The 461373-nt window shown below is 58.1% G+C and carries 433 protein-coding genes, 11 tRNA genes, 1 other RNA gene, 10 pseudogenes and 1 riboswitch (2 of these 456 running past the window's edge); of the genes and pseudogenes, 288 read left to right on the forward strand and 167 right to left on the reverse strand.

Features of this window, described 5'->3' with window-relative positions; translation table 11 throughout:
• The 3 genes from JFU47_RS25695 to JFU47_RS25705 form a co-directional block, all read left to right on the forward strand.
• A protein-coding gene (locus JFU47_RS25695; RefSeq protein WP_201186546.1) for a PaaI family thioesterase crosses the window boundary here: on the forward strand, nt 1-25 show its final stretch. Its footprint begins 413 nt before the window's first position; only the last 25 of its 438 coding nucleotides appear in the window; the start codon falls outside the window, past its left edge; it ends in the stop codon at nt 23-25.
• Nucleotides 26-121: 96 nt separating this feature from the next.
• The gene (gene htpG, locus JFU47_RS25700) at nt 122-2026 is read left to right on the forward strand and encodes a molecular chaperone HtpG (RefSeq protein WP_140681883.1); all 1905 of its coding nucleotides are present in this window, start codon (nt 122-124) and stop codon (nt 2024-2026) included.
• A 68-nt stretch (nt 2027-2094) separates the two neighbouring features.
• Nucleotides 2095-2823 (forward strand): dienelactone hydrolase family protein, encoded by a 729-nt coding sequence (locus JFU47_RS25705; protein ID WP_201186548.1) that lies wholly within the window; start codon nt 2095-2097, stop codon nt 2821-2823.
• Nucleotides 2824-3015: 192 nt separating this feature from the next.
• Here JFU47_RS25705 and JFU47_RS25710 read toward each other — a convergent pair whose 3' ends face one another.
• Together JFU47_RS25710 and JFU47_RS25715 are read right to left on the reverse strand one after the other, a co-directional pair.
• Nucleotides 3016-3879: a pirin family protein gene (locus tag JFU47_RS25710; RefSeq protein WP_201186550.1), complete on the reverse strand. Its 864-nt coding sequence runs from the start codon at nt 3877-3879 to the stop codon at nt 3016-3018.
• A 61-nt stretch (nt 3880-3940) separates the two neighbouring features.
• On the reverse strand, nt 3941-4357 hold the full coding sequence (locus JFU47_RS25715; RefSeq protein ID WP_123364610.1) for an OsmC family protein: 417 nt from the start codon (nt 4355-4357) through the stop codon (nt 3941-3943).
• 252 nt (nt 4358-4609) lie between these two features.
• On the opposite strand from JFU47_RS25715, the gene JFU47_RS25720 reads away from it, so the two are divergent.
• The 3 genes from JFU47_RS25720 (at nt 4610) to JFU47_RS25730 (ending at nt 8956) form a co-directional block, all read left to right on the forward strand.
• Nucleotides 4610-6235 (forward strand): methyl-accepting chemotaxis protein, encoded by a 1626-nt coding sequence (locus tag JFU47_RS25720; RefSeq protein WP_201186552.1) that lies wholly within the window; start codon nt 4610-4612, stop codon nt 6233-6235.
• A gap of 169 nt (nt 6236-6404) precedes the next feature.
• Nucleotides 6405-7781 (forward strand): pyridoxal-phosphate dependent enzyme, encoded by a 1377-nt coding sequence (locus JFU47_RS25725; protein ID WP_201186554.1) that lies wholly within the window; start codon nt 6405-6407, stop codon nt 7779-7781.
• On the forward strand, nt 7778-8956 hold the full coding sequence (locus JFU47_RS25730; RefSeq protein WP_201186556.1) for a trans-sulfuration enzyme family protein: 1179 nt from the start codon (nt 7778-7780) through the stop codon (nt 8954-8956). The genes JFU47_RS25725 and JFU47_RS25730 overlap by 4 nt, the downstream gene beginning before the upstream one ends.
• Nucleotides 8957-9019: 63 nt before the next feature.
• Here the strand turns inward: JFU47_RS25730 and JFU47_RS25735 are convergent, their stop codons facing one another.
• From JFU47_RS25735 to purM, 3 genes are read right to left on the reverse strand one after another with little or no spacing between them, the layout of a single operon-like run.
• Nucleotides 9020-9733: a DUF3108 domain-containing protein gene (locus JFU47_RS25735; RefSeq protein ID WP_201186564.1), complete on the reverse strand. Its 714-nt coding sequence runs from the start codon at nt 9731-9733 to the stop codon at nt 9020-9022.
• Between the two features lie 8 nt (nt 9734-9741).
• Entirely contained in the window at nt 9742-10392 is a 651-nt protein-coding gene (gene purN / locus JFU47_RS25740; protein ID WP_123364615.1) for a phosphoribosylglycinamide formyltransferase, read from the reverse strand.
• Nucleotides 10392-11450, reverse strand: a complete 1059-nt coding sequence (gene purM / locus JFU47_RS25745) for a phosphoribosylformylglycinamidine cyclo-ligase (protein ID WP_008148639.1) — start codon at nt 11448-11450, stop codon at nt 10392-10394. Before purM ends, purN begins: the two co-directional genes overlap by 1 nt.
• Before the next feature lie 382 nt (nt 11451-11832).
• Between purM and JFU47_RS25750 the strand changes: the two genes are divergently transcribed.
• The 6 genes from JFU47_RS25750 (at nt 11833) to JFU47_RS25775 (ending at nt 17178) form a co-directional block, all read left to right on the forward strand.
• Entirely contained in the window at nt 11833-12894 is a 1062-nt protein-coding gene (locus JFU47_RS25750; RefSeq protein ID WP_201186566.1) for a DUF2066 domain-containing protein, read from the forward strand.
• Between the two features lie 38 nt (nt 12895-12932).
• Entirely contained in the window at nt 12933-14006 is a 1074-nt protein-coding gene (locus JFU47_RS25755) for an AI-2E family transporter (RefSeq protein WP_201186568.1), read from the forward strand.
• A 230-nt stretch (nt 14007-14236) separates the two neighbouring features.
• On the forward strand, nt 14237-14941 hold the full coding sequence (gene hda, locus JFU47_RS25760; protein ID WP_008148645.1) for a DnaA regulatory inactivator Hda: 705 nt from the start codon (nt 14237-14239) through the stop codon (nt 14939-14941).
• A gap of 215 nt (nt 14942-15156) precedes the next feature.
• A complete protein-coding gene (locus JFU47_RS25765) occupies nt 15157-15807 on the forward strand; it encodes a C40 family peptidase (RefSeq protein WP_201186570.1) in 651 nt (216 codons plus the stop codon).
• 165 nt (nt 15808-15972) lie between these two features.
• Nucleotides 15973-16509 carry a C40 family peptidase gene (locus JFU47_RS25770; RefSeq protein WP_123364619.1) on the forward strand — a complete coding sequence of 179 codons (537 nt, stop codon included), beginning with the start codon at nt 15973-15975 and terminating at the stop codon, nt 16507-16509.
• Nucleotides 16510-16524: 15 nt separating this feature from the next.
• Nucleotides 16525-17178 carry a class I SAM-dependent methyltransferase gene (locus tag JFU47_RS25775; RefSeq protein WP_201186572.1) on the forward strand — a complete coding sequence of 218 codons (654 nt, stop codon included), beginning with the start codon at nt 16525-16527 and terminating at the stop codon, nt 17176-17178.
• A 127-nt stretch (nt 17179-17305) separates the two neighbouring features.
• Here JFU47_RS25775 and JFU47_RS25780 read toward each other — a convergent pair whose 3' ends face one another.
• Both JFU47_RS25780 and JFU47_RS25785 read right to left on the reverse strand, forming a co-directional pair.
• Nucleotides 17306-18619, reverse strand: a complete 1314-nt coding sequence (locus JFU47_RS25780) for a PQQ-dependent sugar dehydrogenase (protein ID WP_201186574.1) — start codon at nt 18617-18619, stop codon at nt 17306-17308.
• A 68-nt stretch (nt 18620-18687) separates the two neighbouring features.
• Nucleotides 18688-19272 carry a hypothetical protein gene (locus tag JFU47_RS25785; RefSeq protein WP_201186576.1) on the reverse strand — a complete coding sequence of 195 codons (585 nt, stop codon included), beginning with the start codon at nt 19270-19272 and terminating at the stop codon, nt 18688-18690.
• Between the two features lie 154 nt (nt 19273-19426).
• Nucleotides 19427-19661, forward strand: a riboswitch (cobalamin riboswitch).
• An 81-nt stretch (nt 19662-19742) separates the two neighbouring features.
• Here JFU47_RS25785 and cobO point away from each other — a divergent pair.
• The 14 genes from cobO (at nt 19743) to JFU47_RS25850 (ending at nt 31375) form a co-directional block, all read left to right on the forward strand.
• Nucleotides 19743-20354: a cob(I)yrinic acid a,c-diamide adenosyltransferase gene (gene cobO, locus JFU47_RS25790; RefSeq protein ID WP_046048017.1), complete on the forward strand. Its 612-nt coding sequence runs from the start codon at nt 19743-19745 to the stop codon at nt 20352-20354.
• Nucleotides 20351-21766 (forward strand): cobyrinate a,c-diamide synthase, encoded by a 1416-nt coding sequence (locus tag JFU47_RS25795; RefSeq protein WP_201186578.1) that lies wholly within the window; start codon nt 20351-20353, stop codon nt 21764-21766. The genes cobO and JFU47_RS25795 overlap by 4 nt, the downstream gene beginning before the upstream one ends.
• The gene (bluB, locus tag JFU47_RS25800) at nt 21763-22413 is read left to right on the forward strand and encodes a 5,6-dimethylbenzimidazole synthase (protein ID WP_201186587.1); all 651 of its coding nucleotides are present in this window, start codon (nt 21763-21765) and stop codon (nt 22411-22413) included. Before JFU47_RS25795 ends, bluB begins: the two co-directional genes overlap by 4 nt.
• The gene (cbiB, locus tag JFU47_RS25805) at nt 22410-23318 is read left to right on the forward strand and encodes an adenosylcobinamide-phosphate synthase CbiB (protein WP_201186589.1); all 909 of its coding nucleotides are present in this window, start codon (nt 22410-22412) and stop codon (nt 23316-23318) included. The genes bluB and cbiB overlap by 4 nt, the downstream gene beginning before the upstream one ends.
• The gene (cobD, locus tag JFU47_RS25810) at nt 23311-24303 is read left to right on the forward strand and encodes a threonine-phosphate decarboxylase CobD (protein ID WP_201186592.1); all 993 of its coding nucleotides are present in this window, start codon (nt 23311-23313) and stop codon (nt 24301-24303) included. The genes cbiB and cobD overlap by 8 nt, the downstream gene beginning before the upstream one ends.
• Nucleotides 24300-25751 (forward strand): cobyric acid synthase, encoded by a 1452-nt coding sequence (locus tag JFU47_RS25815; RefSeq protein WP_201186594.1) that lies wholly within the window; start codon nt 24300-24302, stop codon nt 25749-25751. Before cobD ends, JFU47_RS25815 begins: the two co-directional genes overlap by 4 nt.
• 148 nt (nt 25752-25899) lie before the next feature.
• The gene (gene cobU, locus JFU47_RS25820; RefSeq protein ID WP_140681845.1) at nt 25900-26421 is read left to right on the forward strand and encodes a bifunctional adenosylcobinamide kinase/adenosylcobinamide-phosphate guanylyltransferase; all 522 of its coding nucleotides are present in this window, start codon (nt 25900-25902) and stop codon (nt 26419-26421) included.
• Complete coding sequence (cobT, locus tag JFU47_RS25825) at nt 26418-27473, forward strand: nicotinate-nucleotide--dimethylbenzimidazole phosphoribosyltransferase (RefSeq protein ID WP_201186596.1); 1056 nt, start codon at nt 26418-26420, stop codon at nt 27471-27473. Before cobU ends, cobT begins: the two co-directional genes overlap by 4 nt.
• A complete protein-coding gene (gene cobC, locus JFU47_RS25830; RefSeq protein ID WP_201186598.1) occupies nt 27470-28045 on the forward strand; it encodes an alpha-ribazole phosphatase family protein in 576 nt (191 codons plus the stop codon). Before cobT ends, cobC begins: the two co-directional genes overlap by 4 nt.
• A gap of 2 nt (nt 28046-28047) precedes the next feature.
• Nucleotides 28048-28779, forward strand: coding sequence for an adenosylcobinamide-GDP ribazoletransferase (locus tag JFU47_RS25835; RefSeq protein WP_123364629.1), 732 nt, complete (start codon nt 28048-28050; stop codon nt 28777-28779).
• A 204-nt stretch (nt 28780-28983) separates the two neighbouring features.
• The gene (locus tag JFU47_RS25840; protein WP_056744044.1) at nt 28984-29388 is read left to right on the forward strand and encodes a MarR family winged helix-turn-helix transcriptional regulator; all 405 of its coding nucleotides are present in this window, start codon (nt 28984-28986) and stop codon (nt 29386-29388) included.
• Nucleotides 29389-29440: 52 nt separating this feature from the next.
• Complete coding sequence (locus tag JFU47_RS25845; RefSeq protein ID WP_201186606.1) at nt 29441-30649, forward strand: MFS transporter; 1209 nt, start codon at nt 29441-29443, stop codon at nt 30647-30649.
• Nucleotides 30646-30768 carry a hypothetical protein gene (locus JFU47_RS33315; protein WP_008148682.1) on the forward strand — a complete coding sequence of 41 codons (123 nt, stop codon included), beginning with the start codon at nt 30646-30648 and terminating at the stop codon, nt 30766-30768. Before JFU47_RS25845 ends, JFU47_RS33315 begins: the two co-directional genes overlap by 4 nt.
• 55 nt (nt 30769-30823) lie before the next feature.
• Nucleotides 30824-31375 (forward strand): glutathione peroxidase, encoded by a 552-nt coding sequence (locus tag JFU47_RS25850; RefSeq protein ID WP_201186608.1) that lies wholly within the window; start codon nt 30824-30826, stop codon nt 31373-31375.
• A gap of 89 nt (nt 31376-31464) precedes the next feature.
• Here JFU47_RS25850 and JFU47_RS25855 read toward each other — a convergent pair whose 3' ends face one another.
• The 3 genes from JFU47_RS25855 to JFU47_RS25865 all read right to left on the reverse strand — a co-directional run bounded on the left by JFU47_RS25855 (nt 31465) and on the right by JFU47_RS25865 (nt 33879).
• Nucleotides 31465-32751, reverse strand: coding sequence for an OmpP1/FadL family transporter (locus JFU47_RS25855; protein WP_201186617.1), 1287 nt, complete (start codon nt 32749-32751; stop codon nt 31465-31467).
• 145 nt (nt 32752-32896) lie between these two features.
• Entirely contained in the window at nt 32897-33379 is a 483-nt protein-coding gene (locus JFU47_RS25860) for a hypothetical protein (RefSeq protein WP_074874727.1), read from the reverse strand.
• 275 nt (nt 33380-33654) lie between these two features.
• Nucleotides 33655-33879: a hypothetical protein gene (locus tag JFU47_RS25865; protein WP_007898912.1), complete on the reverse strand. Its 225-nt coding sequence runs from the start codon at nt 33877-33879 to the stop codon at nt 33655-33657.
• A gap of 998 nt (nt 33880-34877) precedes the next feature.
• Here JFU47_RS25865 and JFU47_RS25870 point away from each other — a divergent pair.
• Together JFU47_RS25870 and rmuC are read left to right on the forward strand one after the other, a co-directional pair.
• On the forward strand, nt 34878-35201 hold the full coding sequence (locus JFU47_RS25870) for a sel1 repeat family protein (protein ID WP_201186619.1): 324 nt from the start codon (nt 34878-34880) through the stop codon (nt 35199-35201).
• Nucleotides 35202-35376: 175 nt separating this feature from the next.
• The gene (rmuC, locus tag JFU47_RS25875) at nt 35377-36741 is read left to right on the forward strand and encodes a DNA recombination protein RmuC (protein ID WP_201187337.1); all 1365 of its coding nucleotides are present in this window, start codon (nt 35377-35379) and stop codon (nt 36739-36741) included.
• A gap of 146 nt (nt 36742-36887) precedes the next feature.
• Here the strand turns inward: rmuC and JFU47_RS25880 are convergent, their stop codons facing one another.
• Nucleotides 36888-40358, reverse strand: coding sequence for a hybrid sensor histidine kinase/response regulator (locus JFU47_RS25880; RefSeq protein WP_201186627.1), 3471 nt, complete (start codon nt 40356-40358; stop codon nt 36888-36890).
• Nucleotides 40359-40608: 250 nt separating this feature from the next.
• Nucleotides 40609-41148 carry a TetR/AcrR family transcriptional regulator gene (locus tag JFU47_RS25885; RefSeq protein WP_201186629.1) on the reverse strand — a complete coding sequence of 180 codons (540 nt, stop codon included), beginning with the start codon at nt 41146-41148 and terminating at the stop codon, nt 40609-40611.
• Nucleotides 41149-41239: 91 nt separating this feature from the next.
• Here JFU47_RS25885 and JFU47_RS25890 point away from each other — a divergent pair, with 91 nt between their 5' ends.
• The 4 genes from JFU47_RS25890 (at nt 41240) to JFU47_RS25905 (ending at nt 46017) form a co-directional block, all read left to right on the forward strand.
• The gene (locus JFU47_RS25890; protein ID WP_201186631.1) at nt 41240-42433 is read left to right on the forward strand and encodes an MFS transporter; all 1194 of its coding nucleotides are present in this window, start codon (nt 41240-41242) and stop codon (nt 42431-42433) included.
• 42 nt (nt 42434-42475) lie between these two features.
• On the forward strand, nt 42476-42787 hold the full coding sequence (locus tag JFU47_RS25895) for a cupin domain-containing protein (RefSeq protein ID WP_201186633.1): 312 nt from the start codon (nt 42476-42478) through the stop codon (nt 42785-42787).
• A gap of 105 nt (nt 42788-42892) precedes the next feature.
• Complete coding sequence (locus JFU47_RS25900) at nt 42893-44044, forward strand: TDT family transporter (protein ID WP_201186635.1); 1152 nt, start codon at nt 42893-42895, stop codon at nt 44042-44044.
• Nucleotides 44045-44142: 98 nt separating this feature from the next.
• Nucleotides 44143-46017 carry an MFS transporter gene (locus JFU47_RS25905; protein ID WP_201186637.1) on the forward strand — a complete coding sequence of 625 codons (1875 nt, stop codon included), beginning with the start codon at nt 44143-44145 and terminating at the stop codon, nt 46015-46017.
• A gap of 46 nt (nt 46018-46063) precedes the next feature.
• Here JFU47_RS25905 and JFU47_RS25910 read toward each other — a convergent pair whose 3' ends face one another.
• The 5 genes from JFU47_RS25910 to JFU47_RS25930 form a co-directional block, all read right to left on the reverse strand.
• Nucleotides 46064-46990 (reverse strand): GGDEF domain-containing protein, encoded by a 927-nt coding sequence (locus tag JFU47_RS25910; protein WP_201186639.1) that lies wholly within the window; start codon nt 46988-46990, stop codon nt 46064-46066.
• 374 nt (nt 46991-47364) lie between these two features.
• Nucleotides 47365-48105, reverse strand: coding sequence for a YciK family oxidoreductase (locus JFU47_RS25915; protein ID WP_074874751.1), 741 nt, complete (start codon nt 48103-48105; stop codon nt 47365-47367).
• Between the two features lie 179 nt (nt 48106-48284).
• Nucleotides 48285-48956: an N-acetylmuramic acid 6-phosphate phosphatase MupP gene (gene mupP / locus JFU47_RS25920; RefSeq protein ID WP_201186641.1), complete on the reverse strand. Its 672-nt coding sequence runs from the start codon at nt 48954-48956 to the stop codon at nt 48285-48287.
• A gap of 4 nt (nt 48957-48960) precedes the next feature.
• The gene (gene ubiG / locus JFU47_RS25925; protein WP_123364644.1) at nt 48961-49659 is read right to left on the reverse strand and encodes a bifunctional 2-polyprenyl-6-hydroxyphenol methylase/3-demethylubiquinol 3-O-methyltransferase UbiG; all 699 of its coding nucleotides are present in this window, start codon (nt 49657-49659) and stop codon (nt 48961-48963) included.
• A gap of 57 nt (nt 49660-49716) precedes the next feature.
• The gene (locus JFU47_RS25930; protein ID WP_201186642.1) at nt 49717-51051 is read right to left on the reverse strand and encodes a TRZ/ATZ family hydrolase; all 1335 of its coding nucleotides are present in this window, start codon (nt 51049-51051) and stop codon (nt 49717-49719) included.
• A 108-nt stretch (nt 51052-51159) separates the two neighbouring features.
• Between JFU47_RS25930 and mtnA the strand changes: the two genes are divergently transcribed.
• The 35 genes and pseudogenes from mtnA to JFU47_RS26105 form a co-directional block, all read left to right on the forward strand.
• Nucleotides 51160-52236: an S-methyl-5-thioribose-1-phosphate isomerase gene (gene mtnA / locus JFU47_RS25935; RefSeq protein ID WP_201186645.1), complete on the forward strand. Its 1077-nt coding sequence runs from the start codon at nt 51160-51162 to the stop codon at nt 52234-52236.
• 446 nt (nt 52237-52682) lie between these two features.
• Nucleotides 52683-55346, forward strand: coding sequence for a DNA gyrase subunit A (gene gyrA, locus JFU47_RS25940; protein ID WP_201186647.1), 2664 nt, complete (start codon nt 52683-52685; stop codon nt 55344-55346).
• Between the two features lie 249 nt (nt 55347-55595).
• Nucleotides 55596-56681, forward strand: coding sequence for a 3-phosphoserine/phosphohydroxythreonine transaminase (gene serC / locus JFU47_RS25945; RefSeq protein WP_201186649.1), 1086 nt, complete (start codon nt 55596-55598; stop codon nt 56679-56681).
• Nucleotides 56681-57775 (forward strand): prephenate dehydratase, encoded by a 1095-nt coding sequence (pheA, locus tag JFU47_RS25950; protein WP_111450711.1) that lies wholly within the window; start codon nt 56681-56683, stop codon nt 57773-57775. Before serC ends, pheA begins: the two co-directional genes overlap by 1 nt.
• 12 nt (nt 57776-57787) lie before the next feature.
• Nucleotides 57788-58900 carry a histidinol-phosphate transaminase gene (gene hisC, locus JFU47_RS25955; protein WP_201186651.1) on the forward strand — a complete coding sequence of 371 codons (1113 nt, stop codon included), beginning with the start codon at nt 57788-57790 and terminating at the stop codon, nt 58898-58900.
• A 28-nt stretch (nt 58901-58928) separates the two neighbouring features.
• Entirely contained in the window at nt 58929-61136 is a 2208-nt protein-coding gene (locus JFU47_RS25960; RefSeq protein ID WP_242485179.1) for a bifunctional prephenate dehydrogenase/3-phosphoshikimate 1-carboxyvinyltransferase, read from the forward strand.
• Nucleotides 61133-61822, forward strand: a complete 690-nt coding sequence (gene cmk / locus JFU47_RS25965) for a (d)CMP kinase (RefSeq protein ID WP_008148720.1) — start codon at nt 61133-61135, stop codon at nt 61820-61822. Before JFU47_RS25960 ends, cmk begins: the two co-directional genes overlap by 4 nt.
• A gap of 120 nt (nt 61823-61942) precedes the next feature.
• A complete protein-coding gene (gene rpsA, locus JFU47_RS25970; RefSeq protein ID WP_140681797.1) occupies nt 61943-63637 on the forward strand; it encodes a 30S ribosomal protein S1 in 1695 nt (564 codons plus the stop codon).
• 218 nt (nt 63638-63855) lie between these two features.
• Complete coding sequence (locus JFU47_RS25975) at nt 63856-64134, forward strand: hypothetical protein (RefSeq protein ID WP_201186655.1); 279 nt, start codon at nt 63856-63858, stop codon at nt 64132-64134.
• A 143-nt stretch (nt 64135-64277) separates the two neighbouring features.
• Nucleotides 64278-64574, forward strand: a complete 297-nt coding sequence (gene ihfB / locus JFU47_RS25980; RefSeq protein ID WP_201186657.1) for an integration host factor subunit beta — start codon at nt 64278-64280, stop codon at nt 64572-64574.
• Between the two features lie 19 nt (nt 64575-64593).
• A complete protein-coding gene (locus JFU47_RS25985) occupies nt 64594-64833 on the forward strand; it encodes a lipopolysaccharide assembly protein LapA domain-containing protein (RefSeq protein WP_201186658.1) in 240 nt (79 codons plus the stop codon).
• Between the two features lie 50 nt (nt 64834-64883).
• A complete protein-coding gene (locus tag JFU47_RS25990) occupies nt 64884-65930 on the forward strand; it encodes an LPS O-antigen chain length determinant protein WzzB (RefSeq protein ID WP_201186659.1) in 1047 nt (348 codons plus the stop codon).
• 202 nt (nt 65931-66132) lie between these two features.
• On the forward strand, nt 66133-67521 hold the full coding sequence (locus tag JFU47_RS25995; RefSeq protein ID WP_201186661.1) for a Wzz/FepE/Etk N-terminal domain-containing protein: 1389 nt from the start codon (nt 66133-66135) through the stop codon (nt 67519-67521).
• A 361-nt stretch (nt 67522-67882) separates the two neighbouring features.
• Complete coding sequence (gene rfaH, locus JFU47_RS26000; RefSeq protein ID WP_342215395.1) at nt 67883-68524, forward strand: transcription/translation regulatory transformer protein RfaH; 642 nt, start codon at nt 67883-67885, stop codon at nt 68522-68524.
• A gap of 201 nt (nt 68525-68725) precedes the next feature.
• Complete coding sequence (gene wbpA / locus JFU47_RS26005) at nt 68726-70027, forward strand: UDP-N-acetyl-D-glucosamine 6-dehydrogenase (RefSeq protein ID WP_242485181.1); 1302 nt, start codon at nt 68726-68728, stop codon at nt 70025-70027.
• Between the two features lie 51 nt (nt 70028-70078).
• Nucleotides 70079-71023: a UDP-N-acetyl-2-amino-2-deoxy-D-glucuronate oxidase gene (gene wbpB / locus JFU47_RS26010; protein WP_201186669.1), complete on the forward strand. Its 945-nt coding sequence runs from the start codon at nt 70079-70081 to the stop codon at nt 71021-71023.
• Between the two features lie 175 nt (nt 71024-71198).
• Nucleotides 71199-71780, forward strand: coding sequence for a UDP-2-acetamido-3-amino-2,3-dideoxy-D-glucuronate N-acetyltransferase (wbpD, locus tag JFU47_RS26015; protein ID WP_201186678.1), 582 nt, complete (start codon nt 71199-71201; stop codon nt 71778-71780).
• Between the two features lie 5 nt (nt 71781-71785).
• Complete coding sequence (locus tag JFU47_RS26020; protein ID WP_201186680.1) at nt 71786-72871, forward strand: DegT/DnrJ/EryC1/StrS family aminotransferase; 1086 nt, start codon at nt 71786-71788, stop codon at nt 72869-72871.
• On the forward strand, nt 72868-74148 hold the full coding sequence (locus JFU47_RS26025; RefSeq protein ID WP_201186682.1) for a lipopolysaccharide biosynthesis protein: 1281 nt from the start codon (nt 72868-72870) through the stop codon (nt 74146-74148). Before JFU47_RS26020 ends, JFU47_RS26025 begins: the two co-directional genes overlap by 4 nt.
• Before the next feature lie 75 nt (nt 74149-74223).
• Complete coding sequence (locus tag JFU47_RS26030; protein ID WP_201186684.1) at nt 74224-75558, forward strand: hypothetical protein; 1335 nt, start codon at nt 74224-74226, stop codon at nt 75556-75558.
• Between the two features lie 60 nt (nt 75559-75618).
• The gene (locus tag JFU47_RS26035) at nt 75619-76803 is read left to right on the forward strand and encodes a glycosyltransferase family 4 protein (protein WP_201186686.1); all 1185 of its coding nucleotides are present in this window, start codon (nt 75619-75621) and stop codon (nt 76801-76803) included.
• 11 nt (nt 76804-76814) lie between these two features.
• Nucleotides 76815-77870 carry an acyltransferase family protein gene (locus tag JFU47_RS26040; protein ID WP_201186688.1) on the forward strand — a complete coding sequence of 352 codons (1056 nt, stop codon included), beginning with the start codon at nt 76815-76817 and terminating at the stop codon, nt 77868-77870.
• A 20-nt stretch (nt 77871-77890) separates the two neighbouring features.
• Entirely contained in the window at nt 77891-79027 is a 1137-nt protein-coding gene (locus tag JFU47_RS26045) for an N-acetyl sugar amidotransferase (protein ID WP_201186695.1), read from the forward strand.
• Nucleotides 79024-79638, forward strand: a complete 615-nt coding sequence (gene hisH, locus JFU47_RS26050; protein WP_201186697.1) for an imidazole glycerol phosphate synthase subunit HisH — start codon at nt 79024-79026, stop codon at nt 79636-79638. The genes JFU47_RS26045 and hisH overlap by 4 nt, the downstream gene beginning before the upstream one ends.
• Nucleotide 79639: 1 nt before the next feature.
• Complete coding sequence (locus tag JFU47_RS26055) at nt 79640-80422, forward strand: AglZ/HisF2 family acetamidino modification protein (protein ID WP_201186699.1); 783 nt, start codon at nt 79640-79642, stop codon at nt 80420-80422.
• A gap of 32 nt (nt 80423-80454) precedes the next feature.
• The gene (locus JFU47_RS26060) at nt 80455-81489 is read left to right on the forward strand and encodes a polysaccharide biosynthesis protein (RefSeq protein WP_201186701.1); all 1035 of its coding nucleotides are present in this window, start codon (nt 80455-80457) and stop codon (nt 81487-81489) included.
• 3 nt (nt 81490-81492) lie between these two features.
• Nucleotides 81493-82611: a UDP-2-acetamido-2,6-beta-L-arabino-hexul-4-ose reductase gene (gene wbjC, locus JFU47_RS26065; RefSeq protein WP_201186703.1), complete on the forward strand. Its 1119-nt coding sequence runs from the start codon at nt 81493-81495 to the stop codon at nt 82609-82611.
• Nucleotides 82612-82634: 23 nt separating this feature from the next.
• Entirely contained in the window at nt 82635-83765 is a 1131-nt protein-coding gene (gene wecB, locus JFU47_RS26070) for a non-hydrolyzing UDP-N-acetylglucosamine 2-epimerase (RefSeq protein ID WP_129442444.1), read from the forward strand.
• 14 nt (nt 83766-83779) lie between these two features.
• Complete coding sequence (locus JFU47_RS26075) at nt 83780-85033, forward strand: glycosyltransferase family 4 protein (RefSeq protein ID WP_201186705.1); 1254 nt, start codon at nt 83780-83782, stop codon at nt 85031-85033.
• On the forward strand, nt 85033-85995 hold the full coding sequence (locus JFU47_RS26080) for a UDP-glucose 4-epimerase family protein (RefSeq protein WP_201186707.1): 963 nt from the start codon (nt 85033-85035) through the stop codon (nt 85993-85995). The genes JFU47_RS26075 and JFU47_RS26080 overlap by 1 nt, the downstream gene beginning before the upstream one ends.
• Nucleotides 85996-85997: 2 nt before the next feature.
• Entirely contained in the window at nt 85998-87023 is a 1026-nt protein-coding gene (locus JFU47_RS26085; RefSeq protein WP_201186709.1) for an MraY family glycosyltransferase, read from the forward strand.
• Nucleotides 87024-87124: 101 nt separating this feature from the next.
• Nucleotides 87125-89119, forward strand: coding sequence for a polysaccharide biosynthesis protein (locus JFU47_RS26090; RefSeq protein ID WP_201187340.1), 1995 nt, complete (start codon nt 87125-87127; stop codon nt 89117-89119).
• 141 nt (nt 89120-89260) lie between these two features.
• Nucleotides 89261-91114, forward strand: coding sequence for a hypothetical protein (locus JFU47_RS26095; protein WP_201186711.1), 1854 nt, complete (start codon nt 89261-89263; stop codon nt 91112-91114).
• A gap of 136 nt (nt 91115-91250) precedes the next feature.
• Entirely contained in the window at nt 91251-91610 is a 360-nt protein-coding gene (tnpB, locus tag JFU47_RS26100) for an IS66 family insertion sequence element accessory protein TnpB (protein WP_242485159.1), read from the forward strand.
• Between the two features lie 18 nt (nt 91611-91628).
• Nucleotides 91629-91988, forward strand: a pseudogene (locus JFU47_RS26105) (transposase domain-containing protein); the annotation flags it as partial.
• On the opposite strand, the pseudogene JFU47_RS26110 reads toward JFU47_RS26105, so the two are convergent.
• Nucleotides 91924-92635: pseudogene (locus JFU47_RS26110) on the reverse strand (IS5 family transposase); the annotation flags it as partial. The pseudogenes JFU47_RS26105 and JFU47_RS26110 overlap by 65 nt on opposite strands.
• A 360-nt stretch (nt 92636-92995) precedes the next feature.
• Between JFU47_RS26110 and JFU47_RS26115 the strand changes: the two are divergent.
• From JFU47_RS26115 to fabF, 4 genes and pseudogenes are all read left to right on the forward strand, one after another.
• Nucleotides 92996-94990 (forward strand): annotated as a pseudogene (locus JFU47_RS26115) (polysaccharide biosynthesis protein).
• A gap of 112 nt (nt 94991-95102) precedes the next feature.
• Nucleotides 95103-95438, forward strand: a complete 336-nt coding sequence (locus JFU47_RS26120) for a ComEA family DNA-binding protein (protein ID WP_201186718.1) — start codon at nt 95103-95105, stop codon at nt 95436-95438.
• A gap of 205 nt (nt 95439-95643) precedes the next feature.
• Nucleotides 95644-96438: an SDR family NAD(P)-dependent oxidoreductase gene (locus tag JFU47_RS26125; RefSeq protein ID WP_201186720.1), complete on the forward strand. Its 795-nt coding sequence runs from the start codon at nt 95644-95646 to the stop codon at nt 96436-96438.
• A gap of 32 nt (nt 96439-96470) precedes the next feature.
• Nucleotides 96471-97745 (forward strand): beta-ketoacyl-ACP synthase II, encoded by a 1275-nt coding sequence (fabF, locus tag JFU47_RS26130; RefSeq protein ID WP_201186729.1) that lies wholly within the window; start codon nt 96471-96473, stop codon nt 97743-97745.
• On the opposite strand, the gene JFU47_RS26135 is transcribed toward fabF, so the two are convergent.
• Nucleotides 97742-98299, reverse strand: a complete 558-nt coding sequence (locus JFU47_RS26135; protein ID WP_140679874.1) for a TetR/AcrR family transcriptional regulator — start codon at nt 98297-98299, stop codon at nt 97742-97744. The genes fabF and JFU47_RS26135 overlap by 4 nt on opposite strands.
• A gap of 176 nt (nt 98300-98475) precedes the next feature.
• On the opposite strand from JFU47_RS26135, the gene JFU47_RS26140 reads away from it, so the two are divergent.
• Both JFU47_RS26140 and JFU47_RS26145 read left to right on the forward strand, forming a co-directional pair.
• Entirely contained in the window at nt 98476-99129 is a 654-nt protein-coding gene (locus JFU47_RS26140) for a GntR family transcriptional regulator (protein WP_201186731.1), read from the forward strand.
• A gap of 15 nt (nt 99130-99144) precedes the next feature.
• Nucleotides 99145-99996, forward strand: coding sequence for an urea carboxylase-associated family protein (locus JFU47_RS26145; RefSeq protein ID WP_201186733.1), 852 nt, complete (start codon nt 99145-99147; stop codon nt 99994-99996).
• Between the two features lie 46 nt (nt 99997-100042).
• Here JFU47_RS26145 and JFU47_RS26150 read toward each other — a convergent pair whose 3' ends face one another.
• The 5 genes from JFU47_RS26150 to rfbB form a co-directional block, all read right to left on the reverse strand.
• The gene (locus tag JFU47_RS26150; RefSeq protein WP_123364669.1) at nt 100043-100210 is read right to left on the reverse strand and encodes a DUF2897 family protein; all 168 of its coding nucleotides are present in this window, start codon (nt 100208-100210) and stop codon (nt 100043-100045) included.
• A gap of 148 nt (nt 100211-100358) precedes the next feature.
• Entirely contained in the window at nt 100359-101723 is a 1365-nt protein-coding gene (gene eat / locus JFU47_RS26155) for an ethanolamine permease (protein ID WP_201186735.1), read from the reverse strand.
• Between the two features lie 196 nt (nt 101724-101919).
• Nucleotides 101920-102789 (reverse strand): dTDP-4-dehydrorhamnose reductase, encoded by an 870-nt coding sequence (rfbD, locus tag JFU47_RS26160; RefSeq protein WP_201186737.1) that lies wholly within the window; start codon nt 102787-102789, stop codon nt 101920-101922.
• 64 nt (nt 102790-102853) lie between these two features.
• Complete coding sequence (gene rfbA, locus JFU47_RS26165) at nt 102854-103735, reverse strand: glucose-1-phosphate thymidylyltransferase RfbA (protein WP_201186746.1); 882 nt, start codon at nt 103733-103735, stop codon at nt 102854-102856.
• Nucleotides 103732-104814, reverse strand: a complete 1083-nt coding sequence (gene rfbB, locus JFU47_RS26170; RefSeq protein ID WP_201186748.1) for a dTDP-glucose 4,6-dehydratase — start codon at nt 104812-104814, stop codon at nt 103732-103734. The genes rfbA and rfbB overlap by 4 nt, the downstream gene beginning before the upstream one ends.
• Nucleotides 104815-105120: 306 nt before the next feature.
• Between rfbB and kdpF the strand changes: the two genes are divergently transcribed.
• The 6 genes from kdpF to JFU47_RS26200 all read left to right on the forward strand — a co-directional run bounded on the left by kdpF (nt 105121) and on the right by JFU47_RS26200 (nt 113307).
• Nucleotides 105121-105210, forward strand: coding sequence for a K(+)-transporting ATPase subunit F (gene kdpF, locus JFU47_RS26175; RefSeq protein ID WP_007899818.1), 90 nt, complete (start codon nt 105121-105123; stop codon nt 105208-105210).
• An 8-nt stretch (nt 105211-105218) separates the two neighbouring features.
• Entirely contained in the window at nt 105219-106913 is a 1695-nt protein-coding gene (gene kdpA, locus JFU47_RS26180) for a potassium-transporting ATPase subunit KdpA (RefSeq protein ID WP_201186750.1), read from the forward strand.
• Nucleotides 106914-106923: 10 nt separating this feature from the next.
• On the forward strand, nt 106924-108981 hold the full coding sequence (gene kdpB / locus JFU47_RS26185; protein ID WP_201186752.1) for a potassium-transporting ATPase subunit KdpB: 2058 nt from the start codon (nt 106924-106926) through the stop codon (nt 108979-108981).
• A gap of 235 nt (nt 108982-109216) precedes the next feature.
• Complete coding sequence (kdpC, locus tag JFU47_RS26190) at nt 109217-109762, forward strand: potassium-transporting ATPase subunit KdpC (RefSeq protein WP_201186754.1); 546 nt, start codon at nt 109217-109219, stop codon at nt 109760-109762.
• A gap of 132 nt (nt 109763-109894) precedes the next feature.
• The gene (locus JFU47_RS26195) at nt 109895-112540 is read left to right on the forward strand and encodes a sensor histidine kinase (protein WP_201186756.1); all 2646 of its coding nucleotides are present in this window, start codon (nt 109895-109897) and stop codon (nt 112538-112540) included.
• 68 nt (nt 112541-112608) lie between these two features.
• Nucleotides 112609-113307, forward strand: coding sequence for a response regulator (locus JFU47_RS26200; RefSeq protein ID WP_201186758.1), 699 nt, complete (start codon nt 112609-112611; stop codon nt 113305-113307).
• 114 nt (nt 113308-113421) lie between these two features.
• On the opposite strand, the gene JFU47_RS26205 is transcribed toward JFU47_RS26200, so the two are convergent.
• Nucleotides 113422-114462 (reverse strand): patatin-like phospholipase family protein, encoded by a 1041-nt coding sequence (locus JFU47_RS26205; RefSeq protein WP_123364677.1) that lies wholly within the window; start codon nt 114460-114462, stop codon nt 113422-113424.
• Nucleotides 114463-114684: 222 nt separating this feature from the next.
• On the opposite strand from JFU47_RS26205, the gene JFU47_RS26210 reads away from it, so the two are divergent.
• The 3 genes from JFU47_RS26210 to JFU47_RS26220 all read left to right on the forward strand — a co-directional run bounded on the left by JFU47_RS26210 (nt 114685) and on the right by JFU47_RS26220 (nt 116874).
• Nucleotides 114685-114963, forward strand: a complete 279-nt coding sequence (locus tag JFU47_RS26210; RefSeq protein WP_140679856.1) for a hypothetical protein — start codon at nt 114685-114687, stop codon at nt 114961-114963.
• An 89-nt stretch (nt 114964-115052) separates the two neighbouring features.
• Complete coding sequence (locus JFU47_RS26215; protein ID WP_201186760.1) at nt 115053-115811, forward strand: CHAD domain-containing protein; 759 nt, start codon at nt 115053-115055, stop codon at nt 115809-115811.
• Between the two features lie 265 nt (nt 115812-116076).
• Complete coding sequence (locus JFU47_RS26220) at nt 116077-116874, forward strand: acyl-CoA thioesterase (RefSeq protein WP_201186762.1); 798 nt, start codon at nt 116077-116079, stop codon at nt 116872-116874.
• Here JFU47_RS26220 and JFU47_RS26225 read toward each other — a convergent pair whose 3' ends face one another.
• The gene (locus JFU47_RS26225) at nt 116875-117240 is read right to left on the reverse strand and encodes an Mpo1-like protein (protein WP_140679849.1); all 366 of its coding nucleotides are present in this window, start codon (nt 117238-117240) and stop codon (nt 116875-116877) included.
• A 240-nt stretch (nt 117241-117480) separates the two neighbouring features.
• The gene (locus JFU47_RS26230) at nt 117481-118962 is read right to left on the reverse strand and encodes a methyl-accepting chemotaxis protein (protein WP_140679909.1); all 1482 of its coding nucleotides are present in this window, start codon (nt 118960-118962) and stop codon (nt 117481-117483) included.
• Between the two features lie 181 nt (nt 118963-119143).
• Between JFU47_RS26230 and JFU47_RS26235 the strand changes: the two genes are divergently transcribed.
• The 8 genes from JFU47_RS26235 (at nt 119144) to JFU47_RS26270 (ending at nt 125665) form a co-directional block, all read left to right on the forward strand.
• The gene (locus JFU47_RS26235) at nt 119144-119674 is read left to right on the forward strand and encodes a hypothetical protein (RefSeq protein ID WP_046047937.1); all 531 of its coding nucleotides are present in this window, start codon (nt 119144-119146) and stop codon (nt 119672-119674) included.
• A 65-nt stretch (nt 119675-119739) separates the two neighbouring features.
• Complete coding sequence (locus JFU47_RS26240; RefSeq protein ID WP_008148797.1) at nt 119740-119931, forward strand: PLDc N-terminal domain-containing protein; 192 nt, start codon at nt 119740-119742, stop codon at nt 119929-119931.
• A gap of 266 nt (nt 119932-120197) precedes the next feature.
• The gene (gene speE / locus JFU47_RS26245) at nt 120198-121073 is read left to right on the forward strand and encodes a polyamine aminopropyltransferase (protein WP_201186764.1); all 876 of its coding nucleotides are present in this window, start codon (nt 120198-120200) and stop codon (nt 121071-121073) included.
• A gap of 163 nt (nt 121074-121236) precedes the next feature.
• On the forward strand, nt 121237-121470 hold the full coding sequence (locus JFU47_RS26250; RefSeq protein ID WP_140679845.1) for a hypothetical protein: 234 nt from the start codon (nt 121237-121239) through the stop codon (nt 121468-121470).
• A gap of 213 nt (nt 121471-121683) precedes the next feature.
• Nucleotides 121684-122025, forward strand: coding sequence for a ribonuclease E inhibitor RraB (locus JFU47_RS26255; protein ID WP_008148805.1), 342 nt, complete (start codon nt 121684-121686; stop codon nt 122023-122025).
• Between the two features lie 461 nt (nt 122026-122486).
• Nucleotides 122487-123896, forward strand: coding sequence for a circularly permuted type 2 ATP-grasp protein (locus JFU47_RS26260; protein WP_201186766.1), 1410 nt, complete (start codon nt 122487-122489; stop codon nt 123894-123896).
• A 12-nt stretch (nt 123897-123908) separates the two neighbouring features.
• Entirely contained in the window at nt 123909-124859 is a 951-nt protein-coding gene (locus tag JFU47_RS26265) for an alpha-E domain-containing protein (protein ID WP_008148807.1), read from the forward strand.
• Nucleotides 124856-125665: a transglutaminase family protein gene (locus JFU47_RS26270; RefSeq protein ID WP_123364683.1), complete on the forward strand. Its 810-nt coding sequence runs from the start codon at nt 124856-124858 to the stop codon at nt 125663-125665. The genes JFU47_RS26265 and JFU47_RS26270 overlap by 4 nt, the downstream gene beginning before the upstream one ends.
• 121 nt (nt 125666-125786) lie before the next feature.
• Here the strand turns inward: JFU47_RS26270 and JFU47_RS26275 are convergent, their stop codons facing one another.
• On the reverse strand, nt 125787-126608 hold the full coding sequence (locus JFU47_RS26275) for a c-type cytochrome (protein WP_201187344.1): 822 nt from the start codon (nt 126606-126608) through the stop codon (nt 125787-125789).
• Between the two features lie 596 nt (nt 126609-127204).
• Here JFU47_RS26275 and JFU47_RS26280 point away from each other — a divergent pair.
• The 3 genes from JFU47_RS26280 to JFU47_RS26290 all read left to right on the forward strand — a co-directional run bounded on the left by JFU47_RS26280 (nt 127205) and on the right by JFU47_RS26290 (nt 131406).
• Entirely contained in the window at nt 127205-128410 is a 1206-nt protein-coding gene (locus tag JFU47_RS26280; RefSeq protein ID WP_201186767.1) for an acetyl-CoA C-acetyltransferase, read from the forward strand.
• 24 nt (nt 128411-128434) lie between these two features.
• Nucleotides 128435-130579, forward strand: a complete 2145-nt coding sequence (locus JFU47_RS26285) for a 3-hydroxyacyl-CoA dehydrogenase NAD-binding domain-containing protein (RefSeq protein WP_201186769.1) — start codon at nt 128435-128437, stop codon at nt 130577-130579.
• A gap of 95 nt (nt 130580-130674) precedes the next feature.
• On the forward strand, nt 130675-131406 hold the full coding sequence (locus JFU47_RS26290; protein ID WP_201186771.1) for an amidotransferase: 732 nt from the start codon (nt 130675-130677) through the stop codon (nt 131404-131406).
• A gap of 52 nt (nt 131407-131458) precedes the next feature.
• Here JFU47_RS26290 and JFU47_RS26295 read toward each other — a convergent pair whose 3' ends face one another.
• From JFU47_RS26295 to JFU47_RS26305, 3 genes are all read right to left on the reverse strand, one after another.
• Nucleotides 131459-132430, reverse strand: a complete 972-nt coding sequence (locus JFU47_RS26295; protein WP_201186773.1) for a magnesium and cobalt transport protein CorA — start codon at nt 132428-132430, stop codon at nt 131459-131461.
• A gap of 161 nt (nt 132431-132591) precedes the next feature.
• Entirely contained in the window at nt 132592-133314 is a 723-nt protein-coding gene (locus tag JFU47_RS26300) for a 1-acylglycerol-3-phosphate O-acyltransferase (RefSeq protein ID WP_056744165.1), read from the reverse strand.
• Between the two features lie 214 nt (nt 133315-133528).
• Nucleotides 133529-134218: a crotonase/enoyl-CoA hydratase family protein gene (locus JFU47_RS26305; RefSeq protein ID WP_201186775.1), complete on the reverse strand. Its 690-nt coding sequence runs from the start codon at nt 134216-134218 to the stop codon at nt 133529-133531.
• 64 nt (nt 134219-134282) lie between these two features.
• Between JFU47_RS26305 and JFU47_RS26310 the strand changes: the two genes are divergently transcribed.
• From JFU47_RS26310 to JFU47_RS26345, 8 genes and pseudogenes are all read left to right on the forward strand, one after another.
• On the forward strand, nt 134283-134432 hold the full coding sequence (locus JFU47_RS26310; RefSeq protein WP_185049171.1) for a hypothetical protein: 150 nt from the start codon (nt 134283-134285) through the stop codon (nt 134430-134432).
• Nucleotides 134433-134525: 93 nt separating this feature from the next.
• Nucleotides 134526-134615: transfer RNA gene (locus tag JFU47_RS26315), tRNA-Ser, on the forward strand.
• 329 nt (nt 134616-134944) lie between these two features.
• A pseudogene (locus JFU47_RS26320) lies at nt 134945-135127 on the forward strand (hypothetical protein).
• Nucleotides 135128-135286: 159 nt separating this feature from the next.
• The gene (locus tag JFU47_RS26325) at nt 135287-135607 is read left to right on the forward strand and encodes a YbjQ family protein (RefSeq protein WP_201186777.1); all 321 of its coding nucleotides are present in this window, start codon (nt 135287-135289) and stop codon (nt 135605-135607) included.
• 668 nt (nt 135608-136275) lie between these two features.
• A complete protein-coding gene (locus tag JFU47_RS26330; protein WP_059404653.1) occupies nt 136276-136647 on the forward strand; it encodes a hypothetical protein in 372 nt (123 codons plus the stop codon).
• A 184-nt stretch (nt 136648-136831) separates the two neighbouring features.
• Complete coding sequence (locus tag JFU47_RS26335) at nt 136832-137260, forward strand: glycine zipper domain-containing protein (protein ID WP_201186779.1); 429 nt, start codon at nt 136832-136834, stop codon at nt 137258-137260.
• A gap of 128 nt (nt 137261-137388) precedes the next feature.
• Entirely contained in the window at nt 137389-137577 is a 189-nt protein-coding gene (locus JFU47_RS26340; protein WP_140679828.1) for a hypothetical protein, read from the forward strand.
• Between the two features lie 108 nt (nt 137578-137685).
• Nucleotides 137686-137898: a hypothetical protein gene (locus JFU47_RS26345; RefSeq protein ID WP_056744178.1), complete on the forward strand. Its 213-nt coding sequence runs from the start codon at nt 137686-137688 to the stop codon at nt 137896-137898.
• A gap of 564 nt (nt 137899-138462) precedes the next feature.
• Here the strand turns inward: JFU47_RS26345 and JFU47_RS26350 are convergent.
• Together JFU47_RS26350 and JFU47_RS26355 are read right to left on the reverse strand one after the other, a co-directional pair.
• The gene (locus JFU47_RS26350) at nt 138463-138861 is read right to left on the reverse strand and encodes a hypothetical protein (RefSeq protein WP_201186781.1); all 399 of its coding nucleotides are present in this window, start codon (nt 138859-138861) and stop codon (nt 138463-138465) included.
• Between the two features lie 3 nt (nt 138862-138864).
• Nucleotides 138865-143730, reverse strand: coding sequence for an RHS repeat-associated core domain-containing protein (locus JFU47_RS26355; RefSeq protein ID WP_201186783.1), 4866 nt, complete (start codon nt 143728-143730; stop codon nt 138865-138867).
• Between the two features lie 262 nt (nt 143731-143992).
• On the opposite strand from JFU47_RS26355, the gene JFU47_RS26360 reads away from it, so the two are divergent.
• Nucleotides 143993-144688 carry an HAD-IA family hydrolase gene (locus JFU47_RS26360; protein ID WP_140679820.1) on the forward strand — a complete coding sequence of 232 codons (696 nt, stop codon included), beginning with the start codon at nt 143993-143995 and terminating at the stop codon, nt 144686-144688.
• Between the two features lie 71 nt (nt 144689-144759).
• Here the strand turns inward: JFU47_RS26360 and JFU47_RS26365 are convergent, their stop codons facing one another.
• On the reverse strand, nt 144760-145506 hold the full coding sequence (locus JFU47_RS26365) for a 3-oxoacyl-ACP reductase family protein (RefSeq protein WP_201186784.1): 747 nt from the start codon (nt 145504-145506) through the stop codon (nt 144760-144762).
• A 125-nt stretch (nt 145507-145631) separates the two neighbouring features.
• Between JFU47_RS26365 and JFU47_RS26370 the strand changes: the two genes are divergently transcribed.
• Complete coding sequence (locus JFU47_RS26370) at nt 145632-146555, forward strand: LysR family transcriptional regulator (RefSeq protein ID WP_201186786.1); 924 nt, start codon at nt 145632-145634, stop codon at nt 146553-146555.
• A gap of 130 nt (nt 146556-146685) precedes the next feature.
• Here JFU47_RS26370 and JFU47_RS26375 read toward each other — a convergent pair whose 3' ends face one another.
• The 3 genes from JFU47_RS26375 to JFU47_RS26385 form a co-directional block, all read right to left on the reverse strand.
• On the reverse strand, nt 146686-147414 hold the full coding sequence (locus JFU47_RS26375; RefSeq protein WP_201186788.1) for an aspartate/glutamate racemase family protein: 729 nt from the start codon (nt 147412-147414) through the stop codon (nt 146686-146688).
• A gap of 56 nt (nt 147415-147470) precedes the next feature.
• The gene (locus tag JFU47_RS26380; RefSeq protein WP_201186790.1) at nt 147471-149012 is read right to left on the reverse strand and encodes an NCS1 family nucleobase:cation symporter-1; all 1542 of its coding nucleotides are present in this window, start codon (nt 149010-149012) and stop codon (nt 147471-147473) included.
• A 570-nt stretch (nt 149013-149582) separates the two neighbouring features.
• Nucleotides 149583-150323, reverse strand: a complete 741-nt coding sequence (locus JFU47_RS26385) for a phosphoadenylyl-sulfate reductase (protein ID WP_008027340.1) — start codon at nt 150321-150323, stop codon at nt 149583-149585.
• Between the two features lie 173 nt (nt 150324-150496).
• Here JFU47_RS26385 and thrH point away from each other — a divergent pair, with 173 nt between their 5' ends.
• On the forward strand, nt 150497-151114 hold the full coding sequence (gene thrH, locus JFU47_RS26390; RefSeq protein ID WP_056744191.1) for a bifunctional phosphoserine phosphatase/homoserine phosphotransferase ThrH: 618 nt from the start codon (nt 150497-150499) through the stop codon (nt 151112-151114).
• Nucleotides 151115-151234: 120 nt separating this feature from the next.
• On the opposite strand, the gene pabB is transcribed toward thrH, so the two are convergent.
• The 4 genes from pabB to rloA all read right to left on the reverse strand — a co-directional run bounded on the left by pabB (nt 151235) and on the right by rloA (nt 155851).
• Nucleotides 151235-152572, reverse strand: coding sequence for an aminodeoxychorismate synthase component I (pabB, locus tag JFU47_RS26395; RefSeq protein WP_201186792.1), 1338 nt, complete (start codon nt 152570-152572; stop codon nt 151235-151237).
• 215 nt (nt 152573-152787) lie between these two features.
• A complete protein-coding gene (locus JFU47_RS26400) occupies nt 152788-153774 on the reverse strand; it encodes an alpha-L-glutamate ligase-like protein (RefSeq protein WP_140679808.1) in 987 nt (328 codons plus the stop codon).
• Nucleotides 153774-155309 carry an osmotic stress tolerance membrane protein RloB gene (gene rloB / locus JFU47_RS26405; protein WP_123365948.1) on the reverse strand — a complete coding sequence of 512 codons (1536 nt, stop codon included), beginning with the start codon at nt 155307-155309 and terminating at the stop codon, nt 153774-153776. The genes JFU47_RS26400 and rloB overlap by 1 nt, the downstream gene beginning before the upstream one ends.
• Nucleotides 155310-155314: 5 nt before the next feature.
• Complete coding sequence (gene rloA / locus JFU47_RS26410; RefSeq protein WP_008146333.1) at nt 155315-155851, reverse strand: retropepsin-like aspartic peptidase RloA; 537 nt, start codon at nt 155849-155851, stop codon at nt 155315-155317.
• Nucleotides 155852-156153: 302 nt separating this feature from the next.
• On the opposite strand from rloA, the gene JFU47_RS26415 reads away from it, so the two are divergent.
• From JFU47_RS26415 to prpD, 6 genes are all read left to right on the forward strand, one after another.
• Nucleotides 156154-156873, forward strand: coding sequence for a GntR family transcriptional regulator (locus JFU47_RS26415; protein ID WP_177327884.1), 720 nt, complete (start codon nt 156154-156156; stop codon nt 156871-156873).
• Nucleotides 156870-157760 carry a methylisocitrate lyase gene (prpB, locus tag JFU47_RS26420; protein WP_008146328.1) on the forward strand — a complete coding sequence of 297 codons (891 nt, stop codon included), beginning with the start codon at nt 156870-156872 and terminating at the stop codon, nt 157758-157760. The genes JFU47_RS26415 and prpB overlap by 4 nt, the downstream gene beginning before the upstream one ends.
• Before the next feature lie 218 nt (nt 157761-157978).
• Nucleotides 157979-159106, forward strand: a complete 1128-nt coding sequence (gene prpC / locus JFU47_RS26425; protein WP_201186794.1) for a bifunctional 2-methylcitrate synthase/citrate synthase — start codon at nt 157979-157981, stop codon at nt 159104-159106.
• A gap of 202 nt (nt 159107-159308) precedes the next feature.
• Nucleotides 159309-161903, forward strand: a complete 2595-nt coding sequence (acnD, locus tag JFU47_RS26430) for a Fe/S-dependent 2-methylisocitrate dehydratase AcnD (RefSeq protein ID WP_201186796.1) — start codon at nt 159309-159311, stop codon at nt 161901-161903.
• A gap of 54 nt (nt 161904-161957) precedes the next feature.
• Nucleotides 161958-163148 carry a 2-methylaconitate cis-trans isomerase PrpF gene (gene prpF, locus JFU47_RS26435; protein ID WP_201186798.1) on the forward strand — a complete coding sequence of 397 codons (1191 nt, stop codon included), beginning with the start codon at nt 161958-161960 and terminating at the stop codon, nt 163146-163148.
• A gap of 308 nt (nt 163149-163456) precedes the next feature.
• Complete coding sequence (prpD, locus tag JFU47_RS26440) at nt 163457-164941, forward strand: 2-methylcitrate dehydratase (RefSeq protein ID WP_201186806.1); 1485 nt, start codon at nt 163457-163459, stop codon at nt 164939-164941.
• 7 nt (nt 164942-164948) lie between these two features.
• On the opposite strand, the gene JFU47_RS26445 is transcribed toward prpD, so the two are convergent.
• On the reverse strand, nt 164949-165896 hold the full coding sequence (locus tag JFU47_RS26445) for a DMT family transporter (protein ID WP_201186808.1): 948 nt from the start codon (nt 165894-165896) through the stop codon (nt 164949-164951).
• Between the two features lie 92 nt (nt 165897-165988).
• Here JFU47_RS26445 and JFU47_RS26450 point away from each other — a divergent pair, with 92 nt between their 5' ends.
• Nucleotides 165989-167398 carry an aminotransferase-like domain-containing protein gene (locus tag JFU47_RS26450; RefSeq protein ID WP_201186810.1) on the forward strand — a complete coding sequence of 470 codons (1410 nt, stop codon included), beginning with the start codon at nt 165989-165991 and terminating at the stop codon, nt 167396-167398.
• Nucleotides 167399-167521: 123 nt separating this feature from the next.
• Here the strand turns inward: JFU47_RS26450 and ppsR are convergent, their stop codons facing one another.
• The gene (ppsR, locus tag JFU47_RS26455; RefSeq protein WP_123369280.1) at nt 167522-168340 is read right to left on the reverse strand and encodes a posphoenolpyruvate synthetase regulatory kinase/phosphorylase PpsR; all 819 of its coding nucleotides are present in this window, start codon (nt 168338-168340) and stop codon (nt 167522-167524) included.
• A gap of 174 nt (nt 168341-168514) precedes the next feature.
• Between ppsR and ppsA the strand changes: the two genes are divergently transcribed.
• The 8 genes from ppsA (at nt 168515) to JFU47_RS26495 (ending at nt 176725) form a co-directional block, all read left to right on the forward strand.
• The gene (ppsA, locus tag JFU47_RS26460; protein ID WP_201186812.1) at nt 168515-170890 is read left to right on the forward strand and encodes a phosphoenolpyruvate synthase; all 2376 of its coding nucleotides are present in this window, start codon (nt 168515-168517) and stop codon (nt 170888-170890) included.
• A gap of 249 nt (nt 170891-171139) precedes the next feature.
• Entirely contained in the window at nt 171140-172129 is a 990-nt protein-coding gene (locus tag JFU47_RS26465) for an alpha/beta fold hydrolase (protein WP_201186814.1), read from the forward strand.
• Between the two features lie 121 nt (nt 172130-172250).
• Nucleotides 172251-172742 (forward strand): ribonuclease E activity regulator RraA, encoded by a 492-nt coding sequence (gene rraA / locus JFU47_RS26470; protein WP_123369283.1) that lies wholly within the window; start codon nt 172251-172253, stop codon nt 172740-172742.
• Nucleotides 172743-172768: 26 nt separating this feature from the next.
• Nucleotides 172769-173764: a zinc transporter ZntB gene (locus tag JFU47_RS26475; RefSeq protein WP_201186816.1), complete on the forward strand. Its 996-nt coding sequence runs from the start codon at nt 172769-172771 to the stop codon at nt 173762-173764.
• Between the two features lie 63 nt (nt 173765-173827).
• The gene (locus JFU47_RS26480; protein WP_008146303.1) at nt 173828-174076 is read left to right on the forward strand and encodes a hypothetical protein; all 249 of its coding nucleotides are present in this window, start codon (nt 173828-173830) and stop codon (nt 174074-174076) included.
• 2 nt (nt 174077-174078) lie between these two features.
• Nucleotides 174079-174903 (forward strand): mechanosensitive ion channel family protein, encoded by an 825-nt coding sequence (locus JFU47_RS26485; protein WP_008027407.1) that lies wholly within the window; start codon nt 174079-174081, stop codon nt 174901-174903.
• Nucleotides 174904-174992: 89 nt separating this feature from the next.
• Nucleotides 174993-175583 carry an RNA polymerase sigma factor SigX gene (gene sigX, locus JFU47_RS26490; RefSeq protein ID WP_010456518.1) on the forward strand — a complete coding sequence of 197 codons (591 nt, stop codon included), beginning with the start codon at nt 174993-174995 and terminating at the stop codon, nt 175581-175583.
• 107 nt (nt 175584-175690) lie between these two features.
• A complete protein-coding gene (locus JFU47_RS26495; protein WP_140679787.1) occupies nt 175691-176725 on the forward strand; it encodes an OmpA family protein in 1035 nt (344 codons plus the stop codon).
• Nucleotides 176726-176837: 112 nt separating this feature from the next.
• On the opposite strand, the gene cobA is transcribed toward JFU47_RS26495, so the two are convergent.
• The 8 genes from cobA to JFU47_RS26535 all read right to left on the reverse strand — a co-directional run bounded on the left by cobA (nt 176838) and on the right by JFU47_RS26535 (nt 188587).
• Nucleotides 176838-177605 carry a uroporphyrinogen-III C-methyltransferase gene (cobA, locus tag JFU47_RS26500; RefSeq protein WP_201186817.1) on the reverse strand — a complete coding sequence of 256 codons (768 nt, stop codon included), beginning with the start codon at nt 177603-177605 and terminating at the stop codon, nt 176838-176840.
• Between the two features lie 10 nt (nt 177606-177615).
• Nucleotides 177616-180330, reverse strand: a complete 2715-nt coding sequence (locus tag JFU47_RS26505; protein ID WP_201186818.1) for a nitrate reductase — start codon at nt 180328-180330, stop codon at nt 177616-177618.
• Nucleotides 180330-180647 carry a nitrite reductase small subunit NirD gene (gene nirD, locus JFU47_RS26510; protein WP_008146292.1) on the reverse strand — a complete coding sequence of 106 codons (318 nt, stop codon included), beginning with the start codon at nt 180645-180647 and terminating at the stop codon, nt 180330-180332. Before nirD ends, JFU47_RS26505 begins: the two co-directional genes overlap by 1 nt.
• A complete protein-coding gene (nirB, locus tag JFU47_RS26515; protein WP_201186820.1) occupies nt 180644-183097 on the reverse strand; it encodes a nitrite reductase large subunit NirB in 2454 nt (817 codons plus the stop codon). Before nirB ends, nirD begins: the two co-directional genes overlap by 4 nt.
• Before the next feature lie 454 nt (nt 183098-183551).
• Complete coding sequence (locus JFU47_RS26520; RefSeq protein ID WP_201186822.1) at nt 183552-185222, reverse strand: bifunctional protein-serine/threonine kinase/phosphatase; 1671 nt, start codon at nt 185220-185222, stop codon at nt 183552-183554.
• Nucleotides 185223-185229: 7 nt separating this feature from the next.
• Complete coding sequence (locus tag JFU47_RS26525) at nt 185230-186441, reverse strand: nitrate/nitrite transporter (RefSeq protein WP_046047894.1); 1212 nt, start codon at nt 186439-186441, stop codon at nt 185230-185232.
• A 343-nt stretch (nt 186442-186784) separates the two neighbouring features.
• Nucleotides 186785-187360: an ANTAR domain-containing response regulator gene (locus JFU47_RS26530; protein WP_008146285.1), complete on the reverse strand. Its 576-nt coding sequence runs from the start codon at nt 187358-187360 to the stop codon at nt 186785-186787.
• A gap of 15 nt (nt 187361-187375) precedes the next feature.
• The gene (locus JFU47_RS26535; protein ID WP_201186823.1) at nt 187376-188587 is read right to left on the reverse strand and encodes a CmpA/NrtA family ABC transporter substrate-binding protein; all 1212 of its coding nucleotides are present in this window, start codon (nt 188585-188587) and stop codon (nt 187376-187378) included.
• Nucleotides 188588-188816: 229 nt separating this feature from the next.
• Between JFU47_RS26535 and JFU47_RS26540 the strand changes: the two genes are divergently transcribed.
• Nucleotides 188817-189836: a quinone-dependent dihydroorotate dehydrogenase gene (locus JFU47_RS26540; protein WP_140679777.1), complete on the forward strand. Its 1020-nt coding sequence runs from the start codon at nt 188817-188819 to the stop codon at nt 189834-189836.
• A gap of 284 nt (nt 189837-190120) precedes the next feature.
• Here the strand turns inward: JFU47_RS26540 and rmf are convergent, their stop codons facing one another.
• On the reverse strand, nt 190121-190336 hold the full coding sequence (gene rmf, locus JFU47_RS26545) for a ribosome modulation factor (protein WP_003223300.1): 216 nt from the start codon (nt 190334-190336) through the stop codon (nt 190121-190123).
• A 529-nt stretch (nt 190337-190865) separates the two neighbouring features.
• On the opposite strand from rmf, the gene rlmKL reads away from it, so the two are divergent.
• Nucleotides 190866-193142, forward strand: a complete 2277-nt coding sequence (gene rlmKL, locus JFU47_RS26550; protein WP_201186826.1) for a bifunctional 23S rRNA (guanine(2069)-N(7))-methyltransferase RlmK/23S rRNA (guanine(2445)-N(2))-methyltransferase RlmL — start codon at nt 190866-190868, stop codon at nt 193140-193142.
• A gap of 142 nt (nt 193143-193284) precedes the next feature.
• Complete coding sequence (locus tag JFU47_RS26555) at nt 193285-195684, forward strand: sensor domain-containing diguanylate cyclase (RefSeq protein WP_201186830.1); 2400 nt, start codon at nt 193285-193287, stop codon at nt 195682-195684.
• A gap of 138 nt (nt 195685-195822) precedes the next feature.
• Here JFU47_RS26555 and dacB read toward each other — a convergent pair whose 3' ends face one another.
• Nucleotides 195823-197283: a D-alanyl-D-alanine carboxypeptidase/D-alanyl-D-alanine endopeptidase gene (dacB, locus tag JFU47_RS26560; RefSeq protein ID WP_140679769.1), complete on the reverse strand. Its 1461-nt coding sequence runs from the start codon at nt 197281-197283 to the stop codon at nt 195823-195825.
• Between the two features lie 233 nt (nt 197284-197516).
• Here dacB and JFU47_RS26565 point away from each other — a divergent pair, with 233 nt between their 5' ends.
• Complete coding sequence (locus JFU47_RS26565; protein ID WP_007896965.1) at nt 197517-197861, forward strand: YggL family protein; 345 nt, start codon at nt 197517-197519, stop codon at nt 197859-197861.
• Between the two features lie 146 nt (nt 197862-198007).
• On the opposite strand, the gene JFU47_RS26570 is transcribed toward JFU47_RS26565, so the two are convergent.
• Nucleotides 198008-199198 carry a benzoate/H(+) symporter BenE family transporter gene (locus JFU47_RS26570; protein ID WP_201186831.1) on the reverse strand — a complete coding sequence of 397 codons (1191 nt, stop codon included), beginning with the start codon at nt 199196-199198 and terminating at the stop codon, nt 198008-198010.
• A 285-nt stretch (nt 199199-199483) separates the two neighbouring features.
• On the opposite strand from JFU47_RS26570, the gene JFU47_RS26575 reads away from it, so the two are divergent.
• Nucleotides 199484-200248, forward strand: coding sequence for a GntR family transcriptional regulator (locus tag JFU47_RS26575; RefSeq protein ID WP_046047886.1), 765 nt, complete (start codon nt 199484-199486; stop codon nt 200246-200248).
• Between the two features lie 182 nt (nt 200249-200430).
• Here the strand turns inward: JFU47_RS26575 and guaD are convergent, their stop codons facing one another.
• The 4 genes from guaD to xdhA all read right to left on the reverse strand — a co-directional run bounded on the left by guaD (nt 200431) and on the right by xdhA (nt 206566).
• Nucleotides 200431-201735, reverse strand: a complete 1305-nt coding sequence (gene guaD / locus JFU47_RS26580; RefSeq protein ID WP_201186833.1) for a guanine deaminase — start codon at nt 201733-201735, stop codon at nt 200431-200433.
• A gap of 23 nt (nt 201736-201758) precedes the next feature.
• Nucleotides 201759-202604, reverse strand: coding sequence for a xanthine dehydrogenase accessory protein XdhC (gene xdhC, locus JFU47_RS26585; RefSeq protein WP_140893627.1), 846 nt, complete (start codon nt 202602-202604; stop codon nt 201759-201761).
• Between the two features lie 115 nt (nt 202605-202719).
• Entirely contained in the window at nt 202720-205119 is a 2400-nt protein-coding gene (gene xdhB, locus JFU47_RS26590; protein WP_201186835.1) for a xanthine dehydrogenase molybdopterin binding subunit, read from the reverse strand.
• The gene (xdhA, locus tag JFU47_RS26595) at nt 205112-206566 is read right to left on the reverse strand and encodes a xanthine dehydrogenase small subunit (protein WP_201186837.1); all 1455 of its coding nucleotides are present in this window, start codon (nt 206564-206566) and stop codon (nt 205112-205114) included. The genes xdhB and xdhA overlap by 8 nt, the downstream gene beginning before the upstream one ends.
• A gap of 266 nt (nt 206567-206832) precedes the next feature.
• Here xdhA and JFU47_RS26600 point away from each other — a divergent pair, with 266 nt between their 5' ends.
• The 6 genes from JFU47_RS26600 to ffs all read left to right on the forward strand — a co-directional run bounded on the left by JFU47_RS26600 (nt 206833) and on the right by ffs (nt 216350).
• Nucleotides 206833-207492: a GntR family transcriptional regulator gene (locus JFU47_RS26600; protein ID WP_046047881.1), complete on the forward strand. Its 660-nt coding sequence runs from the start codon at nt 206833-206835 to the stop codon at nt 207490-207492.
• 2 nt (nt 207493-207494) lie between these two features.
• Complete coding sequence (gene smc, locus JFU47_RS26605) at nt 207495-210983, forward strand: chromosome segregation protein SMC (protein WP_201186845.1); 3489 nt, start codon at nt 207495-207497, stop codon at nt 210981-210983.
• 258 nt (nt 210984-211241) lie between these two features.
• The gene (zipA, locus tag JFU47_RS26610; protein ID WP_140679758.1) at nt 211242-212096 is read left to right on the forward strand and encodes a cell division protein ZipA; all 855 of its coding nucleotides are present in this window, start codon (nt 211242-211244) and stop codon (nt 212094-212096) included.
• Between the two features lie 156 nt (nt 212097-212252).
• Nucleotides 212253-214610: an NAD-dependent DNA ligase LigA gene (ligA, locus tag JFU47_RS26615; protein WP_201186847.1), complete on the forward strand. Its 2358-nt coding sequence runs from the start codon at nt 212253-212255 to the stop codon at nt 214608-214610.
• 154 nt (nt 214611-214764) lie between these two features.
• Nucleotides 214765-215931, forward strand: a complete 1167-nt coding sequence (locus tag JFU47_RS26620; RefSeq protein ID WP_201186849.1) for a zinc-binding metallopeptidase family protein — start codon at nt 214765-214767, stop codon at nt 215929-215931.
• A gap of 322 nt (nt 215932-216253) precedes the next feature.
• An RNA gene (gene ffs / locus JFU47_RS26625) (signal recognition particle sRNA small type) lies at nt 216254-216350 on the forward strand.
• A gap of 182 nt (nt 216351-216532) precedes the next feature.
• Here the strand turns inward: ffs and JFU47_RS26630 are convergent.
• On the reverse strand, nt 216533-216847 hold the full coding sequence (locus JFU47_RS26630; RefSeq protein WP_201186851.1) for a helix-turn-helix domain-containing protein: 315 nt from the start codon (nt 216845-216847) through the stop codon (nt 216533-216535).
• Between the two features lie 283 nt (nt 216848-217130).
• On the opposite strand from JFU47_RS26630, the gene JFU47_RS26635 reads away from it, so the two are divergent.
• Nucleotides 217131-218831 (forward strand): putative bifunctional diguanylate cyclase/phosphodiesterase, encoded by a 1701-nt coding sequence (locus tag JFU47_RS26635; protein WP_201186853.1) that lies wholly within the window; start codon nt 217131-217133, stop codon nt 218829-218831.
• Between the two features lie 80 nt (nt 218832-218911).
• On the opposite strand, the gene JFU47_RS26640 is transcribed toward JFU47_RS26635, so the two are convergent.
• On the reverse strand, nt 218912-219661 hold the full coding sequence (locus tag JFU47_RS26640; RefSeq protein ID WP_201186854.1) for a substrate-binding periplasmic protein: 750 nt from the start codon (nt 219659-219661) through the stop codon (nt 218912-218914).
• Between the two features lie 144 nt (nt 219662-219805).
• Between JFU47_RS26640 and dnaX the strand changes: the two genes are divergently transcribed.
• From dnaX to JFU47_RS26665, 5 genes are all read left to right on the forward strand, one after another.
• A complete protein-coding gene (gene dnaX, locus JFU47_RS26645) occupies nt 219806-221890 on the forward strand; it encodes a DNA polymerase III subunit gamma/tau (RefSeq protein WP_201186856.1) in 2085 nt (694 codons plus the stop codon).
• 67 nt (nt 221891-221957) lie between these two features.
• Nucleotides 221958-222296: a YbaB/EbfC family nucleoid-associated protein gene (locus JFU47_RS26650; RefSeq protein ID WP_008028561.1), complete on the forward strand. Its 339-nt coding sequence runs from the start codon at nt 221958-221960 to the stop codon at nt 222294-222296.
• A 261-nt stretch (nt 222297-222557) separates the two neighbouring features.
• Nucleotides 222558-223592 carry an NADP-dependent oxidoreductase gene (locus tag JFU47_RS26655; protein ID WP_201186858.1) on the forward strand — a complete coding sequence of 345 codons (1035 nt, stop codon included), beginning with the start codon at nt 222558-222560 and terminating at the stop codon, nt 223590-223592.
• A 65-nt stretch (nt 223593-223657) separates the two neighbouring features.
• Nucleotides 223658-224260 carry a recombination mediator RecR gene (gene recR, locus JFU47_RS26660; protein WP_046047871.1) on the forward strand — a complete coding sequence of 201 codons (603 nt, stop codon included), beginning with the start codon at nt 223658-223660 and terminating at the stop codon, nt 224258-224260.
• A 197-nt stretch (nt 224261-224457) separates the two neighbouring features.
• Nucleotides 224458-225606: an acyl-CoA dehydrogenase family protein gene (locus JFU47_RS26665; protein WP_201186860.1), complete on the forward strand. Its 1149-nt coding sequence runs from the start codon at nt 224458-224460 to the stop codon at nt 225604-225606.
• Between the two features lie 138 nt (nt 225607-225744).
• Here JFU47_RS26665 and JFU47_RS26670 read toward each other — a convergent pair whose 3' ends face one another.
• The 8 genes from JFU47_RS26670 to ccoG all read right to left on the reverse strand — a co-directional run bounded on the left by JFU47_RS26670 (nt 225745) and on the right by ccoG (nt 234364).
• Nucleotides 225745-226293, reverse strand: a complete 549-nt coding sequence (locus JFU47_RS26670) for an adenine phosphoribosyltransferase (RefSeq protein WP_008146813.1) — start codon at nt 226291-226293, stop codon at nt 225745-225747.
• Between the two features lie 79 nt (nt 226294-226372).
• Nucleotides 226373-227107: a fumarate/nitrate reduction transcriptional regulator Fnr gene (fnr, locus tag JFU47_RS26675; protein ID WP_008146816.1), complete on the reverse strand. Its 735-nt coding sequence runs from the start codon at nt 227105-227107 to the stop codon at nt 226373-226375.
• A gap of 131 nt (nt 227108-227238) precedes the next feature.
• Nucleotides 227239-228621, reverse strand: coding sequence for an oxygen-independent coproporphyrinogen III oxidase (gene hemN, locus JFU47_RS26680; protein WP_201187346.1), 1383 nt, complete (start codon nt 228619-228621; stop codon nt 227239-227241).
• A 268-nt stretch (nt 228622-228889) separates the two neighbouring features.
• Nucleotides 228890-229573, reverse strand: coding sequence for a sulfite exporter TauE/SafE family protein (locus tag JFU47_RS26685; protein WP_033055657.1), 684 nt, complete (start codon nt 229571-229573; stop codon nt 228890-228892).
• Complete coding sequence (gene ccoS, locus JFU47_RS26690; RefSeq protein ID WP_007905420.1) at nt 229566-229784, reverse strand: cbb3-type cytochrome oxidase assembly protein CcoS; 219 nt, start codon at nt 229782-229784, stop codon at nt 229566-229568. The genes JFU47_RS26685 and ccoS overlap by 8 nt, the downstream gene beginning before the upstream one ends.
• A 22-nt stretch (nt 229785-229806) precedes the next feature.
• Nucleotides 229807-232257 (reverse strand): heavy metal translocating P-type ATPase, encoded by a 2451-nt coding sequence (locus JFU47_RS26695; RefSeq protein WP_140893617.1) that lies wholly within the window; start codon nt 232255-232257, stop codon nt 229807-229809.
• A 140-nt stretch (nt 232258-232397) separates the two neighbouring features.
• Nucleotides 232398-232937: a FixH family protein gene (locus tag JFU47_RS26700; protein ID WP_123365412.1), complete on the reverse strand. Its 540-nt coding sequence runs from the start codon at nt 232935-232937 to the stop codon at nt 232398-232400.
• A gap of 11 nt (nt 232938-232948) precedes the next feature.
• Entirely contained in the window at nt 232949-234364 is a 1416-nt protein-coding gene (gene ccoG, locus JFU47_RS26705; protein ID WP_201186862.1) for a cytochrome c oxidase accessory protein CcoG, read from the reverse strand.
• A 416-nt stretch (nt 234365-234780) separates the two neighbouring features.
• Between ccoG and JFU47_RS26710 the strand changes: the two genes are divergently transcribed.
• Nucleotides 234781-235791 carry a metallophosphoesterase family protein gene (locus JFU47_RS26710; protein ID WP_201186864.1) on the forward strand — a complete coding sequence of 337 codons (1011 nt, stop codon included), beginning with the start codon at nt 234781-234783 and terminating at the stop codon, nt 235789-235791.
• A 75-nt stretch (nt 235792-235866) separates the two neighbouring features.
• Here JFU47_RS26710 and ccoP (JFU47_RS26715) read toward each other — a convergent pair whose 3' ends face one another.
• The 8 genes from ccoP (JFU47_RS26715) to ccoN (JFU47_RS26750) form a co-directional block, all read right to left on the reverse strand.
• Entirely contained in the window at nt 235867-236850 is a 984-nt protein-coding gene (ccoP, locus tag JFU47_RS26715) for a cytochrome-c oxidase, cbb3-type subunit III (protein ID WP_201186865.1), read from the reverse strand.
• Nucleotides 236847-237032: a CcoQ/FixQ family Cbb3-type cytochrome c oxidase assembly chaperone gene (locus JFU47_RS26720; protein ID WP_003175465.1), complete on the reverse strand. Its 186-nt coding sequence runs from the start codon at nt 237030-237032 to the stop codon at nt 236847-236849. The genes ccoP (JFU47_RS26715) and JFU47_RS26720 overlap by 4 nt, the downstream gene beginning before the upstream one ends.
• Nucleotides 237033-237037: 5 nt before the next feature.
• A complete protein-coding gene (gene ccoO / locus JFU47_RS26725) occupies nt 237038-237646 on the reverse strand; it encodes a cytochrome-c oxidase, cbb3-type subunit II (protein WP_054593209.1) in 609 nt (202 codons plus the stop codon).
• On the reverse strand, nt 237646-239088 hold the full coding sequence (gene ccoN, locus JFU47_RS26730) for a cytochrome-c oxidase, cbb3-type subunit I (RefSeq protein WP_123360008.1): 1443 nt from the start codon (nt 239086-239088) through the stop codon (nt 237646-237648). The genes ccoO (JFU47_RS26725) and ccoN (JFU47_RS26730) overlap by 1 nt, the downstream gene beginning before the upstream one ends.
• A 483-nt stretch (nt 239089-239571) precedes the next feature.
• A complete protein-coding gene (gene ccoP, locus JFU47_RS26735; protein WP_201186866.1) occupies nt 239572-240525 on the reverse strand; it encodes a cytochrome-c oxidase, cbb3-type subunit III in 954 nt (317 codons plus the stop codon).
• On the reverse strand, nt 240522-240722 hold the full coding sequence (locus tag JFU47_RS26740; RefSeq protein WP_170206212.1) for a cbb3-type cytochrome oxidase subunit 3: 201 nt from the start codon (nt 240720-240722) through the stop codon (nt 240522-240524). The genes ccoP (JFU47_RS26735) and JFU47_RS26740 overlap by 4 nt, the downstream gene beginning before the upstream one ends.
• 21 nt (nt 240723-240743) lie before the next feature.
• Nucleotides 240744-241352 carry a cytochrome-c oxidase, cbb3-type subunit II gene (gene ccoO, locus JFU47_RS26745; protein ID WP_123365419.1) on the reverse strand — a complete coding sequence of 203 codons (609 nt, stop codon included), beginning with the start codon at nt 241350-241352 and terminating at the stop codon, nt 240744-240746.
• 10 nt (nt 241353-241362) lie between these two features.
• Complete coding sequence (gene ccoN, locus JFU47_RS26750) at nt 241363-242787, reverse strand: cytochrome-c oxidase, cbb3-type subunit I (RefSeq protein WP_140679721.1); 1425 nt, start codon at nt 242785-242787, stop codon at nt 241363-241365.
• 109 nt (nt 242788-242896) lie between these two features.
• On the opposite strand from ccoN (JFU47_RS26750), the gene JFU47_RS26755 reads away from it, so the two are divergent.
• Nucleotides 242897-243598, forward strand: coding sequence for an alpha/beta family hydrolase (locus JFU47_RS26755; protein WP_201186868.1), 702 nt, complete (start codon nt 242897-242899; stop codon nt 243596-243598).
• A 557-nt stretch (nt 243599-244155) separates the two neighbouring features.
• On the opposite strand, the gene JFU47_RS26760 is transcribed toward JFU47_RS26755, so the two are convergent.
• The 3 genes from JFU47_RS26760 to acnA all read right to left on the reverse strand — a co-directional run bounded on the left by JFU47_RS26760 (nt 244156) and on the right by acnA (nt 249591).
• Complete coding sequence (locus JFU47_RS26760; protein ID WP_201186872.1) at nt 244156-245721, reverse strand: methyl-accepting chemotaxis protein; 1566 nt, start codon at nt 245719-245721, stop codon at nt 244156-244158.
• A 103-nt stretch (nt 245722-245824) separates the two neighbouring features.
• On the reverse strand, nt 245825-246616 hold the full coding sequence (locus JFU47_RS26765; RefSeq protein WP_201186873.1) for a CPBP family intramembrane glutamic endopeptidase: 792 nt from the start codon (nt 246614-246616) through the stop codon (nt 245825-245827).
• 233 nt (nt 246617-246849) lie between these two features.
• On the reverse strand, nt 246850-249591 hold the full coding sequence (gene acnA, locus JFU47_RS26770) for an aconitate hydratase AcnA (RefSeq protein ID WP_201186874.1): 2742 nt from the start codon (nt 249589-249591) through the stop codon (nt 246850-246852).
• A gap of 222 nt (nt 249592-249813) precedes the next feature.
• On the opposite strand from acnA, the gene rlmM reads away from it, so the two are divergent.
• Nucleotides 249814-250887, forward strand: a complete 1074-nt coding sequence (rlmM, locus tag JFU47_RS26775) for a 23S rRNA (cytidine(2498)-2'-O)-methyltransferase RlmM (protein ID WP_008157308.1) — start codon at nt 249814-249816, stop codon at nt 250885-250887.
• Between the two features lie 179 nt (nt 250888-251066).
• On the forward strand, nt 251067-251318 hold the full coding sequence (gene tusA / locus JFU47_RS26780; RefSeq protein ID WP_007907805.1) for a sulfurtransferase TusA: 252 nt from the start codon (nt 251067-251069) through the stop codon (nt 251316-251318).
• On the opposite strand, the gene JFU47_RS26785 is transcribed toward tusA, so the two are convergent.
• A complete protein-coding gene (locus tag JFU47_RS26785) occupies nt 251315-252724 on the reverse strand; it encodes an MATE family efflux transporter (RefSeq protein ID WP_140893612.1) in 1410 nt (469 codons plus the stop codon). The genes tusA and JFU47_RS26785 overlap by 4 nt on opposite strands.
• Before the next feature lie 285 nt (nt 252725-253009).
• On the opposite strand from JFU47_RS26785, the gene pdxB reads away from it, so the two are divergent.
• A complete protein-coding gene (gene pdxB / locus JFU47_RS26790; RefSeq protein WP_201186875.1) occupies nt 253010-254152 on the forward strand; it encodes a 4-phosphoerythronate dehydrogenase PdxB in 1143 nt (380 codons plus the stop codon).
• 187 nt (nt 254153-254339) lie between these two features.
• Here pdxB and JFU47_RS26795 read toward each other — a convergent pair whose 3' ends face one another.
• On the reverse strand, nt 254340-254519 hold the full coding sequence (locus JFU47_RS26795) for a PA1571 family protein (protein ID WP_140893610.1): 180 nt from the start codon (nt 254517-254519) through the stop codon (nt 254340-254342).
• A gap of 260 nt (nt 254520-254779) precedes the next feature.
• Between JFU47_RS26795 and JFU47_RS26800 the strand changes: the two genes are divergently transcribed.
• Entirely contained in the window at nt 254780-256567 is a 1788-nt protein-coding gene (locus tag JFU47_RS26800) for an ABC transporter transmembrane domain-containing protein (RefSeq protein ID WP_161990836.1), read from the forward strand.
• Nucleotides 256568-256714: 147 nt separating this feature from the next.
• Here JFU47_RS26800 and JFU47_RS26805 read toward each other — a convergent pair whose 3' ends face one another.
• Nucleotides 256715-258643 (reverse strand): transglycosylase SLT domain-containing protein, encoded by a 1929-nt coding sequence (locus tag JFU47_RS26805; RefSeq protein WP_201186879.1) that lies wholly within the window; start codon nt 258641-258643, stop codon nt 256715-256717.
• A 213-nt stretch (nt 258644-258856) separates the two neighbouring features.
• Here JFU47_RS26805 and JFU47_RS26810 point away from each other — a divergent pair, with 213 nt between their 5' ends.
• On the forward strand, nt 258857-260776 hold the full coding sequence (locus JFU47_RS26810) for an ATP-binding cassette domain-containing protein (protein ID WP_140679711.1): 1920 nt from the start codon (nt 258857-258859) through the stop codon (nt 260774-260776).
• A gap of 66 nt (nt 260777-260842) precedes the next feature.
• Here the strand turns inward: JFU47_RS26810 and JFU47_RS26815 are convergent, their stop codons facing one another.
• On the reverse strand, nt 260843-261280 hold the full coding sequence (locus tag JFU47_RS26815) for a universal stress protein (RefSeq protein WP_008151425.1): 438 nt from the start codon (nt 261278-261280) through the stop codon (nt 260843-260845).
• 104 nt (nt 261281-261384) lie between these two features.
• On the opposite strand from JFU47_RS26815, the gene JFU47_RS26820 reads away from it, so the two are divergent.
• From JFU47_RS26820 to JFU47_RS26850, 7 genes are all read left to right on the forward strand, one after another.
• Nucleotides 261385-261822: a hypothetical protein gene (locus JFU47_RS26820; protein WP_201186880.1), complete on the forward strand. Its 438-nt coding sequence runs from the start codon at nt 261385-261387 to the stop codon at nt 261820-261822.
• Between the two features lie 540 nt (nt 261823-262362).
• Nucleotides 262363-264510 carry a fatty acid oxidation complex subunit alpha FadB gene (fadB, locus tag JFU47_RS26825; RefSeq protein ID WP_123365430.1) on the forward strand — a complete coding sequence of 716 codons (2148 nt, stop codon included), beginning with the start codon at nt 262363-262365 and terminating at the stop codon, nt 264508-264510.
• A gap of 29 nt (nt 264511-264539) precedes the next feature.
• Entirely contained in the window at nt 264540-265715 is a 1176-nt protein-coding gene (gene fadA / locus JFU47_RS26830) for an acetyl-CoA C-acyltransferase FadA (protein WP_008007076.1), read from the forward strand.
• A 99-nt stretch (nt 265716-265814) separates the two neighbouring features.
• Nucleotides 265815-266051, forward strand: coding sequence for a DUF1653 domain-containing protein (locus tag JFU47_RS26835; protein WP_046047845.1), 237 nt, complete (start codon nt 265815-265817; stop codon nt 266049-266051).
• 114 nt (nt 266052-266165) lie between these two features.
• Nucleotides 266166-268799: a type I DNA topoisomerase gene (topA, locus tag JFU47_RS26840; protein WP_201186881.1), complete on the forward strand. Its 2634-nt coding sequence runs from the start codon at nt 266166-266168 to the stop codon at nt 268797-268799.
• 141 nt (nt 268800-268940) lie between these two features.
• Nucleotides 268941-269465, forward strand: coding sequence for a DUF6586 family protein (locus JFU47_RS26845; RefSeq protein ID WP_046047843.1), 525 nt, complete (start codon nt 268941-268943; stop codon nt 269463-269465).
• Nucleotides 269466-269619: 154 nt separating this feature from the next.
• A complete protein-coding gene (locus tag JFU47_RS26850) occupies nt 269620-269853 on the forward strand; it encodes a hypothetical protein (protein ID WP_140893639.1) in 234 nt (77 codons plus the stop codon).
• Between the two features lie 94 nt (nt 269854-269947).
• Here the strand turns inward: JFU47_RS26850 and sulA are convergent, their stop codons facing one another.
• Nucleotides 269948-270421: an SOS-induced cell division inhibitor SulA gene (gene sulA, locus JFU47_RS26855; RefSeq protein WP_140893609.1), complete on the reverse strand. Its 474-nt coding sequence runs from the start codon at nt 270419-270421 to the stop codon at nt 269948-269950.
• A gap of 10 nt (nt 270422-270431) precedes the next feature.
• Nucleotides 270432-271040, reverse strand: coding sequence for a transcriptional repressor LexA (gene lexA, locus JFU47_RS26860; RefSeq protein ID WP_007933171.1), 609 nt, complete (start codon nt 271038-271040; stop codon nt 270432-270434).
• 229 nt (nt 271041-271269) lie between these two features.
• On the opposite strand from lexA, the gene JFU47_RS26865 reads away from it, so the two are divergent.
• The 3 genes from JFU47_RS26865 to JFU47_RS26875 all read left to right on the forward strand — a co-directional run bounded on the left by JFU47_RS26865 (nt 271270) and on the right by JFU47_RS26875 (nt 273896).
• A complete protein-coding gene (locus JFU47_RS26865; RefSeq protein WP_033061916.1) occupies nt 271270-271977 on the forward strand; it encodes a TetR/AcrR family transcriptional regulator in 708 nt (235 codons plus the stop codon).
• 170 nt (nt 271978-272147) lie between these two features.
• A complete protein-coding gene (gene nagZ / locus JFU47_RS26870) occupies nt 272148-273146 on the forward strand; it encodes a beta-N-acetylhexosaminidase (RefSeq protein WP_201187348.1) in 999 nt (332 codons plus the stop codon).
• A gap of 12 nt (nt 273147-273158) precedes the next feature.
• On the forward strand, nt 273159-273896 hold the full coding sequence (locus tag JFU47_RS26875) for an S-methyl-5'-thioinosine phosphorylase (protein WP_150655319.1): 738 nt from the start codon (nt 273159-273161) through the stop codon (nt 273894-273896).
• 70 nt (nt 273897-273966) lie between these two features.
• On the opposite strand, the gene JFU47_RS26880 is transcribed toward JFU47_RS26875, so the two are convergent.
• Genes JFU47_RS26880 through mfd form a run of 3 tightly spaced genes read right to left on the reverse strand, consistent with a single transcriptional unit; the run spans nt 273967 to nt 280695 of the window.
• Entirely contained in the window at nt 273967-276657 is a 2691-nt protein-coding gene (locus JFU47_RS26880) for a DEAD/DEAH box helicase (RefSeq protein ID WP_201186883.1), read from the reverse strand.
• Nucleotides 276658-276668: 11 nt separating this feature from the next.
• Nucleotides 276669-277235: a CsiV family protein gene (locus JFU47_RS26885; RefSeq protein ID WP_123365438.1), complete on the reverse strand. Its 567-nt coding sequence runs from the start codon at nt 277233-277235 to the stop codon at nt 276669-276671.
• A 10-nt stretch (nt 277236-277245) separates the two neighbouring features.
• The gene (gene mfd / locus JFU47_RS26890) at nt 277246-280695 is read right to left on the reverse strand and encodes a transcription-repair coupling factor (RefSeq protein ID WP_201186885.1); all 3450 of its coding nucleotides are present in this window, start codon (nt 280693-280695) and stop codon (nt 277246-277248) included.
• 362 nt (nt 280696-281057) lie between these two features.
• Between mfd and JFU47_RS26895 the strand changes: the two genes are divergently transcribed.
• Nucleotides 281058-282521: a glyceraldehyde-3-phosphate dehydrogenase gene (locus JFU47_RS26895; protein ID WP_201186887.1), complete on the forward strand. Its 1464-nt coding sequence runs from the start codon at nt 281058-281060 to the stop codon at nt 282519-282521.
• Nucleotides 282522-282698: 177 nt separating this feature from the next.
• Here the strand turns inward: JFU47_RS26895 and tcuC are convergent, their stop codons facing one another.
• Nucleotides 282699-283997, reverse strand: a complete 1299-nt coding sequence (gene tcuC, locus JFU47_RS26900; protein WP_201186889.1) for an MFS transporter — start codon at nt 283995-283997, stop codon at nt 282699-282701.
• 219 nt (nt 283998-284216) lie between these two features.
• On the opposite strand from tcuC, the gene JFU47_RS26905 reads away from it, so the two are divergent.
• Together JFU47_RS26905 and sthA are read left to right on the forward strand one after the other, a co-directional pair.
• Entirely contained in the window at nt 284217-285203 is a 987-nt protein-coding gene (locus JFU47_RS26905) for an FAD:protein FMN transferase (protein ID WP_201186891.1), read from the forward strand.
• Between the two features lie 207 nt (nt 285204-285410).
• Complete coding sequence (gene sthA, locus JFU47_RS26910; RefSeq protein ID WP_123365443.1) at nt 285411-286805, forward strand: Si-specific NAD(P)(+) transhydrogenase; 1395 nt, start codon at nt 285411-285413, stop codon at nt 286803-286805.
• A gap of 42 nt (nt 286806-286847) precedes the next feature.
• Here the strand turns inward: sthA and JFU47_RS26915 are convergent, their stop codons facing one another.
• Together JFU47_RS26915 and JFU47_RS26920 are read right to left on the reverse strand one after the other, a co-directional pair.
• Nucleotides 286848-287570 (reverse strand): glycerophosphodiester phosphodiesterase family protein, encoded by a 723-nt coding sequence (locus JFU47_RS26915; RefSeq protein WP_201186893.1) that lies wholly within the window; start codon nt 287568-287570, stop codon nt 286848-286850.
• 14 nt (nt 287571-287584) lie between these two features.
• Complete coding sequence (locus tag JFU47_RS26920; protein ID WP_140679695.1) at nt 287585-288166, reverse strand: PilZ domain-containing protein; 582 nt, start codon at nt 288164-288166, stop codon at nt 287585-287587.
• 94 nt (nt 288167-288260) lie between these two features.
• Between JFU47_RS26920 and JFU47_RS26925 the strand changes: the two genes are divergently transcribed.
• The 3 genes from JFU47_RS26925 to JFU47_RS26935 all read left to right on the forward strand — a co-directional run bounded on the left by JFU47_RS26925 (nt 288261) and on the right by JFU47_RS26935 (nt 291512).
• Nucleotides 288261-289511 (forward strand): lipoprotein-releasing ABC transporter permease subunit, encoded by a 1251-nt coding sequence (locus tag JFU47_RS26925; RefSeq protein WP_140679694.1) that lies wholly within the window; start codon nt 288261-288263, stop codon nt 289509-289511.
• A gap of 7 nt (nt 289512-289518) precedes the next feature.
• Nucleotides 289519-290202: a lipoprotein-releasing ABC transporter ATP-binding protein LolD gene (gene lolD, locus JFU47_RS26930; RefSeq protein ID WP_170206211.1), complete on the forward strand. Its 684-nt coding sequence runs from the start codon at nt 289519-289521 to the stop codon at nt 290200-290202.
• 65 nt (nt 290203-290267) lie between these two features.
• Complete coding sequence (locus tag JFU47_RS26935; protein ID WP_095128737.1) at nt 290268-291512, forward strand: lipoprotein-releasing ABC transporter permease subunit; 1245 nt, start codon at nt 290268-290270, stop codon at nt 291510-291512.
• A gap of 107 nt (nt 291513-291619) precedes the next feature.
• On the opposite strand, the gene JFU47_RS26940 is transcribed toward JFU47_RS26935, so the two are convergent.
• The gene (locus JFU47_RS26940; protein WP_201186895.1) at nt 291620-292969 is read right to left on the reverse strand and encodes a heavy metal sensor histidine kinase; all 1350 of its coding nucleotides are present in this window, start codon (nt 292967-292969) and stop codon (nt 291620-291622) included.
• Nucleotides 292969-293649 (reverse strand): heavy metal response regulator transcription factor, encoded by a 681-nt coding sequence (locus JFU47_RS26945; RefSeq protein ID WP_123365450.1) that lies wholly within the window; start codon nt 293647-293649, stop codon nt 292969-292971. The genes JFU47_RS26940 and JFU47_RS26945 overlap by 1 nt, the downstream gene beginning before the upstream one ends.
• 155 nt (nt 293650-293804) lie before the next feature.
• Here JFU47_RS26945 and copI point away from each other — a divergent pair, with 155 nt between their 5' ends.
• Nucleotides 293805-294326: a copper-resistant cuproprotein CopI gene (gene copI / locus JFU47_RS26950; RefSeq protein ID WP_201186897.1), complete on the forward strand. Its 522-nt coding sequence runs from the start codon at nt 293805-293807 to the stop codon at nt 294324-294326.
• A gap of 61 nt (nt 294327-294387) precedes the next feature.
• Nucleotides 294388-295218 (forward strand): NADPH-dependent 7-cyano-7-deazaguanine reductase QueF, encoded by an 831-nt coding sequence (gene queF, locus JFU47_RS26955; protein WP_201186899.1) that lies wholly within the window; start codon nt 294388-294390, stop codon nt 295216-295218.
• A 186-nt stretch (nt 295219-295404) separates the two neighbouring features.
• On the opposite strand, the gene JFU47_RS26960 is transcribed toward queF, so the two are convergent.
• Together JFU47_RS26960 and JFU47_RS26965 are read right to left on the reverse strand one after the other, a co-directional pair.
• Entirely contained in the window at nt 295405-295668 is a 264-nt protein-coding gene (locus tag JFU47_RS26960) for a DUF4404 family protein (RefSeq protein ID WP_008151367.1), read from the reverse strand.
• 110 nt (nt 295669-295778) lie between these two features.
• The gene (locus JFU47_RS26965; protein ID WP_201186901.1) at nt 295779-296399 is read right to left on the reverse strand and encodes an HAD family phosphatase; all 621 of its coding nucleotides are present in this window, start codon (nt 296397-296399) and stop codon (nt 295779-295781) included.
• Between the two features lie 201 nt (nt 296400-296600).
• Between JFU47_RS26965 and JFU47_RS26970 the strand changes: the two genes are divergently transcribed.
• From JFU47_RS26970 to rssC, 3 genes are all read left to right on the forward strand, one after another.
• The gene (locus JFU47_RS26970; RefSeq protein WP_201186903.1) at nt 296601-297290 is read left to right on the forward strand and encodes an MlaA family lipoprotein; all 690 of its coding nucleotides are present in this window, start codon (nt 296601-296603) and stop codon (nt 297288-297290) included.
• Nucleotides 297291-297643: 353 nt separating this feature from the next.
• A complete protein-coding gene (rssB, locus tag JFU47_RS26975) occupies nt 297644-298825 on the forward strand; it encodes a two-component system response regulator RssB (protein WP_010456296.1) in 1182 nt (393 codons plus the stop codon).
• Entirely contained in the window at nt 298825-299307 is a 483-nt protein-coding gene (rssC, locus tag JFU47_RS26980; RefSeq protein ID WP_007935262.1) for an anti-sigma factor antagonist RssC, read from the forward strand. Before rssB ends, rssC begins: the two co-directional genes overlap by 1 nt.
• Nucleotides 299308-299380: 73 nt before the next feature.
• On the opposite strand, the gene tal is transcribed toward rssC, so the two are convergent.
• The 8 genes from tal to JFU47_RS27020 form a co-directional block, all read right to left on the reverse strand.
• Nucleotides 299381-300307, reverse strand: coding sequence for a transaldolase (gene tal / locus JFU47_RS26985; RefSeq protein WP_123365456.1), 927 nt, complete (start codon nt 300305-300307; stop codon nt 299381-299383).
• Nucleotides 300308-300516: 209 nt separating this feature from the next.
• The gene (locus JFU47_RS26990) at nt 300517-300975 is read right to left on the reverse strand and encodes a hypothetical protein (protein ID WP_201186904.1); all 459 of its coding nucleotides are present in this window, start codon (nt 300973-300975) and stop codon (nt 300517-300519) included.
• 57 nt (nt 300976-301032) lie between these two features.
• Entirely contained in the window at nt 301033-301428 is a 396-nt protein-coding gene (locus JFU47_RS26995) for a PIN domain-containing protein (protein WP_140679684.1), read from the reverse strand.
• Complete coding sequence (locus JFU47_RS27000; RefSeq protein ID WP_140679683.1) at nt 301425-301667, reverse strand: AbrB/MazE/SpoVT family DNA-binding domain-containing protein; 243 nt, start codon at nt 301665-301667, stop codon at nt 301425-301427. The genes JFU47_RS26995 and JFU47_RS27000 overlap by 4 nt, the downstream gene beginning before the upstream one ends.
• Before the next feature lie 189 nt (nt 301668-301856).
• Nucleotides 301857-302852, reverse strand: a complete 996-nt coding sequence (gene dusA / locus JFU47_RS27005) for a tRNA dihydrouridine(20/20a) synthase DusA (protein ID WP_201186906.1) — start codon at nt 302850-302852, stop codon at nt 301857-301859.
• Nucleotides 302853-303352: 500 nt separating this feature from the next.
• A protein-coding gene (locus JFU47_RS27010) for an IS3 family transposase (RefSeq protein ID WP_201181195.1) occupies nt 303353-304515 on the reverse strand; the annotation gives its coding sequence in 2 pieces (ribosomal slippage) (nt 303353-304260 and nt 304260-304515; 1164 coding nt in all).
• A 59-nt stretch (nt 304516-304574) separates the two neighbouring features.
• Nucleotides 304575-305342, reverse strand: a complete 768-nt coding sequence (locus JFU47_RS27015) for a hypothetical protein (RefSeq protein WP_201186908.1) — start codon at nt 305340-305342, stop codon at nt 304575-304577.
• A 199-nt stretch (nt 305343-305541) separates the two neighbouring features.
• On the reverse strand, nt 305542-306327 hold the full coding sequence (locus JFU47_RS27020; protein ID WP_201186910.1) for a hypothetical protein: 786 nt from the start codon (nt 306325-306327) through the stop codon (nt 305542-305544).
• A 701-nt stretch (nt 306328-307028) separates the two neighbouring features.
• Between JFU47_RS27020 and JFU47_RS27025 the strand changes: the two genes are divergently transcribed.
• Together JFU47_RS27025 and JFU47_RS27030 are read left to right on the forward strand one after the other, a co-directional pair.
• Complete coding sequence (locus tag JFU47_RS27025) at nt 307029-307379, forward strand: DUF6124 family protein (RefSeq protein WP_201186912.1); 351 nt, start codon at nt 307029-307031, stop codon at nt 307377-307379.
• Nucleotides 307380-307573: 194 nt separating this feature from the next.
• Nucleotides 307574-307792 (forward strand): hypothetical protein, encoded by a 219-nt coding sequence (locus JFU47_RS27030; protein ID WP_201186914.1) that lies wholly within the window; start codon nt 307574-307576, stop codon nt 307790-307792.
• A 120-nt stretch (nt 307793-307912) separates the two neighbouring features.
• Here JFU47_RS27030 and JFU47_RS27035 read toward each other — a convergent pair whose 3' ends face one another.
• The 8 genes from JFU47_RS27035 to JFU47_RS27070 form a co-directional block, all read right to left on the reverse strand.
• Nucleotides 307913-308698 (reverse strand): transporter substrate-binding domain-containing protein, encoded by a 786-nt coding sequence (locus JFU47_RS27035; RefSeq protein ID WP_201186922.1) that lies wholly within the window; start codon nt 308696-308698, stop codon nt 307913-307915.
• 85 nt (nt 308699-308783) lie between these two features.
• Nucleotides 308784-309053: a heavy-metal-associated domain-containing protein gene (locus JFU47_RS27040; protein ID WP_201186924.1), complete on the reverse strand. Its 270-nt coding sequence runs from the start codon at nt 309051-309053 to the stop codon at nt 308784-308786.
• Nucleotides 309054-309152: 99 nt separating this feature from the next.
• Entirely contained in the window at nt 309153-309563 is a 411-nt protein-coding gene (locus JFU47_RS27045; RefSeq protein ID WP_201186926.1) for a hypothetical protein, read from the reverse strand.
• Nucleotides 309564-309848: 285 nt separating this feature from the next.
• On the reverse strand, nt 309849-310784 hold the full coding sequence (gene copD / locus JFU47_RS27050) for a copper homeostasis membrane protein CopD (RefSeq protein WP_201186928.1): 936 nt from the start codon (nt 310782-310784) through the stop codon (nt 309849-309851).
• Nucleotides 310785-310787: 3 nt separating this feature from the next.
• Nucleotides 310788-311159, reverse strand: a complete 372-nt coding sequence (gene copC, locus JFU47_RS27055; RefSeq protein WP_084318037.1) for a copper homeostasis periplasmic binding protein CopC — start codon at nt 311157-311159, stop codon at nt 310788-310790.
• A gap of 55 nt (nt 311160-311214) precedes the next feature.
• Nucleotides 311215-312102: a copper resistance protein B gene (locus JFU47_RS27060; protein WP_201186930.1), complete on the reverse strand. Its 888-nt coding sequence runs from the start codon at nt 312100-312102 to the stop codon at nt 311215-311217.
• A gap of 11 nt (nt 312103-312113) precedes the next feature.
• Nucleotides 312114-313811, reverse strand: coding sequence for a copper resistance system multicopper oxidase (locus JFU47_RS27065; RefSeq protein WP_201186939.1), 1698 nt, complete (start codon nt 313809-313811; stop codon nt 312114-312116).
• Between the two features lie 110 nt (nt 313812-313921).
• Nucleotides 313922-314626: a murein L,D-transpeptidase catalytic domain family protein gene (locus JFU47_RS27070; protein ID WP_201186941.1), complete on the reverse strand. Its 705-nt coding sequence runs from the start codon at nt 314624-314626 to the stop codon at nt 313922-313924.
• Nucleotides 314627-314707: 81 nt separating this feature from the next.
• Between JFU47_RS27070 and JFU47_RS27075 the strand changes: the two genes are divergently transcribed.
• From JFU47_RS27075 to JFU47_RS27085, 3 genes are all read left to right on the forward strand, one after another.
• A complete protein-coding gene (locus JFU47_RS27075; RefSeq protein ID WP_201186943.1) occupies nt 314708-316465 on the forward strand; it encodes a L,D-transpeptidase family protein in 1758 nt (585 codons plus the stop codon).
• 194 nt (nt 316466-316659) lie between these two features.
• Nucleotides 316660-317451: a lipopolysaccharide biosynthesis protein gene (locus tag JFU47_RS27080; protein WP_242485161.1), complete on the forward strand. Its 792-nt coding sequence runs from the start codon at nt 316660-316662 to the stop codon at nt 317449-317451.
• 164 nt (nt 317452-317615) lie between these two features.
• Nucleotides 317616-318011 carry a hypothetical protein gene (locus JFU47_RS27085; protein ID WP_140679671.1) on the forward strand — a complete coding sequence of 132 codons (396 nt, stop codon included), beginning with the start codon at nt 317616-317618 and terminating at the stop codon, nt 318009-318011.
• A gap of 51 nt (nt 318012-318062) precedes the next feature.
• Here JFU47_RS27085 and JFU47_RS27090 read toward each other — a convergent pair.
• Nucleotides 318063-318752: pseudogene (locus JFU47_RS27090) on the reverse strand (LysR substrate-binding domain-containing protein); the annotation flags it as partial.
• Between the two features lie 74 nt (nt 318753-318826).
• Here JFU47_RS27090 and JFU47_RS27095 point away from each other — a divergent pair.
• The 3 genes and pseudogenes from JFU47_RS27095 (at nt 318827) to JFU47_RS27105 (ending at nt 322512) form a co-directional block, all read left to right on the forward strand.
• Nucleotides 318827-319325, forward strand: a pseudogene (locus JFU47_RS27095) (class II aldolase/adducin family protein).
• Nucleotides 319326-319390: 65 nt separating this feature from the next.
• A complete protein-coding gene (locus tag JFU47_RS27100) occupies nt 319391-320962 on the forward strand; it encodes a sensor domain-containing diguanylate cyclase (protein ID WP_201186950.1) in 1572 nt (523 codons plus the stop codon).
• A gap of 143 nt (nt 320963-321105) precedes the next feature.
• A complete protein-coding gene (locus JFU47_RS27105) occupies nt 321106-322512 on the forward strand; it encodes a DUF1254 domain-containing protein (protein WP_201186952.1) in 1407 nt (468 codons plus the stop codon).
• A gap of 32 nt (nt 322513-322544) precedes the next feature.
• Here the strand turns inward: JFU47_RS27105 and JFU47_RS27110 are convergent, their stop codons facing one another.
• Nucleotides 322545-322883, reverse strand: a complete 339-nt coding sequence (locus JFU47_RS27110) for a hypothetical protein (RefSeq protein WP_201186954.1) — start codon at nt 322881-322883, stop codon at nt 322545-322547.
• 59 nt (nt 322884-322942) lie between these two features.
• Entirely contained in the window at nt 322943-323425 is a 483-nt protein-coding gene (locus JFU47_RS27115) for an HIT family protein (protein WP_201186955.1), read from the reverse strand.
• A gap of 268 nt (nt 323426-323693) precedes the next feature.
• Between JFU47_RS27115 and JFU47_RS27120 the strand changes: the two genes are divergently transcribed.
• The 3 genes from JFU47_RS27120 to JFU47_RS27130 all read left to right on the forward strand — a co-directional run bounded on the left by JFU47_RS27120 (nt 323694) and on the right by JFU47_RS27130 (nt 328098).
• The gene (locus tag JFU47_RS27120) at nt 323694-326264 is read left to right on the forward strand and encodes a bifunctional diguanylate cyclase/phosphodiesterase (protein ID WP_201186957.1); all 2571 of its coding nucleotides are present in this window, start codon (nt 323694-323696) and stop codon (nt 326262-326264) included.
• Between the two features lie 99 nt (nt 326265-326363).
• Nucleotides 326364-327158: an exodeoxyribonuclease III gene (gene xth, locus JFU47_RS27125; RefSeq protein WP_201186959.1), complete on the forward strand. Its 795-nt coding sequence runs from the start codon at nt 326364-326366 to the stop codon at nt 327156-327158.
• 112 nt (nt 327159-327270) lie between these two features.
• A complete protein-coding gene (locus tag JFU47_RS27130) occupies nt 327271-328098 on the forward strand; it encodes an arylamine N-acetyltransferase family protein (RefSeq protein WP_201186961.1) in 828 nt (275 codons plus the stop codon).
• 21 nt (nt 328099-328119) lie between these two features.
• Here JFU47_RS27130 and JFU47_RS27135 read toward each other — a convergent pair whose 3' ends face one another.
• Nucleotides 328120-328605 carry a hypothetical protein gene (locus JFU47_RS27135; RefSeq protein ID WP_201186963.1) on the reverse strand — a complete coding sequence of 162 codons (486 nt, stop codon included), beginning with the start codon at nt 328603-328605 and terminating at the stop codon, nt 328120-328122.
• Between the two features lie 294 nt (nt 328606-328899).
• Here JFU47_RS27135 and JFU47_RS27140 point away from each other — a divergent pair, with 294 nt between their 5' ends.
• Entirely contained in the window at nt 328900-330417 is a 1518-nt protein-coding gene (locus JFU47_RS27140) for a nucleobase:cation symporter-2 family protein (RefSeq protein WP_201186965.1), read from the forward strand.
• Between the two features lie 191 nt (nt 330418-330608).
• On the opposite strand, the gene JFU47_RS27145 is transcribed toward JFU47_RS27140, so the two are convergent.
• A tRNA-Asn gene (locus JFU47_RS27145) sits at nt 330609-330684 on the reverse strand.
• A 228-nt stretch (nt 330685-330912) separates the two neighbouring features.
• Between JFU47_RS27145 and JFU47_RS27150 the strand changes: the two genes are divergently transcribed.
• The gene (locus JFU47_RS27150; RefSeq protein ID WP_140679657.1) at nt 330913-331143 is read left to right on the forward strand and encodes a hypothetical protein; all 231 of its coding nucleotides are present in this window, start codon (nt 330913-330915) and stop codon (nt 331141-331143) included.
• Here JFU47_RS27150 and JFU47_RS27155 read toward each other — a convergent pair.
• Nucleotides 331140-331340, reverse strand: coding sequence for a hypothetical protein (locus JFU47_RS27155; protein WP_095128607.1), 201 nt, complete (start codon nt 331338-331340; stop codon nt 331140-331142). The two genes, JFU47_RS27150 and JFU47_RS27155, sit on opposite strands and share 4 nt — an antisense overlap.
• A 253-nt stretch (nt 331341-331593) precedes the next feature.
• On the reverse strand, nt 331594-332790 hold the full coding sequence (locus JFU47_RS27160; RefSeq protein ID WP_201186973.1) for an amino acid aminotransferase: 1197 nt from the start codon (nt 332788-332790) through the stop codon (nt 331594-331596).
• 338 nt (nt 332791-333128) lie between these two features.
• On the opposite strand from JFU47_RS27160, the gene uvrB reads away from it, so the two are divergent.
• Nucleotides 333129-335144 carry an excinuclease ABC subunit UvrB gene (gene uvrB / locus JFU47_RS27165; RefSeq protein WP_201186975.1) on the forward strand — a complete coding sequence of 672 codons (2016 nt, stop codon included), beginning with the start codon at nt 333129-333131 and terminating at the stop codon, nt 335142-335144.
• 91 nt (nt 335145-335235) lie between these two features.
• Here the strand turns inward: uvrB and JFU47_RS27170 are convergent, their stop codons facing one another.
• A complete protein-coding gene (locus JFU47_RS27170; RefSeq protein ID WP_201186977.1) occupies nt 335236-336786 on the reverse strand; it encodes an MDR family MFS transporter in 1551 nt (516 codons plus the stop codon).
• On the reverse strand, nt 336776-337825 hold the full coding sequence (locus JFU47_RS27175) for an HlyD family secretion protein (protein ID WP_201186979.1): 1050 nt from the start codon (nt 337823-337825) through the stop codon (nt 336776-336778). The genes JFU47_RS27170 and JFU47_RS27175 overlap by 11 nt, the downstream gene beginning before the upstream one ends.
• Before the next feature lie 218 nt (nt 337826-338043).
• Here JFU47_RS27175 and gltX point away from each other — a divergent pair, with 218 nt between their 5' ends.
• The 10 genes from gltX to JFU47_RS27225 all read left to right on the forward strand — a co-directional run bounded on the left by gltX (nt 338044) and on the right by JFU47_RS27225 (nt 344008).
• On the forward strand, nt 338044-339525 hold the full coding sequence (gltX, locus tag JFU47_RS27180; protein WP_123365480.1) for a glutamate--tRNA ligase: 1482 nt from the start codon (nt 338044-338046) through the stop codon (nt 339523-339525).
• 190 nt (nt 339526-339715) lie between these two features.
• A tRNA-Ala gene (locus tag JFU47_RS27185) sits at nt 339716-339791 on the forward strand.
• Between the two features lie 79 nt (nt 339792-339870).
• Nucleotides 339871-339946, forward strand: a tRNA-Glu gene (locus JFU47_RS27190).
• A 53-nt stretch (nt 339947-339999) separates the two neighbouring features.
• Nucleotides 340000-340075 (forward strand) — tRNA-Ala (locus JFU47_RS27195).
• 80 nt (nt 340076-340155) lie between these two features.
• A tRNA-Glu gene (locus tag JFU47_RS27200) sits at nt 340156-340231 on the forward strand.
• A 183-nt stretch (nt 340232-340414) separates the two neighbouring features.
• A complete protein-coding gene (locus JFU47_RS27205) occupies nt 340415-340954 on the forward strand; it encodes a TetR/AcrR family transcriptional regulator (protein WP_008028313.1) in 540 nt (179 codons plus the stop codon).
• Between the two features lie 31 nt (nt 340955-340985).
• On the forward strand, nt 340986-341819 hold the full coding sequence (locus JFU47_RS27210) for an alpha/beta fold hydrolase (RefSeq protein WP_140893593.1): 834 nt from the start codon (nt 340986-340988) through the stop codon (nt 341817-341819).
• Nucleotides 341820-341866: 47 nt separating this feature from the next.
• On the forward strand, nt 341867-342316 hold the full coding sequence (locus tag JFU47_RS27215) for an acyl-CoA thioesterase (protein ID WP_056744388.1): 450 nt from the start codon (nt 341867-341869) through the stop codon (nt 342314-342316).
• Nucleotides 342317-342481: 165 nt separating this feature from the next.
• On the forward strand, nt 342482-343441 hold the full coding sequence (locus tag JFU47_RS27220) for a tRNA dihydrouridine synthase (protein WP_095128599.1): 960 nt from the start codon (nt 342482-342484) through the stop codon (nt 343439-343441).
• 120 nt (nt 343442-343561) lie between these two features.
• Nucleotides 343562-344008 carry an Hsp20 family protein gene (locus JFU47_RS27225; protein WP_140893592.1) on the forward strand — a complete coding sequence of 149 codons (447 nt, stop codon included), beginning with the start codon at nt 343562-343564 and terminating at the stop codon, nt 344006-344008.
• A gap of 46 nt (nt 344009-344054) precedes the next feature.
• Here the strand turns inward: JFU47_RS27225 and JFU47_RS27230 are convergent, their stop codons facing one another.
• Together JFU47_RS27230 and JFU47_RS27235 are read right to left on the reverse strand one after the other, a co-directional pair.
• Nucleotides 344055-347333, reverse strand: a complete 3279-nt coding sequence (locus JFU47_RS27230) for a bifunctional diguanylate cyclase/phosphodiesterase (RefSeq protein ID WP_201186981.1) — start codon at nt 347331-347333, stop codon at nt 344055-344057.
• A 66-nt stretch (nt 347334-347399) separates the two neighbouring features.
• Complete coding sequence (locus JFU47_RS27235; RefSeq protein WP_123365489.1) at nt 347400-348290, reverse strand: LysR family transcriptional regulator; 891 nt, start codon at nt 348288-348290, stop codon at nt 347400-347402.
• Between the two features lie 153 nt (nt 348291-348443).
• Here JFU47_RS27235 and leuC point away from each other — a divergent pair, with 153 nt between their 5' ends.
• The 35 genes from leuC to JFU47_RS27410 all read left to right on the forward strand — a co-directional run bounded on the left by leuC (nt 348444) and on the right by JFU47_RS27410 (nt 388418).
• Entirely contained in the window at nt 348444-349862 is a 1419-nt protein-coding gene (gene leuC / locus JFU47_RS27240) for a 3-isopropylmalate dehydratase large subunit (protein ID WP_201186984.1), read from the forward strand.
• Between the two features lie 10 nt (nt 349863-349872).
• Nucleotides 349873-350517: a 3-isopropylmalate dehydratase small subunit gene (leuD, locus tag JFU47_RS27245; protein ID WP_201186986.1), complete on the forward strand. Its 645-nt coding sequence runs from the start codon at nt 349873-349875 to the stop codon at nt 350515-350517.
• Nucleotides 350518-350674: 157 nt separating this feature from the next.
• Entirely contained in the window at nt 350675-351433 is a 759-nt protein-coding gene (locus JFU47_RS27250) for a class I SAM-dependent methyltransferase (RefSeq protein WP_201186988.1), read from the forward strand.
• A gap of 70 nt (nt 351434-351503) precedes the next feature.
• The gene (gene leuB / locus JFU47_RS27255) at nt 351504-352586 is read left to right on the forward strand and encodes a 3-isopropylmalate dehydrogenase (RefSeq protein ID WP_140679641.1); all 1083 of its coding nucleotides are present in this window, start codon (nt 351504-351506) and stop codon (nt 352584-352586) included.
• A gap of 69 nt (nt 352587-352655) precedes the next feature.
• Nucleotides 352656-353768, forward strand: a complete 1113-nt coding sequence (gene asd / locus JFU47_RS27260; protein WP_033061853.1) for an aspartate-semialdehyde dehydrogenase — start codon at nt 352656-352658, stop codon at nt 353766-353768.
• 239 nt (nt 353769-354007) lie between these two features.
• On the forward strand, nt 354008-355018 hold the full coding sequence (locus JFU47_RS27265) for an aspartate-semialdehyde dehydrogenase (RefSeq protein WP_201186989.1): 1011 nt from the start codon (nt 354008-354010) through the stop codon (nt 355016-355018).
• A 207-nt stretch (nt 355019-355225) separates the two neighbouring features.
• Nucleotides 355226-358066: a FimV family protein gene (locus JFU47_RS27270; protein ID WP_201186990.1), complete on the forward strand. Its 2841-nt coding sequence runs from the start codon at nt 355226-355228 to the stop codon at nt 358064-358066.
• Between the two features lie 313 nt (nt 358067-358379).
• The gene (gene truA, locus JFU47_RS27275; RefSeq protein ID WP_140679896.1) at nt 358380-359204 is read left to right on the forward strand and encodes a tRNA pseudouridine(38-40) synthase TruA; all 825 of its coding nucleotides are present in this window, start codon (nt 358380-358382) and stop codon (nt 359202-359204) included.
• Nucleotides 359205-359267: 63 nt separating this feature from the next.
• Nucleotides 359268-359894 (forward strand): phosphoribosylanthranilate isomerase, encoded by a 627-nt coding sequence (locus tag JFU47_RS27280; RefSeq protein ID WP_140679638.1) that lies wholly within the window; start codon nt 359268-359270, stop codon nt 359892-359894.
• Between the two features lie 248 nt (nt 359895-360142).
• Complete coding sequence (gene accD, locus JFU47_RS27285) at nt 360143-361063, forward strand: acetyl-CoA carboxylase, carboxyltransferase subunit beta (RefSeq protein WP_033061847.1); 921 nt, start codon at nt 360143-360145, stop codon at nt 361061-361063.
• Nucleotides 361060-362367, forward strand: coding sequence for a bifunctional tetrahydrofolate synthase/dihydrofolate synthase (gene folC / locus JFU47_RS27290; protein WP_201186991.1), 1308 nt, complete (start codon nt 361060-361062; stop codon nt 362365-362367). The genes accD and folC overlap by 4 nt, the downstream gene beginning before the upstream one ends.
• Entirely contained in the window at nt 362351-363001 is a 651-nt protein-coding gene (locus JFU47_RS27295) for an SPOR domain-containing protein (RefSeq protein ID WP_201186992.1), read from the forward strand. The genes folC and JFU47_RS27295 overlap by 17 nt, the downstream gene beginning before the upstream one ends.
• Nucleotides 363002-363291: 290 nt before the next feature.
• Entirely contained in the window at nt 363292-363852 is a 561-nt protein-coding gene (locus JFU47_RS27300; RefSeq protein ID WP_123365499.1) for a CvpA family protein, read from the forward strand.
• Between the two features lie 41 nt (nt 363853-363893).
• Nucleotides 363894-365399, forward strand: a complete 1506-nt coding sequence (gene purF, locus JFU47_RS27305) for an amidophosphoribosyltransferase (protein WP_010456022.1) — start codon at nt 363894-363896, stop codon at nt 365397-365399.
• A 65-nt stretch (nt 365400-365464) separates the two neighbouring features.
• Nucleotides 365465-366676 carry an O-succinylhomoserine sulfhydrylase gene (locus tag JFU47_RS27310; protein ID WP_140679634.1) on the forward strand — a complete coding sequence of 404 codons (1212 nt, stop codon included), beginning with the start codon at nt 365465-365467 and terminating at the stop codon, nt 366674-366676.
• Nucleotides 366673-367449: an SDR family oxidoreductase gene (locus JFU47_RS27315; protein WP_201186997.1), complete on the forward strand. Its 777-nt coding sequence runs from the start codon at nt 366673-366675 to the stop codon at nt 367447-367449. Before JFU47_RS27310 ends, JFU47_RS27315 begins: the two co-directional genes overlap by 4 nt.
• A 255-nt stretch (nt 367450-367704) precedes the next feature.
• A tRNA-Val gene (locus JFU47_RS27320) sits at nt 367705-367780 on the forward strand.
• A gap of 55 nt (nt 367781-367835) precedes the next feature.
• Nucleotides 367836-367912: transfer RNA gene (locus tag JFU47_RS27325), tRNA-Asp, on the forward strand.
• A 93-nt stretch (nt 367913-368005) separates the two neighbouring features.
• Nucleotides 368006-368082: transfer RNA gene (locus JFU47_RS27330), tRNA-Asp, on the forward strand.
• 391 nt (nt 368083-368473) lie between these two features.
• Nucleotides 368474-368983 (forward strand): sigma-70 family RNA polymerase sigma factor, encoded by a 510-nt coding sequence (locus JFU47_RS27335; RefSeq protein ID WP_008145604.1) that lies wholly within the window; start codon nt 368474-368476, stop codon nt 368981-368983.
• Nucleotides 368980-369930: a FecR domain-containing protein gene (locus JFU47_RS27340; RefSeq protein WP_201186998.1), complete on the forward strand. Its 951-nt coding sequence runs from the start codon at nt 368980-368982 to the stop codon at nt 369928-369930. The genes JFU47_RS27335 and JFU47_RS27340 overlap by 4 nt, the downstream gene beginning before the upstream one ends.
• A gap of 67 nt (nt 369931-369997) precedes the next feature.
• Entirely contained in the window at nt 369998-372421 is a 2424-nt protein-coding gene (locus tag JFU47_RS27345; protein ID WP_201187001.1) for a TonB-dependent receptor, read from the forward strand.
• A 356-nt stretch (nt 372422-372777) separates the two neighbouring features.
• On the forward strand, nt 372778-374154 hold the full coding sequence (locus tag JFU47_RS27350) for a diaminobutyrate--2-oxoglutarate transaminase (protein ID WP_201187351.1): 1377 nt from the start codon (nt 372778-372780) through the stop codon (nt 374152-374154).
• Nucleotides 374155-374366: 212 nt separating this feature from the next.
• Nucleotides 374367-376151 (forward strand): IucA/IucC family protein, encoded by a 1785-nt coding sequence (locus tag JFU47_RS27355; RefSeq protein ID WP_201187003.1) that lies wholly within the window; start codon nt 374367-374369, stop codon nt 376149-376151.
• A complete protein-coding gene (locus JFU47_RS27360) occupies nt 376144-377355 on the forward strand; it encodes a type III PLP-dependent enzyme (protein ID WP_201187005.1) in 1212 nt (403 codons plus the stop codon). Before JFU47_RS27355 ends, JFU47_RS27360 begins: the two co-directional genes overlap by 8 nt.
• Entirely contained in the window at nt 377352-378779 is a 1428-nt protein-coding gene (locus JFU47_RS27365) for a DHA2 family efflux MFS transporter permease subunit (RefSeq protein ID WP_201187353.1), read from the forward strand. The genes JFU47_RS27360 and JFU47_RS27365 overlap by 4 nt, the downstream gene beginning before the upstream one ends.
• A gap of 19 nt (nt 378780-378798) precedes the next feature.
• Complete coding sequence (locus JFU47_RS27370) at nt 378799-380670, forward strand: IucA/IucC family protein (RefSeq protein WP_201187007.1); 1872 nt, start codon at nt 378799-378801, stop codon at nt 380668-380670.
• Nucleotides 380664-381437 (forward strand): HpcH/HpaI aldolase family protein, encoded by a 774-nt coding sequence (locus JFU47_RS27375; RefSeq protein ID WP_201187009.1) that lies wholly within the window; start codon nt 380664-380666, stop codon nt 381435-381437. Before JFU47_RS27370 ends, JFU47_RS27375 begins: the two co-directional genes overlap by 7 nt.
• A 4-nt stretch (nt 381438-381441) precedes the next feature.
• On the forward strand, nt 381442-383289 hold the full coding sequence (locus JFU47_RS27380; protein ID WP_201187011.1) for an IucA/IucC family protein: 1848 nt from the start codon (nt 381442-381444) through the stop codon (nt 383287-383289).
• Nucleotides 383282-384202, forward strand: a complete 921-nt coding sequence (locus JFU47_RS27385; protein ID WP_201187013.1) for an ABC transporter substrate-binding protein — start codon at nt 383282-383284, stop codon at nt 384200-384202. Before JFU47_RS27380 ends, JFU47_RS27385 begins: the two co-directional genes overlap by 8 nt.
• On the forward strand, nt 384199-385188 hold the full coding sequence (locus JFU47_RS27390) for a FecCD family ABC transporter permease (RefSeq protein ID WP_201187015.1): 990 nt from the start codon (nt 384199-384201) through the stop codon (nt 385186-385188). Before JFU47_RS27385 ends, JFU47_RS27390 begins: the two co-directional genes overlap by 4 nt.
• Entirely contained in the window at nt 385181-386212 is a 1032-nt protein-coding gene (locus JFU47_RS27395) for a FecCD family ABC transporter permease (protein WP_201187017.1), read from the forward strand. Before JFU47_RS27390 ends, JFU47_RS27395 begins: the two co-directional genes overlap by 8 nt.
• A gap of 12 nt (nt 386213-386224) precedes the next feature.
• On the forward strand, nt 386225-387016 hold the full coding sequence (locus JFU47_RS27400) for an ABC transporter ATP-binding protein (protein ID WP_046054203.1): 792 nt from the start codon (nt 386225-386227) through the stop codon (nt 387014-387016).
• Complete coding sequence (locus tag JFU47_RS27405; protein WP_201187019.1) at nt 387013-387795, forward strand: IucA/IucC family C-terminal-domain containing protein; 783 nt, start codon at nt 387013-387015, stop codon at nt 387793-387795. Before JFU47_RS27400 ends, JFU47_RS27405 begins: the two co-directional genes overlap by 4 nt.
• Nucleotides 387786-388418 carry an RraA family protein gene (locus JFU47_RS27410; protein ID WP_201187354.1) on the forward strand — a complete coding sequence of 211 codons (633 nt, stop codon included), beginning with the start codon at nt 387786-387788 and terminating at the stop codon, nt 388416-388418. Before JFU47_RS27405 ends, JFU47_RS27410 begins: the two co-directional genes overlap by 10 nt.
• A 59-nt stretch (nt 388419-388477) precedes the next feature.
• Here the strand turns inward: JFU47_RS27410 and JFU47_RS27415 are convergent, their stop codons facing one another.
• The gene (locus JFU47_RS27415) at nt 388478-389761 is read right to left on the reverse strand and encodes an NAD(P)/FAD-dependent oxidoreductase (protein WP_140893578.1); all 1284 of its coding nucleotides are present in this window, start codon (nt 389759-389761) and stop codon (nt 388478-388480) included.
• A gap of 183 nt (nt 389762-389944) precedes the next feature.
• Between JFU47_RS27415 and JFU47_RS27420 the strand changes: the two genes are divergently transcribed.
• Nucleotides 389945-390021: transfer RNA gene (locus JFU47_RS27420), tRNA-Val, on the forward strand.
• 192 nt (nt 390022-390213) lie between these two features.
• Here JFU47_RS27420 and JFU47_RS27425 read toward each other — a convergent pair.
• Nucleotides 390214-390978 (reverse strand): phage integrase Arm DNA-binding domain-containing protein, encoded by a 765-nt coding sequence (locus JFU47_RS27425; protein ID WP_242485163.1) that lies wholly within the window; start codon nt 390976-390978, stop codon nt 390214-390216.
• 111 nt (nt 390979-391089) lie between these two features.
• Nucleotides 391090-391542: a hypothetical protein gene (locus JFU47_RS27430; RefSeq protein ID WP_242485164.1), complete on the reverse strand. Its 453-nt coding sequence runs from the start codon at nt 391540-391542 to the stop codon at nt 391090-391092.
• A gap of 267 nt (nt 391543-391809) precedes the next feature.
• On the opposite strand from JFU47_RS27430, the gene JFU47_RS27435 reads away from it, so the two are divergent.
• Nucleotides 391810-392064 carry a hypothetical protein gene (locus tag JFU47_RS27435; RefSeq protein WP_140679614.1) on the forward strand — a complete coding sequence of 85 codons (255 nt, stop codon included), beginning with the start codon at nt 391810-391812 and terminating at the stop codon, nt 392062-392064.
• Nucleotides 392065-392096: 32 nt separating this feature from the next.
• Here JFU47_RS27435 and JFU47_RS27440 read toward each other — a convergent pair.
• A pseudogene (locus JFU47_RS27440) lies at nt 392097-392399 on the reverse strand (DNA methyltransferase); the annotation flags it as partial.
• Between the two features lie 545 nt (nt 392400-392944).
• On the opposite strand from JFU47_RS27440, the gene JFU47_RS27445 reads away from it, so the two are divergent.
• Both JFU47_RS27445 and JFU47_RS27450 read left to right on the forward strand, forming a co-directional pair.
• Nucleotides 392945-393139 (forward strand): hypothetical protein, encoded by a 195-nt coding sequence (locus JFU47_RS27445; RefSeq protein WP_201187021.1) that lies wholly within the window; start codon nt 392945-392947, stop codon nt 393137-393139.
• 34 nt (nt 393140-393173) lie between these two features.
• Nucleotides 393174-393368, forward strand: a complete 195-nt coding sequence (locus JFU47_RS27450) for a hypothetical protein (RefSeq protein WP_140679612.1) — start codon at nt 393174-393176, stop codon at nt 393366-393368.
• 66 nt (nt 393369-393434) lie between these two features.
• On the opposite strand, the gene JFU47_RS27455 is transcribed toward JFU47_RS27450, so the two are convergent.
• Both JFU47_RS27455 and JFU47_RS27460 read right to left on the reverse strand, forming a co-directional pair.
• A complete protein-coding gene (locus JFU47_RS27455) occupies nt 393435-394187 on the reverse strand; it encodes a carbonic anhydrase (protein ID WP_201187022.1) in 753 nt (250 codons plus the stop codon).
• A gap of 176 nt (nt 394188-394363) precedes the next feature.
• Complete coding sequence (locus JFU47_RS27460; RefSeq protein WP_201187024.1) at nt 394364-395071, reverse strand: alpha/beta fold hydrolase; 708 nt, start codon at nt 395069-395071, stop codon at nt 394364-394366.
• Nucleotides 395072-395095: 24 nt separating this feature from the next.
• Here JFU47_RS27460 and JFU47_RS27465 point away from each other — a divergent pair, with 24 nt between their 5' ends.
• The gene (locus JFU47_RS27465) at nt 395096-395335 is read left to right on the forward strand and encodes a DUF6124 family protein (RefSeq protein WP_201187356.1); all 240 of its coding nucleotides are present in this window, start codon (nt 395096-395098) and stop codon (nt 395333-395335) included.
• A 122-nt stretch (nt 395336-395457) separates the two neighbouring features.
• Here JFU47_RS27465 and JFU47_RS27470 read toward each other — a convergent pair whose 3' ends face one another.
• On the reverse strand, nt 395458-395670 hold the full coding sequence (locus JFU47_RS27470) for a hypothetical protein (RefSeq protein ID WP_033061943.1): 213 nt from the start codon (nt 395668-395670) through the stop codon (nt 395458-395460).
• 287 nt (nt 395671-395957) lie between these two features.
• Here JFU47_RS27470 and JFU47_RS27475 point away from each other — a divergent pair, with 287 nt between their 5' ends.
• Complete coding sequence (locus JFU47_RS27475) at nt 395958-396413, forward strand: DUF2214 family protein (protein WP_140679607.1); 456 nt, start codon at nt 395958-395960, stop codon at nt 396411-396413.
• A 179-nt stretch (nt 396414-396592) separates the two neighbouring features.
• On the opposite strand, the gene csrA is transcribed toward JFU47_RS27475, so the two are convergent.
• The gene (gene csrA / locus JFU47_RS27480; RefSeq protein ID WP_007938114.1) at nt 396593-396787 is read right to left on the reverse strand and encodes a carbon storage regulator CsrA; all 195 of its coding nucleotides are present in this window, start codon (nt 396785-396787) and stop codon (nt 396593-396595) included.
• Between the two features lie 250 nt (nt 396788-397037).
• Here csrA and JFU47_RS27485 point away from each other — a divergent pair, with 250 nt between their 5' ends.
• Nucleotides 397038-397403, forward strand: coding sequence for an SPOR domain-containing protein (locus JFU47_RS27485; RefSeq protein WP_201187026.1), 366 nt, complete (start codon nt 397038-397040; stop codon nt 397401-397403).
• 101 nt (nt 397404-397504) lie between these two features.
• Nucleotides 397505-398221 (forward strand): annotated as a pseudogene (locus JFU47_RS27490) (siderophore-interacting protein).
• Nucleotides 398222-398510: 289 nt separating this feature from the next.
• On the opposite strand, the gene JFU47_RS27495 reads toward JFU47_RS27490, so the two are convergent.
• The 4 genes from JFU47_RS27495 to JFU47_RS27510 all read right to left on the reverse strand — a co-directional run bounded on the left by JFU47_RS27495 (nt 398511) and on the right by JFU47_RS27510 (nt 401934).
• Nucleotides 398511-399200: a flavodoxin family protein gene (locus tag JFU47_RS27495; RefSeq protein ID WP_201187028.1), complete on the reverse strand. Its 690-nt coding sequence runs from the start codon at nt 399198-399200 to the stop codon at nt 398511-398513.
• A 490-nt stretch (nt 399201-399690) separates the two neighbouring features.
• Nucleotides 399691-400380 carry an endonuclease gene (locus JFU47_RS27500; protein WP_140893570.1) on the reverse strand — a complete coding sequence of 230 codons (690 nt, stop codon included), beginning with the start codon at nt 400378-400380 and terminating at the stop codon, nt 399691-399693.
• 4 nt (nt 400381-400384) lie between these two features.
• Entirely contained in the window at nt 400385-400675 is a 291-nt protein-coding gene (locus JFU47_RS27505) for a DUF1654 domain-containing protein (RefSeq protein ID WP_076030442.1), read from the reverse strand.
• Nucleotides 400676-400845: 170 nt separating this feature from the next.
• Nucleotides 400846-401934 (reverse strand): asparaginase, encoded by a 1089-nt coding sequence (locus tag JFU47_RS27510; protein ID WP_046047713.1) that lies wholly within the window; start codon nt 401932-401934, stop codon nt 400846-400848.
• A 349-nt stretch (nt 401935-402283) separates the two neighbouring features.
• Here JFU47_RS27510 and JFU47_RS27515 point away from each other — a divergent pair, with 349 nt between their 5' ends.
• From JFU47_RS27515 to JFU47_RS27550, 8 genes are all read left to right on the forward strand, one after another.
• Nucleotides 402284-402745 carry a hypothetical protein gene (locus JFU47_RS27515; RefSeq protein ID WP_095128570.1) on the forward strand — a complete coding sequence of 154 codons (462 nt, stop codon included), beginning with the start codon at nt 402284-402286 and terminating at the stop codon, nt 402743-402745.
• 196 nt (nt 402746-402941) lie between these two features.
• A complete protein-coding gene (locus JFU47_RS27520; protein ID WP_201187030.1) occupies nt 402942-403898 on the forward strand; it encodes a sugar ABC transporter substrate-binding protein in 957 nt (318 codons plus the stop codon).
• A 56-nt stretch (nt 403899-403954) separates the two neighbouring features.
• Nucleotides 403955-405508 carry a sugar ABC transporter ATP-binding protein gene (locus tag JFU47_RS27525; RefSeq protein WP_201187038.1) on the forward strand — a complete coding sequence of 518 codons (1554 nt, stop codon included), beginning with the start codon at nt 403955-403957 and terminating at the stop codon, nt 405506-405508.
• Entirely contained in the window at nt 405505-406482 is a 978-nt protein-coding gene (locus JFU47_RS27530) for an ABC transporter permease (protein ID WP_123365555.1), read from the forward strand. Before JFU47_RS27525 ends, JFU47_RS27530 begins: the two co-directional genes overlap by 4 nt.
• Nucleotides 406483-406485: 3 nt before the next feature.
• Entirely contained in the window at nt 406486-407505 is a 1020-nt protein-coding gene (locus JFU47_RS27535) for a LacI family DNA-binding transcriptional regulator (RefSeq protein WP_134423092.1), read from the forward strand.
• A 57-nt stretch (nt 407506-407562) separates the two neighbouring features.
• On the forward strand, nt 407563-408480 hold the full coding sequence (rbsK, locus tag JFU47_RS27540; protein WP_201187040.1) for a ribokinase: 918 nt from the start codon (nt 407563-407565) through the stop codon (nt 408478-408480).
• The gene (gene rbsD, locus JFU47_RS27545) at nt 408477-408881 is read left to right on the forward strand and encodes a D-ribose pyranase (RefSeq protein WP_140679595.1); all 405 of its coding nucleotides are present in this window, start codon (nt 408477-408479) and stop codon (nt 408879-408881) included. The genes rbsK and rbsD overlap by 4 nt, the downstream gene beginning before the upstream one ends.
• 43 nt (nt 408882-408924) lie before the next feature.
• On the forward strand, nt 408925-409953 hold the full coding sequence (locus JFU47_RS27550) for a nucleoside hydrolase (RefSeq protein ID WP_201187042.1): 1029 nt from the start codon (nt 408925-408927) through the stop codon (nt 409951-409953).
• A 38-nt stretch (nt 409954-409991) separates the two neighbouring features.
• Here JFU47_RS27550 and JFU47_RS27555 read toward each other — a convergent pair whose 3' ends face one another.
• Nucleotides 409992-410198, reverse strand: a complete 207-nt coding sequence (locus tag JFU47_RS27555; protein WP_123365560.1) for a hypothetical protein — start codon at nt 410196-410198, stop codon at nt 409992-409994.
• Between the two features lie 132 nt (nt 410199-410330).
• On the opposite strand from JFU47_RS27555, the gene JFU47_RS27560 reads away from it, so the two are divergent.
• Both JFU47_RS27560 and JFU47_RS27565 read left to right on the forward strand, forming a co-directional pair.
• A complete protein-coding gene (locus tag JFU47_RS27560) occupies nt 410331-410636 on the forward strand; it encodes a hypothetical protein (RefSeq protein WP_201187044.1) in 306 nt (101 codons plus the stop codon).
• A 166-nt stretch (nt 410637-410802) separates the two neighbouring features.
• Entirely contained in the window at nt 410803-411123 is a 321-nt protein-coding gene (locus JFU47_RS27565) for an I78 family peptidase inhibitor (RefSeq protein ID WP_123365561.1), read from the forward strand.
• A 72-nt stretch (nt 411124-411195) separates the two neighbouring features.
• On the opposite strand, the gene JFU47_RS27570 is transcribed toward JFU47_RS27565, so the two are convergent.
• Nucleotides 411196-411408 (reverse strand): cold-shock protein, encoded by a 213-nt coding sequence (locus tag JFU47_RS27570; RefSeq protein WP_007905882.1) that lies wholly within the window; start codon nt 411406-411408, stop codon nt 411196-411198.
• Between the two features lie 292 nt (nt 411409-411700).
• On the reverse strand, nt 411701-412003 hold the full coding sequence (locus tag JFU47_RS27575; protein ID WP_123365562.1) for a hypothetical protein: 303 nt from the start codon (nt 412001-412003) through the stop codon (nt 411701-411703).
• A gap of 374 nt (nt 412004-412377) precedes the next feature.
• On the opposite strand from JFU47_RS27575, the gene thrS reads away from it, so the two are divergent.
• The 9 genes from thrS (at nt 412378) to JFU47_RS27620 (ending at nt 419833) form a co-directional block, all read left to right on the forward strand.
• Complete coding sequence (gene thrS / locus JFU47_RS27580; RefSeq protein WP_008145656.1) at nt 412378-414300, forward strand: threonine--tRNA ligase; 1923 nt, start codon at nt 412378-412380, stop codon at nt 414298-414300.
• On the forward strand, nt 414300-414851 hold the full coding sequence (gene infC, locus JFU47_RS27585) for a translation initiation factor IF-3 (RefSeq protein WP_169857083.1): 552 nt from the start codon (nt 414300-414302) through the stop codon (nt 414849-414851). The genes thrS and infC overlap by 1 nt, the downstream gene beginning before the upstream one ends.
• 60 nt (nt 414852-414911) lie before the next feature.
• On the forward strand, nt 414912-415106 hold the full coding sequence (gene rpmI / locus JFU47_RS27590) for a 50S ribosomal protein L35 (protein ID WP_008145659.1): 195 nt from the start codon (nt 414912-414914) through the stop codon (nt 415104-415106).
• 27 nt (nt 415107-415133) lie between these two features.
• Complete coding sequence (gene rplT, locus JFU47_RS27595) at nt 415134-415490, forward strand: 50S ribosomal protein L20 (RefSeq protein WP_007905879.1); 357 nt, start codon at nt 415134-415136, stop codon at nt 415488-415490.
• A 109-nt stretch (nt 415491-415599) separates the two neighbouring features.
• Complete coding sequence (gene pheS, locus JFU47_RS27600) at nt 415600-416616, forward strand: phenylalanine--tRNA ligase subunit alpha (protein WP_059404377.1); 1017 nt, start codon at nt 415600-415602, stop codon at nt 416614-416616.
• Between the two features lie 26 nt (nt 416617-416642).
• Nucleotides 416643-419024: a phenylalanine--tRNA ligase subunit beta gene (pheT, locus tag JFU47_RS27605; RefSeq protein ID WP_201187045.1), complete on the forward strand. Its 2382-nt coding sequence runs from the start codon at nt 416643-416645 to the stop codon at nt 419022-419024.
• Between the two features lie 3 nt (nt 419025-419027).
• Nucleotides 419028-419330: an integration host factor subunit alpha gene (ihfA, locus tag JFU47_RS27610; RefSeq protein ID WP_002553164.1), complete on the forward strand. Its 303-nt coding sequence runs from the start codon at nt 419028-419030 to the stop codon at nt 419328-419330.
• On the forward strand, nt 419311-419667 hold the full coding sequence (locus JFU47_RS27615) for a MerR family transcriptional regulator (RefSeq protein ID WP_003179985.1): 357 nt from the start codon (nt 419311-419313) through the stop codon (nt 419665-419667). Before ihfA ends, JFU47_RS27615 begins: the two co-directional genes overlap by 20 nt.
• A gap of 89 nt (nt 419668-419756) precedes the next feature.
• A tRNA-Pro gene (locus JFU47_RS27620) sits at nt 419757-419833 on the forward strand.
• Nucleotides 419834-419912: 79 nt separating this feature from the next.
• Here JFU47_RS27620 and JFU47_RS27625 read toward each other — a convergent pair.
• From JFU47_RS27625 to JFU47_RS33320, 6 genes are all read right to left on the reverse strand, one after another.
• On the reverse strand, nt 419913-421076 hold the full coding sequence (locus JFU47_RS27625; protein ID WP_342215401.1) for a tyrosine-type recombinase/integrase: 1164 nt from the start codon (nt 421074-421076) through the stop codon (nt 419913-419915).
• On the reverse strand, nt 420962-421381 hold the full coding sequence (locus tag JFU47_RS33405) for a hypothetical protein (protein ID WP_342215397.1): 420 nt from the start codon (nt 421379-421381) through the stop codon (nt 420962-420964). The genes JFU47_RS27625 and JFU47_RS33405 overlap by 115 nt, the downstream gene beginning before the upstream one ends.
• Before the next feature lie 43 nt (nt 421382-421424).
• Complete coding sequence (locus JFU47_RS27630) at nt 421425-421754, reverse strand: hypothetical protein (RefSeq protein WP_201187048.1); 330 nt, start codon at nt 421752-421754, stop codon at nt 421425-421427.
• A gap of 50 nt (nt 421755-421804) precedes the next feature.
• Nucleotides 421805-422161 carry a hypothetical protein gene (locus JFU47_RS27635; protein WP_201187049.1) on the reverse strand — a complete coding sequence of 119 codons (357 nt, stop codon included), beginning with the start codon at nt 422159-422161 and terminating at the stop codon, nt 421805-421807.
• 52 nt (nt 422162-422213) lie between these two features.
• A complete protein-coding gene (locus JFU47_RS27640) occupies nt 422214-422402 on the reverse strand; it encodes a hypothetical protein (RefSeq protein WP_201187050.1) in 189 nt (62 codons plus the stop codon).
• A 393-nt stretch (nt 422403-422795) separates the two neighbouring features.
• Entirely contained in the window at nt 422796-422927 is a 132-nt protein-coding gene (locus JFU47_RS33320) for a hypothetical protein (protein ID WP_274610010.1), read from the reverse strand.
• Nucleotides 422928-423452: 525 nt separating this feature from the next.
• On the opposite strand from JFU47_RS33320, the gene JFU47_RS27645 reads away from it, so the two are divergent.
• Both JFU47_RS27645 and JFU47_RS27650 read left to right on the forward strand, forming a co-directional pair.
• A complete protein-coding gene (locus JFU47_RS27645; RefSeq protein ID WP_201187052.1) occupies nt 423453-423638 on the forward strand; it encodes a hypothetical protein in 186 nt (61 codons plus the stop codon).
• 107 nt (nt 423639-423745) lie between these two features.
• Nucleotides 423746-424612: a hypothetical protein gene (locus JFU47_RS27650; protein ID WP_201187054.1), complete on the forward strand. Its 867-nt coding sequence runs from the start codon at nt 423746-423748 to the stop codon at nt 424610-424612.
• Here the strand turns inward: JFU47_RS27650 and JFU47_RS27655 are convergent.
• Together JFU47_RS27655 and JFU47_RS27660 are read right to left on the reverse strand one after the other, a co-directional pair.
• Nucleotides 424605-424949, reverse strand: a complete 345-nt coding sequence (locus tag JFU47_RS27655; protein WP_201187056.1) for a hypothetical protein — start codon at nt 424947-424949, stop codon at nt 424605-424607. The two genes, JFU47_RS27650 and JFU47_RS27655, sit on opposite strands and share 8 nt — an antisense overlap.
• A 4-nt stretch (nt 424950-424953) precedes the next feature.
• Nucleotides 424954-425262 (reverse strand): hypothetical protein, encoded by a 309-nt coding sequence (locus tag JFU47_RS27660; protein ID WP_201187058.1) that lies wholly within the window; start codon nt 425260-425262, stop codon nt 424954-424956.
• A 100-nt stretch (nt 425263-425362) separates the two neighbouring features.
• Here JFU47_RS27660 and JFU47_RS27665 point away from each other — a divergent pair, with 100 nt between their 5' ends.
• Nucleotides 425363-425827 (forward strand): hypothetical protein, encoded by a 465-nt coding sequence (locus JFU47_RS27665; RefSeq protein ID WP_201187060.1) that lies wholly within the window; start codon nt 425363-425365, stop codon nt 425825-425827.
• Nucleotides 425828-425913: 86 nt separating this feature from the next.
• On the forward strand, nt 425914-426045 hold the full coding sequence (locus JFU47_RS33325; protein ID WP_274610006.1) for a hypothetical protein: 132 nt from the start codon (nt 425914-425916) through the stop codon (nt 426043-426045).
• 237 nt (nt 426046-426282) lie between these two features.
• Here the strand turns inward: JFU47_RS33325 and JFU47_RS27670 are convergent, their stop codons facing one another.
• Entirely contained in the window at nt 426283-426768 is a 486-nt protein-coding gene (locus JFU47_RS27670; RefSeq protein WP_201187062.1) for a fascin domain-containing protein, read from the reverse strand.
• A gap of 663 nt (nt 426769-427431) precedes the next feature.
• Here JFU47_RS27670 and JFU47_RS27675 point away from each other — a divergent pair.
• The gene (locus tag JFU47_RS27675; RefSeq protein ID WP_201187064.1) at nt 427432-427710 is read left to right on the forward strand and encodes a hypothetical protein; all 279 of its coding nucleotides are present in this window, start codon (nt 427432-427434) and stop codon (nt 427708-427710) included.
• 18 nt (nt 427711-427728) lie between these two features.
• Here JFU47_RS27675 and JFU47_RS27680 read toward each other — a convergent pair whose 3' ends face one another.
• From JFU47_RS27680 to JFU47_RS27765, 20 genes and pseudogenes are all read right to left on the reverse strand, one after another.
• Nucleotides 427729-428040, reverse strand: a complete 312-nt coding sequence (locus tag JFU47_RS27680; protein WP_201187066.1) for a hypothetical protein — start codon at nt 428038-428040, stop codon at nt 427729-427731.
• A 3-nt stretch (nt 428041-428043) separates the two neighbouring features.
• Complete coding sequence (locus JFU47_RS27685) at nt 428044-428703, reverse strand: hypothetical protein (RefSeq protein ID WP_201187068.1); 660 nt, start codon at nt 428701-428703, stop codon at nt 428044-428046.
• A 2-nt stretch (nt 428704-428705) separates the two neighbouring features.
• On the reverse strand, nt 428706-429368 hold the full coding sequence (locus JFU47_RS27690) for a YqaJ viral recombinase family protein (RefSeq protein WP_201187070.1): 663 nt from the start codon (nt 429366-429368) through the stop codon (nt 428706-428708).
• Complete coding sequence (locus tag JFU47_RS27695) at nt 429368-430357, reverse strand: RecT family recombinase (RefSeq protein WP_201187072.1); 990 nt, start codon at nt 430355-430357, stop codon at nt 429368-429370. The genes JFU47_RS27690 and JFU47_RS27695 overlap by 1 nt, the downstream gene beginning before the upstream one ends.
• Nucleotides 430358-430412: 55 nt before the next feature.
• A complete protein-coding gene (locus tag JFU47_RS27700; RefSeq protein WP_242485165.1) occupies nt 430413-431540 on the reverse strand; it encodes a hypothetical protein in 1128 nt (375 codons plus the stop codon).
• A 155-nt stretch (nt 431541-431695) separates the two neighbouring features.
• The gene (locus JFU47_RS27705; RefSeq protein WP_008075831.1) at nt 431696-431890 is read right to left on the reverse strand and encodes a hypothetical protein; all 195 of its coding nucleotides are present in this window, start codon (nt 431888-431890) and stop codon (nt 431696-431698) included.
• On the reverse strand, nt 431887-432120 hold the full coding sequence (locus JFU47_RS27710; protein WP_201187074.1) for a hypothetical protein: 234 nt from the start codon (nt 432118-432120) through the stop codon (nt 431887-431889). The genes JFU47_RS27705 and JFU47_RS27710 overlap by 4 nt, the downstream gene beginning before the upstream one ends.
• Nucleotides 432117-432365 carry a hypothetical protein gene (locus tag JFU47_RS27715; protein ID WP_201187076.1) on the reverse strand — a complete coding sequence of 83 codons (249 nt, stop codon included), beginning with the start codon at nt 432363-432365 and terminating at the stop codon, nt 432117-432119. Before JFU47_RS27715 ends, JFU47_RS27710 begins: the two co-directional genes overlap by 4 nt.
• 21 nt (nt 432366-432386) lie before the next feature.
• Nucleotides 432387-432638 (reverse strand): hypothetical protein, encoded by a 252-nt coding sequence (locus tag JFU47_RS27720; RefSeq protein ID WP_201187078.1) that lies wholly within the window; start codon nt 432636-432638, stop codon nt 432387-432389.
• A 188-nt stretch (nt 432639-432826) separates the two neighbouring features.
• Nucleotides 432827-433255 (reverse strand): hypothetical protein, encoded by a 429-nt coding sequence (locus JFU47_RS27725; RefSeq protein ID WP_242485166.1) that lies wholly within the window; start codon nt 433253-433255, stop codon nt 432827-432829.
• A gap of 669 nt (nt 433256-433924) precedes the next feature.
• Nucleotides 433925-434110: a hypothetical protein gene (locus JFU47_RS27730; protein ID WP_201187080.1), complete on the reverse strand. Its 186-nt coding sequence runs from the start codon at nt 434108-434110 to the stop codon at nt 433925-433927.
• A gap of 431 nt (nt 434111-434541) precedes the next feature.
• Complete coding sequence (locus JFU47_RS27735) at nt 434542-434793, reverse strand: DUF1654 domain-containing protein (RefSeq protein ID WP_201187082.1); 252 nt, start codon at nt 434791-434793, stop codon at nt 434542-434544.
• 179 nt (nt 434794-434972) lie between these two features.
• A complete protein-coding gene (locus JFU47_RS27740; RefSeq protein WP_201187084.1) occupies nt 434973-435191 on the reverse strand; it encodes a hypothetical protein in 219 nt (72 codons plus the stop codon).
• Between the two features lie 85 nt (nt 435192-435276).
• A complete protein-coding gene (locus JFU47_RS27745) occupies nt 435277-435612 on the reverse strand; it encodes a c-type cytochrome (RefSeq protein WP_201187086.1) in 336 nt (111 codons plus the stop codon).
• A gap of 238 nt (nt 435613-435850) precedes the next feature.
• On the reverse strand, nt 435851-436387 hold the full coding sequence (locus tag JFU47_RS27750) for a PIN domain-containing protein (RefSeq protein ID WP_201187095.1): 537 nt from the start codon (nt 436385-436387) through the stop codon (nt 435851-435853).
• Nucleotides 436388-436389: 2 nt separating this feature from the next.
• Nucleotides 436390-437100: a hypothetical protein gene (locus JFU47_RS27755; RefSeq protein ID WP_201187097.1), complete on the reverse strand. Its 711-nt coding sequence runs from the start codon at nt 437098-437100 to the stop codon at nt 436390-436392.
• Between the two features lie 61 nt (nt 437101-437161).
• Nucleotides 437162-437401 (reverse strand): annotated as a pseudogene (locus JFU47_RS33170) (hypothetical protein).
• A gap of 8 nt (nt 437402-437409) precedes the next feature.
• On the reverse strand, nt 437410-437745 hold the full coding sequence (locus JFU47_RS27760) for a hypothetical protein (RefSeq protein ID WP_242485167.1): 336 nt from the start codon (nt 437743-437745) through the stop codon (nt 437410-437412).
• Nucleotides 437717-437920 carry a hypothetical protein gene (locus JFU47_RS33175; protein ID WP_242485168.1) on the reverse strand — a complete coding sequence of 68 codons (204 nt, stop codon included), beginning with the start codon at nt 437918-437920 and terminating at the stop codon, nt 437717-437719. The genes JFU47_RS27760 and JFU47_RS33175 overlap by 29 nt, the downstream gene beginning before the upstream one ends.
• Before the next feature lie 2 nt (nt 437921-437922).
• On the reverse strand, nt 437923-438576 hold the full coding sequence (locus JFU47_RS27765) for a LexA family protein (RefSeq protein WP_201187099.1): 654 nt from the start codon (nt 438574-438576) through the stop codon (nt 437923-437925).
• Nucleotides 438577-438685: 109 nt separating this feature from the next.
• Between JFU47_RS27765 and JFU47_RS27770 the strand changes: the two genes are divergently transcribed.
• The 15 genes and pseudogenes from JFU47_RS27770 (at nt 438686) to JFU47_RS27840 (ending at nt 446745) form a co-directional block, all read left to right on the forward strand.
• Nucleotides 438686-438865 carry a Cro/CI family transcriptional regulator gene (locus tag JFU47_RS27770; protein ID WP_201187102.1) on the forward strand — a complete coding sequence of 60 codons (180 nt, stop codon included), beginning with the start codon at nt 438686-438688 and terminating at the stop codon, nt 438863-438865.
• A 54-nt stretch (nt 438866-438919) separates the two neighbouring features.
• Nucleotides 438920-439534 carry a hypothetical protein gene (locus tag JFU47_RS27775; protein WP_201187104.1) on the forward strand — a complete coding sequence of 205 codons (615 nt, stop codon included), beginning with the start codon at nt 438920-438922 and terminating at the stop codon, nt 439532-439534.
• Nucleotides 439535-439708: 174 nt separating this feature from the next.
• Nucleotides 439709-440572 carry a replication protein gene (locus JFU47_RS27780; RefSeq protein ID WP_201187106.1) on the forward strand — a complete coding sequence of 288 codons (864 nt, stop codon included), beginning with the start codon at nt 439709-439711 and terminating at the stop codon, nt 440570-440572.
• The gene (locus tag JFU47_RS27785) at nt 440562-441368 is read left to right on the forward strand and encodes an ATP-binding protein (protein ID WP_201187108.1); all 807 of its coding nucleotides are present in this window, start codon (nt 440562-440564) and stop codon (nt 441366-441368) included. Before JFU47_RS27780 ends, JFU47_RS27785 begins: the two co-directional genes overlap by 11 nt.
• Nucleotides 441369-441459: 91 nt before the next feature.
• The gene (locus JFU47_RS27790; protein ID WP_201187110.1) at nt 441460-441930 is read left to right on the forward strand and encodes a hypothetical protein; all 471 of its coding nucleotides are present in this window, start codon (nt 441460-441462) and stop codon (nt 441928-441930) included.
• On the forward strand, nt 441927-442502 hold the full coding sequence (locus JFU47_RS27795) for a recombination protein NinG (RefSeq protein ID WP_201187112.1): 576 nt from the start codon (nt 441927-441929) through the stop codon (nt 442500-442502). Before JFU47_RS27790 ends, JFU47_RS27795 begins: the two co-directional genes overlap by 4 nt.
• On the forward strand, nt 442499-443176 hold the full coding sequence (locus JFU47_RS27800) for a hypothetical protein (protein ID WP_201187114.1): 678 nt from the start codon (nt 442499-442501) through the stop codon (nt 443174-443176). The genes JFU47_RS27795 and JFU47_RS27800 overlap by 4 nt, the downstream gene beginning before the upstream one ends.
• A 152-nt stretch (nt 443177-443328) precedes the next feature.
• Nucleotides 443329-443511, forward strand: coding sequence for a hypothetical protein (locus JFU47_RS27805; protein WP_201187116.1), 183 nt, complete (start codon nt 443329-443331; stop codon nt 443509-443511).
• A gap of 126 nt (nt 443512-443637) precedes the next feature.
• Nucleotides 443638-443829, forward strand: a pseudogene (locus tag JFU47_RS33180) (hypothetical protein); the annotation flags it as partial.
• Nucleotides 443830-444211: 382 nt separating this feature from the next.
• Nucleotides 444212-444466: a hypothetical protein gene (locus tag JFU47_RS27815; RefSeq protein WP_201187120.1), complete on the forward strand. Its 255-nt coding sequence runs from the start codon at nt 444212-444214 to the stop codon at nt 444464-444466.
• A gap of 99 nt (nt 444467-444565) precedes the next feature.
• A complete protein-coding gene (locus JFU47_RS27820) occupies nt 444566-444799 on the forward strand; it encodes a hypothetical protein (RefSeq protein ID WP_201187122.1) in 234 nt (77 codons plus the stop codon).
• A 199-nt stretch (nt 444800-444998) separates the two neighbouring features.
• The gene (locus tag JFU47_RS27825) at nt 444999-445337 is read left to right on the forward strand and encodes an MFS transporter (RefSeq protein WP_201187124.1); all 339 of its coding nucleotides are present in this window, start codon (nt 444999-445001) and stop codon (nt 445335-445337) included.
• Entirely contained in the window at nt 445334-445678 is a 345-nt protein-coding gene (locus JFU47_RS27830) for a hypothetical protein (protein WP_201187126.1), read from the forward strand. Before JFU47_RS27825 ends, JFU47_RS27830 begins: the two co-directional genes overlap by 4 nt.
• Entirely contained in the window at nt 445675-446172 is a 498-nt protein-coding gene (locus JFU47_RS27835; RefSeq protein WP_201187128.1) for a DUF2514 family protein, read from the forward strand. Before JFU47_RS27830 ends, JFU47_RS27835 begins: the two co-directional genes overlap by 4 nt.
• Nucleotides 446173-446271: 99 nt before the next feature.
• Nucleotides 446272-446745 carry a phospholipase D-like domain-containing protein gene (locus tag JFU47_RS27840; protein ID WP_201187130.1) on the forward strand — a complete coding sequence of 158 codons (474 nt, stop codon included), beginning with the start codon at nt 446272-446274 and terminating at the stop codon, nt 446743-446745.
• Nucleotides 446746-446772: 27 nt separating this feature from the next.
• On the opposite strand, the gene JFU47_RS27845 is transcribed toward JFU47_RS27840, so the two are convergent.
• Nucleotides 446773-447321: a hypothetical protein gene (locus tag JFU47_RS27845; RefSeq protein WP_201187132.1), complete on the reverse strand. Its 549-nt coding sequence runs from the start codon at nt 447319-447321 to the stop codon at nt 446773-446775.
• Nucleotides 447322-447440: 119 nt separating this feature from the next.
• Between JFU47_RS27845 and JFU47_RS27850 the strand changes: the two genes are divergently transcribed.
• The 18 genes from JFU47_RS27850 to JFU47_RS27935 all read left to right on the forward strand — a co-directional run.
• On the forward strand, nt 447441-448049 hold the full coding sequence (locus tag JFU47_RS27850; RefSeq protein ID WP_201187140.1) for a hypothetical protein: 609 nt from the start codon (nt 447441-447443) through the stop codon (nt 448047-448049).
• Between the two features lies 1 nt (nt 448050).
• Entirely contained in the window at nt 448051-448785 is a 735-nt protein-coding gene (locus JFU47_RS27855; RefSeq protein ID WP_201187142.1) for a GIY-YIG nuclease family protein, read from the forward strand.
• Entirely contained in the window at nt 448736-450223 is a 1488-nt protein-coding gene (locus JFU47_RS27860) for a terminase (RefSeq protein WP_201187144.1), read from the forward strand. The genes JFU47_RS27855 and JFU47_RS27860 overlap by 50 nt, the downstream gene beginning before the upstream one ends.
• Nucleotides 450223-451680, forward strand: a complete 1458-nt coding sequence (locus JFU47_RS27865; RefSeq protein WP_201187146.1) for a DUF4055 domain-containing protein — start codon at nt 450223-450225, stop codon at nt 451678-451680. Before JFU47_RS27860 ends, JFU47_RS27865 begins: the two co-directional genes overlap by 1 nt.
• Nucleotides 451655-452743: a minor capsid protein gene (locus JFU47_RS27870; protein WP_201187148.1), complete on the forward strand. Its 1089-nt coding sequence runs from the start codon at nt 451655-451657 to the stop codon at nt 452741-452743. The genes JFU47_RS27865 and JFU47_RS27870 overlap by 26 nt, the downstream gene beginning before the upstream one ends.
• A 63-nt stretch (nt 452744-452806) precedes the next feature.
• Nucleotides 452807-453349: a hypothetical protein gene (locus JFU47_RS27875; protein WP_201187150.1), complete on the forward strand. Its 543-nt coding sequence runs from the start codon at nt 452807-452809 to the stop codon at nt 453347-453349.
• 92 nt (nt 453350-453441) lie between these two features.
• Complete coding sequence (locus JFU47_RS27880) at nt 453442-454158, forward strand: hypothetical protein (protein ID WP_201187153.1); 717 nt, start codon at nt 453442-453444, stop codon at nt 454156-454158.
• 11 nt (nt 454159-454169) lie between these two features.
• Entirely contained in the window at nt 454170-455117 is a 948-nt protein-coding gene (locus JFU47_RS27885; RefSeq protein WP_201187155.1) for a major capsid protein, read from the forward strand.
• Between the two features lie 49 nt (nt 455118-455166).
• Nucleotides 455167-455739, forward strand: coding sequence for a hypothetical protein (locus JFU47_RS27890; RefSeq protein WP_201187157.1), 573 nt, complete (start codon nt 455167-455169; stop codon nt 455737-455739).
• A gap of 61 nt (nt 455740-455800) precedes the next feature.
• Nucleotides 455801-456304, forward strand: coding sequence for a DnaT-like ssDNA-binding protein (locus JFU47_RS27895; RefSeq protein WP_201187159.1), 504 nt, complete (start codon nt 455801-455803; stop codon nt 456302-456304).
• A 55-nt stretch (nt 456305-456359) separates the two neighbouring features.
• Entirely contained in the window at nt 456360-456671 is a 312-nt protein-coding gene (locus JFU47_RS27900) for a hypothetical protein (protein WP_201187161.1), read from the forward strand.
• 24 nt (nt 456672-456695) lie between these two features.
• Complete coding sequence (locus tag JFU47_RS27905; RefSeq protein WP_201187163.1) at nt 456696-457067, forward strand: hypothetical protein; 372 nt, start codon at nt 456696-456698, stop codon at nt 457065-457067.
• Nucleotides 457064-457717: a hypothetical protein gene (locus JFU47_RS27910; RefSeq protein ID WP_201187164.1), complete on the forward strand. Its 654-nt coding sequence runs from the start codon at nt 457064-457066 to the stop codon at nt 457715-457717. Before JFU47_RS27905 ends, JFU47_RS27910 begins: the two co-directional genes overlap by 4 nt.
• Nucleotides 457714-458130, forward strand: coding sequence for a phage tail terminator-like protein (locus tag JFU47_RS27915; RefSeq protein ID WP_201187166.1), 417 nt, complete (start codon nt 457714-457716; stop codon nt 458128-458130). The genes JFU47_RS27910 and JFU47_RS27915 overlap by 4 nt, the downstream gene beginning before the upstream one ends.
• Nucleotides 458131-458199: 69 nt before the next feature.
• The gene (locus tag JFU47_RS27920; protein ID WP_201187168.1) at nt 458200-458847 is read left to right on the forward strand and encodes a phage tail protein; all 648 of its coding nucleotides are present in this window, start codon (nt 458200-458202) and stop codon (nt 458845-458847) included.
• 9 nt (nt 458848-458856) lie between these two features.
• Nucleotides 458857-459234: a phage tail assembly chaperone gene (locus tag JFU47_RS27925; RefSeq protein ID WP_201187170.1), complete on the forward strand. Its 378-nt coding sequence runs from the start codon at nt 458857-458859 to the stop codon at nt 459232-459234.
• A gap of 32 nt (nt 459235-459266) precedes the next feature.
• Complete coding sequence (locus JFU47_RS27930) at nt 459267-459545, forward strand: DUF1799 domain-containing protein (RefSeq protein ID WP_201187361.1); 279 nt, start codon at nt 459267-459269, stop codon at nt 459543-459545.
• A protein-coding gene (locus tag JFU47_RS27935) for a phage tail tape measure protein (protein ID WP_201187172.1) crosses the window boundary here: on the forward strand, nt 459542-461373 show its 5' portion. 1408 nt of this gene lie beyond the right edge of the window; the window shows 1832 of its 3240 coding nt (coding positions 1-1832); the start codon lies at nt 459542-459544; the stop codon falls past the right edge of the window. The genes JFU47_RS27930 and JFU47_RS27935 overlap by 4 nt, the downstream gene beginning before the upstream one ends.

Below are 461373 nucleotides of genomic sequence, written 5' to 3' on the forward strand. Positions count from 1 at the left end.
CCGCGCCCATTTCAAAATTGAATAGCCCTTGAAATCCTGAACTCAGCCCCCAACTTTGATGACAACCCGCCGCCGACCCTTCAGGTCGCGGCCACTGCCATCTGATTGGAGTTTGATGACCATGAGTGTGGAAACTCAAAAGGAAACCCTGGGCTTCCAGACCGAGGTGAAGCAACTGCTGCACCTCATGATCCATTCGCTGTATTCCAACAAGGAAATTTTCCTTCGCGAATTGATCTCGAACGCCTCTGACGCTGTCGACAAATTACGTTTCGAAGCCCTGTCCAAGCCTGAGTTGCTGGAAGGTGGCGCCGAACTGAAAATCCGTGTGAGCTTCGACAAGGACGCTAAAACCGTCACCCTCGAAGACAACGGCATCGGCATGAGCCGTGAAGATGCGATCACCCACCTGGGGACCATCGCCAAATCCGGCACTGCCGATTTCATGAAACATCTCTCTGGTGATCAGAAAAAAGATTCCCACCTGATCGGTCAATTCGGTGTGGGTTTCTACTCTGCATTCATCGTCGCCGACAAAGTCGACGTGTTCAGCCGTCGTGCCGGTGCTGCTGCCAGCGAAGGCGTTCACTGGTCGTCCAAAGGCGAGGGTGACTTCGAAGTTGCCACCGTTGATAAAGCCGAGCGCGGCACCCGTATCGTCCTGCACCTGAAGTCCGGTGAAGACGAATTCGCCGATGGCTGGCGTCTGCGCAACGTCATCAAGAAGTACTCCGACCACATCGCTCTGCCGATCGAGTTGCCGAAAGAAGTGGCCGCCGTTGAAGGCGAAGAGCAACCGGCCGTTGAATGGGAAACCGTCAACCGCGCCAGCGCCCTGTGGACCCGTCCGCGTACCGAGATCAAGGACGAGGAATACCAGGAGTTCTACAAACACGTCGCCCATGACTTCGAAAACCCGCTGAGCTGGAGCCACAACAAGGTCGAAGGCAAGCTCGAATACAGCTCGCTGCTCTACGTGCCGGCCCGTGCTCCGTTCGATCTGTACCAGCGTGAAGCGCCGAAAGGCCTGAAGCTGTACGTGCAGCGCGTGTTCGTGATGGATCAGGCAGAGTCGTTCCTGCCGCTGTACCTGCGCTTCATCAAAGGCGTGGTCGATTCCAACGACCTGTCGCTGAACGTGTCGCGGGAAATCCTGCAGAAAGATCCGATCATCGACTCCATGAAGTCGGCGCTGACCAAGCGCGTTCTCGACATGTTGGAAAAGCTGGCGAAGAACGAGCCTGAGCAATACAAGAGCTTCTGGAAAAACTTTGGCCAGGTCATGAAAGAAGGCCCGGCAGAAGACTTCGCCAACAAAGAGAAAATCGCTGGCCTGCTGCGTTTCGCATCGACCAACGGTGATGAAGGCGAGCAAGTGGTGGGTCTGGCCGAATACCTGGCTCGCGCCAAGGAAGGTCAGGACAAGATTTACTACCTGACCGGCGAAACCTACGCGCAAGTCAAAAACAGCCCGCACCTGGAAGTCTTCCGCAAGAAAGGCATCGAAGTGCTGCTGCTGACCGACCGCATCGACGAGTGGCTGATGAGCTACCTCAGCGACTTCGACGGCAAGAGCTTTGTCGACGTGGCGCGTGGTGACCTGGACCTGGGCAACCTGGATTCGGAAGAAGACAAGAAAGCTGCGGAAGAAGTCGCCAAGTCCAAAGAAGGTCTGGTTGAGCGTCTGAAAACTGCACTGGGCGACTCCGTTGCTGAAGTGCGGGTTTCCCATCGTCTGACCGATTCCCCGGCGATTCTGGCCATCGGCGAGCAGGACCTGGGCATGCAGATGCGTCAGATCCTGGAAGCCAGCGGTCAGAAGGTTCCGGAATCGAAGCCGATCTTCGAATTCAACCCGGCTCACCCGCTGATCGAGAAGCTCGACAACGAGCAGAGCGACGAACGCTTCGGCGACCTGTCGCACATTCTCTTCGATCAGGCGGCCCTGGCCGCCGGCGACAGCTTGAAAGACCCGGCCGCCTACGTGCGCCGTCTCAACAAGCTGCTGGTTGAACTGTCGGTTTAACTGCGTTGTACAAAAACCCGCTTCGGCGGGTTTTTTTTATTCTGGTGTCTTTTACTGGGAGTTAGTCATTGAGCCAAATCACTGTTCGTTCCGTCGCTTATCAGATTGATGGCCAGTCGTATGAAAGCCGTCTGGCGTTCGATGCCGACCACAAAGGCCCACGTCCCGGCCTGTTGATGGCGCCGAACTGGATGGGCGTCAGCGCCGGTGCCGAGGAAATTGCCAAGTCTGTCGCGTCCAAGGGTTATGTGGTGCTGATCGCGGACCTCTACGGTCAGTCGGTCCGTCCGCAGAGCGGCGACGAGGCGGGTGCTGCCATGATGCCGCTCAAGCATGACCGCCCGTTGTTGCGCAAACGCATGCGAGCAGCATTCGATCAGCTGCAAATCCAGGACGAAGCGGCGGTCGATGGCTCAAAACTGGCGACCTTTGGTTTCTGCTTCGGTGGTTGCTGCGCGCTGGATCTGGCGCGCACTGGAGCGCCAGTGAAAGCGGCGGTGTCGTTCCACGGAACGCTGGATTCGCCGAATCCGGCGGATGCCAGGAACATCAAGGGCTCGGTGCTGGTGCTGCACGGCGCATCCGATCCATTGGTGCCGAAAGAGCAACTGCCGGCGTTTGAAGCTGAAATGAATGCGGCGGGCGTGGATTGGCAATTGCTGAGCTACGGCGGCGCGGTGCATTCCTTCACCGATCCGCACGCCAATGTGCCGGGCATGATGATGTATGACGCGAAGACTGCGGGGCGTGCGTTTACGTCGATGCACAACTTGCTGGATGAAGTTTTTAAAGGTTAAGAGCGAAAAGCTTCCCTCACCCTAACCCTCTCCCGGAGGGAGAGGGGACTGACCTATGGGGATGTTTGAAATATTGCGACCTGAAAGATTGAGTCGAACTCAGGTTTGAAAAGCCCCCGATCTGCTCCCTTTCCCCCTCTCCCCTGTGGGGAGAGGGCTGGGGTGAGGGGTGGATATTCAGCCTGACGCCACCTACCGAGGCAACTCAATCCGCTCACTTTCCCCCGGCACCGTCGGCCAATCCCCGGCCGCCCAGCGTCGCCGCGCTTCATCGATCAACGCCGGATCGCTCGCCACAAAATTCCAGTTGATCCGCCGCGGCCCATCCAGGGGCGCTCCGCCAAACAGCACGGCATGACAGTCGCTTTCAGCAAACAGCGTCATCTCTTCCCCGACCGGCAACACCACCAGCGAATGCGGTTCTAGCAGCTCGCCATTCAGTTGCACCTCGCCGTCCAGCACATACAACGCTCGTTCTTCATGCTCGGTAGGAATCAGCAATGTGGTCGCCGTTTGCAGGTTCAATTCGGCATACAGCGTAGGAGAAAGCACCGGGACCGGTGATTCCAGGCAAAAGCCTGACCCGGCAATCATCCGGATCTTCACCCCCAGGTTATCGCTGACCGGCAGCGTGGCCGCCGGATGGTGGCTGTAATGTCCGGGGCCGTGCTCTTTATCTTTCGGTGAGGCCAGCCAAATCTGCAAACCATGCATCGTGAAGCCGCTGTCCTTCAACGCCTCAGGCGTGCGCTCGACGTGGGCAATCGCGCTGCCCGCCGTCATCCAGCTGACATCTCCGGCCTCCACCACCTGATCGGAGCCGAGGCTGTCCTTGTGCTGGATTTTTCCTTCGAACAAGTACGTGAGAGTCGACAGACCAATATGCGGATGCTGACGAATGTTCATGCCTTTTCCCGCCTCATAACGGGTTTCGAGCATGTGGTCGAAAAACACGAAAGGCCCGACGCTACGGCATTTGGCTGACGGCAGTGGGCGAAGAATGGGCTGGCCTTCGACATCTTCGGCGCGGGGACGGATCACGAGCGGAGTGTTCATGCTGCATTCCAGGCTGAGCGGGTAATGCGTGGAGCATAACCCGCTTGCGCAGCCCTTGCCGCTATTGGCTGAAGGCACCTTCAGACAGGTGCGTTTCGATGCTGACGTCGGTGGTGGTCATCAACTTGTGGACCGGGCAACGGTCGGCCACGCGGTGCAGCTCATCGCGCTGGGCGTCGGTGAGCACACCTTTGAGTGTCAGTTTGACGTGGAGGGCATATTTACCTTTCTGCTCTTCGCTGTTGTCACGTTTGACTTCGACGGTGACACCGGTCAGCGGGATGTCTTTCTTCTTTGCGTACATCTTCAGGGTCAGGGCCTTGCAGGCCCCCAGGGCCGCGTCGAAGTAATCGTGTGGCTCGGGCGCCGAGCCTTCGCCACCGAGGGATGTCGGTACGTCGGCAAAGAGTTGATGGTCATCGATCTGTACGCTGTGACGAAAACCTTCGGCGGAAACGGTATTGACGGTGACAGTCATGGCAAACCTCGTAGGCAACAGGAAAAATCATTCGATCAAAAAAGACCTTGAAGGTATAGAGCATTCCTCCTGTTACGCGTTCCACTTTCTTGCGTGCCCATTGCCGTGCGCTGAATCGTTACCGCTCGACGATCGAAGTAGTAAGGCGTTTTGATATCACTTTTTCGTCTTACGCAAAATTTCTCAGGGCCGATACCTTCTAAGGCAACCCGCTGCAGGATTGAGGCGGCACTTTTGGAAGGAACCAGATTAATGAGTATCAGAAGTCTCAATATTGCGCCGCGCGCGGGCCTGGGTTTTGGCCTGCTGGCGTTGATGGTGTTTGGGTTGGGGGCGTTCGCCCTGCTGCAAATGTCAAACATGCGCGCGCAGTCCGATCAAGTCGATGACAACTGGCTGCCCAGCGTGATGGCGGTCGGGGAGATGAATCAGGACATGCTGCGGATGCGGGCACTGACGATGCGCCTGCTGCTCAATCGGGACCCGCAAGCGCTGGCGCAAAACCTCAGCAAACTCAACGAGCTCAAAAGTCTCCTGGATGAGCCTCAGCAGCGCTACGAGGCGCTGATCGTGCTGCCCGAAGAGCGTGTGCTGTTCGATCGCTTCAAAGCTTCGGAGCAAAAATACCTGCAGTTCCAGACTCAGGTGATGGCGCTCTCGGCTCAGGGACGGGTGGAAGAGGCGGCCGCCATCCTTAATGGCGAGATGAGTCCATTGGCCGATGAAATCACCGTCACCCTCCAGGCATTGATCGAACTGAACAAGCACAACGCTAATCTGGCGACGGAGGCGGGGCGCCAGGTGTTCAGCCAATCGCGGGTCTGGGTCGGGGTGATGATCGGCCTGACGGCGCTGATGACCATCGGCCTGGCGCTGCTGCTGACCCGCAGCATCGTCGTGCCGCTTTCCCAATCGTTGAAGGTGGCTGAAGGGGTGGCTGGCGGCGATCTCACCGGTGATATCAGCATCAGCGGCAAGGATGAGCCGGCGCGGCTGTTGCACGCGCTCAAGAGCATGCAGGGGATTTTGCGCGAAACCCTGCGGCGTATTTCCGACTCGTCCAGCCAATTGGCCTCGGCTTCGGAAGAACTCAGTTGCGTGACCGAAGAGGCCACCCGGGGCCTGCATCAGCAGAGCCTGGAAATCGACCAGGCCGCCACGGCGGTGAATCAGATGACTGCGGCGGTGGAGGAGGTCGCAAGCAATGCGGTGGCCACGTCCGAAGCGTCTCGGGAATCCGACCGGATCGCCCAGCACGGTCGCGAACGGGTGCATCAGACCGTGTTGTCCATCGAATCACTGGCCGACGATGTCACGGCCAATGCGACCCAGGTCGAGGACCTGGCGCAGAAAGTTTATGGCATCAGCAAAGTCCTGGATGTGATTCGCTCGATTGCCGAGCAGACGAACTTGCTGGCCCTGAACGCGGCCATCGAAGCGGCGCGGGCCGGGAGTGCCGGACGCGGGTTTGCGGTGGTGGCCGATGAAGTGCGGGCGCTGGCGCACCGGACGCAGCAATCGACCCAGGAAATCGAGCAGATGATTACTGGCATCCAGCAAGGCACCGATGCTGCGGTCAGCTCGATGCAGCAGAGCAACACGCGGGCGCGTTCGACCCTGGAAGTGGCGAAAGCAGCGGGCACGGCGCTGGAGGAAATCGCCACGGCGTTTACCCTGATTAATGAGCGCAACCTGGTGATCGCCAGCGCCTCAGAGGAACAAGCGGCTGTCGCGCGCGAGGTGGATCGCAACCTGATGAATATTCGCGATCTTGCGTTGCAGACGTCGGCCGGGGCGAATCAAACCAGTGCGGCGAGTCAGGAGCTGTCTCGGTTGGCGGTCGATCTGAATACGATGGTGGCGCGGTTCTCGGTCTGAACGCCGAGCGGCTTTGTCGTTCCGGCGACGCTACCGGCTGGCTGTGCAAGGTTGCGGGTGGCGCCATCCCGGCCTATGGTCCAAGCGATACTTTGCCTGCGACTGGCGCGCGATGACTCGCCGTCGGTTGCTGTCCATCCAGTGCTGATTTGCGTAGCGAGGTGACGACATGCCCACCGACTCCCGACCCGCCGTACTCGAACTGATCGGTAATACGCCGCTGGTGCGCGTCAGCCGTTTCGATACCGGCCCGTGCACGCTGTTCCTCAAGCTCGAATCGCAGAACCCCGGCGGCTCGATCAAGGATCGCATTGGCCTGGCGATGATCGACACCGCCGAGCGCGATGGCAGCCTGCGCCCCGGCGGTACCATCGTCGAGGCCACCGCCGGCAACACCGGCCTTGGCCTGGCCCTGGTCGGCCGTGCCAAGGGTTACCGAGTGGTGTTGGTGGTGCCGGACAAGATGTCCACCGAGAAAGTCTTGCACCTCAAGGCGATGGGCGCCGAGGTGCATATCACCCGCTCCGACGTCGGCAAGGGCCACCCCGATTACTACCAGGACGTTGCGGCGCGGCTGGCGCAGGAAATCCCTGACGCTTTCTTCGCCGATCAATTCAACAACCCGGCCAACCCGCTGGCCCACGAATGCAGCACCGCGCCGGAAATCTGGGCGCAGACTCAGCATGACCTGGACGCCATCGTCGTCGGCGTCGGCTCGGCCGGCACACTGACCGGTCTGACCCGTTTCTTTCGCCGCGTGCAACCGGACCTGGTCATGGTGCTGGCCGATCCGGTCGGCTCGGTGATGGCCGAATACAGCCGCAGCGGCACCATGAACACGCCCGGCTCCTGGGCGGTGGAGGGCATCGGCGAGGACTTCATTCCGTCGATTGCCGACCTGTCCAGCGTGCGCCACGCTTACTCGATCAGCGACGAGGAAAGCTTCGATCATGCCCGCCAACTGTTGCGCGCCGAAGGCATACTCGGCGGCTCTTCGACCGGCACACTGCTGGCGGCGGCGTTGCGCTATTGCCGCGAGCAGACCGAGCCGAAGCGGGTCGTCAGCTTTGTCTGCGACACCGGCACGCGCTATCTGTCGAAGGTCTACAACGACCAGTGGATGAACGATCAGGGCCTGCTGCAGTACAAACATTACGGTGATCTGCGAGACCTGATTTCACGGCGCTTCGAGGATGGCCGGGTGATCAGCGTGGGCCCGGACGATACGCTGCTCACCGCGTTCCAGCGCATGCGCCTGGCGGATGTGTCGCAACTGCCGGTGCTGGAGGGCGGGCAGCGGTTGGTCGGCGTGATCGACGAATCCGACATTCTGCTTGGCATGCAGGAGGATGCTTCGCACTTTCGCGCGAGCGTGGCCAGCGCGATGACCGATAAGCTGCAAACCCTGCCTCCAGGCGCCAGTCTGGCTGAACTACGGGCGGAGCTCGACCGTGGGCTGGTGGCGATCATCGCCGACGCTTCGGGCTTCTACGGCTTGATTACTCGAGTCGACATGCTCATTCACTTACGGAGATCGCTTACATGAGTCAACACGATGAAAACGCTGTGCCACGTGCCTTCGCTACCCGTGTGATCCATGCCGGGCAAACGCCCGACCCTACCACCGGGGCGCTGATGCCGCCGATTTACGCCAACTCCACCTATTTGCAGCAGAGCCCCGGTGTGCACAAGGGTTTCGACTACGGGCGCTCGCACAACCCGACGCGCTTTGCGCTGGAGCGTTGCGTTGCAGACCTCGAAGGCGGCACCCAGGCCTTCGCGTTCGCGTCCGGGCTGGCGACGATTTCCACCGTGCTCGAATTGCTCGATGCTGATTCGCACATCGTCTCCGGCAACGACCTGTACGGCGGTACTTTCCGCCTGTTCGACAAAGTGCGTCGGCGCAGCGCGGGGCATCGCTTCAGCTTCGTCGACCTGACTGATTTGTCGGCCTTCGAAGCGGCGCTGCAGGACGACACGCGGATGGTCATGGTCGAGACGCCGAGCAACCCTTTGCTGCGCCTCACCGACCTCGTTGCCATCGCGCGCATCTGCCGCCAGCGAGGCATCATTTGTGTGGCCGACAACACCTTCGCCAGCCCGTGGATACAGCGCCCGCTGGAGCTGGGCTTCGACATTGTGCTGCACTCGACCACCAAGTACCTGAACGGCCACTCCGACGTCATCGGCGGCATCGCGGTGGTCGGACAAAACGCAGACCTGGCGGAGCGTCTGGGTTTTCTGCAGAACGCGGTGGGCGCGATCGCCGGGCCGTTCGACGCTTTCCTCACCTTGCGCGGCGTTAAGACCCTGGCGCTGCGTATGGAGCGCCACTGCAACAACGCGCTGGACCTGGCGCAATGGCTGGAGCGTCAGCCGCAGGTGGCGCGCGTCTATTATCCGGGCCTGCCGTCGCACCCGCAGCATGAACTGGCGCAGCGGCAGATGCGCGGTTTCGGCGGGATGATATCCCTCGACCTGAACAGCGACCTGGCCGGTGCCACGCGCTTCCTCGAGAGTGTGCGGATCTTCGCCTTGGCCGAGAGCCTGGGTGGGGTGGAAAGCCTGATCGAGCACCCGGCGATCATGACCCACGCCAGCATCCCCGCGGATACTCGTGCGCAACTCGGCATCGGCGATGCGTTGGTGCGTTTGTCAGTGGGTGTCGAGGATGTCGAAGATCTGCGCGCCGACCTGGCACAGGCGCTGGCGCGGATCTGAATTTCAGCAGGCAAAAAAAATCCGGAACCCTTAGCGGATTCCGGATTTTTGTGTCGAGCCGGATCAGCTGCCTTTGACAGCCTTGCCGTTGACCGTACCGTTGAGGAGCATGATGTTGTACTCCTTGCCGTCGGTTTCAACCTGTTGCAGACGAACCAGCAGGTAATCCCAGTCCTTGGCGAACCACAGGACGGTGATGCGCTTGCTTTGTGTCGGGTCGCGCACGCGCTCGACCTTGGTTGCTTCGATCTGGCCAGCTTTGGTGTCGACCTTTTCCGAACCCAGCACGCGGAAATCATAGGTATCGACTTCGCCGTCGTCGACGACTTGATAGCTCATGCTTTTCTTGCCAGCGGCCACGTCGTGCTGCAGAGCCAGCTGATAAGTGGATTTGTCGACCATGCCGCGGTTGAGCGGGATCTTGACCGGGTCACCGCGATCGGTGCCGGTGACCATTTTGTTGGTCCAGTCGAAATCCAGGTCAGCCTTCTTGGCTTTACCCAGGCCGCCACGTTCGAAGTGGTAGGACTGCGGCAGCAAGGTGTCCTTGTCCAAAGTCAGGGTGCTTTCTTCGGTCAGGCTGGCGATCATCATCGAGGCCTTGAAGCTGAGCTTCCAGGCGCCGTTGGCTTGCTTGGTCAGGCTACGTTCAGCGGTGCCGCTCATGGGCAACTGCTTCCAGTCAGCGGTGTAGCTGGCGGAGAAAGGTTGAAGTTCTGCAGCCTGCGCAAATGGCAGTGCGAGCAGAGCGCAAGCGAAGAGCAGGGCGCGACGCATAAAATCTCCTAGGTTCGAATCAAGTGGCCGCTGGCCGCGAGTAACTTTCCATCCAGTAAAGCACCTTGCTCGCCGAGTGATAAACGACCTTCGGCAAACCAGCGTACAGCCAGCGGGTAAATCAGGTGTTCCTGGGTATGAATTCGCTGCGCCAGACTCTGCGGCGAATCGTGCAACTCTACCGGTATTACTGCCTGTACGACCAGTGGTCCGCCATCGAGTTCCTCGGTGACGAAGTGCACGGAGCAGCCGTGCTCGGTGTCGCCGGCCTCCAGCGCGCGCTGATGCGTGTGTAACCCTTTGTATTTGGGTAGCAGCGAGGGATGGATGTTGAGCAGGCGACCCGCGTAGTGGCGCACGAAGTCAGCGCTGAGAATGCGCATGAATCCGGCCAGTACCACGAGTTTGGGGTTGAACGCGTCGATCTGTTCGATCAGCGCGGCATCGAAGGCTTCGCGGCCTTCGAACGCCTTGTGATCCAGGGTGCGGGTGTCGATACCCGCGTCCCTGGCGCGTTGCAGGCCGTAGGCGTCGGCGCGGTTGGAAATCACCGCAGCGATGCGGGCCGGGCTGTCGCCGGTCCGCGTGCTGTCGATCAAGGCCTGCAAGTTACTGCCGGTGCCGGACAACAGCACCACCACATCACAGGTCTGGGACATCAATGAGCCTTGAGGTTCTTCAGTTCAACCTGAGCCGCGCCTTCGGCAGCGGTGGAGATCTGACCAATGACCCAAGGCTGCTCGCCGGCTTCGCGCAGGACGTTCAGGGCGGTTTCGACGTGCTCTTGAGCAACGCAGATGACCATGCCCACGCCGCAGTTCAGCACGCGGTGCATTTCGTTTTCGTCAACGTTGCCTTTCTCTTGCAGCCAGTCGAATACGGCAGGACGGGTCCAGCTCGCGACGTCAACCACGGCTTGTGCGCCTTTTGGCAGAACGCGCGGGATGTTGTCCAGCAGGCCGCCACCGGTGATGTGGGCCATGGCTTTGACTGCGCCGGTTTCCTTGATCAGCTTGAGCAGCGGCTTCACGTAGATACGGGTCGGGGCCATCAGCAGGTCGGTCAGCGGTTTGCCGTCGAGCTGGATGTTTTCGATGTCGGCACCGGACACTTCGATGATCTTGCGGATCAGCGAGTAGCCGTTGGAGTGCGGGCCGGAAGACGGCAGGGCGAGCAGGGCATCGCCGGCAGCGACTTTGGAACCGTCGATGATTTCGGATTTTTCCACGACGCCGACGCAGAAGCCGGCCAGGTCGTAGTCTTCGCCTTCGTACATGCCTGGCATTTCAGCGGTTTCGCCGCCAACCAGGGAGCAGCCGGACAATTCACAGCCAGCGCCAATGCCGGTCACGACCTGGGTCGCGGTTTCGACGTTGAGTTTGCCGGTGGCATAGTAGTCGAGGAAGAACAGCGGCTCGGCGCCGCAGACCACCAGGTCGTTCACGCACATGGCCACCAGGTCGATGCCGATGCTGTCGTGTTTGTTCAGGTTTAGCGCCAGACGCAGCTTGGTGCCGACGCCGTCGGTGCCGGAAACCAGCACGGGCTGCTTGTAGCCGGCCGGGATTTCGCAGAGGGCGCCGAAACCGCCCAGGCCGCCCATGACTTCCGGGCGCGCAGTGCGCTTGGCGACGCTCTTGATGCGTTCGACCAATGCTTCACCGGCGTCGATGTCTACACCGGCGTCCTTGTAGCTCAGGGAGGGTTGCTTGCTCATGATCCAGGCCTTTAGGGGGGATTCAGGGGTAACGACCGAGTCCAGTGGGACCACCGAAACTGACGAAGGCGATTGCCATCCGCGAATTTCAGGGTGCCCGGCTGTTGCCGGTCTGCGAAGGCGCGCGATTTTATCAGGCTTGAGGGGCAGCGGCCATCCTCAGGCCGACGGCAGGGGCATATCCGCTTAAAAAAACCTTCATTGCCCGTGTTGGCCGCATCCTTCATGGCTGTATAAGGTATCGCTATTAACGGTCTATCGTTAGGACAGTGCAAAAACTTACCAGGGTCAGGTGAATGTTTTGCTTGGGGGCGTGGTCACAGCCTTGCTCAATCCGGTTCACGCGGCCTGTTCCAGCCGCTCTTGTCGTCAGGAATCCTCCATGCGTTTTTTTTCTAGATTTTTATTTGCGGGCTGTATGTCATTGGTCAGCCTGGCGAGTCATGCCGAAACCGTCAAAAACCTGTATCAGGTGCGTCAGCCTGTCAGTGGCCAAACCCCGGAAGTGCGTGATCAAGCGACCCAGCAAGCGCTGGATACGTTGGTGTTGCGTCTGACCGGCGATCCCAAGGCTGCGCAAAGTCCGGGGTTGGCGGCATTGCGCAAGGACCCGCAGCAAATCATCAGTCAGTACGGCTTTGACGCCGGTCCGCCGGAAGTGCTGAAGGTCGATTTCGACCCGGCCACCACCGAGCAAGCGTTGCGCCGTGCCGGGCTGTCGTTGTGGGGGGCGAACCGGCCTTCGATCCTCGGCTGGTGGCTGAACGATTCCACCGAGGGTTCGAGCCTCGTCGGTGATGGCCAGGCCAGTGCTGCACCGCTGCGTCGAGCCGCGCAACACCGTGGTTTGCCGCTGCGCCTGCCGCTGGCCGATCTGAGTGAGCAGATCGTTGCCACTGCACCGAATCTGGAAGGTACGGACGCGACGCCACTGCGCGGGGCATCGGAGCGTTACAACGCTGACGCCTTGCTCGCGGTGCATGCTCGTGAAGAGGGCGGGCAGTGGCAGGCCAAGTGGCATTTGTGGCTCGGCGACAATAAGGAGGCGGGCAGCGTGCAGGGCGCGGATCAGGCTGCGGTGGCCGATGCGGTGATGCTGGCGGTCAGTGAGCGACTGGCACCGCGGTTTGTCGTCAAACCGGGCGCTTCGGGCGAACAATTGCTCGAAGTGCAGGGCATGAATCTGGAACACTACGCGACGCTTGGACGTTTGCTGGAACCATTTGGTGCGCGCCTGCAAAGTGTCGACGGCGACCGGATTCTCTACCGGGTCAATGGCAGCGCCGAACAGTTGAAGGCGCAATTGTCGCTGGCCAGGTTGCAGGAAGTTCCAGCGGGTGAGCCGCCTTCGCCCACTGCCCCCGTTCAACCCGCCGCCGAAGGGTCGACACCGGTCGTAGCGCCAGCGCCGGCACCGACGCCGCAGTTGCGTTTCCGTTGGTAAGTTTTTCTTTCTTTATATAGATGCATATGGAGTGGTACATGGCCGATACGCGGCGTTGGTTCTGGTTGGGTGGGGTGGTTCTGCTCTGCGTGTTTGTCTGGTTGTTGCATCCGATTCTGACCCCGTTCCTGGTCGCGTTGCTGCTGGCCTATCTGTTCGACCCGCTGGTGGATCGGCTGGAGAAGGCCGGCCTGTCTCGGACCTGGGGCGTGGTGGCGGTGTTTGCGCTGTTTACCTTGATCTTCACGACACTGCTGTTGGTGTTGGTGCCGATGCTCGCCAAGCAGCTGTTTCGCTTGTACGAATTGGCGCCGCAGATGCTCGACTGGTTGCAGCACACCGCACTGCCGTGGGCGCAATCGAAATTCGGACTCTCGGATAATTTCTGGAAATTCGACAAGCTCAAGGCAGCAATCAGCGAGCACATGGGCCAGACCTCTGACATTGTCGGGGTCGTGCTGAGTCAGGCGACGGCTTCCGGGCTGGCGCTGATCGGTTGGTTGGCGAATCTGGTGCTGATCCCGGTGGTGAGTTTCTATCTGCTGCGCGACTGGGACCTGATGATGGCCAAGATCCGCGGTCTGCTGCCCCGTGACCGCGAAGAGCGCGTTGTGATCCTGGCGGGTGAATGCCATGAAGTGCTCGGTGCATTCGTGCGCGGACAGTTGCTGGTGATGGTGGCGTTGGGCGTGATCTACGCGGCGGGCCTGATGTTGGTAGGGCTGGAGCTGGGGCTGTTGATTGGGTTGATTGCCGGTCTGGCGGCAATCGTGCCGTACATGGGGTTCGTTATCGGGATCGGTGCGGCTTTGATTGCCGGGCTGTTCCAGTTCGGTGGCGATCTGTATCCCATGATCGGAATCGTCGCGGTGTTCATGGTGGGGCAGGCGCTGGAAGGCATGGTGCTGACGCCATTGCTGGTGGGGGACCGGATCGGTCTGCACCCGGTGGCGGTGATCTTCGCGATTCTGGCTGGGGGCGAGCTGTTCGGATTTACCGGCGTGCTGCTGGCGCTGCCGGTGGCGGCGGTAATCATGGTGCTGGTGCGCCATATGCATGATTTGTATAAAGATTCTGATATCTACGGCAGTACCGACGAGCCTGAACTCTAAGGTTCGTTGAGGGTTGGTAACGGGCGGCCTGGTTCCATGCCAGGTTGGCCCGCATCCCTTGCGCGGCTGTCACATGCGCCGCCAAAGAAACTGGCATAAAACCAGTGTGTTAACGCAAACCTTTGATTTTGCTTGTGGTCTGTCGCATTGTGCGACCCGCCTCACGGGTATAAACTTCGCAAACTTTACACAGAGGCCACTAACGGTTCCTTTGGAACTGTTCAGTCAGCATGAAACCGATTCAGCTGCCCCTAGGTGTGCGTCTGCGTGATGACGCTACCTTTATCAATTACTATCCAGGCGCCAATGCCGCTGCACTCGGCTATGTCGAGCGGCTATGCGAAGCCGACGCCGGCTGGACCGAAAGCCTGATTTATCTCTGGGGCAAGGACGGGGTAGGGCGTACGCACTTGTTGCAGGCGGCCTGCCTGCGCTTCGAGCAACTGGGGGAGCCGGCGGTGTATTTGCCGTTGGCCGAACTGCTTGATCGCGGCATCGCCATCCTCGACAACCTCGAACAGTACGAACTGGTCTGCCTGGATGATTTGCAGGCGGTGGCCGGTCGGGCGGATTGGGAAGAGGCGTTGTTCCATCTGTTCAACCGTCTGCGTGACAGCGGTCGACGCCTGTTGATCGCCGCGTCGACATCCCCGCGTGAACTGCCGGTGAAGCTGGCGGACCTCAAATCCCGCCTGACGTTGGCGCTGATCTTTCAGATGCGTCCGCTCTCCGACGAAGACAAGTTGCGTGCCTTGCAACTGCGCGCCTCTCGTCGCGGTCTGCACCTGACCGATGAAGTCGGACATTTTATTTTGACCCGCGGTACGCGCAGCATGAGTGCGCTTTTCGAGCTGCTTGAGCGTCTCGATCAGGCCTCCCTTCAAGCTCAACGCAAGCTGACAATTCCGTTCCTGAAAGAAACGCTAGGCTGGTAAAACCAAGGGCCTGCTGCGGTTTTAGGCATATCTCAGGCGTCAAGAAATCCGCTTTCCTACAGGGTTGCAGGCTGCGCGAACGTCTAAAACGGGCTTAAGCGCTTAGATGTAAACGCGAAACCAAGAAGTCACATAAAGATCGATTGAATTTGCAAATGAGGTTGATAGTAGGCATAGTCTCGGCTTCTTTAGAACTATCAGCCACGGTCGTGCCCATGCTAAATCGCTTTGCACCCCTCGTGCCCCTCGCACTCGTCACCCTGTTGTTCGGTTGCGCTGCTCACTCTCCAGTGTCCCAGCAAGAGCAACAACAGCAGTTTAAAAATTCCGCTACCGCCCAATCTTCCGTTCTTTATCAGCAAGCGCTTGAGCAGGAAGAAGCGGCCACCGAAAAAGAACTGGCAGACTTCGCCGGCGGCAAGTCGTACCAGCTTCCGGTTCTGGCAGACAGCATCCTCGAACGTGGCATGTCCCTGATCGGTACCCGTTACCGTTTCGGTGGCACCTCCGAAGCTGGCTTTGATTGCAGCGGCTTCATCGGTTACCTGTTTCGTGAAGAAGCCGGCCTGAACCTGCCACGCTCCACCCGCGAAATGATCAACGTCGACGCTCCGCTGGTTTCTCGCAGCAAACTGGAGCCGGGCGACTTGCTGTTTTTCGCCACCAATGGCCGTCGCGGCCGCGTCAGTCACGCCGGGATCTACCTGGGTGACAACCAGTTCATCCATTCCAGTAGCCGCAAAAGCGGTGGTGTCCGGATCGATAACCTGGGCGACAGCTACTGGAGCAAAACCTTCATCGAAGCCAAGCGCGCACTGGCGATGGCACCGACTGCGACCCCGGCGATCGTCACGGCACGCAAGTAAGCGGACTATTTGTAAGGTGAACTTAAAGTCTTACTTGAAGTTTGCCGCGTAGCAGCTAGAATCCTGATCTATTATTGATGGCAAACCGCCTGCGTCCTGCGCAGGCGGTTTTCTTTTCTGCGCCCCCTGCAGAAAAAGCCGCAGCCAGATCAGGATGCTCTGCATATGTCGACGTCGGCCCGCCTCGCAATCATGTTCTTCGCAGCGCTGCTCAGCGCCTGCGCCAGCCGTACACCGCCACCTGCACCGGTGGTTCGCGCGCCCATTGTTTTCGGTTCCTCCCAAGCATTCTCCCCTGAGGCAGAAGACGTCTTGTTCCGCGCGCTCGGCCTGGTGGGCACGCCGTATCGTTGGGGTGGCAACACGCCGGATTCGGGTTTCGATTGCAGCGGACTGATCGGTTATGTCTACCGTGATGTCGCCGGCATTTCTCTGCCGCGCACCACGCGCGAGATGATCAGCATGCAGGCGGCCAGCGTGGGCAAAGAAGGTTTGCAAACCGGTGACCTGATCTTCTTCGCCACCAATGGCGGTTCACAGGTCAGTCACGCCGGGATCTACGTCGGCGAAGGTCGCTTCGTCCATGCACCGGCCACCGGCGGCACGGTGAAGCTCGACAGCTTGTCCAAAGCTTACTGGCAGAAAGCCTATCTGAGCGCCAAGCGCGTCTTGCAACCTGAGCACTTGGCACGCAATCCCTAAATGGCAGAGGTTGTCATGACCGCTCGCACACTCAATCTCGACGATTCCCTGTATCAATACCTGCTCGACGTTTCCCTGCGCGAAACGCCGTTGCTCAAGCGTTTGCGTGATGAAACCCAGGCGCTGCCCATGGCTCGCTGGCAGGTGGCGCCGGAGCAGGGGCAATTCCTCGCGCTATTGGTGAAACTCACCGGCGCCAAGCGTCTGCTGGAAGTGGGCACCTTCACCGGTTACAGCGCCTTGTGCATGGCGGCTGCATTGCCGGATGACGGTTCGCTGATCTGCTGTGACATTCCCGGTGACTACAATGCCATTGCGCGCCGTTACTGGCAGGAAGCGGGGCTTGCCGAGCGGATCGATATGCGTTTGGCGCCCGCGCTGGAAACCCTGGCTCAGCTGGATCAGCAAGCGTCATTCGACCTGATCTTCATCGATGCCGACAAAGCCAACTACCCACGCTATCTGGAGCACGCATTACGTCTGCTGCGCGTCGGCGGTCTGGCGGTGTTTGATAACACGCTGTGGAGTGGCCGGGTGCTTGAGGACAATCCCCAGAGCGAAGACACCCGAGCCATCCAGGCGCTCAATCGTGCGTTGAAGGATGACTCGCGTGTGGACCTGTCGTTGTTGCCGTTGGGGGATGGATTAACCCTGTGTCGCAAACGGTAAACGTTGACCCCGATTTAATGTGGGAGCGAGCCTGCTCGCGAAGGCGGTGTAACAGTCAACGTTGATATTGAATGTTATGACGCCTTCGCGAGCAGGCTCGCTCCCACATGGGTGATGTGTTGGCAGTTTATTTAACCGCCGACACGCGCCACACCTTGTTGCCCACGTCATCCGCCACCAACAAATCACCCTGCTGATCAATCACCACGCCCACCGGCCGGCCCATGGCTTTTTCCTCGTCATTGAGGAAACCAGTGAGCACATCCACCGGCTGCCCGATCGGTTTCCCTGCGCTGAACGGTACGAAAATCACTTTGTAGCCACTGTGCGGTTTACGGTTCCATGAGCCGTGCTGGCCGATGAATGCCCCTTCCTTGAATTGCGCCGGCAGTCTGTTGCCTTCAGCGAACGTCAGGCCCAACGATGCAGTGTGCGGGCCGACCGCGTAGTCCGGCGCGATGGCCTTGGCCACCAGGTCGGGGTTTTGCGGCTCGACGCGGATGTCGACGTGCTGACCGTAATAACTGTAAGGCCAGCCGTAGAACCCGCCGTCCTTCACTGAGGTGATGTAGTCCGGCACCAGATCGCTGCCGATTTCGTCACGCTCGTTGACCGCTGTCCACAGTGCGCCGCTCCGAGGTTCCCAGGCCAGCCCGTTTGGATTACGAATCCCCGAGGCGAAGATTCGATGATTGCCGGTGGCACGATCCACTTCCCAGATCGCCGCGCGACCTTCTTCCTTGTCCATGCCGTTTTCGGCCACGTTGCTGTTGGAGCCCACCGTGACGTACAGCTTGCTACCGTCCTTGCTGGCGATGACGTTTTTGGTCCAGTGATGATTCAGCGTACCGCCCGGCAGGTCGATCACCTTCATCGGCTGCGACTTGATCGTCGTCTCGCCGTTTTCATAGTGGAAGCGCAGCAACCGGTCCGTGTCGGCGACGTACAGGTCATTGCCGACCAGAGTCATGCCGAAGGGCGAGTTGAGGTTTTCCAGGAACACCGTGCGGGTTTCGGCGATGCCGTCGTGGTCCTTGTCCCGCAGCAGCGTGATGCGGTTCGGGCTCGGTACGCCGGCGCCAGCACGGCCCATGACTTTGCCCATGACCCAACCACGAATGCCTTTGCCGTCATCGGGTTTGGGTGGTGCATTGGTTTCGGCGACCAGCACGTCGCCGTTGGGCAACACGTAAAGCCAGCGCGGGTGATCCAGACCTTCGGCAAAAGCCGCCACCTGAGTCCCTGTCGCGGCGATAGGCTTCGCGCCGTCCGGCCAGCCAATCGCCGGGGCGATGTTCACCGTCGGGATCAGGGTTTTGTTCGGTTCTGGTAGCTTGGGCGACGGGCCGGTGCCGTCGGAGACTTGCAGCCTGGAGGTTTCACCACAGGCGGCAAGCCCTCCGGCGAGCACGATGACGAGAGCGAGCGGGGGCTTGCGCATGCTGATCTTCCCTATGAATGCATTGACCTAATCAATAGAGAAGCGCAGGTGCGCGATGGTTCAACCGCTCAGCCGCGGGCTTCCTTGAACAGCACGGCAATGCCGGGGTGATAGTTGCCGGCTTCGTTGCGCAACTTGCGATAGGGATAGGGGAAGTACCAGGCCACGGCGCAGGTGTGTTCCTTTTGCAGATCGTCGACCATGTCTTGGAGTTCTTCCGGGGTGGCGCTTTGCTGGGCTTTTTGCGGCGCAACGAACAGGCAGCCGAGTTTCAGGTCGCTGGCGTAGCTGATGCGTTTGGCATCGCTGGTGATGTCCTGCAATGCTTGAGTCAGGTTCAGGCTGTTGACGCGTGGCCAGCGCTGGGTCGCCTGAAGGTAAGCGCGTTCTTCGCTGGTGGCGATGAACAGATCGGCGCGGCCATTGCGTTCGCCTTCTTCGACCTGTTTACGGGTCGGCGTTTGTTGCAGTGTGACCATTTCCGCCATCCAGGCCGCGGCGGACAGCAGGCTCAGGTTGGCTTTTTCGTCGAACCAGTAAGGCGTGTCGTTATCGCCGCGCACGGCGTTGTAGCGGTCGATACAGTCAAACCAGCGTTCCAGCACCGGGCGCAGGAATTCCAGCTTCGGATTGCTGATGATCATGCCTTGCATGTGGCTCACCTTTGTTATTGTGTTGTGAGGTTGTGGCTCTTTGATATCACTGCTGAGAGTGTGGCACAAGATTGGCGTCAGATAATTGATCGACGGCAGTTATTCGCTCGCAGGCTGCCCGTCTTCAATTGACGCTCCATCCCCAACCCTCTAACCTTCGCGGCTTGTTTCAGGTGCTCTGTGACCTTGGTCGACAGAGTGAAACAGGGAAGCCGGTGAGTGATTCTCTTCAAGTGACGAAGAGCCATGATCCCGGCGCTGCCCCCGCAACGGTATATGAGTGAAGGCTGCGCCTTGAGCCACTGTGTCGATTGTCGACATGGGAAGGCGCGCAGTCAGGCAAATCGCCGCTCATGAGCCCGGAGACCGGCCTGATCCATCCAGCGGCATCACGGTGGGCGATGCCAGGCTTCTTGCCGTCTATTCTTGTGCCTGCCCGCCGTTATCCAGCCTCAACGGAGAGCTCCCCCATGACTGATACCCCCGATCGTGACGAACGTCATCTGGCGCGCATGCTGCGCAAAAAAGCCGTGATCGACGAACGCATCGCCAATTCCCCGAATGAATGTGGCCTGCTGCTGGTGCTGACCGGCAACGGCAAAGGCAAAAGCAGCTCGGCCTTCGGCATGCTCGCCCGGTCCATGGGCCACGGCATGCAGTGTGGCGTGGTGCAGTTCATTAAAGGGCGCAGCAGCACCGGCGAAGAACTGTTCTTCCGGCGCTTCCCGGAACAGGTGCGTTTTCATGTGATGGGCGAGGGCTTCACCTGGGAAACCCAGGATCGCCAGCGTGACATCGCCGCCGCCGAAGCCGCATGGGCGGTGTCCCGCGAATTGCTGCGTGATCCGTCGATCGGCCTGGTGGTGCTGGATGAATTGAACATTGCGCTCAAGCACGGCTATCTGGATCTCGATCAAGTGCTCAGCGACTTGCAGGCCCGTCCGCCGATGCAGCACGTGGTGGTGACCGGTCGCGGCGCCAAGCCGGAGATGATCGAACTGGCCGACACCGTCACCGAAATGGGCGTGATCAAGCATGCGTTCCAGGCCGGGATCAAAGCGCAAAAAGGCGTCGAATTGTGAGTCAGCCACGTCATTGCCCGGCGGTATTGATTGCCGCGCCGGCCTCCGGTCAGGGCAAGACCACCGTCACCGCCGCACTGGCCCGTTTGCATCGCAATCAGGGGCGCAAGGTGCGCGTGTTCAAATGCGGCCCGGATTTTCTCGACCCGATGATTCTCGAGCGCGCCAGCGGTGCGCCGGTGTATCAACTGGACATGTGGATGGTCGGCGAGCAGGAAAGTCGTCGACTGTTGTGGGAGGCCGCCGGCGAAGCCGATCTGATCCTCATCGAAGGCGTCATGGGACTGTTCGACGGTACGCCGTCCAGCGCTGATCTGGCGCGGCACTTTGGCGTGCCGGTGCTCGGTGTTATCGACGGCACTGCCATGGCCCAGACCTTTGGTGCGCTGGCCTTGGGGCTGGCGCGTTATCAGCCGGACTTGCCGTTTGCCGGTGTGCTGGCCAACCGCGTCGGCACCCTGCGTCACGCGCAATTACTGGAAGGCAGCCTCACTGAAGGCTTGCGCTGGTACGGCGCCTTGTCCCGGGAAACCGGGATCGAATTGCCAAGTCGGCATCTCGGGCTGGTTCAGGCCAGTGAGTTGAACGATCTTGACCTGCGCCTCGATGCAGCGGCCGATGCGCTGGCCAGCAGTTGCGAGGTCGCGCTGCCACCGGCGGTGGAATTCGCCGCGCCTGATGTGATTGATGTCGAGCCTCTGTTGGCCGGCGTTCGAATTGCCGTGGCCCGTGACGAAGCGTTTGCCTTCACCTACGGCGCCAGCCTGGATTTGCTGCGAGCCATGGGCGCCGAGTTGTCGTTTTTCTCGCCGATCCGTGACACGCACTTGCCGGAGGCAGACAGCCTTTATCTGCCCGGTGGTTATCCCGAATTGCACCATGTGGCGCTGTCACAGAACACCACGATGCTGACCGCCATCCGCGCTCACCATGCGGCGGGCAAGCCGTTGTTGGCCGAGTGCGGTGGCATGCTGTATCTGCTCGATTCTCTGACGGATGTCGAAGGTACCCGTGCTGAACTGGTCGGCTTGCTGGCGGGGGATGCGGTGATGCAAAAGCGTCTGGCCGCGTTGGCGTTGCAGGCAGTCGAGTTGCCGGAAGGTTCATTGCGCGGACACACGTATCACCACTCGTTGACCAGCACTGAACTTGAGCCGATTGCTCGTGGCCTGAGCCCTAACGGTGGGCGTGGGGCAGAGGCGGTTTATCGTGAGGGGCGGATGACGGCTTCTTATGTGCATTTCTATTTTCCGTCCAATCCATCGGCGATTGCCGCGCTGTTTGTGCCTGACCATAAGGACGCCATCGCGAGCAGGTCGAATCGTCGCACCGTCACTCCCACATTGGAAAGTGGCTTGCCTGAAGAAACGCGGTCCACTGTGGGAGCGAGCCTGCTCGCGAAGAGGCCATGACCGACAACGCATTTTCCGAGGCTGAACGCGCGGCGGTCTACCGAGCCATCGGCGAGCGCCGTGACATGCGTCATTTCAGCGGTGGCACCGTCGAGCCCGCGTTACTGCGGCGCCTGCTCGAAGCCGCGCATCAGGCACCGAGTGTCGGCCTGATGCAGCCCTGGCGGTTCATTCGCATCAGCGATCGAGTCCTGCGCGGCAAGATCCAGTTACTGGTGGAAGAAGAACGCATCCGCACCGCCGAAGCCCTCGGCGAGCGCACCGACGAATTCATGAAGCTGAAAGTCGAAGGCATCAACGACTGCGCCGAGGTGCTGGTCGCTGCGCTGATGGACGATCGCGAGCGTCATATCTTCGGCCGCCGCACCTTGCCCGAAATGGACATGGCCTCGTTGTCCTGCGCGATTCAGAACCTCTGGCTGGCCTCCCGCGCTGAAGGATTGGGCATGGGCTGGGTGTCGCTGTTCGAGCCGCAAGCCCTGGCAGACCTGTTGGGTTTGCCGGCCGGAGCCAAGCCCTTGGCCGTTCTTTGCCTGGGGCCGGTCAAGGAATTCTATCCAGCGCCGATGCTGGTACTCGAAGGCTGGGCGCAGGCGCGTCCGCTCAGTGAATTGCTGTATGAAAATTATTGGGGAGTGAGTCAATGAGTGTGGCGTTGTTGAGTGTCGCCGCGGTTGCGCTGGATGCGCTGCTGGGTGAACCCAAACGCTGGCATCCGCTGGTGGCGTTCGGCCGTTTTGCCGACCGCATCGAGCAACGTTTCAACGGCGGTGGCCGTGGCTGGCGCAGTCATGGCGTCACTGCCTGGGTGATCGCGGTGTTGCCGCTGACCCTGCTGGCCACGGCGTTTTCCTGGGCGCCCTATGTCGGCTGGATCGTCGAGATTCTCGTGCTCTATTGCGCCCTCGGCATGCGCAGCCTTGGTGAACACGTCGAGCCGGTGGCCAAGGCGCTACGCAGCGATGATCTGGACGAGGCGCGCAAACGTGTCAGTTATCTGGTCAGCCGCCAGACCAGCGAACTGGACAAAACCGAAGTCGCCCGCGCCGCTACAGAATCCGTTCTGGAGAACGGCAGCGACGCGGTATTCGCTGCGCTGTTCTGGTTTGCCGTGGCCGGTGCGCCTGGCGTGGTGCTCTACCGTTTGAGCAACACGCTGGATGCGATGTGGGGTTACCGCAATGAACGCTTCGAGCGTTTCGGCTGGGCCGCGGCAAAGATCGATGATGTCCTCAACTATATTCCTGCGCGCCTGGTGGCGTTGACCTACGCGTTGCTGGGCAAAACCCGACTGGCACTGAAATGCTGGCGTACCCAGGGTCCGACCTGGGACAGCCCGAATGCCGGTCCGGTGATGGCGGCCGGTGCCGGTGCGCTCGGTGTCGAGTTGGGCGGGGCGGCGATTTATCACGGTGAACTGCATCAGCGTCCGCCGCTAGGCGAAGGCGTGCCGGCGGACGCCGACTCCATCGACCGCGGCTGGCAATTGGTCCAGCGCGGGGTATGGTTATGGTTGCTGATCCTCTGCGTGGGGGCTGAATTTTATGCTTGAACACGGTGGTCGGTTACGCAAGGCGGCGCTCGATTACGGTATCGCCGAAGCCGATTGGCTCGACCTGTCCAGCGGCCTCGCGCCCTGGCCGTTTCCGGTCCCGCAGATTCCGTTACGGGCCTGGGCGCGGTTGCCGGAAACCGATGACGGTCTGGAGCAGGCCGCCTGTGATTATTACGGCGCCGCTCAGGTGCTGCCGGTGGCCGGCTCGCAAATGGCGATCCAGTTGTTGCCGCGTTTGCGCCGGGCCGGCAAGGTCGGCGTGCTCTCGCCGTGTTACGCCGAACACGCCGAAGCGTGGCGCCGTAATGGCTACATCGTGCGTGAAGTGTTGGAGCAGGAAGTCGACTTCTTTCTCGACAGCCTCGACGTGCTGGTGGTGGTCAACCCGAACAATCCTACCGGCCTGAGCCTGACACCGAGTCGGCTGCTCGACTGGCATTCGCGGCTGGCCCAGCGTGGTGGCTGGCTGGTGGTGGACGAGGCGTTCATGGACAACACACCGCAGCTGAGCCTGGCACCTTTTGCCAATCAGGTCGGGTTGATCGTGCTGCGTTCCTTCGGCAAGTTTTTCGGCCTGGCCGGTGTGCGCCTGGGCTTCGTGCTGGCTGAGCGCAAGTTGCTCAAGTTGCTGGCCGAGCAAGTGGGGCCGTGGGCGGTCAGCGGGCCGACGCGGGTGCTGGGTCAGGCCTGCCTGCTGGATACCGAAGGGCATACCCGGCAACGGGTTCGCGCTGATGAAGCCAGTGAACGTCTGGCGCTGCTGCTTGAGCACCACGGTTTCAAACCTCAGGGTGGCTGCGCCTTGTTTCAATGGCTGATCACTGACCACGCCGAAGCCCTGCATGAGTTCATGGCCCGACACGGCATTCTGCTGCGGTTGTTCACGCACACCAGCAGCCTGCGTTTCGGCTTGCCCGCCGATGAAGCCGACTGGACACGTCTCGCGCAAGCGTTCGAAGCCTACGCTAGGGAAACCCAATGACTACGTTGATGGTGCAGGGCACGACGTCCGACGCCGGTAAAAGCACGCTGGTGACGGCGTTGTGCCGCTGGGTCGCGCGTCAGGGCGTCAGCGTCGTGCCGTTCAAGCCGCAGAACATGGCGCTTAATAGTGCTGTGACCGCCGACGGTGGCGAGATCGGTCGTGCGCAAGCGGTGCAGGCTCAGGCCGCCAACCTTGAGCCGCACACCGATATGAACCCGGTGCTGCTCAAACCCAACAGCGACACCGGCGCCCAAGTGATCATTCATGGCCGCGCCGTCACCACCATGAATGCCGTGGCGTATCACGACTACAAAGCCATCGCGATGCGAGCAGTGCTGGCCTCTCATGAACGGCTGAGCGCGGCTTATCCGGTGGTCATGGTCGAAGGCGCGGGTTCGCCGGCCGAGATCAATCTGCGTGCCGGTGACATCGCCAACATGGGCTTTGCCGAGGCGGTGGATTGCCCGGTCGTACTGATCGCCGACATCAATCGCGGCGGGGTTTTCGCGCATCTGGTGGGCACGCTGGAACTGCTGTCGCCCAGCGAGCAGGCGCGGGTCAAAGGCTTCATCATCAACCGGTTTCGCGGCGATATCGCTTTGCTGCAACCGGGGCTGGACTGGCTGGAAGCGCGCACCGGCAAACCGGTGATCGGCGTTCTGCCTTACGTGATGGACCTGCACCTGGAAGCCGAGGACGGCATTGACCAGCGTCAGACCGACAAGGCCGACCAGGTGCTGAAAGTGCTGGTGCCGGTGCTGCCGCGCATTAGCAACCACACCGATTTCGATCCGCTGCGCTTGCATCCGCAGGTGGATCTGCAGTTTGTCGGCCCCGGTCAGGCGATTCCACCGGCCGACCTGATTATTCTCCCCGGCTCGAAAAGCGTGCGCAGCGACCTGGCGTATCTGCGCGCCAATGGCTGGGACACTGCGATCAGTCGTCATCTGCGTTATGGCGGCAAAGTGCTGGGCATTTGCGGTGGTCTGCAAATGCTCGGCGAGCAGGTCCACGACCCGCTGGGCCTCGAAGGCGCACCGGGTTCCAGCGCCGGTTTGGGCTTGCTGGCGTTCGAAACCCAGCTCGAAGAAGAGAAGCAATTGCGCAATGTGCGCGGGCGTCTGGCGCTCGAAGACGCGCCGGTTAGCGGTTACGAAATTCATGCCGGCGTCACCACCGGGCCGGCGCTGGAAAACGCCGCGGTGCAGCTGGGCGACGGTCGCTGCGATGGTGCGCAAAGTGTGGACGGGCAGATATTCGGCACCTATCTGCATGGGCTGTTTGAATCGCCCGCGGCGTGCAGTGCGTTGTTGCGCTGGGCAGGTTTGCAGGCTGTGCAGGAAGTGGATTATCACGCGTTGCGTGAGCGCGATATTGAGCGGCTGGCGGATCTGGTGGAGAAGCATTTGGACACTTCACTGCTGCGTGAGCTCTGTGGGTTTTGAGGTGGCTGTGCCGGCCTCTTCGCGAGCAGGCTTGCTCCCACAGGTTCCGTGTATGGATCAAAAATCTGTAAACAACCTCGATCCTTGTGGGAGCGAGCTTGCTCGCGATGAGGCCCGTCGCCACACCGCCAATTAAAAGGTTATGAACATGCTGCAACTGATCCTCGGCGGCGCCCGTTCCGGTAAAAGTCGCCTGGCCGAAAAACTCGCCTCCGACAGCGGTCTGGCAGTGACTTACATCGCCACCAGCCAACCCCTCGACGGTGAAATGAACGAGCGGGTGGCCCATCACCGCGCCCGTCGTCCAGCCGAATGGGCGTTGATCGAAGAACCTCTGCAACTCGCTCGCACCCTGCGCGAAACCGCCAGTGCCGATCGTTGCCTGCTGGTGGATTGCCTGACGCTGTGGATGACCAATCTGCTGATGCTCGACGACACCGAGCGTCTGTCGGCCGAGCGTGATGCGCTGTTGGACTGCCTGGCGTCGTTGCCGGGTGAAATCATTTTTGTCAGCAACGAGACCGGAATGGGTGTCGTACCGCTGGGCGAATTGACTCGCCGCTATGTCGATGAAGCCGGTTGGCTGCATCAAGCGTTGGCCGAGCGCTGTCAACGCGTCGTCCTGACCGTCGCCGGTCTGCCCCTGACTTTGAAAGGAACTGCGTTATGACTCAATCCTGGTGGCTGAACCCCTGCAAGCCGATCGATGCTCAAGCGGTCGAGCAGGCGCAGGCCCGTCAACAGCAGTTGACCAAACCGGCCGGCTCCCTCGGTCGGCTTGAGTCGGTGGCCGTGCAATTGGCCGGGCTGCAGGGGCAGGTCAAGCCGAGTCTGGATCGACTGTGGATCGCGATTTTTGCCGGTGACCATGGCGTGGTCGCAGAAGGGGTGTCGGCATTTCCCCAGGAAGTCACCGGGCAGATGCTGCACAACTTCGTCAGCGGCGGGGCGGCGATCAGCGTGTTGGCGCGGCAACTCGGGGCCTCCCTGGAAGTCGTCGACCTCGGCACGGTGACGCCGTCGTTGAATTTGCCGGGTGTGCGGCACTTGAACATCGGCCCGGGCACGGCGAATTTCGTCGAGGGGGCGGCGATGACCCCGGCTCAGGGCGAACTCGCTTTGCAGGCCGGCCGCGACAGCGTACAGCGCGCCATCGCGGCGGGTGCGCAGTTGTTTATCGGTGGCGAGATGGGCATCGGCAACACTACAGCGGCCAGCGCGTTGGCCTGTGCCTTGCTCGATTGCCCGGTGGTGCATCTGGCCGGGCCGGGTACGGGTCTGAACGCGGCGGGTGTCAGTCATAAAGCCCAGGTTATCGAGCGCGCTTTGGCATTGCACAGCGCTCAGCGTGGCGATGCGCTGCAAACCCTGTTCAACCTCGGCGGTTTTGAAATCGCGGCACTGGTCGGCGCGTACCTGGCGTGTGCCCAGGAAGGCGTCGCGGTGCTGGTGGACGGTTTTATTTGTAGCGTCGCGGCGTTGGTGGCGGTGCGCTTGAACCCTGAATGTCGTCAGTGGCTGTTGTTTGGTCATCGCGGCGCCGAGCCGGGTCATCGTCATGTACTGGAAACCCTGAACGCCGAACCGCTGCTGGACCTCGGCCTGCGTCTGGGCGAGGGCAGTGGCGCCGCATTGGCCGTGCCGTTGCTGCGTCTGGCGTGCGACCTTCACGGGCAGATGGCGACCTTCGCCGAGGCTGCCGTGGCGGATCGTCCGGCATGACCTTGCGCCTGGACCTGTTGCGCCACGGTGAAACGGAACTCGGCGGCGGTTTGCGCGGCAGCCTTGACGATGCGCTGACTGAAAAGGGCTGGGCGCAGATGCGCGCGGCGGTGGTCGAGCAGGGGCCTTGGGATCGATTGGTCAGCTCGCCGTTGCAGCGGTGCGCGCGGTTCGCCGAAGAACTCGGCGCACAGTTGGGTTTGCCGGTGCAGTTGGATAAAGACCTCCAGGAGCTGCACTTCGGCGCCTGGGAAGGGCAGAGCGCCGCAGCGTTGATGAAAACCGATGCCGAGGCGTTGGGATTGTTCTGGGCTGATCCTTATTCGTTTACGCCGCCTCAGGGTGAGCCGGTGGTGGATTTTTCGACGCGAGTGTTGGCGGCCGTTGAGCGCTTGCGAGCCGCCTGCGCGGGCGAGCGGGTGTTGCTGATCAGTCACGGCGGGGTGATGCGCTTGTTGCTGGCTCAGGCGCGGGGATTGCCTCGTGAGCAGTTGCTCAACGTCGAAGTCGGGCATGGCACGTTGTTTTCGCTGACGGTCGAATCCGGCCTGTTGTTAAAGGAAGCGATCTGACCATGTTGCCGTTCTGGATCGCCCTGCAATTTTTGAGCAGTCTGCCGATTCGTCTGCCGGGCATGCCGGAACCACAGGAATTGGGGCGGTCGCTGCTGTTTTATCCGCTGGTTGGCCTGCTGTTCGGCGGGATTTTGTGGGCGTTCAACGGGTTGTTGCTCGGCACCCCGTTGTTGCTTCACGCAGCGCTGTTGCTGACGGTTTGGGTATTGCTTAGCGGTGCTTTGCACCTGGATGGCCTGGCTGATAGCGCCGATGCGTGGCTCGGTGGATTTGGCGACCGCGAGCGCACGTTGACGATCATGAAGGACCCGCGTAGCGGGCCGATTGCGGTCGTGACGCTGGTGCTGGTGTTGCTGCTCAAATTCGCCGCGTTGCTGGCATTGATTGAGCAACAACACGCCGTTGTACTGATCATTGTTCCGCTGATCGGGCGCAGCGCGATGTTGGGGTTGTTCCTGACCACGCCTTATGTGCGCGCCGGTGGCTTGGGGCAAGCGCTGGCCGATCATCTGCCACGTCTGGCGGGCAAGCAGGTGTTGGCGGTGAGTGCGTTGGCTTGCGTTTTGATTGCCGGCCTCAGCGGCGTATTGGCAGTGGTGCTGGCGGCGTTGGTGTTTGTCTGGCTGCGGCACGTGATGCTGCGCCGATTGGGCGGCACGACGGGCGATACGGCGGGGGCGTTGCTGGAAATCCTCGAGGTTGCGGTGCTGGTGGGGTTGGCGTTGGCCTGATACTTATGTAGCGAATGTGCTGGCCTCTTCGCGAGCAGGCTCGCTCCCACATTTTGATCTCCAGTGAATATAGAATTTGTGTGCAACGCCGATCCCTTGTGGGAGCGAGCCTGCTCGCGAAGGCGACCTACCAGACACTTCCAGTCTCTGGTTAAAATTCCTCTGAAACTTGATTTAACACAACCGCGGGTATATACACGCACCATGCTCGACTCCCAATGTTTATGCATCAACCTGCGTCGCGCCGCCCGTGGCGTCAGCAGGCATTACGACGGCGCTCTCGACGGCTTCGGGATCAACGTTGCCCAGTATTCTCTGCTGTGTAATCTGCAGCGTCTGGATAAACCGAGTATTTCCACGTTGGCCGAAGCCATGGGGCTGGATCGCAGCACCTTGGGGCGCAATCTGCGGGTGCTGGAGGGTGAAGGCCTGCTGATGCTGGTCGAGGGCGAAGACATGCGTAACCGCATCGTCATGCTCACCGAGGCGGGTACTGAGCGCCTGAAAGCGGCCTTGCCAGCCTGGGAAGCGGCGCAACAGCGGTTGATTGACCGTCTGGGTGCCGAGAAACGCGAAACCTTGCTGCGACTGCTGGACGAACTGGCGTGATGCCGGTTTTTCCGATCTTAAGCGGGTATATACCCGCTACCGGGGAATAAGAATGACATCGATGTGGCGTACGTGTGGTTGGGTTTTGTTGGGGAGTGCGCTGATTCTCGCGTTGTCCTTGGGCGTAAGGCACGGCTTCGGGCTGTTTCTGGCGCCGATGAGTGCCGAGTTCGGCTGGGGGCGTGAGACGTTTGCCTTTGCCATTGCCTTGCAGAACCTGATCTGGGGCCTGGCGCAGCCATTCACCGGCGCGCTGGCTGACCGCTTTGGCGCCGCGAAAGTGGTGTTGGTCGGCGGTGTCTTTTATGCATTGGGGCTGGTGTTCATGGGCCTGTCGGATTCCGCCGTGACCTTGTCCCTGAGTGCCGGCCTGTTGATCGGCATCGGTCTGTCCGGCACCTCGTTCTCGGTGATCCTTGGTGTGGTCGGCCGCGCAGTGCCGCCGGAGAAACGCAGCATGGGCATGGGTATTGCCAGCGCTGCCGGCTCTTTCGGCCAGTTCGCCATGTTGCCCGGTACGCTGGGGTTGATCGGCTGGCTGGGCTGGTCAGCGGCATTGCTGGTCTTGGGCTTGTTGGTGGCACTGATCGTGCCGCTGGTGAGCATGCTCAAGGACAAGCCGCTACCGGTGTTCGGTCATGAGCAAACGCTGTCCGAAGCCCTGCGCGAGGCCTGTTCCCATTCAGGATTCTGGCTGCTGGCGTTTGGTTTTTTTGTCTGCGGTTTCCAGGTGGTGTTCATCGGCGTGCACTTGCCTGCTTATCTGGTGGATCAGCACCTCCCGGCGAGCGTCGGTACGACGGTGCTGGCGCTGATCGGGCTGTTCAATATTTTCGGTACATACACAGCGGGCTGGCTCGGCGGGCGGATGTCCAAACCGCGTTTGCTCACTGGCCTGTATCTGCTGCGGGCGGTGGTAATCGGGCTGTTCCTGTGGGCGCCGGTCACGACGACCACCGCGTACCTGTTCGGCATGGCGATGGGCTTCCTGTGGCTCTCGACCGTGCCCTTGACCAACGGCACCGTCGCGACCTTGTTCGGCGTGCGAAATCTGTCCATGCTCGGTGGGATTGTTTTCCTGTTTCACCAACTCGGATCGTTCCTCGGCGGCTGGTTGGGCGGGGTGGTGTACGACCGAACCGGGAGCTATGACTTGATCTGGCAAGTGGCGATTCTCTTGAGCCTGTTGGCCGCCGCCCTGAACTGGCCGGTGCGTGAGCAGCCGGTGGCGCGCCTGCAAACACAGATGAGTGCGATATGAACAGTCTCTGGCCGCGGATCGCTGTCGTCGCTGTCTGCGCCTTGCTGCTGGCCTTGTCGTGGTGGGGCTGGCATCAGGGCGGGCTGGCGTTGATGCAACTGGGCATGGGTGCTTGCTAGCAGGATAGGAGGGCGAGTAACTTCGGTTTTGACGATTTCTCAAGGATGCACCGACATGCTGATGCGCTGGCTCGCAGTTCCCGCGTTACTGGTAGCGTTTAGTGGATTGGCTCAAGCGGCCGAATGCCCGGAGCTTTTGCAAGGCTCGTTGCCCAAGTTGCGCGCCAAGGAATCCATCGACCTGTGCCAGCGCTTCGCCGGCAAACCGCTGGTGGTGGTCAATACCGCGAGCTTCTGTGGTTTCGCCCCGCAGTTCAAAAGCCTTGAGGCGCTGAATCAGCGTTACAAGGATCAGGGGCTGGAAATAATTGGTGTTCCGTCCAACGACTTCAAGCAAGAGTCCAAGGATGGCGAAGAGACTGCCAAGGTCTGCTACGTGAACTACGGCGTGACGTTCACCATGACTGAACTGCAGAAAGTCCGCGGTAATGACGCGACTCACTTGTTCAAGATTATCGCCAAGCAGAGCACCGCGCCGAAGTGGAACTTCTACAAGTACGTGGTCGATCGCAAGGGCACGGTGATCGCCAATTTCTCCAGCCTGACCAAGCCTGACGATCCTGAGTTCATCGCAGCGGTAGAGAAAGCCCTGGCCTCGCAACCCTGATTGGCGCCCATTAAAAAGCCCCGCCTCTGTACAAGAGAGCGGGGCTTTTTCAGTTCAGACGGCGAGCGGTTCAGGTTCGCCGTGAATCATCAGAAGCGGTAGGTCGCGCCAACACCGAAACCGTTCGCACTGTTTTCGTACTTGGCGTTGTAGGACTGACCCAAAGCGTTGGCGCGGTTGACAGTGACAGATTCTTCCTTGAGGTAAGAGTAAGCCACATCAATGGTCCAGTCGTCGGTTGGGTTGAAGCCCGCACCGACACTGAAGATGGTCCGGTCGCCGGTAGGAATGCGTGGCGAACGATCAGTGTTGTTGGTGGGCGACTGGTCAAAGGAGAGACCGGTACGCAGTACCCACTGCTTGTTCAGCTGGTAGGAAGTACCCACGGCGTAGGCCCAGGTGTCATGCCAGTTCTGGTCTTCCTTGATGGTACCAAGGATTTGTGGGGCGAGGGCACCACCGCTAGGTGCGGTTACGCCTTCGTTGTTGACCGTGATGTCTTTCAGGCGGCTCCAGCGAGTCCAGGTAGCACCGGCATAGAGCTTCCAGGCATCATTCATATCTTGAGTCACGGAAAGGTCATAGGACTCAGGTGTTTCGATCTTCAGCGAGGCATCGTAACGGTTGGATTTGAGCAACTGAGGTGGCACGCCAGTGCCGGCAGTCACATCGGTGTGGCCGTCGAGCTTGTAGTTCACTTTCGAGTGATAGGTCAGGCCCACGCGAGTGGTGTCGGTGGCTTGCACCAGGATGCCGGCGTTAAAGCCCAAGGCCGTATCGTCGCCCTTGATCTCCACATTGTTGTCACCAGTCCGGGGGATAGGGAGAGCAATGTCCGATTCCAGGGTGCCGGAAATCCGGTTGATGGTAGGGCCAAAACCGATCGAAACTTTATCGTTGAAAGCGTAGCTGACGGTTGGCTGCAGAGTGATGACCTTGACTTCGCTCTTGCTGCCGAAAGCGCGGCCCTGAAAGCCGTTTTCGTAGTCGGTGATCAGCCCGAACGGAGCGTAGACACCCAAACCAATAGACCATTCATCGTTGAGTTTATTTGTATAGAAACCCATCGGTACTGAAGTGAACGGAACCATATCGCCTTTGTTGGTTCCGCTTGAACGGCCGCTGGTATCGCTGATATCGGTCGAGGCGTCGATCGCTGCGATACCGCCAGTGATTTGCTGGCCTTTGAGGCGGGCCATACCGGCAGGGTTGCCAAAAACTGTACTTGCATCATCGGCAGATGAAGAGCGCCCCGCAAAACCTGTCCCCATCCCGCTGATGCTTTGTTCGTTGAGGGCAAAGCCACTTGCGAAGATTTGGGTGGATGCCAAGGTAACGGCGAGGCTAAGGGTGGTTTTGAGCATTACTTTTTTCATTATTAGAACTCCTGATGATCACCGGGGCGAAAATTACCAACATTTTCGTCCTAGCGCTATAGGCTGTATTGCTTGATTTAGAGCGGTTTTGTAGGACAATCCGACCAAAATCGCAGCAGTTACGCGATCTTGTGGAAACAGCAGATCAGCAGGCGACCTGATTCAGCGGTGAAACACAGGTTTGCCAGGCGCAGGTGAAGTCTCTCAGGCGACCTTGAGGCTGGAAGGTCTGGCGCCAGATACGGGCCATTCCCAGCAGGTCGTCTGCTTCGGGGAGGGGGGTGTTCTGTTCTTCTACCAGCAGCCAGGCGATGGCTGTGGCGTAACGCAGGTTGACGGTCAATTCGAGATGCGGACCACTCAGGAACGCATGTTGGCTGGCCAGGCCGCGAACCAGGCTTGCGCGTTCCGGGTCAAGTGCCAGGTAGTGGTCCCAAAGTGCTTGATGGCGGGGTTCGGCGATTCGGTACAGGCCGTGTCCACGACGGTCATGCAGGGCGGTTCCAAGGGCTGACTGGCTGGCGGCGACGCCCAGCAGCAGGGATTCGGCAGTTGCGCTATGGCGCCCGAGATAAATCAATGTCGGACGGATCACATAACGGCACAGTTCGCTGGCAGCGATACCCATAAAGCCCTCGAAACGTGAAATGGTCGGCGATACCTGAAGGGGCCTTGGCAGCGGGTGAATCGAGTCAGGCTCGCCGGAAGCGGCTTAAGCCGCTTGAGTTGAAGTGTAGTGTTATATTCGCGCCGTAAAGGACTGTTTTTAAAATATTTCCGGCTGCGAGTTATAACCGTTATATCGGTTTGTGCTTAGGCGGCAGCAGCGAAATCAGAAATTTTGGGCAATAAAAAGCCCCGCTTTTTGAGCGAGGCTTTTGAGGTTTCAGTCTTTCTGGCGTATCAGGCAACCAGTGCCTGACGGGTACGCTCGATCACGGCCTGCAGCGGCTCGGCGCTGGAGTATTGATCGGGGTACAGGCGTTCGCTGTGACGAGCGATGCCGTGTTCGTTGACCAGAGTGAAGCTGAAGCAGCCTTTGCGAGCAGCCATGATCAGGCAGTTCATTGGTGCAAAAGCATTGGTTAGGGTGCGAATGGCATCCTGGGTGTGGATTTGAGTAGACATAGTCATTGGGTGTTCCTACAAGCGACACGGATAAGAACCGTGCAAAGTTAAAACGTTCCAGTGACGACGACCACCATTGGTCGAACGAAGAACCCGACTGGAACAAAGCAGCCAGTTTGAAGCGCTGATAAATTGGCGCGCTTGGGCTGGCAGGTAGGTACTTAGGAGGGCAGGCAACACATCAAGGGCAAAGGTTCTGGGCCCAGGGTGAAGATCCTGATCAATTTGCAGGTTGGTTCGGTCAGAGTAAGTGAACTTCGCAACACCCTTTGCTTTCGATTCAAAGGCTGTGTTGACGCAAGGCTTACCTGGAAACCATCGAGGTGGTCGATCCCGCTTTGTCGGTGGAGGCTTCCTTGAGGAAGGCTGACCGGGGGGATTTGTTCGACCAGAATTGACTTTCAGCTTGGTACTAACGCCGCGGATACTAACGGATTGAATTGCTAAAGGGAAGTGTGTTAGCAAAAAAGTTCTCTGGATGGCCCCCATTCAACGTCCGGATTGGCGCTCGGAAAAAGCCATGACCCGCAGACTTGCCCTGTAATAGCACAAATTCCGACCATTGGTAGTCACGGGTCATCGGGCCAGGACCAGCCTGGATCATGGGTTTGCCAAGGTTTATCCCCAAGTGCAGGCAAAAAATGCGCCGAAAAAGCGCATCGATATAACTGCCTCGAAGGTACTTGTGCACATAAGTGGCGGAGGGTGTCACGCCGCTGTCATCTTCCCTTCAAACGCAGTGGGTGCCTGCAACCAAAATTTAAGTCAATGAAAAACATCGCTTTTTTTTACTGGTGAAAAAATCGTCAGTTTGACTGCGAGCCCCATTCCATAGGGCTTTGCGAGAGTTCAAGGGCGGTTGTCCACTGAGTTATCCACAGCTTCTGTGGATTGTCCCGAGCGCTTGCTCTAGGACGGGCGTGCCGGGTTTTTTAGGCTTTACCTGTAAGAAAAAAAGAGTAGAGTGGCGCGCCTTCCGATCTGCCCCACAGTGCTTTATGAAGTTTCGCTCAGTATCAGTCTCCGCAACCTCCACACCTCTCAGCATTACCCCGCCCAAGCGCTTTTCGATGCGTGTGGCCGAGTGGCTGCTGGACAGCCCGCGTCTGGGCGAAAACCCCAACATCAAACACTTCGCCGGGCGTTTGCTCAAGCAGCCAGCCCGTGAAGGAGTCGTGGCCGCGCAAAGCCGTCTCGGTCAGCTGATGTGCCGTGAATGCGGGAATGCCCGGGATCGCCGTATCGGTCAGGACCTTCTGCGTTCGGCCGCGCGGGCAGGGGATCGGCGCGCCCAGCAAGAACTGGGGCTGATCGAAGACTGAGCTGTCCAAGACCTGACGCCTTGGTTAACCTTCAAGCTTTATTTCATTGGCAGGAGTGGCTATGGCTATGGACTTGACCAGCGCATTGCTCGGTCTGGCGGGCGCTGCGCTGCCGTTACTGGTACTGGCCTGGCAACTTCAGCGGCGAGCGAGCGCCACGCAGTCAGAGGTTGCACTGCTGGAAGAGCGTCTGACCTCCGCCCATTTGGCCCAGGACGGATTGAACGCCCAACTCGAAGCCTGTCGCGATGAGATCGGTGATCTGGGCCAGGCCAACGCCGCCAAACAGGCAGACCTGGCCGCCGTGCGCCGTGAAGTCGAACTGCTGCAGATCGAACGCGACGACGCCCGCGATGCCGCCCACGCCTGGAATCTGGAGCGCGCCGGCAAAGAGGCTGAGTTGCGCCGTCTGGACGCCCAGGCCGCCTCGCTCAACGCCGAGCTGCATGAGCAGCAGGAAAGCCATCAGCAGCGCCTCAACGACTTGCAGGGCTCGCGAGACGAATTGCGAGCGCAGTTCGCGGAGCTGGCAGGCAAAATCTTCGACGAGCGCGAGCAGCGCTTTGCCGAAACCAGTCAGCAACGTCTCGGTCAGTTGCTCGATCCGTTGAAGGAACGCATCCAGTCCTTCGAAAAACGCGTCGAGGAAAGCTATCAGGCTGAAGCCCGCGAACGTTTTTCCCTGGCCAAGGAACTGGAGCGGCTGCAACAGCTGAACCTGCGCCTGAGCGACGAAGCCACCAACCTGACCCGCGCCTTGAAAGGCCAGAAAACCCAAGGCAACTGGGGTGAGCTGATTCTTGAGCGAGTGCTTGAACACGCGGGCCTGGAAAAGGGGCGCGAGTACCAGACCCAGGTCAACCTCAAGGGCCCGGACGGTGAGCGTTTCCAACCGGACGTGATCATTTACCTGCCGGGCGACAAGCAGGTGGTGGTCGACTCCAAGGTCAGCCTCACGGCCTATCAGCAATACGTCGCGGCCGAAGACGATGCCATCGGCCAGATCGCCATCAAGCAGCACGTGCTGTCCCTGCGCACTCACGTCAAAGGGCTGGCCGGCAAGGATTACAAACGTCTCGACGGTTTGCACAGCCTGGATTTCGTCCTGCTCTTCGTACCGATCGAAGCGGCGTTTTCCGCCGCATTGCAGGCTGAGCCGACGCTGTTCCAAGAGGCCTTCGACCGCAACATCGTGATCGTCAGCCCGACCACTTTGCTGGCGACCCTGCGCGTCATCGACAGCCTGTGGAAGCAGGAACGCCAGAGCCAGAACGCCCGGGAAATCGCCGAGCGGGCCGGGTGGCTGTACGACAAGTTCGTGTTGTTCATCCAGGATCTGGATGAAGTCGGTAATCGATTACAGCAACTGGATAAAGCCTACAGCTCTGCGCGCAATAAGCTGACGGAAGGCCGCGGCAATCTGGTCAGCCGCGCCGAGCAGCTCAAGTTGCTTGGCGCGCGAGCGAGCAAGAGCCTGCCGGCAGACTTGCTGGAACGGGCGATGACGGATGTGGATGGGTTGGCCGAATTGCCGGAGTAAGCCGAAAAGCTTCGTCGGAGCGCCGCCCGGAGCAAGCTCGCTCCCACATTTGACCGAGTTCTTCCAGATAGAATGCAGTTCAATGTGGGAGCGAGCTTGCTCGCGATGGCGGCAGTTGCACCACGACAAGACTCAAACCTGCCGCACTACAACGGCAAATGTCGACTCAGCAACGCCCGCAACGCCGCCGGCTTCACCGGTTTAGCCAGATAATCCAGCCCTGCCGCATGCACTTGGGCCACCGTCTCCGGTCGCCCATCGGCGCTGATCACAACCCCTGGCACTGGTTCACCCAATCGGGTTCGCAGCCATGCCATCAGTTCCGTCCCTGTCTCGCCATCGTCCAGGTGGTAATCCACCAAGGCCAATTGCGGACGCATCCCGTCGCTGAGCAGCGCCGCGCATTCATCGCGGTTGCGTGCGGTCCAGACCTGACAACCCCAGCGCGTGAGCAAACTGTTCATGCCGATCAGGATGCTGTCTTCGTTGTCGATGCACAGTACCTGCGAGCCGCTCAGCAATTTGCCATTGAGCTCGGCGACCTTGGTCGGGATCGCGGTTTGCGCCCGAGCCAACGGCACACTAACGCTGAACACACTGCCGCGCCCCGGCCAGGAGCGTACGCGCAAGGTATGCCCCAGCACGCGACACAACCCGTCGGCGATCGCCAGGCCCAGCCCCAGGCCTTTTTCCGCGCGCGTCTGGTGGCTGTCGAGGCGTTTGAACTCTTCGAAAATGACCTGCTGTTTATCCACCGGAATGCCCGGGCCACGGTCCCAGACTTCCAGACACAGCTCGCCGTTGCGTCGGCGAACCCCCAGCAGCACCGGCCCTTTGGCGTAGCGGAAGGCATTGGTCAGGAAGTTCTGCAGGATTCGTCGCAACAGTTTGATGTCGCTGTCGACGCGCAACGTACTGCCCCTGACGCGGAATTTCAGCCCCTGGTCGCGGGCCAGCGCCTTGAACTCGGCACCGAGGACGTCGAACATCTCATTAAGCACGAACGGTTTTGGATCAGAGTTGATCTTGCCGTTTTCCAGACGGGAAATGTCCAGCAGGTCGCTGATCAAATCCTCGGCCGAGCGCAGTGACGTGTCCAGATGATGGACCAGTTTCTGCGCCTCATCGGAGAGACCGTCGTCTTGATGGGAAAGGGCGGCCGAGAACAGCCGCGCGGCGTTCAACGGTTGCATCAAGTCATGGCTGACCGCCGCCAGGAAACGGGTTTTCGATTGGTTGGCCGACTCCGCGGTGCCCTTGGCCTCGGTCAGGGCGACATTGAGTTGTGACAGTTCGTGGGTCCGCTCGGTCACCCGTCGCTCCAGGCCCTCGTTGGCTTCGGTCAGCGCTTGCTCAGCCTCGCGGAACGCGGTGATGTCGGTGAAACTCATGACAAAACCGCCGCCTGGCATCGGGTTGCCGATCAGCTCGATCACACGGCCATTGGGGAAAAGTCTTTCAGAGGTGTGGGCGCGGCCCTGACGCATCCAGTGCAAACGGCGGGCGACGTGCACTTCGGCTTCGCCGGGACCGCACAGGCCGCGCTCGGCGTTGTAGCGAATGATGTCGGCAATCGGGCGGCCAAGCCTGATCAGTCCATCCGGGTAGTTGAACAGCTCCAGATAGCGCCGGTTCCAGGCCACCAGTTTCAGCGACTGGTCGACCACACTGATGCCTTGGGTGATGTTCTCGATCGCGCCTTGCAGCAGCGCGCGGTTGAACTGCAGCACTTCCGAGGCTTCGTCGGCGATACGGACGACGTCCTCGAGTTGCATTTCCCTACCTTCGATGGCGGCTTTTACCACCGCCCGGGTCGAAGACGCGCCGAGCACACCGGCCAGCAAACGTTCGGTATGGGCGATCCATTCACCGTCGGCGTTCTGGTTCGGGTTGAAGCCTTTGCCCTGACGGTAGGCGAACCGGATAAAACTCTGACGGGCGCGTTCTTCGCCGACAAAGCGTGCGGCCAGCTGCAACAAATCGTCGATCTGCACCGACAGCATCGAACGGGCGCTAGGGCGGGCGCTGATTTCCTGACCGATGAAGCGACCCGCCTGCCAATGTTCCGAAACCCTCGTACGCGACAGCACCGACACCCAGGCGAACAGCGTGAAGTTGGCCGCCAGCGACAACACCACGCCTTGGGTCAGCGGGGTGAGCGGCAGGTGCAACGGGTTGCTGTGCAACCAGGCCAGCCCCGGGAAGCTGCTCAAGGACAAACCGAGGCTGTGGGCCGCGATCGGCAGAATCAGGGTGTAGAACCAGAGGAACGTCCCGGCGGCGAGACCGGCGAACACACCGCGACGATTGGCCTGTTTCCAGTACAGCGCACCGAGCATGGCCGGGGCCAGTTGGGTTACGGCGGCGAAGGCGATCTGGCCGATGGTCGCCAGGCTCGCCGTCGAGCCGAGCAGGCGATAACTGACGTAGGCCAGCAGCAGAATCACCACAATGCTTACTCGGCGCACCGAGAGCATCCACTGACGGAATACTTCGAAAGGCCGCTCGGCGTTGTTGCGCCGCAGCAGCCATGGCAACAGCATGTCGTTGGAGACCATGGTCGACAGCGCCACGCTGGCGACAATCACCATGCCGGTCGCCGCCGAGGCGCCACCGATAAAGGCCAGCATCGCCAGGGCAGGATGGGATTGGGCCAGCGGCAGGCTGATGACAAACGAGTCCGGCAGCACCGAGCTCGGCAGCATCATCTGGCCGGCGAGGGCGATAGGAACGACGAACAGCGCGGCCAGCGCCAGATAGGCTGGAAACACCCATTTAGCCAGGCGCAGATCCTGAGGGTCGATGTTTTCCACCACGGTCACATGGAACTGCCGGGGCAGGCAGATGATTGCCATCATTGCCACGCCGGTTTGCACCACCATCGACGGCCAGTTGATGGTTTCCTTCCAATACTCTTCGAGGCGCGGGGCGAGCATGGCCTGGTCGAACAGGTCGTCGAAACCGTCGTACAGGCCGTAGGTCACGAACGCGCCGACCGCGAGAAAAGCGAACAGCTTGACCAGCGATTCGAACGCAATCGCCAGCACCATGCCGCGGTGGTGTTCGGTGGCGTCGAGGTTGCGGGTACCGAAGACGATGGTGAACAGCGCCAGCACCAGCGACACGATCAGCGCCGTGTCCTGGGCGCGCGTGCCCATGGCGTCGGCACCGGCGCCGATCAGCAAGTTCACCCCGAGCACGATGCCCTTGAGTTGCAGCGCGATGTAGGGCAACACGCCGACCAGGCAGATCAGCGCCACCACCACCGCCAGCGACTGGGATTTGCCATAACGCGCGGCGATGAAGTCGGCAATGGAGGTGATGTTCTCCTGCTTGCTGATCATCACCATTTTTTGCAGGACCCACGGTGCGCAAACCAATAGCAGAATCGGCCCGAGGTAGATCGGCAGGAAAGACCAGAGCTGTTCGGCGGCCTGGCCCACGGCGCCAAAGAAGGTCCAGCTGGTGCAATAGACGGCCAGCGACAGGCTGTACACCCACGCGCGCACTCGCGGCGGCAACGGTGTGCTGCGACGGTCGCCGTAGAAGGCGATGGCGAACATGATGGCCATATAGGCCAGGGCGACGGCGGCGATCAGCCCGCTGGACAGCGACATGGGAACTCCAGACAAAAGACACCCGGGACTCCCGCCCGGACAAACAGTCTCGCACGATGGCAGGGGTTAGTCAGTGTCGACCAAGGTCGCGGCGTGGCGGGGTGTCGCAGGCGGTGTGTCAGTGGGATCTTGGGTGTTTGCGCAGGCCTCTTCGCGAGCAGGCTCGCTCCCACAGTTGATCTTCAGTGGACACGTAATATGTGCCCAACATAGATCCAATGTGGGAGCGAGCCTGCTCGCGAAGGCGGCCTCACTGATTCAAAGCGATCTCAATCAACCGATGCAATTCCTCAACCTCCAGCGGCGCCGCTGAAAACAGGATGCGAAACACCGTCGGCGCCGCCACCAGGTTGATCAGCCGATCAACGTTCGGCTTCGGCTGATCGGGGTAACGATCCAGAATCGTTTGCAGCTGCCCGCCAATGATCGTCGCGCAAAGGGCCGGCGTGGTGCTGCATTGCACGTCGCGCAACATGTTGCGGCCGGGCTCGGAACTCATCTCGTCCAGATACTGCTCGGCCCAGGCGCACACGTCACCGTGCAGGCTGCCGGTATTGGCCGGCTCGCTCTCGGGGCGCATGCGGGCGAGGGCGACATCCGCCAACAACACCGACAAATCGCCCCAGCGCCGGTAGATGGTCGACGGCGTGACGCCGGCGCGCGCGGCGATTTGCGGGACGGTCACGGTGGTGCGGTCCTGCTCTTCGAGAAGATCGCGGACTGCCGAATGAACCGACTCTTGCACCCGGGCGCTTCTGCCGCCCGGGCGTAAACCTTCTTTAATAGCCATGAATCGGACCTTAACACAAAGAATTTGCTTTAAGCGCTGGCCAGTAGCACACTCCGCAAAAGCAAAAAGTTAGCTTTTGCGGAGTGTGCTCATGTCCAGTTCAACATCTAATCGTTCAAGCCTATGGTTCCTGGCGATCACCTTACTCAGTTTTCTCGCAGCGTCCACGGCACCAACGCCGTTGTATCACTTGTACCAGGAACACCTGCAATTCTCGGCAGCGACCCTGACCCTGATTTTCGGTGTGTACGCCATCAGCTTGCTGGCGGCGTTGCTCACGGTTGGTTCGCTCTCGGATCACTTGGGGCGCAAACCGGTGATCTTCACCGCTGTGATGTTGAACATGCTGGCGATGCTGTTGTTTATCAACGCAGACAGTGTCGTCTGGCTGATCAGCGCACGAGTGCTTCAAGGTTTTGCTACGGGAATGGCCACTGCCGTACTGAGTGCGGCGCTGTTGGACACCGATCGCCAGCAAGGGTCGCTGGTCAACAGTGTGGCGCCGTTGCTGGGCATGGCGGCGGGCGCCATGGGCTGCGGCTTGTTGGCTGAGTTTGCACCACTGCCATTGCAGTTGACCTATTGGGTGCTGTTCTCGCTGTTTGTGATGCAAGCGCTGTACGTCTGGCGTTTGCCGGAAAGCGTCAGCCCCCAATCGGGAGCCTGGGCCTCGCTGCGCCCGACACTGCATGTGCCGATCCAGGCGCGACGTGCGTTATGGCTGGTGCTGCCGATCAACATCGCGGTGTGGGCACTCGGTGGTTTTTACGCCTCTTTGGCACCGTCTCTGGTGCGCACGGCCACGGGATCGACCTCAAATCTGATTGGCGGTGCGACGGTGGCGGTGTTGACGGTGACCGGCGCGTTGATGATCTACACCCTGCGCGATCGGCCGGCCGACAAGGTTTTACGATTAGGCGGCAGTCTGCTGCCCATCGGCGTCGCATTGATTCTGATGGCGGTGCACAGCGCTAGCCTGCCACTGTTTTTTGTCGGGACACTGGTGGCTGGATGCGGTTTCGGTGCCGGTTTCCTCGGTGCATTGCGCAGCGTCGTGCCGCTGGCTTTACCCCATGAACGGGCGGGATTGATGTCGGCCTACTATGTACTCAGTTATCTGGCGTTCTGTTTGCCGTCGTTGCTGGCCGGAAACCTGACCCGGACCTTCGGGCTGGTGGCCACCACCGATGGTTACGGTGCGGTACTGATTATTCTCTCGGCCGGCGCTTTGTTCGCGTTGATGCGTCAGCAGTCTGTGAAAGTCTGTGGCGTCGATGTTCGATGACCGTTAGCCTTGGCACCGCCCTACATTTCGACGGACCGACGCATGAAAATCATCCGCAGCCAATCCTTCACCGCTGACCGTGCCTGGGGCGCTTTGGATATCGCCAACATGAACGGCATCACCACGCGTTTGCACTGGACCGATCAGCCCTATAAATGGCACATCAATGATGGGCAAGAAGTGTTCGTGGTGTTGGATGGTCAAGTGCAGATGCGTTATCGCGAAGAAGGACAGGAGAAAGAAGTGTTGTTGGGTGTAGGAGATATCTTCTATGCCGACGTCGGTACCGAGCACGTTGCCCATCCGCAGGGTGCGGCGAGAATCCTGGTGATCGAGACGGAAGGCAGCGTCTGACGCTATATCTGCAAAACAGATAACAGTTAGAGATATTACCCGTTATATCGATATTCGATTCGGATCTACCATGGGCTCCACCTCAACAGAGGACAGGAGTTCACCATGACATGCCCCAATACTGCCCCAGCCGGTTTCAAACCCTTCAGTCATTTGCAGCACCCGCGTGAAGTCATCCGCCAGTTCACGCCGAACTGGTTCGCCGCCACCATGGGCACCGGCGTGCTGGCGTTGGCGCTGGCGCAGCTGCCTGGCGCAAATGCCGGTTTGCACGCAATTGCCGAAGCCCTTTGGCTGTTCAATATCGTCCTGTTCGTTTTGTTCACTGCGCTATACGCGGCGCGTTGGGCGTTGTTTTTCGATGAGGCGCGGCGGATTTTCGGTCACTCCACGGTCTCTATGTTTTTTGGCACCATTCCCATGGGCCTGGCGACCATCATTAATGGTTTCCTGGTGTTCGGTCTGCCGCGTTGGGGCGAGGGCGTGATTCAGGTCGCCGAGGTGCTGTGGTGGCTGGATGTGGCGATGTCTGTGGCGTGCGGCGTACTGATTCCCTACCTGATGTTCACCCGTCAGGAGCACAGCATCGACCAGATGACCGCCGTCTGGCTGTTGCCGGTGGTGGCGGCAGAAGTGGCGGCCGCCAGCGGTGGTCTGCTGGCACCGCACTTGACCGATGCCCATTCGCAACTGGTGGTGCTGGTGACCAGCTACGTGCTTTGGGCCTTTTCCCTACCGGTTGCGTTCAGCATTCTGACCATTCTGTTGCTGCGCATGGCGCTGCATAAATTGCCCCACGAAAACATGGCCGCCTCCAGCTGGCTGGCGCTGGGGCCGATCGGCACCGGGGCGTTGGGCATGTTGCTGCTGGGCGCGGACGCACCGGCGATCTTCGCTGCCAACGGCCTGCCGGGTATCGGTGAAATCGCCGCAGGGCTGGGGCTGGTGGCCGGGATCACGCTGTGGGGCTTTGGTCTGTGGTGGATGCTGATCGCGGTGCTCATCACCCTGCGTTACCTGCGCGTCGGTATTCCGTTCAATCTCGGCTGGTGGGGCTTCACCTTCCCGTTGGGCGTCTATTCCCTGGCGACGTTGAAACTGGCCAGCACCTTGAACCTGACGTTTTTCAGTGCCTTCGGCTGCTTGCTGGTGGTGTTGCTGGCGGTGATGTGGCTGATCGTCGGCAAACGGACAGTGCAGGGCGCCTGGCGGGGCGAGTTGTTTGTCTCGCCGTGCATTGCAGGATTAAACAAATAACCTGCAAAGTTTAGGTAATGTGTCGCCTGGATCGTCGTTAGATATTCCAATAACTGCATCCACGCCACTCTCTACCCAACATCAGGGACACATGGAAGATGAGTCACCCCTCACAGTTCACCTTGCTTCGCACCCGGCGCTTCCTGCCGTTCTTCGTCACGCAGTCGCTCGGGGCGTTTAACGACAACATCTTCAAGCAGTCGCTGATCCTCGCCATTCTCTACAAGTTGACTATCGAGGGTGACCGCTCGATCTGGGTCAACCTGTGTGCGCTGCTGTTCATTCTGCCGTTCTTCCTGTTTTCGGCACTGGCCGGGCAGTTCGGTGAAAAGTTCGCCAAGGACGCGCTGATTCGTCTGATCAAGCTCGGGGAAATCGCCATCATGGCGGTAGGCGCGGTCGGTTTCATGTTCGATCACCTGTCGCTGATGCTGGTGGCGCTGTTCGCCATGGGCACTCACTCGGCGCTGTTCGGGCCGGTGAAATATTCGATCCTGCCGCAGGCCTTGCGTGACGAAGAACTGGTGGGTGGCAACGGCCTGGTGGAAATGGGCACTTTCCTGGCGATCCTCGCCGGGACCATCGGTGCCGGGATCATGATGTCCTCCGGTCATTACGCGCCGATCGTCTCCACGGCGATCATCGGGGTAGCGGTGCTCGGCTATCTGGCCAGCCGCAGCATTCCACGGGCCGCAGCCGCCTCCCCGGAAATGCGTCTGAACTGGAACATTTTCAGCCAGTCCTGGGCCACGTTGAAGCTGGGCTTGGGGCAGACGCCAGCGGTGTCACGCTCGATTGTCGGCAACTCGTGGTTCTGGTTTGTCGGGGCGATTTATCTGACGCAGATCCCGGCCTATGCCAAGGAGTGGATGCACGGCGACGAAACCGTGGTGACGCTGATTCTTACCGTGTTCTCTGTCGGTATCGCACTCGGTTCGATGCTCTGCGAGAAACTGTCCGGACGCAAAGTCGAGATCGGTCTGGTGCCGTTCGGCTCTTTCGGTCTGACCGTGTTTGGTTTGCTGCTGTGGTGGCATTCCGGTGGAATTCCGGACAGCGTTATAGGTCATGGCTGGATCGAAGTCCTGGGTTTTGGCCATGCCTGGCTGGTGTTGATCGACATTCTCGGACTTGGGGTGTTTGGCGGTTTTTATATCGTGCCGCTGTACGCGTTGATTCAGTCCCGTACCCCCGAGAACGAGCGGGCGCGGGTGATTGCCGCCAACAATATTCTCAACGCGCTGTTTATGGTGGTCTCGGCGATTGTATCGATCGTCTTGCTGAGCATGGTCAAGCTGTCGATCCCGCAGCTGTTCCTGGTGGTGTCGCTGCTGAACATTGGCGTCAACGCCTACATCTTCAGCATCGTCCCCGAGTTCAGCATGCGCTTCATGATCTGGCTGCTCAGCCATTCCATGTACCGCGTGGAGCATCGCAATCTGCAGCTGATTCCCGACGAAGGCGCGGCGTTGCTGGTGTGCAATCACGTGTCCTTCGTCGACGCCTTGCTGATTGGCGGCGCGGTGCGTCGGCCGATTCGCTTTGTGATGTATTACAAGATCTACAACTTGCCAGTGCTGAACTTCATCTTCCGCACGGCCGGGACCATTCCAATCGCGGGGCGTCAGGAAGACATTCAGATCTACGAAAAAGCGTTCACGCGCATTGCTCAGTATCTGAAGGACGGCGAATTGGTGTGCATCTTCCCCGAGGGCAAATTGACTGCCGATGGCGAGATCAACGAGTTCAAGGGTGGGGTGACGCGGATTCTCGAAGAGACGCCAGTGCCGGTGATTCCGTTGGCCTTGCAGGGTTTGTGGGGGAGTTTTTTCAGCCGCGATCCGCAAAAGGGCGTGTTTCGCCGGTTGTGGTCACGGGTGACGCTGGTGGCAGGGCCTGCGGTGTCGGTTGAAGTGGCAGAGCCAGCCCGGTTGCAGGGGTTGGTGGGGGAATTGCGCGGCGCTGTGCGCTAATTCCTTTCGTTGCGGGCCGCTAACCACGCGTGCCCGCTTCGGACATTCAACCCGCCATCGCCAACCGGTTACGTCCCTCGCGCTTGGCCACATACAACGCACTGTCGGCCCGTCGCAACAGGCTCTCGGCAGACTCACCGGGCAATAGCGTCGAGCAGCCAAGGCTGACCGTCAGCTCGATCGCATGGCCATCGGCCGAATATTCCTCTGCCTGCACTGCAAATCGTAGCCGTTCGCCAACCATGGCTGCCGCCTCACGACTCGTGTTGGAAAGCAGGATCAGGAACTCTTCGCCACCAAAGCGGAAGACCATGTCCACGTTGCGCAACTGGTTTTTGATCGAGGCTGCAACGGCCTTGAGCACGTCATCGCCGGCGCTGTGTCCGTGGTTGTCGTTGATGCGTTTGAAGTGATCGATGTCCAGCATCAGCAACGACAAGGGTTGCAGATGCCGACGCGACATCTCGATTTCCCGTTGCAGGGTCTGATCCATGGCGATGCGGTTGCCGGTATCCGTGAGCGGATCGCGCAAGGCGCTTTGGGTGGCAGCGCGGTAGAGCAAGGCATTGCGCATCGGATACAGCAATGCGGACAGCAGCGACTCGAGGTTGCCTTGTTCCTGCTCACTGAAACGCTGATTGCGGCGGAACACCAGTTCGCCCAGATGCTCGCCTTCATGGCTGAGGCTGTAGCTGATCGAGTGATGGCCGCGCAGGCCGAACTCCAGGCGCAAGTCGCTGGACGTGTGCTCGTACGTCAAGGCGTCAAGCGGTACAAGTCGCTGAATCTCACGGAAGAAGAGCCCGAGAATGCGTTGCGGCTCAAGACTGGTTTGCAGCAGCTGGCTCAGTTGCTGGCGCATTTGCGCAAGGCTGACGGGCCGCTCGACGAGGGTAGGCTGCTGACCAAAGCCCAGGCGTTGCAATTTGGCGCTATCGAAGTCAATTGCGTTGGTCTGGGAAGGTGATTTCATATGGCATGCGCCCCTAAGCAGTAAGGCTGTCTTACAGGCTGGGTGAGAGCGGCTTTGGGCTGCGCGTCATACTGGTCCATCAGTCCCGTAGGACATTTGGCCCAAGTTTAGTCCGCTTTGCCGACGATAAGTAACTTGTCGGCTCAGGCGTCCGCCCGTTTGCTTTCACACTGCGTGTCTGAGCAAATTTAGAGCGAAAGTCGTGCCATTCAGTTCAGTCGGATAAAAAGCGTTCTAAATCAAAGTACTGAAGCTGTTGATGAAGAGTGTCGTCGCGTTCAGTGACAGTTGTTTGACTTGTGATGGGGATAGTTACGACGCATTTTGAGTGCCGCGACGGGAAGCCGTCGCGGCACAAAAGCGACGCGCGGACGTTACTGAGCGTTGAACGCCTGGCCGTTGATGCCGGTACTGTCCGGACCCATCAGGTAGAGGTAGACCGGCATGATCTCCTCGGGCGTCGGGTTGTTCAGCGGATTTTCACCCGGATAAGCCTGGGCGCGCATGCTGGTGCGGGTGGCGCCCGGGTTGATGCTGTTGGAGCGCACCGGTGCCACGGTGTCGACTTCGTCGGCCAGGGTTTGCATCAAGCCTTCGGTGGCGAACTTGGAGACGCCGTAAGCGCCCCAATACGCACGCCCCTTGCGGCCGACGCTGCTGGAGGTGAACACCACCGAGGCGTCCTGGGACAGCTTGAGCAGCGGCAGCAGGGTGCTGGTGAGCATGAACATGGCATTGACGTTGACTTGCATGACACGCATGAAGTTTTCGCCGGACAGTTGCTCGATCGGCGTACGCGGGCCAATGATCGAGGCGTTGTGCAGCAAACCGTCGAGATGGCCGAATTCGGTTTCGATCATCGCTGCCAGCTCATCGTATTGATGGGGCAGGGCGGTTTCCAGGTTGAACGGGATCACGGCCGGTTGTGGATGGCCGGCGGCTTCGATTTCGTCGTAGACCTGAGTCAGGTTGGCTTCGGTCTTGCCCAGCAACAGCACAGTGGCGCCGTGCGCGGCAAAGGTTTTCGCGGCGGCAGCGCCGATGCCACGGCCAGCGCCGGTGACCAGGATGACCCGGTCCTTGAGCAATTCGGGACGGGCGGAATAATCAAACATAAGAAACCTCGACAAAAATTCTTTAGGCCAAGCTGCATCCCTGTGGGAGCGAGCCTGCTCTCGAAAGCGGTGTGTCAGGCGAAGTATTTGTTGACTGATACACCGCTTTCGCGAGCAGGCTCGCTCCCACATTGATAGTGCTCAAACCCCGTGGAAGCTGTGCGCCTGAGAAAAACGGCTCAGCAGCTGCAAAGGGCGCTATCAAGCACCTTGCGCAACTCCAGCGGATGATCGACTACCACGTCCGCGCCCCAATGCCGCGGGTTATCGTCCGGATGAATGTAGCCATAGGTCACGGCGGCCGTTTTGGTGCCGGCATCGCGACCGGATTCGATATCGCGCAAGTCATCACCCACGAACAACACGCTGGCCGGGTCCAGGTCGAGCATCTTGCACGCCAGGATCAACGGTTCGGGGTCCGGTTTGCTGTTCTTCACATGGTCCGGGCAGATCAACAGCGCCGAGCGCTCGGCCAGGCCAAGCTGTTGCATGATCGGCTCGGCGAAGCGCAGCGGCTTGTTGGTGACCACGCCCCAGATCAAGTTGGCTTTCTCAATGTCGGCCAGCAGTTCGCCCATGCCGTCGAAGAGTTTGCTGTGAACCGCGCAACCGGCGAGGTAACGCTCCAGAAACTCCAGGCGCAATTCCTCGAAACCCGGTGATTCCGGGTCCATGGAGAAGGTCACGGCGACCATCGCCTTGGCGCCGCCGGAGATCTCGTCGCGAATGTGTTTGTCGTTCATCGGCGGCAAACCGCGATCGACGCGCATCGCCTGACAAATCGCAATGAAGTCCGGCGCGGTGTCGAGCAGGGTGCCGTCCATGTCGAAAAGAACTGCTCTGATACGCATCGGCTTACTCCTCGCGCAGGGTCTGGATCATGTAGTTGACGTCCACGTCGGAGGCCAGTTTGTAGTGCTTGGTCAGCGGGTTGTAGGTCAGGCCAATGATGTCCTTGACGGTCAGGCCGGCCATGCGGCTCCAGGCACCCAGCTCCGAAGGGCGGATGAATTTCTTGAAATCGTGGGTGCCGCGCGGCAGCAGCTTCATGATGTATTCCGCGCCGACGATGGCGAACAGGTACGCCTTCGGGTTGCGGTTGATGGTGGAGAAGAACACCTGGCCGCCGGGCTTTACCATACGGAAGCAGGCGCGGATCACCGAGGATGGGTCCGGCACGTGCTCGAGCATTTCCAGGCAAGTGACCACGTCGAACTGCTCGGGCATTTCTTCAGCCAGTCCTTCGGCGGTGATCTGCCGGTATTCGACGCTCACGCCGGATTCCAGTTGATGCAGTTGCGCGACCGCCAGCGGCGCTTCGCCCATGTCGATGCCCATGACGGTAGCGCCGCGCTGGGCCATGGCTTCGCTGAGGATGCCGCCGCCGCAACCGACGTCGAGGACTTTCTTGCCTGCCAGGTTGACCCGCTCGTCAATCCAGTTGACCCGCAGCGGGTTGATGTCGTGCAGCGGTTTGAACTCGCTTTCGCGGTCCCACCAGCGATGGGCCAGGGCTTCGAATTTGGCGATTTCGGCGTAGTCGACGTTGCTCATGGTTAATTCCTCTAAAACTTGAAAAATCCTGTTGCCCCGGTGGTGGGTCCGGGGTGCTTACGATTCGGTATGGCCGCTGATGCGCTGGCCCCAGGCCTTGGCAGTGGCGCAGAGCTGTTCTTCATCCAGGCGGGTCAGGCGACGGTCGTCGAGCAGTTGTTTGCCGGCGACCCAAAGGTGTTTCACGCAGTCACGGCCGGTGGCATATATAAGCTGCGAAACCGGGTCGTAGACCGGTTGCTGCGCCAGGCCGGAGAGGTCGAATGCGACGATGTCCGCTGCTTTGCCGACTTCCAGCGATCCCACTTCGGATTCAATGCCCAGCGCACGGGCGCCGTTGAGCGTGGCCATGCGCAGGGCGCGATGGGCGTCCAGCGCAGTGGCCGAGCCAGCGACGGCTTTGGCCAGTAAGGCGGCGGTGCGGGTTTCGCCGAGCAGGTCCAGGTCATTGTTGCTGGCCGAGCCATCGGTGCCGACCGCCACATTGACGCCCGCCTGCCACAAACGCTCCACCGGGCAGAAACCACTGGCTAGCTTGAGGTTCGACTCCGGGCAATGAATCACGTTGGTGTTGCTTTCTACCAGCAACACCAGGTCTTCATCGCTGATCTGGGTCATATGAACCGCCTGGAAGCGCGGCCCCAACAAACCCAGGCGCCCGAGGCGGGCCAACGGGCGTTCGCCGCGCTGCTCGAGGGACTGCTGCACTTCATAAGCTGTTTCATGTACGTGCATATGGATCGAGGCGTCCAGCTCTTCGGTGATCACCCGGATTTTCTCCAGGTTCTCGTCGCCCACGGTGTAGGGTGCATGGGGGGCGAAGGTGACTTTGATACGCTCGTGGTGCTTGAGATCGTTGAACAGTTCGACGCCCTGACGAATGGCTTCGTCCGCCGTGCTGGCGCCTGGAATCGGGAAGTCGAGGATCGGAATCGCGATTTGCGCACGAATGCCGCTGTTATGGACGCGTTCGCTGGCAACCTTCGGGAAGAAATACATGTCAGAGAAACAGGTGATACCACCTTTGATCTGCTCGGCGATCGCCAGATCAGTGCCGTCACGGACGAAAGCTTCATCGACCCACTTGGCTTCGGCCGGCCAGATGTGGTCTTCCAGCCAGGTCATGAGGGGCAGATCATCCGCCAGGCCACGGAACAGCGTCATTGCCGCATGCCCGTGGGCATTGATCAAGCCAGGACAGAGCAACATGTCCGGCAGTTCGCGGACTTCGGTTGCGTTAAGCTTCAGCGCAGCCGAACGTGGGCCGATGAATACGATGCGTCCGTCGCGGATGCCCAGGGCGTGCTCTTTGAGGACAACGCCAGCGGGTTCGACGGGTACCAGCCAGGTCGGCAGCAATAGCAAGTCGAGCGCAGCGGCAGTGTTCGGCATCGAGAGTCGGTTCCAGAGCTTTTGTAAAGGATGGCGAAGTATACCCGAGCGTCTTCGCAGGGGGATCGCTATAATCGACGGCTTTTGTTCATGTGTGCGGGGTGAGGGATGCGCGATCGACTGTTGGCTGCGGAGAAGGTGAAGGCCATCGATTGGCGTGATGATGCCCTGTACCTGCTGGATCAGCGTATTTTGCCGTTCGAAGAAACGTGGATCGCCTACACCAGCGCTGCTGGCGTGGCCGAGGCCATTCGTTCGATGGTGGTGCGCGGCGCGCCGGCGATTGGCATCAGTGCCGCCTATGGTGTTGTGCTGGCGGCCCGCGCGCGGTTTGCCGAGGGCGGTGACTGGCAGGCGGCGCTGGAAGAGGATTTCGCGCTGCTCGCCGATTCTCGTCCGACCGCCGTCAACCTGTTCTGGGCCCTGGGCCGCATGCGCGACCGGCTTGAGCGTCTGAAGCATCACGCCGATCCGCTGGCGGTGCTGGAGGCGGAGGCTATCGCCATTCACGAGAGTGATCGCGAAGCCAACCTGACCATGGCGCAACTGGGTGTGGACCTGATCCGCAAGCACCAGGGCAACGCTCAGGCGATTCTGACCCACTGCAACACCGGCGCACTGGCCACCGGCGGCTTTGGCACGGCGCTTGGCGTCATTCGTGGCGCTTTCATTGAAGGCATGGTCGAGCGCGTCTATGCCGACGAAACCCGTCCATGGCTGCAAGGTTCGCGGTTGACTGCATGGGAACTGGCCAACGAAGGCATTCCCGTGACCCTCAATGCTGACTCTGCCGCTGCACACATCATGAAGACCAAGGGCATTACCTGGGTGATCGTCGGCGCTGACCGGATCACCGCCAATGGCGATGTGGCCAACAAGATCGGCACCTATCAGCTGGCGGTGAACGCCATGCACCACGGCGTGCGCTTCATGGTGGTGGCGCCGAGTTCGACCATCGACATGAACCTGGCCAGCGGTGATGACATTCCGATTGAAGAGCGCGATGGTCGCGAGTTACTGGAAGTCGGCGGCAAGCGGGTCGGGGCGGATGTCGATGCGTTCAACCCGGTGTTCGACGTGACTCCGGCTGACTTGATCGATGCGATCGTCACCGAAAAAGGCATCGTCGAGCGCCCGGACACCGCGAAAATGGCGCAGTTGATGTGCCGTAAGCGTCTGCATTGATGATCTCTGGCGTCTGATAAAACGCCTTCGCGAGCAGGCTCGCTCCCACAGTTGATCGAGGTGTGACCGCAATGTTCGGCACAACCCGGATTCTATGTGGGAGCGAGCCTGCTCGCGAAGAGTACCTACAGCCAGTAAACAGCCTTCATCTTGCCCCGAAATCTGCATTCACCACGGCTCTAAGCCCCTCTCGTCCCCGTTAAGCCTGTCACCGGTCAACTAACTATGCTCCATGCGCATCAGGGGGATAGGTGCGTGGCGGCTCTTGTGATAACATCCGGCGGTTTCCAAGGTAGCCCGATGTGGCTGCCTTTACTGCGCAGATCCATGGCATAACTCGTTGATTTGTCGTAAGTCGGTGCATGGCACTCAGCCTGCAGCGGCGAGCTTCGTTCGTCCCATATGGATGTGACGAAGTTTCACCAGAAAAAGGAATCAGGCTTCTCATGGGCGAACTGGCCAAAGAAATCCTCCCGGTCAATATCGAAGACGAGCTGAAGCAGTCCTACCTCGACTACGCGATGAGCGTAATTGTCGGGCGGGCACTGCCGGATGCGCGCGATGGCTTGAAGCCCGTGCACCGGCGCGTGCTGTTCGCGATGAGCGAGCTGGGCAACGACTTCAACAAGCCGTACAAGAAATCTGCCCGTGTTGTCGGTGACGTGATCGGTAAGTATCACCCTCACGGCGATACCGCGGTGTACGACACCATCGTTCGGATGGCGCAGCCATTCTCGCTGCGCTACCTGCTGGTAGACGGTCAGGGCAACTTCGGTTCCGTGGACGGCGACAACGCCGCCGCCATGCGATACACCGAAGTGCGCATGACCAAGCTGGCGCACGAGCTGCTGGCTGACCTGCACAAAGAAACCGTGGACTGGGTGCCGAACTACGACGGCACCGAAATGATCCCGGCGGTCATGCCGACCCGTATTCCCAACCTGCTGGTCAACGGCTCCAGCGGTATCGCCGTGGGCATGGCGACCAACATTCCGCCGCACAACCTCGGTGAAGTCATCGACGGTTGCCTGGCACTCATCGACAACCCCGAGTTGACCATCGATGAGCTGATGCAATACATCCCTGGTCCGGACTTCCCGACCGCCGCGATCATCAACGGTCGCGCCGGCATCATCGAAGCCTACCGCACCGGTCGCGGGCGCATTTATATGCGCGCCCGCTCGATGATCGAAGACATCGACAAGGTCGGTGGCCGTCAGCAGATCGTCATCACCGAACTCCCTTACCAGCTGAACAAGGCCCGTCTGATCGAGAAGATCGCCGAGCTGGTAAAAGAGAAGAAGCTTGAAGGCATCACCGAACTGCGCGACGAGTCCGACAAGGACGGTATGCGCGTCGTGATCGAACTGCGTCGCGGCGAAGTGCCTGAGGTGATTCTCAACAACCTCTACGCCCAGACCCAGCTGCAAGCGGTGTTCGGTATCAACATCGTCGCGCTGATCGACGGCCGTCCGCGGATCCTGAACCTCAAGGACCTGCTGGAAGCCTTCGTTCGTCACCGTCGTGAAGTGGTTACCCGTCGTACCGTGTTCGAGCTGCGTAAAGCCCGAGAACGTGGTCACATTCTGGAAGGTCAAGCGGTTGCCCTGTCGAACATCGACCCGGTCATCGCCCTGATCAAAGCCTCGCCAACGCCGTCGGAAGCCAAGGAAGCGCTGATCAAGACTGCGTGGGAATCTTCCGCCGTGGTCGCGATGGTTGAGCGTGCCGGTGCCGATTCGTGCCGTCCAGAGACCCTGGACCCGCAATACGGTCTGCGCGAAGGCAAGTACTTCCTGTCGCCAGAGCAGGCGCAAGCGATTCTGGAACTGCGTCTGCACCGTCTGACCGGTCTGGAACACGAAAAGCTGCTGGCCGAGTATCAAGAGATCCTCAACCAGATCGGCGAGCTGATCCGCATCCTCAGCAGCGCCACGCGCCTGATGGAAGTGATCCGCGAAGAGCTGGAAGTGATCCGCGCCGAATACGGCGACGTGCGCCGCACCGAGATTCTCGATGCCCGTCTCGACCTGACCCTGGGTGACATGATCCCGGAAGAAGAGCGCGTCGTGACCATTTCCCACGGTGGCTACGCCAAGACCCAGCCATTGGCTGCGTACCAGGCTCAGCGTCGTGGCGGTAAAGGCAAGTCCGCTACCGGCGTGAAGGATGAGGACTACATCGCTCACCTGCTGGTCGCCAACAGCCACACCACGCTGCTGCTGTTCTCCAGCAAAGGCAAAGTGTACTGGCTGAAAACCTACGAAATCCCGGAAGCGTCCCGCGCTGCCCGTGGTCGTCCGCTGGTCAACCTGCTGCCGCTGGACAGTGATGAATACATCACCACCATGCTGCCGGTCGACGAATACACCGAAGGTCACTTCATCTTCATGGCCACTGCCAAAGGCACCGTGAAGAAGACCCCACTGGAATCCTTCAGTCGTCAACGCAGTGTCGGTCTGATCGCGCTGGAGCTGGATGAAGGTGACGTACTGATTTCTGCCGCCATTACCGATGGCGAGCGCGAAGTCATGCTGTTCTCCGACGGCGGCAAGGTCACTCGCTTCAAGGAAACCGACGTTCGCGCCATGGGCCGTACCGCTCGCGGTGTTCGCGGCATGCGTCTGCCGGAAGGCCAGAAGCTGATTTCCATGCTGATCCCGGAAGAAGGCAGCCAGATCCTGACCGCTTCGGCCCGTGGTTTTGGCAAGCGCACGGCGATCACCGAGTTCCCTGAGTACAAACGTGGCGGTCAGGGCGTTATCGCCATGGTCAGCAACGACCGTAACGGCCGCTTGGTCGGTGCAGTCCAGGTGCTCGACGGTGAGGAAATCATGTTGATTTCCGACCAGGGCACACTGGTTCGTACCCGCGTCGCCGAAGTTTCCAGTCTGGGTCGTAACACCCAGGGCGTGACCCTCATCAAACTGGCCAGCGATGAAACGCTGGTAGGTCTGGAGCGGGTTCAGGAGCCGTCGGAAGTCGAGGGTGAAGAGCTCGAAGGTGAAGAGGGCGAAGAAGGTGCAGTGTTCGACGGTGAAGTCGTAATTGACGACGTTGTTGAAGACCAGCAGCTCGACGCCGCAGCCGACGAAGAACCGCAGGAATAAGCGGACAAGCAGGGGGCGGATGAGAATTCGCCCCCTTGTTGTTTGTTCGCAATGAAATATCGACACCCACTACGATCCCTTGTGGGAGCGAGCCTGCTCGCGAAGACGGACTGACATTCAGCAAAGATGTCGCCTGTTACACCGCTTTCGCGAGCAGGCTCGCTCCCACAGATGTTTGTTTCAGCAGGGACCCGTGTCGACTGATAATGCATTTATTGCGTGTTACCTCAAATCAGAGCGAGATTGGATGTGAGCAAGAGAGCCTATAACTTCTGTGCCGGTCCTGCGGCACTTCCCGAAGCTGTCCTGCAGCGCGCCCAGGGTGAACTCCTTGATTGGCACGGCAAGGGCCTGTCGGTCATGGAAATGAGCCATCGCAGCGATGAGTTCGTGTCCATTGCCACCAAGGCCGAGCAGGATCTGCGTGATCTGCTGAATATCCCCTCGAACTATAAAGTGCTGTTTCTGCAAGGTGGCGCCAGCCAGCAATTTGCTCAGATTCCTCTGAACCTGTTGCCGGAAAGCGGCACCGCCGACTATATCGACACCGGTATCTGGTCGCAGAAAGCCATCGAAGAAGCTTCGCGCTACGGAAACGTCAACGTTGCCGCTACCGCCAAGCCTTACGACTATTTCGCTATTCCTGGCCAGAACGAATGGAACCTGTCGAAAGATGCGGCCTACGTTCACTACGCGCCGAACGAAACCATCGGCGGCCTGGAATTCAGCTGGGTCCCGGAAACCGGTGACGTCCCACTGGTCGCGGACATGTCTTCCGACATTCTCTCGCGTCCGATCGATGTTTCGCGCTTCGGCATGATCTACGCCGGCGCGCAGAAAAACATCGGCCCGAGCGGCGTCGTCGTCAACATCGTTCGCGAAGACCTGTTGGGTCACGCCCGTTCCCTGTGCCCGACCATGCTCAACTACAAGGTCGCGGCCGACAACGGCTCGATGTACAACACCCCGCCAACCCTGGCCTGGTACCTCTCGGGTCTGGTGTTCGAGTGGCTGAAAGAGCAGGGTGGTGTTGAAGCCATCGGCAAGCTCAATGAAGTGAAACAGCGCACGCTGTACGACTTCATCGACGCCAGCGGCTTGTACAGCAACCCGATCAACAAGTCGGATCGCTCGTGGATGAACGTGCCGTTCCGCCTGGCTGAGGACCGTCTCGACAAGCCATTCCTGGCCGGTGCCGAAGAGCGTGGCCTGTTGAACCTCAAGGGTCACCGTTCCGTGGGCGGCATGCGTGCCTCCATCTATAACGCCGTCGACATCGTTGCGGTCAACGCACTGATTTCGTACATGGCAGAGTTCGAGAAGGAACACGGTTAATGTCTGAGCAAGAACTCAAGGCACTGCGCCTGCGCATTGATGCCCTGGACGAGAAAGTCCTGGAGCTGATCAGTGAGCGCGCACGCTGCGCCCAGGAAGTTGCGCGAGTAAAGATGGCCTCGCTGGCCGAAGGCGAAGTGCCGGTGTTCTATCGTCCTGAGCGTGAAGCTCAGGTGCTCAAGCGCGTCATGGAGCGTAACCAGGGGCCGCTGGGTAACGAAGAGATGGCGCGGCTGTTCCGCGAAATCATGTCTTCGTGCCTGGCCCTCGAACAGCCGCTGAAAGTGGCTTATCTCGGTCCTGAAGGCACCTTCACCCAAGCCGCTGCCATGAAACACTTCGGTCACGCCGTGATCAGCAAGCCGATGGCGGCGATCGATGAAGTGTTCCGCGAAGTGGCGGCCGGAGCGGTGAACTTTGGCGTGGTCCCGGTGGAAAACTCCACCGAGGGCGCGGTCAACCACACCCTCGACAGCTTCCTCGAACACGACATGGTGATCTGTGGCGAAGTCGAGCTGCGGATTCACCACCACCTGTTGGTCGGTGAAAACACCAAGACCGACAGCATCAGCCGCATCTATTCCCACGCCCAGTCTCTGGCCCAGTGCCGCAAGTGGCTGGACGCGCATTACCCGAATGTCGAGCGCGTGGCGGTGTCCAGCAACGCCGAAGCGGCCAAGCGGGTCAAGGGTGAGTGGAACTCGGCAGCGATTGCCGGCGACATGGCCGCAGGCTTGTACGGGTTGACCCGTCTGGCCGAAAAAATCGAAGATCGCCCGGATAACTCCACGCGATTCCTGATCATCGGCAGCCAGGAAGTACCGCCGACCGGCGACGACAAGACTTCGATCATCGTCTCCATGAGCAACAAGCCCGGCGCGCTTCACGAGTTGCTGGTGCCTTTCCACGACAACGGCATCGACCTGACGCGAATCGAGACGCGTCCGTCGCGCAGCGGTAAATGGACCTACGTGTTCTTCATCGACTTCGTAGGCCACCACCGCGACCCGCTGGTCAAAGGTGTGTTGGAAAAGATCAGTCAGGAAGCAGTGGCACTCAAAGTGCTGGGTTCCTACCCGAAAGCAGTTCTCTAAGGGCGGTAGCAAATGAGTGGTGACTTCCTCGCTCTGGCACAGCCGGGCGTGCAACAACTTTCGCCTTACGTTCCGGGCAAGCCCGTGGACGAACTGGCGCGCGAGCTGAACATCGATCCTGCCAGCATCGTCAAACTGGCCAGCAACGAAAACCCGTTGGGCGCCAGTCCCAAGGCTCTGGCGGCGATTCACGAAGCATTGGCCGAGCTGACCCGCTATCCGGACGGTAACGGTTTTGCGCTCAAGACCCTGCTGGCCGATCAGTGCCGCGTCGAGCTCAATCAGGTGACGCTGGGCAACGGTTCCAACGACATTCTGGAACTGGTCGCCCGTGCCTATCTGGCGCCGGGCCTGAACGCCGTATTCAGCGAGCACGCGTTTGCGGTCTATCCGATTGTCACTCAGGCCGTTGGCGCCCAGGCCAAAGTGATCCCGGCCAAAGACTGGGGCCATGATCTGTCGGCGATGCTGGCCGCGATCGATGCCGATACCCGCGTGGTGTTCATCGCCAACCCGAACAACCCGACCGGGACCTGGTTCGACGCCGAAGCGCTTGACGAATTTCTGCAGGACGTACCGGAACACGTGCTGGTGGTGCTGGACGAGGCCTATATCGAATACGCCGAAGGCAGTGATTTGCCGGATGGCCTGGACTTCCTGGCGGCGTACCCGAACCTGCTGGTTTCGCGCACGTTCTCCAAAGCCTACGGCTTGGCGGCATTGCGGGTCGGTTATGGCTTGTCCACCGCGGTGGTCGCGGATGTGCTGAACCGCGTGCGTCAACCGTTCAACGTCAACAGCCTGGCTCTGGCCGCTGCATGCGCTGCGCTGCAAGACACCGAGTACCTGGCTGAAAGCCGTCGCCTGAACGAATCCGGCATGCAGCAGCTGGAAGCGGGTTTCCGTGAGCTGGGGTTGAGCTGGATTCCGTCCAAGGGCAACTTCATCTGCGTCGATCTGGGCCGTGTGGCGGCTCCGGTTTTCCAGGGCTTGCTGCGCGAAGGCGTGATCGTGCGTCCGGTGGCCAATTACGGCATGCCGAACCACTTGCGCATCACCATCGGTTTGCCGGCGGAAAACAGCCGCTTCCTCGAAGCGCTGACCAAGGTTCTGGCTCGTGGTTGATGTCACTGCACTGCAATCTGCTGAACCTATGATCGGTCGCCTGGTGGTGGTCGGTCTGGGGTTGATCGGCGGTTCGTTTGCCAAAGGTTTGCGTGAAAGCGGTCTGTGCCGCGAAGTGGTCGGGGTCGATCTCGATCCGCAGTCGCGCAAACTGGCGGTTGAGTTGGGTGTGGTGGATCGCTGCGAAGAAGACCTGGCCGTTGCTTGCCAGGGCGCCGACGTGATTCAGCTGGCCGTGCCGATCCTTGCCATGGAAAAAATGCTCGGCCAATTGGCCGGCATGGACCTGGGGCAAGCGATTCTGACCGACGTCGGTAGCGCCAAAGGCAATGTGGTGCGGGCGGCAACCGAAGCGTTTGGCGGCATGCCGGCGCGCTTCGTGCCGGGGCATCCGATTGCCGGTTCCGAGCAGAGCGGGGTGGAAGCCTCTAACTCAGAGCTGTTCCGTCGCCATAAAGTGATTCTGACGCCGCTGGATCAGACTGATCCGGCAGCCCTGGCAGTGGTCGACCGGTTGTGGCGCGAATTGGGCGCCGATGTCGAGCACATGCAGGTCGAGCGTCACGACGAAGTGTTGGCGGCGACCAGCCATTTGCCGCACTTGTTGGCGTTCGGTTTGGTCGATTCGTTGGCCAAGCGCAATGAAAACCTTGAGATCTTCCGTTACGCTGCGGGCGGTTTCCGTGATTTCACAAGAATTGCGGGTAGCGACCCGGTCATGTGGCACGACATCTTCCTCGCCAACCGCGAAGCTGTCCTGCGCACACTCGATACATTTCGCAGCGACCTCGACGCCTTGCGCGACGCGGTCGATGCAGGGGATGGGCACCAATTGTTGGGCGTGTTCACTCGCGCCCGGGTTGCCCGCGAACATTTCAGTAAAATCCTGGCCCGCCGGGCTTATGTGGACGCTATGAATTCCAACGACCTGATTTTCCTGGCACAACCTGGTGGCCGCCTGACTGGGCGGATTCGTGTACCGGGCGACAAATCGATTTCCCACCGTTCGATCATGCTCGGCTCCCTGGCTGAAGGCGTCACCGAAGTGGAAGGTTTCCTCGAGGGTGAAGACGCCCTGGCAACCTTGCAAGCTTTCCGCGACATGGGCGTCGTGATCGAAGGTCCGCACCATGGTCGCGTGACCATTCACGGCGTCGGCCTGAATGGTCTGAAGCCTGCGCCGGGCCCGATCTATCTGGGCAACTCTGGCACTTCGATGCGTCTGCTGTCTGGCTTGTTGGCTGCGCAGAACTTCGACAGCACGCTGACGGGCGATGCTTCGCTGTCCAAGCGTCCGATGAATCGCGTGGCCAATCCGCTGCGTGAAATGGGCGCTGTGATCGAGACCGCTGCTGAAGGCCGTCCGCCGATGATCATTCGCGGCGGCAACAAGCTCAAAGGCCTGACTTACACTATGCCGATGGCCAGTGCTCAGGTTAAATCCTGCCTGCTGCTGGCGGGTTTGTATGCCGAAGGCAAGACCACCGTCACCGAGCCGGCTCCAACCCGCGACCACACCGAGCGCATGCTGCGTGGCTTCGGCTATCCGGTCACCGTCAACGGTGCGACCGCATCGGTCGAATCCGGCCACAAGTTGACCGCGACCCACATTGAAGTGCCGGGCGACATCTCGTCTTCCGCGTTCTTCCTGGTGGCCGCGTCGATCGCCGAAGGTTCGGAGCTGGTGCTTGAGCACGTCGGCATCAACCCGACCCGTACCGGTGTGATCGATATTCTGCGTCTGATGGGCGCTGACATTACCTTGGAAAACCAGCGTGAAGTCGGCGGTGAGCCAGTTGCGGATCTGCGCGTACGAGCAGCTAAACTCAAAGGTATCGAGATTCCCGAAGCGCTGGTTCCGCTGGCCATCGACGAATTCCCGGTGCTGTTCGTGGCCGCTGCCTGTGCCGAAGGGCGCACCATCCTGCGTGGCGCCGAAGAGTTGCGGGTTAAAGAGTCGGACCGGATTCAGGTCATGGCGGATGGCTTGCTGGCGCTGGGTGTCAAATGCGAGCCGACCCCGGACGGCATCATCATCGACGGCGGCCAGATCGGCGGCGGCGAAGTGCACGGACACGGCGATCACCGGATCGCCATGGCCTTCAGCGTGGCTTCGCTGCGCGCCACCGCGCCGATCCGCATTCATGATTGCGCCAACGTCGCGACGTCGTTCCCGAACTTCCTCGCGCTGTGCGCGCAGGTCGGTATCCGTGTTGCACAAGAGGCTCAGTCGTGATTATCAAGCCACCGGTCATCACCATCGACGGGCCTAGCGGTTCGGGCAAAGGCACTATTGCCGGGATTCTGGCCAAGCGCTTGGGCTGGTGCCTGCTGGATTCCGGTGCGCTGTACCGTCTGCTGGCATTCGCCGCGCGTAATCATGGCGTCGATCTGACCAATGAAGAGTCACTGAAGCTGCTGGCCGCTCATCTGGACGTGCAATTCGTCGGTGCGACCGAAGGTCATCCGCAGCGGATCATTCTTGAAGGTGACGATGTCACTGATGATTTGCGCAACGAACAAGTTGGCGCCTGGGCTTCCCAGGTCGCTGCGCTGCCGGCGGTGCGTGATGCGCTGCTCCAGCGCCAGCGGGCGTTTCAGGAGGCTCCGGGTCTGGTGGCCGATGGTCGCGACATGGGCACCGTGGTTTTCCCGGATGCACCGCTGAAGATATTCCTCACTGCCAGTGCCGAGGAGCGTGCGCGCCGTCGATACTTGCAGTTGAAGGGCAAAGTCGATGGTGTTAGTCTGTCGAGTCTGCTAGATGAGATACGTGTCCGCGATGAGCGTGACACCCAGCGAGCGGTAGCCCCGCTCAAGCCGGCGGCTGACGCCATACAGCTGGATTCCACGGAATTATCCATCGATCAGGTGCTGGAACGCATCATGAGCGAGATCGCCATTCGCGATATCGCCGGGTGACTAAGAAACTCCGTAGGGGACCAGTCATAGTCTTGCGGTGTTTCTTCTAATGAACATAACCCACGTCGTCTGGGACGTGGAGATGGGCGTATCCTTCGCCCTTATTCAACAGGAATTAAAATGAGCGAAAGCTTTGCGGAACTCTTTGAAGAAAGCCTAAAAACCCTGAACCTTCAGGCAGGCTCCATCATCACCGGTGTTATCGTTGATATCGATTACCAAGCTCGCTGGGTAACCGTTCACGCTGGCCTGAAGTCTGAAGCACTCATCCCGCTTGAGCAGTTCTACAACGATGCTGGCGAACTGACTATCAACGTCGGTGACGAAGTTCACGTTGCTCTGGACTCGGTTGAAGACGGCTTTGGTGAAACCAAGCTGTCCCGTGAAAAAGCCAAGCGCGCTGAATGCTGGATTGTTCTGGAAGCAGCCTTCGCAGCCGAAGAAGTGGTCAAGGGCGTTATCAACGGTAAGGTTAAAGGCGGCTTCACTGTCGACGTTAACGGCATCCGTGCGTTCCTGCCAGGTTCTCTGGTTGACGTCCGTCCTGTGCGCGACACCACGCACCTGGAAGGCAAAGAGCTGGAATTCAAGGTCATCAAGCTTGACCAGAAACGCAACAACGTTGTCGTTTCCCGTCGTAGCGTCCTCGAAGCCGAGAACTCCGCTGAGCGTGAAGCTCTGCTGGAATCCCTGCAGGAAGGCCAACAAGTCAAAGGTATCGTCAAAAACCTCACCGATTACGGCGCATTCGTCGATCTGGGTGGCGTCGATGGCCTGCTGCACATTACCGACATGGCTTGGAAGCGTATCAAGCATCCTTCCGAAATCGTCAACGTTGGCGACGAGATCGATGTCAAGGTTCTGAAGTACGATCGCGAACGCAATCGTGTTTCCCTGGGCCTCAAGCAACTGGGCGAAGATCCATGGGTTGCTATCAAAGCCCGTTACCCAGAAAGCACTCGCGTTACCGCTCGTGTAACCAACCTGACCGACTACGGCTGCTTCGCTGAGCTGGAAGAAGGCGTTGAAGGCCTGGTACACGTTTCCGAAATGGACTGGACCAACAAGAACATCCACCCTTCGAAAGTCGTACAAGTCGGCGACGAAGTGGAAGTTATGGTTCTGGACATCGACGAAGAGCGTCGTCGTATCTCCCTCGGCATCAAGCAGTGCAAATCTAACCCATGGGAAGATTTCTCTGGCCAGTTCAACAAGGGCGATAAAATCTCCGGCACCATCAAGTCGATCACCGATTTCGGTATCTTCATTGGTCTGGACGGCGGCATCGACGGTCTGGTTCACCTGTCCGACATCTCCTGGAACGAAGTGGGCGAAGAAGCCGTTCGCCGCTTCAAGAAGGGCGACGAGCTGGACACCGTTATCCTGTCGGTTGACCCAGAGCGCGAGCGTATCTCCCTGGGTATCAAGCAACTGGAAAGCGATCCGTTCTCCGAGTACGTTCAAGAGAACGACAAAGGCGCAATCGTTAAAGGCATCGTGAAAGAAGTTGACGCTAAAGGCGCCATCATCACTCTGGCCGACGATATCGAAGCGACTCTGAAAGCCTCCGAAATCAGCCGTGACCGCGTTGAAGACGCGCGCAACGTTCTGAAAGAAGGCGAAGAAGTAGAAGCCAAGATCATCAGCGTTGACCGCAAGAGCCGTGTAATCCAGCTCTCCATCAAGTCGAAAGACGTTGAAGAAGAGAAAGAAGCGATCCAAAGCCTGCGCGACAAGCCAGCTTCGGACACCGCTGCTCCTGGTCCTACCACTCTGGGCGACCTGTTGCGTGCACAAATGGAAAAACAGAACTAAGTTCTGTCAGACCATAGAAAAAGGGCGACTTCGGTCGCCCTTTTTTGTGCCTGTGATTTGATGATTTTGATGGTTTCGCGGCGCTGTGATTGTTTGCCGTGAAACCAATCCTTCCGACAAGTTGTCTCTTTCTTTAATAGGATCAATCGTTTATTTACAGCTAGTCTTTAGCTTGCAGCGAGCGACCGTCGGGCGGCGTGTCCGGCCTAGGGAAGTGAATGAACAAGCTCATTGTCGCAATGGCAATATTGACATTGGCGGGTTGTGGCACGAACGCTAAGACCCATGCGGTGCGTGGAGTCAATGGCGTAGAAGTAGATTGTTCGGGATTGGGTTCTGGATGGGAGAAGTGTCGTAAGCGTGCGGACAAAGAGTGTAAGGCGGCGGGATATAAGGTTATCGCAAGGTCCGATGATGTGAAGGATGAGGATGAATTCCCTTTTGGGTTTAATCCTGCGGGATACCTGACGCGCACCATGCTGGTTATCTGTCGATAAGGCTGTTCGGTGTCGAAGTTTGCTGAAATCGGGAAGGGCATTGCTGGTAAATATATGTGAAACCCTGGGCTGTTCAAATTCCTCCGGGCATGCTAAAACCTTTGAAGCGCTTTTCCTAGCTGCTTGAAAAAGAAGGGAAAAATATGACGAAGTCGGAGTTGATCGAACGAATTGTCACCCATCAAGGGCTGCTCTCATCCAAGGATGTGGAGCTGGCCATCAAGACCATGCTTGAACAAATGTCCCAATGTCTGGCGACTGGTGATCGTATCGAGATCCGTGGTTTTGGCAGTTTTTCACTGCACTATCGCGCGCCCCGTGTGGGACGCAACCCGAAGACCGGTCAGTCGGTTAGCCTGGATGGCAAGTTTGTGCCGCATTTCAAACCGGGGAAAGAGCTTAGGGATCGGGTGAATGAGGAAGAAGAAGGTGAGAATTGAGTAATTCAAGGAGCTGCCAGTGAGAAAGTTAAATCACGTGTTGTTACTACTCCTGGCGCTTCTACTTGCCCTGCTGACTGCCATTTTCGTGCTGGAAAATCAGCAATCTGTCAGTATCAATTTTTACGGCTTTTCCAGCCTCGGGCTCCCTTTGTCGGCTTGCTTAATAATTGCGGTGCTCCTTGGAATGGTCATTGGGCCGTTAATGCGCCTGGCTTTTGGTTTTCGACGCAAGACTAATGTTAAGCGGAAAATTTAATTAGTGGTTGTCGTTGTAATTTTTACAATAAGATGGGTCGGTTAAAGTATATGCGAGAGAATAATTCAGGCAATCAAGGTTTAGGCGAAGTAGATTTAGCCGACTTGTTGAAAGGGATTTGGGCGCAGCGATGGTTGGTTTTTGCTGTGGCTGTGGTGATTACGGTGATGGCAGGAGCTTTTGCTTTTTTAAGTACGCCTGTTTATGAGGCTCGAGCTTTTATATTGCCGCCGACCCAGAATGATATTGAAGATTTTAATTATGGTCGAACGCCTGAATCAGGTTTGCCTCCTTATTCGGTAAAGGATGTTTATGCTGTATTCATTCGCAATCTTCACTCAGAGTCTTTAAGAAATCGATTCTTTAATGAGGTTTATCTACCTTCATTAAGTGATGATGCACGTCGGGGTTCTCAGGATTATTTGTATCGTAAGTTCACGGCAGCTTTAACGATTGCTCAGCCTAGTAAAGATTTTTCTGATCGGTTCACAGTTGTGGCTCTTAATAATCAGCCGGCTCAGGCGGCTGACTGGTTGAATCTCTATATTGATCAGGCCAGTGAAGCAGCAAAAAAAGAGCTTATCAAAAACTTCTCCAAAGAAATCAAAGTTCGTATTCGTAATAATGAAGCCCAAATAGCAATGTTGCGCGAAAATGCGGCGAATGTAAGAAGGGATACGGTTCGCCAGTTGCTCGAGGCTGAAAAGATTGCCGGGGCTATCGGTCTGGAAAAACACCAGATTGTTTCTGGAGGTGTCACGGGAGAAATGTCCGGTTCAGGCGATTCGCGGCTGATTTATTTGCGTGGGACCAAGGCGTTGGAAGCAGAAGTCAAAAATCTCCAAACGCGGGAATCGGACGATGCATTTATTGCCAATTTACGTAAGCTTCAGGGGTTGAATGAATTCTATAAGACGCTGGGAGTCAAGGGAGAAGATGTAGCTGTGTATCGACTTGATGGTGTAATCCAGCCGCCTGACTCTCCAATTAAACCTAAAAAGGCGCTGACTCTCCTGCTCGGTATGGTAGTTGGGTTGGGCTTGGGGTTGGTTTTCGGCTTGATGCGTCATTTCTGGACTGTGCGTAAGCCAGAATAGGCTGCGCTTTGACGATCAGATAAAGGGGGGCACTGATAGTCAAGACTTGTAATCTTTTGTGTTAGTGGCAGAATGCCTACCGCCACGCGGCTTGTCTTTTTGTCCACATGCTTGATTCACTGTAATCGAGTTCGAGGCGATGAGTAAAAGCGGCGTACTCTTGTCACTAGGTTGCCGGAATCTGGCATGGAAGCGATAAAAGATGAGCAGTATAAATCATGTGCAATTACCAATTTCTCGTGGTGATGTTGATCTGCGTACCATTCTAGGAATTATAGGTCAGCAAAGAAAATTCATCGCTGCAGTGACTGCTTTAGTAGTGCTGGCTGCCTTGGTCTACTGCTTTCTGGCTCCGGCCCAGTACCAAGTTAGTAGCGTATTGCGCCCGGCGGCAATAAATGAACTTGACGCGTTAAATCGTTCAGAAATTTACAAGCTCCCACCTAATGAGGCCTTGTCCAAGGTCGGCGCTTCACTAGAGTCCTACGAGACGCGTCTGGGGTTCTTTCGTGCCAACCAATCATTGTTTCAGCGGTTTGAACGAACAGGACATTCTTTAGAGCAGAGCTTTGAAGAGTTCAATCGTAACTCAATAAGTTTAAAACTTCCTGATCCTAAAAAAGCGGGTCCGCTTAGCAGCTACATTGCGTTGGAGTTGAAGTATCCCGCTGGTGTTGATGGGGTCGCTATACTTAACGGTTTTGTTGATTATGCTATTGCCGTAGAGCGAGAAGAGGTAGCGGCCGACCTAAAGGTCATTGTCAAGAACCGCCTCAATGAACTGAAGGGTAAAATTGACTCGGCGCGTTCTAATTATGAGACCGAAAAGACGGCAAAGATTGCATCACTGCTTGAGGCTGATGGTTTAAAACGCGCTCAGTTGCAGGATGAGCTTAAAGGCTTACGCCAGCAGTTAAAAACTGAGCGCAATGACCGTATGGCTCAATTGAGTGAGGCTATCAGTATTGCTGATTCATTGGGTATCAAGAAACCTACTACGCCTTCCGCATTAGCTGATGGTGAGCGTACCGGTTCAGCTAGTGTCATGCGAACCGAAGTTAATAATCAGCAAATCCCCCTGTACTTTATGGGGGTAGAAGCATTGGAGGCAGAGCGGAAAGCTTTGCAGCACCGCACATCAGATGACTTTACAGTGACGCGCGTTGCGCAAATAGCCAAAGAACTAATGCTGCTTCAAGAAAATCGCCAAGTTGAGATTCTGTCTCAGCGGAAAAACGAGGACATATTCTTGAACAATGTTCAGCCTCTACGCGCAGAAATGGCACGATTAAGTAACCTGAACATCGACATCAGTCGAATAAAATTAGTCACTGTTGACCGCCAGGCATTAGCTCCAATCGCTCCCGTCGAGCCTAGAAAGGGCGTGATAATTGTACTTTCAATCCTCCTTGGTTTCGCGTTGGGTTTGATCTTGTCATTCATTCGTCATCTGGCCGGCGCTCGCCGATCCCTCGTATTGGGATCAACGACGATGTTCTATGAGTCTGAGTTAAATGAGGGTTCGCTGGGCGTGGATGTAAAAAGCTTGAAGGCTGCTGACACTCCTGATACCACACTTAGGGCTCAGTAATTCGAGCCCCACGTGGGTAGCGGAAAGCCTCTTCTGAAAGGCGTCGCGTCACGTGGTGTGTTGCGGTTCGGTGTTTAGGTGGCCTTGAACTCGGGGTGATGCCGAAAATTCGCGACATCTGTGCGGCGCATATCCCCGCAGGCAGCACACCCATCCACAGTCTGTTATTGACAGGTAAACGCATTTTTGTAGCGAAAATCCAATAGCTTACTGACGAAAATGATCCTGCGGGAAATGTGATGACGGCTAACGGATTATGCTCCGGTGGTCGTATAATCGACTGCTGGTAAGCCAATCCACGTGGCTGCAGGCATAATGGGCGTTTTTCCGATTGTGGGTCTCTACCCTCAAGGTTCGGGGGTTGATCGGCAAATCGAGCGCGCCATTAATCAGGCTGCTTAGTGGAAAATGCAGGCATCGTTTATCTGATGAAATGATGGGCAGGATCGTTGAAGCAAGCGTTAATGATCAGGACATGGACATGAGTATTCGCAATGCGACCGATGGATCTCATCCATCCCAGCAGGATGCGTGGTATCTGGTGCAGTGCAAATCCAGGCAGGATCAACGCGCGGAGGAAAACCTTCTGCGGCAAGGCTATGTGTGCACCCGTCCCATTTGTCGTCGCGATCTCATTGTTCGGGGGCGACGTCAGTCTGTTCGAGAGTCGCTATTTCCCGGTTATCTGTTCATCAACCTCCCGGCTAATGTCGATTGGTCCCCGTTGAGATCTACCCGCGGGGTTAGTCGGTTGGTGAGCTTCGGAGGAATGCCATTAGCCGTCTGTGCGGAGCTTGTGGCTCAATTTCAGCCGCATGCAGAATCAGTCGTGTGTCCTTCATTCATGAACGGCGACAACGTGAAGGTTCTGGAGGAAGGCTTTGCTGAGCTTGACGCTGTATTCGTTACCTTGGATGGCGAGGAGAGAGCTATCCTGCTGATCGATTTCCTCAACCGTCGACAGCAGGTAAGCCTGCCGTTGACAAAAATTTCAGCGCTTTAAAACCAGTCTGGTGCCAGATAGAGTTTTGGAGTGCTGTTGACATTGCTAAATTCGCGTTTTCAGGAAACCGACGGTAAATCCTGGGGCGGTAGCGTGTTTTTTACCATTGATGTTATGCCTCGTTTCACTCGAGACATAAACCAACAGCAACTCACTTATTGCTCAACAGTATGAGCCGGAGCCAGATTGATGTCTCAGCAAATGAAGGCCAGTGTCGCAAAGTTTAAGAATAAGGAAGCTCTGATCGGCATCGTCGGTCTTGGGTATGTTGGATTGCCGCTGATGCTGCGCTACAACGCAATCGGTTTTCGAGTGTTGGGCATTGATATTGATAAGAGTAAAGTTGCCCGGTTAAACGACGGGGAAAGTTACATTGAGCATATCCCCGGAGCGAAAATTCAGCAGGCCCGGAGCTCAGGTTTTGAAGCGACAACCGAATTCTCCCGTGCGTCCGAGTGCGATGCTCTTATTCTTTGCGTGCCGACCCCGCTGAATAAGTATCGTGAGCCGGATATGAGCTTTGTAATTAATACAACGGATGCTCTAAAGCCGTACATGAGAGCAGGGCAGATTGTATCGCTGGAGAGTACTACTTACCCAGGTACAACCGAGGAAGAGTTGCTCCCACGTGTGCAAGAGAGTGGTTTGGTAGTAGGCCATGATATATTTTTGGTGTATTCCCCAGAGCGCGAAGACCCGGGCAATCCGAATTTTGAAACGCGTACGATTCCTAAAATCATCGGTGGCGACACTGCAGCTTGTCTCGAAGTAGGTATTGCTCTCTACGAACAGGCTATTGATCAAGTGGTGCCGGTCAGCTCGACGAAAGCGGCTGAGATGACAAAACTGTTGGAAAATATCCATCGCGCTGTGAATATTGGTCTTGTAAACGAGATGAAGATCGTTGCGGATCGCATGGGCATTGATATTTTCGAGGTGGTAGACGCGGCTGCGACAAAACCTTTCGGCTTTACTGCCTACTATCCAGGGCCGGGTCTTGGTGGTCACTGTATCCCCATCGACCCCTTCTACCTGACTTGGAAAGCCCGTGAGTATGGCCTGCACACGCGGTTTATCGAGTTATCAGGTGAAGTAAACCAGGCGATGCCTGAGTATGTCCTTGGTAAGTTGATGGATGGTCTGAATGAGTCAGGCAAAGCGGTCAAAGGTAGCAAAGTTTTGGTGTTGGGCATTGCCTATAAGAAAAATGTCGATGACATGCGTGAATCGCCTTCAGTAGAAATTATGGAGTTAATTGAGGCCAAGGGCGGGTCCGTTGCATACAGCGATCCGCATGTGCTTGTCTTCCCTAAAATGCGCGAACATCATTTTGATCTTAGCAGCGAACCACTGACAGCTGAAAATCTCGCCAATTTCGATGCGGTGGTATTAGCGACGGATCACGATAAATTCGATTATGAACTTATCAAGCAGCATGCACGACTCATCGTCGACAGTCGTGGCAAGTATCGAGTGCCAGCTAAACATATTATCAAGGCTTGATTTTATTTAAGACCAATATGATAGATGGCTGACCGCCATATAAGAGGTTCAATGAAGAATTTTGCTCTGATCGGTGCCGCTGGTTACATTGCTCCACGGCACATGCGCGCAATCAAAGATACCGGGAATGTCCTGGTATCGGCTTATGACATAAATGACTCTGTGGGCATCATTGATAGTATTTCACCACAAAGTGAGTTTTTTACTCAGTTTGAACGCTTCCTTGAACATGCGCACCAATTGAAGCGTAATCCATCGACAGCACTGGATTATGTTGCCGTCTGCTCACCGAATTACCTCCATCATTCTCATATTGCAGCCGGGTTACGCCTTGGGTGCGACGTTATTTGTGAAAAACCTCTAGTACCAACACCGGCGATCTTGGATGAACTGGCGTTAGTCGAAAAGGAGACCGGCAAGCGTGTTTACAACATCCTGCAATTACGGCATCACAAAGCAATTCTTGATCTGAAAAATAAAGTTGCAAACGAAGACGCATCAAAAAAATATGATGTCGAGCTGACCTACATTACCTCCCGTGGAAATTGGTATATGGAAAGCTGGAAGGGAGACCCGCGGAAGTCTTTCGGTTTAGCGACCAATATCGGTGTGCATTTCTACGACATGCTGCACTTTATATTCGGCAAGCTGCAACGAAACGTTGTTCACTATACGTCTGAGCATAAAGCAGCTGGTTATCTGGAATATGAGAAGGCTCGCGTGCGTTGGTTTCTTTCGATTGACGCGAATGATTTGCCAGAGTCTGTAAAAGGAAAAAAACCTACTTACAGGTCGATCACCGTGGATGGTGATGAGATGGAATTTTCTGAAGGCTTCACTGACTTGCACACGGTCAGCTATCAGGAAATCTTGAGTGGTCGGGGTTACGGCATTGAGGATGCTCGTCACTGTGTTGAGACGGTGAATACCATTCGTTCGAGTGCTATCACTTCACCTAAAGACGGAGAAGGGCATCCTTTTCTTCTCAGTGTTTAGTTAAAAAATGCGCCTCGTACGAATGTCAATACAGATATCTTTGGCATTCCGAGGCGTAACCGTTATCTCGCGCTTCCCTCAAGAAAAATTTTGGGGATGTGCATAGCGATAAATCAATCCGCAATCCCCAGGGTCACTAGTTTGACCTACCCTATGAAAAAACCAGGAGTGACATGTGAATTACACGGCTCACAGCAGCGCGATAATTGATGAAGGTGCAATCATCGGTGAGAACTCTCGTGTCTGGCACTTTGTTCATGTTTGCGGTGGAGCGCGGATTGGGAAAGGAGTTTCTCTGGGGCAAAATGTTTTTGTCGGCAATAAAGTATTGATTGGGGATAATTGTAAAATACAAAATAATGTTTCAGTTTATGACAACGTGACATTGGAAGAAGGTGTATTTTGCGGCCCCAGTATGGTCTTCACCAATGTCTACAATCCGCGCTCGTTGATAGAGCGTAAAGATCAGTACCGAGATACGCTAGTAAAAAAAGGGGCGACATTAGGCGCTAATTGTACGATTGTCTGTGGAGTTAATATCGGAAAATTCGCATTTATTGGCGCCGGAGCCGTAATTAATCGTAACGTCCCCGCGTATGCGTTGATGGTTGGTGTGCCCGCCCGTCAGATTGGGTGGATGAGCGAGTATGGCGAACAACTGGAACTTCCGCTCGAAGGAGAGGGGGCAGTGAAATGCAAGCACAGCGGCGTGTCCTATGTCCTTGCTGGTAACGTTTTAACTAAAATGGATGCGTGAATACAATGATTGAGTTTATTGATCTAAAAAAACAACAGTTCCGAATTAAAGATAAACTTGATGCTGCCATCCAGCGAGTTTTAGCCCACGGCCAGTACATATTAGGCCCTGAAGTGACAGAGCTAGAGGCCCGGCTTGCAAAGTATGTGGGTGCAAAACATTGCATCACTTGTGCGAACGGAACAGATGCACTACAAATTGCCCTGATGGCCTTGAACATCGGCCCGGGAGATGAAGTCATCACCCCTGGTTTCAGCTATATTGCAACCGCTGAGGCCGCCGCGGTGCTCGGTGCTACGCCGGTATATGTTGATGTCGACCCTCTAACCTACAATCTTGATCCGACATTACTAGAATCTAAAATAACCGCAAAAACGAAAGCTATTATACCTGTCTCCCTGTATGGACAGTGTGCAGACTTTGATGCAATAAACCTGATTGCAAAAAAGTATGATATCCCCGTGATTGAAGATGCCGCTCAAAGTTTTGGTGCGTCATATAAAGGCAAAAAGTCATGTAATTTAAGCACAATTGCATGTACTAGTTTTTTTCCAAGTAAACCTCTCGGTTGTTATGGAGACGGTGGTGCCATGTTTACAGACAACGACGATCTGGCCGTGGTGTTGCGACAGATTGCGCGGCATGGGCAAGATAGAAGATATCACCATGTTCGTGTTGGTGTGAATAGTAGGATTGACACTTTGCAAGCTGCGATTCTTTTACAAAAACTTGATATATTTGAAGATGAAGTAACGCAGCGACAAGTCGTGGCTCAGAAGTATAACGCGTTGCTCAATGGCGCAGGAATATCGACTACTCCATTTGTGGCTGAAGAGTCAGTAAGTGTATATGCACAATATACCATTAGGGTCGATAGCCGGGACAAAGTGCAAAGTATACTTCGGGGTGCAAATATACCCTCTGTGGTGCACTATCCGATACCTCTAAACAAACAGCCAGCGGTAGCGGATCCTGAAGCAGTATTGCAGATTGGTGACAGGATAGCAGGTGAGGTGTTGAGCCTGCCCATGCATCCTTACTTGAGCGACATTGATCAACAGCATATTGTAGCAACGCTGCGGGGCGTATGACTTTGATCCGCAAACTCATACCCGAAAACAGTTTCGCCAGAAACGCTATAACTCTTATGACTGGCACTAGCATAGCCCAGGCGATACCAATAGCGATCAGTCCGATTCTGACGAGATTGTATACTCCCGAACAGTTCGGTGTTTTTGGGTTGTACCTCGCGCTGACCTCGATAGTGTCAGTCGTTGTAACGGGGCGATACGAACTCGCTATAATGCTGCCCAAAAAAGACAGTGAAGCAGCGCAAATTGTAGCTCTATCAGTTGTTCTGAGTTTTCTAATAAGCTCGATAATACTGTTGTGTGTAGTTTTTTTTAATAATGAAATTACTCATTTGCTGGGGGCGCCAGAATTATCTGTATGGCTATATTTGTTGCCCCTAAGCACACTCTTGGGTGGTGTATACCCTAGTCTCAATTACTGGTGTAATAGAAAGAGAAACTATAAAAGGCTGGCGTTGAGTCGGATAGTGCAAACCAGCGCCACCTCTTCGATTCAGTTGGGAGTTGCGGGAGTTGGCCCGTCAGTAGGATTAATTGGCGGGCAGATTCTGGGACAAGGATTCGCGACGGTTGTGCTCGGTCGTATAGTTGTAAAAGAAGACGCAGAGCTTCTCAGAAGTGTCACTAAGCTTCGAATAATGGCTGTAGCCAGGAAATATATTAAGTTTCCAAAGTATATGGTGGCTGGTCAGCTAGCCAGTGAAGTATCTGTCCAGATTCTTCTGTTGCTTTTAGGTATGTTTTTTGGGCCAGCTATCGCCGGTTTTTATTCGTTGGCGCAGCGAGTATTGGCGGCACCCATTTCTTTGGTCGCAGCAGCTATTGGTGATGTTTATAGACAAGAGGCAGCCTTTACATATAAGAAAACTGGTAATTGCAAAGATCTGTTTCTTCGAACCGCACTGAAGTTGTTTATATTTGCATTTATTCCTGCTCTCCCGGTTTTCTTTTTTGGACCTTGGCTGTTTGCACTGTTTTTCGGTGAGGAATGGCGCACGGCTGGAGAGATGGCATCTGTTATATCCATCATGGTTTTCTTTCAAACAGTATCTACTCCCCTTAGTCAAACAGTGTTGTTTGCTGGAATGCAATCTACAGATTTGATCTGGCAACTCTCTAGGTTGGGATTGTCATTGCTGTCATTTTATATAGCTTACACCATGTTTAATAACTACCAGATTGCAATAGTCATGCATGTGGTCTTGTTCTCTGTTTTATACCTTACTCATACTGTGCTTCAGTATAGGGCGGCTTCAGGAAAAGTTAGTAACAAGTGAGTTTTCGTCCGGTCACAGAAGCTCCGTCCGAATGCAAAGATACACCCTTGGCTAAATCCAAAAGGAGGCTGTTTGTTGAGTTCATTATCTTTGCTTTCACTGTTTAAAGCCAGGCTGGTTCTTTTGGCGTGCACGCTTCTATACGCCTATTCTATTTACATTGCACATGCGGAATATTTGAGCAATGTTCAGTTCATGTGGGGGTTCGAAGTTCCATCAGTCGACATCTACAGAGTATTGGTAGCTATTATATTTCTTGCTGTTCCGTCCTGTCTTCTTCCATCCTCCATTAGCAAACCTTCATCATTGTTTGTATTCGTTACTTTTCTGTTTGTATATGTGCCAAGTATTGTAATCACAATCGGGAACTACACAGATAGTTTGGATACTTATGGTTCTTTGTTGATGGCGTTCTGTGCCGGGTTTTCCATTGTCTGTCTGAGCTCTAATGTTTTTGGGTCGGATGAAAGTCCAAGCAGGGTTGTTCCTAGCTTTTATCTCGGGCTTGGAATGCTAATGGTTTGGCTTGTGTTTTGTGCGGTGTTACTAAATACCTATTTGCCGATGATGAACTTTGTCGGGCTTGATGATATTTATCAGCAGCGAGAGTTGGGTGCCGCAACCTCTTTGTTTATGGGGTATGTTCAAGTCTATTTTGCATACATGATCAGTCCGTTCTTGCTGTCTTACGGGCTGCTCAAAAAGAATGTTTTATACATGATTGTTGCGGTGATTGGATTTTTGATTATGTTCATGATTACGGCTGAGCGCACTGTGATGCTTTTGCCGTTTGTTATTGTGATAGTTTACATGGTTTGTGCCAAAGGTCTAAATGGTTACAAGCATGTTGGCATGTTTGTGATCTTTTCGTCTTTGTTGAATTTTATTATTTCCTTTTTTTATCTCGATAGTGATGTGGTCGACAAGCTCGGTTTTTATTTTCTAACGCGAACGATGGCGTTGCCCGGCATTTTATTTTCCCAGTATTACGATTTGTTTTCAAAGTTTGGCTTCACTTACTGGAGTCATGTAACAGGCTTGGGAACTTTGGTGGGCGTACCTGATGCATATGCTGATGATGCAAAATGGCCCATGCTTGGAAAAATAGTAGCCGAGCGGGTCATAGGCGTGGAAAGTAATTCTAACGCAAGTTTGTTTGCTACTGACGGTGCTGCGGCCTTTGGTGCCGTGGGTGTATTTGTCATATGCGTTGTTTTTTCTCTGTGGTTGATAGTGCTTGATTCGGTTGGAAATCGATGGAACAGAGCATTTGTGATTTCGGCGCTGTTTCCTGTGTCTTACGCCCTGACAAATGGTTCGTTTTTCACTATTCTCTCCTCATTTGGAGGGTTGTTATGGGTAGTGTTACTATTGGCGGCCTCCCGGAAAAATAAATTTCAGCAGACTTGAGATTATCCTTTGGTCTGCGTATGGATAAATTAAGAATTTAAAAAGGTTTGGCGGGTGCAGATGAAAATTTTAATGCTGTGCGACTTTTTTAACGAAACGTTAGAATATCAAGAAAATCTACTGGTTAAATACTACGTTAAACACGGTCACGATGTAGTTGTAATCGCTTCGACATTTGAGTCGGTATTTGATTATTACGCAGATAGGCACGATAAAACATTGCCAGCACGTGTATACGTGAACGAAGGGGCGAAAATTATAAAGTTGCCCTATAAGTTTAATATTCTCAACAAGTTGCGCAGATATACTGACATTGCCGGAATTCTAGAGGAAGAAGCCCCCGATTTGATTTTCGTGCACGACATAATGCTTAATTTTCCAGAGGTAATTAAGTACAAGAAACGTAATCCAAATGTGGTTGTCATTATGGACTATCATGCGGATTATAGTAATTCTGGGAAAAACTGGTTATCACTGAAGATTTTACATGGTGTTATTCGTAAGTGGTACCTGGACAGGGCTCGTAAGCACCTCAGTAAGATTTTCCCTATTGTTCCCGCTAGTGCGACATTTCTCAATGAGGTGTATGGCGTTGAATATTCCGAGATGGAGATCCTCCCTCTTGGTGCTGATACGGACCGTGGAAGACTATTAAAAGAACGTTCTGTCGGGTCAACGCTGCGCAAACAACTTGGAGTTCCCGAAGATCATTTCGTTATTTTCAGCGGCGGTAAATTGAGCCCCGCTAAACGTACCGAAATCCTGATCCAGGCGTTTATTAATATCTCCTCCCCCAAGGTCAGCCTGGTGATTGTCGGAGAAGCAAGCGAAGCAGACGCTGCCTACAAAGCTAAGCTTGTATCTCTAGCCAGTGTATCAAATAATATACATTTCACTGGGTGGTTGAATAATGATCAAGTATACGGCTATTTAGACATGGCCGATCTTGCTGTTTTTCCTGCAAGCCAGTCCATTATTTGGCAGCAAGCCATTAGCATGGGGCTGCCTATTATAGTTGGTGATTCAGGGCATCAGGATATATCCTACTTAAACCTTAAGGATAATATTATGATTTTTCAGAAAGATGATATTACAGTTGAGAAGTTTCAGTTGGCGATCGTTAAGCTATTAAATGATCCTTTACTGTACGAGAGGATGCGCGACGGGGCGAAATTTGTGACTGATACCCAGTTAAACTGGGATGTTCTTATAGAAAAAACCACTCGCTTCAATAAAGTGGTCTAGGGTATGGAACAATGAGTGTATTCAACTCTCCGACTAAGCTGTTGACCATTAATAATCTTGACTTGATTCGGCTTGTTGCTGCATTTCAAGTGGCTTTGAAACATGCGCTGATTCATTTGGAAGTTGATGATTATTATATCGAGCTTGTCAGCGTGTTTCCTGGGGTGCCAATTTTCTTTTTGCTCAGCGGTTTTCTGATTTACCGTTCTTACGCAAACTCTGGCTCCATGCGTGCTTTTTTTGCAAATAGATTGTTAAGAATATACCCGGCGCTAGTGGTTTGCTTTATGTTTAGTGTCATGATGTTGATTTGGCTAGGGTATCTGCCTTTGTCAACATTGATTACTAAGGATTTTGTAATATGGGCAATTGCGCAGTTAACATTGTTTCAGTTTTATAATCCGGATTTTTTACGCGGGTTCGGTGTGGGCGTAGTAAATGGCAGCCTTTGGACTATATCTCTGGAGATGCAGTTCTACTTTTTGACGCCTCTGTTGTTCTATGTCGTGCGCAAGTCGAGATCGATGTGGGCGCTTCTGATGGCATTTTTTGTTGCTTGTCAGGTACTGCATCCATTTGTTGCATCGGACACCTTGTATTATAAGTTGCTGATGGTCAGTTTCTTTCCATGGTTCTGCATGTTCATTTTTGGGGCGTGGATGTCGACAAGGGATGACCTCGTCAAGAAAATAATCGATGCGCCACTTTGGTTGTTTGTTGTTGTATATGCAGTTGTAGATGTTGTTTGCTATTGGGCGGGTATGAGAGTTGTCGGTAACGAGATCAACATCATCTCGTTCCTTGCCCTTTCAGCACTGGTGTTTAAGTTGGCATACACCAAGCCAGAGCTGTCACGTAAAATTTTAGGTAAAAATGATATCTCCTATGGAGTCTATATCTATCACATGCCCATCGTGAACGCTTTTATCTTTTTCGGATGGATCGGAACACCCTATTTTGTACTGGCGGCAATGATGGCTACGTTTCTATTTGCCTATCTGTCATGGATTTGTATTGAAAGACCGATGCTCGGTTTGAAAAAAACCACGCTGCGACGGTTTAATTAATTCTTGAGAAGGAAAAGTTGATGGGTAAATATCAGATTTGCAAGAAATGCATCATGGACACTTCAGATCCGAATATTTCGTTTGATGATCATGGTGTGTGTGAATACTGCAATAACTTCGAAAAAAATATCCAGCCTAACTGGAATACAGGGTCAGCTGGCGAAGCCGAGTTGATGAAAATAGCGGATAAAATCAAGAAGGATGGTGTGGGTCGGGACTTTGACTGCATCATAGGTCTGAGTGGCGGTCTCGATAGTTCGTATCTGGTCTATGTCGCAAAAGAGAAGCTTGGGTTAAGGCCGCTCCTTTTTCACGTCGATGCAGGATGGAATACGGACCAGGCTGTTGGTAATATCGAAAAACTGGTCGATGGGCTGGGCCTGGATCTCTATACCGAGGTGATCAATTGGGAAGAGATGAAAAGCCTGCAGGTCGCTTTTTTGAAATCTCAGGTTCCGGATCAGGATATTCCTCAAGATACTGCTTTTTTTTCTGGCCTGTATAAGTTTGCCAAAGCTCATAAGATTAAGTATGTACTGACCGGCGGTAACTATTCTACGGAGTGTTGCAAGGAGCCTGAAGAATGGGGCGCCTATCCGGGGATCGACAAGACACTCATCAATGATATCCATGACAGCTACGGTACCCGAAAGCTCAAGAGCTTTCCTATAGTCGATGTACTCTCCTATAAAATTTATTACCGTTATGTGCTGGGGATGCAGGTTGTTCGACCACTGAACCTGGTGCCGTATATCAAGCATGAAGCTGAAGAGACGCTCGACCGTTTGTTCGGTTGGAAAAAATTTCAGCACAAACATCACGAATCAAGGTTTACCCGGTTCTACGAAGATTATTGGATGCCACGCAAGTTTGGTTATGAAAAGCGGCGAGCGCATTTTTCTAGCCTTGTTATGACAGGCCAGATGACCCGTGAAGCTGCCTTGGAGCGAATCGCGAAACCAGAACTGGATGAACAGTTCCTGACATCCGAATTTGAGTATGTTGCCCATAAACTAGACTTGACTGTGCCGGAGCTTCAGAGCATTTTCGAAGGCCCTAACAAGACTTGTCTTGACTACAAGAACAAGCGTTTCTTGATTGGAATAGGTTCTCGAGTCCTGAGTGCACTAGGTTTGGAAAGAAGACTCTTCAGATGATCACGATCATAGATTACGGCTTGGGTAATATTCAGGCCTTTGTTAATGTCTACAGACGCTTGCACATCCCTGTTTCGGTTGCCAAATGTGCGAGTGACCTCGAGGGCGCCAGCAAGCTGATCCTGCCGGGAGTAGGTGCATTTGATCACGCAATCGAGCGGCTGGACGCATCGGGAATGCGCCCAGCTCTGAACGAACTGGTTCAGCATCAAAAAATTCCGGTTTTGGGAATCTGTGTCGGCATGCAGATTCTGGCTAATAGCAGCGAAGAAGGTTCGTTACCCGGACTGGGTTGGGTTCCTGGGAGCGTGAGATCATTCAAGGCAATCCCGGAACTTTCGGCATTGGCATTGCCGCATATGGGTTGGAATGATGTTACGCCGGCGTCGGATTCTGCTCTTTTCAAGGGATTTGAAATGGAATCGCGGTTCTACTTTCTTCACTCGTTTTTTTTCGAGTGTTTAAATGCCGAGCATATAGCCGCAACCTCTACATACGGGCTGGATTTCAGTTGTGCTGTTCGAGCTGGCAATGTGTATGGCGTGCAGTTTCATCCTGAGAAAAGCCACCACTTCGGCGTTGGTCTACTGAAAAATTTCGCGGAACTATGAAATGTTAAGACCTCGAATAATTCCATGCCTTCTGATCCAGGATGGTGGGCTGGTTAAAACAGTAAGGTTTAAGGATCCCAAGTATGTTGGCGATCCGATAAATGCGGTAAAAATATTCAATGAAAAAGAAGCTGATGAGCTGATTGTCATTGATATTGATGCAACTGTTAATAACGTTGAGCCTAACTATCAGCAAATTGCCAAGCTTGCAGCCGAGTGTCGGATGCCATTGTGCTATGGCGGCGGCATTCGTACGGCTGAGCAAGCCAAGCGAATTATCGCTTTAGGTGTTGAAAAAGTAGCGATCAGCTCTGCGGCGCTGGAGAATCCGGGATTAATCACACAAATTGCGGAAGAGATCGGTAGTCAAAGCGTTGTTGTCGTCCTTGACCACAAGTCACGGTTGCTTAGTAAGTCCAGTGATGTATGGACGCACAATGGCACTCGAAATACAAAGCGTAGTGTATTGGACGTGGCGCTCGAGGTTGAAAAACTGGGAGCGGGCGAGATCGTGATCAACTCGATCGACAACGACGGCCGTATGAAGGGCTACGACATAGACCTTGCCCTTAAACTACGTGAGGCGGTTCACATTCCAATCACCGTCCTGGGTGGTGGCGGGTCGCTTGAGGATATGCGCAGCGTAGTCGCCGCTTGTGGTGTTGTGGGTGTCGCAGCAGGTAGTTTTTTTGTGTTCAAAGGGAGCTATCGTGCGGTATTGATCAGCTACCCAAGTGCGCAACAGAAAGACGAATTAATTTATTCAGCTCTACGAACCCAGTAACGTAGCCTGGTTCGCGGCAAGGGTAGGTCATTATGTTTAGTGGAAAAAAACTTCTTATCTCCGGTGGCACAGGGTCCTTCGGTAACGCTGTTTTAAAGCGTTTCCTGGACACCGATATTGCTGAAATTCGTATTTTCAGTCGGGACGAAAAGAAACAGGATGACATGCGCAAGCGCTACAGCAACCCGAAGCTGAAGTTCTATATCGGTGATGTGCGTGATTACCAGAGCGTTCTAAACGCTACCCGTGGTGTTGATTATATTTTTCACGCAGCCGCACTGAAGCAGGTTCCATCTTGTGAGTTTCACCCGATGGAAGCGGTAAAAACCAATGTTATCGGTACTGATAACGTCCTGGAAGCTGCGATACAGAATGAAGTTAAGCGTGTCGTTTGCTTAAGTACCGACAAGGCTGTTTATCCCATCAATGCGATGGGTATCTCGAAAGCCATGATGGAAAAGGTGATGGTCGCCAAGTCCCGCAACGTCGATGAGACCAAAACCGTCATCTGTGGCACTCGCTACGGGAATGTCATGGCATCCCGTGGGTCTGTTATCCCGCTGTTCATCGAGCAGATTCGTGCCGGTAAATCCTTGTCAATTACAGATCCTAACATGACTCGTTTCATGATGACGTTAGCGGATGCTGTCGACTTGGTTCTGTATGCCTTTGAGCATGGTAATAACGGTGATCTCTTCGTTCAGAAGGCACCAGCAGCAACAGTGGAAACGCTCGCTCGCGCATTGACGTCGATGTTGGGACAACCCCAACATCCCATCCAGATCATTGGAACACGTCATGGCGAGAAGCTTTACGAGGCACTGTTGAGCCGCGAAGAAATGGCTTGCGCAGAAGACATGGGTGCCTACTTCCGTGTACCCCCGGATCTGCGAGATTTGAACTACAGTAAATTTGTTGAGCAAGGTGAAGAAAAGATTTCCACGATGGAAGACTATAATTCTCATAACACTGAGCGTCTTGATGTCGAGGGTATGCAGAACTTACTGCTCAAACTGGATTTTATGCGTGCGATTCAGCGCGGCGAACACGCAACTCCCGAGGAATAAGGCATGAAAGTATTGATCACCGGTGCCAACGGGTTCGTCGGTAAAAACCTTGTTGCTCATCTGAAAGAGCGAAAAGACGTCGAGGTACTGCGCTTCTGTCGTGAAGACAATATTGCCAGCCTGCATTCACTCGTATCAAAGGTGGATTTTATTTTCCACTTGGCCGGTGTCAATCGTCCTCAAAATGTTGAAGAGTTTAAAGTTGGTAATACCGATTTGACACAGGCTCTGTGTGCTGCTGTTGCAGCCACAGGTCGCAACATTCCTTTGCTTTATACATCTTCAATTCAAGCTGAGTTGAGCAACGCTTATGGCTCTAGTAAGCGAGACGCCGAAGAAGCGCTACTGAGTCTTTCAACAAACGATGGCAGTCCCGTACATATATTTCGATTACCCAATGTTTTTGGGAAATGGGCACGACCTAATTACAATTCTGCCGTTGCGACCTTTTGCCACAATATTGCGCGCGGGTTACCTATCAGCATAAATGATGCTGATGCCAGGATTTCCCTTGTTTATATCGATGACGTTATTAAAATTTTTATCGCTGTTATGGATGGCGAGCAGTCTGGTGATCCGTTCGTTGTCGTTGAACCTCTTTATTCTACGACAATAGGTGAACTTTCGGCGCAGCTTTATGAGTTTAAGGAAAGTCGTCAGTCGATGATCACGGAACGTGTGGGGACGGGTTTAGTTCGCGCGTTGTATTCTACCTATCTTAGCTATCTGCCCCCTGAAGATTTCACTTACGAAGTTCCAAAATACGGAGATGCGCGTGGCGTCTTTGTCGAGATGCTCAAAACCAAAGATTCTGGCCAGTTCTCTTATTTTACCGCTCATCCAGGTATTACCCGAGGCGGCCATTATCATCACACCAAAACAGAAAAATTCCTGGTTATCAAAGGCAAGGCTTGCTTCCGGTTCCGCCATATCGCATCAGGCGAGTTCTACGAACTGTTCACCGATGGGGACACACCGGAAATTGTTGAAACCGTACCTGGCTGGAGTCACGACATCACGAATGTTGGTGAGAATGAAATGATCGTGATGTTGTGGGCGAACGAGATTTTTGATCGTGAGCTTCCAGATACGTACACAATGCCTGTGGGCACCCAGGCCTGATCGAATTAGGAATGAGCATTGCAATGAAAAAGTTGAAAATTGTTACCGTCGTAGGCACTCGCCCTGAGATTATTCGTTTGTCACGAGTCATCGCGGCGCTGGATAAGTACTGTGAACACGTACTGGTCCACACCGGACAGAATTATGACTATGAGCTGAATGAAATATTTTTCCAGGACCTGGGGATTCGCAAACCGGATCATTTTCTCAATGCAGCGGGTAGCAGTGGCGCGGAGACGATCGGGAACGTGATCATCTCGGTGGACCGTGTGCTTGCGTCAGTTCAACCTGAAGCCCTTCTGGTGCTGGGTGATACCAATAGCTGCATGGCAGTTATCCCGGCAAAGCGACGCAAGATTCCAACGTTCCACATGGAAGCAGGTAATCGTTGTTTCGATATGCGGGTGCCCGAAGAGATCAATCGGCGGATCGTAGATCATACCGCTGACATCAATCTTACCTACAGCACCATTGCACGCGATTACCTGCTCAAGGAAGGCCTGTCTCCCGATATGGTGATCAAGACAGGGAGCCCGATGTTCGAGGTCTTGAATCATTACCGCGATGGAATCGAGGCTTCTGATGTACTGCAGCGTTTGGGTCTCGAGTCCGGTAAATTTTTTGTAGTGAGTGCACACCGCGAAGAAAATATTGACTCTGATAAAAACTTTCTAAAATTGGTTGATGTCCTTAATACTGTTGCAACCACATTTGGTTATCCGGTCATTGTTTCAACTCACCCGCGTACCCAGAAACGTGTCGATGCAATGGGTATCGTATTTCATGAGAATGTTAAGCTCCTCAAGCCTTTGGGGTTCAAGGACTACAATAAACTTCAACTCGAGTCCAAAGCGGTGCTTTCCGATAGCGGGACCATCAATGAAGAGTCTTCGATTCTCAATTTCCCTGCGTTGAATATTCGCGAAGCCCACGAGCGTCCAGAGGGTATGGAAGAGGCCGCCGTGATGATGGTGGGACTTGAGGTTGAGCGGGTCTTGCAAGGGCTGATGATTCTGGAAACGCAGGCTTCCGGTGCAGAGCGTACGTTGCGCCTAGTAGCAGATTACAGCATGCCCAATGTTTCTGAAAAAGTGGCCAGAATCGTACACAGCTATACTGATTATGTTAACCGAGTCGTCTGGAAGCGTTACTAATTCGAGTTGTGATCATGCCTGAAAGTAAATTGAGGATCCTGGTGGTCACGCAATATTTTTGGCCAGAAAATATGCGTATCAACGATTTAGTCCGCGACTTTACCGAGAAAGGACACTCGGTTACTGTGTTGACTGGTTTACCTAATTACCCCGAAGGGAAGGTGTTCGAAGAATATAAAGCGTCGCCGGACCGCTTTAATGAATACTTTGGTGCCAAGGTGGTAAGAGTACCGATGCTTGCGCGCGGTAAACGCAGTATTAATTTGGTTTTGAATTATTTCAGTTTCTTCACAAGTGCCTCTACGATTGGCGCTTACAAACTGCGTGGCGAAAAATTCGACGCGGTGTTTGTCTATGCCGTTTCGCCAATAATGGCTGCCATTCCTGCATTGGTGATGGGGCGGTTAAAGAAAGCACCGGTGTTTGTATGGGTACTCGATCTTTGGCCTGAGACACTAAGGGCGGTAGGAGTTCTCAAAAACCCGGCCTTACTGTCAATGGTCGGAAAAATGGTATCGTGGATTTACAATCGTACTGATTATTTACTTTTGCAGTCGCATGGTTTCTTCGAGAATGTCAAAAAATACTGTACAAAGGACATAACCCCGCAAAGATTGGTGTATTTTCCGAGCTGGGCTGAAGATGACTTTTCATCCTCAGTAACTCACCACTCTACTTTGCTGGCACGTGACGACACCGTATTTACGGTCGTATTTGCGGGCAATCTCGGTGAAGCACAAGATCTGCCGGCTGTATTGGACGCTGCAGAACAATTGCGCGATAAAGTCGCCGTTCGCTGGGTCATTGTTGGCGATGGTCGAATGAGCGAATGGATGAGTCAACAAGTTCATTCCCGGGGCCTGAATAACGTATTGCTATTGGGGCGGCATCCTTTGGAAGAGATGCCAGGATTGTTTGCAAGCGCGGATGCCTTGCTCGTTTCCCTCAAAACCAATGATGTGTTTGAAAAGACCATTCCTGGAAAAGTACAAGCCTATCTAGCATCAGGCAGGCCCCTTTTGGGAATGATTAATGGAGAGGCAGCAAGAGTAATTGGTGATTCAGGCGCCGGTTTCACTTGCGCATCCGGCGATGCCAGCGGACTCGCAAACATTACCTTGGCGCTCGCGAAGACGGACGCAGTTGAATTGAAGGCGATGGGGCAATCCGGTCGTCAGTATTATTTGAGTAACTACTCGAAACCCCTTCTTCTGGCCCGGCTTGAAGATCTTTTCCGCAACGCCACCCTACGAAAGGCGACCCGCTGATGCCGCAGACCATTTTACTGACTGGCGCGACGGGTTTCGTCGGAGGAGCCATTCTCAATCGGTTACATCACGAGAACAAACACCCTGTCGTGGTTGCTGTTCGAGACGAGTCACGAGTGCCCATTCAGGGTGTTCCGAAGGTGTGTATCAAGTCCTTCGATGGTGGCACTCGTTGGGAAGAACACTTGACCGGGTCGGACGTAGTGATTCATTCCGCGGCTCGGGTGCATGTCATGAATGATGTAGAAACCGATTCGCTGGCGGCATTCCGCAAAGTAAACGTAGAAGGGACGTTGAATCTCGCCAGACAAGCTGCCGCTGCGGGTGTACGGCGCTTCATTTTTATCAGTTCAATCAAGGTCAATGGGGAAGGGACGGTTCCTGGTACTGCTTATGCCGCAGATGATGTCCCTGCTCCCATGGACCCCTATGGTATTTCGAAGATGGAAGCCGAGCAGGGGCTTCGCGAGCTGGCGGCAGAAACTGCGATGGATGTGGTTATTATCCGACCGGTGCTGGTCTATGGGCCAGGCGTCAAAGCCAACTTCCTTAATATGATGCGCTGGTTGGATAAGGGTGTGCCCCTACCTTTTGGAGCGATCTATAACAGTCGAAGTCTGGTCGCGCTGGATAATCTGGTGGACCTGGTATTGACGTGTATTGATCATCCTGCCGCAGCGAACCAGACCTTTCTGGTGAGCGATGGTGAGGATTTGTCCACCACCGCATTGCTGAGCAAGATGGCGAAAGCGCTCAACAAACCGGCTAGATTGATACCGGTACCTAGCTGGATACTTCAGAGTGGTGCTGCTCTGTTGGGTAAAAAGGGGCTGTCTCAGCGACTGTGCGGGTCGTTGCAAGTCGATATTACTAAAACTCGTAATCTTTTAGGCTGGACGCCCCCACTAAGTGTTGATGAGGCGTTGGCGATTACTGCGATGCATTTTCGGGAACATCAATAACAATGATTTACTTGTGGCTGGTACCGGCAGTTGCCGTTCTTTCTTTTGTGTTAACTGCTTCGTTGCGACGTTATGCCTTGGCTCGAAGCATCATCGATATCCCTAATGCGCGAAGTTCTCATACGATACCAACCCCGCGCGGCGGAGGGGTGGCGATCGTGGTTACCTTTTTGGCGTCGCTTCCAGTTTTCGGTGTGTTCGAGCTGGTCCCTTGGCAGCAGTTGATCGCTTTAGGAGGTGCCGGGGCGCTGGTAGCCGTTATCGGTTTTATGGATGATCACGGTCACATCGCTGCCCGTTGGCGTTTGTTGGGTCATTTTGGCGCCGGTATATGGGCTCTGGCTTGGCTGGGTGGCTTTCCTCCCGTTACCTTGTTCGGTATCAGTCTTGAACTGCATTGGTTCGGACATTTTCTCGCTGCGATTTATCTTGTCTGGCTGCTAAATCTATACAACTTCATGGATGGAATTGATGGCATCGCGAGTGTTGAGGCATTGTGTGCTTGCCTTGGTGCTTGTTTGCTTTATGGGCTAAGTGGCGCCCCGACTCTGATCTGGGGACCGTTGATGCTAGCTGTGGCGGTAGTCGGTTTTCTGTACTGGAATTTCCCGCCTGCGCGGATATTTATGGGGGACGCCGGGAGCGGGTTTCTAGGCATTGCATTGGGGGTTCTGTCGCTCCAGGCTGCCTGGGTTTCCTCGGAGTTGTTTTGGGCCTGGGTGATTCTGTTAGGCGTATTCATAGTCGATGCAACGTTTACCTTGATACGTCGATTGCTTCGCGGCGATAAGGTTTATGAGGCTCATCGCAGCCATGCCTATCAGTTCGCTTCCCGTCGATTTGGCAAGCATTTACCTGTAACGCTGGCTGTCGGCGCCATCAATCTGTTTTGGCTGCTGCCTGTGGCGTACTCGGTAACGCAGCTCGGGCTCGATGGTGCTTGGGGGGTAGTCATCGCCTACGTTCCGCTCATTACTCTTGCTTTGAAATTCCATGCAGGCCAGCTCGAAGCCACTACGGCCACTTGATCCGGCTAGGCGCCTGATTTAGAAGGTGCCGGCTGCGAGCGAATATGTACAATGATCGAGTGATGTCAGTTTAGGAGCGGTACAAGGTGTTTGAAGCGTTTATGGATCGATTGCGTGCGCTGTTGCTGGGGCTACCGCGCCGTAAGAAACGACTGATTCAGGTGCTGGCTGACGTAGTCCTGGTATGGATGGCGCTTTGGCTCGCGTTTGTCGTGCGCCTGGGCATTGATGAGATGATCAATCCCTTCAACATACACACCTGGCTTTTTGTAAGCGCTCCTCTGGTAGCGATTCCGCTGTTCGTTCGGTTTGGTATGTATCGGGCGGTGATGCGCTATTTTGGCAATGATGCACTTATTGCCATCATCAAGGCTGTGAGTCTCTCTTCATTGATCCTTGGTGTTATTGTCTATTGGTATAGCAATCATCAGAACGTCGTGCCGCGCTCGATCATCTTCAACTACTGGTGGTTGAGTCTGGTGATGATCGGAGGGTTGCGCCTGGCGATGCGGCAGTATTTCCTCGGCGACTGGTTTTCAGCCGCTCAGCACGTGCCTTTCACTAATCGTGACGATGGTTTGCCCAGAGTTGCGGTCTACGGTGCGGGGGCGGCAGGTAACCAGCTTGTAGTTGCGCTAAGGATGGGCCGTGTCATGCGTCCGGTCGCCTTTATCGATGATGATGACAGCATTTCGAATCGGGTCATCTCAGGCTTGCAAGTTTACAAGCCCCGGCACATCGAGCAGATGATCCTCGCTACAGGTGCTCAAGAAATACTGCTTGCCATTCCTTCTTCTTCCCGTGCTCGGCGTCGCGAGATTCTTGGTTTCCTTGAAGGTTATCCATTGCACGTGCGCAGCGTGCCAGGGTTTATGGATCTGGCGAGTGGCAGGGTGAAAGTGGATGATATTCAAGAAGTCGACATCGCCGATTTGTTAGGCCGTGATGCTGTGCCTGCGCAGGAAGATTTGCTTGAGCACTGCATTGAGAATAAAGCCGTCCTGGTAACCGGCGCAGGCGGTTCCATTGGTTCAGAGTTGTGCAGGCAGATTCTTGCACAGTCGCCCACCACGCTTATTTTGTTCGACCACAGTGAATTCAATCTTTATTGTATTTTGGCAGAGCTCGAGCAGCGCATAAGCCGTGAATCGTTATCGGTAAGGCTATTGCCTATCTTGGGCTCCGTGCGTAATCAGGCCAAGTTGCTGGATGTCATGAAGACCTGGCGCATCGACACGGTGTATCACGCAGCGGCCTATAAGCATGTGCCTATGGTCGAACACAATATCGCTGAAGGCGTGTTAAATAATGTGATAGGCACACTCAACGCTGCGCAAGCCGCTTTGCAGGCAGGCGTAGCGAACTTTGTGTTGATATCTACTGATAAAGCGGTGCGCCCTACGAATGTCATGGGCAGTACCAAGCGTTTGGCCGAGTTAACGCTACAGGCGTTGAGTCGTGAAATTGCCCCCGTTCTGTTTGGAGACAAATCCAAGGTTTCGCGGGTCAATAAAACTCGTTTCACGATGGTTCGATTTGGGAATGTGCTGGGATCGTCCGGTTCGGTCATTCCGCTTTTTCACAAACAAATCAAGTCAGGTGGACCTTTAACGGTTACCCATCCGAAGATTACGCGTTATTTCATGACGATCCCTGAAGCTGCGCAGTTGGTGATTCAGGCTGGGTCGATGGGGCAGGGCGGTGACGTGTTCGTCCTGGATATGGGGGAGCCCGTTAAAATTGTCGAGCTCGCAGAAAAGATGATTCACCTCTCGGGCTTGAGCGTCCGTTCGGAGAAGAATCCGAATGGTGACATATCTATCGAGTTTACGGGATTACGCCCAGGCGAAAAGCTCTATGAAGAGTTATTGATTGGCGACAACGTAGAAGCGACCAAGCATCCCATGATCATGACTGCAAACGAAGATCATTTGTCTTGGGATGTGCTGAAGGCGAAGCTTACTGATTTGCTGGCTGCGGTTGAACAAGACGATTACTCAAAAGTGCGGCAACTGTTACGCGATACTGTTAGCGGTTATGCGCCTGATGGAGACATCGTGGACTGGATATATCAACAGCGCAAGCTTGAGCCTTAGATCTGTTTTTGCCGGTTTGAGATCTGATTCAATAGAAGCGTCCGCAATCCAAGCGGGCGTTTTTTTGAAATGTTCGCTAAAACATCATGCAGAGCCGCGACTTTTGTTCGATTGTTACAATGATAAAGGCTGAGAGCGTTAATGAGTGTTCAAGGAAATGTTTCCGATTTGGCGGTTGCTCACCCTGGAACGACTAAATCTTCGACTATTACTGAATATTGCCTGGTTGCTCTTTCTATCGTTGGAGCTGTAGGCATTCTTATTTGGTTAATGGTCTACAGTCGATATGGTTTTGATTTTACTGACGAAAGCTTTTATTTGGTTTGGGGGTCAACTCCGGGACTCTATGGCTGGTCGCTATCGCAATTTGGATTTGTTTACCACCCGTTTTATCTTCTGTTAGGTGGCGACGTTGTACGGTTGCGGATACTTAATATACTGGCAACTCTGGCTCTGGGTTGGTTTCTCGTTGATATAATTCTCAAAGATACTTTCTCTAAGAATATCAGTGGAAAGATTCAGCGACTCGCAATCTCATTCGGTTTTTCGATTGGCGTCCTGGTTTTTTTTAGCGTTTGGGTACCCTCTCCAAGTTACAATAGCCTAAATTTACAAGCGCTTCTGGTGGCGGCATCTGGCTTGTTCTTGGCTCAGGCAAAAATCAATAAAGAGAGTGTCATTGGCTGGATGCTTATCGGCATTGGTGGGTGGCTAACTTTCATGGCCAAGCCTAGTAGTGCCGCGGCACTCGGGGTGTGCGTATTCTTTTGTTTACTGCTAGCAAGGAAGATTAATTTTCGGTTGGCGTTGTTTTGCTTCGCATCGACATTGTTTTTGCTGGTTCTCAGTGCACTGCTGATTGATGGCTCTGTGACGGCTTTTGTAGGGCGGCTGCAAATGGCGATGGTTTTTGTCGATTATTTGGGAGGCGGCCATACTCTTGAACAAATCATTAGGATTGACGATTTTTTACTCACTCAAGAAGACGTTCTGATTTTTCGAATTGCACTACTTTTTTCTCTCGTTGTGCCTATATTTTTATACTTTAGTAACAGGTCTAGCCGTTTGCTAGGCTTCTGTTGCGCATGTCTGACGTTGCTTGCCATTATAGTAATGTTGATAGGGCGATTTGTTGTAAAGCTGGAATACAGCAACTTTCATGGATTGCTGATGTTGGTAATTCCATCTTCAATGCTGCTGCTGGGGGTCTGCCTTGGTAGGTATCGGTTTTTCTTGGATCTATCAATTTCTCGTTTGTCTGTTGTATTCGCGTTCGCGCTATTTCCACATGTATATGCCTTTGGTACAAACAACAACTATTGGCAGGTGGGAAGTTCAGCTGGTTTTTTTTGGTTACTAGGAGGGCTGGTTCTATTGGCCCCAGCAATACGTGGTGCAAAAGCGACTTTTGTCCTCCTGCCGCTAGTGTTGGCTACTCAGCTGGTTGTGGTTGTATTGGTGCAATTGGGTATGGAGTCGCCGTATAGGCAAACACAACCGTTGAGATTGAACTCCCACACGGTAGAAGTAGGGCGAAGTGGCTCGAATCTTTTATTGTCTAAGGAGTATGCAGCTTACTTGACACAAGCTATGACGGCTTCCAAACAGGCAGGCTTCCAGCCTGGCACCCCGGTTATTGATTTGAGCGGACAGTCACCGGGCATCCTTTACGCGATAGGGGCAACGAGCATTGGTCAGGCATGGATGATTGGTGGCTATCCGGGCAGCTTTAAGCTGGCTAGTGAAGCGTTGAAGAGGGTCTCTTGCAATCAACTAGCTGTGGCTTGGCTTCTGACTGAACCAGAAGGACCAAGGAGTCTTTCTGATAGCCTGGTTTCCAGCTTTGGAGCCGAGCCCTCGAATTATGAGGCGGTGGCTTCTTGGAGTACGGCCAGAGGTGCTGGAGGGTACGACCAGCGGCCGGCGCAAAAGCTATTAAAACCTGTTAGAAATTCCAATGCATCGATCAAGGCGTGTAATGAAAGCAGGAATTGATACTCAGGGCTCAGCACTTGCCTCGTCAACTGATGAACTGGATCGCTTCAGTGTAACCGCTCCACGAACCCCACATTCAAAGCCGCGATTTGATGCCTGATGCTGTACTCCCGATCTCTTTCAGAAGTCAGCGGCCATGATGCGTCCCGATGCCAAAGTTGAAAAAGTGTACCTCTACCGTAAGCCTGTAGACTTTCGAAAATCCATCGACGGCCTAGCCGCACTGGTGGAGCTGGATATCAAAGTGGCGGTATTCGATCCGGTGCTTTTCGTCTTTCTCAACAAACCCCGCAATCGGGTGAAGATTTTGTATTGGGAACGCAACGGCTTTTGCCTTTGGCTCAAACGCCTTGAATCCGAACGCTTCAAAACATCGCCCGATCACACCGACGAAGCCATCGTGCTGACGGTCCAGGAGCTGAACTGGCTGCTCGATGGTTTTGATCTGTGGCGCAACCGTCCACATCAGGTTTTGACACCTCGATTTGTCGCCTGATTCGGTATAATCCACGGCATGATTGCCATGCCCGACAACCTTCCCGATGACCTGACTGCGCTCAAGCAATTACTTGCTCAGGTGCAGTCCAAGGTTGTTCATCTCGAAGAAGAAAATGCGCTGCTCCGTCAGCGTCTCTTCGGGCGTAAGTCCGAACAAACAGTCGATCCAGCGACCCCGCAATTGGCTCTTTTTAATGAAGCCGAAAGTGTCGCTGAACCTGCCGCCGAAGAGGTGGAGGAAGAAGTCGTCGCTCCGACCAAGCGCCGTGGCAAACGCAAGCCTCTGCCCGCCGACTTACCCCGTATCGAAGTATCCGCCAGATCATCTTACGGTTTTGGTGCTCTGGACGCTTGTCCATGCCCGTGTAACCAGCATCGCCAGACACATACGTTTCCTCGCCGTGCAACAACTGATCGACCTACGTCACATCCGCGACATTCGCCGCCGTGCCCACCAGGCTATGGACCAAGCCGGATTCGGCATCGACACCGATGTGCGCCTTCATTCCAAAATAGTATTGGTTTCCTTTCTTGGTTTGGTGCATTTCGGGATCACGTTTGCCGTCCTTGTCCTTGTCCTTGTCCTTGTCCTTGGTCGAACTCGACGCATGAAAGATCATCGCATCGACCACGGTGCCTTGGCGCAACATCAAGCCTCGATCGCCTAGATAACAGTTGATGACCTGCAAAATTCCACCTGCCAGTTCTTGTTTCTCCAGCAGGCGGCGAAGGTTGAGGATCGTGGTTTCATCGGGAATCCGATCCACATGCAGCCCCAAATACTGGCACAGGATTGTGGTTTCATAGAGGGCTATCGCTGTAACCGAACCAGTTCTGCATCAGATGGACCCGCAACATGGCCTGCAACGGATACGCCGGACGACCGCCTTCACCCTTCGGATGATGCGGTTCGATCAAGGCAGTCAAACCCTTCCAGGGCGCGACTTGATCCATCTCGATCAGGAAGCGCTCGCGGCGGGTCTGCTTACGTTTGCCGGCATACTTGGCATCGGCGAAGGACATCTGTTACATCGGGGATCAGCCGTTCGGTTCGTGTAAGGCGGGTATTTCACCAAATCTGGAAGTCTTTTTCAGAATTCCTTAGGGCAGATTCTGGACCGCAGTAGACCGCAGTACGCCTGACGTCCGCCCTTAACCTGGCACCGGGGGGGGCATGGAGCTGTTACGAACATACAGCGCAGTGGGGGCATCGATCGCTTATATTGACATCTTAATTGCGATTAAGGTGATGAGAGCGCTTTGGAGACCCGATCCTTCCAGCATTACGTTAAATATGGCAGAAATTTTTGGGTACGACTCCCGCTAGTTTCTCACCATAGCTGCAAATCTTTGAGTGAGATCGAACCTCGTCGGTTGAGATTTATGGATAAATTACGCAGCCTTTTGCTAAATCTGTCTCGTCGGCAAAAGCGATTGATACAGATCGCCACCGATATTTTTTTGGTCTGGGCTTCGCTATGGCTCGCCTTTATGGTTCGTCTTGGCATTGACGATATGTACAATCCTTTGCGAGTCCATTTCTGGCTCTTCGCATGCGCTCCCGTTATTGCAATCCCACTCCTTGTTCGATTTGGCATGTACCGCGCCGTCATGCGCTATTTCGGCAACGATGCGCTCATTGCCATCATCAAGGCTGTCAGCCTCTCATCGCTGATACTTGCACTCGTCGTCTACTGGTACAGCAATCACGAAGCCGTCGTCCCACGATCCATAATTTTCAATTATTGGTGGCTTAGCCTCGTCATCATCGGCGACCTGCGCCTATGCATGCGTCAATACTTCATGGGCGACTGGTTCAATACCTCCCAACACGTACCGTTCACCAATCGCGATGATGGCCTCACCAAAGTTGCCATTTATGGTGCAGGCGTAGCGGGCAATCAACTTGTCGCAGCACTGCGTATGGGGCGGGTTATTCGTCCTGTGGCATTTATCGACGATGATTCGAGCATCGCTGATCGCGCTACTTCGGGCCTCCAGGTCTATAAACCCAAACACATCCAACAGATGTTCGACGTAACCGGCGCGCAGGAAATCCTCCTAGCTCTGCCGTCATCTACCCGTGCATGACGTCGGGAAATTCTCACTATTCTGGAACGTTTCCCGCTTCACATCCGGAGCGTTCTAAGCTTCACCGATCTGGCCAGTGGCCGGGTAAAGGTCGAAGACATCCAGGAAGTGGATATCGCGGACCTTCTGGGGCGCGACTCGGTCCCAGCGCAACCAGACCTGCTTGAACGTTGTATCAAAGGCAAGACAGTAATGGTCACGGGTGCAGGCGGATCGATTGGCGCGGAGCTTTGCCGGTAGATCTTCTCGCTTGGCCCGACGACGCTTCAGTTGTTTGAACACAGCGAATTCAATCTATACAGCATTCTCTCGGAAATGGAGCAACGCGCTTGTCGTCGATCGGTGCCGGTCAGATTGTTGCCAATTATCGGCTCTATCCACCATCAGGACAAACTTCTGGATGTGATGAAGACCTGGAGTGTGGACACCGTCTACCACGCTGCCGCTTATAAGCACGTCCCAATGGTCGAGCACAATATCGCTGAAGGCGTGCTTAACAACGTCATCGGCACGTTCAATACCGCCCAAGCTGCATTGCAGTCGGGTGTGTCCAACTTTGTGTTGATCTCCACCGACAAGGCTGTACGCCCGACCAATATCATGGGCAGCACCAAGCGTTTGGCCGAGTTGACCCTGCAGGCCCTCAGTCGTGAGATTGCCCCGGTGCTGTTCGGCGACAAGGCCAATGTGTCCCGGGTCAACAAGACCCGTTTCACCATGGTGCGTTTTGGCAATGTGCTGGGTTCCTCCGGTTCGGTGATCCCGCTATTCCACAGCCAGATCAAATCCGGTGGCCCGTTGACGGTCACGCATCCGAAAATCACTCGCTATTTCATGACCATCCCCGAAGCCGCGCAATTGGTGATCCAGGCCGGTTCCATGGGGCAGGGTGGCGATGTGTTCGTTCTGGACATGGGCGAGCCGGTGAAGATCGTCGAACTGGCAGAGAAGATGATCCACCTTTCCGGCTTGAGCATCCGTTCGGAAAAGAATCTGCAAGGCGATATCTCCATCGAGTTCACCGGCCTGCGTCCGGGCGAGAAACTGTACGAAGAGTTGTTGATCGGTGACAATGTAGCGGCTACCCAGCATCCGATGATAATGAGCGCCAACGAAGACCATCTGCCGTGGGACGTACTCAAGGGGCGTCTGACGGAGTTGCTGATTGCCGTTGACCAGGACGATTACACTCGCGTTCGCCAACTGCTGCGCGAAACCGTTAGCGGCTACACCCCCGACGGCGAAATCGTCGACTGGATCTACCAGCAACGTCGCCTCGAACCCTGATTGTTTCACATCCTGTAACGGACACATTTTTGACAGGCTCCAGACATCGCCTAAGTTTAGAAGGCAGCTTCGGAAAAGCTGCTTTCTCAATCGATGTCATGGAGCTTCATTTATGCGTACTGGCTATTTCTACTCTCTGGTTTTTGCCCTGCTCACCAGCGCCTCTATTGCTGCCATTGCTGCGCCAACGGCCAAGCCTGAGGCTGGCAACGCACCCTTGGTGCTGGAAGTTTCTCCCAAGACACAGTCCGGCAAGGTCGATCTGAATCAGGCCGATGCGCCAACCCTTCAGCGCGAGTTGGCCGGTGTGGGCGAGGCCAAGGCCAAGGCGATTGTTGCTTATCGTGAGAGTAATGGGCCGTTTGCGTCCGTGGACGAATTGCTCGAAGTGAAGGGAATCGGTAAAGCGATTCTGGATAAGAATCGCGAGAAGCTTGAGGTGAACTAAACTTATACGTCAGCGCCAGGGGCCGATCATTGATCGGCCTTTTTGCTTTCTGGCGGACGCTGTGATGGTGCGCCTTTCGTCGATATGAGAAAAATTACGGCTATCATATACAGCTAAGATTATGCCTATAATAAATTGGTTTCCGCCAAGCGTTCTGAGCCTCAGGCGCTTGTCTTTCCCTTAGGCATCTCCCAGGAGCACTGTCATGAACACTGTCCAGTCCCAAGGTACGGCCCTCGTCACCGGTGCTTCTTCCGGTATCGGTGCGATTTACGCCAAGCGGTTGGCGGCGCGTGGTTTTGATCTGTTATTGGTTGCCCGTGATCAAGAGCGGCTGGACGCTGCGGCGAGCAAGTTGCGCGCCGAGCATGGCGTTCAGGTCGAGGTGCTCAAGGCGGATCTGACGCAAAAGGATGAGGTGCTGAAGCTTGAACAGCGTCTTCGCAGTGACTCGAGTATCAGCCTGTTACTGAACAACGCCGGGGTTGCAACGGATGGTTTGTTGGCCAATGCCGACATGGATCAGCTGGAGCGTTTGATTCAACTGAACGTGACAACGGTCACGCGACTGGCCTCGGCAGCGGCCGCCAGTTTTGCCAAGGCGGGCCGCGGGACGATTATCAACATCGCATCAGTAGTTGCGTTGTTCCCAGAGCGCTTCAATGCAACTTACAGCGCCAGCAAGGCTTATGTATTAAGTCTGACTCAATCGTTGAACGCCGAATTGGAGGGCACCGGGGTCAAGGTGCAGGCCGTGTTGCCAGGTGTAACACGCACCGAAATCTTCGAGCGCTCCGGTATCGATGCTACCCAGATTCCGGTGGATATGGTCATGGAAGCCGATGATATGGTTGATGCGGCGTTGTCGGGTCTGGATCAGGGTGAGTTGATCACCATTCCTTCGTTGCCGGATGCGGCCGACTGGGATGCCTTCGTTGCGGCGCGTCTTGTCATGGCACCGAATCTTTCCAAAAGTAAGGCCGCCGCGCGTTACACGTGAGGCGTCATGAATCGGCTTGAGGTATTTGCGGTATGAGTGATCGTCGAATAGTTGTAACAGGCATGGGCCTGGTGTCGCCATTGGGTTCTGGCGTCGAAGCCGTTTGGTCGCGTCTGTTGGCCGGGCGTTCCGGGTTGCGCAATTTGCCGGACGAGGTGGTTGCCGATTTGCCGGCCAAGGTCGGGGGTGCAGTGCCGACGCTGGCTGACGATCCCGAGGCGGGGTTTGACCCGGACCGGGCGACGGCGCCCAAAGAGCAGAAGAAGATGGACCGCTTTATTCTGTTCGCCATGGAAGCTGCGCGTCAGGCGCTGGAGCAGGCCGGTTGGCAAGCGGCGGACGCCAATGCCCAGGAGCGTACGGCAACCATTATCGGTTCCGGCGTGGGTGGTTTCGGTGCGATAGCGGATGCGGTGCGCACCACGGACAGCCGTGGGCCGCGACGCTTGTCGCCGTTCACCATTCCTTCATTTCTGGTCAACCTCGCCGCGGGTCATGTGTCGATCCAGCACGGTTTCAAGGGCCCATTGGGTGCGCCGGTGACAGCTTGCGCGGCCGGGGTGCAGGCGATTGGTGATGCGGCGCGGTTGATTCGTTGTGGCGAGGCAGACATCGCGGTATGTGGCGGCGCGGAAGCGGCGATCGATCGCGTCAGTCTCGCCGGGTTTGCCGCTGCTCGCGCCTTGTCCAGCGGATACAACGACACCCCGGAGCGAGCCTCGCGGCCGTTCGACAGTGATCGCGATGGCTTCGTCATGGGGGAGGGCGCTGGCCTTCTGGTGATCGAATCCCTGGAGCATGCCCTGGCCCGCGGTGCTCAACCGCTGGCGGAATTGGTCGGTTACGGCACCAGTGCCGATGCCTATCACCTGACGGCAGGTCCCGAGGATGGCAGCGGTGCGCGACGGGCGATGTCGCTGGCATTGGCCCAGGCAGGCATTTCGCCGGCGCAGGTGCAGCATCTCAATGCTCACGCAACCTCGACACCGGTCGGGGACTTGGGAGAGTTGTCGGCCATCAAGGCGTTGTTCGGCACGGATAACAAAATCGCCGTGACATCGACCAAGTCGGCCACCGGGCATTTGCTCGGTGCAGCGGGCGGTATCGAGGCGATCTTCACGCTGTTGGCAATTCGCGATCAGGTCGTGCCGGCCACCCTCAACTTCGATACCCCGGACCCCGCCGCCCAGGGCGTGGACATCGTCCACGGCCAAGCACGGCCGATGGCAATCGAGTACGCGCTGTCCAACGGCTTCGGGTTTGGTGGGGTGAATGCCAGCGTGCTGTTCAAGCGTTGGGAGGGTTAGTCCCGGGGTTGTTTGAGATAGGCGCGAGTCACGTCGAGAATCCGCTGCGCCAGCTCGGGGTTCTCGACACTGCGTGACAGTAGTAATGCCCCGACCAGCGTCGACATGATGACGACGCTGTCGTCGGCAGCGTTGTCGCCTTCAAGGGTGCCTTGCACTTGTTCAAGCCGTGCGTTGAGCACCACGTCAGTGGTCGGGCTTTGCTGCCCGCGCAGGCCGAGTTCCGACGACATGGTCGGCAACGGGCAGCCTTCATCGGGTGAGGTCTGGTGCCATTCGGACAAATAGGCGTCGATGAACGCTTCCAGCGGACGATCCTGGGCGAAGAGCTCGGCGCAAATCACATCGACCTGCTCGCTCGCGGCTTGCAAAGCCTTTTCCACCAGTTCGTCTTTGGATTTGAAGTGCGAGTAGAAACCACCGTGAGTCAGGCCCAGTGCTTTCATCAGCGGTTGCAGACCTGTCGCGCCAATGCCATCGCGGCGAAAGCGCGCTGACGCTTCCTTGATGATGCGTTGGTGGGTCTGGGCTTTATGGTCCTGCGAGTAACGCATCGGGTATCTCCGCAACAATGCGCCATATTAACCAATGAAAATGGGATGGTGATTGTACTTCTACTTCTAAAAAGCGTGCAGATGAGTCCAACTCCTTCCTGCTGTCTCGAATTAACTGGCACGAATAGTGATTACTCATTAATTGACGATTGTTGAACAATCACGAGGCAATGAGTATGAACAGCGGACTGTCCCTGGCCGACCACATCACACTTGAGTTGCGCGCCGACATCATTGGCGGCCGTTTGCTGCCCGGTATGGCGTTGGTGGAAAACGATCTGGTGTCTGCCTATAACGCATCCCGCAATACCATTCGCGAAGCGCTGCATCGCTTGGGTCAGGAAGGTCTGACCCGTTATGTGCGCAACAAAGGCGTGATGGTGCGCAGGCTGGGCGTCGAGGACGTGCGGGATCTGTTCAACGTCAGGCGCACTCTGGAGCTGCGGGCCATCAGTGCGAGTCAGCCACTGCGCGACTATCAATCCGACCGGATGCTCGAAGCCCTGGAAGCCACCGAGCTTGCTCGGGAGCGCGAAGACTGGCGCGCCGTCGGCACCCACAGCCTGGCCTTTCATCAACATATCGTCGGATTGCTGCGCAGTCCGTTGTTCGACGAGTTCTTCACCAACGTCGTGGCGCAATTGCGCCTGGTGTTCTGCACTGCCCCCGATGAATCACGTTTTCAGGCGCCCTGGCTGGCGCGGGACCGGCAGATCCACGAGTTGTTGGCCGAGGGCGACAAACCCGCGGCCGAGGACGCCATGAGCCTGTATCTCGACGATTCCGAAAACCTCTTGTTGCAGATGCTTACCCGTTCTTCCCATCACTGATCGAGGATTCGTGCCATGTACAAAGACTATCCGGCGGCCTATCAAGTCAGCAAAGGTTCCGCCTTGCAGGTGGACAAAGCCTTCTACGAACGGATCCGCGACAAGAAGGACGGGCGCACGCTGATCGAGGAGTTCGAGGTCCCGATCCGCACCGGTCGCGCCTGGAAAGTGCCGGCCGGGCATGTGTTTCGCGTCACCACACCAGTCGGGCCGCAAGTCGGGGATTTCAACGTCTGGAATGCCAACGATCCACGGGAGCGTTTGTGGGCGGCCCGCACCCGCCAGCTACAGGGCGCTCACGTCAGCACCCATGACCGGCTCTGGTCGAACCTGCCTTTTTTGCGGCCGCTGGTGACCATCACCGATGACAGTCTGGCCGGTTATGGCATCGACGAACATGGTGGTCGCCTGCACGATTTGCTCGGCACCCGCTGCGATCCTTATGTGAACAAAATGCTCACCGGCGAAGACTTCCATCATCACTGCCACTCGAACCTGACCCGCGCGGTGTTGCCTCATGGGCTGACCGAGTTCGACGTGCATGATGTGCTGAACATTTTCCAGTGCACGGGCCTGAACCACGACGACATGTACTTCATGAAAGCCTGTCCGGCGCAGAAGGGTGACTACCTGGAGTTCTTTGCCGAAATCGATCTGCTGTGTGCGCTCTCGACCTGCCCGGGCGGCGATCTGTCGCTGGCCATGTGGGGGCCGGATGCGCAGGACCCGCTAAGCGTATGTCGCCCGCTCGGGGTGGAGATTTATCGGTTGGAGGATTCGTTGCTTGAGGGCTGGAGCCAGCCGGAACGCGCGGCTTACAAAGGGCTGCATGGCCTGCACATCACCAAGGCCGATTGGGAAAAGTAGAAACGCAAAACCCCGTCATTTGATGAGAATGACGGGGTTTGTTCTGTTAGCGGTCCTGCGCATCCTTGGCATCCGCTTGTGCGTTGCGTTCAGCGACGCGTTTGCGTTGCTCCTCGGTCAGTTCGACCTTGTCGGCGGTGTCACGCAACATCATCAAACCACCAACGATCGAGCCGATTGCAACGATCAGAATCAACCAGGCATACCAGGGCATAGGGCTCTCCTTGAGGGCAGGCCGATGGGCGGGTTTCGCCAATCGATCGTGCATACCACTTTGAGCGATTAATTTTCGCAGTGGTTCCATTCTATGCCTGATCTGCCGAAGTCACCGTACATCCTTGTAGGCGCTGCCGCAGGGGAGGTTAGAGCCCGGTCAGCATCGCATCCGCCGGTGCATCGGCACGCAGTTGCGCCGTCAGCATGAAGTACACGAACCCTACCGCCATGAAGGCCAGGAAAATCAACCCGATCAACGTGTTGAACCAGGCCATCGCCACCAGGCAGACCACCGCCAGCACCAGCGCAATGAACGGCACCAGCGGATAGCAAGGCGCGCGAAAGGTGCGCTCCAGATTCGGTTCGGTTTTGCGCAGTTTGAACAGGCTGAGCATGCTCATGATGTACATCACGATCGCCCCGAAGACTGCCATCGTGATCATCGCCGCCGTCAGCGTCATGCCGCCCAGATTGATCAAGCCATCGCTATAAATCGCGGCAATGCCGATCACGCCACCGGCGATGATTGCCCGGTGCGGGGTCTGAAAACGTGACAACTTGGCCAGGGACGCCGGCAGGTAACCGGCCCGGGCGAGGGCGAAGAACTGCCGCGAGTAGCCGAGGATGATCCCGTGGAAACTCGCTACCAGGCCGAACAGGCCGATCCACACGAGCATGTGCAACCAGCCCGAACTTTCGCCAACCACGGTTTTCATCGCTTGCGGCAGCGGGTCGTTGATGTTCGACAAGGTGCGCCAGTCACCGACGCCGCCGGCTAAGAACATCACTCCCATCGCCAGTAAAACCAGGGTCAGAATGCCGCTGATGTAGGCCTTCGGAATGGTGCGTTTCGGATCCTTGGCTTCTTCGGCGGCCATGGCCGCGCCTTCGATGGCCAGGAAGAACCAGATCGCGAAAGGTATCGCCGCGAACATCCCGGCAATCGCCGGCGCGCCGAACACATCGGAGCCGGCCCAGCCGTTTAGCGCGAAGTTACTGAAGCTGAACGCCGGTGCGACCACACCCATGAACACCAGCAGTTCGGCCACCGCGAGAACGCAGACCACCAGTTCGAAGGTTGCGGCCAGTTTCACCCCGAGGATGTTCAGGCCCATGAACACGATGTAGGCACCGACCGCGGCGTGTTTCGGGTCGAGGGCAGGAAACTGCACGTTGAGGTAGGCACCGATCGCCAGTGCGATGGCGGGTGGGGCGAAGACGAATTCAATCAGTGTCGCCAGCCCCGCGATCAGTCCGCCTTTCTCGCCAAAGGCGCGGCGGCTGTAGGCAAAGGGACCACCAGCGTGAGGAATCGCGGTGGTCAGCTCGGTGAAACTGAAGATGAAGCACGTGTACATGGTGGCGACCATAAAGGACGTCACCAGAAAACCGAGTGTACCCGCCACGCCCCAGCCGTAACTCCAGCCGAAGTATTCACCGGAAATCACCAGCCCGACCGCAATGCCCCACAGGTGCAGCGTGCCCAGCGTGGGTTTGAGTTGTGTGTTCATGCGTTGCTCCCTGAACGGTTTGGAAAGCTCGGGAGAGGGCGTTTGCAGTGGGCGTGCCAGTGTTGTGATGGCGGTCGTAAAGTGCAGAAAGGCGTCGTATCGGGAATGTTCGGTGCCGGATGTGCGTTTTTTGTGCGCCAGTTGAGGGCGATAGCGGCGGTTTTGCCGTCTTCGTGGGCAAGTCCCGCCTGTAGGTTTAGCCTTGCTCGGCAAGACACTCGCGCAGCGCGATTTGCCAGTCAGGTTGCCTGACGCCCCATTCACGTTGCAGGCGACTGCAATCAAGGCATGAGTTGAGCGGTCGGGCCGCCGGTGTCGGGTAATCGCTGGAGGGAATGGGCAGCAAGTTTGCGCAGGGCTTTCCCTGTTGCCGTAACGCTTCGCCAATGGCCTGGGCGAAGCCGAACCAGGAGGTTTGCCCCTGAGCGGTCAGATGATATGTACCCCAGGTAACGGCCTCACCTGCCTGCCAGCGTTCGATCAGGGCAAGGGTGCTATTGGCAATTGTGCCTGCCCAGGTAGGTGCGCCGATCTGATCGGCGACAATGCGCACTTCCGGTCTCTCTTGCAGCAGGCGTTGCATCGTCAGCAGAAAATTGCGGCCATGGGTTGAATAGACCCAACTGGTACGCAGGATAAGATGTTTGCCTTGTACGTCAGTGATCGCCCGTTCACCGGCCAGTTTGCTCTTGCCGTAAACCCCGAGTGGGTTTGGCGTGTCGTCTTCGTTGTAAGGCCCGAGCTTCATGCCGTCGAATACATAATCGGTGGAGTAGTGAATCAGCGGGATGCCAAGCATCTGTGCTTCTTCGGCAAAGATGCCAGGGGCCACGGCGTTGATGGCAAAGGCTGTTTCCGGCTCGCTTTCAGCCAGATCGACCGCTGTGTGGGCCGCCGCGTTGATGATCAGATCCGGACGAATCTTTTGTACCTGTTGGCGAATCTGCTCGGGTTGTGCCAGATCCAGTTGATCGCGACCCAGCACGATCAACTCGCCGACAGCCCCCAGTCGACGCTGCAGTTCGCGTGAGACCTGGCCATGCTGGCCGCTGATGAGAACTCTCATGGGAGCAGATCAACCTCTTGCAGGCTTTTACCGATGATCACTACGCCGCGCAGATCAGTTTCATTCACATCCATTGTTCATCCCCTGCGAGCTTGGCCAGGTACTGGCCATACCCGGTCTTGCCGAAGTAGCGGGCACGCTCCAGCAGTTGTTCGCGGTTGATCCAGTTCTTTTCGTAAGCGATTTCTTCGAGGCAGGCGACTTTCAAGCCTTGTCGATGTTCGATGGTCTGCACGTACTGAGAGGCATCGAGCAAGCTGTCGTGAGTGCCGGTGTCGAGCCAGGCGAAACCACGGCCGAAGCGCTCGACCTGCAGGTCTCCCCGTTTGAGATACGCATTGTTGACATCGGTGATTTCCAGCTCGCCGCGAGGCGAAGGCTTTACCGCTTTGGCGATCCTGATGACATCGTTGTCGTAGAAATACAGGCCGGTGACGGCATAGCTGGATTTCGGTACTTTCGGCTTTTCTTCGATCGACAGGGCACGGCCCTGGCTGTCGAAATCAATCACGCCGAAGCGCTCCGGGTCTTTGACCCAATAGCCGAACACGGTAGCGCCCGAAGTGCGTTTTGCCGCGTTCTGCAACTGCTCGCCAAAGTGTTGACCATGGAAAATGTTGTCGCCGAGAATCAGGCACACAGGATCATTGCCAATGAAGCTTTCGCCAATCAGAAAAGCCTGGGCCAGACCATCCGGTGACGGCTGCTCGGCATAGCTGAAATTGACCCCGAACTGACTGCCATCACCCAGCAGATTGCGGTACTGGGGCAGATCCTGGGGAGTAGAGATCACTAAAATATCTTTGATTCCGGCCAGCATCAGGACCGAAATCGGGTAATAGATCATCGGTTTGTCGTAGACCGGCAACAGCTGTTTGGACACACCGAGCGTGATCGGATGCAGGCGTGTGCCCGAGCCGCCTGCCAAAACGATACCTTTCATCATGCGTGAAGCTCCTGGGGATTGATGGCACCAAGGCGTTCACCCTGGTAGCTGCCATCCTGAACACGACGGCACCACTCAAGGTTGTTCAAGTACCACTGAACGGTTTTGCGAAGGCCGGTTTCGAAGGTCTCTTCGGGTACCCAGCCCAGTTCGTGTTCGATCTTGCTGGCATCGATCGCGTAGCGCAGGTCATGACCTGGACGATCCTGGACGAACGTGATCAGGTCGGCGTAGTGCGCGACACCCTCGGGCTTGCGCGGTGCCAGTTCTTCAAGCAGGGCGCAGAGGCCACGCACCACGTCGATATTCTTTTGTTCGTTGTGCCCGCCGATGTTGTAGGTCTCGCCGACGATGCCGGTGGTCACCACTTTGAGCAGCGCCCGGGCGTGATCTTCGACGAACAGCCAGTCGCGGATTTGCAGGCCATCGCCGTACACCGGCAGCGGCTTGCCGGCCAAGGCATTGAGGATGACCAGCGGAATCAATTTTTCGGGGAAGTGGAACGGCCCGTAATTGTTCGAGCAGTTGGTCAACAGCACCGGCAAGCCATAGGTGCGCTGCCAGGCACGGACCAAGTGGTCGGACGCCGCTTTGCTGGCGGAGTAAGGCGAACTCGGGGCGTAGGGCGTCGTTTCCGTAAACAGATCATCGGCGCCATGCAGGTCGCCATAGACCTCGTCAGTGGAAATGTGATGGAAACGGAAGTCGCTTTTTTCCGGCTCGGCGAGGGTTTGCCAATAGGCGCGGGTGGCCTCCAGCAGGCTGTAGGTGCCGACGATGTTGGTCTGGATGAAATCCGAAGGTCCGTCGATGGAACGGTCGACGTGGGATTCCGCTGCCAGGTGCATGATCGCCTGAGGCTGGAAACGTGTCAGCACCGCGCTGACGGTCGCCTGATCAACGATATCGGCTTGAACGAACTCGTAGCGAGTGTCGTTGGCAATGCCGGTCAGCGATTCGAGATTGCCGGCGTAGGTCAGCTTGTCCAGGTTGAGCACTTCATGCTCGGTGTGCCGGATCAGCTCGCGAATCAAGGCAGAGCCAATGAAACCGGCACCGCCGGTGATGAGGATACGCATGTTGGCCAGCCTTTTTCAGTAGTCGAAAACGCAAATGGTCATATCTTGTCGGCAGGAGCGGGGTGGTGCAATAGGTTGTTCATCCCTCTTTGGTTTTGTGGAGTCTTATCCATCGATGCAGGACGATAGAGACGCCTGAAACCCGCAAAGGTGTTGTATGCCCCCAGACACCACCGTAACCCTAGCGTAAACGCACTCTTTACGCTTTCTTTATGCACAGCCAACCCCCTCGATCTCGTTCCTTTACAGCCTTCCTTCCGACAATGACTCCACACGCGGCAATACGCCGTAACACGGAGAACTTCCATGAGCGTTCTGGACGGGGTGTCACTGCTACTGGCAGTGGGGCTGTTCATTTATCTGTTGGTTGCGCTGTTGCGCGCGGACCGGAACTAGGAGCGGCTATGCACAGTTATGACTATTGGCTGATCCTCGCCTTCTTCGCCCTGGTGCTGATTCCGGCGCCGTTTCTGGGGCGCTTCTACTACAAGGTGATGGAAGGTCAGCGCACCTGGCTTTCGCCGATTCTCGGCCCGGTAGAGCGTGGGTGTTATCGGGTGGCCGGCGTTGATCCGCAGGCCGAACAGAGCTGGCAGAAGTACACCCTGGCCTTGCTCGCCTTCAACCTCGCGGGCTTTTTGCTGTTGTTCGCGATTCTGTTGTTTCAGGACCACTTGCCACTGAACCCGCAAAACCTGCCGGGTCAGGAGTGGACGCTGGCGTTCAACACCGCCGTCAGCTTCATGACCAACACCAACTGGCAGGCCTACAGCGGTGAAGCGTCGCTCAGCTACCTGAGTCAGATGGTCGGCCTCACCGTGCAGAACTTCGTCAGCGCCGCCACCGGCCTCGCCGTGTTGGTAGCCCTGTGTCGCGGTATTGGTCGCAAGTCGACCAAGACCCTCGGCAACTTCTGGGTCGACATGACCCGCGCCACCCTCTACGGCTTGCTGCCGCTGTGCCTGCTGCTGGCGCTGTATCTGGTCTGGCAGGGCGTGCCGCAAACCTTCGCGCAGTACGTGAATGCCGTGACGATGCAGGGCGTGGATCAGGTGATCCCGCTCGGCCCGGCCGCCAGCCAGATTGCGATCAAGCAACTGGGTACCAACGGCGGTGGCTTCTTCGGCGTCAACTCGGCGCACCCGTTCGAGAACCCGACGGCGTGGAGCAACCTGTTTGAAGTCGGCTCGATCATTCTGATTCCGGTGGCGCTGGTGTTCACCTTCGGCCACTACGTGAAAGACCTGCGTCAGAGTCGCGCGATCATCGCCTGCATGCTGGCGCTGTTCCTGATCGGCGGCGCGACGTCGCTGTGGGCTGAATACCAGCCGAACCCGACCCTGAACAATGTCGCCGTCGAACAGACCGCGCCGCTGGAAGGCAAGGAAGCACGCTTCGGCACCACGGCCACGGTGCTGTGGTCGGTGACCACCACCGCGGCATCCAACGGTTCGGTCAACGGTATGCACGACAGCCTCAACCCGCTGAGCGGCATGGTCGCGCTGGTCAACATGATGGTCGGCGAAGTGATCTTCGGCGGTGTCGGTGCCGGGCTCTATGGGATGTTGCTGAACGTGTTGATTGCGGTGTTTCTCGCCGGCCTGATGATCGGTCGTACCCCGGAATACCTCGGCAAGAAACTCCAGGCGAAGGAAGTCCAGTTGCTGGTCGTGACCTTGTTGGTGATGCCGGTCGGTGTGCTGGTACTCGGCGCGATTGCCGCGAGCCTGCCCGGCCCGGTTGCGGCGGTGAGTAACCCTGGTGCCCACGGCTTCAGCCAGTTGCTGTACGCCTACACCTCGGCCAGCGCCAACAACGGCTCGGCGTTCGGCGGCTTCGGGGCCAACACCCCGTTCCACAACCTGATGCTGGGCCTTGGCATGTTGATCGGTCGCTTCGGTTACATCCTCCCGGTACTGGCTTTGGCCGGCAGCCTGGCGATGAAGAAAACCGCACCGATCGGCCAGAACAGCTTCCCGACCCATGGCCCGTTGTTCGTGACTCTGCTGACCGTGACCATTTTGCTGGTGGGTGGTTTGACCTTCCTGCCGACATTGGCGCTGGGTCCTATTGCTGAACATTTGAGCTTGGGCTTCTGAGGATCTGATGATGAATATGCCCGCAACTAAAGCCGCCGTCGTCAAGGCGCCGGAACAACCGAAAACCGCCATCTCGGCCCTCTGGCGCCCGGCGCTGGTGCAAGCCTTCGTCAAGCTCGATCCTCGGCAATTGCAGCGTGCGCCGGTGATGCTGGTGGTCGAACTGACCGCGATCCTGACCACCGTGCTGTGCTTCATTCCCGACAGTGCCGTGCCGACTTTCGTCGCCGCACAAATCGCGCTGTGGCTGTGGTTCACCGTGCTGTTCGCCAACTTCGCTGAAGCACTGGCCGAAGGTCGCGGCAAGGCCCGCGCCGACAGTCTCAAGGCCGGTAGCGAAGGCCTGAGTGCTCGGCGCAAAACCAGCAACGGTGCCTTTCAAGTCGTGCCGGCCACCAGCCTGCGCAAGGGCGATGTGGTCCGCGTTGAAGCGGGGGAAATGATCCCCGGTGACGGCGAGGTGATTGAAGGTATCGCAGCGGTCAACGAAGCAGCGATTACCGGTGAATCCGCGCCGGTGATTCGCGAGTCCGGCGGCGACCGTTCGGCCGTCACCGGCAACACCCGACTGGTGTCCGACTGGCTGTTGGTGCGGATCACCGCCAACCCGGGCGAGTCGACACTGGACCGCATGATCGCCTTGGTCGAAGGCGCCAAACGCCAGAAAACCCCGAACGAAGTGGCGCTCGACATCCTGCTGATCGGCCTGACCCTGATCTTCCTGCTGGTGGTCGTCACCCTGCAACCGTTCGCCCACTTCGCCAACGGCAGCCTGCCGCTGGTGTTCCTGGTGGCGTTATTGGTCACGCTGATTCCGACCACCATTGGCGGTCTGTTGTCGGCCATCGGTATCGCCGGGATGGACCGTCTGGTGCGTCTGAATGTGATCGCAAAATCCGGTCGCGCCGTGGAAGCAGCGGGGGACGTGCACGTCCTGCTGCTGGACAAGACTGGCACCATCACCTTCGGTAACCGTCGCTGCACGGCGGTTTACGCGGCACCTGGCGTCACCGCCAAGGAGCTGGCCGAGGGGGCATTGTTCGCCTCGCTGGCCGATGACACGGCCGAAGGCAAATCCATCGTTGAGTACCTGCGCGGTCTGCATCCGCAGCCTGAGCCAAGCGCCGAGTTGCTGACTGCCGTACCGTTCAGCGCCGAAACTCGTCTGTCCGGTGTCGACTATCAGGGCCGCGTGTATCGCAAGGGCGCCGTGGATTCATTGCTGGCCTTCGTTGACCTGAAACGCGCCGATCTGGCCGCACCGTTGTCCCGTGAAATCGACAAGATCGCCCAGAGCGGCGGCACCCCGCTGCTGGTCTGTGCCGACGGTAAATTGCTGGGCGTGATCCACCTCAAAGACGTGGTCAAGCCTGGCATCCGCGAGCGTTTTGCCGAGCTGCGCAAATTGGGGATTCGCACCGTCATGGTGACCGGTGACAACCCGCTGACCGCCGCGGCGATTGCCGCCGAGGCGGGCGTCGATGACGTGCTGGCCGAAGCCACTCCAGAGAAAAAACTGGCGCGCATTCGCCACGAGCAGAACGACGGTCGCCTGGTCGCCATGTGCGGCGACGGCGCCAACGACGCCCCGGCCCTGGCCCAGGCGGACGTGGGCATGGCGATGAACGACGGCACGCAAGCGGCACGCGAGGCGGCCAACATGGTCGACCTCGACAGCGATCCGACCAAGCTGCTGGACGTGGTGCAGATCGGCAAGGAATTGCTGGTGACCCGTGGTGCGCTGACGACGTTTTCCATCGCCAACGACGTGGCCAAATACTTCGCGATTTTGCCGGCGCTGTTCGCCTCGATCTACCCGCAATTGGGCGTGCTGAACGTCATGCACTTGAGCAGTCCGCAGAGCGCGATTCTCTCGGCGATTGTGTTTAACGCCTTGATCATTGTCGTGCTCATCCCGCTGGCATTGCGCGGTGTTCGCGTGCAGGCGGCGAGTGCGGCGGCGTTGCTGCGCCGCAATTTGTTGATCTATGGATTGGGCGGGATATTGGTGCCGTTTGTGGGGATCAAGGCGATCGATATGCTGTTGACGGCGTTGCATTTGGTTTGACCCTGAAATCGACCCCCTCACCCTAACCCTCCCGAAACGTCGGACCGCCCGTAGGGAGAGGGGACTGATCTCGGATGTCTTGCGAAATTTAGCGACCTGATATTCCGAGGTGAATGGAAGATTTGAGAGCAACGCAGATCGGCTCCCTTTCCCCTCTCCCCCGTGGGGAGAGGGCTGGGGTGAGGGGTGGGTTTCCCTGACACCCCACAACTTCTCCAATTTCGAGGATTTTGAAATGTCCACAATGATACGCCCGGCCCTGAGCCTGCTCGTCCTGATGACCCTGATCACTGGCGTCGCCTATCCACTGGTCGTCACCGGTGTCGCCCAGGTCGCGTTCCCCGATCAAGCCAACGGCAGCCTGGTGCGCGACGCCGATGGCAAGGTCCGTGGCTCGTCGCTGATTGCTCAAGATTTCGTCGGCGATGCCTGGTTCCATCCACGGCCATCCGCCGGTGCATTTGCCACGGTGTCGAGCAGTGCCAGCAACTTTTCGCCGAGCAACCCGGCCCTGGCCACTCGGGTGATCGACGATGCCAACAAACTGCTGGTGCCGGGCCAGGGTCCGGTGCCATTGGCGATGGTCACCACCTCTGGCAGCGGGCTCGATCCACACTTGCCACCGGCCGCGATTGCCTATCAACTGGCGCGTGTTGCGGCCGCGCGCAATTTGCCGGTGGCGACCCTTCAACAACTGATGGATGCGCACATCGAGCAGCCGCTCGTTGGCCCGCCGGTGGTGAATGTGCTGGCGTTGAACATCGCGCTGGAAAACCTGTAGATCGGTGGTGCTGCCATTCGCGAGCAGGCTCGCTCCCACAGGGGAATGCATTCCAGAATGTGGGAGCGAGCCTGCTCGCGAAAACGGCCTCACAGACACCACACGAACATCTGATTAAAGAGATCCCCAAACATGAGTGACTCCGGCCGCGCCGATGCGCTGTTAGCAGACCTGCCCCGCGACGGCCGTGGCCGGCTCAAGGTTTTTCTCGGCGCCGCGCCCGGTGTCGGCAAGACTTACGCCATGCTGCAAGCGGCCCACACGCAATTGCGCCAAGGCGTGAAAGTGATTGCCGGCGTGGTCGAAACCCACGGTCGCGCCGAAACCGAAGCGCTGCTCGGCAGCTTGCCGCAGCAGCCGTTAGTGCGCTCGGAATACCGTGGCGTGATGCTCGAAGAAATGGACCTCGACAGCTTGCTCGCCGCCAAACCGAAACTGGTGCTGGTCGACGAACTGGCCCACAGCAACGCGCCCGGCAGTCGTCACGCCAAACGCTGGCAAGACATTCAGGAACTGCTCGCTGCAGGCATCGACGTGTACACCACGGTCAACGTCCAGCACCTGGAAAGTCTTAACGACAAAGTGCGCGGCATCACGGGTGTGCAGGTCCGCGAAACCCTGCCGGACTGGGTGCTGCAAGAAGCCTACGAACTGCTGCTGATTGACCTGCCGCCGCGCGAGCTGCTCGAGCGTCTGCGTGATGGCAAGGTCTACGTGCCGGAGCAGGCGAGGGCGGCGATCGACGCCTTTTTCACCCAGACCAACCTCACGGCCCTGCGGGAACTGGCGATGCAAACAGCCGCCGCTCAGGTCGATGATGATTTGGCCCAGGGCTATCGCCAGCTCGGCCAAGCGGCGCCAGCGGTACGCGGTCGCCTGTTGGTCGGCGTCGATGGCGATGCACAGGCTGAGCGTCTGGTGCGTCACGCCAGTCGCGTCGCCCAGCGTCGGCATTTGCCTTGGAGCCTGGTGCATGTGGACAACGGCAGCGTGCGTGACGAGCAGTCGCGGCTGCGTCTGCAAAGTGCCCAGCAATTGGCCGAACGCCTCGGCGGCGAAGTGGTGTTGTTGCGGGCCGGTGAGGTGGCAAAAACCTTGATTCAGCACGCCGCCGAACGCCGCGCGAGTCTGGTGTTGGTCGGTCAGTCCCGGCAGCGTTTGCGTCGACGGTTGTTCGGCGGCGGTCTGGCGTCACGTTTACTGCGCGATGCGCGCGGGCTGGAAATCAACGTCCTCGACAGCGATCACGAACAGCATCAGCCGCGTCAGCGTTCGGCGCAGTCACTGGTGTGGTTCGACTACGCGCTGGCGCTGGTGGCGACGGTGCTCGCCAGTGCGTTGGCCTGGGCGGTGGCAAGTGTCTTGCCGCTGCCCAATATCTCGCTGGTGTTCCTCGCCGCGGTGTTGCTGGTGGCGGTGCGCAGTAGCCTCGGCCCTGCGTTGGCCTGTGCGGCGCTGTCGTTTCTGACCTATGACTTTCTGTTCATCCCGCCGAATTTCTCGTTCGCCATCCAACGCGAAGAAGATGTGCTGACCTTGCTGTTCTTCCTGCTGATGGCGGCGCTCACCGGTAACCTCGCGGCCCGGCAACGGCGGCAATTGCAGGCGCTGCGCGACACTCAGGAAGAGACCACCGAACTGCTCGACCTGTCACGCAAACTCACGGCCGCCACCGACCGCCAGGCAGTGGTCAGCGCCGCGGCCCAGCACCTCGATGGCTGGAGTGATCTGCAACTCTGCTTGCTCAATCAAGACGGGCAGGGCGGCTGGAAAGTCGAAACCGGTGGCCCGCTGGAATTTTCCGAAGCCGAGCGCGCGGCCGCCGATTGGGCCTGGCATCACGATCAACCGGCCGGCGCCGGCACCGGCACGCTGCCGTTCGGGCGTTGGTGGTGGTGGCCGTTGTCGGTGGAAGACGGGCCACTGGCATTGCTCGGTGTGTGTGCCAAAGAGGGCCAGACCTTGAGCGGTCAGCGTCGGCGTTTGTTGACCGCGTTGAGCCAGCCGCTGGCCCAGGCGTTGGCCCGGGCGCAATTGGCCGAAGACCTGGAAGCCGCCCGTCTGCACGGCGAAACCGAGCAACTGCGCAGTGCCTTGCTGGCCTCGGTGTCCCACGATCTGCGCACGCCGCTGACCTCCATGCGCGGCAGCATCGACAGCCTGCTCGCCCTCGGTGAAGCCATCCCGCTGGAGGATCGCCGCGAACTGCTTGAAGGCACTCGCGATGAAGCCGAGCGCCTCGATCGCTACATCCAGAACCTGCTGGACATGACTCGCCTCGGGCACGGCGCCCTGAAGCTGGCGCGGGACTGGGTGTCGCCGGCCGACATCGTCGGCAGTTCGCTCAATCGTCTGCGCGCCGTGCTGGCGCCGTTGCAAGTGACCACCGAAGTGCCGCCGCAGTTGCCGCTGCTGTACGTCCACGCCGCGCTGATCGAACAGGCGCTGGTCAACGTGCTGGAAAACGCCGCGCGGTTTTCACCGGCTCATGGTCGCCTGCAATTGCGCGCCGGAGCCGACGACAGCGAGCTGTTTTTTTCAGTGAGCGATGAAGGGCCGGGGATTCCTCAGGAAGAGCGGGCGAAGATTTTCGACATGTTCTACACCGCCGCGCGCGGTGATCGTGGCGGGCAGGGGACCGGTCTGGGGCTGGCGATCTGTCAGGGCATGGTCGGTGCCCATGGCGGGCGGATCAGCGTCGCCGATGGTATCGAAGGGCGGGGCACCTGCATCACCTTGCACCTGCCGTTGCAGGCTCAGCCGGCCTTTGAAAATTAAGAGCCGAAAGTGAAGCCTGATCGCGCTTGCGCTACTCTCTTGCCACTTCTTTGTGTTGATGTGAATTCATGAGCCAGACCGCGACCATTTTGGTCATCGACGACGAACCGCAGATCCGTAAATTTCTGCGTATCAGCCTTGTTTCCCAGGGCTACAAAGTGCTGGAGGCCGGTACCGGCACCGAAGGTCTGGCCCAGGCTGCACTGAATAAACCGGACCTGCTGGTACTCGACCTCGGCCTGCCGGACATGGACGGCCAACAAGTGCTGCGCGAATTTCGCGAGTGGTCGACGGTGCCGGTGTTGGTGCTTTCGGTGCGCGCCAGTGAAGGGCAGAAAGTCGAAGCACTCGACAACGGCGCCAACGACTACGTGACCAAACCGTTTGGTATTCAGGAGTTTCTTGCGCGGGTGCGTGCCTTGTTGCGTCAGGCTCCGACGGGAGAAGCGCAGCAAGCGGCGCTGACGTTCGGCCCGTTGACCGTGGATCTGGCGTATCGCCGGGTGTTGCTCGACGGCACCGAAGTCGCGCTGACCCGCAAGGAATACGCGGTGCTGGCGCAACTGGCGCGGCATCCGGGGCGGGTCATCACTCAGCAGCAACTGCTCAAGGATATTTGGGGGCCGACCCATACCGAGGACACTCACTATTTGCGGATTGTGGTCGGGCACCTGCGCCAGAAACTGGCGGATGATCCGACTCAGCCGCGGTTTATCGTCACCGAGGCTGGGGTCGGGTATCGGTTGTTGAGTGAGGACAGCCTTTAGTTTTGTGTTGAATGATCCGGCCTCTTCGCGAGCAGGCTCGCTCCCACAGGGATATGCATTCCAATGTGGGAGCGAGCCTGCTCGCGATGGGGCCAGTTGCTTCACTCGAGAACTTCAGGAATCCCGCTCATTCTCATACCGATCCAGCGTATCCCGTGCAATCTCCCGCCCCAACGCGATCAGTTCCGGCGCCTTGTAAAACTCGAAAAACCGGCACACTCGCTTTGGCACGTTGATCAAAATATCCGGCGGATAACCGGCGATCTTGTACTGCGCCAATGAGGTTTGCATCACCTCGAAACTCTGGTTGATCAGGTCCAGCAAAGACGCCGGTCCGACGTTGTCGATGATGAACGAGCCGGTGGCGGACTTCGGTGCGCCGGCGCGTTCAGGGGCGGCGGCCGGTTGCTGGGCTTCGGGTTCGGCGGATTCGATCCACGGGTTGATCTCGGCCGCTTCTGCCATCAACGCTTCCTTTTCCAGCAGCAGCAATTGTTCCGCCTGTTTGCGGCGAAATGGCAATTTTGAACCGAGCGAGCTGATCAGGCTGTCGAAGCGGGTCTTGAACGCCGCCGGGCGCTGGATCACCGGCAGTTGATAGTGGCGTTGGTTGGTGGAGTTGAGGTTGACCGCGATTATCAGGTCGCAATGACTCGACACCACCGGCACGATCGGTAAAGGGTTGAGGATGCCGCCGTCCACCAGCATGCGGTTGCCCTGCATCACCGGGGTGAACAGGCTGGGAATCGCCGCCGAAGCGCGCATGGCCTGGTGCAGGCAGCCTTCCTGAAACCAGATTTCCTGTTGGTTGGTCAGGTCGGTGGCCACCGCCGTGTAGGGGATGCGCAAGTCTTCGATATTGATCTCGCCGACGATCTTGCGGATTTGCCCGAAAACCTTCTCCCCGCGAATCGCACCCAGACGAAAACTGACGTCCACCAGACGCAAGACGTCGAGGTAGTCCAGGCTTTCAATCCAGTTGCGATATTCGTCAAGTTTGCCGGCGGCATAGATCCCGCCGACCACCGCGCCCATGGAACATCCGGCGATGCAGGCGATGTCATAGCCACGCCGTTCGATTTCTTCAATGACCCCGATATGGGCGTAGCCCCGGGCCCCGCCTGAGCCCAGCACCAGCGCGACACGCTTTTTCATGAATCGCCCTCGTCTGACAAGGTTCAACAATGCACCTATCGAGGGGCGCGCTTCAATCGTTAAGGTCGTTCCGCGAGGCGAGGGCGTCGTTTTTTCGACACTCTTTGGCGGCAGATGGGTATTCTCGCGAGCGCTAGAGTTTCCGAGGCGGGGCCAAGGCACTTTTCACGCGCCAGACCGTCTTAACTGCACGACTGTTTACCTATCTTTGAGGTGTGAGTAATGAAAGCATGGATCTGTGTGCCTTTGATGGCCCTGGCACTCGCCGGATGTGCCGGCAAAACCGCTTACCGTGACAGCTGCGGTAGCGGGATCGATGCCGCGTGGCGTGAACTGGATCTGGCCAAGGCTGAAGGTTTTGCCGGAACTGTCAGCTATTCCAAGGCCCTGTCGCTGCTGACCGGCGCCAAGACCCAGCAGCAATTCGAAGCGTTCGAAGGCTGCGCCAAGAAGGCCGAGAAGGCGCGTTTCTATATTCGTGAATCGCGCGCGGGGCGCTGAAAGCAGCTCTAAGCTCTAAGCTGCAAGCAATCAGTCGGTCACCCCGGATTTCGGCTGGCGGCTTGCAGTTGTTTACGGAGTAAACCCCCATGATTAACCGGTTGGTGGCTCATGTCCTGGGCCTCGAAGTTCGTTTGCTGGCCTGTCAGGCACGCTTGAGTGCCCGGACCGACCCTGAAGCGCTGCACGATCTGCGTACCACGGTTCGCCGTTTGCGCAGTCTGCTGCGGCCATTGCGCGGCTTGCCCGGGGTCGAACAGCTGGAAGCGGCGGCGTCCCGGGTCGGGGACCTGACCACGCCATTGCGTGATCGCGAAGTGCTGGCGGCGTACCTGCTCGAGCATGATCAACCCGAGGCTGCCCATCGGCGTATGGCGCAGATGGCCGAGGCTTACCCGGCGGTCGCGACGAGTCCTGAAGTGGCGCAGTTGCTGATGATCCTCGACGCCTTTCCGCGATTTCTGCGGGCCTCCCAACGTCAGGGCTTGCTCAAGGGCTTGCGTCAGAGCATCGAAAAACGTTTGGCCAAACAGTGGGGAAAACTCGACGAAGCCCTGCACGATCCGGCACATGATCGCCACCGTTTGCGCCTGCTGATCAAGCGTGTGCGCTATGGCATCGAAGCCTATCCCGAACTGGATCGATTGCCGAAAGCGGCGATGCCGCGCTTGAAGTCCGCGCAAGGTGCCTTGGGCGATTGGCACGATTGCTTGCAATGGCTGGCCATGGCCGAGCAGGAGACCGATTTGCAGCCCTGCGTCACGGCCTGGAAAACCGCCATGGCGAAGGCCGAAGGCCGTGCCGACCGCGTCCTCGACAAACTCAGCGCTGCCTGTTTCAAATCCTGACGCCAAAACAGACCGCTCTATGTAGCAGCTGCCGAAGGCTGCGTTCGGCTGCGAAGCAGTCGTAAAACCTGCCAATGCGGTTTACAGGTATACCGAGATAACCGGATTAGCGACTGCTTCGCAGCCGAACGCAGCCTTCGGCAGCTGCTACAGAGATGGCGGTGCTATCCGGCCTATCTGTCAGCCTCTTTGGCCGGAATAAGCGCTGTGCCATCCTCGCGGGCTGGTTAAGATTCCTTCATCCTTTTCCCGCTCTGAGGTTTCCATGCGCTTTTCCGATCTGCTCGACGCTGTCCGCAGCCAGCCGCTGGAGCTGTCTATTCCGGCCGAATGGGCTCAGGGGCGTGCCAGTTTCGGTGGCCTGGTGGCCGCTTTGCAGTACGAAGCCATGCGCGCAAAAGTCCCGGCGGATCGTCCGGTGCGCTCGCTGGCGATCACCTTTGTCGGCCCGGTCGAGCCTGAAGTGCCGGTCAGCTTTGAAGTCGATGTATTGCGCGAAGGCAAAGCGGTCAGCCAGGTGCTGGGGCGGGCGATGCAGAAGGGCCAGGTGGTGACGTTGGTCCAGGGCAGCTTCGGCGCCTCGCGGCCGTCGGAAGTGGCGGTGATCGCCGAACCGGCACCCGAGATGAAGCACTGGGACGATTGCCAGGAATTGCCTTACATCAAAGGCGTGACCCCGGAATTCATGCAGCATCTGGCGATGCGCTGGAGTGTCGGCGGCCTGCCATTCACGGGTAACAAATCCCGCGAGATGGGCGGCTGGGTGCGCTTACGTGGGGACATAAAAGAAGAGGCAGTCAGCGAGTCGCATATCCTGGCGCTGGTCGACGCCTGGCCTCCGGCGCTGTTGCCGCACCTGAAAAAACCGGCGATGGGCAGCACGCTGACCTGGACCATCGAATTCGTCCAGCCGTTGCTCGAACTGAGCACGCTGGACTGGTGCAAATACCTCGTCGAGATCGAGCATGCCGCTGACGGCTACGGTCATGCGGCCGCGAAATTGTGGAACGCGGACGGTCAGTTGATTGCCATGAGCCGGCAGACAGTGACGATTTTCGCCTGATCAGTGACGACGGTGGCGCTCACGCCAGGCGCGCCACCAGCCGCCGCTCAGGAAGAACCGTGGGAAGGTCAGAAACTGCTCGACCAGCAAGCGCGACACGGCATCTTTGCGATCACTGAACGGCTCGGAAGCTTGTGCCTCCAGGCGATGACCGTGGCGTTGCAGGCCGAGGGCGGCGAGCAGGCCGATGACGCCAATCGCGACATTCGCGAAACTCAGACTGAACACGCCCGAGACAATCAGCAGAAACGCCACGACGAACAGCGGCACGGCAATCAGGTGCAGCACCAGATTGGTCGGGTGCTGGTGATTGTTCGGGTACGCTCGCCATTGCCAGGCGGGAAGGTTGGGGTGACGTTTGCCCATGATGGTAATCCTTGGTTCGTTGAGGCGCTTGAACAAAGAATAGGCCGGGCCAAACCAGTCGGCGAATCAAGGCTGGCTATCGGAGTGATAGGTGTCATGGTCAATATTGATGTTGACCGGGCTGACGCCTTCGCGAGCAAGTCGGATCGCCGCGCTCCCACAGGTAATGCGCAAGTATTGAAATGGCGCTAACCCTGTGGGAGCGAGCCGGCTCCGGGCGGCGATCCGACGAAGGGGCCCTTACAGCTTGAGCTGACCGATGGCCTTGCTCAATTCCCCCGCCAACGCCGCCAGCTCATTGCTGGTCGTCGCCGAATCCACGGTCTGCTGCACGGTGTTCTCGGTCACATCCCGAATGCTCACCACCGCCCGATTCATCTCTTCCGCCACGTGGCTCTGCTGCTCGGCCGCCACCGCGATTTGCGTATTGCTTTCGCGCATCTGTGCCACGGCGCTGGTGATTTCCGCCAACGCTGCGCCGGCTTCCTGAGCCTGCTGCACACAATCGTCGGCCTTGAACGAACTTTCCTGCATGAAATCCACCGCGTCCCGAGTCCCGGCCTGCAACGCGGAAACCATGATCGTGATCTCGTCAGTGGAGGTCTGGACACGTTTGGCCAGGTTACGCACTTCATCGGCGACCACCGCAAAACCGCGACCCATTTCACCGGCACGGGCCGCTTCAATCGCTGCGTTCAGCGCCAGCAGATTGGTCTGCTCGGCGATGCTGTGAATCACACTGACCACGCCGTTGATCTTCTGACTGTCCTCGGCCAGACGCTGAATCATCTCGGCAGTCTGTTGCACCCCGCTGGACAGGCCGGCAATTGACTTCTGCACCCGACTGACCACTTCCTGCCCGCTGCCGGCCAGGGTGTCGGCGGTTTGCGAGAGGTCGCGGGTGGCGCCGGCGTGCTGGGCAATGTGATAGACCGTGGCGGTCATTTCGTTGATCGCCGTGGCGGCCTGATCGGTTTCGCTTTGCTGGCCGAGCATGCCGTGACGTACCTCGTTCATGCTCGACGCCAGCCGCGCCGCGCCGACATCCAGTTGCCGGGCGGTGCTGGCGACGGTGTTGACCACCCGCTGGTAACCGGCCTGCATGGCGTTGAAGGCATTGGCCATCTGCCCGACTTCGTCAGTGCAAGCCAGCGGCACACGGGCGGACAGGTCACCGGTTTTCTCGACGTGGAGCATCACGTCCTTCAGCGTATTGAGCTGGCTGAGCAGGAAGCGGATCAACAATTGCGAAGCGCCGAGCATCGCCAGCATCAGGATCGCGACCGCGACGGCATAGTTGGGAAAACGCTCGCCAAATACCTGGGTCAGGCTCGGGCCATGGGCAATCACCGCGACCTGGTTGCCATCCGTACGCGTAAACACTTCGGCGCCCATCAACGGGTTGTTGCCGAACAGCGGCATGGCATTGATGCCGACCCAGCCGTTGGTATCGGCCAGTTCCAGAACTGGCTGCCCATTCAGCAACGGTGCCTGCCCGCGACTGAACGTCAGCACGTTTTCGGCTTTGGGGAGCGGTTGCCCGGCAGGCCAGGCGTTGAGCAGTCGCGCCTGGGCCTGTGCCGAGGCCTGATAAGCATGGCTGCGGGCCTGTTGTTCGAGCTGCACGGCGTACAACACCAACAACAAGGTCGTGACAAAGGCGACGGCGTTGACCGCCCAGAATTTGTATTTCAGCGAGATATTGCTAAGCCAGGCACCCATCATGGAGGTCTTCTCTGATAGCGGAAACAGTTTCGGCAAGGTGCCATTATTGTGCCGCTACTCAGGGGGCTGGATCTTGATGTGGGTCAACAATCCCGGCCATGCTCGCGCACAGGAATTGCAGGGCGTAATGCGCTATCCTTCGCGCCTTCAAAATTCCCTCGCTACAGGATTCCGCCCCATGAAAGCCGCACTCGTCGAACTCATCAGCAAAATCAGCTCCGGGTGCATGAGCGATGACGAAATCCTGAAAGTCGCCGACGAAGCGGCCCAGGCCTACGCCGATCCCGAGGCTTTTCTGACGGCCAATCCGGATATCAACTACGACGAAACGTTCCCGATTCCGCTGGGCGAGTGGGTCGTCGTCGGCAGTCTTCCGGAGACCGTATTGTTCCAGGCAGACACCTATGTGGACCTGTTCGCCCAGATCGTTTCCTCGTTCGGTCCCGGGGTTGATTTCAATATCAAGCCCAAGCAACTGGCCAAGACTGAAGCCCTGACCGCGCTCAATCGCATTCAGGTGCAGATGGGCAGCATGAACAAGGAAAACGGCGGTTACACGCTGATGAACTTCAGTCAGTTGCTCGACGACGAACTGCAAGTGGTGCTGGTCTACGGCAACGACGTGCCGCGCGTACTCGAGTTGTGCGCCAAAGTCGGCATCGCTGCCGCACCCTCGCTGGAAGCCCTCAAAATCGCCGTCCACGTTTAAAAAAACGGAACCCTCGCAAGGCCCGGCTATCCTAAGAGTGCACACCACTCTTAGGGAGCGACACCATGGGTTCCACGTTCAACGGTCTGATTGGCCTGATTATTCTTGCCCTGGACATCTGGGCAATCATCAACGTGCTCAAAAGTGGTGCCGACACAGGGATGAAAATCATCTGGGTGCTGCTGATCCTGCTGCTGCCGGTACTGGGCCTGATCATCTGGGCCATCGCCGGGCCACGAGGCAACGTCCGAATCTGAATACGCACCCAAAGCCGACACCTTTCCCCTGTGGGAGCGAGCCTGCTCGCGATGCAGACGCCTCGGTTTCCCTGTAAACCGCGTTATCGTTTATCGCGAGCAGGCTCGCTCCCACACTGTTCTATGCCTACCCGACAGACGAAGGTTCGACCTGTCATGTTCAGCAACGTAGAATTCGCGCCTTTCCCGGGGCAATCGAGCTGATCGATTGGCCATCATGGGCGGGTAACCGTCCGTTGCCACCCGCATTCATCGGAGCACTTCCCATGAGCGACACCCCGACCAGCGAGTATCTGGAAACCCTCTACGAAGGCTACGGCCAGCGTTTTCGCATGGAAAAACTGCTGCACGAAGTGCGCACCGAACACCAGCACCTGGTGATTTTCGAAAACCCGCGCATGGGCCGCGTCATGGCGCTGGACGGCGTGATCCAGACCACCGAAGCCGACGAATTCATCTACCACGAGATGTTGACCCACGTGCCGATCCTGGCGCATGGCACCGCCAAGCGTGTGCTGATCATCGGTGGCGGCGACGGCGGCATGCTGCGTGAAGTGGCCAAGCACCGCAGCATCGAGCACATCACCATGGTCGAGATCGACGGCACCGTGGTCGACATGTGCAAGGAATTCCTGCCGAACCACTCCAAGGGTGCGTTCGCTGATCCACGCCTGGACCTGGTGATCGACGACGGCATGCGTTTCGTCGCCACCACCACCGAAAAATTCGACGTGATCATTTCCGATTCCACCGACCCGATCGGCCCGGGCGAAGTGCTGTTCTCGGAAAACTTCTACCAGGCCTGCCGTCGCTGCCTGAACGAAGGCGGCATCCTGGTGACCCAGAACGGCACGCCGTTCATGCAAATCGAAGAAGTCAAAACCACCGCCGGGCGCCTGCGCAGCCTGTTCCCGGACTGGCACTTCTATCAGGCAGCTGTGCCGACCTACATCGGCGGCGCCATGACCTTCGCCTGGGGCGCGACCAATACCGCCTATCGCAAATTGTCCCGCGAAACCTTGCAGCAGCGCTTCGCCGGCAGCGGCATCATCACCCGCTACTACAACCCGGAAATCCACATCGGCGCGTTCGCCATGCCGCAATACGTCCTGCAGGCTGTGAACAAGCCTAGCAACGACTGATATCGAGCAAGCCAGAAAGGGCCCTCTCAGGTTGTGTGAAAACACACCGCAGATGGCCCTTTTTTCATGCTTCACTTATAGAAAGTCCGGTTGAACGATTGGCCGGGGAAGAATGTCGAGATACATGTAAACCCATCCATGGGTTTTATCGAGGAGGCACCTGATGCAAAAGTGGAAAGTCACTTTCGTTGATGATCACGGTGAGCAAGTTGACGAGGTGTTCGAGAGCGAGGAGTGCCCGAACAACGAGCAAGCCGCGAAACTTATTCGCGCCCGGCGTCTGCCTGTGGCTGCCGAACTGGACCTCAACGATCTGGAAGGGCGCGCCGATGATCCGACTGTCAAAAGTCTGAAAACCCAGAACAGCATTGAAATCCTCAGCATCACGCCAATCTGAACATCTCCTGTCACATTCCTAACCAGGCCTTGGCAGCGGCTCTATCTTGAGGCTACTCTGCAATCGAGATCAGCGAACGGATCGCTAAGGTCTGGTCTTGTCAGCTACATGCTTGCTTCCCACCGGCAACGTTGTTGCCGCATCGCTCGCCCCATTCGGTTGCGAGTGCCGGGAATACGGAAAGTCTATCCATCGGTCTGAGGGGGACGTTTCATGAGCACAGCCTATCAAGAAGACATCAGCACCAGCGTCTTGCGCCGCATGAAAGAAGGCGGCTTCGACTTTTCACGATTCCATCCCATCGAGTTCTACGCCATTTTTCCGGACGAGGAGCGGGCGCGCAGGGCGGCAGGGCATTACTGCGGTGAATCCTTGAATGCACAAATCAGCGTGCGCGACGACGGCGCGTGGTACCTGGAACTGAGCAAAGTGATGTACGCCACTTATGACGGCATCGGCGATTTTGAGCAGGATTTCGAGGCGGTGGTCGAGCCTTTGGGCGGCATCATCGAAGGATGGGGCGTCAAGCAGGAGGTACGAGGGCGACTCGCATAACTTATGAACAGTGACAACACTCAGCAACGGCTGACCTTCGGGTTGGCCGTTTTCGTTTGTGGGGGTAGAAAAGATCAAGAGATCGCAGCCTCGTTTCACTCGACAGCTCCTACAGGTGAAACGAGGCTGCGATCTCTTGATCGTGTTTTTGATTCATAACGTTTCAAAAATGCAAAAAAAAGCCGCCTAAACCGGCGGCTAAAGGGAAGTTCGTCAAGATTTTCAGAGAATGCGCGGATTATCCGCATCCACTCCCGGGCAGTGAAATCAACTCTGGCTATGCTGCTGATAGGCGACAACATTGCTTCGCAATGAAGCGGGGGCGATCAGGTGGGGGCATTTACCGCACAGGATTGGTGCGGTGCGTGCAGTGCGATTATCCAACTGATTGATATAAAAGCGTTTATGCCGATGGCACGGGCTTTGCGAAGCCCAGATGTCCGGGTGACAAGGAGTACGGCATGATCCGCACCTATTTTGATGAGATGTACGATGCCGGCGGCCAGGTCCGCCCGCATTATCGGGAGTTTGCCCGTTGGCTGGCCGAAACGCCTGACGAGCTTTTGGCACAACGGCGACGCGAGGCCGATCTGTTATTTCATCGCGCCGGGATTACATTCACGCTCTATGGTGATGAGCAAGGGACAGAGCGCCTGATTCCCTTCGACACCATCCCCCGCAGCATCCCCGCCAGTGAATGGCGAGTGGTCGAGCGCGGCTGCATTCAGCGGGTAAAGGCGTTGAACATGTTCCTCGCCGACCTCTATCACGAGCAGCGCATTATCAAGGCCGGCATCATCCCGGCCGAGCAGGTGCTGGCCAACGAGCAATACCAGTTGGCGATGCAAGGGCTGGATCTGCACCGCGATATCTATTCCCACATCTCCGGTGTCGATCTGGTGCGCGATGGCGACGGCACGTACTACGTGCTTGAAGACAACCTTCGTACACCGAGCGGCGTCAGCTACATGCTCGAAGACCGCAAGATGATGATGCGGTTGTTCCCCGAGTTGTTCGCGGCCCAGCGCATTGCCCCTATCGACCACTATCCGAACCTGTTGCTCGACACCCTGAAAAGCTCCAGCCCGATCGATAACCCGAGCGTGGTGGTACTGACGCCGGGTCGTTTCAACAGCGCGTTCTTTGAACATGCGTTTCTGGCGCGGGAAATGGGCGTTGAACTGGTAGAAGGCGCGGACCTGTTCGTGCGGGATGACAAGGTGTTCATGCGCACCACGGACGGGCCGAAAGCCGTCGACGTGATCTACCGTCGCCTCGACGATGCATTCCTCGATCCGCTGGCGTTCAACCCGGACTCGATGCTCGGCGTTCCAGGGCTGCTGTCGTCGTACCGCTCCGGCAATGTCGTGCTGGCGAATGCCATCGGTACCGGAGTCGCGGACGACAAGTCGGTGTATCCATTCGTCACGGACATGATCCGTTTCTACCTGGATGAAGAGCCGATTCTGAAGAATGTGCCGACGTGGCAGTGTCGTAATTCCTCCGAATTGTCCCACGTACTGGCCAATCTTCCGGAACTGGTGGTCAAGGAAACCCAGGGCTCCGGCGGTTACGGAATGCTGGTGGGGCCGGCGGCGACGGCGGCGGAAATCGAGTCTTTCCGCGCGCGGATCAAAGCCAAGCCCCATGCGTACATCGCGCAACCGACGTTGTCCCTGTCGACCTGTCCGACCTTTGTCGAAAACGGCATCGCTCCACGCCACATCGACCTGCGTCCGTTTGTATTGTCTGGCCGCGAAACCCGGGTTGTGCCCGGCGGTTTGACCCGTGTTGCCCTGCGCGAAGGCTCTCTGGTGGTGAATTCATCCCAGGGCGGTGGAACCAAGGACACCTGGGTGGTCGAGGATTGAAGGAAGCCTGCCATGTTAAGTAGAACTGCCTCGGATTTGTATTGGATGTCGCGTTACCTGGAGCGGGCGGAAAACCTCGCGCGGATGCTCGACATCAGTTATTCGCTGTCGCTGATGCCACAGGATGGCCGTGGTGACGGTCTGCACGAACTCGCCATGCCGTTGCTGATCACCGGCACCCTGGACGATTACCTGGAGCGCCACGGCGAATTGCACGCCGAACGGCTGCTGCATTTCTTCGCCCTGGACGCGGCCAACCCGGCAAGCATCTACAGCTGCCTCGGCGCCGCGCGGGCCAGTGCCCATGCAGTGCGTGGGCGAATCACCGCCGACATGTGGGAAAACATCAATGCCACTTGGCTGGAAATCCGCGGGATTGCCGATCAGGGCTTGAGTCGCTACGGCATGAGCCGATTCTGCGAGTGGATCAAGGAACGTTCCCACCTGTTTCGCGGCGCGTCCTACGGCACGATCATGCGTAACGATGCGTTCCGCTTCATTCGTCTGGGGACGTTTATCGAAAGGGCCGACAACACGTTGCGCCTGCTCGACGCCCGCTACGAAATGGCTGGCGATCAGGCCGAGGCGGTCAGTGATGGCACCGCTCATGCGTATTACCAGTGGAGTGCTTTGCTGCGGGCGTTGTCCTCGTTCGAGGCCTACACCGAGATCTACCGCGATGCGCCCGGCGCCCGGCATGTGGCCGAGTTGCTGTTGCTGCGCGCTGACGTTCCGCGTTCATTGCGTGCCTGTACCGAAGAAATCGACCAGATCCTTGCCCAGTTGCCGGGGGCCAACGGTCGTCCCGCGCAACGCCTGGCAGCGGAAATGGACGCACGCCTGCGCTACACCGGCATCACCGAAATTCTCGACGAAGGCCTGCACGCCTGGCTGACCGAGTTCATCCCGCTGGTGCGCCAGTTGGGTAACGCCATACACAGTTCCTACCTGGAGGCTGCATGAGACTTTCCATTAGCCACGAGACCACCTATCACTACGAAGATCAGGTGCGGGCGAGCATCCAGTACCTGCGACTGACACCCCACGACAGCGAGCGCCAGCACGTGCTCAGCTGGCAGCTCGACTTGCCGCGCCCGGTGCGCGCGCAACTCGATCCGTTCGGCAACATCCTGCACGTGCTGACCCTGGACGAGCCACACGAGGCGATCATCATCGGCGCCCGAGGCCAGGTGGACATCGACGAATTACGCGAGGCGGAACATGAAAGCCAGTCGGCGCTGCCGTTCCTGCGTTTCACGCGCCTGACCGAAGCCGACGAAGCCCTGCGTGCGTTCGCCGAGAAAGAATGCAAGCAGCGCCGGGATCGCACGGCGCTGATCGACTTGATGCATGGCCTGAACCAGCACATGACCTACACGCCGGGCTCCACCGAAGTGGACACCAGCGCCGCCCAGGCCTTCGCCGGGCGTTCGGGCGTTTGTCAGGACCACACCCACGCGTTTCTCGCCTGCGCTCGCAGCCTGGGCATTCCGTCGCGTTATGTGTCGGGCTATTTGTACAGCGAAAACAGCGAACACCTGGCCAGTCACGCCTGGGCGGAAGCCTGGCTCGATGACGCCTGGTACAGCTTCGACGTGACCAATGAATTGGCGCGGCCTGAGCGTCATCTGAAACTGGCGGTGGGCCTGGATTACCTGGATGCCTGCCCGGTGCGTGGCATGCGGCGTGGTGGTGGTTGCGAGCAGATGCATGCGAAGGTGTTTGTTTCGCCGACGCCGATGCCGATTATCTCCGTCCAACAGCAATAATCCGGAACACCACAAATCCCCTGTGGGAGCGAGCCTGCTCGCGATAGCGGTGTGTCAGTCGCAGCAGTTCTGACTGAACAGGCGCCATCGCGAGCAGGCTCGCTCCCACAGGGGGGTAGTGTCAGGGTTTAACTTTGCGCCCCGCCATATGCTTCAAATACCCCACCAACCTCTCCAGATCCCCGTCCGGCAGCACCGTCGCCGAAAACCCGGGCATCTTCGCCTGAGGCCACTGGCGCAAGCTCTGCGGATCACGAATGTAGCGTTTGAGGAAATCCGCGCCGAAGTACTCGGTCGGGTTAAACGGAATATTCAGGTCCGGCCCAAACTGCGCATCCCCGGCGCCGTTCAATCGATGACACGCCAGGCAATTTTTCTGAAACAGCGCAAAGCCCTTGTTCACCGGATCGTCAGCCTTCAACGCCGGATCAGGCAGCAGGGTAGGGAAGCGCTCGGCCACTGGTGCCATGCGCTTGATGCTCGCCACTTGAAAGGGCCATTGCTCGGGGCTGATGTCGCTCGCCTGTGGATCGGTCCAGACCAGATAGAACGGCCCGGCGCCGGGTTTGCCTTCCGACAGCGGTGGCCACGGCTTGTCGGGTTCTTCAATCGCCAACCATGCGCGCGCACCCTGGGTGTTGAGCAACGGCGCGGCTGACAGTTCTGCGGCAAAACCATCCAGGGCTACTGCCTGTAAATGGTCTTCAGGCTTGATGCCCGTCAACAACGCAGCCAACGGAACAGCGCGATAGCTCATGTCCCGTTTGTAGGAAACGTCGTTGCTGATCGTGAGGGTCTGAACCTGAGGATGCTTGAGCAACTCCTCGGTTTGCCAGGTGCGACTGCTCGCGCCCAGCTCGAGGTTCAGCTGTGCGGCAGACAGAGGCGTGCTGAGCAGCAAGGCCCCGAAAAGAATGAGCGTTTTCAAATGATCGCCGTCCATGTCGTGGTAGTGCCGCAAAGGGTGGCACACCCACGCTGGCCCGGGTAGCGAGCCAGTCACATTTTTAGAGGGCGATAAACCCTGGCGCCGTATTTTTTATTGACCGACTAGCCGATCACCTTGGTCAGGTTCGGCAAAATCAACAACAGCGTAGTGGCGAAAAGAATGAGCCCGGCTTGACGTACTTTCGATTGTTTGAACATGGCTTGACCGCCTTTATTGTTATTTCCTGATGCCTGCCTGCATTTCTCCATGACGGCAGAGCGTTGCACTTCCTGTTTGACGAGCGCCTCGGCAAAACCCGACGACAACTTCGTACAAGTTCACCTTAGAGCCCGCGTCACGCTTGGTTTAGATCCATTTCGTATGGACTTCACATAAATTGCTCTTAAAAAGGCATGAGGCCTATTGCCAGCTTCTTGGGCGCCCGTTTGCTAGACAGCTTGGTGTCGCGAAACGGTTAATCCGGTGGTTGCCTACCGTCCGTCTGAGCGTGACCGTCAACGTCAGTGAGCGCTGCGGTCATTGAATCCACGGCCGCCGGGCCTAAGAGTGGAGACTCTGCATTTACACCCCCGCCCAGGTTCGAGGACGTCATGACCCAAGCTTTGATTTTCGACGCGTTACGCACGCCCCGCGGCAAAGGCAAGGCAAATGGCGCCTTGCACAGCGTCAAACCGGTGAACCTGGTCGCCGGGCTGCTCACGGCGCTGCAACAGCGCACGTCTCTCGATACCAGTCAGGTCGACGATGTGGTACTGGGCTGCGTGACGCCCATCGGCGACCAGGGTTCCGACATCGCCAAAACCGCGACCCAAGTGGCGGATTGGGACGTCAGCGTGGCGGGTTTGCAGATCAACCGCTTCTGCGCCTCGGGGTTGGAGGCGGTGAACCTCGGCGCGATGAAGGTGCGTTCCGGCTTCGAAGACCTGGTGGTGGTCGGCGGCGTCGAGTCTATGTCTCGCGTGCCGATGGGCAGCGATGGCGGCGCCTGGGCACATGACCCGGAAACCAGTTTTCACAGCCATTTTGCCCCTCAAGGCGTGGGCGCTGACCTGATCGCCACGATCGAAGGCTTTAGCCGTCAGGACGTCGATGCCTATGCGCTGCACTCTCAGCAAAAGGCAGCGCGGGCAAGGACTGACGGTTCGTTCAACAAATCGCTGGTGCCGGTGCAGGACCAGAACGGCATCATCCTGCTCGATCACGATGAATTCATCCGCGCCGGATCGACCATGGAAGGCTTGGGCAAGCTCAAGCCGAGCTTCGAGATGATCGGGCAAATGGGCTTCGATGCCACCGCGCTTCGGGTCTACAGCCATGTCGAGCGGATCAACCATGTGCACTCGGCGGGTAACAGTTCCGGGATCGTCGATGGCGCGGCGCTGATGCTGATCGGCTCCGAAGCCAAGGGTCGGGCGCTAGGGTTGCAACCGCGGGCGCGGATCGTCGCCACCGCCATCACCAGCACCGACCCGACCATCATGCTCACCGGCCCCGCGCCGGCCACTCGCAAGGCACTGGCCAAGGCCGGGCTACGGATTGAAGACATTGACTTGTTCGAGGTCAATGAAGCTTTCGCCTCGGTGGTGCTGAAATTCATCAAGGACATGGCGATCGACCCGGACAAGGTCAACGTCAACGGCGGCTCCATCGCCATGGGCCACCCGCTGGGTGCCACTGGCTGCGCGATCCTCGGCACGCTGCTCGATGAACTGGAAACCCGGCGCCTGCGCTATGGCCTCGCGACGCTGTGTGTCGGCGGCGGCATGGGCATTGCCACCATCATCGAACGCCTCTGAGCTCCGACTTCAAGGAAACCTTCCATGACTGAAGCCATTCGTTACGAAAAAGGTCAGGACAAGATCGTCGTCCTGACCATCGACATGCCGGGCCAGAGCGCCAACACCATGAACGCGGTTTACCGCGAAGCCATGGCCGGGTGTGTTGCCAGACTCGTTGCCGACAAAGACACCCTCGCTGGCGTGATCATCACCTCGGCCAAGAAAACCTTTTTCGCCGGCGGCGACCTCAATGAACTGATCAAGGTCGGCAAGCCCGAAGCCAAAGCCTTTTACGACATGGTGCTGACACTCAAAGGGCAGCTGCGCACCCTGGAAACCCTCGGCAAACCGGTGGTCGCCGCGATCAACGGCGCCGCGTTGGGCGGCGGTTGGGAAATCTGCCTGGCGTGCCATCACCGGGTTGCGCTGGACGATTCTTCGGTGCAACTCGGCCTGCCGGAAGTGACCCTCGGCCTGTTGCCGGGCGGCGGCGGGGTGGTGCGCATGGTGCGGATGCTCGGTATTGAAAAAGCCTTGCCGTACCTGCTCGAGGGCAAGAAAGTCCGGCCGCAGCAGGCGTTGCGGGCAGGTTTGATTGATGAGTTGGCGGCGGATCGTGATGAACTGCTGGCCAAGGCTCGCGCCTGGATTATCGCCAATCCTTCGGTTGTGCAGCGCTGGGATGTGAAGGGTTACCGGATTCCGGGTGGCACGCCGTCGAACCCGAAAGTCGCGCAAATGCTGGCCATCGCGCCGTCGATCCTGCGCAGCAAAACCCAGGGCTGCCTGCCCGCGCCAGAGAAAATTCTCTGCGCCGCGGTGGAAGGTGCACAGGTGGATTTCGACACCGCGCACTTGATCGAAACCCGTTACTTCACCGAATTGACCACCGGCCAGGTGTCGAAAAACCTGATCGGCACGTTCTGGTTCCAGCTCAACGAAATCAATGCCGGCGGCTCGCGGCCCCAAGGCTTTGTACCTTACGTGACGCATCGTGTGGGCGTGCTGGGCGCAGGCATGATGGGCGCCGGAATCGCCTTTGTCAGCGCGTCAGCCGGCATCGAGGTGGTGCTCAAGGACATCAATCTTGCGGCCGCACAGAAGGGCAAGGCTCATTCGGCGGCGCTGCTGGACAAGAAGGTTGCTCGTGGCCAATTGAGTGCCGATCAGCGCGATGCAACGCTGGCGCGAATTCACCCCACTGACAGCGATGCCGACCTGGCCGGTTGTGATCTGATCATTGAAGCGGTGTTTGAAGATCGCGATTTGAAAGCCAGCGTCTCTTCGGCGGCGCAAAAGGTCGTTGGTCCGGATGCGGTGATTGCTTCCAACACGTCGACCTTGCCAATCAGCGGCCTCGCGACCGCCGTGCCGGATCAGAGCAAGTTCCTCGGTCTGCATTTCTTCAGCCCCGTGGAGAAAATGCCCTTGGTGGAAATCATCAAAGGCGCCCACACCAGCGACGAAACCCTGGCTCGCGGGTTCGATTTCGTCCTGCAAATCAAGAAAACGCCGATTGTGGTCAACGACAGTCGCGGTTTCTTCACCTCGCGGGTGTTCGGCACATTCACCAACGAAGGTATCGCCATGCTGGGCGAAGGCGTGAGCGCGCCGATGATCGAGACCGAAGCGCGCAAGGCTGGCATGCCGATCGGACCTCTGGCGATCTCCGACGAAGTTTCCCTCAGCTTGATGAGCCATATCCGCCAGCAAACCGCCAAAGACCTGCAAGCAGAAGGGAAACCGCTGATTGAGCACCCGGCGTTCGCCGTGATTGACTTGCTGCTCAACGAGTACAAGCGTCCGGGCAAGGCAGCGGGTGGTGGTTTCTACGATTATCCGGCTGGAGGGCAAAAGCATCTGTGGCCAGAGCTGAAAAGCCGTTTCGAGAAGGCTGACGGGCAGATTTCGCCGAAGGACGTGCGTGATCGGCTGCTGTTCGTGCAAGCCATCGAAACCGTGCGCTGTGTGGAGGAGGGGGTGTTGACCTCGACGGCGGACGCCAACGTCGGCTCGATCTTCGGCATCGGTTTCGCCGCCTGGACTGGCGGCGCGCTGCAGTTCATCAATCAGTACGGCGTGAAAGATTTTGTCGCCCGCGCCCAGTACCTGGCGGAGCAGTATGGCGAGCGATTTGCCCCCCCTGCGCTATTGCTGGAGAAAGCGGCTAAAGGGGAGGCGTTCTAGGGGACGGGTGACGCATTCCGGGGCTTGCCTTGCCACTGTGTTTCAAGGCAGGCTCAGGGGTGTGCATTATTCCCATCAAGTGTCAGGTATTTTTTATGTCGTTACGCATCTGCATTCTGGAAACCGACATCCTTCGTCCGGAACTGGTCGATCAATATCAGGGTTACGGGCAGATGTTCCAGCGTCTGTTTTCGCAGCAACCCATCGCTGCCGAGTTCACCGTGTACAACGTGATGCAGGGCGAATATCCCGGTGATGAGCTGACGTTCGATGCCTACCTGGTCACCGGCAGCAAGGCCGATTCCTTCGGCACCGACCCGTGGATTGAAACCCTCAGGACTTACCTGCTGACCCGCTACAAGCGCGGCGACAAACTGCTGGGCGTGTGCTTCGGCCATCAACTGTTGGCGCTGCTGCTGGGTGGCAAGAGTGAACGCGCGACCCAAGGCTGGGGCGTCGGCACCCACAACTACAAACTCGCCGCCAAGGCGCCGTGGATGAGCCCGGTGAGGGAAGAGCTGACCTTGTTGATCAGCCATCAGGACCAGGTCACCGCGCTACCGGAAAACGCCACGGTCATTGCTTCCAGCGATTTCTGCCCGTTCGCCGCGTACCACATCAACGATCAGGTGCTGTGCTTCCAGGGGCATCCGGAGTTCATTCACGATTACTCGCGCGCGTTGTTGGATATTCGTCAGGAAGCGCTGGGCGAGCAGATTTATTCGAAAGGTATGGCGAGCCTTGACCAGGAGCATCACGGCACTACCGTTGCGGAGTGGATGATGCGGTTTGTGGCGCACAAGCCTGAAGCTGGATCGGTTCAATGAGCTGACAACGAACCTGTGGCGAGGGGGCAAACGCCCTCGCCACAACAGCTTCTTAAAGCCACCCCGACTTTTTGAAACTCGCCCACAAACTTACGCACCCCACCGTAATGACCCCCAACACCCCGAAATAACCGTAATGCCAACTCAACTCCGGCATGTCCTGAAAGTTCATCCCGTATATCCCGGCCACCGCCGTCGGAAACGCCAGAATCGCCGCCCACGCCGCAAACTTGCGCTGCACCACGCTTTGGCGTGACGCCTCCAGCAATACCCCAACTTCAATGGTCTGGCTGGCAATGTCCGCCAGGGTCGTCAAGTCTTCCATCTGCCGCGTGACGTGGATCTGCACATCGCGAAAGTACGGGCGCATGTTTTTGTCGATGAACGGAAAGTTGAGCTTTTGCAGTTCCTCACCAATCTCTACCATCGGCGCCGCATAACGACGCAAACGCAAGACATCCCGGCGCAGACTATGGAGTTTTTGAATGTCGCGCTCGTTCAGGGAACTACACATGACGTTGCGTTCCAGCTCATCGATCTCTGCATGGATCGCTTCACCCATGGGCTGGTAGTTTTCGATCACGAAGTCGAGGATGGCATAGAGTACGAAATCTTCCCCATGCTCCAGCAACAGCGGACGCGCCTCACAGCGCTGCCGGACATGGGCGTAGGACGCCGAGTGACCATTGCGTGCGGTAATGATGTAGCCCTTGCCGGCAAAGATATGAGTCTCGATGAACTCCAGTTTTCCTTCATTCCGGATCGGCGAATACGTGACGATGAACAGCGCGTCGCCGAAGGTTTCCAACTTCGGTCGACTGTGTTTTTCCAGGGCGTCTTCGATGGCCAGTTCATGCAGGTTGAACTGGCGTTGCAGATTGAAAAGTTCCTGGGCATTCGGCTCTTCGAGGCCGATCCAGACAAAGTGGCCAGGCTTTGCAGCCCAGGCAGCGCCTTCGTCGAGGGTGATATTGGTGACTTTCTTACCAGCGCTATAAACCGCAGCAGCAACAACTCTACCCATGATAGTGATTCACTTCTTATTGGCAGCTTTCTATTAGCAAAGATGGCAGTGGCAGGCAGTGTCCAGCTTAGCCCTGTCTGCTACTTGAGAGTCAGTGAAATCTGATGAGTTCGCAGGCAAAAACTCGCAGGCAAAAGAAAACCCGCACATGGCGGGTTTTTTTACGCGGCTTGCAGTTGCCGATCCATCGAAGCGATGCACTCGCGCATCTGCTCGCGGCACTGGGCTATTAGCAGCGGCATGTCATCCAGGCTCAATCCAGCCGTAGGAATCGCCGGTAACGAGCGGATCAGAATCTTCCCACTGCGCCAACGGTTCAATCTCATGTGTTTAACGTAACTGCTGACACACACCGGAACAATCGGCACGCCGGCGGCAATGGCCATTTGAAAGGCGCCTTTCTTGAACGGCAGCAACTCTTCGCCCAGGTTGCGCGTGCCTTCCGGGAAGACCCAGATCGAAGTGTCTTCATTCTGCAACGTGTGGGTAGTGGTCAGCATCGACTGGCGCGCTTTCTGCGCATTGCCGCGATCGATCAGTACATTGCCCGCCAGCCAGAACAACTGACCAAACAGCGGCACCCACTTCAGACTTTTCTTGCCGATACACACGGTGCGGCGGGGCACCACGTTGCCGAACACAAACAGATCGTAGTTGGACTGGTGGTTGGCGATGATCACGCAGCTGTCGGGTTTATCCATCAGCGGTCCGACGTCGGCCTTCACTCGCAGACGCAAAATGCACATCGCCGGCCATGCATAAAGACGCGCACACAAACGGCTGTTGTCCGGGTTGAACGGTCGGCACAGGCCGAGAATCACCCCAAGCACACCGGCCAGGATAAAGTGCAGGCCCATCAATAACATACGAAACACAAACAGCATTTACAGGCCCCACCGGGACAAAAGGTGGCGCAGTGTACGGATGTGCACTGTTTTCGGCAATTGCCGCTATAGAGGTGGGAGATAGGCGATGTTTGAGCGCATGTTTCCGACTTATGGGGCAGACGCGATCTAGAGCGGTTGTAGGCTTTTCAACGGAGCGCGTAAGAAAAAGCCCGACACGACGGTCGGGCTTTTCGGTGTGGCACGTTTGGGTTTAAACCAAAAAATCCTGATCCTGGATGATCGCGTTGTCCAGCCTCTCCAGCAGCGCCTTGCGCACTTTGAGCTTGGTGTTCTTGTGAGCGGTCATGTTGATCTTCTTCAACTGACGAGCCGCCGCCAGCGCCGCGCCTTGCAGCTCTTCGGCCGACACCACCAGGTCGAAGAACCCGGCATCCACGGCACTTTGCGGATTAAACATCTCAGCGTTGATCACAGCGCGGTGGAACGCCGACTTGCGCAGACGGTCACGGGCCAGCTCGATACCGGCGTGGTGCATGGTCATGCCGATCTGCACTTCGTTCAAACCAATGGTGAACGGGCCGTCGACACCAATGCGGTAATCGACCGACAACAACAGGAACGCGCCCTTGGCCACCGCATGCCCAGGGCACGCGACGATCACCGGGAACGGGTGCGCCAACAGACGACGGGCCAGGGTCGAACCGGCAGTCACCAGCGCCACGGCTTCTTTAGGGCCGGAAGTCATCACCTTCAAGTCATAACCGCCCGACAGCATCCCGGGTGTACCGGTAATGATCACCACCGCACGATCAGTCACTGCCTGATCCAGCGCGGCGTTAAACGCAGCAATCACGTCCGGAGAGATGGCATTGACCTTGCCATTGCTCAAGGTCAGGGTCGCGATACCGTCTTCGAGATGGTAGGAAATCAACTCACTCATGACGCTATTCCTTTCAATAAAGTAGCGCAGACGTTACCCACCGCTGCAGGCCAGGTAAAGCGCCGTGACTGACCGCCCAGTCACCCTTTCCCCGCCCGGCAAGCGTCGCCCGCCACGCCAGCCGCGCATTCCCCTCTATATAGAAGAGGGCGCGAAGCCGGAGATTGGCGGGTTTGCCATGGACTGGAACCTGCTCGAACGACTAAAACGCTAAGCGCATGAAAATTCTGCAAAAAAAGTTTGCCATCGGAAAAGCTTTCGACTACATTAGCGCGCCTCGACAGACAGAACATGTTTGACGAGATACGGTGAAGTGTCCGAGTGGCTTAAGGAGCACGCCTGGAAAGTGTGTATACAAGAAATTGTATCGAGAGTTCGAATCTCTCCTTCACCGCCAAATTCGATGTAACCAAAACCCCTGATTTCGAGAGAAGTCAGGGGTTTTGTGGTTTCTGGTGTCTGGATTTTGTGGATAGCACTGTTATTGATCCACGCTCATCGGCGAAGGTGCTTCCGAAATTCATGTAGGACGGGTGATAGGCATGTGGGAAGTAATGCTGGAAAGCCAGGTAGTTGGGAGCTTCCATAGGTTTTAGCACCTGACACGAGTCGTTTCGTGAGGGGTATTCGCTTTGCGCCTTTAGGGGACACAATGAATCAACGGGCAAGGCACATGACGCGGCCCATTATCTGGATGGACGCACGCACGTTATGCAGGACTTCACCATGGAACAGGCAGAACTTGAAAAGGTTCATGTGGAGATCGTCAAGCTGATGGCTGAGCAGCGCAAGCTGAACGCCGAGGCCTGAAAGATGACCCGTGAAACTTTTTGGTATCCGGTGGCTGTGGCGACTGGGTTGATTGGCACGGTGGCCACTGTCACAACTGTATTGGTCAAGCTGCTCTAACTTTTTAGGCAGTAGTCAATGAAAAAAGAGCTCCGCATCACGGCTGCGTTGTTCAACGACTTTGCAGCTCTTGGCTCCTTTGTAGGTACGACTTCCATCCTCTGAAAAGCACGGTCTTCAGCTTCTTCGTTTCACCTGGGCCATGAAGAAGGAAAATTAATGATCACCACCACAACCCACACCATCGAAGGCCGACAAATCACCGCCTATCTGGACATCGTCAGTGGCGAGTCGGTGCAGGGGGTCAACGTTATCCGCGATATGTTCGCCGGGATGCGGGATTTTTTCGGTGGGCGCTCTCAGACATTGGAGCGGGCGTTTAAGGAAGCACGGATTCAGGCCACCGACGAATTGAAGGATCGGGCGCGGGCACTTCAAGCTGATGCGGTGGTGGGGCTTGATTATGAGATCAGTATGCCGGCCGGGAAGGGCGGGATGGTGGTGGTGTTCGTGACCGGGACGGCGGTCAAGTTGAGGTGAATGTGTCACGAGGCCGTTCGTCGGGGATGCAATAATCTGAACTACAAGTCCAGTCATGACTGACTAGTCTCAAAAGCGTTGAAGGTCGATATTTTTCGGGCAAATAGGGCTTGCCGGTGTCGACCCTTTTTTGAGAGGGGAAAGGTATGGCTGATTCGTATATCGAAGACGACGGGTCTGAGTTTCCGATCAACAATTGCGTGCAGTGTGGTCAAGCGGAGTATGTGTCGGGCTTTGGTGAAGACCGGGCCCAGGTTGCCAAAGTGAAATCCAAGAAGCCCCGAACCGAAAAGGCGAATTTCTTGCCCAAGAGGGTGACGGCGTCTTCCAGGAAGTAAGCGTCAACCGAACAGCCCCCGCCATTGAGCGGGGTTTTCATTTCCACAAGGTCGGCTGTTGGGATTTGAACTACAGATACATAACCCGCTGTTGGTATTTTATTTCACAAACTTTTCACACCTGCCTACGTAGGCTCAACTCATCCGTTAGAAAGCAGTACCTGGCCCGTTCCCCAGCGGGCTTTTTTTTGCCTGTCATAAAACCTTTTCTAAAAACGCTGTCCAACCGTCGCCTATTGCGAGGTTGTACCCGTGCGTGTCTGGACTTTGTCTCCTTTAAAGCATTCAATCTCGCCCCTTTCGGTTACCCCTTTTGTTGAGGTTCTTGTCATGCGTTTAACACTGCCTGCTTTGGTTCTGGGGCTTTTGGTTGCTCAAGGTGCGATGGCTGCGGGTGATGGCACTGCCGCCATCGGTGGTGGTTTGGGTGGCGCGCTGGGTAATGTGGTCGGCCAGAGCATGGGCGGCAGCACCGGTGCAGCGATTGGTGCGGGTGTAGCGGGCGCGGCCGGCAGTGCTGTTGCAGCACGCAAAGGCAGCCGCACTAAAGCAGCCATTGGTGGTGGTGTCGGCGCGGCCGGCGGTTCGGTGATCGGCAACAGCCTGGGCGGCAAGACCGGTTCCACCATTGGCGCAGGCTTGGGCGGCGCATTGGGCGGCGGCGTGGGCAGCAACCTGGCCAAAGGTCACAAGCGTCACTGATCCTGATCGATCAGCTCAAAAAGCCCGGCTTGATGCCGGGCTTTTCGTATCTGAATATTTCTTCTTCGCGCTCTTCGAATTTTTCAGCTGTCCAACGATCAGCGCTGGCGTGATGAAAAAGTTAAACTCACGCCATCCGTAACGCGTTCTCTTACCCCCGATACGGAATTTAGAGGTTCATATCATGCGTTTGACATTGTCCACGTTGGTTCTGGGACTTTTGGTCGCTCAAGGTGCAATGGCCGCCGGTGACGGCACCGCTGCAGTTGGCGGTGGTATTGGCGGTGCGCTAGGTAACGTGGTCGGCCAGCAAATGGGCGGCAGCACGGGTGCTGCGATTGGCGCCGGTGTAGGCGGCGCGGCAGGTAGCGCGGTCGGCGCGAAGAAAGGCAGTCGTACAGAAGCGGCTATTGGTGGTGGTTTGGGCTCGGCCGGTGGCTCGGTGATCGGCAATAGCCTCGGCGGTTCTACCGGTTCGACCATTGGCGCTGGCCTGGGCGGCGCGGCGGGTGGCGCGGTAGGCAACAACTTGGGCAGCGACAGCGGCAGTTCACACTCCGGTAACGGCCACAAGAATAAGCATAAAAACAAGCACAGAAACAAACATCACTGATTCGACATTGAGTTACAGCACAAACCCGGCCCAGCGCCGGGTTTTTCGTTTCTGGTCGTAGGATTCTGGAACGTTTGGTCGTGGGTCACCTCGAACTTCATATACCCCAGAATGTTGTGAGGCATGCCATGACTCCTGAAACCAAAGGCAAGGAAGAAAAAGGCCCGAGCGGGCTTCCGTTCATTAACGATCCAGGAAACGAAGACCCAGGCTCACTGATGGATGACGCAACAGTGCCGCTCAATGATTCCGATGATGCGGGCGACGTCGGAAATATCGAGTTCGAAGACGAGGAAGAGGACGAGGACGAAAATTGACCCTGCTTTGCGACGGACTTGACCGATCGTCTCCCGGATCGAACGCAATGCAGGGCGCAATCTTCGAAACTTCAGGGCCTGCTTTTCACGCCCCCCCAGAGGTGCCATATGAACGCTGATCCGAAAGACTCCGACATCGACGATACCCCCGAATATCCGCTGCCTTCACCGACCGATTCCCTGAGTCGTGATCAACGTCCGCCTGATGACGACACCGCTGTAGAGCAGTTGCCGTCTGATGAAGTGAAGCGTGGGGATGTGGAAGCTCACCCTGACGATCCGGACATTGCCGGTGAAGACGGCTCAAACGAACCGAGCTGACATACGCTGTGGCGCAGGCCACTCGTCGATTGTGCGGCACCTATAAAAAGCGATGACTGCCAGAAATCAGGTACGCACCTTTTAAAGGAGATACACCATGATCAGGTCAAAATTGACGACCGTGATGGTGATCGGCGTGTTGTTGGCTGGCTCAATGTCGGCGTTTGCTCAGTCCTCCGGCACCGATGCACCTGTGGATAAGGGCGGGATGCCGCCTTATTCAGAAATGAATGCGGGCTCAGCGGACGGGAAGGCGTTGCCGCCTGGCACTATTAAGGGTGGGAATGGTGGTGATGCAAATGGAAGTAGCACCAGCCCGGAGAAAGGAAGCGGGGCGATGAGTGGTGGAGGTTCGATGGGGAGTGGTTCTGGAAGTGGGTCTGGAGGCTCTGGTAGTTCTGGGATGAGTGGAAGCGGGAGCGGTGGGAGTTCTGGGACTGCGGGAGGAGGAACGGGTGGTGCTGGTGGGAGTACGAGTGGTTCGGGTGGTTAAGTCCGAAGTCTTACCGGAAGATGAGCCCAGTTCTAACTGGGCTTTTTCCAGATACTGTATCTTTACCCTAGCTACTCGTCGGAGATATCAGACTCAACCCATCGCATGAAAAACTCTTCTTGAACCTCAGGTTCGTTTGTCAGATTGTTTTCCTCGTAATCAAAGATACTCACAAAATCACTTCTTAATGCTTGTTTTCCCAGTGTCAGTTCATATGCTTTTACGCCTAACGACATCTGTGAGGACATACTAGAGGGGTGTACGTTTATTTTTGCTCCTTTACACAAAAAAGTCACATCACGATGGTCTTCCCTGACATGACCCAAGCATTTATAAAAATCGTCGCCAGAGTATGAATTTCGATAGCCATTTTCCATGACAAAAGTAATGCTTAGATTTTCGGAGTCACAGAGAAGCTCAGCGGGTTGACGCTTGCCATTTTTGATTATCAAAATCTTTACGCTGTCCACGTTCTATTTCCTGTTCGGATTTAAGGTGGTGTGACCAGATGGGCGACCATTAGCCCCGATAGGGGTTACGCCGAGAATATCTTCTCTTTTGACTCCGCCTTGAATTGCTAACTCTCGCTCGCTACCAAACTTGTATTTCTTCCCAAGCTCCGAAGTCAGATCTCGCCCAGGGATCATCCGTATGGTGTACAAAAAACCGCTTCTCATGTTGAATTTTGTCGCGAAATCGATTCCAACTTCTCTAACTGGGGTAGTGCTTACAAAATTGCTCGGAGGCTTGTTGCTATCTAGGGAATGGAGCAGCAAGTCATTGCTGTCGCCCTTGGTTTTAAATCCTTGTTCAAATATCTCATCTGGGTGACGACCGTCTCCACGATATAAATACAATTCCTCTGGATATGATGGGAGTTGAGCTTCCCCCTCATCAACCTTAATCTTCCCCGCCGGATCTTCATCCCCAAACGACGGCCGCTTACACCCATCCCCACCCGGACACTCACTCAACCCCAACGGATCAACCCACCCCGTCGGGTTCCGCGTGTACTGATACCTGTTTAACCCACCCGCCAACTTGCTCGGATCCGGCGTCAAATACCGTCCAACATCCGGATTGTAGTAGCGATGCCGGTTGTAATGCAGGCCTGTTTCCGCATCGAAATACTGCCCCTGAAACCTCAACGGTTGATCCAGCACCTGGTGGGTGTCGCGGTTGAGTCGAGTCAGGCGGCCATAGGCTGTGTATCGGGCGGCCCAGATGATGTCGCCGCTGTAGTCGGTGAGTTCTTGTGGTGTGCCGAGGTGATCGAGTTGGTAGTAGAACGGGCAAGCCTTGCGCGGGCCTTTGCCGTCGAGCATGGCGAGTGGGCGGAAGCTGCCGGGTTCGTAAACGTAGCTGCGGTGGTGGTCCTGGCTGTGTTCGGCGATGAGGTTGTCGCCCTGCCAGAAAAATTCGGTGGTGTTGCCGTCGACGGTTTTGCTGATGCGGCGGCCGAAGGCGTCGTAGCGGTAGGTCGCCTGGCTGCCGTTGGGCAGGGTGGCGCCGATCAGCCGATGTTGGCAGTCGTAGCGGTACTCGGTGACCAGTTTTTGCCCGGTGCCGCGGCGTTCGCGGATCAGGTTGCCAAAGGTGTCGTAGTCGTAATGGCGGTCGCCTTGCATCAGCAGGCGGTTGCCTTTGACGGTGGTCGGGCCTGGACGATCCTGCATCAGCAGGTTGCCCGCCGGGTCGTGGGCGAAGCTTTCCGGTTGTTGATCGCGGGAGTGGCGGACGCGGATCAGGCGGTTGAGCGGGTCGTACTGGTAATTGCGTTGGCCGTGACGGGTGTCGGCGATGCTGTCGAGATTGCCGTTGGCGCTGTAGGCATAGTCGCGGCGATACAGTGTTTGGAGGTGTTGGCTGACAGCGTGGGCTTTCAGACGGCCCTGGTCGTCATACTGATAATCGCTGAGCAACAGGCCTTGTTGGCGGTTTAGTTCGCGGCCTGCGAAGAACGTATGCGACGTCAATCGGGTGCCGTTGAGGTCGATGGCCGTCAGCGAACCGCCCTTGGCGTGGTGGTAATCGAGTTTGCTGTTGTCCGGCAGGCGCAGGCGGTTGAGCTGCCCGCAGGCGTCGTAGCCATAACGTAATGTGCCCCAGCCCTGATGTTCGGTGATCAGTCGGTCCTGCTGGTCGTACTCAAATTCCAGCGGGTGATCGTGGCCGTCGTCGACACTGACCAACCGGCCGAGGCTGTCGTAGCGGTATTCAACCTTGATGCCGTCGGGCAGGGTTTTGACCAATAGGCGCCCGGCCGAATCCCGCTGATAACCCGTTACCAACCGCGAGCCATCCTCGCCGAACTCGGTTTTCTCCAGCAGATGGCCATTGAGGTCGTAGGCGTACGCCGTGCGTTGGCCGTCGAATCCGGTTTCCTGTCGGATCAAGCCATTGGGCGTGTAGTCCAGGAGATATTTTTCGCCGGATTCGTTTTCGATTTCCGTGAGCAACAGCTGCGCGTTGTCGTAGCGGTACTTCAGTTGGGTGCCGTCGGGATTGATACGGCGGCTGACCAGTTGCAGATCGTCGACGTATTCGTAGCGGGTGACGCGGCCCAGTTCATCGCGTTCGGCGGTGATCTTGCCGTAGGCGTTGTAGCTGAAGGCGCGGCTGGCGCCGGTGGGAAGCGTCGTCTGGATCAGTCGGCCAACGGCATCCCATTGGTACTGGGTGACGGCGCCGTGTTCGTCCTGACGGGTAATCTGCCGCCCCATCGCATCGTAGGAAAACCGCCGCACACCACCATCCGGCAGCGTTTCCTCAACCAACTGCCCCAAGGCGTTCCAGACAAAAACATGCCGACTGGTGTCCGGGTAACGGATCGACAGCAGCTGACCTTTTTCGTCGTAGTGATAGTGGCTGACATGACCGTCAGGATCGGTCGCTTCGGTGATGTCACCCTGGGCGTTGCGCTGATACTTCCACACGGCTTTGCCGCGAAACCGTGCGTGCAGGAAACCGTTGCGATACTCGTAGGCCGTCGGTTCGTCTTCCGGCGGAATCAGCGTGATAAGCCGTCCGACCTCGTCGTAACGGTATTCGGTGACGGCGCCGAGCGGATCCTGCTCGGCAATTAGCCGACCGTTGTCGTCGTAGGCCTTGAGGTGTTCGCCGCCATCCAGTTCGACCTTGCGCACCAGTCGCGCCTGTCGGTCGTGCTCGTAAATCTCTTCGCTACCGTCAGCGTTTTTAACCAGCACACTGCCGTTGTCATCCCAGGCGTAACGCGTGTCCATCTGCGAAAAAGTCGCCCAATGCCGAACGCACCGGGCCGCCTTGCCGGCACGTTCCCACTCCCAGTAGAAACTTGCTCCGCCGGCCAACTGCCGCTGCAGAATTACGTGCTGCTCGTCGTAGTCGTAGCGTTCGCTTTCGCCGGCGGCATTGGTTGCTTCGATCAAGCGATGACAAGCGTCGTAGCGGTACGCAACCAGCGTCTGCTCAGTACGCCAGGCGTCTTCCAGGGTGTCGGCCGGATGAAAACGCTGATACTCGACGGCGACCACGTGTCGGCGCTCATAGCGCAATAGAAGGGAGCGCCCTGCGCCGTTATTGAGGCGCTTGATCCTGTCAGAAGAGTCCCGCTGCACCGTCAGCCGATTGCCGTAGGCATCGCTGATAGCCGTCAGACGTCCTGCACGAAAGTGGAAAAAACGCGATTTTTCGCCAGCCAGGGCGAGGATCAGTTCTTCCGGCTCGTCACCTAGATAAATCGCTGCCCGCGACAGGCTGTTGTGAATCGTCAGGCGCTCGATATTCGGTAACGGAAAAGTCGTACGGCGGTTTTCGTGGTCGATCCAGATGACGGTGTCGCCATCGATTTCCAGGTGATGGGCGAGTGAGTGACTCCAGCCGAATCCGAGCCCGCAATCGATCTCCACCGCACTGGTGCGATAGAGCCGGGTGAAGTCGAACGGCAAAATCCCGTCCAGTGAACCGTCGGTCAGCGTGAGCAGTTCCTCGCCCGTGACCATCGATACCGGACAGCCATTGGTACAGGTCAACGGTCCGCAATCGGCGCTGTCACCATTGGGGTTTTTCGCTTGATCCGGGGCATCGTCGCGATGTTCCTGCCTGCCAATCCTGGTCATGGCTTCAGACTTGTCGCGAGCAATGGCCACCGGATTCTTCACCAACAGAACCGGCGCAACCCCCGCGGTGATTTGCAACGACACGGCGGGCGCAGGTTTGATCGGTGCATTCCGGGCATTGACCATCAGCGGTTTGAGCGCGCCAGCGTGGACTGTCAGGTCGGACATGGCGGTGAGCTCAGCCAATCGCAAACTGGCGACCGCCAGCCATTGCCGGGTCTGCGGGGACTTGATCCTGGACAGCACCTTCTCACTCAGACGCAATTCCAGTCCTGCAGGACCGGTGAGGCACATGAGTAGGAAACTGATCAATAGCTCCGTGCGAATTTCCGCCACGACCTCGGCGATGTACTGCGGAGGTAACATCCTCAGCCAACTGGTGAATGCCGCGAGATGAATGAACATCAACGGCTCGTCGCTCAGCATCAGCAACACCTTGGCGATGGACTCGGCTGAAGCGTTCAGCAGCGTTTCAATCTCGGATTGGGTCAGGTATTCAAGGAGTTTTTCGCTGTTGGCCTGCAGGTCCGCGATCAGGGCATAAATCTGTTTCACGTCATCCCACAAACCGTTCAGCGAGTTCTCGAAACCGCGCCAATCGGCCTGTTGCAGCATGCCGTAGCGCTTGATGAAGCCGGCTTGGGAGAACCCGGCCCACGCTGGTTCGAACGCGGTCGTCCACTCGTTGCGCAACCAACCTTCCAGCTCGCCGATGACGCCCTGATAGGAGGCATAAAGTACTTTGACGTGATCAGCGGATACATCGGGAAAGAACGTGATGCGATAACGCTGGCCGCGCTGGCAATCGGGGATTTCCAGGATGCCGCTGGGGCCGATTTCGTGGTAGATCGGCTCGCCAAACGTCTGCTCACCCGCCATGTCGGAAAGCAAAGGTTCAAGCATCACCGGCGTATTGCCGATCGGCACGAAACGCGCCGCCTCAAACATATGCACCAGAGTCAACGGACCGCTGGCCGGGCACTCGGTGACTGTCGCACTGACCGGTGTGGTGGAATGCTTCGGCGCGCTTAGACGGACTTCGTTGCCGACCTTGAAAACTTGCTCGACATCCAGGGCCTTGCCGGTCCAGAAACTTTCAGCCCAGGCGTCGTAGTCATTGAGGCAGAGCCGAAAGTCATCGAGCAGCGCTTCGACATTCGGCTGCTCAGGGTCCATGGCGGCGACTACCAGCAGCCCGATGGTGTTGTTCAAGGCCAGGAGGTTGTCAGGTATGAACATTCGCAGTCCCTCGCGCGGATCAATTCAGAGCGCGAGACTTTGCGGGGGATCGGCGGGGAAAGAAGTCGGGAAAGTAAGTGTTTGGTGTAGGGGAAATCGCTAAATGACGAAGAGCACTTCGGCCAGGTTTTAGTACCGGTCAGGCATTGCCCGTTGCCCTATGCCCGTCGCGCTCGTTATGCTGCTGAATCCTTTAATCGATCGCGGACCCGGCCGTACCTGAGCCGCCTCTGGGATGTCATTAGAAAACGGATCAGATGCGATGAATGCACCGCTGAATGAATTCGGCCCGATCAAGGCCGTGATTTTTGATATGGACGGCTTGTTGCTGGACACCGAGGGCATCTACACCGAAGTCACGTCCGTGATTGCCGCGCGTTACGGTCGGGTTTTCGACTGGAGCGTCAAACAGCACATCATCGGCCGTGGCGCGGGTGATCTGGCGCGTTATGTGGTCGAGGCGCTGGACCTGCCGATTACCGCCGAAGAGTTTCTGGTGATCCGCGAACCGCTGATGCGCGAGCGTTTTCCTACGGCGCTGGCGATGCCTGGCGCACAGGAGCTGGTTCGGCATCTGAAGGCCAATAACATTCCGATCGCGGTGGGCACCAGTTCTTCGCGTCAGTCGTTCGGACAGAAAACCACGTTGCACCGCGACTGGTTCGCGCTGTTCGATTTCATCGTAACGGCCGATGATCCGGAAGTCGGCGCGGCCAAACCGGCGCCGGACATTTTCCTCACGGCGGCGCGGCGCCTGGGTGTTGCGCCTGAGGATTGCCTGGTGTTCGAGGATTCGCCGTTCGGTGTCACGGCGGCGAAAGCGGCGGGAATGACCGCGATTGCGATCCCGGATGCGGCGATGGCTGACGAAAAATACGCACACGCCGATGGCATTCTTCGTACGCTGAAGGCGTTTAAGCCAAGCGCCTGCGGTTTGCCGGCGCTCGAATGGGCTTAAAGCTGCGTACATGAAAACGCCGGCAACCTGATCAGGGTTGCCGGCGTTTTTTTTATGCGTGATTCAGAGCATCAGGCGCCGAAACCACCGTCGATGGTCAGGCTGGCGCCGGTGATGTAGCCGGCTTCGGGACCGACGAGGTAGGCGACGAAGCTGGCGATTTCTTCCGCTTTACCGTAACGACCCACCGCCATCAACGGGATCAGGCTTTCGGCGAAGTCACCACTGGCCGGGTTCATGTCAGTGTCGACCGGGCCCGGTTGCACGTTGTTGATGGTGATGCCGCGCGGACCGAGGTCACGCGCCAGGCCTTTGGTCAGGCCAACCAGCGCCGATTTGCTCATGGCGTACGGGCCACCACCAGCGAAGGGCATGCGGTCGGCGTTAGTGCTGCCGATGTTGATGATGCGACCGCCTTCGGTCATGTGTTTGGCGGCGGCCTGGGTGGCGATGAATACGCTGCGCACGTTGATCGCGAGGGTCTGGTCGAAGTCTTCGAGTTTGAAGGCTTCCAAGGGGGCAACGGCCAGCACGCCTGCGTTGTTGACCAGAATGTCCAGGCGACCAAAGGCTTTTACGGTGGCGGTCACGGCGTTGCGAATGGCCTCGGCGTCGGCGCTGTCAGCCTTGATGGCGAGGGCTTTGCCGCCGTGACCGGTGATGCTGTTTTGCAATTCTTCGGCCTTGGCTGTGGAGCTGACGTAGGTGAAGGCGACTGTCGCGCCTTCAGCAGCCAGGCGTTTGACAATGGCGGCGCCGATACCGCGGGATCCGCCTTGAATCAAAGCCACTTTGCCGCTGAGGTTCTGAGTAGTCATATCGATCTCCAAAGTCCCGAGGCGAGATGTCTCGGTTGATGGAGCCTAGTATCGATTCAGGATTACCGGCTGTGTAGACGGTAATTGCGATAGTCTGTGTAAACCAAAAGTTTACAGTGGCGCTTATGGAAACCTTCAGCAGTATCGAATGCTTCGTGCGCAGTGCCGAGGTCGGCAGCTTCGCCGAAGCGGCGCGTCGCCTGAGTCTGACCCCGGCGGCGGTGGGCAAGAGCGTCGCCAAACTTGAGACGCGGCTGGGTGTGCGGCTGTTTCAGCGCAGCACTCGCAGCCTGACGCTGACTGAAGCGGGTCATCGGTTTCTCGGCGAAGTGAGTTCCAGTCTTCACACGATCCAGAATGCCGTGGCCAATCTGGCCAGCGCCGAGGGGCTACCAGCGGGGGCATTGAAGGTCAGCATGGGCACGGTGTTTGGGCGGTTGTATGTCGTGCCATTGCTCGGGGAGTTTCTGCGGCGCTTTCCGGCGATCAACCCGGACTGGCATTTCGATAACCGTCAGGTCGATCTGATCGCTCAGGGTTTCGATGCGGCGATTGGTGGGGGATTTGAGCTGCCGCAGGGGGTGGTGGCGCGCAAGCTGACACCGGCCCATCGGGTGTTGGTGGCGTCAGCCGAGTATCTGGCGGGGCGCGAAGCCATTGTCGAACCTGACGACCTCAAGCAGTGCGACGGAATTCTGATCCGCTCCCCGCAAACCGGTCGCGTGCGCTCCTGGCAATTGACCAGTCGCACCCAGCAACACAGCCCGCTGACGCTAAAGGCGCGGATGACCATGAGCGATTCGGAGGCAGCCTGCGCCACGGCCGCCCAAGGGTTGGGCATTGCGCTGGTGAGCATGCCGTTTGCCGTGGGCTTTCTGGAGGCCGGGACCTTGCAGCGGGTGTTGCCGGACTGGTATGTCGACGATGGCAACATTTCGATCTATTACGCGGAGCACAAACTGCTGCCCGGCAAGACCCGGGCGTTTGTGGATTTCATCATTGAGCAGTTTGCGGAGCAGGGGTTGGGGCAGCGGTTTAGCGCGCTCTGAGTCTGGCTTTAGACCGAGGTGTGGCCTTCGCGAGCAGGCTCGCTCCCACAGGGGATTTGTGAACGACACAGATCAAATGTGGGAGCGAGCCGGCTCCGGGCGGCGTTCCGACGATGAACGATGAAGCGGTCTACCTGCCAAACCGCCCCGGCCAACCAATAATTTTCTTCGGCCGCGGTGTCGCATAAGTCCGCACTTTGGACGTCGACAACCCCAGTCGCACCAACGACTCGGCAATCGTTACCGCCGCCGTCACACCATCCACCACTGGCACGCCAGTGCGCTGACGAATCTGTTCATCCAGCCCGGCCATGCCGCCGCAGCCCAGGCAAATCACCTCGGCCTTGTCTTCAAGCACGGCCAATTCCGCCTGACGAATAATTGCCTCCAGCGCACGTTCGGGATCGGATTCCAGTTCCAGCACCGCCAAACCACTGGCCCGCACCGACGCGCAACGGTCCCAGAGTCCGGACAGTTTGAGGCGATCCTCGATCAGCGGTACGGTGCGGTCCAGCGTGGTGACCACCGAGTAGGCATGGCCGAGGAACATGGCGGTGCTGGCCGCCGCATCGGTGATGTCCACCACCGGCACGTTGAGCAACTCCTGCAAACCCTCGCGGCCGTGTTCGCCGTAACCGGCCTGGATTACGGCGTCGAAGGGTTGGTCGTAAGCCATCACCCGATCCATCACCGCGATGGCGGCCAGATAACTTTCGAAATTGCCTTCGATGGAGTCAGCACCGAAGTAGGGTGTCAGGCCGATGATTTCCGTGCCCGGCGCGGCCACGGACTGAGCGGAACGCGCGATGGCCTGGGTGATGGATTCGGTGGTGTTGACGTTGACCACGAGAATTCGCATGTGAAGTCCTTATAGCGGGTGATTCTGCGGCCCGACGGTGCCGGGCCGCCTAGGGGTTAATGGCTGACGTTATCGACGGCGATGGCTTCGCCGCTGACGTCTGCGTAATGGGGCTGCCGTTTGGCGATGATCAGGTAGAGCATCCCGGCAATCCCGGCACCCACCAGCCAGGAGAAGGGCGATACGCTGTCGAAACCCGGTACCAGCGCCAGGACAATGGCGATCAGTGCGGCAGGAAGGAACGCCGCGACGGCGCGTAAATTGATCCCTCGGCTGTAGTAATACGCGCCGCTGGGATCCTCGCTGTACAACTGCGGCACGTTGACCTGACCTTTTCGTACGAGCCAGTAGTCGACCATGATCACGCCGTACAACGGGCCGAGCAGGGCGCCGAGGCCGGACAGGAAATACACGATCACCAGCGGGCTGTTGTAGAGGTTCCACGGCAGGATCAGCACCGCGATGGTCGCGCTGATCAACCCGGCGCGGCGGAATGTCAGGTATTTGGGCGCCAGGTTGCTCAGCACGAAGGCCGGGGCGACGAAGTTGGCCATGATGTTCACCGCCACGGTGACGATCAGGAACGCCAGGCAACCGAGCACCAGAAAGAAGGTGTTGGGAATCGAGGCGATGATCTCGGTCGGGCTTTCGATAATCCGGCCATTGATCTGAAATTGCGCGCCGCAGAGCAGGACGGTGATGCTGGCGAATACCAGAATATTCACCGGCAGGCCCCAGAAATTGCCGACCTTGATGGTCTTGCGGCACGGCGACGAACGGGCGAAGTCGCAGAAGTTGAGGATCAGCGTGCCGTAGATCGACAGCCACAACGCACCACCGGCAAAGATGTTGCGCCACATCTCGCCGCCGGTCAGCGGTTCGCGGATCGACCAGGCGATGGTCGCGTTGGCCTGAAAGTACATCCAAGCGGCGAGGGCGGCGACGGTCAGCAGAATCACTGGCCCGGCGAACGCTTCGTAGCGCCGCACCATCTCCATGCCATAGGCGAGGATCGCCAGTTGCACGAACCAGATCGCCACGAAGCACACCCAGCCCAGGCTCGATAGACCGAGGATCGAGTTGTGGTCGTAGTCCGCGAAGCCTGGATGAACCGCTGTCAGCAGTACGCGAAAGACCACCGAGGCCAGATATGTCTGAATCCCGAACCAGGCAATGGCGATAACGGCACGGATCAATGCAGGAATCTGCGCCCCGTGAATGCCGAAACTGATCCGGCTGATGACAGGAAACGGCACGCCGGTCTTCTGCCCCATGTAGCCGGAGAGGTTCATGAAGCAATACACCAACGCCGCGCCGATCCCCAGAGACAGCAGGATTTGCCAGCCGCCCAGTCCGAGCGCATACAGCCCGATGGCGAATGAGTAATTGGCGATGTTGTGAACGTCGTTGGTCCACAGGGCGAAGATGCTGTAGCGGCCCCAACGGCGACCTTCGGCCTTGGTCGGCGCCAGGTCCTTGTTGTGCAGGCGAGGGCTGAGTACGACGGGTTCTTGAAACGTGTGGTCGTGAGGGGTTGAAGTGGGTGGGAAGGAGGGCAGATCCAGCGCGATGTTGTTATTGGAGAGGCCAGTACGCATTCCGGCAGGCTCCGAGCTTGGCGTCGCGATGACTGTGCATGAGCGTGGGCTCGACAAATCTTCGTCACGGGCAGTCAGCATCATTGGTTACGGGGCATCTGCAGCCTGTACGGGATAGGGCGCTTCAGGCTTGCGGATCTAAAGTGTGTGTATGTTTTGAGATGATTGTATACAAAATATGTATGCACTTAAGCCAGATCCATGCCAGTCAGCGATCTATGAATTCTGCTGCTAATTTCGTTTTGTTATCTGTTCGCGATAAGTGTCTGAAATAAAGGCGATATAAATTGACTGTTTGAACAGGTATTTATTTGTTAGCGGGATTTGTACGAAAGGTCGACTGAGGAAATCTGGGCAGGGGCGTGTAACTTTTTGGGGCGCTGAAATGAAAAGTGCACACATAAATGGCACCTATGGTGACATTCGTGTGTACACATTTTTTAATGAGGCACTGATTCCTGTGGGAGCGAGCCTGCTCGCGAAGACGGACCCACATTCAACATCGATGGAGCCTGATAAGCCGCCTTCGCGAGCAGGCTCGCTCCCACAAGGATTTCACACAGCAGGAAGTTAAGCCTTGGACTTGCTGATGATATTGCCCGCATGCAGCCCGCATTCTTTCTGCGTCGCTTCTTCCCACCACCAACGACCTTCGCGCTCGTGCTGGTTCGGCAGCACCGGGCGGGTGCAGGGCTCGCAGCCGATGCTGATGAATCCGCGTTCGTGCAGGCTGTTGTACGGCAGCTCCAGCATGCGGATGTAACCCCAGATCTCTTCACTGGTCATTTGCGCCAGCGGGTTGAATTTGTACAGGGTGCGTTCCGGGGTGGAGAACGCGGTGTCGATTTCCAGCACGGCGACGGCGCTGCGTGTTCCGGGGCTCTGATCCCGACGCTGACCGGTGGCCCAGGCTGTCACACCGGAGAGCTTGCGACGTAGCGGCTCGATCTTGCGGATGCCGCAGCATTCGCCATGGCCGTCCTTGTAGAAACTGAACAGGCCTTTTTCCTTCACGAAAGGTTCGAGCTTGGTGTAGTCCGGCGACACCAGTTCGATGTCGATCTTGTAGTGCTCGCGCACCTGATCGATGAAGCGGTAGGTCTCGGGGTGCAAGCGGCCGGTGTCGAGGCTGAACACTTTGACGTTCTTGTTCAGCTTCCAGGCCATGTCCACCAGCACCACATCTTCGGCACCGCTGAAAGATATCCACAGGTCATCGCCAAACTCGGCGAACGCGAGTTTCAGGATGTCCTGGGCGGATTTGTTGGCATAGGTCGTGGCGAGTTCCACGACGTCGAACGTTGGGCTCATCAGGGCGGCTTCCTACAGGTCGGTGGCGCTGGGCGCTCTATATGGCTCTGATGGTAACAAAAACCTACGGCTGCTGGCGCGCCCTCTGCGTTGCACCGGCTTGCTTGAGTCGCTAGAGTTCGGCAGTCTTTTTGCTCGCTCGACTCAATAATCAATACAAATGGGAGTGTCTTGTGGAAATTGCCTGTCTGGATCTTGAAGGTGTACTGGTCCCGGAAATCTGGATCGCCTTCGCCGAAAAAACCGGGATCGAGTCCCTGAGGGCTACCACCCGGGACATCCCCGACTACGACGTGCTGATGAAGCAGCGTCTGCGGATTCTCGACGAGCACGGCTTGAAACTCACCGACATCCAGGAAGTGATCGCTACGCTCAAGCCGCTGGATGGCGCCATCGAGTTCGTCAACTGGCTGCGTGAGCGCTTTCAGGTGGTGATTCTGTCGGACACGTTCTACGAGTTCTCCCAGCCGTTGATGCGTCAACTGGGCTTTCCGACCTTGCTCTGCCATCGTCTGATTACTGACGATTCCGGTCGGGTGACGAGCTATCAATTGCGTCAGAAAGATCCCAAGCGCCAGTCGGTTTTGGCCTTCAAGAGCCTTTACTACCGGGTGATCGCGGCGGGGGATTCCTACAACGACACCACGATGTTGGGTGAGGCAGATGCGGGGATTCTGTTCCATGCGCCGGACAATGTGATTCGCGAGTTTCCGCAGTTCCCGGCGGTGCACAGCTTTGAAGAGCTGAAGCAGGAATTCATCAAGGCTTCGAATCGGGCGTTGAGCCTATAACCGCCGCTGATCGTTCCCACGCTCTGCGTGGAAATGCAGCCCGGGACGCTCCGCGTCCCAAAGCGGACGCGGAGCGTCCATTGAGGCATTCCCACGCAGAGCGTGGGAACGATCAGGCAGTTACAGGTTTTGCAAGGTATCGAGCAACACCTTCACCTTGGTAATCGATTCCTGATACTCAGCCTGCCACTCCGAGTCCGCGACAATCCCGCCACCACCCCAGCAACACACCTGCCCATCCTTGACCAGCAAGCTGCGAATGGCGATGGAGCTGTCCATCTCGCCGCGCACGTCCAGATAGAGCAAAGACCCGCAGTACAACCCGCGACGCGTCGGCTCCAGCTCGTCGATGATCTGCATCGCGCGAATTTTCGGTGCACCGGTAATCGAGCCGCCAGGGAAGCTGCCGGCGATCAGGTCCAGAGCGTCCCGGTCATCCGCCAGTTCTCCCGTCACACTGCTCACCAGGTGATGCACGTTCGGGTAGCTTTCCAGGCTGAACAACTCCGGCACTCGTACCGAGCCGATACGGCAAGTACGGCCGAGGTCATTGCGCAGCAGGTCGACGATCATCAGGTTTTCCGCGCGGTCCTTGGGGCTGGCCAGCAGTTCGGCGGCGTTTGCCGCATCTTCGGCAGCGGTCAGTCCGCGAGGGCGAGTGCCTTTGATCGGGCGGGTTTCCACATGGCGTTCGCTGACTTTGACGAAGCGTTCTGGCGACAGACTCAGTACCGCACCGCCGTCGGGCAAACTCTGAAAACCGGAAAACGGCGTCGGGCACGCCGCCCGCAGCGCGCAATACGCGGCCCATGGATCGCCCAGGCATTGAGCGCGGAAACGCTGGGCGAAATTGACCTGGTAACAGTCGCCAGCCTGGATGTAGTGCTGAATGCGTTCTAGCGCGTGGCGATATTCGTCAGCGCTCAGGTCGGCCTTCATCGGGGCTTTCAACTTGAAAGACTCGACTGCTTCAGCTGTAGGCTCACTGAATAGCGTGATCAGACGCTGACGTTCACTGTCGATCAGCGACGGGTGGAAGACCAACTGACTTGTACTCAGTTGGTGATCGGTGATCAGTGCCCAGTCATACAGCCCAAAACGTGCATCGGGCAATTGCAGATCGTCCTGCGCCTGACTGGGCAGGTGTTCCAGATGGCGACCGAAGTCGTAGCTCAGGTAACCGATGAGGCCGCCGGCGAAGGGCAAATCGTAAGGAACAGCCGCTTCACCGAGTCGTGCCAGATTGTCGCGAAGGCGTTGCAGGAAATCGCTGCCACTTTCGTCAGGCAATACTGCTATTTGCTCCAGCGGCCAGGCACTGAGCAGGTCATAACGTCCACGCTCGGCACTCGGCCGGCCACTGTCGAGCAGTACGGCACCGGGGGCATGACGAATCGCCGCGAAGTACTCGGCGGGGTTGGCGCAATAGGGGAGCGGGTGTACGGAACAGGTCAACATGGGCGGGGCAGATCAGCCATCGAGGCGGGGGTGGCGATTGTAGTCTCCTCGGGGAATTGCTCCTAGAGGGGATGTCGGGGAATGGCAGATTGGCGGCAGGGTTGGGAGCCTTAGTGGCTGTCAGGCCGCCTTCGCGAGCAGGCTCGCTCCCACAAGGATTGCGCTGAACCCTGTGGGAGCGAGCCTGCTCGCGAAGGGCTCGCCGCGGTTCAAGATCAGCCCTCAACCGCCGGAATATGCCCAAACATTTCCTGAACAAACTCAACCCGTTCTCGCACCGTCTCAACAACCCCACGAGCCTTCAACTCTTCCAGGCGCGCTTCAACCGCATGGGTGCGCAACGTCAGCCCGCAATCATTGGCAATCTGAATGTTCAGCCCAGGCCGGGCATTGAGCTCAAGAATCAGCGGTCCTTTCTCCTGGTCCAGCACCATGTCGACACCGATGTAACCCAGCCCGCACAACTCATAGCAGCCCGCGGCGAGTTTCATGAAGCCGTCCCAGTAGGGCAGTTGCACGCCATCCACCGCGTTGGTGGTGTCTGGGTGTTTGTTGATGATGTTGTTCAGCCAGGTCCCGCGCAACGTCTGCCCGGTCGCGAGGTCGACACCGACGCCGATGGCGCCTTGGTGCAGGTTGGCCTTGCCGCCGGACTGGCGCGTCGGCAAGCGCAGCATGGCCATCACCGGGTAGCCCATCAGCACAATGATGCGGATGTCCGGCACGCCTTCGTAGCTGATGCTTTTGAAGATCTGGTCCGGGATCACTCGGTATTCGATCAGCGCGCGGTCGCGGTGCCCGCCCAGGGAATACAGACCGGTGAGGATGCTGGAGATATGGTGTTCGAGCTCCTCATGGTCGATGATCCTGCCGGACACTGTGCGATAGCGCCCCTCGAACCGGTCGGCAACCACAATGATGCCGTCACCGCCGGCGCCCTGGGCCGGTTTGATCACGAAGTCGTTGCGCCCGCCGATGATCTCGCCGAGGTTGTCGATTTCTTTTTCGGTGGAGATCACGCCGTACAGTTCCGGCACATGAATGCCGGCGGCGATGGCGCGTTCCTTGGTGATGATCTTGTCATCGACGATCGGGTACAGACTGCGCTTGTTGTACTTGAGCACGTAGTCCGCGTTACGCCGATTGATCCCCATGATGCCCCGGGCTTCCAGGGCCTTCCAGGTCTTCCAGAAGCCGAACATCAGGCGTCAGCCTTTTTCAGGAACGCCTTGAAGCGCACCAGTTCGGTCAGGCGGTAGCCGCGATAGCGACCCATCGCCAGCATGAAGCCCACCAGGATCAACAGGGTCGCCGGGAAGGTGAACACGAAGTAAACCAGCTCCGGAACGCTCATGATCAGGTGCGCCAGCGACGCGGCGAACAGCGTACCGATCGCCACTTTCATGGCGTGGCCGGAACCGCGTTCTTCCCAGGTAATCGACAGGCGTTCGATGGTCATGGTCAGAATCACCATCGGGAACAGCGCCACCGACAACCCGCGTTCCAGGCCGAGTTTATGGCTGAACAGGCTGATCGCCGCGATCAGCACCACTACGAAGGTCAGCACCACCGACAGCCTCGGCAGCATTTGCAGCTTCAAGTGTTCAAGGTAGGAGCGCAGCGACAGGCCCAACGCCGTGATGATCGTAAATAGCACGATACCGAAGCCGAGCTGGGTTTCCCGGAACGCCAGGGCGATCAGCACCGGAGTAAAGGTGCCGAGGGTCTGAATGCCGATCAGGTTGCGCAGGATCAAAATCACCAGCACGCCGATCGGGATCATCACCATGATCATGAAGGTTTGCTGGGTTTGCAGCGGCAGGCCGTACAGCGAGTATTCGAGGAAGTTGGCGTCGGTGTTTTCGTCGGTCAGCTTGGCCAGGCGAATGGCGTTCATTTCGCTGTTGTTCAGGCTGAAGGTCACGTTGGCCTTCTTGCCGCCATCGACGGTGATCAGGTTTTCGTCGCCGGTCCACCACAGCAGGCGGTCGGTCGGCAGGCCCTGTTCACCGGTTTCCGGGTTGAAGTACAGCCAGTCGGTGCCGTTGAAACTGCGCAACCAGAGTTCCGGAGTTTGCGGCTGGTCGGCCACCAGACGAATGGTGTGGACCTTTTCCACCGGCACGTGCGCGATGGACAGCACCAGCTCGACGATTTTCGCCTTGTGCCCGGCGGACGGATCGCCGCCCAGCAGCAGTTTCACGTTGTCGTCGTTGAGATTGTTGACACGCTTGATCGCTTCGCCGATGAAGGTTTCGACGTCGGCCGAGTGCTGGCGGATTGGTGCGAGCAGGGCTTCGGCGGCGATTTTTTCCGCACCTTCGACGGCGATGCTGTCGCGGAAGGTAGGCCCTTTGATCTTGGATTTTTCACCGGTGTAGCGCTTGGTCAGCACCAGGCGGTAATAAAGGGTCTGATTGCCCTTGGCCCGACGTGCCGACCAAGTGACTTTGCGGTTGCCGTCGGCACGGTTCACGGCCACGCCGTAGTTATTGGAAATGAAGCTCTCGTTGAGACTGACGTAATCGCGGCTCAGCGGCGGCACGAACATCTGGATCTTGACCGGGTCTTTGGCACTGGCGACGAACTCGACCTTGGCGTCGATGTTCCATAAGTCGTCGGTGGCGTCTTCGGTCACGGGGATGCCGAGCACGAAGATCTGATAGGCCGTAACTGAAATACCCAGCACCACCAGGATGGCGATCAGGAATTTCAGGTGAAGGGTAAGAGAGCGCATTGGAATTACTCTGCGGTATGAGCGTCGGTGGCGCAGGCGGGTTTGCCAGCAGCGTATTTAAGACTGGGGTCGACCAGCGCATCGAAGCGTTTCAGCGCTTCGGAGCCGATCAGGAGCGGGTATTGGAAGGCGCTGCGGTCGGTCAAGTTCACTTCGATACTGCGTAAAGCCGAACCCATGCAGATGTTCAGCTCGATCACCGGACGGGCGGTGTACTTCTTGCCTTCTTCCGGGTCGTAGTCGCCGGCCCTGCGCTTGATCTTGCTGACGCGGGCCAGTGGCCGTTCGATTGGGTGCGAGTGCGCAGCGTCAATCGCCAGATAGAAGCGTACCCAGGACTCGCCATTGCGTTTGAAACGTTTGATGTCTCGGGCACTCAGAGACGCGGTTTTCGCCCCGGTGTCGAGTTTGGCGGCGACTTCCAGGTCAATGCCGTCCAGGGAGGCGTACTCGTTGAGGCCGTAAACGGTCTTTTCCCCCGCCGCGGCGAAACCGGGCAGGCAAAGAAGATAAAGGAAGGTGGGGAAGGGCTTGAGTCTCATAAATCCTGGTGCGCAGCGGTCCGTACTTCTATTCAAGGCCCTGGCATTGCTGCGCAAGCTCCCTCGTATGCCTATCAACTGTTTATGACAAGCAGTGCAGATGTCACAAACAAATGCGGCCGGCATTCTAGCACGGTCGTTTTATGGCGCCAGCGCCGGGAGGCGGCTATAAACAGAGGGACTGCATCGTTAAGGTGCAGTCGGTTATTAGACGATTGTCGACAATACCTATTTATCCTTTGACTAAAAGGTCTGTATTCGCTAGTTTTTGCGGCATCAGCTTTCAAGGTGTCGACAATATGCTGGATCAACTCGATCCCCCGGTCATTGCCCAAGACGATTCGGAGACACTTTCCGAGAACGTCTTCCGGCGCATTCAGGCGGCCATCGTCAAGGGCGAGATCGCCCCGGGCAGCAAGATCTCCGAGCCGGAACTGGCGCGCACCTATGGCATCAGCCGCGGGCCGTTGCGTGAGGCGATCCACCGTCTGGAAGGCCAGCGCCTGCTGGTTCGCGTGCCGCACGTCGGGGCGCGGGTGGTTTCGTTGAGCCATGCCGAGTTGCTGGAGCTCTACGAAATCCGCGAATCCCTCGAAGGCATGGCCTGCCGTCTGGCGGCCGAACGCATGACCCTCGAAGAAATCGACGAATTGCGCCGGGTCCTCGAAACCCATGAACGCGATGCGGCGTTTCAGGCCGGTGTCGGCTACTACCAGCAGGAAGGCGATTTCGACTTCCATTACCGAATCATCCAGGGCAGCGGCAACCGCACCCTGACGCAGATGCTCTGCGGCGAGCTCTATCAACTGGTGCGCATGTACCGCATCCAGTTTTCCACCACGCCCAATCGCCCGCGTCAGGCCTTTGCCGAGCACCACCGAATTCTCGACGCCATCGCCGACCGTGACGGTGAACTGGCCGAGTTGTTGATGCGCCGTCACATCGGCGCCTCCAAACGCAATATCGCCCGTCACTACCAGGACGGCGCTAACCAGACAGCCACTGAACGAGGTGAGTCATGAGTTCCAACAAGAGCACTCCAGGCCAGCGATTCCGCGATGCGGTCGCCAGCGAACATCCGCTGCAAGTGGTCGGCGCGATCAACGCCAACCACGCGCTGCTGGCCAAGCGCGCCGGTTTCAAGGCTATTTATCTGTCGGGTGGCGGGGTGGCTGCCGGCTCCCTCGGCGTGCCGGACCTGGGTATCACCGGTCTGGACGACGTGCTGACCGACGTGCGTCGCATCACTGACGTTTGCGACCTGCCGCTGTTGGTGGACGTGGACACCGGTTTCGGCTCCTCGGCGTTCAATGTCGCGCGTACCGTCAAGTCGATGATCAAATTCGGCGCGGCGGCGATTCACATCGAAGACCAGGTCGGCGCCAAGCGCTGCGGTCATCGTCCTAATAAAGAGATCGTGTCCCTGCAGGAAATGGTCGATCGCATCAAGGCAGCCGTCGATGCGCGCACCGATGACAGCTTCGTGATCATGGCCCGTACCGACGCCCTCGCAGTGGAAGGTCTGGAGTCCGCTTTGGATCGCGCCGCCGCGTGCATCGAGGCCGGCGCCGACATGATTTTCCCGGAGGCCATCACCGAACTGGACATGTACAAGCTGTTCGCCAGCCGCGTGAAAGCGCCGATCCTGGCCAACATCACCGAATTCGGCGCGACGCCGCTGTACACCACCGAGCAGCTTGCCGCCGCCGATGTGTCGCTGGTGCTGTACCCGCTGTCGGCGTTCCGCGCGATGAACAAAGCCGCAGAAAACGTCTACACCGCGATCCGCCGCGACGGCACGCAACAGAACGTCATCGACACCATGCAGACCCGCATGGAGCTTTACGATCGCATCGATTACCACACCTTCGAGCAGAAGCTCGATGCGTTGTTCGCCGCGAAGAAGTAGAGGTTTATGTAGCAGCTGCCGAGCAGCGCGAGGCTGCGTTCGAGGCCGAAGGACTCGCCAAGCCGGGCGATTGAGTTTTTCCAGTGGCACCGCATATGCCGGGTTTACGACGGCTACGCCGCCGAACGCAGCCTCGCGCTGCTCGACAGCTGCTACGAAATCAAGATAACCGTTTAGAAATTGCAGATTCCCTAACAAATTCAAGATTGGAGACAGCAATGGCCGAAGCAAAAGTACTCAGTGGCGCCGGGCTCCGTGGTCAGGTTGCCGGGCAAACCGCACTGTCCACCGTGGGCCAGTCGGGCGCAGGCCTGACCTATCGTGGCTACGACGTTCGCGAACTGGCGGCTGACGCACAATTCGAAGAAGTGGCCTACCTGCTGCTTTACGGCGAACTGCCAACCAAAACACAACTCGCCGCTTACATCAGCAAACTAAGCAAGCTGCGCGACCTGCCGCAAGCGCTGAAAGAAGTGCTGGAACGCATCCCTGTCGACGCCCACCCGATGGACGTGATGCGCACCGGTTGCTCGTTCCTGGGCAACATCGAGCCGGAGAAAGACTTCTGCGAACAACACGACGTGACTGACCGTTTGCTCGCCGCGTTCCCGGCGATCATGTGCTACTGGTATCGCTTCAGCCATGACGGCAAACGCATCAGCTGCGTGAGCGATGAACAATCCATCGGCGGCCACTTCCTGCACCTGCTGCACGACAAGAAGCCGAGCGAGTTGCACGTCAAAGTGATGAACGTTTCGCTGATCCTCTACGCGGAGCACGAGTTCAACGCCTCGACCTTCACCGCACGGGTTTGCGCCTCGACCCTGTCGGACATGTATTCCTGCGTCACGGCCGCCATTGGCTCGCTGCGTGGTCCGCTGCACGGCGGCGCCAACGAAGCGGCGATGGAAATGATCGAGCGCTTCTCGTCGCCGGAAGAGGCCGTCGAAGGCACCCTCGGCATGCTGGCGCGCAAGGACAAGATCATGGGCTTCGGCCACGCGATCTATAAAGACAACGATCCGCGTAACGAAGTGATCAAGGGCTGGTCGAAAAAACTCTCTGAAGAAGTGGGCGACACTGTGCTGTTCCCGGTTTCCGAAGCCATCGACGCAACCATGTGGGAACAGAAGAAACTGTTCCCGAACGCCGACTTCTACCATGCGTCGACGTACCACTTCATGGGCATCCCGACCAAGTTGTTTACACCGATTTTCGTCTGCTCACGCCTGACCGGCTGGGCGGCGCATGTGTTCGAACAACGGGCCAACAACCGCATCATCCGTCCGAGTGCCGAGTACGTCGGCGTCGAACAGCGCAAGTACGTGCCAATCGAACAACGCTGACCGGGAGGGCGCTGACGCTGGTTACTGAAGGAGCCTGAAACCCTGTGGGAGCGAGCCTGCTCGCGATGACGGACTGACATTCAACATCAATGTCGACTGATACACCGCTCTCGCGAGCAGGCTCGCTCCCACAGTGGAATGTGTTTACTTCAAATCCGCGCCGGGTGCCCCCTTTTGAAATTACCGTGACCGAGTCCTGACGATGAACACTGAATTCCGTAAACCGCTGCCCGGCAGCCATCTGGATTACTTCGACGTCCGCGCGGCTGTCGAAGCTATTCAGCCCGGCGCCTATGACACTCTGCCGTACACCTCCCGCGTGCTGGCGGAAAACCTGGTGCGTCGCTGCGACCCGGCCACGCTCACCGAATCCCTGAAGCAATTCATCGAGCGCAAACGCGACCTCGACTTCCCATGGTTCCCGGCCCGCGTGGTGTGCCACGACATTCTTGGCCAGACCGCGTTGGTTGACCTCGCCGGCCTGCGTGACGCCATCGCCCTGCAAGGTGGCGACCCGGCGCAAGTGAACCCGGTGGTGCCGACACAATTGATCGTCGATCACTCCCTGGCCGTCGAGCGCGGTGGTTTCGATCCGGAGGCGTTCGAGAAGAACCGCGCCATCGAAGACCGTCGCAACGAAGACCGTTTCCACTTCATCAACTGGACCAAAAAGGCCTTCAAGAACGTTGATGTGATCCCGCCGGGCAACGGGATCATGCACCAGATCAACCTGGAGAAAATGTCTCCGGTGATTCAGGTGCGCGACGGCGTGGCGTTCCCCGACACTTGCGTCGGCACTGACAGCCACACTCCGCACGTCGACGCACTGGGCGTGATCGCCATTGGTGTCGGCGGCCTGGAAGCTGAAAGCGTGATGCTTGGCCGCGCGTCGTGGATGCGTCTGCCGGAAAGCGTCGGCGTCGAATTGACTGGCAAGCTGCAACCGGGCATCACCGCCACCGACATGGTGCTGGCGCTGACCGAGTTCCTGCGTCAGCAAAAAGTCGTCGGTGCGTGGCTGGAGTTCTTTGGCGAAGGCGCCTCCGCGTTGACGCTTGGCGACCGTGCGACCATCTCCAACATGGCCCCGGAATACGGCGCTACCGCGGCGATGTTTTACATCGACCAGCAGACCATCGATTACCTGAAACTCACCGGCCGTGAAGACGAGCAGGTGCAGTTGGTCGAGAACTATGCCAAGACCACAGGCCTGTGGGCTGACAGCCTGAAAGGCGCGCAATACGAGCGCGGGTTGACCTTCAACCTGTCCTCGGTGGTGCGCAACATGGCCGGCCCGAGCAACCCGCACGCACGCGTTGCGACCTCGGATCTCGCGGCTCAAGGCATCTCCGGTCAGTGGGACGACGTTCCTGGCCAGATGCCGGATGGCGCGGTGATCATCGCCGCCATCACCAGTTGCACCAACACCAGCAACCCGCGCAACGTCATCGCCGCCGGCCTGCTGGCGCGCAATGCCAACAAGCTCGGATTGACCCGCAAGCCGTGGGTCAAATCGTCCCTGGCACCGGGTTCGAAAACCGTCGCGCTGTACCTCGACGAGGCCGGCCTCACCAGCGAACTGGAGCAACTCGGCTTCGGCATCGTCGCCTTTGCCTGCACCACCTGCAACGGCATGTCCGGCGCGCTGGATCCGGTGATTCAGCAAGAGATCATTGACCGCGACCTGTACGCCACCGCTGTGCTCTCGGGTAACCGTAACTTCGACGGCCGGATTCACCCGTACGCCAAGAACGCCTTCCTCGCTTCGCCGCCGTTGGTGGTGGCTTATGCCATCGCCGGCACCATTCGTTTCGACATCGAAAAAGATGTGCTGGGTGTGGTCGACGGTAAGGAAATCCGCCTGAAAGACATCTGGCCGAGCGACGAAGAAATCGACGCGGTGGTCAAGGCTTCGGTCAAGCCGGAGCAGTTCCGTCAGGTCTACATTCCGATGTTTGCCATCCACGAAGACACCGGCCCGAAAGTGACGCCGCTGTACGACTGGCGCGAGATGAGCACCTACATCCGCCGTCCGCCGTACTGGGAAGGCGCGCTGGCCGGGGCTCGTCCGCTCAAGGGTATGCGCCCGCTGGCGGTGCTGCCGGACAACATCACCACTGATCACCTGTCGCCGTCGAACGCGATCATGCTCGACAGCGCCGCCGGTGAATACCTGGCGAAAATGGGCTTGCCGGAAGAGGACTTCAACTCTTACGCAACGCACCGCGGTGACCACTTGACCGCGCAACGCGCCACCTTTGCCAACCCGAAACTGTTCAATGAAATGGTTCAGGAAAACGGCAAGGTCAAACAGGGTTCACTGGCGCGTGTCGAGCCGGAAGGCAAAGTGATGCGCATGTGGGAAGCCATCGAAACCTACATGGAACGCAAGCAGCCGCTGATCATCATTGCCGGCGCCGACTACGGTCAGGGTTCGTCTCGCGACTGGGCGGCCAAAGGCGTGCGTCTGGCGGGTGTGGAAGCGATTGCAGCCGAAGGCTTCGAGCGCATTCACCGCACCAACCTGGTGGGCATGGGCGTGTTGCCGCTGGAATTCAAACCGGGCACCGACCGCAAGACGCTGGGCATCGACGGCAGCGAAACCTACGACGTGATCGGCGAGCGCACCCCGCGTGCCGATCTGACGCTGGTGATCAATCGCAAGAACGGCGAACGCGTCGAAGTGCCGGTGACCTGCCGTCTCGACACCGCCGAAGAAGTGTCGATTTATGAGGCGGGCGGCGTGCTGCAACGCTTCGCTCAGGACTTCCTCGAAGAATCGGCGGTTGCCGTTTAACACGATGAGTTCGGGCGGGGCCATGCGGTCCCGCTCGATCCTAAAAGGAACATCATGGCTCACGCACCTCAAATTAGAATCCCCGCCACCTACATGCGCGGCGGCACCAGTAAAGGCGTGTTCTTCAGCCTGAAAGACCTGCCTGAAGCAGCACAGGTTGCAGGCCCGGCGCGCGACGCTTTGTTGCTGCGGGTGATCGGCAGCCCCGACCCGTATGACAAGCAAATCGACGGCATGGGTGGCGCGACCTCCAGCACCAGCAAAACCGTGATCCTGTCCAAAAGCATCAAGGCCGATCACGACGTCGATTACCTGTTCGGTCAGGTGTCTATCGACAAACCTTTCGTCGACTGGAGCGGTAACTGCGGCAACCTGTCGGCAGCGGTCGGTTCGTTCGCCATCAGCAATGGTTTAGTGGACGCCAGCCGCATCCCGCATAACGGCGTTGCCGTGGTTCGCGTGTGGCAGGCCAACATCGGCAAGACCATCATCGCCCACGTGCCGATCACCAACGGTGAAGTGCAGGAGACCGGTGATTTCGAACTCGACGGCGTGACCTTTCCGGCGGCTGAAGTGCAGGTCGAGTTCATGGACCCAGCGGCGGAAGAAGAGGGCGGCGGTGGTTCGATGTTTCCTACCGGCAACCTGGTCGATGACCTCGAAGTGCCTGGCGTCGGAACGTTCAAGGCGACCATGATCAATGCCGGTATTCCGACGATTTTCGTTAATGCCGAAGACATCGGTTACACCGGCACCGAGCTGCAAGGCGCGATCAACAGTGATCCGAAAGCGTTGCTGATGTTTGAAACCATTCGGGCTTACGGCGCATTGCGCATGGGCCTGATCAAGGATCTGGACGAAGCGGCCAAGCGTCAGCACACGCCCAAGGTTGCTTTCGTGGCCAAGCCTGCGGACTACGTTGCTTCGAGTGGCAAAGCGATTGCGGCGGGCGATGTCGATCTGTTGGTGCGGGCGCTGTCCATGGGCAAATTGCACCACGCGATGATGGGCACGGCGGCGGTGGCTATCGGTACGGCGGCGGCGATTTCCGGCACGCTGGTGAACCTCGCTGCGGGTGGTATTGAGCGCAATGCCGTGCGCTTTGGGCATCCGTCCGGCACCTTGCGTGTGGGGGCTGAAGCCAGCCAGGTGAACGGCGAGTGGACCGTGAACAAAGCCATCATGAGCCGCAGCGCACGGGTGTTGATGGAAGGTTACGTTCGCGTGCCGGGTGATTCGTTCTGATCTGAAATCCACCCCTCACCCCAACCCTCCCGAAACGTCGGACCGCCCCAGAGGGGCGAGGGGGCTTACCGAGTTGTTTGGGAAAGCTACTGCGACCTGAAAGCTAGAGTCGAACTCAGGCTTTGAACAGCATGAAGATCTGCCCCCTTTCCCCCTCTCCCCCGTGGGGAGAGGGTTGGGGTGAGGGGTGGATCTACATGAATAAATACAAAGCAAGCAGGCACCCCAGACCTGCAACAATCAAAACCAAACCTGCCCCTGAGGAAGAACCCCACCACTCAACAATCCTGAACTGGAGTGAATCGAACATGAGCACCAACGTCGACCAGAACAACCGCCCCGACTACGACACGGTCCTGCAGGACATTGCCGACTACGTCCTCAACTTCAAAATCCAATCCGCCGAAGCCCTCGACACCGCCCGCAACTGCCTGATGGACACATTGGGCTGTGGCCTGCTGGCCCTGCGCTTTCCCGAATGCACCAAACACCTCGGCCCCATGGTGGAAGGCACCGTCGTCCCGTTCGGCGCGCGCGTCCCCGGCACCAGTTATCGCCTCGACCCGGTCAAAGCAGCGTGGGACATCGGCTGCATCGTGCGCTGGCTCGATTACAACGACACCTGGCTCGCGGCCGAATGGGGCCATCCGTCCGATAACCTCGGGGGCATTCTCGCGGTGGCCGATCACTTGTCGCAAAAACGCCTCGCCAATGGCGATGCGCCGCTGACCGTTCGCGTGGTACTCGAAGCCATGATCATGGCTCACGAAATCCAGGGCGTGATCGCGCTGGAAAACTCCTTCAATCGCGTAGGCCTGGATCACGTCATTCTGGTGAAAGTCGCCTCGACCGCTGTCACCGCCAAGCTGATGGGCGCCAATCGCGAGCAGTTGTTGTCCGCGTTGTCCCACGCGTTCGCCGACGGTCAGGCGCTGCGCACCTACCGTCATGCGCCGAATGCCGGATCGCGTAAATCCTGGGCGGCCGGCGACGCGTCCAGCCGTGGCGTGCGTCTGGCGGACATCGCAATGCGTGGCGAGATGGGCATCCCCGGCGTACTGACCGCGAAACAATGGGGCTTCTACGACGTGCTGTTCAGCCACACCAACAACGACCTGGCGCTCAAGCCCGAAGACAAACGCGCCTTCAGCTTCTCCCGGCCATACGGCAGCTACGTGATGGAAAACGTGCTGTTCAAGATCAGCTTCCCGGCCGAGTTCCACGCGCAAACGGCGTGCGAAGCGGCCGTGACGTTACATCCGCAAGTCAGAAATCGCCTGCACGAAATCGACAAAATCGTCATCACCACCCACGAATCGGCGATCCGCATCATCTCCAAGGTCGGCCCGCTGGCCAACGCTGCGGACCGTGACCATTGCATCCAGTACATGACAGCCGTGCCGCTGGCGTTCGGCAATCTGGTGGCCGAGCAGTACGAGGACGACTTCCACGCGGCGCATCCGATCATTGACGTGCTGCGCGAAAAAATGGTCATCGTCGAAGACCCGCGCTACACCCGCGAATACCTGGAAGCCGACAAGCGCTCCATCGCCAATGCGATACAGGTGTTCTTCAAGGACGGCTCCAGCACCGAAAACGTGTGGGTGGAGTACCCGATCGGCCACCGCCGTCGCCGCACCGACGGCATTCCTTTGCTGGAAGACAAGTTCAAGGCGAACCTGGCGACGCGCTTCACCGCCCAGCGATGCGCCGAGATCTTTGCGTTGTGCAAGGATCAGGCGAAGCTTGAAGCAACACCGGTGAATCGGTTTGTGGATTTGTTTGTGATCTGACCGTCGCCTAGGGGTTTGTTTTTTTGCCGAGGATCCACTTTTCCACAGGCAATTTGGTGATCGCAAACCCCGTCAGCAAAATCGCCGAGTACATCATCAGTTCCCGGGACAAGGTTTGCCCCTCGTACCAGGCACCGATGATCACCGCGAACACCGGAAAAATGATGAACACAAACGACAGAATGATCGGACTCAGGCGTTTGAGCAGTATGAAATAAACAATGAATCCGCCCACCGACGCCACGAGCCCGAGATAGAGCAGGGCGCTCCAGGAACGCAGGCTGATCGCAGCAAACACAGGCGTTTCGAAGTGCAATCCCGCGACAAAAAGCATCAACCCGGCGATGCCAATGGGCAACGTGTTGTAGGTGATGACGCTGATCGCCGTACCGTGTTTTTTAGTCACCACGTAACACAGCGCATGCATCACCGCCGCGCAGAGGATCGCCAACACTCCGAACAATTCGGCATGGTCCAGATGAAACCCCTGGCTGCGGATGATCATGAACAGGCTGCCGAAACCGATGGCGATGCCGAGCACTTGCGAGGGATAGATTTTCTCCCGCAAAAACAGCGCGGAGAACAGCAGGATGAACACCGGCATGCAGCTGAACAGCAGCGCCGTCAGGCCGGACGAAACGTGCATCTCGCCGTAGTTGAGCAAGTAGTACGGCAGGCTGAAATACGACAGCGTGACAAAGACAAAAAACCAACGGCTTTCCTTGGGAAACTGCAGCGGCTCGCGACGTATCAGGGCGAAGCCGAGAAAGAGTGGGAAGGCGATGAGGAACCGCAGGCCGGCGGCGGTCAGCGGCGGCACGCTTTCAACCGCAATCTTGATCCCGAGCCACGTGGTGCCCCAGCTCAGGCACACGATCAGGAACAGCACGCTGGTGACCAAGGCGGCGAGCCAGGGTTTTGCAGTACATGAAGGTGCACTGACGGCAATGGACATGAGTGAGCTCCTTTTATGTTCGGAATTGACCTTCATCTGCAAAAGGTCTATCCCTGATTGAACCTGTTTCAAGCAGGCTATTCGGGGCTGGAATGACTGTCAAAATAAGTATTGCCATGGTGTCAATCCTGCGCGACGGCCTGGCAAACGGTCTGGGTGTGAAATACAAACGCCTCGCCGACGCGGTCGAAAAAGGCATCGCTGAAGGGCTGATCGAGCCCGGCTGCAAATTGCCGCCTCATCGGTTGCTGGCGGATAGCCTCGGCGTGACCATGGGTACCATCAGCCGCGCTTACGGTGAACTCGAACGCGTGGGATTGGTGGTCGCTCGCGTAGGAGACGGCACCTATGTGCGTCAGCGCGGGATGGAACGACCGCGGGACGGTGGCTTTCGCAATGTCAGTGATGAGCCTCGGGCGTTTTTTGACATGAGCCGTAATCAACCGATTCCGGGGCAGGAAGCGCTTTTTTTGAGTCAGAGCCTGCAAGCGTTGTCCCTTGATCCTGAGGCGTTGCAACACATCAGCGGCTACACCGTCGATGTCGGTTTGCCACGCTATCGTGCGGCGGGCGCGCACTGGCTCAGGCATAAAGAGTTTGTCCCGAACGCCGAGCAGATCGTTTGCGTGAACGGCGGCCAGCACGGTTTGTTGTGTGCCTTGATGGGGTTGCTCAAGGCGGGCGATACGTTGGTGACAGAGCACCTGACCTACCCGGGATTGATCAGCGTCGCACGCCAGCTCGGGATAAAACTCATCGGCGCCGGGATGGATGACGAAGGACTGATGCCCGATGCGCTGGAGGAGGTTTGCCGCAACCATCGAGTCTCAGCGCTGTATTGCACGCCGACGATCCAGAATCCTACGGCTGCCGTGATGTCCGTCGCACGGCGCGAGGCGATTGCAGAGGTCTGTCGGCAGCACAATCTGTTGATCTTTGAAGACGAAGCCCACGCGGTATTGGCTCAACATCGACCGTTACCCTTGAGCCATTTCGCCCCGGAGCGTTCGGTGCTGATTGGCAGTTTGAGTAAGGCGGTATCGGCAGGTTTGCGGGTCGGTTACCTGCATGCGCCGCAACCGTTGATCGGACGCTTGAGCGCAGCCGTGCGTGGGACGTGCTGGATGGCCAGTCCGCTATCGCTGGAGGTGGCGAGCCTGTGGATAGAAAATGGCATAGCCGAGCAGTTGCTGGGCCAGCAGATTACCGAGATCGGTCGGCGCAAGGCGTTGGTAAGCGGTGTGCTGGAAGGCTTGGCGTGCAAAACCCATCCCCATAGCCCGCACTTCTGGATCGAAGTGCCCGAGCCGTGGCGGGCCTCGCAGATTGCTGAGGAGCTCAAGGCGAATAATTATCTGGTGGCGACTGCCGAGGTGTTTGCGGTCGGACATGGGGCTGTGCCGCAGTTCATCAGGGCGAGTGTTTGTAATTCGGCGGGGGATGATCGGTTGTTGCTGGGCGGGTTTGACGCATTGGCGGCAGCATTGGCAGAGACCGTGTAATCGCTCTTCGTGAGCAGGCTCGCTCCCACAGTGGATCTCTGTCGTACACAAACGTTGTGTCCAATGGAGATCAATTGTGGGAGCGAGCCTGCTCGCGAAAGCAGTGTAACGGGCGCCGCAGAACTACTTGAACCGCCGCTCCACGCCTTTCTCCACCAGGATCTTCGCCGAAATCTCTTCCACCGAAAAATGCGTGGAATTGATGTGCGGAATGTTCTCGCGACGGAACAGATTCTCCACCTCACGCACTTCGAATTCGCACTGGGCGTAGCTCGAATAGCGGCTGTTGGGTTTGCGCTCGTTGCGGATCGCAGTGAGGCGGTCCGGATCGATGGTCAGTCCGAACAGCTTGTGCTGGTGGGCGCGCAGGGTGGCAGGCAGTTGCAAGCGTTCCATGTCGTCTTCGGTCAGCGGGTAGTTGGCCGCGCGGATGCCAAATTGCATGGCCATGTACAGGCACGTCGGCGTCTTACCACAACGCGACACGCCCACTAGGATCAGGTCCGCCTTGTCGTAATAATGCGTGCGCGCACCGTCGTCGTTGTCGAGGGCGAAGTTGACCGCCTCGATGCGTTCCATGTAATTGGAGTTGCTGCCAATCGAGTGGGACTTGCCGACGGTGTAGGAAGAATGCTCGGTCAATTCCTGTTCAAGAGGCGCCAGAAAGGTCGAGAAAATATCGATCATGAAACCATTGGACGTTGCGAGGATCTCACGGATGTCCTGATTGACGATGGTGTCGAAGATGATCGGCCGAAAGCCATCGTTTTCAGCGGCTTTGTTGATTTGTTGTACCATGACCCGCGCTTTATCCGCGTTGTCGATGTACGGCTTCGTGAATTTGCTGAAGGTAATGTTTTCGAACTGCGCCAGGAGGCTTTGACCCAGGGTTTCGGCTGTAATGCCGGTGCCATCGGAGATAAAGAAAGCAGATCGTTTCATTTGCACCTTGGGCCTTAAGCTAGTGACGAATCTTGGATATGATAGGCGCGATTTGCTGGCCGCCAGTGGCCCGCATTCTCACTTATTTTCCAGGTCCAGGCCATACAGCTGGCAAACGCTCCATAGAGCAGCCGGCTTCTGAGCTTTTCCAACACAGTTAGTGGAGAGATCACCTTGGTAGAGTACGTAGTTTCCCTCGATAAGCTCGGCGTCCATGATGTAGAGCACGTAGGGGGCAAGAACGCATCCCTGGGCGAGATGATCAGTAACCTTGCAGGTGCCGGTGTATCGGTGCCCGGTGGCTTCGCCACGACAGCTCAGGCTTATCGTGATTTTCTCGAGCTGAGCGGCCTGAACGATCAGATCCACGCCGCCCTCGACGCCCTGGACGTCGACGATGTCAATGCCTTGGCCAGGACCGGCGCCCAGATCCGTCAATGGATCATGGAAGCCGAATTCCCCGAGAAGCTCAACGCCGAGATCCGCACCGCGTTCGCCACGCTGTCGGCCGGCAACCCTGACATGGCCGTGGCCGTGCGCTCTTCCGCTACCGCCGAAGACCTGCCGGACGCTTCCTTCGCCGGTCAGCAGGAAACCTTCCTGAACATCCGTGGTGTCGAAAACGTTATTCGCGCCGCCAAAGAGGTGTTCGCTTCGCTGTTTAACGATCGCGCCATTTCCTACCGCGTCCACCAGGGCTTCGACCACAAACTGGTTGCCCTGTCGGCCGGCGTGCAGCGCATGGTCCGCTCCGAAACCGGCACCGCCGGCGTGATGTTCACCCTCGATACCGAATCGGGCTTCCGTGACGTGGTGTTCATCACCGGCGCCTACGGCCTGGGTGAAACCGTCGTACAAGGCGCGGTGAACCCGGATGAGTTCTACGTCCACAAAGGCACGCTGGCAGCCGGTCGTCCGGCCATCCTGCGTCGCAACCTGGGCAGCAAAGCCATCAAGATGATTTACGGCGAAGTGGCCACGGCCGGTAAATCGGTCAAGACCATCGACGTCGACAAGGCTGATCGCGCACGTTTCTGTCTGAGCGACGCCGAAGTCAGCGAGCTGGCCAAGCAAGCGATGATCATCGAGAAGCACTACAAGTGCCCGATGGACATCGAATGGGCCAAAGACGGCGACGACGGCAAGCTCTACATCGTTCAGGCCCGTCCTGAAACCGTGAAGAGCCGCACCCAGGCCAACGTCATGGAACGTTACCTGTTGAAAGAAACCGGCACCGTGCTGGTTGAAGGTCGCGCCATCGGCCAGCGCATCGGCGCCGGCAAGGTACGGATCATCAAGGACGTGTCCGAGATGGACAAAGTCCAGCCAGGCGACGTGCTGGTCTCCGACATGACCGACCCGGACTGGGAACCGGTCATGAAGCGCGCGAGCGCCATCGTCACCAACCGTGGCGGTCGTACCTGCCACGCGGCGATCATCGCTCGCGAACTGGGCATTCCGGCCGTGGTCGGTTGCGGCAACGCCACCCAGCTGTTGAAAGACGGTCAGGGCGTGACCGTTTCCTGTGCTGAAGGCGATACCGGTTACATCTTCGAAGGCGAATTGGGCTTCGACATCAAGAAAAACTCCGTGGACGCCATGCCTGATCTGCCGTTCAAGATCATGATGAACGTCGGCAACCCGGACCGCGCCTTCGACTTCGCGCAACTGCCGAACGCCGGTGTGGGCCTGGCCCGTCTGGAATTCATCATCAACCGCATGATCGGCGTGCACCCCAAGGCGCTGCTGAATTACGCCGGGCTGCCGCAGGACATCAAGGACAGCGTCGACAAGCGCATTGCCGGCTACGACGATCCGGTCGGTTTCTATGTCGAGAAACTGGTTGAAGGCATCAGCACCCTGGCCGCTGCGTTCACCCCGAAAAAGGTCATCGTGCGTCTGTCGGACTTCAAGTCCAACGAATACGCGAACCTGATCGGCGGCAAGCTCTACGAGCCGGAAGAAGAAAATCCGATGCTGGGCTTCCGTGGCGCTTCGCGTTATATCAGCGAATCGTTCCGTGACTGCTTCGAACTCGAATGCCGTGCTCTCAAGCGCGTGCGCAACGAGATGGGCCTGACCAACGTCGAAATCATGGTGCCGTTCGTCCGTACCTTGGGCGAAGCCAGCCAGGTCATCGACCTGTTGGCGGAGAACGGTCTGAAGCGCGGCGAAAACGGTCTGCGCATCATCATGATGTGCGAACTGCCGTCCAACGCGATCCTCGCTGAAGAGTTCCTTGAGTTCTTTGACGGCTTCTCCATTGGCTCCAACGACCTGACTCAGCTGACGCTGGGCCTGGATCGTGACTCCGGGATCATCGCGCACCTGTTCGACGAGCGTAATCCGGCGGTCAAGAAGCTGCTGGCCAACGCGATTCAGGCCTGTAACAAGGCTGGCAAGTACATCGGCATTTGCGGTCAGGGTCCTTCGGACCACCCTGATCTGGCCAAATGGCTGATGGAGCAGGGCATCGAAAGCGTTTCGTTGAACCCCGATTCCGTACTGGAAACCTGGTTCTTCCTGGCTGAAGGTCAGGCTCCGGCCTGATAGGTGAGTGAAGCCTCGGTCAAGTGGCCGAGGCTTTGAGATTCTGTGTCCTATCTCGGCAATGCGTTCAATTTTGATGTGTGGATTTTGCTGGCAGGCAAGGCGCCGTGACGAGTCATAGCTTGCTATGGGGAGGAGCGGCAACGCAGCATGCCAGCAAAAGACGCCGTCAAAATTGAACAGTCATTGTCGAGATAGGACTCATGGGCGGGCTCCTCTGGAAGCCGCCCTTTTTTGTGCAAGAGCATTATGCAAAGCAGCAGCAACCTATTTCCTGTCGCCCTGATCAGCGCCGAGCGGCGCGGCGATCTGAGCGAAGACGTCTATCGTCTGAAACCCGGCAACAGCCCTGATGGCACCGTCGAACTGGCTGTGACGCGCCTGGGCATGGCGGATGGCTCAGACGCGCGTGGCGTTCCGGTTATTTTGCTTCACGGCAGCTTTTCCAATCGACGGTTCTGGTTTTCCCCGAAGGGGCTCGGACTGGGCGCCTATCTGACGCGTCTGGGATTCGATGTATGGATTCCCGAAATGCGTGGTCACGGCCTGTCCCAGCGTAACCAGAACTACCGCAAGAATCGTGTTGCCGACTACGCCCGTTACGATTTGCCAGCCATTGGCGCGTTCGTGCGCGAGCAGAGCGGCCAGATCCCGCACTGGATCGGTCACTCGCTGGGCGGGATTACCCTGGCGGCGGCATTGGGTGGTGAGTACATCGGCGAGCCGGTGGTGGCTTCCGCGGCGTTTTTCGGTACGCAAGTCAGCCGCACCTATTGGCCGTTGAAAATTCCGCCGGTGGAGTGGAGCGGGCGCTTCATTCTCAAACGCTTTGCCCAGCTGTCCGGTTCACGGCTCAAGCGCGGCCCGGAGGACGAGCCCATTGGCCTGGCCCTGGAAAGCATGCGCTGGTATGGCTTGTTCGGGCGCTTTGGCGATGCCGACAAGGATTGGTGGGCCGGATTGGCCGACGTTCAGTTACCGGTATTGGCCGTGAGTGCCGCAGGTGACCATCAGGACCCGACCTGGGCTTGTCGCAAGCTGTTCGATCAGGTGGGTTCCGAGCATAAGCAATTCATCAACCTGGGTCGCGAGCAGGGTTTTGGCGATAATTTCGGTCATGTGCAGATGCTCGTCAGCAAAGCCGCCCAGACTGAAGTCTGGCCCCTGGTGGCGCGCTGGCTGGAAGATCAGCAGACGCCATTGCTGGGTGAAAAACCGGATCTGGCCACGGCAGTCTGAGCCCGATGCTCTAACAAGGGCATTTCGCTCTGTTCGGCTTGCGGCTAAGATATGACGCATTGAGCTGTTCTGGTCACGTTTCGACACCCTCGATTGTCTTCCTCTTTACAGGAGTTTCTCGATGAATCATTACCTCACGCCTGACCTGTGCGACGCCTATCCGGAGCTGGTGCAGGTGTTGGAACCGATGTTCAACAATTTCGGTGGCCGTGATTCTTTCGGCGGCGAAATCGTGACCATCAAATGTTTCGAAGACAATTCGCGGGTCAAGGAGCAGGTCGAGCTCAAGGGGAATGGCAAAGTGCTGGTGGTCGACGGTGGCGGTTCCCTGCGTCATGCGTTGCTGGGTGACATGCTGGCCGAGAAGGCCGCGAAAAACGGTTGGGAAGGGCTGGTGATCTACGGTTGCATCCGCGACGTAGATATCATCGCGCAGACCGATCTGGGCGTTCAGGCCCTGGCCAGCCACCCGAGGAAATCCGACCGGCGCGGGCTAGGCGATCTCAACGTTGCGGTCACTTTTGCCGGTGTGACGTTCCACCCGGGCCACTATATCTATGCGGACAACAACGGCGTGATCATCTCGCCAAGTCCGCTGAAGATGCCTGAATAAAGCGCGACACCAACAAAGGGATGAGGATGTTCGAGGAAGAAAACGCGCAGTGGGGGCTGGTGCATGCCCTTGTGCTGGACGGTAAAGGCGGTGCGCGTTCGATAGCCCGGACTGAACTCGATGACTTGCAGCTGCAGGCCCATGAAAGCCTGTGGCTGCACTGGGATCGCAGTCACCCGCAAACCCAGACCTGGTTGCGCAAATCCAGCGGTCTGAGCGAATTCAGCTGTGATCTTTTACTTGAAGAAAACACCCGTCCGCGTCTTTTACAGCTTTCGGACAGCGAGCTGCTGCTATTTTTGCGTGGGGTCAACCTGAACCCGGGCGCCGAGCCGGAAGACATGGTCTCGGTGCGGATTTTTGCGTCAGCCCAGCGGGTTATTTCTCTGCGTTTGCGTCCATTGCGCGCCACCGATGATTTGCTGGTGCAGCTCGCCGAAGGCAAAGGACCGAAAACCGCGTCAGAACTCATCCTTTATATGGCGCAATACCTCACCAACAAGGTGCAGGATCTGATCGGTTGCCTCTCGGAAGTGGTCGATGAGGAAGAAGAAAAGCTGGATGCCGACGAACGGTACACACCCGAGCACGGAGCCGTTTTACAGATCCGGCGCAGGGCTGCTGCGTTGAAGCGCTTTCTCGCTCCGCAGCGGGACATTTTCGGTCAGTTGACGCGGATAAAACTGCCCTGGTTCGTCGAAGATGATGGCGATTACTGGAACGAATTGAACAACAGCCTGACCCGATATCTTGAGGAGCTGGAATTGACCCGGGAGCGGGTGGGGCTGGTCCTCGAGGCCGAAGATAGACGTTTGAGCGTGCGCATGAATCGCACGATGTACCGCTTCGGGATCATCACCGGGATCTTTTTGCCGATGAGTTTTCTGACCGGTCTGTTGGGGATCAACGTCGGCGGGATTCCGTTCTCTGCAAGCCCCTATGGCTTCCTGATTGCGTGTCTGATGATGGTCTCGGTGGCGATGGGGCAGTGGTGGTTATTCCGACGTTTGCGCTGGGTCTGAGGGTGAGCCATGTGACCCGAGCAAATTTGACCGCGTCTTTCACAGACATCACGAGAGGTGCGTATGCACGATCCGTTTGAACAGTCTTTGCGTGACATGCTCAAGGCATCACCGTCCACCCGGGACGACGATGCGTGCCTTGGGCGTGTACTGAAAACCGCCAACCGCCAGGTCGGCGCCGGTGATCTGTTCAGCTTGCTGGGCCGTTGGCTGCCCGCGCTGATGATTGCCTTGAATAACGGATCGGCCCATGTCGCTCCGGTTTCCCGTCACCGTAAACCTACCGTTCGCACTGCTGATAAGGCTGATTGAATATGGAACTTGATCTCTGGACTCAGAGCCTCGTCACTGCAATGACTGCGTTATGGACCAAGGTTGCAAATTTCATCCCGAACCTGTTCGGCGCACTGGTTGTGCTGCTGTTGGGTTTCGTCGTTGCGAAACTTTTGGACACTTTGTTGTCCAAGTTGCTCGCCAAACTGGGGCTCGATCGCCTGATGGGCGGCACCGGTCTGACAAAATTGCTGTCCCGGGCCGGCCTTCAAGTGCCCATCTCCACCTTGATTGGCAAGATTGTCTATTGGTTCGTTCTGCTGATTTTTCTGGTTTCTGCCGCAGAATCCCTTGGACTTGAGCGAGTTTCGGCTACGCTTGACATGCTTGCGCTGTATTTGCCGAAAGTATTTGGCGCCGCGCTAGTGCTGCTGGTGGGTGTTTTGCTCGCGCAATTGGCCAATGGGCTGGTGCGTGGTGCAGCAGAGGGCGTGGGGCTGGACTACGCTGCGGGCCTGGGAAGAATTGCCCAGGGCCTGGTGATTATCATCAGTATTTCGGTTGCAATCAGCCAGTTGGAGGTCAAGACTGACCTGCTCAACCACGTGATTGTGATCGTTTTGATTACCGTTGGTCTGGCAGTTGCGCTGGCCATGGGGTTGGGAAGCCGGGAAATTGCCGGTCAGATTCTTGCGGGAATCTATGTGCGTGAGTTGTATCAGGTTGGGCAACAAGTGCGTGTTGGCGAGGTCGAAGGTCAGATCGAAGAGATCGGCACGGTTAAAACCACATTGCTGACCGATGAGGGCGAGCTAGTCTCTCTTTCCAATCGGATCCTCCTGGAACAGCATGTGAGTAGCCGCTAACCCGGCAAACCCTGCTAATGTATGCCGCCGCAAAAATGCCCTGAAAAGGGTTGCGGCGGACATTGACCTGACTGTCGGCCCGACTTGTTTTGAATAAAGCTCAATCGCTGTCCACGCGCTACGACCCCCGCGAGCTCTCTGATGAGGAGTTGGTCGCGCGCTCGCATACCGAGCTGTTTCACGTAACGCGCGCCTATGAAGAACTGATGCGGCGTTACCAGCGAACATTATTTAACGTCTGTGCACGGTATCTTGGGAACGATCGTGACGCAGACGATGTCTGTCAGGAAGTGATGTTGAAGGTGCTGTATGGCCTGAAGAACTTCGAGGGGAAATCGAAGTTCAAGACATGGCTATATAGCATCACGTACAACGAGTGCATCACGCAGTATCGGAAAGAACGGCGAAAGCGTCGCTTGATGGATGCTTTGAGTCTGGACCCCCTCGAGGAAGCGTCTGAAGAAAAGACGCCGAAACCTGAGGACAAGGGTGGACTTGATCGCTGGTTAGTGTATGTGAACCCGATTGACCGTGAAATTCTGGTGCTACGATTTGTCGCAGAGCTGGAATTTCAAGAGATCGCGGATATCATGCACATGGGTTTGAGTGCGACAAAAATGCGTTACAAACGTGCTCTAGATAAATTGCGTGAGAAATTTGCAGGCATTGCTGAAACTTAGTTCGGCGCAAATATCTCTTACGTGTAGGCAAGTTCTGATAGACTTGCCGCCGAGTTGTCCCCCGGTTTGCGGGACTGCTTCACAATCACCAGATGGGGATTTAACGGATGAAACTGAAAAACACCTTGGGCTTTGCCATTGGTTCTCTTATTGCCGCTACTTCGTTCGGCGCGCTGGCACAAGGCCAAGGCGCAGTTGAAATCGAAGGCTTCGCCAAGAAAGAACAGTACGACAGCGATCGTGACTTCAAAAACAACGGCAACCTGTTTGGCGCTTCCGTAGGCTACTTCATCACCGACGACGTCGAACTGCGTCTGGCTTACGACGAAGTGCACAACGTGCGTTCCGATGACGGTCGTAACGTTAAGGGCGCTGATACCGCTCTGGACGCTCTGTACCACTTCAACAACCCAGGCGACATGGTTCGTCCATACGTTTCGGCCGGTTTCTCGGACCAGAGCATTGGCCAGAACGGCGGTGGCGGTCGTAACCGTTCCACTTTCGCCAACGTTGGTGGCGGTGCCAAGCTGTACTTCACCGAGAACTTCTACGCCCGTGCTGGCGTTGAAGCTCAATACAACATCGACCAGGGCGACACCGAGTGGGCTCCAAGCGTCGGTATCGGTGTGAACTTCGGTGGCGGCTCCAAGCCTGCTGCTGCTCCAGTTCCAGCACCAGCTGAAGTCTGCTCCGACAGCGACAACGATGGCGTTTGCGACAACGTTGACAAGTGCCCGGACACCCCAGCCAACGTAACTGTTGACGCTGATGGCTGCCCAGCAGTTGCTGAAGTTGTTCGTGTTGAGCTGGACGTGAAATTCGACTTCGACAAGTCGGTAGTCAAGCCTAACAGCTACGGCGACATCAAAAACCTCGCTGACTTCATGAAGCAGTACCCATCCACCAGCACTACTGTTGAAGGTCACACTGACTCCGTCGGTCCTGACGCTTACAACCAGAAACTGTCCGAGCGTCGTGCAAACGCCGTTAAGCAAGTTCTGACCAACCAGTACGGTGTTGAATCGTCCCGCGTTCAGTCTGTTGGCTACGGCGAATCCCGCCCAGTTGCTGACAACAAAACTGAAGCTGGTCGCGCTGTAAACCGTCGCGTAGAAGCGCAGGTTGAAGCTAACGCTAAGTAATTAGCGCGCAGCTCTGAAAAGCCCGGCTCAGGCCGGGCTTTTCTTTGTCTGCGATTTGGGTTTCAGATTGGGGTTTGCGTCGCTTTTAAAAGATCGCAGCCTGCGGCAGCTCCTACAGGTTGTACGCAGAAGCTGTGTAGGAGCTGCCGCAGGCTGCGATCTTTTGACTTTCTTCGCAGGCCGCGACCGCACCGATCACCAGGATCGCCGGGCTTTTGAGTTCGAAGCTGTAGGCATCTTCTTCCATCGCTGTCAGGTCGCTCCGACATTCCCGTTGGTGTGGCAGGGAAGCGTTTTCAATCATTGCCACCGGTGTATCTGCCGCCATTCCACCGGCGAGCAACTGCTCACGAATCTCGCTCAGTTTTGCGACACCCATATACACCACCAGCGTCGTGCCACCTTGGGCCAGTGCCTGCCAGTTCAGGCTGCTGCCATCCTGAGTGTGGGCGGTGACCAGTGTCACGCCACGAGCAACACCCCGCAGTGTCAACGGAATATCGCATTGCGTTGCACCGGCAAGCCCGGCAGTGATGCCGTTGACCAGTTCGACTTCGACCCCATGTTCGCGCAGCCACTGCGCTTCTTCGCCGCCCCGGCCAAAAATGCACGGGTCGCCGCCCTTGAGCCGCACCACGCATTTACCGTGGCGGGCATAACGCAGCATCAGGCGATGAATGAATGCCTGAGGCGTGGAGCGACAGCCGCCGCGCTTGCCCACGGGAATGATCCGCGCCTGCGGGCAGTGCTCCAGCACCGCATCGTTGACCAGATCATCGATCAGCACCACATCCGCTTCGCTCAACGCCCGCACGGCCTTGAGGGTCAACAATTCCGGATCGCCAGGACCCGCACCCACCAGCCAGACTTTTGCGCTCATAGTGTTTTCCTCACGAGGTGACGGCGACCGGCTGCGCAGTGGCGGCCAGCAAACGCTTGATTTCCGGGACGCAGGAGCCGCATTGCGTGCCGCAGCCCAATTCTTGTTTCAAACCTTGCAGATCCAGGCCGCGGCTAATGCCGGCGCAGACCGCGCTTTGGCTGACGTTTTTGCAGTTGCACAGGGTTTTGTTACCGATGGCCGGCGTATTGGCGTTGCCCGGTGGGGCGCTCAGCGGTGCCAGCAGCCAGCGCCGCAGTTGTTCGTCAGCGCGACCTTCCAGCCACAGGCTTTGCAGCCAGTGTTGGGCAAGGGTTTCGCCGGCCAGGCGAATCGCGGTGATCCGGCCGTTCTCGATCCGTACCCGTTTACCGATAGAGCGCCGTGGGTCGTCGTAGGCCAAAACCGGGCCATCGTTGAGTCCCAGGCATTGATCGATATCACGCAGCAGTTGCGGGTCGGGCGCGACGGCGCTGGCAGCGCGTATCAGCAGCGCGGGGCGTTCACGGCCGGCCAGGCTGAGGCTAACGTAGGAAAACGCCTCACAGAGCGGTCGTAGCGTCTCAAAATTCTGTTGAATATCGCCTTCGATCAGGGCGAATAGCTGCCATGGGAGATTTACAGGTTCGAGACGCACGCCGCTGTGTTTGAGTTCAGGCTGTTTCGATAGCGGGTCGAAGGCGGGAAGAGTGAGGGTGTTTACGCCACCCTTGAGGAAGCGGTCACCCCAATGCATTGGCAAAAAGGCCTGACCAGGTCGCACGCTGTCGTCGCCTCCAACGGCGACAATCACCGCGCCACGGCGACTTTTCAGGCTGACCAGGTCGCCAGATTGCAGCCGATGCCGACGCAGTTCATCCGGGTGCAGACTCAACACGGCTTCGCTGACATGGCCGAATAGCTGTGCGGCGGTGCCGGTGCGGCTCATGCCGTGCCATTGGTCCCGCAGGCGGCCGGTGATCAGGGTCAGCGGGAAGCGCGCGTCGCGTTGTTCCTTGGCGGCGCGGTACGGGTCGGCCACGAAGTGCGCACGCCCACTGGCCGTCGGGAAAATTCCGTCCAGGTACAGCCGGGCCGTACCTTCGCTGGCGCCAGTGGGGAAGGGCCATTGCTGCGGACCGAGGCGGTCGATCAGCGCATGACTGATGCCGGACAAGTCCAGATCACGCCCGCGGGTCAATTGCTTGTACTCGTCGAAGACCTGCGCCGGGTTTTCAAAGGCAAACAGGCTGGTTTGCCCTGGACGCAGATATTTTTCCAGGCGCTGTGCGAAATCCACGGTGATGGCCCAGTCTGAGCGGGCTTCGCCGGGTGCGACGATGGCTCGGCGAACGTGGGAAATGCGCCGTTCGGAGTTGGTCACCGTGCCGTCCTTTTCGCCCCAACTGGCGGCAGGCAGTAGCAGGTCGGCGAAGGCGGCGGTTTCGGTGGTGCGGAAGGCTTCCTGTAACACCACGAACGGACAGGCCTCCAGTGCGGCGCGCACGGCGGTTTGATCCGGCATTGATTGCGCGGGGTTGGTGCAAGCGATCCACAGCGCCTTGATCTTGCCGCTGCGCACCTGTTCGAACAGTTCAATGGCGGTAAGCCCGGTGTTTTCGGGGAGTTGTTCAATGCCCCAATAGTCCGCCACTTCCGCGCGATGTTCGGCATTGGCTGCCTCGCGATGGCCTGGCAGCAGGTTCGACAAGCTGCCGGTTTCGCGGCCACCCATGGCATTCGGCTGACCGGTCAGCGAGAAAGGTCCTGCGCCGGGGCGGCCGATTTGCCCGGTGGCCAGGTGCAGGTTGATCAGTGCGCTGTTTTTCGCGCTGCCGGCGGTGGACTGGTTCAAGCCCATGCACCAAAGCGACAGGAAGCTCGGTGAAGTGCCAACCCATTCGGCGCATTGCTGCAGTTGCTCGACGCTGATCCCGCAGAGCTGCGAAACCATCTGCGGCGTGTAATCGCGCACCAGGTTTTTCAGTTCGGCCAAGCCTTCGGTGTGGGCCTTGATAAAGTCGCGGTCGACCCAGTCTTCCCACAGCAGCAGGTGCAAAATCCCATGGAATAAGGCGACATCGGTGCCTGGCAGAATCGCCAGGTGCAGGTCAGCCAGATCGCAGGTGTCGGTACGACGCGGGTCGATGACGATGACTTTCATCTGCGGCCGGCGGGATTTTGCTTCCTCCAGGCGACGGAAAAGTATCGGGTGGGCGTAGGCCATGTTGCTGCCGACGATCATCACGCAGTCGCTCAGTTCCAGGTCTTCGTAGCTGCACGGCGGGGCGTCGGCACCCAGGCTGCGCTTGTAGCCGACCACTGCCGAAGACATGCACAGGCGCGAATTGCTGTCGATGTTGTTGGTGCCCACCAGCGCTCGCGCCAGTTTGTTGAAGGCGTAGTAATCCTCGGTCAGCAATTGCCCGGAAATGTAGAACGCCACGCTGTCCGGGCCGTGTTCGGCAATGGTCTCGGCAAAAACGCTGGCGGCGTGATCGAGGGCGGTGGCCCAGTCGGTGCGGCTGCGGGCCAGGCCTTTGCCCAGGCGCAGTTCGGGATATAACGCCCTGGCTGCGAGGTCGCCGGTGAGGTGCAAGGTAGAACCTTTACTGCACAGTTTGCCGAAGTTGGCCGGGTGGGCCGGATCGCCGCTGACGCCGAGAATGCGCTCGCCGTCATGCTCGATCAGCACGCCGCAGCCGACCCCGCAATAGCAGCAGGTGGAAGCGGTGATCTGGTTCATCAGCTTGCTTCCCGCAGGGCCAGCAACACCCGGCCATTCTCGACCCGTGCTGAATGGTGGTGAGCGCAACCGATGTCCGGGGCCTGGGCTTCACCGGTTTCCAGGTCGATCTGCCAGTTATGCAGCGGGCAGGCGACCCGTTTGCCGTAGATCAAACCTTGGGACAGTGGCCCGCCCTTGTGCGGGCAGCGGTCATCGAGTGCGAAAACCTCATCGTCGCTGGTACGAAAAATCGCGATGTCGCCTTTCGGGCCGGCAATGATCCGGGAGCCCAAGGCATTGATTTCTTCCAGTGCACAGATATCCAGCCAGTTCATGCCAGCACCTCCAGATTCTTCACTGTGATGACGTCGAATTCTTTCTTCAGCAGTGGTTGTTCCAGGCGTTCCTTCCACGGGTCCTGTTCGAACGACAAGGAGAATTGCAGGCGATCGTTGAGTGCCTTGCGGCGCTCCGGGTCTTCCAGCACGGCTTTCTTGATGTGCTCCATGCCGACCCGTTGCAGGTAGTGCACGGTGCGTTCGAGGTAGAAAGCTTCTTCGCGATAGAGCTGCAGGAACGCGCCGTTGTATTCACGCACTTCTTCGGCGGTCTTGAGCTTGACGAAGAATTCCGCGACTTCGGTCTTGATCCCGCCGTTGCCGCCGATGTACATCTCCCAGCCCGAATCCACGCCGATAATTCCGACGTCCTTGATGCCCGCTTCCGAACAGTTGCGTGGGCAGCCGGAGACGGCCAGTTTCACTTTGTGCGGCGACCACATGTTGAACAGGTCGTGCTCAAGCTCGATGCCCAATTGCGTGGAGTTTTGCGTACCGAAGCGGCAGAACTCGCTGCCGACGCAGGTCTTCACGGTGCGGATGGATTTGCCGTAGGCGTGGCCGGACGGCATGTCGAGGTCCTTCCAGACGCCCGGCAAGTCCTGCTTCTTTATCCCCAGCAAATCGATACGCTGGCCGCCGGTCACCTTGACCATTGGCACGTTGTATTTATCGGCCACGTCGGCAATACGCCGCAGTTCCGAAGGATTGGTCACACCGCCCCACATCCGTGGGATTACAGAGTAAGTGCCGTCTTTCTGAATGTTGGCGTGGGCCCGTTCGTTGATCAGCCGCGATTGCGGGTCGTCCTTGGCTTCGCCCGGCCAGGTGGAAATCAGGTAGTAGTTGAGCGCCGGGCGGCACGTGGCGCAGCCGTTCGGCGTGCGCCAGTTCAAATAGCTCAGGGTGCCGGCGATGGTCAGCAGATGCTGCTCGCGGATGGCCTGACGGATTTGCCCGTGATTCAAGTCGCTGCAACCGCAGATGGCTTTTTCGCTTTTCGGTTTGACGTCGGCTGCGCCGCCCACGGTGTTGATCAGGATCTGTTCCACCAACCCGGCGCAGGAGCCGCAGGAGCTGGCAGCCTTGGTGTGTTTCTTGACGTCGTCGACGCTGAACAGCCCGTGTTCCTGAATCGCCTTGACGATGGTGCCTTTGCACACGCCGTTGCAGCCGCAGACTTCGGCGGTGTCGGCCATGTTCATGGCTTTGTCCTGGCCTTGATGTCCTACGTCACCCAAGGCGTTTTCACCAAACATCAGGTGATCGCGGATCTCGTCGATGGCGTGATTCTCACGGATCTGCCGGAAATACCAGCCACCGTCTGCCGTATCGCCGTACAGACAGGCCCCGACCAGCACGTCATCCTTGATCACCAGTTTTTTGTAGACCCCGCCGATAGGGTCGGAGAGGGTGATGGTTTCGGTGCCTTCGCCGCCCATGAAGTCGCCGGCGGAGAACAGGTCGATGCCGGTGACTTTCAATTTGGTCGACGTCACCGAACCCTTGTAGGTGGCGAAGCCCAGTTGGGCGAGGTGGTTGGCGCACACCTTGGCCTGTTCGAACAGCGGCGCCACCAGGCCGTAGGCGATGCCGCGGTGGCTGGCGCATTCGCCGATGGCGTAGATGCGCGGGTCGTAGGTTTGCATCGTGTCGTTGACCAGAATCCCTCGGTTGCAGGGGATGCCGGATTTTTCCGCGAGTTCGGTGTTGGGGCGGATACCGGCGGCCATCACCACCAGGTCGGCGGGGATGATGTCGCCGTTCTTGAACTCAACCGAGCCGACCCGGCCATTGCCGGCATCGTGCAGGGCCTGGGTTTGCTCGCAAAGACGAAAGTGCAGGCCGCGGGCTTCCAGGGCCGTTTGCAGCAACTGGCCGCTGGTTTTGTCCAGTTGCCGTTCCAGCAGCCATTCACCGATGTGCACCACGGTGACGTGCATGCCGCGCAGCATCAGACCGTTGGCGGCTTCCAGACCGAGCAGGCCGCCACCGATCACAACGGCGTGCTTGTGGGTTTTCGCCGTGTCGATCATTGCCTGGGTGTCGGCGATGTCGCGGTAGCCGATCACGCCGTGCAAAGTGTTGCCGGGGATCGGCAGGATGAACGGAGTCGAACCGGTGGCGATCAGCAGGCGGTCGTATTCGGCTTCGGTGCCGTCTTCGGCGATGACCCGGCGTTTGACCCGGTCGATCTCCACCACTTTGCGGTTGAGCAGCAGCTTGATGTTGTTTTCCAGGTACCAGTCCAGATCGTTCAGCACGATCTCTTCGAAGGTCTGTTCGCCGGCCAGTACGGGTGACAGCAGGATGCGGTTGTAGTTGGTATGAGGTTCGGCGCCGAAGACCGTGATGTCGTACAGCTCATTGCTCAGCTTGAGCAGTTCTTCCAGGGTGCGAACCCCGGCCATGCCGTTGCCGATCATCACCAGTTTTAGTTTTTTCATCAGGTTCTCCGGGGGAGCTCAGACTCGCCTCATCAGGGCTTTCAGGTCTTGCTCGACAAATTTTGCGCAAACAAAAAAAGGCGTCCCGCTAGTTGCCTAGCGAGGACGCCTTTGTCCTGGTCCCGTTCTCTCGGGCAGCGCATCCTTCATCGTTGAAGGCTGGGCTTTATGTATGGTGAGAGAGGTAATGCAGTGGTTGTGCCAAGTTCTTCAGGTGCCCGGATTTACTGGGGGTGGTCGCTGTCTAGGCATTTGATTCGGATGTTTTTGCACCGAATCAATGCACGTTGCCCGCAATTGGCGCGGTCTCTGTAGCAGCTGGCGAAGCCTGCGTTCGGCTGCGAAGCAGTCGCGATTTCAGGCAATGCGGTGTGCCTGGTACACCCTGCATGCAGAATTTACGACTGCTTCGCAGCCGAACGCAGGCTTCGCCAGCTGCTACAAGAGACCGGTGTTAACCGTGAAATATCAAAACCAGCAGCACCAGGTTCACCAGCAACGACACCAGTGCCAAGGTCCGCCAGACCTTCAACGGTTCGCGCTCCAGCAGCGGTTTGGGTCGCACGCTCAAACTGCGCCGCTCGCCCTGTTCCAGCAGCAGCAACCATTCTTCCGCCGTTTCAAAGCGTTGATCCGGATCCGCCGCCACGGCGTGCTCCAGACTTTGCGCAATCCATTCCGGCAGATCGGGTCGATAGCGACTGGCGCTGACAGGAACCCCGAACCGTGGGCGCTGGAAGGCTTCGATTTCGCCGTAGGGATAATGCCCGGTGAGCAGGAAATACAAGGTCACGCCGACGGCGTACAGGTCCTGTTGCGGTGTCGGTGCATCCCCGCGAAAGGCTTCCGGCGCGATATAGCTGGGTGTTCCGGGCAGGGCAGAAGGCTGATCTTCGGACAGACCGGGGCAGTAGGCGAGGCCGAAGTCCAGCAGGCGTAATTCGCCGTCGTCCCCCAGCAGCAGGTTCTCCGGTTTGATATCGCGATGGAGAATCTGTCGTCGATGCAGCATGCCAACGGCGCGCAGCAGGCGTTCGGCCAGATCTTGCCATTGGGGCAGAAGCAGCGGTCCGACATCGGCGTGCAACTGCGCCAAGGTAGATCCGCAATATTCCCGCATCACGTAGTACAAATGCTGACGCTGACTGGCGGCATGGACTTCAGGGAAATGCCGTCCGGCCACGCGCTTCAGAAACCATTCTTCCGACAGCAACGCCTGCCCGGCCAAGTGATCGTCGCGCAATGCACTGGGCAAGGTTTTCAGCAGCCAGGGTTGTTGTTGCCCGTCGCGCACCCGATAGAGCAGCGACTGCTGGCTCTGGCCGAGTATCCCTTCGACCTGCCAACCTTCGAAAGCCTGACCTGCTTTCAAGGCTGGCGGCAGCGGCCATTGCTGCAAATGAATCAACGCATCGCCGATGCTCGTTTCACCGAGGGCATCGACTCGCACCAGCAAGGCGCTGGCGTTGTCCTGGCTGCCGGCCAGATGCGCCGCACTGACCAAGGTCTGCGCAGCGCTGTTCAAATCCGGTTGATCGCGCAGAATTGCCGCAATCGCGGTGTCACCCAGCACGGCCCAAATGCCGTCGCTGAGCAGTACGAAACTTTCGTTCAACCGCAGTTCGCCATCGAGAAAATCCAGCACCAAATGCTGGTCGAGCCCAAGTGCCCGTTTGAGCACATGCTGCATGCCCGGCTGGTCCCAGACGTGATCCTCGCTGACCCGTTGCAAGGTGTCGGCGTGCCAGCGATAAACCCGGCAATCGCCGACATGGGCCAAGGTAAAACGCCTGCCGCGCATGACCAAAGCACTGACAGTGGTGAGCAACGGTTGCCCACCGCCATTGGCCTGCAACCAGCGATTTTGCGCCAGTAGCAGGCGATCCAATGCCTGCGCGACGCCCCAGGTTTCTGGCGTGGCGTAGTAATCCAGCGCCAGAGCCTGCAACGTCGAGCGGGCGGCGAGACCACCATCGGCGCACTGGCTGACGCCATCGGCGATGGCGAACAGGTAACCCTTGCTCGCCGCCAGCGCCGGGGCCGGAGTCACCAGGCGCAGAGCGTCCTGATTCTCCTCGCGGGGGCCAATGGCGCTCGCTTCGGCAAAACTCAGTTGCAGGCTCATTGAGGCTTCAGACCCGAGCAGCGGTCACGGCTGCCGAACCCCAGGTTGTTCTCCAGCGACGTTTCACGCCGTGCAAACCGAACCAGGCCAGAACGCCAAGGCTGGCGAACAACCACAAGGCCAGTTGATAGCTGCCGGTGCTTTGCTTGATCGCGCCCATGCCTGCGGCCAGTGCAAATCCACCGATACCACCGGCCATGCCGATCAAACCGGTCATTACACCGATCTCCCGACGAAAACGCTGCGGCACCAGTTGGAAAACGGCGCCGTTACCGGCACCCAAACCGAGCATGGTGCAGACGAAAAGTGCCAGTGCCGCGTAGGAACTTGGCAGATTGAAACCCACCGCCGCGATGCAGACCGCCGCCACCGTGTACATCCCCAAGAGGGTGCGAATGCCACCGAAACGGTCGGCCAGAGCGCCGCCCAGCGGGCGCATCAAACTGCCACCGAACACACAGGCGGCGGTGTAGTAACCGGCGGTCACCGGGCTGAGGCCATATTGGTCGTTGAAATAGCCGGGCAGGGCGCTGGCCAGGCCGATGAAGCCGCCGAAGGTCACGCTGTAGAAAAACATGAACCACCAGCTGTCGCGGTCGCCCAAGGCCTTGAAGTAGTCGGACACGGACTTGGCTTTCGGCCGCTCAGGCGCGTTTTTGGCCAGCCAGGCGAAGACGATGATGGTCAGAATCAGCGGGATCAGGGCGAAGCCGAACACGTTGCTCCAGCCAAACGCAGCTGCCAGCACCGGGGCGATCAGTGCAGCAAGCACAGTGCCCGAGTTACCGGCACCGGCGATGCCCATGGCTTTGCCTTGGTGTTGTGGTGGATACCATTGCGACGCTAGCGGCAAGGCGACGGCGAAGGAGGCGCCGGCCATGCCGAGGAACAGGCCCAGCACCAACGCTTGTTCATAACTGTGGATGCCGAGTTTCCAGGCACCGAACAGGGCGCAGATGACGATCACCTGGCCAATCAGCCCGGCGGTTTTCGGGGACAGGCGATCAGCCAGCAAGCCCATTACAAAGCGCAATACCGCTCCGGCCAAAATTGGCGTGGCCACCACCAGCCCGCGCTGTTGGGTGGTCAGGTGCAGGTCGGCGGCGATTTGCACCGCCAATGGGCCGAGCAGGTACCAGACCATGAAACTCAGGTCGAAATAGAGGAAGGCCGCGAACAATGTCGGGGTATGGCCAGATTTCCAGAAGCTTGAATTCATCGCGCACCTCAGCTGTTAGGAGTCTCGAGAAGGAGTCATGAGCTTGCAGGTGGGGCGCCGCATCGGCCGCACCACCGGCCCCCGGTCTGTGGGGGCCAAAACAAAAAAACGTCGCCACCGGATTCGCCAAAGGGCAAATAAGGTGAGCGACGTCTTTGTCGTAGGTGGGGCAACCGCCGTTGGTTACCTGTAGCGATTACCTAGCGAGATCTGTGCCAACAGTCGAAACCGAGTGATGGCCATTCGCGAGCAGGCTCGCTCCCACAAGGGAGTTGCGCCATACACAAAGCAACTGTGGGAGCGAGCCTGCTCGCGATGGCGTCCTATCAGGCGACACAGAGGTTCAGCCGAGCAGCTCACTCATGGCAATGATCTGCTCCGCCACCTGAATCAGCTTCTGCTGACGGCTCATGGCCTGGCGGCGCATCAGGGTGTAGGCCTCTTCCTCGTTGCAGTCCTTCATTTTCATCAGCAGCCCTTTGGCCAGTTCAATGCGCTTGCGCTCGGCCAGTTGCTGGTCACGGGCGTTGAGCTGGGCGCGCAGGGCCTGGTCGCTTTCAAAACGCGCCATGGCCACGTCGAGAATCGGCTGCAAGCGCTGTGCGTGGATGCCTTCGACGATGTAGGCACTGACGCCGGACTTGATCGCCTGACGCATCACATCGGGGTCATGTTCATCGGTAAACATCACGATCGGCCGGGGTTGATCGCGGCTCACCAGCACTACTTGTTCCATTACATCGCGGCTCGGTGACTCGGTATCGATCAAAATCACGTCCGGACGCACCGTTTCGACGCGCGCGGGCAGGTCGATGGTCAGGCCCGACTCGTCAATCACCTCGAACCCGGCTTCGGTCAAGGCCGCCTTCAGGCGACCGACTTTCTTCGCGGTGTCGTTGATCAGCAGGATACGCAACATATTCGTAGCCTCCTGTCAGCGGCTGGCGAGAAGGGGTGAGCTGTCGCTCATGGCGTGAAGCTTGAAACTGCGGGCGTAGCCGGCGGCGTCCAGACCATCCCAGACCTTGCCGTCGATCAACTGGCTGCTGCGCATTTGCTGATCACTCGCGGCTACACCGACAGCGGTGGCGGCCTCTCGATACAAGTCTAGTTGCTGGACCTGACGGGCCACGCCCAGGTAGTCCGGGTCGTCACGCAACAATCCCCAGCGGCGGAACTGGGTCATGAACCACATGCCATCGGACAGATACGGCAGATTGACCTCGCCATCACCGTGGAAGCGCAGTGCGTGCGGGTCTTGCCAGCGATTACCCAGGCCATCGGCGTAGTCACCGAGCAATCGCGGTTCGATGCAGTCCAGCGGTGCGTCGAGGTATTGCGGGGCACTCAACAGCTTCGCGGTGCTGCGGCGATTCTCGGTGCTTTCTTCGATGAAGCGGCTGGCCTCCAGAATCGCCATCACCAGCGCCCTTGCGGTGTTGGGGTATTGCTCGACAAAGGCGCGGGTGCAGCCGAGAACTTTTTCCGGGTGATCGGGCCAGATGGTCTGGGTGGTGGCCATCGTGAACCCCAGGTTCTGCTGCACCGCGCTGGCGGACCATGGCTCGCCGACGCAGAAGCCGTCGATGCGCCCGGCTTGCAGGTGCGCGACCATTTGCGGCGGCGGCACCACCACGCTGTCGACGTCCTGCAACGGATGAATACCCTGACTCGCGAGCCAGTAATACAGCCACATGGCGTGGGTGCCCGTAGGAAATGTCTGGGCGAAGGTGAGTTTTGGGCGACTTTGGTGCACGTGCCGGTCCAGTGCTTCAGGACTGGTCACGCCCAGCGCCTGCAAGCCATGGGAGAGGTTGATGCTCTGGCCATTCTGATTCAGGCCCATGAGCACCGCCATGTCGGTCGACGCGACACCGCCGATGCCCAAATGCACGGCGTAGATCAAACCGTACAGACTGTGGGCAGCGTCGAGTTCGCCACTGACCAGTTTGTCCCGCAGGTTGGCCCAGGACGACTGGCGCTTGAGGTTCAGGGTCAGGCCGTAAGGTTGGGCGAAGCCCTGCGTGGCCGCGACCACTACCGAGGCGCAGTCGCTCAGGGCCATGAAGCCGAGGTTGATTTCGGTCTTTTCCGGGGCATCGCTGCCGTTGACCCACGCCAGAGGGTTGGCTGGAACTTCAATCATCTGTAAACACCTTCCATAAAAAAGCGCCGTACCGGGCTGCTTGCCAGAGCAAGGCCAAGTGACGACGCCTTTGTCTTTCGACTCATCCCGCCGTTGGCATGAGTGCTTATGTGAGTGACGGTGCAAGGCATATGCCATCGCTCGCTGATTTTGTCGCGCGCCTCGCCTGCAACCCCGATGCCCGGCTATAATCGCCGCCACTTTTCGTAGCCCAGAGTCAAACCCGCCCATGTACACCCTGGCCCGTCAGCTGTTGTTCAAACTTTCCCCGGAAACCTCCCACGATCTGTCCCTGGACCTGATCGGCGCGGGCGGGCGTTTGGGCCTCAACGGCTTGCTGTGCAAGGCACCGGCGAAAATGCCGGTGACTGTCATGGGCCTGGACTTCCCGAACCCGGTGGGTCTGGCGGCCGGTCTGGACAAGAACGGCGCGGCCATCGACGGTTTTGCGCAACTGGGTTTTGGTTTTGTTGAAATCGGCACCATCACCCCGCGTCCGCAGCCGGGCAACCCGAAGCCACGCATCTTCCGTCTGCCGGAAGCCGAGGCGATCATCAACCGCATGGGGTTCAACAACCTCGGCGTCGATCACCTGCTGGCCCGAGTGGCGGCGGCCAAGTACAGGGGCGTGCTGGGCATCAATATCGGCAAAAACTTCGATACACCGGTTGAGCGGGCGGTCGACGACTACCTGATCTGCCTGGACAAGGTCTACGCCCACGCCAGCTACGTGACAGTCAACGTCAGCTCGCCGAACACCCCGGGCCTGCGCAGCCTGCAATTTGGCGATTCGCTGAAGCAATTGTTGGCCGACCTGGCCACGCGCCGCGCAGAACTGGCGCTGCGCCACGGCAAACATGTACCTCTGGCGATCAAGATTGCGCCGGACATGACCGACGAAGAAACCGCTCAGGTCGCGCAAGCGCTGATCGAAACCGGGATGGACGCGGTGATCGCCACCAACACCACCCTGAGTCGCGTCGGCGTAGAAGGCATGGAGCATGGTGACGAGGCGGGCGGTCTGTCCGGCGCACCGGTTCGTGACAAGAGCACCCACACCGTGAAGGTGCTGGCGGCCGAGTTGGCCGGTCGCTTGCCGATCATCGCCGTGGGCGGCATCACCGAAGGCAAGCACGCGGCTGAGAAAATCGCTGCGGGTGCCAGCCTGGTGCAGCTCTATTCCGGCTTCATCTATAAAGGCCCGGCACTGATTCGTGAATCCGTCGACGCAATAGCAGCCTTGCGCTGACCGTGTAGCAGCTGCCGAGCCTGCGAGGCTGCGTTCGGCGGCGCAGCCGTCGTGAAATCAAACACCGCGGTCTTGCAGGCACACCTTGCATGCAGGGTTTACGACTGCTTCGCAGCCGAACGCAGCCTCGCAGGCTCGGCAGCTGCTACAGGGGAATGTGTGGGGAGCAGGCATAAAAAAGGGCTCCTCGAAGGAGCCCCTGGGCCGAAGCCCGCCGCCCGGATGGGGCGTGCGTGGTAAGTCGTTACGTAATCAGATTGTCGTGTCGGAGTGTGTGCCCTGTGTTAGCCGACGGCGTGAAGTTCGTTGAGTCTATGGATTCCCGCAGTGCCGGTCATACCGTCCCAGTTGTCGCCGCGTCCTTCTCGCCAGCCATTAATCCAGGCTTGGCGTACCGACGGTAGAGTAAATGGGCAAAGCTCACGGGATTTGCCACCAACGCCATATTGATATCCGCGCAAAAATGCTCTTTCCAACGGATCACGCTTAAGTCTTCTCATAGGGTGTTGCCCTCACTTGTTGACTGTATTTATCGCGTCGACCTCAATCGAGGTCTGGCAGAAAAACTTCTGCCGTTGGGGCTCGCTGCCGGCGTCGCGAGCCAAGGTGTTGACGTCATTGCGGCGTCAACCTGTATTGAGTTCTAACCAATGCGTCACATCGAGGGAATGATCGTTTTGTCATAAGGACGTAACGATAAAGATGGTATGGCGATAAGTAACACGATGTTGTCCCGTGTTTATTGGCAAAACCCCGGTATGATCAGCCCCTCGCTGCATGATGGGGTTAATCCTTTGCTGAGAATGGCTCGCGTTGCAGTGGGGCATTATTCGACGAAGGGTCGACTTATGACATTTTGTTGCATCAACTTTTTTATCTGTCTTTGCATCTAAGCTCTTTTAACCCGAGCAGCAAGGGTGGGACGGCACACCTTCGTGCCACGCGGGCGCTCTTTTAGAAAAGCGCCTGATTGAAAACCGGGCCGGCAATGCGTTGCCGGTTCACTTAGCTAAAGGCTCTGAAATTCCAATGTCCGATCAATTCGAAATCTTCCTCACTTGCCCAAAAGGCCTTGAAGGCCTGCTCATCGAGGAAGCCGTCGGGCTTGGCCTTGAAGAAGCGCGTGAGCACACTTCTGCCGTGCGCGGCATGGCAACCATGGAAACCGCTTATCGTCTGTGCCTGTGGTCGCGTCTGGCGAACCGGGTGCTGCTGGTGCTCAAGCGTTTCCCGATGAAGGACGCCGAAGACCTTTATCACGGCGTGCTGGATATCGAGTGGCAAGACCACATGCTCAACGATGGCACCCTGGCCGTTGAGTTCAGCGGTCACGGCTCGGGCATCGACAACACCCACTTCGGCGCCTTGAAGGTCAAGGACGCCATCGTCGACAAACTGCGCACGCCGCAGGGCGATCGTCCGTCCATCGACAAGCTCAACCCGGACCTGCGCATTCACCTGCGCCTGGACCGCGGCGAAGCGATCCTGTCCCTCGACCTTTCCGGCCACAGCCTGCACCAGCGCGGCTATCGCTTGCAGCAGGGCGCGGCACCGCTGAAGGAAAACCTCGCGGCCGCTATCCTGATCCGTTCCGGCTGGCCACGCATTGCGGCCGATGGCGGCGCGCTGGCTGACCCGATGTGCGGTGTCGGTACGTTCCTCGTCGAAGCCGCGATGATCGCCGCCGACATGGCGCCGAACCTGCGTCGCGAGCAGTGGGGTTTCACGGCCTGGCTCGGTCACGTCCCGGCCCTGTGGAAAAAGCTTCACGAAGAAGCCACTGAGCGTTGCGCGGCCGGTCTGGCCAAGCCACCGCTGTGGATTCGCGGTTATGAAGCCGATCCGCGCCTGATTCAACCGGGCCGCAACAACGTTGAACGTGCCGGCCTGAGCGAGTGGATCAAGATCTACCAGGGCGAAGTCGGGACGTTCGAGCCGCGTCCAGACCAGAACCAGAAAGGCCTGGTGATCTGCAACCCACCGTACGGTGAGCGTCTGGGTGATGAAGCAAGCTTGCTCTATCTCTACCAGAACCTCGGCGAACGTCTGCGTCAGGCCTGCTTGAACTGGGAAGCCGCGGTATTCACCGGCGCCCCGGACCTGGGCAAGCGCATGGGCATCCGCAGCCACAAACAGTATTCGTTCTGGAACGGCGCGTTGCCGTGCAAGTTGCTGCTGATCAAAGTCACGCCGGACCAGTTCGTCACTGGCGAACGTCGCACTCCGGAACAGCGTCAGGTTGAGCGCGAACAAGTTCAAGCCGAAGTCGAAGTCGCAGACAACGATGTGGCACCCGGCAAGTACGAGAAGTACAACAAGAACGGCAACCCGATCAAACCGGCACCGGTGGTGATCGAGCAGCCGCGTTTGAGCGAAGGCGGGCAGATGTTTGCCAATCGTCTGCAAAAGAACCTCAAGGCCCTCGGCAAGTGGGTCAAGCGTGAAGGCATCGACTGCTACCGCGTCTACGATGCCGACATGCCGGAATACTCGATGGCCATCGACCTGTATCAGGATTGGGTCCACGTCCAGGAATACGCCGCGCCGAAATCCATCGATCCGGAAAAAGCCTCGGCGCGCATGTTCGATGCCCTGGCTGCCATTCCGCAGGCCCTGAACATCGACAAGAGCCGCGTGGTGGTCAAGCGCCGCGAGCGTCAGAGCGGCACCAAACAGTACGAACGCCAAGCGGCACAGGGCAAGTTCGTCGAGGTCAATGAAGGCGGCGTGAAGCTGCTGGTGAACCTCACGGATTACCTCGACACCGGGCTGTTCCTCGATCACCGGCCAATGCGCATGCGGATTCAGAAAGAGGCAGCCGGCAAGCGCTTCCTCAACCTGTATAGCTACACCGCAACCGCCAGTGTTCACGCAGCCAAGGGCGGCGCGCGCAGCACCACCAGCGTCGACCTGTCGAAAACCTATCTGGATTGGGCTCGTCGCAACTTGTCGCTGAACGGTTTCTCCGACAAAAACCGTCTGGAGCAGGGCGACGTGATGGCCTGGCTCGACGCCTGCCGTGACGAATACGACCTGATCTTCATCGATCCGCCGACGTTCTCCAACTCCAAGCGCATGGAAGGGATCTTCGACGTGCAGCGTGACCAGGTGCAATTGATCGACCTGGCCATGGCGCGTCTGGCCCCGGGTGGCGTGTTGTACTTCTCCAACAACTTCCGCAAGTTCCAGCTCGAGGAAAACCTCACCGCGCGTTATGCGGTCGAGGAAATCACCGCCCAGACCATCGATCCGGATTTCGCCCGTAATGGCAAAATCCACCGTGCCTGGAAAATCACGGCTCGTTGACACTTGGCGGGATTGGATCCACAGAGCCTTGATTTTTAAAGGCTCTTGGCTTCTTTCTGTGCTGGTCAAATTGATGGCTAATAGCTATAACTCAACGCATGGCCAATGGGCTTTCCCGCACCTGGCGTTTTGAGTTGCGTCTATGTCGTTGCACGCCGTGCGCCCGAAGATCCTGGGTTTTATCAGTGAAGATGTCTCGGCCTGGCTGGTCGCGCTGCTGGTATTGATCGTCGGCGGGATTCTCACGGGATTGCTGGCATGGTCGACGCTGAATCTGTTTCACCAACAATTACGGCAACGCTTCCAACTGCTGGCCAGTGAGCGTTACAGCCGTATCGAAGAACGCTTCGAAGATCAGGAGCAGCGCCTCGATGGCCTGCGCCGGTTCTTTGCCAATTCCGATTCGGTCTCCCGCGCGGAGTTCGACGGTTACACCCAACCGCTGCTGCACCGGACTCAGGCCTATTCGTTCGCCAAGCGGATAACCGGTGCGGAACGGGCGGAATTTGAACGCCAGGTGCGTGCAGAGGGTTTACCCGACTTCACCCTGCGCGAACTCAATGCCGACGGCCAACTGCAACTGGCGGCTGAACGGGATGAGTACGTGGCGGTGTTGTATAGCCAGACCCAAAGCAAACTCGGCTCGCCGCTGGGCTACGACTTGTGGGCTCAACCCTTGCGCCGCGCCACCCTTGAACGGGCCGATCAGCACGGCGGCATGGCGGTATCGCAGCCGATGCATCTGGTCAGTATCGAACCGGCCTTCGCCCGCGGCGTGCTGCTGGTCGCACCGGTGTTGCTGCGTAATAGTCCGGCTACGGCGGGGGTGAAACCGTACGGTTATGTCATGGCCGTGATCAGCATGCATCAGTTGCTGGCGGACGGGCTGCCGGAGGCTGGCCGTGACTATCTTTCAGTGCGCATCCTCGACTTATCCACAGACGATCAGCACGAAGTGCTTTATGAATCCCCCAACACCCCAGCCCCCAGTGAGTTGGCCGCGACCCGGCTGTTGCGGCTTGCCGACCATGACTATCAAGTCGACATTCAGCCCAGCGATGCCTTCCTGCGAGCCAATCACTCTTCGGTGACCACCCTGGTGGTGCTGGGCGGTTTGCTCAGTCTGTTGCTCAGTGCCTTGCTCTATGTGCTGGTCAGTCAGCGTCAACGGGCGCTGAAAATGGTCGAGCAACGGACCCAGGAACTGCGCGCCCGCGAGCAGGAGTTGCGCGGCACCCATGGCCAGTTGCGCGGCGTGCTGAATGCCGCGACCCAGGTGGCAATCATCGCCACCGACCTGCGCGGGGTTATCCAAACCTTTAATGCCGGGGCCGAGCAAATGCTTGGCTACACCAGCACCGAGGTGGTGGGCCATATGACCCTGGAAAACCTGCACCTGCCCCGAGAGCTCCTGGCACGTTCGGCGGAGTTGAGCGCGCGCTATGGCAAACCGATTCCGACCTGCCAGGCGATGTTGGTCGAGGGCGGCGAGGAGGGCGGCCACGAAGCGCGGGAATGGACGCTGCTGCGTAGCGACGGCAGCCATTTGACGGTGAACATGCTGGCGACCCCGGTCCTCGACGAGCAAGGCTTGTGGGTCGGGCACCTGGCGATCTGTATCGACATCACTGAACGCAAGCGGGTCCACGAGGCCCTGGCGGCACGGGACCTGTTGTTGAAGAAACTCAGCGCCCATGTGCCCGGCGGGATCTACCAATTCAAGATGGAGTTCGATGGGCGCTTCAGCGTGATCTACGCCAGCGACGGTATTCGCGAGATCTACGAACTTGAACCGGATGTGCTGTTGCTCAACGCCGAAGCGATTTTCACGCGGATTCATCCGCAGGACACCACCCGGGTCCGCGCTTCGATCCGGGCGTCGGCGGACACCCTCAGCCCTTGGCGCGAGGAGTACCGCGTGCAGCTGCCCCTGCGTGGCCTGCGTTGGGTTCGTGGCGAGGCGACACCGGAGGAATTGCCCGGTGGCGGCGTGCTCTGGCACGGCTATGTCTCGGACATCTCCGACTTGAAACGGGTGGAAGAAGAACTGCGGGCGCTATCGATCACCGACTCTCTGACCGGGATCCACAACCGCCGCTATTTCCAGGAACGCCTGACCACCGAAATGGCCCGGGTCGAACGCGGTGGCGGCGAACTGTCGGTGATCATGCTCGATATCGACCATTTCAAACGCATCAATGACCAGCATGGCCACGCTGTCGGCGATCGGGTGTTGCAGATTGTGTGCGAACGCATCGGCCTTCGGCTGCGGCGCACCGACGTGTTCTGTCGCCTGGGTGGCGAGGAGTTCATGGTGCTTTGCCCGGACATCAACGGCGAGCATGCCCATGTCCTGGCCTTGCAGCTATGGCAAGGGTTGCGCAGTTCGCCGATCGAAGGCGTCGGGACAGTGACCGCCAGTTTCGGGATTGCCAGTTGGCGAGTCGGGGAGGGCGCGGATGCGCTGTTGCTGCGGGCGGATTCGGGGGTGTATGCGGCGAAACTGGCAGGACGGGATCGAGTAGAAGGAGAGATGAGTTAGGCCAGGCTGTACGTAAAACCCTGTAGGAGCGAGCCTGCTCGCGAAAGCGGTCTGTCAATCACATCGTTGCTGGATGTGTCGCCGTCTTCGCGAGCAGGCTCGCTCCCACATTGGATCTTGGGTGTCTGGTAGATCCGGTTAGAGCACCGAAGCCGTTTCCGGCAGTTTCGGCTGGCGATACAGGTCCAGCAGCACCTGATCCAGCACCGACGACGCGCCAAACGGAGCCTTGTCGTTGAGGATCGCCACCACCGCCCAGGTATTGCCGTTGATGTCGCGGCTGAAACCGGCAATCGCCCGCACCGTATTCAAAGTGCCGGTCTTGATGTGTGCTTCACCGCGCATCGCCGTGGTCTTCAGGCGTTTGCGCATGGTGCCGTCGGTGCCGGCAATCGGCATCGAACTGATGAACTCGGCCGAATACGGGCTTTTCCAGGCCGCTTGCAGCATGCCGGCCATTTCACGCGCACTCACCCGTTCCGCACGGGACAGGCCGGAACCGTTCTCCATCACCAGGTGCGGCGCGGTGATGCCCTTCTTCGCCAGCCACTGACGCACCACACGCTGTGCAGCCTTGGCATCGTCACCGTCGGCCTCGGTGCGGAACTGCGCACCCAGGCTCAGGAACAGCTGCTGGGCCATGGTGTTGTTACTGTATTTGTTGATGTCGCGGATGATTTCCGCCAGGTCCGGCGAGAAGGCCCGAGCCAGGACCTTGGCATCTTTGGGTGTTGGCGCCAGACGGTCCTTGCCCTGAATGCTGCCGCCCAGTTCCTTCCAGATCGCCCGCACGGCGCCTGCGGTGTAGGTCGCGTGGTCGAGCAACGACAGGTAAGTCTGGGAGCTGCAGCCCTCGCCCAACTGGCCGCCGACCGTCACGGTCACGCTGCCATCGGCCTGAGTCACCGGGTTGTAGCGCACGCCACCGGTGCATTGCTTGGAGTTGACGGCTTTAACCTGGTTTTCGATGCGAATGGTGGCAATCGGCGGCTCCACCGACACCAGCACCCGGCCGTTGTCGTTACGCGCCACAAAACGCAGGGCCTTGAGGTTGACCATCAGTGAATCGGGTTTGACCAGGAACGGTTTGTTCTCGTCATTGCCATCGTCGTTGAACTCGGGCAGTTGCGGTTGTACGAAGAAACTGCGGTCCAACACCAGGTCGCCGGTGATTTGCGTCACACCGTTGGCGCGCAGGTCACGCATCAGCAACCAGAGTTTTTCCATGTTCAGCTTCGGATCGCCGCCACCCTTGAGGTAGAGGTTGCCGTTGAGGATGCCGCCGCTGAGCGTGCCGTCGGTGTAGAACTCGGTTTTCCACTGGTGATTCGGGCCGAGCATTTCCAGCGCCGCGTAAGTGGTGACCAGTTTCATGGTCGAGGCCGGATTGACGGAGACGTCAGCATTGAAAATCGTCGGGGTGCCAGGTCCGTTGAGCGGGATCATCACCAGCGACAGGGCGTTGTCCTGCATCTTGCTGGCCTTGAGGGCTTTTTCAACGTTGGGCGACAGCGCGGTGTTGATCGAAGCGGCGGAAACAGAGAAGGCCAGAGGGAGCAGAAAACCGGCCAGTAACAATGGACGCAAAGATTTGATCATGTGAAATAAAACCCTACAGCCGAGGGGGAAAAAGACGAGGGCATGAAGATAAATTCCCTCAGTGGTCATGAAAGTGTCGGCATTATGCCCCAAGGTGTAGCGGCTTGTGCCGTGCCCTGGCCTTCTAATCCGCTATTTTTTACCGACGGTAGGGCTTGCACCCCAGAGAGACGGGCAATCGGCGCCTTAAACTGCTAAAGTGCCGCCCGTTATTACTTATGAGGATTGTTCCAATGGCGACTAACCGTTCCCAGCGTCTGCGCAAAAAACTGTGCGTCGATGAATTTCAAGAGCTGGGTTTCGAACTGAACCTGGATTTCAAAGAAGATTTGGCCGATGAAGCCATTGATGCTTTCCTCGACGCGTTCCTGAAAGAAGCCATGGAAGCCAACGGTCTGGGCTATGTTGGCGGCGACGACTTCGGTCTGGTTTGCCTGCAGAAGCGTGGCTCGGTGTCCGAAGAGCAGCGTGCCGCTGTTGAAGCCTGGCTCAAAGGCCGCAGCGAACTGACTGAAGCGACTGTCAGCCCGCTGATCGACGTCTGGTACCCGGAAAAGCCGATCAATCCGGTAGCTTGATGTTCTAAAAAACGGCGACCCAAGGGTCGCCGTTTTTTTGTGACGATCAAAGGATCGCAGCCTCGTTTCACTCGACAGCTCCTACAGGATGAACACATTCCAATGTAGGAGCTGTCGAGTGAAACGAGGCTGCGATCTTTTGCTTTTCAGGCTTTACGCCAGTTCAAGATCACCAACGTCAACACCCCCGCCACAATCCCCCAGAACGCCGAACCGATGGAAAACAGCGTCAACCCCGACGCCGTGACCATAAAGGTAATCAGCGCCGCTTCACGTTCCTTCACTTCATTCATGGCAATGCTCAAGCCATTGATGATCGAGCCGAACAGCGCCAGTGCCGCAATCGACAGCACCAACTCTTTCGGTAACGCGGCAAACAACGCCGCCAGCGTCGCGCCGAACACCCCGGCAATCCCGTAGAAAATCCCGCACCAGACGGCCGCTGTGTAGCGCTTGTTACGATCCTCATGGGCATGAGGTCCGGTGCAAATCGCCGCGCTGATGGCTGCCAGGTTGATCCCGTGGGAACCGAACGGCGCCAGCAGCAACGAAGCGATGCCGGTGGTGGTGATCAGCGGCGAGGCGGGCACGGTGTAACCGTCGGCGCGCAATACCGCGATGCCCGGCATGTTTTGCGACGTCATCGCCACCACAAACAGCGGAATGCCGATGCTGATGGTCGCGGCCAGGGAGAAGTGCGGCGTGGTCCAGACCGGCGTCGCCACTTCCAGATGGAAGCCGCTGAAGTCCAGCAAGCCCATGAACCCTGACAGCGCCGTACCGATCAACAGCGCGGCCAGTACGGCATAACGCGGCGACAGGCGTTTGACCACCAGATAAGTGAAGAACATGCCCAATACCAGCGCGGTACGGTGCTGGGCGGCGACGAAGATTTCGCTGCCGATCTTGAACAGAATGCCCGCGAGCAGGGCGGCGGCCAGCGACGCGGGAATCTTTTTCACCAGCCGTTCGAAGCTGCCGGTCAAACCACAGATCGTCACCAGCACCGCGCAGGTAATGTAGGCGCCAATGGCTTCGCCGTAGGTCACGCCGCCCAGACTGGTGATCAGCAGCGCCGCGCCGGGTGTCGACCAGGCGATGGTGATCGGCGTGCGGTAACGCAGAGACAGGCCAATCGAGCACACCGCCATGCCAATGGAGATCGCCCAGATCCACGAGGAAATCTGCCCGCTGGTCAGACCCGCCGCTTGCCCGGCCTGGAACATCAGGACCAGCGAGCTGGTGTAACCGGTCATCATCGCAATGAAGCCGGCGACGATCGCAGAAGGCGATGTATCGGCAAAAGGGCGGAGCTGCGTGTGCGTGACGTCGTTCATGACAGCGGTGTTCCTTATTACGTACGAAAATATCCGAAGCGAAGTCGTCCAACGTAGGAGCAGCCTCGTTTCACTCGACAGCTCCTACAGGATTCTGCGTTCAAGCCTAAACTCAAAAGTAACCAGTCGTTGCAATACAGCGGAAGTGACAAACAGCCGTACAGTCGTGCTGCCACCCTCCATTGTGTACAATCGCAGTGTTTTTTACGCGATACTTGCCAGCGACCCACTGTGCCGTATTACAGTCACGGTCTATTCGCCGCAGTTCTTCCGACTCGAGTGCCCATGAACGAACAGTTGCAACCCCTAAAGAAACAACCGCGAGCAGGCAAAGCCGGCCGCAGCGGTACTCAGGACGATATTGTCTATGCGCATATCTTCGAGGCCATCCTCGAACAGCGTCTGGCGCCCGGTACCAAGTTGAGCGAAGAAGCGCTGGGGGAAATTTTCGGGGTCAGTCGCACCATCATTCGCCGCGCGCTGTCGCGCCTGGCCCATGAAGGCGTCGTGCTGCTGCGGCCGAACCGTGGCGCTGTCGTCGCCAGCCCGAGTGTCGAAGAGGCTCGCCAGGTGTTCATGGCCCGGCGTCTGGTGGAGCGTGCGATCACTGAATTGGCGGTGCAGCACGCCACTGCCGAGCAGATTGCCGAGTTGCGCCAGATGGTCAACGACGAACGCGACAGCTTCTCCCGTGGCGATCGTGGCGCCGGTATTCGCCTGTCGGGCGAGTTCCACTTGAAGTTGGCCGAAGCGGCGAAAAACGCGCCGCTGATCAGCTTCCAGCGCAGCCTGGTGTCCCAGACGTCGTTGATCATTGCCCAGTATGAAAGCGGCAATCGTTCCCACTGTTCCTACGACGAGCACACCCAGCTGATCGACGCCATCGAAGCGCGCAATGCTGAGCTGGCGGTGGACCTGATGATGCATCACATGGATCACATCGACAGCAAACTCAACCTCGACGAAGAAAGCGCGTCGGATGATTTGCATGCGGTGTTCTCGCATTTGTTGCAGACCAAGAAGCCAGGGCGGCCGGTCGCCAAGCTTTAAGTCAGACCGAGTCGCGCCCATCGCGAGCAGGCTCGCTCCCACATTGGATTTGTGTTGAACGCCAATCTTGTGTCCATTAGAGATCTACTGTGGGAGCGAGCCTGCTCGCGATAGCAATCTGACAGGCAATAAAAATCCCCCGGACTGAAGAGTACGGGGGATTTTTTATGGCCGAAGAAAACTTAACGCTGATGCACCTGATTCCCCGCCGCATACGTCTGCAACACCGTCCGGTCATCCCCCAGCGTCATCAACACAAACAACGTCTCGGCAATGTTGTTGGCCTGCTTCAAGCGATAGCTCAGCAGCGGTGTGGCGTTGTAGTCCAGCACCAGGAAGTCCGCATCAGTGCCCGGTTGCAGGGTGCCGATCTTGTCTTCCAGGCGCAGCGCACGAGCGCCGCCGAGTGTGGCCAGGTACAGCGATTTGAACGGGCTCAGTCGCGCACCTTGCATCTGCATGACCTTGTACGCTTCGTTCAACGTTTGCAGCAGCGAGAAACTGGTGCCGCCACCGACGTCCGTACCGAGGCCGACATTCAACTTGTGCTTCTCGGCCATCGGCAGGTTGAACAGGCCGCTGCCGAGGAAGAAGTTCGACGTCGGGCAGAAGGCGATCGCCGAGCCGGTTTCCGCCAGTCGCGCGCACTCGTCATCGCACAGGTGCACGCCGTGGGCGAATACCGAACGTTCGCCGAGTAGTTTGTAGTGGTCGTAGACGTCCAGGTAGCCCTTGCGCTCCGGGAACAGCGCCTTGACCCACTCGACTTCCTTGAGGTTTTCGCTGATGTGAGTCTGCATGTACAGATCAGGGAATTCGCTGAGCAACTGGCCGGCGAGGGTCAGCTGTTCCGGAGTGCTGGTCGGGGCGAACCGCGGGGTGACCGCGTAGTGCAGGCGACCCTTGCCATGCCAGCGCTCGATCAGTGCCTTGCTTTCGATATAGCTGGATTCGGCGGTGTCGGTCAGGTAGTCCGGCGCGTTGCGGTCCATCATCACCTTGCCGGCAATCATCCGCAGGTCCAGCTGTTCGGCGGCTTCAAAGAACGAGTTCACCGATTGCGGGTGCACGCTGCCAAACACCAGCGCCGTAGTGGTGCCGTTGCGCAGCAGTTCCTTGATGAAAATGTCCGCGACTTCGTCAGCGTGAGCCTTGTCGGCAAACTGGCTTTCGCACGGAAAGGTGTAGGTGTTGAGCCAGTCCAGCAGCTGCTCGCCGTAGGCGCCGACCATGCCGGTTTGCGGCAAGTGAATGTGGGTGTCGATGAAGCCTGGGGTGATCAGCGCGTTCTGATAATGGGTGATTTCGATATCGGCCGGCAGGGTCGGCAGCAAGGCGCTGGCGTGACCAAGGGCGCTGATCTGGCCGTTATCGACCACCAGTAAGCCGTCTTCGAAATACTCATAAGAGGCTTCGATGCCCACTTCGGCGGGGTCGGCGATGCTGTGCAGAATGGCGGCGCGGTAGGCTTTGCGAGTCAGAGGCATTGTCGTTCTCAATTCGTGGCTTTTTAGTTCGAAGCGTGGCTGCGGCGTGAAGCAGGCAGCAGTTTGGCGATCGATGATCCGGCGCTGGCGGTGTGCTGGCCGAAATTGGCGTTATAGGTGGCGATGATTTCGCCGGCGATGGAGATGGCGATTTCCACAGGCAACTTGCCTTTGACTTCGCCGATGCCCATCGGGCAACGCATGCGTTGCAGCGCGGCGCTGTCGAAACCACGGTCACGCAAGCGGTGTTCGAATTTCACCCGTTTGGTCTTCGAACCGATCAGGCCGAAGTAGGCGAAGTCGTTGCGCTTGAGGATCGCGGCGGTGAGTTCGAGGTCGAGCTGGTGATTGTGGGTCATGACAATGCAGTAGCTGCCGGCGGGCAGGTCATCGATTTCGTCCACCGGTTCTTCGGCGACGATTTTACGGACGCCGTGGGGGATCTGTTCCGGGAATTCGGCTTCCCGCGAATCGATCCAGCGCACCCGGCAGGGCAGGCTGGCGAGCAGCGGCACCAGCGCCCGGCCGACGTGGCCGGCACCGAATACGGCGATTTGCGCCTGGACCTGGCCCATCGGTTCGAACAGCAACACCGTCACGCCGCCGCAGCACTGACCCAGGCTGGCGCCGAGGCTGAAGCGCTCAAGGTGAGTGTCCTGCTTACCGCTGGCAAGCATCTCGCGGCCGATTTGCATGGCCTTGTATTCCAGATGCCCGCCACCGATGGTGTCGAAGGTCTGGTTGGCGCTGATGACCATCTTCGAGCCGGCGTTACGCGGCGTCGAGCCGAGCTCTTCGATGATGGTGACCAACACGCAGGGTTCACCCTGGGATTGCAGGTCGGCGAGGGCGTCGATCCAGTTGTACATATTCACCTCAACATTTCTGTTGTCTGTTCCGGCCTCTTCGCGAGCAGGCTCGCTCCCACATTTGGAATGCATTTCAATGTGGGAGCGAGTCTGCCCGCGATGGGCGCGCCTCGGTCTAGAGCGAAGCCAACTCCGGCTCAGCCTCGACAGCCTTCGCCACCGTCAACTGGCGCATCTGCTCACAACCCCACAACACCCGCTCCGGCGTCGCCGGTGCGTCGATTTTCGGTTGATGCTTATAGTCGCCCAGACTGGCCACGGCGTCCTTGATCGCACACCAGGCCGCAATGCCGAGCATGAACGGCGGCTCGCCCACTGCCTTGGAGTGGAACACCGTGTCTTCCGGATTTTTACGGTTTTCCACCAGCTTCACCCGCAGGTCCAACGGCATGTCCGCCACCGCCGGGATCTTGTAGCTGGCCGGGCCGTTGGTCATCAGTTTGCCCTTGTTGTTCCACACCAGTTCTTCCATGGTCAGCCACCCCATGCCCTGGATGAAACCACCCTCGACCTGACCGATGTCGATCGCCGGGTTCAGTGAGTCGCCGACATCGTGGAGGATGTCGGTGCGCAGCATTTTGTACTCGCCGGTGAGGGTGTCGATGATCACCTCGCAGCACGCTGCGCCGAAGGCGTAGTAGTAGAACGGCCGGCCCCGCGCCTGGCTGCGGTCGTAGAAGATTTTCGGGGTCTTGTAGAACCCGGTGCTCGACAGCGAAACCTGAGCGAAATACGCCTGCTGGATCAGCGATTCGAAGGTCAGGATGTGATCGCGAACGCGTACATGGCCGTTGTGGAATTCCACGTCTTCTTCGCTGACTTTGTACTGCCGCGCAGCGAATTCAACCAGGCGTTTCTTGATGATTTCCGCTGCGTTCTGCGCCGCTTTCCCGTTCAGGTCGGCACCGCTGGAAGCGGCGGTCGGCGAGGTGTTTGGCACCTTGTCGGTGTTGGTCGCGGTGATCTGCACGCGGTCCATTTCCACCTGGAACACTTCAGCCACGACCTGCGCGACTTTGGTGTTCAGGCCCTGGCCCATTTCGGTGCCGCCATGGTTCAGGTGGATGCTGCCGTCGGTGTAAACGTGGATCAGCGCACCGGCCTGGTTGAGGAAGCTGGCGGTGAAGGAGATACCGAATTTCACCGGGGTCAACGCCAGGCCTTTTTTCAGGATCGGGCTGTTGGCGTTGTAGCGACGAATCGCTTCGCGGCGCTCGGCGTACTGGCTGCTTTCTTCGAGCTCGGCGGTCATTTCCTCGAGCATGTTGTGCTCGACGGTCTGGTAGTAATGGGTGACGTTGCGCTCGGTCTTGCCGTAGTAGTTGGCCTTGCGCACCGCCAGCGGATCGAGGGCCAGATGACGGGCGATGGCGTCCATCACTTCTTCGATGGCGACCATGCCTTGCGGGCCGCCGAAGCCACGGTAAGCGGTGTTTGAGGCGGTGTTGGTTTTGCAGCGGTGACCGTTGATGGTTGCATCGCCCAAGTAGTACGAGTTGTCGGCGTGGAACATCGCACGGTCGACAATCGATGCCGACAAGTCCGGCGAGCAACCGCAGTTACCGGCCAGTTCCAGGGCAATGCCGTGCAGCCGGCCAGTGCTGTCGAAGCCCACGTCGTATTCGACGTAGAACGGGTGACGCTTGCCGGTCATCAGCATGTCTTCTACGCGCGGCAGGCGCATTTTGGTCGGCTGGCCGGTGAGGTGCGCGATCACTGCGCACAGGCACGCCGGGCTTGCGGCCTGGGTTTCCTTGCCGCCGAAACCACCGCCCATGCGGCGCATGTCGACCACAATTTTGTTCATCGACACATCGAGCACTTCGGCCACCAGTTTCTGCACTTCGGTGGGGTTCTGCGTCGAGCAGTAGACGATCATGCCGCCGTCTTCGGTCGGCATCACCGAAGAGATCTGGGTTTCCAGATAGAAGTGTTCCTGCCCGCCGATGTGCAACGTGCCCTGGATACGATGCTCGGCGGAGGCCAAGGCACCGGCCGAATCACCGCGCTGATGCGTATGGCTGTCGAGCACAAAGTGGCGTTTGCGCAGCGCTTCAACCACGTCCAGTACCGGCTCCAGATCCTCGTATTCGATGATCGCGGCCATCGCGGCTTTACGCGCGGTTTCCAGATCTTTCGCCGCCACGGCGAGCACCGGTTGACCGACGAACTGCACGTCGTCGATGGCCAGTAGTGGATCGCCCGGAAGCAGTGGTCCGATATCTTTCAGGCCCGGCACGTCTTCGTGGGTAATGGCGATGCGCACGCCTTCGAAGGCGTAGCAAGGCTTGGTGTCGATGCTGATGATTTTCGCGTGGGCGCGGTCCGACAGGCGTGCGTAAACATGCAACTGGTTCGGAAATTCCAGCCGGTCGTCGATGTACTGCGCTTCACCGGACACGTGCTTGGCGGCGCTGTCGTGCTTGACGCTGCGGCCGACACCGGTGGTCAGGTCTTTGGCGAACAGTTCAGCCAATTCGGCTTGGGTCTTCTCTACGGCGTGATGATTAGACATAAGCGGTCACCCGAGTCTCGATGTGCGGTGTTTGCAGTTCGATGAAGTATTTACGCAGCAGGTTTTGCGCACTGAGCAGGCGGTATTCCTTGCTGGCGCGGAAGTCCGAGAGCGGCGTGAAATCTTCGGCCAGTGCGGCGCAGGCGCGTTCGACGGTATCGTTGTTCCAGGTGGCACCGAGCAATACGGCTTCGCAGGCCTTGGCGCGTTTTGGCGTTGCCGCCATGCCGCCGAAGGCGACGCGGGCCTCGGCGATCACGCCGTTGTCGATGCGCAGGTTGAACGCGGCGCAGACAGCGGAAATATCATCGTCCAGACGTTTCGATACTTTGTAGGCGCGGAACAGTTGTTCGGCGCTGGCACGCGGCACGATGATCTTTTCGATGAACTCGCTTTCCTGACGCGCGGTGACCCGGTAATCGATGAAGTAATCTTCCAGCGCCATCGTGCGACGGACTTCGCCTTTGCACAGGACAATCTGCGCGCCGAGTGCAATCAGCAGGGGCGGGGAGTCACCGATCGGCGAGGCGTTACCGATGTTGCCGCCGAGGGTGCCCTGGTTGCGGATCTGCAGGGAAGCAAAGCGTTGCAGCAATTCGCCGAAGTCCGGGTACTCGGCTTTCAAGGCCTCGTAGCAATCGGAGAGGGCGGTGGCGGCGCCGATTTCCAGGCGATCGTCAAAGCGTTCGATGCGCTTCATCTCGGCAACATTGCCGACGTAGATCATCACTGGCAGGGTGCGGTGGAACTGCGTGACTTCCAGCGCCAGATCGGTGCCGCCGGCCAGCAGGCGAGCCTGTGGATAAGCGTCATAGAGGTCAGCGAGATCGGCCACGGTCAGCGGCACCAGGCAGCGCTTGTCGCCACTGTTGAGTTCGCCGATGTCGGTGGGGGCGATGGCCTTCAGGCGAGCGATGGTGTCGGCTTCACGGGCGTCGAACTGGTCCGTTTGCTTGCCGCAGCAGGATTGTTCGGCGGCAGCCAGAATCGGCCGATAGCCGGTGCAGCGGCAGAGGTTGCCGGCCAGTGCTTCGTGGGCTTTGTGCGAGTCCGGTTGATCGCTGTTCTTTTGCAGCGCAAACAGCGACATCACGAAGCCGGGTGTGCAAAAACCGCATTGCGACCCGTGGCACTCGACCATGGCTTTCTGCACGCTGTGCAGTTCGCCTTGGTGCTTGAGGTCTTCGACACTGATCAGTTGTTTGCCGTGCAATGACGAAACGAACGTCAGGCACGAGTTGAGGCTGCGATAGCGAATGTGTTCGCGGCCATCATCATCCGTTTGCAGCTCGCCGACTACCACGGTACAGGCGCCGCAGTCACCGCTGGCGCAGCCTTCTTTGGTGCCGGGTTTGCCCACATGGTCGCGCAGATAATTGAGCACGGTCAGGTTTGGGTCCAGGGCGTGCTCGCTACGGAGTTCCTGGTTAAGTAAAAACTGGATCACGGAAGGCCTCGCAGACTCATTATTGTTGTTAACCGACTTGAACCGAATTTATCAGGTCTGACTTTCCGGTCAATGATTTTCTGACTTAAAGGTCAGGAAATAGCGTTTTGTCGATAAACGACTCGTTCCTTTATTATTGACCCTCACGGGATAGCCTGCTTTTTGCTTGAATCGTGCCAAAAACCGCCGAGTGGGCACTCCGCCATGACCCTTCATGTGCGCTACACTGCGCCGCTTGTGCAAATCGAAGAGTTTGAAGGACAACCATGACGTTCAAGGCGCCGGACAGCCTCGCCGAGCAAATTGCTCACCACCTCGCCGAACGCATCATTCGTGGCGAAATGAAGCCCGGGGAGCGCATCCAGGAACAGAAGGTCACGCTAGCCCTCAATGTCAGCCGCGGTTCGGTCCGTGAAGCCTTGCTGATCCTCGAGCGCCGCCACCTGATCGCGATCCTGCCGCGACGTGGCGCCCACGTGACCGAGCTCACGGTTCACAAGGTCCAGAGCCTGTGCACGCTGATGAGCGAGCTTTACATCCTGCTGGGCAATGCAGTGGCCAGCGGCTGGCAAGTCCAGGCCGACATGGCGCCGTTCGTGCAAATCCAGCAGCGTCTGACCGCCAGCTACGAGCGTCAGGACATTCGCACCTTCGTCGACGACAGCTTCAGTGTGATGCGCGCCGCGTATCCGTTCGCCAACAACCCGTACTTGCAGGAAACCGTCGAGAATCTGCAGCCGGCCATGAGCCGCGCGTATTTCCTCGCCCTGGAGCAGCGCAAGGCCTCGATGAGCGAGTTCCTTGAGCTGTTCGAGCGCTTGCTCGCCGCCGTGCTGGCCCGTGATTTTCCGCAGATTCGCATTGTGCTGACGGCGTATGCCCAGCGCAGCAGTGATCTGGTGGTTTCTGCCCTGACGGACGCTTAAGCGTGCGGCTAAAGTGCATCAAACTGGCGGGGTTCAAATCCTTCGTCGACCCGACCACGGTGAACTTCCCCAGTAACATGGCGGCGGTGGTCGGGCCCAATGGTTGCGGCAAGTCGAACATCATCGACGCCGTCCGCTGGGTGATGGGCGAGAGTTCGGCCAAGAACCTGCGCGGCGAGTCGATGACCGACGTCATCTTCAACGGCTCGACCAGTCGCAAACCGGTGAGCCAGGCCAGCATCGAGCTGGTATTCGATAACTCCGACGGCACCCTGCTCGGCGAATACGCGGCCTACGCGGAAATTTCCATTCGCCGCAAAGTGACCCGCGACAGCCAGACCACTTATTACCTCAACGGCACCAAGTGCCGCCGTCGCGATATCACCGACATCTTTCTGGGTACAGGCCTGGGCCCGCGCAGCTACTCGATTATCGAACAGGGGATGATCTCCAAGCTGATCGAGTCAAAGCCCGAAGACCTGCGCAACTTCATTGAAGAAGCGGCGGGCATCTCCAAGTACAAGGAGCGCCGGCGCGAGACCGAAAACCGCATCCGCCGCACCCACGAAAACCTGGCCCGCCTGACCGACCTGCGCGAAGAGCTCGAGCGTCAGCTTGAACGCTTGTACCGCCAGGCCGAGGCCGCCAAGAAGTATCAGGAATACAAGGGCGAGGAGCGTCAGCTCAAGGCCCAACTGTCGGCCCTGCGCTGGCAGGCTTTGAATGAACAGGTCGGTCAGCGCGAAGCGATCATCGGCAATCAGGAAGTCACCTTCGAAGCGCTGGTGGCCGAGCAGCGCAACGCCGATGCGGCTATCGAACGCTTGCGGGACGGGCACCACGACCTGTCCGAACGCTTCAATCTGGTGCAGGGGCGCTTCTATTCGGTCGGCGGCGACATCGCCCGGGTCGAGCAGAGCATCCAGCACGGTCAGCAACGCCTACGCCAGCTGCAAGACGATCTGAAAGAAGCCGAGCGCGCGCGTCTGGAAACCGAGTCTCACCTGGGCCACGACCGCACCTTGCTGCTGACCCTGGGCGAAGAGCTGGACCTGCTCACCCCTGAACAGGAAGTCACCAGCGCCGCCGCCGAAGAGGCTGCCGCTGCGCTGGAAGAATCCGAAACCACCATGCACGCCTGGCAAGAGCAATGGGACACCTTCAACCTGACGGCCGCCGAACCGCGTCGCCAGTCCGAAGTTCAGCAGTCGCGCATCCAGCAGCTGGAAACCAGCATGGAACGCCTGGCCGATCGTCAGAAGCGTCTTGGCGAGGAGCGCACGTTGCTCTCGGCAGACCCGGAAGACGCGGCGATCATGGAGCTCAGCGAGCAACTGGCGGCGAGTGAAGCGACCCTCGAAGATTTGCAGGCCAGTGAAGAAGCCCAGGTCGAACGCCTCGAGCAACTGCGTCAGGAATTGCAATCAGCGCTGCAAAATCAGCAGCAGGCTCAGGGCGACTTGCAGCGTCTGAACGGTCGCCTCGCCTCCCTTGAAGCCTTGCAACAAGCCGCACTCGATCCGGGCACCGGCACCGCTGAATGGCTGCGCGAACAACATTTGGCGGACCGTCCGCGTCTGGCTGAAGGCCTGAAAGTCGAGGCCGGTTGGGAGCTGGCGGTGGAAACCGTGCTTGGCGCCGACCTGCAAGCGGTGCTGGTGGATGACTTCGGCGATTTCGATCTGGCCGGTTTTGCCCAAGGCGATTTGCGCTTGCTCAGCCCGGCCACTGATGGCGTGCGCGTACCCGGCAGCTTGCTCGATAAAGTTGAAGCGCAGATCGATCTGGCGCCGTGGCTGGGGCAGGTTAAACCGGTCGACAGCCTTGAACAGGCGTTGGCCCTGCGCAATCAATTGACCGCCGGCCAGAGCTTGATCAGCCGCGACGGTTACTGGGTTGGTCGACACTTTTTACGCGTACGCCGGGCCAGCGAAGCCGAAAGCGGCGTGCTGGCTCGTGGTCAGGAAATCCAGCGCCTGGGCCTCGAGCGTGAAGAGCGCGAAGCCACGGTCGAAACCCTGGAAACCCAACTTCAGAATCTCAGGGCGCAGCAGCGTCAGCAGGAAAACGGTCGCGAACACCTGCGCCGTCTGCTGCAAGACGAAGCGCGTCAGCAAGGTGAGTTGAAAGCCCAGTTGTCCGCCGGCAAAGCCAAGGCCGAACAATTGACCCTGCGTCGTACACGCCTTGACGAAGAGCTCACCGAATTGGCTGAGCAACGCGCTCTGGAGCACGAAAATATCGGCGAGGCGCGTCTGCAATTGCAGGAAGCCCTCGACAGCATGGCGCTGGACACCGAGCAGCGCGAGTTGCTGCTGGCTCAGCGCGACAGCTTGCGCGAGCGACTCGATCGGGTGCGGCAGGAAGCCCGGCAGCACAAGGATCACGCTCATCAACTGGCGGTGCGTCTGGGTTCGCTCAAGGCACAACACGACTCGACGCGTCAGGCGCTGGAACGTCTGGAAATGCAGTCCGAGCGCCTGACCGAGAAGCGCGAACAGCTCAGCCTCAATCTGGAGGAGGGCGAGGCACCGCTGGAAGAGTTGCGCCTCAAACTCGAAGAGTTGCTCGACAAACGCATGACCGTCGACGAAGAACTCAAGACGGCGCAGATCGCTCTGGAAGACGCCGACCGCGAACTGCGTGACGCGGAAAAACGTCGCAGTCAGGCGGAACAGCAATCGCAATTGATTCGCGGCCAGATGGAAACCCAGCGCATGGAATGGCAAGCCCTGACCGTGCGCCGCAAAGCGCTCGAAGATCAGTTGCTGGAAGACGGCTACGACCTTCATGGCGTGCTCGCCACGCTGGTGGCCGAGGCTAACGAAAAGGATGCCGAAGAAGAACTCGAACGCATTGCCGCGCGGATTCAGCGCCTCGGTGCGATCAACCTGGCGGCCATCGACGAATACCAGCAACAATCCGAGCGTAAACGTTATCTGGATGCGCAGAACGACGATCTGGTAGAAGCGCTGGATACGCTCGAGAACGTGATTCGCAAGATCGACAAGGAAACCCGAAACCGCTTCAAAGATACCTTTGATCAGATCAATGGTGGTTTACAGGCCCTTTTCCCAAAAGTTTTCGGTGGAGGACGCGCCTATTTGGAACTGACAGGCGAAGATCTACTCGATACAGGGGTAACGATCATGGCGCAGCCGCCAGGAAAGAAGAACAGCACCATCCATTTGCTCTCCGGTGGCGAAAAAGCCCTGACTGCCTTGGCTCTGGTTTTTGCCATCTTCAAGTTGAATCCGGCGCCGTTCTGCATGCTCGATGAAGTTGACGCGCCATTGGATGACGCTAACGTTGGACGCTACGCACGGCTGGTCAAAGAGATGTCGCAGACGGTGCAGTTCATCTATATCACCCACAACAAGATCGCCATGGAAATGGCCGAGCAACTGATGGGGGTGACGATGCACGAACCGGGTTGCTCGCGTCTGGTGGCAGTGGATGTGGAGGAGGCGATGGCGATGGTGGATGCCTGAGTCGACGCTTGAAGGAGAGGTATTTTTGAGTTGTAGGACTTATTTACCTGCCCTGACTTGCTGGCCAATCGACATATTCGCGCAAGCCGTTGTGACAGACGGTGTAAAGTTGCCTTTGGTCGTGCTAGTTTAATGTCAATTTTTCGTATACGTGGGCAAAACGCCTGTCAGAACATAGAGTTGGCGCCACGTTTTAAAGCGGTTTGCGAGTTGTAAACCTCTTATTTTTCAGCATTTTTTATAGAGGCACGGGATTACATGGAAATCGGTCTGCGCGAGTGGCTGATCGTCATCGGCATTATTGTCATTGCCGGTATTCTTTTCGATGGCTGGCGGCGCATGCGCGGCGGCAAGGGGAAACTGAAATTTCGTCTCGACCGAAGTTTGTCCAACTTGCCGGACGAGGACACCAGCGCCGAGCTGTTGGGCCCGCCCCGTGTGCTGGATACGCATAAAGAACCGCAACTGGACGAGCACGATCTGCCGTCGGTGAGCATGCCTGCCCGTGAGGCGCGTGAGTCGGGTTCCAAGCGCGGCAAGCGTGGCCATGGCGAGCCTTCCCAGGGCGACATGAACCTGAGTCTGGATCTGGACGGCGGCCCGAGCTTCAGCAGCCGTGACGACGATTTCCCGGATGACACCAAGTCTTCGGGCTCGGTCAGCGAGAAGGAACAACCGCAAGCAGAAGAAGTGCTGGTGATCAGCGTGATCTGCCGCGACGCCGCCGGCTTCAAAGGCCCGGCGCTGTTGCAGAATATTCTGGAAAGCGGTCTGCGTTTTGGCGAGATGGACATCTTTCATCGCCACGAAAGCATGGCTGGCAATGGCGAAGTCCTGTTCTCGATGGCCAATGCGGTCAAGCCGGGCGTCTTCGATCTGGACGACATCGACCACTTCAGCACACCGGCAGTAAGCTTCTTCCTCGGTCTGCCAGGCCCACGTCATCCGAAGCAAGCCTTCGACGTGATGGTGGCCGCGGCGCGCAAACTGTCTCAGGAGCTGAACGGTGAACTGAAAGACGACCAGCGCAGCGTGCTGACCGCCCAGACGATTGAGCATTACCGTCAGCGCATCGTCGAGTTCGAACGTCGCGCCCTGACCCAGAAGCGCTAAGGTCAAAAGATCGCAGCCTCGTTTTACTCGACAGCTCCTACAGGGGTCGCGATTTTCTGTAGGAGCTGTCGAGTGAAACGAGGCTGCGATCTCTTGATCCTGATGATATGAGATTGAGCAGCCTCGGCTGCTCTTTTGCTTTATGAGAGAACACCCATGACCGCCGTCAAAAACCGCATTCTAGAGCTGCGTGCTGAGCTGGATCAGCATAACTATCGCTACCACGTGCTGGACGAGCCGAGCATTCCGGACGCCGAATACGATCGGTTGTTCCACGAGCTCAAGGCCCTCGAAGCGGCCCATCCCGAACTGATCACCAGCGACTCGCCAACCCAGCGCGTCGGCAGTGCGGCGCTGTCGGCGTTCACACAGGTGCGTCACGAAGTGCCGATGCTCAGCCTCGGCAACGCCTTCGAAGAAACCGACATGCGCGAGTTCGATCGCCGGGTAACTGAAGGTCTCGACCTGCCGGTCGGCGACTTGTTTGGTGGCGGTGCCGCGGTGGAATACAGCTGTGAACCCAAACTCGATGGCCTGGCGGTCAGCTTGTTGTATCAGGACGGCGTGTTGGTGCGCGGCGCGACTCGCGGCGACGGCACCACCGGCGAAGACATCAGCGTCAACGTCCGTACCGTGCGCAACATTCCGCTCAAGCTGCACGGTACGGGCTGGCCGGCGACCCTGGAAGTGCGCGGCGAAGTGTTCATGTCCAAGGCCGGTTTTGAGCGTCTCAACGCCACGCAGCTGGAAGTCGGCGGCAAGACCTTCGCCAATCCGCGCAACGCGGCGGCCGGCAGTTTGCGCCAGCTCGATTCGAAGATCACGGCCAACCGTCCGTTGGAATTTTGCTGCTATGGCATCGGTCAGATTTCGGCCGATATTGCTGATACACACATTGGCAATCTCAAGCAGCTCAAGGCTTGGGGCATGCCGATCAGTCATGAGTTGAAACTGGCTCATGGCATCGATGAGTGCCTGGATTATTACCGCGACATCGGTGAGCGCCGAAATTCGCTGCCCTACGAAATCGACGGCGTGGTGTTCAAGGTCAACAGCATTGCCTCTCAGCGTGAGCTGGGCTTCCGTGCTCGTGAACCGCGCTGGGCGATCGCGCACAAATTCCCGGCGATGGAAGAACTCACTGAATTGCTTGATGTGGAATTTCAGGTCGGTCGTACCGGTGCGGTGACGCCGGTGGCGCGCTTGAAGCCGGTCAAGGTGGCCGGTGTGACCGTGGCCAACGCGACGTTGCACAACATGGATGAAGTGGCGCGTCTGGGCCTGATGATTGGCGACACCGTGATTATTCGCCGCGCTGGCGATGTCATTCCGCAGGTGGTGCAAGTGGTCATCGAGCGCCGTCCGGACAACGCACGGCCAGTACAGATTCCCGAGAAATGCCCGGTCTGCGGTTCCCATGTCGAGCGCACGCAACTGGTCAAACGCAGCAAAGGTCGGGAGACCGTCAGCGAAGGTGCGGTGTACCGCTGCGTTGGTCGTCTGGCCTGCGGTGCGCAACTCAAGCAGGCAATCATTCACTTCGTCTCCCGTCGTGCCATGGACATCGAAGGCCTGGGCGAGAAGAGCGTCGAGCAACTGGTGGACGAAGGGCTGGTGAGTTCGCCTGCTGATTTGTACGCGCTGACGTTTGAACAGATTGTCGATCTGGAAGGCTTTGCCGAGTTGTCGAGCAAGAACTTGCTCAGCGCCATCGAAGACAGCAAGCAGCCGAGCCTGGCTCGCTTCATCTACGCCCTCGGGATTCCCGATGTCGGTGAAGAGACGGCGAAGGTGCTGGCGCGTTCTCTCGGCTCGCTGGAGCGGGTTCAGCAGGCGTTGCCGCAAGTGCTCACATACTTGCCGGATGTTGGTCTGGAAGTGGCTCACGAGATTCACAGCTTCTTCGAAGATGCGCATAACCAGCAGGTGATCAAGGATCTGCTCAAGCACGGTATGCAGATTCAGGATCAGGGCGAGCTTGGCGCCGAGTTTGCCGCCAGCACTACGTTGGGTGGCTTCCTCGACAAGCTGCACATACCTTCGGTCGGGCCGGGTGGGGCGCAGAAGCTGGCAGATAAGTTTGGTTCGCTGGAGGGGGTCATGAGCGCTGACTGGCTGGACATGCGTCAGGCGCTGCCGGAGAAACAGGCCACTTCGGTTCGGGAGTTCTTTGCGGTTGCGCAAAATCGTCAAATTGCTGAAGCCGCCGAGAAACAGCTGCGCGATTTCGGCATGCACTGGCAGAGCGAGAAGAAAGTCGTTGAAGGCTTGCCGCTGGCCGGGCAGACCTGGGTGCTGACCGGCTCGCTGGAGCTGATGAGCCGCGACATCGCCAAGGACAAACTTGAAAGCCTCGGTGCCAAGGTAGCGGGATCGGTGTCGGCCAAGACTCATTGTGTGGTGGCAGGGCCGGGTGCAGGTTCCAAGTTGACGAAAGCTAATGAGCTGGGATTGAAGGTTCTGGATGAAGAGGCGTTTGTCGAATTCCTGACGAAGCACGGTATTTCTGTTTAGTCGATCGTTCCCACGCTCCGCGTGGTAACGCATCCCGTGACGCTCTGCGTCACAGCGGACGCGGAGCGTCCGGGGCGGCATTCCCACGCAGAGCGTGGGAACGATCTTTGTCAGGTAATGATCTAGTCTTGGCAAGCCCCAGGGAGAGATCGTCATGTACCGCTTCTTCGAACAGCTCAGTTCACGCATCGCCGCGCCCTTCATCGGCGAAAGCTCGCGTAACAGCAAGGTCTGGCAGTGCCGCTGCGGGCAGTCGCTGTTTTTTCGCAACAGCCAGTGCCTGGCGTGTTCGGCGGCGTTGGGTTATCAACCGGAGCAGAGTCGCCTATCGTCGCTGCAGCCCGGCGTGCAGGCTGATACCTGGTTGCTCGACGCCGATCCCGAAGCAGGTGTCTTGCGCCGCTGCGCCAACCTCGATTCCCCGGCCGCGTGCAATTGGCTGTTGCCCGCCAATGACCACGATGCGTTATGCATCGCCTGTAGCCTGAACCACACCATTCCCGACCTGTCGATTGGCGAAAACCACGAACGCTGGCGCAAGGTCGAAACGGCCAAGCGGCGGCTGGTTGCACAGTTGGTCAGCCTGGGTTTGCAGGTGATTCCCAAAACCGTGGACGAAGAGGCTGGACTGGCTTTCGATTTCATTGGCGTCGACCTCGAAGGCAAGCCGCCAACCACGGGTCACGCCAACGGTCTGATCACCCTCGATATCAAAGAAGCCGACGACGCCCATCGCGAGCAGCTTCGGGTGCAGATGCACGAACCTTATCGCACATTGCTCGGGCATTTTCGTCATGAGGTTGGGCATTACTACTGGGACCGGTTGATCGCCAACAGCCATTGGCTGGAACCGTTCCGGGGCCTGTTCGGCGACGAACGCGCCAGCTACACCGACGCTCTCGAGCGGCATTACCAGCAAGGCGCACCGCTTGACTGGCAGCAACATTACGTCAGCGCCTACGCGACCATGCATCCGTGGGAGGATTGGGCCGAAACCTGGGCTCACTACCTGCACATGATGGACGCGGTGGATACGGCGCTGGGGTTCGGAATGAGTGCCAGGGAGATGGATTTCGACTATCAGCCGTTTCCCCCAAGCACCCTCTATGATCCACAGCATCCCGGCGGCGCGGCGTTCCTGTCGTTCGTCAATGCGTGGATCGAACTGGCCGGCATGCTTAATGAGTTGTCGCGCAGCATGGGGCAGCCGGATTTCTATCCGTTTGTCCTGCCGCCGGCAGTGATCGCCAAGCTGCACTTCATCCACCTGGTGATCCAGCAGGAGGGCGGCCGGGCGGATGAGGTGTTGCAGGATTTGTAGAGTCTGCTGAACGCTGCATTTACTTGTAGCAGCTGTCGAGCCTGCGAGGCTGCGTTCGGCTGCGAAGCAGGCGTAAAATCAGGCAGCGCGGTTTTTCAGGTAAATTTCAGGAGTTTCGGATCGACGACTGCTTCGTCCGAACGCGGCCCGAGCCGAACGCAGCCTCGCAGGCTCGACAGCTGCTACGGACAGTGGTGTTTCGCGCCCTGTGCATGTCCTTGACCTGATTCATATTTTTAATCTGGATCGAACGGTTGTAACTTCGTCTCAGATAGGTACAATGGCGCGGCTCGCCGTCAGGCGGGCGTCGTTATGGTGACCCCATCGGTCCCCCCGCAACGATTACCCGTGAACCTGGTCAGATCCGGAAGGAAGCAGCCACAGCGGGAACATTGTGTGCCGGGGTGTGGCTGGTGGGGTTGCCTCCATAACGCACCGCGAGTCCTCCCTCGCGTTATCTGTCTAAAATTACATTCTTGTTGCTCTGCCACGGATCTTGTCCAGGGCGGTGTTTTTTTCGTTTCCGGTTTTCAGAGCGCGCACATAAATGGAGGCCGAGCTGTCGAATGCGACATCTCGGCCTCCTTTTTTATTTCTGGCATCAAGGCTTGGACAAGGCCTGGTCAACCGCTGCAATCAGCTTTCCCAGATCCTTCGGGGTGGCTTTATGTATGACACCGAACAGATACGCCCGCTGTTCATCTTCATCGCCTAAATCTGCGAAAAAGGCTTTCAGCTTCACACCCAACACATCGGAAAACAGGAACAAGGCTTCCACGCTGGGAGTGTAGGTGCCGGTTTCGAAGCGGCTGATGGTTTTGGGGTCAAAACCGGTTTTTTCGCCGAGTTCAGCCTGAGTAAGCCCAGCGACCTTGCGGTAGCGCCGAATGGCCGCACCCAAACTTGAAATTTGCATCGCTTAATTCCCATTTAGAATCAAGAACTTAACGATAGATTTTTGCATTAGACAACTGCATTATCCATCACCTTGCTTTGCAAAATGTGATGCATTTCGTAGAATCGCCGCTCAAAATGGATGTTTTGGGCCTTTAAGGTTAGTTGATCTCTGCTGTCAGGAGGCCATCAAACGCTGTTCATGGAGTGATATCGTGTTGCTGCGCATTACCTATAAAAACATCTCTACCGGGCATCCCGCACGGGTCGAGCGGTACTACCGCTAGCCACAGCGAGCCTGACTCATGGATGAGAAGTACCGCAGGGCCGTGGATGCCGCCGCGATTTTTTCCGAGACCGATCTGAGCGGCCGGATCACCCACGTCAATGATCAGTTCTGTGCCGTGTCCGGCTATAGCCGCGAAGAACTGCTCGGGCAGAACCATCGTCTCCTCAACTCGGGTCTGCACTCCGCCGATTTCTTCGCGACTATGTGGCGCACCATCGCCTTGGGCAAGGTCTGGAAAGGCGAGATTTGTAATCGCGCCAAGGACGGCAGCCTGTATTGGGTCGACAGCACTATGGTGCCGGTGCTCGATGACGCTACCGGGCGGGTTGACCGTTATCTTTCGATTCGTTTCGACATCAGCGAAAAACACCAATTGCTGCATTCACTGCAATGGCGGGTGGGGCATGACGTGCTGACCGGGCTGCCGAATCGCGCGTTCCTCTCGGATTTGCTGGATCAGGCGCTGGAGTTCTCCCGTCACGAAAACATCCCGCTGGCAGTGTGCATGCTCGACCTCGACGGCTTCAAAGCGGTCAACGATGGCTATGGGCATGCCAGTGGCGATCAGCTGTTGGTCGAGGTAGCCAAGCGTTTGCGAACCATTGTTCGCGGCGAAGATGTGGTGGCACGGTTGGCCGGCGACGAGTTTGTGCTGGTGTTGCGATATGTGCGAGATCTGCCGGAACTGCGTGCGGCGTTGAACCGGGTGCTCGGCGCTATTTCGGCGCCGTACTCGCTGCATGGCAAGGGCGTCAATGTATTTGCCAGTATCGGCGTCACCTTGTTCCCCGACGACAATGAAGATGCCGAAACCCTGTTACGTCATGCCGATCAGGCCATGTACGTGGCGAAACAACGCGGTCGCAATCGCTTTCATTTGTTCGACGTGTCCCGGGATCAGGAGGTCAAGGCCACTCACCAAACGGTCGAGCGAGTGCGCCAGGCGCTGGCTGCCGGTGAGTTGCGTGTGCATTTCCAGCCCAAGGTGAACATGCGTCGTGGCGAGGTTGTCGGCTTCGAGGCGTTGTTGCGTTGGGAGCATCCGCAACACGGCATGGTGCCGGCCCGGGAGTTTTTGCCGCTGGTGGAAGAAACGGACCTGATCATCGATATTGGTGAGTGGGTAATGGATCAGGTCCTGTCGCAGTTGCACCATTGGCAGCAAGCGGGGCAGGGCTGGCCAGTCAGTATTAATATTGCGGCACGACATTTCCAGCGCGCGGATTTTGTCGACCGGCTCAAACACGTGCTCGCCCGGCATGCCGAGGTGGCCCCGCAGATGCTCGATCTGGAAATCGTCGAGTCGGTGGCGATTGAGAATATTCAGCATGTCAGCGCCTGTTTACAAGCCTGTCAGGCGCTGGGGGTGCAGTTTTCACTGGGGGACTTCGGCACCGGTTATTCGTCCCTGAGCTACCTCAAGCGTTTGCAAACCCAAACCATCAAGATCGACAAGTCGTTTGTGCGCGGCATCCTTGAAGATCGTGATGATCTGGCCCTGACCAAGGCTGTCATTGGCCTGGCTCGGGCCTTTGGTCGGCAGGTGATCGCCGAAGGGCTGGAAAGTATCGAGCACGGTAAATTGCTGCTGCGCCTGGGCTGCGAAGTTGCTCAAGGCTGTTTCATTGCCCGGCCGATGCCGCCCGCAGAAGTACCGGGCTGGGTTGCGGGGTTTGTCGCGCCGGCGCAATGGCAGGCGCTGGATCAAGCAGGCTGAAGTTTTGTGATCAACACCGAACCCATGTGGGAGCGAGCCTGCTCGCTCCCACATGGTCTCGTGTCGATCAGAGGAATCGCTTAGGGTGTGCTTGGCTCGGAACCTATATAGAGCCGGATGATGTCGTCGATTTCGCCGGACATTTTCATTCGCACCAAGGTGCGCAAAATGCGCTGCACGGGCACCTTGGGGTCGTTGCGCACGTAGCAGCCCACACTCTGTTCTTGCAGCACCGCGACACCTTTCAGTTGCCTATCGGGCAGCAGGCGCTGATTGAACCAGTCCAGCGTCCACTGATTGCTCACGGCGTAGTGATAGCGTCCGGCCAGGAGTTTTTCCAGCACCTGTTCCTGGTTGCGCGCGTCTTCGCGATGCAGGCGGTCGGCATCGAACAGGGGTTGCAACGTGGGGTAGGTGTAGCCGAGCACCGTGCCAACGGATTGTCGCGGCAAGTTTGCAGGCACAACCGAGGGTAGCGGATCTGACCGGCTGATCAACATGTCGCGCTGGAACCAGAGCGGAATGCTCCAGATGTAGTCCCCGGACTGATTCGGCTGCCAGGACTGCGCCGCATAGCAGCGGATATCGACTTCGCCGTGCTCCATCGCGTTTTGCACCCGTGTGCGAGGCAGTACGTGAAATTCGGCCGGCACGCCGACCTGGGTCGCGAGGCTGACCATCACGTCGTGCAGGATGCCTTGGGTGGGATGGCCGCGTTCCAGTTGCACCATTGGCATCGCCCAACTGTCGGGCACCACGAAGCGCAATGGCTGCTCGGCGCCAGCGACATTCAGGCTGATCAACAGCAGTGCCCCCAAGGCCAACCGCATAAACGCTCCGGTACTGATAAAACCCGAGCCGATAAAAGCCCCCCAAAGACCATCTTAGCCAGATTAGACGAGCGCACCGGATGCAATTTTGGCCTTGCTCCGCTAGCATTAGCCGCTTCTGTTCCTTCGTTGCGACGGTTTTCGATGAGTTATCAGGTTCTTGCACGTAAATGGCGTCCGCGCTCGTTCCGCGAAATGGTCGGCCAGACCCATGTGCTCAAGGCTCTGATCAATGCCTTGGACAGCCAGCGGCTGCACCACGCCTATCTGTTTACCGGTACCCGCGGGGTCGGCAAGACCACCATCGCGCGGATCATCGCCAAATGCCTGAACTGCGAAACAGGTATCACTTCAACGCCTTGCGGCGAGTGTTCGGTGTGCCGCGAGATCGATGAAGGTCGCTTTGTCGACCTGATCGAGATCGACGCCGCGAGCCGGACCAAGGTCGAGGACACCCGCGAACTGCTCGACAACGTGCAGTACGCGCCGAGCCGCGGGCGCTTCAAGGTCTACCTGATCGACGAAGTGCACATGCTCTCCAGCCATTCCTTCAATGCGCTGTTGAAAACCCTTGAAGAGCCGCCGCCCTACGTCAAGTTCATCCTGGCGACCACCGATCCGCAGAAACTTCCCGCAACGATTCTTTCGCGATGCCTGCAGTTCTCTCTGAAGAACATGACGCCGGAGCGTGTGGTCGAGCATTTGACCCATGTGCTGGGTGTCGAGAACGTACCGTTCGAAGACGACGCGCTGTGGCTGCTGGGCCGTGCTGCCGACGGTTCGATGCGCGACGCCATGAGCCTGACCGACCAGGCGATCGCCTTCGGTGAAGGCAAGGTCATGGCCGCCGACGTACGGGCGATGCTCGGCACGCTCGATCACGGTCAGGTCTACGACGTTCTGCATGCGCTGATCGAAGGCGACGCCAAGGCCGTGCTCGAAGCCGTCCGTCATTTGGCTGAACAAGGCCCGGACTGGAACGGCGTGCTCTCGGAGATTCTCAATGTGCTGCACCGTGTCGCCATCGCCCAGGCCCTGCCTGAAGGCGTCGACAACGGTCATGGCGACCGTGATCGGGTGCTGGCGCTGGCCCAGGCCTTGCCGGCCGAAGACGTGCAGTTCTATTACCAGATGGGCCTGATCGGTCGCCGTGACTTACCGCTGGCGCCGGACCCGCGCGGTGGCTTCGAAATGGTCCTGCTGCGAATGCTCGCGTTCCGACCGGCAGACACTGCGGATGCCCCGAGGCAACCGCTAAAGCCAGTGGGGATCAGCCAGGCCACAGTTGATTCCGCAAATTCAGTGGCTGCCGCGCCCGTTGTTGCGCCGGTAGTCGCTGCGGCAGTTGCACCCATCGCGCCTGCGCCAGTTGCGGCGGTGGTTGCTCCAGTGCAAGCGCCCGAGCCTGAGCCGGTCGCGCCCGTCGTTGCGCCCGAGCCTGTTGTTGTAGCAGCAGCGGTCGAAGTCGTCGTCGATTTGCCCTGGAACGATCCGATAGAACCCGAAGTCGTTCAGCAACCCGCCGTCGAGCCGGTGCTGGAAACCGCCAGCGAACAGCCCGATTTGGCGCCGATGCCATTGCCGACCCCCGACAGCGTAGTGCCGGACGCACCGGAGTGGGCCGCTGCGCCGATTCCGGAGCCGTCGGTAGCCGAGGTCGATGCCGCGACGCCGGGCATGGAACTGGACGATGAGCCGCCGCTGGACGAGGACTACATCGAGCCAGATATCGAGTCGGCCTACAGCTACCTCGATGAACTGGCCAGCGAACACACCGCCGAGCCAGCGCCGGAAGCCGAGCCTGAACCGGCCGCCATGCCGGCCACCGGGTTGGCGCTGCAATGGCTGGAGTTGTTCCCGAAACTGCCGATCTCCGGCATGACCGGCAGCATTGCCGCCAACTGCACGCTGATCGCCGTCGACGGTGACAATTGGCTGATGCACCTGGACCCGGCCCACAGCGCGTTGTTCAACGCGACTCAACAGCGTCGGCTGAACGATGCGTTGAACCAGTTTCACGGGCGTACGCTGACCCTGCGCATGGAGTTGATCAAGCCCGAGCAGGAAACTCCGGCCCAGGCTGCGTCCCGCCGTCGTGCGAACCGTCAGCGCGAGGCCGAAGAGTCGATTCACGGTGATCCGTTCATCCAGCAAATGATGCAGCAGTTCGGTGCGGTGGTCCGTAACGATACTATTGAACCTGTCGAGACCCTGGTTACTCAGGGCTAATAACTGAAGGTGTTCGGCCGAAAGAGCCGGGCGCTGTATTTATCCAAGTACTTTTGAGGTGATTCCCATGATGAAAGGTGGCATGGCCGGCCTGATGAAGCAGGCACAGCAGATGCAGGAAAAAATGGCCAAGATGCAGGAAGAACTGGCCAACGCCGAAGTCACCGGTAAAGCCGGTGGCGATATGGTCACCGTGGTGATGACCGGTCGTCACGACGTCAAGCGCGTGACCATCGATCCAAGCCTGGTCGAAGGCTTGAGCGAAGACGACAAAGAGATGCTGGAGGCTGTGTTCGCCGCCGCCGTCAACGATGCCGTGCGCAAGATCGAAGCGAACAGCCAGGACAAAATGTCCGGCATGACCGCTGGCATGCAACTGCCACCGGGTATGAAACTGCCATTCTGATTCGCCAAAGCGCTTCGGATGGGCTACAAAAAAATGCCAGGCATCGCGCCTGGCATTTTTGTTTCTGGCTATTGGATATGTAGTGTCTGTGAGGCCGCTTTCGCGAGCAGGCTCGCTCCCACAGGGGGCGGCGTTCCAATGTGGGAGCGAGCCTGCTCGCGAAGCAGTCGACACGGTCTCGGACAGAAACATCGAACGTGATAGCGCCACAACGGTCTGCTCCCTATACCGCCGAATTCATCGATCAAAGGAGACGCTCACATGCCACAAGCATTGACCCTCAACCAACGTATCGTCCTGGCGTCCCGCCCGGTAGGCGCGCCGACGCCGGAGAATTTTCGCCTGGAGCGCGTTGCCCTGCCGGACCTGGCCGACGGTCAGGTGCTGCTCAAGACTCTTTACCTGTCACTCGATCCCTACATGCGCGGACGCATGAGCGACGCGCCGTCCTACGCCGCACCGGTTGAAATCGGTGAGGTGATGACCGGTGGCGCTGTCAGCCGGGTCGAGCGCTCGCTGAATCCGAAATTCCACGAAGGTGATCTGGTGGTCGGTTCTACCGGTTGGCAGAGCCACAGCCTCAGCGACGGCCGCAACATCATTCCGGTGCCGTCCGGGCTGCCGAGCCCGTCAATGGCGTTGGGCGTGTTGGGCATGCCCGGCATGACCGCGTATATGGGCCTGATGGATATCGGCCAGCCCAAGGCCGGCGAAACCCTGGTGGTTGCGGCTGCATCCGGCGCCGTGGGTTCGGTGGTCGGTCAGGTAGCGAAGATCAAAGGCTTGCGCGTGGTCGGCGTGGCCGGTGGCGCGGACAAGTGCCGATATGTGGTCGATGAGCTGGGTTTTGACGCGTGTATCGACCACAAGAGCCCGAACTTCGCCGATGAATTGGCCAAGGCGTGCTCCGAGGGCATCGACATCTATTACGAAAACGTCGGCGGCAAGGTGTTCGATGCCGTGCTGCCGTTGCTCAAGCCCAAGGCGCGAATTCCACTCTGCGGTCTGATCGCGTCCTACAACGCTCACGAAACACCGACTGGCCCGGATCGACTGCCGCAATTGCAGCGCACGCTGCTGACCAAGCGTGTGCGAATCCAGGGCTTCATCGTGTTCGACGACTACGGTGATCGTCAGCCGGAATTCGTCAGCGCCATGGCGCCGTGGGTGCGCGACGGTAAGGTGAAATTCCGCGAAGACGTGGTCGATGGCCTGGAGCAGGCACCTGAAGCGTTCATCGGTCTGCTGGAAGGACGTAACTTCGGCAAACTGGTTGTGCGGGTCGCCCAGGACTGAGTAATTGACGCTAAACAGAGGCGCGGGTATAAACCGCGTCTCGTTGTTTTGTCGGACTTTTCCCCATGAGCTTCAGCCCTTTGATTCGCCAACTGATCGACGCCCTGCGAATTTTGCCAGGTGTGGGTCAGAAAACTGCCCAACGCATGGCGTTGCAGCTGCTCGAGCGTGATCGCAGCGGCGGCTCGCGATTGGCCCTGGCACTGAGCCAGGCCATGGAAGGGGTGGGTCACTGCCGGTTGTGCCGCACGCTGACCGAAGACGACCTCTGCCCGCAATGCGCCGATACCCGTCGCGATGACACCTTGCTCTGCGTGGTGGAAGGGCCGATGGACGTCTACGCGGTGGAGCAGACCGGTTTCCGTGGTCGCTACTTTGTGCTCAAGGGCCATCTGTCGCCACTCGACGGACTCGGGCCGGAAGCCATCGGTATTCCGCAACTGCTGGCGCGAATCGAAGAGGCAGGGACGTTCACTGAAGTCATTCTCGCGACCAACCCGACCGTGGAAGGTGAAGCGACAGCGCATTACATTGCCCAGTTGCTCAGCAACAAAGGCCTGATCGCCTCGCGCATCGCCCACGGCGTGCCATTGGGTGGTGAGCTGGAATTGGTGGATGGCGGGACGTTGGCGCATTCGTTTGCCGGGCGTAAGCCGATCGTTTTGTAGTGTTTGAATTGACGCCTTCGCGAGCAGGCTCGCTCCCACACTGGATTTGTGGTGTTCACAAAACCCCTGTGGGAGCGAGCTTGCTCCGGGCGGCGTTCCGACGAAGGGCGCGCTTGGGTTTATCTGATTCACACAATCCTGTTGAAAACCAAGCAAGCGCTCGGTTAACTTCCCTGAACCTTCAGTGGAGCTCGCCGATGCCTGCCTTTCAGGAATACTTCGACCCTAGCCACCAATTGGTCCGCGACAGCGTCAGACGCTTCGTCGAGCGCGATATCTTGCCGGACATCGACCAGTGGGAAGAAGCCGAAAGCTTTCCCCGCGAGCTCTACCTCAAGGCCGGCGCGGCGGGGATTCTGGGGATCGGTTACCCCGAAGCCCTGGGTGGCAGCCACGAAGGTGATCTGTTCGCCAAGGTCGCCGCCAGCGAAGAGCTGATGCGCTGTGGCTCCGGCGGTCTGGTGGCGGGACTTGGCTCGCTGGACATCGGCCTGCCGCCGATTCTCAAGTGGGCCAGGCCTGAAGTTCGCGATCGCGTTGTGCCTCAGGTGCTCGCCGGCGAGAAGATCAGCGCCCTGGCCGTGACCGAGCCCAGCGGTGGCTCTGACGTCGCCAACCTGCAAACCCGCGCCGTGCGTGACGGCGACGTCTACCGGGTCAGCGGCAGCAAAACCTTTATCACCAGTGGCGTCCGCGCGGATTTCTACACCGTCGCGGTGCGTACCGGTGCGCCGGGTTTCGCTGGCATCAGCCTGCTGTTGATCGAGAAGGGCACGCCCGGTTTCACCGTCGGCCGTCAGTTGAAGAAAATGGGCTGGTGGGCGTCGGACACTGCCGAACTGTTCTTCGACGATTGCCGGGTGCCGGCAGGAAATCTGATTGGCGCTGAAAACATGGGCTTCGCCTGCATCATGGGCAACTTCCAGAGCGAACGCCTGGCGCTGGCGCTAATGGCCAACATGACTGCGCAACTGGCGCTGGAAGAGAGCCTGAAATGGGCTCGCCAACGGGAAGCATTCGGTAAACCCATCGGCAAGTTTCAGGTGCTCAAGCATCGTCTTGCCGAAATGGCCACGGCGCTGGAGGTGTCACGGGAATTCACCTACCGCCAGGCGGCGAAAATGGCGGCGGGGCAGAGTGTGATCAAAGAGATTTCCATGGCCAAGAATTTTGCGACTGACACGGCAGATCGAATCACCACGGATGCTGTGCAGATCCTCGGTGGTCTTGGTTACATGCGCGAGAGCCTGGTGGAGCGGCTGTATCGCGATAACCGGATTTTGTCGATCGGCGGCGGGACGCGGGAAGTGATGAACGAGATCATCAGCAAGCAGATGGGGCTTTGATCGGAGGTGTAGCGGCTGACGCTATCGCGAGCAGGCTCGCTCCCACAGTGATCTTTGTCGTATGCAAGATTTGTATCTAACAACAATCCCCTGTGGGAGCGAGCCTGCTCGCGAAGGCGTCGGTGCAGACGCCGCCTTTTACTTATCGCTCAACGCAAACTGCGTCAGGCAAAACGTCGGAATCCCCATATCTTCCAGCCGCTGCGACCCGCCCAACTCCGGCAAATCGATGATCGCCGCCGCTTCGTGAACCCGCGCACCCATGCGTCGAACCAGGTTCGCAGCAGCAATCAGCGTACCGCCGGTGGCGATCAGGTCATCGAACATCACCACCGAATCGCCCTCACACAGGCTGTCGGCGTGGACTTCGAGGAAGGCTTCGCCGTATTCGGTCGCATAACCCTCGGCCAGTACGTCGGCCGGCAGTTTGCCTTGCTTGCGGAACAGCACCAGCGGCTTGTTCAGCTGATAGGCCAGGACCGAACCGATCAGAAAACCACGCGCGTCCATCGCACCGATGTGGGTGAAGTCGGCCTCGACATACCGATGGGCAAAACTGTCCATCACCAGACGCAGGGCCGTGGGCGACTGGAACAGCGGGGTAATGTCGCGAAAGATCACGCCCGGCTTGGGAAAGTCGATCACAGGGCGGATGAGGGATTTGATGTCGAAGGAGTCGAAGACCATCGTCGAGGTGTCCTGGCAGGCTGCAAACGACGCAGTATAACGGCGGCTGAACCGTTTCGCTCAGCCGCCATCGCCAAAATCAGCCGTCTAGCGAGCCGCCGGCCAGGGCGCAGAGCTGGATCGGGTCGAGGATATGGATTTCCTTGCCCTCAGCCGCAATCAGTTCGTTTTGCTGGAAGCGCGTGAACACCCGGGACACGGTTTCCACCGCCAGGCCCAGGTAATTGCCGATTTCGTTGCGCGACATGCTCAGGCGGAACTGGTTGGCCGAGAACCCCCGGGCGCGGAAACGGGCCGACAGGTTGACCAGGAACGTGGCGATGCGCTCGTCGGCGGTTTTCTTCGACAGCAGCAACATCATTTGCTGATCGTCGCGAATCTCGCGGCTCATCACACGCATCAACTGACGGCGCAGCTGCGGCAGTTGCAGCGCCAGTTCGTCGAGGCGTTCGAAAGGGATTTCACACACCGAGGTGGTTTCCATGGCTTGCGCCGAGACCGGGTGTTTTTCGGTGTCCATGCCCGACAGGCCGACCAGTTCGCTTGGCAGGTGAAAACCGGTGAGTTGTTCTTCGCCGCCATCGCTCAGGCTGAAGGTCTTCAGGGCGCCAGAGCGTACTGCATAAACGGAATCGAAGGTGTCGCCCTGGCGGAACAGGAATTCGCCCTTTTTCAGCGGGCGGCCACGTTTAACGATTTCGTCCAGCGCTTCCATGTCTTCCAGATTCAAAGAAAGTGGCAAGCAGAGGGGGGCCAGGCTGCAATCCTTGCAATGGGCCTGACTATGAGCGCGCAGTTTTACTGGCTCGGACATTTCTTCAATCCTTGTGGGAAAAAACACACATAAGCCGTAAGGGTAACCCACGGGAGGACATTCAGGCACGCGGCGATTTTGTCGCAGGCTCGTAAAGTCAGCGATTCGTAGACCGGCCGCTGAGGTAATGGCTAGATCACCCGCGAAAACCACTGGCGATTGTGCTGTTCCAGGTACGCGTCGAACACCATGCACACCGAACGCACCAGCAATCGTCCGGCGGGCATTACGGTAATCCGCTCGTTATTAAGTTCGATCAGACCGTCGTCGGCCATTCCCTGCAACTGTGGCCAAAGTTCGCCGAAGTAGCCCCGAAAGTCGATATTGAAGGCTTGTTCGATCTGCGCGAACTCCAGGCTGAAAGTGCAGATCAGTTGCTGGATGACCGCACGTCGCAGGCGGTCATCGGCGTTGCACAGCAGTCCACGGCTGGTGGCCAGTTGCGAGCTGGCCAGGGTGTTCTGGTACTGATTCAGGTCGCTGCTGTTCTGGCAATACAAGTCGCCGATCTGGCTGATGGCCGACACGCCCAGGCCAATCAGGTCGCAATGACCGTGGGTGGTGTAGCCCTGGAAGTTGCGTTGCAGGGTCGATTCTTCCTGAGCAATCGCCAGTTCATCGTCGGGCAGCGCGAAGTGGTCCATGCCGATATAGCGATAACCGGCCTTGGTCAACTGCTCGATGGTGCCCTGGAGCATTTCCAGTTTTTGCGCCGGTGTCGGCAGTTCGTCGCTGTTGATTCGCCGTTGCGGCATGAAGCGTTCCGGCAGGTGCGCGTAGTTGAACACCGAGAGGCGGTCCGGTTGCAGGTTGATGACTTCATCGACGGTGCGGGCGAAACTCTCGGGTGTCTGCCTCGGCAGGCCATAGATCAGGTCAATGTTGATCGAGCGAAACTGCAGCGTGCGGGAAGCGTCGATCACCGCGCGGGTTTCTTCCAGGCTTTGCAGGCGATTGACCGCTCGTTGCACTGCCGGATCGAGGTCTTGCAGGCCGATACTGACCCGATTGAAGCCCAGTTCACGGAGCAGGCCCATGGTCGCCCAGTCGGCTTCGCGAGGGTCGATTTCGATGCCGTAGTCGCCGGAATCGTCGTCCAGCAAGTTGAAGCTTTTGCGCAACTGGGCCATCAACTGGCGCAGTTCATCGTGACTGAGAAAGGTCGGGGTGCCGCCGCCGAAATGCAGTTGCTCGACTTTCTGCGCGGGGTCGAGATGGCAGGCGATCAGTTGAATTTCCTGCTCAAGGCGCTGCAAATAGGGCTGGGCCCGGCCGCGGTCCTTGGTGATGACTTTATTGCAGGCGCAGTAGTAGCAAATGTTCGCGCAGAACGGCACGTGCACATACAGCGATAACGGGCGCAGGGCTTTACGGCTGTCGCGCAGGGCGTGGAACAGGTCAAACGTGCCGACCTGACCGTCGAATTGCACCGCGGTCGGGTAGGAGGTGTAGCGCGGTCCCGCCACGTCGTAACGGCGGATCAGATCGGTGTCCCAACGAATGGCGTCGAGCATCATGCGGGCGTTCCCCCGGATAGGCTGGCAGTGTCAGCGAGTCTAGGGGGAGGCGCGGAGGGGCATCTTGATTTGCATCAACGGTGTCATTGCCAAACCTCGCCCTGTAGCAGCTGTCGAGCCTGCGAGGCTGCGTTCGGCGGCGCAGCCGTCGTAAACCCTGAGCATCAAATTTACCTGAAGCACCGCACAATCTGATTTCACGACGGCTGCGCCGCCGAACGCAGCCTCGCAGGCTCGGCAGCTGCTACAAGGGTGTACCGCCGATCTAATGGCCCATCAGCCAATGCTGATGCGGTCCCGGCAAGGTCCAGATGCCGAACAGGATCACCAGTAATCCGCCCGTCATCCGCACGCTACGTTTGCGCAACAATGCCGTGACCCGCTCAGCCGCCAACCCCGTGGCGAGTAACACCGGCCAGGTGCCGAGCCCGAACGCGAGCATCAGTAACGCACTGTCCAGCGCATTACCCTGACTCGCCGACCACAGCAGGGTGCTGTAAACCAACCCACACGGCAGCCAGCCCCAGAGCGCGCCCAGCAGTAGCGCGCGGGGGACGCTCGACACCGGCAACAGTTTGTTGGCTACGGGCTGGATGTGCCGCCACAGGCCGCGACCGAGGCTTTCGATGCGGGTCAGGCCGCTCCACCAACCGGCGAGGTACAGGCCCATGGCGACCAACAGCAATCCAGCGATGACGCGCATGAACATCGCTGCCGGGCTGTTGGCCACCGCCCAGCCCGCCAGACCGATCAGCAGGCCGGCCGTTGCATAGCTGAGAATTCGCCCCAGGTTGTAGGCCAGCAGCAGTCGAAAGCGTCGGCTGCGTTGTTCCTTGGGAATCGCCAGGGTCAACGCGCCCATCAAGCCGCCGCACATGCCCAGGCAATGCCCGCCACCGAGCAGACCGAGAATCACCGCAGACACCAGCAGCGGCGCCAACTCAAGCATGAGGTGGCGCCTTGTCGTCCGGTTTGGCCGGATGGCCGCTGGCTTCGTCGACGGCGGCTTTGTGGTTCGGGTCCTGGTCGTCAAACAGGATGCTGTGGGCCGGGCCGTCGAGGTCGTCGTACTGACCGCTGTCGACTGCCCAGAAGAAGATGTAAATAGCGATGGCCACGATCAGCAGCGCGGCCGGGATCATCACGTAGAGAGCTGGCATCTGGACTCCATGCCCGCGCGGCTCAAGCCGGCAGCGGACGGGTTTCTGGCGTGGCGCTGACCGCAGGCGTGTTTGGCATGCGAGTCAGGCGCAGGGCGTTCAGCACCACGGTCAACGAACTGATGGACATGCCGACCGCAGCCCATACCGGAGTGATCCAGCCGAGGGCGGCGAACGGCAACATGAGGCCATTGTACAGCCCGGCCCACAGCAGGTTCTCGATGATTACCCGACGGGTGCGCCGAGCCAGGCTGAAGGCTTGTACCAGTGCGTCGAGGCGGTTCGACAGCAATACCGCGTCGGCACTGGTTTTTGCCAGGTCGGTGGCCGACCCCATGGCCACGCTGATGTCGGCGGCGGCCAGCACTGGCACGTCGTTGACCCCGTCACCGAGCATCAACACCTTGCGGCCTTCCTTGTGCAGCTGTTGCAGGACTTGCAATTTGTCGTCCGGACGCAAGCCGCCGCGGGCTTCATCGATGCCCAGTTCGGCGGCGACACTGGCGACCATCGGCGAGCTGTCGCCGGACAGCAGCAGCGTGCGCCAGCCGCGAGCCTTGCAGGCGGCGAGCAGGGTGGGGGCGTCGGCACGCAAACGGTCGTCGAGAACAAACCATGCCAACGGTCCCTGACTGTTACCGAGCAGCAACCATTGGCCGGCTTCATCCGGTATCAATGGCACGACAGCACCACTGAGTTCACAGACAAAACCCGGTTGGCCGATGCGCAGGCGTTGTTCACCGACCAATCCTTCAAGGCCAAGCCCCGGCGTGCTGTGGACTTCTTCAGCGGCCAGCGGCGCCCGGCCAAACGCACGGGCGATTGGGTGTTCAGAACGGTTTTCCAGGGCGGCGGCCAGGCTCAGGCATTGATCGCTGTTGAGTGCGCCGAGTGGGCGAATCGAGCGCAACGCCAGGCGCCCCTCGGTGAGCGTGCCGGTCTTGTCGAAAATCACCGTGTCGATCTGGTTCAGGCCTTCCAGCACATGGCCGCGAGTCAGCAGCAAGCCGAGTTTGTGCAGTGTGCCAGTGGCGGCGGTGAGGGCGGTCGGCGTGGCCAGGGACAGGGCGCACGGGCACGTTGCAACCAGCATCGCCAACACAATCCAGAAGGCCCGTGATGAATCCAGTTCCCACCAGATCAGGCCGATGACGGCAGCGGCAATCAGCGACAGCAGCAGGAACCATTGCGCGGCGCGATCGGCAATTTCCGCCAGTCGGGGCTTTTCGGCCTGGGCGCGATCCAGCAGGCGGACGATGGCGGACAGTCGGGTGTCCTGGCCGAGAGCCAGGACTTCCACGGTCAGCGCACCTTCGACGTTCAGGGTGCCGGCGGTGACGGCATCGCCCGGCGTGCGCGGTTGCGGCAGGTATTCGCCGGTGAGCAGGGATTCGTCGATGCTCGACTGGCCATCGAGGATCTTGCCGTCCGCCGGGAGGATCGCGCCGGGATGCACCAGCACCTGATCGCCGACGCGCAGTTCGCTGAGCAGGATCCGCTCGCTCTGGCCGTCGGCACTCAGGCGCAAACACGAGGCGGGCAATAGATTGACGAGTTGTGCGGTGGCGGCGGCGGTGCGTTCGCGGGCGCGACGTTCCAGATAACGCCCGGCCAGCAGGAACAGCGCGAACATGCCCACCGCATCGAAATACAGTTCACCGACACCGGTGATCGAGGTCCAGATCCCGGCGATGTAGGCGCTGCCAATCGCCAGCGACACCGAAACGTCCATGGTCAGGTGGCGGGTGCGCAAGTCGCGCATGGCGCCTTTGAAGAATGGTGCGCAGCTGTAGAACACGATCGGGGTGGTGAGAAATAGCGCGACCCAACGCAGGATGGTGTGCAGCTCGGGGCTGAGGTCGATGTTGAATTCCGGCCAGGTGGCCATGGTCGCCATCATCGCCTGGAACCACAACAGCCCGGCCACGCCGAGTTGGCGCAGGGCCAGGCGGTTTTCGCTGGCCAGTTGTTCACTGGCGCGGTCGGCCTGATAGGGGTGCGCGGCGTAACCGATGTGGCGCAATTCGCTGAGTACCTGGCTCAGCGGCAGTTGCGCATCGGCCCATCGTACGTGCAGGCGGTGGTTGGACAGATTCAGGCGCGCTTCGGCTACCGCCGGCAAGCCACGCAGGTGTTTCTCGATCAGCCAGCCGCAGGCGGCGCAACTGATGCCTTCCATCAACAGGGTGGTTTCGGCGAGTTCGCCTTCGTGGCGGACGAAGGGGGCTTGCACGTCGGCGCGGTCGTAAAGCGCCAGTTCGTCCACTAACTGCACCGGCAAGGCTTCTGGGTTGGCCGATGACTCGCTGCGATGCTGGTAATAGGTTTCCAGTCCACCGGCCACAATGGCTTCGGCCACAGCCTGACAACCCGGGCAGCAGAACTCGCGTGTTTCACCGAGGACGGCAGCGGTGAAGCGGCTGCCGGCCGGGACGGGCAGGGCGCAGTGGTAGCAGGGGGTTGGAGTACTCATGAGCTCGAATCTATATCGTCCGGGAGGGCCGCATCGCGAGCAGGCTCGCTCCCACATTTGATCGATGTCGTGCACAAAATTCATGTACACCGCAGATCCACTGTGGGAGCGAGCCTGCTCGCGATGCGCGAAGCGCGACTTTATTTTTTCAGGTCTTCGGCGCCTTGAAGTGGCTCGTCACCCAGCAGCAGATCCTTGTCATGGCTGACCTGTTCTTCTTCGAACATGCGCCAGGTCTTGTCATCCTGCACGCCCAGCAGTTCTACAAAGCGGCGACCGTCGACCTTGTCGTTCAACTGGCCGATGTAGCGGCCCTGTTCGGTTTCGCTGCGCGCCAGGGTGATTTTGCGATCTTTCTCGGGCTGGGTCGGCGAGATCAGGTTCAGTTCCAGGGTTTTCGGTTGGCTGTTGCCGCTCAGGCGCAGGTCGACTTCACCGGTCACGTCGTCCAGATGAACGCTGGCGCGCAGCAGCAGGGTCTGCGCCAGCAGCTCACGGTCGAGGGAGCGGTTGATGCCTTTACCGGCCTCGTAATAGTTGTCGTTGACCAGGTTGTCCGGGTTTTTCACCGCGATCGTCACCATGGACAAGGTCAGGGTCACAGAACACGCCAGGATGGCGATGATGATCCACGGCCAAAGGTGCTTGTACCAGGGACTTGCGGCATTTGCTGCGGGCATGATCACTTCTCTCAACGAACTTGTGGGCCGATGAACCGGCTCTTGGCTTCAATGTGGACGCTGTCGTCATCGGCATCCTTGAGGATGAATTTCACCTCGTTGGTGCTCGATGGCAGTTTTTCCGGAGCGATGGACAGTTCGACCGGCTGACTGAAAATCTCCCCGGCGGCGACCTTGATCTCGCGCTTGCCTTGCAGCTTGAGGTCCGGCAGGCCAGCGGCTTCGAGCACGTAGGTATGGTCGCGCTGGTCTTTGTTCATGATCTTCAGGCTGTAGACGTTCTCGATCCGGCCTTCAGCGTTCTCGCGGTACAGCACGCGGTCCTTGCTGACGTCGAATCCGACCAATGAGCGCATGAAGAACGCGCCCGCCAGCAATCCCATCATTGCCAGCAGCACGAGGGCATAGCCGATCAGGCGCGGGCGCAGTTTATGGGTTTTTTGCCCCGACAGGTTGTGCTCGGTGGTGTAGCTGATCAGGCCACGCGGATAGTCCATTTTGTCCATGATGCTGTCGCAGGCATCGATACACGCGGCGCAGCCGATGCATTCGATCTGCAGGCCGTCGCGGATGTCGATACCGGTCGGGCAGACCTGGACGCACATGGTGCAGTCGATGCAGTCGCCCAGGCCCATGGCCTTGTAGTCGGCGCCTTTCTTGCGCGGGCCGCGGCTTTCACCACGACGCGGGTCGTAGGAAACGATCAGGGTGTCTTTGTCGAACATCACGCTCTGGAAGCGCGCGTACGGGCACATGTAAATGCACACCTGCTCACGCAACCAGCCGGCATTGCCGTAGGTGGCGAGGGTGAAGAAGCCGACCCAGAAATACGACCAGCCGTCGGCTTCGCCGGTGAAGAAGTCGATGGTCAGCTCGCGGATCGGCGAGAAGTAACCGACGAAGGTCATGCCGGTCACGAAGCCAATCAACAGCCACATCGTGTGTTTGCTGAGTTTGCGCAGGAATTTGTTGGCGCTCATGGGCGCTTTGTCGAGCTTGATGCGCTGGTTGCGGTCGCCTTCGGTGACCTTCTCGCACCACATGAAAATCCAGGTCCAGACACTTTGCGGGCAGGTATAGCCGCACCAGACCCGCCCGGCGTACACGGTAATGAAGAACAGGCCGAAGGCGCTGACGATCAAGATCCCGGAGAGCAGGATGAAATCCTGAGGCCAGAAGGTTGCGCCAAAGATGAAGAATTTGCGTTCCGGCAGGTTCCACCAGACGGCCTGATGGCCGCCCCAGCTCAGCCAGACCGTACCGAAATACAGCAGAAACAACCCGGCACCGCCCACCATCCGCAGGTTGCGGAACAGGCCGGTGAAGGCGCGGGTGTAAATCTTTTCTCGAGAGGCGTAGAGATCGACGCTGTTGTTCGCGTTCTTGGCTGGCGGGGTAACGTCGTGTACCGGAATCTGATTGCTCATCATTGCATCCCACGGCAGTGGAAAAATGCCTCGGTCAGTACGTGCCGACCGCGGTCAAAAAGAGGTGTTGCGATGGCGCAATGATACGCCTGTCACTCTGACTCAAGGGTGCGACCTTTGGTCGCGTTGGTGAAAAATTCAGGATGGTGTAGCAAATGTAACAAATCATGATTCAGATCAATTGACTTGTTCAGTATGGACGGTTTTTCACACCATGCAGTCGTCAGTTGCATCCGAGCGGGTGACGTTTGAAATTATCCATTGAACACGGTGCCCATCAAAAGCGCGGCGTGTTTGGAAATATACGCAATTGTTTTTTTGATTGTTGTAGTTTGTCTGGTTGATTAGTTTTAAGTGCGGCGCAAGTTTGTTAATGGAGCGTCGGTCTTGTTAATTAATCGAAATGGATTTCTGAAATGCGGTATACATTTGGTAAGTGGGCGGCTTTTGCTGCGCTGTCTATGGTAGTTCCTGTTTCTCAAGCTGCATATGTTGCAGCGGGGCCTGAATATTTGGTGTTTACGTCTGATTCGCAATATCCCTGGAGTGATCTTACAGATAAGAACATTGTTGATCCCGACAAGGTAAGTCGTTCAAAAGAACTTATCGGTTTGCAATATTCCGACGTGGCCAGTTTCCGGCAACTGAATGGTGGTGCGGAGCGTATTCCCGTGATGATCAATGGGGATGTCACGGCCTTTGGGCATGGCAGTGAGCGTTCCTATGTAAAGTCGGTTTTTGAGGATAAGTTGGGAGGGCTGTATGACTATGGTCTGGGTAATCATGACTATGCTAATAATGTGGACGATTGTTTTCTGAATAATTGTGCGGCCGGCAGTGTGAATGATCTCAAGGCGCGTTATTGGGGGAAAGTTACGTCGATGGATTTGTCGGTGCAGGGGGCGGTGCTAGGGAATACTTACTATTCTGGCAGTCTCGCTTATTCGAAGGACTTTGGTGATGTCCATATGGTTCAACTCAATAATGAGCCGACTTATACCGTGAAGTTTTCTGGCGGTAATCCCATTGCCCCTATCGTGTATGACATCACGCCTTCGCTCGACTGGTTGGAGCGTGACTTGAAGGCTGCCCGAGAGCGGAGCAAGATCATCATTCTCAATATGCACAAGGCGTATGACTGGGTGGGCAGCGATGAGCAGATTGCCAGGTTCAGGGCGATGATCGCCAAGTATCAGGTGACAGCGGTCTTTGCTGGTCATGATCACTTCACCCCGGGGCAATACTACAGCGGGACAAAGTACGACTACTTTGGTCAGGTCCCGGTTTTCTTGAGTGGTGCCGCGTCTCAACAGACTTACTTGATTGCCACTTTTTCCGCTGATCGTAAAAGACTGAACGTCAGCGTGGTGCGCAACAGTAATTGGCCAAGCCGCAGGCTGAACAAGAGCATCGAGGTTCTTAAATAACCGGACGTTTGTTCCAAAATAAAACGGCCCCGTCAATTTTCATTGGCGGGGCCGTTTTTTCGTCAGGTGTTTGCCTTACTGGGCGCCTTCTGTGGCCGCCTTCTCACCGTGAGACAAGCTGTAGACGTAAGCGGCCAACAGGTGAACCTTGTCGTTGCCTTGCAGCTGTTCTTGCGCAGGCATCTGGCCCTGACGGCCGTAACGGATGGTCTGCTGCAGTTGAGCGAAGCTCGAACCGTAGATGAACGCTGCCGGGTGGGTCAGGTTAGGTGCGCCCATTGCTGGCGTGCCTTTGCCTTCCGGACCGTGGCACACCGCGCAGTTGGCGGCGAACAGCTTCTGGCCGGCTACCGGGTCTGCCTTGGTGCCTTCCGGCAGTTTGCGGCCATCGAGGTTGGTCAGTACGAACGCGGCAACGTTCGCGACGCCTTGCTCGCCGATCACTTCTGCCCAGGCCGGCATCACAGCATGTCGACCGCCCATGATGGTGGTCTTGATGGTTTCCGCTTCACCACCCCAGCGCCAGTCGGCGTCGGTCAGGTTCGGGAAGCCATAAGCGCCTTTGGCGTCGGAGCCGTGGCAAACCGAGCAGTTGGAGGCGAACAGACGGCCACCCATCTTCAGGGCTTGCGGGTCCTTGGCGACTTCTTCAATCGGCATGGAAGCGAACTTGGCGAAGATCGGGCCGAACTTGGCGTCCGACTTGGCCATTTCCTTTTCCCACTCGTGAACGCCGGTCCAGCCGCTCTGGCCGTTGGCGAACGCGGTCTGCTTTTCGTTATCGAGGTAGTTGTAACCCGGCAACAGGCCTTTCCAGTTACCCAGGCCCGGGTACAGCACCAGGTAGCCCAGGGCGAAGATGATGGTGCCCACGAACAGCATGAACCACCATTTAGGCAGTGGGTTGTCGTACTCCTCGATCCCGTCGAAGGAGTGGCCAACCGTTTCTTCGGTGGCTTCGCTGCGCTGGCCCTTGCGGGTGGAAAGCAGCAGCCAGGTCAGGGCGAAGATCGTGCCGAGACTGAGGACTGTGACGTACAGACTCCAGAACGTAGTCATTCTTTGTTACTCCTAGAAGCTTGCTCGACGTGCTTGATGGCTTCGGGATCATCCGCGAAGGGCAGCAAGGTCGCGTCTTCAAACTCCGACTTGCGCTTGGGGCTGAATACCCACAACGCCAGACCGATGAAGGCCACCATCACAACAACGGTGCCCAGGCCACGAATCATCCCGATATCCATCTAAATCACCGTTTGCTTTTGATGATGGTGCCCAGGCCCTGCAGATAGGCCACCAGCGCGTCCATTTCGGTTTTGCCCTTCACTGCATCCTTGGCGCCGGCGATGTCTTCGTCGGTGTAAGGGACGCCGAGCGTGCGCAAGACTTCCATTTTCTTGGCGGTGTCTTTGCCGTCGAGCTTGTTTTCCACGAGGAACGGGTAGGCCGGCATTTTCGATTCAGGCACGACGTTGCGCGGGTTGTACAAGTGCGCACGCTGCCAGTCATCGGAGTAACGACCGCCAACACGGGCCAGGTCCGGGCCGGTACGCTTGGAACCCCACAGGAACGGGTGGTCCCAGACGCTTTCACCGGCGACCGAGTAGTGGCCGTAACGTTCGGTTTCAGCACGGAACGGGCGGATCATCTGCGAGTGGCAGCCGACACAACCGTTGGCGATGAAGATGTCGCGGCCTTCCAGTTCGAGGGCGGGGCGAGGCTTCATGCCTTCGACCGGCTTGTTGGTGACGTCCTGGAAAAACAGCGGAACGATCTGGGTCAGGCCGCCGATGCTGACGGCGATAACCATGAAGAAGGCCAGCAGGCCAATGTTCTTCTCGACTGCTTCATGCTTCATCAGTGAGCTCCAACTACAGCAATCTGTTCAGCAGCTTTGGCTTCAGCCGGGTTCGAGGCACGTACGGTACGCCATACGTTGTAGGCCATGAACAGCATGCCGCTGGCGAAGAACGCACCGCCCAGGGCGCGAACGATGAAACCAGGATGGCTGGCTTGCAGCGCTTCTACGAACGAGTAGGTAAGGGTGCCGTCGTCGTTGATTGCACGCCACATCAGACCCTGGGTGATGCCGTTGACCCACATCGAAGCGATGTACAGAACGGTACCGATGGTCGCGAGCCAGAAGTGCGTGTTGATCAGGCCGATGCTGTGCATCTGCGCACGACCGAACAGTTTCGGGATCATGTGGTAGATGGCGCCGATCGAGATCATCGCCACCCAGCCCAAGGCACCGGCGTGTACGTGGCCGATGGTCCAGTCAGTGTAGTGAGACAGCGAGTTGACGGTCTTGATGGCCATCATCGGGCCTTCGAAGGTCGACATGCCGTAGAAGGCCAGCGACACAACGAGGAAACGCAGGATCGGGTCGGTGCGCAGCTTATGCCAGGCGCCCGACAGGGTCATCATGCCGTTGATCATGCCGCCCCAGCTTGGTGCCAGCAGGATGATCGACATCGCCATGCCCAGCGACTGAGCCCAGTCCGGCAGAGCGGTGTAGTGCAGGTGGTGCGGACCGGCCCAGATGTACAGGGTGATCAGCGCCCAGAAGTGCACGATCGACAGACGATAGGAGTAGATCGGACGCTCGGCCTGCTTCGGAACGAAGTAGTACATCATCCCCAGGAAGCCCGTGGTCAGGAAGAAACCCACCGCGTTGTGGCCGTACCACCACTGGATCATCGCATCAGTCGCACCGGCGTAGGCCGAGTAGGACTTGAAGAAGCTGACCGGCAGGGAGGCGTGGTTGACGATGTGCAGCATCGCCGTCACAACGATGAAGGCACCGTAGAACCAGTTACCCACATAGATGTGCTTGGTTTTGCGCTTGGTGATGGTGCCGAAGAACACCAGACCGTAAGTAACCCAGACGATGGCCAGCAGAATAGCCAGGGGCCATTCCAGTTCCGCGTATTCCTTGGTGGTGGTGTAACCCAACGGCAAGGTAACGATCGCGCCGACGATCACCGCTTGCCAACCCCAGAAGGTGAAGGCGGCGAGGCTGTCGGAAATCAGTCGCGTTTGGCAGGTTCGCTGCACGACGTAATAAGAAGTGGCAAACAGTGCACAACCACCGAAGGCGAAAATCACCAGGTTGGTGTGCAACGGGCGTAAGCGTCCAAAAGTCGTCCACGGCAGACCGAAGTTCAATTCCGGCCATACAAGCTGTGAGGCGATGAAGACACCAAGCCCCATGCCAAGGATCCCCCAGACCACCGTCATGATGGCGAACTGGCGGACTACCTTATAGTTATAAGCAGTCGGACTGATTGCTGTGCTCATTCTAAGGTTCCACGGTTTGGGTGTTTTATTAGGAGTAAAAATCGGCCGCAAGTATGGAGAAAGCGGGGGGTCATTGCAACGCGCCATGACCTGGGTCAATGCTTTCAAAAGCTGATTCTGCGGCCTTTCCATGCGCCGCGTAAGGACAAAATTGCCCAAGGGCAAAATGTCGCAGCAGACGAAAATGGTGAGGGGGTCAGGTCGGATGTAACGGGGTGTGTTCAAACACAACGATCGGGTGACAGATGGCAATTGGCACGACAGCCGGTATCTACCAGCCTTTGCGGCTTGTCATCGAGCAGATTCGTCGAACACATCGGGTTGGGTCGACCTGGAACCGGCTCATGCCAGTCCGCATCGGGGGAAGCTTAGACCCGAAACTGGGGAACCGAAAGGAGGACTAACGGAGGGGTGCGACACTTGGTCGCAAAGAAGCAGGGAACTGCCGCATCCGGAAGAATGCGGCAGCAGAGCGGTCGAGATTTATTCGTGTTTGCCTTCAGCCTGCAAACGCTCGGTGCTCAGACCGTGAGACAAGCTGTAAACGTAAGCGGCCAGCAGTTGCACCTTGTCGTTGCCGAGCAGTTCGTTCTGCGCCGGCATATGGCCCTGGCGGCCATGACGAATCGTCTGTTGCAGTTGCGCCAGGCTTGTACCGTAGATAAAACCGGCCGGTTGCGTCAGATTCGGCGCGCCCATGGCTTCAGTGCCCTGGCCGTTTGCCCCATGACAGGCTACGCACATCGTGCTGAACGCTTGCTGTCCGGCGTGCAGGTCGGCACCGTTGTCGGCAGCCAACGGCAGGCCGGCCAGGTCATGGCGCACATACGCCGCGACGTTCTTCACGCCAGCATCACCAAGGATTTCACCCCAGGCCGGCATTGCGGCCATGCGGCCGCCCATGATCGTGGTTTTGATCGTGTCGGCGTTGCCGCCCCAGCGCCAGCTGGTGTCCGCCAGATTCGGAAAGCCAAAGGCACCCTTGGCATCCGAGCCGTGGCAGACCGCGCAATTGGAGGCAAACAGGCGACCGCCCATTTTCAACGCTAGCGGGTCTGTGGCCACTTCTTCCACGGGCATTGCCGCGAATTTGGCGAAGATCGGCCCGAACTTCGCGTCGGCCTTGTTCATCTCCTTTTCCCACTCGTGGACGCCGGTCCAACCGTCCTCGTAACCCGGCAGAATGCCTTTCCAGTTGCCCAGGCCGGGGTAAAGCACCAGATAACCCACGGCGAACACCAGTGTGCCGGCGAACAGCATGAACCACCATTGCGGCAGCGGGTTGTCGTACTCCTCGATGCCGTCGAAGCTGTGGCCCATGGTCTGGTCGACACTGCCCTTGGTTTCGCCCTTGCGGGTGCCGACCAGCAGCCAGGTCAGGCCGATCAGGCTGCCAATGGTCAGTACGCAGATCCACGTACTCCAGAAGGTGGTCATGGCCGGGTACTCCTTGTTTCAGGTTCTTGGGTGGCGTCGTCGGATAGGGGTTCATCGGCGAACGGCAGCAAACGCGCTTCGGCGAATTCCGGATTGCGCTTGCTGTTGAACACCCACAGCGTCAGGCCGACGAAGGCTACGAACACCACGACCGTGCCCAGGCCGCGGATCATTCCACTGCTCATTTCGCTTACGATTTCAAAGGGCATGGCCATGGCTCACCTCTTGCTCTTGATGGATGTGCCGAGCACTTGCAGGTAAGCGACCAGCGCGTCCATTTCGGTCTTGCCCTCGAGCGAGGCGACTGAGCCGGCGATGTCATCGTCGGTGTACGGCACGCCGAGGGTGCGCATCGCCTTGATCTTGCCTTCGGTGTGGCTGCTGTCGAGTTGATTGGCGACCAGCCACGGATAGCCGGGCATTTTCGATTCCGGCACCACGTTGCGCGGGTTGTACAAGTGCGCCCGGTGCCAGTCTTCGGAGTAGCGACCGCCGACCCGGGCCAGGTCAGGACCGGTACGTTTCGAGCCCCACAGGAACGGGTGATCCCAGACGCTTTCACCGGCCACCGAGTAGTGGCCGTAACGTTCGGTCTCGGCACGGAACGGCCGGATCATCTGCGAATGGCAACCGACGCAGCCTTCGCGGATGTAGATGTCGCGACCTTCCAGTTGCAGCGCGGTGTAGGGCTTCATGCCTTCCACCGGTTTATTGGTCACGTCCTGGAAGAACAGCGGGACGATCTGGGTCAGACCGCCAATGCTCACGGCCAGTACCATCAGCAACATCAGCAGGCCGACGTTTTTCTCGATTGTTTCGTGTTTCATGGCGGCCTCCTCAGGCGATCTGCGCAGCAGCGGCGGCTTCGGCAGGCTGCGAAGCCCGCACGGTGCGCCAGGTGTTGTAGGCCATCAGCAACATGCCGCTGAAGAAGATCGCACCGCCTACCAGGCGCACGACGAAGCCTGGGTGGCTGGCCACCAGGGTTTCGACGAAGGAGTAGGTCAGCGTGCCGTCGTCATTGACTGCGCGCCACATGAGGCCCTGGGCGATACCGTTGACCCACATCGAAGCGATGTAGAGCACGGTGCCGATGGTCGCCAGCCAGAAGTGCGCGTTGATCAGGCCGATGCTGTGCATCTGCGTGCGACCGAAGATTTTCGGGATCATGTGGTACAGCGCGCCGATGGAGATCATCGCTACCCAACCGAGGGCGCCGGCGTGAACGTGGCCGATGGTCCAGTCGGTGTAGTGGGAGAGGGCGTTGACCGTTTTGATGGCCATCATCGGCCCTTCGAAGGTCGACATGCCGTAGAACGCCAACGAGACCACGAGGAAGCGCAGGATCGGGTCGCTGCGCAACTTATGCCAGGCGCCCGACAGGGTCATCATCCCGTTGATCATCCCGCCCCAGCTCGGCGCCAGCAGGATCAGCGACATCACCATGCCCAGCGACTGTGCCCAGTCCGGCAGCGCGGTGTAGTGCAAGTGGTGCGGACCGGCCCAGATGTACAGGGTGATCAATGCCCAGAAGTGCACGATCGACAAGCGATAGGAATACACCGGACGCTCGGCCTGTTTCGGCACGAAGTAGTACATCATCCCGAGGAAACCGGCGGTGAGGAAAAAGCCGACGGCGTTGTGCCCGTACCACCACTGAACCATGGCATCGGTCGCACCGGCGTACACCGAGTAAGACTTGGTAAAGCTCACCGGCAGCTCAAGGTTGTTGACGATGTGCAGAATCGCCACGGTGATGATGAACGCACCGAAGAACCAGTTGCCGACGTAGATGTGCTTGGTCTTGCGCTTGGCCAGCGTACCGAAGAACACGATGGCGTAAGCGACCCAGACGATGGTGATCAGGATGTCGATCGGCCATTCCAGTTCGGCGTATTCCTTGGAGCTGGTGTAACCCAGCGGCAGGCTGATAGCGGCCAGCAGAATCACCACTTGCCATCCCCAGAAGCAGAACGCGGCGATTTTTGGTGCAAACAGTTGGGTCTGGCAGGTGCGTTGCACCGAATAGAACGAACTGGCGAACAGGGCGCAACCGCCGAAGGCGAAGATCACTGCGTTGGTGTGCAGCGGGCGCAGACGCCCGAAACTGGTCCACGGCAGATTGAAGTTGAGTTCAGGCCAGACCAATTGAGCCGCGAGAAAAACCCCGAGCCCCATGCCGACGATGCCCCACACCACCGTCATAATGGCGAATTGGCGGACCACCTTGTAGTTGTAGGCGGTACTGATAGAAGTGTTCATGGTTCCCCATCCACGGTTCAGCCGAAGTGAAGGCCTGTCTTTGCGAGTAAGCCGCACGGCAGACGCTCCCTTCGCCTGGAGTTATAGGCAGACTAAAAGCGAGGCAAGCATGGACAAAGAGCACAAGGCCAGTATTGACGGGGATCAATGGGCGCGGTGTGTGCGGGATCATGGATGGTTGTGGAATGAGGCGGCTTCAAAGGCCTCGGCGGAACCTGTGACGCTGATTCTCGCCCATGGCGCGGGCGCACCAATGGACAGCGGCTGGATGAACGACATGGCTGCGCGCCTTGCAGCTCAAGGCGTCAATGTGCTGCGCTTTGAGTTTCCCTACATGGCGCAACGCCGCATCGATGGTGGCAAGCGTCCTCCGAACCCGGCCACGAAACTGCTTGAGTGCTGGCGTGAGGTCTATGCGGTGGTGCGACGCCATGTCGCTGGTCGTCTGGCCATTGGCGGCAAGTCCTTGGGTGGGCGGATGGCGAGTTTGTTGGCGGATGAATTGGGGGTGGATGGTTTGGTGTGCCTGGGGTATCCGTTTTATGCGGTCGGTAAGCCCGAGAAGCCACGGGTTGAGCATTTGGCCGCGCTCAAGACACCGACGTTGATTGTTCAGGGCGAACGGGATGCGTTGGGGAATAGGGAGGCCGTCGAGGCTTACGCGTTGGCGCCGAGTATCGAGGTGTTCTGGCTGGTCGCGGGGGATCATGATTTGAAGCCGTTGAAGGCTTCGGGGTTTACCCATGAGCAGCATTTGGCGGCTGCGGCGGGCAGGGTAGCTGCATTTCTTCAGGGCCAGCCCTCACCCTAACCCTCTCCCAGAGGGAGAGGGAACTGACCGAGGTGTTTTTCGCGAAGCATCGACCTGAAAAATCGAGTCGGACTCAGGTTCTGGAAACGATAAAGATTGGCTCCCTTTCCCCCTCTCCCAGAGGGAGAGGGAACTGACCGAGGTGTCTTTCGCGAAGCATCGACCTGAAAAACCGAGTCGAACTCAGGTTCTGGAAACGATAAAGATTGGCTCCCTTTCCCCCTCTCCCAGAGGGAGAGGGAACTGACCGAGGTGTCTTTCGCGAAGCATCGACCTGAAAAACCGAGTCGAACTCAGGTTCTGGAAACGATAAAGATTGGCTCCCTTTCCCCCTCTCCCAGAGGGAGAGGGAACTGACCGAGGTGTTTTTCGCAAAGCATCGACCTGAAAAACCGAGTCGAACTCAGGTTCTGGAAACGATAAAGATTGGCTCCCTTTCCCCCTCTCCCCATTGGGGCGGTCCGACGTTTCGGGAGGGCTGGGGTGAGGGTGGATTTCAAGAGCAACACAAGTCTCAAGACCTACCCGACAATCCGAATAGTAGTCTCCAGCAACGATCAGCGGTTAAACCGCTCCACCAACGAATACTGGGTATTCGCTGTCTTCGTCAGCTCTTCACTCAACAGTGCCGAGTGTTGCGCCTGTTCCGAGGTCTGATCCGCCAGGTGCGAGATGTTGCTGATGTTGCGGCTGATCTCTTCGGCGACAGCGCTTTGCTCTTCGGTCGCTGCAGCGATCTGGGTGGTCATGTCGGTGATGTTGGCCACCGCTTCGCTGATCCCCACCAGTGCCTGGTCCGCTTCCAGTACCCGCGCCACACCTTCTTCGGCCTGGCGATGGCCGGCCTCCATGGTTTGCACCGCCGTGCTGGCGGTTTGCTGGAGCTTGGCGATCAGGGCGTGGATCTGCCCGGTGGATTCGCTGGTGCGTTGCGCCAGTTGACGGACTTCGTCGGCGACCACCGCAAACCCACGACCCATTTCACCGGCACGGGCCGCTTCGATGGCGGCGTTCAACGCCAGCAGATTGGTCTGGTCGGCGATGCCTTTGATCACATCGACCACGCCACCGATTTCGTCGCTGTCCTTGGCCAGTTGGGTCACGGTCAGCCCGGTTTCACCCACCACCACCGACAGGCGCTGGATGGCTTCGCGGGTTTCCCCGGCGATGTCGCGGCCGCGACCGGTCAGGCGATTGGCTTCCTGAGTCGCATCGGCCGTGCGCTGCACGTGGCTGGCGACTTCCTGTGTGGTGGCGGCCATCTGATTGACGGCGGTGGCCACTTGTTCGGTTTCGACACGTTGGCGTTCCAGGCCATTGGAGCTGTTGTGCGCCAGGGTGTCGGACTGTTTCGCTTGGTCGCTCAGGTGCTCGGCGGTGTCCTGCAGACGGGTCAGGCAGGTTTTCAGGCGGGCTTCCTGGCTGAGGATCGACATCTCCAGGCGTGCTTGAGCGCCGCGGCTGTCGGTGTACATCTGCGCAATCAGGGGGTCGGAGGTGGTCTGCCCGGCCAGGTGCAGCAGACGCTTGAGGCCGCGCTGTTGCCAGCTCAACCCCAACAGACCCAATGGCACCGACAGGCCAGCGGCCAACGCAAAACCCCATTGGGAATTGAGCGATGCACCGATCATGAAGCTCAGCTGGCTGACCAGAATGAACGGCAGCCAGTCCTGCAGCACCGGCAGCCATTTGTCCGTTGAAGGAATCGCCGACTTGCCCTGGTTGATGCGTTGGTAGAGCGCTTCGGCACGGCGGATCTGCTCGGCGGTGGGTTTGATCCGCACCGATTCGTAACCGACCACCTGATTGCCCTCGAAAACCGGCGTGACATAGGCGTTAACCCAGTAGTGATCACCGGTCTTGCAGCGATTCTTGACAATGCCCATCCATGGCAAGCCTTGTTTCAGTGTGCCCCACATGTGCGCGAACACTGCGGCCGGGACGTCAGGGTGACGGACCAGGTTATGCGGCGCACGGATCAGCTCTTCACGAGAATACCCACTGATCTCAACGAAAGCGTCGTTGCAATAAGTGATCACGCCCTTGGCATCGGTGGTGGAAATCAACCGTTGCTGAGCCGGGAAGGTCCGTTCGCGTTGTGTAATGGGCTGGTTGTTACGCATGGCTTTTTCAATCCGCAAGGCTTTGACTGGTTGTCGGCATCGTCAGCCATTTATTGAGATTATTTTTCAGTAATCAGTGGCGCGTCGCAAAACGCCCCTTGCGTCAGCCTGCGAGCATCGGATAGGTGAACAGCCCGAAGTGCAGCAGGTTTAGGCCGAAATGGGTGGCGATGGCCGCACCCAAGCCACCAAAACGGTAGGCCAGACCATAGCCGACCCCCGCCAGACCCGCCAGCAACACCCATTGCCAGCCGGCGCCCACGTGCACCAGGCCGAACAGCAGTGAGGCGAGGAGCAGGGCGAGGTTTTCACCGTGGGGCAGGTTTTTGAAGTGCCGGGCCAGACCGCCCTGGATGTATCCGCGAAACAACGCTTCCTCGACCAGCGTCACCAGCAGCAGGTTGTTAAACAGCCACAGCCAGGCTTGATCCGGCCACTTCGGTGCCCAGCTGATCACGCCCAGCAACAGCGCGCCACCCAAGGCCAGCGCGGTGCTCAACGTCAGCCCCAGCGCGGTGGCATAGATGGAAAGGCGCAGCGAACGTCGACCGACAATCCACGGGCAAGCCAGCAAAAGCCAGAATCCGATCAGGGGTTTGTCCAGATTCAGGTACATGAAAAACGGCACGGCATCGTCGGTGAATCGCCGAGAGGCGAAACCACGACCGTTGTAGAAACCGGGAAGCCAGTGCATCGCCAGTGCCAGGACCAGGACGAAGAACACCCCATGACCGAGGTAGCGGCCGGCTTGAACCTTTTGCTGGCGCACGGCGAAACCTGTGAACAGCAACAATGCGACGGAGATGACGGCAAGCCAGCCGAGTTGGCCGTAAATCAGTGCCAGACCATAGCCGAGGGAGAGGAGGGCCAGGTAGTTCCATGGCAGAGCAAGCATTTGAAATCCTTGTGTTCAGAAATTTGCAGGGCGACTCGGTCCATGTGGGAGCGAGCCAGCTCGCGAATGCGGTGAATCAGTCAGTGATGATGTTGATTGTTACGGCCCCTTCGCGAGCAGGCTCGCTCCCACCTTGGTTTTGTGTCGGGACATAAAAGTGTGAGGCGATTATAGAGACGCCCGTGGCTGAAACAAAAACACCGCCCGAAGGCGGTGTTTGTGTCAGCGGCCGGTTACGACGCAATCAACTGTCGCAACACGTAATGCAAAATCCCCCCCGATTTGAAGTACTCCACCTCATTAAGGGTATCGATCCGGCACAACACCTCGACTTTCTCGCGGCTGCCGTCTTCACGGCTGATGACTAGCGTCAGGTTCATTCGCGGCGTCAGCTCGACGCCGCTCAAACCCAGAATATCCAGCGTTTCCTTGCCGGTCAGGTTCAGGCTCTTGCGGTTTTGATCCAGCTTGAACTGCAACGGCAACACGCCCATGCCCACCAGGTTGGAGCGGTGAATCCGTTCGAAACTTTCCGCAATGACCGCTTTGACTCCCAGCAGATTGGTGCCCTTGGCTGCCCAGTCACGACTCGATCCGGTGCCGTATTCTTGCCCGGCAATCACCACCAGCGGTGTGCCCGAGGCTTGATAGCGCATGGCTGCGTCGTAGATCGGCATCCTCTCCCCGGTGGGAATGTAAATCGTATTGCCGCCTTCTTCGCCACCGAGCATTTCATTACGGATACGGATGTTGGCAAAGGTGCCGCGCATCATCACTTCGTGGTTGCCGCGACGCGAGCCATAGGAGTTGAAGTCCCGTGGTTCCACGCCTTTCTCGCGCAAGTAATGGCCTGCCGGGCTGTCTGCCTTGATGTTGCCGGCCGGGGAGATGTGATCGGTGGTTACCGAGTCGCCGAGCAATGCGAGGACTCTGGCACCGGCGACGTCCTTGACCACCGGCGGCGGCCCGCCGATGTCATCGAAGAACGGTGGATGCTGGATGTACGTCGAGTCATCCTGCCAGACATAGGTCGCTGCTTGCGGCACTTTGATTGCCTGCCATTGCTCATCGCCGGCAAACACTTCGGCGTATTCCTTGTGGAACATCGCGGTGTTGACCTGGTTCACCGCGTCGGCGATCTCTTTGGTGCTTGGCCAGATGTCCCGCAGATAAACCAGATTGCCCTCTTTGTCGGTACCCAAAGGCTCGCTGCTGATGTCGATGCGAACCGTGCCGGCCAGCGCATAGGCGACGACCAGCGGCGGGGAGGCCAGCCAGTTGGTTTTCACCAGCGGATGCACGCGGCCTTCGAAGTTGCGGTTGCCCGACAGCACCGAGGCGACGGTCAGGTCGGCGGCCTGAATGGCTTTTTCGATCGGCTCCGCCAATGGCCCGGAGTTGCCGATGCACGTGGTGCAGCCGTAGCCGACCAGGGCAAAACCCAGTTCATCAAGGTACTGGGTCAGGCCCGCAGCCTTGTAGTAGTCGGTGACCACTTTCGAGCCTGGAGCCAGCGAACTCTTGACCCACGGTTTGCGCTTGAGGCCTTTCTCCACCGCTTTCTTCGCCACCAGGCCGGCGGCCATCATCACGCTCGGGTTGGAGGTGTTGGTACAGGAGGTGATCGCGGCGATCACCACCGCACCGTTTTTCAATCGATAGGTCTGGCCGTCGTATTCGTAGTCGGCTTCACCGGCCAGATCGGCATTGCCCACTGCGACGCCACCGCCGCCTTCACTTTCGAGGCGACCGACTTCCTTGCTGGTGGGTTTGAAATGCAGGTCGACGAAGTCACTGAACGCTTGCGCGACATTCGGCAGCGATACCCGGTCCTGGGGGCGTTTCGGCCCGGCAAGGCTGGCTTCGACGCTGCCCATGTCCAGCGCCAGAGTGTCGGTGAACACCGGTTCCTGGCCCGGCAGGCGCCACAGGCCCTGGGCTTTGCTGTAGGCCTCGACCAGTTTCACGGTCTCGCTGGTGCGACCGGATAAACGCAGATAGTCCAGGGTGATGTCGTCCACCGGGAAAAAGCCGCAGGTGGCACCGTATTCCGGGGCCATGTTGGCGATGGTCGCGCGGTCGGCCAGCGGCAGGTCGGCGAGGCCGTCACCGTAGAACTCGACGAATTTGCCGACCACGCCTTTCTTGCGCAGCATCTGGGTGACGGTCAGCACCAGGTCGGTGGCGGTGATGCCTTCCTTGAGCTTGCCGGTGAGTTTGAAGCCGATCACTTCCGGGATCAGCATCGACACCGGTTGGCCGAGCATCGCCGCTTCCGCTTCAATCCCGCCGACGCCCCAGCCGAGCACGCCGAGGCCGTTGATCATCGTGGTGTGAGAGTCGGTGCCGACCAGGGTGTCCGGGAAGGCATAGGTGCGGCCGTCCTCGTCCTTGGTCCAGACTGTGCGCCCCAGGTATTCCAGATTCACCTGGTGACAGATCCCGGTGCCCGGCGGCACCACGCTGAAGTTGTTGAAGGCGCTTTGGCCCCAGCGCAGGAACGCATAACGTTCACCGTTGCGCTGCATTTCGATGTCGACGTTTTGTTCGAAGGCGCTGGCGCTGGCGAATTTGTCGACCATCACCGAGTGGTCGATCACCAGATCCACGGGGGAGAGCGGATTGATACGCTGCGGGTCGCCGCCGGCCTTGGCCATGGCGGCGCGCATGGCGGCCAGGTCGACCACGGCAGGCACGCCGGTGAAATCCTGCATCAGCACCCGCGCCGGGCGGTACTGGATTTCGCGATCGGAGCGACGTTCCTTGAGCCAGGCGGCAATCGCCCTGAGGTCGGCGCCGGTGACGGTTTTTTCATCTTCCCAGCGCAGCAGGTTTTCCAGCAGCACTTTCAACGACATGGGGAGTTTGTCCAGGTCGCCGAGGCTCTTGGCAGCGTCGGGCAGACTGAAATAGTGGTAGGTCTTGTCGTCGACTTGCAGGGTTTTAAGGGTGTTCAGGCTATCGAGGGACGGCATTGCGATCACTCCTTTGAGTCCGCACGGCTACGGACTGAGGGGACGGACAGAGCATTAAAACTAGCCCTGTTTTAAGTAGCTGGCTAATAACTGGACTCTATCGACAAGTCCGAGGTTCCGAACTCGGCTATCATGCGCCGGTTTTCGTGACAGGCTTTGCTTCAACGCAAGTCTGGGCATCGCGCAGTGGCTGAATTCTTCGCCAACTGCCCAGGAGTAAGAATGAACACCCTCTTTATGCATTGCCGGCCGGGCTTCGAAGGCGAAGTCTGTTCCGAGATTTCCGAACACGCCGCGCGGCTGAACGTGGCCGGCTATGCCAAGGCCAAGACCGCCAGCGCCTGCGCCGAATTCATCTGCACCGAAGAAGACGGCGCCGAGCGCCTGATGCGTGGCCAGCGGTTCGCCGATCTGATCTTCCCGCGCCAGTGGGCTCGCGGGATCTTCATCGATCTGCCGGAAACCGACCGCATCAGCGTGATCCTCGCGCACATGGCAGACTTCCCGCTGTGCGGCAGCCTGTGGCTGGAAATGGTCGACACCAACGATGGCAAGGAACTGTCGAACTTCTGCAAGAAGTTCGAAGGCCACCTGCGCAAGGCGCTGATGGCCGCTGGCAAACTGGTTGAAGATGCCCACAAACCGCGTCTGTTGCTGACCTTCAAAAGTGGCCGCGAAGTGTTCATGGGCCTGGCCGAGTCGAACAACTCGGCGATGTGGCCGATGGGCATTCCGCGGCTGAAGTTTCCACGTGAAGCGCCGAGCCGTTCGACGCTGAAACTGGAAGAGGCCTGGCACCATTTCATCCCGCGCGATCAGTGGGACGAGCGTCTGCACAGTGACATGACTGGTGTCGACCTTGGCGCCGCTCCCGGCGGCTGGACCTGGCAACTGGTCAATCGCGGCATGCTGGTGACTGCGATCGACAACGGCCCGATGGCCGAAAGCCTGATGGACACCGGTCTGGTGCAACACTTGATGGCTGACGGCTTCACCTTCAAGCCCAAGCAACCGGTGGACTGGATGGTCTGCGACATCGTCGAGAAACCGGCGCGCAACGCCGCGATGCTGGAAGAATGGATTGGCGAGGGGCATTGCCGCGAAGCGGTGGTCAACCTCAAACTGCCGATGAAACAGCGTTACGCCGAAGTGAAGCGTTTGCTGGAACGCATTGCCGACGGGTTCAAGGAGCGCGGTATTCGGGTCGAGATCGGTTGCAAGCAGCTGTACCACGACCGTGAAGAAGTGACCTGCCATTTGCGTCGACTTGACGTAAAGAAACCGAAATCCCGCTGAATCACACGGACCCATGTGGGAGCGAGCCTGCTCGCGAAGGCGGTAGATCAGCCGGCATTTATGTTGAATGACCCACCGCTTTCGCGAGCAGGCTCGCTCCCACAGGGATCGGTGTAACGCCACAGATGACCGAACACCCGGCAATGCGCGACAATGCCGGCAAGTTTCAGGAGTGAATCATGAGTGAAATGATTGATACGCCGGTTGACGGCACCCTCGACGCCACCGGCCTCAACTGCCCGGAACCGGTGATGATGCTGCACCAGCACATCCGTGACCTGGTGCCCGGCGGCCTGCTCAAGGTGATCGCCACGGACCCGTCGACCCGTCGCGACATTCCCAAGTTCTGTGTGTTTCTCGACCACGAACTGGTGGCGCAGCACGAAGAGGCAGGTACCTACCTCTACTGGATCCGCAAGAAACTTGCTTAACCCGCCGAATGGCTGATGCGGATCCGCTTGCGTGCACTGCGCGTCAGGCGGATCGACAGCATCAACGCTGCGCAACTCAAGCCGACAATCAAACCCTGCCACAGCCCGCTCGGGCCGCTCGGCGCGCCGAACCAATCGGTCAGGCCCAACGTGTAACCCACCGGCAAACCAATCCCCCAGTAAGCGAACAGCGTCAGGATCATCGTCACCCGAGTGTCCTGATAGCCGCGCAACGCGCCGGCAGCCGTCACCTGGATCGCATCGGAAAACTGGAACAGCGCCGAATACACAATCAGCATCGCCGCAACATGAATCACCGTCGGGTCGGCGGTGTAGATCGTTGCGATGTGTTCACGCAGCAACAGCATCATGCTCGCGGAAATGCACGCATAGGCCAGTGCCGTGCCCATGCCGACACCGGCGGCGAAACGGGCTTCACGCGGCTCCTGACGGCCGAGCGCCTGGCCGACCCGCACGGTCACGGCCATGCCAAGGGAGTAGGGGATCATGAACACCAGCGAACTGAAGTTCAGCGCGATCTGGTGTCCGGCCACCACCGTTGCCCCGAGGCTGCCGATCAGCAGCGCAATCACGGCGAAGATGCTTGACTCGGCGAACACCGCGATGCCGATCGGCAGGCCGATGCCCAGCAGGCGTTTGATCACCGACCACTGCGGCCAGTCGAAACGGCTGAACAACTGACTCGACTGATACGCTGGCGCCCAGCGCTCCCACCCGGCCATGCCCAGCGCCATCACCCACATCACGATCGCCGTGGCCCAGCCGCAACCGACACCGCCCATAGCGGGCACACCGAAGTGGCCGTAGATGAAGATGTAGTTCAGCGGTATGTTCAGCGCCAAACCGCACAGACCCAGCACCATGGCCGGACGCGTGCGCCCCAGTCCGTCGCTGAAGCAGCGCAGTACATGGTAGAACGCGACGGCGGGCAAACCGCTGGCGATGCCATGCAGGTACTGCATGCACGGGCCGATCAGTTCGGGATCGACCTTCATGATGTGCAGAATCGGTTCGGCGCTGAATAACATGCCGGTCGCCATCAAGCCCACCACCAGCGCCAGCCAGAGTGCCTGGCGCACGATCGGGCCAATCTCGCTGTGGGTGCCGGCGCCGAAACGCTGGGCGACTTTCGGGGTAGTGGCCAGCAGAGTGCCGGTCATCAACAGAAACACCGGCACCCAGATCGAGTTGCCCAGCGCCACCGCCGCCAGATCCCTTGGCCCGACCCGACCCGCCATCACCGCATCGACGAAGCCCATGGCGGTGGTCGCCAGTTGCGCGATCATGATCGGCAAGGCCAGGCCGAGCAGGTTTTTCAGCTCCAGGCGAACCCGGGCGGGGCGGGTGAGGGAAGTAGCGGCGGGGCGGTCAGTCACGGAATTCAAGGGCGAAACGTCCAAAGATGTTGATGCGCAAGGCGGCGCATTCTACGCCCTGACGCAGTGGTCAGGAAAAGAGCTGTGTTAGGGATTTGTAATCCTTTTCCCCCCACGCACGCTCCCTTGTAGGAGCTGTCGAGTGAAACGAGGCTGCGATCTTTTGATCTTGTCTTTAAAAAACAAAGTCAAAAGATCGCAGCCTCGTTTCACTCGACAGCTGCTACAGGGGATGCGTGCTAGGCGTGACGTGTCATCTGCGCCTACACTGCCGATCCGCCAAAGGAGCCTGCCATGCTGATTGTTGCCGACGAAAATATCCCGCTGCTCGATGCCTTCTTCGAAGGTTTCGGTGAAATCCGCCGGGTGCCGGGACGTTCCATTGACCGCGCCACCGTCGAACAGGCCGATGTGCTGTTGGTGCGCTCGGTGACCAACGTTAACCGCGCGTTGCTCGAAGGCAGCAAGGTACGCTTTGTCGGCACCTGCACTATCGGCACGGATCATCTGGATCTGGATTACTTTCAGCGGGCCGGCATCACCTGGTCCAGCGCACCCGGCTGCAACGCCCGGGGCGTGGTCGACTACGTGCTCGGCAGTCTGCTGACCCTGGCCGAAATCGAAGGTGCCGACCTGACTCAACGCACCTACGGCATCGTCGGTGCCGGTGAAGTGGGCGGCCGATTGGTCAAGGTTCTGCAAGGTCTGGGCTGGAACGTGCTGGTCTGCGATCCGCCAAGGCAAGCCGCAGAAGGTGGCGATTACGTCAGCCTCGAACAGATCATCGAGCAGTGCGATGTCATCAGTCTGCACACGCCGTTGAAGAAACACGGCGCCCAGTTGACCTGGCATCTGCTCGATAAACACCGTTTGAACCAGCTCAAACCCGGCACTTGGCTGATCAACGCCAGTCGTGGCCCGGTGGTGGACAATGCCGCGCTGCGCCAGGTGCTGCTGCAACGCGAAGACCTGCAAGCAGTGCTGGATGTCTGGGAAGGTGAGCCTGAGGTCGACGTGGCACTGGCCGAACTCTGTGTGCTGGCGACGCCGCACATTGCCGGTTACAGCCTCGACGGCAGACAGCGTGGGACGGCGCAGATTTATCAGGCGTATTGCGATTTTCTCGGGCAAGCGGCCCAGATCAGCTTGAACGATTTGCTTCCCGCACCCTGGTTGGCGCAAGTGACCTTGAACGCTAACAGCGATCCCGCCTGGTCGCTGGCCATGTTGTGCCGTGGCGTGTACGACCCGCGCCGCGATGATGCGGATTTCCGTCGCAGCCTTGTAGGCAATGTGAACGAGCAGCGTGCAGCGTTCGATTCACTGCGCAAGCATTATCCGCTGCGGCGTGAGATTGATGGGTTGCAGGTGCGGATCGAGGGGGATGCGCCTGAGTTGCAGAAGATCGTGGCGGCGTTGGGGGCTTCTGCTGTCTGAGCATCGAGTCGGCCCCTTCGCGAGCAGGCTCGCTCCCACATTTAATCTCAGTCGTATACAGACGCTATATCCACTGGAGATCACTGTGGGAGCGAGCCTGCTCGCGAAGGGCCGCACTGCAATTTCTGGATAAGCAGGTATAAAAAACCCGGCCATCAGAGGCCGGGTCAAGAAGACGGTGGCTATATCACTCTTGTTCGGCAGGCTTGACCAATCGCTTTTCCAGTTCGCGGCAAGCGTCCTGGATCATGCCTTCAGTGATCGGTACTTCGCGCCCATCCTTATCGATAATTGAGCAACCCAGAGACTGGTCTGGCTGTGTGCGGATCACTTCAATCTTGTCTTCGCTGCTGTTTTGCAAGGACATGGCCTGTCTCCTCATCAGGTTGTGTGCTTACTGTAGAACCGCCAGGTGACCGGACTGTGACAGCTCCCTGCGATCGCCCCAGGGCGGCAGCATCAGTCCACCAGAAATACCGCGGCGTTGCCACCCGGACTTTAGACCAATACCGTCTAGGTGCTAGGCTTTGCGGTCATATTTAACCTGACTCATTATGATTTACAGCGTTCAAGCCCATCGACCGGTGTAGGCTTGATCGCGTCAAACCCTACTGGTTGCGCCATCGAATGATCTCCATCCTCTCTTCCCGTCAACGGCGCGCCATGCGCCTGGCCCTGCGTTTCATCGCACCTTATCGCTGGCCGGCCGTCGGTGCCTTGCTCGCATTGATCGTCACGGCGGGCATCACCTTGTCCATGGGGCAGGGGATTCGCCTGCTGGTGGATCAGGGGTTCATGACCCAGTCGCCGCATTTGCTCAACCAGTCCATCGGCTTGTTTATGTTGCTGGTGGTCGGGCTGGCGATTGGCACCTTCGCGCGTTTCTACCTGGTCTCATGGATCGGTGAGCGCGTTGTCGCGGACATCCGCCGTCAGGTGTTCAACCATCTGATCTACCTGCATCCTGGGTTCTACGAAGACAACCGCAGCTCTGAGATCCAGTCGCGGTTAACCGCTGACACCACGCTGCTGCAATCGGTAATCGGCTCTTCATTGTCACTGTTTCTGCGCAATCTGTTGATGGTGATCGGCGGGATCGTCCTGTTGTTTATCACCAACCCCAAGCTCACCAGCATCGTCGTGGTCGCGTTGCCGTTGGTGATCGCGCCGATCCTGATCTTCGGCCGTCGGGTGCGTAGCCTGTCGCGCCTGAGCCAGGACCGGATTGCCGATATCGGCAGCTATGTTTCCGAAACCCTGGGCCAGATCAAAACCGTGCAGGCCTACAACCATCAGGTCCAGGATGAGCAGCGCTTTGCCGCAACGGTGGAAGAGGCCTTCAACACCGCTCGCAAGCGGATCTTCCAGCGAGCCTGGCTGATTACCCTGGTGATCGTACTGGTACTTGGCGCGGTCGGGGTGATGCTCTGGGTCGGCGGAATGGATGTCATCGCCGGGCGGATTTCCGCGGGCGAGCTGGCGGCGTTTGTGTTTTACAGCCTGATTGTTGGCAGCGCATTCGGCACGTTGAGCGAAGTGATTGGCGAACTGCAGCGTGCCGCCGGCGCCGCCGAGCGGATAGCCGAATTGCTGCGTTCGGAGAACATCATCCGGCCACCGACCACTGGCCTGGTGACCTTGCCTGAACGGGTGAAGGGTGACTTGGTGCTGCAAGACGTGCGTTTTTCCTACCCGTCGCGTCCCGAAAGCTATGCGGTCGATGGTTTGAATCTGACGATCAATGCTGGCGAAACAGTCGCATTGGTAGGCCCCTCCGGTGCCGGCAAGTCGACGGTCTATGATCTGCTGCTGCGCTTTTACGACCCGGCCGAAGGACGCATCCTGCTCGATGGCGTGCCGCTGACTCAACTCGATCCGTTGGACCTGCGCCGCTGCTTCGCCCTGGTCTCGCAATCCCCGGCGCTGTTCTTTGGCAGCATCGAAGAGAACATTCGCTACGGCAACCCGACGGCAACCCTGGCCCAGGTTCAGGAAGCGGCGAAAATCGCCTACGCCCACGACTTCATTGAACAAATGCCCAACGGCTACCAGACCCACCTTGGCGACGGTGGCCTCGGTTTATCCGGCGGTCAACGCCAGCGCCTGGCCATCGCCCGAGCGCTGCTGGTGGACGCGCCGATCCTGCTGCTGGACGAAGCCACCAGCGCCCTCGACGCCCAGAGCGAACACCTGATCCAGCAAGCTCTGCCGAGCCTGATGAAAAACCGCACCACGCTGGTCATCGCCCACCGACTGGCCACGGTGAAAAACGCTGACCGGATCGCGGTGATGGATCAGGGGAAACTGGTGGCGGTGGGCACGCATCAGGAATTGATTGCGAGCAACGCGCTGTATGCGCGGTTGGCGGCATTGCAGTTCAATGACGGTAAGGCCGAACTCGATCTTCATCTGTAGGAGCTGTCGAGTGAAACGAGGCAGCGATCTTTTGATCTTGCTTTGAACCACAAACCAAAATGCCCGCATCACTCGATGCGGGCATTTTTTAGGACAAGATCAAAAGATCGCAGGCTCCGCCAGCGCCTACATAACCGGCATTACCGGTTATTGATCGTCAAAGTAGCGCTCATGCCAATCCACCAGCGGCTGCGGTGAGTTGAGCTTCTGGCCGTAGATCACTGAGTACGACAGCACGTTTTGCACGTACTGGCGGGTTTCGTCGAACGGGATGCTTTCCACCCACACGTCGAAGCTCAGGTGATCGGCACCGCGCAACCACTGACGTACGCGGCCGGGACCGGCGTTGTAGGCGGCGGAGGCGAGGACGCGGTTGCCGTTGAACTGGCTATGGACCTGGCTCAGGTACGCGGCGCCGAGCTGGATGTTCTTGTCCGGGTCCAGCACCTGCTGCGGCGATGCCAGGGGAATGCTGAACTTGCGCGCAGTTTCCTTGGCGGTGCCGGGCATCAGTTGCATCAGGCCGCTGGCGCCGACACCGGAACGGGCGTCGTCCATGAAGGCACTTTCCTGGCGGGTGATGGCGAACACCCAACTCGAATGCAGGCCGCGGACCTTGGCTTCGCGTACCAGGGTTTCGCGGTGGGCCATCGGGAAGCGGATGTCCAGGTCGTCCCAGTACTGAGCTTGGCTGATGGTGCGAATCGCCGGGAAATACCATTTCAGGTCGTAGGCCAGTTTCGCTTGGGCAACCATTTCTTCGCGGCTGAAGTGGCGGCTGACGTGGTACCACTCGCGGCGACCATCGACGATCTGTCCGCGAGCATGAAACTCCAGAGCCCGACGCACGCCAGGGGTGTTGCGGACCTTGTTCATCAGCGCCTGGCTGAGCACCAGCGGTTTGTTGTTCAGCGAGTAAGGTAACTGCGAACGATCCGCTGCGAGGAAACCGTAAAAATCACGCTCGCGGGCGAGGCCTTTATAAAGAGTCTGCGCTTCCGGGTTTTGCGGTTGAGCCAGTTCCAGGCTACGGGCTTGCCAGTAGCGCCAGCGGTTGGTGGTGGCCAGGTCTTGTGGCAAACGACGGGTCAACTGATAGGCGTCGTCCCAACGGGCCAGGCGCAGCAACAGGCGCAGGCGCCATTCCGACACGGTGTTGTCGCGCAGTTCCGGGTCGTACTTGGTCATCACGTCCAGTGCGCGCGGGTCGAAACGTCGGGCGAGGGTCAGGCCGATTTCCCGGGCGATGGCCACTTTCTCATCACGGGAGAAGTGCATGCTGCTGGCATAGCCGTCAAGCAGGTCCATGGCCTTGTCCGGGTCCTGTTTGGCCAGGCGGCGCAGGCCGAGGCTGACGATGTCGGACATCGGCTCGTCGGCCGGGGTAAACCGCGACGGTTGATTGAGCAGCTCGGGTTTCTGCGCCACATCCACCAGCAAGCGGCCGCGCGGGCCGAGGGTGGTCAGGCCGCTCACCAGGCTGTTGGCCAGCGGGTAGTTGCGCGCCTGAGCGGCGAGTTTGGTGCGCTCCCAGCGTTTCTGTTCGGTCAGTTGACCTTCGGCGGCCCAGATCCCGAACAAGCCATCACACGCCCCAGGCAGCGATTTACCGGTCAGCCAGAGTTTTTCGGCGTTGGCATAACCTTCGGTCTTCTGGTTGCGCGCGATCTGATTCTGCGCGTTCAGGCAGTCCAGTTCGGTGAAATTGAGCTTGGGGTCGTAGTACTTGACGAAGGTCGCCCAGTCGCCGCGATCAGCCAGCCAGCGCAACCAGCGAAGTTTCATCCAGTTGGCTTGCGGCAGGTCGCCGTGTTCGGCGAGGAATTTCTCGATTTCGGCATTGCTCGCGGTTTTCAGACGTGCGGTCAGTTCGTCATACGCAAGATAAGGCTCCAACGGGTAATCACTAAGCGCCTGGCTGTAACGGAAGTAAGGACCTGTATCACCCTTGGCCAGGGCACGCTTGGCTTCATCGTAGTATTGACGCTGGGTAGACAGGTCCACCGCCTGTGCTGTTTGGATGGCAGTGGCAGAAAGAAGAAAACACGATAAAAGACCAAAAAGGCGACTGCGCATGAGACGTCCGAACAGAGAAATCATGACAAGCGTTGACGATGCCAACACTGAATTAACTGTAGCTTAGCCTTTTGCCAGCAGGGGGCGAAAGCTTTGCCGGCCTGTCGGCACAAGATCGCAACATTTGTTATGCAGAGTACTTCGACAGTGAAATTGCCGGCCTTCTGAAGCCTCAAGTCAGGTAGAATGCGCGCCCGGTTTTTGGAGAAGCTCATGACCCTGCTCAAATTCAGCGATGTGTCCCTTGCTTTCGGCGCTATGCCGTTGTTGGACAAGGTGTCCTGGCAGATCGCCCGTGGTGAGCGGGTGTGCATCATCGGCCGTAATGGCACTGGCAAGTCCAGCATGATGAAGCTCGTCAAGGGCGACCAGAAGCCCGATGAGGGCTCCGTTTGGCGCGCACCCGGCCTCAAGATTGGCGAATTGCCGCAAGAATTGCCGGTAGCCGACGAGCGGACCGTGTTCGACGTGGTGGCTGAAGGTCTGGACGGTGTCGGCGAACTGCTCGCGCAGTATCACCACCTCAGCCAGAACATCGTCACCGACGCCGACCTGGACAAACTGATGCACGTCCAGCACGACCTCGAAGCCCGTGACGGCTGGCGTTTGCAGCAACTGGTCGACAGCACGTTGAGCCGTCTGCAGTTGCCGGCCGACAAGACCCTCGCCGAATTGTCCGGCGGCTGGCGTCGTCGCGTCCTGCTGGCTCAGGCTCTGGTTTCCGAGCCCGATCTGCTGCTGCTCGACGAACCGACCAACCACCTGGACATCGGTGCAATTGCCTGGCTCGAAGAGGCGCTGAAGGATTTCCAGGGCGCCGTGCTGTTCATCACGCACGACCGTTCATTCCTGCAGAACCTCGCGACCCGCATTCTGGAACTGGATCGCGGTGGCTTGATCGACTGGAACGGCGACTACGCCAGCTTTCTCGTGCACAAAGAAGCCTCGCTGGCCGCGGAAGACACCGCCAACGCGCTGTTCGACAAAAAACTGGCCCAGGAAGAAGTCTGGATCCGCCAGGGCATCAAGGCTCGCCGCACCCGTAACGAAGGCCGCGTCCGCGCCCTCAAAGCCCTGCGCAACGAGCGTAGTGAGCGTCGTGAACGCACCGGCAAGGCCAACATCCAGCTGGATACCGCTGACAAGTCCGGCAAGCAGGTCATGGTTCTCGAGAACGTGAGCTTTGCTCACCCGGGCGGCCCGTTCCTGATCAAGGACTTCTCGATGGTCCTGCAGCGCGGCGACCGCATCGGTCTGCTCGGCGCCAACGGCACCGGCAAAACCACACTGCTGAAGCTGATGCTCAGCGGTCTGCAGCCAACCAGCGGCACAGTGGAAGAGGGGACGCGCATCGACGTGGCCTACTTCGACCAGTTGCGCCATCAGCTGGACCTGGAAAAGACCGTAATTGACAACGTTGCTGAAGGTCGCGACTTCATCGATATCGATGGTCAGAGCCGCCATGTGCTGAGCTACCTCGGCGACTTCCTGTTCAGCCCGCAGCGTGCCCGCACGCCGGTGAAGGCGCTGTCCGGTGGTGAGCGCGCCCGTCTGTTGCTGGCGAAACTGTTCAGCAAACCGGCGAACCTGCTGGTTCTCGACGAACCGACCAACGACCTCGACGTCGAAACCCTCGAGTTGCTGGAAGAGGTCTTGCTGACCTTCAACGGCACCGTGCTGATGGTCAGCCACGACCGGGCATTCCTCGACAACGTGGTCACCAGCACCCTGGTCTTCGAAGGTGAAGGCAAGGTTCGTGAATACGTCGGTGGTTATCAGGACTGGCTGCGTCAGGGCGGCTCGCCGCGCCTGTTGGGCGTGACCGAGAGCAAGTCCGGTAAAGCCGACCTGACCTCCGCTGTCGTGACGGCCGAAGCTGCGCCAGTCGCTGCTGTCGTCGAAGCGCCGGTGGCGAAGAAGAAGCTCAGCTACAAGTTGCAGCGTGAGCTGGAAATGTTGCCGGGTCAGATCGAAGCCATGGAGCAGCAGATCGCTACCGTTGAGGCGCAAATGGCCGATGCCGGTTTCTATCAGCGTCCGGCTGCCGAGACCGCTGCAGTGATCGCTCAGTTGGAGCAGTTGCAGGCTGAGCACGACGTAATGGTCGAGCGCTGGGCCGAGCTGGATGCCTGATTGATCCTGCTATAAAAAAGCCCGGCGTTCAGTGATGAGCGCCGGGCTTTTTGTAGGAGCTGTGGTTTAGCTTTTGATCAGGCGCACCGCGAGCACATCACAGGGCGCACCATGCAGCACGTCATTGGCGGTCGAACCCAGCAGCAATGCCAGGCCGTGTCGGCCATGGCTGCCCACCACGATCAGGTCGCAGGTTTGTTCCTTGGCCAGGTGATGGATCTCCTGGCGTGGCTGGCCGTAGGTCAGGTGGCTGTATTCCTTGGAGAGTTCCGGGTACTTCACGATCAGTCGGTCCAGGCGTTCCTTGGCCTGATCGAACTGCTGTTGTTGCAGTTGTGACAGGTCCATGGGCACGTCGCCGCCAAAGGCCATGGCCATCGGCTCGACAATGTGCACCAGGGACAGCTTCGCCCCGTTGCTCACCGACAGTTCGCGAGCGCGGTGGATTACAGGATCGCACTCTTCGGTTAGATCTACAGCGACCAGAATGTGGTTGTAGGGCATGAGGTGCTCCTCCTGAGGATTGCAATATTGGTAAGTATGGCTGGTTTCAAGCGCATTGTTTTCAAAGTGACCCAATGCGCTCATCAAGAATCGGGAGTACAGATATGACGGTCTGGATAGTGGTGTCAATCATGTTGGTGGTACTGAGTCCGCTGGCATGGTTGCGCCCATCGCGCCATCAGAGCGGCCGCATGGCTCTGCGCATGGAGGCGCGACGCATCGGATTGGCGATGCAACTGGCGCCTCAGGACTGGCCGCACTGGCTGAGCAAGGAGCCGCCGAGCCCTTGCGCCCAATACCATCGGCCACGACGTGGCAATCGACCGGCGTGCTGGAGTTACTGGCAAAAAGCGCCGGGTGTGTGGGTCAATCAGTGGCAGGAGGTCTGCGAGGAGCCTGCGTTGCTGATTCATTTCGAAAAGTTGCCAGACAACGTTTACAAGGTCGAAGCAGACAAGCAGATGATCACGTTGTATTGGGGCGAGAAGGGCGAAGCGACGGTTTTGCAGGATATTGATGCGGTGCTGAAAGCGCTGGCATAAAACGCGGAAATTTCGCGCCGCAATGGCGCGAAACGTCCGGCAGACAGGCAATAAAAAGCCCGACATGATCATCGGGCTGGAGTTGGCCAGGCAGGCCGGTAATTCTGTGTGGCGCTGATCTTACGCTGGGCATTCGCCAAAAGCGTTGGTGTTTTTTCCTCAAGGTCCCGCCAGCGTAGCTTGTTAAACAAAGGCTGCAGCGAATTAGGGCGACTTTTCTAACTATTGATCCTATGAATGGCCTCACATGCAGCCGCGTGTTGCAGGGCTTCGCGGTACGGAAATGACCGGAAAGTCGCGTTTCAACCCGTATTTTGGGCGATTGACAATTGTCGGAAATTCCGTGAAGGTGACGCACCCAAATCAAACGGGCGTATGAATTGAGCGTTTGTATTACAGACCGCTCCTACAGAATCCCGACTATCGCGTTGGCGGGTGTGCCGGGTGGATGGGCGTAGCATTGACGTTAAACGTCCCTGCCGAGCCATTCGCCTGCGTCCGACGTGTACTGTTCAGCTTCCATATCGTGGAGATCAGTTGATGATTTACGAAGGTAAAGCCATCACGGTTAAGGCTCTTGAAAGTGGCATCGTCGAATTGAAATTCGACCTCAAGGGTGAGTCCGTCAACAAGTTCAACCGTCTAACCCTGAACGAACTGCGTCAGGCCGTAGACACCATCAAGGCAGATGCTTCGATCAAGGGTGTGATCGTCAGCAGTGGCAAGGACGTGTTCATCGTCGGCGCCGACATCACCGAATTTGTCGAGAACTTCAAGCTGCCTGATGCAGAGCTTGTTGCTGGCAACCTGGAAGCCAACAAGATTTTCAGCGATTTCGAAGACCTCAACGTCCCGACTGTCGCCGCGATCAACGGCATCGCCTTGGGTGGCGGTCTGGAAATGTGCCTGGCGGCGGACTACCGCGTCATGTCCACCAAGGCCAAGATCGGTCTGCCGGAAGTCAAGCTGGGTATCTACCCGGGCTTCGGCGGTACCGTGCGCCTGCCGCGCATCATCGGTGCCGACAACGCCATCGAATGGATTGCCGCCGGCAAGGAAAACCGCCCTGACGACGCGCTGAAAGTCGGCGCAGTCGACGCAGTGGTTGCCCCTGAGAAACTGCAGGAAGCTGCTCTGGAGCTGATCAAGCGCGCCATCTCCGGCGAGTTCGACTACAAGGCCAAGCGTCAGCCGAAGCTCGAAAAGCTCAAGCTCAACGCCATCGAACAAATGATGTCGTTCGAAACCGCCAAGGGTTTCGTGGCCGGTCAAGCGGGCCCGAACTACCCGGCACCGGTCGAAGCGATCAAAACTATCCAGAAAGCCGCGAACTTCGGTCGCGACAAGGCGCTGGAAGTCGAAGCCAACGGTTTCGTCAAACTGGCCAAGACCTCTGCTGCGCAGAGCTTGATCGGCCTGTTCCTGAACGATCAGGAGCTGAAGAAAAAGGCCAAGGCCTACGACGAAATCGCCAAAGACGTGAAGCAGGCTGCCGTATTGGGCGCTGGCATCATGGGTGGCGGTATCGCTTATCAGTCGGCCTCCAAAGGTACGCCGATCCTGATGAAAGACATCAACGAGCACGGCATCGAGCAAGGTCTGGCCGAAGCTGCCAAATTGCTGGTGGGCCGCGTTGATAAAGGTCGCATGACCCCTGCGAAAATGGCTGAAGTGCTCAACGGCATTCGTCCGACCCTGTCCTACGGTGATTTCGGTCACGTTGACCTGGTGGTTGAAGCAGTTGTCGAGAACCCGAAGGTCAAGCAAGCCGTTCTGGCCGAAGTCGAAGACAAGGTCAAAGAGGACACCATCCTCGCGTCCAACACCTCGACCATTTCCATCACCTTGCTGGCCAAAGCCCTCAAGCGCCCGGAAAACTTCGTCGGCATGCACTTCTTCAACCCGGTGCATATGATGCCGTTGGTAGAAGTGATCCGTGGCGAGAAGTCCAGCGAGGTGGCGGTTGCCACCACCGTTGCCTACGCCAAGAAAATGGGCAAGAACCCGATCGTCGTCAACGACTGCCCGGGCTTTCTGGTCAACCGCGTGCTGTTCCCGTACTTTGGCGGTTTCGCCAAACTGGTCAGCGCCGGTGTGGACTTTGTCCGTATCGACAAGGTCATGGAAAAATTCGGCTGGCCAATGGGCCCGGCGTACCTGATGGACGTGGTCGGTATCGACACCGGCCACCACGGTCGCGACGTAATGGCTGAAGGCTTCCCGGACCGCATGAAAGACGACCGTCGTTCGGCCATCGACGTGCTCTACGAAGCCAAGCGCCTGGGCCAGAAGAACGGCAAGGGCTTCTACGCCTACGAGACCGACAAGCGCGGCAAGCAGAAGAAAGTCGCTGATCCGTCGGTACTGGAAGTGCTCAAGCCGATCGTTTTCGAACAGCGCGAAGTCACTGACGAAGACATCATCAACTGGATGATGATCCCGCTGTGCCTGGAAACCGTGCGTTGCCTGGAAGACGGCATTGTCGAAACCGCTGCCGAAGCCGACATGGGTCTGGTCTACGGTATTGGTTTCCCTCCATTCCGTGGCGGTGCGCTGCGCTACATCGATTCGATCGGTGTTGCAGAGTTCGTTGCCCTGGCTGACCAGTACGCTGATTTGGGCGCGCTGTACCACCCGACCGCAAAACTGCGTGAAATGGCCAAAACCGGCCAGCGGTTCTTCGGTTAAGCGCCCCCAACTAGAGTGAGAGTGAATATATGAGCTTGAATCCTAGAGACGTCGTGATTGTCGACTTCGGTCGTACTCCGATGGGCCGCTCCAAGGGCGGCATGCACCGCAACACCCGCGCCGAAGACATGTCGGCGCACCTGATCAGTAAACTGCTGGAGCGCAACGTCAAGGTTGATCCGAGCGAAGTCGAAGACGTGATCTGGGGCTGCGTGAACCAGACCCTGGAGCAGGGCTGGAACATCGCCCGCATGGCGTCCCTGATGACTCAGATCCCGCACACCGCTGCCGGCCAGACCGTTAGCCGTCTGTGTGGTTCGTCGATGAGCGCTCTGCACACTGCTGCGCAAGCGATCATGACCGGCAACGGTGACGTGTTCGTGGTTGGCGGCGTCGAGCATATGGGTCACGTCAGCATGATGCACGGTGTCGATCCGAACCCGCACATGTCCCTGTACGCGGCGAAAGCCTCGGGCATGATGGGGTTGACCGCTGAAATGCTCGGCAAAATGCACGGCATCACTCGCGAACAACAGGACGCTTTCGGCGTGCGCTCCCACCAGCTCGCTCATAAAGCGACGCTGGAAGGCAAGTTCAAAGACGAAATCATCCCGATGCAGGGCTACGACGAGAACGGTTTCCTGAAATTGTTCGACTACGACGAAACCATTCGTCCGGAAACAACCCTGGAAAGCCTGGCGGCTCTGAAGCCAGCGTTCAACCCTAAGGGCGGCACCGTGACAGCCGGTACTTCGTCGCAAATCACCGATGGTGCTTCGTGCATGATCGTGATGTCGGCGCAGCGTGCACAGGACCTGGGCATTCAGCCTATGGCGGTGATTCGTTCGATGGCGGTGGCAGGTGTGGACCCGGCAATCATGGGCTATGGTCCAGTACCGGCCACACAAAAAGCACTGAAGCGCGCGGGTCTTGGCATTAACGATATCGACTTCTTCGAGCTCAACGAAGCTTTCGCCGCACAGGCCCTGCCAGTGCTGAAAGATTTGAAAGTACTCGACAAGATGAACGAGAAGGTTAACCTGCACGGCGGCGCGATTGCCCTGGGTCACCCATTCGGTTGCTCCGGTGCACGTATCTCCGGCACTCTGTTGAACGTGATGAAGCAAAATGGCGGCACCTTCGGGGTAGCCACCATGTGCATTGGTCTCGGCCAAGGCATCTCCACCGTCTTCGAACGCGTTTAAGCGTTCCGTTGACGGAAGCCGGGGCCAAGTGCCCCGGTTTTTGTTTTTCTGAATTTATTTTTGTTTTTATTTTGAAAAGATTTGAGCGAGGGCCAAACCATGCCGATACAACCTGGGCTCTACCAACATTACAAAGGTCCGCAGTACCGCGTATTCAGTATTGCGCGGCATTCGGAAACCGAAGAAGAAGTGGTCTTCTACCAAGCCCTGTATGGCGATTACGGCTTTTGGGTGCGTCCCTTGAGCATGTTCCTGGAGTCGGTCGAGGTTGACGGCGAACAGGTGCCACGATTTGCTTTGGTGCAAGCCGAACCGAGCCTTTTTTCCAAGCCATAAGCTGAGTGCGCGCAAAACCCTGCGCTTGACCTCACCTTGTAGCCACTATATATAGCGGTGCCGCGTCAGGCGCCAACCGCCTTTCACTTCTAGAATTCAGGAATTTTCTGATCCATGGGCAAATCGCTGGTCATTGTGGAATCCCCGGCTAAGGCCAAGACCATCAACAAGTATCTGGGTAACCAATACGTGGTGAAGTCGAGTATCGGCCATATCCGAGACCTGCCCACCAGCGGTTCGGCTAGCGCCAGCAAAGAGCCAGCCGCCAAGCGCGGCAAGGCCGCCGCGGGTGAAGGTCCGGTGCTCACGCCGAAAGAGAAAGCGCGCAAGCAGCTGGTCTCGCGCATGGGTGTCGATCCCGATCATGGCTGGAAAGCCAAGTACGAGATCCTCCCGGGCAAAGAAAAGGTTATCGAAGAGCTGCGCCGGCTCGCCAAGGATGCTGACACCATCTATCTCGCAACCGACTTGGATCGCGAGGGAGAAGCCATTGCCTGGCACCTGCGCGAAGCCATCGGTGGTGATGACAGCCGCTACAAGCGTGTGGTGTTTAACGAAATCACCAAGAAGGCGATTCAGGAAGCCTTCTCCAAGCCGGGCGAGCTGGACATTGACCGTGTAAACGCCCAACAGGCGCGTCGCTTCCTCGATCGCGTGGTGGGTTACATGGTTTCGCCGCTGCTGTGGGCCAAGGTCGCCCGTGGCCTGTCCGCCGGTCGCGTGCAATCGGTTGCCGTGAAGCTGGTCGTTGAGCGTGAGCGTGAAATCCGCGCGTTCAACCCTGAAGAGTACTGGGAAGTTCACGCTGACCTCGGCACCGCGAAGGGCGCAACCGTGCGCTTTGACGTGGCTCGCGAGAAAGGCGAAGCCTTCAAGCCGCTCAACGAAGCCCAGGCCATGGCCGCGCTGGAGAAGCTCAAGGCTTCCAGTTACAGCATCGTCAAGCGCGAAGACAAGCCGACCAGCAGCAAGCCGTCGGCACCGTTCATCACGTCCACCCTGCAACAGGCTGCGAGTAACCGCCTGGGCTTCGGCGTGAAGAAAACCATGATGATGGCCCAGCGTCTGTACGAAGCCGGCTACATCACTTATATGCGTACCGATTCCACCAACCTCTCGGTCGATGCCGTGACGATGGCGCGTACTTATATTGAAGGCGAGTTCGGCAAGAAGTACCTGCCGGAAACCCCGAATGTCTACAGCAGCAAGGAAGGCGCACAAGAGGCTCACGAAGCGATTCGTCCCTCCGATGCCAATACCGATCCAAGCAAGCTGTCGGGCATGGAGCGTGATGCTGAGCGGCTCTACGAGCTGATCTGGCGCCAGTTCCTCGCTTGCCAGATGCTGCCGGCCCAATACCTGTCGACCACTGTCACCGTCGGTGCCGGTGACTTCGAGTTGCGCGCCAAGGGCCGCATCCTGAAGTTCGACGGTTACACCCGCGTCATGCCGCAAATTGCCAAGCCTGGCGATGACGACGTGTTGCCGGACATGGCTCAGGGCGACGCGATGAAGCTGATAAAGCTTGATCCGACCCAGCACTTCACCAAGCCGCCGGCGCGTTACTCGGAAGCGAGCCTGGTTAAAGAAATGGAAAAACGCGGCATCGGTCGTCCTTCGACCTACGCGGCGATCATTTCGACCATCCAGGATCGTGGCTACGTAGCGCTCCACAACCGTCGTTTCTACTCGGAAAAGATGGGCGACATCGTTACCGAACGTCTGGCCGAGAGCTTCTCCAATCTCATGGACTACGGCTTCACCGCCGGCATGGAGGAGAACCTTGATGACGTGGCTCAGGGTGAACGCGACTGGAAGAATGTGCTCGACGAGTTCTACGGTGACTTCAAGAAAAAACTCGAAGTAGCCGAAAGTGCTGAAGGCGGCATGCGCGCCAACCAGCCAGTGATGACCGACATTCCATGCGTGGTATGTGGTCGTCCGATGCAGATTCGTACTGCATCGACCGGCGTGTTCCTTGGTTGCTCGGGCTACAGCCTGCCGCCGAAAGAGCGCTGCAAGGCCACTGTCAACCTGGTACCGGGCGACGAAATCGCGGCGGACGACGAGGGTGAATCGGAATCGCTGGTGTTGCGTGGCAAGCACCGCTGCCCGATCTGCAGCACGGCGATGGACGCATACCTGCTGGATGAGAAGCGCAAGCTGCACATCTGCGGTAACAACCCGGATTGCGACGGCTACGAAATCGAAGAAGGCAGTTATCGCATCAAGGGCTACGAAGGTCCGAGCCTGGAATGCGACAAGTGCGGCAGCGAGATGCAGCTCAAGACTGGCCGGTTCGGCAAGTTTTTCGGTTGCACCAACGCGACGTGCAAAAACACCCGCAAACTGCTGAAAAGCGGTGATGCGGCGCCGCCGAAGATGGATCCGGTGAAGATGCCTGAGCTGAAATGCGAAAAGGTCAACGACACCTACATCCTGCGCGACGGTGCTTCCGGCCTGTTCCTGGCGGCCAGTCAATTCCCGAAAAACCGCGAGACGCGTGCTCCGCTGGTCATGGAAATTGTGCCGCACAAGGATGAGATCGATCCGAAGTACCACTTCCTCTGCGAAGCGCCGAAGAAAGATCCGGACGGCCTGCCTGCTGTGATCCGTTACAGCCGTAAAACCAAAGAGCAGTACGTACAGACTGAAGTCGACGGTAAGCCGACTGGCTGGAAAGCGTACTACGACGGCGGCAAGTGGACGGTTGAAGACAAGCGCCCGGCGAAGACCGCTAAGGCTTAACAGGTGCTGTACTGAAAAGGCCGCATGACAACCCTCGGGTTTTCATGCGGCCTTTTTGTTTTGTGCTTGCGGTGAGCTCGGCTGATCCACGACACTGTCTGACCTGCGTGAAGCAATTATTTCGTTGTGGAGGCTGCCGTCATGGCCCACGAACTCTATACCCGTACCAACCAGAAGATTTACTTCGCCGGCCTGTCGCTGGAAGCGCTCGCCAGAGCCGAAGAGGGGCGGGCGATGAACTCCCTGGCGCTGATCCAGGCCGGACGCGAATCGGCGTTGTTTCACCTGTACGGTGCGTTGCTGGGGCTATGCCATGAAATCGCCGGTTTCTATCGCTTGCCTCAAGCCAATGCGCCTCGGGCCGAGTTGCTGCTGACTCGCGAAGTGCTTGAAGCCATCGCGATTCCGGAAATGGCCGAGATGGTCGAGTTGGCCAATAATTCGGAAACCTGGCTGGCCAAACTGCTTGCGGCCCATGCTGCACTGTTTCAGCCGCCACGGGCGCCGCACAAGCCTAAGGGTGACGTGACGCAGCCGCTGATCCTGGCCGTTAACCTGGATGAAGAAGAGGCTCCTCAAGAGCTGAGCCGGGAGGAGCTGGAGAGCTGGCGTCAGAACCTCAAGGGGCTGGCGATTCGGTTTCGCGAAGGCCTGAACGAGTGCTGAAGGATTGAGCGGAATAATGGATGGCCCGGTGGGTTGTCCGTTCAGGGATGAGAACTGTCGGACATTTCTCTTTGTGATGGCATCTGGTCAAGATCCCGAGCGAAGCCTGGCCGATGCCTATATAATCCCCGCCTTTCGTGGAGAACAGACCTTTATGCCAACGTCCTTTCTAGAAATTGTCGAGTTACCAGACGGCCGTATCGAGCTGCGCAGGGCTGAGGACGAGGGTTCTCTGGTTACTTTGGATTTCTCCGAGGATGCCAAAGCGTTCCTGCAGGGCCAGCACGTGGAAGTCGCCAAGGCGATGTTGAGCGTCGGCGTTCAGATGGCCGGACGCTTGGTTGAAGGCGAATTCAATACGGACGAGGGGTCTCGGGTTCTTCATTGATCCCGCCCGTCGGTTTTTTGCTGATATCGCTACAGGTCGGCTTCTCTATCCTTGGAGAAGCCCCGCGCTGTTCAGCGCGTGCATTGTTTGCCAGTTAACCCAATCGAATATTCAGGCTTTGTGCATCCCCGATCCGGGCGGCGCTGATCAACTGTTGCCGTGAAGTTGTGTTCAATGGGTTGAGCCAGCTAACCACCGTGTGGCTGCGGCCCAGGCGCAAGGCCTCGCAGGTCAACTGCTGAGCGCTTTGTGTGCCGCGCGGTTGCAGCAGCAGGATGCGTTCGCGGTTAAGGCCGGCGTCCCGCAACCAAGCCTGGGTCAGGCTGGCAGGCGGAGCAATCAGCGTCAGCCAGCGCGCGTCCTGGTCCTGGCTCAGTTCCCTGAGAATCGGCGCAAGAAGGTTCAGGCAGTTCCCGGCTGCACCACGTAGCGACAGCTCACTGAAGACTTCGGGCTCGGCGCTCCAGGGTGACTCGACCACGTTTTTCAGGATCGGCGCCAATGGCTGCACCATGAACGCCTCGAACAACGGCAGTTGGGCTTGCTGTGATGTGTGTGGGAACTGCATAAAGCCTCCTTTAGCGGCGAATGACGCCGACACTCAAGCCTTCGATCACCAGTTCCTGATCTTTCAGGTTCACTTCGATAGGGGCGAATTCAGGGTTTTCGGCAATCAACCAGACCTTGCTACCATCGCGCTTGAAACGCTTGACGGTCACTTCGTCGCCGATCCGCGCCACTACGATCTGGCCGTTGCGGGCTTCGCGGGTGGTATGCACTGCCAGCAGGTCGCCGTCGAAAATCCCCACGTCCTTCATGCTCATGCCATGAACCCGAAGTAGATAGTCGGCGCGAGGATGGAAGAACGACGGGTTGATGTTGCAGGACTCTTCGATGTGCTGTTGGGCGAGGATCGGAGCACCGGCAGCCACTCGGCCAATGATTGGCAGGGTGGACTCGTCGGCCTTGGCTTCGAAGCCGGGGATGCGAATGCCACGAGAAGCGCCGGGCGTCATCTCGATCGCACCCTTGCGGGCCAGCGCCTTGAGGTGTTCTTCTGCCGCGTTCGGCGACTTGAAACCCAATTCCTGAGCGATTTCCGCACGAGTGGGCGGGTAGCCGTTGTCTTCGAGGCAGCGTTTGATGAAGGCCAGAATCTCTGCTTGGCGTGGCGTCAGCTTTAGCATATTGATCGCTCTGTCTTTTTATACAGTGACTGGGATTATATACAGTGAAACGGTCTTGGCAATGCTCCTTTTTTTGCCGACCGCCAGACGGTCGATGAGCCTGCTGATTCAAGCTAGAGAGTTGTATGGTTAAATAGCTGACCGACCATTCCCAAAACGAACCGTCAGGCTTGACAAGGCCTGGGCTGAAACGTATGTTTCAAACAAGTGTTTGTCAGGCGGAGTAGCCATGGCCCAGTCGGAAACCGTTGAACGCATTCTTGATGCTGCCGAGCAATTGTTCGCGGAAAAAGGTTTTGCTGAAACCTCATTGCGTCTGATCACCAGCAAGGCTGGTGTCAATCTGGCGGCGGTGAACTATCACTTCGGTTCGAAGAAGGCGTTGATCCAGGCAGTTTTCTCGCGCTTTCTCGGGCCGTTCTGCCTAAGCCTTGATAAAGAGCTGGAGCGGCGTCAAGCGAAGCCGGAGAACAAGCCGACGCTTGAAGAGCTGCTGGAAATCCTCGTCGAGCAAGCCCTGGTGGTGCAGCCACGCAGCGGCAACGATCTGTCGATCTTCATGCGTTTGCTGGGTCTGGCTTTCAGTCAGAGCCAAGGGCACTTGCGGCGTTATCTGGAAGACATGTACGGCAAGGTGTTCCGCCGCTACATGATGTTGGTTAACGAAGCCGCACCGCGTATTCCGCCGATTGAGTTGTTCTGGCGCGTGCACTTCATGCTCGGCGCCGCCGCGTTCAGCATGTCCGGTATCAAGGCGCTGCGCGCAATTGCCGAGACCGACTTCGGCGTCAACACGTCCATTGAGCAAGTAATGCGTCTGATGGTGCCGTTCCTGGCAGCGGGCATGCGCGCCGAAACCGGTGTGACCGACGCGGCCATGGCCACTGCGCAGTTGCGTCCGCGCAGCAAATCAACCCCGGTGGCCGCCAAGGTTTAACCGCGCACGGGTGGGCGCGGCAGCTGACATCCGCTAAGCTAGCCGCCCATGCCGACTCTCGTTTTGAACCTGCTCCCCATTGATATCGCCGACCTGCCGGGTACAGCCCATGGTGGCGATTGCGTGCGAGCCGGGTTTATCGTTATCAAGGAATCTCTATGACTGCTGGCCTGCAAGGCTCGTTGATGGTGGACGTCGCCGGTACCTGGCTGACGGCTGAAGATCGCCAATTGTTGCGCCAGCCCGAAGTGGGCGGCCTGATCATTTTCGCCCGTAACATCGAACACCCGCGCCAGGTGCGTGAGTTGAGCGCCTCAATCCGCGCCATTCGCCCCGATCTGCTGCTGGCAGTCGACCAGGAGGGCGGCCGGGTTCAGCGTTTGCGTCAGGGCTTTGTACGACTGCCAGCCATGCGAGCCATCGCTGACAACCCGAATGCCGAGTACCTCGCCGAGCAGTGCGGCTGGATCATGGCGAGTGAAGTGCTGGCCGTCGGCCTCGATCTGAGTTTCGCTCCGGTGCTGGACCTCGACTTCCAGCGCAGCGCCGTAGTCGGCACCCGTTCATTTGAAGGTGATCCCGAGCGTGCAGCGTTGCTGGCGGGAGCCTTCATTCGCGGCATGAACAGCGCCGGCATGGCCGCCACCGGCAAGCACTTTCCTGGTCACGGCTGGGCCGAGGCCGATTCCCACGTTGCGATCCCTGTTGATGAGCGCAGCCTCGACGAAATCCGCGCCAATGACCTGGTGCCGTTCGCCCGACTGAGCAAGCAATTGGCTGCGGTCATGCCGGCCCACGTGATCTATCCGCAAGTCGATTCCCAGCCTGCCGGCTTCTCCCGCCGCTGGTTGCAGGAGATTCTGCGTGGCGAGCTGCAATTCGACGGCGTGATCTTCAGCGATGACCTGTCCATGGCCGGCGCCCACGTGGTCGGCGATGCTGCCAGCCGTATCGAAGCGGCGCTGACGGCCGGTTGCGACATGGGCTTGGTGTGCAACGATCGCGCGGCCGCTGAACTGGCCCTGAGCGCCGCCCAGCGTCTGAAGGTCAAACCGTCCGAGCGTATCGCGCGGATGCGCAGCCAGTCGTACGCCAACACCGAATACCGTCAAGACCCACGCTGGCTGATAGCCGTGGGCGCGCTCAAAGATGCTCAACTGATAGATTGAGGACTTTTCGTTATGACGGTTTACGCGATTATCGGCGGCACCGGCCTGACTCAACTCGAAGGCCTGAGCATTCGTCAGTCACTGGCGGTGGACACGCCGTACGGTGCGCCTTCGGCTGAAGTGCAGATCGGCGAGTACGCTGGCAAGGAAGTGCTGTTTCTTGCGCGCCACGGTCATCCTCACCGTTTTCCGCCACATCAGGTGAACTACCGCGCCAACCTCTGGGCGCTGAAACAGGCTGGCGCCGAAGCGATTCTCGCGGTCAACGCCGTGGGTGGGATTCATTCCGCGATGGGTACCGGACATTTCTGCGTGCCGCATCAGCTGATCGACTACACCAGTGGTCGCGAACACACCTATTTCGCCGACGATCTGCAGCAGGTCACACACATCGATTTCAGCTATCCCTACAGCGAGCCACTGCGTCAGCAGTTGATCGCGGCGCTGGCGGCCGAAGGTGTCGGCTACAGCAGTCATGGCGTGTACGCCTGCACTCAAGGCCCACGGCTGGAAACTGTCGCCGAAATCGCCAGGCTGGAGCGCGACGGATGCGACATCGTCGGCATGACCGGGATGCCGGAAGCGGCATTGGCTCGCGAACTGGAACTGGATTACGCCTGTCTGGCGCTGGTAGTAAACCCGGCAGCGGGCAAGTCGACAGCAGTGATCACTATGGCCGAGATCGAGCAAGCGTTGCATGACGGGATGGGGAAGGTGAAGTCGACGTTGGCGCGGGTGCTTAAAGGCTGATCAATCGTTAAACCGAGTTGAGCCCATCGCGGGCTTGCCCGCGATGGCAATCTATCTGGCGCCCTGGATTTCAGCGTTTTTCCAACTTGTCCGGCAGCGGCGCAAACAACGCTTCAATATCATCACTCTGCAACTTCCAGTCCCCGGTCTTGCGCCCATCCAGCACGCCAGCCGCCAAGTCGGATTTTTCCTTCTGCAGATGCTGAATCTTCTCTTCCACCGTGCCCCTGGCAATCATCTTGTAGACGAACACAGGTTTCTCCTGACCAATGCGATACGCCCGGTCAGTGGCCTGATTTTCCGTCGCCGGATTCCACCACGGATCATAGTGAATCACCGTGTCGGCTTCGGTCAGGTTCAGGCCGACGCCACCCGCCTTCAGGCTGATCAGAAAGATCTGACGCTTGCCGCTCTGGAAGTCTTTGACCGGAGTGCGCCGGTCGCGGGTCTGCCCGGTCAGCAGCGCATAATCGACTCCGCGTTTTTTCAGCTCATCTTCGATCAACGACAGCATTGAAGTGAACTGCGAGAACAGCAGAATCCGCCGACCTTCATCGAACAACTCCTCAAGCATTTCCATCAGGCTGTCGAGCTTGCCCGACGTGCTGCCGCGAGTGGGCAGGGTGGCATCGTTGACCAGACGCAAATCGCAGCACACCTGACGCAGTTTCAGCAGCGCCTCAAGAATGATGATCTGGCTGCGCGCCACGCCCTTGCGGGTGATTTCGTCGCGGACTTTCTTGTCCATTGCCAGGCGCATGGTTTCGTACACGTCGCGCTGGGCTTCGTTAAGCTCGACCCAATGGATGATTTCGGTTTTCGGCGGCAACTCGGTCGCCACTTGTTCCTTGGTTCGACGCAGCAGGAACGGTTTTATCCGACCGTTGAGGTGCTGAAGTCGTACTTCGCTGGCGCGCTTTTCGATCGGCACGCGGTAATCGCGGTTGAAGCTTTTCACGTCACCCAGCCAGCCGGGAAGCAGGAAGTGAAACAGCGACCACAACTCGCCCAGGTGGTTTTCCAGCGGCGTGCCGCTCAGGCACAGACGCTGACGGGCATTCAACTCGCGGGCAGCGTGGGCGGCCTTGCTGTTGGGGTTCTTGATGTATTGCGCCTCGTCCAGAACCAACACGTGCAAAGGCTGCGCGGCGAGACGTTCGACGTCCTTGGGCAGCAGCGCATAGGTGGTCAGGATCAGGTCGTAATCGGCCAGCGTGTCGAAATGCTTTTTGCGACTGGCGCCGTACAGCGCCAGCACTTTGAGTTGCGGTGTGAAGTGCGCCGCTTCATCCAGCCAGTTGGGGATCAGGCTGGTGGGCATCACTACCATGCACGGCAGATCGAGGCGTCCGGCGTTCTTCTCACTGAGAATGTGCGCCAGGGTCTGTAGGGTTTTGCCCAGACCCATGTCGTCCGCGAGAATCCCGCCGACTTCCAGTTGCCGCAACGACTGCATCCAGCTCAAGCCTTCCAGCTGATAGGGACGCAAGGTCGCGTTCAGGCCTTCCGGTGCGGTCGCGGTGAAGTCCTTGATGTCCCGCAGCCGCTGGGCAAAGGTGCGAATTTGCTCGCCGCCCTCCCAAAGCAACGGCAGGTCTTCCAGCGGATTCAGTCGCGTGGCATCGGCCTTGCTCAGGCGCAGCGTCGTTTCGCCCGGCCCTTGCAGGTAGAACTCACCGAGGGTCGCCAGTACCGGTTTCAATCGGCCGAAGGGCAGGGCGACTTGTAACGGGCCGTACTCGGAGTTCGGGCGATTGGGAATGTTCACCAGGATCAACTCATCGTCGCGACGTCGTGCAAGGCGTTCCGGGTTGAGGATCTCGGTGTGGGAGCGCATCAGGTTCAGCAGGATCGGTAGCAGACTCAGCCGTTCGCCGTTGACGATGATGCCCAGCTCCAGATCGAACCAGTCACGCTCCGGTGCCTGTTCGACGGTGGCGTACCAATCGTCCACGGCGGTCAGGTCGAAACCGAAGTCTTCGTCGATCTGCAACTCCCAACCCTGGCTACGCAGCTTCGGCAGTTCATTGAGGGTGAAGGTCAGCCAGGCGCTGTCGTTGACCATCTCGAAGAGTTCGCCGGCGCTTTCCGGCAAGGCCTTGCTTTGCCGGGTGGCGACCTTGAAGCCGAGGATTCGTAGCTGCTCCCTGTAGGTCTGTTCGACTTCCGGGTGGCGTTTTATCCGTAAGGTTTGCGTCTCCTGACGAATCAGAATGTCGGCGTTCTTCTGCCCGGAAACGTATTCATCCAGATAGCTGAATGACAATGCCGCGCGATGCTGAATATAACGCTGCATCTTGCCATTGCGCGGTTCGAACGCGCTGAACTCGATGCTCGCCAGCCACAAGCGCGGCACTGGTTGCACGTTATCCACCAGCACTTGCGGCGCCTTCGGGCTACGGTTTTCCAGTACGGCTTGCAGTTTCTCGAGTAGCTCGGCGTCTTGCGCGGCGGCTGGGTAGGCCAGGGTTTCCTGCACTTTCAGTAACACCGCTGCGCAGTGTTTGCAGTTGCTGTGGACCGGGCACGTGCAGGTGGCGTCAATCATCAGCAGCGTGGCTTTGGCTGACTCGCGCAGGCGAATGGTCTGACGGTAAACGTTACCGCCAGAGCCCTCGCAGGCGGCAATGATCGTGGCGTCGCCGGCCTCGACAATCCTGACGCGGTTCTCCAAAGCGTAGCGACGGCCACGCTCCAGGCTCTGTTCCTTGAATCGGCTGACCCAGGAAGGTGCCAGGGGTTTGCTCAGGGTCGGGGGCATAAGGACTTCAATCAGTCCGGAATTTCATCGGGGACTGGCCGAGGCGCAGGGGCAGTCAGCGAGGTGATCTTGATCAGCATGCCGAGATGGCCGTTGTCGAGGAAGTTCAGCTGGCCGTTCTTGGTGTGGCTTTCCTGCTTCATACGTTCGCTGGCGGTGACCATGCCGTTGGCGTCGATCTGGTTTACCCAGAAATCCGCGTCCACATCAGTGAAACGCCCCAGTTTCATGCTCAGCGTGCCCTCGATCGGGAACTGGCCGAACTGTTCTTTGCCCTCGCTGATCGCGACTTTGCTGGCTTCTTCGCCAAGGTTCTGTTGCCAGGCCTTGTGCAGCAACACCGTGTATTCATTGCTGGCGGTGAGTTTTTCCACTTCGGCATTGAGGCTCGGTGTGCGCAGGCTGTCGGGGTTGATGGGCTGAGCTCCAGCCGCCCAGTCTTCCGGTGCGGCGCGGCTGATGATCGCGGGCACGGCGTTTTGGCGGACCAGAATCATTTCTATCTGATAGAGGTCATCGGCAAACGTCGTCGGCGCAACCAGGGTCATCAACAGGATCAGTGAGCGAAACAGGCGCATGCGGCGTCCTTCAAGCAGTTTTCGGAATGAGGTGCTCAAACAGCGCCTCTACAGTATTAAAGCGCTCTTCCGGGCGCTCCATCGGCACCTGGAATTTAAACATCGTGGCGCCTTCAAATTTGTAGCGTTTGGGCTGGCTCTGGATCAGTTTGATCAGCGTCAGCGGGTCGACCGGTGTTTGCGTCGCGAACTCGATGCGCCCGCCTTGCGGGCCGCCGTCGACTTTCTTGATGCCCAGTAGCTCGGCCTGCAATTTCAGCGCGGTAATGCGCATCAGGTTCTTGGTCGGTTCCGGCAACAGACCGAAACGATCGATCATCTCCACCTGCAAGTCCTTGAGGCCTTCCTCGTCGGTGGCCGAGGCGATGCGTTTGTAGAGAATCAGTCGGGCGTGTACGTCCGGCAGATAGTCTTCGGGAATCAACGCCGGTACCCGCAGATTGACTTCCGGGCCACCGCCGAGCGGTTGATCGAGGTTCGGTTGTTCGCCCTTGCGGATCGACTTCACCGCGCGCTCGAGCATTTCCATGTACAGGGTGAAACCGACGGCCTGGATCTGTCCGCTCTGCCCGTCGCCGAGCAATTCGCCGGCACCACGGATTTCCAGGTCGTTGGTGGCGAGCACAAAGCCCGCGCCGAGGTCCTGTGTATTGGCGATCGCTTCCAGACGTTTTTCGGCGTCAGGCGTGATTTGCTGACGCGGCGGCGTGAGCAAATAAGCGTAAGCCTGGTGGTGACTGCGACCGACCCGGCCGCGCAACTGGTGCAGCTGCGCCAGGCCGAACTTGTCGGCACGCTCGATGATGATGGTGTTGGCGCTTGGCACGTCAATGCCGGTCTCGATGATGGTCGAGGCAATCAGCACGTTGAAGCGCTTGTGGTAGAAGTCGCTCATCACTTGTTCGAGATCGCGTTCGCGCATCTGCCCGTGGCCGATGCCGATCCGTGCTTCCGGCACCAGTTCGGCGAGGTCGGCGGCACATTTCTCGATGGTCTTCACATCGTTGTGCAGGTAGTAGACCTGACCGCCACGCAACAGCTCACGGAGCAAGGCCTCTTTGACCGTGCTCTTGTTCTGCTCCATGACGAAAGTCCGTACCGACAGTCGACGGGCCGGCGGCGTGGCGATGATCGACAGGTCGCGCATGCCCGACACGGCCATGTTCAGCGTGCGCGGAATCGGCGTGGCGGTCAGGGTGAGGATGTCGACTTCACTGCGAAGGGCCTTGAGCTGTTCCTTCTGACGGACACCGAAACGGTGCTCTTCGTCGATGATCACCAGCCCGAGGTTTTTGATTTTTACATCGTCGGACAGCAGCTTATGAGTGCCGATGACGATGTCGATCTTGCCTTCGGCCAAGTCAGCGATGGCGGCATTCACTTCCTTGGTCGACTTGAAACGGCTCATCACTTCCACGCTCACCGGCCAGTCGGCGAAGCGGTCGCGGAAGCTGTTGTAATGCTGTTGGGCGAGCAGGGTAGTCGGCACCAGAATCGCCACTTGACGACCGCCGTGTACCGCGATGAACGCTGCGCGCATCGCCACTTCGGTCTTGCCGAAACCGACGTCGCCGCAGACCAGACGGTCCATCGGTTTCGGCGCGAGCATGTCGGTGCGCACGGCTTCGATGGTGGTTTGCTGGTCTGGTGTTTCTTCGAACGGGAAGCCGGCACTGAAGGTCGCGTAATCGGCTTTCGGGTCGGCGAAGGCATAACCTTCGCGAGCGGCGCGGCGGGCATAGATGTCGAGCAACTCGGCGGCCACGTCGCGCACCTGTTCGGCGGCTTTGCGTTTGGCTTTCTGCCAGGTCTCGGAGCCTAGGCGGTGCAGCGGGGCCAGGGCATCATCGCTGCCGGTATAGCGCGCGATCAAATGCAGGTTGGCCACCGGCACGTAAAGCTTGGCGTTTTCGGCGTACTCGAGGGTCAGGAATTCGGCGGCCTGACTATCGATTTCCAGAATCGTCAGCCCGAGATAGCGACCGACGCCGTGATCGATGTGCACCACCGGCGCGCCTTCGCGCAGCTCGGTAAGGTTTTTGATCACGGCATCGTTGTTGGCGTCGGCGCGTTTCTCGCGGCGACGGCGCTGCATCACGCGCTGACCGAACAACGGGCTCTCGGCGACCAGGGCCAAGGCCGGATCGTCGAGTACCAGACCTTCGTCGAGCGGCGCGATGGTGATCGCCAGGCGCTCCTTGCTCGCGACAAAGTCCGGCCAGCTGTCGACGGTTTTCGGCCGCAGCTTCAAGCGTTCGAGCAATTCCAGCAACACTTCACGACGGCCCGCGGACTCGGCGGTAAACAACACGCGACCGGGGAACTCGTCGAGGAATCCCGCCAGCGCCGCCAACGGTTGGGTGGCCTTGGCTTCGATGGCCAGGTTCGGCAGCTCCCGAGCGGGGAAGCGCTCGCGGCCGACGCCGGTTTCCACGTCCTGTTGACTGGCGACCACACGCGGCCAGTTCTTCAATCGAGCGAAGCAATCTTCCACTGGCAGGAACAGTTCAGCCGGCGGCAATAAAGGACGGGCCGGATCGACGCGACGCTCTTCATAGCGATTGCGCACGTCGTTCCAGAAGTTTTCCGCCGCTTGCTCGATGCCGGGCAGGGAAAACACTTGCGTGTCCTGCGGCAGGTAATCGAACAGCGTGGAGGTTTCATCGAAAAACAGCGGCAGGTAGTACTCGATACCGGCCGGTGTAATCCCGCTGCTCAAATCCTGAAAGATCGGGCAGCGACGAAAATCCACATCGAAACGCTCACGGAAGCGCGCCTTGAAGCGGGTGACCGCATCTTTTTGCAGCGGAAACTCTCTCGCTGGCAGGAGGCGAACCGTTTGCACCTTGTCGATGGAGCGCTGGTTTTCCGGATCGAATGTACGAAGGGTCTCGATTTCGTCGTCGAACAGGTCGATGCGGAAAGGCAGCTTGCTGCCCATCGGGAACAAGTCGATCAACGAGCCGCGCACGGTGAATTCGCCGTGCTCGTAGACGGTATCGACGTAGCGATAGCCGCTGGCCTCAAGCCGGGTGCGCATTTGCTCGACATCGAGCTTCTGGCCGATGTCCAGCACCAGGCTGCTGCCGAGCAGGAATTTGGTCGGCGCCAGGCGATGCAGGGCCGTGGTGATCGGCACGACCAAAACGCCATGACTCAGCTCCGGCAATCGATACAGCGCGGAGATTCGCTGGGAAATAATGTCCTGGTGCGGCGAAAACAGATCGTAGGGCAGGGTTTCCCAGTCCGGGAAATGCAGTACCGGCAAATCCGGGGCGAAGAAACTCAGCTCCTGTTCCAGCCGTTCGGCACTTTGGCTGTCGGCGGTCAGTAGCAGGGTGAAGCGCTTGGCAGCGCTGGCGGCCTCGGCAATGGCCAGGCTCAGGGCGGCACCGGGCAGGTTGCCCCAGTGCTGTTTACCTGCCGCGGCAGGGAGAAGCGGTAGACGCAGAACGGGCACGGAAGGTTGAGCTCCAAGCGTTGCGACAAAGTCGGTAATTGTAGCGGCCCCGGGTGCCGCCTGTCAGTTGCAGATGTGTCTATTACGCAGGTTGGGCGAAATGTAGTGGTAAAGACAAAATCGGCCCGTTTTTTCGTAAAAAAGACTGAATATGTAGTGGCAAAACGACCGAGTGTTACGGAGGGTTACAGACAAGACAGCGTTGTCTCCCGAAAAATGACTGCGCTGCAGGCCACGGTTTTATTGGGCTTGAGCCGTGCGTCATTTTTTTGAAGACGATTTTGTTACTGGTCGCGCGACAGGCGCGCATTGCTACGGGAGGCACTCGGCGGCATAATGTAGCCCCTTTTTTCTGCCCCTACATGTGGAAGGTTCCCGTGACTCAGAAGCCCGACCAGTGTCTTGGTGAATGGATCGACCGTGAAGCACTCGCAGAAGCGATGATTCCGCTTATCGGTCAGCTCTACCGCAATAACAACGTGGTGAGCTCGATCTATGGCCGCAGTCTGATCAACCAGTCTGTCATCGCGATTCTCAAAGCTCACCGCTTTGCTCGCCATCGCCAGTCCGATGACAGCGAATTGTCCGTCCACGAAACATTCCCGCTGCTCAAGGCAATGAGCGAGCTCAAGCTCGGCGCTGCTTCGGTAGACCTGGGCAAGCTTGCAGTCAAGTTCAAGGCTGAAGGCAATGGCCGCACTGCCGAGCAGTTCGTCCGTGAAGAACTGGCTGACGTCGTTGGTCAGCAAAATGTTTCCGCCCGCAAAGGCACCGACGTTGTTCTGTACGGCTTCGGTCGTATCGGCCGTCTGCTGGCGCGCATCCTGATCGAGAAAACCGGTGGTGGCGACGGCCTGCGTCTGCGCGCCATCGTTGTCCGCAAGGGCGCTGAGAACGATCTGGTCAAACGTGCCAGCCTGCTGCGTCGTGACTCGGTTCATGGTTCGTTCAATGGCACCATCACCATTGATGAAGCCAACAACACCATCACCGCCAACGGCAACCTGATCCAGGTTATCTACGCGAAAAACCCGACTGAAGTGGACTACACCCAGTACGGCATCAAAGACGCGCTGCTGGTGGACAACACCGGTGTATGGCGTGATGCCGAGGGTCTGGGCCAACACCTGGCTTGCCCGGGTATCGATCGCGTAGTTCTGACCGCGCCTGGCAAAGGCAAGCTGAAGAACATCGTTCACGGCATCAACCACGGTGAAATCACCGCTGATGACAAGATCGTTTCCGCGGCTTCCTGCACCACCAACGCCATCGTGCCGGTACTCAAGGCAGTCAACGACAAGTTCGGCATCATCAATGGTCACGTTGAAACGGTTCACTCGTACACCAACGACCAGAACCTGATCGACAACTTCCACAAAGGCGATCGCCGTGGTCGTAGTGCCGCGTTGAACATGGTGATCACCGAGACCGGTGCTGCCACCGCTGCTGCCAAGGCGCTGCCTGAGCTGGCCGGCAAGCTGACCGGTAACGCGATCCGCGTTCCGACGCCTAACGTGTCGATGGCCATTCTCAACCTGAACCTTGAGAAAGCCGCCACCCGTGAAGAGATGAACGAGTACCTGCGCTACATGGCGCTGCACTCCGATCTGCATAAGCAAATCGACTACGTCAATTCGCAGGAAGTGGTTTCCACCGACTTCGTTGGCTCGCGCCACGCAGGCGTGGTGGACGCTGAAGCAACCATCAGCCAAGACAACCGCGTTGTTCTGTACGTTTGGTACGACAACGAATTCGGTTACAGCTGCCAGGTGGTTCGCGTGATGGAAGACATGGCCGGTGTAAACCCGCCAGCATTCCCGCGCTAAGCGTTAGCTGCACATGAGAACGCCCCGACTTTGGTCGGGGCGTTTTTGTTTGTGTGGTTTGTCAGTTACAAAAGTGCTGAGTGTGCCGGCCTCTTCGCGAGCAGGCTCGTTCCTACATTTGATCTGCGGCGCACACAAATCCAATGTGGGAGCGAGCCTGCTCGCGAAGGCGATCTGTCAGGCGCCGCCGACCTCCGCCGCTTGCGCCGTCCGCAGTTCATGCCGATTGCCTTTGAACAATACCAGCGTCGCAATCAACCCCAGCACCGCCGCACCACTAAGCCAGATCCCTGGCGCAGCCTTGTTATCCAGCACATGAATCAGGTACGTACACGCCGCCGGCGTAAACCCCCCGAAGGTCGCGGTAGCCAGGCTGTAGGCCAAAGAGAATCCAGTCGTACGAACCTCTACCGGCATGATCTCGGTCAGGGCGACCACCATGGCGCCGTTGTACGAGCCATACAGGAACGACAGCCACAACTCGACGATCAGCAAGTGGCTGAAACTCGGGTTTGCTACCAGCCATGACAGGGCAGGGTAGGCGGTGAGAATCGCCAGAATAGTCGCTGCCAACAGCAAGGGTTTGCGTCCGATCCTGTCGGAAAACGCTCCCATCACCGGTAGCCAAAAGAAGTTCGACAAACCAATGCACACCGTCACCAGCAATGCATCCAGATCCGACAGATGCAGTTCGGCTTTACCGAAGGTCGGGGTGTAAGCGGTGATCAGGTAGAACGACACGGTGGTCATCACCACCAAAGCCATGCCGGCGATGACGATGCCAACGTTCTGACTGATCGAGCGGACGACGTCCCGCAGGGTAGGGCGGTGTTTACGCGCCTGGAATTCCGGGGTTTCTTCCAGCGAGCGACGAATCACGAAGATCGCCGGCACGATCATACAGCCGATCAGGAACGGCACACGCCAGCCCCAATCACCCATTTGTTCGGGGTTGAGCCAGTGGTTTAAGCCAACACCCAGCAGGCCGGCGAATACCACCGCCGCTTGCTGACTGGCGGACTGCCAACTGACAAAGAAGCCTTTGCGACCCGGGGTGGAAATCTCGGCGAGGTAGACCGACACACCGCCCAGTTCCACGCCGGCCGAGAAACCTTGCAGCAGGCGCCCGAACAGTACGATTAGCGGCGCCGCGACGCCCAGGGTGGCGTAACCCGGCACGCAGGCAATCAGTACCGTGCCGGCCGCCATCATCGCGAGGGTGATGATCAGTCCTTTGCGTCGACCGTGGCGATCGATGTAGGCACCGAGAAAAATCGCCCCCAATGGGCGCATCAGGAAGCCGGCACCGAAGGTGGCCAGCGATAACATCAGGGACGCGAAAGCGCTATCGGCAGGGAAGAAGGTTTTGGCGATGGCCGTGGCGTAAAAGCCGTAGACCATAAAGTCGAACATCTCGAGAAAATTACCGCTGACAACGCGAAAAATCGCTTTGCCTTTGCTCGTGTTGGAGGACATTTGTAGATACTCCCTCTGGTGAATCTTGTTTGAAAGCGCTGCACCTGTGGGAGCCTGTGTGGCGAAGGGACTTGCGCGAGCACGCTCGCTCCCACAGGTTTTGCGTCTGACAGGCAGATGAGGCAGATCTGGCTCCCATGCGCTCTGAAGCCCATAATGGCGGGCGCGGTTTTGAGGGGAGATGAAGATTTGTTAACTGGACGGTGGGCTGGGATTGTGATGCTGGTCGGCGTTTTGTCCGGTTGTGGCAACGGCGACAGTCTGGAACGCTTCGACGGCCCGACCATGGGCAGTCGTTATTCCATTCAATACGTAAGGCATTCCTCCACGCCCGGGCCGAAAGCGGTGCAGGCCGAAGTAGAAAAGATCCTCGCCGAAGTGGATCGACAATTCTCGACCTATCGCAGCGACTCGGACATCGAACGCTTCAACGCACTGCCGGCCGGCCGCTGTCAGGTCATGCCTGGCCCGGTGTTCGAATTGATCCGTGTGGGCGAGCAACTGTCTTCGCAAAGCGGAGGCTCCTACGACCTGACCGTGGAGCCGCTGCTCAATCTCTGGGGCTTCGGCCCGCAGGCTCGTAATGAGAAAGTCCCCTCGGCCCAGGCGCTGGCCGAAGTCAGGCAGCGAGTTGGTTACCGGCACCTGCGTATTGATGGCGATCAGTTGTGCAAGGATGCCGCAGTCGAGGTCGACTTCAATAGCATCGCTGCCGGTTACGCGGTCGATACGATTGCCGCAAAGTTCGAAGCAATGGGCATCCACAATTACCTCGCCGAAGCCACCGGTGAACTCAAGGCCGCCGGCAAAAAACTCGACGGCTCACCGTGGCGCGTCGCCCTGGAAGAACCCCGCGACGACCAGCAAGTGGCCGAGCGCATCATCGCCGTCGATGGATACGGCGTTTCCACTTCCGGCGACTACCGCAACTATTTCGAGCAGGACGGTCGGCGTTATTCCCACACCTTCGATGCCCGCACCGGGGCACCGGTCCTACACACCCTGGCGTCAGTCACGGTGATTCATCCTTCAGCGTTGATGGCCGATGGCTTATCGACGCTGTTGCTGATTCTGGGTCCCGAAAGGGGTTGGGACTATGCCGAAACGCATGACATCGGTGCATTCTTTGTGATTCGTGCCGATACAGGATTCGTCACACGAACCACGCAGGCTTTTGAACGCCTGAGTGGCGGAAAAACCGAGTGATCACGGCGATTCAGGCAGCAAAGACTGGCGTTGTAGTGCAGGCAAAACTAGCCTACGACGCGACCAAGGGTTAATGTGCGCGGCGTTGACGCTTATATAGACTGTGTCCGGGTTCTGTACTGGCCCCAAATTGTTCCTTCACGCCGCAGATCGGCGTGATTTAGCCGCAGGTGCCGAGGGCGCCGCGGCCTGTTCTGAGGAGTATGCATGGCTGTCTACAACTACGACGTGGTGGTGCTGGGTTCCGGCCCGGCGGGAGAAGGCGCGGCAATGAACGCCGCCAAAGCAGGGCGCAAGGTGGCGATGGTCGATAGCCGTCGCCAGGTCGGCGGCAACTGCACCCACCTGGGCACCATCCCGTCCAAGGCACTGCGTCACTCGGTCCGGCAGATCATGCAGTTCAACACCAACCCGATGTTCCGGGCCATTGGTGAGCCACGCTGGTTCTCGTTCCCGGACGTTTTGAAGAGCGCTGAAAAAGTCATCTCCAAACAAGTCGCATCGCGCACCGGCTACTACGCCCGTAACCGCGTCGACGTGTTCTTCGGCACCGGCAGCTTCGCTGACGAGCAAACCATTGAAGTGGTCTGCGCCAACGGCGTGGTCGAAAAACTGGTGGCCAAGCACATCATCATCGCCACCGGCTCGCGCCCTTATCGCCCGGCGGACATCGATTTCCACCACCCGCGTATCTACGATAGCGACACCATCCTCAGCCTCGGCCACACCCCGCGCAAACTCATCGTTTACGGTGCCGGTGTGATCGGTTGCGAATACGCGTCGATCTTCAGCGGTCTGGGTGTATTGGTTGAACTGGTGGACAACCGCGGTCAGTTGCTGAGCTTCCTCGACTCGGAAATTTCCCAGGCCCTGAGCTATCACTTCAGCAACAACAACATCACGGTTCGTCACAACGAAGACTACGACCGCGTCGAAGGCGTGGACAACGGCGTGATCCTGCACCTCAAGTCCGGCAAGAAGATCAAGGCCGACGCCTTGCTCTGGTGCAACGGCCGTACCGGCAACACGGATCAGTTGGGTCTGGAAAACATCGGCGTGAAGGTCAACAGCCGTGGCCAGATCGAAGTGGACGAGGCCTACCGTACCTGCAAGCCGAATATCTACGGCGCCGGTGACGTGATTGGTTGGCCGAGCCTGGCCAGTGCCGCTCACGACCAGGGTCGTTCGGCCGCTGGCAGCATCGTTGACAACCATAGCTGGCGCTTCGTCAACGACGTGCCAACCGGCATCTACACCATTCCGGAGATCAGCTCGATCGGCAAGAACGAACAGGAGCTGACTCAGGCCAAGGTGCCGTACGAAGTGGGCAAGGCGTTCTTCAAGGGCATGGCGCGTGCACAGATCGCCGGCGAGCCTCAGGGCATGCTGAAGATTCTGTTCCACCGCGAGACCCTGGAAGTGCTGGGCGTTCACTGCTTCGGTTATCAGGCGTCGGAGATCGTGCACATTGGTCAGGCGATCATGAACCAGCCGGGCGAACAGAACACGCTGAAGTACTTCGTCAACACGACGTTCAACTACCCGACCATGGCCGAAGCCTATCGGGTAGCGGCGTACGATGGCCTCAACCGGCTTTTTTGAGTGGCTCCGGCCGGTGGCCTGAGCCGGCCGGGGAGACCGATTTCAGCAATTCTCGAGCGTGGCGCTGGCCAAACCGGGAAAGTCTGTAATCAGGCTGTCAACGCCGAAGTCGGCGAGTCTGCGCATCAGCGCGGGCTCGTTGACTGTCCATACCGACACATGTAGCCCCTGACGCTGCGCCTTCTGCAGGCGTTCCGGCGTACACAGGGTCCAGTTCAGCGCCAGAATCTCACAGCCATAGCTTTGTGCGACCTTCAACGGGTCGAGCCAGGCGTACTCGGCCACCAATCCGCGGGACACATCTGGCACGAAGTCCAGCGCAGCTTTCAATACTTCCCGCGAGCTCGAGGTGATCGTGACTTTGTCGAGCAGGCCGAAACGCTGAGCCAATTCGCGAATCGCCAGCACGGTAGTCGTCGCGCGGGTGCGTGAAGCGCTCTTGACTTCCAGTTGCCAGTGCTCGAAATCGCATTTCTCGAACAGTTCTTCCAGTGTTGGAATCGGGCAGGGCTTGATCCAGCCCGGGCCGCCCTTGCGCGCGTCGTAGGTCACCAGTTCGGCCGCCGTATACTCGACGACTTTGCCGCGACGGTCGGTGGTTCGCTTGAGTGTCGGGTCGTGGATGACCATCAACTCACCGTCCTTGGACAGGTGCAGGTCCAGTTCGCAACGGCGCACGCCGTGCTTGAGGCATTGCTGAAAGCTGGTCAGCGTATTTTCCGGTGCTTCGCCCTTGGCGCCGCGATGGCCGTAGATGAGAGTCACGGTTCTTCCTTAAATTAAATGCCTGATTCGTTTTGTTCGCGGGCCAGGCGTCGTTCCTGGGCCTGCTTCTGCAAAATGTAGCGGGCCAGCAATTGGCGCTGGGCATCGGTCGGGTACTCGAACTCGGTGCCGATGGCGTAGCCTTCGCCTTTGCGATCGCAATGGGTGACGCGAGCCCGTAACAAGAGTCCGAGGGCTTGCGGCATCAGCACCAGTTTGACCGACAGGTGCGCGCCTTCGGCAATGGGCGTCGGATGCTGAAAGTCGATCCCGCCTTCGGAAATGATCACCGGCTGCGGCTCGCCGATCTGCCCGAGTACGGTGATGGCGATTACCTGGCTCAGCAAATCGATGCGTTTATTCTGCGATTTCAGGAATGCCGCGAGGTTCCGGTCGCGCTCACTGATCTGGCGCAACAGGTGCTGTGACTCGAATTCGCTCAGGTGCAGTTCGCTGAGCAAGTTGAATAGAGGGGAAGCATCCTGCAACACTTCCTGGCCTGCGGCTTCGGGAGCGGACAGGGGCCGAATTTCCAGTGCGATCGTGTCCTCGATACGGTAGTATTCGCGGCGATCTTCTTCATCTAATGTCGACATGGCGAACCCATGGTAGCGGCGGTGGTCTGAGTGTAAAGCTGGTTATCGACCCCCGCCACAAGGACGTTCCTTTTCCCTCCGAACAAGCCCCGACATGTTCAGACCTCTCTTCGTATTTATTGGCACGCGTTATACCCGTGCAAAGCGTCGCAATCATTTTGTGTCATTCATTTCCCTGACCTCTATGATCGGACTCGCCCTTGGCGTGGTCGTGATGATCGTGGTGCTCTCGGTCATGAACGGCTTCGATCATGAGATGCGCACCCGCGTGCTGGGCATGGTGCCCCACGCGACCATCGAGTCCGGTGAGCCGATCAGCGACTGGCAAAGCCTGGCCGCCAAGGTCAAACAGAACCCGCAGGTGACGGCCGTTGCGCCGTTTACTCAGATGCAGGGGTTGCTGACCAATAACGGCAAGGTTTCCAAAGTCCTGCTCAATGCCATCGATCCTGCGCTGGAACGGCAGGTCTCGATCATTGATAACTTCATGCAGCAGGGCAAACTCGATGACCTGGCACCGGGCAGTTTCGGCATCGTCATCGGTGACAAGGCTGCGGCCAAGTTGGGTGCGGCGATCGGCGACAAGCTGACGTTTGTGGCGCCGGAAGTCACCGTGACTCCGGCCGGGATGTTCCCGCGCATGAAACGCTTTACCGTGGTCGGCATCTTCCATGTCGGCGCCGGTGAACTGGACGGCTACCTGGGCATCACCAATCTGCAGGATCTGGCCAAGCTGCATCGCTGGAAACCGGATCAGGTCCAGGGCATCCGCCTGAAGTTCGACGACCTGTTCCAGGCGCCGCGCGTGGCGTGGACCATCGCCCAGCAACTTGGCGAAGACCATTTCTATGCCCGCGACTGGACGCGCACCCACGGCAATCTGTATCAGGCGATCCGCATGGAAAAAGCCATGATCGGTTTGCTGTTGCTGCTGATCGTCGCTGTTGCCGCGTTCAATATCATTTCCACGCTGGTGATGGTGGTGAACGACAAGAAGGGCGATATCGCGATTCTGCGCACCCTTGGCGCCACGCCGGGGTCGATCATGGCGATCTTCATGGTGCAGGGCACCGTCATTGGTGTGGTCGGGACGCTGATCGGCGCCGTGGTCGGGATCTTCGCCGCGCTGAACGTCAGCGCCGCGATCTCGGCGCTCGAAGGTCTGATCGGGCACAAGTTCCTGAATTCCGACGTGTACTTCATCGATTACCTGCCGTCGCAAGTGCAGAGCCAGGATGTGTTGATGGTCTGCGCCGCCGCGTTGGTCCTGAGTTTCCTCGCCACCCTGTATCCAGCCTGGCGTGCCGCGCGCACCCAGCCTGCGGAGGCGTTACGTTATGAGTGAGTTGGGCATGAGTGATAAAGCAATCTTGAGCTGCCGCAACCTGGGCAAATCCTACGAGGAAGGCCCGGAGTCGGTAGAGGTTCTGGCCGGTCTGCAGCTGGAACTGCATCCGGGTGAGCGCGTGGCGATTGTCGGTACCTCGGGCTCGGGCAAAAGTACCTTGCTCAACCTGCTGGGCGGCCTCGATACACCCACCAAGGGCAGCGTCTGGCTGGCCGGTGAAGAGCTGTCGGCGCTGAACGAAAAGGCTCGCGGTTTACTGCGCAACCGGTCGCTGGGTTTCGTTTACCAGTTCCACCACTTGCTGCCTGAGTTCACCGCGCTGGAAAACGTCTGCATGCCGCTGCTGATCGGCAAGACGGCTATCCCGGAAGCGCGTCAGCGTGCGACGGCATTGCTGGAGCGGGTAGGGTTGGGCCATCGCCTGGAACACAAACCGTCGGAACTGTCCGGTGGTGAACGTCAGCGTGTGGCCATCGCCCGCGCCTTGGTGAACAAGCCAGGCCTGGTGATGCTCGACGAGCCGACCGGCAACCTCGATTCCCACACCGCCCAGGGCATTCAGGATTTGATGCTGGAACTCAGCACCTCGATGCGCACGGCGTTCCTGGTGGTGACTCACGACATGAACCTGGCTCGCCAGATGGATCGCGTCCTGCATCTGCAGGAAGGTTACCTGACGCCCATCTGATTGGCCGAAACCCGACGTACTGAACAGTACGTCGGGTCTCTTATTTTTATACGGTGCCCCAGCGAATGTTCAGACCGTTATCGATCTTTATCGGCGCGCGCTATACCCGCGCCAAGCGCCGCAATCGCTTTGTTTCCTTCATCTCGATGACCTCGATGATCGGTCTCGCCCTAGGCGTGCTGGCGATGATCGTGGTGCTGTCGGTCATGAACGGCTTCCAGCGTGAAATGAGCTCGCGCATCCTCGGCATGGTGCCTCACGCGACTATCGTCGGCGTCAATCCGATCGACGATTGGCAGCCCGTTGCTGCGGCGGCCATGAAGAATCCTGAAGTGACGGCCGCCGTGCCGTTCACCGAGATGGAAGGCATGCTGTCCTACAAGGGGACGATGCAGCCGATCCAGGTCAGCGGCGTTGATCCGGCGCTGGAAGGCAAGGTGTCGATCGTCGCCCAGCACATTGTTCAGGGGCGTCTCGATGCCTTGAAGCCGGGTGAGTTCGGCGTGGTGATCGGCGAGATCACGGCACGTCGCTTCCGCTTGAACGTCGGCGACAAGATCACCCTGATCGTGCCGGAAGTCAGCACTGCACCGGGCGGCATCACCCCGCGCATGCAGCGGTTGAACGTGGTCGGCGTGTTCAAGGTTGGCGCCGAACTGGACGGTTCCATGGCGCTGATCCACGTGGCCGATGCCGCGCAGATGCAGCACTGGGCGCCAAATCAGGTACAGAGCGTGCGCCTGGCGGTAAAGGATTTGTACGCTGCGCCGAAGGTTTCCAGCGATATTGCTGGCGGGCTGGGCACCGCTTACAAGGCTGATGACTGGACTCACACACAGGGCAGTCTGTTCAGTGCGATGAAGATGGAAAAAACCATGATCGGTTTGCTGTTGCTGATGATCGTCGCCGTGGCGGCGTTCAACATCATCGCAACCCTGATCATGGTGGTGAACGACAAAGGTGCGGACATCGCGATCCTGCGGACCATTGGCGCTACGCCGCGGCAGATCATGGCGATCTTCATGGTGCAGGGCACCGTGATCGGGGTTGTCGGTACGTTGATTGGTGGTGTGCTTGGCGTGATTGCGGCGCTGAACGTCAGTGAACTGGTGGGCTGGATGGAACGGGTCAGCGGGCAGCACATCTTCAGTTCAGACGTGTACTTCGTCAGTAACCTACCGTCCGAACTGCAGGGTGCGGATGTGGTGTTGATCTGCTCCGCCGGGTTTATTCTGAGCTTCCTCGCCACCGTTTACCCGGCATGGCGTGCGGCGAAAGTCGAGCCGGCTACTGCGTTGCGGTATTCGTAAGCCGTTGCACCGCTCCCACAGTTGACCGAGTTGAATCGCAAATTTGTGAACGACTCTGAACCCTGTGGGAGCCGAGCTTGCTCGCGATGAGGCCAGAGTTGCTGGCCTCATTCTCCCTTGGGCAACTCAATCACAAACCGCGTCCACCCGTTATCCGATTCGCAACGAATCTGCCCGCCATGGGCGCGGATGATTGACTGAGTGATCGCCAACCCCAATCCCGCATGTTCACTACTGCCTTCCTGGCGCGCGGGATCAGCCCGGTAGAAGCGATCAAATAAACGCGGCAGCAACGCCCCGTCAATTCCGTCGCCGCTGTTCTCGACCGTCAGGCTCAATCCCTTGGGCTGATCAACAATTCGCACCCGAACCTCGCCTTCGACCGGCGTAAACCGCAACGCATTGTCCAGTAAATTGGAGAGCGCCCGCCGCAACATGCTGCGATCACCTTCCATGCGCGCACTGCCTTCACGACTCAACCTGACCTGAGCGTCCTCCGCCAACGGTGCAAAAAACTCCAGCAATAAATCCGCTTCTTCCGCCAGCTCCAGTGGTTCGCGCTTGGGCATCAACAACCCGTGGTCGGCCTTGGCCAGGTACAACATGTCGTTGACCAGTTGCGCCATCCATTGCAGTTCTTCGAGATTGCTGTGCAGTGCTTCTCGGTAATCTTCAATGGGGCGTGGGCGGGTGAGGGTGACTTGGGTGTGGGTCAGCAAGTTCGACAACGGTGTGCGCAATTCATGGGCGATGTCTGCGGAGAAGGCCGAGAGCCGCTGAAAAGAGTCGTCGAGGCGTCCGAGCATCGCGTTGAAGTGGTGGGCCATTTCCGCGAGTTCTGGCGGCATGTTTGCTTCGGGCAGACGTACATTGAGCGATTGCGCCGAAACGCCGCTGGCAACCGTACTCATGCGCCGTAACGGCCGCAACCCACTGCGCGCAGCCCAGGCACCGAGCAGGGCGGTGGCCAGTGCCGACAACCCGACTGTCAACCAGATCAGGTGTTGCATGCGTTGCAGAAAGTGCTGGTGATGGGTGATGTCCAGCAGCAAGGTCAACTGCGGTGAGTCAGGTTTGTCGAGGTACAACGGAGCGTTGAGGACGCGGTAGTCGGTACCTTCGCTGCTCACCGTGGACAAACCCGGTTGGGTCGGCAATGACTGGGGCAGTTGCGTCGAGCTGTCATACCAGCGCTTGCCATCGCTGCCGGTGATCCGCAACGACAGATCAGCCTGTCGGCTCAATTCATCGGCCAGTTTGACTTCGCTTTCGCTCGACTGGATGTCATGTAGGGCCCGACGCAAACCAATCAACTTGCCGTCCAGCAACTGTTGATCGAGTTCAACGAAATGCGCTTCACTGGCCCGACTGAACAACACCCCGGCGAACAACGACACGACTGCAGTGCATGCTGCAAACAGCAGCGCCAGACGGCTGCTTAGCGAGAGTCGGCGCATCAAGCGGGACGCTCTTCTAGGACGTAACCCATGCCACGTACGGTGTGAATCAACTTGTTGGGAAATTCATCGTCGATCTTCAGGCGCAAACGACGAATCGCCACTTCGATGACGTTAGTGTCACTGTCGAAGTTCATGTCCCAGACCTGGGAAGCGATCAACGACTTGGGCAGGACTTCGCCTTGCCTGCGCAGGAGCATTTCCAGCAGGGCGAATTCCTTGGCCGTCAGGTCGATGCGCTGGCCGCTGCGTTCGACCCGACGGCGGATCAGGTCAAGGCGCAAGTCCGCCAGTTGCAGGCTGGTTTCCTGAGGTGTGGCGTTACCGCGGCGCAACAGGCTCCGGACCCGGGCCAGCAGCTCAGAGAAGGCGAACGGTTTGACCAGGTAGTCGTCGGCGCCCAGTTCGAGGCCGTGGACCCTGTCCTCCACCGCGTCGCGGGCTGTCAGAAACAGTACCGGCGTGTCGAGGCCGGCACTGCGCACCGCTTGCAGAATCTGCCAGCCATCGCGACCGGGCAGCATCACGTCGAGAATCAACAGCGCGTAATCGCCGGTCAGCGCCAGTTGCTGGCCGGTGCTGCCGTCCGCCACCAGTTCCGTATTGAAACCGGCCTCGGTCAGGCCTTGGCGCAAGTAGTGGCCGGTTTTCGGTTGGTCTTCGACGATCAGCAGTTTCATGGGCGACTCGAGGCAAATGGAACGAACGCTTTATACCGTGGGCGGCGTTAATACAGGTCAACCTGACAAAGTTGTAATCTGGCTGTCAGGTTGCGGGCAGTCGCAGCAGTTTAGAGTTTTCCACAGGCTGAACCTTATCTTGTTGGAGTACGACTATGTTTTTGCGCAAATCACTGGTGCGCGTCGCGTGTTTGCTGGCGCTGAGCTCGCCGGCGTGGGCTTCCCCGGCGCAGACCTACGACTTCGGCCAACCGGCCCCGGCGGCCAAGGCGACTCGCAGCGTTGAAGTCGTGATGGGCGACATGTCGTTCACACCCAAGGCGATTGATATCAAGGCCGGTGAGACGGTTCGTTTTGTGTTGGTGAATAAAGGGCAGTTGTTGCACGAATTCAACCTCGGTGACGCGGCGATGCATGCCAAGCATCAGCAAGAAATGATGAAGATGCAGCAGAGCGGCATGCTGATGCCTACAGGCATGAAGGAAATGGACCACGGCGCCATGGCCGGTATGGAGCATGGAATGAAACACGACGACCCCAATAGCGTGCTCGTCGAACCAGGCAAAACCGCCGAGCTGACCTGGACCTTTACCAAGGCCACCAACCTGGAATTTGCCTGCAACATCCCTGGTCATTACCAGGCTGGCATGGTCGGCAAGTTGACTGTCAGTCAGTAAGCACTCAAAGGCGGGAGCAAAGGCTGGTAGAATCCGCTGATTCTTCAGTCAGGTTTCCGCCATGCATCCCGCAGCCGAACACTCGCCGCTGGGCAAATCCAGCGAATACATCGCCACCTATACGCCGTCCTTGCTGTTCCCGATCCCGCGCACCGCGAAATGGGCCGAGCTGGGCCTGACGGCTGAAACCCTGCCGTACAAGGGCGTGGATTTCTGGAACTGCTTCGAACTGTCGTGGCTGTTGCCGTCCGGCAAGCCAGTGGTGGCGATTGGCGAATTCACTATCCCGGCGGATTCGCCGAATATCATCGAATCGAAGTCGTTCAAGCTGTACCTCAATTCCCTGAACCAGACACCGTTTGCCAACACCGCGATCCTTGAAGCGACGTTGGCGAAAGACCTGTCGGCCGCTGCCGGTAAACCGGTCGGTGTGCGGGTTCGCAACCTGAAGGACGTCGAAGCTGAAGGCGTTGTGGCGTTGCCGGGCGTGTGCATTGATGATCTGGATATCAGCGTCAGCAACTATGAGCATCCGCGCCCGGAACTGCTGCGTTGCGATCAATCACGCATCGTGGAGGAGAGCGTGCACAGCCATTTGCTCAAATCCAACTGCCCGGTTACCAGCCAGCCAGACTGGGGCAGCGTGGCGGTGGAATACCGTGGCGCGGCGCTGGATCACGCAAGTTTGCTGGAATACATCGTGAGCTTCCGTCAGCACTCGGACTTTCATGAACAGTGCGTGGAGCGGATTTTTCTCGACCTGCAACGGTTGTTGAAACCGGAGAAATTGACGGTGTATGCGCGGTATGTGCGGCGCGGCGGGTTGGACATCAACCCGTATCGCAGCACTGAAGATGTGCAGTTGCCGAACCATCGACTGGTCCGCCAATAAAGAACCCCTGTGGGAGCGAGCCTGCTCGCGAAGAGGTCAGCACATTCAACATCAATGGTGACTGACACTCCGCATTCGTCGGAACGCCGCCCGGAGCCGGCTCGCTCCCACAGGGGATTGCATTGCAAGTCGCAGACAATAAAAAGCCCCGCTATCACTAGCGGGGCTTTTTTGTATTCGGCGGGTTCAGATTCCCATATTGGCCAGGGCTTGCACGATGTTGCGCAAGGTGCCGGCAAGGGTCGGGTGTTCGATTTCGAAGCGTTCAACGGCCAGGTTCACATTGTCGGCGAGGCTGGAGTCCTGGGTTTTGGTTTCGAGTTCCAGTTCCAGTTCGATCTGTTGCATCAGCGCGTGCAGGTCTTCGCGCTCGGCTTCGGTCAGCGGTGGATTCTGTTCCAATTGCTCGCGCAGAGTATTGAGCTGTTGTTGCAGTTCGCGGGCAGGCATGGCGTTCTTCCTTTTATCGATAGGCACTGGCATAGACCGCAGCAGCACGCCAAAGGTCTATGGCTTGACCTTTAGATTAATCCACTCGCGCGTAACCTGCATGATCTCGATCAGGGCTTTTCGCCCTTGAGCCGGCGCAGGCTGATGTCGGCCAGGCAGGTGTTGAGTTCGCCGAGGTGATCAATCACTGAATGCACACCCAGACCGAACAGTTGCATCGTTGCCTTGCCGCGTTTGAATTCCCGTTCCTGGTGAGTCAGCGCCTGCCAGTCGTTGGGCGCCAGGCCGCAGAGTGAGCCGCAGGACGCCAGCCCAATCGTCCACAATCCGGCATTGAGCCCCGCTTGCAGCAAGCGTGGTTCGCCGCTGACCAGCACACAACCCTCCAGTCGTTCGACATTCAACGTCATCAGGGCTTGCCAACAGGCATGCGGTGCCGGCCATGGATTGTTTGTTTCTGGGTGTTGCGAGGGTTTGATCCACGAAGGCAGTGCAGCGGCCAGGGAATGGCTGAGGGCAGGGGGGAGTTCATCGAGCCAGGCACAGGGAATCTGCTGATGCTGCAAGCTGCGCAGGCTATCCAGCGCGCCGGGCGTAGCCTCAGCGTGTATGGCAGAGGGGATGCCCTGTGCGCGTGTGCGGGCACCGAAATCCACCAGGCAACCACTGAGGCCGAACAGGACGGCGGTCAGGCTGGGCGCAATGTGGGGCAAGGTTTCGGCGTGCGGCATATCAACGTCCCTGAAATAGCCTCAAGGCTAGGGGGCGACAGTGACAGTTGAGTGACACTGATGTGAATCGCCCACAATCATCACGAATGATCCGCAGGCTGCCTTGCTCCGGTGCTGCCTTAAGCGGCTTTTCCGTCTTATACTAGCCAACTTAACGCGTGGGCCAAGCGCCCGCGCCAGTACAATCCAAGGAGTTTTTCTATGCGCTGGAGCAATCATCTAGCTCAGCTTTGTGTGTCTGCCAGTCTATTGCTGGTTCCGTTCGTTGCCCAGGCAGCCTCGGAAGACGACCCTTGGGAAAGCATCAACCGCCCGATCTACAAGTTCAACGATGTGCTCGACACCTATGCGCTGAAGCCTTTGGCCCAGGGCTATCAGTTCGTGACGCCGCAGTTTCTTGAAGACGGCATCCACAACATGTTCCGCAACGTCGGTGATGTCACCAACCTTGCCAACGATATCTTGCAGGCCAAACCGGCCGCCGCCGGTGTCGATACCGCACGCTTGATCTTCAACACCACCTTTGGCCTGCTGGGCTTCTTCGATGTGGGCACCAAGATGGGCCTGCAGCGCAATGACGAAGATTTCGGTCAGACCCTCGGCTACTGGGGTGTAGGCAGCGGTCCTTATGTGATGCTGCCGTTGTTGGGCCCAAGTACGCTGCGTGACGCGCCGTCCAAGTATGTCGATGGCTACACCGGCCCGTACCCGTACATCAACGACATTCCCGTGCGTAACTCGATCTACGGCCTGAACATCATCGATACCCGCGCCAGTCTGCTGTCGAGTGAGAAGTTGATCACCGGCGACAAGTACATCTTCATCCGCAATGCGTACTTGCAGAACCGCGAATTCAAAGTCAAAGACGGTCAGGTCGAAGACGATTTTTGATCTGGACCGGTAAAACGAGGAAGGCGGCCAGTGTGCCGCCTTCTTTCGTTTGGGCTTTTTTGGCGCGTTTGACTCATGGGTTTTGACCTTCCATTACGTTACCGTTTTGCGTGTTCTTATAACTCCCGGTGATTTGAAATGGAAAGACGTCAAGCGACCATCGGCGTGAGCTTGAAACGCCCCGCGGATGGGAGTACCGTCTGCGCCTTAGAAGGGCACCTCTGGTGTACCTGTGTGTAGGGCAAACGCTCGAAAACAGTGCAGTAGAGAGGCTAGAAAGCGAATCCAGTAGTGTGAGCCGGGACAAAGCCCCTGCCTGCTACGCCAACCTAATTCTGGCGCCGTTTGCCCACATGCCAAAAACCAGTGCCACGCTGCTGATAATCGATGATGACGAAGTAGTGCGCGCGAGCCTCGCCGCCTATTTGGAAGACAGTGGTTTCAGCGTCTTGCAGGCCAGCAATGGTCAGCAGGGTCTTCAGGTATTCGAGCAAGACAAGCCCGACTTGGTCATCTGCGATCTGCGCATGCCGCAGATGGGCGGACTCGAACTCATTCGCCAGGTCACCGAGCTGTCGCCACAAACCCCGGTTATCGTGGTTTCGGGCGCCGGGGTGATGAACGACGCGGTCGAGGCCCTGCGCCTGGGCGCGGCGGACTACCTGATCAAGCCTCTCGAAGATCTGGCTGTGCTCGAGCACTCTGTGCGCCGGGCCCTGGATCGTGCGCGCCTGCTGCTGGAAAACCAGCGCTACCGCGAGAAGCTGGAAAAGGCCAACCGCGAGCTCGCTGCCAGCCTGAACCTGCTCCAGGAAGACCAGAACGCCGGTCGCCAGGTGCAGATGAACATGCTGCCGGTCAGCCCCTGGACCATCGACGAGTTCCAGTTTGCTCACCAGATCATCCCGTCGCTGTACCTGTCGGGTGATTTCGTCGACTACTTTCGGGTCGACGAGCGTCGGGTAGCCTTCTACCTGGCGGACGTTTCCGGTCATGGCGCCTCTTCAGCCTTCGTTACCGTGCTGCTGAAGTTCATGACCACGCGCTTGCTGTTCGAATCCAAGCGCAGCGGTACATTGCCGGAATTCAAGCCTTCAGAGGTCCTTGGTCATATCAACCGAGGCCTGATCAGTTGTAAGCTGGGTAAACACGTCACAATGGTCGGTGGAGTCATCGACGAGGAGACAGGTTTGCTGACCTATAGCATCGGTGGTCATTTGCCGTTGCCTGTGTTGTACACGCCAGACAGTGTTCGTTATCTGGAAGGGCGTGGTCTGCCGGTGGGCCTCTTCAATGAAGCCACCTACGAAGATCACGTACTGGAGCTGCCGCCGACGTTCAGCCTGACGCTGATGTCCGATGGCATTCTGGACCTTTTGCCAGAACCTACACTCAAAGAAAAAGAAGCGGCTTTGCCCCAACGGGTCAAGGCAGCGGGCGGCAGCCTGGATGGTCTGCGGCAGGTTTTTGGATTGGCCACGCTAGGGGAGATGCCGGATGATATCGCCCTGTTGGTGTTGAGCAGGAATCTTTAATGAGTACCGGTAGAATCCAGTTCGCCGAGCAGGATGGCACCTTCGTCCTGAAGTTCGTCGGTGAAGTTCGCCTGACCCTGTGTTCGGCGTTGGATGCGACTATTGAGCGGATCTTCACGGCGTTGAACTTCAACGCAATCGTGATCGACCTGACCGAAACCCGCAGCATCGACAGCACCACCCTTGGCCTTTTGGCCAAGCTGTCGATCCTGTCGCGGCAAAAGGTCGGCTTGCTGCCGACCGTCGTCACCACCCACGAAGACATCACCCGTCTGCTGCAGTCCATGGGCTTCGAGCAAGTGTTCAACATCGTTGACCGCCCGATCCCGTGCCCTGAGTGCCTGACCGACCTGCCAGACCAGGATCAGTCCGAAGAAGTGGTGCGGATCAAAGTGCTCGAAGCGCACAAGATCCTCATGGGCCTGAACGACTCCAATCGTGAAGCGTTTCATGATCTGGTGAACGCACTCGAGCGTCACTGATTCCATAAGCGACCGCGCACAAAAAAGGGCGAACCTGTGAGGGTTCGCCCTTTTTGCATTTGCTCTTATTGGATCAGAGCTTGGCTTGCAGCAATGCTTCGAGTTTTTCCTGGTCGCGAGCGAACTGACGAATACCTTCAGCCAGTTTCTCGGTCGCCATCGCATCCTCGTTGGACAACCAACGGAACTGCGCTTCATTCAAGTTCAAGCGAGCTTCACCGGCATGACCTGGGGCCAATTTGCGCTCCAGCTTGCCAGTATCCGCCGCCAGCTTATCGATCAGATCCGGGCTGATGGTCAGGCGGTCGCAACCGGCCAGCTGCTCGATCTGATTCAGGTTACGGAAGCTCGCACCCATGACCACAGTCTTGTAGTCATTGGCCTTGTAGTAGTTGTAGATGCGCGTCACCGACTGCACGCCCGGATCATCCGCGCCGGTGTAGTCGTTGCCGTTGGCTTTCTTGTACCAGTCGTAGATGCGGCCTACGAACGGCGAAATCAGGAATACGCCTGCGTCGGCACAAGCCGCAGCTTGAGCGAAGGAGAACAGCAGCGTCAGGTTGCACTGAATGCCTTCCTTTTCCAGAATCTCGGCAGCGCGGATACCTTCCCAGGTGGAAGCGATCTTGATCAGCACGCGGTCGCGGCCAATGCCGGCCTTGTCGTACAGGTCAATCAGACGGTGCGCACGCTTCAATACGGCGTCAGTGTCGAACGACAGGCGCGCATCCACTTCGGTGGAAATACGGCCTGGGATCACTTTCAGAATTTCTTGCCCTACCGCCACGCCAAAACGGTCGCTGGCCAGGCCAACATCGCCCTTGCAGTCGCTGACGCAAGCGTTCAGCAACTCGGCATAACCGGGAATGGCGGCCGCTTTGAGCAGCAGGGAAGGGTTGGTGGTAGCGTCCACGGGTTTAACGCGAGCGATAGCTTCGAAGTCGCCGGTGTCGGCAACCACGGTGGTCATTTGTTTGAGTTGTTCCAGCTTGGAAGTCATGGGCGTGCTCTGTCCTATGGGTCTAATGACATTACCCGAGCGCTGACAGCCACTCAAGGGTGCATGTACGTATCGAGGGCCTCAGCGGCAACAACCTGAAAACGGCTGTTTGAATGGCGGGGCGCGGTATCGGTAAATACGATGCCAAATCAGACCACAGGTTCAACCGGTCTGACGGCTAACGCGGCTTAATGCCGATGGAGCTGAGGCTAAGTGGCATTGTTCAAGATGAAATACGTCTTCCACGCCTCCATGCATTCCTGAGCGAGCTCAAAACAGCATTCATCGCCACGTTCAGTCTCAATTCTTGCCTCGTCGATGCTCACGATCGAGGTAGTCCCAATTGGACCGACAGTCATCGTAGATTTGATCATGAAGACTCCAGGCACCGACCCGCTTCGCAACTTTCTATCAAGCTTGCTGTGCTTAAGCTTGTTGCAGACGTCGGCGCATATTCTCAGTGCAGGGCTTTGGCTTATGTAGTCTTCCACGTTGCTGAGCGAGCTGTAGCTAGGGGAGTGTTTCACCCAGTCTTTGAGGTGATAACAGACCTCGAAGAAGCTAAACAACTCGAACTCGATGTTCCCACCATAGGCCGGAAAGATGCCATCGCGGATAGGTTGAAGTTTGTTGAATTGATACTGAAGGCGAGCTCGGTGGTATTCCATGTCTCTCCTGGGCGTGTCGGGCTACGAATGCAAAGCGGCTGATCTGAACGTGCCAAGTCAGGTCAGGCGACGCATGCCTGCCGTCTTGGCAGCCTTGCTGTCGAAGGTGACGATGTACTCGCAGCCTGCCGCGTTGGCGCTGCGCTCAATCAAGCAATCTGCGAAGTCAGCGTTGGCCTGTGAGTAACTACGCAGCGCCTGCCAAACAATTTCGGAGTTTTCCACCGTCAATTCACGAGTCCGCAAAAGCGTTTCGAGGACTGTAATGATCTCGCTTTTTGCGCTCTCGTAGCAGGATTGAAGTACCCAGACCAACTCGACTATCGAAACCATCGTGATGAACCCAGGAGAAGCTATCGTTAGCGACTCAATCAGTTCGGAGGCTTTAGCTGACTGCTTTGGATCATCCTGAGCGACATACCTGACCAGTACGTTGGTATCCAGACCTATCATATGGCTTTGGATCCTTGTACTGCGATGGCCTGGTTCATGTCCTCGATGCTTACAGCTTTAGCGGGCTTGCGTATGAGTCCTTTGAGGTCGCGAGCCGAATGAGTCGCGGCCATAATGGCGAATTTACCATCGCCTATGGCTACAAATTCAATGCGATCCCCCGTGTCGAGACCAAGAGAAGCCCGAACCTGTGCCGGAATGGTGATTTGTCCTTTCGAGGTCAGTGTGGCGGTTGCCATGGTGGATACTCCGTCAAGTCAGCTTTTCCTTACATTAGGGTAAGGATTTTTGGAAATCAATGCTCAACGGAACGGGGAACGATGGGCGGTGAAAACGAAGCTGATCCTGGAACAGACCAGCCGCTTCGGTAAAGACGCATTATCCCGGCACAACAAACACGGGCTGGAGGAGTTGGCCAACGCGGCTGATCAACGCCCCTCCAACAACTCCGCCGCCTGGTCCAGCAACACCAAAGGCTCTTTAGCCTTATGAATATCCACCGACAACAACTGCCGAAACTTGCGCGCCCCCGGAAACCCGGTACCCAGCCCCAGCACATGCCGAGTGATGTGGTGCATCGAGCCGCCCGCATCAATATGCGCCGCTATATAAGGCCGTAGCTGCGCCAGCGCCTCCGCCCGGCTAATCACCGGCGCCGTGCTGCCGAACAGCTGCTGATCCACCTCAGCCATCACATAAGGGTTGTGATAAGCCTCGCGACCCAACATTACGCCGTCGAACGTCTGCAAATGTTCGTGACAGGCTTCCAGCGTCTTGATCCCGCCGTTGAGAATAATCTCCAACTCCGGAAAATCTGTCTTCAACCGCGCCGCCACGTCATAACGCAGAGGCGGAATATCGCGGTTCTCCTTCGGCGACAACCCCTCCAGAATCGCAATCCGCGCATGCACCGTAAAACTGGTGCACCCGGCATCCCGAACCGTACCAACGAAATCGCACAACTCCTCGTAACTGTCCCGGCCATTAATCCCGATGCGGTGCTTCACCGTCACCGGAATCGACACCGCATCCCGCATCGCCTTCACACAATCAGCCACCAACTGCGGATGCCCCATCAGGCACGCACCGATCATATTGTTCTGCACCCGATCACTCGGGCAGCCGACATTCAGATTCACCTCGTCGTAACCGTGCTCCTGCGCCATGCGCGCGCACATCGCCAGGTCCAGCGGCACGCTGCCGCCGAGTTGCAGCGCGAGCGGGTGTTCGGCTTCGTTGTGACGCAGGAAGCGGTCGTGATCGCCGTTGAGCAGCGCGCCGGTGGTGACCATTTCTGTGTAGAGGAGCGCGTGCTTGGAGAGCAGGCGTAGGAAAAAACGGCAGTGCCTATCAGTCCAATCCATCATAGGGGCGACGGAGAAGCGGTGGGAAAGCGGGGCGGGTGTGGCGGTGATTGGGGGCATTGGCGGTTCTGAGATGGGTGAGGCTGGGAGGTGGGGAGTTTATCAGGATTGGGGTTGCGGGGCTTAGACGAGTCTTGCTGCCGTTGTTCAGGGCATCTGAACAACGGTATAAGAGGGAATCGGCTGGATCGCTACGGGTAAATAAATCTGTCCCCCTTTTTTGCTCCCCTTTTTTGCTGCACCTGAGTCAGCCTCCATCAATTTCTGAATCCGAAGTTTCGGAAGTGCGAACAGAATTGTACGTTAGCCTCTAATAAGTATTGTTGATCACTTACCAGCGCTTAATGAGTTATTAGCCATGGCGGACGCAGCTTTCTGCTTTGCTATATCAACCAATAAAGTCTTAATTTGTTCGTCACTTTTGCGAGCTGGCTTGCAGGTGATGAGTTCGAATCTGTAACCAAGTTTGCTGTCCGAAATCGCAAGCGCTGCCCGATCATCAGACATAGGGGCGACTTCGACTCCTTCTACATTCGGGAGGCCGCAATATGTTGTAGTGGTCAACTAATCCCGGACACGACGTTAAGTTTTTCCTCGGCCCGAGCTGGCGCCAGCCCACCGTTGAATTGGTGAGGCCGAATCCGGTTGTACCGATGCATCAAAAAATGGCTGATGTCGCGCTGTGCTTCCTGCGCAGTTCTGTAGCCTAAGGTCGGTATCCATTCAGTTTTCAAACTCCGGAACACTCGCTCCATCGGTGCATTGTCCCAGCAATTTCCCCGGCGACTCATGCTCTGGCGTATGCGGTATCGCCACAACCGCTGGCGAAACAACCGGCTTGCATATTGGGACCCTTGATCCGAGTGGAACAGCAGATCCGAAGGCCTGCCACGCTGCTCGTAGGCCATATCCAGGGCTCGGATCACGAGTTCGGCGTCCGGTTTTTCCGACAGTGCCCAGCCCACTATCCGGCGCGTGCAGAGATCCAGAACGACAGCCAAGTAATGCCACTTTCCTTGTGCCCAAATATAGGTGATGTCACCGCACCAGACCTGATTGGGGGCTGGCACATCAAACTCACGGTTCAAGGTATTCGGGATATCAAGTCTTTCTACTGTCGCTCGTTTATAGGCATGTGAGCCGGGTTGTTTACTGACTAAATCAAGCTCACGCATCAAACTGCGCACTTTGAATCGACCGAGTTGCTCACCATCTTCACGCATCAGTGACAGGATGCTGCGACTGCCCGCAGCGCTGCGACTTTGCGAGAACAGCTCACTGACCCGGCTACGCAACCGAAGCCGTTCAACATCGGGAGTGCGGCGCCGCAGGCGCTGGGCGTAGTAGCACGAGCGGGTGACTTCAAACACCTTACACAGCCAATCAACCGGCTCATGGGCACTCAACTGATCAATCAGCGCAAACGCTCGTGATCTTCCGACATCAAGAGCGCGGTAGCCTTTTTTAGTATGGATTTTTCTCGCTCAAGCCGAGCGATCCGGGCTTCCAGTTCCTGAATTTTCTGCTGCTCTGGGGTCAGCGCCTTGCTCTGCGGAGTGACGCCTTGGTGCTCTTTCTGAACCTGGTCAACCCAGCGGCGCAGCGCTGACTCACCAATGCCGAGTGAGCGGCTGGCTTCGATGTAGCTGTAGTTTTGCTTGAGCACGAGGTCAGCAGCCTCGCGTTTGAATTCAGCAGTAAAGGAGCGGCGTTGTTTGGTCATCTGACACCTCGATCTGGCGAGTATTCTCGCCTAAATGGGTGTCCGGTTTCATTAGACCACTACAATGTTGCTGGCAAGTGGAATGAAGCGAATGCGATTACTTGTCTGAACCGCGGCTCATAAAAGGTTTTACTCGCAAATTTTTCTATGATGGTCAACAAAATGACAGCTGAAAGAAAAACAGCTACTAGTGCTGTGATGTGCGAAGAACTCGCTCGGCTGCTCTTGGTTTTTTTCCTGGTTTTCTTCCTTGTTGTTTGACGATAGTCCTGAATTAGGCCCTTAATAAAAAGGATTGGCATCAATAGTAGGCTTGCGTATCCGAACGCCAATGAAAGGGTTAAGAGCCAGATAATGGGCGTCAATATCAGCGTTAGCAATAATTGGGTGCCTGGCAGATCCTGAGCGGATAGACCGCTTAGTTCAGCAATGGCTGCGTCAGAGTAGATTTTCGAAATAGTCGCAACACCTATGGCCAAGGGGGCGATGAGTAATTTCAGCAACTCCTTGTGTCGGCTTAAGAATGTTGGCATTTGCCAGTAGTAGTAGAGAAAGACCAGTGCGGCGATACAATTAGCTGTTAGCACCAGCAAGGATGCCTTTGTGCTGAATTTAACGCCCGCAAATATCAAGAGGCCTACAATAAAAATAATTGCTGTTGTTAACATGAAAATGGTGGCGGGGCGCTCCGCTCTCGTCCATTGCCGAATTCGTCGAATTCGTTGCCGATACCAAAAAAACTTTTTTGAAGAATTTATGATGTTTGCGATATGGCCTACTACAATTGGCAGCACACAAAACAATGTAAGCAGTGTGGCGACTATCAAGATTTACATCCTTTTCAGTTCTTCTAAATTTGTGTGTCATTCTAGAGTTAAAGGGGGCGAGTTTATTTTCTATGTTGTTTCTATAAGAAAAATAGATCCGTACCCTTTGTTAGTCCTTTATTACGTATTCATATTTCCGTTTCTTCATTTTTCCGTTATCAGCTTGGGAACCTGATAACGAGGCTATCCAGTGAGCGAATTATTGTTTGGGGGAGCGAAGGTTGGTGTAGAGCGCGACTGCTTTACTAAATATACGGAGGTATGGCACAGAGCCGAATAGTTTTTCCCTCGCCTCTTTATAGCTGGCAAGGGCTTCTTGAAAATTCCCTTTGTTTTCTTCCCTAACTAAGGAAAAAAACATCGTGCCTGACGAGGTAGCGCGGCACATATTCGCTGGAATCTTCTCGTTGCGTGCTTGCACGGTGTCGCTTATTACTTGCTGCATTTCGCTGGCGAGGTTGGATTTAATTAGATTGGATATTGATAGTATTTCTTGGTAAATCAACTCTCCGAGCTTGATTACCTCATCTGGCGTAGGGATGTAACCTTGGTGTATCACTCGATTCCTTCGTTCTGGAATTTGTTTGTTAAGTGTGTAGCTATTGCCAAAAACAAGAAGATGAAGAAATAGAAAGCCTCCAATTTGACGCTCTGATTGCTTTGAAACTTGTTTGTAGGTTTCCTCAAGTGTTTCTTTGGAAATGTCGTGTTTTTTGCAAAAAACATTTATTGCGAACTCGAAAAAGCGCTCATACGCCGATGAGAGGCTAGATGCCGCTTCAAGCGTATACCCTTCGATTAGGGCATTCGCTGCTGACTCGAGCAGCACTTCAAACTTCTGGCTTTGAAGTAAAATTGCCGATTTATGCCCTTTTGTACATTCAATGAATGCTAGTGCTTCTTCATAATAGTCAGCAATTATCGGCTCGAACGAAGGATGTCCCAGCTCTTTTTGACATTCCATACACATGGTAAATATTTTCAAGGGTCTGATTCCTTTAGATCATTAACAGTAAATAGAGTCCACCGTTCGGTAGCTCGTTACCCGATATTTGGTGTCCTTAGGCGGGCTAGACCCTGTTTTACATACCCCGTCTTTCACCAATAGCCTCTTGTCGACTCTATTCGAGAAAGCCAAGCATAGCAGCGATAGTGCTCAGGATTGGAGACGAAACCGGTTGCTTAAAATTTGCTACAGCAGATAAGTACGGGGGCAGGATTTCAGCATGCACGAAGGGTATTGGTACGAAACTGGTACAGGCGATTTCAAGCAGCCCTTAGAGCCTTTTTTGCTGGGGTAGGGCGATTAGTGCGGCCAATCCATCATCAGGCAGCGTTTCGGTCATTTAGTTGAAGGCGGCATTAACGGCGTCGGAGATTTCCCGCAACCCGCGTCCCTATTACCTACCTTGCACTCAAGCACCCTCCCAGTTACCCTCATTCCGTCGCTGCAAAATCAGCGGCAAGGGTGTGGAAGCCCTTCACAAGATCTAGGCGCACAAGCGCCACCGAAATTTAAGCAGGCGCTTTTTTCATGTCTGCTGTTAAATTATGGCGGCTGTGCGCGGGGCACTTTCGGGTGCGCCGGGTTCCTAGATCCCCGGTCTTCCACACCTGCGCACAGCTGCCACCCATCATGTGGAAGTGATGCTGGCAGTTCCTTCATTAATTCTAGGAACGAAATCGATGAAAAAAATCACTCCCGATCCACCTGAAGCTCCAATCTCTTCCGATCCCCACGATCCAATTCAGCTATCAGAAGCCTCCCAGCGCATCATTAGCAAGCGCCTCCGCAACCCAAGCCGCGCCGACCCCATCTGCCATGTCTTCACCATCCGTCCCAATGTCGACACTGAAACTCTGTTGTGCCACGCCTGCGAAACACTAGCGTCGCTAAACGTCCTGACTACCGGCCTGATCCGGGAACTCGAAGGTTCACAACGCAGTTTGGCATTGTCGATTCAGCAGTTAGCGGTGGCGGGGGAGTTGTTGGTGAACCGGGCGCTGGATAATGTCGAACCGCCTGATGGTGTGTGACGTAACTTCCGACAACCACCGCTGAGCGTTTTTAGAGAAGAGGGCGTTCCTGATGGGACGCCCTTTTTTTATCAGGAAACCGCAGTACCTGAACCAACGCTGTCGCCCAGCAAAATTTCATAATTCCCGGCGGGCATGCGGCATAGGATGACTCCCTAAGGTCACCGCGCTTCCAACCCACAGGAAACTGAAAAATGATCTCGAACCTCTTCAAAGTCGCTCTGATCGCCGGTGCATTGCTATTGAGCGCCTGTTCGGGTGTAAACACCCATAGCGAATATTCGGAAGCCGCCCTGCCGTCTGCCGGTTTTGGTCCGGGGCCTGCCAACAACCCCAATAAGATGAATTTCCATGGCAGTGCGCTCGGCAACAGCTTCGGCGAGTACAGTTCGGGGATGTTGCACGACGATTAACGGCGGAAGTGTTTCCGCCGTTTTACGTTTTGCCTGATGTGCCGTTTGCTTTGGGTTGGCGACTGCTGCGCAGCCGGACGCAGGCTGCGCCAGCTGCTACATGGATCGAGTAGGTGGCGGCTATTTGGGCTCGGGCGTTGCTATCCATTGGCCGAGGACTTTCTGGTAGTTGCCTGTCACCTTGGCCAGGTGTAGCCACTGATCGACGTACAACTTCCAGGTTATGTCGTCACGCGGCAGCAAGTAGGCCTTTTCCCCATATTGCATAAACTGACTTGGATTCACCGCGCACAAACCGGGTTTGAGTTTCTGCTGATAGAGCGCTTCCGAAGCGTCGGTGATCATCACGTCAGCCTTCTTGTCCAGCAGCTCCTGGAAGATGGTCACGTTGTCGTGAAGGCTCAATTGCGCTTTGGGTAGAAAGGCGTGAACAAACGCTTCGTTGGTGCCGCCTGCAGGTTCGACTAAACGAACCGAAGGCTGGTTGATTTGTTCGACGGTTTGGTACAACGCCTGATCTTCGCAGCGCACCAGCGGGATTTTGCCGTCGACGTCCAGCGTGGTGCTGAAGAAGGCTTTTTTCTGGCGCTCCAGCGTGACTGAGATGCCGCCGACGCCGATGTCGCATTTGCCCGCCAGCATGTCGGGCATCAGGGTTTTCCAGGTGGTCTGCACCCATTCAACCTTGACGCCCAGGCTGTCGGCCAGCGAACGGGCCATGGCGATGTCGATGCCCGAGTATTCGCCGTCTTCGGCTTTGACGGTATAGGGTTTGTAGTCGCCCGTCGTACACACGCGCAGTTGGCCTTGTTGGATGACGCTGTCCAAATGCGATTGCTCTGCCTGAGCGCCAAACGATAGAGCGAGCAGGCCACCGAGCATCATTGTGTTTTTTATGTTTTTCATTGTTATCCGGCTTCCATGATGGAGTGGGGGCTGAGAGTACTTACTTTCTGCCGCACCGCTCAACTTCATCCTCGCCGGGGCGGACTCAGTGACAGCAGCAACTTGACCCGCCGCAGCCAGATTTCTTCTTTACGCCTTCATGTTCGTCTTCTGCCAGTACGCTTGCTGGATACCCTGCCTCCTTCAGTGCCGATAACAGAACATCGCTCTCGGCATCTCCAGTCACCTTGACCCGACCGGACGCCAGATCGACAGTCACTTCACCCACTCCGGCGAGCGGCTGTAACGCGGCGTTGATGTGTTTGACGCAGCTCCCGCAGTTCATGCCTTCGACTTGCAGTTCAGTGCTGTTCATTGTGTAAGCCTCTTTTACTGTGAGTGGCAGGTGGTGTGATGACGTGGATCGATCGTTGACCCTGCCACGATGGCAAGGTCAAGCGGTTCTTTAAGGGCGTTAGTTGTTCATCGGCATCTTCATCATGCTCGACTGCTGATCCATCATTTTCATCATCATGCCCATCATCTGTTCTGAGCGGTCCTTGCCGCCGGACATGCCTTTACCCATTCCCATGCCTTGGCAGTGGTTGTGCATCATGCCCATGCTGTCCTTCATCGTGGCCATGCCTTCTTGCATGGCGGCCTGGCGTTCGGCCGGGGTTTTGGCGGCGATCATTTTTTCGTGGGCCGCCTGCATTTTTACCATCTGTTCGCTCATGGCCTTGTCTTGCGTGGTGGCGGTGGCGGTGGCGGTGGCGGTGGTCGGTGCGGTTGGCGGTGTGTCGGGGTGATGTTCCTCGACGGCCAGAGCAACCAATGGGCTACTGATGAGCAGTGCGGCGACGAGTGCTTTGAAGTGCGTATGCATGGCAATCTCCAGTGAGTCAGGGACGTACAGGAACTATTGAGCCGCGCTAAAGAGGCGAAGCCAAGGGGGGCGGCCGGAATTCCGGACGCTCGGAGAACGGTTTTAACTGTTGAGGCGAACGAAGCGCAGGCGTGCTGGCGGCCACAGTGCGAGCACTTGGCGGATCAGCAGCGGTAGGTGAGTGCGGAACCAGAGCATAGTGTGTACCCGATCCGAGGGGTTTTCTTGAGCTTAGTCCCGAGCAAGAGGCAATCATTGATCCATATCAACTGGAGCCCCTTTACGTTACTCCGCGCTCATTTCCATCTCTGGACTCAATGTCCCCAACCAGGCCACCAACCCCACAATCAACACCGCCGCCACCCACTCCACTACCACACTGCGCCGCAAAGCATTCGCCGCTACCTGGTATTGCCTGTCCCCCAGCGACCGTTCCAAGAGTGGCCCAAGTTGAAACCGATTCAACGCGGCCAGCACCAGCATCCCGGCAAACAACCCCACTTTGATAAATAGCAAAATCCCGTAGGTACTGAGAAACACCTCGTCAAGTTCAGGGCCGACGATGAACAGGTAGTTCACGATTCCCGTTACGGTGATCATGACAACAATCACCGCGCCCACCCATTCAAACCGCTTAACAGCACGGACGAGCAGCCGGATGCGCTCTTCGCTTTGCAGTGAGTTGATCCTCGCTAACAAGGCAAATGCGATCAACCCACCCAGCCACGCCCCCGCCGCCAGCAGATGCAAGATGTCGGTGATGAAATGCCAATACCGCCGGCTACCTTCATCCATCGCCCCATGACCGCTCCAGGCCAGGCTGGCGAGGGCGATGCCTCCAGCAGCAGACGCGATCAGCAGACTGACGCCGGGCGCCCGTTGGTTGAACATGACCGCCAAACTGCCGACAACCAGTGCAACAATGCGAATCGTCCAGGCCAACCCCACGTCTGTCTCAAGCACCATCATCTCGATATGCGGACGCAGCTCGGCAAAATCCGACTCGCCGCTCATGGCGCTCGCCATCATCACCATGCTGGCGACGGAAAACAGCACACCCAGCACCGCCGTTCCCACCAACATTGACCGAAACGGTAACGCCGCGCCCGATATCCGTTCCTGTCCTTTAAGGCTATAGAGCCCAAACAGCGCCAAGCCAAACAGCAACATCAAATCCACATACAACCCAAAGCGCAGTGCAATGCTGACCGAGTCGCTCATCCATCACTTCACTTTGAACGTAACGTTGCCGGTGATCGGGTGAGTGTCCGAGGACACCGCGCGCCATTCGACTTTGTAGGTGCCGGCAGGCAGTGGCGAAAGCGGTGTGATGACCATGGTTTTCGGGTCGCTGCCGCCGGAGACTTTGGCTTTCATGGGCATGGGGGAGTGCGCCATGCCGGGCATTTCGGTCATGACCAGTTTCGCGCCGGAAAACTGGGTCATGAGGCTTTCGGAAAAGTGCAGTTCGATTTTGCCGGGTGCTGCGCCATCCGCACCTTCTGCCGGAGTGGAGGAAAGCAGTTTTGGGTGCGCTTGAGCGAGCGCGCTCATGAGTAGCCCAATGGCAACAGCGGTAGTTTTAATCATGCGCATGCAAGGCCTCTTACCGCTTTAAGCGGTTGTTTTTTTGGTTGTTGAGTTAATGCGTTTAGAACCACAGGCGAACACCGAGGACCAGGCGTGCTTCGCTGCGATCCTCACCTTCGTGGTTGGCGTAGTCGGCGGTTTTGCCGTAGGTCCGGTTCCAGGTCACGCCGATGTAAGGCGCGATTTCCCGGCGGATTTCATAGCGCAGCCGCAGACCGGCTTCGGTATTGGACAGCCCGGAGCCGATCCCCCGTTGCGGATCGTTTTTGCCGTAGGCGTTGAGCTCGGCGGTCGGCTGCAGAATCAGTCGGTTGGTGAGCAGGATGTCGTAGTCGCCCTTAAGTCGTGCAGCGGTTTGGCCGCCTTCGCCGATGAAGGCGGTGGCTTCGGTTTCGAAGTTGTACAGCGCCATGCCTTGCACGCCGAACGCGGCCCAGGTTTGCGGGTCGCCAGGTTTGAAATCCTGGCGAATGCCGGTTACCACGTCCCACCACGGGGAGATTGCGTGCCCCCACAGGGCCTGGATTTCGGCGTCTTCGGTTTTGCCGTTGGTGCGTTCGCCTTCGGAGCGCAGCCACAGCCGATCGATGTCGCCGCCGATCCAGCCGGAGAGATCCCAGGCCAGAGTGCTGCCGTTGTCAGCGTCCTGCCATTCGAGTTTGTCGGCGAGGAAGTAATAGTTGAGCGCGGTGTCATGCACGCCGTGGCCGGTCGGGCTGGCATACACGGCGGCCCGGTCGGCATCGGTCAGCGCCGGGATCGGCGTGCGGCTTTCGGTCGGCGCGGCGGGCTGCATCTGGCCGTCATCCATGCTTTGCATTTGGCTAGGGTCCATGCCCTGCATCTGGCTGTGATCCATGTTCTGCATGTCGTCGGTGGCGGCCATCGCCGAAGAAAGTGTCAGGCTCGCGGTCACGAGCGCCAAAGAGAGGGGGGTGAGTCTGGTCATGGGTAGGCGTCTCATTCTTCCACGCGAACTTCACGGAACATGCCCATTTCCATGTGGTACAGGAGATGGCAGTGATAGGCCCAGCGGCCGAGCGCATCGGCGGTGACCCGATAGCTGCGTCGGGAACCGGGCGGCATGTCGATGGTGTGTTTGCGCACCATGAACTCGCCTTTCTCATCTTCGAGGTCGCTCCACATGCCATGCAGATGGATCGGGTGGGTCATCATTGTGTCGTTGACCAGCACCACCCGAACCCGCTCGCCATATTTGAGGCGCACAGGTTCGGCGTTGGAGAACTTCACACCGTTGAACGACCAGGCGAATTTCTCCATGTGGCCGGTGAGGTGCAGTTCAATCGTGCGGCTCGGGTCGCGGCCGTCCGGGTCTTCGAAGGTGCTGCGAAGGTCGGAATAGGTCAGGACGCGGCGGCCGTTGTTGCGCAGGCCCAGGCCGGGATCGTCGAGTTTGGGGGCGGTGGTCATGGCTTGCATGTCCACCAGCGGGTTGTCTTTTTCCGTCTCGGGATGGGACTGCATGCCGGGCATGGCCATGGCGCTGTGATCCATGCCCGCCATGCTGCCGTGATCCATCCCGCCCATGCCCATGTCATCCATGGTCACCAGCGGTCGAGGGTCCAGCGGCGGTACCGGTGCGGATAAACCAGCCTTCGCTGCAAGCGTGCCGCGTGCAAAGCCAGTCCGATCCATCGACTGGGCGAACAAGGTGTAAGCCGCTTCGGTCGGCTCGACAATCACATCGAAGGTCTCCGCCACCGCAATGCGAAACTCATCGACACTCACCGGTTTGACGTGTAGCCCATCCGCAGCGACCACCGTCATTTTCAGTCCGGGAATGCGCACGTCGAAATACGTCATGGCGGAGCCGTTGATGAAGCGCAGGCGCAACTTCTCGCCCGGACGGAACACGCACGTCCAGTTCGAGTTCGGCGCCTGGCCGTTCATCAAGTAGGTGTAAGTCGCGCCGCTGACGTCTGCCAGGTCGGTGGGGTTCATCTTCATTTTGGCCCACATCTTTCGATCGGCGACCGTGGACCCCCAACCTTTCTCACTGACGTCGTGGATGAAATCACCCACGGTGGGCTTGTTGTAGTTGTAGTAATCGGACTGCTTTTTCAGCGTCTTCATCAGGCCGACCGGATCTTCATCGGTCCAGTCGGTCAGCATCACCACGTAATCGCGGTCGTACTGGAACGGCTCCGGTTCCTTGGCGTCAATCACCAACGGCCCGTAAACGCCGGACTGCTCCTGAAATCCCGAATGGCTGTGGTACCAGTAAGTGCCGTTCTGCCGGACCTTGAACTGGTAGACATACATGCCATCTGGCTCGATGCCGTGAAAGCTCAGCCCCGGCACGCCGTCCATGTTGGCTGGCAGCAAGATGCCGTGCCAGTGAATGGAGGTGTTGTCCTTGAGTTTGTTCTTCACCCGCAATGTAACTGTGTCGCCTTCTCGCCAGCGCAGAAGGGGCCCGGGAATACCACCGTTGATGGTCATCGCGGTGCGCGGGTTGCCCGTGATGTTGACCGGGGTTTCGCCGATGAGCAGGTCGAAATCGGTGCCCGCCAACACCTGAGGCTCGCCAGGACTGGTGACCGCCCAGACAGGCGTGCGCCATAACCCGAGGCCGCTGAGGAGCCCGCCCACGGCCAGCCCCTTCACGAAGGTGCGTCTTGATGTGTTGGAATGCATGCCGTTTTCCCGGTCTGTCAGCGTGGAGAGAGCTTGACGACGAGGCTAACGGCCGGTGCCTTTCAGCAGGCTGAGGCGCAGATTACAGTTTTGACAGGTTCAAACTGTGACTATTGGCGTGTATTGGGCGTTGACGCTGCGGCAACAGTGCCGCTACCGCAATTGATATACGAAGACGACTTCAACCAGCGCTGATCCGGATAGTAAGAAAACAACAACTGCCCATCTTTCATCGAATCAATCAACTTATGCGCAATCGCCGGCCGCACAGCCGGACAACCCAGGCTTCTACCGATCCGGCCATTCGCTCGGGCAAGAACCGGACTGACATAGGGCGCCCCGTGAATAACGATCGCCCGCTCAAATGCGTTGTCATTGAAGCCCGGCTCCAGACCTTCCATGCGCAAGGAATAACCGTTCTGGCCGACATAGCTCGACTGGGTGCGGTACAAGCCGAGGCTGGTAGCAAAGCTTTCATTCTGGTTGGAGAACTTGACCGCCATGTTCTCGCCGCTGTTGCGACCATGGGCAACCAGCTCGTGGAACAGTAATTTGCGTTTCTTCAGATCGAACACCCACAACCGTTGTTCGGTCGAAGGCAGTGAGTAGTCGATGACAGCAAGTCTTTGGACAGGTGCTTTACCTTGGGCCAAGCTGCATTGGGTAGCGCGTACGGCCAGCCCGATGACTTTGGCGTTGGCGCCTGGTGCTGCTTTGAGCAGCGCGGCTTCAAGCGAATCGGCGTAGGCTGCCGGTACCGAAACTAACGTCAGCAGCAAGGCCGTGAATAGGAAACCAAAGCGGTCTAGTGCCATATGTAAGTCTCACATTAATGTTTCGAGTCTAGCAGTGCGCAGGATGCTAGCCGTTGAATACGGGGCGATTAAGGATTATCCATGGGGCAATTAACAAGGTTATTCGTCATAAGCCGCATCTTTTTTATGGGCTTTCTGATCAGCGGCGCGGCTATTGCAGAAACTTCGCCGATTGAGGCAGTATCTGCAGTCATCAGCAGAACTGGCGCAGCACCTGACGATTACGTCGCTCAAACGATTCAGGCGGCACTTGAGCCATTGAGTTCATCGTTTCCACCCTTGCTCACTTCCCGTAGCTATCGTCGGGTGGATCCGAGTCGCGTGGTCATGGATTTTTACATGCATCGGGGTTATCGCTCGGCTTGGGCGAACGACAGCGATGTCATCCAGTTATTGAAAAGCCTGAGCGAGACCCAGGCCGATGGGTTGGACCCTGCGGACTTTCATATTGATGAGTTGGCGAACGCCAGAGCGTCGATGCAGGCAGCGGAGCCGACGGTGGCGCAACGGGCGGCGTTCGATATCGCGGCGACCCGGACCTTTATCACGGCGCTGCTGCAATTACGGCGCGGCAAGGTTGACCCTTCGCGTCTGGACATCCATTGGAACTTCGACCCCGTCGGCGCCGATCCTCGTGGAGACATGAACAACCTGTTCGCTGCGCTCGATGCTCATGACGTTGCACGCGCCTTTGCTCAAGCGCCGCCACAAGAGGCGGTTTATCGCAGCCTGCGCGTGGGTCTGGCGCAACTGCGCAAGGTTCGGGATGCTGGCGGCTGGCCGAAGATTGCCGAAGGCCAATCGCTCAAGCCAGGTATGGACGATGCCTCTGTCGCGCAGTTGCGAGCACGGTTGGTGGCAGGCGGTTATCTGGCCCCATCAAAGAAGCAACGCACTGATTACGACGACAGCGTCGCTGCGGCGGTGAAAAAGTATCAAACCGAGCAATACCTGGGGGCGGATGGCGTGGCGGGGGCCGCGACATTGGCTGCGTTGAATGTGCCCGTAGAGGCGCGGATAGACCAGGTTCGGGTGAACATGGAGCGCGCGCGTTGGTTGCTGTACAAACTTCAGGGCACTTTTGTCATCGTTGATATTGCGGGTTACAAGGTGGCGCTTTATCGCGACGGTAAGGCAATATGGCGTTCGCGGGTTCAGGTCGGTAAGCCGTTCCGCAGTACGCCGGTGTTTCAATCCGAGATTACTTACGTAACGTTCAACCCCACCTGGACCGTGCCACCGACGATCCTCGTCAAAGATTTGCTGCCGAAGATTCAAAGAGATCCCGGCTACCTTGCGGCCAACCGGATAAGAGCGCTTGATCGAGAGGGGAATGTGCTCGATCCAGCGACCGTCGACTGGAGTAATGCGCGCGGTATCACGCTACGACAGGATGCAGGCCCGGACGGCTCGCTCGGGCAGGTGGCCATTCGGTTTCCCAATGAATATTCGATTTACCTCCACGACACGCCGCATCGCGAGTTGTTTGCGCAATCGCGCCGTGCCACCAGTTCAGGCTGCATACGGGTGGAGAACCCGCTGCAGTTGGTAGAGCTACTGTTCAACGACCCGGTTCGTTGGAACAGCGCCGGGATACAGGCTCAACTGGCGAACGGCAAGACCGAAAACATCAGGCTTCCCGTCAAGGTGCCGGTGCTGTTGGCTTACTGGACGGTGGACCTGAGTAACGATGGTCGAGTGATGTTTAAACCCGATGTATACGGGTACGATTCCGCGGTATTGCGGGGGTTGAATCTGCCTTCGGAACTGCCTGTTCTGGATGTGCGACGAGCAGGAACTTCTGCTGTCGCGACGGGGCAAAACCGGCAATGGCCGTGAAGGAAGCGGGACCTGCTATCCGTATGTAACGGGCAGGTCATCGATGCACCAGCGATGCAAGCGCTCTGCGTCAACCTTTGCGCTCCGTCGCAGATTCAGGGGTTGGCGAAGCCAAAAGGTTGGCTCGCCCGTTGAAAACTATCACAATGCAAAATAGTCACTGATTATCGATGTGAAAGGATTGGAAATTGAAGATGGATGTTGCGCAAAAAAAACCGTTACTCAACACAGGTATGCTTGATGGGCATGACCTCGATGAGTGCCGCAACATCCAAAAAGGTGCCGTGTTTATCATTGCCTCGGGGGCGTCCGCTAAAGATTTTCCGCTGGAAAAGTTTGCAGACGTTCCGATGATCACGATGAACGGTGCCATTTCCATGTTCTCCGGGACAGGTATCAAGCCGTTCTTTTATGCCTGTACGGATCAAGGCTTTTCCCGACAGCAACCCGAACTGTTTTCAGAGGCCATGCGCATCAGTCAGCGGGTTGCATTGTGGCAAGAGCACATCTGGCATACGACGGTAGCGCCTGAGGGCGAACTGTATTTACTCGGCCGAGCACCCAAACTCTCCTGGACGGACCTGGTTTTCAGGACCGATAAAGAACTCATCAGAAGTCGCAAACTCGGAAATGGCCGCAATAGAACCCTTGGTTTCAGCAAGAACCTTAAACGCGGTTTTTTTGATGCCCGTACGGTGGCTTATCTGGCTGTGCAGATTGCCTATCACGTGGGCTTTACCAAGGTGTTTTTGGTAGGCGTCGACTTGAATCAGTCTGTGAGTCGTTTTTACGAAGAGGCCGACACGTTAGCGTCGCCATGCCTGCTCGATCAGCATTTTTATACGAGAATCCTGCCGTCGTTCGAGATCTTGTCGAAGTACGTCGTGGATGATGATTTTCAGGTCTACAACCTGTCCAGTGATTCAAGGATTCCGGTTGAGCTCATTCCCCGAGTGACGTTAGATGAGATCGACAAGTTGATCTAAAGGTTGTTCGTGCTTTATTCAAATGGGCGCCCTCGGGGCGCCCATTTTTTGTTTGTAACTGAGTGACCGTCAACCGTTCGGCACCTGCGTCGGATCCCAAATCAGCGTCGCCTAAGCTTTGATTTATCCGGGCATTCTTCCGGAACTTACAAGGAAGGTGTGGCATGACTTTATTAAAGTTCGGCGCGTTGATCCTGATGGTGTGTCTGGCAGGCTGCGTCACTACTAGCAACTATGAACCACCACCGGTACCTGCATCAGCGGTAACGCTTGACGATGGGCAAATCACCAGCACGCTAGTGGGCAAGAAGTTCTATGGCACCACCCGAGAAGGCAGTCATCCGTACTCAATGAGTTTTGCTCCAAACGGAGTAGAGATGTTCGAGATGGCGCCTTACAAACCCGAAAAAGAAAAGTGGACATTGAAAGACGGCGTTATTTGTATCGAAGCAAAAGGGTATCCAACCGAATGCAGCCAAGTGAAGGTCGCCAATAATGAGTATTGGTTCGTCGACCCAAAGAATGGGAGAGTCAACGGGCATTTGAAGCTCACGCCTTGATGGTGATGCTCGTGAAGGAATGGGCGTTCGCGGTACGCCCATTCTTTGTGATCATGCCTGTCCCAGCTCGTCCCGCAAAAACTCCACCAACGCCCGTTGCAACCCGGTCAGTGCTCCCTCGCGGCTGATCAACGCCAACTCCGTCGGCGGCAATTCGGGCAGGTCGGTGCACACGCTGTGCTCAGGTAATACCGCCGAAGCGGGCAGCACCGATACGCCCAGACCTGAAGCCATCGCCGCCTGAATGCCCGTCAGGCTATGACTGCCAAACGCAACCCGCCAGGGCCGCTGAGCCACATCCAGCAGGCGAATGGCCCGTTGACGGTAAATGCAGCCCTGCGGGAACAGCGCCAATGGCAATACCCCGTTGGCTGAATCCACGCCTGCACCTTTGACCCACACCAACACTTCCGGCCAGGCTGCCCAGCACGGCCCGCTGTCCGGTTCGCGCTTGACCAATGCAATGTCGAGGGCGCCCGCGCTCAGTTTCTGTTTGAGATCGGCGCTCATGCCGCTGATGGTTTCCAGGCGCGCTTCAGGTCTGGCCCGATTGAAGCCGGCGAGAATGACTGCCAGGCGCCTGGCGTCGAAATCCTCCGGTACGCCAATGCGCAGGATCTCCAGATCGAGGTCACTGGCCAATGCTTCAACCGCCTCCGAGGACAGCGCCAGCAAGCGCCGGGCATAGTGAATCAGCAGTTCGCCATGCTCGGTGACACTGACGTTCTGCCCGGTCCGATCGATGCGATATTAAGCACGCTGGATCAGGTCGTGCCCTTGTTCACATCCCTTGGCTGGTAAAACACGGAGTCGTCATGGCACATACCCTTGCAGGCAGTTCCCGTCCCTCGCGTTACGCCGATCTGAATCTCGATTCGGAGGCCGTCATCACCGCTCGCACGGAATTGGCAGCGTGCTTTCAACTGGCGGCGCTTTACGGATTGGAGGAGGGCATCTGTAACCATTTTTCCGCCATGGTGCCAGGCCGCGATGATCTGTTTTTTGTGAACCCCTACGGCTACGCGTTCGAAGAGGTCACCGCTGACAACCTGCTGGTCTGCGATTTTCACGGCAGCGTCGTGGTGGGCGAAGGGCTGCCGGAAGCGACCGCGTTCTATATCCACGCGCGACTGCACAAACAGCTGCCGAGGGTGAAAGTGGGCGACCCAGCGCGAACTCAAGCCGGTGCCCCATGAGATTGCCCAGCGGGCCTATGAGCAAATGCGCCTGGGGGATGCAGAAAGTGCTCGGGCGCATTTGCACAGTGCAATGCGGCGGCTAGCCAAAGGACATTTGCCCCATACCCCCTCGTAGACTAAGCTCACAAAAAATAAGGGTTTTGGGGTGTTACCCATGCCTTACCCTTACAGGACGAGCTTTTGCCTATCCCTCTTCACGATCCGTCCAACGCCACCGGCGTCACGTTGAAACGATTACCTCTGCGCAAGGCCGCGGTGCTGTTTATCGCGGTCGTGTGCCTGAGCCTGTGCGGTTTGCTTTACCTGCAACTGGAGCAATCGCGCCGGCATGACCTGGCATTGGCGCAAGTGGCGTCATCAAACCTGGCGCGGGCCATGGCGCAGCAGGCCGAAGACACCTTCATGCAAGCCGATCTGGTGCTGACCAGTCTGACCGACTGGATTCAGGCTGACGGTTTCGGCGCGCCCCAAAAGGCACGCTTGCAGAAAACGTTCGCCCGACGGGTGCGGGCGCTGAATCAATTGCACGGGATATTTCTGTTCGACCAAAAGGGGCAGTGGGTCGTTACCTCTTTCGACGACCTGCCACGCGGACCAGGTGTGGCGGATCGCGATTATTTCAAGTTCCACCAGCAGAACGTCTCCTCCCTGGCGCACATCGGGCCGGCAATTCGCAGTCGGGAAAATGGCGAGTGGATCATTCCGGTATCCAAGCGTGTGAACGACAAGAATGGCAATTTCCAGGGCGTCTTGTTGGCCGGTATCAAGATGGCGTACTTCGATCAGTTCTTCAAAAGCTTCAGCATTGATGACGACGGTTCGATGTTTTTGGGATTGACCGACGGAACGCTGCTGGCGCGACGGCCGTTTGTGGAGTCGCAGATTGGCACATCACTGGCCAAGAGCGAGATCTTCGAGAAATTGCTGCCCAACGCGCCTTCCGGTAACGCGATGTTCAGCTCGCTGGTCGATGGGGTTGTGCGGTTGCATGGCTACCGTCAGCTCGACTCTTATCCTGTGGTCGTGTCTGCCGCCTCGTCCAGGGAATCGATTCTCAAGGATTGGTACGACACGGCATTTCGCTCCACAGTCATCGTTGCCCTGGTGGTATTGGGCGTGGGGCTGTTCGGTTGGATGTTCCTTTATCAGGTGCGTGTCGGCGAACAGGTCGAGGCGGATTTGCGCAAGGCAAAGGAAGCGCTGAAGCTGATCGCGACCCACGACAGCCTGACCGGCCTGGGCAATCGCCGGCTGTTCGAGGGAGCGCTGGACATCGAGTTCGGCCGAGGCGCCCGGCAGTCGAGTTCGCTGAGCCTGATCATGCTCGATATCGATTACTTCAAGCGCTACAACGACGCTTACGGCCACGTGGCGGGGGACCATTGCCTGGCTGAAGTGGCGCGGGCGGTGAAGGGGTGCTGCCATCGAAAAGCCGATTTGGCCGTGCGGTATGGCGGTGAGGAATTTGCGGTATTGCTGCCCGACACCGACATTCATGGCGCGATGGTGATTGCCGAGCAGATCCGCCGCAGCGTCATGGACAAGAACATCATCCATAGCGGTTCACCGTCGGGCTTCGTGACGGTCAGTCTGGGTTGTTATTCGTTTGTGCCGACGGGGCGGGACAGCATGGAAGTGTTCATCGAACGTGCGGATGCGGCGCTGTATCAAGCCAAGCATTCGGGGCGAAACCGCTCGGCGGTGCTGTCGATGGAGGGCGGTGTCGAGGCACTGCTGCGTTCGGATCGTTGAGGTGTCTCGAGAGGGTGTTTCACCCGCGCAACACCCCGACCAGCCGGCTGTCTGCCTGTCAGATTCTCTTCAATTGATCGTCTAGAGTTGCGGTAACGCTGCCGATCCCGGCAGGTCTCCCCACCGCACGGATGATCGTCAGAATGTTGATTACTCAAGCATTGACAGCCGTTGCTCTAACCGTTGCAGCCTGCGCCATCTTCCCGCTCGCGGGCCACGCTCAATCGAAAGTCACAGCCGAAGAAGCACACGCCATCGGCGTGGATGCCTATGTGTATTTTTATCCGCTGTTGACCATGGACATCACCCGCAAGCAATTCACCAACATCGAACCGGGCAAGGAATTCGGTAAAGGTCCGATGAATATGTTTGTCAGTGTTCCGCAGTATCCACCTGCCGATTTCAAAGGGGTGGTGCGCTCGAATTTCGACACCTTGTATTCCATTGCCTGGCTGGATTTGACCAAAGAACCGCTGGTGATCGCAGCGCCCGATACGGCCGGGCGTTTTTACTTGCTGCCGATGCTCGACATGTGGACCGATGTATTCGCCTCACCGGGCTGGCGCACCACGGGCACTCAAGCGGGGCAGTTTCTGGTGACACCGCCGGGCTGGACCGGGACGGTGCCTGCCGGACTGAACCATCTGCCGGCGCCTACACCCTTTGTCTGGGTTATTGGCCGCACCAAGACCGATGGCGCTGCGGACTACGCGGCCGTGCACAAAATCCAGGCTGGCTACACCGTGACACCGTTGTCCCGACTGGGTAAAAGCCCCGAGCCGGTCAGCGTGAACATTGACCCTGTCGTGGACATGAAGACCCCGCCAAAAATCCAGGTCGACTCAATGTCGGCGGCGAACTACTTTGCCTACGCCGCCGAACTGCTCAAAGTGCACCCCGCGCACATCACCGATCAGCCGATCCTGGCGCAGATGAAGCGTATCGGTATCGAACCCGGAAAATCCTTCAACATGGATGCGCTGGACCCTGAAATCAAAACTGCGCTTCAGAGCGTGCCCGAGGACGCGCAGGCGCTGATGACGTGGAAGGTTCCAACCCTCGCTCGCGTGGTCAACGGCTGGTCAATGAACACCGACACCATGGGCGTCTACGGCAACTACTACCTCAAGCGGGCGATCGTCACGCAACTCGGGCTCGGCGCCAACTTGCCGGAGGATGCGATTTATCCGCTGAACATTGGCGATGTCGAAGGCAAGCCACTCGATGGAGCGAACAAGTACGTGCTGCATTTCGACAAGGGTGAAACGCCGCCGGTAAACGCTTTCTGGTCGATCACCTTGTACGACCCCGAGGGTTTCCAGGTCGGCAATGCGCTCAACCGCTTTGCACTCAGTAGCTGGATGCCGTTCAAGACTAACGCCGACGGTTCGCTGGACATCTACCTCCAGCACGAAAATCCCGGCAAGGAACTTGAAGCCAATTGGCTGCCGGCACCGAAGGGCGGGTTCAACCTGACCATGCGTTTGTATGGGCCCAAGCCCGAGGTTTTGAACGGCAAGTGGAGCCCGCCACCGGTCAAGCCCGCCTAGTCCCACGCTTCAGCCCCCAAGGCAGTCGACGATCATCGGCTGCTTTTACGCGTCCAGCTGCCCGTCCCGCCGCCGGCACCGCCCGTTCCACCGCCCGCCGCGCCCGTGCCACCCCCCGCGCCTGAGCCGCTGTTCCCAGCATTGCCAGCATTTGCGCCACCCGACGAGCCCGATCCGCTATTGCCGCCCTCAGCGTTATGGTCGCTCGAGGGTTGGCCAGGGTTATTGTTGGGCGCCATTGTCGAGCCGCCGATTGAACCCGATTGGGTGCCGGTCGCATCAGCGCCATCGGCTGAGGCTGCAAAAATGCCGACGGACAGGGCGGACAGCACGCCAGTCAGTAACAGGGAAGTCATTTTGATGCTCATCATGGTGCGTCTCCAAAGATGAGTCGTTACCTGATGTTGGTGTGAAGGGCCGGGCGCGGGTTTCAGGCGAAGGCCTCGCGCAGGTGGCTGATCGCTGCTTCTACTGTCATTCCCGGTGCAGTCGGCGGATCAGGCCGTTCGCAAAACTCACGCCATACAAACAGCGTCAGCTCGGCACCGTCGGTGATGCTTTCCGGGTTGGGGGATGAGAAGGTCTCTAGCACTCTGTAGCGTTCATCCTGCCAGAACAAATCCTCGACCCAGTCGTAAATCGGTATCACATGAAAGTGAATCGGATGGCCGGGCTCATGTCCGTAACGCCCGATGTACAGCCGTTTGGGTTTGAACAACGTTTCGACAATCCGTTGTGTTTTCGCCAGCAGCGGGCCGAGTTCGGCGAGTGCGCGTTCGGGCAGTTCGTGGAGCGCGCTGACGTTCGCTCGGGCGCCGAGCATGACGTAACCAGGCAATGCCGAGTTGAGGCGGTGGTTGACGATCCAGTGTTCGGTTTCATGGAGGATCAAGTGCTGGGGGATGAGGGGCATGTCATGACTTCCTTTTCTTGCGCGATAACAAACGATGGCGACGTACCCCGTCGGGAGTACGCGGGTGATGCGTGCAACTACAGGGCTACGGCCGTCGATTGGCAATGGCTGTGTCAACGGTTCTTCAATTGCTGCAATGGCTTGCGTTATCCAGGCGCCAGGGCCCAGCATGGCTGCTATGGTCAGTGAACGTTCGGCGAGTGCCCAGGTAAAAAAGCATTTCGAGCGTCGCATCCCGATCAGGCAATCGATTGACAGGATCAAGTGCATGGACATGAACGCTGTTACCACCGTCGTCGCTCCCCGTCATACGCCGATAACCCGTAACCTGGTGTTTGCCGTCGGCTTGCTGTTTGTTCTGGGTGTGCTGATCGCCCTGTTGGCCTTGTTCAACATTGCCGGGAGACTGGACGCCCAGGACCTGGCCAAGACCACTTTCTACACCCAGCGTGCGCTGGAAAATCGCATCACCGCCTCGAAAAGCTACATCGCCAGTTATGCAAACTGGACGAGCGCCTACGACCATTTGAACGGCACGGTCGATGTGCAATGGGCCTACGTCGAGCAGAACCTGGGCAAAACCTTGTTCAGCATCGATCACTATGATGGCGTCTTCGTGGTCGATCATCAGCAAACCAAATACGCAGTGGTGCGCGGGCTTCAGGTGCAGGAAGCTGCGACCACCTATCTTTCGGCATCGATGGCGACGCTGATAGAGGCAGTTCAGCGTCAGGAAAGCCTCATTGATCCCGTCAGCCAGTTCACGCTGTTCGAGGGCAAGCCGGCATTGCTGACGGCCGCCGCGATCGTCCCCAATGACGAAAGGCCAGCGGTCGATCCCCAAAGCACCTCGGTGCTGGTGTTCGTCGACCAATTAAGCCCTGACAAGCTCAGCGCCCTGAGCGCCGATTACGGTTTGCATGATTTAAACCTGGCGCCTGATGACACCATTTCGCCCGGCAGGCCAGTCGTGGCACTGGCGGACACCGGCTACAGCCTGGTTTCCCGACTTGAGCAACCGGGTCACCAGTTACTCTGGTCGCTGCTGCCGCCATTGGGCGGCGCGCTGTTGGTGCTGGCGTTGTTAACGGCTTATTTCTTCCGGTATGTCTTGCGCACGTCCGGGCACGTGGATGCCAGCTACACCAGCCTCGATTTATCGAACCAGGCGCTGGAGGCCAGTGAAGAGCGTTTTCGTGCCGTGGCTGAGGCCGCTTCCGATTGGATCTGGGAAATCGACGACAAACATTGCATCTCTTATCTGTCAGGACGTTTCGCCACCGTCACCGGTTTTTCCGATCAGCAATGGATCGGGCAGGACATCGGGCAACTGCTCAATTGCGAGACGATCCCCTTGTCGCTGTGGCTGCATAAGCTCAATGAAGAACAACCGGTCAGCCATTTGCGCTGCTCCTATCGCGATCAGTCGGGGCAACAACGTATTTGCCGGGTTTCGGCACGACCGATCCATCGCAAGGGCGCGGTGCTGGGCTATCGCGGAACGGCCAGCGACATCACCGATGAAGTCGCCGCCCATGCCCAGATCCAGCACCTGTCGTTGCACGATGCCCTGACGGGGCTGCCGAATCGCAACAAACTGGCGCGTTTTCTCGACGAGGCCCTGGCGCAGAAAGAGCATTCGGCGGCGCTGGCGTTGTTGATGATCGATCTGGATAACTTCAAGCCGATCAACGATTCCCTTGGCCACCCGGCCGGCGACGCCGTACTGCTGGAAGTGGCCACCCGATTGCGCGAGTGCACGCGGGACATCGATCTGGTCGCCCGGCTCGGTGGTGATGAGTTTGTGCTGGTGCTCAACGGCATGGACAGCCACGCCGAAATCGACCGGTTCTGCGAACGTTTGCTCGAGAGCCTGCAGCAGCCGATTCATTACGAGCATCACACGCTGCACATCGGCGCGAGCATCGGTGTCGCCTTGAGTCGGCGTCAGGGGCACATTCCCAATGAACTGATCCGGTGTGCCGACATTGCGCTGTATCAGGCTAAATCCGACGGCAAGAAGACCTGGTGTTACTTTGCGCCGCACATGAACGATCAGATCCAGCACCGCCGACAATTGGAAAACGACCTGCGCCGGGCGATCAAGAACCACGAGTTCGTGATGCATTACCAGCCACGCTACAACATGGGCGGCAAGCAGGTGGTTTCGGTAGAAGCGTTGCTGCGCTGGCAGCATCCGGAACAGGGGTTGCTGAGCCCCGACGAGTTTATCCCTTTGGCCGAGCAGACTGATCTGATCGTGCCTTTGGGGCGCTGGGTGTTGCGCGAAGCCTGTGAAACGGCCCTGACCTGGCCCGGTGCGTTGATGGTGTCGGTCAATTTGTCGCCTGTTCAATTTGCCCGCAGTGATGTGGTGGAGGACGTCAGGGAGGCATTGATCCAGAGCCGTTTGCCGGCCAGTCGTCTGGAGCTGGAAATCACCGAAAACGTGATGCTCATCGATGTGGATGGCGCGTTGGCGACCATGAATGCGCTCAAGGAACTGGGCGTGCGGTTGAACATGGACGACTTCGGGACCGGCTATTCGTCCCTGGGTTACTTGCGCACGTACCCGTTCGACGGGATCAAGATCGACAAGCGTTTCATCTCGTCCATGAGCGGCGGCGGCAATGACCGCGCCGTGGTGCAGGCGATCATCAACCTGGGCAAAGCCATGGGCCTGACCGTGACGGCAGAGGGCGTCGAGACCCTGGAGCAACTGGACTTTCTGGTCTCGGACCAGTGCAATGAGGTGCAGGGTTTTTACTTGAGTCGGCCTATGGAAAAGCAGGCGTTACTGCCATTGCTCAAGGCGTCGCATGACGAGTTTCCAGTGTAGGGACGTGCCTTTAGTCGCCTCTCTCGCTCATAGAGGCAACTGCCGGGGCGCACCCCCGGTCACAACTGGATATCGACCCTGCGTTACGAGCGTTGGAACATGAAGAACCTGAAAATCGCGACATTCAACGTCAACGGCATGCGCGCCCGACTGCCGAACTTGCTGGCCTGGCTTGCGCGAGAGCAACCGGACATTGCGTGTTTGCAGGAACTCAAGTCGGTCGACAGTGCTTTCCCCGCCGCCGAGCTTGAGGCCGCTGGCTACGGCGCGATCTGGCAAGGTCAGTCTTCGTGGAACGGCGTGGCGATTCTGGCGCGGGATGCTCAGCCGCTGGAGAGTCGTCGAGGCCTGCCCGGTGATGACAGCGACACCCATAGCCGGTATCTGGAGGCCGCCGTGCACGGGATTCTGGTGGGCTGCCTGTACCTGCCCAATGGCAATCCGCAACCGGGGCCGAAGTTCGATTACAAGCTGGCGTGGTTCGAACGGCTGATCCACTACGCGCAGTCGCTTCAGGCCAGTGAGCATCCCGTGGTCCTGGCCGGTGACTACAACGTGGTGCCCACCGACCTGGACATCTACAACCCGCGATCCTGGCTGAAGGATGCGTTGCTGCAACCTGAAAGCCGCGAGTGTTATCAGCGCCTGCTGGCCCAGGGCTGGATCGATGCCTTGCGCCATCTGTATCCAGAGGATCGGCTCTATACCTTCTGGGATTATTTTCGCCAGCACTGGCAAAAAAACTCAGGGCTGCGCATCGATCATCTGTTGCTTAACCCGGCGCTGAGCCCTTATCTGCAGGAGGCCGGAGTCGATGCCTGGGTTCGCAACGAGCCCCACGCGAGTGATCATGCACCGACGTGGATTCGGTTGAGTTCGCGCAAGCGGCGTTGAGATTGAAGTGTGTGGCGATTGGCTAAATCAATTGTCAGTCGAGCCGCTTTATCCCTTATACATGGCGCCCATCGGTGGAGAAATCCGCGGCCCCCTGCATAAGGACTGAGCAATGAGCGAGCCACAGCTGAGCAATCTTGCGTTGTACCTGCGGCGCCTGGGCTTCGACGCGCCTCCGGCGCCGACCCTGGAAACCCTGCGTCAACTCCAACTGCGCCACACCGGCGCCTTCCCGTTCGAAAACCTCAGCACGTTGTCGGGCCAGCCGGTGCTCATCGACCTGCCGTCCATCGAGCAAAAGGTCCTGTACGATGGCCGCGGCGGTTACTGCTACGAACTCAACAACCTGTTCCTGGCCTTGCTCCAGGCACTGGGCTTCGATGCTTGCGGCATCTCAGGCCGAGTGGTCATGGGCCAACCCGAAGGCGCGTGGACTGCCCGTACACACCGCTTGAGCCTGGTAACCCTGGACGGCGTGCGCTACATCACCGACGTCGGCTTCGGCGGCATGGTGCCCACCGCACCGCTGATGCTTGATACCCCGGATGAACAGCTCACACCTCACGAACCCTATCGCATCGAGCAGCACGAGGATGGTTACACCCTGCGCGCCAACGTCGGCGGCGAATGGCGTGCGATGTACATTTTCGACTTGCAGCGCCAGGAAGACATCGATTACGCCGTCGGCAACTGGTATGTCTCGACCCATCCGGAATCGTCGTTCGCCAGACAGTTGATGGTGGCGCGCACCGGCGAAGGGTGGCGCCGCACGCTGAACAACGGCAGTTTTGCGATTCATCGGATCGGCAGTGAGACTGAACGGCGGCAGGTGACTGATGTGGATGAATTGATGGGTTTGTTGCGCAGCGAATTCGACATTCGAGTGCCGCGGGAGGCGGCGTTGCGCCGGGTTATTGAAGGGCTGATTCAACAACCCTGAGTCGCATTTCGCCCCTGAGCCTCACAGCTCCAGCCCCTCTTGCACCACCGAAAGCAGAGTGTCTTCGGTCATGGCGATCGCATCCGGTTGTTGCCCGGATTGATCGATCGCCTGCAGCCACCATTGTGTCTCGCCGTGTTCGCTCACGGTTCGCAGCATCGAGAGTGCTTTTCCTTGGGTGCGGATCTCGACCCGCCCGGCACCATCCTCAGTGAAACGAGCGATGGGGTCGAAGGTGATGCTGTGGTGGTTGCCTTCAATCAGTAACTGGTCGATGGCGTAGTCGTAGGTCGCCCCGTCAGAATGACGCTCGAAGACGTGCGTCGGCACTCGCCGAATGTTCAGCCCGGCTTCGCTGAGCGGCGCCAGCCAGGCTTCGATGAGGTGGTAGAGCTCGTAAACCTGCGCAGGCCAGCCGTCTATCTGCTGATCGGCGCAGAGTGTCGCGTCGACGCTGGACTGCTGGGTTTGCTTCAGTTTCGCGGCGAGTTGGTCAGCCTTGTTCATGTCGATTTCCTATCGTGGTCTCAGTGAGAGCGTACCAATATCAAGGTAGTGCACGTCTTGCCTTGCGTCATGTTGCCGGGAGGTTTTGGCTTCAAGGTGGCGGCTTCCATGTCCGTAATTGTCCGCCAGGGGGCGGAGCGAGAGAGTTTATCAGGGAGGGTGCGGCGCAAGTCTCTGGTGTGGAATGGCCATGTGTCCATCATCTGACTGATTAGTTGTATACAACTCTATAGACATTTGTCCTGAGTCTTGCATACAGTGTGCGCATAACAAAAACCAGGGAACCCCCCAACCATGAAAACGCCCCATGTTTCACACCCACGGCCTGAGGACGAAAATCTCGGGATCGGCGCGAATATGGCTTACGGCCTGCAACACGTTCTGACCATGTACGGCGGCATCGTCGCGGTGCCTTTGATCGTCGGCCAGGCGGCCGGGCTCTCGCCAGCGGACATTGGTTTGTTGATTGCTGCTTCATTGTTTGCAGGGGGGCTGGCGACATTGCTGCAAACCCTGGGCTTACCGTTTTTCGGCTGCCAATTGCCGCTGGTACAGGGCGTGTCGTTCTCTGGTGTCGCGACGATGGTGGCGATTGTCAGCAGTGGCGGGGAGGGCGGGTTTCAATCGATTCTCGGAGCGGTGATTGCCGCGTCGTTGATCGGCCTGCTGATCACACCGGTGTTCTCTCGAATCACCAAGTTTTTCCCGCCGCTGGTCACGGGCATTGTGATCACCACCATCGGCCTGACGCTGATGCCAGTGGCTGCACGTTGGGCCATGGGCGGCAACAGCCATGCCCCGGACTTCGGCAGCATGGCGAACATCGGTCTGGCGGCGGTGACGCTGGTGCTGGTTCTGCTGTTGAGCAAGATCGGCAGCGCGACCATCTCCCGCTTGTCTATCCTGCTGGCGATGGTTATCGGCACGGTGATCGCGGTGTTCCTTGGCATGGCGGATTTCTCGTCCGTCACCCAGGGCCCGATGTTCGGTTTCCCGACACCCTTCCATTTCGGCATGCCGACCTTCCACTTCGCCGCGATCCTGTCGATGTGCATCGTGGTGATGGTGACCCTGGTGGAAACCTCGGCCGACATCCTGGCGGTGGGTGAAATCATCGGCACCAAGGTCGACTCCAAACGCCTGGGCAACGGCCTGCGCGCCGACATGCTGTCGAGCATGATTGCGCCGATCTTCGGCTCCTTTACCCAAAGTGCCTTCGCCCAGAACGTCGGGCTGGTGGCGGTGACCGGGATCAAGAGCCGCTTCGTGGTGGCTACCGGCGGTTTGTTTCTGGTGATCCTCGGTTTGCTGCCGTTTATGGGGCGCGTCATCGCCGCTGTACCGACTTCTGTCCTCGGCGGCGCCGGTATCGTGCTGTTCGGCACCGTGGCGGCCAGCGGTATTCGTACGCTGTCCAAGGTCGATTACCGCAATAACGTCAACCTGATCATCGTCGCCACCTCCATCGGCTTCGGCATGATCCCTATCGCTGCGCCGAGCTTCTACGACCACTTCCCCAGCTGGTTCGCCACGATCTTCCACTCGGGCATCAGCTCCTCGGCGATCATGGCGATCGTGCTGAACCTGACCTTCAACCACCTCACTGCCGGTAACTCCGATCAGCAGTCGGTGTTCGCGGCTGGCACTGAACGCGTTCTGCGTTATCAGGATCTGGCAGCGTTGCGCGAAGGGGATTATTTCAGCGAAGGCAAACTGCGTGACTGCGACGGGAATGAGATTCCGGTGGTGGAGGCGGACCATGGACAGGGAGAACCGCGCTCGGTGCATGCGAAAAGCAGTGAGCATGTCTGACGGTTTATAGCTGGAGGATCAAAAGATCGCAGCCTGCGGCAGCTCCTACATTGGGAATCGCGTCCCCCGTAAATCATCGGGCGAACACAAATTCTGTAGGAGCTGCCGCAGGCTGCGATCTTTTGACTTTATGAAAAGCCACAAAAAAGCCCCTGAACCTTTCGATTCAGGGGCTTTTCGATATTGCTGTCTGGCTCCACGACCTGGACTCGAACCAGGGACCCAGTGATTAACAGTCACTTGCTCTACCAACTGAGCTATCGCGGAATGGCGTGTATGTTACTGATTCAAAAAGAGAAGTCAAGCGCCTGTTAGCAATTTGACGGGTTCATTGGGACGGACGGTGGTTTATCGACCGTGGGCGGTTACCAGAATCGCCTCAGAGGTCTACCATGGCCGCCCGGAAGTGGTCACACGCGCTACCGGCCATTCGCCGAAACAGGTACGCGCCATGAATCATTCAATCCTTACACCTCACACCAACGGGGTGTTCGCATGAGCATCGCTCAAATCAGCCTGCCCAAAGGCGTCGGCCCTCACGCCGAAAAACTGTTCGACGCAATCACGCAGGCCAGCACAGTCGAGGATCTGAACCGTGCCGGTGGCAAGGCCGAAGGTTTTGTTCTGGGCCTGGAAAGTGCCAAGGCGATCAAGAGTCAGATTGCCGAGTCGCTCTATGTCGCTTATGACGACGCCGCCAGCCAGCGTGCAACCGAACTGGCCTAACCGCCGAAGGTGACGGTGGCGAGCATCAGTTTGGCGTACAGCATCGTTGCGGCCAGCTGCACCAGCCACAAGGCCAGGCCGCCGAGAAACACGCCGGCAGCGACTTGCATCACCAGGTTGTTACTGCGTTTGGCCGGGGTGCGAGGCACGAAGTGGTCCAGCTCATCGCGGTCGGCGCGTAGGTCATCGTTTTTCATGTGGGTTCTCGTAAGAATTCGGGGTGTACTCAAAACCTGTGGGAGCGACGGTGCGGCGATCCGACCTGCTCGCGAATGCGGTACAACATTCAACAATGATGTTGGCTGACACGACGCCTTTCGCGAGCAGGCTCGCTCCCACATTTTGATCTGCGTGCAGTCTAGAGCGGTCGTTCGCTACGCTGGGATTTATCTGAGACAAATAAAAAACGGGAAGCCTATTGGCTTCCCGTTTTTCGTATCACCGGGCGACTCAGATCACCGCAACGATGGCCTTGGTCACAACATCAATGTTGTTCTGGTTCAACGCGGCCACGCAGATGCGGCCGGTGTCCAGGGCATAGATACCGAACTCGCTGCGCAGGCGGGTCACTTGCTCAACCGTCAGGCCGGAGTAGGAGAACATGCCGCGTTGACGACCGACAAAGCTGAAATCACGCTGTGGCGCTTGCTTCGCCAGCTGCTCAACCATCTGGATGCGCATGCCGCGAATCCGCAGACGCATTTCAGCCAGTTCTTCTTCCCACTGGGCGCGCAGTTCCGGGCTGTTCAGGACAGCGGCGACGATGCTTGCACCGTGGGTCGGCGGGTTGGAGTAGTTGGTGCGGATCACGCGTTTGACTTGCGACAGCACGCGCGCGCTTTCTTCTTTCGATTCGCTGACGATCGACAGGGCGCCCACGCGCTCGCCGTACAGCGAGAAGGATTTGGAGAACGAGCTGGAGACAAAGAAGGTCAGGCCCGATTCAGCGAACAGACGCACGGCAGCGGCGTCTTCGTCGATGCCATCGCCAAAGCCCTGATAGGCCATGTCGAGGAACGGCACGTGACCTTTGGCTTTCACGACTTCCAGAACGTTTTTCCAGTCCGCCGGGCTCAGGTCCACGCCAGTTGGGTTATGGCAGCAAGCGTGCAGGACAACGATGGAGCCGGACGGCAGGGCGTTCAAGTCTTCCAGCAAACCGGTACGGTTCACGTCGTGGGTCGCGGCATCGTAATAGCGATAGTTCTGCACCGGGAAACCGGCGGTTTCGAACAGCGCGCGGTGGTTTTCCCAGCTCGGGTCGCTGATCGCCACGACGGCGTTCGGCAGCAGTTGCTTGAGGAAGTCGGCACCGATTTTCAGTGCGCCAGTACCGCCAACGGCTTGGGTGGTGATGACGCGACCAGCGGCGATCAGTGGCGAGTCATTGCCAAACAGCAGTTTCTGTACGGCCTGGTCATAGGCGGCAATGCCGTCGATTGGCAAGTAGCCACGGGAAGCGTGTTGAGCGACGCGAATCGTCTCGGCTTCGACAACGGCGCGCAGGAGTGGAATTCGCCCCTCCTCGTTGCAGTAAACACCGACCCCCAGGTTGACCTTGTTGGTACGGGTATCGGCGTTGAATGCTTCGTTGAGGCCCAGGATTGGATCGCGTGGTGCCATTTCGACAGCGGAGAACAGGCTCATTTTTGCGGCGGCTCTGAATGGAATGTGGAGGGACGTGTCGCGCTCCAGCCGAATGCACTAGAGCGGTGCACAAACGGGGAGCTAGTATAGAGGCCATCTGCGATCGATGGCGACAGACGATTCGGCTTTTACGGTAAGTTTTTCCGATTATTTTTCGACCGTTAGTCGATTGGTATCGTCAAAGCTTTTACCCGATGTAGGACGTTTGCCTTGAAAGCGCGGGCAATCGGCTCCACATTGAGCACAATCCAGTTTTTTCCTCGGGCGACATCGGTCGTTTGCGGTCTTTCCCGTTGCTGCCCGGTTCGCCCGGACAGGCGCGAACCCAGAGGTTTTTCATGTCTGAATTCCAGCTAGTCACCCGCTTCGAGCCCGCCGGCGATCAGCCGGAAGCCATCCGCCTGATGGTCGAGGGCATCGAAGCCGGGCTGGCGCACCAGACGTTGCTCGGTGTGACCGGCTCGGGCAAGACCTTCAGCATCGCCAATGTGATCGCCCAGGTTCAACGTCCAACCCTGGTGCTGGCACCCAACAAGACCCTGGCCGCGCAGTTGTACGGTGAGTTCAAGGCGTTCTTTCCGAACAACGCCGTCGAGTACTTCGTTTCCTACTACGACTATTACCAGCCCGAAGCGTATGTGCCGTCGTCGGACACCTTCATCGAGAAAGATGCGTCGATCAACGACCATATCGAGCAAATGCGCCTGTCCGCGACCAAGGCGTTGCTGGAACGCAAGGACGCGATCATCGTCACCACCGTGTCGTGCATCTACGGTCTGGGCAGTCCGGAAACCTATTTGAAGATGGTTCTGCACGTGGATCGTGGCGACAAGCTCGATCAGCGTGCGTTGCTGCGTCGTCTGGCGGACTTGCAATACACCCGCAACGACATGGAGTTTGCCCGGGCGACCTTCCGGGTCCGCGGCGATGTGATCGATATCCACCCGGCGGAATCCGATTTTGAGGCGATCCGCATCGAGCTCTTTGACGACGAAGTCGAGAAGATTTCCGCTTTCGATCCGCTGACCGGCGAAGTGACCCGGCAGCTGCCGCGGTTCACCTTCTATCCGAAAAGCCACTACGTGACGCCACGGGAAACCCTGCTCGGCGCCATCGAAGGAATCAAGGTTGAGCTTCAGGAGCGCCTGGACTACCTGCGCACCAACAACAAACTGGTGGAAGCGCAACGCCTCGAGCAGCGCACCCGGTTTGACCTGGAGATGATCCTCGAACTGGGTTACTGCAACGGCATCGAAAACTACTCGCGCTACCTGTCGGGCCGTGCGTCCGGCGAAGCGCCGCCGACCTTGTTCGATTACCTGCCGGCCGATGCCTTGCTGGTGATCGACGAATCCCACGTCAGCGTGCCGCAGGTCGGCGCCATGTATAAGGGCGACCGTTCCCGTAAAGAGACGCTGGTGGAATACGGTTTTCGCCTGCCATCCGCGCTGGATAACCGGCCGATGCGCTTCGACGAGTTCGAAAACATCAGCCCGCAGACGATCTTTGTCTCGGCCACGCCAGGCAATTACGAGGCGGAGCACGCCGGTCGTGTGGTCGAGCAACTGGTCCGCCCGACAGGCCTTGTAGACCCGCAAATCGAAATCCGCCCGGCGCTGACTCAGGTCGACGATCTGCTCTCGGAAATCGGCAAGCGCGTCGCGCTGGAAGAGCGGGTGCTGGTCACCACGCTGACCAAACGCATGTCTGAAGACTTGACCGATTACCTGGCCGACCACGGCGTGCGGGTGCGTTATCTGCACTCGGACATCGACACGGTGGAGCGGGTCGAAATCATCCGCGATCTGCGTTTGGGCACCTTCGATGTGCTGGTGGGGATCAACCTGCTGCGTGAAGGTCTGGACATGCCGGAAGTCTCGCTGGTGGCGATCCTCGATGCGGACAAGGAAGGCTTCCTGCGTTCCGAGCGCTCGCTGATCCAGACCATTGGCCGGGCGGCGCGCAACCTCAATGGTCGGGCGATTCTTTATGCGGATCGCATCACCGGTTCCATGGAGCGCGCGATCGGCGAAACCGAGCGTCGTCGCGACAAGCAGATTGCCTTCAACCTGGCCAATGGCATCACACCCAAAGGTGTGTTCAAGGACGTTGCCGACATCATGGAAGGCGCCACCGTGCCGGGTTCGCGCAGCAAGAAGCGCAAAGGCATGGCCAAGGCCGCCGAGGAAAGCGCCAAGTACGAAGCCGAACTGCGCTCACCGGGCGAGATCGCCAAGCGCATTAAAGCCTTGGAAGAGAAGATGTATCAGCTGGCGCGTGATTTGGAGTTCGAAGCGGCGGCGCAGATGCGCGATGAGATTGGCAAGCTGCGGGATCGGTTGATCACCGTCTGAGTTTTTTGGTGGTTGTGAGGGCCTCTTCGCGAGCAGGGATCACGCTGGATCTTGTGGGAGCGAGCCTGCTCGCGAATGGCGCGCCTCGGTATTAATGTGCCTCGCCAGCCTTAAGCCCCGCCGGCAACGCCTTGGTCAACAACACCGCCAGCATGCTGATCCCCAGCGCAATCCCGACAAAGTGAAACGCATCGTTGTAAGCCATGATCGACGCCTGCTGATGCGCAATTTCACTGAGCTTGCCCAGCGCTGCCGTCTCACTGCCAAACCGATCCGTCAGCGACGCCATGCGTTCGGCCACCTGCGGGTTGGTCGGCACAATCGCTTCACGTAAATAATCAAAGTAGGTCTTGGTTCGCGCATCCAGCAACGTGGCGAGGAGGGCGATGCCAATCGCGCCGCCCAGATTGCGCAGGATGTTGAACAGACTCGACGCTGACCCCGCGTCCTGCGGCAGGATGTACGCCGTGGCGATCAACGAAATGGTCACCATGATCAGCGGCTGGCCCAGCGCGCGGATGATCTGGATTTGATTGAACTGCGGCCCGGCGAAGTCCGGGTTCAACACCCCCGATGAAAAACTCGCCAGTCCAAATAGCCCGAAACCCAACGTGCACAGCCATTTCGGCGAGACGTACTTCATCAGCTTCGGCACCAGCGGAATCAGAAACAGCTGCGGCACGCCCATCCACATGATCACTTCGCCAATCTGCAGAGCGTTGTAGTTCTGGATCTGCGCCAGGTACAGCGGCAACAGGTAGATCGAGCCGTACAATCCGACACCCATCCCGACACTGGAAATACTTGATAAACCGAAGTTGCGATTGCGCAGAATGCCGAGGTTGATCAGCGGATTGGGCTTGGAAGTCTGCACGATCACAAAGGTGATCAGGCTGACCAGCGCGATGCTGCCCAGGGTTACGATCAGGCTCGATTCCAGCCAGTCCTTGCGATGGCCTTCCTCCAGAAACACTTGCAAACAACCGAGGCCGACGCCCAGCGTGAGAATCCCCAGGTAGTCGGTGCTTTTCAGCAGTTCCCAGTGGGCTTCTTTCTTCTCCAGGCCGTACATCAGACCGGCGATCATGATCAGGCCCGGCGGAATGTTGATGTAGAAGATGTATTCCCAGCCCCAGTTCTCGGTCAGCCAGCCGCCCAGCGTCGGGCCGATGGAAGGCGCGAACGTCGCGGTCATGGCAAACATCGCCATGCCTTTGGCGCGGTGATGTTCGGGGAGTTTGATCAGAGTGAGAGTGAACGCCAGCGGGATCAGTGCGCCGCCGGTGAAACCCTGCAAGGCGCGGAAGACGATCATGCTTTCCAGGCTCCAGGCCATGGAGCAGAGCAGGGAAGCGGCGAGAAACCCGAGGGACACCCACACCGCCAGCCGTCGCGCCGAGAGCAACTGCACCAGCCACGCCGTCAGCGGGATCATGATGATTTCAGCCACCAGGTACGAGGTGGAAATCCACGAGCCTTCTTCCAGGGTCGCCGACAGCGCCCCCTGAATATCCTTGAGCGACGAGTTGGTGATCTGGATGTCGAGCACTGCCATGAAGGCGCCGAGCATCACGCTCATTACCGCGATCCAGTCCCGCCGGCTCGGTTCGCCGACCGGACGGATCAGTTGATCACCGGCCATCGTCAGGGGCGTCTTTGATGTTCACTTTAGCGGTGACCGACATGCCCGGACGAATCTTGCCTTGTAGCGAATTGTTCGCGGCGAAGGTCAGCTTTACCGGAATCCGTTGTACGACTTTGGTGAAGTTGCCGGTGGCATTGTCCGGCGGCAACAGGCTGAACTGCGCGCCCGAGGCGGCGAACAGGCTGTCGACTCGTGCTTCGATGGGCGTGTTGCTGTAGGCATCGAACGTCAGCTCGGCTGTTTGGCCGGGCTGCATGTGGCCGATTTGGGTTTCCTTGAAGTTGGCCTGAATCCAGATGTCCTGATCCGGGACGATCGACATCAAGTAAGCGCCCGTCTGCACATATTGGCCTTCGCGGGCGGCGCGCTGGCCGATCAGGCCGCTGATGGGCGCGTGGATTTCGCTGCGGGTCAGGTTCAGTTCGGCCTGGGCCAGATCGGTTTTGGCGTTGGCGATCATGGCGTCGAGGCGTTTGATCTCGGCGGTCAGGGAGTTGATTTGTTGGCGCTGACTTTGTGCGTCCGCCTGGGCCTTGGTCACTTGCGAGCGGGCGATGTGGTTGTCGGCGGAGAGGGTGGTCACCCGTTCTTCCGAGACATAGCCGGGTTTGCGCAGGGTTTGCGCACGAGACAAATCGATCTGCGAACGACCGAGGCTGGCCTGGCTGGATGCGACTTGCGCCTCGCTGGCGGCGATCAGACTGGCTTGCTGAGTCAGTTTGCTTCGGGCTTGCAGGCGTTCGGCTTCGCGGGTGGCGAGGGTGGCATTGGCGCGGTCGACGGCGAGGTGGAAGTCATCGCCTTCGAGCTTGATCAGCAGCTGGCCTTTCTCGACGTGCTGGTTGTCCTGCACCAGTACTTGATCGATACGTGCGCCCAGTTGGCTCGACACGCGGGTGATCTCACCCTGGACATAAGCGTTGTCGGTGCTTTCATAAAACCGTCCCTTGAAGAACCACTGGGCAAAAAAGCCCCCGGCAACCAGCAGGACGATCAACAGGAAAATAAACAGGCGACGCTTGAGTTGGGCAGGCATGGGCAGACTGTAGTCGAGAAATTGTAAGGAAGTTATCAGCGGTCGAATCTGGCATACAGCGAATGATGGGTAAATGCCATCGGCTGATAATCGGCCATTCACTGAAGCTAGAGCCCGTTGTAGACGCAACCTTGGCTTAAATGCCCTGCTCACTGGAGCCGGGCGGGCAACGCCTGTTACCATTCGCCCTTTGTTTTATCTTCATTTCGAGACTTGCCATGACCACCGTCCGCACTCGCATCGCGCCATCGCCTACCGGGGACCCCCACGTAGGTACCGCTTACATCGCTTTGTTCAACTACTGCTTTGCCAAGCAGCACGGCGGTGAGTTCATCCTGCGGATCGAAGACACTGACCAATTGCGTTCGACCCGCGAGTCCGAACAACAGATTTTCGACGCCCTGCGCTGGTTGGGTATCGACTGGAGCGAAGGCCCGGATGTTGGCGGCCCGCACGGTCCTTACCGTCAGAGCGAGCGTGGCGACATCTATCAGAAGTACTGCCAGCAGTTGGTCGAAATGGGCCACGCTTTCCCGTGCTTCTGTACGGCCGAAGAACTCGACCAGATGCGCGCCGAGCAAATGGCCCGCGGCGAAACCCCGCGTTACGACGGCCGTGCGCTGTTGCTGTCCAAGGAAGAAGTCGATCGTCGCCTGGCTGCCGGCGAGCCGCACGTGATCCGCATGAAGGTGCCGAGCGAAGGCGTTTGCGTGGTGCCGGACATGCTGCGTGGCGACGTCGAGATCCCGTGGGATCGTATGGACATGCAAGTGCTGATGAAGACCGACGGCCTGCCGACGTACTTCCTGGCCAACGTCGTCGATGACCACTTGATGGGCATCACCCACGTTCTGCGCGGCGAAGAGTGGCTGCCGTCGGCGCCGAAACTGATTCTGCTGTACGAGTACTTCGGCTGGGAACAACCCGAGTTGTGCTACATGCCGCTGCTGCGTAACCCGGACAAGAGCAAGCTGTCCAAACGCAAGAACCCGACCTCGGTGACGTTCTACGAGCGCATGGGCTTCATGCCGGAAGCGATGCTCAACTACCTCGGTCGCATGGGCTGGTCGATGCCGGACGAACGCGAGAAGTTCTCGCTGCAGGAAATGGTCGACAACTTCGACCTGAGCCGCGTCTCCCTCGGCGGGCCGATTTTCGACATCGAGAAGCTGTCGTGGCTCAACGGCCAATGGCTGCGTGACCTGCCGGTGGAAGAGTTCGCTTCGCGCCTGCAAACATGGGCGCTGAACCCGGAATACATGATGAAGATCGCGCCACACGTGCAGGGTCGGGTTGAAACCTTCAGCCAGGTCGCACCGCTGGCCGGTTTCTTCTTCGCCGGTGGCGTGAACCCGGACGCCAAGCTGTTTGAATCCAAGAAGCTGTCGGGCGATCAGGTGCGTCAGTTGATGCAGTTAATCCTGTGGAAGCTGGAAAGCCTGCGGCAGTGGGAGAAGGACAGCATCACCGCAACGATTCAAGCGGTGGTCGAATCCCTGGAGCTGAAGTTGCGTGACGCCATGCCGCTGATGTTTGCTTCGATCACTGGCCAGGCCAGTTCGGTGTCGGTGCTCGATGCGATGGAAATTCTTGGCCCGGACCTGACCCGTTTCCGTCTGCGCCAGGCGATCGACCTGCTCGGTGGCGTGTCGAAGAAGGAAAACAAAGAGTGGGAAAAACTCTTGGGCAACATCGCCTAAGGTTGTTTGATCCTGCGCAGGAGCTGCCGAAGGCTGTGATCTTTTGATCCTGCTCTTCGGCGCCACCCCGGTTTTTCAGGGGGAGGGCGGTAAGTGATTGTTATGTCGGCAAAAAACTTTGAAATATTTTAAAAATAAGTTTGACAGCTTTCCGATGCGCCATTAAGATTCGCCCCGTCCTCAGCGATGAGGGGCTATAGCTCAGCTGGGAGAGCGCTTGCATGGCATGCAAGAGGTCGACGGTTCGATCCCGTCTAGCTCCACCAATTTACACTTCAAGGTCTGGCCACACCGGTCTTGAAGCGATCACCACTCAGCGGTGATCAGGTGTATAGAAGGGTTTGCGTCCCCTTCGTCTAGTGGCCTAGGACACCGCCCTTTCACGGCGGTAACAGGGGTTCGAGTCCCCTAGGGGACGCCAGTTTTACAGAAGCGATGTTGCAAGATGTCGCTCCGCCGCGAGGCGAAAAATCCGGGGCTATAGCTCAGCTGGGAGAGCGCCTGCATGGCATGCAGGAGGTCAGCGGTTCGATCCCGCTTAGCTCCACCAATTTTACAATTCAAGGTCTGGCCACACCGGCCTTGAATCGATCAGCTCTCAGCACTGGTCAGTTGTATAGAAGGTTTTGCGTCCCCTTCGTCTAGTGGCCTAGGACACCGCCCTTTCACGGCGGTAACAGGGGTTCGAGTCCCCTAGGGGACGCCACGATTACCCGCTCTGCGGGATTTTATAAGGGTCATTCAATTATTGAATGGCCCTTTTGTTTGTCTGGCGTTTGGCCAAATTCCCTAATTCTTTCAAACTGTTCTTCAGACCAGCGGTCACATCCACGACTTGCGTAAAATTATTATGAGAATAATATTCTAGTCGTAATATTCGGAGGCAACGATGAACGATAAAAAAGCTCAAACCCGCGAACGCATCCTCAAGGCTGCCAGCGCAGCGCTGATTCAGCGCGGCCCGGCTGAACCGAGCGTGGGCGAAGTGATGGGCGCGGCCGGCCTGACCGTCGGCGGCTTCTACGCACACTTCGAAAGCAAGGACGCGATGATGCTGGAAGCGTTCAAGCAACTGCTCGGTCATCGCCGTGGCTTGATCGCCGACATGGACGCCGAATTGACCGGCGAAGAACGTCGCGCGCTCGTTGCTGCGTTTTATCTGTCGCGCAAACACCGTGATTCCTCTGAGTCAGCCTGTCCGATTCCGGCTTCTGTCGGTGAGCTGGGCCGCCTGCCGGACGCGTTTCGTGTGGCGTTGAATGAGCATGTGGAAATGATGGTTGCGCAGTTGGCGGCCAGCCCGGAAGACACCGACAAAGCCTTGGCCGACATGGCCTTGATGGTCGGTGGTTTGGCTTTGGCTCGCGCGTTGGGGCCAGGAGAATTGTCCGATCGATTGCTGCGCGCCGCCAAGTCTGCGGTGCTGTGACCTAAAGGCATTAGCCTGAGGAGTGAGAGCGATGAGCACGTTGAAGTGGGTTCGTGGCGTTAATGGCACCTTGGGCTGGTTCGCACCGAAACTGGTCGCGAGCAAAATGCGACTGGCATTCATGACGCCGCGGGAACTGCCGCCGCGTGATTGGGAATTGCCGCTGCTGGCCAAGTCCGAGCGAATCACCCTGCGCTTCGGTCTCTCGGCGCTGCGTTGGGGGCAAGGTCCCGCCGTGTTGCTGATGCACGGTTGGGAAGGCCGGCCGACTCAGTTTGCCAGTCTTATCACCGCGCTGGTCGATGCCGGTTACACCGTGGTTGCGCTGGACGGTCCGGCCCACGGTCGCTCGCCGGGTCGCGAGGCCAATGTGGTGCTGTTCGCCCGGGCCATGCTTGAGGCCGCTGCCGAGTTGCCACCGCTGCAAGCCGTCATTGGCCACTCCATGGGCGGCGCCAGTGCCATGCTCGCCGTTCAGTTGGGCTTGCGTACCGAAACCCTGGTCACTATCGCTGCTCCGGCGCGGATTCTCGGCGTATTGCGCGGTTTCGCCCGCTATGTTCGGCTGCCACCGAAAGCCCGCTCGGCGTTCATTCGTCAGGTCGAAAGAGACGTCGGCATGCGCGCTGCGGCACTGGATGTCGCGCACTATCAGCTCGACATGCCCGGCCTGATCGTTCATGCCGAAGACGACTGCTACGTTCCGGTCAAGGAATCGCAGCTGATCAACGAGGCCTGGTTTGACAGCCGTCTGTTGCGCCTGGAAGAGGGGGGGCATCAGCGGGTATTGGCTGACCCTCGAGTGATCGAAGGCGTTCTCTCGTTGCTCGCCGGTCGCAGTCTGCAATCGCGCCAATCGGCCTGAGCATCCGTTACACTGCCCCGGTGAAATTTTCTGACCGGGAGTGGGGCATGGGCTGGGATCGGGCAACGCCATTTATCATTGATCTGGAAGTCGGCGCAGAGGACATCGATGGGTTGGGTCACGCGAACAACGCGGTGTACGTGACCTGGCTCGAACGCTGTGCCTGGCGCCACTCCCAGCGGCTTGGCCTGGACCTGGTCGAGTATCGTCGACTGGATCGGGCGATGGCGGTGGTACGGCACGAGATCGATTACCTGGCGGCCGCCTATGAAGGCGATGAGTTGCAATTGGCGACCTGGATCGTCGATTGGGACCAACGTCTGAAAATGACCCGACACTTTCAGTTGAAACGCCCCAGCGACAACACCACGTTGCTGCGGGCGCAGACCACCTTCGTCTGCATCGAGCTGTCGACCGGCAAGCCCAAGCGCATGCCAGCGGAGTTCATCGAAGGCTACGGCCCGGCGTTGCAGATGTTGGATACGACCAAAATCTAATGTGGGAGCGGGCTTGCTCGCGAAAGCGGTGTATCAGTCGAAACATAAGTTGTTTGACGCGCCGCCTTCGCGAGCAAGCCCGCTCCCACAGTTGATCTGCGATGTTCTGCAGATTTTCTCTGAACCCAGTAAACTGCCGCACGTTTTTCGTTGAGTGTGTTTTTCATGCAAATTGCTTTGGCGCCCATGGAGGGGTTGGTCGACAACATCCTGCGGGACGTGCTGACCCGTGTGGGCGGTATCGATTGGTGCGTGACCGAGTTCATTCGGATCAACGATCAACTGCTCACGCCTGCCTATTACCACAAATTCGGCCCGGAACTGCTGACCGGCGCCCGCACCGCATCCGGCGTGCCGCTGCGGGTGCAGCTGCTCGGTTCCGATCCGGTATGCCTGGCGGAAAACGCTGCGCTGGCTTGCGAGCTGGGGTCTGAGGTGATCGACTTGAACTTCGGCTGCCCGGCCAAGACTGTGAACAAGTCCCGTGGCGGCGCCGTGCTGCTCAAAGAGCCTGAGCTGCTGAACCAGATCGTCGAACACGTGCGTCGTGCCGTTCCGGCGCACATTCCGGTGACTGCCAAGATGCGCCTGGGTTTCGATAGCCCGGACGGTGCGCTGGTGTGTGCCACGGCCCTGGCCGAAGGGGGCGCGGCGCACATCGTGGTTCATGCACGGACCAAAACTGACGGCTACAAACCGCCGGCCCATTGGGAATGGATCCCCCGGGTGCAGGATGTCGTCAAGGTTCCAGTGTTCGCCAACGGCGACATCTGGAGCGTCGAAGACTGGCGTCGTTGCCGCGAAATCAGCGGCGTCGAGGACATCATGCTCGGTCGTGGCCTGGTGTCGCGCCCGGACCTGGCACGGCAAATCGCAATGGCGCGGGCCGGTGAGGACGTCGTCGAGATGACCTGGGCCGAGCTGCTGCCATTGATTCAGGACTTCTGGCTGCAAGCCAAGGCGCAGATGACGGCGCGCCAATCGCCGGGTCGCTTGAAGCAGTGGCTGGCGATGCTGACCCGCAATTATCCCGAAGCGGTCGAGCTGTTCACCGTCCTGCGTCGTGAGACCGAACTGGATCAGGTCTCGCGTTTACTGGGTCTTCAGGTGTCCGAAGCAGCCTGAAAAAATCTGTAAATAATCTCTTGAAAAGCAATCAGCGGTCCTTATTTAAGGATTACGCGATGCCGAATTCGGGTCGCGGAGACAAAAAAACTTGCTGATATGTTTCAGGAGATTTGAATCATGAGTACTGCATTTTCCATGGCACCGCTGTTCCGTTCCTCGGTAGGCTTCGACCGTTTCAATGACCTGTTCGAAACCGCCCTGCGCAACGAGCCAGGCAGCACCTACCCACCTTACAACGTGGAAAAACACGGCGACGACCAATACCGCATCGTCGTTGCGGCCGCCGGATTCCAGGAAGAAGACCTGGAGCTGCAAGTGGAAAAAGGTGTGCTGACCATCAGTGGCGGCAAACGTGACGCGAATGAAGACGTCACTTATCTGTACCAAGGCATCGCACAGCGTGCCTTCAAACTGTCCTTCCGTCTGGCCGACCATATCGAAATCAAGGCCGCCGGCCTGAGCAACGGTTTGTTGAGCATCGACCTGTTGCGGGTGATACCGGAAGAGGCGAAAGCCAAACGCATCCCGATCAACGGGACGCAAAAGCCAGCGCTGCAGCACTAAGGCAGAGCAATGAAAAGGGCGCCACTGGCGCCCTTTTTTGTGCTCGTCACTTGAGCAACTTCTGGAAATCCTCCACCGGCAGCGGCGGGCTGTGCAAATACCCCTGATAAAAATGGCAGCCCAGCCCCTGCAAGAATTCGAGCTGCTCCGGCGTCTCTACCCCTTCGGCAATCACTTTCAATTCCAGGCTGCGGGCCATGGCAACGATGGCGCGGATGATCTCGGCGTCGTTGGGGTCGGTGGTGGCGTCGCGGATAAACGATTGGTCGATTTTCAGGGTGTCGACCGGCAGACGCTTGAGGTAGGTCAGCGAGGAATAACCGGTGCCGAAATCGTCCATGGCGAAACTCACGCCGAGTTTTTTCAGGTTCCGCATTTTGTTGATGGTGTCTTCCAGGTTCTGGATCACGATGCCTTCGGTGATTTCCAGTTTCAGTAGCGAGCAGGGCAGACCGTGGCTGGCGAGGCTGTGTTCGATGCGTTCGACGAAATCGTTCTGGCGAAATTGCCGCGGGCTGATGTTCACGCACAGGCTGAAGTCCAGCGGATCGACCAGGCCATTGGCGATCAGTTGTTTGAAGGCGCTGCAGGCCTCGTCGACGATCCAGGTGCCGACTTCCAGAATCAGCCCGCTGTCCTCCAGCACCTTGATGAACTCGGTGGGCGATTGCGCACCGAGTTCCGGATGGTTCCAGCGCACCAGCGCCTCGGCGCCGACGATGCGGTTGTTTCGCGCGTCGACCTGAGGCTGGTAATGCACGCGGAACTCACCCCGGGAAAGGGCCAGGCGCAGGTCGGTTTCCATGCGCAAGCGTTCGCTCGCCGCCTTCTGCATGGTGTTGTGGTACATCTGCGTGGTGTTGCGGCCCGAATCCTTGGCCCGGTAGAGGGCGATGTCGGCGCGTTTGAGCAGGTCGGTCGGGGTCGAACCGTGATCGGGAATCAGCGCGATGCCGATGCTCGGGGTTACTTGCAGGCGTTGTCCGTCGAGGAACATCGGCTCCGACAGCAGTTCACGCAAGGTATCCGCCAGTTGCAGGACTTGCTCGCTGACCTCGTTGCGCGAGCCTTCGAGCCCGCTGAGCAGCACCACGAATTCGTCACCGCCCAAACGCGCGACGGTGTCTTCCATGCGCACACTGGCTTCGAGGCGCGCGGTGATGATTTTCAGCACGGTATCGCCCACCGGATGACCGAGCGAATCATTGATGTGCTTGAAGTGATCGAGGTCGAGAAACATCAGGGCGCCGCGCAGGTTGTGGCGCTTGAGCAGGGCAATCTGCTGGCTCAGGCGATCCATCAGCAGGGCGCGATTGGGCAGGTTGGTCAGCGGGTCGTGGTAGGCCAGGTGACGGATCTGCGCTTCGGCGTTTTTCAGCAGGCTGACGTCACGCGCGGTCAGCAGCAGGCAGGCGGTTTCGTTGAGGGTGATCGGTTCTACCGAGACTTCGACGGTCAGCAACTCGCCGCGTTTATTGCGCCCGAGCATTTCCTGGTGATGCACCCGGCCCTTGATCTGTAGTTCGGCGAGCAGCGCCGAACGTTGTTTTTCCTCGGCCCAGATGCCGACCTGATACACCGTGCGACCCACCACTTCATCGGCGCGGTAGCCGGTCAGGCGGCAAAAGCCATCGTTAACCTCCAGATAACGCCCGGTGTCGCGCTCGGTGATGGTGATGGCGTCGGGGCTGGAGTGGAAGGCCTTGGCGAACTTCTCTTCGCTGGCCTTGAGCGCAGCTTCCGAGCGTTGCTGCTGAGTGATATCGCGCAGGGTGGTGACGATGCACGGCTGGTCGCCGACGCTGATCTGACGGCTGGAAATCACGCAGGTCAGGGCTTGCCCGTCTTTGTGCTGAACGAGGATCGCCACGTTGTTCAGACCCTGTTCGCGGATGACCTGCTCGATCCGTCGCAGGCTTTGCGCCGAAGCGTCCCATAGGCCGATTTCGTCGGCGCCGCGGCCAATCACATCGGTGGCGCTCCAGCCGAAGGTTTGGCTGAAGCTGGAGTTGATCTCGATAAATTGGCCGGTGTCCTGACGGGTCACGCAAATCGGGTCCGGGCTGACCTGGAACAGGGTGGCGAACTTCTCTTCGGACGCCACCAGCAGCTGCTCCCGCTCCACCTGATCGGTGATGTCGAGCAGGGTGCCGGCCATGCGCAGCGGGGCACCGTTTTCATCGCGATAGAGTCGGGCGCGGCTTTCCAGGTAGCGCGAGCTGCCGTCCGGCAGTTGTACGCGGTAGGTCAGTTGATAATTGCCGGCAGGACCTTCTCGCAGGCTGCGATAGGCATCGCGCATGGTGTCGCGCTCTTCGCCGGGCACGCCTTCAAAAAAATCGTCGAAGGATTCATGGAAAGGAATGGCTTCCAGCCCGTGCAGTTGGGCGGCGCGAGCCGAGCCGTACAGCATGCCGCTGGGAATGTGCCAGTCCCAGGTGCCGAGTTGCGCTGAATCCAGCGCCAGGTCGAGGCGCTCCTGGCTGTCTTTCAGGGCATGTTCGGCGGCTTTGCGTTCAGTGGTGTCAAGGAACGTACTCAGTAGATAAGGCTGACCTTCGAGCTCGACCTTTTGCGCGCTGAGGATGCCGTCGTGGATCTGGCCGTTGCTGGCACGAAATTGCACCTCCATGTTGATCAGTTCGCCCTTGGCCTTGGTGGCTTTGACGAGTTGCGCCCGTTGCTCCGGATGCACCCAGAGGCCCAGTTCCAGGGTGGTGCGACCGATGGCGTCCTGTACTGGCCAGCCAAACAGGCTTTCGAAATACTGGTTGGCTTCGCTGATCAGGCCGTCTTCCTGGCGAGTCAGCAGGACCATGTTCGGACACAGGTGGAACAGCGTGGCGAAGCGTTTTTCCGAGCTGCTCAACGCCTGTTCGCGCTGACGCTGGTGGGTGATTTCGCGGATGACGCCAATCATCCGTGGCCGGCCGTGTTTGTCCGGCAGCAGGCTGCCGTTGATCTCCAGCCAGTGCAGGCTGCCGTCGGGCCAGCGGATGCGGTGATGCATCGCCTGTTCCAGCGGGGCGCCGGCGATCACCGCGTCGAAGGCGCGAATGGTTTTCGCCCGATCCTCTGGCGGCAGCAAGTCGAGGTATTCCAGATCCGCCGGCAGCGGTTGCCGGGGATCGAAGCCGAACAGGGCCTGGGTACCCCGCGACCAACTGATCTGCCCACGCTCGATGTCCCAATACCAGGCACCCAAATGTGCACCGTTGAGGGCGGCCAGCAATTGTGGGGCGCTTTCCCAGCTCTGCTCGGACCGTTTTGGGTCAAGCGCCTGTATACGCGGCATCGTCGGAATACGGTCAACAGATTTCGGCATTGGCAAGCCTTGGGCTGAATTAGGCGTTAGGCACAGGTTTTCTCGGCTCTATAGGAGTAGCACAACTTAGCCTTTAGTCCCTGGCAGATCGATTTGTGCATCCAGCAGGGCCATAAAAGCCCGTGCCGCATTCGACAGCGTCCGTTCGGTGTGCAGGATATAGCCTAGCTGGCGAGTGAGTTGTATGCCCGGCAAAGGTATTCGTGCAACTTGTTCATCAAGCATGGTGCGCGGCAACACGCTCCAGGCCAGGCCGATCGAGACCATCATCTTGATGGTTTCCAGATAATTCGTGCTCATGGCGATGTTCGGCGTCAGGCCTTGAGCTTCGAACAGGCGCCGGACGATGTGGTGAGTAAAGGTGTTGCCGCCGGGAAAAACCGCCGGGTGCAGGGCAATGTCCGCCAGACTGACCGGGCCGTGGCTGATCAGCGAGTGCTCCGGGGCGACCACGAAGTCCAGCGGGTCGTCCCACACCGGCGTGGCCTTGACCAGTGCGTGGGGCTCCGGCGCCAGGGTGATGACCGCCAGTTCGGCGCGGCCATGGAGGATTTCTTCGTAGGCCACTTCCGAATCGAGGAACTGAATATCCAGCGCCACTTGCGGGTAACGTCGGGTGAACTCCCTTAATAAGGGGGGCAAGCGGTGCAGGCCGATGTGGTGGCTGGTGGCCAGCGTCAGGCGACCGGTCACTTCGCCGGTCAGGTTGGTCAGGGCGCGGCGGGTGTCATCCAGCACATTCAGAATCTGATAGGCCCGCGGCAGCAAGGCGCGTCCGGCTTCGGTCAGGCCCACTTCACGTCCCAGGCGATCGAACAGGCGCACCTTCAATTGCTGTTCCAGCCCGGCAATGCGCTTGCTGATGGCCGGTTGTGTCAGGTGCAGCCGTTCGCCAGCGCCGGAGAAGCTACCGGTCTCGGCAATCGCGATAAAAGCATTGAGGTTGGCCAGATCCATTGTGGTATTCCAGTTGGTTATCCAAAGCATAAAAAATATGAATTTGAGTTATTTAATGTAACCCCCTAGGATCGACCTCACAAGCCAAGGGGCTATTGAACCGTGCACGACCCAAGGCATAGAAAATAGAAGCAAGCTGATGAGGACCGTCTGATGGCCGGCAAAACGCTTTACGACAAGCTTTGGGATTCCCATGAAGTGAAACGGCGCGACGATGGGTCGTCGCTGATCTATATCGACCGCCACATCATCCATGAAGTGACTTCGCCCCAAGCTTTCGAAGGCCTGCGTCTGGCCGGGCGCAAGCCTTGGCGCGTCGACTCGATCATCGCCACCCCGGACCACAACGTTCCGACCACTCCAGATCGCAAGGGCGGCATTGAAGCGATTACCGATCAGGTCTCGCGCCTGCAGGTTCAGACCCTCGATGACTACTGCGACGAATATGGCATCACTGAATTCAAGATGAATGATGTGCGTCAGGGCATCGTTCACGTGATCGGTCCGGAGCAGGGTGCCACCTTGCCGGGCATGACCGTGGTCTGCGGCGACTCGCACACCTCGACCCACGGCGCGTTTGGCGCATTGGCCCACGGCATCGGGACTTCCGAGGTCGAGCACGTGTTCGCCACGCAATGCCTGGTGGCCAAGAAAATGAAAAACATGCTGGTGTCGGTCGAGGGCAAGTTGCCGTTCGGCGTGACCGCCAAGGACATCGTGCTCGCCGTCATCGGCAAGATCGGCACCGCCGGCGGTAACGGCCACGCCATCGAGTTCGCCGGCAGCGCCATTCGCGATTTGTCCGTCGAAGGCCGCATGACCATCTGCAACATGTCCATTGAAGCCGGCGCTCGTGTTGGCCTGGTGGCTGCCGACGAAAAAACCGTGGCTTACGTCAAGGGTCGTCCATTTGCTCCGAAAGGCGCGGAATGGGACTTGGCGGTCGAAGCCTGGAAAGACCTGGTGTCCGACGCCGATGCGGTGTTCGACACCGTGGTCGAGCTCGACGCTACTCAGATCAAGCCGCAAGTCAGCTGGGGCACATCGCCCGAGATGGTCCTGGCGGTTGATCAGAATGTGCCGGATCCGGCGAAGGAAATGGACCTGGTCAAACGCGGTTCCATCGAACGTGCCTTGAAATACATGGGTTTGAGCGCCAATCAGGCGATCACCGATATTCAACTGGACCGCGTCTTCATTGGTTCCTGCACCAACTCGCGGATCGAAGACTTGCGCGCTGCGGCGGTGATCGCCAAGGGCCGTAAAGTCGCTTCGACCATCAAGCAAGCCATCGTGGTGCCGGGCTCGGGCCTGGTGAAGGCGCAAGCCGAGGCCGAAGGCCTGGACAAGATTTTCCTCGAAGCCGGTTTCGAGTGGCGTGAACCGGGTTGCTCGATGTGCCTGGCGATGAACCCGGACCGCTTGGAGTCGGGCGAGCATTGCGCCTCGACCTCCAACCGCAACTTCGAAGGGCGTCAGGGCGCCGGTGGCCGTACGCACCTGGTCAGCCCGGCCATGGCCGCGGCGGCTGCCGTCCACGGTCGTTTCATCGACGTTCGCGAACTGATCTGAGGAACCGCACATGAGAGCTTTTACCCAACACACCGGTTTGGTCGCCCCCTTGGACCGTGCCAACGTCGACACCGACCAGATTATTCCGAAGCAGTTCTTGAAGTCGATCAAGCGCACCGGTTTTGGTCCGAACCTGTTTGACGAATGGCGCTACCTGGACGTGGGCTATGCCTACCAGGACAACTCCAAGCGTCCGCTGAACAAGGATTTCGTCCTCAACGCCGAGCGTTATCAAGGCGCCAGCGTGCTGCTGGCCCGCGAGAACTTCGGTTGCGGCTCCAGCCGTGAACACGCGCCGTGGGCGCTGGAAGAGTACGGTTTTCGCAGCATCATTGCGCCGAGCTACGCCGACATCTTCTACAACAACAGCTTCAAGAACGGCTTGTTGCCGATCATCTTGAGCGACGCTGAAGTGGATGAGTTGTTCCAGCAGGTTGAAGCCAATCCGGGTTACGAGTTGACGGTCGACCTGCAAGCCCAGACCGTGACCCGTCCGGATGGCAAGGTCTACAACTTTGAACTTGACGAGTTCCGCAAGCATTGCCTGGTGAATGGCCTCGACGATATTGGTCTGACATTGATGGATCACGAGGCGATTGCGTCGTTTGAAAGCAAGCACCGGGCGAGTCAGCCTTGGTTGTTTCGTGACGTTTGATTGATCCGAGATTGATGTAGACAGGGCGGGCCTCTTCGCGAGCAGGCTCGCTCCCACACAGGATTTGCGTCGTTCACAAAACCCCTGTGGGAGCGAGCTTGCTCGCGATGAGGCTCGGATAGACACCACAAGGCAAAACCCCAAAAAGGAAGTCCCCATGACCCAGCACAGCCAAGTCGTACAAAAGCAATTCGGTGAACAGGCCTCGGCCTACCTGAGCAGCGCCGTTCACGCTCAAGGCACCGAATTCGCGCTGCTACAGGCTGAACTGGCCGGGCAGGGCGATGCCCGGGTGCTGGACTTGGGCTGCGGCGCCGGTCACGTGAGTTTCCATGTGGCGTCGTTAGTGAAAGAAGTGGTGGCTTACGACCTGTCCCAGCAAATGCTCGACGTGGTGGCCGCAGCGGCGATTGATCGCGGTTACAGCAATGTCACCACGGTCAACGGTGCCGCCGAGCGCCTGCCGTTCGCCGATGGTGAGTTCGATTTCGTCTTCAGCCGTTATTCGGCGCACCATTGGAGCGATCTCGGCCTGGCCCTGCGAGAAGTTCGCCGGGTGCTGAAGCCGGGCGGCGTGGCGGCGTTCATCGACGTTTTGTCACCGGGCAGTCCGTTGTTCGACACTTACCTGCAAAGCGTCGAAGTGCTGCGCGATACCAGCCATGTGCGCGATTATTCCGCCGGTGAGTGGTTGCGTCAGGTCAGCGAAGCGGGGTTGCATACCCGCAGCACCACCCGTCAACGGCTGCGACTGGAGTACACCTCTTGGGTCGAGCGCATGCGTACACCAGAGGTGATGCGTGCGGCAATCCTCGAGTTGCAGAAATCGATGGGCAATGAAGTGCGCGAATATTTTGAGATTGAGGCCGATGGTTCGTTCAGTACCGATGTGCTGGTGCTGATGGCTGAACGATAAGCCGAGCAATAGAATTTTTCCCGGCTGACCCGCGACCCCAGGGCACGCCGACTGATGACATGAGGAAAGCATGAGCAAGCAGATTCTGATTCTCCCAGGTGACGGTATTGGCCCGGAAATCATGGCCGAAGCGGTCAAGGTGCTGGAGTTGGCGAACGACAAGTACAGCCTGGGCTTCGAGCTGAGCCATGACGTGATCGGTGGCGCTGCCATCGACAAACACGGTGTGCCGCTGGCTGACGAAACCCTGGACCGTGCACGCGCGGCCGACGCTGTACTGCTGGGCGCGGTGGGCGGCCCGAAATGGGACACCATCGAGCGTGACATTCGTCCTGAGCGCGGCCTGCTGAAAATTCGTGCGCAACTGGGCCTGTTCGGCAACCTGCGTCCGGCGATCCTGTACCCGCAACTGGCCGAGGCTTCGAGCTTGAAGCCTGAAATCGTGGCTGGCCTGGACATCCTGATCGTCCGTGAACTGACCGGCGGCATCTACTTCGGCGCGCCACGTGGCGTTCGCACCCTGGAAAACGGCGAGCGTCAGGCTTACGACACCCTGCCGTACAGCGAAAGCGAAATCCGCCGTATCGCCCGTGTCGGTTTCGACATGGCCATGGTTCGTAACAAGAAACTGTGTTCGGTGGACAAGGCCAACGTGTTAGCGTCCAGTCAACTGTGGCGTGAAATCGTCGAGCAAGTGGCCAAGGATTACCCTGAAGTCGAACTGAGCCACATGTACGTCGACAACGCCGCGATGCAACTGGTGCGCGCACCGAAGCAATTCGACGTGATCGTTACCGACAACCTGTTTGGTGACATTCTGTCCGACCAGGCATCGATGCTCACCGGTTCCATCGGCATGCTGCCGTCGGCGTCGTTGGATACCAACAATAAAGGCATGTACGAGCCGTGCCATGGTTCGGCGCCGGACATCGCTGGCAAAGGCATTGCCAACCCGTTGGCGACGATTCTGTCGGTGTCGATGATGTTGCGTTACAGCTTCAATCTGCAGGACGCGGCCGATGCCATCGAAAAGGCCGTCAGTCTGGTATTGGACCAGGGCCTTCGCACTGGCGACATCTGGTCGAACGGTTGCACTAAAGTCGGTACGCAGCAAATGGGTGACGCAGTAGTCGCCGCGCTGCGGAATCTGTAATCTCTCGGGCCCGCTGCAACTTTCACTCTTGAAAGCAGCGGCCCACTTTTTAAAGAAGGTGTAGTTGCGATGAAACGTGTAGGTCTGATCGGTTGGCGCGGTATGGTCGGTTCCGTGCTCATGCAGCGGATGCTGGAAGAGCAGGATTTCGATCTTATTGAGCCGGTGTTTTTCACCACTTCCAATGTCGGTGGTCAAGGCCCGTCCGTGGGCAAGGACATTGCTCCGCTCAAGGACGCTTACAGCATTGATGAGCTGAAAACCCTCGACGTGATTCTGACCTGCCAGGGTGGCGACTACACCAGCGAAGTTTTCCCGAAACTGCGCGAAGCCGGCTGGCAGGGTTACTGGATCGACGCCGCTTCCAGCCTGCGCATGCAGGATGACGCGGTGATCGTGCTGGACCCGGTGAACCGCAAGGTCATCGACCAGCAGCTCGACGCGGGCACCAAGAACTACATCGGCGGCAACTGCACCGTCAGCCTGATGCTGATGGGGCTGGGCGGTCTGTTCGAAGCCGGTCTGGTCGAGTGGATGAGCGCCATGACCTATCAGGCGGCCTCCGGTGCCGGCGCGCAGAACATGCGCGAACTGATCAAGCAAATGGGCGCGACCCATGCCGCTGTCGCCGATCAACTGGCCGACCCGGCCAGCGCGATCCTCGACATCGACCGCCGTGTGGCCGAAGCCATGCGCAGCGACGCGTACCCGACCGAAAACTTCGGCGTACCGCTGGCCGGCAGCCTGATCCCGTGGATCGACAAGGAACTGCCAAACGGTCAGAGCCGCGAAGAGTGGAAGGCCCAGGCCGAGACCAACAAGATCCTTGGTCGCTTCAAGAGCCCGATCCCGGTCGATGGTATCTGCGTGCGTATCGGCGCCATGCGCTGCCACAGCCAGGCGCTGACCATCAAGCTGAACAAAGATGTGCCGATCGCCGACATCGAAGGGCTGATCAGCCAGCACAACCCTTGGGTCAAACTGGTCCCGAACAGCCGCGAAGCCAGCATTCAGGAACTGAGCCCGACGAAAGTCACCGGCACCCTGAACGTACCGGTTGGTCGTCTGCGCAAGCTGAACATGGGCACGCAGTACGTCGGCGCGTTCACCGTCGGCGACCAACTGCTGTGGGGCGCGGCCGAACCGCTGCGTCGCATGCTGCGGATCCTGCTTGAGCGTTGATCGATTGAAGTAATGAACGAACCCGCGCCTTGAAAGAGGTGCGGGTTTTTTTGCTTTTGCGGTGCCTGTGAGGCCGCCTTCGCGAGCAGGCTCGCTCCCACAAGGAAATCACCGAACCCTGTGGGAGCGAGCCTGCTCGCGAAGGGGCCGGAACAGGCGCCCCAAATTCCGGCAGAAATTGCCTGCATGCCAACCACCCGGTAAAGTGCCGCTCCCCCCGTTTCGCCAGAGGTAGAACCATGAGCCAGTCCTTTGATATTGCCGTGATCGGTGCCACCGGTACTGTCGGCGAAACGCTCGTGCAGATTCTCGAAGAGCGCGACTTCCCTGTCGGCAATCTGCACCTGCTCGCCAGCAGCGAATCGGCCGGGCATTCGGTGCCGTTTCGCGGCAAGAACGTGCGGGTGCGGGAAGTCGATGAGTTCGACTTCAGTAAAGTCCAGCTGGTGTTCTTCGCTGCCGGCCCGGCGGTAACCCTGAGTTTCGCTTCGCGTGCCACGGCCGCCGGTTGCTCGCTGATCGACTTGTCCGGTGCCTTGCCGGCTGATCAGGCGCCACAGGTCGTGCCTGAAGCCAACGCTCAGGTGCTGGCCGGTTTGAAAAAGCCGTTCCAGGTCAGCAGTCCAAGCCCTTCGGCCACCACATTGGCGGTAGTGCTGGCGCCGTTGCTCGGTTTGCTCGATCTGCAACGCATCAATTTGACCGCTAGTCTGGCCGTCTCCGCCCAGGGCCGCGAAGCCGTCACCGAACTGGCACGGCAAACGGCCGAACTGCTCAATGTGCGTCCGCTGGAGCCGACCTTCTTCGATCGGCAGATGGCTTTCAACCTGCTGGCGCAAGTGGGCAAGCCAGATGATCAGGGTCACACGCTGCTGGAAAAGCGCCTGGTACGCGAGCTGCGTCAGGTCATGGCGCTGCCTTTATTAAAGATTTCCGTCACTTGCATTCAAGCCCCGGTGTTTTTTGGCGATAGCTTTAACGTGACCTTGCAGTCATCGAGCGACATCGACCTGGCTAAAGTCAACGCCGCCCTGGAAGACGCGCCCGGTATCGAGTTGGTGGAAGCCGGCGATTACCCGACGCCGGTAGGCGATGCGGTAGGGCAGGACGTGGTCTACGTTGGTCGGGTTCGCAACGGGATCGACGACCTGTCGGAACTTAATTTGTGGCTGACGTCAGATAACGTACGCAAAGGTGCAGCGCTCAATGCTGTGCAGGTGGCTGAATTGTTGATAAAAGACCTGCTGTAAAAGATACTTGGCAACAATTTGTCGAATGAATCCGGCCGGGCGCTATGCTTGGCTGGACTGCTGAAGGCGGGCTCCCTCCGGGGCTTTGCGTGGCATGAATGAAATGATCGCGCGCGATGACTTTTCGCCGCCGCGCGCAATGCCTTACGGCAGCGACTATCAACACCTTCTCGCTGGCCGAGGAATGTTCAAACAAAGGATGAGGCTATGGTTCAAGTTCGCAAACTGGTGTTAGCAATAGCGGCCGCCTCGGCGCTGTCCTCCGGTATGGCGCATGCCCTCGGGCTCGGGGAATTGACCCTGAAGTCGACGCTGAACCAGCCCCTGGTGGCAGAAATCGAGTTGCTCGACGTCAAGGACCTCACCGCTGCCGAAATGGTGCCGAGCCTGGCTTCGCCCGAAGATTTCGCCAAGGCCGGTGTCGACCGCCAGGCGTTTCTCAATGACCTGACCTTTACCCCAGTGATCAACGCCAGCGGCAAAAGCATCCTGCGTGTGACGTCCAGCAAACCACTCTCCGAACCCATGGTGAAATTCCTGGTTCAGGTGATGTGGCCCAACGGTCGCCTATTGCGCGATTACAGCGTGCTGCTCGATCCGTCCAAATTCTCGCCGCAAACCGCTGATGCGGCTGCGCAGCCTGCACCGACGCAAACCGTCACCGCACCGGTGACCGGTGGCACCAAACCAACCCAATACACCACCGCGCCGCGCGATACCCTGTGGGAAATCGCTGCGAAGGCGCGCAATGGCGGCTCGGTCCAGCAAACCATGCTGGCCATCCAGGCGTTGAATCCGGATGCCTTTATCGATGGCAACATCAACCGGTTGAAAGCCGGTCAGGTGCTGCGTCTGCCGGATCAGACGCAGAGCGCCAGCCTGCCGCAGCCGAAAGCCATTGCCGAAGTCTCCGCGCAGAACACCGCGTGGCGTCAGGGTCGTCGCTACGTGGCGAAGCCCGGGACCGGACAGCAGCAGCTCGATGCCACCAAACGCGCTCGCGGAGAAGGCCCTTCGTCGCAAGCGGCGACAGACAAGCTGAGCCTGGTCTCTGCCGAGTCCGGCAAGGCCGGTGGCAAAGGCGCCGCGGGTGATGCCAAGAATTTGAGCAACAAGCTGGCCGTGACCCAGGAAAGCCTCGACACGACCCGTCGTGACAATGCCGAACTGAAAAGCCGCATGACCGATCTGCAAAGTCAGCTGGACAAGCTGCAACGCCTGATCGAACTGAAGAACAATCAACTGGCCAAGTTGCAGGCTGAAGGTGCGGCGGGTGCGCCGGCACCCGGTGCGACCGCTCCGGCAATGTCAGCCGAACTGGCGGCCAATCCTGCGGCAACTACGCCTGCGGACGCGGCTCCGACTGCACCCGAGGCTGCTGCGCCCGAGGCCACGTCGGCTCCGGTCGAGCCGACGCCGGCAGCATCCGATGATCAGCAATTCAAAGAACTGCTGACCAATCCTTGGCTGCTGGGTCTGGCAGGTGGCGGGGCGGTGGTGGTGCTGTTCCTGCTGCTGTTGCTGGCGCGTCGCCGCAAAGCCCAGCAGGAAGCCGAGAAGCATTTGCGCATGGCCCGTGATTTGGCCGAGGAGCAGGCGTTCTCCACTGAACTCGACCTGCCAAAAGGCATCTTCGAAGACCTGGAAGTGCCGCCGCCGAGCGTGAAGCTCGCTACCCCAACGCCACCGCCTGCACCAGCCCCTGCACCCGCGCCGGCTCCGGTGATTGCTCCGGTTGTGGTAACACCGCCGATCGCTGCGCCATTGGTTTCGCCTGCTGGCGAGCGCGATGACGACGTATTGACCAAGGCGCAGTCGCACATCACTGCCGGTCGTCTGAATCAGGCGGCTGCCTTGCTGGAAGACGGGATCAAGCAAGAGCCGCAACGCAGTGACCTGCGCCTCAAGCTGATGGAAGTCTACGGTCAGCAAGGCGACCGCGATGCATTCGTTGCCCAGGAACGCCAACTGGTGGCCAATGGTGACAACTTTGCTCAGGTCGAAAAACTCAAGAGCCGCTTCCCGGCCATGGTCATTGCGGCAGCCGGTGGTATTGCAGCCGCTGCGATCGCTGCCGAACTGGATGCGCAATATGTCAAGGATTTGCTGCTGGACGAGCCCGAAACGCCGGCACCAGCAGTGCCCGATGACTTCGACAATGCCTTCGATTTGAGCCTGGATGATCTGGAAGCTACCGCTCCGGCAGTGGTTGCACCAGAGGCAGAAGCGGAGGCAGAGCCCGATGACTTCGACAGTGCCTTCGATTTGAGCCTGGATGATCTGGAAGCTGCCTCTCCGGCGGTGGTTGCACCAGAACCAGAGCCAAAGGCCGAGTCCGATGATCTCGACAGTGCCTTCGATTTGAGCCTGGATGATCTGGAAACTGCCCCTGCGACAGTGGTTACGCCAGAGCTAGAACCAAAACCAGAAGCAGAGCCAGTGTCTGCGGCTGAGCTGGACGACTTCCCGCTGGACGACGACTTGAGCTTCGAGTCGGTGTTGCGGCAGCAGAACGACATCAAGGAAAACCTCGATGACCTGTCGGACTTCGACCTGGATATGGACCTTGGTGGGGATGCCTCGCCGGCGACCCTGGCCGAAGACGATTTCCTGTTGAGCCTGGATGACGGCGTCAAGGACCTGGACTTGCCTGCCGCTGAAGCGCCTGCTGTTCCCGAGGCTGCGCTGGGCGATCTGGAGCTGCCAGCCGATTTCGACCTGTCGCTGGCTGACGAAATGGACGCGCCAGATGCCCCGGACGCGTTTGCAGCCGAACTGGAAGACGTCAACGCCGAGCTGGATCGTCTGTCCCAGAGCCTTGGCGAGCCGAGCTTCACGGCGGAAGACGCCATGGCCTCCGCAGCTGACGAGCCGGAATTCGATTTCCTTTCCGGCACCGACGAAGTCGCGACCAAACTCGATCTGGCCCAGGCCTACATCGACATGGGCGACGCCGACGGCGCCCGGGACATCCTTAACGAGGTGGTGACCGAGGGTGACGACGGGCAGAAGAGCGAAGCCAAGGAAATGCTTTCGCGTCTGGCTTGATTGATCGGTAAGGCGTAAACAAAACGGCAGCCCATTGAGGCTGCCGTTTTTGTTTCTGTCGATGGTGCGTTGGTGTCTGTCGGGCCGTCTTCGCGAGCAGGCTCGCTCCCACTTTGAGTCTCTGGTGTTCACAAACCCCCTGTGGGAGCGAGCCTGCTCGCGAAGAGGCCGGCACACTCAACATAATTCGACTCCGCAGCCCCCAAAAAACACACGGCTCTGGCGTCCCGGTCCGGCGGCCTTATAATGCCCGCCTTTGCGTACATCAGCAGGCTGTCACTCCTTGGCAAATATAGATAATCCGGCCGCCGAAATGGTGGCCGACGGCTTTTTCCGGATCGCGTTGGGCGTTGAATACAAAGGCTCGCGCTATCGCGGCTGGCAGCGCCAGGCTTGCGGCGTACTCACCGTGCAGGAAACGCTCGAAAAGGCCTTGTCCAAAGTCGCCGACTCACCGGTGTCGCTGCTCTGCGCCGGGCGTACGGATGCCGGCGTGCATGCGTGCGGTCAGGTGGTGCATTTCGATACCCAGGTCGAGCGTTCGATGAAAGCCTGGGTCATGGGCGCCAATATCAATTTGCCCCACGACGTCAGTGTCAGCTGGGCCAAGGTTATGCCGGCGCATTTTCATGCGCGGTTCAAGGCCATTGCCCGGCGCTATCGCTACGTGATTTACAACGATCAGATCCGCCCGGCGCACCTGAACGAAGAAATCACCTGGAACCACCGTCCGCTGGACGTCGAGCGCATGGCCGAGGCGGCGCAGTACCTGGTCGGCACCCACGATTTCAGCGCTTTCCGTGCCGGCCAGTGTCAGGCCAAGTCGCCGATCAAGGAGCTGCATCACCTGCGCGTCACGCGCCACGGCAAGATGATCGTGCTGGACATCCGCGCCAGCGCCTTCCTGCACCACATGGTGCGCAATATTGCTGGCGTGCTGATGACCATCGGTGCCGGCGAGCGCCCGGTGGAGTGGATGAAAGAAGTGCTGGAGAGCCGCATTCGCCGTTCCGGTGGGGTGACGGCGCACCCGTACGGCCTGTACCTGGTGCAGGTCGAGTACCGCGACGAGTTCGAATTGCCCGAACGTTACATCGGGCCGCACTTCCTGACCGGCTTCTCGGAACTTGACGGCTGACGCCCTCGAACGCTTTTGTTACCATCCGGGACTTTCTCGGATTTACCTTGGGGTTCTATCGACATGTCGGCCGTTCGCAGCAAGATTTGTGGGATTACCCGCATAGAAGATGCGTTGGCGGCGGTTGAGGCCGGGGCTGATGCGATCGGATTTGTGTTCTACGCCAAAAGCCCCCGGGCCGTGACGTTTCAGCAGGCGCGCTCGATCATCGAGGCGTTGCCGCCGTTCGTGACCACTGTAGGGTTGTTTGTCAACGCCAGCCGCTGCGAGTTGGGGGAAATCCTCGACGCCGTGCCACTGGACCTGTTGCAGTTCCATGGCGACGAAACCGCGGCCGAGTGCGAAGGCTGGCATCGTCCGTACATCAAGGCGTTGCGGGTCAAGGCTGGTGACGATATCGCGGCCGCATGCGATGCGTTTCCAGGCGCCAGCGGTATCCTGCTCGACGCCTACGTTGAAGGCGTACCCGGCGGAACCGGTGAAGCGTTTGACTGGTCTCTGATACCGCAAGGCTTGAGCAAACCGATCATCCTGGCGGGCGGCTTGACGCCGGACAACGTCGCCGAGGCGATTGCCCGGGTTCAGCCTTACGCGGTGGACGTCAGCGGTGGGGTGGAGGCGAGCAAGGGCATCAAGGATCACGCAAAGATTCAGGCATTCATTAAAGCGGTTGTAGGAGCTGTCGAGTGAAACGAGGCTGCGAAGAGCCAAATCAAAAGATCGCAGCCTCGTTTCACTCGTCAGCTCCTACGTTGATGTGACGGCTGGCACACTGCCGCCGTCCACAGGCATGGCTGAGGGTTTTTGGGGTGTACGCAGGTCACGTTTAGCTGATCCGGCAACCCATCGATCATCGCCACACACATGAATTTAGCTCAAGGGCATACGCGGGGCTGCGAACCAGAGCGTTCGGGCCGCCGGTACTGGAGAAAGAAAGCATGAGCAACTGGTTAGTAGACAAACTGATCCCTTCGATCATGCGTTCCGAGGTCAAGAAGAGCTCGGTGCCTGAAGGTCTGTGGCACAAATGCCCGTCTTGCGAGGCTGTGCTGTATCGTCCGGAGCTGGAAAAGACCCTGGACGTTTGCCCCAAGTGCAACCACCACATGCGTATCGGCGCTCGCGCCCGTATCGACATCTTTCTCGACGCTGAAGGTCGTGCCGAACTGGGCGCGGACCTGGAGCCGGTTGACCGTCTGAAGTTCCGCGACGGCAAGAAGTACAAGGATCGCCTGACCGCTGCGCAGAAGCAGACCGGCGAAAAAGACGCACTGATCTCCATGAGCGGCTCCCTGCTGGGCATGCCGGTAGTGGTTTCGGCCTTCGAATTCTCCTTCATGGGTGGTTCGATGGGCGCCATCGTTGGTGAGCGTTTTGTTCGCGCTGCCAACTACGCGCTGGAAAACCGTTGCCCGATGATCTGCTTCGCCGCTTCCGGTGGTGCGCGGATGCAGGAAGCCCTGATCTCCCTGATGCAAATGGCCAAGACCTCTGCGGTGCTGGCGCGTCTGCGTGAAGAAGGCATTCCGTTCATCTCCGTGCTGACCGACCCGGTCTACGGTGGTGTTTCCGCCAGTCTGGCGATGCTCGGCGACGTGATTGTCGGTGAGCCGAAAGCCCTGATCGGCTTCGCCGGTCCGCGCGTGATCGAGCAGACCGTGCGTGAAAAACTGCCGGAAGGCTTCCAGCGCAGCGAATTCCTGCTGGAACACGGTGCGATCGACATGATCATTCACCGTCAGGAACTGCGTCCGCGCCTGGGCAATCTGCTGGCACAAATGATGGGCCTGCCGACGCCGAAATTCGTCGCCGCGCCAATCGAGCCAATCGTGGTTCCACCGGTACCTGCCAACATATGACCCAACGTACCCTTGGCGAGTGGCTCGCCTACCTTGAGCAGTTGCACCCTTCGGCCATCGACATGGGCCTGGAGCGCTCGCAACAGGTAGCGTCCCGCATGGGACTGGGCAAGCCGGCGCCTCGGGTGATCACGGTCACCGGCACCAACGGCAAAGGTTCTACCTGCGCATTCGTGGCTTCGTTGCTGCGGGCGCAGGGCCTGAACGTCGGTGTCTACAATTCTCCGCACCTGCTGCGTTACAACGAGCGGGTGCAGGTCAATGGCGTCGAAGCCACTGACGCCGAGCTGTGCGATGCCTTTGCAGCGGTCGAGGCAGGCCGTGGCGATACATCCTTGACGTACTTCGAAATGGGCACCCTGGCGGCGTTCTGGCTGTTTCAACACGCCAGTCTCGATGCAGTGGTGCTGGAAGTCGGGCTGGGTGGGCGTCTGGATACGGTCAACGTGGTCGATGCCGATATGGCGCTGGTCACCAGCATTGGTGTTGATCACGCGGACTATCTGGGTGATACCCGTGAATCCGTAGCGTTCGAAAAGGCCGGCATCTTCCGCCAGGGCGCGCCTGCGCTCTGTGGCGACCTGAATCCTCCACAGCCTCTGCTGGATAAAGCGCGAGAGCTCAATTGCCCGTTTTTCCTGCGTGGGCGCGATTTTGACCTCGGCATCACCGATCACCACTGGCAATGGCGCGGTCTCGACGCTCAAGGGCGAGTGGTCGAGTTGTATGATCTGCCGTTGCTCGATCTACCGATGGAAAACGCCGCGCTGGCGTTGCAGGCTTACCTGTTGCTCGGGTTGCCTTGGGTGGATGCACAAATTATTGCTGCGCTGAAAGCCACTCGGGTGGTCGGTCGCCTTGATCGCCGTCAGTTTGACTGGCAGGGCAAGCGCCTGAACCTGTTGCTGGACGTGGGGCATAACCCCCATGCGGCAGAGTATCTGGCTCGCCGTCTGGCCAGCCGTCCACCGGCCGGCAAGCGTCTGGCAGTGTTCGGACTGTTGGCAGACAAGGATCTGGATGGTGTTGTCGGTGAATTGAATGCTAGTGTCCAGCATTGGGCCGTCGCGCCGCTGGATTCACCGCGAGCACGCCCGGTTGCCGATTTGCACGCGGCGTTGCAGAACCTTGGCGCCTCGGTAACGTCCTATGACAGCGTGGCCGCCGCCCTGGAAGGGCAGTGCGCGCTGGCGACGAGCGACGACGAGATTCTGTTGTTCGGATCATTTTATTGTGTCGCCGAGGCCCTCGAATGGCTGGCCCGGCGCTCCACGGAGGAAGCGGCAAATGGCATTGCTGGATAAGGCATACAAACAGCGCATGGTCGGCGCCCTGGTTCTGGTGGCGCTGGCGGTGATTTTCCTGCCGATGCTGTTTTCCCGTCAGGATGAACAGCGTCAAGTGACGGTTGAAGCCCCGACAGCGCCGCAAGCGCCTGCGGTGCCGCAAGTTCAGGTCGAGCCGGTGGTGGTGCCTGAGCCGCAAGCGCTGCCTCAGGAACCTGTGCCGAGTGATGATGAAATCGCTCAGCAAGAAGCATCGTCCACGCCGATTGCCCCAAGTGCCCCGGTTGCGCCTGCCAAACCGGTCGCGCCACCTCCGGCGCCGGTCAACAAGCCAACGGTTGCACCTAGCCAGCCCATCACGGCTGCACCGGGCAAGCCGGACACGACTCAAAGCCGCGTCGATGCCAATGGCCTGTCGGTAAGCTGGTCGGTGCAACTGGCTAGCCTGACGAGCCGTGCGAGTGCAGAAAGCCTGCAGAAATCCCTGCGCAGTGAGGGCTATAACGCCTATATCCGCACCGCCGATGGCAAGAATCGGGTGTTTGTCGGGCCGCTGATCGAGCGGGCAGAAGCCGATCGTCTGCGTGACTTGTTGGGCCGCCAGAAGAACCTCAAGGGTTTTGTAGTGCGTTTCCAGCCTGAGCGTGGCTAACGAAGCGCCAATACCCGGCTTTATGTAGCAGCTGCCGAGCCTGCGAGGCTGCGTCCGGCTGCGAAGCGGCCGTAAACCCTGCTTGCACGGTGTGCCGAATAGACCGAATTGCCTGATTTTACGGCTGCTGTGCAGCCGAACGCAGGCTTCGCCAGCTGCTACAGGGGTGAGTACAGTTTCGATAGGGGCTAAAACTATCGCCTCGATTTGAAATGCACTGACAATCGCAGCTTACCGATAAGCATGGGCTCTGCTAAAATGCGCCGCCTTATCCGTCTGTAGGCTGCACTGTGCCATTTACCTGGGTTGACTGGGCGATCGTTGCAATCGTCGCCATTTCCGCATTGATCAGTCTGAGCCGCGGCTTCGTCAAAGAAGCACTATCGCTGGTGACCTGGATCATCGCAGGAGTCGTCGCCTGGATGTTCGGTGGTTCATTGTCCGAGTACCTCACCGGATACATCCAAACGCCATCGGCACGTGTGATCACGGGCTGCGCAATCATGTTTGTCGCCACGTTAATCGTAGGCGCAATGATCAATTATCTTATCGGCGAATTGGTACGCGTCACCGGGTTGTCCGGGACCGATCGATTCCTCGGCATGGCCTTCGGCGCCGCGCGTGGCGTGTTGCTGGTGGTCGTGGCGGTCGGGCTGTTGAGCCTGGGGCCGGTACAGCAGGACGGGTGGTGGCAAGAGTCACAGCTCGTGCCAAAATTTCTATTGGTTGCAGATTGGTCCAAAAACCTGATTCTCGGGTGGAGCAGTCAGTGGCTTGCCAGCGGTATCAGCATACCCGCTGAGATACCGTTCAAGGAGCACCTCTTGCCGATGGCCAAAACGCCTCAGTGAGTTGTGTTCAGTTCAGATCCATTAAGTAGGGGTTGCGTCGCATGTGTGGCATCGTCGGTATCGTCGGTAAGTCGAACGTCAATCAGGCGCTGTATGACGCGCTAACCGTCCTCCAGCACCGCGGCCAGGACGCTGCCGGTATCGTGACCAGCCATGATGGCCGGTTATTCCTGCGCAAGGACAATGGCCTGGTGCGTGACGTGTTCCATCAACGTCACATGCAGCGCCTGGTCGGTCACATGGGTATTGGCCATGTGCGTTACCCGACCGCGGGCAGCTCGACTTCGGCCGAAGCCCAACCGTTTTACGTCAACTCGCCTTACGGCATCACCCTGGCGCACAACGGTAACCTGACCAACGTTGAACAGCTGGCCAAGGAGATTTACGAATCTGACCTGCGCCACGTCAACACCAACTCCGATTCGGAAGTGCTGCTCAACGTGTTCGCGCACGAACTGGCCCAGCGCGGCAAGTTGCAGCCAACCGAAGAAGACGTGTTCGCTGCCGTCACTGACGTGCACAACCGTTGCGTCGGTGGTTACGCGGTTGTGGCGATGGTGACCGGTTACGGCATCGTCGGTTTCCGCGACCCGCACGGCATCCGTCCGATCGTCTTCGGTCAGCGTCACACCGACGAAGGCGTTGAGTACATGATCGCCTCCGAAAGCGTTTCCCTGGACGTACTCGGTTTCACCCTGATTCGCGACCTGGCACCGGGCGAAGCGGTCTACATCACTGAAGACGGCAAGCTGCACACCCGTCAGTGCGCGACCAACCCGTCCCTGACCCCGTGCATCTTCGAACACGTGTACCTGGCGCGTCCGGACTCGATCATCGACGGCGTTTCGGTCTATAAAGCACGCCTGCGCATGGGTGAGAAACTCGCCGAGAAGATCCTGCGCGAGCGTCCGGAACACGACATCGACGTGGTCATCCCGATTCCGGACACCAGCCGCACCGCGGCCCTGGAATTGGCGAACCACTTGGGCGTCAAGTTCCGCGAAGGTTTCGTGAAGAACCGCTACATCGGCCGGACCTTCATCATGCCAGGCCAGGCCGCACGGAAAAAATCCGTACGCCAGAAGCTCAACGCCATTGAGCTGGAATTCCGCGGCAAGAACGTAATGCTGGTGGATGACTCCATCGTTCGCGGCACCACCTGTAAGCAGATCATCCAGATGGCCCGCGAAGCCGGCGCCAAAAACGTCTACTTCTGCTCCGCGGCACCGGCCGTTCGTTACCCGAACGTTTACGGCATTGACATGCCGAGCGCTCACGAGTTGATCGCCCATAACCGTTCGACCCAGGACGTGGCTGATCTGATCGGCGCTGACTGGTTGATCTATCAGGACTTGCCTGACTTGATCGAAGCGGTCGGTGGCGGCAAGATCAAGATCGAGAAGTTCGATTGCGCGGTGTTCGACGGCCAGTACGTCACCGGTGACGTCGACGAGGCTTACCTGAACAAGATCGAGCAGGCACGTAACGATGCCTCCAAGGTCAAGACGCAGGCAGTCAGTGCGATCATTGATCTGTATAACAACTGAGTAACTACCGGCCCTGAGGGGCCGGTTTTGTATCTACTAAAAAGAGCAAGGCAAGGAGTGACAGCATGAGTCAGGATTGGGATGCCGGTCGGCTGGACAGCGACCTCGAAGGCGTAGCGTTCGATACCCTGGCCGTACGCGCCGGTCAGCACCGCACGCCGGAAGGCGAACACGGTGATCCGATGTTCTTCACTTCCAGCTACGTATTCCGCACCGCTGCCGATGCGGCCGCACGTTTTGCCGGTGAAGTGCCGGGCAACGTTTACTCGCGCTACACCAACCCGACCGTACGTGCGTTCGAAGAGCGCATTGCCGCGCTGGAAAGCGCCGAACAAGCGGTGGCCACGGCGACCGGCATGGCCGCGATCATGGCGGTGGTGATGAGCCTGTGCAGCGCCGGCGATCACGTGCTGGTATCGCGCAGCGTATTCGGTTCGACCATCAGTCTGTTCGAGAAGTACTTCAAGCGCTTTGGCATTGAAGTCGATTACGTGCCTCTGGCGGACTTGTCCGGCTGGGATGCGGCGATCAAGGCCAACACTAAGTTGCTGTTCGTCGAATCGCCATCCAACCCGCTGGCTGAGCTGGTGGACATCGCCGAGCTGTCGAAAGTCGCTCACGCCAAAGGCGCGATGCTGGTGGTCGACAACTGTTTCTGCACTCCGGCGTTACAGCAACCGCTGAAGATGGGCGCGGACATCGTCGTGCACTCGGCGACCAAGTTCATCGACGGCCAGGGCCGTTGCATGGGCGGTGTTGTGGCCGGTCGCAGCGAGCAGATGAAAGAAGTCGTCGGTTTCCTGCGGACTGCCGGGCCGACCCTGAGCCCGTTCAACGCCTGGATCTTCCTCAAGGGCCTGGAAACGCTGAGCCTGCGTATGAAGGCTCACTGTGCCAATGCCCAGCAACTGGCTGAATGGCTGGAGCAGCAGGACGGCATCGAGAAAGTCCATTACGCGGGTCTCAAAAGCCATCCGCAGCACGAGTTGGCCCTGCGTCAGCAGAAAGGCTTTGGTGCGGTCGTGAGTTTCGAAGTCAAGGGCGGCAAAGAGGGCGCCTGGCGCTTTATCGACGCGACCCGTCTGATCTCCATCACCGCCAACCTCGGTGACAGCAAAACCACCATTACGCACCCAAGCACCACCTCTCACGGCCGTTTGGCACCGCAGGAGCGTGAAGCAGCGGGCATTCGTGACAGCCTGATCCGCATCGCGGTCGGCCTGGAAGACGTGGCCGACCTGCAAGCCGATCTGGCGCGCGGGTTGGCTGCCTTGTGATCGAGTTGTCCACGCCAGGCACTGGCACCAACGGCCGCGTCGCACTGGTCACGGGTGCCGCGCGGGGCATTGGTCTGGGGATCTCGGCCTGGCTGATCAGCGAAGGCTGGCAGGTGGTGCTGACTGATCTTGATCGAGTACGCGGTTCGAAAGTGGCGAAGGTGCTCGGCGACAACGCCTGGTTCATCGCCATGGACGTCTCGAACGAGGCGCAGGTGGCATTGGGCGTCGCCGAAGTGCTGGGGCAGTTCGGGCGTCTGGATGCGCTGGTGTGCAACGCGGCGGTTGCCGATCCGCACAACATCACCCTTGAAAGCCTTGATCTGGCGTACTGGAATCGGGTACTGGCGGTGAATCTCAGTGGGCCGATGCTGTTGGCCAAGCACTGTGCGCCGTACCTGCGTGCTCACAGCGGCGCGATCGTCAACCTGGCCTCGACCCGCGCCGGGCAGTCGGAACCCGACACCGAGGCTTATGCGGCGAGCAAGGGCGGCCTGCTGGCCCTGACTCATGCCTTGGCGATCAGCCTCGGGCCGGAAATCCGCGTCAATGCAGTCAGTCCGGGTTGGATCGATGCACGGGATCCCTCCGCACGTCGTGCCGAACCTCTGACCGATGCCGATCATGCCCAGCATCCGGCGGGTAGGGTAGGGACGGTCGAGGACGTGGCGGCGATGGTCGCCTGGCTGTTGTCGAAGAACGCCGGTTTTGTCACGGGCCAGGAGTTCGTGGTCGACGGCGGCATGACCAAGAAGATGATTTACAGCGAGTAATAGGGCAGGGGTGCTGTCTTTAGCATTCATGTTGAATGTGCCGCCTTCGCGAGCAGGCTCGCTCCCACATTTAGAAAGCATGTTGCCTGACGAAACGCGGTCCACTGTGGGAGCGAGCCTGCTCGCGAAAGCGGTTTGACGGTTTGCGACCTTGGTGTGGAATGCAACGATTTTGTCTTTTTCAGAAAAACTTCAAGCGGGGTATTGACTTAGCTTCGGTACCTGCGTAAATTTCGCGGCCTCGGAGATGCAAACGGGTGATTAGCTCAGCTGGGAGAGCGTCTGCCTTACAAGCAGAATGTCGGCGGTTCGATCCCGTCATCACCCACCACTTCCGAGAGTCTTGCGAAAGCAAGATGGAAGCTTTTAAAAGCCTCCACCGACGCGCAGCGGTAGTTCAGTCGGTTAGAATACCGGCCTGTCACGCCGGGGGTCGCGGGTTCGAGTCCCGTCCGCTGCGCCATATTTTCCGAGTCAGAGTTTATTCTGGTTCGAGATTGAAAGCCTCGAAACTTTCAGTCAGACGAGTTACTTGGACGCAAGTCCAAAGCGATACGCAGCGGTAGTTCAGTCGGTTAGAATACCGGCCTGTCACGCCGGGGGTCGCGGGTTCGAGTCCCGTCCGCTGCGCCATATCTGCTTCAAGGCCCACTGAACGCCTTGGAGCTACGAAGAAAGCCGCTGGTAAAGCCAGTGTCTACTTCGAGTCGATAGCAAAGACCCTGGTCGAAAGACCGGGGTTTTTTGTGTCTGCGATTTGGCTTTCTCTCCTACTCCCCGCAACCATGGGTATTCGCATCTGCCAGCCAAATGCGGCGTGTGTCGAATTCTCTTTCCTCTCGACGATATCCCTCAATAACGCTCAGCCCCGACTAACCGGTGGCTGCGTGGCAGAAACACCTGTCTCTCATTCACGTATTCAAGTTTTTCCTGGGGCAAAACTCATAAAGCGCTTGGTTTGAAGTATCAACACTAATTAGAATGAGTCGCATTTAAAATATTTCTTCGCGCAGGGTGCCTTTAGATGAGTGATGCAGCGATGCCGGCGGCGCAAACCTTCCACGACCTGTACCGCGACCATCGTGGCTGGCTCGAAAGCTGGTTGAGACGACGCATGAGCAATGGCCATGATGCGGCGGACTTGAGCCAGGATACGTTCGTGCGTTTACTCGCCAGCTCCCAGCACATCGCTGACCTGCAAGAACCCCGCGCCTATCTGGCGACTGTCGGCAAGCGGCTGCTCACCAATTTCTATAAGCGCCGCAGCCTGGAGCAGGCCTACCTCAGTGCGCTGGCGCTGCTGCCTGAGGACTGCGTGCCGTCTCCCGAGCAACGTTGGTTGCTGCTGGAAACCCTGCAAGCCCTGGATGAATTGCTCGATGGACTGCCGACCGCGGTGCGACGAGCGTTTCTCTGGAGCCAGTTGGAGGGCTTGGGTTATCACGAGATTGCTGAACGCCTGCAAGTCTCGGAGCGCACGATCAAGCGCTACATGGCGCAAGCCTATGAACATTGCCTGCTGGTGGAATTGTGATCGGTTCGACCCCTTCGGCTGAAGCCCGGCAAGTCGTGCGGGCTGCCGCTCAATGGCTGGCACTCATGGAGTCAGGCGCCGCCAATGAGCGCGATCGTGCCAATCTGCAGCACTGGCGTGACAGCCATCCCAGTCATGAACAGGCCTGGCAGAAAGCCCAACTCTTACGCCAACGCTTTGCCGACCTGCCGTCGGCACTGGCCATGGCCAGTCTGGATCGGCCGCAGACGAGTCGGCGCACGGTGCTCAAGCGCGCCGTGGGGGCGGTGGCGCTGGTGCCAACTGCTTGGCTGATCAGCCGGCAGCTACCTCTGGATGTCTGGCGCGCTGACCTGCGAACCGCGACCGGGGAGGGCAAAAAAGTCCAGTTGGCCGATGGCAGCTCGCTGCAATTGAACACCGCGAGTGCCGTCGATATCGACCTGAAGAATCGGCGACTGACACTCGTGGAGGGCGAAGTAGCGCTGAATGTGCCCGGCGCCTCGCCGCTGACGATCCAGACGCACTTCGGGCAAGTGGTCGTCAGTCAGAGCGAAGTGTGCGTTCGTCAGGGGCAGACGGGGTGCAAGGTGTCAGTGCTTAAAGGCGCGGTGCAGTTGCAGCCTTTGCGCGGGCCGGTCTTTTCATTGCGCGCAGGCCAGCAAGTCAGCCTTCAGGCGATAGGGGCCGGACGCGCCGAACCTTTCGATGTGCTTGCCCCAGGCTGGCGCGACGGCGTGTTGATGGCACAGAACCAGCCCCTGGGCGATTTTCTGCGCGAACTCAGCACCTATCGTCCGGGATTGTTGCGCTGGGAACCGGAACTCGAATCCCTGCGCGTCACCGGCAGTTTTCGTCTGGAAGACACCGATCGCATCCTGACGTTGCTGGCGGCCAGCTTGCCGTTGGAGGTGCATAGGCGAACCCGCTACTGGGTTACGTTGCTGCCGCGCAAAAATAGTGTTTGAGGTGTGTCCCCTTTTTTCGCGTCGCTTGTCATCCAAGGTAGGTGAAACGAAATCAGAGAGATTCTCAATGCCCGTAGTGATGCCCTGCAGTACGCGTCTGGGTTCTTCCAGGCTGCGCCCGTTGTTGCACTTGAGTCTGTTGCTGAGTCTGAGTGCCTGTCCGTTGTTCATCACTGCCGGTTGGGCCGAAGACGCGCCTCGACGCAGTTATCAGGTGCCGGCAGGAAGCCTCAGTGCAGCGCTGACCCGTTTCGCCGGGCTGGCCGGGGTCAATCTGTCAGTGGACCCGGCACTGGTGGGCAGTCGCACCAGCCCTGGACTCTCCGGCGAGTACGCGGTCGAGGAGGGCTTTGCCCGACTGTTGCAGGGCTCCGGTCTGCAACTGCAGCCGGTAGGCGAAGAGGCGTACATCCTGACCCCGGCGCCGGAAGGCAGCAGCCTGCAACTGGGCGCCACCTCGATTCTCGGTGCCATTGACCCGGTGGACGGCGATCCGTATGCCGGCGGCCAGGTCGCGCGCCGTGGTTCGCAAGGCCTGCTGGGCTCGAAAGACTTTATGGAAACGCCGTTCAGCATGACCACCTACACCAGTGAGGTGGTCAAAAACCAACAGGCGCGTACTTTGGGCGACCTGATCGCCAATGACCCCTCGGTTCGCGCCACCAACCCGGCGGGTGGGCGCTATGAGCAGTTCACCATTCGCGGGCTGAGCCTGTTCAATAGTGATGTTTCCTACAACGGTCTCTACGGCGTCCTGCCGACCTACACGATCGACATGGAGATGGCCGACCGCGTCGATGTCCTCAAAGGTCCAAGCCAGCTCATCAACGGCATCTCGCCGCGGGGCAGCGTGGGTGGCGGGATCAACGTGGTGCCCAAGCGCGCGACCGACAAGCCCATCACTTCGTTCACCGGTAGCTACGCTTCCGACAACCAGGTCGGCGGTGCCGTGGATGTCGGCCGACGCTTTGGTGAAGACAACAAGTTCGGCCTTCGTTTCAACGGCGTGAAGCAGTCCGGCGACACCGAATGGGATCACCAGAATGTCGACCGCGAGATGGCCGTGCTGGGCCTGGATTTTCGCGGTGAACGCCTGCGACTCTCGACGGATATCGGGCGCACCGAACGTGATACCGACGCACCGCAGGAGCGCGTACAGGTTGGCCCTAACGCGCAGGTTCCGCATGCCAGCGATGTGCGCCGCAATTATGCGCAGCCCTGGAGCAAGGGGAGTACCAATGACACTTTCGGGACGGTGAATGGCGAATTCGATGTCAACGATTCCGTCATGCTGTATGGCGGCGTGGGGGCACGTAAAAGTAATCATGACTTCCTTCGTCATGCCGTTTCGGTTACCAACGACGCTGGCGATTTCAGCGTTCAACCACGTGACTTCACCCGTGACGAAAATGTCCGGACAGCCACCGCGGGGGTGCGCAACTGGTTTCATACCGGCCCGGTGAGCCATGAAGTCAACCTGGCTGCCAGCTATTACTACATGGACTTCGAAAATGGCGGTGCCCGTTATGCCGCAGCCCGCAGCAACCTCTATGACCCCGTGGAAACACCAACGCCTGTCAGACCCACGCGACAGGATTCGAAGGTCTACACCGAGAACCGTTCCACCGGCGTGGCGTTGTCCGACACCCTGGGTTTCTTCGATGACCGGCTGCTGCTGACCCTCGGCGCCCGCTGGCAGCGCGTGAAGGTTGACGACTGGACCGATAACGTCAGAGGCGACACCGCCTACGACGATGAAAAGGTTTCGCCGTCGGGCGGCATCCTGTTCAAGGCGACCGACAAGCTGTCGCTGTATGCCAACTACATGGAAGGCCTGAGCCAGGGCAAGATCGCACCGTCGACCTCGGTGAACGAGGACGAGATCTTCCCGCCGTTCATCAGCCGCCAGGTCGAGGTCGGCGCCAAGTATGACGCCGGTGCGTTCGCCGTCACCGCCGCCGTGTTCCGGATCAAGCAGCCGGCCTACGAGACCAACGCCACGACGCGCGTCTTCGGCCCGAACGGCAAACGTGAGAACACCGGTGTGGAACTGAGTGTGTTCGGTGAACCGCTCGATGGTTTCCGTCTGCTCGGCGGTGTCATGTACATCGACAGCGAGTTGAGCAACACCACCAATGGCACCTTCGACGGCAACCGGGCGCCGGCCACGCCGAAATACAACGTCAACCTGGGCGCCGAGTGGGACGTACCGACCGTACAGGGCCTGACCCTGACCAGCCGCGGTATCTATTCCAGCTCGCAGTACCTGGACCAGTCCAACAACAAGGAAATCGACTCCTGGGAGCGTTTCGACGTGGGCGCACGCTACGCGTTCAAGGTCGAGGAGAAGAACATCACCCTGCGTGCCAACGTCGAGAACGTGGCGGACAAACGCTACTGGAGTTCGGCCGGAGCCTCGGATGACAGTGAGCCTGGTTTGACGCTGTCGACCCCGCGCACCTACCTACTTTCGGCGACCGTCGACTTCTGATTCACCCCTGTCATGCGCCCCAGGGAGCGGGGCGCCATCGTTGGACTATTACCTGATTCGTATAGAGGAAGGACATATGCACACCCTCAGTTAATGAACAATCAAGACACTTGCGTATAAGTCGATATCTGTCGGTAGCCTATACAGAAGTTGTCAGTTGCATTACAAGATCATGGCTGGATCATGGCACTTGCGGAGTTTTATACCAGGTTTATTAACTTGGTCTTTTGCGTGTCTGATAGTTTTTAAAGTAGTTCAAATTACTATATGTAAATATTCCAAATAGTACTAAGAATTAGTTGCAACAACTTGCTAATGAGAATAAGTTGCATATCGAATTTAACGAGGGTGAAGCGATGTTGAATGATGGCGTATTGCACTCTAATCCTTTGCAAAAAACCAATGCCGACTATCTGGCTCGACAAAGTAAGTTCGAATCCAATGTGCGCAGTTATCCACGCAAGTTACCGCTGGCCATCGCCAAGGCGCACGGGCTCTGGGTGACCGATGTCGAGGGCAATAGTTACCTCGACTGCCTGGCCGGCGCCGGCACTTTGGCCCTGGGGCACAATCATCCGGCCGTCATGGCCAGCCTCGACAGCTTCCTCGCCTCAGGCCTGCCGATGCATACCCTGGACCTGACCACCGCGGTCAAGGACGCTTTCTGCGAAACCTTGCTCAGCCTGTTGCCGAACCAGGGCCGTGATTACTGTCTGCAATTTTGCGGGCCATCCGGGGCGGATGCAGTGGAGGCCGCGCTGAAGCTGGCCAAGACCTACACCGGGCGCAACAACATCATCAGTTTCTCCGGGGCCTACCATGGCATGACCCACGGCGCACTGGCCCTGACCGGCAACACTGCGCCGAAAAATGCCATCGCCAGCCTGATGCCCGGGGTGCAGTTCATGCCGTACCCCCACGAATACCGTTGCCCGCTGGGCATTGGCGGTGAGGCCGGGGTCGAGGCCTTGACCCACTATTTCGCCCAGTTCATCGAAGACGTCGAAAGCGGCGTGTCACTGCCGGCGGCGGTGATCCTTGAAGCGGTGCAGGGTGAGGGCGGGGTCAACTGTGCCCCGGCGAGCTGGCTGCGGGCGATCCGCGAAGTGACGCGCAAGCACGGCATCCTGCTGATCCTCGACGAAGTGCAGACCGGATTCGCCCGCACCGGCAAGATGTTCGCCTTCGAATACGCCGACATCGAGCCGGACCTGATCGTCATGTCCAAAGCGGTCGGTGGCGGTTTGCCCATGGCGGTGCTGGGCATCCGTCGTGAATTCGACGCCTGGGAGCCAGGCAATCACGCCGGCACCTTCCGCGGCAACCAGATGGCCATGGCCGCCGGGCTGGCCACGTTGCAGGTGCTGCAACAGCAAAACCTCGCCGCCCAGGCCGAGCGCCGTGGCCAGTGGCTCAAGGACCGACTGGTCGAGTTGCAGGCGCATTATCCGGCCATCGGCCAGGTGCGCGGTCGCGGCCTGATGCTGGGCATCGAGATCGTCGACGAGCGCCAGCCGGCGGATCGCCACGGGCATTTCCCGATGGACCCGGCGCTGGCTGCGGCCATCCAGCAACAGTGCTTCAAACAAGGCCTGTTGCTGGAGCGCGGCGGGCGTAAGGGCAATGTCATCCGCTTGTTGCCGCCATTGATTATCGACGATGAACAATGCCAGCAAGTGATCCAGCGTTTTGATAACGCAATGGCTGCCGCTTTATTGCAGTTGCGCCCTTGAATGAATCAATCGAAGTTGCGTTAGCAGTTCGCCGAGTTGCAGTTTGATACGGTTGCTGCAAGTAACTTTGGTGGTCGTCTGATTGTTTAAAAAGGTTCAGTGAAGTGATGTCGTTACGTGGGGTTTCGTCGGCTGTTAAACAGGTCGATCAGCAACTAATTTTTTCGCCATATAACGTGTCCAGTGGCCTCGCGGGCTACTGTGGAGCACCCATGAATCATCCAGATCGCAGTGTTTTATCGAATATGGTCAGTGAGTTGGCGACGACGCGCGCGTTGCTTAATTGTTTGATCAAAGAGTTCGCCTTGCCGGAAAACTGCCTCAGTTACAGTTGGCCGACGCAGATGCAAGGTATCGCCCCGGGCAGTTACCTCGAGGGTCTGGAATGGAAGGGCATTCCCCTGACCATCAGCCTGCCCAACCAGCAGCAGTTCTTTGTGATGGTGGACCGCCGTGATGGTCTGGGCAGTCACCGTTACCTGTCGGACGTCTATGCGCGGCGTGGCGAGGGCGACTGGTCGTGCCTGAGGTTTACCGAGTTCGTCGAGCAGTTGCTCGCGGCGTGCGAACACATGACCCGCGCCAGCAACGACGAGTTGCTGGATCAGGTATTGCAAAGCCAGTTGCTGACCGCCGCCATCGTCGGCCATAACATGGACGGACAGCACCCGGCACCGCTCAGCGGTTATCTCGCCAGTGAGCAGGGCTTGTGGTTCGGTCATCCGAACCACCCGGCACCCAAGGCGCGCCTGTGGCCAGCTCATCTGGCCCAGGAAACCTACGCCCCGGAATTCCAGGCCCGTACGCCGTTGCACCTGTTCGAGGTGCCGTTGGAAGGATTGAGCGTCGGGGCTAACGGCCTGAGCAAAGCCCAAGTGCTGGCCGGTTTTGCCGATCAAGCGCAGGCGCGGCCAGGGCATGCGGTTATTTGCATGCATCCGGTACAGGCCCAGCTGTTCATGCAGGATGGTCGGGTTCAGCGTTTGTTGAAATCCGCGGCCATCGTCGATCTTGGCGCCACAGGGCTGATGGCCAACCCCACGGCGTCCATCCGTACCTGGTACATCGAGGGCCATGAGTTCTTCATCAAAGGCTCGCTGAACGTGCGCATCACCAACTGCGTCAGGAAAAACGCCTGGTACGAACTGGAAAGCGCACTGATGATCGACCGAGTCTTTCGTAACCTCCAATTGACCCAACCCGAAACCCTTGGCGGGCTCTCGGTGGTGGCCGAACCGGGCAATCTGAGCTGGGCGCCGCAACAGGCCAGCGAAGCCGATAACCACTGGTTCCGCGAGCAGACCGGGGCGATCCTGCGGGAGAACTTCTGCCTCGACACCGGCACCGACTGCAGCATCATGGCCGGTACGTTGTTCGCCCGTGGCCTGCATTTACCGCCATTGGTGCATGAGTTCCTGAGCCGGTTCAACGGCAATGACATCGACGACCAACAGCTGTTGAGCTGGTTCGACGATTATCAGGCGCTGCTGCTACGGCCGGTGCTGGCGTTGTTCTTCAATCACGGCATCGTGATGGAACCGCACTTGCAGAACAGCGTGCTGGTGCATGACAACGGTCGTCCACAACGCTTGCTGCTGCGGGATTTCGAAGGGGTCAAACTGACCGATGAACTGGGTGCTTCCCGGATCGACGCAGACGCCCATCCTCGGGTTCGTGAGTCGCTGCTCTATTCCCGCCAGCAGGGCTGGAATCGCATCGTCTATTGCCTGTTCGTCAACAACTTGTCCGAGGCGGTACTGGCCCTGAGCTGGGAGCGTCCGCACCTGGCGCCGCTGATGTGGCAACGGGTGGAGCAGCAATTGATCAGCATCCGCGCCGAATTGACCCGCGCTGCGCCGGAGTTGGACGCACTGATCGCCGGCCAGCCGATTGCCTGTAAAACCAACCTGAAAGTCCGCCTGGCAGCCAAGGCTGATCGCCAGGCCGGCTACGTCACGCTGGTGTCCCCATGGGGCAAGGAGGCCACGCATGGATAAGCTGCCCGCAGCGGTTGTGGCCGCGATCGACGAAGTCCGTACACAACAAGAAGATCCGCTGGCGCTGTTCATCTATGACCTGGACGCGCTGAAACAGCACGTGACGCAAGTGATGGCAGTGCTGCCCGAAGGCGTAGAGCTTTACTACGCGATCAAGGCCAACAGCGAACCGCAAATCCTGGCCGCCGTGGCGCCGTTGGTGCATGGGTTCGAGATTTCCTCCGGCGGCGAGATCGATCGTCTCCAGGCCTGCCCGACGCGCAAGCCATTCATCTTCTCCGGCCCCGGCAAACTGGACTCCGATCTGCGTTCGGCGCTGCAACACCAGGTCGCGGCGATTCACATCGAAAGTCTGAATGAAATCGTCCGTCTGCAACGGCTTGCACTGGAAGCGGGGCGCGTGCAAGACGTCTTGCTGCGGATCAACCCCGAACTGCCGTCGCCGCTCTCCAGCAAACTGGCGATGGCCGGCACGGCCACGCCATTCGGGATCGATGAGTCGGAACTGGCTCAGGCGGTCAGCTGGGTCGATAACGCCAGCCACCTGCGGCTCAAGGGTTTCCATGTGCATGCGATGTCCCATCAGTCGCTGGTGGAACGCCATGAACAGTTGCTTGATCTGTACCTGCAGCGCTGGCCGCAATGGAAAGCGTTGTCGGCCGATCCTGCGGCGATCACCCACCTCAATGTGGGCGGCGGCATCGGCGTCAATTACCTCGGGCCGCAGCAATTCGACTGGCAGCGCTTGTGCGCGCATTTGGGGCAGAGCCTTGCAGCGTGTGCCGATGCGCCTATCGTGCGCTTTGAGCCCGGTCGTTTCATCAGCGCCTTCTGCGGCTATTACGCCATTGAAGTGCTGGACAAGAAAACCAGTCACGGCAAGCACTTCCTGGTCTGTCGGGGTGGCACTCATCAGTTCCGATTGCCGGTTGCCCAGGGACATGATCACCCGGTCATTCATCTGCCCCGGCATCGCGTAACGCCAACGGCGACGCAACAGGACTGGACCGTCGTGGGGCAGCTCTGTACGCCCAAGGATGTGCTGAGCCGCGATTGCCCGCTCACCGGGGTGGATGTCGGCGACATGCTGGTGCTGCCGCTGGCGGGTGCCTATGGCTACAACATCTCCCACGTCGATTTCCTCTGTCATCCGCGACCGCCGCAGGTGTTTGTGCAAGAAGCCGGAGTCGCCCCGTGGGATTGACGTTTGCCGTGCCGCGCTGGTTGGTGGTGGTCAATGTGTTGTTGGGCACGCTGACGGTCAGCCTGAACAACAGCTCCCTGAACCCGGCGTTGCCGGCGTTTATGGAAGCCTTTGAAATAGGCCCGCTGTTGGCCACCTGGATTGTGGCTGCGTTCATGGTGAGCATGGGCATGACCATGCCCCTCACCAGTTTTCTCAGCCAGCGAATGGGGCGCAAATCCCTGTATTTGTGGGGCGTGGCGTTGTTTGTCTGCGGTTCGCTGCTGGGGGCGTTGGCCAACTCCATCGCGCTGGTGATTGCCGCGCGCGTGGTGCAAGGCATTGCCAGCGGGCTGATGATTCCGCTGTCCCTGGCGATCATTTTTTCGGTGTACGCCAAGGGCGAGCGGGGCAGGGTCACCGGCCTGTGGGGCGCGGCGGTCATGCTGGCGCCGGCATTGGGGCCCTTGTGCGGCAGCCTGATGCTGGAGTGGTTCAGTTGGCGCTCGCTGTTCCTGATGAATGTACCGATTGGCCTGCTGGCGCTGATCCTTGGCATCGGCGTGCTGCCGGCTTCTGAAGCATCGGAACGCAAACCTTTCGACCTGGCGGGTTACCTGTTGATCGCGACGGGCATCGGTCTGCTGATGATTGCCGTTGGCCGCTTGCGCCATGCCGAAGCCCTCACTGATCCGCTCAACCTCGGCATGCTGCTGGCGGCTGTCCTGTGTCTGGTCGCGTTTGTACGACTGGAACTGAACCGGACTTCGCCGCTGCTCAACCTGCGCATCTTTGCCCTGCGCGGTTATCGCTTGAGCGTGATCATCGCCGTGGTGCAGTCGGTCGGCATGTTCGAATGCCTGGTCCTGCTGCCGCTGTTGGTGCAAGTAGTGATGGGCTTCAGCGCTATCTGGACCGGCCTGTCGCTGCTGTGCACGGCGATATTCGCCAGCCTGTTCGGGCATCTCGGCGGCAAGTGGCTGGACCGACACGGCCCGCGCGGCGTGGTGCTCTGGGGGCTGCTGCTGACCGGGGGCGCCACCCTGGGATTGGGCATGTTGGGCGCTGGCGCTTCAATCGGTGTGGTGTTTTTTCTGATGATGGTCCGCGGCGCCGGGCTGGGCCTGTCCTACATCCCCATCACCACCGCAGGGCTCGATGCGCTGCCTGAACCGATGGTCACTCAGGGCGCGGCGATGAACAACATTTCCCGTCGTCTCGTCTCGTCACTGGCCATCGTGATTGCCTCGCTCTGGCTGGAGTTTCGCCTGGCCGCCGAGACAGCGAACGGCGTTGTTTCGGTGGCAACCCCGGGGGCGATCAGCGAGGTCTTCATGGCCACCGGCATCCTCATCCTGCTGGCATTGCCCTGTGCCTGGCGTTTTCCCGTTCACGCATCCGACGAGCCGGCCGAGGCATTGCCCTCAGCCCTCGAACACCGTTAATTCTTTCATGGACAAGGTTATGACTATGGCGACTTCTTCACAGGCAACACCTCAGGCTGCGGATTCTGCGCCAGGCGTCTGGCTGGCGACGGCCGATCCCCGCCACTATCAGCAAGTGGAGCAGCGCGTGGTGGGCCAACTGCTGCAAACGCTGTTGTATGAAAACGTCCTGCCGTATCGCCATTCGCCCATCGATGGCGGCCAATACCGTTTTGTCGTCAGCGGCGTCGATGCGCAGCAACAACCGGTGGAGTACCAGTGCAGCGGATTGCTCAGCGAAAGCTTCGAGTTGATCCGCCTCGACTATGCCAGTCTCGAACGCGTTGACGCGTTGGGCGCACGCCACCGGCCGCACCTTCATCAAGCATTGGCAGAGCTGTTGAGCGAACTTCAGGACAGCCCGCACCTGCCACGCTTCACTCATGAACTGGAGCAGACCCTGCTCAAGGATCTGCAATCGCGCAGCCAGGGTTACCAAGCGACCAAGCCAACCCATCAACTGGATGTCGATGCGCTGGAACAGCACTTCATGGACGCCCACAGCTATCACCCTTGCTACAAATCGCGCATCGGTTTCTCGCTCAAGGGCAACGCCCGTTACGGACCGGAATTTGCCGCGCCCATCGCGATTGTCTGGCTGGCCGTGGCCAAGTCCTGCGGGGCGATGAATATCTCGCAGCACCTGGATTACAACGGGTTTATCCAGAAGGAATTCGGACTTCAGCGCTGGCAGCAACTGGTTGAGAGCCTTACCGACCAAGGCAAGGCGATGGGCGATTACTGGCTGATGCCGGTGCACCCGTGGCAGTGGGAAAACGTCATTGTTCCCGTGTTCTACCCAGAACTGGTCAGCGGTGAGGTGATCTATCTGGGCACTACCGATGACCGTTATCAGGCGCAGCAGTCGATCCGCACCCTGGCCAATGTCACTGAAAAAAAGCGGCCGTACGTCAAGCTCGCGCTGAGCATGACCAACACCTCCAGCACGCGAATTCTGGCCCGGCATACGGTGATGAACGGCCCGATCATCACCGACTGGTTGCAGCAGTTGATCGGCAGCGACAGCACCGCCCGCGACCTTGGCTTTGTGATTCTCGGCGAAGTGGTTGGCGTCAGCTTTGACTACGATCACCTGCCCGCCACGCGGATGTCCCAGGCCTACGGCACGATGGGCACCCTGTGGCGCGAGAGCATTCACCAGTACCTGCAAGACGACGAGCAGGCGGTGCCTTTCAATGGTCTGAGTTCCGTGGACAATCGCTACGGCAGCGGTGAGCAGACCCCGTTTATCGATGCCTGGATCGCTCAATACGGCCTGCACGCCTGGACGCGCCAGCTGTTGCAGGTCGCGGTTTCGCCGATCATTCACATGCTGTACGCCGAAGGCATCGGCATGGAATCCCATGGGCAGAACATCGTCTTGATCGTGAAGCAGGGCTGGCCGCAACGTATTGCCCTGAAAGACTTTCATGACGGTGTGCGCTATTCACCGCAGCACTTGGGGCGCCCCGAGCTGTGCCCGACCCTGGTGCCGTTGCCCGCCAGCCACGCCAAGCTCAATCGCAATTCGTTCATCCTCACCGACAACCTGGATGCGGTCCGGGATTTTTCCTGTGATTCGTTCTTTTTCATCGCCCTGGCCGAGATGGCGATCTTCCTGCATCAGCACTATCAGCTCGAAGAGGCTCTGTTCTGGAAAATGACCGCCGAGGTGATCACCGCCTACCAGGCTGAACATCCGCAACACCGTCCGCGTTACGCAGCGTTTGATGTCTTCGCGCCTTTCTATGAAGTGGAAGAGCTGACCAAGCGCCGCCTGCTGGGCGACGGCGAACGTCGTTTCAAATCGGTGCCTAATCCGCTGCACGCGTTCCGGCCGCAATCATGCTGAGGACCAATCTGCTCAAGCAGAAGCTCGGAACAGGTGAGCCGGTCTACGGCCTGATCAGCTCGATTCCGTCGCCTGCGGCCATCGAACTGATTGCCGAGGCGGGTTTTGATTTTGTGATCATCGATATGGAACACGTGCTGATCAATCCCGAGACCGTGGAGAACATGATTCGCACCGCTGAGAGTTACGCGCTGACCCCGCTGGTGCGGGTGGCGGACCTCAACCCGAAAACCCTGCTGCGCCTGCTCGATGGCGGCGCCCAGGGCATTGTGCTGCCGATGATCGAAGGCCCCGAGCCCTTGGCCGAAAGCATTCGAGCCTGCAAATACCACCCGCAGGGCACCCGTAGCCTGAATGCCGGGCGCCCCGGTGCCTTTGGCAAACACAGCCTGGCGGAGTACCTCGCGCTGGCCAACGAGCAAATCATGGTCGTGGCGATGATCGAGAGTGCCGAAGGTGTGCGGCGGGCGGCAGAGATTGCCGCCGTGCCCGGCCTCGACATGATCCTCGAAGGGGCCGCCGACTTGTCGCAATCGATGGGCATGCCCTGGCAGATCGACCGACCCGAGGTGCAGCAAGCGCTGCTCTCCAGTTGGCAAGCGGCGAGTGCCGCGGGCGTGCCGTATTGCGCGATTCCACGTCAGCCGGGCGACCACGAACGGTGGTTGGCTCGCGGCGTAAAAAGCTTTGTTTTGGGTGACGAGCGTGGCATCGCTTTTCGTGCCCTCCAGGCCAAACTGGCCGCCACTTCAGCAGAAGGAAAATAATCGGATGAACTTCACCACAATGGCCGCCGACAGGGTGATGCAGGATTTGGTCGATTGTTTGCTGGCCGAACATTTTTTCGGTGCCGAGCCGCTGAATCTGGTGGCGCCCTCGTCATCGGCCGATCAGCCGTTTACCGGGTTGAGCGCCGAACAACGGATCTGGGAATGGCCCAGCGATCCCCAAGGTTGCATCGTCATTGCCCTGCGTCCCGGCATTACCCAGCAATGGGAAAAAGTCCCGGGCACGCCGGTTTGGGCGCGACAGAATGAGCAGCTGACCGCGCTATCACCCGAGGCATTTACGACCCAGGTGTTGGCAGGCATGACCGATCGCTACCCGGACAATGAAAAAGGCTTCGCCCTGTTTCTGGATGTGCTGCGCACCAGCGTTCGGCAAACCGAGTTGTCCCTGGCCCATCGGGTTGACAGCGAACGCTTGCTGGAAAAGAGCAACGCGGACTTTTTCCTGACGATGGAACAGTGGGCTTCGCTGCGAGATCGTCCCTACCATCCGCTGGCCAAAGCCAAGCAGGGTTTGGACGACGCGGAATATCAGCAGTATCAGGCGGAGTTTGCTCGTCCGGTGGCGCTCAATTGGGTTGCGGTCGATCGCACGTTGCTGCAATGCGGCGACGGCGTAACGGACCTGGCACAGAGTTATCCCGCCCACTACCTGTTGCCGCCGCTGTTGCAGGCCAACTTGCAACAAGAGCTGCAGCAGCGGGGCATTGCCCAGAGCCACATCGCGCTGCCGGTGCACCCGTGGCAGTTCGAACACGTGCTGGAGGCACAACTCGGCGACGCTTTCACCAAGGGGGATTGCCATCGACTGGACTTCACCGACGGTGATTTTTTCGCCACCTCGTCGTTGCGCTCGATGACCCCGTGCTTCAACAGCGCCGATTACCTCAAGTTGCCGATGGCGATCTATTCACTGGGCGCGTCGCGTTATTTGCCCGCAGTAAAAATGATCAATGGCGGCTTGAGCGAGGCGCTGCTGCGTCAAGCACTGAGCAAGGATGAAACACTGCAACGGTCCCTGCACCTGTGCGACGAAACCAAGTGGTGGGCATTCATGCCGCCAGACGCAACGCTGTTCGACGAAGCGCCGCGTCACCTGTCGGCCATGGTTCGCGGCTATCCGTCGGCGCTGCTGGAAGATTCGGACACTCGACTGGTGCCCATGGCTGCATTGGGCACACCGCTGCCGGGCAGCAATCAGCACTTCTTCGATGACTGGATGGGCTACCGTCAACTGCCGGCCAACGCCGCGTCGGTGATGACGCTGTTCCGCGAACTGTGCCACAGCTTCTTCGATATCAACCTGCGGATGTTCCGCATCGGCATGCTGGGGGAAATTCACGGGCAGAACGCGGTGCTGGTGTGGAAGGCCGGTTACGCCCAGGGCCTGCTGTTGCGCGATCACGACTCGTTGCGCATCTTCGTGCCGTGGCTGGAACGCAACGGTCTGGCTGATCCGGCTTACCGGTTGAAGAAGGGGCACGCCAACACGCTGTACCACGATCGCCCTGAAGACCTGCTGTTCTGGTTGCAGACCCTGGGCATTCAGGTCAACCTCCGCGCCATCATCGATACGCTGGCTGAGGTCTATGCATTGCCGGCGACCGGGTTGTGGACGGCGATGGGCGAAGTGCTCAACGAGTTGATCGACACCCTCGAGTTTGACCCCGAGGCGCGGATCATGATCAAGCACCAGTTGTTCGAAGCGCCACATTGGCCGCAGAAATTGCTGCTCACCCCGATGATCGAACGCGCGGGCGGCCCTGGCAGCATGCCGTTTGGCAAAGGGCAGGTGGTCAACCCGTTTCACAGGCTCGATCGTGATGCCTGAGTTGCGACGAGATCCCTCCAGGCGCACGCTGTTGCGCCTGTCCCTGGGGGCGCTCGCCCTCAGGATTTCTGCGCCGGCATGGGCCGAGGCTGGCGCCGCGCCGTTGCGGGTGATCACCCTGTTCCAGGGCGCCACCGACTGCGCCGTGGTGTTGGGCGTGACCCCGTGTGGCGTGGTTGATTCCTGGAGCGAAAAACCGACCTATCGTTATTTGCGCGCAGCTCTGGGCGCTGTACCCCATGTCGGGTTGGAAACCCAGCCCAGCCTTGAAGACATTGCACTGCTGAAACCGGATTTGATCGTTGCCTCGCGCTTTCGCCACGAACGTATTGCACCGTTACTCAAGCAGATCGCCCCGGTGCTGATGCTGGAGGAAGTGTTTGAGTTCAAAAAGACCCTGGCGCTGATGGGCGCTGCATTACACCAGCAACAGAGGGCCGACGAGATTCTGAACCGATGGCAGCAGCGCGTGGCACAACTGTGCGAGCAACTGCGGCAGACATTTGCCGGACGCTGGCCACCCACGGTGTCGATTCTGGACATCCGCGAAGACCATATCCGCAGTTACCTGCCAGCGAGTTTCCCGGGGTCGGTGCTCACCGAGCTGGGATTCAACTGGAGTGACAGCAGCCGGGAGGCGAGCGGGGTATCGATCAAACTCACCAGCAAGGAGAGCCTTGCGGTGGTGAATGCCGACATCTTTTTTGTGTTCCTGCGCGCGCAGAACGCGGCGGTGCAGCGCAACTACGAGAGCCTGGTGCAACACCCGCTGTGGAAGCAGATGCGTGCCCCGCAGCAAGGGCAGGTGTGGCAGGTCGATGGCGTCGCATGGAGTCTGTCGGGCGGGATGTTGGGAGCGAACCTGATGCTCGACGATGTTGCCCGTGTGGCCGCCGCGCAGGTGATCTCATGAGCCCGGGAGTAAAGCTGTGCAGCGCGGGTGTCGTGTTGCTGCTGTGCTGCGTGTTGAGCCTGGCGGTCGGTGCCACCTGGATTCCACTGCCACAGATTGCCGCGGCGTTTGTCGATCCCGACCCGTTGAGCATCAGTCATGTGCTGGTGACCACCACGCGTCTGTCGCGCACCCTGATGGCGATTTCCGTAGGCGCCAGCCTGGCGGTCGCGGGAGCCCTGATGCAGGCACTGACGCGCAATCCGTTGGCGTCACCCGGATTGTTCGGGATCAATGCCGGAGCGACTTTTTTTATCATCCTGTTTTCCTCGATCTTCTCGCTGTCATCCCCGGATGCCTGGCTATGGTCGGCGTTCATTGGCGCTGCTGTGGCGGGTTGCCTGGTGTGGCTGATCGGCAACATGGGGCAAGGCAGTCTCAGTCCGCTGCGCATCGTGCTGGCGGGCGCGGCGATCGCCGCGTTGTTCTCCGCGTTCAGCCAGGCGTTGCTGGTGGTGAATCAGGATGGACTGGACACGGTGCTGTTCTGGATGGCCGGTTCACTGACCGAACGCAGCCTGTCGACCGCTGCGCCGTTGTTGCTGTGCGGTGTGCTCGGGGTGTCGGGGGCGCTGCTGCTGGCCGGGCAGGTCAACGTGCTGAACGCCGGGGAAGAGATTGCCACCGGGCTGGGGCAGCGAACCGGCTTGATCCGGCTGTTGATGAGCGTGCTGGTGATCTGTCTCGCGGGTAGCGCGGTGGCATTGGCCGGCAGCATTGGTTTCATAGGTCTTCTGGTACCGCACATGGTGCGCAAGGGGTTGTCCATCGACCATCGCTGGTTGCTGCCCGGTTGCGCGCTGCTCGGCGCCATTCTGCTGCTGTTGGCCGATACGCTGTCGCGGGTATTGATCCTGCCTCAGGAGGTGCCGGTGGGGGTGATGACGGCGCTGTTCGGCGCACCGTTTTTCATCATGTTGGCCCGGCGTGGAGGTCGTTATGGATAGGGTGGTGACCTGGCGCCGAGGCGGGTATTCCCGGCGGGTCAACCTCTCCACGTGGTGGCGGTTGGCGGCGGCGCTGGTGCTGACGGTGCTGGTGATGCTCGGCTCGTTGTCGCTGGGGAAAGTCATCCTTTCGCCCCTCGAGGTGATGCGAATCCTGTTTTCCAGCCAGGACGCCAGCCTGACGTTGATCGTCGAGCAACTGCGTTTTCCACGCATTGTGCTGGCGGCGCTGGTGGGGGCTGCTTTGTCGGTGTCCGGGCTGATCCTGCAAAGCATCATTCGCAACCCGCTGGCATCGCCGGACCTGCTGGGCATCACCAGCGGTGCCAGCGCCGCTGCTGTGCTTTACCTGTCGTTCTTGTCCGCGACGTTGGGCCAACAGTTTCTGCCCCTGGCCGCGATGCTCGGTGCGGGTCTGGCGACACTGGCCATTTATCTGCTGGCCTGGAAGCAGGGGGCCTCACCGCTGCGGCTGGTGCTGATCGGTGTGGGCGTCTCGGCGATGTTGACGGCCGCGACCACCTTCATTCTGGTGTTCAGTCCGCTGACCACCACCCTGTCTGCCTACGTTTGGCTGACCGGCAGCGTGTACGGCGCCAGTTGGCCCGAACCGTTGGCGCTGGCTGGTTGGCTGTTGGGCATCTGTCCGCTGCTGGTGCTGTTGGCCCGTCAGGTGATGGTGCAACAGTTGGATGACAACCTGGCCCAGGGCATCGGCGTGCGCGTGCAATGGCTGCGGGCCGGTTTGTTGCTGGTGAGTGTGGCGTTGGCCGGTGCGGCTATTGCCTGGGGTGGGGCGATCGCGTTTGTCGGGCTGATTGCGCCGCATATTGCCAAACGCCTGGTGGCCCCAGGTTTCGCCGGGCAGGCCGTGATGGCAGCCCTGATTGGCGCAAATCTGGTGATGCTGGCGGACCTGGTCGGGCGCACGCTGTTTTTGCCCCTGGATCTACCGGCCGGGATCTTTGTCGCGGTGCTGGGCACACCCTTTTTTCTCTATTTATTGATTAAACAGCGTCATTAAGGAATTCAACGTATGACGTCGATTGCAAGTCGCGGCCTGACCCTGAGTTATCAGCGCCAGGTGATTATTGACGCGCTGGACATGCAACTGCCCAAGGGCAAGATCTCGGTGCTGATTGGCAGTAATGGCTGCGGCAAAAGTACCTTGCTCAAATCCTTCGCTCGTCTGCTGAAGCCGCAGCAAGGCTCGGTGATTCTCAACGGTGTGGATATCCAGCAAAAATCCACGGCGGCGGTGGCGCGTGAGTTGGCCATCCTGCCGCAGACACCGACGGCGCCCGAGGGCATTACCGTTCGCCAGCTCGTGGCCCTGGGCCGATACCCTTATCAAAGCTGGATGCAGCAGTGGTCGGCCGAGGATGAAGCCATGGTCAATCGCGCGCTCACGCAGACCAGTCTGCAGGCGCTGGCGGATCGGCCGGTGGATGCCTTGTCCGGTGGGCAGCGCCAGCGTGCGTGGATCGCCATGACCCTGGCCCAGGACACCGGCATCGTGCTGCTGGACGAGCCGACGACCTTCCTCGACCTAGCTCACCAGATTGAAGTGCTGGACCTGCTGCGCGACCTCAACCGGCTCGAGAACAAAACCATCATCATGGTGCTTCACGATCTCAACCTGGCCTGTCGTTATGCGGACCATATGGTCGCGGTGCATGAGCGTACGGCATTTGCCCAGGGCCGGCCTGAGGACGTCTTGACTCAGGCGCTGGTCAAAACCGTGTTCGACCTCAACTGCAGGATTATTCCTGACCCGTTCTTTGGTACGCCGATGTGCATCCCGTTTGGTCGGGAATTGCCGCAATGACTCTGGCTCACCACTTCACCGCGCAAGAGTGGAACGTGCTGGGCGCTGGGTTGCGGTTGAAGGACAGCGCCGAGCGTGATCCATTACGCTCGCTGATGGCGCGTGACCTGTTGCAGGAAGATGTGTGCGAGCGTTTGCTGGACGCATTGAGCCCGGTCATTGGCTCGCCGTCGCGGGCGATCACCGCCTCGCTGCTGGGCAAGCGCCTGTCGTTTCTGGCCACCGGAGCCTGTTTGTACGCCATGTCGGTGTACGACAAAGGCTTGCTGCTGTCCCTGGACAACACGGTGATCGAGTACGGCCATGATGACGGGCTGTGGACGTCTTCGATGCCGCTGGCTCATTCCCTGCCGCTGACGTACGGCGCAGGTGAGCGCGAGGCCTGGCGGGAAACCCTGGTGCAGTCACTGTTTGCCGGGCTGTTGAAGCCGCTGTGGCAAACCTTCAACCGTGTGAGTGGTGTTTCACGGCGCATCTTGTGGGAAAACTCCGCCGTACGCGTGTATTCGTTGTATGAAAAGCGCATGGCAAAAATCGACGAGCCGTCGGTACGCGAGCGCTATGAAGCGGACTTCAGGTGGTTGCTGACCCAGGCAGAACCTGCGCTGTTCGGCCTCGATTACAACCCGTTGAGCCATTTCCGCCGACCGCCGACGATGGTCGACGAGGGGCAGCGCAGCATTCGTTTTCGACGAACCTGCTGCTTCTATTACCTGGCGACTGAGCCCGCTGAATATTGTTCGACCTGCCCACTGCTGCGTCCGGGGAAATGCCGATGAGTTATCAGATCAACCCTCGCCAGCAGCTCGTCACCCCGGCGTTGCTCAACACCTACCGGTCGATCCCTTCGTCAACCATCGGCCATTTTTCCGATCGGGGTTTCCTGCGGGGGATCAAGCCGCTGTTCAACGACATCCGCATGGTCGGCACTGTCGTCACCGTCAAAGTCTTCCCGCCGGATGGCAGCATTTTGCGTGAAGCGCTGTTGCTGAGTGAGCCGGGCGACGTGCTGGTGATCGAATGTGTGGGTGACGAGGAGTGTGGCTGCTGGGGCGAACTGCGTACCCTGGCCGGGTTGATCAAGGGGTTGGCCGGCGTGGTGGTGTCGGGTGCGGTCACGGATGTCAGTGCATTGCGTCGCCATGGGTTGCCGATCTTTTGCCGGGACGTCAGTGCGTACACGACTCGCGGCATTGGCGCCCGAGGGGAAGTCAATCGGTCGATCAATGTGGGCGGGGTTCAAGTGCAGCCGGGGGACCTGGCCATTGGTGATGATGACGGCGTCTACATCCTCGATGCCCAGCGTGCGGCCGAGCTGCTTCCCGAGCTCTTGGCCAAAGAGGAAATGGACCAACAGCGCAGGGCCGAATTCTTGCAGAGGCTCAATCAGCGAAAGAGCTGACTTCCCGAGCGGCAATGAAAAGGGGCAACTGTGCAGTTGCCCCTTTTTTCGTCTATCGGTCAGAAGCCGAGTTTGTCTCGCAGTCCGTAATACCAGGCGCCCAACGCAGCGAATGGTGTACGCAGCAGTTGTCCGCCGGGGAACGGGTAGTGGGGCAGGTCGGCGAACGCGTCGAAACGCTCAGCCTGGCCACGCAACGCTTCGGCCAACACCTTGCCCGCCAGGTGCGTATAGGTCACGCCATGGCCGCTGCAACCCTGGGAATAGTAGATGTTGTCGCCCAGGCGTCCGACCTGAGGAAGACGCGACAAGGTCAGCAGGAAATTTCCGGTCCAGGCGTAATCGATCTTCACGTCCTTGAGCTGCGGGAATGCTTTGAGCATCTTCGGCCGAATAATCGCCTCGATGTTCGCCGGATCCCGCGCGCCATACACCACGCCACCGCCGAAAACCAGGCGCTTGTCGCCGGTCAAACGGTAGTAGTCGAGCAGGTAGTTGCAGTCCTCGACGCAGTAATCCTGCGGCAACAGGCTCTTGGCCAATGCTTCGCCCAAGGGTTCCGTGGTGATCACCTGAGTCCCGCAGGGCATCGATTTGGCGGCCAGTTCCGGCACCAGATTGCCGAGATACGCGTTACCCGCAACGATGATGAACTTGGCCCTGACCTTGCCCTGAGGCGTATGCACCACGGGATTCGCGCCGCGCTCGATGCGCACTGCCGGCGATTGCTCGTAAATGGTGCCGCCCAACGACTCGACCGCTGCCGCTTCGCCCAACACCAGGTTCAGCGGATGAATGTGCCCACCGCTCATGTCGAGCATGCCGCCGATGTATTGATCGCAAGCAACCACTTCACGGATACGACGCTGATCCATCAATTCAAGCTGCGTGTGACCGAACCGCTCCCACAGACGCTTCTGGGATTCCAGATGGCCCATCTGCTTGGCGGTAATGGCGGCGAATACACCACCGTCCTTCAAGTCGCACTGGATATTATATTTGGCAACCCGCTCACGAATGATCCGCCCACCTTCGAACGCCATCTGCCCCAGCAATTGAGCCTGCTTGGGGCCGACACTGCGCTCGATCACATCGATGTCGCGACTATAACTGTTAACGATCTGGCCACCGTTCCGGCCCGACGCACCAAAACCTACCTTCGCCGCTTCAAGCACCGTGACCCGGAAACCGTTTTCCAGCAGAAACAGGGCAGAGGACAGACCGGTGTAACCGGCACCGATCACACAGACATCAGTCTCTACGTCATCCTGCAAGGCCGGGCGCGGCGGAACCGCATTGGCCGATGCGGCGTAATAGGATTCCGGGTAGGGGGTGTTCGCCATCCTGCAGCCTCTGTTTAATATATTTTACGAGTGCATCGATCCTACCCGAGATAAAAATCGACCGCCAGCCACCGCAAAATCTTCTTTGCAGCCGCAAAATTAAATATTTTGCATATTCATAGAGTTAGCTCGAAAAAAGGTGTTGACACCCCTCCGGAATTCCGTAGAATGCCGCCTCACAGCAGGCACGTAGCTCAGTTGGTTAGAGCACCACCTTGACATGGTGGGGGTCGTTGGTTCGAGTCCAATCGCGCCTACCAAACAAAATCCGCTCTGCTGGGCGGTCTAGAAGGGCTCACCGAAAGGTGGGCCCTTTTTTGTTGGGGGCTGTTTGGAAAAACGTTGGAAACGATTTGGAAAAACGAACCACCATCAAAGCGTTAAATCGGCTTTCACCTTCATGTAAACCACAGCGTCATCGCCGTGACCAGCCTGGTAATGCTCAGTCATCTTCACGTCGGCATGACCCATGACAATCTCCAAGTGCACGGGCTTTCCGTAGTTCTGCGTCTTCCCGGGTGACACCTTGATGGTGTTCTGCTCGAGGTCCACGGCCGATTTCGGCACATCACGATATCTTCCCGCCGCTGAAGACTCAGCAGACCCAAACGTATTGCTCGCCTGAGCCAGATTGGTGTCCCCACGTATTCCAATATCTTGTTCAGACCTTCGACGGTGTGCCGCTGGCGCTTCTTCTCGGCCTCTTTCTTGACCAGGGTCAGTTCGGCGGAGTTGCGATCGCACAGGCCCTTGGCCACCGTGAACGCGAACACTTGGACCAGCAGCCCTCGATGCTTGGTGTAGGCGTTGTTCTCGAAACCATCCAGATACTCGGCGATTGTCAGCACATCCAGTTGCCCCATCATCAGGTCGCCAAGGTCCTCGCGGTACCGGGCCAACTTGAATTTGATTTCCTTCAGGGTGCTCGCGGCGTAGGTCTTGGTGGTCAGCCATTCCTTTTCGAAACGCTCCAGACAACCGCTGAACTTCGGTGCGGCGTCACCGGTGAGCATGGCCAGCAACGAACCATCGTCAGCCAGCAACGGAAGCAGCTTGGCGTTGGCGGCGTTGGCCAGTTTGATGGCCTCGACCATCGGCTTGTTGATGCTGGTCTTCTTGCCGGTGATCGGGTTCTTGTACTGCCAGTACTTCCCGTTCGGGTACAGGTTCGCTGGCCGGTCCCGGTTCTTTACTGTCCTGGCGCGCGGGGGAGCCATCAGCGCACCTCCATCATCTTGGCGAGCAACGGATCGTTCGATCCAATCACGGCTGCCTGTAGATCCACGAAATACATCCCGCCTTTTACCTCTCCGATCACTTCGCCTTCCTCAATCCATTTTTTCAACTGCTGCAGACTCAGCTTGCCGCCGGCGTAGCGCAGCTTCCGATACTCGCCTGCCTCCATGAGGCGTGGCACCCTTGCTCAGCTCGCCCAGCTCCCAGTCGTGGCGCCCGGTCTGTTGCCGCCGGCGCTGGACGATGCACTTCTTGGCTAGGGTAGGGAGCGCGTCACCGCTGAATACGGTGGAACTCATCCCGCGATCCAAGCAGTTCAGAACGTAGTCCCAACCGCAATCGGCGACGAACTCCGCGACGGTGCGCGGCCCCATGCCGCCCCAGTAGGCATTCCAGCTGTTGTCCCAGCAGTTGATGGTGATCTTGCCCTGGGCGGTCTGGTAGTTCGGATTGGATTCGGTCGGGCAGTCGCGGCGGCCGAAGTCCTCGAGGAACACGGTGATCGCGTCGAGTCGCGCCGCGCCGGTGATGACCAACTTCGTCACGGTCGACCGCTCCAACCTTTTCAATTCGTTTAGCGGCCGCTCGGACGGTGTTCGGCGAGAGTTTGAATTCCTCCGCAACTTCTGCAACGTGCTTGTAGATGAGTGCATCGTGGATTTGTTGATCTCGGGCTCCGTTACGCAGGCCCGCATAGATGACTGCTTGCATAGGTTGTCTCCAGGCAGACGCCTGCCTCGCGGGCTGGCGTGATTCGTTGAAGTGGGGTATTTGTGTTCGGCCCGGCATGGAGCCGGATCAAGGAGATCGAAATGGTGTTAGTGGATAGGCCGTACCCAGTTGTCTATGAGCATCGAGGCGTTAAAGCGAAGATTGATTTCGAATGGGATAGCGACAGTGATTCTGTGCCAACAGGACTTAGAATCGCTGTTGAGATCGAAGAAAGGCAGGTTGAAGCAATCCGTGAAAATGCCAAGTACAACAGCTTCAATGAGGCGTTAGCCCGCGGTAAAGCATTGGCGAGGCTAGACATCGATTTGACTCTTGGGCCTGATCTTTCGGCTTGAAAACAGTACTCAGCGCAATAGGTTAGGGTGGGTCAGGCGGCTGGCGCAGAGTCGTGAAAAACGTCCATCTGTGCCGCGCCGTCGAGCCAGGCCGCTGCAATTCGGCGTTCAGCCATGGCGGCATAGTGCGGGTTTAGTTCGCAGAGGACTGACTTTCGGCCTTCCTGCATGGCGACCACCGCCGTGGTACCGGCACCGCCGAAAGGGTCCAGCACAATACCGCCCCGCGGAGCCCCGGCCAAAACACATGGACGGATCAGGTCGGGCGGGAAGGTGGCGAAGTGGGCACCTTTGAAGCTGTGGGTTGCCACGGTCAAAACGCTGCGCTTGTTCCGCTCACTCGGCATCACCGCAAGGGCTGAGTTCATCGACTCGTTGTCCTTGATGCGTCCCCGGCATCGTTCTTTATCGTCTGAACCATGGCCCCATCCGACACCGTTCGATTTCCTGGCCACAGCCTTCATGTTGCTGTCCCGTCCTGAAATAGGTTTACACCGGTTTCAGGCTAGACACTGCGATTTGCAAAATTCCCACCTCAAAACGCCAGCTCGGCTCCACCTCCAGATTCTCGACCTTCTTTTCGTCGTGTCTTCACTTTGCCGGTGGCCCGCTCGATGACGTGATAGGCGTTCCCGCCGAAGCGAACCGCGCTTACTGGTGCCTCCTTGCCGATCAGCACGTTGTTAATTCAGGCTTTGGATTTGGTTTGCTGTATCTGACCTGTGAATCATTGAGCGGCCTCACGGTCATATCGCTGACCTTTGCATTCAGGACGTTCAAATGAAGCGTGCAGTAATAATGTTCATGGCCATTTCAGGCTCTCTCCTGCTGGGAGGCTGTGGGCCTCACTGGGACGACGGAGAAAGGTACGGTCGAGATCGTGATCGAGGTCATGATTACCGTCGTGGATACGACCGAGGTTATGACGATGATCGAAGGGATGACCGCAGATATGATCGTCGTGACGATGATCAGGGGTATGAACGCAATCACGGCCGTGATCGTGATCGTGACGATAGAGGCGACTGAATGCGCTTGTCTTCAGCGGCGCGGGATGCCAGTGATTCAGGCGTAAGATAGCGGTGCTACCTCATCAAAAGGAGCCGCATATGATCGCCGGCCAAACGAACAATCAGGTATCTGAGGGCAGAGCTGTTTGGGATCAATACTTCTGCGCTGCGTTGATTGCGGAAAGCAATTTGACGGCACCGGTTGTAGGAGGGGCTACTCATGAAGACAGGCAGAACCTGTTGATTGAAAGGGCCAAAGCTCTCGCCGACAAGATGATGGAAAACAGAAAATAACCAGAGCCCAGCCATCGCGCTGGGCTCTTCACATCCGGATTTCGGCATTGATGCAGCGTTACTAAGTCAGGCAATCAAGTCTACTTTGCCACTAGCAAGGCGATAGACGCCTCCCACTATCTTCAACGTGCCCTTGCTGAGTGCATCTGTCAGCAGTGGTGAGGCATTTTTGAGGCGGTTAACCGAATCTTTGACATTCTGCGCTGTAGCGTTGTCGATAAGGCTTCCGGGGTTATTGAGCACTTTCTCGATGGAGGGTTTAAGTGCGTCAGTCAATTTCGGGATGTGGCCAGGGAATACAGTGTGATCTTTTACTGCCTTTATACCTGCACTAATGGCGCCGCAGCTCTCATGCCCCAGTACGAGGATCAGTGGTGCGCCGAGCACCGCGACAGAGTATTCAAGGCTTGCCAACCCCTCATCGGTAACGAAATTGCCCGCGACGCGTATGGCGAAAAGATCGCCTCGAGCAGTATCAAAAGCATACTCAGGGGCGATACGGGAGTCAGAGCAACCGAGTACCGACACGAACGGGTTCTGGCCTGAGACCAAGGCTTCCCGCTCTGACTTGAAGTCATGTGTCTTGGAGTTGCCGGAAACATACCGTTCATTTCCCTCCATAAGCCTTTGAAGTGCCATGTCAGGACTGATGGAGTTTTGTGGTTTTGGCGGAGCAGCGGTTTTCTCGGCAGCCTGAACGAATTTGTCGGGCAGTGCACCGGCAAGTAGCAGAGCGCCTGCCCCTAGTCCGGCAAACTGAAGAAATCTACGACGACCACTCGCGTTTTGAACAGGGTTTGAATCACATGATTTACACATGATCTTGTGTACTCAGGTCGGTTGATGGGAGTGACTTGCTGTTGGGAGGCAAGTGCTTCCAGGGACCTTCGGCACTTGTGGTTGGAGTCTAGACGGGATGTAACATTATGTTGCTCAGGGTTTGCTGCCAGGCAAGGCGGGGGGCGTGGGTTTGGTCGCCTTTAACACCGAGAACCTCAAATGCCTTCAAGCGTTCTGAAAAACTCCCGGATGTGTCCGGCCGCCTCTTCAGGCGCAACCTGAAGCAGGCAGTGCGGTGCTTCGATTTCAATGATTCGTGTATCGCGGTTCATTGAAGCGACCAGCGCAGACGCTGTCCCGGGAACCACCGAATCATGCTTAGCGCGAAGGTAAATAGTCGGTACGCTGACTTGGGCGAGCTTGGCGGATACGTCAACGGCAAGAACCGATCGTAGTCGTGAACGCATTACCGAAGGGCTCACTTGAGTGATGGCCTGGCGTAGAGCTGCGCGCAAGGCGCTCGTGGAAAACCGGCCGAGTAATACTTTGCTGATCCATCCGACAGGCGCAAGGCTGAACGGCAGTGCGCCTAGCAAAAAACTCAAGTGCCTGAATATCGGCCTTGGGTTGCGTGCGAATGTGCTGCATAGCACGAGTCCCACCTGCTGGGGGAGTTGCCTGGCGCTCAGAGAAATAGCGATCGGTCCCGAGAAGGATTCACCCAGCAGTACGAATGGGCGGTCGGATGGCAGAGACTCTCGAACCAGTGACTCCAGCGCTGTGTAGCTCAGCGGAATATTGGGGGGATAGGTGATGATTAGCGTATCGAATTCGCGCTCCATGATGGCTGCAAAGGCTGCGAACAATTCACCTGTTCCATCCATTCCAGGTAGCAGGACGAGTGTGGGAGTTAATCGATTCATGTGTTCCGTCCTTGGTGAGCGACCATTCTGCCGTCGATACCGCCCCGAAAGCCCGGCACCATTTTCATCATCGACCCAGCGGTGGATGACGAAACGTTGCTCGTCCTTGCCTGCGAATCGTTGGCGCCGGCCAGCGTTATGGCCAGTGCTATCGCCGGCCTAATGGAAGGCCCGCAGCGCAAGACGATGCTGGTGCTGCAACAGGTGATCATGATGGGTGAGTTAGCGGTCAATCGCGTACTGGATAATCACAAGCCTGGGTAGTCGCCAGGCACTGTAACGAGGGGATTGCCCCCTCGTTACATGAAGAGCATGAATCACTACTGGCGTGGTTCATCTCAACAACGTCGGACCTGCGAGGTAGGTCCAACCAACTAAAATCAATCTTACCTGGCGTTCAATTTCTTCAGTTCTTCATAAGTCGCCGACTGTACAAACCAGAAGCCGGAGATGATGCACCACGTCAGGGTGCCGGTAATGAAAACGCCTGCCCCGGACCAGAAGCCCTGAACGAAAATCATGACCACTGCGGCGATCCAGATAACGGCCAGTGCGACGTACAGAACTACGTTGTTTACGCCAATTACGAACTCTTTCACGTCTATTCCCTTTTGAATGATTATCCTCTGGCTCCTTGCGCAAGGGCCAGTGGGCGGCATGATAGGGAGATAGCTGGCTGTTCGCCAGTCATGTCACGACCTGTTACTCAAATCGACCAATAAGCAAAATCATCCTTCCAGCACCCGCGCCTCATCAGTTACCGCCTGAGCAAGCAATCATGCTTCGAAAAAATCGCCCTCAGTCTGCGGATGCCTGGAAGGCAGATTTCCAGATTTTGGACTACTACTGACAAGCCCATTTCCTTATCCCTATCAGGAGCATCCCTATGCTGTTTCACTGGTTTCTTGCGGCGATCCACCTCTTGGCTGTTGCTTTGGGCCTCTGGGCGGTGCTCACCCGAGGGACGGCATTAAGCCGCCTGGCCGCCGGTACGGCGCAGGTTCGCAGCGTTCTGGTTGCCGATAACGTATGGGGCATCTGTGCGGGTATTTTGCTGATCACAGGTTTGATGCGAGCCTTCGGTGGGTACGAAAAAGGCACCGACTATTACCTTCATCAGCCGTTGTTCCATCTGAAGATGACGCTGTTCGTGATCATTCTGCTGCTTGAAGTGGCACCAATGATCACCTTGATCAAGTGGCGGATCGCCTTGGGCAGGGGCGCTTCGATTGACCAGGGCCGAGCCAGGCTGTTTGCACGCATCAGCCATATCGAAGCGTTGTTGTTGATGTTGATGGTGATTGCGGCCACCGGCATGGCGCGCGGTGTGACCTTCGGCTAACAACGGCGTGATTCGTCGGGGTTAAAACGAATAGTCTGACAGCCACGGCGTGGCCGGGCCGGTAGCATCGGCTTCACGTAATGGGGGGAGGAGGCGAGTGCTCAGCAAAATGCCGAGCATGAATCTCTAGCCAGCCATTGCGCTGTAACGAACGGGCTGGCTACTGACTGCAACAGGATTCAGGGAGTCTGCGGTTTGTCTGGAGCGGTGAGGCCAGCCTGAATGCGCTGATAGATTTCTTCGCGATGAACCGCAACGTCTTTCGGGGCATTGATGCCAATTCTGACTTGCTGGCCGCTAACGCCCAGAATGGTGATCGTAATGTCATCACCAATATTTATGCTTTCACCGACTTTGCGGGTGAGTATCAGCATGGTCTTCTCCTTGATTGCTTTGTAGGGCACCTGATTCGGACAGTGCAGAGGTCGGTGGTATGTATAGATTAGTGCGAAGTCTCACGGTTTGGGTGCCTCTTTCTGACGCGCAGATGCTGCATTAATTCCCAAGGCGTAACTATACAGAGGCCGCAACCATCATTCTCGTTGTTTTGAGCCCATTTTGCGGCACTCGGGAAGTATTCATGGATGCTAAAATCGCCGCTTTAAGCATTCTGAGGGAAGCGTTGTGCGCAAAATCGTCTTAGTAATCGCGGTACTGGCGCTGGCGGGATGCGGTGAGGGCAAGAGTGTTGAGGTACAAAAGCCGCAACCGGCAGTCGCGGCTGCACCTTCGGTGGTATCCGCGCCACAATGGGATCTCGAAGTTCGAGGCGAAACACCTCAGGCGGTCAGCGATTTGAGCGGCTGGCTGATTGAGCACAGTTTCGTTTCCAATATCGTCAAGGAAAATGGAAAGACCCGGATTCTGCTCGGGCCGTTCAGTTCGAAAGCCGAGGCCGAGGCCAAACAGACAGAAGTGCGTGCGGCGCTCACCCGGGCTAAGAAACAGAACATCGAATTGTTGGTTGTCGATCATCCAGTAGCCCAGTAGCAGTCCTTTTCCAGGCTGCGTTCGACGGAACGCCTTAAAGGGGATCCACATTGACTCGTTTCTAGACGTAGTCACTGTCGATTCCCAGTAGGAGTTCCCCCATGGCCTCCGCCACCCCTTACAAAATATTCGACGCAGTCCTGCGGCACAAAAAGGCGCTGAGTCCTCATTTGATGCGCGTCACTCTGGCCGGTCCGATGGTTACCGAAATGGCGACCTGGGCACCCAGCCAGCGCGTGAAGCTATTCTTTCCGGCTGTAGAAGGTTCGCCTGCCAGGCTCGCTCATGGCGATGGCTGGTTTGCACGTTACCGCTCGATACCGGTTGCCCAGCGCCCGGCAATGCGCACTTACACCATCCGACATTTGCGTGCCGAGCAGGGCGAAGTGGATATCGACTTCGTGTTGCACGGCGAAACCGGACCCCGCATCCCGTTGGGCAATTCATGCAGCGGCGGGTGAGCCGATCCAGATCGTCGCACCTGATCGCCAGTTTTCGGCACAAGACGCGGGCGGTTTCGAATGGAAGCCGCCTCAACAGCTCAAGCATCTGTTAATGGTCACCGATGCCACGGCCTTGCCCGCGGCGCTCGGCATTCTGGATGAGCTGGCAGCGCTTGCCGTACCACCGTTAACCCAGGCGTTTTTTGAAGTAGACAGTGTGGACGATGCGTTGCCGGTTCCTGACTGGCCCGGACTTGCGGTGGAGTGGCTGATTCGAGATCACGCCACCGCGACTGGAGGCTGCGCAAATACTTGATCAAGGAATGCGGCATTGCCAAGGAGTCACTCAACCTGATGGGCTGGCGCTACAACTAAGCGGGCGGGTAGAAACGAACGCCGGCTCGATTGAATGCGGTTGAGATAACCGTATTTAAATAGATCTTCAGAGCTCTCCGATGCGCTCGGGGTCCACGACGTCGGATGTGGAAGGCGAGTGCCCATTGCTCGGGTAAATGGGCCGAGGATCACGATTGAGGGAGACGGCGCTTTGCCGCGCTCAGGGAGATGGATTTCTCCCCGAGGGCAGTGCCTCCACTACGGCAAAGCGGACTTTCTCGGTCTGTGCCATTTATCTGATATCTGATCCCACCGATTGAGGAGGGGATCAGTCGTCAAATTGGCGCCATTCGTCGATCCCAGCGAGATTCCGCCGCCGGTTCTCTTGTGCGTCGATGCGCAGGGAAGGAAACCGGTCCGCACCGACTGTCCAACGTGCCGTCGCTCGCGCCACCCTACGTCCAAAACGCTCCGCGCTAAGCCTATCGCCTGGGTGCGGAGCGTTCTCCACCGAGCCATCATTCAAGCTTTGAGTCATCAGGCCTAGCCATGATCCATTGACGTTCACGTCGGTGAAACCGCCATCGGTGTAGCAGCCGCCGGGCAAATCCCCGGCGCTTACCCACATCATTCCCATTTGCGCCGCGAAGATCGACATCTGCTGAAGCGCTACGAGCTTGTCGCCGGAGCGCGATCCTGAGTTTGTGAACCCGGCAGCGATCTTGTCCTTCCACTCCTGGCTACGCCACGGCACGATACCAGCCTCGAGGAACAGCTTGAACAATCCATGGGCCGACCCCATATAGGTGGGCGCACCAAAAACTATGGCATCAGCCGCCGCTAGCCGGTTCATGACAGCGTCGTCACGCCATCTGCCATCACTATCGATCTGAGCGGGCACGATCTCGATGAGTTCGGCACATGTTCCCGCAACCTCTTCTGCACCTCGCTTGACATGCTCCGCAACAGTCCGGGTGTGACCTCGTCCGGATGAATACACAATTGCGACGATAGTCATTGATTTCTCCTGATTAGTACTGCCAATAGATGCGGGTTGGTGCGGTAACTCTGTCCCCGCTTGACGCAACAAATCCGCCCTTGACTGGGGGCCAATCCAGCGAGAATGGGTGGGAACTGCGTTCGATGCAAGTGCGGGTCACTTCCTTTCAGACCAAGAAAACAGGTTGCTATTCGCGGTGGTCGACGCAGGGACTTCTTCCAGCAGAACAGCCCAATACTCAACGACCTTTCCATCAGATCCCTTATCGTAGCCGGCCCGTCCGGGATTGTTAGGGTTAAGCTGAATGCAATTTGTGTTCTTACACACTGTGGACCGATTTCTGCTTGTGGCCGCCGGCAGCAATGGGCATCTCTACCGATCATGGTTACTAAGTTTGCTGGTCAAGTCCGATGCAAATGGCTGGTCAATGCAATGCAAACGAGTGATCAGTACCGATGCAATCAGGTGGTCAAGTTAAACCCGAGGCCTTTGTGTTTTCAGCGTGCGCTTAACCGCAGTCTTTCATGTCGACCGGGCCGACAAACTCGTTGCCGCGTCCCATGACGCACGCCACGCTTTGGTTACGCTGTCGTTCCCAGGCCTCTACGGGATAGGTTTTGCTCCAGGCTTCGTACAGTTGTCGATCCTGTTTCGACAGGCGCAAACCATATTGCTTGCTCATGTAGAAATACGTTCGGGCGATCATGCCGCGTATGGACGGGCGGGGCATGACCTTCTTCGCCTTGAAGTCGACCTGGGTCAGGCACGAGCCATATTGGCCCGACTGCACCGGCAACCAGCCGAAACTGAAGTTGCTGCGATCGCCATTCACTTCACCAATGCTCGGCACCAGGTTGTGCAGGTCGGCTTCGGCTTTCTGGTAGATCGGATCGTAACGCGTGCAGTTCTTGCGCCCACCTTCTTGCCAGCACTGACGCTGATGGCCGATCTGCCAGGCCGGAACAATGTGCTCCCACTCGATGCGGGAAGCGCGCTTGGCGTTTTTACGCGGTACATAACCGCAGGCTGCGAGGTTGACCTTGTTGCCGGTGTATTTGCACCCGCAATAGAACTCTGTGGATTGCGGTGCGTAGAGCTTCCAGGCAACTTTCTTGGCTTCGTTGAAGGTGCGTGGGGCGCCAGCCTGGGCGCCAACGGTGATGAACAAAAACAGCAAAGCAAACCAGCGGACACTCATTGACTCAATCTTCCTTCGGAACAACCCAAAAAATCTGCACACCGCCATCGTCGCGATAGGCGAGGGTGACGTTGTCGTTCTCGTCGATTTCTTCGAGCAATTGTTCCCACTCATCCACAGGTTCGTCCGGTAGACGGAAGATCAAGGCTGCTTTCGCTTTTTGAGCAGTGGGGGAATTGATGATTTTTTGAACGCGCATACCCATGCGTTCATAGGCGTCAGGAGAGGCGGAGGTGGTGGCCACGGAATTATCCTTATTAAGCTGTACGTGCATACAGTATTTAACTGTAAGCATTTTCGCAACTGCTTAAAATTCAAGAAAATCCTCTGACAGGCATTTCTTCCGTTTGGTGTAGGACCAAGGGAAAATTTTTATCGAAATATCGGAAGGGGGTGTGAGCCACTCGCCTGGGTTGGCGAGTGGTGAAAGCAGTGCCCGACCGGAACCGGTCGGGCGAGGGCGAATCAGTATTCCCAGAACATCCGTTGCAGCTCTTTGCTGTCGTTGGTCTTGGTCAGTGCAACCATGGCCAGGATGCGAGCCTTTTGCGGGTTCAGGTCATGCGCCACAACCCAGTCGTACTTGTCGTCTGGCTGTTCAGCGTTACGCAGTACGAACCCGCCGGCGTTGACGTGGGACGAACGAATGATTTGCACGCCGTCCTTGCGCAAGGCTTGCAGCGATGGGACTACACGGGACGAGACTGAGCCATTGCCGGTACCGGCGTGAATGATGGCTTTGGCGCCAGACTGAGCCAGCGCTTTGTAAGCGGTATCGCTGACATTGCCGTAGGAATAGGCGATTTCGACGTCAGGCAGGCTCTTGATGGTTTTGATGTCGAATTCCGAGTCCATGGTGTGGCGCTTGGCCGGCAGGCGGAACCAGTAGGATTTACCTTCGACCACCATGCCGAGTGGGCCCCAGGCACTTTTGAACGCCTCGGTCTTGATGTTGATCATTTTGCTGACGTCGCGACCCGACTGGATTTCATCGTTCATGGTCACCAGTACGCCTTTGCCGCGTGCCTCTTTGCTGCTGGCCACGGCCACTGCGTTGTACAGGTTCAGCATGCCATCGGCCGACATAGCGGTGCCTGGGCGCATGGAGCCGACAACGATGATTGGCTTGTCGGTTTTTTCCACCAGGTTCAGGAAGTAGGCGGTTTCTTCCAGGGTGTCGGTGCCGTGGGTGATGACGATGCCGTCGACGTCCTTGCTGTCGGCCAGCTCAGCCACGCGACGACCCAGTTGCAGCAGGTTGTCGTTGGTGATGCTTTCGGACGCGATCTGCATGACCTGTTCGCCACGAACGTTAGCCAGCTGGCTGAGTTCCGGAACCCCGGCGATCAATTGTTCGATGCCGACTTTTGCCGCTTGATAGGTCGCGCTATTGGCGGCGCTGGCGCCCGCGCCGGCAATGGTGCCGCCGGTGGCCAGGATCACCACGTTCGCCAGTTTCTGTTGGGTTTCGACTTCTTTTGCCTGAAGGGCAGTAGGCAGGAGCAGCAAGAGGGCCAAAGCGCCCGGAACGAAGGTCTTGAAAGCAGATGTCATTATTTTTCTCTCTAGTAGTGAGACGGTGCTGATGCAGGTTCATCTAGATGCGCCCCAAGTGGATCTGAACGCTTGGGGTGAATGAGATGAGCAGGATCTATACCAGTCGTACTTTGAATGAGGAAAACTTTTAACTTGATGATTTGTATCAGTATTTATTTGAGCTGTCAGGATGATTACACAATCTGTTGTCCGGGTTTCCGAACGCGTTGAGGGTTTGTGTTCGGCTCTCCGAAAAGTACTACGATCTCTGTAGAGCAAATCGCCTTGCAAGATTGCGAATCAGTGCTAAAGAAACCCGTGCTTCGGTCGATGTTCCTTTAAAGGATCTTTCTACTCAGGAGCTCACATGTCGTTATCCATTGGTATCCCAAACGCCGCAGGCGTCACCATCGGCGGCAAGTCCGCCGCTACGATTCAAGCGTTGAACGACGCCACCGCAGAGGCTGCCGATAAGACGCTGGGCACGAAAGAAGGCGACGGCAACCAAGTCAAGACTGGCCCTTTGGGATTGGATAAAAGCGCGGGCGCGCAGACCGAAACCCCAGACGAGAGCAACCAGAGTGTGGCGGTGAAAGTCCTGCTCAAACGCATGCAAGAGCTACAACAGCAACTGCGCGAGCAACAGCAACAATTAGCCGCAGCTCAGGCGGCGTCTTATCCGACACCAGAAGCCAAGGCCACTGTGGTCATGGCCATTCAAGGACAGATTGCCGACACCAATGGTGCGTTGCTGGAAGTGTCCGCGGCCCTGGTCAAGGAACTGGCCAAGGGTTCCAGCACCGGAACGGTAGTCAACACCACGGCATGACGTGAATGCCCGGCTTTTGCCAGCCAGTTCAAATAAATGGTCGTTTCTGCTCGTTGACAAATGTCGGCAGGGTTCGCATAGTTCGGTCTACGCAAACGTTTGCGCGGTGCTCCCGGTGGTTATCCATCGGTGAGCGCAATGAAGCCTACGCCAGCGCAAGCGTTGCTCACAATAATCATAAGATCGGAGTGAACCCATGAAGCTGCCATTCGCTGGACGTCTTCTCGCTGTCGCTATGCTGGCTGCCGCATCCGTCGCGTTACCTGTCTCTTCGGCCTTCGCCGAGACTCCTGAAAAACCCAAAGTCGCGCTGGTCATGAAATCCCTGGCCAATGAATTCTTCCTGACCATGGAAGATGGCGCCAAGGCCTATCAGAAAGAACACTCCGGCGATTTCGAGCTGATCTCCAACGGCATAAAAGACGAAACCGACACGGCTGGCCAGACACGCATCGTCGAGCAAATGATTCTGGCCAAGGTCAATGCGCTGGTCATCGCACCGGCTGACTCCAAGGCCATGGTTCCTGTGATCAAGAAAGCCATCGATGCCGGTATCACCGTGATCAACATCGACAACCAGCTGGACCCGGCTGTGGTCAAAAGCAAAAACATCACCGTACCGTTCGTAGGCCCGGATAACCGCAAAGGCGCGCGTCTGGTGGGCGAGTACCTGGCCAAGCAACTGAAGGCCGGAGACGAAGTCGGCATCATCGAAGGCGTTTCAACCACCACCAACGCGCAGCAGAGAACCGCAGGCTTCAAGGATGCGATGGAAGCGGCGCAGATCAAGGTCGTCTCTTTGCAGTCCGGTGACTGGGAAATCGACAAAGGCAACAAGGTTGCTGCCTCGATCCTCAGCGAGTACCCACAAGTCAAAGCCCTGCTGGCGGGCAACGACAGCATGGCCGTCGGCGCAGTATCCGCCGTGCGCGCAGCGGGCAAGGCCGGCAAGGTGCAAGTGGTCGGTTACGACAACATCAACGCCATCAAGCCAATGCTCAAGGATGGCCGCGTTCTGGCTACCGCTGACCAGTTTGCAGCCAGGCAAGCCGTGTTTGGCATCGAGACTGCGCTGAAGATCATCAAAGGTGAGAAAGTCGACAGCGGCACCAATGGCGTGATCGAAACTCCGGTAGAGCTGGTCACCAAGTAGTCCTTCTGGCGACACAACGGTGCTCGCCCGTCGGGGCGAGCGCATGGAGAGTTTTTATGTCAGTTTCCGCCCCGAACGCTGTCCTCTCGGTCAGCGGTATCGGTAAGACCTACGCCCAACCGGTCCTGGCCGGCATCGACCTGACGCTGATGCGCGGTGAAGTGCTGGCGCTGACCGGCGAAAACGGCGCGGGAAAAAGTACGCTGTCGAAGATCATCGGCGGGCTGGTCACACCGACCACCGGCCACATGCAATTCCAGGGGCAGGATTACCGCCCCGCAAGCCGCACTCAGGCCGAAGACCTCGGCATCCGCATGGTGATGCAAGAGCTCAATCTGTTGCCGACCTTGTCGGTGGCGGAAAACCTGTTTCTCGACAACCTGCCCAGCAAGGGCGGCTGGATCAGTCGCAGGCAATTGCGCAAGGCAGCGATCGAAGCCATGGCCCAGGTCGGCCTCGACGCGATTGACCCGGACACGCTGGTGGGCGAATTGGGCATCGGTCACCAGCAAATGGTGGAGATCGCCCGCAACCTGATTGGCGATTGCCACGTGCTGATTCTCGACGAACCGACCGCAATGTTGACGAACCGTGAAGTCGAGATGCTGTTTGAGCAGATCACTCGTCTGCAAGCTCGCGGCGTGTCGATCATCTATATCTCGCACCGTCTCGAAGAACTGGCGCGGGTCGCCCAGCGTATTGCGGTACTGCGCGATGGCAACCTGGTTTGCGTCGAGCCGATGGCCAATTACAACAGCGAGCAACTGGTGACGCTGATGGTCGGTCGTGAACTCGGCGAACACATCGACATGGGGCCGCGCAAGATCGGCGCTCCAGCCTTGACGGTCAAAGGGCTGACCCGCTCCGACAAGGTTCGCGATGTGTCCTTCGAAGTGCGCGCCGGCGAGATCTACGGGATTTCCGGCTTGATCGGGGCAGGGCGCACTGAGTTGCTGCGCTTGATCTTCGGTGCTGATACAGCGGACAGCGGCACGGTTGCACTCGGTTCGCCAGCACAGGTTGTCAGTATCCGCTCACCGGCTGACGCGGTCGGTCATGGCATCGCCCTGATCACCGAAGACCGCAAAGGCGAAGGCCTGCTGCTGACCCAATCGATCAGCGCGAATATTGCCTTGGGCAATATGCCGGTGATTTCCAGCGGTGGCTTCGTCAACAAGGGTGACGAGATGGCGCTGGCCCAGCGTCAGATCGACGCCATGCGCATCCGCAGTTCCAGCCCGACACAACTTGTGTCGGAACTGTCCGGCGGCAACCAGCAGAAGGTGGTGATCGGCCGGTGGCTTGAGCGTGATTGCTCGGTGATGCTGTTCGACGAGCCAACGCGTGGCATCGACGTTGGCGCCAAGTTTGACATTTATGCCTTGCTCGGTGAGCTGACCCGTCAAGGCAAAGCGCTCGTGGTGGTGTCCAGCGACCTGCGTGAGCTGATGTTGATCTGCGATCGCATCGGCGTGCTCTCTGCGGGACGTCTGATCGACACCTTTGAGCGTGACAGCTGGACCCAGGATGATTTGCTTGCCGCCGCGTTCGCCGGCTACCAAAAACGTGATGCGTTGCTCAATGAAGCAGCGCCTAGGGATCTCGCATGAATACTGCAGTGACTGCCGGCAAACGTAGTGGCAACTTTTACGGCCTCGGTACCTATCTGGGACTGGCCGGTGCCTTGCTGGCAATGGTTGCGCTGTTCTCGGTTCTAAGTAGCCATTTCCTGTCCTATGACACCTTCAGCACCCTGGCCAACCAGATTCCGGACTTGATGGTGCTGGCGGTCGGCATGACGTTCGTGTTGATCATCGGCGGTATCGACCTGTCGGTGGGCTCGGTGCTCGCGCTCGCGGCGTCAACGGTCAGCGTGGCCATTCTCGGTTGGGGCTGGAGCGTGTTGCCTGCGGCGCTGCTCGGAATGGCGGCGGCAGCACTGGCCGGGACCATCACGGGTTCGATTACTGTGGCGTGGCGGATTCCGTCGTTCATCGTGTCCCTCGGCGTGCTGGAAATGGCCCGCGGTGTGGCGTATCAGATGACCGGATCGCGCACGGCCTACATCGGTGATGCCTTCGCCTGGTTGTCCAACCCGATCGCCTTCGGCATCTCGCCGTCGTTCATCATTGCCTTGCTGATCATCTTCGTTGCCCAGGCAGTGCTGACGCGTACCGTGTTCGGTCGTTACCTGATCGGCATCGGCACCAACGAAGAGGCGGTGCGTCTGGCAGGGATCAATCCGAAGCCCTACAAGATCCTGGTATTCAGTCTGATGGGGCTGCTGGCCGGTATTGCCGCGCTGTTCCAGATTTCCCGTCTGGAGGCGGCGGATCCGAATGCCGGCTCCGGGCTGGAGTTGCAAGTGATCGCCGCGGTCGTGATCGGCGGCACCAGCCTGATGGGCGGTCGCGGATCGGTCATCAGTACGTTCTTCGGGGTTCTGATCATTTCCGTATTGGCGGCCGGCCTCGCGCAGATCGGCGCAACTGAACCCACCAAACGCATCATCACCGGCGCGGTGATCGTGGTGGCGGTGGTGCTTGATACTTATCGCAGTCAGCGCGCAAGCCGGCGGACCTGAGTCATGGCAACGATCAAGGATGTGGCAGCGCTCGCGGGAATTTCCTACACCACGGTTTCCCACGTAGTGAACAAGACCCGGCCGGTGAGCGAAGAGGTGCGGGTCAAGGTTGAGGCAGCGATCAAAACTCTCGACTACGTGCCCAGTGCCGTGGCCCGGTCTCTCAAAGCCAAAACCACGGCGACCATCGGTCTTCTGGTGCCCAACAGCCTCAACCCGTACTTCGCCGAACTGGCGCGCGGCATCGAGGATTACTGCGAGCGTAATGGCTACTGCGTGATTCTCTGTAACTCTGATGACAACCCGGACAAGCAACGCAGCTACCTGCGCGTACTGCTGGAAAAGCGCATCGACGGGCTGATCGTCGCTTCGGCTGGCGGTGACGCTGGGCTGGCAGAAGGCTTGGCAGGCGTGCGTACGCCGATGGTGATCGTCGACCGTGGACTGGAAGGTGTGAATGCCGATCTGGTGCGAATCGATCACGAATACGGCGCCTATCTGGCGACCCGCCACCTTCTGGAATTGGGGCACCGGGACATCGCCACCATTGGCGGCCCGGCGAGTACCAGCGTGGCGCAGATGCGTCTGGCCGGTTATTGCCGTGCCCTGAAAGAGGCGGGTGTCGAAGTATCCCGCGAGCGCATGCTGGAAAGCGACTTCACCAGCACCGGCGGTTACAACGCCGCCGCGATACTGCTGGAAAAGAACCCGCCGAGCGCGATCTTCGCCGGTAACGACATGATTGGCATCGGTGTGCTGCGAGCGGCGGCCGAGCGCAATATTCGCGTGCCGACGGAGCTGTCGGTGATCGGCTTCGACGATATTCAGATGAGCCGCTATGTGTACCCGGCGCTGACCACCGTGGGGCAGTCGATCCTGCAACTCGGCGAGATGGCGGCCGAAGTGCTTTTAAGAAGAATCGCCACGCCGGATATGGCCACCGATCAACGGATCGTGACGCCCAGTATTGTCCTGCGGGAGTCGACTGCGCCGCTGGCCGGCGTGTTCGCCCAGTTCCGCTGAAATAGAAAGCCGCTAAATCAAAAGCACCGCTGAAACAGAATTGATGAGTAGTGACGTATGCCAGCAAAAGTAGTGGTTATAGGCAGCCTGAACATGGACCTGGTCACCCGGGCGCCACGGCTGCCCCGTGGCGGTGAAACACTGATCGGCGAGTCGTTTGCTACGGTTTCCGGTGGCAAGGGCGCGAATCAGGCGGTCGCAGCGGCGAGGCTGGGGGCGCAGGTGTCGATGGTCGGTTGCGTGGGCAGCGATGCCTACGGCGAAGAGTTGCGCGGGGCGCTGTTGGCCGAGCAGATCGATTGCCAGGCGGTCAGCACCGTCGACGATTCCAGCGGCGTAGCGTTGATCGTGGTCGATGACAACAGCCAGAACGCAATCGTGATCGTTGCCGGTGCCAACGGTGCGCTGACTCCAGAGGTGATTGATCGTTTCGACGCGGTATTGCGGGCGGCGGACGTGATCATCTGTCAGCTGGAAATCCCGGATGCCACTGTCGGTCATGCGCTCAAGCGCGGCCGTGAGTTGGGTAAGACCGTGATCCTCAACCCGGCGCCGGCCAGTCGCCCACTGCCGGCGGACTGGTACGCGTCCATCGATTATCTGATTCCCAACGAAAGCGAGGCCTCGGCGCTGAGTGGTTTGCCAGTGGACTCTCTGGCATCTGCCGAAACCGCTGCATCCCGGCTGATCTCCTTGGGCGCCAGCAAGGTCATCATCACCCTCGGTGCTCAAGGTTCGCTGTTTGCCAACGGCAAAGGCTTCGAGCACTTCCCTGCGTCGAAGGTGAAAGCTGTTGATACCACGGCGGCTGGCGACACCTTCGTCGGTGGTTTCGCCGCCGCGCTGGCGGCCGGCAAAGGCGAAGGTGACGCGATCCGTTTCGGCCAGGTTGCCGCGGCGCTGTCGGTGACCCGTGCTGGCGCGCAACCCTCGATTCCCACCTTGTCCGACGTACAGGCCTTTAAAGCACCATGAAAAAGACACCTTTGCTCAACGTCGCGTTGTCGCGGCTGATCGCATCCCTGGGCCATGGCGACAAGGTGGTGATCGGCGACGCAGGTCTGCCGGTGCCACCAGGCGTTGAACTGATCGATCTGGCCCTGACCCACGGTATCCCGGACTTCGTCAGCACGTTGAAGGTTGTGCTCAGCGAAATGCAGGTCGAGAGCCATGTATTGGCCCAGGAGATCCTGGACAAAAAGCCTTCGGCATTGGCGACGCTCGATGAGCTGAATGCCGAAGGTGCGTTGGGTCGGCGTGAGCTGCTCAGTCATGACCAATTCAAAGTCCTCAGCCGACAGGCGCGGGCGATTGTTCGTACAGGCGAATGTCAGCCCTACTGCAACATCGTGCTGGTGGCAGGGGTTACGTTCTAACTCGCTGTTGTCTTTCTGTTGTCCCACGCACAAGGAGTGCGCTATGCACCGCTATGCTCAGAAACTGCACTACCTGCTCCGGAGTCTGCTGCTTTTGTCCCTGATTACCGCAACAAGCGCCCAGGCGGCGGACAAGATCGACTTGATCATCGACACCGATCCGGGTGCCGACGACGTGGTTGCTCTGCTGTTTGCCCTGGCGTCGCCGCAAGAGCTGAACATTCGTGCGCTGACCACCGTCGCCGGCAATGTGCGTCTGGACAAAACGTCGCGGAATGCGCGGCTGGCCCGCGAGTGGGCAGGGCGCGAGGAGGTGCCGGTCTACGCAGGCGCACCGAAGCCGTTGATGCGCACACCGATCTATGCCGAGAACATCCATGGCAAGGAAGGCCTGTCGGGCGTCACCGTACATGAGCCGAAGAAAGGCCTGGCTGAGGGCAATGCGGTCAACTACCTGATCGACACCTTGAAAGCCGCCAAGCCCCACAGCATCACCATCGCCATGCTCGGTCCACAGACCAACCTGGCCCTGGCGCTGATCCAGGAACCTGAGATCGTTCAGGGCATCAAGGAGGTGGTGATCATGGGCGGGGCGCACTTCAACGGTGGCAACATTACCCCGGTGGCTGAGTTCAACCTGTTCGCCGACCCACAGGCTGCGGAAGTGGTGCTCAAAAGTGGAGTAAAGCTGACCTACTTGCCGCTGGACGTGACCCACAAGATCCTCACCAGTGAAGCGCGTCTTAAGCAGATCGCAGCGATCAACAACAATGCCAGCAAGCTGGTGGGCGATATTCTCAATGAATACGTCAAAGGCGACATGGAGCACTACGGCATTCCGGGTGGCCCGGTGCATGACGCGACAGTCATCGCCTACCTGCTCAAGCCTGAGTTGTTCACCGGTCGCTCGGTAAATGTGGTGGTTGATAGCCGCGAAGGCCCGACATTCGGCCAAACCATCGTCGACTGGTATGACGGCCTGAAAGCGCCGAAGAACGCTTTCTGGGTAGAAAGCGGCGACGCTCAAGGCTTCTTTGACCTGCTGACCGAGCGTCTGGCTCGTCTGAAGTAAGCCATAAACCCGCAGCTGCCAGCCTGCGGGTTTTACTTCTACTCGCTATGTATCAGGCCCATATAGGCGGTGGGGTACTTCTCGAATATCTGTGCGATGAATGTCTGGGCGGCTTGCGTCCCCAGTTCCTTGACCAATAGATCGATACCAATGATTGCCAACTCTTCCGGGCTGCCCGGGCTGTAAGAGCTGTGGCCCTGTGGCCACTTGGCTTTGATGTCGGCGTCGATGCTTACGGTGGTCATGATGGCGCTCGTGAAGTCGGGAAAGTCTGTGTGTCGAGTTAACCATTTTGCGCGGCTTTTGGCACTCCGACTTAGGCATGAGGGGAGGGCTATGCGACACTTGGTCTTTGACGATTTTTCAAGGAATGTGCTGTGCAGATCGATTTGAACACTCCTGACGGCTTGACCCTTGAGGCGGTGCGTCAGCTGCTGGCCTCTGCCAGCGACGATGAGCACACTCAATTGCGAGTCACCAAGGGCGGCATCGCCTACATTTCGTCAGGCGTTGTGGGCGGCACTGATATCAGTAGGCTGTTGTTTCGTCTGGAGACGTGGGCCAAGGGTTCCGGTTATGTAGGATTGGTCGCGGCCAGTGACGAGGTCTGGGTCATGCAGATTTTCAATGCCCTGAAAGAGAACTGGCCGAATCCGCCGTTCGACTACATTGATGTCTATTGAACGCTGTTCATATTCAGTCACGATTGAGTGGTAAACGGCAGGGCGATGCTCAGGCAAACTCGCCGCGTGTCCGAATAGAGGGCAGGGTGCTTATACTCCCTGTGAAACCAAACGCCAGATTGGCGGTCGCACGATCTCAGCTTAACTATTGAAAAAAGGAGGCTTCATGCCTTGGAAGCTCGCGTCATTGGGTACTTTGTTGGCCGTTGCCATGCTGGCCGGTTGCAGCACTACCTCCACTGAGTCGGCAACAGACTCCGCGGCGACGACTGACACTGGCCACAGCCGTTGTGAGGCAAAGGCTGCCGAATTCACCATTGGCAAAAAGGCATCGCCTGAGTTGCTGGAGCAGGCGCGTACTCGCGCAGGCGCGCAGAATGCACGGTTCCTCTTGCCCACCGACATGGTGACTCTGGAGTACCGCTCTGATCGCCTGAACCTGAATACCGATGCCAATCGGGTCGTGACCCGCGTCAACTGCGGCTGATCGCTTCGGGCTTTTGTTTCGTCCATAAAAAACCCCGTCACATGGACGGGGTTTTTTTAGTGCGGCTGAAAATTACTCAGCGCGGACTTGTGCAGCTTGCATACCCTTTTGGCCTTTCTCAGCCACGAAGGAAACGGTCTGGCCTTCTTTCAGGCTTTTGAAACCGTCGCTTTCGATAGCTTTGAAGTGTACGAACAGGTCGTCACCGCCACCTTGAGGAGTGATGAAGCCGAAGCCTTTTTCATCGTTGAACCATTTAACGGTGCCGGTTTGGCGATTAGACATGGTGTATCTCCAAGAAACATATATTTTCAGTAGTGCTGTGCTGCTCAGGCCAACTGGGCACACCGGGGTATCATAGTCGAAATGTTCGCTTTGGGAGCCCCCCGGACGTGCTGTTTGCCCTACAGTCGCGTTCTGTTTGCTGCTTTTTTTGCCTGCAAGCCCCGTTTTAAAAGGCTTTCAGCCAAAAGTAAAGACAATAAAAAAACCTGTAAAACCTGCATAAATTGTACGAAAAAGCGGTTTTCAGAGGCTTTTTACTGTCGTTGCAGGCGCAAAAAGCGCTCTGTCGGGCTTATTTTTTCGCTTTGGTATCGGCTTTGCACGCGCCAATTTGCGTCAGAGCCTTTTGCTTCAGGGCGTCACTGGCGGTGTTGTCCATCAAGGACTGGATGTCTTTGGCAGGGTACGATTTGATGGAATCGGCACCACAAGCGCAGTGAGCCTTCGCTGCTGCAGCACCGATCTGCGGAGTAGCCGCTTCTGTGCACTGAGCCATGTATTTCTCGCGCTCGCCTTTCGGCCAATCGGCATGGGCAGCCAGTGGCAACAGGAGAACGATGGGGGCGACTACTGCGAATAAACGTTTCAGACGCATGCTGGGATGCTCCTTGTGGGTCAATGTCTTGTTGTTTGAGAGGCAAAGCAGGGTTCAAGTTCAGCACTCTGGCATAAAATTGCCCGATTTGCCCCAGTGCAAAGCCTCGGTGCATCGACGACCGTTCATCTGTGCTAGCATGCCTCGCTCGGGCGTTTGCAGGCTCCGGACGACCTTCAGTCCCGGTAGCGGCAAATGTGCGAATAACCCTGATTTGAATCCCAGTCACTCTGGTTCGGTTTTCCGGTTGGCCGCAAGGCTCCTGCCGCTGTAAGGCAGGCGTTCGTCATTGAATGGCCTGGATCGGATCTTGTACTGGCTCATCCCAACCCACGTGACCTTTGGTAGGGGTCACCACTAGGAGAGGAGGCGCCATGCCAACTATTACTCTTCCCGACGGCAGTCAACGTTCATTCGATCACCCGGTATCCGTAGCCGAGGTCGCGGCATCCATTGGTGCAGGTCTGGCCAAAGCCACCGTGGCCGGCAAGGTCGATGGCAAGCTGGTCGACGCCAGCGACATCATCGGCAGCGACGCTACGCTGCAAATCATTACGCCAAAGGATGAAGAGGGGCTGGAGATCATTCGCCACTCTTGCGCCCACCTGGTTGGCCATGCGGTCAAGCAGCTATACCCGACGGCCAAAATGGTTATCGGTCCGGTCATCGACGAAGGCTTCTATTACGACATCGCCTTCGAACGTCCTTTCACTCCAGACGACCTGGCCGCGATCGAACAGCGCATGCAGCAGCTGATCGAAAAAGATTACGACGTGATCAAGAAAGTCACTCCGCGCGCCGAAGTGATCGAAGTGTTCAAGGCCCGCGGCGAAGACTACAAACTGCGCCTGGTCGAAGACATGCCGAACGAACAGGCCATGGGCCTGTACTATCACGAAGAATACGTCGACATGTGCCGCGGTCCGCACGTGCCGAACACGCGCTTCCTGAAATCCTTCAAGCTGACCAAGTTGTCCGGCGCCTACTGGCGTGGCGATGCCAAGAACGAGCAATTACAGCGCGTTTACGGCACGGCGTGGGCTGACAAGAAGCAGCTGGCGGCTTACATCCAGCGCATCGAAGAAGCTGAAAAGCGCGATCACCGCAAGATCGGCAAGCGTCTGGGCCTGTTCCACACCCAGGAAGAGTCGCCGGGTATGGTGTTCTGGCACCCGAACGGCTGGACTCTGTATCAGGTGCTCGAGCAATACATGCGCAAGGTTCAGCGCGACAACGGTTACCTGGAGATCAAAACTCCGCAGGTCGTTGACCGCAGCCTGTGGGAGAAGTCCGGGCACTGGGCCAACTACGCCGACAACATGTTCACCACGCAGTCGGAAAACCGCGACTACGCCATCAAGCCGATGAACTGCCCTTGCCACGTGCAAGTGTTCAACCAAGGCCTGAAAAGCTACCGTGAGTTGCCAATGCGCTTGGCCGAGTTCGGTGCTTGCCACCGTAACGAGCCATCGGGTGCACTGCACGGCATCATGCGTGTGCGTGCGTTCACTCAGGACGACGCCCACATCTTCTGCACTGAAGAGCAGATGCAGGCCGAATCCGCTGCGTTCATCAAGCTGACCATGGACGTTTATGCCGACTTCGGCTTCAAAGACGTCGAGATGAAGCTGTCCACTCGTCCGGAAAAACGCGTCGGTTCCGACGAGCTATGGGATCGCGCCGAAGCGGCCCTGGCTGCAGCCCTTGATAGCGCTGGCCTGCCGTACGATCTGCAGCCGGGCGAGGGTGCGTTCTACGGTCCGAAGATCGAGTTCTCGCTGAAAGATTGCCTTGGCCGCGTCTGGCAGTGTGGTACCCTTCAGCTCGATTTTAACCTGCCTGTCCGTCTGGGAGCCGAATACGTCTCTGAAGACAACAGTCGCAAGCACCCGGTTATGTTGCATCGGGCGATCCTTGGCTCCTTCGAACGTTTCGTCGGAATCCTGATCGAGCACTACGAGGGTGCATTCCCCGCGTGGCTGGCTCCGACCCAGGCAGTGATCATGAATATCACTGATAAACAGGCTGATTTCGCCGCTGAGGTTGAAAAAACTCTCAACGAAAGCGGATTTCGTGCCAAGTCTGACTTGAGAAATGAAAAGATCGGCTTTAAAATCCGCGAGCATACTTTGCTCAAGGTTCCTTATCTCTTGGTTATCGGAGATCGGGAAGTCGAGATGCAGACTGTCGCTGTGCGTACTCGTGAAGGTGCTGACCTGGGCTCGATGCCCGTCGCCCAGTTCGCCGAGTTCCTCGCTCAAGCGGTTTCCCGGCGTGGTCGCCCAGATTCGGAGTAATTACTATTAAGCGTGAAATGAGACAAGATAAACGAGCTGCACCGAAGGCCCCGATCAACGAGAATATCTCGGCACGCGAGGTTCGGTTAATTGGGGCTGAAGGTGAACAGCTTGGGATTGTGTCAATTGAAGACGCGCTTCTTAAGGCTGAAGAGGCCAAGCTGGATCTGGTGGAAATTTCCGCCGATGCAGTACCCCCTGTTTGCAAACTGATGGACTACGGCAAATCGATCTTCGAAAAGAAGAAGCAGATTGCCGCAGCCAAGAAAAACCAGAAGCAGATTCAGGTTAAAGAAATCAAGTTTCGTCCAGGGACGGAGGAAGGGGATTACCAGGTAAAACTGCGCAACCTGGTACGTTTCCTGAGTGATGGGGACAGGGCCAAGGTATCCTTGCGATTCCGCGGCCGTGAGATGGCCCACCAGGAGCTGGGGATGGAACTCCTCAAGCGAGTTGAAGGTGACTTGCTCGAGTACGGTTCGGTCGAACAGCATCCTAAGATGGAAGGACGCCAACTGATCATGGTCATCGCCCCGAAAAAGAAGAAGTAATCAATAGGGCACGGCAGGCCTTCTGATTATGTTTATCAACTGAATGCGGAGTATCCGAACATGCCAAAAATGAAAACTAAAAGTGGTGCTGCTAAGCGGTTTCTGAAAACTGCTAACGGTATCAAGCACAAGCACGCTTTCAAGAGCCACATCCTGACTAAAATGTCGACCAAGCGTAAGCGTCAATTGCGCGGTAGCAGCTTGCTGGCACCGTGTGACGTGGCAAAAGTCGAGCGCATGCTGCGCCTTCGTTAATTTAGTCAAGAATAGAGGAAGTAACTCATGGCTCGTGTAAAGCGTGGCGTCATTGCCCGTAAACGTCACAAAAAAATTCTGAAACTTGCTAAAGGCTACTACGGCGCTCGCTCGCGCGTATTCCGTGTTGCCAAGCAAGCGGTAATCAAGGCAGGCCAATACGCCTACCGTGACCGTCGTCAGAAAAAACGTCAGTTCCGCGCTCTGTGGATCGCTCGTATCAACGCTGGTGCACGTATTAACGGTCTGTCCTACAGCCGTTTCATCGCCGGCCTGAAAAAAGCGTCCATCGAGATCGACCGTAAGGTTCTGGCTGATCTGGCAGTGAACGAAAAAGCGGCGTTTGCTGCGATTGTCGAGAAAGCTAAAGCCACCTTGGCTTAAGTACCCCCGACAGTCACCCGGCCTCACCTCTGTGGGGTCAGGTGTTAAACGTCATAAATAGGGGAAGAGCCTTCAAGCTCTTCCCCTATTTTGTATCTGGAGTCTGTACATGGAAAACCTGGATGCGCTCGTCTCTCAAGCTCTAGAGGCTGTGCAAAGCGCTGAAGATATCAATGCCCTGGAGCAAATCCGGGTTCACTACCTTGGCAAAAAGGGTGAATTAACTCAGGTGATGAAGACCCTGGGGAATTTGCCGGCAGAAGAGCGTCCGCAAGTCGGCGCCCTGATCAACGTTGCCAAGGAGCGTGTCACAGAGGTTCTCAATGCGCGCAAGGCACTGTTTGAAGAGGCCGACCTGGCCGCCAAACTGTCCGCCGAGTCCATTGACGTGACCCTGCCTGGCCGTGGCCAGAGCTCGGGTGGTCTGCATCCGGTTACTCGCACTCTGGAACGTATCGAACAGTTCTTCACTCACATCGGCTACGGCATTGCCGAAGGCCCTGAGGTCGAAGACGACTATCACAACTTCGAAGCACTCAACATCCCAGGCCATCACCCGGCCCGGTCGATGCATGACACCTTCTATTTCAATGCCAACATGTTGCTGCGCACCCATACCTCGCCGGTACAGGTCCGCACCATGGAATCGAAACAGCCGCCGATCCGCATCGTCTGCCCAGGCCGTGTGTACCGTAGCGACTCCGATATCACCCACTCCCCGATGTTCCACCAGGTCGAAGGCCTGCTGGTCGACCGTGATATCAACTTCGCCGACCTGAAAGGCACCATCGAAGAGTTCCTGCGCGTGTTCTTCGAAAAAGAACTGGCCGTGCGTTTCCGCCCTTCGTACTTCCCGTTCACAGAGCCATCCGCCGAAGTCGATATGGAATGCGTGATGTGCAGCGGTAAAGGCTGCCGTGTCTGCAAGCAGACTGGCTGGCTGGAAGTCATGGGCTGCGGCATGGTTCACCCGAATGTGCTGCGCATGTCCGGGATCGACCCGGAAGAGTTTTCGGGCTTTGCCTTCGGCATGGGTGTTGAACGTCTGGCCATGCTGCGTTACGGCGTGAACGACTTGCGTCTGTTCTTCGACAACGACTTGCGGTTCCTCGCGCAATTTCGCTAGTCGTAACGAATTCTTAGGAGAGCAGGATGAAATTCAGTGAACAATGGCTGCGTGGCTGGGTAAGCCCGCAGGTAAGTCGTGACGAGCTGGTTGCTCGTCTGTCGATGGCCGGTCTTGAGGTCGATAGCGTTACGCTGGCCGCCGGCGAATTCACCGGTGTGGTGGTGGGCGAGGTGCTGAGCACCGAACCGCACCCGGACGCTGACAAGTTGCGCGTTTGCCAGGTCAGCAATGGGGCGGAGACCTTCCAGGTCGTTTGCGGTGCGCCTAACGTGCGTCCGGGCCTGAAGATCCCGTTCGCCATGATCGGTGCCGAACTGCCAGGCGACTTCAAAATCAAGAAAGCCAAGCTGCGTGGCGTTGAGTCCAACGGCATGCTGTGCTCGCAAGCCGAGCTGCAAGTCGGCGAAGGCAACGATGGCCTGATGGAATTGCCGGCCGATGCGCCGGTCGGTCAGGACATTCGTGAATACCTGAGCCTGGACGACGCCAGCATCGAGGTCGACCTGACTCCGAACCGCGGCGACTGTCTGTCCCTGGCCGGTCTGGCCCGTGAAGTCGGCGCGCTCTACGGCACCGAAGTCACCCGCCCGGTGGTTGCTGTCGTGCCAGCCGTGCACGACGAAGTGCGTTCGATCGAAGTGCTGGCGCCAGCCGCTTGCCCGCGTTACCTGGGGCGTGTGATCCGTAACGTTGACTTGTCCAAGCCAACGCCGCTGTGGATGGTCGAGCGTCTGCGTCGTGGTGACGTGCGCAGCATCGACGCTGCCGTCGACATCACCAACTACGTGATGCTGGAACTGGGTCAACCATTGCATGCATTTGATCTCGCCGAAATCAATGGCGGCATTCGCGTGCGCATGGCTGAAGAAGGCGAGAAGCTGGTACTGCTCGACGGTCAGGAAGTCAGCCTGCGTAGCGATACACTGGTGATTGCCGACCACACCCGCGCCCTGGCCATCGCCGGCGTCATGGGTGGCGAGCACAGTGGCGTCAACACCGCGACCACTCGCGATGTGTTCCTCGAAAGCGCCTTCTTCGATCAGATTGCTGTCGCTGGCAAGGCCCGTTCCTACGGCCTGCACACCGACGCCTCGCACCGTTACGAGCGTGGCGTGGATTGGCAACTGGCCCGTGAAGCGATGGAGCGCGCCACCGGCCTGCTGCTGGAAATCACCGGCGGCGAAGCCGGCCCGATCATCGAAACCGTCAGCGAACAACACCTGCCGAAAATTGCTCCGGTCACTCTGCGTGCGGCGCGCATCACTCAGATGCTGGGTATGGAAATGGATTCGGCCGAAGTCGAGCGTCTGCTCAACGGCCTGGACCTGAAGGTTTCCGCCGATGGGGCAGGGCAGTGGCGCGTAGAAGTGCCGAGTCATCGCTTCGACATCAGCCTGGAAGTCGACCTGATCGAAGAGCTGGCCCGTCTGTATGGCTACAACCGTCTGCCGGTGCGTTACCCGCAGGCCCGCTTGGCGCCGCAGGCCAAGGCTGAGGCGCGTAGCGATCTGCCTGAGCTGCGTCGCCTGCTGGTGGCTCGTGGTTATCAGGAAGCGATCACGTACAGCTTCATCGATCCGAAACAGTTCGAATTGTTTAATCCGGGTGTTGAACCGCTGTTGCTGGCCAACCCTATCTCCAACGACATGGCCGCCATGCGCTCGTCCTTGTGGCCAGGCCTGGTCAAGGCACTTCAGCACAACCTGAACCGTCAACAGGATCGTGTCCGTCTGTTCGAAAGCGGTCTGCGTTTCGTTGGTCAATTAGATGGCTTGAAGCAAGAGCCGATGCTGGCGGGTGTTGTTTGCGGTAGCCGCCTGCCGGAAGGCTGGGCGCAAGGTCGCGATGTCGTGGACTTCTTCGACGTCAAAGCCGACGTAGAAGCGGTGCTGGGCTTTGCCGGTGCACTGGATTCGTTCACTTTCGCACCGGGCAAACACCCAGCGTTGCACCCGGGTCAAACCGCACGCATCGAACGTGAAGGTCGCTTGGTCGGTTTCGTCGGCGCTATTCACCCTGAATTGTCGAAAACCCTCGGTCTCGACCGTCCGGTCTTCGTTTTCGAGCTGGTTCTGGCCGAAGTGGCATTGGGTAAAATGCCTAAATTCCAGGAGTTATCGCGTTTTCCTGAAGTGCGTCGTGACCTGGCACTGATTGCGGCCAAGGACGTCGCGGCCAGTGCCGTACTGGACGTAATCCGTGAAAATGCAGGCGAATGGCTGACAGACCTCAGGCTATTTGACGTGTATCAGGGTAAAGGCATTGATCCTGATAGAAAAAGCCTTGCAGTCGGCTTGACCTGGCAGCATCCATCGCGCACTCTTAATGACGATGAGGTGAATACCACGACGCAAAACATCCTCACCTCGCTCGAACAAAGGTTGAACGCCACGTTAAGGAAGTGACGTATGGGGGCTCTGACGAAAGCTGAGATGGCGGAACGTCTGTATGAAGAGCTGGGCCTGAACAAACGGGAGGCCAAGGAATTGGTCGAACTGTTTTTTGAGGAAATCAGGCACGCTCTTGAAGACAACGAACAAGTCAAATTGTCCGGTTTCGGCAATTTCGACCTTCGGGACAAACGCCAGCGGCCTGGCCGCAATCCGAAAACGGGGGAAGAAATCCCGATCACGGCTCGCCGTGTGGTCACCTTTCGTCCAGGGCAGAAGTTGAAGGCCCGAGTTGAGGCTTATGCTGGAACCAAGTCATAACGACGAGCTCCCCGTCATCCCAGGCAAACGCTACTTCACCATTGGTGAAGTCAGCGAGCTGTGTGCGGTAAAACCACACGTGCTGCGCTACTGGGAGCAGGAGTTTCCTCAACTCAACCCCGTCAAACGCCGCGGAAACCGCCGGTATTATCAGCGACAAGACGTGCTGATGATCCGGCAGATCCGCGCGCTTCTTTATGATCAGGGGTTCACCATCGGCGGCGCACGCTTGCGTTTGTCCGGCGATGAAGCCAAAGACGACACGACCCAATACAAGCAAATGATCCGCCAGATGATCGCCGAGCTGGAGGATGTTCTGGTGGTACTCAAGAAATAAATTCCTGCTTTTAAATACTTCCAGTTTTCAAAAGCTTGCGATATATTCTTGAGCGTTCTTCGAGAAGAGGAACGGGTTTCACGCCTAGTCGGGGCGTAGCGCAGTCCGGTAGCGCACTAGCATGGGGTGCTAGGGGTCGAGTGTTCGAATCACTCCGTCCCGACCATATAATTCAATGACTTAGCCCAATCTTTTCAGGTTGGGCTTTTTCATGCGCGTGACTTTTGCGTGACTCCTCTAATTTTTCACGCCTGCTTTCGCTTCAATATTGTCAGGACCGGTCCACGCGAATCGGTTGCTGATACCATGTTCGCAGCTTCAATCAGATGCCCGAGCTCAGCGCCCGAGTAGTGACTGGTGATGCTGCCGTTCTTGTGGCCAAGAAGAGCCTTGCGGTCTTCCTCGGTTACGCCTGCTGCGCGCAGCCGACGGCCAAATGTGTGTTTGAGGTCATGGATCCTTATGGATGCATAACCTGGGTGAGCGGGGCGAAGGTTTTCCTCCTGCCAGAGTTTCGCCGCTCTCACCCGAGCCTTCTGCCAAGCCGTGTCATTCATTCGATGCATCGGGGTGCCGTTGTAAGGGAAAACCCAATCCTTACTCACGCCGCGTTGTTTCTCGATGATCGACTTGGCCACGTTGTTGAGCACGACCAGTCGCTCGTCACCGTTCTTCACTCCAGACCGTTCGTGTCTGCCGCCAAAGTCTGCCGGAATCAGAAACACGCTGGTCCCGAGCTCTGGAACCGAAATCTCCCAATCCCATCGCAATTTGCAGACCTCCTGCTCCCGGGTGCCGGTGTTCACTTTGAACAACGCCATCGTTTGCAGGTGGGCCGGCAACTGCCCGAAAAGAATCGACTGCTCCGGCCACGACATCGGGTACGGCTTGCGGCTCGACTTCTTCTCTTCCAGCTTCGTGAGCATCGGCACGCTATCCAGCCACGGCCTGCGCTCATCATCTCGCCACTTCCTGGCACACAACGACAAAACCCGAACCACACGCTCGATCGAGATATTCACCGTCCTGTTGCTGACGCCTTTCTTCACCTTGCCGCCCTCAAGCTTCTTGGTCGCCAACCTGTCTTTGATGAACGGCACTAAGGCCTGATCATCGATGTGGGTCAGCGGCATGTCGCCTATGAACGGGTCCAGCTGGGAAAGGTGGTGCGCCGAAAGCTTGATTGAAGGCTGGTCTTTGAACTCCAACAGGAAGCGAGTCGCAGCCTCCCGCCAGATCCTGACCTTCTTTACGCCGTACACCTTCTGTTGCCGGATCTGCTCCAGCCGGTAGATCAGGTAGCGCTCCGCTTCTTCCCGGTCACCAGTTCCAGTGCTTTCGTAAAGTCGTTCTCCGTTGATTTTCTTGTCGATATGCCAGATACCTTTCCTCTCGGAGAGGCCTGTGATCGATTTTCGCGCCATGATTTATCTCCTTTCTGGCGCTCGCTGCGGGGCGATTGTTGCTCCGAAGCGCCATGTTTATCAATTGCCTTCGCTGCGACGTAGGCCGTAGCCCAGTCGTCGAGCTCTTCCCGGTCGAAGCCAACACCGCGCTCGCCGATTGGGAACTCGCTGACATGGGGGCGGACTGTTTTGTCGAACTCGGCTCGGCACATACCCAAATAGATGGGCGCAGCGCCGGCACGGATGAAGCGGGGAAGGATGCTTTCGCGTCGGGGCCGGGAGGGCGCCTGCGCCAGTTCTGCAGACATAAGTGCTCCATGCCGCGCGTGGCGGCAGAAGGTGGGGAGTGGGTTAATCCATTTGGTACCAGACGCCGCACTCGACGCCTTCTGCCTTCAGGGATTTGTACATGGCCTGCACGCCGGCGTAGCGCCGGTTACCCTGACCATCGAATGGGGTGCCGAGGTGAAAAGCCCTGGCGTGGTAGGTGGTGGCAGCCTGCATCCAGCCAACAATGCCTGCCTTGTCCAGGGTGCCTTCGCGGAGAAGGCCGACCCGGATGTAAACGCGATCGAGGTTGGCGCTGCCGCCGTCATCAGGTGCCGCGTTGGCGGCCGCCTTGCCTGCATCGATTGCGCGCGCAACTGCTGCTGCCAGCGCTGGGAGCTGATCTTTGGTCACAGGAACTCCTCGCCCGCCGTTCACCGGCAGGCTGGTAGGTGGAAGGAGAGTTAGGCTGGTGCTTTGGAGGCCAGCTCGCAGTCAGCGGCCAGTTTCAGAAGGTTGCGAGTGGTCGGTCTGAAGCTGCCGGTGTCCGGGTAGCATTCAAACTCATGGCCTTCCGGGAAAGCCTCGAACGGTCCATGCCAGCACCAATTGAGTTTCCAGTCAGTCCATACGGTGTATGCGTCCTGACCTTCACCCCAATAGTCGGTGCCGCCGCCGACACTCCATACGTGGCTCACGCGGGTACGCTGCTTGTACGCAAGCTCACTGGGTTCGTCTTTGTCGATCCAAGCGCGCCGATAGTGCCCGGGGTGCAACTGAAATAGGCGCTTGCTGAGCTTCTTCTCGATGCGGGCCTTCATCGCCGCGGCCCCTTGTAGATAAGCCAGGCCATGTAGGCGAGGGCGGGGAGGATCATGGCGTCACCTTCATATCAACACCGTCATGGATCCACTCGATGTCGGGCAGGTCGTCGTCGTCAATCTGCGCTTCACGCAGGTCGTTGCTGGCCAACAATTCCGCGACCTCATCGTCATCGATGCCCTCAATCACCTTTCGAAAATTTACGACCGCCTTTCCGGTCAGAACGACTGTTCTTTTCATTGGGCAATACCTGTCCTTTGCCGCTATAGCGGCTTACTTTGAAGGGGGAGGGAGTTACTGGCAGATGTTGAATCTGCGCAGGGTAATGCGCTTATAGCGCCATGTGAGCCATCTCGGGAGACAACCGAAAGATGAGGCTTGCTCCATGCGTTTGATGCTTGAAGGATTGTTGTTACAGGTAATCACCGACTTACTGGTGAGAATGCTCTACCAACTCATAGAGTGGTGTAACTCCTACCCGTGGTGGTCACTACTCACATGAGCTATGTGGCAAGACGCTGGTAAAGGTCGATGATGTCAGCAGCGTTTACCCGAACCAAGGCTTCCGCTTCGTCAGGGCAGGCGCTGTTGCCGACCAGCCGAACTTGGTCCGTTTGGTAGTTCGGGTTCGACTCATTCGCGCTGGCCGAAGTCCTCGAGGAACGCGGTGATCGGATCAAGCCGCGGCGCGCCGGTGATGATCAGCTTCGTCACTGTCGAGTGCTCAACCTTCAGCGGCTCAACGATATTTTTTTCTGTGGGCATAGGGGGAGCCTTGGCCGATGTTCGGCTACAGTAGGTAAGTCATCGAAATGGAGATCGGACATGCAATGCTTAATTTGCCAGGCTGCTTCTAAAATTGTTCACATGGCAGGATGCTGGTCCGAGGTCAAATGCTCGGCCGGATGTGGACACTTTAGGGTCTCAGCGAACCTTGTTGCGAAGATGAAGTTCAAGAACGAATTCTTTGACGTTGAACGAGCAAGGCAATGGCTTGGGATGGCTCGGAACGAGGGGCCAATGCCGTTGATATCGACCTACGATTACAACGTTTCTTTATTGCGTCGTGCCTCCAAAGAGTTATCTGCCAGCTTGCCGAGTCGTTCTAGGGAATCGATGACTTCGGAATAGGACTTCGTACTTCGATCCGCCGAAGTGCCTGCTGCTTCAGGGTTAGTTTGTTTTCTGTGGGCGTGGGGCGTCCTGTGCCGGGTGATGCCCGGGCGGCTGGCGTGATTTTAGTTTGTGGTCTATGTATCTATCTCGAATTCAGCCTTACTGGAGGCCGACATGAGATTGCAAAGCGATATCGATGCACTTGCGGCAATCGAGGAAGACGCTCAAATGATGCTCAAGCGAATAGGGATCCCCGACGATAAGCAGAAGCTAGAGGTCGTAATCTGCTTGCGGCAGATCATTGAGCTGGCCACCTACAGGAAGGCGATAGACCGAGTTGCTGAGCCTTTGGTGCGGTAGGCGACGAAGCCAGCCGCCCAGCTCACTGGCGTGATTCGTTGAAGTGGGGTATTTGTGTCGGCCCGGCATTGGGCCGGATAAACAACTGTGAGAATTTAAGGGGGATCATGGCTTTTTCTGGTTCTATTCAAACGGATGTATTTCCAGATCGAAGTCCGAATTGTCAGTGTTGGTTGCTTTTCCGAGCTGGCTCGCTTTCCCGTCTGAAACAATTTCAGAAGGGTAAAATTTATATGAATAGTGTGAATTATTTTTCAGGGCTGAAAGGTGAAGAGGCTACAGCGCTAAGAAAAGATGTGTTAGAAAAAAATTATTTAACGGTTCATAGTCAATTAGATGGAAGGCAGGTCGGTGAGTTTTTTGTTGAGGTCGATGGGGAAGAAGTTTCGCTAGGATCGGAAGCTATGTTGCATGTGGATCTACCTAAGCCATCAAATATTTTTATTTTCTGCATGGCTGCTTTAGCTGATGGTCTTGACGGCCTGATCCCAGGTGAACATGCAGGTCAGGTTACGTTAAGTAATCGCTTCGCAGAATTTGGCGATCATGTGTTGAAGATCAATAATCATGGTGAGTTTTCAAAGAGATTGAGTGCGGCGATCCTTGCGCACCCGTATTTATATAGTTCTCCATTTTTTGAAGGTGGCTATGGACAAGTTGATTATGTAGATATGAGTAATCATAGCGGCATCGTCGGACTTTTTAGAAAAGATATTGAGTATGCATGGCAGCGGGAGTATAGATTTTGTCTTGGTTGTACCTCAGGGGCTTTAAATGCCGATGGTGCGCTCGAACTTGAAATTGGCGACCTAAGTGACATTACGTCCATTGTTCCTGTTAAGCAATTTGCGTCTCAAGCTATTACATTGAGGCGAGGCCAACTTGAAATTAAGGACGGTGTAATGAGCCATCGTTACAAAAAAATGAATGCAAAAGGTGAGGGTGGGTCAGGCGGCGGCTGTCGATTCAGGTGAGTAGTCCAGCCAAGAAAGCTTGGTCGGCGACTTCCGTCTCAGGTCGTCCTGCGGCAACTTGATCTTCGCCCTGATAATGACGTCGCGGCACCGCCCCAGCTTTCGTATACGCTCGGCGTAATCCGCGGCGTACTGGGGGGGCATCGAACATGCTGCTGAGTTGGGCGACCCGCTTGCCGTCCATGATCTTGACCACCCGATCCTCGACAGTCTGTAGCCACTGACTCATCGACAGTTCAATCCGCTGACCCTTTTCGATCTTGAAGTCGCGAACCTTGCGCTTCGCCTCTTCGCGGGCGAAGTGTTCATTCATTCCGAATACAGCGAAAGTGCTCATGGCATCACTCCAGGCAGTCGAGCGCTTTTTGCAGCAGCGCATTCAGTGAAAGCTCCCGGTCGTCCGGGTCCATTGCTCGCTTGATCCACTGGCAGGCCTCGCCGGCACCATCGCGAAGATTTTCGAGTTCGTCTTCGTCATCGCTCGCCTGGCTTTCGAGGCGGCGGATGTCTTCACGCAGCTCTTCACGCTCTGCGCTCGGGTCGATGCTCTGCGAGGTGAAGCGGCGGGTCAGTTCGGCGGCGGCCGCCGGATCAAGCGCGGCGTAGTGAAGACACTCTTCGTCGCTCAAAGCATTTGCGGGAATGCTCATTGGTTATCTCCAGGCAGACGCCTGCCTCGCTGGCTGGCGTGATTCGTTGAAGTGAGGTATTGGTGTTCGGCCCGGCATGGAGCCGGATATAGGGGATGTGATGCAGAAAGAATTAGGACTTGCTGGGCGCGTTGGCTGCACCATGATTGCTGTCGCCGTCTTGCTACTGCCGATTCCGCTTTTGTTTGGGAAAATAGGCGTAGATGTGTTTTTGGCGGTTGAAACTATTTGGTTACTGGTAGCTGGTGGACTTGTCTTCGGCACGGATACCATCTCGAAGATTTCTTTTGGCCAGGCTTCAATAGAGCGAAAACTAAAGGCCACTGAACTCGCCCTTGATGAAGCTGAAGCCATCCGAGATGAGATGCGAGATATAGCGAGAGCAGTTGTCGAAAATAATTACTTGCTATCTTGTGTAACTCCCTTAGCAGGAGTAACCGCGGCACCGACGATGCGTTTCAATTCAAATATGAACAAGCTGAGCAAGTTTGCGGAGCCCGATCCTAATAAGGAACTTTCCTGGCTAGAAGACACACGAGGACTTTTCGGGCATGCCCCGCGCTGATTGCAATAGGTGAGGGTGGGTAATCCAGTGGCCATGGCCAATCTTCACAGGGTGCTACGATGCGGCCTCCTCAAAAGGACCACGACATGACCAAGCACGATATTTATGACGAGTACGAAGGCTTTCGGCTCTGGAACTACATGGAGTGCGAAACGCTGGAGAGCGGCCAGGAGGTCTGGCGGATCAACATCGAGGTGACGCGCAGTTACGCAAGTTAAGAAAAAATGATCGGCCGCCTAGAGTGGATAGTAAGGCAGTAGCGGTTTCTAAACACAAAACGGCTCGTTGATCGAGTTTTATGGCGCAGCTTGATCGCATCGGATTGCATCCCGAGTGCCTCTGCCTGCCGATGTATTCGAGGCATTAGGTAATGGGAAGTAATCTAGTGTTACCCACGTGCCAATTCCAAGAGGCTACAATGCAGCGTGGGTTTCACCCGTTCGTGATTGATCAAACTAAGGCATAAATTGCCCTATGTTGGTCGCTGGTACTCCGTTTGGAATATAGGGCTGAAAATAGCTCCACTTCTCTCTTGGAGTTGCTTCGCAAATGCGCACCCGCTTTCCTGCATCAGCGACGCTCACATAAGAACTACTTGCAGCTAAGGCTTGTGTGCTCTTGATTGTGAATGCTCCTATCGAAGCATTGTATTCAACAATGAATCGACTCCAGGTTTCATCCTCTACCCTAGCGAAAAGAGGCCATTCACTACCAATGGCACTTACAAATGATTGATGGCCAATTGAGAAGATTTTGACCTCGTTTGTCGGAAGGGCGACGAATTGAAAATGACAGAATTTATCTATGCTTTGTGCTGAAGCTATTAACTGTCTATTGCTTGTTGCGGTTATAAACTTTCCTTCTGCTAGGTTAGCAAAGGCAAAAACTTTACCCCCGTAAGGGAATCCTGCTGGTACATTGTTTTTTGTTTCGATTTCCATAATTACACCTCCATCATTAGTGGGGTCTATTAAGGCTGATGTGTCTTAATAGTATTATCGAAAGCATCAAAACGAGTGTAGGTGAGCCGAAGCTCGAAAATCAGTATAGCCCTCTGGGATAAAGAATCGTGCGATGGCTTATTTTTTATGTAGACCTGAAAAAATATTGGTTACACCGGATCTTTGCTGGTATCAATCTTGCTCAGATCCAACACCTAGATACTGCTTTCGCCGTCGGTGATCACCTAGTAGGGCAGCTCAAGATTTAGGAAGGTTCCGTTATATATCCGATAAACACAGAGCGCGGCATTGCGGAATGAGTCGGCGGAGACTTTGCCAATCGGCATTGGGCTGCCCCTCAGCAGCTTCAGGTCAAAGGTGGTCAGGCTGCTGATCCGGCCCCGCGCGGCATACACGGGCGATGGCGACAGATTGTAGATCGTCTCCACTACCTAGGCTGATTCGTTTTCCAATGCCACGGCAATGGCTTGATCACGGGCAGCATTCTGCAGTCATGCATAGATTACGGCTTGCATGGGTTATCTCCAGTCAGGCGCCGCCCTCCGTGACCGGATGCGATAGTGGGGTGGTGGCAATTTGGTTTTGAATGGTGTTTGATTGCTGGCCGGCATGGAGCCGGTTGATTATTAGGAGAGTGATTCGATGCCCATTATTCCGATTGAGCCGATCGAAGTGACAACCAGTAAAGGCTACAAAGCTGTTTTGACCGGCATTAACCCGGCCAGTACCGATACTATCGTTGGGAAGGTTCAATTGCCTGATGGCAAGGAAGCGACTGTTCGCTGGGACTTAAGTGGGCTTGCTCGTGACAACGACGGTTCGTTCAACATCCGCATGAATGATGATGAGTCTGGCGAACTGGATGAGCTGAAGGAAACCGCAAAACATTTCATGCTGCCTCACGTCAAAAAGTTTCTCTGATCGAAGAGGTGCGGCAAATCACTCGTCATGGCAGATACGCAGCTCTTCGCGTCTGTAGGCGAGCTCCAGTTCCCGCGACACGTTTTCGGATATCGTGATTTCGTGTCGCGGCGCTGCAAGAAACTGCGCCGATCCAACTGGGCCGAGCCCATGCAGATGGTGAATCATCAGCGTCATGGCCTCGCCCTGTTCATCGATGCCGCTCCAGGCCATCAGATCAGCCAACGCTTGGCGTGTTCCTGCCATGCAGTGCAGTCTGATTTCTTCCTCGCCGCGAGTCTTTCGCCTCGCCGCAGTCTTTGCTGATCGGTCTTTCTGCGCGGCTGCCATGGCTTACCTCTTCAATGCCGCTGGCCGGGATCCCCAGCCAGGTTTGTCGTTTGCGTTGCTGGATGCGGGCTGTGCGACGCATGAAGTGCAGCCTTTGCGCGCTACGGGATAGTCGACGCCGTACTTGGCTAGAATTCGCTCCAAGGTCTTGTTGGCAATGGCGAGCCTTCCGCACACCGCACGGCGCGTGATTCCAAGCTCTAAATAGGCCCTGATGCGCTCGGCGTACTGGGCGTCTCGCTGCTCAATCTGGATCAGGCGTTCTTCGTCGTACTTCCCGCCGCGCGCCACCTTCTTGAACTTGATGCCGAATTCCATTGCGAGATTGCACAGCGTGCGCCTGCTGATGTGCAGAGCAAGCGTGACTTCGGTCTGCGTGTGCGTGGCGCTCAAAGCGATGACCTGGTCGACTCGCTGCCTGCGTTTCTCGTCGCGGATATCAGCGGCGGCTATGGGCAGCGGAGTCGCCTCAACTCGACGCCGAACGAACGGCTTCGGCGCCGGCGGCATCTGGTTGCTGTAGCTGATCGGCTTGGGCTTGTAGCCGATGGGCGCCGCCTCTTCGATGTGGCCGCCGGCCGCCAGATATTGGGCGACCTGAGCTGCCAGTGCATCCGAGGCCGGGCGCATTGCCTCGACCATGCTGAGATGGTTGCTGATCATGATCAAGCTCCTAAAAGATGGGCCTGCGCCCTAGCTTTGTCCGCGACCTCATCAACCATGCGATTCAGTTCCAGATTGAACTGGACCAGCTCTTTGTGCAGGTTGGCGATGTAGTCTTCGTCGCGGTGAATCGTCTCGATGTAGAGCTGACACTCTTCATCTTGGCGAGAATCGAACGACAGAAAGTCCCACCATTTCCGTCCCGTAACGAACATGCAGCCCTGGACCTGCGGCATGTGTTCCTCGGGCATGCCTTCGAGCCATGTCTTGACGTGAATCGCCTCGTTGAAAGGGCACTTCGACTCGGTACCACCGTCATCGTTGATCAGGCCGTCTGGCGAGCAGCCGAGCCAGTCGTACTTCGGGTGGACGATGAACTCTGACGGTATGACGATGTTGCCGGTCAGCATCTCGTAGGCGTCCTGAGCCTTCTGTTCTTCGGTGTGACCCCACTTCATGGAAGCGCTGCTGACGTTGTGTTTGGACTTCTTTGCCAATCGCTCGAAGCACAGTTCGCGCATGTATGAGGTGCGCGCCCCCATAGGCTCGCGCTTCCCATTTTTGTCAGGCTTCCCCCAGGCAATCACATCTTTAAACCGGCTGGCTGTCACTCGGCCAGATCGGTCTGCATGCCACTTTTCAGTGCCCTGAAGCTCCGTTCTCACTACGCCGCTTCCTCGACCTGAGACAGGCCGTCGTTGGTGCCAGTCATATCGGTAAAGTCGCCATCAACAGTTGCCGCCATGTTCTTTAGCGCTTCGTGGCATTCCAGGCCGATCGCTGCGCGCTGCTTAGGCTTGAGACCTGCCCAGGCTGTCGCATAGGCTTCGATGTCCTGCCGCTTCGCGACGACCAAAAGGTCTGCGAATACTCCGTCGATTTCCGGCGACGGGGATTTCGGGCCGAACGACACACCAGCAGCGGCAGCGGTGTTTGAAGTCTGCTTCGCAGGTGTGATATCGATTTCGCCGCCGTACGAGTCTTCGAATTCATCGGGTGTATAGACGCCGAGGATGACGTCAGGGCAGAAGAGTCGCGCCCATTTTTTAGTCACCAAGTAGGCAATCTGCTGCTTTGGATCTTCCGCCCAAAGCGTAGAGTTCCGAGTACGGACCTGGGTGAGCAGAAGTTCCAGAACGCGTGGCTCATCTTCGCCTTTGAAGGTTGCCCAAACCTTGATCCCGAGACCTTTTTCGTCGTCAAAGCTCCAGGCCGGAACGCGATACTTCTTGAACTCGCCAGTGTCCTCGTCCTTCTTGGTTTTGCTGGTGACTTCGCGCATCTTCCCGATGACGTTTTCCCAGGTGCCGAACCACTCGAAGTTCAAGCGACCCTTGACGGGGGCCTTGGCGGTGATCACTGCGTTGACGAGCTGTGCCTCATAGCTCAATGCACCGCCGTTGACGATGAACGTCTTCTGCGCAACAGCGAAAGGGTTCATCTGCCACTGCATCGCTTGTAGCACTACCGCCATGCAGTCAGCTTGATTGCCCTTCAGATGCTTGGGGACTGTTGTCACGCCCTTCGACATCATCAGCGCGAGGTCGCTCATCGACTTCATGGTGCCTGGATCGAGAATGAGCGCTGCCGCGTTGTGCGATGGATCGTGGTACGTGGCGAGGCCGGTTGGTGCTTGGGTGTCTGAATCGGTCATTGCGCTCTCCGTGGCCGACAAGGAATGAGTCGACCTTTAGATGGAAAGAGGGGGGTTAGAAGCGGATGGCGCGAAGCCAAGCGCGAGCAGTGTCGAGGTCCACGTCGAAGCCCAGGGCTACAACCTCGACAATGTCGTCAACCGATGGCGCGGTCGTGGTCACATCGTCCGATTCAGCGGCGACCGCATGTGTGCTGATGGGGGCGATTTCAACCTTCTCTGCAACCAGAGCCGGAGTCACGGCAGTTAGTGGTGCCGGTGCGGCAGCTTGTGCGCGCAGGCGAGCCAGTTCTTCCTGGTCGCGTTGGTTCTGCTCGTCCTTTAGGCGCTGAGCGTCTTGATCGCGTTGCAGTTGCTCGCGCTGCCGGTTCAATTCTGCTTGCTGATCTGCAATGCGCTGGCGATCTTCTGCTGCGATCCGTTGACGTTCCTTCTCCGCGTTCTCATCGGCGATGCGCTGCTTCTCGCGCAGCTCATCAAGTTCTTTCTGCTGGGCCAGCAGCTTGGCGGCAGCCTCTTCTCGTTCAACGGCAGACCTGTGTAGCGTTTCAAGCTGCTCAATAGCGTTGTCGCGAGCGATGGTGCCTTCAGCTTCGAACTCGGCATATTCTTCGGGCAAAATCACCGACTCCTTGACGCTTTGCAGAACGCTTACGACATCAGCAGCGCTGCGGCTTGCATATGCAGCAGCGACAGAACTGAAGCGGGTAATCTTCGTCCGGATAGCTTCGATACGTTCAGCCTCGACACGCTCGCGCTCGGCCTTGGCGTCAGCTACGCGTTTTTCTTCGGCCTTAATTGCTTCGTCGACAGGCGTTTCGATTGCCAAAACGCGATCCTTCAGCGCCTCACCGAACTCCTTGACTTGGTTGACGCGAGCCTGGGCATCTTTGACTTTCTGCTGATAGGGGACGAGTGCCGTCTTGGTGGTGTTTGCCAGGGCATAGCGCACGTCGCGGATGTCAACGCGAACTTCCTTCGCATTCGCCAAACCTTCGCTGGTCGAGCAGTCAACGACCAGCTTTGCGTAAGTGGTCTCCAGGCGAACGATCTGTTCTTCGTGCGGCCGATATTCGGCGATGTCGGTGACGGCTACCGCAGGGACTACAGATTTTTGTACATCGTCGCTTTCGCTCATTTCGAGCGATTCTTGTGCGACTGCTTGTTTAGTATTTGTGGACATGACAGTTCCTTGCGGCGCGGTACGCAGCTTTGAAGGTGTGGGTTATTGAGTGAGCTGGCCGGAGTAGGCGCTTGCCAGCATCCAGGCGGTGAAGAAGAGCAGGGCGATGGCTGAGCCGCGCCAGAACCAAAAGCGCTTTGCGCGCTGATAGGCAGTCATGGCCGAACCCTCACCGCGATCCGGCCGCCTTTCATGGTTGCCGCCAGACGGCGCGGTAGGCTGGCGACCAGAGCTTCGCGAGACTTGCCAATCACCTCGTTGAACGGTAGGCCGAAACCCAGCAGGACCAGCTTCGATTCGATCTCGTCGAGCTGCTCGTCGATCAGTGATTTAACCGGTGGGGTCGTCATGCTGCTGCTCCCTGCTTGTTCGACTCGTTGTAGGAGGAGTAAATCTGATCGATGCGGGCCCGGTAGTGGCGCTGCTCGCCGTCGTCGATCACGCGCAGCAGGTAGGCCAACGTGATTACTGATGTCGCAGCTGAACTGGCGTTTGGCTTGCCGAGGTCGCGGATCATGTTGTCGATCTCGCCTTCGATCCAGGTGACCGCCGTATCGTGGTCGCGTTGTTGAGTGCTCACGCTGCGCCTCCTTTTGGCGGACACACCATTTCCATCTGCGCCATGGTGGCGGCAATACGTTGCTTCAGGCTTTTGCGCTCTTCCACCAGTCGTGCTGCCCGATCAGCCAGCGCCTGAGTGCGCATCTGTTCAGAGGCTTCGTAGTCGTGGAACTCGTCGGGCTTCGCTTTCTTCTCGCGACCCCAAGCGTCGTAGCGCCTATCCCACTCTCGGGCTTGCGCACCGTCTGCATAGCTGGTTGCCATGGTCGCCTCCAGAGTGGCGGGTTATGCGACTTTCGCTTCGCCGGTGAAGGTGTCGATGACCGCCTGACTCTGCTCCTGCACATCGAGGAACAAGATGTTCGCCGGGGGGAAGATGTCGACACGACCGTCCGGATACTCGACGATCGCCACGGTGTAGTTTCCAAAGCCGGTATCAGCTTCAATCGTGTCTACACCCCAGTGATGGAACAGCGCTTTACCAGCGCTCTTGAAGCCGGAGCGGGAATTGCCGATTCGAGTCATTACTGGTCGCATCGCGAATACCTCTGTGGTTGATCCAACAAAACTCGGCTGCACTCATCCGTTCCGCTGGTTGCCGTTGGGCGCGGAGGGGAGTGCATGCGGGTGGTGTCGGGGAAGGGGGGACGAGTAGCGCGGATCCCGTAGCGGGTATGGCACGCATAAAAAAGCCCGCGAGAGACGCAGGCTTCAGGTGCTGACCTTTAGAGGCAGTCGGACGTGCCTATCTGAATGTCGGCTATCGGTGAGTTGCTTGAGTCGTTGAAGGTGTAATTAACCAAAAGCCCCGACTTCACGAAAGGTCCTAGACCTTTTTCGGCGCAGGATACCGAGGTGGCAAGGGCTTTTGTGTCCTTCGTAAATGAATCGGAATCGACTTCGTTTTTCGAGACTTTTGTGAGTGTGTATGAGACACGCATGATCCCATCTTTGTAGGTTACCGAATCGAGGCGAGTTGATTCATCGAACATCTTTGGGGATCCGACATTCATGAGGAGCGCGATCCCTTGAAGCTGGCGTTCTCGCTCTTGCTTTTTCTCTTCCGGAGCAGACTTTAAATGCCAGACTTGGACCAGGATAAAGAGTGAAATCATTGCCGAAAAAAATATGATTAATCCGCGGTACTGCTTCAACTGAGATCTCCTTGGCAAAAGGCCATCACTTATTTGACCATGCCGCTACCATCATCTCAAGTACGAGGAATTGCCGGTCACGTCTCCGGCGCCGAGTTCCACGGCCGTGTTCAGTTCGCCAGCGCTCGATAACAACCGATTCTGGGATTTGATGCAGGTGGGCGGTTATAGGCCGCAGTTTCGTCCGCATCGGAGAGTGATCGAAACACCAGGGCGCAACCCCTGCTTGTTTCCCGCCGCGTTTATAGTGTTGGCCGTCTCGCTCATACCGGCTCAGGAGATTCCCGGGGCTTTGCGATCCTAGCGCTGCAGCCCGCTTGGGCACGCTTCGATCACTCTCCTATGCGGCCTGGTGCTGGGGAGTACCAGGTGCTCGGGCCGTCTTTCCGGCTGTCCGTCGTCCTATTCCGACTGTCAGCGTGCTTGATCTGGCTCATTGGCTAGGCCCCGGCTTCAGTAGTAGTCGGCACTCCGATGTCTTCTGGTCGTATGGGCTAAACCTCCCATGCCTTCCACCAGGCCTGTCATCGTTCGGGTTGCTCTGCTGCAGATGGCCGAATAAGGCTGCTATGTCTATTTGTTGATCGCCTCAGCTCCCGCTGGTCCGAGGCCACGTCCGCTTTCATCTGCATCCTTCTGCCCACTCACTGAATGGGCAGAGGTGATGCTTCAGCCTTCGCAAGACCATTGGTGGTGGTTTGCGTGTTCCTCGCTACAGAACGGCAGGCTTTGCTGGCGCACATACTTCTTCTTGCGCACCGGGTCGTAGGCCTGATCGATGATGGTTTTGTAAACCGGCGGGTCGGCGGGCTTGCCGCAGCGTGTGCACTTCGTTGGTGTTGCTGGTTGATTCATGGCTGCTGCCCTCGGTTGTCATCCCAAAGCCCGCTCATTGAACGGGCTTCAGTGATGCTTTCCGCCGTAACCCGCTACTGGCGTCGGTCACGGGCCTATCTCAAATTGTTCGTCCAGCCGCGGGCCTTTCGGCTTGTTCTCCCGCTGGATAACTGTTCTTGGCGTTTTACGCTGCACGCCCGGGTCAGTTGCCAACCCTCTGAACCGTTGAGGCCGGTTCATCGCTGCCTTTGAATCTGGGCCGGTGGTGATCCGGCAAGGTGAAGCGGTATGGCTAAAGAGCGGCGCGGCTTTCGCTGCTGGGCCGGTGTTGCGTTGGCTTGAGATGAATTTAAGCAAGCTGAAATTAATGTGTCAAGCATGCTGAATAAATAAATTCAGAATGCTGAAATTCGCAGGCGTTAAAAAGCCCGCTCGAAGGCGGGCTCATTTCAAGCTTCGCAGTACTCTCGCCACCCAATCCTTACCGCACCGCTCTCAAGACGCTCCATGCGTACTCCGCTGGTGTCTTCAATTTCCTGAAGGACTTGCTGCCATGCTTCAGCGGGTTCTTCTTCAAGCCTGGTGACTGTGATGGCCTGGACCTTTTGGACACCGGGTGCAGCTATCAGACGCTGGATGCGCCGGCCAACCAATTCATATGAGTCTCTGGCTTGCGAAACGGGTGACGCGATTTTTGACATGGAAAGCTCCTTGCTATAGCTGTATATATATACAGTATTGTTCTTGCCATATTTTGGCAAGAGACATTGACCCATCTGTTTCGGTAGTGGGGGCTTGTAAGCACCTTTTCTCCGGGCAGAAAAAAGCCCGCGCTGGCGGGCTCTATTTTGTCGCGCATATATGGAGGAGGGCGCTGCGATCAGTCCGGCCCTTGAGTCTTTAACCTGGCCAGACCTTGTTTGATGTGCCCTGTGTTCTCGCCGATCGCGTCCAGCGCGCCACGGACGTTGTCGCCAGTCTCGGCATGGCCTTGGCTCTCAACCAATAAGGTCAGTTCCATCAGCGCAGCCTCAAGGGCGAGCTGATTGTGATGCAGGCGTTCAAGGACATCAGGGAGAGAATATTCGGGGGAGGGCATGGCTTCGACTCCGTTCGAGGGAGTGGGGAGCTTAGCAGCGGGAATGGCTCGCTGGAACGCAAAGCATACGGTCGTAGCCAGTACACTACTTTTGCTGATGCAGGTATTTCTGTATTGCATCAACTTCAAGTTTGCTTGGCATTGCACCGTTGTCAGATTTAAAACTAGTGCCAGCCCAATGCGGCATTGGCGCCTTTAGAGGCTTTCCATGGTCGTCGATACCGCTCAGCACGGCTCGCTCAAAAACTTTTGATTTCCACTCACTGGCATCTCCGGCCAGCTTAGGTGCTGATCCTCCCATGCCTCGAGGCCCATGGCAGACACTGCAATTATCTTGAAAAAGTGTTTCTCCATCTGGAGGTGATGCCATGGTCGATGAGCAAGAGAGTAGGGTTATGATTGCAAGAAATGCGCATTTCATTTTTGGCTCCTTGACGTCCCAGCAACGACGCGGCTGCTTTGGGGGACGCTACGTGAGAGCGTAGCAGGAGGCGCATGACTAGGGGACGAGAGGACTGCGATAACTAAAAGCCCGGCGCTAGGCCGGGCTCTCTATAGATGGGGCCAAATCCCTTTGGCTGACTGCAGTGTGCTTGGTAGGTGTGACGAAGGGATGACAGACAGATACGAAAAGCCCGGCGCTGGGCCGGGCTTTGGTTTCAGGTTTTGGGGGACTGTATGTCGTTATGAAAATTAAGCTGCTCAGGGTTAGCGTCAATACTCGAGAGGGATCTAGCCAGAATGCCGACCGTTCCAGCTCTCCGGTAAATCTGCTTATCGTGCGTCCATATCTCTTTGGCACCGGCCGCCACCGAAATGGCAAGAATCTGCCGATCGTATTTTAGCTTGGCCATCGTGGAGTCAGGGTCGAGCTGCTTCATCTCCTGGTTGCTTACAAGCATCGCGCACTCGATTGCGGCCAACTGATCAAATGGAGAAACCTCAATGCATTTGACGCCATTGATGATGTCGAGATGCTTTTGATAGCTGTCACGGCGAATACCTATCAGGTACTCGGCCAGTACCGGCGCTGGAAGCACCACAACGCCTTTGATTGCCTCGATCCGCTCAACAAGCGCCTGGGCCCGCATAAATGCATTGTCTACGACTCGATCTGTCTCGGGATCTCGAAGTTCTTTAGCGCCTTCGTTTTGCATGATCTGGACTAGGACGTTTGTATCAATGACGATTTTCAAACTTAACCCCTAGTTTCCAAAATACCGGAATGGGCGCCAGACATATCGTTCCAGTCAACTCCTCCCGCGGCCTTAAGCCGGGCTATAGCTTCCTTGAAGCCGATATCTTCCAATTTGGTGAAGGTGCTGATTTTCAGCTTTACCAGCTTCCATGAACCGTCATCGGAGCGCACCCATTCGCCATCACCATGCAGTCGAACGGGCTTGAAAAGAAGCTGAGCAAGTCGCTCTGCAACAGCTACGTCCGCCTCGCATAGAAGACTTTCGTTGTCAGCCCCCTCAATCCTAACCGGAACCGTCTCATCTTTTCCCCCAACGCTATACAGTCGCCCCTGGATGCTGGACGGCTTAATAATTCTAAGTGGGGGTTCTTCCAATTTAACGCGTGGGAACTGGAAGATCTGAGCCCCTTCAGATCTGATTGATGCGCCCGTACCGTCAATGGCCATATATCCCGAAAGGGTTTTGTAGGCTGCGACAGCTGATTTTTTCCCAAGTCCGCCAGATACCTCCCGTACTTGATTCATTATCAAGGGGTAGGCTTTCTCCTCGACAAAGGACTTAAGCTGGGCTGACCCGGTGTCCACCCGATCAAAATGGACAGATTCCTCGCAGCCATAGAGCGCAGCCAGGGCGCGCAAGTAATCCGCAAGCCGCTTCATGGAAAGCTGGCCGGGGGTAAGGTCGTCGAGGTAAAGCGTTAACTCTTTCATGTCTTGATTATAGTCACGCGTCCATTTCAATCACTATAGGCATTCGTCGTCGCCCTGCCATTCACTCAGCCTTTCCCCGAACAATCCTTTCCGCCTTCACCTCATCAGCGTAAGCAGTCAGCCGATCCTCATCGGCGTGGAACACGGCGCACATCCTCAGCACTGCCTGGGCATCTGCCTCGTTCCCAGCCTGGCTCAGCCGCTCGGCGACTCGCATCAGCTCAACAGCCGATCACTTCAAATCAGAGGCGACACCTTGGAGGTCGCGCTTTAGGTCTTGCTCGGGCTTGTTGAGTCCCATATCCCCTCCTAAATATCCCCGCCAGGCCACCTATTCATCTCTGGATCGTAAACAATCTTTCCTATCTTCACCTCGTCCGCAAGCGCCGCAAGCCGATCTGCATCCTCATATAGCTTCGCAATCAGTTTCAGAACGGCTGTCACCTCGACATCTCTGCAGTCCTTGGTGATGCTGAGCACTTCGCTTGCGGCTTGCTCAAGGCCGAACGCTATCTCCTTCAGTTCGATGCGCAGGTCTTGGTTGGGCTTGGTGAGTGTCATCTTTGCCTCACACATTCTGGCCGCTTTAGGCTTTTCAATGAGTCCATGGCGGTCTTCAATGAAGAGTCTTACGACTTTCGCCAATCCTGATCCGATCCAGCGCCCGATTTAGGGAATCCAAGGCATCAAGGAGGGCTTTCGCCTCGGTCTCTCGACCATCTCCCCAAAGGCGCTCAGCCATTTTGTTCAGGGCCTGGATATATCTTTCAATGTCTGCAGCGGTTGCTGTAGCTGGGTCTGCCGCACGCTTCTTTGGCATTGTCAGAACTTCTGCAGTGCCCGCACGACGACGCCCACGATCCGGCATTGCTCGTCAAACGGTTCAATCGGGTACCCAGGGTTCAACGGCTTCAGAAACAGCTTGCCGCCATCATTGACGAGTTTCTTGAACGTGGCTTCGTTGCTGTCTGGCAGTTTGGCGATTACCAGCTTTCCAGCTGCGGCCTCGGCTTCAGTGTCAACCAAGATCAGTGTGCCTTCGGTAATGCTTTGCCCGGCAGGCGAGGTCATCGAGTCGCCTTTGACCTCAAGCCAGAATGCCGGACCCTTTGAATCGTATTCGGAAAATTCGTATCGATCTGAGAAGCCGGCAGGGTAGGGCTCGACAGCCTCAGCCCAGGCGCCAGCGGCGACCCAACTGATCACCGGGTAGCGGTAGGATTCCACAGGCTGGCGGGATTCGCCGACGTTTGAGTCAGCTTTCTCTACCTCGGCACCCTCACCGATGGCCAGCCACTCAGCACGAAACCCGGTTGCCTTTGCAAGCGCATATAGGTTCTCCGGCCTGAGGCTTTTGCTCTCGCCGGTAATCCATTGGGTTACGGCAGAGTTTGCAACGCCGCAAAGCGAAGCAATTTCGCCCTTCTTTTTCCCACTGAGCGCGATGGCTCGGGCAATACGTTCATGTCTTTCCATGGGCCCAATATTAAGTTAACTGAATTTAAGCATGCAGTAGGCGGAAATCGTCGTTGACGCAATAACTTAAGCATGCTGAAATTACGCAAAGCTCGAACGAGGATGCGCAATGAACACGCATGAAGTCGCCGAATTCTTCGGCAGCAAGACAAAGCTGGCACTGGCTCTGGGTATTCGCCCAAGTGCCGTGACCATGTGGGGGGAAACAATTCCTGAATCTAGGCAGTACCAGATTCAGGTTCTTTCCAAGGGCAAATTCAAGGCTGTGAAGAAAGACCAGGCCGCCTAAGCGACATCCCTGCCCACCGATCCATCGAAGCCAGATTAAAAGAGAGCAGTCCTCATGGAAACGTCCAGTCCAAGACACAGCGCGCAAACCCGTGACCAGGTGCTTGTTGCGCACGCGGCAAACCAGATCGCCCGTACCAGCCTGAGTCAGGACGATTTCGCCCAAACGCTGAGTCGCGAGCTGCACTCGGCATGCCCAGAGAAGGCTACAGCCAAAGAGGTGCCGGACTTCGGTGCATTGACCGAGCAGAACGATGTTGGTGAGTTCGTGAAGGCTACTGGCCGCTGGCTGAAGCGCGTTCAGCGTTGGTTGTCCGGCGATCAAGACATGCCGTCCTGGCTTGAAGAGTCGTGGGTGAATGCGTTGGGGCCTGAATTCCGCGATCACTGCATCAACGAACTGGCCGGCCGCCACGGACTGATCGGCGCCCGACAGATGACTAGCGACCAATGCGCGAACAAAAGCTTTGGTGCGCTGATCCGCGCCCTAGGCGACGTGATCGATACCGGTAGTGACGTCTTTGACGACCAGGTGATGTGCGAGGCGGATTTGCCGCAGCTGCCGGCGTTCGCCAAGCAATGCCGTCAGGTTGAAGCGCGGGCAGGGGAGTTGGGCCGAAAGGCCGAGGAGCTGCTCGACAAACACCGACCGAAACTGAAAATCGCCTGAATCCCGGGCACAAAAAAAAGCCGGGATTGCGCCCCGGCTGATTCATTACCACTCGATGAGGCCGATTATGCAGAGCCAACCCAATTCAAGCAATACCCCGAACAATGTCGCGACACGTTTTAATAATTTGCAAATCGTGTCGCGCCTCAAATCTCGTTCTCAGGGAGTCAAGCAATGACCCCCGACAACATCATCCAGCTGAACAGCAGCAGGGGATTCACCCGTATGGACAACAGCCTGATGGAGGCTTTGGCTACGGTTGACCTGCCAGCGCGCGAATTGCGCGTTCTCATGGCCATTGCACGGCAGACCATCGGCTATCAACTCGAAACCAAGCGCCTGACCGCCGACGATATCGGCAAGCAGACCAACATGCGCCGAGACGTCACGTCGAAAGCGATCAGTCATCTCCTTGAGCGTCGAATCATTTTCCGTGTAGGGGGAAGCCGAGGTGATATCGGGATTTCCCCTATTCGCGAGTGGTCCTTCTACGAGGAAAAACCAGTCAATCTCACTGAGACCAAAACGTCTCACTCAGCCAAAATCGTCTCACTGAGACCTGATGCGAGTGAGACCAAAACGGCAACTTGCCTTCTTTATACAAAGAAAGAACCCCTATTAACTCTTCCTTCGGAAGAGATTAATCCGCCCCAAGAGCAACCGGAACAACCGAAGCCTGATCGCAAGGCTCCGTTCGGCATGGCCCAGCTGCTGGCCGACAACCCGCACAACGTCCCTGAGCAACTGCTGGCCGATTGGCTGACCCAACGCAAGGCCAAGCGCGCCGCCGTCACCGCCACTGTCTGGTCGACCGTCAACGCTGAACTGGTCAAGTGCGCCGAAGCCGGGATAACCGCTGCCGACGCAATCACCGAAGCCCTGACTTCTGGGTGGCAGGGATTCAAGGCGTCCTGGGTGATCAAGCGCATGGCCGAGTCGGCCCCGGTACCGGTCGCTCAGTCCCGTCACACTGGCTTCGCTGACCGCAACTACACCGACGGACTGATCCAGCGGGAGGACGGTAGTTATGCGTTCTGAACCAGTACAACCGACCCCCGAGCTTCCGCCAGGAACTCGCATCCAGCCCGCGGATTGCGAAACCCACGGTGAGTTCGAGCAGAAGATTTTCTCGGTCATCGGCCGCGAGCTAAAGACCGGTTGCCCCGAGTGTTCCCGCATTGCCCAGGAAGCGACGGATGAGTCCGAGCGCCAGAGTAAGGCGCTGATGCTCCGCATGGCCATGGAGCGCAAGCTTGGCTCGGCGCTGATCCCGAAGCGCTTCGCCGGCAAAACCTTCGAAGGCTACGCGGCCACCACAGCTGAGCAGCAGAAAGCGCTGAACACCTGCCGCCGGTACGCCGCCGAGTTCTCGCAGATCGCCGAGTCGGGCCGTTGTCTGTTGCTACTGGGCAAGCCGGGCACTGGCAAAACTCACCTGTCCGTGGCGATCGCGAACGAGATTATGGCCAGGTCGAGCGCTACCGCCGTGTACCGCACTGTCGGCTCGGTCTTGCAAGCAATCCGCGCCACCTACGACCGAACCAGCGAGCAGAGCGAGAGCCAGATCCTGTCGAGCCTCATCAGCCCATCGCTGCTCATCCTCGATGAGATCGGTGTCAGCAAGGAAAAGCCGAGCGACTTCGAGCTCACCACGCTGTTCGCAATCATCAACGGCCGATACGAGGAACAGCGCCCGACGGTGATAGTTTCCAACCTCGACGCCAAGGCACTGCCTGCCGCCATCGGTGAGCGCTGTGCGGATCGTCTGCGTGAGGGCGGGGTGATTGTCATTCCGTTCGAGTGGGAATCTCAGCGCGGCAAGGAGGGTTTCTGATGATTCCTAAATCCGCAAACACACTGGCCTGCACCTTTGCCGGTTTCGCCATCGGCGTGTTCTGCGTCCTGATCACAATGGCGGTGACGGCATGACCGACAAGATCAGTGTCAACTGCCAGGCCAAGCTCACCGAGGCCATCACTAGCCTGACCACCATGTACCGCGACAAGAAGTTCGTCGTGGTTTCCCTTCGCCCAGGCAAGGACCGCACGCTCGATCAGAACTCACTGTGGTTCGGGATGTACAAGCGCATTTCCGAGATGACCCAGATCGGCGATGCGGCCGACGCTCGGCGCTACTGCAAGCTGCACTTCGGTGTGCAGATCCTGCTGAACGAGGACTCAGGGTTCCAGGCAGCGTGGTACCGGGTTATGCGCCATCTGCCCTACGAGGAGAAGCTGGCCATGATGGGTGAGTGCAAGCTGTTCGGCCCTGACGGCTTCCCGGTGACCAGCCTGTTCAACCGCGCCCAGGGCGTCCAGTACACCGACCGCATCGCCGCTTTCTTCACCGGCCAAGGCGTGGTGTTCACCGATTTGCTCAGCAAGGAGGCTGCATGATCGCCAAACAACCCAAGCCGAAAACCTGCAAGAACCCGGCGTGCGGCGTGAGCTTCCCACCTCAGCGCCTGGGCCAGGCCGTGTGCAGTCCCAAGTGCGGACTCGCCATCAAGGACGTGAACCGGGAGAAGGCGCGCAAGTCGCTGGCCGAACTCGGGCGCAAAGAAATCCGCGCAGCCAAGGAACGGATCAAGCCGAAGGGGCAGTACATGAAAGAGGCTCAGACCGCTTTCAACGCCTGGGTCCGTGAGCGTGACGCGGCGCTGCCGTGCATCAGCTGCAACCGGCACCACCAGGGCAAGTACGACGCCGGGCACTACCGGACGGTAGGGAGCAACCCGGCGCTGCGTTTCGAGCCACTGAACTGTCACCGCCAATGCTCGCCCTGCAACACGCATAAGTCCGGCGACATCGTGAATTACCGCATTGAGCTGGTGAGGCGCATCGGCGCCGACAAGGTGGATTGGCTGGAGGGGCCACACGACCCGAAGCGCTACACCATTGAAGACCTGAAAACCATCAAGGCCGATTACCAGGCGAAGATCAAAGAACTGAAGAGGGAAGCAGCATGAAGCTGATCAACGCAAGACAGGTATGGACTGAGTCGCAGCACGAATCGAACGCGTCGATCAGCGCTGTGGCTATCGACAAGGCGGAGTCGGCCCCAGTGAAGGCCGGTAATCGAATGCGGCGCCATGAGGCTGTATTTGCCGCCCTGGGCGATGACAAGGAAGAACGCATCCAGATCGTTCGGCAGAAGATCAGCATCAGCGAGACGCGTCGCACGCCAATTGGCCGATCTACGGCCCGCGCCGCGCACCTAGCCACCATCGGCAAGGTCTTGCGCGCTATCGACACGCTGCCGTTCCAGGTGCAGCAGTTCGGGCACTTTCTGTATCACCCGATGATGACCATGCAGCACGTCATGAATGCAGTGCTGCTGGTGGCGTCGAAAGCAGAGCTGCCCGACCTGACATCGGCCAAGCGCGTGAAGGCGCACTACCTGGTCACTCTGGCACTGCAGTCATACAAGGCTCAGGTGAGCGGGGCGGCTGAGTGGGGGCCTGCCCGGGTCGCCGCCGAGATGAAGGAGTTCTTCGGCGTGACAATCGATCCGAAGAACTGGACGCGTGACTGGCTCGACCTGTGGGAATCCCTGAAAGAAGTGATTGCGGAAGTGGATATTCAGGCACAACAGCCGGTGTGGCAGGTTATTCACGCGGAAAAAGACGACGAGGCAGCATAAACACATTGACATGACGGGGATTTGCGCGTACTTTCTCCATAGTGCGCAATTCACGCAACACGCACACGAATACCTGAGCCCGGCCATCGCGCCGGGTTTTTTGTTGATCCCGAATGCTATCTTTCGCCTTCTTAAATAGGTGGAGGTGAAATTTGAGCAAGTACACAATCAAGCCAGGCACGGGAGCGGAAAAGAACAAGTGGTATGTCCTCGTTGGCCAGCAAAGGCTCGGAGGGCCATACAAATCAGAGCAGGAGGCGTGGGAAGCGGCAGAGTTTTTCGAATCAAAACAAGAAAATCCTCAGCCGATCGACGACAAGCCAAAATTCTTCTAGAAAAAGCCCGGCCCTCGCGCCGGGTTTTTTGTGCCCGCCGTTCGTCAAATGTTCGGCACTTGCAATTGCTTTGGCATCTCTTATGTACAAGCACGGACTTCCCGCGCATCAGAACGGAGAGCCAGCATGGACATTGACGAGAATGCCCCTGGAAACAAATCTCAGCAGGGCGTAACGGGCGGCACTGATAACGAAACAGGCCATGATCCTAAGGGGAAACAACCTGAGGTTCCGCTGCCTCCGGACGACGAAGCGTCTGTTGATGAAGATATGACAGACGTGGATGCCAACAACTCGGTGTCGAGTGAGCATCCAGAAGCTGGAAAAAGCGGTCGCGTCGATGATCCGGACGCCGACCCACAGATGAACGATCAGGGCGAAGATGATAAGGAGCCTCGCGGCATGCCTGCGAGCGACCCTGAATCAGGCGCTTGAACAAGTTAGAATCATTCCAAATGCCCGCACAGCGCGGGCTTTTTTACGCTCGAATTCACCTGTAGCCCGCACATCCTGCACACCAACGCTTACAGGATGGCGTGAGACTGAATCTGCGAGTAGGGCGTCGACGCTGAGAAGGTCTTTGGCGGACAGGCCTGGACAGACACGCGCACCTATTCACGGCCGCAGCATCCCCAGTAGCTTTTGCGTTTCAAGAACACTTGATTCATCCTCCGTTACTTTCAAAAAATGGAAGAGAGATATGGATCAAGCAACGCAGATAGAAATCATCAAAATTATCGACTATGTCGAGGATCAAGCCACAAGACACTTCGCTGAGGATCGCTCAAAAAGCGAACCTTACGAGACAAACATTTCGCTTGGAGACGAGCATCCAGCTCGAGCAGCACTCATTTGTAAAGGTCTGACACTGGGTTTGTGCGAGCTGTATAAAGCCTCACGCGTGTACGCTGAAATCAAGGAATCTCACATCGAGATCCGTATTTCTAGATTTTAAGTGTTGGCCGATTCAAGAAGCCCGGCAATCGAGTCGGGCTTTTTTGTGCTCGCTCGGTATATGCTTGCCCTTCATTAATGAATTTTCAGGTCGGGCTACATGAAGAGAAATATTCAAACGGCAAGGAGCGTCCTCTATGCCGTTCAAACGTATTCAAAGCCTGACGGGATTGAAAAATTCAACCTGGAAGCACTTCACAGTAACAATGGCTGCTCGCAGGAAGACTGGGACTATGCCGTTAGGCTGCTGGCTGATAGTCGTTACCTCGTGTTTGATGCGGGGTATTTTCGAATGACATGGGCGGGCCATGACCTGCTTGACTCGCTGAGCTGATAATTCGATAAGTTTTCACGAGCCCCGCCAAGTGCGGGGTTTCCTTTAAACCCGCCAAGTTCGGGTTTTTTGTTGCCCGAATCATGGCCTCGACATTGATCGAGGCCTTTTCGTTTTCGGCTCCACCACACCCATCGCTCTGAGCTGGGAGTGCTGCTGGCGCTGATTCAAATCAAGTCATGCCAACGGAGTCGAGCGCATGGAGTATTTGCAGCGCCTGCTCGACAAGATCGACAGGTTTGAATTGCTGATCGCTGGGTTGGTCGGCGCCGTCGTTGCCAGTTGGTGGCACAAGGACGATCTGGCGGACTGGCGTGCCTGGCTTGTGTTTCTCATCACGGGTGTTGCCTGCTCGCTGTACCTGACGAGCATGGTCAGCACCTACCTGGGTGTGACAGAGCCGAAAATCGTCGCCGGGATTGGCTTCCTGCTGGGCACGTTCGGTGGCTCGCTCCTGGCAGCCATCAACCGCGCCATCAAAGCCGCTGACCTCTGGGCTCTCATTCGCCAGCGGTTCGGGGGAGGCAATCCACCATGAACCTTGAACTTATCAACTCGATCGCTTGCGGTCTGATTTCGCTATGGGCGACCTGGTGCGTACTGAGCGGCAAGGTGCGGGATGGCATCTTGGGCAAGCTGATCTATTCGACGATCGCCATCAGTGGTTTTGTCGTTATGGCACGCAGTCAGAACATTTTCTTCGGTCCGACCTCGGCCGGCCTAACGCTGCATGTGTCCCTGGCTCTGGCCGGTGCCCGCCACATCTTCATGGTCACGTTCTGGCAGCCGGTTAAAGCCTGGCTCTGCCGAACGCTGAACTGCGAACACTGCATGGGCTGCGATAGGGTCAGCAAGGCATCAGAGAGAAAGATCCCATGACTCTTCTTCGGATGGTCCCGATGTGGTTGTGGGTCGTCCTGTTGGCGCTGGCATCCATCAGCTACCTCTCCTGGCGGCTGGATAGCGTGAATGCTGATCGCGCACTCGTAGCAACCGAGCGCGACACCGCCAACGCTCGGGTGACGTCGCTCGGCAACACGCTGCGCCTACAACGCCAAATCACTGATGACATCAACCGAGTCTCCGACGATGCGAAAGCCAAGACTGAACACGTTACGGCTGCCGTTGCTATTGCTGATGGCCGGGCTCGCAGCTTGCAGCAGCAAATCACCGACCTGCTTGCCGGGCGAAAGTCCTGTACTGCCGAGGTTGCCAGCGGAAGCAAGGCAAGAGCCGACCTTACCGTTCTGCTCGCCGACCTGCGTAGAAGCGCTGACGAGCGAGCGGGAAGCCTGGCAGCAGCGCTTGACCGAAGCCGAATAGCTGGCTTTGCGTGTGAGGCGGCTTACTCGGCCGCACAGAAGAGCAATTAGTCCGCGACACGTTTCGCGAATCAGTAAATTGTGTCGCGACATATCTCTGAGTGGTGAGGAGCGTAATATCGCCGGCCAAGCCACTGCCGAGCATGCCTCTTGCGTCTAATTACCAATATGAAAAAAGACACTCAATCACATCTGTTTGAGTTACGGGCATTGCTGTCTATGTCTGATCAGATTGTGATTTGCTCTGGGTGGATGAAGGCTTGTGGCTTGTCGCCTTTGTTGAAGGACATTGATCGCGCCGTCAGTCGAGGCGCAAAAATTTCGGTCTACACCAACCATGAGCATACTGAGCCTGCTTGTGTCGATCGATTGGCCGATGTGGCTGGGCTAAAGCATTTCAATGTGGTGAGGCCGATCTATCTACATACGAAATTTTACTATGGTGAGAAGGCCGATTCGTATTCTGCAATTCTAGGTTCCGCGAATATCACTTCGGGAGGCTTATGGAAAAACGAAGAGCTTTCGTATCAGGTGCAGGGTGATATCGGTGACGATGCACATACGCAATTCGCGCTGTATCTCAAACGACTATCCACTCTAGAGTCGCCGCAATTCAGGAACTGACCGTACCCAGTCATGGCATTAAGGATTTCAGAAGAGTGCATAACTGAAAGCCGTACCAGGAATAATGCTGATTGCTGTACGTGATTCGTAATACGGCAGTCCACTGTCGCACAACTTTGATTCGATCATCTCAGGCACATCTGCCTCTTCATCGGTATGAAAAACTCCTAAAGCCCAATAAGAGCGAAGGTCAAGCTCGGATTTTCTTATTTTGGCTACCTTCGTCAAGTCCGCAATCATGTTGGAGATGCAGTTTCCAAGTTGCTGGTGTTGCTTGATTTCAAGGGCAAGATAGCGATCTAACGGCCAGTGTTTTTTTCTGATGATGAAGTCAGGCTTGAAAAAGTAACGAAGCTTCTCCATTCGGTAATCGAATTCGAGAGGAAATTCGCGTTCCCATTCCGGCTGGGAATCATGTTCCGAAAGGAACCTCGCGAACTCGACTTGAAACCAGATTTCCCATCCAGTGATCTCTTGGTCAGCGATAACCTTAAAGGCAGATCTAAGGGTGCGTCGGCTGAAAAACTCTTGGAGCAGCTCTCTCACGTATTCGAAATCGGCCAGGGGTTTTCTCATGATTATTCCTTGGGGGGAGCGGCACATTCATCCAATCAGGATGAGAGTATGCGAGAGCGCGCCGATACCGGCAATCGGCCATCATTTGAATCCCATCTTTGGCAATATGAGAACAACCTATGACAACCAAGCAACCCGACTGGGAGGCAATCGAACGCGCCTACCGGGCTGGATTGCTTTCCATCCGAGAGATCGCATCGACACAAGGCATTACTCACGGCGCCATCAACAAGCGCGCCAAGCGGGATGGCTGGGAGCGAAACCTCAAGGCGAAGATCCAGGCCAAGGCAGATGCACTGGTATCCAAACGCACGGTATCCACTGCGGTATCCACCAAATTAGCGGATACCGAAAGAGAGATCATCGAGGTCAATGCCGAGGTCATTGCGAACATCCGCATGGCTCACCGCGGCGACATCTCACGCGGCCGTCGATTGACCAACAAGCTGCTGGACGAGCTCGAAGGACTGACGGACAACCGCCACCTGTTCGAAGAACTCGGCGAGCTCATGCGCTCCGAAGACGACAACGGGCAGGACAAGCGAAACGACCTGTACCAGAAGATTATTGATCTGCCGGGCCGCTCCAAGACGATGAAGGAGATGGCTGAGACACTGAAGACTCTGATCTCCCTGGAGCGCCAAGCCTACGACCTCGACACCAAGACTGGCGGCAACGACGCCGACGAGCTATCGAAACTGATGGATGATCTATCGAAGGAAGCCTGACATGAAGCCCGGAGCGATCTACGTCATTGAGTGCGCTGGAAATGGTAAGCGCTATGTCGGCTCGACTTCCCGCAGGCCGAATCAGCGCAGGCTTGAGCATTTGCATCATCTGCGAGCAGGAAAGCACCACTCGAAGCGGTTGCAGCGGTGCTTCAACAAGTACGGCGAGTATGCGCTGTCATTCTCTGTTGTCGAGACCGTCGAAGACCTGAATATGCTGCTCCCGCGAGAACAGTTCCATATCTGGCGCGCCGAAGGCGTTTGCCTCAACAGCGCAGACGTCAGCGATTCAGTTCACTGCGCACGGATAGCCAATACTGGTCGCGTACAGGGCATTGATGAGAGAGCGCGTCGATCTGCGGCCTTGCTTGCGGCTGTCGCCTCTGGCACCAAAAAGCCAAGAGCTTGGACGGACGAGCAAAGGGCTGAGCATTCGATAATCCTGACCGGCAGGAAGATGCCGGCGGTCAAGGATTCAACGAGAGAGAACATTAGCAGGGCGCTGACAGGTCGGGAGCCTTCATGGGCAGGCATCGCCAGTTCGGTCGCTACCAGAACAGCCTTTATCGCTGACGAGCTTCCTGCGTGGCTTGAGATGCGCGCCCAAGGCATGAGCTATCGAGAGATTGAGAAGCGCACCGGCAGGTCACGGAGAATGTTAGAGCGCGAATGCTCAAGGGCCGCCGATGAAACCCGAACACCTGAAACTACTGAAAGACAAGAGATTCCGGCTTAATTCGCTCTACTTCATCACGGACAAGCAGGGCAAGAAGGTCCGCTTCCGGATGACGGACGAGCAGATCGAATACTTCGACGGGATGCACACCCGGAACATCATCCTGAAGGCTCGGCAGCTCGGCTTCACTACTGAGTGCTGCATCATCCAGTTGGACGCGGCGCTGTTCGAGTCGGCCAAGTGCGCGCTGATCGCTCACACCCTGAATGACGCCAAGCGCCTGTTCCGGGAGAAGGTGAAGTATGCCTATGACAACCTGCCGGCCGAGATCCGCGCCGCTAACCCGGCAAGCAACGACGCTGCCGGTGAGCTGGTGTTTAGCAAAGGCGGCTCGCTCTACGTGTCCACGTCCTTCCGGGGCGGCACGCTGCGTTACTTGCACGTGTCCGAGTTCGGGAAGATCTGCGCCAAGTTTCCCCACAAGGCTCGCGAGATCGTTACCGGCGCCTTCGAGGCCGTGGCCACCGACTGTTTCGTCACGATTGAATCAACGGCAGAAGGCCGGGCCGGCTACTTCTTCGATTACTCGCAGAGTGCTGAGCGCCAACAACTGGCTGGCGTGTCCTTGGGGCTGCTGGACTGGAAATTCTTCTTTTTCAGTTGGTGGAAGAACAAGGCCTACTCGCTTGACCCCACTGACGTGGTCATCCCGCAGCGCCTGACCGATTACTTCAGCGAGCTGCACGCCAAGCACGGTATTGTCACGAACGACGGCCAGCGTGCCTGGTACGCCGCCAAGGAGAAGACGCTCGGCGACGACATGAAGCGGGAATACCCGTCCCTGCCGGCCGAAGCCTTCCAGCAGTCGATCGAGGGCGCTTACTACGCCCAGCAGTTCACCAAGCTTTACGCCAGTCAGCGCGTGGGTGTGCTGCCGAACAACAGCCATTTGCCGGTGATGACTTTCTGGGATATCGGCGTCGGCGACTCCACGGCCATCTGGTTCGTGCGTCAGGTCGGCGAGGAATATCACATCATCGATTACTACGAGAACTCGGGCGAAGGTCTGCGCCACTACATGAAGGTGCTGAAGGATCGTGGCTACACGTATTCAGAGCACTGGGGGCCGCACGACATCGATAACCGAGAGTTCGGCAGCGATGCAAAGACCCGCCGCGAACTGGCCCGTGAGGGCTACGAGATCGACGGACAGAAGTACTGCATGACGTTCCAGGTCGTTCCCAAGCTCGGCATCAACGACGGCATTGAACAGGCTCGCGAGATCCTGCCCAAGTGCGCCTTTGATGAATCCAAGTGCGAGGAAGGGATCGCCTGCCTTGAGAACTACCGCAAAGAGTGGGACGACAAGCGCGGCTGCTGGAAAGACAAACCGCTTCACGACTGGACGTCTCACGGCTCCGACGGATTCCGGTACTTCGCTGTCGCCAAGAGCGCAAGGAAGCCGGTCAAATCAATCAAAATGGGATTTGCGCGCTAATGGCAGACGTCACCTACACCCGCCCGGAGTATGACGCGGCACAGTCCCGTTGGCGGCTGGTGCGCGACGTGTGCAAAGGCTCCGAAACGGTCAAGGCCCGCGGCGATGTTTATCTGCCGAAGCCAAACGAACATGACACCAGCGTCGAGAACAGGGACCGCTACAAGGGCTACAAGCAACGTGCCGTGTTCTACAACGCAACTGGGCGAACTAAACACAGCCTGGTGGGTGCGGTGTTTCGCACCTGGCCAACGCTCACTGTCCCCGGCGCCCTCGACTACGTGTCGAAGGACATCGACGGGCAGGGCGTAAGCGTTTACCAACAGTCGCAGTCGGTCATCGGGCATCTGCTTGAAGTCGGCCGTCACGGTCTGCTGGTGGATTACGCCGCCGTTGAAGCCGGGACTGTGAGCAAGGCAGATGAACAAGCCGGACGTGCTCGGGCGAGCGTTGCCAGCTACCCGGCCGAAGCCATCAGAAACTGGAAAACTCGCAAGGTCGGCGGTCAGCATCTGCTGAGCCTGGTTGTCCTGCGCGAAGAGGCTGACAAAGATACAGATGACGGCTTCGGCAGTGAAAAGGTTGTGCAATACAGGGTGCTTCGCCTCGATGAGGCCGGCATCTACACGCAGGAAGTCTGGGAAGAAAGCAGCAGCGAAACAACGATGGTCGTTGCGCCTTTCACTCCGTTGAATGGCCTCGGTCACCCGTGGAAGCTGATCCCGTTTCAGTTCCTCGGCAGCGAGAACAATGACACCAGCATTGATGATTCGCCGCTGTACGACATGGCCGTGCTCAACATCGGCCATTACTGCAACAGCGCGGACTATGAGGATTCGGTCTGGTTCTCCGGACAGCCTCAGTTCTGGATTTCCGGCCTCGATGAGGCGTGGCGCGACCACCTGGAAGCGAATGGCATCTATGTCGGCTCGCGGGCTCCGCTGACGCTCCCGGCCAATGGATCATGTGGCTTTGCTCAGCCTGAGCCGAACACCCTCGTCAAAGAGGCCATGGACGCCAAGAAAGAGGACATGGTGTCGCTCGGCGCCCGTCTAATCGAGCGCGGTAGCGCGGTGAAGACCGCGACCCAGGCCGACAACGACAGCGCCGCCGAACACAGCGTCCTGTCATTGGTGGTCAGCAACGTCAGCGAGGCCTACAGCCAGTGTCTGGTCTGGATGGCTGAGTTCGTGAACGCTCCCGGCGAAACTCTCTACAAACTCAATCAGGACTTCAGCCAGATCACCCTGGACGCAACGATCCTTTCCGCACTGTTCAACGCAGTGCAGGGCGGCAAGCTGCCGGCGGGTGATTTCTGGCAGTACCTGCGCGATCGTGGGGTTATCGATCCAGAGAAGACCGACGACCAGATCCGTGACGAACTGGAAACTGAGAACCCTGGGCCTAATCTGGACGACGAGGTAATCCCGAATGGCGGCAAACCAAACGATCCTTGATGCCACGATTCGCCACGCCGTTTTCCTCGAGCAGTTGAAGTCAGGGGAGGTCGCCAAGTTCGGACCTTTCCTCAAGGAGATTGACCGTTCGATTCGAGAGCGGCTGACGAGGACCGACCTGACGGATTACACCGTTGCTCGGCTGGAGCGGCTGCTGAGTGAAGTAGATAGCCTGCTGCTGGGCATCTTCAACCGCTACAGCGACAAGCTGAACCTCGACCTGATCGACATCGCCAATTACGAGGCCGAGTTCGAAGCGACCAGTCTGACCAGGGCGGCGCCGGTGGGCGTCTCGTTTGATGCTGCGGTGCCTGGTGCTGCTGCAATCAGGGCGGCCATCCTCACCAACCCGCTCAGCGTACGCGGTGCAGACGGCGGCAAGCTGCTCAAGACGTTCATTGATGGCTTCACCACCACCGAGCGACAACGCCTCACTGGCGCGATCCGACAGGGCTTCTTCGAAGGTCAGACGAACTTCCAGATCATCAAGAACATCCGCGGGACCAAGGCGCTCAAGTACAACGACGGCATCCTGGCCACGACCAACCGGAACGCAGGTGCAGTGGTCCGGACGGCGGTGCAGCACGTTGCCACCCAAGCGCGCATGGAGACGCTGAAAGAGAACTCCGATGTCGTGCAGGCGGTGGAGTGGGTCAGCACCCTAGATACGAAGACGACCAGTCAGTGCCGGTCGCTCGACAAACAACGCTTCAAACTGACCGAGGGGCCGAGGCCGCCGATCCACATCAACTGCCGCTCGACTGTGGTGGCGGTTACCCGCTTCAGCGCTTTATTCGGCAAGGACGCCACACGGGCATCCGTCGGCGAAGGCGGCGCTCAGCAGGTGAGGGCAGACCTTAGCTATTACGACTGGCTCAAGCAGCAGTCGGCAGCGTTTCAAGACAGAGCAATCGGACCGGTCCGCGCCAAGCTGTTCCGTGAAGGCGGTTTGAGTATCGAACGGTTCTCCGAGCTGCAGCTTGATCGAAATTTCAAGCCACTGACGCTCGTTGAAATGAAGGCTTTGGAGCCTTTGGCCTTCGAGCGGGCAGGAGTTCGATAGCTGCAACAAATTGACTCATGCTAATTTGCCGTCCTCAAAATGGGATGAATAAGGGCATTCGGCATGAACTACTGGCCGTTGATTTGCGTAATGCTGGCATCAATAGCCGCTGTTTTAGGTTTTGGCGCGGGCGCAGCTACTGGTGCCACGATGAACGGTGTTGAGTTCAAGGATGTATTTATTCCAATGTTTTCTGCGTTGGGCGGCTGGGTTTCTGGTGCGGGGGCGCTCGCTGCGGTGGGGACCACTATCTACTTCTATAACAAACAAGAAGAGGAGAACGAGGAAGATTTAGAGGTTACGGTATATAGCCGCTACGGCTATATGCATGTGAACGTGCTTTGCCTTTCAAGGCATCCAGCTTTCGTGACCGACATTCTCTTTAAAATTGATGGCAAGTCATATTGGCTTTCGAACTCTGACACCAAACAGCTAAATACGCATATTGCCTACAAAGAAATGAAGACCTTTGACCTGTTTGAGCTGCAGCAGGAAACCGAAAAATACGATGGCATTGACTTGCTTCATCACGCTGACGCCTTGTTGGTCGAAACAACGTTCGACTTCTACGAGCCAGACAAGAATTTTGTACAGCCGATAAGCTGATCCCCCCTTTCTTATCTATCAACCCCGGTGAAAACTGGGGTTTTTTTATGTCCGCAGGCAGGGCCTGCGCCAACGTCTCTGGGAGACAACAAATGCTGAAATTCCAACTGGACAGCCTGGATGGTGTCGACGAAGCCGTGCGCGCTCTATACACCGAGAAGGACGGCAAGTTCGTACTCGGCATTGAAGGTCTGCCACAGCCCGAGGATGTCTCGGGCCTGAAGTCGAAGGTTGAAGAACTGCTCGGCGAGAAGAAAGCCGCAGAGAAGGCCCGCAAGGATGCCGAGGATCAGGCTCGACTGGAGCGCGAAGAAGCTGCTCGCAAGTCCGGCAACGTCGAAGAGCTCGAACGTTCCTGGACTGAAAAATTCACCCGTCGCGAAGCTGAGCTGAACGGCATGCTGGAACAGGAGCGTGGAACGCTGAGCACTCAGATCCGGGATCTGACTGTTGGCCGTACCGCTACTGATATCGCGTCTGCCCTGGCAATTCCAGGCAGCGCAGAAGCCTTACTGCCCCACATTGAGCGCCGCCTGAGTGTCGAGCAGCGTGACGGGAAGCCCGTTGTGGTCGTGCTCGATAAGCAGGGCAAGCTCTCCGCATCCACGCTGGACGAGCTGAAAGCAGAATTTGCAAACAACACGGCGTTCGCGCCGTTGATCGCGGGCAGCAAAGCATCTGGCGGCGGGGCCGGGGGTGCTGGGAATGGCGGTGGGGCCGCTTTGAAACGCTCTGAAATGACGTCCGTGGCTAAGCGTGAGTTCATCACTGCCAACGGCCAGGACGCGTACCTGAAATTGCCTAAATAATGGAGTAACCCATGGCGACTACCGTCAACTCGGACATGATCGTTTATAACGATCTTGCCCAAACCGCTTACCTGGAGCGCATCCAGGACGTAATGGACATCTTCAATGGTTCGTCCAATGGCGCCATCATCCTCGACAATGAGCTGATCGAGGGCGACCTGCGCAAGCGCGCTTTCTACAAGCTCGGCGGCTCGATCGCTCACCGTGATGTGAATTCGGTTGCCACCATTGCCGGCCAGAAGATCGGTTCCGGCGAGATGGTCGGCGTGAAGGTGCCGTTCAAATACGGTCCTTACGAAACCACCGAAGAGGCGTTCAAGCGCCGCGCGCGCTCGCCGGAAGAGTTTTCCGAGCTGGTCGGCCAGGACTATGCCGACGCGGTACTCGAGGGCTACATCCAATACGCCATGGCCGCCCTGAAGGCTTCCATCGGCGCGAACGCCAACATGGTCGCCACAGCCAGCTTCGCCACCGACGGCAAGAAGGCTCTGACCAAAGGCATGCGCAAGTTCGGTGACCGCTTCGGCCGCATCGCGCTGTGGACCATGGACTCGGCGACCTACTTCGACATGGTCGACCAGGCCATCACTGAGAAGGTCTATGAAGAAGCAGGTGTGGTCATCTACGGCGGTCAGCCGGGCACGATGGGTAAACCGGTTTTGGTGTCCGACACCATCCCGGCCGAGACCATTTTCGGGTTGCAGGCCGGTGCAGTGAAGATCACCGAGTCTCAGGCCCCGGGCTTCCGTTCCTACAACATCGACAACCAGGAAAACTTGGCGATGGGGTTCCGCGCCGAAGGCACCTTCAACATGGACCTGCTCGGCTACAGCTGGAAGGACTCGACTGGTGGTATCAACCCCAACCTGGCAGCTATTGGTGCCGGTGCCAACTGGTCCAAGTACGCGACCAGCGACAAGGTCACGGCCGGCGTCTTGATCGATCTGTCCGCACCTTAATCGGCTCACTCATCGCGGGCGGCCTGCAATGGTCGCCCTGGAGATATTCATGGAACTCATCTATTCCACCCAAAGCTCCGGCTTTGATCCGGAAAAGCGCTATCGCAACCCAGAGCACTTCGAACGACCAGAAGTGGGTGTGACCGGTGTTGTTGTGGTTGGTGACTGGCCAAACGTAGTTGATGCCTACGAGAATGTCGGCGTCGAAGTGACGCTGAAGGAAGTCGAGCAACGCCTTGTGCTGGTTGCGGGTGCTGGTAATAGCCAGGCTGAACTTGAAGAGCTGATCGGCAAGCTACGCGCCGAAAGCGATACGGTCCGCGCTGTTATTGATGGGCTTGATGCTGGCGAGATTGAAAAGCCGGAAGCCGGTGAGCTCGCAATCCGCTTGTTCCATACGTTCGACGGCATTCGCCTGCAAATGGTCGATCTGGTCGGTGCGCGGGACGACCTTGCAACGGAAAACGAGAAGCTGCGCGGCGAACTCGAAGTGCTGAAGGCTGGCGAAGGAAAGGAAGTCGAAGCACTGAAGGCTGCGCTCGATGCAGCCAGCGTGACGTACCGCGCCAATGCGTCGAAAGAATCCTTGGAAAAGCTCGTCGTTGATCTGCCCAAGGCGTGATACTGCTGGCTACCGGTACAGCGGTGGTCAATCTTTGAAACTCATTCCAGCGAGTTGATCCATGACACTCATCATCGAAGACGGCACCAGCAAGCCAAACGCCGAAAGCTACGCGAGCGCCGCGGACCTGGTCATGTACGCCGGCAAGTTCGGCGTGACCATCCCTGCGGATGTTGCTGCGCAAGAAGCGCTGCTTCGCCGGGCCGCCTTGGCGATGGATGGCATGACATGGAAGGGGCGCAAGACGGACAGTGATCAGGCTCTGGCCTGGCCGCGCCGAGGGGTTGAACTGGATTGTCAGATCAAACCCGACAACTACCTGCCCGCGCGCATCCAGTATGGCCAGATGGCTTTGGCCGCCGAGATTCATACCGACGACATCGACCCCATCGATAAGCGCAAAGGCGCTGTGACGCTGGAGCGTGTCGAAGGCGCGGTAACTCGCGAGTACGCGACGATTTCCAACACCAGCGGCCGACTGTTGCCTGCGGCGCCGGATCGGCCGAGCGCAACGCAGTTTGCTGACTATCTACTCAAGCGCGGGTTGTTTGCTGTCCGCGCGTAGTGCAATTATCCTAGCCAAAAAATAACGCACCAAATGGGCAAAGGAAGGCTACGACATGATTGGTTCAGGGATTATTGCGAAGTTATTGGCTTTGGCAATTTTAATGGTTGCCATTTTTGAGTGGTTCTATTTGTGGATCCTGTGCGCATTCGGCAGGCAGCGAGCTCTAAAAGCTGTACGACGAACGCTTGGGCCACTCCTTTCTCAATCACTGATCGCAGTCATTGCGATCACATCGATTTTTCTTTTGTACTTCTTTCATGATGATCGGCAAATTGATCTGCTGACTCTGTTTTCAGGTGTGCTCATTCCCGCACTGGGAATCGCATACCTGCGCTCAGGAGTGGATCTCGAAGCAGCGTCATAAACCGATACCTGAGCAGGAGCAATCATGGCCACCTTCTACGACGAAATGGCCGTGATGGCTCTGGAGATGATCACAGAGTTCGGCCAGCCCGTGATCATCCGGGCAATCACCGTCGGCGAGTACGATCCTGATACCGGCACCGCCGGCCCTGGCACAGTTGTCGAGCAAACTGCCCAAGGCATCCTGCTCGACTTCACCGGCCAAGAATTCCAAACCAACAGCCTCATCAAGCAGGGCGACAAGAAGCTCAAGATCACCGCGCAGGGGTTGGCGTGGGTGCCGGGCCTGCTGAACAAAGTCATTGTTCAGGGGCGCACCTGGTCAATCGTTCCTCCGCTGAAAGAGATCAACCCAGCCGGCACGCCGATTCTGTACGAGCTGCAGGTGCGATCGTGAGCAAGTACTCGGGTCTCAATGGCAGCTTTGCCGAGAACATCCGCCAGTTTGCTGAGCAAGCCAAGGCCGGGCTCGACGCTACGTTCCGAGAGATCGTGATTGAGATCGGCAGCAGCGTCATTCGCATGTCGCCAGTGGGCAATCCCGAGATCTGGGCGGCCAACGTTGCACATCGCCAGGCCAACACCGCGGCGGCTGATGCCTATGACGCGCACGTCGAAGTGCGCAACGTGATCAAGTCGCTGACGCCGAGCAACTTCACCAAGACCGGCAAGCTGAAGAGCGGCGTGAAATATGCCAAACCCCTGACCAAGACCGAGCGTGACCAGAACTTCAATGTGAACGGCCTGGTCGCCGGCAAGGGCTATGTCGGCGGACGGTTCCGCGGGAACTGGCAGTTTTCTATCGGATCACCAGTTGATGGCGTTATCGATCAGATCGACGCAGCTGGAAATGTCACGCTCGCCAAGCTGAAGCTTCAGGTCGAGCAATTGAGCATCGGCGAGACGGCCTACATCGTGAATAACCTGCCCTACGCAGTACCACTCGAGTACGGGCATTCGAAGCAGGCACCAGGCGGCATGGTTCGTATCACATTGGCCCGGTTCCAGCAGATCGTCGATGAAGCCATCAGGAATAACCAGGTATGAGCCACAACATCATCGCCTCGATCTACGAGGCCAAGCTGATCGCCTGGGCGAAAGCTCTGCCGGTGCCGCTGAAGGTCGTCGTCGAGAACGAGGCCTATGCGCCCGCCGATGGCGTCACCTACCTGCGAGCCTTCACGCTGCCGGGCGATACCGTGAGTAACACGCTCGGCGGCGACCACAAGCTGTACACCGGCGTGTTTCAGGTCAGCATCGTGACACCGTCCGGGAAGTACCGCGGCGCGGCCGGCGCGCTGGCTGACCAGATCGCCGCGCTGTTTCCGCTGTATGAGCGCAATACCAAGGGCGCGCTGACCGTGGTGACCATGACCCCGGTCGACCCTGGCCCCGGCATTCCCGACGACACGACCTTCACGGTGCCCGTGTCGTTCATGTACCGAGCCGACACCAACTAATCCGCCCATTGGGCAAACCCAGAACCCGCCATTGAGCGGGTTCTGTCATTTCTGAAAAGAGGAAACCCCATGAGCGTTTTTCTACCCAATGGCTCGACGGTCGGTATTGCGGCTTCGTACGACGCGCCGATCATTTTTACCGCGATCACCAATGCAACCGAAGCTGTTGTGTCGTCGGCGGGCCACGACCTTGAAGCAGGCGACTTTGTTGAAGTCACGTCCGGCTGGGCTCGCCTAAGCAACCGTGTTGTTCGCGTCAAAACCGCGACCACTGATTCGTTCGTGCTTGAGTCGGTCAATACGCTCAATGCAGCACGCTTCATCGCTGGTGCGGGCGGCGGCTCGGTTCGCAAGATTCTGAGCTGGGTGCCAATCAGCCAGGTCACGGAGTCGAGCAAGTCCGGCGGCGAGCAACAGAACGTCACCTACTCGTTCCTCGAGGAAGACGATGAACACCAGATCCCGACGTCCAAGTCGGCGCTGTCGTTCACGCTGACTATGGCCGATGACCCGGAACTTCCACACAACGACGTGCTGTTGGAAGCTGACGACGACAAAAAGCCCCGCGCGGTGCGTATCAACCTCGCCTCGGGTGGCGTCATCGCCTACAACGCTTTCGCCTCGTTCGATAACGTGCCCTCGCTGACTAAGAACAACATCATGGCAGTCACCGCCGTGTTCGCCGTGGTCGCAAAATTCATCCGTTACGGCGCATAAGGGGTATTCATGGCCAAGTTCAAACTGATCCAGAACCCCACCTTCAAAGCTGACGTGATGCTTCCTACGGTCGGTGGCAATCCTGTGAAAGTGGGGTTCGAGTTCAAGTATCGCGACCGTGCCGAGCTGGCCACCCTCTATGCCGGCTGGGGGGAGCGACACAAGGCGCTCGGGGAGAAATCAGAAGAGACTGGGTTGGAGCAATTCACCGACCTGCTGATTGACCTCCAGGTGGAACAGCTCAAGGCAATTGTCGTTGGTTGGGATGTCGATGAAGACTTCACCGACGAAAACCTCCGCATCCTGGTCAGCTCGATCAGCGCCACCCCCAGCGCGGTGTTGGCGGCCTACTCCGAGGCATACAGCAAGGCCCGCTTGGGAAACTAATCAGCGTCGCGCGCGCCCTCTATCAGCCGACCATCCAAGGCCAGGATGCTTTCGGGTTCTCGGCTGAAGACTACGGCGACGAGGCCGAAGTCTGGCCAGACACCTGGCCTGCGTTCCAGGTCTTCGAGGCCATGAGCACCCAGTGGCGTACAGGCGCGTGCGGCGCTACCGGTCTGGATTACACGTCAATCCGCGATGTCGCGGGCTTCCTCGGTTTAACCCGAGCCCAGGCCACCGATATTTTCCCGGATATCCGCATCATGGAAGCCGAAGCCCTGCGGGTGATGGCGGAACAGAGGGACAGTAAATGACCACCAACTTCGCGTCCCTGGGCATCGAGGTCAATTCGTCGTCGGCAGTCAAGGCCGCTGGCGATTTGGACAAACTGGTCGATTCGGCTGTTGATGCCGAAAAGGCAATCGACGACCTCGGCAAGACCGGGGCCGGGCTGGCCGACACCGGCAAGAAGATCGTCCAGGCCGAGCGGGAAGTTGCTCAGGAGATCGACAAATCGACTGGCGCCGCTCAGCGTCAGACCGAGGCAAGACGGAAATCCGGTGCAAGTGCTACCAGCGAAATCGCCATCATCAGCCAGCTCGACAAGGCAATGTCCGGCAACATCGGCAGCATGGAGCAATTAGTTCAGGCGGAAGGGTTGCTGGAGCGCGCACGGAAGGGCGGGCTGGTCACCATTGAGCAGCAGGAGGCTTATCAGGATCGCCTCGGTAAATCTTACGACAAGATCGAAAAAGCCGAAGCGAAGGAAGTCGCGCAGAAGCAACGTTTGATCGATGCAGAGAACCATCAGATCGAAGCGCTGAAACGCACCGTCAACGGCATCGATCCGGTGACCGCGAAGCTGGCCAAGTTAGAGGCTCAGGAGAAAGCGCTTGAGGCCGCTCATGAGGCGGGCATCATTGATGCAAACCGTTACAACGAGTCACTGGCCAAGATCGGCAAGGACAGGGCGGGCCTGACGGAAGTCGCCACCGGCTTCGACAAATTGAAACTCGGCACCCGCCAGGCGCAGGAAAACGTCGTACAGCTAGGGAATGCCCTGTCCTCGGGCGACTGGGGCAGTGGTGTGCGAGCCGTGGCCCAACTGGGTGCTGGTGCTGGCAGTGCTGCAATCGGATTTGCAGCGATTGCAGCGCCTATTGCCTTGGCCGCAGGCGCGCTTGCCGTACTTACCAACGCCTATTACCAAGGCAGCAAGGAGGCACAGGAATATAACAAGTCGCTGATCCTGACCGGCAATTACGCCGGCACCAATGCTGGCGAGCTCGCCGAAATGGCGCGGCAGATCAGCGCGACAGTGGGCACGACAGGCGCTGCAGCTGATGTGCTGGCGAACCTGGCAGGCAATGGAAAGATCGCCAGTGCAAGCTTCGTCGAGATTTCAGAAGCCGCCTTGGCGATGGAGAAAGCCACCGGCAAGTCTGTCGACGCTACGGTCGCGGAGTTCGTCAAGATTGCGGATGACCCGGTTGCCGCGGCGAAGTCGCTGAACGATCAGTACCACTTTCTGACCGCAGCGGTGTATGCCCAGATCGTTGCTCTGAAGGAGCAAGGCGATGAGATTGGGGCATCAAAGCTACTGACCGACAGTTATGCGGACGCGGTGAAGGGGCGCGCTGGCGAGATCATTCAGAACCTCGGGCTTGTTGAGAAAGCCTGGCTCGCGATTCGAGGTGAAACCGCGAAGACACTGGATGCGCTGAAAAACGTCGGTCGTGATCAGGATGACCTACTGCGCATCACCGAAATCACCCAAAAGTTGGCGTATCTGCAATCTACCTTGGGCACAGGCTATGAGGATGGCGATGCGAAAAAGCGAATGGAATCGCTACAGGATGAGTTGAACCTGCTGCAAGACAAGCAGGTGGCCCAGAAGGACAACGCGAAGTTTGACAGTGATCAAACTCGCACCCAGAAGGAAGGGATTGAGGCTGAGATAAAGCTGAAGGCGATCAGCGATTCAAACCTCACCAATGCCGAAAAGCGCAACAAGCTGATCAAGGAGTATCAGCGGTCAGTCGACGATCTTCGCAAGGCGAACCCGGATAGCCCGCTGGTCAAGCCTGATTACGTGGCGAAGACAATCCAGAACATCAAGGACAAGAATAAAGATCCCGCCGT

This window comes from Pseudomonas sp. TH39(2020) (assembly GCF_016650715.1).
Taxonomy (GTDB): Bacteria; Pseudomonadota; Gammaproteobacteria; order Pseudomonadales; family Pseudomonadaceae; genus Aquipseudomonas; species Aquipseudomonas mandelii_C.

Coding starts and splice junctions, on each gene's coding strand:
- JFU47_RS27845 (WP_201187132.1), bottom strand. CDS start 447,321: ATGAGAAAACCCCTGGCCGATTTCGAATACGTGAGAGAGCTGCTCCAA.
- JFU47_RS27425 (WP_242485163.1), bottom strand. CDS start 390,978: ATGGCTCCCCCGCGCGCCAGGACAGTAAAGAACCGGGACCGGCCAGCG.
- JFU47_RS27350 (WP_201187351.1), top strand. CDS start 372,778: ATGTTGAATGATGGCGTATTGCACTCTAATCCTTTGCAAAAAACCAAT.
- JFU47_RS27670 (WP_201187062.1), bottom strand. CDS start 426,768: ATGGAAATCGAAACAAAAAACAATGTACCAGCAGGATTCCCTTACGGG.
- wecB (WP_129442444.1), top strand. CDS start 82,635: ATGAAAAAGTTGAAAATTGTTACCGTCGTAGGCACTCGCCCTGAGATT.
- gltX (WP_123365480.1), top strand. CDS start 338,044: ATGACCACCGTCCGCACTCGCATCGCGCCATCGCCTACCGGGGACCCC.
- JFU47_RS26090 (WP_201187340.1), top strand. CDS start 87,125: ATGGATCGATTGCGTGCGCTGTTGCTGGGGCTACCGCGCCGTAAGAAA.
- sulA (WP_140893609.1), bottom strand. CDS start 270,421: ATGCAGTTCCCACACACATCACAGCAAGCCCAACTGCCGTTGTTCGAG.
- copC (WP_084318037.1), bottom strand. CDS start 311,159: ATGCGCATGATTAAAACTACCGCTGTTGCCATTGGGCTACTCATGAGC.
- rloB (WP_123365948.1), bottom strand. CDS start 155,309: ATGCGCTCTCTTACCCTTCACCTGAAATTCCTGATCGCCATCCTGGTG.
- uvrB (WP_201186975.1), top strand. CDS start 333,129: ATGTCTGAATTCCAGCTAGTCACCCGCTTCGAGCCCGCCGGCGATCAG.
- JFU47_RS27715 (WP_201187076.1), bottom strand. CDS start 432,365: ATGGCAACCAGCTATGCAGACGGTGCGCAAGCCCGAGAGTGGGATAGG.
- JFU47_RS27695 (WP_201187072.1), bottom strand. CDS start 430,357: ATGACCGATTCAGACACCCAAGCACCAACCGGCCTCGCCACGTACCAC.
- JFU47_RS25835 (WP_123364629.1), top strand. CDS start 28,048: ATGTTGCCGTTCTGGATCGCCCTGCAATTTTTGAGCAGTCTGCCGATT.
- dnaX (WP_201186856.1), top strand. CDS start 219,806: ATGAGTTATCAGGTTCTTGCACGTAAATGGCGTCCGCGCTCGTTCCGC.
- lolD (WP_170206211.1), top strand. CDS start 289,519: ATGAGTGATAAAGCAATCTTGAGCTGCCGCAACCTGGGCAAATCCTAC.
- JFU47_RS26710 (WP_201186864.1), top strand. CDS start 234,781: ATGCGGTATACATTTGGTAAGTGGGCGGCTTTTGCTGCGCTGTCTATG.
- tusA (WP_007907805.1), top strand. CDS start 251,067: ATGAGTGAAATGATTGATACGCCGGTTGACGGCACCCTCGACGCCACC.
- JFU47_RS27825 (WP_201187124.1), top strand. CDS start 444,999: ATGGAGTATTTGCAGCGCCTGCTCGACAAGATCGACAGGTTTGAATTG.
- rssC (WP_007935262.1), top strand. CDS start 298,825: ATGAGTACCGGTAGAATCCAGTTCGCCGAGCAGGATGGCACCTTCGTC.
- JFU47_RS26540 (WP_140679777.1), top strand. CDS start 188,817: ATGTACACCCTGGCCCGTCAGCTGTTGTTCAAACTTTCCCCGGAAACC.
- JFU47_RS26555 (WP_201186830.1), top strand. CDS start 193,285: ATGTCGTTGCACGCCGTGCGCCCGAAGATCCTGGGTTTTATCAGTGAA.
- JFU47_RS26905 (WP_201186891.1), top strand. CDS start 284,217: ATGCTGGTCGGCGTTTTGTCCGGTTGTGGCAACGGCGACAGTCTGGAA.
- JFU47_RS26220 (WP_201186762.1), top strand. CDS start 116,077: ATGCGCTTTTCCGATCTGCTCGACGCTGTCCGCAGCCAGCCGCTGGAG.
- fabF (WP_201186729.1), top strand. CDS start 96,471: ATGAGTGATCGTCGAATAGTTGTAACAGGCATGGGCCTGGTGTCGCCA.
- cbiB (WP_201186589.1), top strand. CDS start 22,410: ATGAGTGTGGCGTTGTTGAGTGTCGCCGCGGTTGCGCTGGATGCGCTG.
- JFU47_RS25915 (WP_074874751.1), bottom strand. CDS start 48,105: ATGTTTGATTATTCCGCCCGTCCCGAATTGCTCAAGGACCGGGTCATC.
- ppsR (WP_123369280.1), bottom strand. CDS start 168,340: ATGAAACGATCTGCTTTCTTTATCTCCGATGGCACCGGCATTACAGCC.
- JFU47_RS27885 (WP_201187155.1), top strand. CDS start 454,170: ATGGCGACTACCGTCAACTCGGACATGATCGTTTATAACGATCTTGCC.
- JFU47_RS27295 (WP_201186992.1), top strand. CDS start 362,351: ATGGCATTGCTGGATAAGGCATACAAACAGCGCATGGTCGGCGCCCTG.
- hemN (WP_201187346.1), bottom strand. CDS start 228,621: ATGCTCGACGCCATTCGTTGGGACACCGATCTGATCCGCCGTTACGAC.
- JFU47_RS27660 (WP_201187058.1), bottom strand. CDS start 425,262: ATGAGCATTCCCGCAAATGCTTTGAGCGACGAAGAGTGTCTTCACTAC.
- JFU47_RS27390 (WP_201187015.1), top strand. CDS start 384,199: ATGAGCCCGGGAGTAAAGCTGTGCAGCGCGGGTGTCGTGTTGCTGCTG.
- JFU47_RS27635 (WP_201187049.1), bottom strand. CDS start 422,161: ATGAAGGCCCGCATCGAGAAGAAGCTCAGCAAGCGCCTATTTCAGTTG.
- JFU47_RS25815 (WP_201186594.1), top strand. CDS start 24,300: ATGACTACGTTGATGGTGCAGGGCACGACGTCCGACGCCGGTAAAAGC.
- JFU47_RS26695 (WP_140893617.1), bottom strand. CDS start 232,257: ATGAGTACTCCAACCCCCTGCTACCACTGCGCCCTGCCCGTCCCGGCC.
- copD (WP_201186928.1), bottom strand. CDS start 310,784: ATGAGCGACTCGGTCAGCATTGCACTGCGCTTTGGGTTGTATGTGGAT.
- JFU47_RS26240 (WP_008148797.1), top strand. CDS start 119,740: ATGGGTTCCACGTTCAACGGTCTGATTGGCCTGATTATTCTTGCCCTG.
- tal (WP_123365456.1), bottom strand. CDS start 300,307: ATGACTTCCAAGCTGGAACAACTCAAACAAATGACCACCGTGGTTGCC.
- rlmKL (WP_201186826.1), top strand. CDS start 190,866: ATGTCCGATCAATTCGAAATCTTCCTCACTTGCCCAAAAGGCCTTGAA.
- JFU47_RS27705 (WP_008075831.1), bottom strand. CDS start 431,890: ATGACGACCCCACCGGTTAAATCACTGATCGACGAGCAGCTCGACGAG.
- JFU47_RS27735 (WP_201187082.1), bottom strand. CDS start 434,793: ATGTCAAAAATCGCGTCACCCGTTTCGCAAGCCAGAGACTCATATGAA.
- JFU47_RS25905 (WP_201186637.1), top strand. CDS start 44,143: ATGAGTCACCCCTCACAGTTCACCTTGCTTCGCACCCGGCGCTTCCTG.
- JFU47_RS33175 (WP_242485168.1), bottom strand. CDS start 437,920: ATGCCAAAGAAGCGTGCGGCAGACCCAGCTACAGCAACCGCTGCAGAC.
- nirB (WP_201186820.1), bottom strand. CDS start 183,097: ATGAAAAAACTAAAACTGGTGATGATCGGCAACGGCATGGCCGGGGTT.
- JFU47_RS27855 (WP_201187142.1), top strand. CDS start 448,051: ATGAAGCCCGGAGCGATCTACGTCATTGAGTGCGCTGGAAATGGTAAG.
- JFU47_RS26135 (WP_140679874.1), bottom strand. CDS start 98,299: ATGCGTTACTCGCAGGACCATAAAGCCCAGACCCACCAACGCATCATC.
- JFU47_RS27680 (WP_201187066.1), bottom strand. CDS start 428,040: ATGGCAGCCGCGCAGAAAGACCGATCAGCAAAGACTGCGGCGAGGCGA.
- JFU47_RS26945 (WP_123365450.1), bottom strand. CDS start 293,649: ATGAAACTGCTGATCGTCGAAGACCAACCGAAAACCGGCCACTACTTG.
- JFU47_RS27860 (WP_201187144.1), top strand. CDS start 448,736: ATGAAACCCGAACACCTGAAACTACTGAAAGACAAGAGATTCCGGCTT.
- JFU47_RS26305 (WP_201186775.1), bottom strand. CDS start 134,218: ATGAGTGAGTTGATTTCCTACCATCTCGAAGACGGTATCGCGACCCTG.
- JFU47_RS26345 (WP_056744178.1), top strand. CDS start 137,686: ATGAACGCTGATCCGAAAGACTCCGACATCGACGATACCCCCGAATAT.
- JFU47_RS26300 (WP_056744165.1), bottom strand. CDS start 133,314: ATGCTGTTTGTGTTTCGTATGTTATTGATGGGCCTGCACTTTATCCTG.
- JFU47_RS25710 (WP_201186550.1), bottom strand. CDS start 3,879: ATGAACACTCCGCTCGTGATCCGTCCCCGCGCCGAAGATGTCGAAGGC.
- JFU47_RS27235 (WP_123365489.1), bottom strand. CDS start 348,290: ATGGATCTGGCCAACCTCAATGCTTTTATCGCGATTGCCGAGACCGGT.
- JFU47_RS26280 (WP_201186767.1), top strand. CDS start 127,205: ATGACCCAAGCTTTGATTTTCGACGCGTTACGCACGCCCCGCGGCAAA.
- JFU47_RS27060 (WP_201186930.1), bottom strand. CDS start 312,102: ATGACCAGACTCACCCCCCTCTCTTTGGCGCTCGTGACCGCGAGCCTG.
- JFU47_RS26370 (WP_201186786.1), top strand. CDS start 145,632: ATGGAAACCTTCAGCAGTATCGAATGCTTCGTGCGCAGTGCCGAGGTC.
- wbpA (WP_242485181.1), top strand. CDS start 68,726: ATGAAGGCCAGTGTCGCAAAGTTTAAGAATAAGGAAGCTCTGATCGGC.
- JFU47_RS26330 (WP_059404653.1), top strand. CDS start 136,276: ATGCGTTTAACACTGCCTGCTTTGGTTCTGGGGCTTTTGGTTGCTCAA.
- JFU47_RS27265 (WP_201186989.1), top strand. CDS start 354,008: ATGAGCCAGTCCTTTGATATTGCCGTGATCGGTGCCACCGGTACTGTC.
- JFU47_RS26150 (WP_123364669.1), bottom strand. CDS start 100,210: ATGCCCTGGTATGCCTGGTTGATTCTGATCGTTGCAATCGGCTCGATC.
- topA (WP_201186881.1), top strand. CDS start 266,166: ATGGGCAAATCGCTGGTCATTGTGGAATCCCCGGCTAAGGCCAAGACC.
- JFU47_RS27460 (WP_201187024.1), bottom strand. CDS start 395,071: ATGAATCGATTAACTCCCACACTCGTCCTGCTACCTGGAATGGATGGA.
- JFU47_RS25890 (WP_201186631.1), top strand. CDS start 41,240: ATGTCCAGTTCAACATCTAATCGTTCAAGCCTATGGTTCCTGGCGATC.
- JFU47_RS25845 (WP_201186606.1), top strand. CDS start 29,441: ATGACATCGATGTGGCGTACGTGTGGTTGGGTTTTGTTGGGGAGTGCG.
- pheT (WP_201187045.1), top strand. CDS start 416,643: ATGAAATTCAGTGAACAATGGCTGCGTGGCTGGGTAAGCCCGCAGGTA.
- JFU47_RS27115 (WP_201186955.1), bottom strand. CDS start 323,425: ATGCCCCTCATCCCCCAGCACTTGATCCTCCATGAAACCGAACACTGG.
- JFU47_RS26795 (WP_140893610.1), bottom strand. CDS start 254,519: ATGTCCTTGCAAAACAGCAGCGAAGACAAGATTGAAGTGATCCGCACA.
- JFU47_RS27515 (WP_095128570.1), top strand. CDS start 402,284: ATGTCGTTATCCATTGGTATCCCAAACGCCGCAGGCGTCACCATCGGC.
- rfbA (WP_201186746.1), bottom strand. CDS start 103,735: ATGATGAAAGGTATCGTTTTGGCAGGCGGCTCGGGCACACGCCTGCAT.
- prpD (WP_201186806.1), top strand. CDS start 163,457: ATGAGCACCAACGTCGACCAGAACAACCGCCCCGACTACGACACGGTC.
- JFU47_RS27355 (WP_201187003.1), top strand. CDS start 374,367: ATGAATCATCCAGATCGCAGTGTTTTATCGAATATGGTCAGTGAGTTG.
- JFU47_RS33325 (WP_274610006.1), top strand. CDS start 425,914: ATGACCAAGCACGATATTTATGACGAGTACGAAGGCTTTCGGCTCTGG.
- JFU47_RS27675 (WP_201187064.1), top strand. CDS start 427,432: ATGCCCATTATTCCGATTGAGCCGATCGAAGTGACAACCAGTAAAGGC.
- JFU47_RS25865 (WP_007898912.1), bottom strand. CDS start 33,879: ATGTCTACTCAAATCCACACCCAGGATGCCATTCGCACCCTAACCAAT.
- JFU47_RS25855 (WP_201186617.1), bottom strand. CDS start 32,751: ATGAAAAAAGTAATGCTCAAAACCACCCTTAGCCTCGCCGTTACCTTG.
- JFU47_RS27230 (WP_201186981.1), bottom strand. CDS start 347,333: ATGCCGAAATCTGTTGACCGTATTCCGACGATGCCGCGTATACAGGCG.
- JFU47_RS26275 (WP_201187344.1), bottom strand. CDS start 126,608: ATGGACGGCGATCATTTGAAAACGCTCATTCTTTTCGGGGCCTTGCTG.
- JFU47_RS26940 (WP_201186895.1), bottom strand. CDS start 292,969: ATGCGCCGACTCTCGCTAAGCAGCCGTCTGGCGCTGCTGTTTGCAGCA.
- JFU47_RS26650 (WP_008028561.1), top strand. CDS start 221,958: ATGATGAAAGGTGGCATGGCCGGCCTGATGAAGCAGGCACAGCAGATG.
- kdpA (WP_201186750.1), top strand. CDS start 105,219: ATGCACAGTTATGACTATTGGCTGATCCTCGCCTTCTTCGCCCTGGTG.
- JFU47_RS26700 (WP_123365412.1), bottom strand. CDS start 232,937: ATGCCCGCAGCAAATGCCGCAAGTCCCTGGTACAAGCACCTTTGGCCG.
- JFU47_RS26095 (WP_201186711.1), top strand. CDS start 89,261: ATGAGTGTTCAAGGAAATGTTTCCGATTTGGCGGTTGCTCACCCTGGA.
- JFU47_RS26835 (WP_046047845.1), top strand. CDS start 265,815: ATGCCGATACAACCTGGGCTCTACCAACATTACAAAGGTCCGCAGTAC.
- JFU47_RS26520 (WP_201186822.1), bottom strand. CDS start 185,222: ATGAGCCTGCAACTGAGTTTTGCCGAAGCGAGCGCCATTGGCCCCCGC.
- sthA (WP_123365443.1), top strand. CDS start 285,411: ATGGCTGTCTACAACTACGACGTGGTGGTGCTGGGTTCCGGCCCGGCG.
- mtnA (WP_201186645.1), top strand. CDS start 51,160: ATGCGCGATCGACTGTTGGCTGCGGAGAAGGTGAAGGCCATCGATTGG.
- JFU47_RS26225 (WP_140679849.1), bottom strand. CDS start 117,240: ATGGGCAAACGTCACCCCAACCTTCCCGCCTGGCAATGGCGAGCGTAC.
- JFU47_RS27080 (WP_242485161.1), top strand. CDS start 316,660: ATGGATGTTGCGCAAAAAAAACCGTTACTCAACACAGGTATGCTTGAT.
- hisC (WP_201186651.1), top strand. CDS start 57,788: ATGAGTGGTGACTTCCTCGCTCTGGCACAGCCGGGCGTGCAACAACTT.
- xth (WP_201186959.1), top strand. CDS start 326,364: ATGAAGAACCTGAAAATCGCGACATTCAACGTCAACGGCATGCGCGCC.
- JFU47_RS26570 (WP_201186831.1), bottom strand. CDS start 199,198: ATGAACGACGTCACGCACACGCAGCTCCGCCCTTTTGCCGATACATCG.
- JFU47_RS26380 (WP_201186790.1), bottom strand. CDS start 149,012: ATGCGTACTGGCCTCTCCAATAACAACATCGCGCTGGATCTGCCCTCC.
- JFU47_RS26850 (WP_140893639.1), top strand. CDS start 269,620: ATGCCAACGTCCTTTCTAGAAATTGTCGAGTTACCAGACGGCCGTATC.
- JFU47_RS27685 (WP_201187068.1), bottom strand. CDS start 428,703: ATGATCAGCAACCATCTCAGCATGGTCGAGGCAATGCGCCCGGCCTCG.
- JFU47_RS25785 (WP_201186576.1), bottom strand. CDS start 19,272: ATGCAAGGCATGATCATCAGCAATCCGAAGCTGGAATTCCTGCGCCCG.
- JFU47_RS25880 (WP_201186627.1), bottom strand. CDS start 40,358: ATGTCGCTGTCCAGCGGGCTGATCGCCGCCGTCGCCCTGGCCTATATG.
- JFU47_RS26760 (WP_201186872.1), bottom strand. CDS start 245,721: ATGCGTAACAACCAGCCCATTACACAACGCGAACGGACCTTCCCGGCT.
- speE (WP_201186764.1), top strand. CDS start 120,198: ATGAGCGACACCCCGACCAGCGAGTATCTGGAAACCCTCTACGAAGGC.
- JFU47_RS27815 (WP_201187120.1), top strand. CDS start 444,212: ATGGATCAAGCAACGCAGATAGAAATCATCAAAATTATCGACTATGTC.
- ccoN (WP_123360008.1), bottom strand. CDS start 239,088: ATGAGCACAGCAATCAGTCCGACTGCTTATAACTATAAGGTAGTCCGC.
- JFU47_RS27800 (WP_201187114.1), top strand. CDS start 442,499: ATGAAGCTGATCAACGCAAGACAGGTATGGACTGAGTCGCAGCACGAA.
- JFU47_RS27435 (WP_140679614.1), top strand. CDS start 391,810: ATGGTGTTAGTGGATAGGCCGTACCCAGTTGTCTATGAGCATCGAGGC.
- JFU47_RS27835 (WP_201187128.1), top strand. CDS start 445,675: ATGACTCTTCTTCGGATGGTCCCGATGTGGTTGTGGGTCGTCCTGTTG.
- JFU47_RS27755 (WP_201187097.1), bottom strand. CDS start 437,100: ATGAAAGAGTTAACGCTTTACCTCGACGACCTTACCCCCGGCCAGCTT.
- JFU47_RS27000 (WP_140679683.1), bottom strand. CDS start 301,667: ATGGCAACCGCCACACTGACCTCGAAAGGACAAATCACCATTCCGGCA.
- JFU47_RS26340 (WP_140679828.1), top strand. CDS start 137,389: ATGACTCCTGAAACCAAAGGCAAGGAAGAAAAAGGCCCGAGCGGGCTT.
- JFU47_RS26125 (WP_201186720.1), top strand. CDS start 95,644: ATGAACACTGTCCAGTCCCAAGGTACGGCCCTCGTCACCGGTGCTTCT.
- JFU47_RS26505 (WP_201186818.1), bottom strand. CDS start 180,330: ATGAACCAGATCACCGCTTCCACCTGCTGCTATTGCGGGGTCGGCTGC.
- JFU47_RS27250 (WP_201186988.1), top strand. CDS start 350,675: ATGACCCAGCACAGCCAAGTCGTACAAAAGCAATTCGGTGAACAGGCC.
- JFU47_RS26960 (WP_008151367.1), bottom strand. CDS start 295,668: ATGCCTGCCCGCGAACTGCAACAACAGCTCAATACTCTGCGCGAGCAA.
- JFU47_RS27765 (WP_201187099.1), bottom strand. CDS start 438,576: ATGGAAAGACATGAACGTATTGCCCGAGCCATCGCGCTCAGTGGGAAA.
- thrS (WP_008145656.1), top strand. CDS start 412,378: ATGCCAACTATTACTCTTCCCGACGGCAGTCAACGTTCATTCGATCAC.
- JFU47_RS27475 (WP_140679607.1), top strand. CDS start 395,958: ATGCTGTTTCACTGGTTTCTTGCGGCGATCCACCTCTTGGCTGTTGCT.
- JFU47_RS26990 (WP_201186904.1), bottom strand. CDS start 300,975: ATGGAATACCACCGAGCTCGCCTTCAGTATCAATTCAACAAACTTCAA.
- JFU47_RS27875 (WP_201187150.1), top strand. CDS start 452,807: ATGAACTACTGGCCGTTGATTTGCGTAATGCTGGCATCAATAGCCGCT.
- JFU47_RS26285 (WP_201186769.1), top strand. CDS start 128,435: ATGACTGAAGCCATTCGTTACGAAAAAGGTCAGGACAAGATCGTCGTC.
- JFU47_RS27310 (WP_140679634.1), top strand. CDS start 365,465: ATGAGTCAGGATTGGGATGCCGGTCGGCTGGACAGCGACCTCGAAGGC.
- JFU47_RS27820 (WP_201187122.1), top strand. CDS start 444,566: ATGAAGAGAAATATTCAAACGGCAAGGAGCGTCCTCTATGCCGTTCAA.
- JFU47_RS26295 (WP_201186773.1), bottom strand. CDS start 132,430: ATGGGTAGAGTTGTTGCTGCTGCGGTTTATAGCGCTGGTAAGAAAGTC.
- JFU47_RS26895 (WP_201186887.1), top strand. CDS start 281,058: ATGTGGAAGGTTCCCGTGACTCAGAAGCCCGACCAGTGTCTTGGTGAA.
- recR (WP_046047871.1), top strand. CDS start 223,658: ATGAGCTTCAGCCCTTTGATTCGCCAACTGATCGACGCCCTGCGAATT.
- JFU47_RS25715 (WP_123364610.1), bottom strand. CDS start 4,357: ATGACTGTCACCGTCAATACCGTTTCCGCCGAAGGTTTTCGTCACAGC.
- JFU47_RS26145 (WP_201186733.1), top strand. CDS start 99,145: ATGTACAAAGACTATCCGGCGGCCTATCAAGTCAGCAAAGGTTCCGCC.
- pheS (WP_059404377.1), top strand. CDS start 415,600: ATGGAAAACCTGGATGCGCTCGTCTCTCAAGCTCTAGAGGCTGTGCAA.
- JFU47_RS26255 (WP_008148805.1), top strand. CDS start 121,684: ATGAGCACAGCCTATCAAGAAGACATCAGCACCAGCGTCTTGCGCCGC.
- pdxB (WP_201186875.1), top strand. CDS start 253,010: ATGCTGATTGTTGCCGACGAAAATATCCCGCTGCTCGATGCCTTCTTC.
- JFU47_RS26655 (WP_201186858.1), top strand. CDS start 222,558: ATGCCACAAGCATTGACCCTCAACCAACGTATCGTCCTGGCGTCCCGC.
- JFU47_RS26080 (WP_201186707.1), top strand. CDS start 85,033: ATGCCGCAGACCATTTTACTGACTGGCGCGACGGGTTTCGTCGGAGGA.
- prpC (WP_201186794.1), top strand. CDS start 157,979: ATGGCCGAAGCAAAAGTACTCAGTGGCGCCGGGCTCCGTGGTCAGGTT.
- rlmM (WP_008157308.1), top strand. CDS start 249,814: ATGAACACCCTCTTTATGCATTGCCGGCCGGGCTTCGAAGGCGAAGTC.
- JFU47_RS27360 (WP_201187005.1), top strand. CDS start 376,144: ATGGATAAGCTGCCCGCAGCGGTTGTGGCCGCGATCGACGAAGTCCGT.
- JFU47_RS26450 (WP_201186810.1), top strand. CDS start 165,989: ATGACTGTCAAAATAAGTATTGCCATGGTGTCAATCCTGCGCGACGGC.
- xdhC (WP_140893627.1), bottom strand. CDS start 202,604: ATGTACAACTGGATCGACGCCCTCGCCGACCTGCAATCCCAGGGTGAA.
- prpF (WP_201186798.1), top strand. CDS start 161,958: ATGGCTCACGCACCTCAAATTAGAATCCCCGCCACCTACATGCGCGGC.
- JFU47_RS26665 (WP_201186860.1), top strand. CDS start 224,458: ATGCCTGCCTTTCAGGAATACTTCGACCCTAGCCACCAATTGGTCCGC.
- JFU47_RS27730 (WP_201187080.1), bottom strand. CDS start 434,110: ATGAATCAACCAGCAACACCAACGAAGTGCACACGCTGCGGCAAGCCC.
- JFU47_RS27370 (WP_201187007.1), top strand. CDS start 378,799: ATGACTATGGCGACTTCTTCACAGGCAACACCTCAGGCTGCGGATTCT.
- JFU47_RS26935 (WP_095128737.1), top strand. CDS start 290,268: ATGTTCAGACCGTTATCGATCTTTATCGGCGCGCGCTATACCCGCGCC.
- JFU47_RS26880 (WP_201186883.1), bottom strand. CDS start 276,657: ATGCCCCCGACCCTGAGCAAACCCCTGGCACCTTCCTGGGTCAGCCGA.
- mupP (WP_201186641.1), bottom strand. CDS start 48,956: ATGCGTATCAGAGCAGTTCTTTTCGACATGGACGGCACCCTGCTCGAC.
- leuC (WP_201186984.1), top strand. CDS start 348,444: ATGGCCGGCAAAACGCTTTACGACAAGCTTTGGGATTCCCATGAAGTG.
- tcuC (WP_201186889.1), bottom strand. CDS start 283,997: ATGTCCTCCAACACGAGCAAAGGCAAAGCGATTTTTCGCGTTGTCAGC.
- ccoN (WP_140679721.1), bottom strand. CDS start 242,787: ATGAACACTTCTATCAGTACCGCCTACAACTACAAGGTGGTCCGCCAA.
- cobC (WP_201186598.1), top strand. CDS start 27,470: ATGACCTTGCGCCTGGACCTGTTGCGCCACGGTGAAACGGAACTCGGC.
- JFU47_RS26075 (WP_201186705.1), top strand. CDS start 83,780: ATGCCTGAAAGTAAATTGAGGATCCTGGTGGTCACGCAATATTTTTGG.
- JFU47_RS26215 (WP_201186760.1), top strand. CDS start 115,053: ATGATTAACCGGTTGGTGGCTCATGTCCTGGGCCTCGAAGTTCGTTTG.
- JFU47_RS27455 (WP_201187022.1), bottom strand. CDS start 394,187: ATGTGTAAATCATGTGATTCAAACCCTGTTCAAAACGCGAGTGGTCGT.
- JFU47_RS27160 (WP_201186973.1), bottom strand. CDS start 332,790: ATGAGCCTGTTCTCCGCTGTCGAAATGGCACCACGCGATCCAATCCTG.
- JFU47_RS26020 (WP_201186680.1), top strand. CDS start 71,786: ATGATTGAGTTTATTGATCTAAAAAAACAACAGTTCCGAATTAAAGAT.
- JFU47_RS27790 (WP_201187110.1), top strand. CDS start 441,460: ATGACCGACAAGATCAGTGTCAACTGCCAGGCCAAGCTCACCGAGGCC.
- fnr (WP_008146816.1), bottom strand. CDS start 227,107: ATGTCCGAGCCAGTAAAACTGCGCGCTCATAGTCAGGCCCATTGCAAG.
- JFU47_RS26485 (WP_008027407.1), top strand. CDS start 174,079: ATGGAACTTGATCTCTGGACTCAGAGCCTCGTCACTGCAATGACTGCG.
- JFU47_RS27025 (WP_201186912.1), top strand. CDS start 307,029: ATGAAAAAAATCACTCCCGATCCACCTGAAGCTCCAATCTCTTCCGAT.
- JFU47_RS26230 (WP_140679909.1), bottom strand. CDS start 118,962: ATGGGTGCCTGGCTTAGCAATATCTCGCTGAAATACAAATTCTGGGCG.
- copI (WP_201186897.1), top strand. CDS start 293,805: ATGTTTTTGCGCAAATCACTGGTGCGCGTCGCGTGTTTGCTGGCGCTG.
- purN (WP_123364615.1), bottom strand. CDS start 10,392: ATGTCCCAGACCTGTGATGTGGTGGTGCTGTTGTCCGGCACCGGCAGT.
- JFU47_RS26815 (WP_008151425.1), bottom strand. CDS start 261,280: ATGCCCTACAACCACATTCTGGTCGCTGTAGATCTAACCGAAGAGTGC.
- ccoO (WP_123365419.1), bottom strand. CDS start 241,352: ATGAAACACGAAACAATCGAGAAAAACGTCGGCCTGCTGATGTTGCTG.
- wbpB (WP_201186669.1), top strand. CDS start 70,079: ATGAAGAATTTTGCTCTGATCGGTGCCGCTGGTTACATTGCTCCACGG.
- rpsA (WP_140681797.1), top strand. CDS start 61,943: ATGAGCGAAAGCTTTGCGGAACTCTTTGAAGAAAGCCTAAAAACCCTG.
- JFU47_RS26820 (WP_201186880.1), top strand. CDS start 261,385: ATGACGGTCTGGATAGTGGTGTCAATCATGTTGGTGGTACTGAGTCCG.
- JFU47_RS26765 (WP_201186873.1), bottom strand. CDS start 246,616: ATGCTTGCTCTGCCATGGAACTACCTGGCCCTCCTCTCCCTCGGCTAT.
- JFU47_RS27065 (WP_201186939.1), bottom strand. CDS start 313,811: ATGCATTCCAACACATCAAGACGCACCTTCGTGAAGGGGCTGGCCGTG.
- JFU47_RS26060 (WP_201186701.1), top strand. CDS start 80,455: ATGTTTAGTGGAAAAAAACTTCTTATCTCCGGTGGCACAGGGTCCTTC.
- JFU47_RS27105 (WP_201186952.1), top strand. CDS start 321,106: ATGTTGATTACTCAAGCATTGACAGCCGTTGCTCTAACCGTTGCAGCC.
- JFU47_RS26810 (WP_140679711.1), top strand. CDS start 258,857: ATGACCCTGCTCAAATTCAGCGATGTGTCCCTTGCTTTCGGCGCTATG.
- rloA (WP_008146333.1), bottom strand. CDS start 155,851: ATGAGACTCAAGCCCTTCCCCACCTTCCTTTATCTTCTTTGCCTGCCC.
- hisH (WP_201186697.1), top strand. CDS start 79,024: ATGATCACGATCATAGATTACGGCTTGGGTAATATTCAGGCCTTTGTT.
- JFU47_RS26685 (WP_033055657.1), bottom strand. CDS start 229,573: ATGCTTGAGTTGGCGCCGCTGCTGGTGTCTGCGGTGATTCTCGGTCTG.
- JFU47_RS27450 (WP_140679612.1), top strand. CDS start 393,174: ATGATCGCCGGCCAAACGAACAATCAGGTATCTGAGGGCAGAGCTGTT.
- JFU47_RS25960 (WP_242485179.1), top strand. CDS start 58,929: ATGATCGGTCGCCTGGTGGTGGTCGGTCTGGGGTTGATCGGCGGTTCG.
- JFU47_RS26270 (WP_123364683.1), top strand. CDS start 124,856: ATGAGACTTTCCATTAGCCACGAGACCACCTATCACTACGAAGATCAG.
- JFU47_RS27205 (WP_008028313.1), top strand. CDS start 340,415: ATGAACGATAAAAAAGCTCAAACCCGCGAACGCATCCTCAAGGCTGCC.
- JFU47_RS26195 (WP_201186756.1), top strand. CDS start 109,895: ATGAGTGACTCCGGCCGCGCCGATGCGCTGTTAGCAGACCTGCCCCGC.
- xdhB (WP_201186835.1), bottom strand. CDS start 205,119: ATGTCTAATCATCACGCCGTAGAGAAGACCCAAGCCGAATTGGCTGAA.
- JFU47_RS27525 (WP_201187038.1), top strand. CDS start 403,955: ATGTCAGTTTCCGCCCCGAACGCTGTCCTCTCGGTCAGCGGTATCGGT.
- guaD (WP_201186833.1), bottom strand. CDS start 201,735: ATGCCTCTGACTCGCAAAGCCTACCGCGCCGCCATTCTGCACAGCATC.
- JFU47_RS27900 (WP_201187161.1), top strand. CDS start 456,360: ATGATTGGTTCAGGGATTATTGCGAAGTTATTGGCTTTGGCAATTTTA.
- JFU47_RS27520 (WP_201187030.1), top strand. CDS start 402,942: ATGAAGCTGCCATTCGCTGGACGTCTTCTCGCTGTCGCTATGCTGGCT.
- JFU47_RS26355 (WP_201186783.1), bottom strand. CDS start 143,730: ATGTTCATACCTGACAACCTCCTGGCCTTGAACAACACCATCGGGCTG.
- JFU47_RS25770 (WP_123364619.1), top strand. CDS start 15,973: ATGTCGACGTCGGCCCGCCTCGCAATCATGTTCTTCGCAGCGCTGCTC.
- JFU47_RS27220 (WP_095128599.1), top strand. CDS start 342,482: ATGCAAATTGCTTTGGCGCCCATGGAGGGGTTGGTCGACAACATCCTG.
- rmf (WP_003223300.1), bottom strand. CDS start 190,336: ATGAGAAGACTTAAGCGTGATCCGTTGGAAAGAGCATTTTTGCGCGGA.
- JFU47_RS27920 (WP_201187168.1), top strand. CDS start 458,200: ATGAGCGTTTTTCTACCCAATGGCTCGACGGTCGGTATTGCGGCTTCG.
- rpmI (WP_008145659.1), top strand. CDS start 414,912: ATGCCAAAAATGAAAACTAAAAGTGGTGCTGCTAAGCGGTTTCTGAAA.
- JFU47_RS26325 (WP_201186777.1), top strand. CDS start 135,287: ATGATCACCACCACAACCCACACCATCGAAGGCCGACAAATCACCGCC.
- JFU47_RS27645 (WP_201187052.1), top strand. CDS start 423,453: ATGAGATTGCAAAGCGATATCGATGCACTTGCGGCAATCGAGGAAGAC.
- rraA (WP_123369283.1), top strand. CDS start 172,251: ATGAATCATTACCTCACGCCTGACCTGTGCGACGCCTATCCGGAGCTG.
- JFU47_RS27210 (WP_140893593.1), top strand. CDS start 340,986: ATGAGCACGTTGAAGTGGGTTCGTGGCGTTAATGGCACCTTGGGCTGG.
- JFU47_RS25885 (WP_201186629.1), bottom strand. CDS start 41,148: ATGGCTATTAAAGAAGGTTTACGCCCGGGCGGCAGAAGCGCCCGGGTG.
- JFU47_RS26235 (WP_046047937.1), top strand. CDS start 119,144: ATGAAAGCCGCACTCGTCGAACTCATCAGCAAAATCAGCTCCGGGTGC.
- accD (WP_033061847.1), top strand. CDS start 360,143: ATGAGCAACTGGTTAGTAGACAAACTGATCCCTTCGATCATGCGTTCC.
- JFU47_RS26620 (WP_201186849.1), top strand. CDS start 214,765: ATGTACCGCTTCTTCGAACAGCTCAGTTCACGCATCGCCGCGCCCTTC.
- JFU47_RS26970 (WP_201186903.1), top strand. CDS start 296,601: ATGCGCTGGAGCAATCATCTAGCTCAGCTTTGTGTGTCTGCCAGTCTA.
- gyrA (WP_201186647.1), top strand. CDS start 52,683: ATGGGCGAACTGGCCAAAGAAATCCTCCCGGTCAATATCGAAGACGAG.
- JFU47_RS27535 (WP_134423092.1), top strand. CDS start 406,486: ATGGCAACGATCAAGGATGTGGCAGCGCTCGCGGGAATTTCCTACACC.
- rfbD (WP_201186737.1), bottom strand. CDS start 102,789: ATGAGAGTTCTCATCAGCGGCCAGCATGGCCAGGTCTCACGCGAACTG.
- JFU47_RS25975 (WP_201186655.1), top strand. CDS start 63,856: ATGAACAAGCTCATTGTCGCAATGGCAATATTGACATTGGCGGGTTGT.
- JFU47_RS33315 (WP_008148682.1), top strand. CDS start 30,646: ATGAACAGTCTCTGGCCGCGGATCGCTGTCGTCGCTGTCTGCGCCTTG.
- leuB (WP_140679641.1), top strand. CDS start 351,504: ATGAGCAAGCAGATTCTGATTCTCCCAGGTGACGGTATTGGCCCGGAA.
- JFU47_RS27565 (WP_123365561.1), top strand. CDS start 410,803: ATGCCTTGGAAGCTCGCGTCATTGGGTACTTTGTTGGCCGTTGCCATG.
- JFU47_RS25725 (WP_201186554.1), top strand. CDS start 6,405: ATGCCCACCGACTCCCGACCCGCCGTACTCGAACTGATCGGTAATACG.
- JFU47_RS25735 (WP_201186564.1), bottom strand. CDS start 9,733: ATGCGTCGCGCCCTGCTCTTCGCTTGCGCTCTGCTCGCACTGCCATTT.
- JFU47_RS26635 (WP_201186853.1), top strand. CDS start 217,131: ATGGATGAGAAGTACCGCAGGGCCGTGGATGCCGCCGCGATTTTTTCC.
- ccoS (WP_007905420.1), bottom strand. CDS start 229,784: ATGCCAGCTCTCTACGTGATGATCCCGGCCGCGCTGCTGATCGTGGCC.
- JFU47_RS27575 (WP_123365562.1), bottom strand. CDS start 412,003: ATGCGTCTGAAACGTTTATTCGCAGTAGTCGCCCCCATCGTTCTCCTG.
- JFU47_RS27400 (WP_046054203.1), top strand. CDS start 386,225: ATGACGTCGATTGCAAGTCGCGGCCTGACCCTGAGTTATCAGCGCCAG.
- JFU47_RS26755 (WP_201186868.1), top strand. CDS start 242,897: ATGGACAAAGAGCACAAGGCCAGTATTGACGGGGATCAATGGGCGCGG.
- JFU47_RS27070 (WP_201186941.1), bottom strand. CDS start 314,626: ATGGCACTAGACCGCTTTGGTTTCCTATTCACGGCCTTGCTGCTGACG.
- JFU47_RS27925 (WP_201187170.1), top strand. CDS start 458,857: ATGGCCAAGTTCAAACTGATCCAGAACCCCACCTTCAAAGCTGACGTG.
- JFU47_RS27505 (WP_076030442.1), bottom strand. CDS start 400,675: ATGCTTACAGTTAAATACTGTATGCACGTACAGCTTAATAAGGATAAT.
- rfbB (WP_201186748.1), bottom strand. CDS start 104,814: ATGCGTATCCTCATCACCGGCGGTGCCGGTTTCATTGGCTCTGCCTTG.
- JFU47_RS27500 (WP_140893570.1), bottom strand. CDS start 400,380: ATGAGTGTCCGCTGGTTTGCTTTGCTGTTTTTGTTCATCACCGTTGGC.
- JFU47_RS27495 (WP_201187028.1), bottom strand. CDS start 399,200: ATGACTATCGTCGCAATTGTGTATTCATCCGGACGAGGTCACACCCGG.
- JFU47_RS27335 (WP_008145604.1), top strand. CDS start 368,474: ATGAGTGATGCAGCGATGCCGGCGGCGCAAACCTTCCACGACCTGTAC.
- JFU47_RS27890 (WP_201187157.1), top strand. CDS start 455,167: ATGGAACTCATCTATTCCACCCAAAGCTCCGGCTTTGATCCGGAAAAG.
- acnA (WP_201186874.1), bottom strand. CDS start 249,591: ATGCCGTCCCTCGATAGCCTGAACACCCTTAAAACCCTGCAAGTCGAC.
- JFU47_RS26535 (WP_201186823.1), bottom strand. CDS start 188,587: ATGATTGAAGTTCCAGCCAACCCTCTGGCGTGGGTCAACGGCAGCGAT.
- JFU47_RS27640 (WP_201187050.1), bottom strand. CDS start 422,402: ATGAAAAGAACAGTCGTTCTGACCGGAAAGGCGGTCGTAAATTTTCGA.
- JFU47_RS26600 (WP_046047881.1), top strand. CDS start 206,833: ATGACGTTCAAGGCGCCGGACAGCCTCGCCGAGCAAATTGCTCACCAC.
- JFU47_RS26800 (WP_161990836.1), top strand. CDS start 254,780: ATGATCTCCATCCTCTCTTCCCGTCAACGGCGCGCCATGCGCCTGGCC.
- JFU47_RS27880 (WP_201187153.1), top strand. CDS start 453,442: ATGCTGAAATTCCAACTGGACAGCCTGGATGGTGTCGACGAAGCCGTG.
- ihfB (WP_201186657.1), top strand. CDS start 64,278: ATGACGAAGTCGGAGTTGATCGAACGAATTGTCACCCATCAAGGGCTG.
- JFU47_RS25990 (WP_201186659.1), top strand. CDS start 64,884: ATGCGAGAGAATAATTCAGGCAATCAAGGTTTAGGCGAAGTAGATTTA.
- JFU47_RS26525 (WP_046047894.1), bottom strand. CDS start 186,441: ATGAATTCAAGCTTCTGGAAATCTGGCCATACCCCGACATTGTTCGCG.
- queF (WP_201186899.1), top strand. CDS start 294,388: ATGCATCCCGCAGCCGAACACTCGCCGCTGGGCAAATCCAGCGAATAC.
- lexA (WP_007933171.1), bottom strand. CDS start 271,040: ATGCTAAAGCTGACGCCACGCCAAGCAGAGATTCTGGCCTTCATCAAA.
- JFU47_RS27175 (WP_201186979.1), bottom strand. CDS start 337,825: ATGCCTGCCCAACTCAAGCGTCGCCTGTTTATTTTCCTGTTGATCGTC.
- JFU47_RS27780 (WP_201187106.1), top strand. CDS start 439,709: ATGACCCCCGACAACATCATCCAGCTGAACAGCAGCAGGGGATTCACC.
- JFU47_RS27150 (WP_140679657.1), top strand. CDS start 330,913: ATGAGCATCGCTCAAATCAGCCTGCCCAAAGGCGTCGGCCCTCACGCC.
- JFU47_RS27655 (WP_201187056.1), bottom strand. CDS start 424,949: ATGAGCACTTTCGCTGTATTCGGAATGAATGAACACTTCGCCCGCGAA.
- JFU47_RS26045 (WP_201186695.1), top strand. CDS start 77,891: ATGGGTAAATATCAGATTTGCAAGAAATGCATCATGGACACTTCAGAT.
- cobA (WP_201186817.1), bottom strand. CDS start 177,605: ATGAGCGCAAAAGTCTGGCTGGTGGGTGCGGGTCCTGGCGATCCGGAA.
- JFU47_RS27085 (WP_140679671.1), top strand. CDS start 317,616: ATGACTTTATTAAAGTTCGGCGCGTTGATCCTGATGGTGTGTCTGGCA.
- ubiG (WP_123364644.1), bottom strand. CDS start 49,659: ATGAGCAACGTCGACTACGCCGAAATCGCCAAATTCGAAGCCCTGGCC.
- hda (WP_008148645.1), top strand. CDS start 14,237: ATGAAACCGATTCAGCTGCCCCTAGGTGTGCGTCTGCGTGATGACGCT.
- JFU47_RS27650 (WP_201187054.1), top strand. CDS start 423,746: ATGGCTTTTTCTGGTTCTATTCAAACGGATGTATTTCCAGATCGAAGT.
- JFU47_RS27775 (WP_201187104.1), top strand. CDS start 438,920: ATGGAAACGTCCAGTCCAAGACACAGCGCGCAAACCCGTGACCAGGTG.
- JFU47_RS26025 (WP_201186682.1), top strand. CDS start 72,868: ATGACTTTGATCCGCAAACTCATACCCGAAAACAGTTTCGCCAGAAAC.
- JFU47_RS27785 (WP_201187108.1), top strand. CDS start 440,562: ATGCGTTCTGAACCAGTACAACCGACCCCCGAGCTTCCGCCAGGAACT.
- JFU47_RS26335 (WP_201186779.1), top strand. CDS start 136,832: ATGCGTTTGACATTGTCCACGTTGGTTCTGGGACTTTTGGTCGCTCAA.
- JFU47_RS26385 (WP_008027340.1), bottom strand. CDS start 150,323: ATGAGCCCAACGTTCGACGTCGTGGAACTCGCCACGACCTATGCCAAC.
- JFU47_RS26210 (WP_140679856.1), top strand. CDS start 114,685: ATGAAAGCATGGATCTGTGTGCCTTTGATGGCCCTGGCACTCGCCGGA.
- JFU47_RS25750 (WP_201186566.1), top strand. CDS start 11,833: ATGCGTTTTTTTTCTAGATTTTTATTTGCGGGCTGTATGTCATTGGTC.
- JFU47_RS27280 (WP_140679638.1), top strand. CDS start 359,268: ATGTCGGCCGTTCGCAGCAAGATTTGTGGGATTACCCGCATAGAAGAT.
- JFU47_RS27270 (WP_201186990.1), top strand. CDS start 355,226: ATGGTTCAAGTTCGCAAACTGGTGTTAGCAATAGCGGCCGCCTCGGCG.
- JFU47_RS27570 (WP_007905882.1), bottom strand. CDS start 411,408: ATGTCTAATCGCCAAACCGGCACCGTTAAATGGTTCAACGATGAAAAA.
- JFU47_RS26965 (WP_201186901.1), bottom strand. CDS start 296,399: ATGCCGCACGCCGAAACCTTGCCCCACATTGCGCCCAGCCTGACCGCC.
- rssB (WP_010456296.1), top strand. CDS start 297,644: ATGCCAAAAACCAGTGCCACGCTGCTGATAATCGATGATGACGAAGTA.
- kdpC (WP_201186754.1), top strand. CDS start 109,217: ATGTCCACAATGATACGCCCGGCCCTGAGCCTGCTCGTCCTGATGACC.
- folC (WP_201186991.1), top strand. CDS start 361,060: ATGACCCAACGTACCCTTGGCGAGTGGCTCGCCTACCTTGAGCAGTTG.
- JFU47_RS26720 (WP_003175465.1), bottom strand. CDS start 237,032: ATGGATATCGGGATGATTCGTGGCCTGGGCACCGTTGTTGTGATGGTG.
- JFU47_RS26530 (WP_008146285.1), bottom strand. CDS start 187,360: ATGTTGCGTATCCTGCTGATCAACGACACCGCGAAGAAAGTCGGTCGC.
- JFU47_RS26565 (WP_007896965.1), top strand. CDS start 197,517: ATGGCGACTAACCGTTCCCAGCGTCTGCGCAAAAAACTGTGCGTCGAT.
- truA (WP_140679896.1), top strand. CDS start 358,380: ATGGTGGCCGACGGCTTTTTCCGGATCGCGTTGGGCGTTGAATACAAA.
- JFU47_RS25780 (WP_201186574.1), bottom strand. CDS start 18,619: ATGCGCAAGCCCCCGCTCGCTCTCGTCATCGTGCTCGCCGGAGGGCTT.
- JFU47_RS27110 (WP_201186954.1), bottom strand. CDS start 322,883: ATGATGAGCATCAAAATGACTTCCCTGTTACTGACTGGCGTGCTGTCC.
- JFU47_RS25995 (WP_201186661.1), top strand. CDS start 66,133: ATGAGCAGTATAAATCATGTGCAATTACCAATTTCTCGTGGTGATGTT.
- JFU47_RS27075 (WP_201186943.1), top strand. CDS start 314,708: ATGGGGCAATTAACAAGGTTATTCGTCATAAGCCGCATCTTTTTTATG.
- JFU47_RS27720 (WP_201187078.1), bottom strand. CDS start 432,638: ATGCGACCAGTAATGACTCGAATCGGCAATTCCCGCTCCGGCTTCAAG.
- JFU47_RS27155 (WP_095128607.1), bottom strand. CDS start 331,340: ATGAAAAACGATGACCTACGCGCCGACCGCGATGAGCTGGACCACTTC.
- JFU47_RS27385 (WP_201187013.1), top strand. CDS start 383,282: ATGCCTGAGTTGCGACGAGATCCCTCCAGGCGCACGCTGTTGCGCCTG.
- JFU47_RS27555 (WP_123365560.1), bottom strand. CDS start 410,198: ATGACCACCGTAAGCATCGACGCCGACATCAAAGCCAAGTGGCCACAG.
- JFU47_RS26260 (WP_201186766.1), top strand. CDS start 122,487: ATGATCCGCACCTATTTTGATGAGATGTACGATGCCGGCGGCCAGGTC.
- cobO (WP_046048017.1), top strand. CDS start 19,743: ATGACTGATACCCCCGATCGTGACGAACGTCATCTGGCGCGCATGCTG.
- ccoP (WP_201186866.1), bottom strand. CDS start 240,525: ATGACCACCTTCTGGAGTACGTGGATCTGCGTACTGACCATTGGCAGC.
- ccoP (WP_201186865.1), bottom strand. CDS start 236,850: ATGACTACGTTCTGGAGTCTGTACGTCACAGTCCTCAGTCTCGGCACG.
- JFU47_RS26475 (WP_201186816.1), top strand. CDS start 172,769: ATGTTCGAGGAAGAAAACGCGCAGTGGGGGCTGGTGCATGCCCTTGTG.
- JFU47_RS25850 (WP_201186608.1), top strand. CDS start 30,824: ATGCTGATGCGCTGGCTCGCAGTTCCCGCGTTACTGGTAGCGTTTAGT.
- JFU47_RS27140 (WP_201186965.1), top strand. CDS start 328,900: ATGAAAACGCCCCATGTTTCACACCCACGGCCTGAGGACGAAAATCTC.
- pabB (WP_201186792.1), bottom strand. CDS start 152,572: ATGTTGACCTGTTCCGTACACCCGCTCCCCTATTGCGCCAACCCCGCC.
- wbjC (WP_201186703.1), top strand. CDS start 81,493: ATGAAAGTATTGATCACCGGTGCCAACGGGTTCGTCGGTAAAAACCTT.
- JFU47_RS27915 (WP_201187166.1), top strand. CDS start 457,714: ATGAGCCACAACATCATCGCCTCGATCTACGAGGCCAAGCTGATCGCC.
- JFU47_RS26920 (WP_140679695.1), bottom strand. CDS start 288,166: ATGTCGACATTAGATGAAGAAGATCGCCGCGAATACTACCGTATCGAG.
- JFU47_RS26205 (WP_123364677.1), bottom strand. CDS start 114,462: ATGAAAAAGCGTGTCGCGCTGGTGCTGGGCTCAGGCGGGGCCCGGGGC.
- JFU47_RS25900 (WP_201186635.1), top strand. CDS start 42,893: ATGACATGCCCCAATACTGCCCCAGCCGGTTTCAAACCCTTCAGTCAT.
- JFU47_RS27410 (WP_201187354.1), top strand. CDS start 387,786: ATGCCGATGAGTTATCAGATCAACCCTCGCCAGCAGCTCGTCACCCCG.
- JFU47_RS26495 (WP_140679787.1), top strand. CDS start 175,691: ATGAAACTGAAAAACACCTTGGGCTTTGCCATTGGTTCTCTTATTGCC.
- JFU47_RS25860 (WP_074874727.1), bottom strand. CDS start 33,379: ATGGGTATCGCTGCCAGCGAACTGTGCCGTTATGTGATCCGTCCGACA.
- JFU47_RS26360 (WP_140679820.1), top strand. CDS start 143,993: ATGAATGCACCGCTGAATGAATTCGGCCCGATCAAGGCCGTGATTTTT.
- JFU47_RS26670 (WP_008146813.1), bottom strand. CDS start 226,293: ATGGTCTTCGACTCCTTCGACATCAAATCCCTCATCCGCCCTGTGATC.
- cobT (WP_201186596.1), top strand. CDS start 26,418: ATGACTCAATCCTGGTGGCTGAACCCCTGCAAGCCGATCGATGCTCAA.
- csrA (WP_007938114.1), bottom strand. CDS start 396,787: ATGCTGATACTCACCCGCAAAGTCGGTGAAAGCATAAATATTGGTGAT.
- JFU47_RS25895 (WP_201186633.1), top strand. CDS start 42,476: ATGAAAATCATCCGCAGCCAATCCTTCACCGCTGACCGTGCCTGGGGC.
- JFU47_RS27870 (WP_201187148.1), top strand. CDS start 451,655: ATGGCGGCAAACCAAACGATCCTTGATGCCACGATTCGCCACGCCGTT.
- acnD (WP_201186796.1), top strand. CDS start 159,309: ATGAACACTGAATTCCGTAAACCGCTGCCCGGCAGCCATCTGGATTAC.
- JFU47_RS26250 (WP_140679845.1), top strand. CDS start 121,237: ATGCAAAAGTGGAAAGTCACTTTCGTTGATGATCACGGTGAGCAAGTT.
- JFU47_RS26630 (WP_201186851.1), bottom strand. CDS start 216,847: ATGCAAATTTCAAGTTTGGGTGCGGCCATTCGGCGCTACCGCAAGGTC.
- JFU47_RS27040 (WP_201186924.1), bottom strand. CDS start 309,053: ATGAACAGCACTGAACTGCAAGTCGAAGGCATGAACTGCGGGAGCTGC.
- kdpB (WP_201186752.1), top strand. CDS start 106,924: ATGAATATGCCCGCAACTAAAGCCGCCGTCGTCAAGGCGCCGGAACAA.
- JFU47_RS27770 (WP_201187102.1), top strand. CDS start 438,686: ATGAACACGCATGAAGTCGCCGAATTCTTCGGCAGCAAGACAAAGCTG.
- pheA (WP_111450711.1), top strand. CDS start 56,681: ATGTCTGAGCAAGAACTCAAGGCACTGCGCCTGCGCATTGATGCCCTG.
- JFU47_RS26040 (WP_201186688.1), top strand. CDS start 76,815: ATGAGTGTATTCAACTCTCCGACTAAGCTGTTGACCATTAATAATCTT.
- JFU47_RS26200 (WP_201186758.1), top strand. CDS start 112,609: ATGAGCCAGACCGCGACCATTTTGGTCATCGACGACGAACCGCAGATC.
- JFU47_RS26925 (WP_140679694.1), top strand. CDS start 288,261: ATGTTCAGACCTCTCTTCGTATTTATTGGCACGCGTTATACCCGTGCA.
- JFU47_RS25910 (WP_201186639.1), bottom strand. CDS start 46,990: ATGAAATCACCTTCCCAGACCAACGCAATTGACTTCGATAGCGCCAAA.
- JFU47_RS26845 (WP_046047843.1), top strand. CDS start 268,941: ATGGCCCACGAACTCTATACCCGTACCAACCAGAAGATTTACTTCGCC.
- asd (WP_033061853.1), top strand. CDS start 352,656: ATGAAACGTGTAGGTCTGATCGGTTGGCGCGGTATGGTCGGTTCCGTG.
- JFU47_RS27130 (WP_201186961.1), top strand. CDS start 327,271: ATGAGCGAGCCACAGCTGAGCAATCTTGCGTTGTACCTGCGGCGCCTG.
- JFU47_RS27795 (WP_201187112.1), top strand. CDS start 441,927: ATGATCGCCAAACAACCCAAGCCGAAAACCTGCAAGAACCCGGCGTGC.
- fadB (WP_123365430.1), top strand. CDS start 262,363: ATGATTTACGAAGGTAAAGCCATCACGGTTAAGGCTCTTGAAAGTGGC.
- JFU47_RS26085 (WP_201186709.1), top strand. CDS start 85,998: ATGATTTACTTGTGGCTGGTACCGGCAGTTGCCGTTCTTTCTTTTGTG.
- htpG (WP_140681883.1), top strand. CDS start 122: ATGAGTGTGGAAACTCAAAAGGAAACCCTGGGCTTCCAGACCGAGGTG.
- JFU47_RS27530 (WP_123365555.1), top strand. CDS start 405,505: ATGAATACTGCAGTGACTGCCGGCAAACGTAGTGGCAACTTTTACGGC.
- JFU47_RS27895 (WP_201187159.1), top strand. CDS start 455,801: ATGACACTCATCATCGAAGACGGCACCAGCAAGCCAAACGCCGAAAGC.
- JFU47_RS27550 (WP_201187042.1), top strand. CDS start 408,925: ATGCACCGCTATGCTCAGAAACTGCACTACCTGCTCCGGAGTCTGCTG.
- JFU47_RS25930 (WP_201186642.1), bottom strand. CDS start 51,051: ATGCCGAACACTGCCGCTGCGCTCGACTTGCTATTGCTGCCGACCTGG.
- JFU47_RS27345 (WP_201187001.1), top strand. CDS start 369,998: ATGCCCGTAGTGATGCCCTGCAGTACGCGTCTGGGTTCTTCCAGGCTG.
- JFU47_RS26865 (WP_033061916.1), top strand. CDS start 271,270: ATGGCCCAGTCGGAAACCGTTGAACGCATTCTTGATGCTGCCGAGCAA.
- bluB (WP_201186587.1), top strand. CDS start 21,763: ATGACCGACAACGCATTTTCCGAGGCTGAACGCGCGGCGGTCTACCGA.
- JFU47_RS27120 (WP_201186957.1), top strand. CDS start 323,694: ATGGACATGAACGCTGTTACCACCGTCGTCGCTCCCCGTCATACGCCG.
- JFU47_RS27215 (WP_056744388.1), top strand. CDS start 341,867: ATGGGCTGGGATCGGGCAACGCCATTTATCATTGATCTGGAAGTCGGC.
- JFU47_RS26120 (WP_201186718.1), top strand. CDS start 95,103: ATGCGTACTGGCTATTTCTACTCTCTGGTTTTTGCCCTGCTCACCAGC.
- JFU47_RS27030 (WP_201186914.1), top strand. CDS start 307,574: ATGATCTCGAACCTCTTCAAAGTCGCTCTGATCGCCGGTGCATTGCTA.
- JFU47_RS27740 (WP_201187084.1), bottom strand. CDS start 435,191: ATGCCCTCCCCCGAATATTCTCTCCCTGATGTCCTTGAACGCCTGCAT.
- JFU47_RS25765 (WP_201186570.1), top strand. CDS start 15,157: ATGCTAAATCGCTTTGCACCCCTCGTGCCCCTCGCACTCGTCACCCTG.
- JFU47_RS27865 (WP_201187146.1), top strand. CDS start 450,223: ATGGCAGACGTCACCTACACCCGCCCGGAGTATGACGCGGCACAGTCC.
- leuD (WP_201186986.1), top strand. CDS start 349,873: ATGAGAGCTTTTACCCAACACACCGGTTTGGTCGCCCCCTTGGACCGT.
- JFU47_RS26885 (WP_123365438.1), bottom strand. CDS start 277,235: ATGCGCCTGTTTCGCTCACTGATCCTGTTGATGACCCTGGTTGCGCCG.
- fadA (WP_008007076.1), top strand. CDS start 264,540: ATGAGCTTGAATCCTAGAGACGTCGTGATTGTCGACTTCGGTCGTACT.
- JFU47_RS26140 (WP_201186731.1), top strand. CDS start 98,476: ATGAACAGCGGACTGTCCCTGGCCGACCACATCACACTTGAGTTGCGC.
- JFU47_RS27375 (WP_201187009.1), top strand. CDS start 380,664: ATGCTGAGGACCAATCTGCTCAAGCAGAAGCTCGGAACAGGTGAGCCG.
- ligA (WP_201186847.1), top strand. CDS start 212,253: ATGACCGCCGTCAAAAACCGCATTCTAGAGCTGCGTGCTGAGCTGGAT.
- kdpF (WP_007899818.1), top strand. CDS start 105,121: ATGAGCGTTCTGGACGGGGTGTCACTGCTACTGGCAGTGGGGCTGTTC.
- JFU47_RS26875 (WP_150655319.1), top strand. CDS start 273,159: ATGACGGTTTACGCGATTATCGGCGGCACCGGCCTGACTCAACTCGAA.
- zipA (WP_140679758.1), top strand. CDS start 211,242: ATGGAAATCGGTCTGCGCGAGTGGCTGATCGTCATCGGCATTATTGTC.
- cobU (WP_140681845.1), top strand. CDS start 25,900: ATGCTGCAACTGATCCTCGGCGGCGCCCGTTCCGGTAAAAGTCGCCTG.
- JFU47_RS27510 (WP_046047713.1), bottom strand. CDS start 401,934: ATGACATCTGCTTTCAAGACCTTCGTTCCGGGCGCTTTGGCCCTCTTG.
- JFU47_RS26465 (WP_201186814.1), top strand. CDS start 171,140: ATGCAAAGCAGCAGCAACCTATTTCCTGTCGCCCTGATCAGCGCCGAG.
- JFU47_RS27615 (WP_003179985.1), top strand. CDS start 419,311: ATGCTGGAACCAAGTCATAACGACGAGCTCCCCGTCATCCCAGGCAAA.
- JFU47_RS26480 (WP_008146303.1), top strand. CDS start 173,828: ATGCACGATCCGTTTGAACAGTCTTTGCGTGACATGCTCAAGGCATCA.
- JFU47_RS25840 (WP_056744044.1), top strand. CDS start 28,984: ATGCTCGACTCCCAATGTTTATGCATCAACCTGCGTCGCGCCGCCCGT.
- JFU47_RS27045 (WP_201186926.1), bottom strand. CDS start 309,563: ATGCATACGCACTTCAAAGCACTCGTCGCCGCACTGCTCATCAGTAGC.
- JFU47_RS27380 (WP_201187011.1), top strand. CDS start 381,442: ATGAACTTCACCACAATGGCCGCCGACAGGGTGATGCAGGATTTGGTC.
- JFU47_RS26375 (WP_201186788.1), bottom strand. CDS start 147,414: ATGCGAATTCTCGTGGTCAACGTCAACACCACCGAATCCATCACCCAG.
- ccoG (WP_201186862.1), bottom strand. CDS start 234,364: ATGAGCAATCAGATTCCGGTACACGACGTTACCCCGCCAGCCAAGAAC.
- JFU47_RS25730 (WP_201186556.1), top strand. CDS start 7,778: ATGAGTCAACACGATGAAAACGCTGTGCCACGTGCCTTCGCTACCCGT.
- rplT (WP_007905879.1), top strand. CDS start 415,134: ATGGCTCGTGTAAAGCGTGGCGTCATTGCCCGTAAACGTCACAAAAAA.
- JFU47_RS25720 (WP_201186552.1), top strand. CDS start 4,610: ATGAGTATCAGAAGTCTCAATATTGCGCCGCGCGCGGGCCTGGGTTTT.
- JFU47_RS26640 (WP_201186854.1), bottom strand. CDS start 219,661: ATGCGGTTGGCCTTGGGGGCACTGCTGTTGATCAGCCTGAATGTCGCT.
- JFU47_RS26055 (WP_201186699.1), top strand. CDS start 79,640: ATGTTAAGACCTCGAATAATTCCATGCCTTCTGATCCAGGATGGTGGG.
- JFU47_RS26575 (WP_046047886.1), top strand. CDS start 199,484: ATGAACGAACAGTTGCAACCCCTAAAGAAACAACCGCGAGCAGGCAAA.
- rbsK (WP_201187040.1), top strand. CDS start 407,563: ATGCCAGCAAAAGTAGTGGTTATAGGCAGCCTGAACATGGACCTGGTC.
- JFU47_RS26365 (WP_201186784.1), bottom strand. CDS start 145,506: ATGACTACTCAGAACCTCAGCGGCAAAGTGGCTTTGATTCAAGGCGGA.
- JFU47_RS25775 (WP_201186572.1), top strand. CDS start 16,525: ATGACCGCTCGCACACTCAATCTCGACGATTCCCTGTATCAATACCTG.
- JFU47_RS27745 (WP_201187086.1), bottom strand. CDS start 435,612: ATGAAATGCGCATTTCTTGCAATCATAACCCTACTCTCTTGCTCATCG.
- JFU47_RS26035 (WP_201186686.1), top strand. CDS start 75,619: ATGAAAATTTTAATGCTGTGCGACTTTTTTAACGAAACGTTAGAATAT.
- ihfA (WP_002553164.1), top strand. CDS start 419,028: ATGGGGGCTCTGACGAAAGCTGAGATGGCGGAACGTCTGTATGAAGAG.
- JFU47_RS26445 (WP_201186808.1), bottom strand. CDS start 165,896: ATGTCCATTGCCGTCAGTGCACCTTCATGTACTGCAAAACCCTGGCTC.
- JFU47_RS27225 (WP_140893592.1), top strand. CDS start 343,562: ATGAGTACTGCATTTTCCATGGCACCGCTGTTCCGTTCCTCGGTAGGC.
- purF (WP_010456022.1), top strand. CDS start 363,894: ATGTGTGGCATCGTCGGTATCGTCGGTAAGTCGAACGTCAATCAGGCG.
- rbsD (WP_140679595.1), top strand. CDS start 408,477: ATGAAAAAGACACCTTTGCTCAACGTCGCGTTGTCGCGGCTGATCGCA.
- JFU47_RS27905 (WP_201187163.1), top strand. CDS start 456,696: ATGGCCACCTTCTACGACGAAATGGCCGTGATGGCTCTGGAGATGATC.
- JFU47_RS26805 (WP_201186879.1), bottom strand. CDS start 258,643: ATGCGCAGTCGCCTTTTTGGTCTTTTATCGTGTTTTCTTCTTTCTGCC.
- JFU47_RS27415 (WP_140893578.1), bottom strand. CDS start 389,761: ATGGCGAACACCCCCTACCCGGAATCCTATTACGCCGCATCGGCCAAT.
- cobD (WP_201186592.1), top strand. CDS start 23,311: ATGCTTGAACACGGTGGTCGGTTACGCAAGGCGGCGCTCGATTACGGT.
- JFU47_RS27665 (WP_201187060.1), top strand. CDS start 425,363: ATGCAGAAAGAATTAGGACTTGCTGGGCGCGTTGGCTGCACCATGATT.
- nirD (WP_008146292.1), bottom strand. CDS start 180,647: ATGAACTGGCTGGATATCTGTGCACTGGAAGAAATCAATGCCTTGGGC.
- JFU47_RS26265 (WP_008148807.1), top strand. CDS start 123,909: ATGTTAAGTAGAACTGCCTCGGATTTGTATTGGATGTCGCGTTACCTG.
- dusA (WP_201186906.1), bottom strand. CDS start 302,852: ATGCCCCCAATCACCGCCACACCCGCCCCGCTTTCCCACCGCTTCTCC.
- tnpB (WP_242485159.1), top strand. CDS start 91,251: ATGATGCGTCCCGATGCCAAAGTTGAAAAAGTGTACCTCTACCGTAAG.
- JFU47_RS26290 (WP_201186771.1), top strand. CDS start 130,675: ATGTCGTTACGCATCTGCATTCTGGAAACCGACATCCTTCGTCCGGAA.
- JFU47_RS27700 (WP_242485165.1), bottom strand. CDS start 431,540: ATGTCCACAAATACTAAACAAGCAGTCGCACAAGAATCGCTCGAAATG.
- dacB (WP_140679769.1), bottom strand. CDS start 197,283: ATGATCAAATCTTTGCGTCCATTGTTACTGGCCGGTTTTCTGCTCCCT.
- JFU47_RS27405 (WP_201187019.1), top strand. CDS start 387,013: ATGACTCTGGCTCACCACTTCACCGCGCAAGAGTGGAACGTGCTGGGC.
- prpB (WP_008146328.1), top strand. CDS start 156,870: ATGAGTTCCAACAAGAGCACTCCAGGCCAGCGATTCCGCGATGCGGTC.
- JFU47_RS26995 (WP_140679684.1), bottom strand. CDS start 301,428: ATGATAGGTCTGGATACCAACGTACTGGTCAGGTATGTCGCTCAGGAT.
- ccoO (WP_054593209.1), bottom strand. CDS start 237,646: ATGAAGCATGAAGCAGTCGAGAAGAACATTGGCCTGCTGGCCTTCTTC.
- JFU47_RS27850 (WP_201187140.1), top strand. CDS start 447,441: ATGACAACCAAGCAACCCGACTGGGAGGCAATCGAACGCGCCTACCGG.
- JFU47_RS27170 (WP_201186977.1), bottom strand. CDS start 336,786: ATGGCCGGTGATCAACTGATCCGTCCGGTCGGCGAACCGAGCCGGCGG.
- JFU47_RS25870 (WP_201186619.1), top strand. CDS start 34,878: ATGAAGTTTCGCTCAGTATCAGTCTCCGCAACCTCCACACCTCTCAGC.
- JFU47_RS33320 (WP_274610010.1), bottom strand. CDS start 422,927: ATGCCCACAGAAAAAAATATCGTTGAGCCGCTGAAGGTTGAGCACTCG.
- eat (WP_201186735.1), bottom strand. CDS start 101,723: ATGAACACACAACTCAAACCCACGCTGGGCACGCTGCACCTGTGGGGC.
- JFU47_RS26400 (WP_140679808.1), bottom strand. CDS start 153,774: ATGTTCGGCTTCTGGAAGACCTGGAAGGCCCTGGAAGCCCGGGGCATC.
- JFU47_RS33405 (WP_342215397.1), bottom strand. CDS start 421,381: ATGTCTGCAGAACTGGCGCAGGCGCCCTCCCGGCCCCGACGCGAAAGC.
- JFU47_RS27830 (WP_201187126.1), top strand. CDS start 445,334: ATGAACCTTGAACTTATCAACTCGATCGCTTGCGGTCTGATTTCGCTA.
- JFU47_RS27035 (WP_201186922.1), bottom strand. CDS start 308,698: ATGAAAAACATAAAAAACACAATGATGCTCGGTGGCCTGCTCGCTCTA.
- purM (WP_008148639.1), bottom strand. CDS start 11,450: ATGAGCAAGCAACCCTCCCTGAGCTACAAGGACGCCGGTGTAGACATC.
- JFU47_RS27395 (WP_201187017.1), top strand. CDS start 385,181: ATGGATAGGGTGGTGACCTGGCGCCGAGGCGGGTATTCCCGGCGGGTC.
- JFU47_RS25755 (WP_201186568.1), top strand. CDS start 12,933: ATGGCCGATACGCGGCGTTGGTTCTGGTTGGGTGGGGTGGTTCTGCTC.
- JFU47_RS27135 (WP_201186963.1), bottom strand. CDS start 328,605: ATGAACAAGGCTGACCAACTCGCCGCGAAACTGAAGCAAACCCAGCAG.